Origin of the sequence: Streptomyces vulcanius, assembly GCF_042653945.1 — a bacterium.
GTDB classification, from domain to species: domain Bacteria; phylum Actinomycetota; class Actinomycetes; order Streptomycetales; family Streptomycetaceae; genus Streptomyces; species Streptomyces mangrovi.
The window spans coordinates 54,743-447,456 of the sequence record NZ_JBHSFK010000004.1; the positions used below are offsets into that span (position 1 = coordinate 54,743).

Genomic DNA, 392,714 nt, shown 5'->3' on the forward strand with positions numbered 1-392,714 from the left:
CGGAGAAGGAGCGGATCGCGCACGCGGCTGCCGGGCTGGTGAAGGCCGGCGCCGTGGTGGGGCTGAACGGCGGCACCACGACCACCGAGGTGGCGCGGGCGCTGGCCACCCGTGCCGACCTGAGTTCCGGCGGCGCGGAGACGGCGGTCACCGTGGTGACCAACGCCCTGAACATCGCCAACGAGCTGGTCGTACGGCGCCATGTCAAGCTCGTGGTGACCGGCGGGGTGGCCCGGCCGGCGTCCTATGAGCTGATCGGCCCGCTGGCCACCGAACTGCTCGCGGAGATCGCCCTGGACCAGGTCTTCATCGGGGTGGACGCCATCGACGTGGCCCATGGGGCGACCGCCCACCACGAGGGCGAGGCCAGCATCAACCGGGCGCTGGCCCGCCGGGCGCAGCAGGTCGTCGCGGTCGCCGACTCCTCCAAGCTGGACCGGCGTGCCTTCGCCCGCATCTGCCCGGTGGAGGACATCGACGTCCTGGTGACCGACAAGGCCGCCTCCGACGAACTGACCGAGTCGTTCACGGCGGCCGGCGTGGAGGTCATCCGCGCCTGACACACCCCACGCCTCCCCTGCCGGCCGCGACACGGATCCCGTCGTCATCCCCGGACGCCGCCCGCGGTCAGGCCGGCGACGAGGTGGCGCTCCACGAAGACGAACAGCACCACCACGGGCACGATCGCGACCAGCGAAGTGGCGAACAGGTACTGCCACTGCTCGTGGTACGAGGTGACGAAGCCGGGAATTGCCCTGGTCAGGGTCATCCGGTTGCTGGACGAGGTGATGGTGAGCGCCACCACGTACTCGTTCCACGCGCCGATGAAGGTGTAGACGAGCGCGGTCACCACACCGGGCATCGCGAGCGGCAGGACGACCCGGGTGAGGGCGCCGAACCGCCCGGTGCCGTCGAGCCAGGCAGCCTCCTCAAGTTCCTTGGGGATGCTCGCGAAGTACGCGTTGAGGATCCACACGCAGAACGGCAGGTTGAACGCCGCGTTCACCAGGATGAGGCCCTCGGCGGTGTCGGTCAGGTCGAGGCTGACCATCTCCCGGTAGATGCCGACCAGCAGCGCGGTCGGCGCGAACATCTGGGTGACGAGTACGAGCAGCAGGAAGGCGCCGCGCCCGCGGAAGCGGTGCCGGGCGGTGTAGTACGCGGCGGGCAGCCCGACGGCCAGGGTGAGCAGCGTCGCGGCCCCGGCGATGTACAGCGAGAAGACCAGCGCGTCCGCGACGCGCGGGTCGGTGAGCGACCAGATGTCCGTGAAGTTCGACCACTCCCACCGGGAGGGCAGATAGGACGGCGGGGACTCCATCAGTTCGGGCGTCGGTTTGAGCGCCGTCAGCAGCATGTGCGCGTAGGGCGCGAGGAACGCCAGCGCCACCAGCCATCCGGCGGCGGTGAGCAGGACGGTGCGCAGCTTCATCGGCCCCGGCCTTCTGCGCGGCGCGGCTTTGTGCGGGCTGCTCACGCCGTGTCCTCCTGTCCTCGGACGACGCGCAGATAGACCAGCACCACGGCCAGGACCAGCCCGAAGTTGACGACGGCCATGGCGGCCGACTCCCCCACCGACTGGTTGTCGAAGGCGAGTTTGTACAGGTAGGTGGTGGTCGTGTCGGTGGCGAAGCCGGGGCCGCCGCGCGTCATGGCCCAGATGATGGGGAACGAGTTGAACACGTTGATCACGTTGATGATCGCGGCGACCACCAGCGAGGGCCGCAGCAGCGGCAGGGTGATGCCCAGGTAGCCGCGGAGCGGACCGGCGCCGTCCACCCGCGCCGCCTCGTACACCTCGGCGGGGATGCTCTGCAGACCGGCCAGCAGGACGAACGAGGTGAACGGCAGCGAGACGAACACCGCCACGCCCATCATCGCGACAAGCGCCTGCCCGGGATCGGCCAGCCAGTTGACGGGCGCGTCCAGCACGCCGAGGTCCATGAGCAGCCGGTTGACCACGCCGTAGAAGTTGTTGAGCATCCAGCGCCAGATGAGCGCCGTCATCAGCACGGACGAGGCCCAGGGCACGATCAGCGCCCACCGCACCAGCCGGCGCCCGGGGAACCGGGAGTTCAGCAGCTGGGCCAGGCCGAGAGAGAGCACGACCGTGACGGTGACGACCCCGACGACCCACACGAGGGTGCGCAGCAGCACTCCGGGCAGGTCGCCCTCGGCGAACAGGTCGGTGTAGTTGCGGACTCCGGCGAACCCCTGGGACTGTCCGGTGGAGCTCACCCGGGTCAGGGACGTACGGATCATCTCGACGACCGGCCAGACGACCATGGCCAGGATGAGGAGGGTCGCGGGACCGAGCCACAACAGCGGTTCCAGCGCGCGCCATCTCCCGCGACCGCGGCGCGGCGAGGGTGGCGCGGGCGCCGCCGGGGCCGGGCGTTCGGCCCCGGCGGCGCTCACGGTGACATCGTGTACGGCCACCGTGGTCAGTCGCCCTTCTGCGCGGTCTTCTGGATCTCGCCCAGGACCTTCGCCGGGTCGCCGCCCGCCACCGCCGTGCCGATGCGCTGTTTCACGGCGCCGTCGACCGCGGACCACGCGGGGTCGTCGGCGGGGGCGAACTCCGCGTCGGAGAGGGCGTCGACGAACGGCTTGTAGTAGGCGGCGTTCGCGCTGTCGGAACTCAGCGCCTCACCGGCCGACTTGGTGACCGACAGGAACCCCTCGGTGGAGACGAACTCGGCGGCGTTCTCCTTCTGGTAGAAGAAGTCGAGGAACTTCTTCACCGCCGGCTTGTTCGACCCGTCGCCCTTCTTGAACGCGACGAGGTAGTCCTGCACGCCGAGCGTCTTGTGGGCGCTGCCGTCCTTGCTGGGCAGGGCCGCGACGCCGTAGTTCAGCTTCGCGTTCACCGGGTCGATGAAGCCCTTCCGCATGAAGACCGCTCCGTTGAGCATGCCGATCCTGCCCTGGGCGAACTCGTTGAAGACGTCCTTGCGGTTGGTGGCCTCCGGGTTGGGCTGGGTGACCTTGTCCTTCGTCAGTTTCCGCAGGAAGGTGAGCGTGTCGACGTTGGCCTGCTGGTCGATCGCCCAGTCGCCCGAGGCGTCGGTCCAGCCGCCGCCGTTGTTCATCGCCCAGATCTGGAACTCGGCCTGGGCCTCCTCGGCCCCCAGGGGTAACCCGAGGCCGATGTAACCGGCCTTCTTGATCTTCTTGGCGTCGGCCTCGACCTCGGCCCAGGTGGACGGCGGCCGGGCGATGCCCGCCTTGGCGAAGATGTCCTTGTTGTAGAAGAACAGGCGCGCGCTGGAGATGAAGGGCAGGCCGTACTGGGCTCCCTCGTACTGCGCCTTCTGCCGGAACAGCGGGAGGAAGTCGGAGAGTACCTCGGGGGAGACGACGTCCTGCGCCTTGTGGACCAGACCGTCGCGGGCGAAGTCGGAGAACTTGTTGTAGTTGAGGATGTCGGGTTCCTGCTTGGTCTGGACGTACGTCTTGACCTTGGAGTCCATCTGCTCCCAGTCGACGACTTCGAGATTCACCCGGTAGCCGGGGTTGGCGGCTTCGAAGTCCTTGATCAGCGCCGTCCAGTAGGCCTGGGTGTCGTCGTCGTACTTCGCCGCGACGAACCTGATCGTCTTTCCGTCGGATCCGCCGCTGTCCGAGGAGCTGCCCTTGCCGCATCCGGTGAGGGCCAGTGCCAGGGCCAGTCCCCCGGCGAGGCCCGCGAGGTGCCGTTTCACGGAGTACCTCTCCGCACGCATGGCGTGCTTGGTCAAGCGCGTGCTCGCCTGTTTGCGTGCTCGCTTGCTTGTTTATGCTCGATTCCAAGTGCTATCAATCAACGAACGACATGATGCTCAATGAAACGCGCACGGTGTCAAGGGCCGCCGCATCACGTATCGGTCACGCCGTGCGCCCGAGAGGGGAGATCTCCCGATGAGTCAGACCGAGATCGAGATCGCCACCCAGCCCGACTGCTGGCGGCAGGCCGTGGCACTGGCCCGGACGCCCGACGGCCCCGCCTCCGCCTCGCTGCCCCGGCCCGGCGAGCGGGTGGCCGTCGTCGGCTGCGGGACGTCCTGGTTCATCGCCCAGGCGTACGCGGCACTGCGGGAGTCGGGCGGCCACGGCGAGACCGACGCCTTCCCCGCCTCCGAGATGCCGGCCGGGCGTACCTACGACCGGGTGGTCGCGCTGACCCGGTCCGGCACCACGACCGAGGTGCTGGAGCTGCTGCGCCGGCTGCGCGGGCACACTCCCACCACCGCGGTGACCGCGGTACCGCGGTCACCGGTGGCGGAGCTGGCGGACGCCGTCGTCCCGCTCGGCTTCGCCGACGAGACCTCGGTCGTCCAGACCCGGTTCGCCAGCACCGAACTGGTGCTCCTGCGGGCCCACTTGGGCGAGGACCTCGGACATCTGCCGCAGCAGGGGCACTCGGCGCTGGACGAGCCGCTGCCGGCCGGGGTGCTCGAAGCCGAGCAGTTCACCTTCCTGGGGCAGGGCTGGGCGTACGGGATCGCCCAGGAGGCGGCGCTGAAGATGCGCGAGGCGGCATGCGCCTGGACGGAGGCCTATCCGGTGATGGAGTACCGGCACGGCCCGATCAGTGTCACCGGACCCGGCCGTGTGGCCTGGTGGTTCGGGGACCCGGCCGCCCTGCCGCCCGGCCTCGCCGACGACATCGCACGCACCGGCGGACAGTTGGTGGCACTCGGCCGGGACCCCCTGTCCGACCTCGTCGTGGTGCACCGGCTGGCCGCCGCCCTCGCCTCGGCACGCGGCCTCGACCCGGACAATCCGCGCCATCTGACCCGTTCCGTGATCCTCGCCTGACCTGATTTTACCTTTCCTTTACGGTCACTTTCTGGCTCCGCTGACGCCTGTCAGCGGGGCCGGAGAGCGACCGCCATCAGGGACACAGCGGCTCTTCAGGAGCACCTGAGCGTCGGCGGAGTCGCACCGCGGCCTGTTGACAGGTGGCGATAGCCGCAAGAACATGAGCGAAATCTTGATGAATCTTGCATCTCTATGCAGCATTGAGCAGAGGCCCCAGCCCTGCCAGGCACCACGCACCGCCGCTCCCGATCCACCGTCCTGTCCGACAGGAGGACCCGAGTGCACGCCCGACTGAGCAGTCCCGGCGGCCTGTTAATCGCTGCCGCGCTGACCGCCGCCCTGCTGATGGCGCCCGTCACCGGCTCCACCGCAGCGGCGACGGCCGCCCCCCGCCCCACCACCACCGCCGCCACCGGCGGGCCGAAGGTGGACCGCACCGCGCACACCGTCACGGTCTCCGTGCCGGCCTCCGCGGGCGCCCCCGGCTACACCCTCGACGTGGCCACCGACGCACTCGCCCTGACCACACGCCGCGCCGGAAAGACCGTGCTCGCCACCGCCTCCGGCGACACCGGCGCCCTGCGCTTCGCCGCGGCCGATGGCACCTGGCAGCACGCGACCGGCGTCACCGGCTGGACGTGGAAGAACGGCGTCCTGACCGTCACCGCCGACAGCACGCTGGACGGCGCCACCGTGGAGGCCCGGATCACCCCCGGCACCGACCGCTACCAGCTCGACTGGGACGTCCACGGCGGCGGACCGAAGAAACTGGGCCTCGCCTACGACCTGTCCTCGGCCGGCCACTGGTACGGCCACGGCGAGGCGGAGACCCCGCAAGGCGGTCCCGGCGTCAACCAGCCCTGGCCGCTCGACGCCGGCGAGGTCGACCACGAAACCTTCGGCCCGGCGTCGTACAACATGATCGACCCGTTCTGGTACACCTCCAAGTCGACGGGTCTGCGCGTCGACACCGGAAACGTCATGGACGTGGCGCTCAACAAGGGCAAGGACGGCCTCGGCACCTTCACCGTCGAGTCACCCGACACCTACAAGGCGACCGTGTTCGTCGAGTCGACTCCGCTCGCGGTCTACCGCGACTACATAGGAATCGTCGGCAAACCGGCCAAGAGCGACGCCCCGTACGAGCAGTACGCCAAGCCGCTGTGGAATTCCTGGGCGCAGTTCTACACCAAGGTCGACCAGGAGAAACTGCTCGACTACGCCACCGACCTCCACGACAACGGTCTGGACGGGCACACCATCCAGCTCGACGACAAGTGGGAGTCGAACTACGGCAATCTGACCTGGGACCCCAAGACCTTCCCCGATCCCAAGGGCCTCTCCCAGAAGATCCACGACATGGGGTTCGACTTCGGCATCTGGGTCACCCTGTGGATCAACCTGGACTCCGACAACTACCAGTACGCGGCCGACCACGGCTATCTGCTCATGGACGCGAAGGACACGGCCAAGCCGTGTGAAGTGACCTGGTGGAACGGCCAGGCCGGGATCATCGACCTGGCAAATCCCGAGGCCAAAGCCTGGTACGAGGGCAACCTCAAGACACTGATGGACACCTACGACATCGACGGGCTGAAGTTCGACACCCGCTTCTTCGACGAGAAGTGCGCACCGCGCGAGGGCCACCAGGCCACGGACTACCAGAAGCTCGGCACGCAGCTCGCCGACGAGTTCGACCTCCAGGGCGCCGGCATCCGGGTGCACTGGAACCAGACGGCCCACGAGGCCGGCTTCGTCACCCGCCAGGTCGACAAGGGCACCGGCTGGGACTCCCTGCGCGCCTCCGCCACCCAGAACCTGGCCATCTCCACCATCGGCTACCCGTTCGTCGAGTCCGACATGATCGGCGGCTCCGGCGGCCAGCCGGCACCGTCGAAGGACGTGCTGGTGCGATGGGCGCAGTCCGCCTCGCTGATGCCGCTGATGTACGCCTCGACCTCTCCGGTCGACACCAACGACACCACCACCGGGCAGAAGGTGGACTACGACCAGGAGACGGTCGACCTCTACCGGCAGGCGATCGAGACGCACGAGAAACTCGCCCCCTACATCTGGGACCAGGTGCAGAGCACCCTCAAGACCGGCGATCCGATCATGCGGCCGCTGTTCTTCGACTTCCCGAAGGACGAGGCGAGTTACACGGTCACCGACGAGTGGATGCTCGGCCCGGCCGTGCTGGCCGCGCCCAAGCTGAGCACCGGCGCCACCCGCTCCGTCCATCTGCCACCGGGCACCTGGTACGACGTGAACCAGGGCACCGTGATCCGCGGCCCCAGGACCCTCAAGGGGTATGCGGCACCGCTCGGTGTCACCCCGGCCTTCGTGAACCTCAAGGCCAAGGGCGCGGCCAAGGCCATCAAGGCCCTCAAGCGCGACGACGCTCCGGCCGCCTCGGTCCTGATCACCCCGGACGCCCCGGCCACCGACTCCGGCACCCCGTTCGAGGTGACCACCGAGGTGACCAACTGGGGCACCCGGACCCTCAGGAACGCCAAGGCGGCACTGGACCTGCCCGACGGCTGGACTGCCAGGGCGACCGGCCCGACCACCGCGAAGTCCCTCAGGAACGGCGCCGCCCTCACCACCACCTGGACGGTGACCCCGGCCGACGACGCCCGCTGGGGCAGCCACGACCTCACCGGCACCGCCACCTACAACGGGGCGACAAAGGTGTCCGACACCGTGCAGGCGCGGGTGAAGGCCGCCCCGGGCAGTGTGCAGGCGCCCTATCTGACGACCGACACCACCTCCGGGGACGCCCAGTACGCCCAGGGCGGCGACCAGTTCGCCATCTGGGCGGGCGGCCAGGACCTGTCCGGCTGGAAGGACGAGAAGGGCGTCATCTACCGCGACGACGCGGCAGGCGAGCAGGCCACCGTGCGGGCCCAGTTGGTCTCGCAGGACAGCGCCTCACCGGTCGGCAAGGCAGGCATCGCCCTCGCCAACGACCTGACAGCACCCGAAAAGGGCGGTTACGCGGTGCTGGTCATGACCCAGCAGTACGGCGTGGAGTTCATGACCGACAGCGACGGCGACGGGAAGCTCGACACCTGGGCGGGCGGTGGCTCGACCTACCACCCGGCGTATCTCAGGCTGACCCGGGACGGCGCCACCTACACCGCGTACGCCAGCAAGGACGGCGAGACCTGGTCCCAGGTCGGCACCGCCCAGGTGCCGTCGGCCACCGGCACCGGTGACGCCGGGATGGTCGCCAGCGCGGCCAACGCCAACCACCCCGGCGAGAACATCGAAGCCGTCTTCAGCGGATTCTCCGTCACCTCCTGACACCACAGGCGCCACTGATCCCAAGAGAGGGAACCGAGCCCCATGGCACGTACGTCCTCAGCTGTCGCCGGCTTCGTCGCGGGCGTGGTCGTGGCCGCGAGCACCACCGCGATCGCCGTCACCGGTACCACCGGCACCGACCTCGATTCCAAGGCCACCCCCACCTGGCTGACCGTCAAGGTCGCCGATGCCATGGGCACCAGGGACACCATCACCTGGGTTCCCACCGGCTCCTTCGCCGGCTCCGCGGAGGAGCGGGTCCCGCGCTACCCGATGACCGCCGTCCAGGGGAAGGACACCAAGGAGCTCAAGCTCTCCGCCGTGCGCAACGAGCAGGTCTCGGCGCAGCTGGCGATCGCCTCCGGCCAGAAGCTCGACGATGTGAACGCCGTGATCGGCGACCTCACCGGCCCCGGCGGCGCGAAGCTGTCGGGTGCCGACACCCAGGTCCGGTTCGTCAAGTACGTGCCCGTGCAGCGTTCCAAGAGCGAGGTCGACTGGTCCGCCACCATCGACCAGGTCAGCTCCGGCAAGGAGGTGTCCGGCGACCGCAACCCCGACGTGGTCGGCGACGCGCTCGAGGAGCGGTCCTCCGTGGACGTGCCCGCGTACGCGGCGCAGCCGCTGTGGTTCACCTTCCACATCCCCGAGAAGGCCAGGCCCGGCACCTACACCGGCACGGTCAAGGTCAACGCCGACGGCCGCACCCAGGCCAACTATCCGCTGACCATCGAGGTCGCCGACGCGAGCGTGCCCGACCCGAAGGACTACGACTTCTTCCTCGACGTATGGGCCCAGCCGGAGACGATCGCCAAGAACCACGGCGTCAGGCTCTGGTCCGACCAGCACTGGAAGCTGATCGAGAAGTACAACCGCGACCTGGCCTCCCGCGGCCAGAAGGTCATCAACACCACCATCGTCGACAACCCGTGGCACCACCAGTGGTCGCTGGGCACCCGGGAGTCGCAGACCGCCACGCCGTACACCAGCATGGTGGGCTGGAGCTGGAACGGAAAGACGTTCTCCTTCGACTTCGACCGCTGGGACCAGTACGTCCGGACCGCCAGACGCGCCGGTCTCGGGCCCGACATCGGCGCCTTCTCGATGCTGGCGTTCCAGGACCAGGAGCACCTCACCTACACCGACACCAGCACCGGCAAGACCGTCTACGAGAACGTCGGTCTGGGCGGGGACCGCTGGCGGGAGGCCTGGGGAGCGTTCCTTCCCGCCTTCGAGAAGCATCTGAAGGCGAAGGGCTGGCTGGACAACACCTGGCTGTCCTTCGACGAGCGGCCCATCGACACCATGACGGTCGTCAGGGACTTCGTCCACGAGGTCGCGCCGGCCTTCGACGACCGTATCTCCGTGGCCGGTTCGATCAGCACCGAGGGCGTCGCGTCCAACCTGTCCGTCGACTGGGGCGGCATCGACGCGATGACGAAGGAGAAGGCGGCGGAGCGGCGCAAGGCCGGCAAGATCACCACCTTCTACGTGTACGGCTCGCCGGCCCACCCCAACACGCTGTCGTACTCCCCCGCCGTCGAGTCGCGGATGCTGCCGTGGATCTCCGCCCAGCGGCACCTGGACGGTTTCCTGCGCTGGTCGTACAACAGCTGGACCAGCGATCCCTTCAAGCAGCCGGTGCACATCTTCACGCAGGGCGACGAGTACCTGGTCTACCCGGGCAAGGACGGCCCGATGTCCAGCATCCGCTGGGAGCAGCTGAAGGAGGGCATCGAGGACTACGAACTCGTCGCCCAGCTGCGGAAGAAGGACGGCGGCACCGACAGCGACGCGCTGACCGAGGCCCTCACCACCGCGACCCGGAACCTCGACGGCCGGACGAAGGACGTGGGCGACATCGAGACCGCGCGGGCAGCCGTCGTGAAGGGGCTGACGTCATGAGGGTGAGGTGGAAGTCCCTGCTGCTCGCCGCGGCCCTTGCTGTCATGCCCCTGACCAGTCCGCAGGCCACCGCCGTACCGGTCCAGGCCAAGCCCAGCGCCCCGCACACCGTCACCTACGACCAGTACTCCGTGCAGGTCGACGGCAAGCCCCTGTACCTCTGGGGCGCCGAGTTCCACTACTTCCGGCTGCCCAGCCCCGACGCGTGGCGCGATGTACTGCAGAAGATCAAGGCGGGCGGGTTCAACGCGGTCTCGCTCTACTTCGACTGGGGCTACCACTCGGCCAAGCCGGGCTCGTACGACTTCACCGGCATCCGCGATGTGGAGCGGCTGCTCGACGAGGCCGAGCGCGCGGGCCTTTATGTGATCGCCCGCCCGGGCCCGTACATCAACGCGGAGGTCTCCGGCGGCGGCATGCCCGCCTGGCGGAAGACACAGGCCGGCGTGAACCGCACCTCCGAGCCGGAGTACACGAAGGCGGCCCGGGAGTGGATGAGCCGGATCAACCCGATCATCGCGCGCCACCAACTCACGCGTGGCACCGGGTCGGTGATCCTCTACCAGGTCGAGAACGAGTACCAGGGCGGCCGGCAGGACGCCGACTACATGCAGACCCTCATCGACTGGGCGCGTGAGGACGGCATCGACGTCCCGACCTTCGTCAACGACGGCGGCGCCAACAAGAACTGGGTCAGCGGCAAGGGCGCCCCGGACATCTACGGCTTCGACGCCTACCCGCAGGGCTTCGACTGCAAGGACCCCGACACCTGGAAGAACCTGCCCGACTATTCGTACGTCAACGAGTGGAAGCCCGAGTCCCCACTGATCATCCCGGAGGCTCAGGGCGGCGCCTTCGACCCCTGGGGCGGCACCGGATACCAGGACTGCGCGAAACTCACCGGCACCGACTTCACCCGGGTGTTCAGCAAGATGAACATCGCCGCCGGAGTGAGCGGCCAGTCCTTCTACATGACGTACGGCGGCACCAACTGGGGCTGGCTCGCCGACCCCAACGCGGTCTACACGTCGTACGACTACGGGGCCCCGATCAACGAGTCGCGCCAACTGACCGAGAAATATCAGGAGTTCAAGCGCCTCGGGTACATGGTCAACTCCGTCACCTCGCTGGCGCGCACCGACAAGGCCGAGGCTCCCGTGCCGTCGGACGACGCCCTGCGCGTCGACCGGCGCGTCAACCCCGACGACGGCACCCAGTTCTTCACCGTCCGGCACGCCGACACCAGAGTGAAGGACAAGGACGAGACCACCCTGTCGCTGAAGGGCGCGGACGGCGACTACCCGCGCGTACCCCAGCGGGGAACGATCACCGTCGACGGCCGGGACGCCAAACTCCTCGTAGCCGGATACGACTTGAGCGACACCCAGCGGCTCGTCTACTCCACCTCGGAGATCATGACGCACGCCCGGATCGGCGACCGGGACGTGGCACTGCTGTACGGGCGGGCGGGCGAGACCGGCGAGACCGTGCTGCGGTACTCCGAGCGGCCCGAGGTAACCGTCCTCGACGGCGAGGTCACCACCGCCTGGGACGCCGAACGCGGCGACCTGCGCTTGAACTACACGCACAAGGGCCTGGCCCGGGTGCTGGTGAACGGTATGGAGTTGCTGATCGCCGACACCGCCGAGACCGCCCACTGGTGGCGGCAGGACACCGCCGCGGGCCCGGTTCTCGTACGCGGCCCGTCGCTCGTCCGTACCGCCGAACAGGCGGATGGCACCCTGAAGTTGACCGGCGACTCCACCGAGGCCGCGAAGATCGAGGTCATCGCGGACGCCAGGAAGGTGACCTGGAACGGTCGCAGGGTCGCCGTCACCCAGGCGCCGCGCCCGGTCGAGCTGCCCCCGCTGACGACATGGAAGTACCAGGAGGAGGCGCCGGAGGCCGCCCCCGGCTTTGACGACTCCACCTGGACCACCGCCGACCACCTCACCGCCAACAACCCCGATCTGGCCGGGTCGTTGCCGGTCCTCGCGATGGACGAGTACGGCTACCACCACGGAAACGTCTGGTACCGCGGCCGGTTCAGGACCACCGGTACCGCGACCGCGCTCGCACTCGACGCCAAGACCGGTGCGACCGGGCAGTACGGGGTCTGGCTCAACGGCCGCTACCTCGGCAGCTCCGGCAACGGCGCGCACACCTTCGACATCCCGGCGGACACGCTCAAGGCCGGCGGGGACAACGTCCTCTCCGTGCTGGTGGAGAACGCGGGGCACAACGAGGAATGGGGCCACGACTACTCCAAGGAGCCGCGCGGTCTGCTCGGTGCCGAGGTGATCGGCGGGGCCTCCACCCTCACCTGGAAGATCCAGGGCAGCCGCGGCGGTGAGGACCCGGTCGACACCGCCCGGGGCCCGTACAACAACGGCGGGCTGTACGGGGAGCGGGCCGGCTGGTCGCTGCCGGGATACCCCGACGGCGGCTGGAAGAGCACCACCCTCTCTCAGCAGACCGGGAAGACCGGGCCCGGCGTGCGCTGGTACCGCACCTCCGCCCGGCTCGACCTGCCGCAGGGCCAGGACAACGCGCTCGCACTCGATCTGGCCGAAGCCGACGGCGGCAGCACCGGCTACCGCGCCCAGATCTTCGTCAACGGCTGGCTGATCGGCCGCTATCTGCCGGACACCGGACCCCAGACACGGTTCGTCATCCCCAAGGGCATCCTGCGCGAGCAGGGCACCAACACCATCGCCCTGGCCGTGTGGTCCACCGAGGCCGGTGCAGGCCCGGGTTCGGCGAAGCTCGTCGGCCTCGGCGCCTCGGCGGGCGGGATCAAGGTCCCTGCGGTGGCCGCGCCCTCGTACGACGCCAGGACGTACGCCATGCCGGACGCCGGCGCCCGAGTCACCGTCGACGCCGAACCGTTCCTGAGCACCGGCACCGCCGCCGAGGTCCCCGTCACCGTCAGCGTGCCGAAGGGCGCGCCGACCGCCCGGAACGTCGAACTGGCGCTGAAGGTCCCGGCCGGCTGGACCGCGACCACCGACGACACCACCCGTTTCGACCGCGTCCGGCCCGGCGACACGGTGACCGCCGACTACACCGTCACCCCGCCTGCCGACCCGGTCCACTACGCCGTCCTGTCCGCGACCGCCAAGCTGACCCAGCACGGCCGTCCGGGCACCGTCACCGGTGTACGGGCCGTGCAGGTGCCGCCGCCGGGGCTGTCCGCTGACGCCCATGTGAGCGACCTGACCCTCGTCACGGCGGTCAACGGCTGGGGTCCGGTGGAGAAGGACGCCTCCAACGGGGAGTCCGCGGCTGGCGACGGACGTCCCCTGAGCATCGGCGGCACCACCTACGCCAAGGGTCTCGGTGTGCACGCGAACAGCCGGATCCGGGTCTACCTCGGCGGCGGCTGCACCCGGTTCACCGCCACCGCCGGGGTGGACGACGAGGTCGGTGACAGCGGCAGCGTCTCCTTCCAGGTGATCACCGACGGCCGCTCCCTCACCACGACCCCGGTGGTGCGCGGCTCCGACGGCGGCGCCGCCATCGACGTGGACGTGACCGACGCCCGCTGGCTCGACCTGCTGGTCGACGGGGACGGCGATGTCTCCACGGACCACGCCGACTGGGCCGACGCCAAGCTGACCTGTACGGGAGGGACCTCGTGAACCTCGCCCGAGTTCGACACCTGCGTACCGCACTGGCCGCCGTACTGCTCGCGGTCCTCTCCGTGGCGGTACCCGCCCACGCCACGGTCCAGGATGCCGCCAAACCCACTCCCCACACGGTCAGTTACGACAAGTACTCCGTCGAGGTCGACGGCGAGCGGCTCTTCGTCTGGTCCGGGGAGTTCCACTACTGGCGGCTCCCCAGCCCCGACCTGTGGCGCGACGTGCTCCAGAAGATCAAGGCGAGCGGGATGAACGCCGTCTCGATCTACTTCGACTGGGGCTACCACTCCCCGGCGAAGGGCGTCTACGACTTCACCGGTGTCCGTGACGTCGACAAGCTCCTCGACATGGCCGAGGAGGCCGGGCTCTATGTCATCGCCCGGCCGGGCCCGTACATCAACGCCGAGACGGACGGCGGCGGCTTCCCCGGCTGGCTGATGACGCAGAAGGGACAGGCCCGCTCCACCGACCCCGAATACCTCGACGCCGCCCGCGAGTGGCTCGAGGAGATCGACAGGATCCTCGCCCGCCGCCAGGTCACGAACGGCACCGGACCGGTGCTGCTCTACCAGGTGGAGAACGAGTTGTACGACCCGCAGGGCCGCGACTACATCGTCGAGCTGAGCAAGCAGGTACGGGCCGACGGCATCACCGTGCCCCTCGTCGGCAACGAGCCGATGCCGCAGTACGCGGGCGGTGAGGGCCTGGACTTCGTCGGCGAGCTGGACCAGTACAACTCCTTCTGCAAGGGCGAGTGGTGGCTGCCCGCCCTCAAACGGCAGCAGGACGACGCTCCGCTGGCGATCTTCGAGGCGGGCACCGGCTGGTTCCAGACCTGGGGCGACACCGGCTACGAGAAGTGCCCGGAGAAGATGGGCCCCGCCTACCAGAAGATCGTCAACAAGCACGAGGTCATGCAGGGCACGACGATCGAGAACCTCTACATGACCTACGGCGGCACCAACTGGGGCTGGCTCGCCGACCCGCGCCAGGTCTACACCTCGTACGACTACGGCGCACCGATCAGCGAGCCCCGGCAGACCGGCGCCGACTACGACGAGATGAAGCGGCAGGGCCTCTTCTACACCACCACAGGACCGCTCACCGCGACCGATCCGGCCGACGCCCCGGCCTCGTCCAACACCGCCGTGCACATCGAGGCCCGCGCCAACCCGGACAACGGAACCCAGTTCCTCTACCTCCGGCACGGCGACCCGATGGCCGACGCCGACGCCACCACCACCTTCGACTGGAAGACCCCGGACGGCACCTATCCGGTGACCGCACGGCTCAACGGCAAGACCGGCAAGATCCTCGTCGCCGGCCATGACCTCGGCGGCGGCCAGCGCCTCGTCTACTCCACCAGCGAGCTGCTGACCAGCGCGCGGACCGGAGAGCGCACCCAGGCCGTGCTGTACGGCGGCGAGGGCGACCCCGGGCAGACCATGCTCCGCTACTCCGCCAAGCCCAAGGTCACGGTGCTGGACGGCAAGGCGGACGCCACCTGGGACGCCGAGCGCGGCGACCTGAAGCTCGACTACACCCATTCCGGCCTCACCCGGGTCCTCGTCCAGGGCGGCGGGCGCCCCGACCTGCTGCTGCTCATCGGCACCGACGCCGAGGCCGCCGGCTTCTGGCGGCAGGACACGGCGGCCGGTCCCGTGCTGGAACGGGGCACCGAACTGGTCCGTACGGCGTCCGTCACCGGCCGGGGGTCGACGCTCGCCCTCACCGGCGACGCGAAGAAGGCGGGCCCGCTGGAGGTCTTCGCCCCGCCCGGCGTACGGAAGGTCACCTGGAACGGCGCACCCCTCAAGGTGAAGCCGACCTCCTCCGGCAGCCTGCTGGGCAGCGTGCCCGGCCCGAAGGACGTCGAGCTCCCCGAGCTGACCGACTGGAAGACGTCCGCCGAAACGCCGGAGGCCGACCCGGACTTCGACGACGCGTCCTGGACGTACGCCGACAAGCTGAGCAGCAACAACCCGACCGAGCCCGGAACTCTGCCGGTGCTCTACCAGGACGAGTACGGCTACCACTACGGCTATGTCTGGTACCGGGGCCGCTTCAAGGCCACCGGCACCGAGAAGTCCCTCTCCCTGACCGCCTACGCCACCAACCCGGACACCGGCTCGGCCGCGGTGGGCGCGTACTCGGTGTGGATCAACGGGAAGTTCGCCGGGACGAGTCAGACCGGCCGCAAGACCTTCCCCCTGGCTGACGGGCTGCTGCGCAAGGGCAAGGAGAACGTGGTCTCCGTCCTCGTCGGCACCATGGGCCACAACGAGGACTTCACCTGGAACAGCGACGACCACAAGCAGCCCCGCGGCCTGACCACGGCGTATCTCGCGGGCTCCGACGCGCAGATCACCTGGCGCATCCAGGGTGCCCGGGGTGGCGAACAGCCCGTCGACACGGTACGCGGGCACATGAACAACGGCGGTCTGTACGGGGAGCGTTCGGGCTGGACCCTGCCCGGCTACCCGGACCGCGCCTGGGACGACACCACGCTGCCGGCCAAGGACACCACCCCCGGCATCGCCTGGTACCGCACCACCTTCAACCCCCGGCTGCCCAAGGGCCAGGACGTCTCCGTCGGCGTCACCATCACCGACGACCCCGGCCGGAACTACCGCGCCCTCATCTATGTCAACGGCTGGCTGATGGGCAACTACGTCAACGACACCGGTCCGCAGCACACCTTCCCCATACCCAACGGCATCCTGCGCGCCGTCGGCAAGAACACCATCGCCATCGCCTCGTGGAGCGAGGACGCCAAGAGCGGTGGCCTCGGGAAGGTGGGTCTCACCACGCTCGGCAATGTCACCTCCTCGCTGCGGGTCGGCCAGGTGACCTCCCCGGCCTACGACCGCGCCACCTATGCCGACCCGGCCACCCCGGCGCGGATGACCGTCGACGCCCCCGACACCGTCGAGCCGGGCAACAGCTACCAGGTCACGACGACCACTGCCGTACCGGGCGACGGCAAGACGCTCCGCGACCTCACCCTGAGCCCGAAGCTGCCCGACGGCTGGACGGCGACCCCGGCCGACCCGGTGCGGCTCGGCACGCTCAGGCCCGGTGCCTCGGCGAAAGCCCGGTGGACCGTCACCGTGCCCGCCGACCAGCAGACCGGCACGGTCGCGGTTCTCCGCGTCACCGCCGACTTCACCCGCGCCGGCAAGCCCGGTTCGGTGACCGGGGAACAGGTGGTGGCGGCGCAGCCACCGCCCCTCGCGGCCGGCGAACACTACGTCAGCGATCTGCCGTTCCAGGCCGGCAGCAACGGCTGGGGGCCGGTCGAACGCGACCAGTCCGTCGGCGAGAACGCCGAGGGCGACGGCCTGCCGCTCACTCTCCACGACACGGTCTACGACAAGGGCCTCGGCACCCACGCCGCCAGCAGCGTGCAGGTCTGGCTCGGCGGCACCTGTACCACCTTCCACGCCGCGCTGGGCCTGGACCAGGAGACCTACGGCCGGACCGACGGCCCGGCCACCGTCGCCTACACCGTCCTCGCCGACGGAACCCCCGTCTACGAGAGCGGCACTGTCGACCGGGACACGGCGACAAAGGAGATCGACGTCGACGTGGCAGGCGCGCGCCGCCTCGAACTCGTCGTCTCGGACGCCGGGGACGGCAACGCCCTCGACCATGCCGACTGGGCCGACGCCAGACTGACCTGCGGCGGCGGTGCCTGATGCCTACGGTGAGACGAGCCGTCCGCTGCGGCCCGGCGGCGCTGATCCTGGCCGCCCCGCTGCTCGGCACGGCCCCAGCGGCCGCCGGCTCAGGGCCGATCACCTTCGCGACACCCGCCTACCAACTGCGCGTCGAAACAGACCGGTTGGCCGTCACCACCGTGCGGGCGGGCCGGACCGTCCTGGCCACCGCGCCCGGGGCGTTCCGGTTCCGGATCGGCGCCGACTGGCACATCGTCCGGGAGGTCACCGGCAGCACCCGTGACGGCAACGCCTTGCGCGTCACCGCCGCCACCGACCTGCCGGGCGTCACCGTAGATCTACGGATCATCCTGCGCTCCGACCGGTACGTCATGAACTGGTCCCTGTCGGGCGCCCGGGCCGACGCGCTCAGCACGGCGTACTACCTCAGCAGCGCCGGTCACTGGTACGGACACGGCGAGAACAGCGACCAGACCGTCCAGCCGTGGCCGCTGGACTCCGGGCAGCTGGTGGACACCGGGTTCAGCCCGGCCTCCTACCAGGTGGTCTCCCCCTTCTGGTACACGTCCAGCGCCACCGGACTGCGGGCGGACACCAACGACCCGATGGACGTGCGGATCAACTCCGGCGGCAACGGGCTCGGCGAGTTCACCGTCACCGGAGACCGACCCGCCGCCTCCACGGTGTTCGTCGAGGAAACCCCCGCGGAGGTGTACCGCGACCACATCGCGCTGGTCGGCAAGCCCGAACGCTCCGACACCTCCTACGAGCAGTACGCCACCCCACTGTGGAACTCCTGGGCCCAGCTCTACGGCGAACAGACCCAGGAGAACGTCCTCGCCTTGGCTCGCGCGCTGGCCGGCGCCGGGCTCGGCGGACACGCCCTGCAGATCGAGGAGAGCGTGATCGCCGCCGACTTCGGCGAACGCTTCCCCGATGTGCCCGCCCTGTCCGGGCAACTCGGCCGCCTCGGCTTCGACCTCGGCATGTGGACGGGCCTGTACATGCCCGAGACCGCAGTCAACTTCTCCGAAGCCGTCGCCAACGGGTATCTGCTGAAGGACCCGTCCGACCCGGCCAAACCCTGTCTGTTCACCTGGTGGAACGGCCGCCGGACCGGGCTGATCGACTTGGCGAACCCGGCAGCGCGGCAGTGGTACACCGACGATCTCACGGCGCAGACAAGCCAGTTGGGGGTCGCCGGGTTCAAGTTCGACACCGCCTTCTTCGACGACCGCTGCGCCCCCTTCGCGGGGGCCACCCGCGCCGACTACGTGAAGTACGGCACCGAGCTGGCCGACGAGTTCGACCAGCAGGGAGCCGGGCTCCGGGTCGCCTGGAACGCCGCGCAGGCCAAGGGCTTCGCCACCCGCACGGCCGACAAGCCGACGACCTTCGCGGGGCTGCGCGCCGCGGTCTCGGCCAACCTGGCGGTCTCCACCATTGGTTACCCGTTCGTCGAGACCGACATGATCGGCGGCTCGCTCAGCTACCCACCGCCCACGAAGCAGGTCCTGGCCCGCTGGGCACAGGCGGCGTCCCTGATGCCGCTGATGTACGCCTCGACCTCGCCGACCGGCGTACGGGACGCGACGACCGGCGAGTGGGTCGGCTACGACCGCGAGACGGTCGATCTCTACCGGTCGGCCATCGCGACGCACGAGCGGCTGGCCCCCTACATCTGGGGGCAGGTGCAGAGCACCCTGAAGACCGGCGATCCGATCATGCGGCCGCTGTTCTTCGACTTCCCGAAGGACGAGGCGAGTTACACGGTCACCGACGAGTGGATGCTCGGCCCGGCCGTGCTGGCCGCACCCAAGCTCGACGAAGGCACCACCCGGGACGTCTTCCTGCCGACCGGAACGTGGCGTGACGTCACCAACGGCAAGGTCGTCCGCGGCCCCGTGACGCTCGAGGGATACGCGGCTCCGCTCGGGGTGACCCCGGCTTTCGTCAACCTCGAGGCCAAGGGCGCCGCCAATGCGTACCAGGCACTCGCGCGCACCGGCGCAAAACGGTAGGGGGCGGGATGCGTTCGATATGCGGCAGGTTCGCTGTGCTGATGCTCATGGTCGTGGCTGTCCTCGCGGGGCCGGTGGCGCCCAGCCAGGCAGGTCAGTTGTCCGGTCAGCGCGGCTGGACGGGGACCTGGGCGGCGGCGGCCGGCGAGCACTACGAGGTCTCGGGGATGTCCGAGGTGACGGTGCGGATGCCGGTGCACACCAGCGTCGGCGGTTCATCCGTACGCATCCGCCTGACCAACGCCTACGCCACCGACCCGGTGACGATCGGGCACGCGACCGTGGGCCTGCGTGACGGGGGTTCCGCCGTGGCACGCCCATACGACGTGCGGTTCGGCGGGAAGCGCGAGGTCACGATCCCGGCGGGCGGCGAGGCGGTCAGCGATCCGGTCCGCCTGGCCGTGCCGGCCCTGACCGACCTGGTGGTCAGTCTCCATCTGCCCGGCCGGGTCACGCACATCACCGATCACTGGTGGGCGCAGCAGACCGTGTACTGGACGGACTACGGGGCGGGCGACCACGCCGCCGACACCGCCGGTGACGCCTTCACCTGGACCACCACGAGCTGGCCGTTCCTCAGCGGTGTCGATGTGACCGCGCCGAGGACCGGGGCGGTGGTGGCGCTCGGCGACTCGATCACCGACGGGTCCTTCTCGACGGCCGACACCAACCAGCGCTGGCCCGACCTGCTCTCCGCCCGGCTGAACGCCTGCCGGCCCGGCGCAGGGGTGCTCAACGCGGGCATCACCAGCAACCGGATCACGGCCGGGACCGCGACGAACCCCTCGGCCCTGGACCGGCTCGACCGGGACGTGCTCTCCCAGCCGGGGGCACGGACCCTGATCCTCTTCGAGGGGATCAACGATCTCGGCGGGGCGAGTGCCGAGCAGATCATCGCCGGGATGACCAAGATCGCCGACCGGGCGCACCAGCGCCGGATGCGGGTCGTCGGCGCCACGATCACCCCGTACCAGGACTTCTCCTGGGGCGGTTGGACCGAGGAGACGGAGGCGCGGCGACAGCAGGTCAACGCGTTCGTCCGGGACTCCGGCGGGGTCTTCGACGACTACGCCGACTTCGACCGGGCGGTCCGGGACCCGGCGGATCCGCGCCGGCTGAGCTCGGCGTACGACTCCGGTGACCATCTGCATCCCAATGACGCCGGGATGAAGGCGTTCGCCGACTCCATCGACCTGACCACGCTCGGCCTCGGCCGCGGCTGTTCTTGAGGAGGACATGTGCTCGGACCACGTGGACACCTGCGGGGACACCCGCGCAGCCGGCTGCGCGGACACCGGGGATTCGCCGCCCTGGCGGCGGCCGTGGCGGCCGTCCTGGCGGCCCTGCTTCCGGTGACTCCCGCCGAAGCCGGGGCCCGGCAGCAAGGCTGGACAGGGACTTGGGCGACCGCGCAGCACGCGTCGTACGACCCGGGCACCTCTGAAGTGACCGTGCGGATCCCGGTGCGCGTCAGCGCGGGCGGGACGAGCGTCCGGATCCGGTTGACCAATGAGTTCACCGACCAGCCGGTGACGATCGGACACGCGACCGTGGGGCGGCGCGCGAGCGGCTCGTCCGTGTCCGGCCCGCGCGATCTGACGTTCGGCGGGAAGGAGGACGTGACGATCCCGGCCGGGGGGCAGGCGGCGAGCGACGGGGTGCGGATTCCCGTGGCCGCCCGAAGCGACCTGGTGGTCAGCCTGTACTTCCCCGGCAGGCTCACCCACATCAGCCAGCACTGGATGGGGCTGCAGACCGTCTACTGGACCCCGGACGGCGGCGGCGACCACACCGGGGACACCGGTGGCGACGCGTTCACCACGACCGACACCACCTTCCCGTTCCTCACCGGCGTCGACGTGCGGGGCGGGCCGACGCGGGGCTCTGTCGTCGCGCTCGGAGACTCCATCACCGACGGGGCCGCCTCCACCTCGGACGCCGACCGGCGCTGGCCCGACTACCTGGCGGCCCGGCTGTCGGCCTGTACCTCCCCCGCCGGAGTGCTGAACGAGGGCATCAGCGGGAACCGCATCACGGCCGGGACCGACGGCAACCCCTCGGCACTTCAGCGGCTGGAGCGCGATGTGCTGTCCCAGCCGGGCGCCCGGACGGTGATCCTCTTCGAGGGCGTCAACGACCTCAGCTGGGGCGGCGCCACCGGCGACCAGGTGATCGACGGCATGAAGGAGATCGCGCGGCGGGCCCACGCCCGCGGGCTGCGGGTGATCGGCGCGACCGTGGTCCCGTACCGGGGCTGGGGTGACTACTGGACCGAGGCCAAGGAGGCCGACCGGCAGCAGGTCAACACCTTCGTACGCGACGGCGGCGTCTTCGACGGCTACGCCGACTTCGACAGGGCGGTACGGGATCCGGACGACCCCACGCGCCTCGCCGCCGCGTTCGACTCCGGTGACCATCTGCATCCCAACGACACCGGCATGAAGGCGTTCGCCGACGCGGTCGACCTCGTCGGCCTCGGGGTGGCCCGCGACTGCCCCTCGGCCCGTGTCCGGCTCACCCCGTACCGCCCGAGCCTCCCGGCCGGCCGCACCACGGAGATCACCGCGACCGTCACCAACACCGGCCCCAAGGCGGTCACCCGGGTCACCACCGGGCTGCGCCTGCCGGCCGGCTGGACCGCCCAGGCGGAGGGGAAGACGGGTACCGACTCCCTTGCCTCCGGCGGGAGTTACACCGTCACCTGGCGCGTGACCCCGTCCGTCGACGCGGCATGGGGGCCGTACGACATCGGCGTGGGCACCGCCTTCCGGCAGGGCGGCCGGACGCGCCACGACACCGACAGCGTGACCGGCGACGTCACCCCCGTCCCGTCCGCCGTCCAGCCCCCGTACCGGACGTTCGCCACCACCGACGACGCCCAATACGCCCAGAACGACGGCCAGTTCGCGATCTGGGCCGGCGGTCAGGACCTGGCCGGCTGGAAGGACGAGAAGGCCGCCATCCATGTGCCGGATGCCGTACCCGCCTCGGGCAGCCTCACCGCCCGGCTCGTCGGCCAGACCGGCAGCGGGCCCTCCGCCAAGGCCGGGATCGCCGTCGCGAACGACCTGACCGCCCCGGAGAACGGCGGCTACGCCGTGCTCACCATGTCGAAGTCGTACGGCGTGGAGTTCATGACCGACAGCGACGGCGACGGGCGCCTCGACACCTGGGCGGGTGGCGGCTCCTCGTACCACCCTGCCTGGCTCCGCATCACCCGCGACGGCACCGCCTACACCGCGTACTCCAGTACCGACGGCACCGCCTGGCAGCGGATCGGGACCGCGACCGTGCCGTCCGCCGCGGACGGCGGCCTCGACGCGGGGATGGTCGCGAGCGCCGTCAACCTCAACTACCCCGGCCAGACCACCACAGCCGTCTTCGACTCCTTCTCCACCACCGACTGAGAGGTTCTTGTGAACGTCAGCCGCAGACGCTTCCTGACCACGGCCACCGCACTCGGCTCGGCAGTGCTCCTGGCCCCACCCGGCGCCGCCCACGCGATCAGCGGCGGCATCCCCGACTACGCGCCCACCAGGGCGTCCCTCGACACCCACCCCGTACCGCGCTGGTACAAGGACGCGAAGTTCGGCATCTTCGTCCACTGGGGTGTCTACTCGGTTCCCGCCGGCTCCGCCCGGCAGATGGCCGCCGAGTGGTACCTCTGGTATCAGAGCTTCAATACCGATCCCACCTGGAAGTACCACCGCGACACCTACGGCCAGGACTTCCTCTACGACGACTTCATCCCGCAGTTCACGGCCGAGAACTACGACCCGGACGCCTGGGTGCGGCTGTTCGAGCAGGCGGGTGCCGAGTACTTCGCGCTGACCAGCAAGCACCACGACGGATTCGCCCTGTGGCCCAGCGAGGTGACGGACCGTCATGCCGGGAAGTACGGCCCGAAGCGCGACCTGGTCGGCGAGCTGATGACGGCCGCCCGCAAGCGCGGCAGGGTGCGGCCCGGCCTGTACTACTCGCTCGGCGAGTTCTTCAATCCGGCGATCGGCCGGCCGATGAAGAACTTCTACACCGGTGAGGAGGTCCCGATGACCGGCTACAGGCCGGTCGACGACTACATCGGGGACTACGAACTGAAGCAGCTGTACGAGATCGTGGACCGCTACGACCCGGAGCTGCTCTGGGCGGACGGCCAGTGGTTCCGGCCGACCGGTGAACCGCCGTGGCGCAGCGAGGAGCCCATCTCCCACTACTACAACCAGGCCAAGAACCGCCGAAAGCCCAAGGGTGTCGTGGTCAACGACCGCTTCGACACGCACTTCGACTTCGCCACCTACGAACAGCGCACCAATCCCACGATGGACCCCCAGAAGTGGGAGTGCTGCATCACGATGGGCTACTCCTGGGGCTACAACAAGTTCGAGGTCGAGGAGGACTACAAGACCTCCGAGTTCCTCGTCCATCTGCTCGCCGACGTGACCAGCAAGAACGGCAACCTGCTGCTGAACATCGGGCCGAAGCCGGACGGCACCATCCCGGACGTCATGCAGCGGCGGCTGCGGGACATCGGCGCCTGGCTGAACGTCAACGGGCCCGCGATCTACGGCTCGACGCCCTGGGTGCGGGCCGAGGAGGAGGGCAGCCCGCTCGGCATCCGGTACACCGTCAGCCCGGGCAAGTTCAACATCATCGTGCTGGGCGCCCCCAGCGGCACCCTTTCCGTGCCCGCGGACATCCCCCTCTCCGCGACCTCGCGGATCCGGCTGCTCGGCCACGACAGGCCGCTGAAATGGACACGTTCCGACGGCAAGGTCCACATCAGCGTCCCGGAGACGCTGCCCAGCGAACTCGCCAACACCTTCACCGTCGACTGGGAGCGATGAGCACATGGGTACGGACACCCTCGGCCCCACCCTCACCGTCACCACCGAACCCTCCGCACCGGCCGGCGGCGACGCCGTCACCGCCACCGCCGTCCTCGTCAACGACTGCCCGTTCCCGCTGCGCGGCGCCGTCCTGTACCTGGTGGACCCGGGCAGGGCGACCGCCGCACGCACCGTCCCGCTCGGTGATCTGCGCCGCGGCGCCAGGGTCACCCGCAGCTGGCGCACGTCGATGCCGGCCGACGTCGCCGGGGACGTCGCGTTCACCGCGCACGTCCTCTTCGACGTGGACGGCCGCAGCGCCGACTGTGCGCGGGCCGCGAAGACCGTCAGCGTGCCCTACGAGCCGAACGGGGTGCGGGACCCGTACCGGACGTTCGCCACCACGGGCGACGCCCAATTCGGCCAGTACGGCAGCCAGTTGGTGGTCTGGGCGGGCGGCGGCGACCTGTCCGGCGGCCGTGACGAGAAGGGCGGCATCCTCCTTCCCGGCTCCGCAGCCGCGTCGAGCGTGGTGCAGGTCAAGACGGTCGGCCTCACCGGCAGCGACAACCCGTCCGCGAAGTACGGGATCGCCGTCGCGAACGACCTGACCGCGCCGGAGCGGGGCGGCTACGCCGTGCTCACCATGTCGAAGTCGTACGGCCTGGAGTTCATGACCGACAGCGACGGCGACGGACACCTCGACACCTGGGCCGGCGGCGGCGCTTCCAGCCACCCCGCGTGGCTGCGCCTGGTCCGCTCCGGCACCACCTACACCGCGTACTCCACCACCAACGGCCTCGCCTGGAACGAGATCGCGAGCGCGACCGTGTTCTCGGCGAGCGGCACCCTGGACGTCGGCGTGGTGGCGAGCGCCGTGAACCTCAATTATCCCGGCACGACGGTCCGGGCCGTGTTCGACCACTTCACCGTGGGGGAATCATGAACGCCTACCGCCCCGAGGAGGACTTCCTCGCGCCGCCCGTCTCGCTCACGGTCACCCCGCCCGCCCCCGACGCGGGCCAGGCAGTGACGCTGACGGCCACCCTCACCAACAGCACCGGGATCTCGCTGCGCGGCACCGTGCTGTACCTGGCCGTGGACGACACGGCGGAACCGGACAGCCTGGGCAGCCTCGCGCCCGGACGGTCGGTTACCCGCACCTGGCGGACCCGGCTCGCTGAGGACGCCGAGGGCCGGATCGTGTTCACCGCGCACGCCCTCTTCGACGTGCACCGGCACGGCTCCGACTGCACCCGGGCCAGTTCCTCCGTCCTGCTGCCGTACCGCTCACTGCCCGGAGCCTTCGACAACGCGGGGATCGCCTCCGACGACGCCCTCACCGTCGCCAACATCGACGGCTCCAACTCCAGTCTGTCGGCCGAGGCGCTGGCGTCGGTGGGGCTGACTCCGGGGGCCACGGTCACGTACGGCGGGGTGCCCTTCACCTGGCCGGAGACCCGGCCCGGGAGCAAGGACAACGTCGTCTCCGCCGGCCAGACCGTGCTGCTGTCCGGCTCCGGTTCCCGGCTGTCCTTCCTCGGCACCAGCACCTGGGGCGAGGGCAGGGGCGACGGCAAAATCGTCTACACCGACGGCACCGAGCAGGCGTTCCCGGTCGCCGTCCCCGACTGGTACGGGACGCACCCCTCCGCCGCGGTGGTGCTGCCCTACCGCCACATCACCACCGGCCGGGACGACACCCCCGTCAGCCTGTTCACCTTCGGCGTCGAGCTGGCGGCCGGCAAGGAGCTGCGCTCCCTGGTCCTGCCCAAGGTCAGCGACGGCCTCCAGTCGGGCGTCCCCGCCCTGCACATCTTCGCCATGACGGTCAACTGAGCTTTCCCGGAAGGACGTTCATGCTCGACAACCGAGGCGATCTCGGCATCACAGGTGTCACCCGCAGACGGATCCTCACGGGTGCGGTCGCGCTGGGCGGCGCCGCGCTGCTGACCCGCCCGCAGGGCGCGTACGCGGCCGACGGCGTCCCGTTCGACACCGCTCCCGCCGCAGCCGCGCTGAAGCGTCTGCTTCCCGACCACCACCGGCAGCTCACCCTGCGGGCCGTCGACGACGACACGGACCGCTTCCGGGTCACCGGCCGGGCCGGGCACATCACGGTGGAGGGCACCAGCCCCGCCGTGCTGCTCACGGGCCTCCACACCTATCTGCGGCGGACCGCGTACGCCTCCGTCTCCTGGACCGGCGAGCAGTTGCGCCTGCCGCGCACCCTCCCCGCGCCCGCCGAGGAGATCACGGGAACGGCCGACGTGCCGCACCGCTTCGCCTTCAACGACACCAACGAGGGCTACACCGGCGCCTACCGCGACTGGGACGCCTGGCAGCGCGAACTGGACGTCCTGGCCCTGCACGGAGTCAACCGGGTCCTCGTCTACACCGGCGGCGACGCGGTGTACTACGACACCTTCCGCCGTTTCGGCTACTCCGACGCCGCGCTGCGCGCCTGGATCCCGGCCCCCGCCCACCAGCCCTGGTGGCTGCTGCAGAACATGTCGGGCTTCGGCGGACCCGTCTCCCGGCAGCTCATCGAGCGACGTGCCGCGCTCGCCGAGAAGATCGTCGACCGGATACGCGACCTGGGCATGACGCCGGTCCTGCCGGGCTACTACGGCAGCGTCCCGGACGACTTCCCCGCCCGGCACGGCGGGGACGCCGCGGTGGTGGCGCAGGGCAACTGGGGCGCCTTCAAACGCCCCGACTGGCTCGACCCGCGCACCACGGCCTTCGACGACGTGGCCGCCGCCTTCTACCGGGCCCAGACGGAGCGGTTCGGCGCGAGCACGATGTACAAGATGGACCTGCTGCACGAGGGCGGCAACCCCGGTGACGTGCCGGTGGGCGAGGCCGCGCGGGCCGTCGAGGCGGCGCTGCAGAAGGCCCACCCGGGAGCCGTCTGGGCCATTCTCGGCTGGCAGACCAACCCGTCCAGGGCGCTGCTCGACGGCGTCGACAAGAGCCGGATGCTGATCGTGGACGGTCTGTCCGACCGCTACACCACCGTCACCGACCGCGAGAGCGACTGGGGCGGCACCCCGTACGCCTTCGGCAGCATCTGGAACTTCGGCGGCCACACCCCGATCGGCGCCAACGCCCCGGACTGGGTGGAGCAGTACCCCAAGTGGCGTGACAGGGAAGGCAGTTCGCTCGCCGGTATCGCCGCGATGCCGGAGGCCGCCGACAACAACGCGCCCGCCCTGGCCCTCCTCACCGACCTGGCCTGGACGCCCGGCGTCATCGACCTGGACGACTGGTTCGCCGCGTACGCCCTCTCCCGCTACGGCGGCCCCGACCGGCACGCCGCCGCGGCCTGGCAGACGATCCGCGACACCGCGTACAACATGTCCCGCGCGGACGCCTGGAGCGAGGCACCCGACGGCCTGTTCGGCGCCCGTCCGAACCTGATGGCTGACAAGGCCGCCGCCTGGGGCCCGGAGAAGGACCGCTACGACACCACGGCCTTCGACGCGGCCCTCACCGAACTCCTCGCGGTTCGCGCGGAGTTGAGGGACAGCTCGGCCTACCGGTACGACGTCGTCGACGTGGCCCGGCAGGTCCTGTCCAACCGCAGCCGGGTCCTGCTGCCGCAGATCAAGGCCGCGTACGACGCCGGGCAGAAGGCCCTGTTCGGCAGGCTGACCAGGACCTGGCTGGACTGGATGGACCTCCTCGACGACCTGCTGGCGTCCTCCGGTCCGCACCTGCTCGGCCGGTGGCTGGCCGACGCACGCTCCTGGGGCGCCGACCGGGCCGAGAAGGACCGCCTGGAGTACGACGTCCGCTCCCTCCTCACCACCTGGGGCGGACGCGCCAGCAGCGACGAGGGCCTGCACGACTACGCGAACCGGGAGTGGGCCGGGCTGGTCGGCGGCCTGTACCGGACCCGCTGGAAGACGTACTTCGCCGCGCTGACCGCCGGCAAGGACCCGGCGACGATCGACTGGTTCGCCCTGGAGGACCGCTGGGCGCACGCGCACGAGACGCACCCGACCGAGCCCCACGGCTCCCCGTACGCCCTGGCCCGCCGGGTGCGCGACCTGCTCGCCGCCACTCCCCATCAGGCGGTGCTCACCGCGGGGGCCGACCGGGGCGCGGTGGCCGAGGGCACGCCGGCGACGGTGACGGTCACCTTCACCAACAAGAACGGGTTCGCCGCGGCACGCGGGGTGACCCTCTCCGTCACCGCCCCCGAGGGCATGGCGGTGAAGCCGCTCGATCCGGTGCGCACGGCGTCGGTGGCGTCCGGCGAGACGTTCGCCGCTCGCTTCGAGGTCTCCCTGGCGGGTGAGCCGACGGAACTGGTCGGCCAGGTCGTCGCGGCGGCGTCGTACACGGGCGGTGGCAAGGCGGTCGCGCCGCTGCGGCTGGTGGCCGCGGCCGGGGTCGGCGACCCGTACCGCACGGTCTCCTACAACGACGCCGTGTTCGGGCGGGCCGGCGACGAGATCGCCGTCGAGGGCGCCGGGGCCGACCTGTGGGGCGGCACCAACGAGTTCGGGGCGGTGTACCGGGCGGGCGCGTACGGCGACGGGACGGTGGCCGAGGTCACGGTCACGTCCCAGGACGCGACCGGGGGCTGGGCACGGGCGGGCCTCGTCGTCCGCGACGACCTGGGCGCTCAGGGGAGCGCGGGCTATGTGAACCTGGCGGTCACACCGTCCAACGGCTGCGCGCTGAGCTGGGACGCCGACGGTGACGGCCGTTTCGACTCGATCGCGCTGTCGGGCTCCTTCACCGCGCCGGTGCGGCTGCGGCTGACCAGGTCCGGCGCCTCGTACACCGGGGAGGCCAGCACCGACGGCGTCACCTGGACGACGGTGGGCACGGCCACACCGGGAGGCGTGTCCGCCGTACAGGACATCGGGGTCTTCATGACCGCGGCCAACGGCTGGACCGGCACACGGGGCATCGCCACCTTCGACGGATTCACGGTGACCTGATCTCACGCGGCGTGATCCGCGGCCTCCGCGCGCGATGCACTGTCAGTGCTGGGGGCTGTCGCCGAAGGCCGTCACCGTCAGGAAGCGGATCGGTAGCTCGACCAGCCGTTCCGGGCCGTGCGGGGCCTCGCCGTCGAACTGGAGGGCGTCGCCGGGGCGCAACGTGTAGCTGGATTTCCCGTGGCCGTAGACCATGACGCCCTCCAGCAGGTAGATGATCTCCGTGCCGGCGTGCTGGAAGAGCGGGAAGACCTCACTGGACTCGGTGAGGGTGACCAGCAGGGCGTCCATGCGCTTGTGGGCGCCCCGGAGTGAGCCGAGCTGGGCGTACTCGTGGCCGACGCGGGTGCCCCGCCGGACGATGCGGGCGCCGTGCCCGGCGGGGACGAAGACCGCCTCGCGTTCGTCGTCCATGCCGCGGAACAGGGCGGTGACCGGGACGTCGAGACCGCGCGCGAGCCGGGAGAGCGTGGTGAGACTGCACGCGGTCTGGGCGTTCTCGATCTTCGACAGCATGGCCTTGGAGATGCCGACGCGCTGCGCCATCTCGCCGACCGACAGCCCGGCCGCCTGCCGGTACTCGCGGGCCCGGACCGCGATGACGCGCTCCAGCGCCTTGTCGTCGGAAACCTCGGAGGTCCCGGAACTCTCCGCGGGGGTGGGGTGCTCGGTCACCGGCGCATCCTATGCCGTGCGGTCCAGGCGGAACCTGGGGTGGGGCTCGGCGCGGCCGGTGGCGAGGTCGGCGGCCATCGAGCCGATGAGCGGCGCGAACTTCGCGCCGTGTCCGGAGCACGGGGAGGCGATGACGAGGGGGCCGCGGCGGTCCAGGACGAAGTCCTCGTCGGGGGTGGTGGTGTAGAGGCAGGTGGTCTCGGCGACCGGGACGGGGTCGAGCCCCGGGAGCCGGTCGCGGACGAGGTCGCTCACGCGGGTGCGCGAGGCGGGGTCGACGATCCCGCTGCGGGTGCCGGCCGTGGTCGGGGTGCCGCGGTCGTGTTCGGCGACCTTGACCGCGGGCCGCGGGCCGCCGTCACCGCCGGACGGCAGTCCGAAGACCTCCATCGACTCGTCCTTGGAGACCAGGATCGGCCAGGCGACGTACGGCCCCCGCTGCCGGAAGTGGAAGACCTGCTGCTGGGTGACCGTCAACGGCGGTAGCGCGACGGGCAGTTCGAGCTCGGGCAGCCACGCCCCGGCCGCGATCACCACCGTGTCGGCGGTGAGCTCACGCCTGTCGTCCGTGCGCAGGCGCACCTTCTCCTGTACGTCGACGCCGATGACGCGTACGCCGATCCACGCGTCCGCGCCATGCTCGATCGCCCGCCGCACGCAGGCCGCGACGGTCTCGTCGGCGTCGATGACCCCCGCGTCCGGTTGGTACAGCACCGGGCCCGGGAAGCGGATGTACGGCCAGCGCTCGGCGGCGGCCCGCTCACCGAGGAGTTCGTACGGCACTCCGGCCGCGCCCAGTACGGCGGCCAGCCCCTGCGGGTCGCGTCCTTCGCCCAGGTCGAGGCCACCGGTGGTGCGCAGCAGGGGAGTCGAGCTGTCGTGCTCCAGCTCGCGCCACTCCTCGCGGGCCCGGCCGGTCAGGCCGACGTAGAGGGGGTCGGCGTAGGCGCGTCGGAAGATGCGCGAGGTGCCGTGCGAACTGCCGTGCCGGTGGCCGATGTCGTAGGCCTCGATCAGGGTGACCTCGTGGCCCCGCCGGGCCAGCTGCCAGGCGGTGGCGGCGCCCATGAGCCCGGCGCCGACGACGGCGATCACCGCGACGCCCCGGGGATCCAGTCGGTGCCGGCGAGGGGGACCCGGGCCATGGCGGCGGACTCGATGGTGAGGGCGACCAGGTCCTCGGGTTCCAGGTGGAGGAGGTGGGCCTTGCCGCAGGCGCGGGCGAGGGTCTGGGCCTCCATGGTCATCACGCGGAGGTAGTTGGCGAGTCGGCGACCGGCCTCCACCGGGTCGAGTCGGGCCGAGAGTTCCTCGTCCTGGGTGGAGATACCGGCGGGGTCGCGGCCGTCCTGGTAGTCGTCGAAGTAACCTGCGGCGGAGCCGAGTTCGCGGTACTCGGCGTCGTACTTCGGGTGGTTGTCGCCCAGGGCGATCAGGGCGGCCGTGCCGATGGCGACGGCGTCCGCGCCCAGGGCGAGGGCCTTGGCCATGTCGGCGCCGCCCCGGATGCCGCCGGAGACGATGAGCTGGACCTCGCGGTGGACGCCCAACTCCTGCAGCGCCCGGACGGCTTGGGGCAGGGCGGCCAGGGTGGGGATGCCGACGTGCTCGATGAAGACGTCCTGGGTGGCGGCCGTACCGCCCTGCATACCGTCGACGACCACGACGTCGGCGCCGGCGTGGACGGCGAGCTTGACGTCGTAGTACGTCCGGGTCGCGCCGACCTTCACATAGACCGGCTTCTCCCAGTCGGTGATCTCGCGCAGTTCGAGGATCTTGATGGCGAGGTCGTCGGGGCCGGTCCAGTCGGGGTGGCGGCAGGCGCTGCGCTGGTCGACGCCGACGGGCAGCGTCCGCATGCCGGCGACCCGTTCGGTGATCTTCCGGCCGAGCAGCATGCCTCCGCCGCCGGGTTTGGCGCCCTGGCCGAGGACGACCTCGATGGCGTCGGCGGCGCGCAGGTCGTCGGGGTTCATTCCGTAGCGGGACGGCAGGTACTGGTGGACGAGGTGCTTGGAGTGGCCCCGTTCCTCCGGGGTCATGCCTCCGTCGCCGGTGGTCGTCGAGGTGCCCACCTCACTGGCGCCACGGCCGAGGGCCTCCTTGGCCTGGGCGGACAGCGCGCCGAAGCTCATGCCGGCGATGGTGACGGGGGTGGCGAGCCGCAGGGGCTGCTTCGCGTGCCGGGAGCCAAGGACGACGTCCGTGTCGCAGCGCTCGCGGTAACCCTCCAGCGGATAGCGGGACATGGAGGCACCGAGCAGCAACAGGTCGTCGAAATGCGGAAGCCGACGCTTGGCGCCCCAACCCCGGATGTCATAGATACCGGTCTCGGCGGCGCGCTGGATGGCGTGGATGGTGGCACGGTCGAAGGTGGCCGACTCACGCAGGCCGTGGGATGCGGTTTCCAACGTCAACTCCTCGAGTGGGACGGGCTCTAGCACCCCTTGGGGGCGCGGGGAACTGCGCGACCGGCCACATCCGGCCCGCAGATGAACACGGCCTCCCAGCGGAGCTAGTACGCAGCCGTGTTGTCGACCTTGAAGTGGTACAGCTCCCGGGCGGAGCCGTAGCGCCGGAAGTCGGCGGGGTCCTCGTCCCGCTCGGCCGCCTTCAGCAACTCCGCCAGCTCGGCGAGGTGTTCACCCCGCATCTCCTTCTCCACACAGTCCGCGCCGAGCGACTTGACCGTCCCGCGGACGTAGATCCGGGCCTCGTACAGCGAGTCCCCCAGCGCGTCGCCCGCGTCGCCGCAGACGACCAGCCGTCCGGCCTGGCCCATGAACGCGCTCATGTGGCCCACGTTTCCGCCGACGACGATGTCCACGCCCTTCATGGAGATCCCGCACCGGGCGGACGCGTCCCCGTCGATGACCAGAAGCCCCCCGTGGGCGGTGGCGCCGGCCGACTGGGACGCGTTGCCGCGCACGCGCACCGTGCCGGACATCATGTTCTCGGCGACTCCGGTACCCGCGTTTCCGTGGACGGTGACGGTGGCGCGCTGGTTCATGCCCGCGCAGTAGTAGCCGACATGTCCTTCGACGTCCACGGCGAGATCCTCCCGGATGCCGCAGGCCACGGCGTGCGCGCCCCGTGGATTGAGGATGCGCCAGGCCGCCGCCGAGGGCGTGTGCAGCGCCTGGTTGAGCTCCCGTACCGGGGTCTCGGCCAGGTCGATCAGCGTCGCCATACGTACACCTCTTCCGGCTCGGGTTCGAAGATGCGGGCGTTCTCGACGCCGGGCAGGACGTCGAGGGCGCGGTACTCGGAGGCCATCGCGACCCATGCGTCGGTCTCGGCGACGAGGGCCGGCTTGCAGGCGATGGCGTCGCGGACGACCGCGAAGGAGTCGCTCGTGGACACCAGCAGCGTGTAGAACCCGTCGAACCGCTCGCACAGCAGCCGCAGCGCCTTCTCCAGGTCGGCGCCCTCGGAGAGCTGGTGCGCGATGAAGCGGGCGCCGACCTCGGAGTCGTTCTCGCTGTCGAACTCCACGCCCCGGGCGCGCAGTTCACGGCGGATGGTGGCGTGGTTGGCGAAGGAGCCGTTGTGCACCAGGCATTGACCGGGGCCGACCGAGAAGGGGTGGGCCCCCTCGGGGGTCACGGCGGACTCGGTGGCCATGCGGGTGTGACCGACGCCCTGGTGGCCGACGACGCCGGCGAGCCCGAAGGCGTCCGCCAACTCCACCGGATTTCCGGTGCCCTTGAGTACGGCCATGTCGGTGCCGGAGCCGATGACGGTGGCGTGCGGCAGTACCGCCGGGACGGCTGCGAGCAGGGCGGCGATGGAAAGGTCCGCGTGCACCACCGTGGTGGCGTCGGCAGCCACGGCCACGGCGCCGGGCAGCGCGGCCTCCGCCTCGGCCGGCGTGACCCCGAGCAGCGAGACGACGGCCCGGCCCGGCGGGGACAGGCGCGGGTCGCCGTAGACAGCGACCCCCGCCGAGTCCGGTCCGCGTTCGACGACCTGGCCCAGCATCGCGCTCAGCAGCTCGCCGAGCCGTGGTTCGAGTGACGGCTCACGCAGATGGAGCCCCACGATTCCGCACATCCCAAGTCCTCTCAGAAGGCGGTCAGATAGCGGTCGAGCTCCCAGGGGCCGACCGTGGCGTGCCAGTCGAAGAACTCCTCGCGCTTGAGGGCGGCGAAGTACCGGCTCACCCCGGTGCCGACGGCGTCCAGGGCGCCGCTGATCACGTCGTCCGCCTGAAGCGCCTCGACGGCGTGCAGCAGGGTCGGCGGGAGTTCGGGGCCCTTGCCTCCCGCGCCCGGTTCGCCGGGGTCGAGGCCGCGCTCGATGCCGTCGAGGCCGGCGGCGAGGGCGGCGGCAGCGGCGAGGTAGGGGTTGGCGGCGCCGTCTCCGCCGCGCAGTTCGATGCGGTTGCCGTCGGGGACGCGCACGAAGTGGGTGCGGTCGTTGCCGCCGTACCCCGCGACGCGGGGTGACCAGGTGGCGCCCGAGCGGGTGTTCACCGCGCCGGTGCGCTTGTAGGAGTTGACCGTCGGCGCGATGACGGCCTGGAGGGCACGCGCGTGCTCGACGATCCCGGCGACGAAGGAGTAGGCGAGCGGGGAGAGGCCGAGGCCGCGCCCGTCGGTGGCGTCGGGGAACGTGGGATCGTCGCCACGCCAGAGCGACATGTGCAGGTGCATGCCGGTGCCGGTGCGGTCGGTGAACGGCTTCGGCATGAACGTGGCGGTCATACCGCGCTGTTCGGCCAGCACCGACACCAGGTACCGCATGGTGATGACCCGGTCGGCGGTGGTGAGGGCGTCGGCGTGCTGGAAGTTCTGCTCGAACTGGCCGTTGCCGTCCTCGTGGTCGTTGGCGTAGTTGCCCCAGCCGAGGGAGTTCATGGCGGTGGAGACCGCGGTGAGGTGGTCGTACATCCGGGTCAACCCGCGTGCGTCGTAACAGGGTTGGGCAGCGGTGTCCCGGGCGTCGGCGACGCTGAGCACACCGTGCTCGTCCCGGTTGACGAGGAAGTACTCGATCTCGGCGCCCACGGAGAGGGACAGCCCCTGCGCGGCGGCCCGCTCCAGCAGCCCGCGCAGGATGACACGCGGGGCGTACGGCCAGGGTTCCCCCTCCACGTGCGGGTCGCAGTGGACGAGCGCGAGACCGGGCTTGACGAAGGGGACGGGTGTGTACGAGGAGGCGTCCGGCCGGGCGATGACGTCGGGGTCGCTGGGCTGCTGGCCGAGCGCGCCGGCCGCGTACCCGGCGAAACCGACGCCCGCGTCACGGAGTTCCTCGACGGCCTGGGCCGGGACGAGCTTGGCGCACGGCTTGCCGGTCAGGTCGACGAAGACGGCCAGCACGAACTCGATGCCATCGGCGCGGACCAGCTCGGCGAGATCGGGGGCGTCCGCTTCCGGGTCGGTCGTCATGGGCCCCTCCCAGGGTGTCCACTGCGGTGAATCACTGTTGCATACGAGTAGACCCCTTTGGCATTACGGAGGGATTTCCGCCGTGGAAGCTCCCCGTAAGCCGAAGGGCCGGGCACCGCCCCCGAAGAGGCGGAACCCGGCCCGGACGGTCCGTCAGGACACGACGGCTGACGGTTCGTCGGACGTCAGCCCGGACGGCGACGGGGCGGAACGCGTGATGCGCGAGCACGTCCGCCGCAGCCGCCAGGCCCTCGTGGCGGACATGGACGAACGGCGGCAGCAGAGCTGAGGAGCTTTCGGGCCGGGAGTCAGGCGCCCGGCATCGGGAACAGCATGTATGTGCCGCCGACGGCGCGGACCTTGCCCGTGTCGGCCGTGACCGGACGGAGGAACTTCACCGAGACGGCCGGATCCTCCCAGTCGTATGTACGAGACCGTTCCATGCGGCTGTGCTTCCTCCCTCGCCCCTGACTCTGCCCGGCGAAGCCAGCTCTCACCGAAGCTGGCTGTCAATGACAAAGCCAGGTGGCCTCTCTACGATGACGGCATGAAGTGGCTCGAGATGAGCACCGAGAACTGCCCGGTCCAGCGCACCCTCGACGTCGTCGGCGAGAAGTGGACGCTGCTGATCCTGCGGGACGCCTTCAACGGGGTCCGCCGTTTCGACGACCTCCGCCGCCATGTCGGGCTCTCGGACGCGGTGCTCGCCGACCGGCTCCGCAAGCTGGTCGCGGCCGGGATCCTCAAGACCGTCCCCTATCAGGAACGCGGCAGCCGGACCCGGCACGAGTACCGCCTGACCCGCAGGGGCCGGGATCTGTGGCCCGTCCTCGTGGCGCTGCGGCAGTGGGGCGAGACGTATGTCGCCGACCCGGAGGGGCCCGTGCTGGACATCAGCCATGGCGCGTGCGGGTCTCCGGTGCGTGTGGTCGTCGAGTGCTCCGGGGAGCACACCGAGCTGACTCCGGCCGAGGTCACCGTCCGACCGGGACCGGCCGCACGACGGCGCCCCGGCTCGAAGGACGGTGAACCCGATGTCCATGCATGAGATCGAGGACCTGGTCGCGGACTCGGTCCGTGTCCTCACCCCGACTACGCCGAGCGGTCCGCCTGTTTCGACGCGCTGACAGACTTCACCGAGCTGCGCACGTTCGACGAGGACGCCCCCGGCTTCGACGGCTACGGCTCCTGGCTCGAAGACGGCTACGTCGATCCGCCGTTCCTCTACTGCGACGCCGGCACCGCGCTGTGGCGGCGCATGGCCACCGCCGGCGAACTCCGCGGTCCCGACGCCGCCCCGCCCCGCCGCACCCCGCTGATCGACGTGGTCCGCGAGGTCGCCGTCGCCGCCGAGAAGGCGCGGGACCACGAACTCATCGGCATGTGGTACGCGTTCGGCTGCGAAACCCTCCTCGGCGGCCCCGCGGGCTGTCCCTTCGACGTCGCCGAACTCGCCGACATGCCCGCCGTGCAAGACCTGCGCGCCGTGGTCCGCCGCACCGACGCCCTGCCCATCGCGCAGCGGTCGCCCTACGCCGTCCCCGTGGAGTTCACCGACCACCACGACCTCGAAGCCTGGTGGTGGCAGCTGTAGGTCCCGGACACCCGTGCGGACTTGAAGGGGAACTGCACATGCTCCTCCCCCGCAAGGCACTGGGCGGCGTACCTGACGTCGTCGGCGGGCGTTCGGTGACGCCCTCGCCCGGTTTCAGCGACCCGGCCGCCGGAAGTGGGCGTAGGGCGGATACGCCTTGAAGCAGATCATCACCTCGAAGGGGTGCCCGCCGCCAGGCGCCTGGACCAGTGCGGGGAGCGCATCCATCAACGCCGAGTGGCCCTCGCTGACGCGCTTCTGGCGCGGGCCCCAGCCCGCCGCGTAGGCGAAGCCCGTGGCGGCCTCGGCGAAGACGTCCCGGCTGCCGAACAGGAAGAACGTCCGGGCGTGGGTGGCGTGCCGCAGTTCGTCCCGGAAATCGGCCCGGTCCCGGCGTTCTCGCCAGGAGGCGGCGTCCCGGGCGGTACGTGCCTCGTCGGTGCGGACGGTCAGCGCGGCACCGTTCACCAGCTTGCGCCGCACCTCGGGCCATCTGCTGGGGCGCAGGCCCAGCGTGTGATGGGCCAGCACGAGGTCGACCAGCTCGCCGACGCCCTCGTCGGGAGGAAGGCTCTCGCGCAGCGGTACGTGGACGATCGTGTGCCGGGAACAGGCGGCGAAGGAGAACAGGCCCGCGAGCCGGTTGAGCCCGTCATGGTCGCCGAGCAGCAGGCCGATGGGTTCGGGGGCGCGCAGCGAGGTATGGCGAAGGGGCTGCCAGGGCTGGACGACACGATGTTCGTGCGGCCCGGTCCGGGGCCTGAACTGGCGCAGCCTCAGCCGCATGCGAAGCACCTCATGACGTCAGGATCGCCCACAGGCACGCTCTGGGCAACGGAGATTCTCAGGGGGTGCCCACCCGACGCCGGCGCACGGCTCACGGTGGGCCAGGCGTCTCTCCTCCATCCCAGAGAGCGGTAGAACGCCCAGCTCACAGTGGGTTCTTCATCCCGGCGTCCCAGGAATCACCTGTGCGCTTGCCTCCTTCGACGAGGAACCCGACGCTGACCCCGAGCCGACGCAACACAAGAACGCAAGAAGAGAATGGAACTGCCATGCGCAAATTGATGTTCCGAGCGAACCGGACGGCTGTCACCGTCGTCGCCGCCGCCTTCCTGGCGTCCGGGGTGGTCGTCGCGGGGGCGACGACCGCCTCCGCGGACGGGTGCGTGGGTCCCCTGTGCGGCGCGGTGAAGAACAGGACCGGCCAGACGATGCACTACACGATGAGTCTCGGCGAGGGCCCGCACTACTGCGACGTGTGGAACTGGGACGGCGGCACCGGCAGCGAGTTCAAGCACGCCAAGTGCAAGCAGGAGTCGTTCGGCAACGGAACGCGGGGCGGTAACGGCACCGGCAAGGACGTCGACGCCTTCACGTTCGCCACCCACGGGTACCACGAGCGGTTCTCGCGGGTCGGTACCTGGCACTGGCGGACGAAGGGTGTCTGGACGAAGATCCGGAGCGGGGAGATCGCCGACTGCGGCATCGGCGACAACAACGAGGTCTGGTGCACCGTACTCGTGCAGGCGTGAGGCCGCCCCGGGCTCAGTGACCCAGTCCGGCACCCCCGTCGACCGGGATCACGGCGCCGCGCACATAACCGGCGCCGGCCAGGAACGCCACCGCGTCGGCGACCTCGTCCGGGTGGGCGAGGCGGCCGGCCGGGGTCCGGCCGAGCAGGGTCTGCCGCTGCCGCTCGGTGAGTGCGCGGCTCATGTCCGTCTCGGTCAGACCGGGTGCCACCACGTTGCAGGTGATGTCCCGGGGGCCGAGTTCATGGGTCAGCGACCGGGCGAAACCGACCAGACCCGCCTTCGCCGCCGCGTAGTTGCTCTGCCCGGCGGCGCCGTGCAGAGCCGCCGTGGAGGAGATCAGCACGATACGGCCGAAGCCCTGCCCGAGCATCCCGCGCATCGCTCGCCGGGCGACCCGGAAGGCGCCGGTGAGGTTGGTGTCGACGACGGAGGTGAAATCCGCCTCGCTCATCGTCAGCAGCAGCCGGTCGTGGGTGGCGCCCGCGTTGGCGACCAGGACACCGACCGGACCGTGGGCCGCCTCGGCCTCCTTGAAGGCCTGGTCCACCTGTTGACTGTCCGTCACATCGCAGCGTACGGCGAGGAGTCCCTCGGCGGCGGGGGGCTCCGCACCGCGACAGGTGACCGCGACCCGGTCCCCCGCCGCGGCGAATCGGCGGGCAATGGCCAACCCGATCCCCCTGTTCCCCCCGGTCACGAAAACCGACCGGGGCGCGGGCCGTTGCCCGGTGCCTTCCACTTCAGTTCCCTCCACTCTCACTGTCGGTCTCCCGTGTGCGCAGCCCCACGACGGCCACGCCGAAGCCGATGAAGGCCAGTACGGCGGTCCAGAACGTGGCCGCGTACATCGAGTCCAGGAAGGCGCGGTCGGCCGTGGCCGCCAGTTCCGGCAGCCGCAGCGAGCCGGCCAGCGAGCGGGCCGCCTCGGCCGAGGCCGTGGCCTGCTCCCGAGCGTCCGGCGAGAGCCCCTGCGGACCGCCCGGCAGCGCGGCGTCCGCCATGCGGTCCCGGTACACCGCGGAGAGGATCGAGCCGGCCATCGCCACCCCGAGCGTCCCGCCCACCTGCCGCGTGACGCTGTTGACGGCCGACCCGGCACCCGCGAGCTGCGGCGGGACCCGGCTCATCATCACGGCCGTGACGGGGGTGCCGACCAGGCCCATGCCGAAGCCCTGCACCCACAGCAGCGCGACGACGACCGGGATCGGTGTCTCCGTGTCGAACCACAGATAGCCGACGTACGTGACCGCCGTGGCCAGGGTCCCGGCCGCGACCGTCCACCGGGCCGAGAGCAGCCTGCTCATCGCCGGGGACGCCTGACTGCCCAGGACGATGCCCACCGCGGCGGCGATCATCACGGTTCCGGCGTCGGCGGGTGAGAGCCCGCGGGGCCCCTGGAGGTAGAACGCCGCGTAGAACAGGTGCCCGGCCAGCGCCCCGAACGCGATCAGCAGCACCAGGCTCCCGGCCGTGAACCCGGGCTGCCGGAAGAGCCGCAGGTCCAGGCTGGGCGCCGGGGACCTGCGCTGACCGGCCACGAAGACCGCGAGCAGCGCGGCGCCCACGACGAGGGGCAGCAGGACGTGTGCCCCGTACCAGCGCTGTCCGTTGCCGAGTTCGATGATGCCGTAGACCACACCGCCGAGACCGAGGACCGACCACGCGAGGCCCGGCAGGTCGAGCACCCTGCGCCCGGGGCCTTTCAGCGCGGGCACCACGGCCACCACCCCGGCCAGACACAGGGCCACGATCGGCACGTTGACCAGGAACACCGAACCCCACCAGAAGTGGCTGAGCAACGCACCGCCGACGACCGGGCCGACGGCCACGCCCAGTCCGCTGGACGAGCTCCAGATCGCGATGGCCCGTGTGCGTTTCTCCGCCGGAGTGCTCTGCACGATGACCGACAGGGTCGCCGGCATCAGCAGCGCGCTGCCGGCGCCCATGAGGACGCGGGCCACGATCAGCCATCCCGCGTTCCCGGCGAACGCGCCGGCCCCGGACGCCGCGCCGAACAGCGCCAGTCCGGCGAGGAGCGTGGTCCGGGGGCCGAAGCGGTCGGCGAGCGCGCCGCCCGCGAAGAGGGTGCCGGCGAAGACCAGGGTGTAGGCGCTCGCCACCCACTCCAGCTCGGCGGGGGTCGCGCCCAGGCCCTCGGCCGGGTCGGCCAGTGTGGTGACCGCGACGTTGAGGATCGAGGTGTCCAGCCAGATCAGCATCTGGGCGCAGACGACGACCACGAGGACGGGCCACGACCGGGAGGGCGCCGTCCTTCCCCCGGTCGCCGCGGTGCGGCTCGGGGCGCTCATCGGACGCCCCCGTCGGCCGTGGGGTCCGTGACGGGGCGGTCCCCGTATCTGCGCAGCGCCCGGTCGACCAGCGCGTCGGCGGCTCCCGTGTAGCGGGCCGGATCGAGGAGTTCCGCCAGCTGGGCGGGGGTGAACCGGGCGGACAGTTCGGGGTGGCCGAGCAGCACCTCGTCGAGGGGACGTCCGCTGTCGGCCGCTTCGGCCGCGGCGGCGGTCAGCAGTTTCTTCGCCCGTGCCTTGCCGAACGCCGGGGCGAGCGCCACCGTCAGCCGTTCGGAGACGATGGCGCCGCCGGTCAGTCCGATGTTGGCGAGCATCTGTTCCGGATGGACGACCAGCCCCTCCGCGAGTTCCACGGCGGTGTGCGCGGCTCCGCCCGCGAGGCGCAGCGCCTCCCGCAGCGGCTGCCACTCGGCGTGCCATGCCCCGGCTGGCCGCTCGTCCTCGGCGAGCATGCACTGGGCCAGGACGAGGGCGTGTGCCGGTACCTGACGGGCCGCGGACACGATCAGTGTGGCGAGCGCCGGGTTCCGTTTCTGCGGCATCGCCGACGAGGTCCCGCGTCCGGCCGCCGCGGGCTCGGACAGCTCGCCGATCTCGGTGCGGGAGAGCGTCTGCACATCGAGCGCGAACTTGCCGAGTGCCCCGGTGACCAGTTGGAGGACCGCGCCCAGGTCGGCGACGGGGGTGCGCGCGGTGTGCCAGGGGAGCACCGGTTCGGCCAGTCCCAGGGCCTGCGCGAACGGCCCCAGCAGTTCCACCCCGCCCTCGTCCTTCCCCCCGTCGAGTGCCGCGTACTCGCGGTACGCCGCGAGGGTGCCCGCCGCGCCGCCGAGTTGTGCGGGGAGGGCGGAGGCGAGCGCCCGTACCCGGGCCAGGGCGTCGGCGACCAGGTGGAGCCAGCCCGCCGCCTTCAGGCCCAGGGTGGTGGGCACCGCGTGCTGGGTCAGGGTGCGCCCGGCCAGCAGGGTGTGGCGGTGGGCGGCGGCCAGCGTGGCGAGGGCGACGCGGACGCGGTCCAGGTCGGCTGCGATCAGGCCGAGCACCCGGCGGGCGATCAGCATGGCCGCCGAGTCGAGGATGTCCTGGCTGGTCGACCCGCGGTGTACGTACTCGGCCGCGGCCGGGTCCTCGGCGGCGACCACCTCGGTGAAGGCGGTGACCAGGGCGACCACCGGGTTGGCCGTGGCCCGGGCGGCACGGGCGAGGGCGACGGGGTCCAGCCGGTCCGCACGGGCCGCCGCGGCGATCGTCTCCACGGCGGCGGCGGGGGTCAGCCCGACGGCGTGCTGGGCCCTGGCGAGCGCCACTTCGACGTCGAGCATGGCCTGCAGCCAGGCCTCGTCGGTCGCCTCGGCCGCGACCGGCGTGTCCGCCCAGGTGGGGGCGAGCAGGCCCGCGTCGGTGCCCACGGACAGCGCGTTCACACTCATCGACTCCCTGTGCCGGATATTTGATGTGCCGTCAAGGACGCGGCCTCCATGGGCTCTTCGCCCACCGGGAGCCGCAGGGCCGCCCGCGCGATCGCGTCCGAGTCCTCCAGCGTCACCGAGCCGACGCCGGGCCTGACGCCGACCGCGGTGACCCAGCGCACCCCCTCCGTCGGCACGCCGAACGCGAACCGGCGCGGGTGCGCCCGGCCCGCCGCGTCCACCAGCCGGGGCGGGCCGCCCGTCACGGCAAGGCCGCCGGTCTCGTGGCCGTCCAGCCGGTACGGGACGCAGTCACCGGCCGCGTACAGCGCGCGCAGCAGGGGGTTGGCGCTGCGCCGCAGATCGACGCCGGGCAGCCGGGCCTCGATCAGCGCGTCGGCGCGCACGGGCGGTGCGGACACCCGTTCCGCGTCCACGAGGAAGCGCCCCTCGTGCGTCGAGGGCCGTACCCGCGTCCCCGGACCGACGAGGTGCAGCACCTCGGCCTCGACGAGCGCGATCAGCTGCTCGATCCGGAAGGCCGGCGGGCCGATCGAGGTGAAGGCGTTCAACGGCGTGTACCAGCCGTCGAGTTCGCCGCGGTAGGACTCGCCGGAGACCCCGCCGTGGTCGACCACCAGCCTGATCTCGTTGCGCAGGTCCCGCAGGGCGTCCAGCGCGGCCTTCAGCGGCCCGCTCACATTGCCGCGCCGGGCCTCGGTGAGATCCCTCCGCAGATACGCAAGCAGCCAGCGCCGGAAGTCGTCGCGACCGGCGAAGTTCCGCTCGCCGTACGGGCGTTCAACGCGCCGCCAGTCCCACCGTTCGCCGGGCGGCACCGCGTACCGATCGAGCAGCTCCGCCTCGGAGCACCGGCCCGCCAGGGTGGACCGTACGAACTCCTCTGCGGCCCAGGTCCCTTGGGCGGCCCGGATCCAGGTCTCGTAGTAGACGGTGCGCACCTCACGGTCGATCAGCGGCCAGACCTCGCCGCGGAAGGTGACGGGCCGCCCGCCGTCCGCCAACCGCCGTAGCCCGGCGATGACTTCAGGGGTCAGGAACCGGGGGTGGTGGCGGCCGAGCGCGCCCTTCTCGTTCTCGCCCCGGGCGTGGTACGGCACTCCGCGCCGTGAACCGGCGTACAGCACCGGCTCGTTGCCGCTCGGGAGGTACGCGAGGCCGGTCCCGCTCTCCTTGAACGTGCCGCCGCGGCCTTCGGTGAGCAGTGCCAGGTGGTCGAAGAAGTTCAGCCCGAGGCCGCGCAGGGCGACCGGCATGCCCGGTGTGATCCCGTCCAGTTGGGCGTCGGCCGGGTTGGCGGGCGCCACGTGGATCAGGACGTGCCGCTCGGCGAAGTCGGCCAGGCCACGTTCCTCCTGGTCGGGGGCGAGCTCTCCGTGGCCGAGCGCCAGCACCACCGCGTCCATCCCGGTGAGCCGGGCGCCGTCCTCCAGCGTCACCGTCTGCCGCTCGTCGGAGGTGTCCTCCAGCGCGACCGCGGTCGACCGGTGAACGTGGACCGTCACCCCGTCGGGAGCGGTGCGTAACAGGTGCCGGAACACCCATTCCAGGTAGTGGCCGTGGAACGCCCTGGTCGGATAGGTGTCGGGGCCGAGCCGCCGCGCCTCGGCCACGACCCGGTCCGGGTGACTCCCGGGAAGCGTCCGCGCCCAGTCGTACAGACTCGGTCCCGGCACCGGCGGCCCCGCGCATTCCACGCTGTCGTCGGTGAACAGGGTCACCTGGGAGGCGACCGTGTTCATCAGCAGCCCGTCCGGCTGACCGGTGCGCCACACCGCGCCCGGACCGGGCGGATACGGGTCGACGAGGTGCACGGCGACCGGTCGGCCGGTGCCTTCGGCGTTGGCGCAGATCCGCTCCAGGACGGAGAGCCCGCGCGGACCGGCGCCGATCACACAGATGGCGAGGGCGCCCCCGGGTCCTGTCATTCCCGGCCCAGCCCGTCGCGCCAGCTCGGCCGCAGCGGCTTCCAGCCCAGCGTCGTACGGGCCCGGTCGTTGGCGGCCCCGCGTGCCGCGGTGAGCTGATGCGTCATGAACCAGCCCAGCAGCCGGGGCGCGAGGGCCGCCGGAACCGTGCGCGGGGGCGGGCCGCCGAGCACGCGGGCGTAGTGCGGCAGCCACTGCGCGGCCGGGGCCGGTTCGTCGTCCGTCACATGGAAGACACCGGTGGCCTGGGACTCGACAGCCGCTACGGCCGCCCCCACGGCGTCCTCCACATGCAGGAACGACGTGATTCCGGCGCCGCCCTCGGGCAGCGGGAACTTCCCGGCCAGTACCCGCATCGCGGTCCCGCCGTCACGGGCGTACGCGGTCCCGGGGCCGTACAGCGTGCCGTACCGCAGCACCGCGCCCGCGAGGTCCGGCCCGCCGTCCAGGACCAGCCGCTCCAGCTCGGCGACGGCCCGAACGGTGGCGGCCCAGCCCAGGTCCGGGGCATCCACGTGCAGCGGCGCGTCCTCGTCGAGGACCGGCGGTCCTTCCGGTGCGGCGGCGAAGGCGATGGACTGCGCGACCAGCCGCCGGGCGCCGGCCGCCCGGGCCGCCTCGACCAGGTGGGCGGTGCCCTCGGTGCGCAGCCGGGCGGTCTGCGCGAAGGCTTCCACGGGGTCGTCGCGCAGCAGGCGCAACGCCGACAGCTGGTGGACGACCACCTCGGGCCGGGCCGCCGAGACCGCCGACAGCACGGCCTCGCGGTCGAGGGCGTCGGCGACCACGATGTCGTCCGCGTCCGGGGCCCGCGACTCCTCCCGCACCAACGCGCTCACCCGGTGGCCGCGTGCCCGCAGCGCGCCCACCAGCGGGTGTCCGACCACTCCGGTGGCCCCGGCGACGAGTATCCGCACGGCTCAGCCCTCCCCGCCCGCGGCGACCGGAGTGGCGACCCGCATCAGCAGGCGGCACGCCTTGTCCCCGTCGCGCAGACAGCTCTCGGCCCGGTTCTCCGTCAGGGTCACGCCGAGCCCCTCGGACCAGCCCGCGTGGATGTCGGTGCACGGGCACCGGTATCCCTCCAGCGCACCGGCCATCCGCACCATGGTGACGGCGAAGTTCCGCTTCAGCGTGAGCACGATGGTGTCGTCGGCCTCCACCTCGGTGGAGGCGTTGCGCAGTTCCGGCGGGAACATCCGGTCACCGCACTCGTCGTAGCGGCGGCGCAGCTCCTCCAGGTCCTTGCCGGTGTCTCCGCTGTCGGGGAGCGGTCCGGATCGGCGGGCGACGCGCTCCGCGACGTGCAGGGCGACCTTGCGCAGCGCCTCGGCGTTGATCTCGTTGGCGGCCTGCTGTCCGAACCGCGCGGCCACTCCCTGGTACCAGTGGGCGTCGTGCTGCCACCACAGCCGGTACGCCTCCCCCGCCCGGGCGCGGTGGTTGACGCCTTCAGTGCCGTCGGTGCCCGTACTCGTGCTCATGCGTGCTGCTCCTTGGCGGCGAACCTGTCGCGCATCACTCGTTTGAGAACCTTGCCGGTGGCGCCCTTGGCGACCTCGTCCGGCTCCATTCGCAACGCCCGTGCCACGGGCGGCAGTCCGGCCGCCGCCAGCACGGCGTTGGCCCGCCCGGTCCACACCGTCTCCCCCGAGTCGTCGGCGGTGTCGGCGAGTTGGAGCAGTGCGTACGCCTCCGCCTCTCCGTCGCCGTCCCAGTCCGCCCGTACGCCGTCCGGGGCGACGCCGACGACCGTGCAGTCGGCCAGCTCGGGCAGTTCGGCCAGCAGGAGTTCCTCGGTGCGGGTGCTGAAGACGATGCCGGCGCGGGTGCGGATGGCGTCCGGCGCCCGGTCGAGGTGGTAGAAGTTGCCGTCCTCGTCCATGTGGGCGAGGTCCCCGGTGAGCCAGTAGCCGCCGAGCCGCATCCGGTTCCAGGTCAGCGAGTCGTTCCAGTAACCGGGCGTGAGCGTCGGCGACTTCAGGCCGAGGCGGCCGGTCCGTCCCGGCGGCAGCGGGGTGCCGTCCTCGGCGAGCACGGCGGCCTCGGCGAAGCTGATCGGCCTGCCGACGCAGCGCGAGTAGGCCGAGGTGTCCTTGGTGTGCCGGTTGTGGAAGACGGAGTAGCCGGCCTCCGACGAGCCGAGCCCGTCCACGAAGACCGAGCCGTCCACACGTACGTGGCTCAGGTCGCGGCGGACCTCGATGTGGCCGCCGTGCTGGACGAGCGCGCGGATGTGCGCCTCGTGCGCCGCGTCCCCGGTGTTGAACCACACCTGCACGCTGGACAGGTCACGCTTCGTCAGGTCCTCGGCGGCCATCTCGCCGAAGGTGCCGGCGAAGGCCAGCACGGTGGTCGGCCGGAACTCCTCGACGGCGTCGAGCACTTCGGCGCCGCGCCGGCTGGAGAGCAGCATGATGTCGGTGCGCAGCAGCAGGCAGTAGAGCAGGGTCGCCACCATGGCGTTGTGCGCGCCGGGCAGCCCCACCAGGGTGCGCTCCATGTCGGTCCCGGTGGAGTAGCGCAGCCGGTGCAACTGCGCGTACATCAGCGTCCGGTGGGTGTGCGGTACGCCCTTGGGCATGCCGGTGGTGCCGGAGGAGTGCGAGATGAGCACCGGGTCACTCGGGTCGTGCCGGTACGGGTAGGCGGGTGGCAGCGACGCGCGGTGCTCCGGCCGGATGTCCTCGGCGGTGACGCGGAAACCGAGGCCGGAGTCGGCGAGTACCGCCCGGTGGCTCTCGTCCGTGAAGGCGCCGACCGCGCCCTGCCGGCTCACGTAGGCGCGTGCCGTCTCCGGGGCCAGATGGCCGTTGACGAACGACGGGATCGCGCCGAGGGACGTCAGCGCCAGGAAGTTCACCGCGAACTCGGCGCTGGAGTGGGAGTGGACGGCGACCGGGTCGCGGGGCCGCACGCCCTGGGCGGCGTACCAGCCCGCGTAGGTCTCGACCACCTCGTGCAGCCGGCCGAGCGTCAGTACCTGGGGACGGCTGCCGTCCGGTGCCCGCCAGCCGCCGTCCGTGCGCAGTACGGGTTCGTCGAGCGGACGGCCGTACGCCTTCAGGCGCTCCAGGACGTTGCCTGCGCCCAGTTCGGTGTCGGAGCAGATCCGCGCCCGCTCCTGCCTACTGATGAGCATGGGAGTCGCTCTCGTTTCTGTCGGCAGTGATGTCGGCGGTGATGTCGGCGGTGAGGAGGAAGGCGGAGGGCGTGAGGCGGTGGCTGCCGCCTTCCCGCAGCAGTCGCCGATGGACGGCGGCCAGCTCGAACAGGCCCTGGATGCTTCCGGGACGCCGTACGTCGTCGTGCGGGGGGACCCTGCCCGAGGCGGACGAGGCGTCCGGGGCGACGGTCACCGGCGCGCCCGCGTCGGCCCGGCCGAGCAGGGCCGCCGCCGCCAGTCCGGCGACCGCGGGGAGGCCGGGCACCGGACGGCCGCTGCCCTCGGTCAGTTCCCGGTGGACGGCGGTGACCCGCTCGCCGCCGCCCAGCTCCACGCCCAGCACCAGGACGCGGTCCAGTTCGGGGTCCTCGAGCAGCAGATCCGCCATGGCCAGGAGCTCGGTCACCGGGTCGTCGAGGGTGGAGACGCTGAACATCTGCCCGGTGATCCCGAACTCCCGGCTGGTGTGGCCCAGTACGGAGTTGGGGGTGGCCTGCATGAACAGCAGCGGGTTGTGGACCTTGCCGGAGACCATGCGGCTGCTGGCCAGGTCGGCGGTGGTGGTGTCGCCCATCAGACCGGCCAGCGCGACGGCGGTGCGTGAGCCGTCGCCGGGGTGCTCGGTCAGGCACCGGCGGCTCACCTCGTACGCCAACGGGCTGAAGGCGGACTCCACGAAGCCGGGCAGCCTCGGCAGCGGTATGTCGTCGTCCCGCCCGGTGCCGTGGGTCGCGGTGGCGGTGGCGAGGACGCCGAGGGCGGAGCGCAGCAGGGGCTTGGTCGTCACGGCCGCTCCAGGACGAGTGCGGTGTTGGCGCCCCCGAAGGCGGCGTTGACGGTGAGGGCGCGGCGCAGGTCGGCCTCGCGCGGCCGGTTCGGCACGTAGTCGAGGTCGCACTCGGGATCCGCCGTGGTGTACCCGGCGGTCGGCGGCAGGACGCCGTCCGTCAGGGCCAGCAGCGTGATCACGAACTCCACGACGCCCGCCGCCTCCAGGAGGTGGCCGGTGGTGCTCTTGGTGGAGCTGACCGGTATCGACTCCGCGCGTTCGGGGAAGGCCGCCCGCAGGCCGCGGGTCTCGGCCCCGTCGTTGTACTTGGTGCCGGTGCCGTGGGCGTTGACATAGCCGAGGGCCGCACCGTCGGGGTCGCCGGCGAGCCGTGACGCCTGTGCCGCCGCGCGGGCGAGGCCGACGCCCTCCGGGTGCGGCTGGGCGATGTGGTGGGCGTCCGTCGCCGCGCCCCACCCCACCACGGACGCCAGCGGCCGGGCACCCCGGCGCCGGGCGTGTTCGGCCGACTCCAGGACGACGACGGCCACTCCGTCGCCCAGCAGCAGTCCGCTCCGGTCGGCGCTGAACGGGCGTACCACGCCGTCGCGGGACAGCGCCCGCCCGGAGTCGAACTTCCCGAACGTCTCCTCCTCCACCAGGTAGCCGCCCGCGCAGACCGCCACGTCGGTGCGCCCGGAGGAGATCAGCCGGCAGGCGTGGACGATCGCGGCGGCGGAGGCGACACAGGCGTTGGTGAAGGTCAGCCGCGGCCCGGTCGACCCGAGTTGCGCGGCGAGCAGTTCGGCGAGCCGCGCGGGTACGGCGTCGGCGGTGCGCCGCGCTGCCGCCGGGGTCTTCTCAGCGCCTCGCCAGTACCGCGTGACGGCGGTGTGGTCACCGGCGATGCCGAGCAGGACCGCCGCCTCCGTGCCCGGGCGCAGGCCCGCCATGTCGAGGGCCTGGGTACCGCATTCGGCGAGCGCGTGGCGCAGTGCCCAGTCCTCGACCGCGTCGGGGCCGTCGGGTGCGGCGGCGGCCATCGGCGTACGGTACGGGCCGGTGTCGAACCTCGTGGTGGGCGCGAAAGCGGGAACTCCCGCGAAGACACCGCGCCGAAGGGCTTCGGCGCCGGTGCCGAACGCGGTGCGTACGCCGAATCCGGTCACCGTGACCTCACCGCTCATCGCGGTCGCTCCCTTCGGTGGGGTCCAGGCCGACGGCGCGCAGGTAGTCGGTGAGCCGCCGGAGCGAGGTCAGTCCCGCGATGTCCTCGTCGCTGGGCTCCACGACCAGGCCGTAGCGCTCCTCCAGCACATGCAGGAGCCACACCAACCCGAGCGAGTCCAGGACGAGTTCGGCGTCCTCTTCGAGGTCGTCGGGCAGCCCGGGGAAGATGTTCCGGTCCGCCAGCAGTTCCCGTACGGTGTCGGTGGTGAAGGTGCTCGTGCTCATGCCTTCGCACCGCGTCGGACGACCTCGGCGACGAGCCCGCCGAGGGTCAGGGACGCCAGGGGCTCGATGTCGGTGTCCGGTATCTCCACGCCGAACCGTGATTCCAGCCGCAGCGTCAGCTCGATCAGGCTCAGTGAGTCCACGTCCAGCCCGCCGACGGTCACCGGGCTCTCGTCCGTGATGCCGTCGCGGCTCGTCAGGATGTTCATCTCGTCTATGACCGCGGTCAGGACGAACTCGCGGATCTCGTCTTCCAGGGTCGACGTGCTCATGATCGTTGTCTCCACGTGAAGGGTCGGAAGGAGTGAGGAGCGGAACTACGCGCCGCCCGCCGCCGCCTGTAGAGCCGCCGCCTGGCGCAGCAGCTTCCCGTTGGACGTGCGGGGCAGGGACTCCAGCAGCCGGATCACCCGCGGCAGTTTGTGGTCGGCCAGGCGTTCCCGGCACCAGCGCAGCAGTTCCGCCGCGGACGGCTGCCCGGCCCCGGCGGCCGGCACGACGTACGCCTCGGTGACGCCCTCGTGGACCAGGACCGCCTGCTCGACCGCCGGGTGCTCGCGCAGCACGTTCTCCACCTCGGTGAGGTCCACCTTGAGGCCGCCGATCACGACGAGGGAGTCGGCGCGGCCCCGCACCAGCACCGTCCCGGAGCCGTCGACCGTGGCGCGGTCCCGGGTGTGCAGCCAGCCGTCCGCGTACTGGGTGCCGCCGGAATCGTAGAGGTACGGCGACTCCTCGACGGCGACGTCCAGTTCGCCCCGGTGCGCGCGCAGCACCACTCCCGGAGCGGGGCGGCCCACCGCGGGCCGCAGACTGCCGTCGGTGTGCATGGCGACCACGCCGGTCTCCGTGGTCCCGTAGGACTCGCCGACCGGAACCCCGTAGCGTTCGGCGAACCGCGCCGCGGTCTGCGGGGGCATCAGCTCGCCGCCCGAGACCGCGACCCGCAGGTCGGGCAGCGCGGGGGGATCGACGGCCGCGGCGAGGAGTTCGTAGTGCATCGGCACGCCGAACAGGGCGGTGATCCGGTGCTCCACCGCGGTCCGCAGGATGTCGCGGGCGGAGATCCGGGGAGCGAAGACCACACAGGCGCCGGCCGCGAGGGAGTGCAGCAGCCCGGCGACCAGGCCGAAGCTGTGCGCCGTCGAGCTGAGCAGCAGCAGCCGGTCGCCCGTTCCCGGCATGCCGGGTATCAGGGCGAACCGGTCGACCTCCGCGGCCAGCGACCGGGCGGTCCTGCCGATCACCTTCGGCCGCCCGGTGGAGCCCGAACTGAACTGGACAAGCCCGTGGTCGGTGGTGGCAGGGCGGCCGCCGCCCCGCCGCTCGGTGACGACCTCGTACTCGGACCGGAAGCCGAACGTCGCCTGGACGTTGGTACCCGCGCTCACCATGAACTGCGGCCGGCAGACGGCGCACAGCCCCGCGACCTCCGCCGGTTTGAGCCGGAAGTCGAAGAGCAGCGCCTGGGCGCCGAGCCGCCACAACGCCAGCAGCACCTCGGCCTGGGTGAAGCTGGGCGGTGTCCGCAGCCCCACCGTGCTGCCCGGGCCGATGCCGTATCCGGCGAAGACGGCGGCCTGTTTGTCCACCCGCTCCCGTAACTCGCCCCGGTTGACCGTCTCCTGTCGGTGTATCAGATAGGGGAGACGGTCGTCGTCCTGCGCGTCGAGAAGGCTCAGGACCAGGGATCTCATGCTCAGACCTCCTTGCAGAACTCGCCGATGGGCAGGCCCACATGGCGCTTGTCCGTGGCCAGATAGCCGAGGAGTTCGTCGCCCTTCTGCAGTTCGGTGACGTTGAGGACCTTCCCGCCCGGCCCGAGCACCCGTACGTGCCAGTCGTCCTGCACGGTCAGGCTGACCAGCCGGCCGTCCTCGGCGTGGGTGCGGATCTCCAGGAGCGGCCGGGATTCGAGTTTGGCCCGGCCGACCACCACCCGCCGGGTACGCCCGTCGGCGCCGACCGCCAGCAGGGCGCTGCCGGAGCCCACCTCGCTCAGGTAGTTGGTGCGGTTGTCGGGTCCGAGCGTGTACGAGTGCAGGGCACCGGCGTTGACCCTGAACGGCCTGGTGGGCATGTACGGCAGCGGGTGGGTCTCACTGCAGCACAGCACGAACCCGGAGGAGTACGAGCCGACGAGGATGCCCTCGTCCTCCTCGAAGTGGGAGCAGGTGTCCACGCAGACCCGGTCGCCGAGTCCCACGTGCCGGATGCTCTCCACGGTCAGCGTCGACAGCTCGAGTTGCGGTGTGGTGGCCTCCAACAGCCGGGCCAGCGCGAACACGTCGTCGGCGCTGCGGGGTGTGAACAGGATGCCGTCCGAGCCGCGTTCCAGCACGTCGAAGACGATCGCGGCCTCCTCAAGACCGTCGACGACGGTCACCAGCTTGCCCTCGGCGGACTCGGCGGCGGCGAGCACGATCTCCAGCGGGATCTTGGTCGGGTCGGCGAAGTGGATGACGGTGTAGGGCAGCGCCATGGCGCCCGAGCACGACAGCCGCAGGGTGCGGTCGTCCCGTACGCCGATGTAGCCGGCGACGGGTGTGCCGGGGCCGGCGGGGCGGTTGTCCGCGGCGAGGGCGTCCAGCTCTTCCTGGGTCGTGAACTTCCGCAGCAGGAGGTCGATGCCGGGGGCCTTCGGCTCCTTGCCGTCCTTCGCCTCCTTGCTCTCCTTGTCGACCTTGTCACCCTTGTCGCTCCTGTCGCCCGGCTTCCTGCCAGGGACGGTCGTGGCGGTGCCCTCCGCGACCAGGACCCGGGTGACGGTCGGGGGCAGCGTGCCGAGGAGTTCCGCGTCGGCGGAGACCACCCCGGCCATCCGGGCGTGGACGGCGGCGTCCACCACCGCCTGGAGCTGCGGCCGGGGTACTTCACGGAGATCGATCCACGCGAACCTCATGCGACACCTGCCACGATCGTCGAGTAGTGGGGGGTTGTGGCGGTCATGCTCATATCGGCGGCGATGCCGTTCTCGCCGTGCACGACCGCGGAGAGCTGGGACACCAGTGCGTAGGGGGAGGCGGCCGAGAAGATCCGGCGGCCGATGGCCAGCCCACTGCAGCCGGCGGCCATCACGGCGGTGCCGTACTCGACGAGGTCGGAGCCGTCCGGCGGACCGCCGGCCGCGAGCACGGGAATGGGGCTGCCCGCCACCACCTCGGCCATCCGCTCCAGCGGCAGCGCGACGGAGGTCTTCACCATGTCCGCGCCCAGGTCCGCGGCGACATTGGCCAGATGGGCGAGGAGCGCCGGGTCGCGCGGGTCCTCGATCCGCGGACCGCGAGGGTAGACCATCGCGATCAGCGGCATGCCCCAGGCCTCACAGGAACGGGCCACCGCTCCCAGATCGGCGAGCTGCTGGGCCTCGGTGTCCGAGCCGATGTTCACGTGGACGCTCACCGCGTCCGCGCCGAGCCGCAGCGCCTCCTCGACGTCGGCGACCAGCACCTTGGCGTTGACATCGCCGGCGCAGGCGGTACTGGCGCTCAGGTGCACCACCAGCGCACAGCGCTTGAGGACGTCCGGAGCGAAGGCGCGGGCCCGTCCCTTGTGCACGATGATCCCGTCGGCACCGCCGTCCACCAGCGCGCGCAACAGGTCGTCCCACTTGTCGGCGGGGACGATGGGGCCGTCCGAAACACTGTGGTCCAGCGGCACGAACAGATGTCGGCCGTCCCCCGCGAGTGAAAGTCTTCTCAGGCGTAATAACTTGCCGGTTTTCAGCATGGGTAATGTGCCTTCCCAGCCTGGAGACCGCATTCAGGAATGTCGAACCAAAGCAGCCTGATGCGGTCGCCATGTCCGAAAAACGATGGTCGTAGAAGTTTCAAGTTACCCCGCGATCAGCATTCCGCGAGTTATCGACCGTTGGCAAGGCGTGACCCCTGTTGAATATTCATACCCCGATTCGCATAGCTAGTTGATAGCTCCCTGACAGGTACCACGGGTTGACGCCGTCCACGCATGCTGTTCCGGTTGCTTCCATGCACAATGAGCCGCTTTACTGCGATGCCACGTGTAAATGGGCGTATTTTCGGCGAGAAGTTTTTTCCACTGGAATTGAATTCCGGGATTTCCGAGATTAGGGTGCCGGGGGCACTCCGACTGGCGCTACCCGCAAGGCCGCCCCCTCCCCCACGTATCGGAAGTGACTACCCATGCCTGAATTACCGGCCAATACCGCCCATAAGATCGTTTCCGATCCGATCGGCGCCGGAGCGCCCGTGTCGGCATCACCGCCGGCGTCGCGGGTCGCGGCCGCGAGCCTGGTCGGCACGACGATCGAGTACTACGACTTCGCGGTGTACGGCACCGCCAGCGCGCTGGTCCTCGGCCCCGCCTTCTTCCCCTCCGGCAACGCCACGATCTCCTCGCTGGCCGCGTTCCTCACGTTCGCGGCGGCCTTCCTCGCCCGCCCCCTCGGCGTCGTCCTGTTCGGGACGATCGGCGACCGGCTGGGCAGACGGCGGGCTCTGGTCCTCTCCCTGATGCTCATGGGTGTGGCGACGGTCGGCGTCGGACTGCTCCCGACGTACGAGACCGCCGGACTCCTCGCCCCCGTACTGCTGGTGACGCTCCGTCTGCTGCAGGGCGTGAGCATGGGCGGCGAGTGGGGCGGTGCGGTGCTGCTCGCCGCGGAGCACGCGCCGCCCGGACGCCGCGCGCTGTACGCGTCCATCCCGCAGGCCGGTCCCTCGCTCGGCTTCCTGCTGTCCAGCGCGGTCATCCTGCCCACGCTGAACATCCTCGGCCGGGACGCCTTCACCGAGTGGGCCTGGCGGATCCCGTTCCTGCTCAGCACCGTCCTCGTCGTCGTCGGCCTGTGGGTGCGTACGACCGTCGCCGAGTCACCGGTGTTCACCCGGGCACCCGCACGGCCCGAGACCCCCTCGGCCCGCTTCCCGCTCGGCACGCTGCTCGCCCTGCACCCCGGCCGGCTGTTCCTCGGCATCGGCGCGGCACTGGGCGGCTCGGCCGTCTACTACCTGACCATCGTCTACAGCCTGTCGTACGGACCGAAGGAACTCGGCATCCCGCAGAACACGATGCTGACCGCCGCGAGCGTCGGCTCGGCGGCCGGAATCGCCCTCACCCTCCCGGCCGCCAGGCTGGCCGACCGGATCGGCCGCCGCCCGGTGATGCTGACCGGAGCAGTCGGCTGCGTGGTCTGGGCGGTGCCCATGTACGCCTCACTGAGTTCGCGCGACGCCTGGGTGATCACCGGGGCCTACACGGTCGGGCTCATGCTGCTCGCGCTGATGTTCTCCCCGGTGGCGGCCTTCCTGCCCGAACTCTTCCCGGCCCGGCTGCGCTACACCGGCGCCTCCACGGCCTTCATCCTGGCCAACACCCTCGGCGGCGGTTTCGCCCCGCTCGTCGCCACCTGGCTGAACAGCCGCTGGGAGTCACCGCTCGTCCTCGGCTTCTACACCGGCGGACTCTGCCTGCTGAGCCTCCTGTGCCTGCTGGCCCTGCCGGAGACCCGGGACCACGAGTTCGACATCTGACGGACGCCGTGATCGTGAACTAAGTCTCATGCCCGGGCCTCAGGTTGCGGGCCGGGGTGGTGCGCATGTTCGGATGAGTCGATGCGCACCCCCCACCGCATGGATCCGCGTCACCGTCCCCACGACCCCTCCGCAGCACCCCGCAACCCCTACGAGGAACTCGCCGACCTCGACGACGGCCCTCTGGACGATTTCCCCGTCGAGGGCGGCGGCGCCGGGCAATGGGCCGAGCGGAAGCCGGAACCCGAGTGGACCCCGCCCGTCCACCGCCGCGGCGGCCGGCGTCGGCGGGGCCGTTTCGCCGGGCTCCCGCTCGCGGTGAAGGCGGTGGCGGGCCTGGTCGTCCTCGCCGCCTTCGCCGCCCTCGCCGACCGCTGGGCACTGCTGTACGCCGAGCACCGGACCGCCGACACCCTCAAGGACCAGCTGAGTCTGGCCGCGGCGCCCGAGGTGGAGATCGGCGGCTTCCCCTTCCTCACCCAACTCGCCGACCAGCGGCTGGACTCGGTGCGGGTGACCGTGCCGGACGTGGCGGCCGACCGGGTGTCACTGGCGAAGGTGTCGGCCACGGCCCATGACATACGGCTGGACGCCGACGGGCTCACCTCCGTGCGCGGCGCCCGTGTGCCCCGGTTCGACGGCGACGTCCTGCTGTCCTTCGCCGACCTCAACCGCGAACTCGGCGCGTCCCAGGTGATGTTCACCGGTGACGGCCGTGACCAGGTCCGGGCCCGCGGCACCCTTCCGGTCGCCGGGCACGATCTGCGGCTGCGCGCCGAGGCCACGATCCAGCGGCAGGGCGAGCGGGGCATCGGCACGGAGATCGGCGGCATACGCCTGGACATCGGGGACCTGGCTACGTACCGCCCCGGCACGGGCGCCTCGGACGGCCTGCACCTGACACCGAAGGCGTCCGCCGGCCTCGCCCGGGAGACCCGTAAGGCGAAGGCGCTGCTGTCGGTCCCGGCCGTCGTGCGGCGACTGGGGGTGTCCGAGGCGGCCGGGCGCGAGGCCCTGGGCGACGACGGCAAGCTCGCCGAGCTGACCGGCTCCCCGCGCTTCGCCCGCCAGGCGCAGGGCCTCAACCTCATCGACCTGGCCCTGGACAACCCCGAGGTGCTCCGCGGCCTGGGCCTCGACCCCGGCCTCCTCGACGCCCTGTCCAAGCTCACCCGACCGGTCCTCGCCGACCGGCTGTCCCTGGCCTTCGAACTGCCCGAACCGAAGCACGGGGACGTGCGGCTGCGGTACGTCCGCGTGGAGAAGGACGGCATCCGGGTACGGCTGACGGGCTCGGATCTGACCGTGGGCAGGTCGTGATCCCGAACTGGCCGCGCCGGAGCGTCAGGCGTCCGGGGCGTCTCCGTGGTCCGGGATCTCCAGCCGTACCCCGCCCCACCGCGCCGACTCGTGGGCGACGATGCCCGGCAGGGTGTAGCGGGCGGCGACCCACGCGTTCACCGACGGCAGGGTACGGGTGTTGACCGCCGTCACGAAGTCGTCCACCAGGAAGTGGTGACTGCCCTCGTGCCCGTTGTGCAGGTTGTCGAACTCCCGCGGCAGCCGTGACCGGTCGTGCACGAGTGCCGAGCCCGAGGTGAAGGCGGCGCGCAGTTCCGGCGCGATGTGCTGGAGGGAAGGGTCGTCGGGGGACATGGTGGGCTTGGGTTCGAGGAGTTCGCTGATGTCCTCGACCCCGTTCTTGTCCTGCCACAGGGCGACCGTGGCGAGTTGCTCCACGCTCCCCTCCGTCCCGAAGAACCGGAAACGCGACTCCCGAATGTGCGAGGGGTAGCCGACCCGCCGGAACTCGTTCGTACGGAACGACCCTCCGCCCGCCACTTCGAACAGCGCGGTGGCGTTGGAGAAGTCGTTGTCGAACTGGCTGACCGACCTGTCGAAGACACCGTCGCCCCGGTCGTCGACCACCCCGATCGCCGACACGCTCACCGCGTGCGTCTGCCAGGCACCCAGCACCCCGCCCACCGAGTGCGTCGGGTACAGCAGCGGCGGATAACTGGCGGTCGCCTTCCAGTTCTCGCCACCGCTGTACTGATACGCCTCGTAGAACCCCAGATCCATGTCGTGGACGTAGTCGCCCTCGGCGTGGAAGAGCCGTCCGAACGCGCCCTTGGCGATCTGGTTGCGGGCGTAGACCGTGGCCGGGTTGTACTGGCTGGTCTCCCCCATCATGTACGTCAGTCCGGTCGCCTTGACCGCGTCGACGATCGCCGCGATCTCCTCCGCGGTGATCGCCATGGGGACCGCGGAGTACACGTGCTTGCCCGCCTCGAGTCCCTGGAGGACCAGGGGGCCGTGGGTCCAGCGCTGGGTGAAGATCGCGACCGCGTCGACGTCCGGGGACTCCAGCATGGCCTCGTACGAGGGGAAGGTGCCCGCCAGCCGGTGCGCGGCGGCCAGTTGTTCGGCCCGTTCGGGCAGCAGGTCGGTGACGTGGACGTCGCCGACGCCGGGGTGGGCCTGGAACAGCGTGGCGAACTGGCCGGAGAACTGGCCGGCGCCGACGATGCCGAGCGAGAACGTCATGTGAGGCGTGCCCTTCACTGGTCGAGGATCAGGTTGATCTGGCTGTTGGTCCGGTCGAGGCTGCCGACGGACTTGCCGTTGCCGTAGATGTCCTGCATGGCCGGGTGCATCAACGCGTACACGTCGGCCGCGTAGTTGGTGATCGGATAGGAGAAGGTCGCGAAGTCCTTCGGGTCGGCGACGGGCCTGGTGAAGGCCGTGACGTCGATGCCCTTCTTCTTGTACGCCGCCACCGCGGCGTTCGTGCCGCCTGGGGTGGCGGGGAAGACGGCGCCGTAGCCGCCCACCGTCTTCTGGCACTCGTCCGACGACAGGTATTTCACCCACTTGAGGGCGCCCGGCTTGTTGCGGGCGTTCTTGGTGACGGAGTCGGCGAGGCCGTTCATCATCGTGGCGCGCTTGCCGGTGGGCCCCTTGGGAGTGACCGCGGTGGCGATCTTCATGCCCTTGAATCCGGCGTACGTCGAGATCATCCAGGCGCCGTCGAAGGTGGCCGCCGCCGTGCCCGCCGCCACCTGGGCGTTGCCCGGGCTGGACTGGATGTTGTAGGCGGTGAAGGGCGCCATGTAGCCCTTCTTCGCCAGCCCGAAGTACCAGTTGATCACCGACTGGAAGGTCTTGCTGTCGTACTGGTACTCGGTGCCCCACCGCTTCTTGTCGGTGTAGGTCCAGCCGGCCGAGGCGGCGAAGCTGCTCCACTGGGTCTGGCCGTCGCCGTCACCGCCGCCGTTGCTGGCGAGGCCGTACGTCTTGACGTGGTTCTTGTCGAAGCCGGGCTCGTCGCCCCGTTTGCCGTTCCGGTCGACGGTGAGGTGGGCGACGGCCTTCTCGAAGGTGCCGCCGTCCTGCGGGTTCCAGGACAGGTCGCCCAGCTGCCCGGCGGTGAGGCCGGCGGCCTTCGCGAGCTTCTCGTTGTAGAAGAGGGCGACGGTGTCCCAGTCCTTGGGGGCGCCGTAGCGGTGACCGTCCTGGCCGATCCAGTTGTCGGCGAGGCCCTTCTGGTAGGCGGCCGGATCGATACCCAGGCCGTCCAGCGGCTCGAGCACCTTCAGGTCGGCGAACTGGCCGAACTTCTGGATGTGGTCGGTGAACACGTCCGGCTCGGTGCCGGCGATGAAACCCGCGGTGAGCTTGGTCCAGTAGTCGTCCCAGCCCAACTGGGTGATCTTGACGTGCAGTCCGGGGTTCGCCTTTTCGAATCCCTTGGCGCACGCCTGGTAGGCGGGCTGCTGGTTGGCGTCCCACAGCCAGTACGTCACCGTGTGGGACGAGGACCCGGCCCCGCCGCCCTTGGCGCATCCGCTCACCAGGGACAAGGTCAGCGCGCCGGTCAGTGCCACGACCGTACGCATACGAACTCGCATGTGCGTCCCCTTACTTGATGCCGGTGAAGCTGATGGAGCCGACGATGCGGCGGGCGAAGAAGCCGAACAGCACGAGCATCGGCAGCGCGGCGATGAGCGTGGCCGCCATCAGGCCCGACCAGTCGGTGCCGCTCGCCGGGGTCTGCGCCCGGAAGATCGCGAGCGCCACCGTGAGGACGCGGGAGCTGTCGCTGTAGGAGACCATCAGGGGCCAGAAGTAGTCGTTCCAGGACGTGATGTACGTCAGGACGGTCAGCGTCATGATCGGCGCCGACGCCATCGGCAGCAGCACCCGGAAGAAAATCCGCACCTTTCCGGCGCCGTCGAGCAGGGCGGCCTCCTCGACCTCGCTCGGGATGTTCATGAAGAACTGCCGCAGGAAGAACACCGCGAACGGCGTCATGAACATCGTCGGCAGGGCGATGCCCAACAGCGTGTCCACCAGGCCGAGTTGCTTGATGAGTACGAAGTTCGGCAGCAGGGTGAAGATCGCGGGCACCATCAGCCCGGCCAGGAACAGCCCGAACACCTTGTCCCGGCCGCGCCACCGCAGCCGTGCGAAGGCGTACGCGGCCATGGCGGAGAAGAAGATCTGGCAGCCGGTGACCAGGGTCGAGACGATCACGGAGTTGAGCAGATAGCGCCAGAACCTCAGCCCGCCGCCCGAACCGCCCTGGGCGATGGCCTCCTTGGTGGACTGCAGCCCCAGGGCGCGTTCGAAGCCGCCGGCCGTCAGGCCGACGGGCAGGGGGTCGGCGGGGTCGGCGGCGAGTGCGGGGTTGGTGGACAGCGCGGTGCGCAGGATCCAGTAGAACGGCAGCAGGGTGATCAGCAGAATCGCGGCCATCACCACCCAGGCCGCGATCCGGCCCACGGAGGGCCGGCGCCTGGCGGGCCGTACGGTTGTCGTCATTGCCACGGCAGCCATGTCGGTCGCTCCCTTCCGTCAGCCGAGGTCGGTCTGGCCGGCCCGGGTGAGCCGGTACTGGACGAAGGTGATCGCGCTCAGCACGACCAGCAGGGCCACGGACATCGCCGAGGCGTAGCCGAACTGGAAACGGCCGAAGGCGGCGCCGTAGATGTAGAACTGGAGCACGTTGGTGGCGTTGGCCGGTCCGCCGGCCGTGGTCACGGCGACGGTGTCGAACACCTGGAACGAACCGATCACGGTCATGATCAGCACGACCGCGAGCACCGGTCTCAGCAGCGGCAGCGTGATCCGCCAGAACATCCGCCCCTCGCCGGCGCCGTCCACCCTGGCGGCCTCGTACAGGTGGTCCGGGATGGCCTGGAGACCGGCGAACAGCAGCAGTGCGGTGTAGCCGACGTGCCGCCAGACGTTGATCAGCGCGATGGTCGGGATCGCCCAGGTCTCGTCGGCCAGGAAGGGGATCTTTTCGAAACCGAGCCCCGAGACGATCTCGTTGCCGATGCCGAGCTGGGTGTCCAGGATCCACAGCCAGACCACACCGGCCACGACGTTGGACATCAGGTACGGCGTGAGCACGATGCCGCGCAGCAGCGCCGACCGGGTCAGCCGCTGCAGCAGCACGGCGATGGCCAGGGCCGCGACCGTCTGGACGCCGATGTTGATGACGACGTACTCGACGGTGACCTTCAACGAGTCCCAGAAGATGGGGTCGTTGACCATGCGTACATAGTTGTCCAGGCCCACCCACTCGGCCGGGGTCAGCAGGTTGTAACGGGTGAAGCTGAGATAGATTCCCCGCAGCGTGGGCCAGAGCAGGAAGACCGTGAAACCGATCAGAGCCGGTGCGATGAACACCGCGGCGAGACGTCCGTCTCCCCGGTTCTCGGTCCTGGCCCTCGTGGCGACGGTCATCGGCAGACTCCCTCGGATGAAGCGGCTCGTCCTCGGATGGCCTTTACTTTCGATGCGAAAGAATCAGTACGTCAAGAGTCGCGCAAAATTGTTTCCCGACCGTCCACACTCCACCTACAGTGACCTTGTTGTTTCCGTTTCGAAAAAAATGATCGGGGAGCGACCTCATGACCGCACGTGCCGCCAGCTGGCTGCCGCTGAGCTCGGGCGAACGCTCCGTGGCGATCGAGGTCCTCGTCCACGGGCCGCTGTCGCGCACGGAACTCGCCCGCCGGCTGGACCTGTCGGCCGGCAGCCTCACCCGGCTGACCAAGCCGCTGATCGAATCGGGCCTGCTCGTGGAGGTCCCCGAGTCGGGAACCTCGACGGAGGCGCGCCAGGGCCGCCCCTCGCAGCCGCTGGACGTGGTGGCCGACTCCCGCTCCTTCCTCGGTTTCAAGATCACCGAGGAGATGGTCTACGGCGTCGTCACCACCCTCAGGAGTGACATCGTCGCCCGTCACGACCGCCCCCTCACCACCCACGACCCCGCCGAAGTAGCCGGCCTGCTCGCGGAGATGACCGCCGAACTGGCCCGTGACCATCCGCGCCTCGCCGGAATCGGTATCGGCGTGGGCGGGCTGGTGCACGACCGCGCCACGGTCGACGAGTCCCCCTTCCTGCACTGGCGGAACGTGCCCCTGGCCGAGTACGTCGAGGAGCGCACCGGGCTGCCGGTGGTCGTCGAGAACGACGTCGCCGCCCTCGTCGAGGCCGAGACCTGGTTCGGCGCCGGACGAGGACTCGACCGCTTCGTCGTGCTCACCATCGGCGCGGGCATCGGGTACGGGCTCGTCCTCGGCGGCAAGCGGGTCCCCACCGCCGAGGAGGACCGCGGTTTCGGCCGCCAGTGGATCCTCGATCCCCACGGCCCCCTCACACCCGAGGGCCAACGCGGCAGCGCCGTCTCGCTGCTGACCGTTTCCAGCATCCGCTACCAGATCCACGCCGCCACGGGCCGCGACCTGGGCTACGAGGAGATCCTCGCGCTCGCCGCCACGGGTGACCCCATGCCGGCCCGCGTCGTCGACGAGGCCGCCCGCGCCCTCGGCACCCTCGTGGCCCAGATCGCCAACTTCGCCATGCCCCAGAAGATCCTGCTCGCCGGGGAGGGGGTCGGCCTGATGGACGTGGCAGGCGGCACCGTGGAGGAGACCATCCGCCGCAACCGGCATCCCCTGGCCGCACCGGTCGACCTGGAGACCAAGGTCTCCGACTTCCACGACTGGGCGCGGGGTGCCGCCGTACTGGCGATCCAGGTGCTGGTGCTGGGGGCGGCGGACGCGTGAACTCCACGGAGGGCAGTGACGTTTCCGGGACAGGCCGTGGTACCACTGGTACCGTGGGTGCCATGTCGGACCCCAAGGCAATGAATCTCCGCTTTCCCGACCCTCAGCAGCGGGCGGCCATCGCGGCAGCCGCGAAGCAGGCGGGCGTCAGCATGCAGGAGTACATCCTCTCCGCCGCCTACGACCGGGCGACCGCGGTGGAGCAGCGCTTCCTCGAGGGCTTCAGGGCGTCCATGGCCCGCAGTGGCGCGGCCTTCGCCGCTGAGCCCAGCAGTGTGGACCCCAGCGGCGAGCAGCGGGCGGCCGAGCAGGAGGCACAGCGGGAACTCGGCCATCAGGAGCGAGGCCACGCCGCGTGACCCAGCCGGAGCCGTTCCATCCGCTCGACGTGACATTTCTGCTGCATGCCGCCGAACTGCTGGAGGGTGATCCCCAGGTCGACGACTACGGGCCGCTCTACGCCGCGGTGGCCCGGGTCAATGCCAGGGCGATGGAGCGCGACATCTACGGGTCCGTACCTCTCAAGGCCGCCGCGCTGCTGCAGACCCTGGCGAAACTTCCGTGCCTCGAACACTCGGGCGAGGCCTTCGCCTGGCACGCGACCGAGGCCTATCTGATCCTCAACGCACACGAACTCGACTACGCGCCCAAGGCAGCCGTCGCACTCGTACGCGACGCCGCCGCCGGATCGCTCGGCGTCGCCCGCATCGCCCGCCAACTGCGCGACTGGTCCGCCGCCTGAGCCCGGTCAGGGCAGGGCAAGCCGGGGGACGAGGAGTTCGGCGTTGCCTCGGTTGACGGCGTGGAGCTGCCCGGGTTCCCAGTGCGGGTAGTCGTCAAGGCCGCTGTCGAAGCCGGTGGCCCACTCCTCGGGAAGCATGGGGAAGTCGCTGCCGTACAGGACGTGTCCGGGGGCGGCGAAGGCGAGCAGTGAGGGCAGGGCGGCCGGGCCGGCGGAGATGGCCGTGTCGAAGTAGAAACGCCGAAGCTCGCTCAGCACGCCCTCGGGGGTGGACTCGGGGTGAAGCCGGGCGGCGACCGCGAAGCGGTGGGCGGCGTACGGCAGGAAGCCACCCGCGTGGGGAAGGACCATCTTGATCCGGGGGTACCGTCCCGGCACACCGTTCAGCGCCAGATGGAGAGCCGTACGGGCCGTGTCGTAGGGGAAGTCCACCAGCGGGCTGGGCAGACCGGGGATCGGCGCGACCGGCGGCGCGGTGGGGTGGACCAGGACGACGGCGGCACGGGCGTCCAGCTCGGCCCAGAGCGGCTCGAACGCCGGGTCGCCGAGGTAACGGCCGTGCACGTTGGACAGGACCATCAGCCCGTCGGCGTTCAGCTCGTCCAGTGCGTGGGCGGCCTCGGCGAGCGCCGCGTCCATGTCCGGCAGGGGGAGGGCCGCGAAGTGACCGAAGCGGTCGGGCCGGTCCTTGACGACTTCGGCGGTGTACTCGTTCACGCTCCGGGCGCCGTCACGGGCTCCGGCGGGGTCGTCCGGGGCCGCGAGCGGTGCGGGAAACGACAGAAGGCCCGTGGCGATCGACCTGCGGTCCATCATCGCGATCGCTCCCTGGACGTCCCACGCGGGAGCGGGCCAGCCGAGGGCCACGGCTCGCTCGGCCGTCGCACGGCTGAAGTCCGGTGGGATCAGGTGTTGGTGTACGTCGATGCGCGCGGGGTCCGACATGTCTGCGCGAGCCTCCTCGGGTACGGGGTACAGGGCTGCGGCGGGACAGCCCGTCCCGACGAGGTACCCCCTGGGTGAGGGCGACGGGGGCGGACGGGCCGGTCCGGCCCCGGACAGCGGATACGGCCGAGCGGAGAATCACCCGGGCGGGCGATCACACGCTCGCGGGATGGCCGCGGCGGGCGTCGCGGTCGAAGATGCCCAGGATCTCGCACGGTCCGCCCTCGGCGCCGATGGCGTGCGGGAGCATCGTGGGGAACTCCGCCGCCTGGTTGGTCTCGATCCGCAGGCGCCGGTTGCCCAGGAGCAGGATCGCGGTGCCGAAGAGGACGACGAGCCATTCGCGGCCCGGATGGGCGCGCATGCGTGAGGGCTTGTCGGGCGGTGGGTCGGTTATGCGCTGGCGTACGACGGTCATGCCGGGATCCGCCTTGACGGGCCACCGCATCAGCCCGTGGGTCGCGTCGATCATCGGGTGGGAGACGACGTCGTCCGTGGCGGTCTCGACCAGTTGGTCGAAGGAGGTGTCCAGGGCGCGCGCGAGGGTGACGAGCTGGTCCAGCGCCAGACGGCGTTGACCGTTCTCGATGCGGCTGAGCGTGGACTGGCTGACCCGGGCGCGGGCGGCCAGCTCCTCCAGGGACCAGCCCTGCGCCACGCGCAGGGCACGGATGCGTTTGCGTACCAGGCTGTCCAGCTCATCATCGTCTTGCGTCATCGTGCGGCGCCGGCGCGCGTCGGGGACGGCGTTGCCGGATCCGGGTCGGTTCGCAGTCACGGAACTCGTGGGAGGCATGGGACTCATGGGAGGACGTCGCCCAGCCCGACCTCGCCGTCGCGGGGACGGGCGATCGGTGTGTGGACCGGTGTGGCAGGCGGTGGGGGCATCCTGGGCATGTTCCTCTCGGCCGCCCTGGTCGATGTGGCGAACTGGCGGTGGCTGTTCGTCCTTCCCATCGCACTCGTTCTGGTCGCCCTCGTCATGGTGCTGCGAGCCGTCCCCGACTCCCGTGAGGCGTCCGGGCACGGCTTCGACACCGTCGGCGCGCTGACGTCCGTCGTCGCGGTGGTCGGGCTCATCTTCGTCCTCCAGGAAGGGCCCGAGCGGGGTTGGACCGCCCCCGCGACCCTGCTCGGCCTGGTCGTCGGTGTCGTCGCCGCCATCGGCTTCGTGGCGTGGGAACTGCGCCGCCGGGACGCGGCCCTCCTGGACGTGCGCCTGTTCGGCGAGCCCGCTCTGGCAGGCGGCTCGATCACGCTCCTGGCGGTCTTCGGGGTCCAGGCGGGGATCTTCGTGGTTCTCTTCCCGTTCTTCCAGGCCGTCCTCGGCTGGTCGGGGCTGCTGTCCACGCTGGCGCTGATGCCCATGGCCGTGCTGATGATGGCGGCTTCCGGACTCGCCCCACGGCTGGCCGCGCGGATCGGTCCCCGAGCGACCATGGCCACGGGCATCCTCCTGGCCGGCGCCGGTCTGGCACTGATGGCCGCCCTCGTCTCCGTCGACGGCGGCTACCTCTCCGTCCTTCCCGGCATGCTCGCGATGGGCACCGGCATGGGCCTGTCGATGACACCCTCCACCGAGGCCATCACCAGCGCCCTCCCGCAGGAGCGCCAGGGTGTCGCGTCCGCGCTCAACGACGTCACCCGCGAATTCGGCACCGCGCTCGGCGTCGCCCTGCTCGGAGCGCTTCTGTCCGCCGGCTACCGCGACGCCATCGACTCCCGGCTCGCGGGCGTGCCCCACGACCCCGCCGGCACCGCGCGTGCGGGCGTCGCCAACGCCCTCGACGCCGCCGACCGGGCCGGCCCCCATGGGCAGGCACTGATCCGCGCCGCCCAGGAGTCGTTCGTCGACGGCTGGCAGCACGCCATGTGGGCCGGAGTCGCCGTCATGGCCGCCCTCCTTCTCCACATCCTCGTCCGAGGACCGAAGCACCCCGCTCGCACACCGGCGAAGGAACCGGAACCGGTCGACGCCACCGCTCCGTAGCTACGGTGTCTTCGGCGGGTGGACCGACTGCTTGTGGCGGAAGACGTCGTGCGGGTCCCACAGCTCCTTCGTCCGCTGCAGGCGCTGGTAGTTGCCCTTGTAGTAGAGCTGGTGCGACGACTGGCCGGAGATGTTGAGTTCCGGGTCGTCCAGGTCGGTGTCGGGGTAGTTGATGTAACAGCCGTCCGTGTTCACCGACCGGAGTGAGTCGACGGCCGGGTCCGGCACCGCCGGTACGCCACCGGTTGGCCGGTACACGTCCTGGTAGAGGGCGCGGATCCAGCGCAGGTTCGGGCCGGCGATCTCCGGGTCCAGCTCGGCGTCCCGGTAGTCGTAGGCGCCGTCCTTGTCGATGTCCTCGCCCCAGGTCCAGTAGACCTGGTACTGGAGCTTGAGAATCGAGGAACGCTGCGGCACGGCGGTGTCGTCCGCCTTCACGTCGTTGACCGCCCCTCCGTAGGAGTCGACCTGGACGAGCGCGTCGGGGTTCGTGAACTCGGCGTCGGTGAGGTGGCGGTGGATCGCGTCGATCTGGTGGTCGGTGAACCCGGTGGTCATGTAGGCGGACTTGTACTTGCCGCAGCGGTTGGGGCCGGAGCCGTTCAGGGTCTGGGTGGCGGTGAGCCAGGGCAGGCGGGTCGGGATGAACAGCGTCTCCTGCGCGGGGTGTTCACCGATCTGCCGGTCCAGCGCCGTCTCGGCGATGTGGTGGCCGCTGCCCGTTCGGAACCCCTCGGTGATCCAGCTCAGGAAGGCGGCCAGGCGCGCTGTCGAGTCCGTCCGGGTGCCGTCGAGCTGGATGGTCAGGCCGACCTTGCCGCTGCTCATGTGGGTGAGCTTGAGGAGGGTGAACATGTCGCGGTATCCGTAGTGACGGATGAAGTCCGGCCCCGTGCCGCTGTGCTCGTGTTCGAAGAACTCCCCGTAGCGGCGGACGAGCGACTTGAACAGGTCGGGACGCTGCTTGAAGTCCGCCCAGTCCCAGGCGACGGACCTCAGCAACACCTGGGCCGGCGGGGCCTGAAGTCCGCGGAACCAGTACCGCGTGATGACACCGAAGTTCCCGCCGCCTCCTCCGGTGTGCGCCCACCACAGGTCACGCAGCGACTCGTCCTCGGAGTCCTTGCAGGCCACCGTGACCTCGGGGGTCTCGCCGTCGGCGACGGTGACCACCTCGACGGCGTACAGATAGTCCACCGTCAGACCGAACAGCCTGGACAACAGGCCGTACCCGCCGCCCGAGATGTGGCCGCCGAGGCCGACCGAGTAGCAGGAACCGCCGGGCAGGGCCAGGCCGGTCGACCGGTAGAGCTGGGTGGTGCTGTGCCAGTTCGTCGCTCCCGCCTCGATGCAGTACGCGTCCATCTCGGGGTCGAAGTACACGCGGTTCATCGGGCTGACGTCGATGATGACGCCGACATCCTCGGAGGAGACGAAGCCCTCGTAGCAGTGTCCCCCGGAGCGAACCGTGATCCGGCGGTCGGATTGAGCCGGATCGGCGCGGAACTTGGCGAGCGCCGCCACCACGTCGTCCGTGGACGTGGCCACGACGACGTAGTCGGGTTCTGCGATCCAGCGCTGATTGAACCCGCGGCGCAACGCGTCATAGCGCGCGTCCTCCGGACCGACTTCGATCGGACTTACGGACATGACAACCCTCCGCATGGTAACCGAGTGCGTTCCTTAGGCAACCTACGGTAATCGGCAGGGTTGGAGCCGGGAGTTCTCCCTGTTTCACTCCTCCGGGGCGCCGAGCGGCCGGTCCGGGGAAGGGATGACGCGGGCCGTGAGGTCCGGGGCCGGCATGGCGGGGTCGAAGGGGAACATCGGGCGGCGGATGCGGTGGTGGCCGAGGCGCGGCAGGTCCTGGTCGACGCCGCCCGGGGTGAGCGCCATCTTCCAGTCGGCGGCCATCGCGAAGAGCTCCGGTTCCAGGTAGCCGATCTTGACGATGACGACGTCGGCCGTACGCGGGTTCAACTCCAGGTCGGTGAAGTCGTGTTCGTGGTGGTACGGCTTGCGCAGCCGGGTCAGGATCACGTACACGCCCCCGACCCGCAGGACGGCCTCCGTCTCCGCGTCCCGGTCGCCGTGCCGGACCGCGTGAACCACGCCGGTCATGGTGAGCGGCCCGGAGTGCCGGTCGTCGACCTCCGCGCCCGCGGTCACGGTGACCGTCGCGCCGACGCCCGCCCGCACGGCGGTGTCGACCGCGGCCGGCCCCGGCAGGGAGGCGTACAGCACGGTCGGACCGGACGGGTCCTGGAACTCCGGGCGGGCCAGCACCTGGCGAAGGCCCCAGGTGACGTCGCCCGCGCCGCCGGCCGTCGGATTGTCACCGGTGTCGCTGACGAAGTACGGCCGTGCCGTGGCGGCGAGTGCGGCGTCGAGACAGTCGTCGAGGGTGCCGGTCGGGGCGACGAAGGCGAAGTCGTGCCGCGCGGCCCAGAAGCCGCGGGCCAGCCGCTCGGCGCCGGTGGTGACGGCGGCCTCGTCGGGGCCGGTGACGACCACGGCCGCCCGGTTGCGCGGCTCGTCCGCCCACGCGTAACCGACCCAGATCGCCGCGTCCGTCACCCCGTCGGCCGCCGCCACCTCCTCGACGGCCGCGTACACGCTCCTCGCGGGCTCGATCCGGGTCGAGGTCTGCTCGCCGGCCAGCAGCACCGGCACCGGGATCCACGCCTTGACCGGACGGGGCGCGCCGCTCGCCAGGTGCTCGACGAGGTTGCGGGCGGCGCGCTCCTTGGTCTGCGTGACGTCCTCGTGCGGGGCCGTGCGGTAGCAGGTGATCAGGTCGGTCAGATGGACCAGCGCGCGGGAGACGTTGCCGTGCAGGTCCATGGAGGCCGAGACGATCACGTCCGGGCCGACGGTCTCGCGGATACGGGCCAGCAGTTCCGCCTCCGCGTCCTCGACGCCCTCGACGGTCATCGCGCCGTGGATGTCGTACCAGAGGCCGTCCACCGGCCCCGACTCCTTGAGACGGTCGATCAGTTCGGCGGACAGCGCCGCGTACGCGGAGGCCGTCACCGTGCCGCCGGGCAGAGCCTTGCCGACCAGGGTCCCGTGCCAGTCGGCGGCGGTGCGCAGCGGCCGGCCGGGGGCCAGGAACGGGTAGCGGGCGAGGACGTCGGCGCCGCGCTGCGGGTGGAAGGCGGGCGCCTCGGTGCGGGCCGGGGAGAACGTGGACGACTCGATGCCGAGACCGGCGACGGCGATCACGGGACGGGTAACGGGCATGGTTCCTCCGCACATTGACAGATCGTCACATTGACAGGTCGTCACGGATGGTGGCGGTCGCCGGTGACCGCGCGCAGCGCCTCCGCGAGCGCCCGCTGCAACGCGAACTGGCCCGCGCCGACCAGCCCGGCGTCGGCGCCCAGGCTCGCCCGCTCGATCGCCAGATGCTCGGTCACCAGCGGATGGCAGCCCTCGTACAGCTGGCTTCGTACGGCGGCGACGAAGGGCTCCAGCGTGGAGAGGATCCCGCCCAGGTACACGGCGTCCGGGTTGAAGAAGTTGACGTTCGCGGCCAGCACCATGCCGAGGTAGCGTCCGGCCTGCCGTACCGCGCGGGTGGCCTCGGGGTCGGCGTCGGAGGCGCGTCGTACGACGTCCTCGGTGGAGGTCACCGCCAGGCCCCGCTCGCGCAGGATCCGCACGAGCGCCGCGCCCGAGGCGACGGTCTCCAGGCAGCCCGTGTTGCCGCAGGAACAGGGGATGTCGTGGGCGGCCTCGACCCGGACGTGGGTGATCTCGCCGGCGGCGCCCGAGCCGCCCCGGTAGAGCCGCCCGTCGGCGATGACGCCCGCCCCGATCGCCGTACCGGTCTTCACCATGATCGACTGCCGGCGCTCGGGCGGCTGCACGGTGTGCTCGCCGACGGCCATGCAGTTGGCGTCGTTCTCGATGGCCGCCGGGACGCCGAAGCGGTCCTCGAGCCAGGCGCGGACGGGGAAACGGTTCCAGCCGGGCATCCGGGACGGGAGCGTGACGACGCCGGAGGCGAGGTCGACCGGGCCGGGAAGGGACAGGCCGACGCCCTTGAGCAGGGCCCGGCCGTGGTGCTCGGCGAGGCCCTCCAGGGTCTGGGCCAGTCCGGGCAGCGCGGCCTCGGGTCCTTCGTCCGTCGCGAACGGCACGGTGGACACGTCGGTGAGCCCGCCGCCGGGCAGCACCACGCCCACATGGGCGTGCCGGCCGCCGAGTTCGGCCGCGACCGCGAAGCCGTCGCTGCCGCCGAGGCGCAGCACCTTGCGCGGCCGGCCGCCGGTGGAGGTCACCGTGCCCTCCTCCGCGACCAGTCCGAGGGCGAGCAGCTGGCTCACCGTGAACGAGATCGTCGACGGGGCGGCGGCGAGCAGTCCGGCGAGCTCGGTGCGCGTCGACGCCCGCCCGGAGGCTAGGAGTTCGAGGACGCGCTCGGCCAACGACGAGACGCCGGAGGTGTGTTTGCTGCGCGGCGGACTTTTTTCGGCCATGAACCAACTAACTTCCGGTATCAGCGGCTGAGGCGTCGAGCGTATGCCCGTGACCGCCCCTCCGCGCTTTTTCCAGAACGGCAGTAACAGGCTTTTTACAGCGGTGCGTCTGTTTCTCCCAACACAGCGGTCGTTGACTGGTTTTCCCACCCGCCTCCGGTTTCCAGCACTCCCCCGAGGTGACCCATGTCCCCTGCTCGCACGAGACTTCTCGCCGGTGCCGCCCTGTCCGCGGGCACGCTGCTGCTCGCGGGCTGCTCCGGGACGAGCGGCACGTCGTCCGCGTCCCGTGACTCCATCAACTACGCGCTGCCAGCGAACTTCACCCCGAACTGGATCCTCCCGATCGGCACCCCGGCGCACCTGAACACCAACAACATCTCCATCGCGAACACCCTGTGGGAACCGCTCGTCGCCTACGACGGTTCGACCGGCAAGATCGCCTGGAACAAGGCCGGTTCCCTCGCCACCGCCGCCGACTTCGCCGCCGACAACAAGAGCGTGACCATCACCCTGGGCGACCGGCACTGGAGCGACGGCAAGCCGGTCACCTCGGCCGACGTGAAGTTCTGGTTCGACCTCATCAAGGCGAACAAGACCGAGTGGGCGGGCTACAACCCCGGCAAGGCGCCCGACAACTGGACGTCCTTCAAGACGGTCGACGACCGCCACTTCACCCTCACCTTCGACAAGGCGTACAACCCGCAGTGGATGCTGGCCAACGAACTGAGCCTCATCAACCCGCTGCCGCAGCACGTCTGGGACAAGGAAGGCGACGCCAAGAAGGACTGGACGTACCTCAACGACGCGGCGAAGAACATCTCCGGCTACGCCTCGAACCCGTTGTGGAAGACCATCAGCGGCCCGTACGCCGTCAAGTCCTTCTCGACGGCCGGCAAGGTGGTCCTGACCGCCAACAAGAAGTACGACGGCGGCGAGAAGCCGGGGATCGGTACGGTGAACCTGCTGCCCTTCACCACCGCCGACGCGGAGAAGAACGCGCTGCGCTCCGGAAGCGTCGACTACGGCTACATCGAGGCGACCGACCTCGACCAGAAGGAGCAGTTCACGTCCCAGGGCTACGCGGTGAAGCCGTGGTCCGGGTGGGCGATCACGTACATGCCGTACAACTTCGAGAACCCGGCCATGGGCGCCGTGTTCAAGCAGCTCTACGCCCGCCAGGCGGTCCAGCGGTCGATCGACCAGACGAGCCTCGCGAAGGTCGTCTTCAACGGGACGGCCGTGCCCGGCTTCGGACCGATCCCGCAGGGGCAGTCCTCGGACTTCCTCTCGCCCGTGCAGAAGAGCAACCCGTATCCGTTCTCGACGGACGCCGCACGCCAGTTGCTCACCGACCACGGCTGGACCGAGCAGGGCGGCGTCATGACCTGCACCGAGCCCGCGAAGTGCGGTGAAGGCATCGCCAAGGGCACGAAGTTCGAGATGCAGGTGCTGTCGCAGTCCGGCTCGACGGTGACCGACAACATGATGAGCGCGATCCAGTCCTCGCTCTCGAAGACCGGGATCAAGTTCGCGATCAAGACGGCGCCGGTGAACTCGGTGCTCTCGCAGACCCCGCCGTGCACGGCGAGCCAGTCGATCTGCAAGTGGCAGCTGTCCTTCTTCGGCACCGCGGGAAGCTGGTACTTCAACGCCTTCCCGACCGGCGACTCGCTCTTCCAGTCCAAGGGCGGCTCGAACTTCGGCGGTTACTCCAACGCGGGCGTCGACACGCTCATCTCCGCGTCCACCACGTCGAGTTCGAACCAGGCGATCCAGGACTACAGCGCGGCCCTCGCCAAGGACCTGCCGGTGATCTGGCTGCCGGAGCCCGTCTACCAGATCTCCGTCATCCGCAGCGGCCTGGGCGGCTTCTCCCAGGACTCCCTCGCCAACTTCCACCCGGCGCAGTGGAAGTGGACCAGCTGAGCATGGACACCGCGCTGTACCTGACCCGGCGGCTCCTCCAGGCGGTGGCCGTGATCCTCATCGTCACGGTCGTGGTCTTCTGCCTGCTGCACGCCCTGCCCGGGGGTCCCGCACGCGGGATCCTCGGCCCGCAGGCCACGGCCCAGCAGATCGCCGCGTTCAACCACCAGCAGGGCCTCGACCGGCCGCTGCCCGTCCAGTACGTCTACTACCTGCGCACCCTCTTGCAGGGTGATCTCGGCACCTCGTACACCCTCAACGAGGCCGTCTCCCGGCTCATCGAGCAGCGGCTGCCGAAGACCCTGGTACTGACCGTGCTGTCGGCGCTGGTCGGTCTGACGCTGGCGATCCCGCTCGGGATGTGGCAGGCGGTGCGGCGCAACAAGGCGGTGGACTACGCCGTCACGACGCTGAGCTTCGTCGCGTACTCGACACCGGTGTACTTCCTGGGCCTCCTGCTGATCCTGCTGTTCACCCAGACCCTGCGCTGGTTCCCCTCGCAGGCACCCCAGGGCGACACGCTGGCCCAGGTGTTCGCGGACCCGGCGGCGCTCGTCCTGCCGGTGGTCACCGGGGCCGCGTCCATGATCGCCGTGTTCAGCCGGTACATGCGGGCCGCGACCCTGGAGAACCTCGACGAGGACTACGTGCGCACCGCCCGGGCCGGCGGCTCCCGGCCGGGCGCGGTCCTGTGGCGGCACGTCTTCCGCAACTCCCTCACGCCCGTGATCGCCATGCTGGGCTACTACGTGCCCGTGCTGTTCGGCGGCGCCCTTGTCGTCGAGCAGCTCTTCAACTACCCGGGCATGGGGCTGCTGTTCTGGAGCGCCGCGCAGTCCTCCGACTATCCGGTGCTGCTCGGCTGTGTCCTCGTCATCTCCGTCGCGACCGTGATCGGCACGCTGCTGGCCGACGTCGTACAGCGGATCGTCGACCCCCGAGTGAGGACGGAGCGGACATGACCGCCGTACTCCAGAACGCTCCCGTTCTCGAACCGGTGGCCGGCTACCGCCTGCCCCTGCGCCGGTTCCTCCGCAACAGGCTGGCCGTCGCCGGACTCGTGGTGGTCGTGCTCTTCCTGCTGTTCTGTTTCGCCGGCCCGCTGATCCACTCCACGGACCAGACGCACACCGACCTGACCCAGGTGAACCTCGCGCCGGGCGGCGCGCATCTGCTGGGCACGGACGCCGTCGGGCACGACGAACTCGGGCGGCTCATGTACGGCGGGAAGGTCTCGCTGCTCGTCGGGCTCGCCTCCGGCATCCTCGCGACCGTCATCGGAACGCTGTGGGGCGCGGTCGCGGGTTACGCCGGCGGCTGGGTGGACGCGGTGATGATGCGGATCGTCGACGCGGGCATCGCCATCCCGGCGCTGTTCATCCTGCTCGTCGTGTCCGCGATCACCACCCCGGACACGCTCGGCCTGATCGTCGTCCTCGGCCTGGTGTCGTGGCTGGTTCCGTCCCGCCTTGTGCGGGCCGAGACACTCACGCTGAAGAGCAGGGACTACGTCCTGACGCTGCGCGCCATCGGCGGCGGCCACGGCCGGGCGATCGGGCGGCACATCCTGCCCAACTCGGTGTCGACGATCGTGGTGGCCGCGACGTTCCAGGTCGCCGACGCGATCCTGCTCGTGGCGTACGTGTCGTATCTCGGCCTGGGCGTCCAGCCGCCGTCGACCGACTGGGGCGGCATGCTGTCGGCCGGTCTGACGGCCGCGTACTCCGGGCGCTGGTGGCTGATCGTTCCGCCGGGCCTCGCGATCATCCTCGTCGTGTGCGCGTTCAACGCGATCGGCGACGGACTGCGCGACGCCTTCGACGTGAGGGGGCGCGGATGACCGTCCTGGAGATCGAGGACCTCGGGGTGACCTTCTCCACCGACACGGGCGAGGTGGCGGCCGTACGCGACGTGTCCCTGTTCGTCCGGCCGGGCGAGACGCTGGCGCTGGTCGGCGAGTCGGGCTCCGGGAAGTCGACGGTGGCGCTGGCCGCGATGGGGTTGCTGCCGGTCAGCGCCCGGGTGTCGGGGCGGATCTCGGTGGACGGCACCCAGGTCGTCGGCGCCGGTGAGGCGGAACTGGCGGGCCTGCGCGGCCGTACGGTCTCCATGGTGTTCCAGGAGCCGGCCACCGCGCTGGATCCGCTGACCCGGGTCGGCGCGCAGATCGCGGAGGTCGTCCGCAACCACCGTCCGGTGTCGCGCGCCGAGGCCGCCCGCGCCGCGGTCGAACTGCTGCGCAGGGTCGGCATTCCGGAGCCGGAGCGCCGGGCCTCGGCGTTTCCGTTCCAGCTGTCGGGCGGGCAGCGGCAGCGGGTGGTCATCGCCATGGCGATCGCCAACTCGCCCGCCCTGCTCATCGCCGACGAGCCGACGACCGCCCTCGACGTCACCGTGCAGGCCGAGATCCTGGACCTGCTGCGCGCGCTCGCGGCCGACTCGGGCACCGGTGTTCTGCTGGTCACGCACAACATGGGCGTGGTCGCGGACTTCGCCGACCGGGTCGCGGTGATGCTGGAGGGGAGGGTCGTGGAGACCGGGCCGGTGGAGGAGGTACTGCTGCGTCCGTCACACGAGTACACCAGGCGGCTGCTGGCCGCCGTACCGCGACTGGCGGTGAGCGAACCGGAGGGTGCCGAGGTCCGGGCGAAGGACACGGGAGCCCAGGCGGAGCCGGCCGGTGGGGCGACGGTGGTCGAACTCCGGGACGTCTCGGTGCGGTTCGGCCGCGGACGTCGTACCGTCACGGCACTTGGGGACGTGTCGCTCACCGTCCGGGCCGGTGAGACCGTCGGCCTGGTCGGCGAGTCCGGTTCCGGCAAGTCCACGGCGGCCCGGGTCGCGCTGGGGCTCGTCCGCCCGGACCGGGGATCGGTGGCGCTCTTCGGCAGCGATCTCGCCCGGACGCGCGGCCGGGCGCGGCGTTCACTGCTGTCCGGGGTGGGCGTGGTGCTCCAGGACCCGGTGGCCTCGCTGGACGCGCGGATGAGTGTCGCGGAGTGCGTGGCCGAGCCGCTGCGGGTGCACCGGCGGCGCATGTCCGCCGGTGAGCGGCGCGCGCGGGTCGCCGAGGTGCTGGAACTCGTGCGGCTGCCAAGGGAGTTGGCGGCACGCGGGCCGCGTGAGCTGTCCGGCGGACAGCGGCAGCGCGTGAGCCTCGCGCGGGCGCTGGTCCTCGAACCCCGGCTGCTGGTGGCCGACGAGCCGACCAGCGCGCTGGACGTCAGTGTGCAGCGGACGGTGCTCGAGGTGATCACCGAGTTGCAGGCCGAGCTGGGCTTCGCCTGCCTGTTCGTGTCGCATGACCTGGCCGTCGTACAGGAGTTCGCGCAGCGGGTCGTCGTCATGCGGTCCGGGAGCGTCGAGGAGGAGGGGCCGACCATGACCACGCTGCTGCGCCCGCGGACGGAGTACACCCGCCGTCTCATCGCGGCCGTACCCGTCCCTGACCCCGTCCTGCAACGCCGGCGGCGGGCCTCGCTCGGGCTGGAGGCCACCGCGTGACGGCGGCTGTCGAGGTCGTCGCCGGTGTCGACATCGGAGGGACGACCACCCAGGTGGTGCTGTGCGCGGCGGACCTCGGCGTGATCGACCGGCTCGGCGTGCCCACGCCGGCGGCCGAGGGCGGGGCCGCGATGGTCGGGGCCGCGCTCGACGCCCTGCGCCGCCTCCTCGACCGCACACCCTGCCGGCTGCTCGGCGTCGGGGTCGGTGCGGCGGGCGTCGTGGACGCACGGGCCGGGCGGATCCTGGTGGCCAGCGACTCCTTCCGCGACTGGGCGGGTTTCCCGGTGACGGCGACGGTCGAGGAGGCGCTGGGCGTACCGGCGTCCCTGGACAACGACGTCAACGCGTTCCTGCGCGGAGAGGTCGCGCGGGGCGCGGTCGCGGGCGAGCGGCATGTGCTCGGGATGACCCTCGGCACCGGGGTCGGCGGTGCGCTGTGGCTGGACGGCGCCCTGTACGACGGCCCGAACGGCGCGGCCGGCGAGATCGGGCACGTGCCCGGCTTCGGCGGCCTGCGCTGCACCTGCGGCGGCCACGGCCATCTGGAGACCCTGGCGTCCGGCCGGTCGATCGCCGCCCGCTACGCCGAGCGGACCGGGCGGAGCGGGGCCCGTTTCACCGCCCGCGGGGTCGCCGAGGCGGCGGCCCTCGGCGACGCCGACGCGCTCGCCGTGTACGAGGCGGCCGGCGCCGCCGTCGCCCGCGCGATCCTCGTCGCGGCAGGCCTGCTGGACGTCACCACCTTCGTGATCGGCGGAGGCGTCAGCCGGGCGTGGGCGCTCCTGGAACCTTCGCTCCGGCGCACGCTGACCGCCGAACCCCCGGTCAGCGGACACCCGGTCCGGGTCCTGCCCGCCGCGCTGGGCGACGACGCCGTGGCGGTCGGCGCGGCGTCCCGGGTCCGGGCGGGACTGGACAGGGTCACCCGCGCCTGACCCGCCGAGCCGCAGGAAGTCGGCAGACCCTGCTGCTGCCCGTCCACGGCCCCTGGTCCACGGCAGGGCAGCTCATCGACCACGTCCGCGCCGTGCCGCCCCAGCGGGTACCGGCCGTCCACGACGGCGCGCTCGACGACATCGGCACCGCCATGGACGGAGGTCTCCCCAGCACCCCGTACACACGCCTGTTCGCAGGCGGCAGCCTCGACCCGGCCTGAGCGCCGTGCGTCCGCCGGCCCGACTCGGCTCGTCGGCGGCCGTCAGCCGACGTTCTCGTGTCCGGTCCGCAGCGGTGTGGAGCTGCTGGAGGCGGTGGTGCCCCGGGCCGCCGCGCGGGCCGCCGCGTCCGGGAGGGTGAAGGCGAAGGCCGAGGTCACGGCCGCGAGGGCGGCGAGGGCCAGGTAGGCGTTCTGGTAGGCGCCGACGGGCGGATCGGCGGAGGCCGCCGCGGGGGTGCCCAGGACCAGGGCCGTGGTGACCGCCGCCGGCGCGAGTGCGCCTCCGGTCTGGCGTACGACCGTGTTGAGGGTGGACGCCTGGGCCAGGTCGCGCCGGTCGATGTTCGCGAGCGAGGCAACCGTCGTCGGCATGAAGACCCCGCCCATGGCGATGCCGAGCAGCAGCATGTAGGCCCGGAAGGTCCACAGGCCGGTGTTCTCGTCGCAGGTGGAGAGGAGCAGGAGGACCACGGCGACGCCGGCCAGGCCGCACCCGACGATGACCCGGGGACCGACGCGGGCGTAGAGCACTCCGGCGACCTGGACGGTGAGCAGGACACCGAACGCCTCGGGGAAGGTGCTGGTGCCCGACTCCAGAGCGGTACGCCCCTGCGCCTCCTGGAGGAAGAGCGGGCCCAGGTACATGGCGCCGAGCATCGGGACCAGGCCGACGAGATTGATCAGGTTGGTGTCGCGGAAGAGCCGGTCCGCGAAGAGGCGGAGCTTCAGCAGCGGCTCGGCGGTGCGCAGTTCGAAGACGACGGCCGCGGCCAGCAGCATCGCGCCGAGGGCCAGGGCCGTGACCACGGGTACGGAGGACCAGCCACGGTTGGGGCCTTCGCAGATCCCGAACATCGCGGCCCCCAGCCCGCCGGCGCTCAGCAACAGGCCGGTCAGGTCGAACCGGCCCGGCGGACGACCGCGCTGCTCCACCAGGAAGAGCATGCCGAACACCACGACCGGGACGCCCACCGGCAGGTTGACGTAGAAGACCCAGCGCCAGGACATGTGGTCCACCAGCAGCCCGCCGAGAATCGGCGCCGCCGCCGGGGCTATCTGCTGGGGAATGATCATGTACCGGGACATGCGCACCTGCTCCGAGGAGTTGAAGGTGGCGAAGAGCAGCGCCGCGGAGGCGGGGAAGAGCACACCGGCGGACAGTCCCTGGACCGCGCGGTAGGCGACCAGCTCGGCGAGACCGGCCGCCGTGCCGCACAGCAGCGACGAGCCGAGGAACGCTGCGAGCGCGGTGAGCAGGACGCGTTTGGCCCCGAGCCGTTCGACCAGCCAGGCGGAGGCGGGGATGGCCATGGCCAGGCAGACCGGGTAGACCACGACCACGCCGTCGAGGGCGGCCGTCGTCAGGTCGAACTGGCGGGCGATCGAGGGCAGCGCCACCGTGGTGATCGCGCCGTCGACGATGGCGATGAACGTCACGCTGACGCACAGCACGGGGACGACCAGGCGCTGGCCGGGGCGGACGAGGCGGAGAGGCGGCGGGAAGCGGCGAGGGAACGACGACACATGCTGAGCATACTCAGTATGTGGGTGCTCATAGAATCGGGTTTCCGGCGGAACGGGGAGCGGTCATGGCAGTGCAGGGCAGCAGCGACATCCTGGTCGACGAGTTGTACGAGACGACGCACCAACTGCGTCGCTTCGTGGAGGCGCGGCTGCGGACCGGCGGCGCCTCGGTCGCCCGGCTGCGCGCGCTGCGGATGCTCGCGCGAGCGCCGGAGCCTCTGCGCATGCGGGACCTGAGCGAACAGACCGGTGTGTCGGCACGGACCACGACCAGCATCGTCGACAGCCTGGAACGCGACGGTCTGGTCGAGCGCGTACGGCACCCGCACGACCGCCGCGCGTTCCTGCTCCGCCTCACCGACAAGGGCGTGCGGTGCCACCGCGAGGCCGAGACGACCGACCGCGACGCCCTCGCCGAGGCCACGGCCGGCCTCGGCACCGACGACCGCGCCCAGCTGCGCGCCCTGCTCTCACGCATCCGCGACGCCACGGTCTGACGACGGCCCCGGCCGCGGGTTCGCGGCCGGGGCGCAGCGGAATCGGGGCGGGTCAGGTGGTCAGAAGGTCAGGCTCCAGCGGTCGAGGTAGCCCGGGTCCACGGTGAAGATGCCCGGGGTGTTGTCGGTGACGCGCAGCTTCCACGCGCCGTTGGCGGGCAGCGCGGAGGCGTCGACGGTGAAGGTGTCGTGCAGTTCGGTGCCGGTGTCCCAGACGAAGTCCTTGACCATGATCACGGTGCCGTCCTCGGCGACGAGTTCGATGATCTGGCCTCCGATGAAGGCGTGGTACAGGTCGACGGTGACCTTGAGGTCGGAGGGCGCGTTGCCGGTGCGGCCCGTGACACGCAGGGGTGACTCGATCGTCCGCCAGTTGGGGATGTCGAAGCGGTCGGGGTTGACGAAGTGGTCGTCGCCGGAGGCCAGGACCTGCCAGTCGTAGGACAGGTCGAGCTTCTCCGCCGCGGAGTTGGTGAGGGTGATGGTGACCGCGAAGGTGCCGGCGCGCGTGGGTGTTCCGGAGATACGGCCGTCGGCCGGGGTGAGGGTCAGGCCGTCGGGCAGTCCGGTGGCCGCGTAGGTGAGCCCGCCGGGGCGGGTGGACGTGGCGGTGATCTGCCGGCTGACCGGCTGGCCGACCGCCGCGTCGCGGGTGGAGGGGGCGTCGGCGGCGATGTGGTTGCGGTAGCGCGGGCCGACGTTGACCGCCGCCCAGGCGTTGCCGACCGCCTCGTAGGCGTCGCTGGTGGGGCCGAACAGGTCGGCGGCCGCCTGAAGGGTGGCGGTGCGGGCGCCGGCGTAGTCGGTGGTGCTGGTCATGTAGCGGGTCAGTGCCCGGTACCAGACGTTGGTGGCGTTCGCCAGGCCCAGCGCGGCGACGGGCTTGCCGTCGTAGGTGGGGCTGTCGTAGGCCACGCCGTTGATGGTCGTGGCACCGCTGCCCTCGGCCAGCAGGTAGAAGAAGTGGTTGGCCACCCCGGAGCTGAAGTGCGGGTCGAGTTTCTTCGTGCCGGCGGTCCAGTAGTCCTGTGAAGTCCCCTTCGCGGAGGCGTCCTTGGACGGCTGGTCCATGTAGCGCAGGGGTTTGCCGGTGCCTCGGACATCGGCCAGTTCACCGATGAGGTAGTCCGGCGGGTCCTGGGTACCGCCCGCGAAGAACTCCACCGCGGTGCCCATGATGTCGCTGGTGGCCTCGTTGAGCCCGCCCGATTCGCCGGAGTAGACAAGGCCGGCGGTGGCGGAGGTGACGCCGTGGGTCATCTCGTGTGCGGCGATGTCCAGTTCGGTGAGCGGGTGCTCGCCGTCCAGGCCGTCGCCGTACGTCATGCAGAAGCACAGGTCGTCCCAGAACGCGTTGGCGTACCCCGTGCCGTAGTGCACGTTGGAGACGGCCCCGACGCCGTCGTCGGCTATGCCGGCGCGGCCGAAGCGGTCGTGGTAGAAGTCCCAGGTGCGCTGGGCCCCGTAGGCCGCGTCGACCGCTGCCGTCTGCCGCGTGGCCGGGTCGCCGTCGCCCCATACGTCGTCGGCGTCCGTGACCAGGGTGCGGACGCCGCCGGTGACATCGTAGGTGCGGTGGTTGCCGCGCTGGGGATCGGCGAGTTCGTAGACGTCGCCCTTGCGCGTGGAGGCCAGCGGCACCGTTCCGCTGTACTGGCTGTGGCCCTCGCCGGCCTGGATGTCGTCGTACGAGGTGATCCGGGCGCCGGTGACGGCGTCGGTGATCACATGCAGACGGCTCGGCGTGCCGTCCTCACGCACCCCGGTGACAACGTTATCCCAGGCGATGCGCGGGGAGTTGTCCGCCGCCCAGACGATCCGCCGCGACGAGGCCGCGCGCTCGGACGTGAGGGAATGCTGTTCGTCGGCTGCCGCCAGCGCCGTCCTCCTGGCCTCGGCCGACGACACCGCCGCCTTGGTCGTGGGCACCCGGAGCGTCTGCGGTGTCGTGCCCGTGACGCCCTGTCCGCCGGCGCGCTCGTGCACGATCAGGTCGGCCCCGATCACGGGGAGTCCGGCGTAGGTGCGGGTGTAGCGGGTGTGCACGGTGCCGTCGGCGTCCTTGGCGACGTCCTTGGGAACCAGGCCGTCCTTGCCGCCCATTCCGAGGTCGTGCGCCGTGCCGGCGGCGGACTCGGAGGCGTGGTCGAGCAGTTGTGCGCGCTGCGTCCGCGACAACGGCACGCCCAGCGCCCCGGGTCTGGGCTCCGCCTCGACCTGCCGGGGCGCGGGTGATCCGGAACCGGGTGCCGAAGCCGACGCCGGCCGTGCGGTCGGAGCGCCGACCAAGAGCACGGCAAGGCCGACGGTGAGCGCGGCGGTCAGGTACCCGCGTCGGGGTCCCGTACCCAGAGGTGATGGTGAACGGCGTTCGTTCATGGGCGAGTTGGTCATACGGGCATCGTTGTAGGGCGCCGGGGGCGTTGTCACCATTGCGATGATCGTTGTCCGAAAGTCGGTCAAGTGGTCGCCGACGTGCGGTAATCGGGGCGGGCCGCACCACGTGTGCCTTTACACGGCGGCAATACGGCGCTTACCGGCAAGTTTGGCCATATGCCACCTGCCGAACGGGGCGGCGGTCGGTGCGGCCGGAGGTAATCCGTTGGAGGACTCGTTTCAGCCGGTCCTATAGTGCCCGCATGCGTACCTCCTACCCGCGAACTCCCCATTTGCCCTGGTCACCGGGTGCCTCCGCCGACGATGTGCGAGCCGGGGATCTGAGTGGGTTCGTCGGGCGGGAGGTCGTCGTCACCGAGAAGCTCGACGGGGAGAACACGACCCTCTACGCCGACGGGCTGCACGCGCGGTCCGTGGACTCGGCGCACCATCCCTCACGGACGTGGGTCAAGGCGCTGCACGGGCGGGTGGGGGTGCGGATACCGGCGGGGTGGCGGGTGTGCGGGGAGAACGTGTACGCGCGGCACTCGATCCCGTACGACGCCCTGGAGAGCTACTTCTACGGATTCTCCGTGTGGGACGAGCGCGGCCGGTGTCTGGGCTGGGACGCGACCGTGTCGTTCCTGCGGGGCCTGGGGGTGCCGGTGCCGCCGGTGTTGTGGCGGGGGGTGTTCGACGAGCGGGCGCTGCGGAGGCTGCGGGTGGAGACCGGGCGGCGGGAGGGGTACGTCGTACGGACCGTGGAGGGCTTCGCGCGCGACGAGTTCGCCGGGCGGATCGCCAAGTGGGTGCGGCCCGGGCATGTGACGACGGGGACGCACTGGATGCACGCGGCCGTCGTGGAGAACGGGCTCGCCCCGGCGGCCGCCCTGTGGGCCGTGCGGTCGGGGGCGGCCACGGATGCGGACGCGCTGGCCCGGCACCTGGGCGTCGCGGACGAGGACGCGAGTGCGGCTGCCGATGTCGGTGTACGTCTCGATGCCCTGGAGCGTGGTGGGGACGCGCGGCTCGCGGGGGTGCTCGCCGCGCTGTGCCGCCGTACGCCACGGGCGCGGCTGATGGCCCGGACGGCCGGGCCGCTGGGCGTGGCGCTCGCGCGGAGGGTCGCCGATCTGGTGGGACTGCACACCGCGTTGCACCGGCCGTATCCGGACGCGGAGCGGCGGGCCGGGCTCGTACGGATGGCGTTCGCGGCCGATCTGGGGGTGCTGCACGCCGTCGCGAGCGCGGTCGCGGTCTCGGGGAAGGGGCGGGAGAGCGAGCAGGTGGAGTGGTCCGCGCTGCACGCGGAGGAGGCCGGGCTGCTCGGCGAGGCACCGCTGGGACCGCTGCGGGCCGGGCTGCGCGAGGCGCTTCGGCGGGACGGGATCGGCGGGGAGGCCGGGGACCGCTGCTGGGCGGAGGCGCGGGAGGCGTACGCCCGGGGGCGGGTCCGCACGGTGGAGGAGGCCGTCGCGGCCACGTGGCGGTGGCGTGGCGGGGACTTTCCCCGGCTGGTGCACCTCGTGGGGCCGTCGGGCAGCGGGAAGAGCGGCTTCGCGGCGCGGCTGGAGGGTGTCTCGGCGCGCGTCTCGCTGGACGGCCTGCGCGAGGAGCGCGGCGCGCGGGCGGACCAGAAGGCGAACGGGGAGGTGCTGCGGGAGGGCCTGCGGCGGCTGGACCGGGCGCTCGCGGCCGGTGGCACGGTGGTGTGGGACGCCACGTCCCTCAACCCGAACCAGCGGTCGCTGGTGCACGCCGTGGCCCGGCGACGCGACGCGCTGACCACGCACGCCGTCGTACTCGCGGACGAGGACGACCTTCTGCGGCGCAACGCCACGCGTGAGCATCCGGTGCCCGCGGACGTGCTGGCGGGCCAGTTGCGCCGGTTCGTGCCGCCGTATCCCGGACAGGCGCACCGCACCTGGTACGTGGGCGCGGACGGGGCCGTGCAGGACCGCGACGGCACACTGGAGGGGGAGGACGTCTGATGCGTACCAGCGAGGAGATCTACCACCGGGTGCGCTGGGACGCGCGGTTCGACCCCGCGCGGTTCGTGTTCGGCGTCAACCAGCGCGGCGCCGCGCCCAAGCGGGTGCCGCTGCCGGCGTTCGTGCCGGGCGGCGAGATCCCGTGGCACCGGGTGCTGTTCGTGGAGGCGGACGGCGAGCTCGTGTGGGACCGCGCCACGGGCGTGGACCGCATCGACACCTCCGGCGCCGGCCGGGTGCGCGAGCCGCGGCGGCTGCGCGCGCCCTTCTTCACGGCACGCACCCCGCACGCCTGGGACGCGGATACCGGCCGATGGGCCCCCGCGGAGCCCACCGCGCGGGCGGCGGCGGGGCGGGACCGGGTGCGGGTGCTGACCTGGAACACGCTGTGGGACCGCTACGACAGCCACCGCATCGACACCGACCGGCGCCGCCCCCTGCTGCTCGAGGCGCTGGAGCGCGCCGACGCGGACGTCATCGCGTTGCAGGAGGTCGAGGCCGGGCTGGCGGCCATGCTGCTGGACGCGGCGTGGGTCCGGGCCGCCTACACCATCGGCACCGACCCCCGCGGCAGGGACGTCGACGACTACGGGCTGCTGCTGCTCAGCCGGCTCCCCGTGCGGGAAGCGGCCCTGCATGTCCTGGGTCACCACAAGGCCGTCACCGCCGTCGTCGTGGACACCGCGTCCGGACCGCTGACCGTGGCCGCCACCCATCTGACGAGCGACCACTCCACGGACGGTCCGGCCCGGCGCGGGGCCGAACTGACCCGGCTCGCCGAGGGACTGGCGGGCGTGGCGGACGGTCTGGTCCTGGTCGGCGACTTCAACGACGGCGGCCCGGGCCCGGCGCGCACGCTCGGCATGCTCGACGCCTGGACCGAGACGCACGGTCCCGACGACCACTCCCCCACCTTCGACCCCCGCGTCAATCCGCTGGCCGCCGTCTCGTCCCTGACCGGCCGTGTCTCCCGCCTCGACCGGGTCCTCGTCCGCCCCGGCGCCGGGCCGCGCGTCACGGGCGCCGCGCTGCTCGGCGACACACCCGCCGCTGACGGCTTGTACATCTCCGACCACTACGGAGTCGCCGCCGACCTGCACGTCGGCATCGGCACACCCGTCGACGTGCTCGACATGCTCGACGTGGCGCCGTCACCGCGTACGGCGCTGGCGTGGGTTCCGCCGCGCGAGCTGTGGCCGGCGCTTCAGGAGGTGCGCCGGGACCACGACGTGCAGATCCGGCGCTGGCCGCCGCACGTCAATCTGCTGTTCGGGTTCGTTCCCGAGTCGGACTTCGAGCGGGCGGCGCCGCTGCTCGCCACGGCCGCACGGCAGGTCGCGCCGTTCACGGCCCGGCTGGAGGGACTGCACAGCTTCGGGCACCGGCAGGACGCCACCGTGTGGCTGGACCCCGCCGCTGCCGACGAGACGCCGTGGGCGGAGCTGTGGCAGGCGCTCGTGCGGCGCTTCCCGCGCTGCCGTGGACGCCATGACGGGTTCACCCCGCATCTGAGCCTCGGCCGGACCGATGACCCGCACGCCGTCGCCGTCGACTGCGCGGCCCGCCTCTCCCCCGTGACCGCGCGGGTCGGTGAGCTGGTCCTGCTGTCCCGGCGGGCGGACGAACCGATGCGTCCGCGTGCCACCGTCGCCCTCGGCACCGGCGAGCTGCGGTGGCTTCCCGAGCCGGCGGTCGGACGGCCCGACCGGGGACGGGAGGACTGGGCCGCGCCCGCCGCCCGCGCGGGCGTCCTGCCCGCCGCGGACGACGCGACGGCCGAGCGGGTCGTGCGGCGCCTGACGGACCTGCTCGGCGAGGGGGTCGTCCACCTCGCCGGGTCGCGGCGCATGGGCTGCGCGCTCGACGGGTCCGACCTGGATGTCGTCGCGGCACTGCCCGGCACGGTGGACCTCACGGCGGTACGGGACCGGGTCGCGGCGGCGCTGCCGGGCGCCGAGCGGGTGCGGGAGGTCGTCGGCGCGCGGGTGCCGGGTCTGCGATTCCACGTCGAGGGACTCGACGTGGACCTGGTGGTCGTGGCCACGGGGCCGGTGCCCGCGCACGACGCGGTGGCCCGGCGGGCGGAGTTGGGTGAGGCCGCGTCGGTCGCGCTGAGTGCCGTGTCCGACGCGGACGCCGTCCTGGCGGCCGTCGGCGCGCGTCGGGCGCCCCTGTTCGCTGAGCTGGCGCGCGGCGTGAAGGCGTGGGCGAGGGCGCGCGGGCTGGACGCGGCGCCGTTCGGCGGGCTGCCCGGGGTGGCCTGGGCGGTGCTCGCCGCCCGTACGGTCCTGGAGTCACCGGACGTCACGGACTCCGGTGAGCTGCTACGACGGTTCTTCGGCACGTGGGCCGCATGGGACTGGAGAGAACCCGCCACCCTCGCCGGGGACAGCCACGACGTCGGCGGGACTCTCGCCGGGGACAGCCACGATGTCGGCGGGACTCTCGCCGGAGACGGCCACGAGACCCGTGGGGCCCTCGCCGGGGGCGGCCACGAGACCCGTGGGGCCCTGACCGTGATGACGCCGAGCACTCCCGTGCGGTCCTGCACCGGACAGGTCGGCCCGGGCGGGCGGGACCTGCTGAGCCAGGAGTTCTACCACGCCTGGGAGACCGTGGAGGCCAATGCCGGGTCGGCTACCGGTCCGTGGCCCGAGCTGCTGTCCCCGCCGCCCCTGCACCGGCGGCACGCCGCATGGGCCCTCGTGACGATCCTGCCTCGGCGGGCGGAGGACTTCGACGCGCTGAACGGACGTGTGCGCGGGCGTATGCGAGCACTGCTCGGCGCGCTGGAGGAGGCCGGGGTGGAGGACGCGCATGCCTGGCCGCGCGTACTGGTCCCCGCCCCCGCGGCCGGCAAGGGAGTGTCGTACGCGATCGGGCTCGGGCGCACACCACTCACCGCGGAGCGGCTCGCGGACATCGCCGGCCGGTGGGGCGCGGGTCTGCCGGGGGTGGAGGTGGCGCGCGTCGAGGGCGGGGAGGTTCCCACGCTGCGGTGAGGTGAGGTCACCGTGCCTCGAACCCTCGGACCGCCCGCTGTCGTTGTCACCGCGACGGCTTCGCAGCACACGCGGCCGATGATCGGGCCGCGGCCTTCGCTCGGTACCGCCCCGGTGTCGTACCGAACTCCCGCTCGAAGGCGTGTGAGAGTGCGTACGGGCTGCCGTAGCCGACGCGGCCTGCGATGGCGGCCAGGGTGTCCGGGGTGTCTCGGAGCAGGGTGGCGGCACGGATCACGCGCCACCAGGTGAGGTACGCCATCGGAGGGCGGCCGACCAGGGTGGTGAACCGGCGCGCCAGGGTGGGACGGGATACGCCCGCCTCCGCGGCCAGGCGGTCGTTGGTCCACGGGGCGGCCGGGTCAGCGTGCAGCGCCCGCAGGGCGGCGGCGGTCACCGGGTCGCCCAGTGCGCTGGGCCAGGCTCCGCCGGTGTTGTCGCTCATCCAGGAGCGGATCATGTAGACGAGGAGGAGGTCGAGCAGGTTCGGAAGCGCAACCCCGGAGCCGGGCCGTGTCTCGTCCAGCTCACCGGCGAGCAGGTCGATCGCGGCACGGAGTTCGAGGTGGCTGCCCACACGGCTGGGAAGGTGGACGACCTCGGGCAGTTCCGCCAGGAGCGGGTGCAGGCGGCTGCAGTCGAGCCGGTACTTGCCACAGAGCATCTCCGCCTCGCAAGGACCCGGCCGGGCTCGCGGTCCCGCCTGCGCAAACCACTGCTCGAAGGACACCGCCTTCGCCGTCGCCGCCGCGTCGACCGGGGAATCGGCGATCACATGGCCCGCGCCGTGGGGCAGCAGCACCGCGTCACCCACACCGAGGGACACCGGGGCGCCGCCGTCGGGCAGCAGCCAGCAACTGCCCTTCAGGACGACATGGAAGCCCGCGCCGTCGTACGGGTCCAGCCGCGCGCACCAACTCCCGCTCGTCCGAACCCGGTTGGACGAGGGGTGCCCGAGGCGCACGGCGGAGATCGCGTCGCTGACCACATCCATCCCCGCAGGGTATCTCTTGTATATGGCATGAGACGGATGCGTATTTCCATGAGCAGGACAGGCATTGAGAGGATCGTCCGGCCTTCCTAGGCTCGAACGCATGACGAACGAGAGTGTGCAGAGCATCGTGCTGGGGGATGTCGAGGTCATCCGGGTAGTCGAGTGGCAGGGGCCGTTCCTGCCTGCCTCCGACCTGGTTCCTGAAGTTCCCGCAGATGTGTGGAAGGACAACGAGGACTGGCTGGCGCCGGACCACTGGGAGCCGGACAGCGGCCGGACGGTGCTCACGCTGCAGACCTGGGTGCTGCGCAGCGGTGGGCGGACCGTCCTGATCGACACGGGAGTGGGCAACGGGCGCGAGCGACCGGGCACGCCGCCGTTCCACCACTGGCAGGGTGATTTCCTCGGCCTCCTGGCGAGGGCGGATGTTCGTCCGCAGGATGTCGACGTCGTCGTCAACACCCACCTCCACGTCGACCACGTCGGCTGGAACACCGTTGACGCGGACGGGGAGTGGGTCCCGACGTTCCCCAACGCCCAGTACCTCGTTCCGGCCGCCGACGACTTCCATTTCGGTCCGGACAACGCGTACGAGAACGGCCGCCAGGAGGACAGCCGTCTGATCTACGAGGAGTGCATCGCGCCCGTCCACCGGGCCGGACAGGCCGTGCTGTGGGACGGCCTCCACCGCATCGACGACCACCTCACCCTGGAGTCGGCGCCCGGCCACACCCCCGGCTCGTCCGTGCTGAGACTCGCGTCCGGGAGCGACCGGGCGGTCTTCGCGGGAGATCTGCTGCACAGCCCGGTGCAGGTCCTCCACGCCTCCTGCAACAGCGCCGCCTGCCAGGCCCCTGAACAGGCGGCGGCCAGCCGCCTTCGGATTCTCGGGCGGGCGGCCGACGAACGTGAGTTGCTGGTCCCCGCGCACTTCGGTGGTGCGGGTGCCGTGGAAGTCCGACGGGAGGGCGGCGGGTTCGCCCTCGGCCCGTGGGCGGCAGCCGGCTGACGACCGACCACTGCCCGCCAACTGCTGCGGCACCCGTCCTCGGGCGGGTGCCGCAGCAGTTGGCGGGCACTCCAGCACCAGGGGTCCGCCCTGGCCCCAGGCGTCTCATCATCTGGCAGCCAGTTCACTCATCTGAATCGACGGTGTCGGCCCCTCCCTGGAGATCCAGATCAAGTAAGCGCTGCACGACCCCTTTCGCACTCCTGAGTGCCGTGGCATGCTCACCGAACTCAACGCACCTCTGAACTTCGTTCACATCCATGAAAAGACGCATGGGAAGACGGAGCGAGTATGAGAGACGCGCACACGGCCGCCATGGGTGACCGGAATGACATGGGCATGACCAGACGGGCCCTGCTGGGGAGCGCCGTCGTCGTAGCGGCCGGCTCCGGTACCGCCTCGGCAGCCGACTCGGCGACCGCGACGGCCAACACCCCACTCCTCTGGCGGGAGTTCAGGCACTCGCCCTTCACCCACCCGCAGATCCCGTACATCGGCCGAGCCGGCTGCCGCGCCGGGGCGGTCCGCCTCCCCCGCCGCCCCGCCGTCGCCGACGTACGCGACTTCGGCGCCGTGGCGGACGGCAGGACCGACTCCGCCCCCGCGATCAACCGTGCCATCGCCGCAGCCGGCCGGGCCGGCGGTGGCACGGTCACCATCCCGCCCGGCACGTTCCGGATCGACGACGTGATCCGTGTGGACCACTCGAACGTGACCCTCAAGGGCGCCGGCAGCGGCCGTACGACGCTGTACGCGACGAAGAACCTCACCGAACTGATCGGCGCGTACGGCTCCCGCTACGGCGGCGACAAGTCGGGCTGGTCATGGGCGGGCGGGCTGATCTGGCTGGCCCCGAGGGCCCGTTGGGCTTCGCTCGTCTCCGCGATCAGGGCCAAGGCATGGCCCTTCGAGGGCTGGACGGGCAACAGACGCGACGAGTGGCGCCCGCTCACGGCGATCGTCCCGGCGCGGCAGGGCTCATGGACGATAACGGTGACGGACGCTTCGTCGCTGCGCCCGGGCGCCCTGGTCCTCCTCCGCCTCGCCGACGACGCGGAGCACTCACTCCTGGAGCACATGTGCGGCGGCGGCCCCGGACCGGAGAGCTATCCCTGGGGCGACAAGACGAAACTGACGTCGTACGTCCCCTACGAATGGCCCGTCCGCATCGCGCGGATCCGCGGTCGCAAGGTCACCCTCGAACGCCCGCTCCCGCTCGACGTACGCCCGGAGTGGAGCCCTCGACTGACCACGCATATACGGGAGTTGACGGGCTCGGGGGTCGAGGGCCTGACCCTGGAGGCGACGGAGACACCGCAGCAGCCGCATCTGCTGGACAAGGGGTACAACGGCGTCGTCCTCCAGTGCGCCTACGACTGCTGGGTGGACGACGTGACGGTCCGCCACGTCGACAACGGCTTCGGCCTCGTGTCCGCATCCGCGTGCACCCTGCTCCGTACACGTGTCACCGGCCGCGGCTCCCATCACCCCTACTTCTGCCGCGAGGGGTCGCACGACAACCTCATCGAGGACTTCACGATCGAGGAGCGCACCAGCCCCGCGCCCCCGAACACCCAACTGCACGGCATCAACGTAGAGGGACTGTCCTCGTACAACGTCTGGTCGCGCGGTGACATGCGGACGGGCACCTTCGACAGCCACCGCGGCCTGCCCTTCGCCAATGTCCGCACCGACATCACCGTGAACAACAACGGCCGCCACGGTGGTGACGCGAGTGCCGGCCCGCTCTTCGGCGCCCGCTTCACGCACTGGAACATCCGCGTCACCAACGACCGGGCCGGGCTGGTCAAGATCGATGCCCTGGCGCCGTACTCCGCCACCGTCGGCGTCAACACGGTCAGGGAGTTCGACCAGATCGACGGCCCCGACTTCACGGGTGACCTGCACACGCGCCTGGAGCTGTACGGCAGCCGGCGCGCGGTACGGCCGTCGAACCTGCACGCGGCGCAGCGCGAGCTGAGGCGCGCGCCCGGCGCCTAGTCCGCCACGCGCCGGAAGCCACATCTCTCCCGCGTCTGTCCTCGGACCGAGCCGCCGAGGACCCGAATCACCCGGGACACGAATCACCGAACCGTACGTTCACCTGCACGAACGGAGTGGACTGATGAGCGCACGAGCACGCCTGAACGTCCTCCTGGTGGCCCTGGCCGCGTTCACCGCCGGTGCCCTCCCCACCGCCTCGGCGCAGCCGGCGCCACATCCCGCGCCCAGGGTGGCGCACACCGCCGTACTGGACGGCTTCCGTCTCCAGCAGACCAAGCTCCGTCTTGATCGCGGCGACCCCCGACTGCGCCGGTCCGTCGCGGTGTTGACGGACCGCGCCGACCGGTGGCTGGGCCAGGGACCCTGGACGGTCGTCGACAAGCCCAGGCCCGCGCCGGGCGGCGACGTCCACGACTACCTCAGCCAGGCCCCGTACTGGTGGCCCTCCCAGTCCCCGACCACCGACAACCCCTGGGGCTGCCCGTACGTGCAGCGCGACGGCGAGCGCAACCCCGAGGTCGACTCCGGCACCGACCGCCAGGACGTCGAGAAGACCTTCGACGCCGCGTACGATCTCTCCCTCGCCTGGTACTACACCGGAAAGAAGCGGTACGCCGAGAAGGCCGGGCAGGTACTGCGCACCTGGTTCCTCGACCCGGCCACGAGGATGAACCCGAACCTCGACCACGCGCAGTTCATTCCCTGCAAGTTCGACGGTCGCGCCATCGGCATCATCGACTTCTCGCAGTCCTTCACCAGCGTCCTCGACGCACTCGCCCTGCTGGACACCGGCGCCCCGGGCTGGACCAGGACGGACCGCACCGGCATGGCGAAGTGGAACTCCGACTTCCTCGGCTGGCTCAGGAACAGCGACTTCGGCAAGGAGGAGGGCGCCGCCACCAACAACCACGGCGTCTTCTTCGACATGCAGCTCGCCGGCCTCGCCTACGCGACCGGCGACCGGGAGCTGGCCCGCCGAACGGTCCTGGACGCCCGGAGCAGGCGCATCGCACCGCAGGTCGCGTCCGACGGCAGCCAGCCCCAGGAACTGACGCGGACCAGGAGTTGGCACTACTCGACCTTCTCCCTGGTCGCCCACACCCGGCTCGCGGCCATCGGCCGGCACGTCGGCGTGAATCTGTGGACGTACCGGGGTCCGGACGGGCAGAGCCTGTTCAAGGCGGTTGACTATCTACTGCCCGCCGCGACGGCATCCGCCGCCTGGCCGCATCCGGAACTCGAATTCCACCGGTACGCGGCGACCGACATCGTCCACGCGGCCGCCGATGCCGGAGACACCCGGGCGCGCAAGGCGGTTGCGCTGCTGGAGGAACCGCCCGGGGGCGACCTGTGGAGCCTGCGTCCGGCGCCGGAGCAGCTGGATTCCATCGCGCAGTCCGGCTGACTCCGCCGCTTCACAGGTGACTCCTCCCGCGGAGCCCTTCCTGACGCTATGTCAGGTCAGGTGCAGCGCCGACCAGGCCGCGTCGTCGAGGGCCAGGTGGCGGTCGAGGGTGTCGCGGGTCAGGACGGTGGGGACGTCCTCCCGGGTACCGAGTGTCGCGGCGGCCGCCAGGTGGCCCAGGCGCAGTCCGCTCGCGGGGGTGCGGCCTTCCAGGAGTGCCGCGAGGTAGCCGGCGGCGAAGGCGTCACCGGCTCCGACGCGTTCGACGACACGGGTGGCCGGCGTGGGGACGAAGGTCTCCTCGCCGCCGGTGCCGTACACCGTCGCTCCGTGCCCGGCGTCCTTGACGACCAGTACCGGGCCGGGCCCGAGGAAGTCGCGGACCTCGCGCGCCGTGCGGGTGCCCCAGAGGGTCTCGGCCTCGTCGCGTCCGACGAACACGAGGTCGGCGCCGCGGGCGAGGTCCCTCAGCACGGGGGCGGCGTCGGCCGGGCGGTGCCGCCACAGGGCCGGGCGGTGGTTGACGTCGAAGGAGATGACCGGCCCGGGGACGGCCCGCCGGGTGACGAGGTGGGTGACCAGGTCCGCGCAGCTGTCCGACAGTGCCGCGGTGATGCCGGACAGGTGCAGCACGCGGGCCCGGTGGAGCATCGGAAGGCTCGCCAGGCCGGGGTTCATGGCGGTGGCGGCGGAGTCCCGGCGGTAGTAGTAGGTGCCGGTGCCGTCGGGTCCGGTGTCCTTGAAGTAGACGCCGGTCGGCCGCCCCGGGTCCGTCTCGACGGCGGAGACGTCGACGCCGCGGGAGGTGAGGTCCTCCAGGACGCGCCGTCCGAGCGGATCGTCGCCCACCCTGCCCAGCCAGCCGGCGCTGTGCCCCAGGGCGACCAGGGCACAGGCCACGTTGGACTCCGCTCCGCCCACGCTCAGCGCCAGTGCTCTCTGGTGCACGAGGGGCCGGGCGTCCGGGGGGCTGAGTACGGCCATGGTCTCTCCGACGCACACCACGTCGGCCCGGGGTCCGGAGCCGGACGGCGCGCGCGGAGATGGAGGCGGGATGCGCACGGGGGTTCCTTCCGCGGGTTTTCGGCACAGCTGGGTCAGGACGGAAGGAAGGCCCCTCAGGTGTCGAGGACGCGGTGCAGGAACTGCTGGGTGCGCTGTTCGGCCGGACTGCCGAAGACCTGCTCGGGCGAGCCCTGTTCGAGGACGACACCGCCGTCCATGAACACGACGCGGTCGGCGGTGTCCTTGGCGAAGCGCATCTCGTGGGTGACGACGACCATCGTCATGCCGTCCTCGGCGAGGGAACGCATGACGCCGGTGACCTCGCCGACGAGTTCGGGGTCGAGGGCGGAGGTCGGTTCGTCGAAGAACATGATCGCGGGGTCCATGGCGAGCGCCCGGGCGATGGCGACGCGCTGCTGCTGTCCACCGGAGAGCTGTGCGGGGTAGGCGTCGGCCTTGTCGGCGAGCCCGACCCGGGTCAGGGCGGCCCGGCCACGCTCCTCGGCCTGCGCGCGCGAGAGCTTCCTGACCTTCAGCAGGGCGAGGGTGACGTTGCCCAGCGCGGTCTTGTGGGGGAAGAGGTTGAACTGCTGGAAGACCATCCCGACGTGCCCGAAGATCTCGGGGGCGCGCTTGCGGTCGTGCAGGGGGACACCGCCCACCCACACCTCGCCGCTGTCCGCGCGCTCCAGGTCGCACATGATCCGCAGCAGGGTGCTCTTGCCGGAGCCGCTGGCGCCGATGAGGACGACGACCTCGCCCGGCTCCACGTCGATGTCGACGCCCTTGAGGACCTCGAGTTCGCCGAAGCGCTTGTGCACGCCGGACAGGGCGATCCGTGAGGTGGTCACCGCCTTCTGCTGGGCGGCGGGGTCGGTGATCATCATGCGGTGACAGCCTTTCGCTCCATGTGCCGCACGAGCAGCGACAGCGGGTAGCAGATGAGGAAGTACAGGGCGGCGACGGCGGCGTAGGACGTGGCCGGGTCTCCCACCCGGTCGATGACGGCCTGTCCCTGGCGGACCAGTTCGACGTAGCCGATCACCACGGCGATCGAGGTGTCCTTGATCAGGGAGAGGTACTGGCCGACCAGCGGGGGAAGGACGATCGCCCGGGTCTGGGGGAGGATGACGCTCAGGAACGTCCGGGCGCGGGGCAGGCCCAGCACCCGCGCCGCCTCCCACTGGCCGCGGGGCACCGCCTCGATGCCGGCCCGGAAGATCTCCGCGATGTAGGCGCCCTGGTAGAGGGTGAGGGCGAGCAGGGCCGCGCCGAAGACGGTGATGCCCATCAGGCCCAGGTAGGCCGCGCCGAAGTAGAGGAAGAGCATCTGGATGAGCAGCGGTGTGCCGCGGAAGACCTCCAGGTAGCCCCGGGCGAGCTGGGCGAGGACCGGGATGCGGCTGGTGCGGATGGCCGCGACGGCCAGTCCGAGGAGCGTTCCGGTGGCGATCGCCGCGATCGACAGCAGTACGGTGGCCCACAGCCCGGAGATGTACAGCTCGCGGTTGGACCAGATGACCGGCCAGTCCATCAGGCCTCCTTCCGGACGGGACCCGTGGGACGGGCCGGCAGCAGACGGCGTACGGCGTCCAGCGGGCGAGGCCGCGCGGAGGGGCGCAGCGGAGGTTTGAACGCGACGCGTCCGACGAGCCCGGCCACGAGGACGACCGCGTTGGTGAGGACCAGGTAGAGCACCGCGGCGATGCCGAAGACCTGCACGGTCAGCAGACTGCGGGAGTTGATGACCATCGCTGTGCCGGTCAGCTCGGGGACGGAGATGGCGGACAGCAGCGACGAGCCCAGGATGATCTGGACCAGTTGGTTCACCACGGCGGGGTAGACGTTGCGCAGGGCCTGCGGGAGCACCACGTACAGGAAGGTGCGCACCGGGCTCAGGGCCAGCACCCGGGCGGCTTCGCGCTGGCCGCGCGGCACGGCCTGGATGCCGGCGCGGAAGATCTCGGTGAGGTACGCGCCGACGTTCACGCCGAGGGCGAGCACTCCCGCCTGCACCGGGCTCAGCCGAAGGCCGGCCGACGGCAGCGCGAAGTAGGCGACGAACATCTGCAGCAGCACGGGCGTGTTGCGGATGACCTCGACGTAGGCAGCGGCGGGCGCGCGCAGCACCACGGAGCGGGATCGGCGGGCGAGCGCGCCGAGCAGACCGAGGACGAACGCGAGCGCGAAGGCCTCGAGCGACAGCTTCAGGGACAGCCAGGCCGCGTCGAGATAGGTGGGCCAGTCCCGGAGGGCATAGCTCCAGTCAACGAACATGGGACTCCTCCACAGGGCGGCGGCAGGGGGGCCGCCGCCCGGCCGGGACTCAGTAGGACGGGTTGAGCGGGAAGACGCGGTCCACGCCGAACCACTTCTTGTAGAGCGCGTTGGCCTGCCCCGAGGTGTTGAACTCGCGCAGCCATGTGTCGACCCACTGCAGCCAGGTGGCGTCGCCCAGCGGAACGCCGATGCCGTTGTACTCCAGCGGTACGACGGAGTCCTTGGTGACCTTGAGGGAGGGATCCTGCTTGGCCTGGAAGTTGAGGAAGTTGGAGTCCTCGACCATGGCGTCGGCCTGACCCTGCTTGACGGCGAGCACGGCGGCGGAGGAGGTGTCGTACTCCTGGATCTTCGCCTGGGGGTTGCCGGCCTTGACCGCGTCGCCGTTGGTGGATCCCTTGGTCACCGCGACCGTCTTGCCCGAGAGGTCCTTCAGGGTGGAGATGCCGCTGGCCTTCTTCACCAGCATCACCTCGCCCGCGACGATGTAGGGGTCGCTGAAGGCGACCTGCTTCGCCCGCTCGGCCGTGGTCGTGAAGTTGCAGACCACCGCGTCGACCTTCTTGGTCTGCAGGTTGGGAATGCGGTTGGCGGACGTGGTGTCGACGATCTTGACCTTGACGCCGAGCGCGGTGGCCATGGCGGTGGCGACGTCGACGTCGAAGCCCTGCGGCTTGTTGTTCTTGTCCATCGAGCCGAACGGCGGGAACGTCAGGCAGCTGGCGACGTTGAGGGTGCCGCGCCTGATGACTTCCTGGAGCGTCGACGACTGCTGGTTCGCAGCCGAGGTACCGCTGCTGGAGCTGCAGGCGGCGAGCGATGCGACGGCGGTCACACCGATACAAATCGCCATCAGAGAGCGGGTACCGTGACGAAGTCTCATCACATGCATTCCCTTCCGGGAGGGTTTGAGGGTGGGCCTGAGCGGCCGGAGGGAGTTTTGCAGTGCAGAACATCGTTTCGCATTGCGCTGCGTTGCGGAGAAGCTAGCCCGGGGCACCACAGCAGTCAACGGCGGATTTCAATATGTAACATTCCGTTTTGCAATGCAGTACGGTACGGTCCCCGGGTGACTACTGACGCCCCCGAGGCCCGGCGCAACGCCTCGTCGTCCCTGCGGCGCGCGCTGAGCATCCTGATGTACCTGGCCGAGGACGACAGCCATCCACAGGGGACCTCGCTCACCCACCTGGCGGACGGTCTGCAGATGAGCAAGAGCACCGTGCTGCGGCTCGTCGGCCCGCTGCGGGACAACCGACTCGTGGACCAGGATCCGGAGAGCGGCCATTACCGGCTGGGGCCGCAGAACGCGCTGCTCGGGCAGCTCTACCTGGAGCGGCTCGACATCCGGCGCACGGCATCGCCGCTGCTGCACGCGCTCGCCCATGAGGTGCGCGAAGCCGTGCACCTGGTCAGCTTCGACCCTCCCGAGATCGTCTACATCGACAAGGTCGAGAGCCCCCAGGCCGTACGCATGCACTCCCGCATCGGCGGGCGCCAGCCGGCCTACTGCACGGCCACCGGCAAGGCGTTCCTGGCGCACGCCGCGGACGACGTCCTGGACAAGGTGATGGTGGCCGGCATGCCCGCACGCACCCCGGCCACCATCACCTCACCCGAGCAACTGCACGCCGAGCTCGCCCGCATCCGTGAACGCGGCTACGCCGTCGACGACGTGGAGAACGAACGCGACATCCGCTGCGTGGCCGCACCCGCGTTCAACCACAGCGGGGCCGTCGTGACGGCGGTGAGCATCTCCGGCCCGGCCTCCCGCGTGACCCACGACCGTCTCGCGGAGATCGGCAGGCAGGTCACCGAGACGGCCCGGGCCCTCACCGACCGGCTGGGCGGAGTCGTTCCGACGCAGGTCAGTGGAGAATGACCCGATCCTGCCGCGCGGACTCGAAGAGTTCCTCGGACACGGCCCGTACCGTGTCGACCACCACCGGGGCCACCAGTTCCAGCGAGGAGCGGCCGTCCCCGACCACGGATATGGCCCCGACCGGCCCGTCCGGTCCGCGCAGGGCGAGGCCGACGCAGCCGAGGTCGGGGAAGCACTCCCCGCGGTCGATCGCCAGTCCGTTGCGGCGGCGCACCATGCCGAGTTCCCGGTGCAGCTGGTCGAGGCTGCCGATGCTGTGCCGGGTGCGGCACTCGATCGGCTGCGCGTACCGGGCGTCGATCTCCTCGGGGCTCAGCCAGGCCAGCATGGCCTTGCCGAGTCCGGTGCAGTGCGCGACGGCCCGGCCCCCGACCCTCGACGGGATGTCCACCGCGGCCCGGCCTCCCACCTTGTCCAGGTAGTAGACCTCCGGCCCGTCCAGCACCGCCAGGTGGACGACCATCCTGGTGCGGACGGCCAGTTCCAGAAGGTGCGGCGCGGCGGCGGCCCGCAGCGCGCTGTGGCCGATCTCCCGTCCGCCGAGGCCGAGCGCCCGCCTTCCCAGGGTGTATCCGGCCACGGTATGGCGCAGCCAATCCAGACGGACCAACTGGTCCAGTATCCGATGGGTGGTCGAGCGGGGCAGTTGCGTCCGACGGGAGACCGTTTCAAGTGTCAAATGGGTCTGCGGACGTTCGAAAAGGTCCATGATCAGCGTCACGCGCTCCATCATCGACGGAGGCAGTGCCTGCCCCTCGACCTCGGACGATCGCGGACTCAGGCGAAGGGCAGACGTCATCGTCGGTGCCTCTCTGCTCAAACTGAAATCAATTCTAGTTCGGCGCCGTCGTCAACGTACCAACGCTCCGGGCCGCAGAGAAAGAGTCGTGCACCGACTTATTGGGGCGATCGGTCTATTCTTGGGAGGGGCGCAAAAACGTACCGCTCCCCGGAAGAGATCTTCCGGGGAGCGGTACGTCCTGTCGGCCTCAGCCGTGCGTGAGGTCCAGGGCGATGTCCACGATCATGTCCTCCTGGCCGCCGACCAGTCCGCGCCTGCCGACCTCCTCCAGGATGGTGCGGGCGTCGAGCCCGTACTGTTCCGCCGCGGCCTCGGCGTGGCGCAGGAAGCTGGAGTAGGCGCCGGCGTAACCGAGGGTGAGGGTTTCCCGGTCGACGCGTACCGGGCGGTCCTGCAGCGGGCGCACCAGGTCCTCGGCGGCGTCCTGGAGGGCGTAGAGGTCGCAGTCGTGCTTCCAGCCGTAGAGGTTGGCGACGGCCACGAAGGGTTCGATCGGGCAGTTGCCCGCTCCCGCGCCCTGTCCCGCGAGGGACGCGTCCACCCGGGTCACCCCCTCCTCCACCGCGACCACGGAGTTGGCCACCGAGAGGGAGAGGTTCTCGTGCGCGTGGATGCCGATCTGGGTGTCCGGGTCGAGTACGTCCCGGTAGGCGCGGATGCGGTCGCGGACCCCGTCCATGGTGAGCCGGCCGCCGGAGTCGGTGACATACACGCAGTGGGCACCGTAGGACTCCATCAGCTTGGCCTGCCCGGCCAGGACGTCCGGGGGCGCCATGTGACTCATCATCAGGAAGCCGGAGACGTCCATGCCGAGGTCACGGGCGGTGTGGATGTGCTGGGCCGCGACGTCCGCCTCGGTGCAGTGGGTGGCGATGCGCACCGAGCGGACTCCGAGGGAGTAGGCCCGCTCGAGTTCGGCGATGGTGCCGATGCCGGGCAGCAGCAGGGAGGTGAGGACGGCACGGTCGATGGCGTCGGCGGCTGCCTCGATCCACTCCCAGTCGGTGTTGCTGCCGGGCCCGTAGTTGAGGCTGCCGCCGGCCAGACCGTCGCCGTGGGCGACCTCGATCGCGTCCACGCCCGCCCGGTCGAGGGCGGCGGAGATCCGGCCCACGAACTCGGGCGTGATCCGGTGCCGGATGGCGTGCATGCCGTCCCGGAGGGTGACGTCCTGCATGTAGAGCCTGCGGGTGGCGGTCACTGGGTCACCTCGGTGGTCAGTCGCCGGGCGATGCGCTCGGCGACCCGCAGGGCGGCCGAGGTCATGATGTCGAGGTTGCCGGCGTAGGCGGGCAGGTAGTGCGCGGCGCCCTCCACTTCGAGGAAGACGGAGACCTTGGTGGTGGGCCGCTCGGAGGTGCCCTCGGGCAGGAGGGTGTGGATCGGATCGCCCACGGGGACCGGGGTGAACTGGACCTGCTGCTTCAGCCGGTAGCCGGGCACGTACTCGGCGACCGCGGCCACCATCTCCGTCACGGAGGTGCGGATCGCGTCGTGATCCGCGTCGCCGATCAGGCAGTACACCGTGTCCCGCATGATCAGCGGCGGTTCGGCCGGGTTCAGGACGATGATCGCCTTGCCCCGGCGGGCGCCGCCCACCTTCTCGATGGCGCCCGCCGTGGTCTCGGTGAACTCGTCGATGTTGGCCCGGGTGCCGGGTCCGGCCGACTTCGAGGCGATCGACGCGACGATCTCGGCGTAGGGCACCGGGGTGACACGGCTGACCGCGTGGACGATCGGGATGGTCGCCTGGCCGCCGCAGGTGACCATGTTGAGGTTGCCGACACCGTTGTCCACAGCGTTGTCGGCCGCGTCCAGTTGCTCGTCCAGGTTCACCGGTGGCACGACGTACGGACCGATGGCCGCCGGGGTGAGGTCGACCAGGCGCTTGCCGTAGGGCGCGAGCTTCTTGGCGTTCTCGACATGGGCCTTCGCGGAGGTGGCGTCGAAGACGATCTCGATGTCGTCGAAGCCGGGCATGCGGATCAGACCGTCCACGCCCTCGTGTGTGACGGGCACCTTCAGGCGGGCGGCGCGTGCCAGGCCGTCCGAGTCCGGGTCGATGCCCACCAGCGCGGCCATCTCCAGGGTGTCGGACAGCCGCAGCACCTTGATCATCAGGTCGGTGCCGATGTTGCCGGAGCCGATAACGGCCACCTTGGTCTTCGTCATCCGTGCTCCTTGATTTCGTCGGAGTCGTCGGGATCCTTGGCCTTCTCCGGGTCGTTGGCCTTCTCCGGGTCCTTGGGCGAGAAGGTCGCCGTCACCGGGCCCAGGCCCGACATCTCGGCCCGTACCTCGGTGCCCGGCGGGGTGGGGACGAGCGGTCCGAGGGCTCCGGAGAGCACGACCTGTCCGGCGCGCAGCGGATCGCCGAACTCCCGGGCGGTGCGAGCCAGCCACAGCAGCGCGGCGAGGGGGTCGCCCAGACAGGCCGCGCCGTCGCCCTCGGACGCGAGCACGCCGTCGGCGTACAACCGCATGGTCACGTCCCGGGGTTCGAACTCCGACAGCCCGACCCGCTGCCGGCCGAGGACGAACAGGCCGCTGGACGCGTTGTCGGCGACCGTGTCCGTGATCGCGATGTCCCAGTCGGCCACTCTGCTGTCCACGATCTCCAGCGCGGCCACCGCGTGTCCGACCGCCGACCTGACCCGCTCGAGGTCGAGGTCGGCGTCGTCCAGATCGGCGGCGAGCAGGAACGCGATCTCCGCCTCCACCCTCGGCTGGAGCAGCCGGTCACTGGGGACGGCCGGCAGATCGGTGACGTCCATGTCGTCCAGCAGGACCCCGAAGTCGGGCCGGTCGACCCCGACCTGTCGCTGCACCGACTCGGACGTCAGCCCGATCTTGCGGCCGACGACCCGTGCCCCGGCGGCGATGCGGTCGCCGACGACACGCTGCTGAACGGCGTACGCGAGGCCGATGTCCCGCGTGCCGAGCAGGTCGCGCACGGGTGCGCACGGCTTTCCGTCCCGGGCCGCGCCCGCGAGTCGCGCGGCTGCCTCGGCCACGGCGGCCGCACGGTCCGCGGCGGCCTTCGGTTCCCAAACGTCTGTCATTCCCATCCTCAACTCGTGCCTGTCTCCAGCCTGGGCGGCCGTCGCCCTGGGCCGTGGGGAAGGTTCCGCTCACCGGGACTGGGAAGCGGGCCGCGGGCGGTCTCGCTGAGCGAGATGGCCGAACAGCACGGCGCAGGCGGCTCGTTACCGTCCTCGGGCGAACCGCCGGCATGCATGAGGAGGTCATGGTGAGCGTCAATGAGGATGCCTACGACGTGATCGTCGTAGGGTCGGGCGGAGGTCTGGTCGGGGCCTATGTCGCTGCGGCACGCGGTCTGCGCACGCTCGTCGTCGAGAAGACCGACCGCGTGGGCGGCACGACGGCGTACTCCGGCGCGGGCCTGTGGTTTCCGGGCTCCGCTCCGCTGCGCCGGGCCGGCCTCGGGGACGACGTGGAGGACGCCCGGGCGTATCTGCGCGACGTCGTCTGCGACCCTTCGCGGGAGGCGCTCCAGGACGCGTATCTGGCGGCCGGGGCCCGGCTGATCGACGAGCTCGAACAGAACCCCTGGTTCCGGTCGTTCGTGCACGGTCCGGTTCCCGACTACTTCACGTCGAGCCCGGGAGCCTCGCCCACCGGGCACAGCGTGTTCCCGCCGCCCCTCGAACTGGTGGAGATCAAGGAGCACGCCGGGCTCGTCCGCAGCTCGCTGCCCACCGAGCGGTGGGGTTTCGACGAGGGCCCGGTCGTCTCCGGCGGCCGTGCGCTGATCGGCAGGGCGCTGGCCGCGTTCCTGGAGACGGGCAACGGCACCCTGCGGCTGAACACCGCGCTGGAGTGCCTGCTCGTCGAGGACGGCAGGGTGGTCGGGATCGAGGCCGTCAGCGAAGGTGAGCCGGTCCGGATCCGGGCCTCACGGGGCGTGCTCCTCGCGGCCGGCGGCTTCGAGCACGACCGCGAGCTGCGCGAGCGGCACCAGTCCCCGCTCACCGGGGAGTGGTCCAACGGCGTCCTGGCCAACACGGGTGACGCCCTGCGCGCGGGCATCGCCGTGGGCGCGGCCACCGACCTGCTCGACGAGGCGTGGCTGGTGCCGGGGCTCGTCCAGCCGGACGGGCTGCCCGTCTTCCACACGGGCACCCGGGGCGGGATCTGGGTCAACGGCGCGGGCGAGCGCTTCGTCAACGAGACGCGGCCGTACGACCAGGCCGGACACGAGATCCTGCGCCTGCACGCCACCACCGGTGTCAGTCACATCCCTGCCCACTGGATCCTCGACCAGCGCCAGGTGGACCGGGACAGCTTCGGCGGGCCGCCCGACGAGCCGGTGCGCCCCGAATGGCTGGAGTCGGGCGCGCTGAAGAAGGCCGACACGCTGGAGGAACTGGCACGGCTGATCGGTGTCCCGTTCGACGCGCTGAGCCGGACCGTCAAGGAGTTCAACGGGTACGCGCAGACCGGGGTCGACGAGATGTTCCACCGCGGTGAGACCGTGTGGGACCAGATGTTCCACCACATCGTCCCCTTCGCCGCCGACCCCCGGCAGAACTTCCCCGCGAAGCCCACGCCCGACTGGCCCAACCCGCTGCTGCTGCCGATCGACACCCCGCCGTTCTACGCCGCGACCGTCGTCCCGGCCGACATCGGCACCAAGGGCGGCCTGAAGACCGACGAACACGCGCGCGTGCTGCGCCCGGACGGCCGGCCGATCGCCGGGCTCTACGCGAGCGGCAACACCGCGGCCGCGATGTCGGGGCGGGTCTATCCCGGCGCGGGGACCCCGATCGGTTCCAGCATGGCCTTCGCCTACCTCGCGGTCCTGGACATCGCCGGCGCGGAGGACTGACCTCACGGCTGTGCCCGGGACGCCACGAGCGTCCCGGGCACAGATGCGCGTTCAGGCCGCGGCGATCAGCCGCGCGGCCAGGCGCAGGTCCGCCTCCCCCTGCTCGGTGGAGATCTCCTCGGTCAGCATGGCCACGAACAGACCCCACCAGCCGTAGACGAGCAGCCGCACCCTGCTGCGGGCGGTCTCCGGGTCCGCACGGCCCCCGAGCAGGCGCAGGATCCTCTGTCCCAGGGCGCTGCGGACGACGTCGATGCGGGCCGGGACGACGCTCGCGTACTCGGTGAACGACGACAGCGCCACCGCGGAGGCCAGCAGGGGGCTGTCGAGCAGCTTCGCACTCAGTGCGATGAGCGTGTGCGCCACCTCGGCCGCGGGGTCCACCGGCTCGTCGACGGTGGCGGCACCCTCACGGCCGCCCTCGCGACCACCCTCCCGGCCCCCGAGGAACTGCTCGATGTGCCATTCGAGGACCGCCAGGAACAGATAGGGCTTGGACGGGAAGTAGCGGTACAGCGTGGCGATCGCGACGCCGGCCTCCTTGGCCACATCGTGCATCTGCACGCTGGCGAGGCCTTCGCGCGCGCCGAGTTCGGAGGCCACGCGCAGGATACGGACCCGGCGGGCGGCTTGGCCCCTCGACATCGGGGCAGCAGGTTGCCGTACTTCTGCGGGTCTCGCCACGTCGTCGTCCCCCAGGTCGTCGGGTGCACTCAGGTGGACTCGGGGCGGGTCAGGAAGGCCAGCACGGCGCTCTCCCAGGCCGCCTTCTGCTCGATCATCGCCCAGTGCCCGCAGTCGGGCAGCACGTGCAGTTCCGCCTTGGGGATGGTGCGCATCGGCAGCAGGGCGTTCTCCAGAGGGGTGACCCGGTCGTCGCGGCCCCAGGTGAGCAGGGTGGGCGCGGTGATCTTGTGGAGGGCGGCCCAGATCGGCTGGTCGGAATGGGCCTGGGCGGCCGTGATCGCGGCCATCGCCTGACGGCCGTAGATCCGGCGGGACGCCTCCAGTGTCTCCGGCTCGGTGGCGCTCGCCCAGCGCTCCTCGATCAGTTCCTCGGTGAGCAGGGCCGGGTCGTGGACCATCGCGCGCAGCCACTGCAGGAGGTTGTCCCGGGTGGGGTTCTCGGCGAACTCCACGAGCAGGTTCAGCCCCTCGCTGGGCGCCGGGGAGAGGATGTTGCGGCCCACGCCGCCGATGGTCACCACCCGCCGGAACAGGTCCTTGTGGGCGACGGCCAGTCCCACGGCGACGAACCCGCCCATGGAGTTGCCGATGACGTCGACGCGGTCGAGGCCGAGGCCGTCGAGGAAGCGCAGCACCGCCTTGGGTCCTGCCGCCATCGGGTTCTCGGCGGTCGGGTCGCTCACCCCGAAGCCGGGGAACTCCAGCGCCAGGCAGCGGAATTGCCGGGCGAGCACGGGCAGGTTGCCCCGGTAGTTGCGCCAGCCGGTCACACCCGGCCCCGACCCGTGCAGCAGGAGCAGCGGGGGCCCGTCACCCGCCTCGTGGTAGCGCAGCGTGCCCTCGTCGGTGCGCAGTTCGCGCAGGGTGTCCTCGTACGAAAGGGAGGTGAGTGTCATGTCTGCACCGTCCCACCCGGGCGGAGCGTGCGGCCCCGTGTCTCCCGATCAGTGGGACGCTCCCGGCGGCGGGGGCGCCGGGCTGTCTACCGTCACGGACATACCGATTGCCGGGGGCCCGACGGGCCGCCCCGGACCTGACCAAATGTGAGGGGAGGGCCTGATGGGTGTTCGCTCACTCGGGTACCTGCGTCTGGAGTCCAACGACCTCGACAGGTGGAAGGCGTTCGGAGCCGACTTCCTCGGCCTGATGCCCGTCGAGGGCGATGCCGAGTCGCTGTCCTTCAGGATGGACGACTACCCGGCCCGGATCGTGGTCTCCGCGGGGGCCCAGAACGGAATGACGGCGCTGGGCTTCGAGGTTCTCGACGAGCGGGAGCTGGCGCGCCTGGTCGCGGACGTCGAGAAGGCCGGCATCAAGGTGACGGCCGGCACCGACGCCGAGGCGGCGCAGCGGAAGGTCACGGGCTTCGTCAAGTTCAACGACCCGGGCGGCAACGCGGTCGAGCTGTTCTACGGCACGGTCCTCGACCATGTGCCCGTGCTCACGCCGCTGGTCTCGAAGTTCGTCACCGGCGACATGGGCTTCGGACACGCCATCGTCTCCGCCGAGGACGCGCGGACCACGTTCGACTTCTATGTGAACGTGCTCGGCTTCATCGAGCGCAACACCATGCGCTCCCCCGCCGGCACGACCTGGTTCATGGGCTGCAACCCCCGCCACCACACGCTCGGTGTCACACCGATGCCGGGTCCCGGGCGGCTGCTGCACTTCATGGTCGAGGCCGCGACCCTGGACGACGTCGGGCGTGCCCTCGACCGGGCCGCCAAGTACGAGGTGCCGATGATGCACTCGCTCGGCAAGCACACCAACGACCGCATGGTGTCGTTCTACGTCTGGTCGCCGGAGAACTACGCCGTCGAGTTCGGCTGGAACGGCCTGAAGGTGCCGGAGCCCGTCCCCGTGTACGAGATCACGGACGGCGCGTTCTGGGGCCACCACTTCACCCCGCCGCCTCAGCCAGCCGGCTGAGGACACGCGCACGGCTGAGCCCCACGGTCCGCGGACCGTGGGGCTCAGCCGTCTCACTCGACGTCGTCTCACTCGACGGTGATCGCGCGCTCCGGGCAGGCCGACTCCCCGTCACGGGCGGCCTGTTCGCGGTCCTGCGGGACTTCCCCGTCGATGGGCAGCGCATAGCCGTCGTCGTCCAGGCGGAAGAGCCCGGGTGCCGCCGCCGCGCACCGCGCGTGCCCCGAGCAGGACGACGTATCGATGGTGATCTTCACGTAACCACTCCTGTTCTACGGCTTGTTGGTCGACCCCGCGTCCACGGTGAACTGGAGTCCCGTGACGTACCGTGCCTCGTCCGAGGCCAGGAACAGGACGGCGTTCGACACGTCCCTCGGTTCCACGAAGGGAGCCAGGGGGTTCATCGCGGCGAGGGCGAACAGCGGCTCCCGCGCGGCGAGTTCCTCGATGGGAACGCCCACGGTGATGCCCGTGTCGCTGACCCCGGTGGGGTGCACGGTGTTCACCCGGATGCGGTGCGGGGCGAGTTCGTTGGACAGGGCCTTCATCAGACCGACCACGCCGTGCTTGGAGGCCACGTAGTGGGCGTACGGCACATGGCCGCGGATTCCGGCGGCCGAGCTGGTGATGACGATCGATCCGCCCTCCCCCGCCTCGATCATCCCGGGGATCGCGGCGCTCGCGGTGTTCCAGGCGCCCTTGAGATTGACGTCGACGACGACGTCCCAGGCCTCCTCGGACAGTTCCCAGGCGGCACCGATGCTCATGACGCCGGCGTTGGCGACGACCACGTCGAGCCGCCCGAACTCCGCCTGTGCCGCGTCGACGGCGGCCCGTACCTCGGCCACCGAGCGGACGTCGGCCTGTACGGCGACACACCGCCTGCCCGTCGCCCGTACCAGCTCCGCCGTCTCCTCCAGCTGTTCCTTCGACGCGAGCGAGTACGGCAGTTCGTCGCTGATGTCGTGGCAGACATCGGTGACGACGATGTCCGCGCCCTCCTCGGCCAGTCGCACGGCATGGGAGCGGCCCTGCCCCCGCGCCGCTCCCGTGATGAGCGCGACCTTGCCCTGCACACGTCCCATGGCGGCCTCAGTCCTTCGTACGGTCGGTCGTCAGTTCCGCGGCGGCCTCGTGCAGCGCGCGCAGCCGGGACTGGAGGAGTTCACGCTCGGCCCGTTCGGACCCGCCGAGTACGGCCAGGCGTGCGTCCGTCTCGGCGATCTCCGCCAGCAGCCGGCCGTGGGCCTCCTCGCGGGTGAGCAGGTCCAGGTCGGTCCAGTCCGAGCGCTCGGACTCCGGACGCCTGCTCATGCGGGGAGGTTGTAGAGGCGGCGGGTGTTCAGTTCCACGATCTGGTGCACCTCGTCGTCGGGGACGTCGGCGAGGACCTCCGCCGCGTAGGCCCGGCTCTTGGGCCAGTAGGAGTCGGAGTGCGGGTAGTCGCACTCCCAGGTGATCTTGTCGATGCCGACGTGGTGCCGTACCTCGACGCCGAACCGGTCGTCGATGAAGCAGCCGTGGAAGTGCCGGTGGAACAGTTCCGAGGGCCGCACGCTCTGGTTGACGTTCTGGTAGAAGCGGTGCCGCTCCCAGGTGCCGTCGCTGCGTTCCAGCAGATACGGGATCCAGCCGATCCCGCCCTCGGACAGCCCGATCTTCAGCTTCGGGTGCTTGTGGAGCACCGGGGAGAACAGCAGATCGGCGGTGGCGTACATCGCGTTGCAGCCGAAGAGGGCGATCGTCACGGCGAACGGGGCCTCCGGGGCCGTCTTCGGCGGCTTGCCCGAGGTGCCGAAGTGCAGACAGAGCGGCAGCCCGGTCTCCTCGGCCGCCGAGAACACCGGGTCCCAGTGGTCGGTGTGGAAGGAGGGCAGACCCCGTGGGGAGGGGTTCTCCGGGAAGGAGATCGCCTTGGCCCCCTTGGCCGCGGTGCGGTGGATCTCGGCGACACAGGCCTCGACGTCCCACAGCGGCAGGATGACCAGGGGGATGAGCCGGCCCGGCGCGGTGGGGCACCACTCGTCCAGCACGAAGTCGTTCCACGCCTGGACGCACAGCCGGGCGAGTTCGCGGTCCTGTCCCTCCAGGAAGACCGTGCCCGCGAAGCCCGGGAAGGACGGGAAGCTCAGGGCGCCCCACACCCCGTCCAGGTCCATGTCACGCAGCCGGGCCTTGGGGTCGTAGCAGCCCGGGATCATCTCGTCGTAGCGCGTCGGTTCGAGTCCGAACTCCTCGGGTGTCTTGCCCGCGACGGCGTTGAGGCCGATGTAGGGGTAGACCCGGCCCTCGTAGACCCATACCTCGGCGGGCGCCTGTCCCTCCCCCCGTGGCTGCTCCACGATGCGCGGTCCGGCCTCGCGGAGCCTCTCGGGCAGCCGGTCGGACCACAGTCGCGGGGGCTCGATCAGATGGTCGTCGGTCGACAGCAACTTCATCCATGGCTGCAGCGGCATCCTTGCGCTCCCTCGGTTCTCGGAGACTCTCTAGCAGCGTGCTGATTGTGTGCACTGATCGTGTCCCACTGAACGGGAGAAGGCGCATTCCCCCTGCCCTCTCCCCCGCTATTCAGGTTACTCTTTTATGTGACGGAAGGAGACCCCTCATGGGTCGAGTGCAGGACAAGGTCGTCTTCATCACCGGAGCCGCCCGCGGCCAGGGCAGGGCCCAGGCGATCCGGCTCGCCGCGGAGGGGGCCGACATCATCGCCGTGGATCTCTGCGAGGACATCGCCACCAACGGCTACCCGCTGGCCAACGCCGAGGACCTGGAAGAGACCGTGCGCCAGGTCGAGAAGCTCGGCCGGCGGATCGTGTCCCGCAAGGCCGATGTGCGCGATCCGGCGGCGCTCAAGGCGGCCGTGGCCGAGGGGGTCGCCGAGCTGGGACGGCTCGACGCGGTGGTCGCCCAGGCCGGGATCTGCCCGCTGGGGCCGCAGCAGACCGCGCAGGCCTTCCTCGACGCGATCACCGTCGACTTCAACGGGGTCGTCCATGCCGTCGACGCCGCGTTCCCCCATCTGCCCGACGGCGCCTCGATCGTCGCGACGGGCTCCATCGCCGGGCTGATCCCGGCGACCACGGACAACCCGGCCAACGGGCCCGGCGGGCTGGGGTATTCGTTCGCGAAGCGCCAAGTCGCCGCGTTCGTACATGACTTGGCGACGGTTCTCGCCTCCCGGCGGATCCGGGTCAACGCGCTGCACCCGACGAACGTCAACACCGACATGCTCAACAGCGATGTGATGTACCGGTCGTTCCGGCCCGACCTGGAGAACCCCGGCCGGGAGGACGCGCTGCCGTCCTTCCCCGCGACGACCGGCTTCGGCATCCCCTATGTGGAGCCGGAGGACATCGCCGACACGGTCCTGTTCCTCGTCTCCGACGAGTCCCGCTATGTCACCGGCATGCAGATGCGGGTGGACGCGGCCGGCTATGTCAAGCGGCGTCCCCAGCTGCCGGCGTTCTGACCGTCAGGTCGATGACCACCTTGCCGGTGGTACGGCGTTCCGCCACATCGGTCAGGGCGGTCGCCACCTCGGCGAGGGGATGGACGCGGGAGACGAGCGGGCGCATCCCGTCCCGGACCATCCGGGCGAGCGCCCGGTCGCCGGCGGCCACCGCGTCCGGGGCGTACTGGCGGAGCATACGGATCTCGAAGCCCCGTACGACCGCGTCCTTGAGCAGAACCAGGTTCAGCGGGATCCGCGGGATCTTCCCGTCGGCATAGCCCACCGTGACAAACCGGCCGCCCCGCCGCAGTGCGCGCAGGGCGGCCTCCGCGTGGTCGCCGCCCACCGGGTCGACCACGAGGTGGGCGCCCTCGCCGCCGGTCAGTTCACGGATCCGGGTCTTCAGGTCCTCGCGCACGTAGTCGACGGCGCCCTCCGCGCCGAGCTTGCGGGCGATCGCGAGCCGCTCCTGGCTCGACGCCGCCGCGACGACGCGCATCCCGAGCCGGGTCGCGATGTCGACGGCCGCCGAGCCGACCCCGCCCGCGGCGCCGAGCACCGCCACCCACTCCCCAGGCGCGCCCTGTCCGACGGTGACCAGGGAGTGGTAGGCCGTCGCGTAGGTCACGTGGAACGCCGCGGCGTGGACCATGTCGAGCCCGTCGGGGACCGGACGCAGACCCGCGACGGGCACCACCACCTGCTCGGCGAAGGCACCCGTGAGGACCGCCCCGGCCACGGGTGAGCCCACCGCCGGGCCGGACACCCCCTCCCCCAGCGCGGCCACCACACCCGCGAACTCACTGCCGGGCGTGAACGGCAGCGGCGCGGGCACCTGGTAGCGGTCCGCCACGAGCAGCACGTCCGGGAAGTTGACCGCCGCGGCGTGCACCCGGACCAGTACCTCTCCCGGGCCGGGTTCGAGGTCGTCGAGGTCGACGACCGAGAGACCGCCGGGCGGCCCGTACTCCGTGCAGCGTGCGGCTCTCATCGGGTCCTCCCGGTGGTCGGCATCGACGGGTCCCGGGGCAGACCCAGTACCTGCTCGGCGATGGTGTTGCGCTGGATCTCGGCGGTGCCCGCGCCGATCGTGGAGGCCCGGGTGCGCAGGAATCCCCACACCCAGCGTCCGCGCTGGACGGCGTGCGGATCCCGCTTGCCGAGAACCCCGTAGGGTCCGAGGAGTTCCACGGCGAACTCGTGGAGTTCCTGCTCGAAGGCGACGATGAACAGCCGCGAGGTCGAGGAGGCCGGACCGGGCTCGCCCTTCGCCATGATGTCGGCGATGGTCCGCATCCCGGTGAGCCGCATGATCCGCACCCTGATCTCGAAGTCCGTGAGCCGGTCGCGTACCAGGGGGTCCGCGGTCGCGCCCCGCTCGTGCGCCAGCTCGATCAGCTCGTCGAGCACGCGCCGGTACAGCGCCGCCTGGTTCATCGCGCCGGCCGCGCGTTCATGGCCGAGGCTCGTCCGCACCAGCGGCCAGCCGCCGTTCTCCGCACCGATCCGGTCGGCGACCGGTACCCGTACGCCGTCGAAGAAGATCTCGCAGAAGTGCGCGTCCCCGGTCAGGTCCCGCAGCGGGCGCACGCTCACCCCTGGGGCGTGCGCGTCGACCAGCAGATAGCTGATGCCGTCCTGACGCGATTCGGGGGGTCCGGTGCGCACGAGGGTGAAGAGGACGTCTGCGATGTCGGCCGAACTGTTCCACACCTTCTGCCCGTTGACGACGTACTCGGCTCCCTCCCGGCGGGCCGTCGTACGCAGGGCGGGCAGGTCGGAGCCCGCGTCGGGCTCGGAGTAGCCCTGCGCCCACACCGAGTCGCCGCGCAGCATGGGGCGCAGGTGGCGCTCCTTCTGCTCGGGTGTGCCGTACTTGATGAGGGTGGGGGCGGCGATTCCCAGTCCGGTGCCCAGGGGCCCGGGAACCCGGGCGCGCGCGTACTCCTCCTGGTAGATGACCTGGCGGGCGAAGGACAGTTCCATGCCGCCGTACTCACGTGGCCAGCTCGGACCGGCGTATCCGGCGTCGTACAGCGTGGCCAGCCATTTCTTCTGCCATGCGAGGCGCTCGGCGGGATCCTTGGGACGACGGCCGGGGTGCTGCTCCGTCAGGAAGGCACGCAGGCCGTCGCGGAACCGCCCGTCGGTCTCGACGGCTGTCATCGCGGGGCCATACGGATCGCGCCGTCGAGGCGGACGGTCTGGCCGTTGAGGTAGGGGTTCTCCAGCATCTCGACGGCCAGGCGGCCGAAGTCGTCCGGTTCGCCCAGGCGCTTGGGGTGAGGCACGGTCGCGGCGAGGCCGTCCCGGATGTCGGCGCGCAGCCGCCCCAGCATGGGCGTGTCCATGATGCCGGGGGCGATGGTGTTCACCCGGATCTGCCAGCTGGCCAGGTCACGGGCGGCAACCAGGGTCATGCCGTGCACACCGGCCTTGGCCGCGGTGTACGAGGTCTGGCCGATCTGGCCGTCGAACGCGGCGACCGAGGCGGTCAGGACGACGGCACCGCGGTCGCCGTCGACGAGGTCGTTGCCGGAGAGCCGCGCCGCGGCCAGCCGCAGGACGTTGTAGGTGCCGACCAGGTTGACCCGTACGACCTCGGCGAACGTGGCGAGTTCGCCGGGGGTGCGGTCGCGGTCGATGATCCGGGTACGGTCGCCGCCGCGCCCGGCGCAGTGCACGACGAAGCGCAGCGGGCCGAGTTCCGCCGCGGTGTCGAGGGCGGTGGTGACCGAGGCCTCGTCGGTGACGTCGGCGCGCACGAAGCGGGCGGCGTCGCCGAGGTCGGCGACCGCCTTGACGCCCTGCTCCTCGGAGATGTCGGCCAGGACGACCCGGCCGCCGCGCTCGATGATCCGGCGCGCGGTGGCCAGTCCCAGGCCGGAGGCGCCTCCGGTGACCAGTGCCGATGAACCGTCGATGTTCACATCAAACTCCTCACAGGCCCAGGGACTTGCTGATGATGGTCTTCAGGACCTCGCTGGTCCCGCCGTAGATGCGGGTCACCCGGGCGTCCGCGTACAGCCGGGCGATCGGGGACTCGAGGATGTAGCCGTAGCCGCCGTGCAGTTGGAGACAGCGGTCGACCACACGGCCCTGTGTCTCGGTGCAGAACAGCTTGGTCTTGGCCGCGTCGGCGGGGCTCAGTTCGCCGGCGACGAGCGCCGTGACCGCCGCGTCGAGCAGCGCTTGGGCCGCTTCCCACTCGGTTGCCATGGAGGCCAGTTCGAACTTCGTGTTCTGGAAGTGGGCGACCGGCTTGCCGAACACCGTCCGGTCGCGGACGTAGGTGACGGTCAGGTCGATCGCCGCGCGGGCCTGGGCGACGGCACCCACCGCGATGGCCAGCCGTTCCTGGGCGAGGTTGCGGCCCAGGTGGGTGAACGCGGCGCCCTCCTCGCCGAGCAGGTTGGCGGCGGGGACGCGGACGTCGTCGAAGGACAGTTCCACGGTGTCCTGCGTCGCGAGGCCGATCTTCTCCAGCTTGCGCCCGACGGTGAACCCGGGCATGCCCTTCTCCACCACCAGCAGGGACAGGCCGGCACGCCGGTCGTCCGGGTCGGTGGCGGTGCGGGCCACGACGATCACCAGGTCGGCGTGATGGCCGCCGGTGATGAAGGTCTTCGCCCCGTTGAGCAGGTAGTGGTCGCCGTCACGGACCGCCTTCGTCCTGACGCCCGCGAGGTCGGAGCCGGTGCCCGGTTCGCTCATCGCGATGGCGGTGTACAGGTCACCGGAGGCCAGTCCCGGGAACCAGCGGGCCCGTTGTTCGGAGTTCGCGAGGCCCGTGAAGTACGGGACGACCACGTCGAGATGGGTGCGCAGACCGCCCAGGGTGACACCCGCGCGGGCGCACTCCTCCTGGATGACGACGTTGAAGCGGTAGTCGTCCTGGCCGCCCCCGCCGTACTCCTCGGGGACGGCCGTACCGATGATGCCGAGCTTGCCCAGCGCGGTGAACAGATCGCGGGGCACGAGGCCGGCTCGTCGCCAGTCCTCGTACACCGGGAGCACTTCGCGGGCGAGGAAGTCCCGGACCAGAAGGCGGAAGTCCTCATGGGGCTGTTCGAACAGGGTCCGGCGCATCGAAGCTCCTTCGACTCACACTCGACCCTATTGAGTATACGTAATTAATGCCACCAAGGAATGAGTGCATCCAAATGACGCCGCATCCGGTGCCGGGCCACCCCGGCGTCGCCCTGCACGATCGCGTCGAGGATGCGCTGGTGGACGTGCTGCACCTCCTCGGCCGCCCGGTCTCCGGGCAGCGGCCGGTCATGGCCGGAAGCGTGCCGGCGGAACAGCTCGGTGATGATGGCGAGGAAGAGCGACAGCACCGGATTCTCCGCCAGGGCCGCCAGTTCGGAGTGGAACAGGTCGGCCTTGCGGAGGTCGTCGGCCGGGCCCTCGGTCGTCCACCTGACGGCCTTCGCGAGCCGGTCGGCGACCTCGGTGCCGCCCTCGGCCTGGCGGGTGGTCACCCGGGCGACGACGCCCAGCTCGATGGCGTTGCGGACGATCCGCAGATCGTCGGCGGTGACGCCCTGGTATTCGAGGAACAGCGCCATCGTGTCGATACTGGCCTGCGGCTCGGGCTCGGTGACGACCAGTCCGCCCCCGGGCCCGCGGCGCATCCGGGCGACCGAGTGGTACTCCAGGAGCCGGACGGCCTCCCGCAGGACGGCACGGCTGATCCCGTAGCGGGCCAGCAGATCGGTCTCCGAGCCGAGCACCATGCCGGTCTGCCAGCCCCGCGCCGCGATGTCGTCGTGGATCCGGGCCGCCACCACTTCGGCGAGCTTGGCCCGCGGCCCCTCGACCAGCTCGGGCTCGATCACCTGTCCCGCGATCCGCTGCCCTCGGCGCACCCGGTGCTTCTCGATCCAGGCGGCCACCGACTCCAGATGCGCGGTGAGCTCGGTCTGCGCGCGGGCGCCGTCGTCCGCGATCACGGCGTCGACGACGGCGCGATGCGCCCGGTGCGAGGTCTCCTTCGCCGCGTGCATCTCCCCCTTGGTGACCCGACGGGAGGTGTGCGCGTACCGGGCGGTGAGGCGGGTGAGCACGTCGATGAACAGGTGCAGCACCGGGTTTCCCGACAACTGGCCGAGTGCCGGGTGCAGCGGGTCCTGCGAATGGACCGACGGGTCGTCCCAGTGGGCGTGTTCGGCGTCGAGGACGGCGCGGAGCGTGGCGATGCCCTCTTCGGTGATCCGTTCCGCGGCGAGGCCCGCGGCGATCGGTTCGAGGAGCCGACGGGCCTGGAGGAGGTCCGTGACGCTGGTTCCGACGTATTCGAGGTAGATCACCATGGCCCGGGTCGCCGGTCCCGCGTCGGGGGCGCAGACGATCAGGCCGCCGTTGGGGCCTCGCCGCATTCTGGCGACCTGGTGGTGCTCGACCAGCCGTACCGCCTCGCGCAGCACCGCGCGGCTCACTCCCAGGCTCTCCCGCAGGTTCACCTCGGAGCCCAGCGACTCCCCGACGGGCCAGCCCCGGCGGATCACGGTCGCCTCGATGCGATGCGCGGTCTGTGCGGCCAGCTTGCCGACCGGGGCGCCGGCCTCACCGTCGGCGGGCTCGCGGTCGACGGCAGTCGCCATGGGCCAACTCCTCTGAGGGGATATTGCGGATCCCCAGTCTATTCGCCATGGGCGTCGGGCACTGGCAGACAGGCCAACGCCATGGTTAAAGTATACTCATTTTAGGCCACGCGGCATGACGACTAGGAGTCGACAGCGATGCGACTGGAGTCCACGCCCGAGCTGGAAGCGTTCCGGAGGAAGGTGCGGGCGTTCGTCGCGGAGCACGCGCCCGGCGTCAAGGCACACTCCGGGGTGCGCGCGCCCGTGCCGGCGCTGATGCCGGCGATCCGGGAATGGACGGCGAAGCTGTACGAGGCGGGCCTTCTCGGGATCGACTGGCCCGCCGAGTACGGCGGCCGGCCCGACGCCCACCCCCTGGAGGCGTCCGTCGTGGCCGAGGAGATCGCCCGCGCCCGCACCTGGGCGCCCGTCGGCGCGGCCTCGCTGGCCTCGGCGGCCCTGGTCGCGTTCGGCACCGAGGAGCAGCGGGCCCGTTTCCTGCCCCGGATCCGCACCTGCGAGGACGTGTGGTGCCAGCTGTTCAGCGAGCCGGAGGCGGGCAGCGATCTGGCGGCGCTGCGGACGCGGGCGGTCCGTGAGGGCGAGGAGTTCGTCGTCGACGGCCAGAAGGTGTGGACGACCAACGGCCAGCACGCCGACATGGGTTACCTGCTCGCGCGCACCGACGGCGACGCCCCGAAGCACCGGGGCATCACGGCGTTCGCGCTGGACATGCGCAGCCCGGGGGTCGTCGTGCGGCCGTTGCGCGAGCTCACCGGGACCACCGACTTCAACGAGGTCTTCCTCGACGGTGTCCGGATCCCGGCCGCGAACGTGATCGGCCGGGTGAACGACGGCTGGCGGGTGGCGATGAGCAGTCTCGGCCGCGAGCGTTCCGGCGTGGCCGCACGGGGCGTCGAGCTGTTCGCGGTGCTGGAGGACCTGGTCCGGCTCGCCGAGGAGACGCCGGTGGGCGGCCGGCCCGCGCTCGACGACTCCGCCACCCGGCAGACGATCGGCGAACTCGCCGCGCGGGTGCAGGTGAACGCCGCGCTGATCGGTCTCGCGCAGTCACGGATGCTGCACGGCACGGAGGAACCCGCCGACGCCCTGCTGGGCAAGATCTTCTTCAGCGAGCTCAACCACGACCTGGCCGACTTCGGGCTGCGTCTGCAGGGCACGGACGGCCTGCTCACCGAGGACGACCCGGAGGCGGTCGCGGAGGGCTGGTGGCAGGACGCCCACCTGTACTCGCGCGCGTACACGATCGCGGGCGGGGCGAACGAGGTGCTGCGCACCCAGGTCGCCGAACGAGGGCTGGGGCTGCCTCGGGAATCTCGTCACCAGGGTTGATTGTACCGACCGGTCGGCATACGGTCTCGTTCGAGACGACGAGAGGGCGAGAGAACCATGACCGACAGCGTGGCCGGAATGGACACCGCCGAGGAACTCCCGGAGTTCCCGTCACCCCGATCGAGCCAGTGCCCCTTCGCGCCGCCGCCCGGCCTGCTCGAACTGCACGACACCGGGAAAGCCGCGGTACGCGCCAGGACGTGGGACGGCACCACCCCGTGGGTCGTCACGGACCACGCCGTCCAGCGTCAGTTGCTGACCGACCCGCGGCTCAGCGCCAACATCGGCGCGCCCGGCTATCCCCACACGACCGAGGCCATGAAGGCGCACGCGGCCGAGATCCAGCCGTCGATCAACAACACCGACGGCGCCGAACACACCCGGTGGCGCCGGATGCTGACGAACTCGTTCACCCGGCACCGGATGGAGAAACTCCGTCCGGAGATCCAGCGGATCACCGACGACCTCATCGACCGCATGCTGGCCGGCCCCAGCCCGGTCGACCTGAACGAGGCGCTGTCCCTCCCGCTGCCGTCACTGATGATCTGCGCGCTCCTCGGAGTGCCGTACGAGGACCACGAGTTCTTCCAGGCGCACGCGGGCGTCACGAACGCGCGGTTCAAGACCGCCGAGGAGGCGGCCCGGTCGACGGCGGATCTGCGCCGCTACATCTCCGGGCTCATCGAGGCCAAGATGGACGATCCCGGTGAGGACGTCCTCTCCGACCTCGGTGCACGGGTCAAGGAGGGCGTGCTCACCATGGCCGATGCCGCCCCGCTGGGGCACATCCTGCTCGTCGCGGGCCACGACACCAGCGCCAACATGATCACCCTGGGCACCGCGCTGCTGTTGCAGAACCCCGAGCAGCTCGCGGGGCTGCGTGAGCACGCCGACGATCCGACGTACGTGACGAACGCCGTCGAGGAGCTGCTGCGCTACCTCACCATCCCCCATCTGCTGGCGCGGCGGGCCGTGGTCGAGGACATCGAGGTCGACGGTGAGACCATCCGCGCGGGCGAGGGCGTCATCGCGTCGCTGCCGGCGGCCAACTGGGACCCGAAGGCGTTCCCCGAGCCGGAGAAGCTCGATCTCACCCGCAGGGCGTCGCATCACCACGCGTTCGGCTGGGGCCCGCACCAGTGCGTCGGACAGCAGCTGGCCCGTGTCGAACTGCACGTCGTGTTCAGCACACTGTTCCGCCGGGTGCCGAACCTGCGGCTCGCGGTCGACGTCTCGGAGCTGAAGTTCAAGGAGGACTCCCAGGCCTACGGCATCTACGAACTGCCGGTCACGTGGTGACCACGATGAGGTCCGTCCTGACGGGCGCGAAGAACGAGGTCGACGTGGTGGAGGTCGAGCACGTCGTCGTCGTGGACATCGTCCCCGAGCGCTGGAGACTGGGTACCCCACCGAGACTCCTGCCGAGCAAGGCGTCCTACGTCGGTTTCCTCAGCAGCATCGCCCCTGACGGCACTCCCCCGCCCGCCGTGACCACCGCGACCCGGGCGCCCTGGACCTGACGGCCCTCGGCGTCCCCGCGCAGTTGCAGCATGGCCTCGCGGACGAAGCCGTAGCCGTGCAGCCGGCCCGCCGAGAGCTGGCCGCCGTGCGGGTTCAGCGGGAGGTCGCCGTCCGGAGCGATGGTCTTGCCGCCGGCGAGGAAGTCGGTCGCCTCGCCCGGTCCGCAGAAGCCGAGGCCCTCGATCCAGGACAGGGCGTTGAAGGTGAACCCGTCGTAGAGGAGCGCCACGTCGACATCGGCGGGGGTGAGGTCGGTGCGGGTCCACACATGGGCGGAGGGGCCGTGCGACTGCGGCAGATGGGTCAGGGTGTCCTGGTCCCAGCTCAGCCGTTCGAGCACGGCCGTGCCGACGGCCTCCACCAGGACGGGCGGTCGGGGGCGGTCGTACGCCGTCTCGATCGCGGACACGACGACGGCCACCGCGCCGTCGCACGGCACGTCGCAGTCGTAGAGGCCGAAGGGCGTCGTGATCATACGGGCGTCGAAGTAGTCGTCGAGGGTCATCGGGGCGCGGTGGAGGGCCTCGGGGTTGCGGGCCGCGTTCGCCCGCGCGGTGACCGCGATGGCACCGAGGGCCTCGCGGCCGACGCCGTAACGGTGCATGTAGTGCGAGGCGTTGCAGCCGATCCACTGGGCCGCGGACATGGCTCCGAAGGGCGCCCGGAACTCGAACATGCCGGTGGCCCGGCCGCCGCCGGACTGCCATCGGCCCGACTTGAGCAGCGCGCCGTGGGAGGACTCCCACACCGTGCGGAAGCACAGCACGTGCCGGCACAGTCCGGCGGCGACCGCGAGCATGCCCGCCGTGATCGAGCCGATCTGGCCCGGCACCTCGCGGGCTCCGTTGACCCAGGTGGGGCGCAGTTGCAGGGCCTCGGTCAGGGCGGTGACGCCGCCTTCGCTCATGCCGTCGGGGGACGGTCCGGGGTAGGTGGAGAGTCCGTCGATCTCGTCGAGGCCGAGGCCCGCGTCCTCGACGGCGGCCAGGCACGCGTCGACCGTCAGGGAGAGCGGGTCGACCATGAGGCGGCGGCCCACGCGTGACTGTCCCACGCCGGTCAGCGCCACCCTGTCCTCGTACTTCCGCGAGGAGGCCATGGGACGTGCGCGGACCTCGCGTGGCTCGGGGAGCGGGCCGGGGCCGTCGGCCGCGTCCGGGTCCGGTTCGAACAGCGGGACGTGCACGTCGTCGTCCTCGGTCCGCTCGAACCGCACCCGGACCCGCATGCCGACGCGCACCTCGTCCGGCTCGCAGCCGACGATGTTGGTGGTAAGGCGTGCCCGGTCGTCCTCGGCGAGGGCGACCACGGCGACGACGTACGGCGGTGGGAACTTCGGCAGCCAGATCTGGTGGTTGACGCTGAAGCCGACCACGACCGCCTTGCCCGAGACGGGGGCGAGGGCCACCGCGCGGCTGCGGCAGGAGGGGCACAGCGGCAGCGGCGGATGGAAGCGGCGGTCGCAGTCCGCGCAGCGGGAGATCCGCAGCACCCCGTCCGCCCCCGAGCGCCAGAAGTCGGCGCTGGCCAGCGTGGGTTGGGGAAGGGGGCGGGTCATGACAGCAGCTCGATGATCGTCGCGTTCGCGGTGCCGCCGCCCTCGCACATCGTCTGGAGGCCGTAGCGGAGGTTCTCGCGCCGCATCCGGGCCAGCAGCCGTGTCATCAGGATGGCGCCGGAGCCGCCGAGCGGGTGGCCGACCGCGATCGCTCCGCCGAGCGGGTTGAGCCGCTCGGGGTCCGCTCCGGTCTCGGCCAGCCAGGCCAGGGGGACGGGGGCGAACGCCTCGTTGACCTCGTACACGCCGATCTCGTCGAGGGACAGGCCGGAGCGGCGCAGTACCTTCTCGGTCGCGGGGATCGGGCCGAGGAGCATCGTGATCGGGTCCGCGCCGCTGACCGCTCCGGAGTGGTAGCGGGCGATCGGGGTGAGGCCGAGTTCGCGGGCCCGCTCCGGGGTGGTGACGAGCAGGGCGGCGGCGCCGTCGGAGATCTGGGAGGAGTTCCCGGCGTGGATCACGCCGTCCTCCTTGAACGACGGCTTGAGACCGGCCAGTTTCCCGACCGAGGTGCCCCGGCGCAGGCCCTCGTCCATGGCGAACTTGGTGCCGTCGACCTCGACCGGCACGAGGTGGTCGTCGAAGACGCCCGCGTCGATCGCCGCGGCGGCCTTCGCGTGCGACCCGGCGGCGAACTCGTCGAGCCGGGTGCGGGTGAACCCCCAGCGTTCGGCGATCAGTTCGGCGCCGGTGCCCTGGCTGAACTCGAAGCCGTCGTAGCGGGCCAGGGCGCCGGGCCCGTACGGCTGTCCCGTGGTGCGGTGCGAGCCGAGCGGCACCCGGCTCATCGTCTCCACCCCGCCCGCGACGACGAGGTCGTACTGGCCGGACATGACGGCGTGGGCGGCCTGGTCGACCGCCTGCTGGCTGGACCCGCAGGCCCGGTTGACCGTGACGGCCGGTACGTGTTCGGGCCAGCCGGCGGCGAGCACCGCGAACCGGCCGACGTTGCTGGACTGGTCGCCGATCTGGGTCACACAGCCCCAGATCACGTCGTCCACGGTGCCGGGATCCACGCCGGTGCGCTCGACGAGGGCGCCCAGCACCTTCGCCGAGAGGTCCGCCGCGTGCACCGGGGCCAGCGAGCCGTTGCGCTTGCCGATCGGGGTGCGTACGGCGTCGACGATGACGGCGTCTCGCATGACAACTCCTTCGTCAGGTCGGTCCGGGGAACCGCACGCCCCAGTCCCGGAACACGGCTTGGGTGTCGGCGCCGACGGCCGGCGCCGTGCGGCCCGGGCTCGACGGGGTCGCCGAGAAGCGGGGCGCGGCGGCGGGCTGGACCACTCCGTCGCGGGCGAACAGGCTTCCGCGTGCGGCGAGATGGGGGTGGGCCGCCGCCTCGGTGAGGCTCAGGACGGGCGCCACGCAGGCGTCGGTGCCCTCGAACAGCGCGGCCCACTCGTCCCGGGTGCGTTCCGCGAACCGCTTCGTCAGCAGCCGCCGCAGTTCCGGCCAGGCGGACCGGTCGTGCTGCCGGTCGGGGTCCACGCCCAGGTCGAGCAGTTCGACCAGGCTGCGGTAGAACTTGCGCTCCAGCGCGCCGACGGCGACATGCCGGCCGTCCCTGGTCCCGTACACCGCGTAGAAGGGCCAGCCGCCGTCGAACCGGTTGACGCCCCGCTCGTCGCTCCACTCGCCGCGCCCGAGCTTGGCGTAGGTGCTGGCGAGGAGGTGGGCGGTGCCGTCGACGATGGCCGCGTCGACGACCTGGCCGCGGCCGGTGCGCACGGCGGCGTGCAGCGCTGCCAGTACGCCGATCACGAGGTAGCAGCCACCGCCCCCGAAGTCGCCGACGAGGTTCAGCGGGATCTGCGGCGGGCCGTCTGCGTCGCCGATGGCGCCGAGCGCGCCGGTCAGCGCGATGTAGGTGAGGTCGTGTCCGGCCGCGGCGGCGAGCGGTCCGTCCTGGCCCCAGCCGGTCATCCGGCCGTAGACCAGGCGGGGGTTGCGGGCGAGGCAGTCGTGCGGGCCGATGCCGAGGCGTTCGGTGACGCCCGGGCGAAAGCCTTCGATCAGCACGTCGGCGCGCTCGACGAGTTGCAGGAGAACGGCGGTCGCGGCCGGGTCCTTGAGGTCGAGTACGACCGACCGCTTGCCCCGGCCCAGTACGTCCGCCGGTCCGCCCGCGTCCGGTTCACCGGCCCGCGCGGGCCGGTCCACGCGGACGACCTCGGCCCCGAGGTCGGCCAGGAGCATCCCGGCGAACGGCCCCGGCCCGATACCGCCGAGTTCGACGACCCGGCAGCCGGCGAGAGGTCCGGCGGTCATGGTCAGCGGCCCTTCCAGACCGGCGCCCGCTTCTCGGCGAACGCCGCGGCGCCCTCCCGGGCGTCCTGCGACCGGAACACCGGCTCGGCGACGTCGAACTGCTTGCCCCACGCCTCCTCCAGGGTCCAGTCGGCCGTGGAGCGGGCGATCTCCTTGGTCGCCGCGACCGCCAGGGGGCCGTTCGCCGCGATGGTCCCGGCGAGCTCCAGCGCGCCGTCGAGGGCGCCGCCCTCGTCGGTGAGCCGGTTGACCAGGCCGTACGCGGCGGCCCGCTCGGCGTCGATCGGCTGCCCCGTGAGCAGCAGCTCCAGGGCGATGGCGTACGGGATACGGCGCGGCAGATGCAGGGCCGCACCCGCGCGGGCGACCAGCGACCGGGTCACCTCGGGCACGCCAAGCCGTGCCGTGCGGGCGGCCACGACCAGGTCGCAGGCCAGCAGCAGTTCGAAGCCGCCGGCCAGGGCCCAGCCCTCGACCGCGCCGATCAGCGGCTTGCGCGGCGGCGTCATGCTGATCCCGCACAGTCCCCGGCCCTCGATCGCGGGCGTCTCCCCGCGCAGCCAGGCCTTGAGGTCCATGCCCGCCGAGAACGTGCCGCCCGCGCCGGTGAGGACACCCACCCACAGCTCGTCCGACTCGTCCAGCTCGTCCACGGCGGCCGCCACCTGGGCGGCGACCGCGGCGTTCAGGGCGTTCTTCACCGCCGGGCGGTTGATCGTGATGACCTGGACCGCGCCACGCTTCTCCACCAGCACCTCGTCCGACACCTCTGACCTCCAAGAATTCGTGTACTCAATTGCCGGTCACGGCGAACCGGGCCAGTTCATGGGCGACCATGCCGTCCAGGTCGTCGGCGGGCGGCGACGGGAGTTCTACGTCCCGGTCGCGGGTCGGCAGCAGGACGACGGCCGTACCGGGGGTGGTGATCTCGCCCCGCTGGTTCTCGCAGCGCACCTCGATGTGCACCTCGGCCCCGGCGTCGGTCCGCCGCTTGTCGACGACCGTGCCGCGTACCCAGGTGGTGTCGCCGAGGTAGTTGAACTTGCGGTGTTCGCAGCGGAGTTTCCACAGCCAGCCGTCGTCGCCGATCCAGTCGGTGAGCAGATGGCACAGCCAGGTCTCGCGCATCCCGCCGTAGTCGTAGGGGTTCGGCAGGCCGAGTTCCCACGCCCGCTCGCGCTCCCAGTGCAGGCGTTGCACGGTGTCGGGGATGTTCAGCGGGTTCGGCGGGTAGAGGCCGGGGGCCTTGCGCCGGACCTTCGCGGCGATCCCGAACGCGCCGGGCGGGGTGAGCTGCATTCCCCAGCCCAGGTGCCAGACGACCACGTCCGTGGTGGTCAGCGGGCCCTTCACCCGGGGCTGGAGCTCCTCGCCGATCTCGACGTCCTCCCAGTGGCGGGGTTCGGCGCCGCGCCGGGTCTCGGCCGCGTACGCCGCGTCGACGGCGGCGAGTTCCTCGGGGGTGTAGGGCTGCTGGACGAGTTGTTCCTTGGCCCGCTTCTTCGACGTGTGCCGCTCGGCGTTGATCCAGGTGCCCCGCCGCAGGGCGTGCATCTCGCCGCGCCCGTTGGCGTAGAGGTAGTCGCGGACGACGTGTGCGGTGCGCCCGCCGAAGCTGCTGGGCTTGAGGTGGACGCCCACCTGGGTCTGCAACACCCGGCAGCGGTCGCCGAGTCGGAGGGGACGCCACCACTCGAACTCCATCACCGCCTGGTAGGAACCGAGGCCGGCGAAGGGGTCGCCCTTGAGCAGCGCCCTGGTCTCGGCGTCCGGCGTCGGGGCGGCGTCCTCCCCCATCGTGTACAGGAAGGTGGGCGGTGCGACGAGCGAGCCCCAGCGGGTCGCGGCGGCGTGGTCCGGGTCGCAGTAGAGGGGGTTGTCGTCGCCGTAGCCGTACGCGAAGTGGCGTACGCCGTCCCAGGTCACCTCGTAGTTGTGCGGAGGGTTGCGCTGGGGCTGGGGGATGCCCAGGCGGCGGCGGGAGCGCTCGACCGCGTCGTCGGTCAGCACACCGAAGGTTCCGGCGGTCCTGGCCTGTGTGTCCGTCATCGCTGGTCCTCCTTGACCCGCTCCTGCGGCGCGATCCGGGCCCGCACGAGGTCCAGCAGTTCGACGCGGCTGACCTTGCCCGAGGGGGTCCGGGGCAGTGCGTCGAGGACGACGATGTGGGCCGGGACCTCGTACGGTGTGAGCCGGGCGCGGCAGTGGGCGACGAGTTCGGCGGTGTCCGGGGCGGGTTGTTCCGGCTCGGCCTCGACCGCCGCGACCGGCACCTCGCCGAGCCTCGGGTCCGGCAGCCCGGCCACGGCCGCCTCCCGTACGGCCGGGTGGCTCTCCAGCACGCGCTGGACCGTCTCCGGTTGCACCTTGAAGCCGCCGCGGACGATGGCGTCGTCCGCGCGTCCCTCGATCCAGACGAACCGGTCGGCGTCGATCCGGGCGAGGTCGTTGGTGCGCGTCCACACCCGGCCGCCCCCGGTGCTCTGCTCGGTGCGGACCTCCAGCCGGCCCGTTCTGCCGACGGGAAGCTCGGTTCCGTCCTCACCGGTCACCCGCAGTTCGACGCCGTCGAAGGCGCGCCCGGCGCTGCCCGCCTTGCCCTGCCACCACCGCTGGTGCAGGGGCAGCGTCCAGCCGGCCACCGCTCCGGCGAACTCGGTGGCCCCGTAGGTCATCAGGACGGGGATGCCGTACGTGCGGAAGAAGGCGTCGGCGAGTTCGGCCGGGCAGGGTGCCGTACCGGAGGTGACGACCTGGAGGCTCGCCAGGCGCTCCTTCGGCACCCCCGCGTCGAGTACGGCTCGGATGGCCGCCGGCACCAGGCTCGCGGCGCGCAGGCCGTGCCGTTCCACCGCGCTCACCCATGGTTCGACGGCGAACCTGGGCATCAGGAGCATGCGCCGTCCGGTCGCGAGACAGGCGAGTGCCCGCCACAGCCCGCCGATGTGCACGAGTGGTGCGGAAACGAGTGAGGCCGACCGCGACAGCAGCCTGCCGTCCTTCGGGATCTGCCCGCCGGAGACGAGCGCCTGGTCGAGCTGGCCGATGCGCAGGTGGACGCGTTTGGGAGGGCCGGTGGTGCCGGAGGTGAGCATCTCCACGGCGACGCCGGGGTTGGCCGGCGCCTCGGCGGGTGCGGTGCCGCCCGCGGGCCGCAGGCGGCCGTCCGTGGCCAGCTCCAGGGCCGCGCCGTGGGCGGTCACCGCGTCCAGGACGCCTTCGCGGGCCAGTGCCTCGGCACCGGAGACGACGACGGGCAGCTCGCACCGGGCGATGTCGGCGGCGAGTCGCGTGGCGGGCTGCAACGGGCTCAGCATCACCAGGCAGCGCCCGGAGGCGATCACCGCGGCGACCACGGCGATGTGCTCGGGCCGGTTCTCCAGGACGACTCCGACCCGGGCGCCGGTGTGCGGAGCCGCCGCGTCGAGCGCCTCGACGACGTCCCGCGCGGTCTCCTGGACCTGTCCCCAGGTCCACCACTCGCCGTGGTGTTCGATCGCCTCTGCATCGGCTGCCGCTTCGGCCAGCAGCCGGGACAGGCGGTCGCGAATTCCCACGTGTTCAGCCTTTCGTCGCCGTAGCCACAGAGATTCCGACCAGTTCGGCCAGCCGTCCCCGGTGCGTCGCCGGGCTGCCGAAGAGCTGCTCGGACGACTTCGCGCGCTTCAGGTAGAGGTGCGCGTCGTGCTCCCACGTGAAGCCGATGCCGCCGTGGATCTGGATGTTCTCCTTGGCCGCGTGGGTGAAGGCGTCCGCGCAGTACGCGCCGGCGAGTGCGGCGGACACCGGCAGTTCGTCCGGCGACCGGGCCGCCACCGACATCGCGTGGTACGCCGCCGACCGGGCGGCCTCCACCTTCAGCAGCATGTCGGCGCACTTGTGCTTGATCGCCTGGAACGAACCGATGGGACGGCCGAACTGCACCCGGACCTTCGCGTACTCCACCGCGGCGTCCAGACAGGCCCGCGCCCCGCCGACCTGCTCGGCCGCCAGCGCCACGACCGCGAGGTCGGTCACCGTGCGCAGATACGCCGTCGCGGCGTCGCCCTCCGGGCCGACCCGCAGGGCCGCGGCGCCGTCGAGGTCGACGCGCGCCAGCCGGCGGGTCGGGTCGAGCGTCTCCAGGCGGGTGCGGGTCACTCCGGGCGCGTCGCCGTCCACGGCGAACAGGCCGGGGCCGGTGTCCGCGCGGGCCACGACGAGGAGCAGGTCGGCGCTGTGGCCGTCGATGACGAACATCTTCGTGCCCGACACCCGCCAGCCTCCGTCGCCGGCTACGGCCGAGGTTGCCGTGTCCTCGACGCGCCATGACCCGTCCTCCTCGGCCAGGGCCAGGGTGCCGGTCAGTGAGCCGTCGGCGATCGCGGGCAGCCAGCGCGCCTTCGCCGTGTCGTCGCCGGAGACGGCGAGGGCCTGGCCGGCGAGGGCCACGGTGGCGAAGTAGGGCGAGGGCAGCAGCACCCGGCCCAGTTCCTCCAGGACGATCCCCAACTCGACCGGGCCGCCGTCGAAACCGCCGTACTCCTGCGGCAACGCCAGTCCGTGCAGGCCGAGTTGGTCAGCCATCTGTTGCCGGAGCCGTGGATCGTGGCCCTGCTCGGACTCCATCGAGCGGCGGATCGCCTCGCTCGGCGCCTTGTCCGCGAGGAAGCGGCGCAGCGTCGAGCGGAGTTCCTCCTGCTCCTGCGTGAAGGCGGCTGTCACTGCGGTGTCTTCGACCGCAGATAGGCCGGGAAGTCGGGGATCCGGGCGCGGTCCACGATCTCGATCCGCACCCCGGCGGGGTCCAGGTGGTAGGCGAAGACCGACGGGGTGCCGTCGACGATCGCGCAGGCCTCCAGGGCGAGGCCCGCCGCCTCCAGCCGCTTCGACGTCGTGGGGACGTCGTCGCAGAAGTAGCCGAGGTGGTGGGTCGCGATGTGCTCGGCGGCCGTCCAGGGAGTGCCGGGGATCTCCTGCACGAGTTCGATGTGCGGGGCGTCCAGCGAGTACGCGTAGCGGAGGGTGAGGACTCGTTCGCCGTCCGCGAGGCGCACCGGCAGGTCCGCGGACAGGGTCTCGGTCCACCGGTAGCCGGCGACGTCGCCCATCCGGGTCTTCCAGGCGTCGACGTCCGGGACCACGATCCCGGTGTGGTAGAGATCCGCCGCTCTGAGGGGATGGCTCATGGTGTCCCTCACCACTCCAGCCGGAGCGACTTGATGCCGTACATGTTGCCGTGCTGCCAGAGTTCCTGGCCGGGCGCGATCCGGTAGTCGGGGATGCGCCGGTGCCACTCCTCGACGGCCACGTTGAGTTCGAGACGGGCGAGGTGCGAGCCCAGGCAGCGGTGCGGGCCCGAGCCGAACGCGATGTGGTTGGTGGCCTTGCGGTGCAGGTCCACCTCGAGCGGGTGGTCGTACCGCCCGGGGTCGCGGTTGGTGACCGCCAGCGGGAGCATCACCATCTCGCCCGCCCTGACCGGGCAGCCGCCGATCTCGACGTCCTTCGTCGCCTTGCGCGCCGGGACGACGAACGAGTAGACGCGGAGGATCTCCTCCACCCCGGTGGGGATGAGCGACGGGTCGGCGAGGATCTCCGCCCGCTGCTCCGGGTGCGCGGCGAAGTGGTACAGCGCCCAGCCGATGGAGATCGGGACGGTGTCGAAGCCGGCCTGGAACATCAGGATGCAGAACGCGTGCATGTCCCGGTCGCTGATCGGCTCGCCGTCGATCGTCCAGGCCATGGCGTGGGAGAGCAGGTCGTCGCGCGGGGTCTCGCGGCGCTGGGCGATCTGTTCTTCGAAGTAGGCCGACACCTCCCGCATGGCGGTCATCTGGCGGGCGCCGTCCGGGTCCTCGCCGTGGGAGAGGTGCAGCAGCTCGTGGGTCCAGTCGAGGAAGGTGGGCAGGTCCTCCTCCGGCAGGCCCATCAGGCGCATGAAGATCAGGGTCGGGAAGCGGCGCGCGAACTCGTCGAGCACGTCGGCGCCGTCACGGCCCCTCAGCGCGTCGATCATCTCCGCCGCGACCTGGCGGATCTCCGGTTCCCGGGCGGCGACGGCGCTCGGGGAGAAGTAGCGGCCCAGCAGGCGCCGCCACACGTTGTGCACGGGCGGGTCCAGCATCTCGGGGATCCACAGGAACTTCGGGTCCGGTTCGAGCGCGGTCACCGACTTGTTGGAGAAGGTCCGCCAGTCCTGGAGCGCCTTCTGCACCTCCGGGCCGTCCGTGACGACCCAGTAGCCGCGCGCGACGGTGCTGCGGAACCCGGAGTGGGTGCCGGCGAGTTCGTCCCAGCGCTCCTGGTGGCTGAGGACGGGGCCGCCGAGCCGGTTGTCGAAGCGGTAGGCGGACACGCCGTCGCGGGTTCCGTCGGGTTCGAGCGTCGTGCTCATCACGGCTCCTCTCGCCGTACTTCCGGGTACGTCCTTCATGTGGCCGCGCCGTCGATCTTGAGGGCGATGAGCTCGTCCTCGCCGATGCCGAGGGAGCGCAGGACCTCGTCGGTGTGCTCCGCGAACTGGGGTGCCCGGGTCAGCTCGACCGGGGTCTCGTCGAACTGCACCGGGTTGGCGACCAGTTCACGGTCGACGCCGTCGGCGTCCACGACGGGGGCGATGAGGCCGTTGGCGCGCAGGGCGGGGTCCTGGCCGACCTCCCACGCGTTCTGCACCGACGCCCACGGGCCCTCGCCCCGGGAGAGGATCTCGACCCACTCCGTGTAGGGGCGGGACGCGATCAGGCCGGCGACGATCCCGGCGGCCTCGGCCGCGTTCGCCATCAGCTTCTCGGTGCTGTCGAAGCGTTCGTCGTCGCCCAGTTCCGCGCGGCCGGCCAGTTTGCAGAACTCCGCCCAGTACCGGCCGGGTTGCAGCATCGACAGCTCGATCCAGCGGCCGTCGGAGGTGCGGTAGGCCCCGATGAGCGGGTTGGTGGCCGAGCCGTGCCGGGGCGGGGTGTTCACGGGAAGCGGCCCGCCGGTCATCAGCGCGAGGTTGACCGTGAACTGCGTCGCCCAGGCGCCGACTCCGACCAACGACACGTCCACGACGGACGGTTCACCGGTCGTGGCACGTGAGTAGAGAGCGGCGGCTATCCCTCCGGCGATGGTCATGCCGCCCATGGAGTCGCCGTAGGCGCCGGCCGGCATCCGGATCATCCGGTCCGCGCCCGGCGGTGTGACACCGGAGGCGCTGCCGCCGCGCGCCCAGAAGGCCGTGCTGTCGTAGCCGCCCTTGCCCGCTTCCTCGCCTCGCGTGCCGAAGCCGCTGCCGCGGACGTAGATGATGTCCGGGTTGATCGCCCGGACGTCCTCGACGTCGATCCGGAGCTTCGCCCGGGCGTCGGGCAGGAAGTTGGTGAGGAACACGTCGCTGGTGCGGATCAGTTCCTCCAGCACGCGGCGCGCGGACGGCTTCTCCAGGGCGAGTCCTACACTGCGTTTCCCCCGGTTGGGCCCCTCCATGATCGGGAAGAACGAGGACCCCTTGCTGGCGGCCTCGTACCCCAGCACCCGGACCAGCCCGCGCTGGGCGTCGCCGCGTTCGGCGTGCTCGATCTTGATCACGTCGGCGCCCCAGTCCGCGAGCACGGCGCCCGCCGCCGGGACGAAGGTGAACTGCGCGACTTCGAGCACCCGCACGCCCTCCATCGGCCTCTGCATCGGACCAACTCCTCCGCGGCTCATCGCTATTGCGCACACCCAATGCACCAAGACTGCCCTCGAGTATGGACCAGGCGACCTAAAAAGTATACTGTTTTCGGCATGGTGGATTTCACGATCGCCCCCGAGTTCCAGGCGAAACTGGACTGGGCGGCCGCTTTCGTCCGCGAGGAGGTCGAGCCGCTCGACCTCCTCTTCCCGCACGGCGGCGACCCGTACGACACCCGCAACGAGAAGGCCCGCGCGATCCTGAGGCCCCTCCAGGACCAGGTCCGGGAACAGGGCCTGTGGGCCTGCCACCTCGGCCCCGAACTGGACGGGCCCGGTTTCGGCCAGGTGAGGCTCGCCCTGCTCAACGAGATCCTCGGCCGTTCCTACTGGGCCCCGACGGTGTTCGGCACCGCCGCCCCGGACACCGGGAACGCCGAGATCCTCGCCATGTTCGGCACCGACGAGCAGAAGGCCCGCTATCTGCGGCCGCTGCTCGACGGGGACATCGTCTCGACGTTCTCGATGACCGAACCGCAGGCGGGCGCCGACCCCAAGGAGTTCGTCTGCCGGGCCCGGCGGGACGGGGAGGGGTGGGTCATCGACGGGGAGAAGTGGTTCTCCTCCAACGCCCGGTACGCGGCCTTCCTCATCGTCATGGCCGTCACCGATCCGGACGCGCCGCCGCACGCCCGGATGTCGATGTTCATCGTGCCCGCCGAGACACCCGGCATCGAGATCAAGCGCAACGTCGGCACCATGGACGAACGCGAGAACCTGGACGAGGGCATCCACGCCTACATCCGCTACCACCATGTCCGCGTCCCGCTCGACGCGATGCTCGGCGGCCCGGGTGAGGGCTTCAAGGTCGCCCAGGCCCGCCTCGGCGGCGGCCGGGTGCATCACGCGATGCGGACGGTGGGCAAGTGCACGCGCGCCTTCGACATGATGTGCGAGCGCGCGCTGTCCCGCCGGACTCAGGGCACTCTTCTCTCCGAGAAGCAGGCGGTGCAGCAGTTCATCGCGGACTCCTGGGTTGAGTTGCAGCAGTTCCGCCTGCTCGTCCTGCACACCGCATGGATCATCGACACCCAGCCGCACGGCGCCGCCCGCACCCAGATCGCCATGTGCAAGGTGCAGACGGCCAAGGTGCTGCACGACGTCATCCAGCGGGCCCTGCACCTGCACGGCTCGCTCGGCACCACGGGCGAACTCCCGCTCGCGAAGTGGTGGATGGCCGCGCCGAACCTCGCCCTCGCCGACGGGCCGACCGAGGTGCACCGCACCACGATCGCCAGGCAGCTGCTGAAGAACTACCGGCCGGCGGAGGGGCTGTTCCCGAGCGAGCACATCCCGCCGAAGCTGGAGGCCGCCCGCAAGCGGTACGCGCACATCATCGAGGACGACGGCCTCTCGGGCCGGGTGGACGCATGACAGGCACGCGGGACGACAAGTCCATCGCTCCGGCGGATCTGTTCGACCTGACGGGCAAGGTCGCGCTCGTCACCGGCGGCAGCCGGGGCCTGGGGCGGGAGATGGTGCGTGCCTTCGCGACCGCGGGCGCCGACGTGGTGATCGCCAGCCGCAAGCTCGACGCGTGCGAGACCGTCGCCGCGGAGGTCCGCGAGCTGGGCCGGCGGGCCCTGCCCATCGCCGCGCACGTGGGCCACTGGGACGACCTGGCCCGGCTCGCGGACACCGCGTACGAGGAGTTCGGGAAGGTCGACGTCCTCGTCAACAACGCCGGGATGTCGCCGCAGGCACCGTCGTCGGCCGAGACCAGCGAGGAACTGTTCGACAAAGTCATCGGGGTCAACTTCAAGGGCCCGTTCCGGCTCGCCTCGCTGATCGGGCCCCGGATGGCCGAGGGCGACGGCGGCTCGATCATCAACGTCTCGTCCTCGGGCGCGCTGTTCCCGCAGCCGCGGTTCGGCCCCTATGCCGGGGCCAAGGCCGCGCTCAACGCGCTGACCACCGTCTTCGCCCTGGAGTACGGGCCGACGGTGCGGGTCAACACTATCTCGGCGGGCCCGTTCCTCACTGATATCTCCAAGGCCTGGGCGGAGGAGAAACGCCGGAGCACGCGCAGTGCGGTGGGTCGGCCCGGGCGGCCCGAGGAGATCATCAGTACGGCGCTGTATCTCGCGAGCGAGGCGTCCTCTTATACGACGGGGTCGTTGATTCGGGTGGATGGCGGGTTGTACTGAGGGCTCCGCCGGATGTGCGGTTCGTTGACTGCGGGCCGGTGGGGGCTGGTCGCGCAGTTCCCCGCGCCCCTAGGGGGCGCGACGCCCCAGTAGGTCCATGGCCTCGGACAGGAGGAGCGGGAGGGCCGGCAGCATGCGGATGTGCATGTCGGTCAGGTGGTCTGCCTTGCGGCCGCGTTTGATCAGCAGGGCCGTCGCGGCGGACTCCTTGTACTTTGTCAGCGCCTCGAACCAGCGCAGGTCCGGCAGCCGCTCGCCGCGCGTCTCCTGGTAGGCGTCGATGAGTTCGGCCTTGCCCGGCATCCCGGTCGGCTCCGGGGACAGGGACGCCGGGTGGTGGGCCTCGTCGGTGAAGAACGTCAGCCAGGTGATGTCGACGCGGGGATCGCCGAGCGACCAGATCTCCCAGTCGATGACCGCGTTGACCGAGTCCGCGTCGCACAGTGTGTTGCCGAGCCGGTAGTCGCCGTGGGTGAACACCGGCATCATCGCGGCGGGCGCCGTGGCGCGCAGCCGTTCCTCGACCGCCTCATAGCCGGTGCGCAGATCCTCGGGAACGGTCGTGAACGCCCTGGTCCAGCGGTCGATCTCGGCGCCGGGCGGGACGACGGGCTCCACGGCCAGGGGGGTGCGTTTGGGGTCCGCCCGGTGCAGATGGGCGAGCATCCGGGCCGCGTCGAGGGCCCGGGCCCGTACCTGCCCCGCGGGAACGGTTCCCCGGGGCACGAGCACCGGTTCCACACAGTCCCCGGGTACGAGTTCCATGGCCACGAAGGGCTGGCGGGCCGGCGGTGTGCCCCGGTCGCTGAACAGCACTTTCGGCACCCGTACCCCGGGTACGCCGTCCAGCACCTGCATGAGGCGGGCCTGGCGCAGCACGTCCCGGTTGCGGACCGGTTCCAGGCCGGGCGGGGCCACCTTGAGGACGACGCGCTCGTACCCGGCGGGCACACCCTCCAGTGCGGCCACGTAGGTGAGGCTCGACGTACCGCCGGTGAGCGGCTCGACCGACCGCACCCTGCCGTCGGGAGCCCAGCCGCGCAGGGCGACGGCCGTGCGCTCCGTCAACTCCACTGCCGGATCAGTGCTGTTGGCAATCATGCTCATGGTCTCATCAACGCCTCGACGATGTCGCGCCGTACGAGCTTGCCGGTCGGGGTGCGGGGCAGTTCGGGCCAGCGGGTGATGCGGTCCGGGGTCTTGGAGCCGCGCAGGGTGCCGCGCACCTGAGCGCGCAGCGCCCCGGGGTCGATCTCCACACCGTCGCGCAGAACGACCACGGCTTCGATCCGCTGGCCCCACTCCTCGTCCGGGATGCCGACGACGACGGCGTCCAGCACATCGGGGTGACCCAGCAGGACGTCCTCGATCTCGGCGGGCGCGATGTTCTCCGCGCCCCGGATGATCGTGTCGTCGGCCCTGCCCTCGATGTGGAGGTAGCCGTCGGCGTCGATCCGTCCCTGGTCGCGGGTGTGGAAGAAGCCCCGCTCGTCGACCGCGGAGCCCTGTCCCGCGTACTCCCCCGACACCTGCTCGCCGCGCACCCAGATCTGGCCCGGCTCGCCGGGGGCGACGACCGCGCCGGACACGTCGCGGACCTCCAGTTCGACACCCGGTACCGGCAGGCCCGCCGAGCCGAGCCGGGCCCGTACCGCGGGATCGTCGCTCGCGAGGGCCGTCCGGTGCTCCCGCGGGCCCAGGACGGTGATCGTGGACGAGGTCTCGGTGAGCCCGTAGGCGTTCACGAAGTCCACGTGCGGCCAGGCGTGCAGCGCGGTCTCGATGACCCGTACCGGCATCCGGGCTCCGCCGTAGGCGAGGGCGCGCAGCGAGGGCACCGAGCGGTCGAGACCGTCCGTGTCCATGATGCGGGCGAGCATCGTCGGCACGACCATGGCGTTGGTGATCCGCTGCTCCCGCACCAGACCCAGCCAGGCCTCCGGCGTGAACTGCTCCAGGGTCAGGGCCCGGCGCCCCGCGTACAGGTTCGTCAGCACGTTCGACACGGCGGCGATGTGGTACGGCGGCACGCTCACCAGCGCCGCCTCGTCGGGGCCGGCTCCGGCGAACTCGACCGTGCCGAGCACGTACGACACCAGGTTGTGGTGGCGCAGGACCACGCCCTTGGGCGCGGAGGTCGTCCCGCTGGTGTAGATGAGGACGGCCGGGGTGTCCGACCGCGCCGGATCGTCACCGGTGCCGCCGGCGTGCTCCGCGGCCTCGGCGAGCCATTCGGCGGGGCTTCGCACCGGCAGCCCGGCGCGACGCAGTACCTCGCCGTGCTCGGGGTCCGTGATGCCCAGTGCGCGCGGGTGGTTCGCCAGCAGCGCGTCGAGTTGGGCCCCGCCGAGGCGGTAGTTGACGGGCACCAGGGGGACTCCGGCGCGTGCCGCGGCGAACAGCGCGACCGGGAGAGCCGGACCGTTCACCGCCAGGTACACGATCGCGTCGGCGTCGGCCGCGCGCACCACGTGCGCGCCGCCGGCGGCCAGTTCGCGCAAGCGCGTGGCGGTCGGCCCGTCGCTCGCGGGCCCGATGACGACCCGGTCGCCGAATCCCTCGGCGGCCATGTCGAGCAGCATCGATATGTTCATGGGCCGCCCGGCCCCTCAGTCGGAGGCCGGGAGCGGCTTGGCGCTCTTCATCGGCAGCGCGAGGCCGTTGACCGCCAGCGTGCCCGGCCCGGCCTTCGTGCAGAGCAGTTCGAGACCGAGCTCCTCGTCGGCGTACCGCTTGCCGAGCAGCGCGCCGCCCATCAGTGCGGGGTCGGGCGTGCGGGTGGTGTCGGGCCCCGGTCCGCCGCCCTCGGTCATGGCGGCTCCGCCGCAGGTGATCTCCAGCTCCTCGTCCGGGCACCGCACGACGATCACCGCCGTCGTGTCGACCGTACTGGCGAGCATCTGCCCCACGCGTGGCCTCATCGCAGTGTCCTCCGCGGCTCCCGTGGTACCGGGTGACTGGTACCTAGTAACCAGAGAAAAGTATACTACTTACCTGGATCGCGTCGAGATCACGTCGAGAGCGGAGCTGCCGGATGGAACTCAAGACCGTCCTGTTCGAGGTGACCGACCACGTCGCCACGGTCACCCTCAACCGTCCCGAGGTCATGAACGGCTTCAACCAGGAGATGCTGGAGGAGTTCTCCGCCCTCTGGCACACCGTCAAGACCGAGGACGACATCCACGTCGTGGTCCTGCGCGGCGCGGGCGACCGGGCGTTCTGCACCGGCATGGACGTGAAGGAGGGCATCGACCGCCACCCCAACGTCTGGTCGCAGACCGATCCCGGGGAGTACCTCTCGCCGAAGCTCAACCAGGTGTGGAAACCCCTGGTCTGCGCGGTGCACGGGATGGCCGCCGGCGGCGCGTTCTACTGGCTCAACGAGGCCGACATCCTGATCTGCTCCGAGGACGCCACGTTCTTCGACCCGCATGTCAGCTATGGGCTCACCGCGGCCCTGGAACCGATCGGCCTGGCCCGTCGCATCCCGCTGGGCGAGGCGCTGCGCATCGCGCTGCTCGGCCTGGACGAGCGGGTGTCGGCCGCGCGCGCCCTACAGATCGGCCTGGTCAGCGAGGTGCTCTCGCGCGAGCGGCTGTGGGACCGGGCCGACGAGCTCGCCCGTATCATCGCCGCCAAACCGCCTGCCGCCATACAGGGCAGTGTCCGGGCGATCTGGGAGTCGCTCGACTCGACCCGTACGCAGGCGCTGCGCACCGGGCTGTCCTACACCCAGATCGGGAACCCGATCGGGAAGGCGGAGGTGGACCGCGCCGCGGTGCCCCGGGGGCAGTGGACACTGCGCTGACGCTCCCCTACCCTCCAAAAAAGTATACTTTTTTAGGGAGGCTCTTGATGCGCTTCGGCATGCCCTGGCCGGGCCGCGAGGTGGCACGTGAGGCCGAGGAGGCCGGCGCGGGGGCCTTCTGCGCCGGCGAGTTCGTCGACCACGACGCCTACCTCACCCTCGCCGAGATCGTCGCGAACTCCGAACGCGCCCTTGCGGGCCCCGCCATCGCCTACGCCTTCGCCCGCACCCCCTACGCACACGCCACCGCGATGCGCCAGCTGCACGCCCGGGCGCCGGGGCGGCTCTTCCTCGGCCTGGGCAGCGCCGCGTTCCGGATCAACCGGGACTGGTTCGACGTACCCGCCGACCGTCCCGTGGACCGTATCGCCGAGACCGTCGGCGCCGTCCGCGCCTGGCTGCACGCGGAGAACGGCGAGAAGGTCGGCTACTCCGGCGAGTTCTACTCGATCGACGCCGACGTCCGCGCCCCCGTGCTCGGCCGGCTCGACATCCCCGTGCTGCTCGCCGCGTTCAACACCCGTATGGCCGCCACCGCGGGACGGGTCGCCGACGGTGTCATCGGGCACGGGCTGTTCACCCGGTCCTGGTGGAACGACGTCGTACGGCCCTCCGTCGAGCGCGGCGCGGCCGGGCGCGACGAGGGCGACGCGCGCGCTGTCGAACACGGCTGGATCATCACGGCGGTCGACGACACCGCGCCCGAACGGGCCGTCGCCGACGCCCGGCGCATGATCGCCTTCTACCTCACCGTGAAGACGTACGACCCGTTCGTGGCCCACCACGGCTGGGAGAGCCCCGTGGCGCAGCTGCGCAAGGCGTTCCGGGCCGGGGACACCGACGCGATGGCCGCCGCCGTCACCGACGAGATGGTCACCGAGATCGCCGTGTGCGGGACGACCGCCGACGCGAAGGACGCCCTGGCCCGCCGCGCCGGCTCGCTCCCCCGGGACGTCGGCTACTTCGCGCCGCCGAGTTTCATGGTGAGCCACCGGCGCCGGGCCGCCTACGGCCGAGCCGGCCTCGCGCTGATCGACACCCTCCCGGCTGCCCAAAATTCAGTACACTCAAATTGACGCGTCCGCAGGCGAACAGGAGACGGCACATGACGACGGCGTACTCGTTCTCTTCGCAGCTCTACATCGACGGACGCCGGACCGACGGCCGGTCGGACACCCCGATCCTCGTCCGCAATCCCGCGACGGAGGAGACGGTCGCGGAGGTCCCGGGCTCCTCACCGGCGGACGTGCGCCAGGCTGTCGAGGCGGCCCGGCGGGCGTTCGACGAGGGCCCGTGGCCACGGATGAGGCCGGCGGAACGCGCCGCCGTCCTGCTGCGCATGGCAGAGGAGATGGAGCGCAGACTGCCCGAACTCGTGGCGGTCAACATGGCCGAGGCCGGCTCGGTCCGCCCGCTGGCCGAGAGCCTGCAGACCCGGGTTCCGGTGGCGCATCTGCGGGACATGGCCGAGCGGGTGATCCCGGCCTTCGCCTGGGAGCGCCCGATGGACCCCACGATCGGGCCGGGCATCGGCATCTCCCAAGGGGTACTGCGCCGCGAGGCGTTCGGCGTGTGCGCCCTGGTCTCCGCCTACAACTTCCCGTTCTTCCTCAGCATGATGAAGGTGATCCCCGCCCTCGCGGCGGGCTGCACCGCCGTGCTGAAACCGGCGCCCGCGACGCCCCTGGAATCCCTGCTGATCGGCGACTTCGCCGACGCCGCCGGACTGCCCCCGGGCGTGCTGAACATCGTCACCGGCGACGTCGAGGCCGGCCGTGAGCTGACCACCCATCCCCTGGTGGACCTGGTCAGTTTCACCGGGTCGGACACGGTCGGGCGGACGGTCTACGCCCAGGCCGCGGCCTCCCTGAAGAAGGTCGTCCTGGAACTCGGCGGCAAGTCGGCGAACATCGTCCGCGCGGACGCCGACCTCGACGGCGCCGTACGCTCCGCCCTCGCGGGCATCACCACCCACGCCGGCCAGGGCTGTTCCCTGCTGACCCGCACCCTGGTGCACGAGTCGGTCCACGACGAACTGGTCGCCCGGCTCGGCGCGGCCCTCGCCGAGGTCAGGGTCGGCGACCCGGCGGATCCGTCCACCACCATGGGCCCGCTGATCAGTGAGGCCCAGCGGGACAAGGTCGAGAAGCTGATCCGCGTCGGCGAGGAGGAGGGAGCGCGCCTCGTGTGCGGCGGCCGACGCCCCGCCGGGCTCGACCGGGGCTATTTCGTGGAACCCACCCTCTTCGCCGGCGTCGACAACGGGATGACCGTCGCGCGCACGGAGTTCTTCGGGCCGGTCGGCGTCGTCATCCCGTTCCGCACCGACGAGGAGGCGGTCCGGATCGCCAACGACAGCCCGTACGGTCTGGCCGCCGCCGTCTGGAGCGCCGACACCGTGGCCGCGTACGAGATCGCCTCCCGGGTCCGGGCCGGCGGCGTCACCCTCAACGGAGGCAGCGCCGGAGTGAACCCCCGGGCCGCGTTCGGCGGGTACAAGCAGAGCGGACTGGGCCGGGAGTGGGGCGAGTTCGGGCTCGACGAGTATCTGCAGACCAAGACCGTCAGCTGGGCCGCCCGCTGAACGGCCCAGCACCGGACGCTACTTGACGGTCACCTTCGCACCGGGTATCTGCTCGCCGCAGACCGGCGCTCCCTGCGGGTCGGGCACGAACTTCCCGCCCCGCAGGATGGAGACGAAGGTGCAGTCGCCCGGGCCGCCGACCGAGTAGGTCCCCTTGTTCGCGAAGTCGGCGGGCTGCGGGAACAGCCCTCCGGCGGTCCAGCTCCGGTCGGCGCGCAGCGCGTCCTTCAGCTTTTCCTGGCTCGCGGTGCAGCCGGCCTTCTCCAGCCCGTGCAGGAGCAGGTCGGCGCTGATCCAGCCGACCGCCTGGGCGAACGACGGGATACCGGAAGCGGATTCGGCGTACTTCTTGAGCGCCGCCGACCAGGTGCGGGTCGCCTCGGTGTCCTTCTCCACCGGTGAGTACGACGTCATGAAGCCCACCCCCTGCGCCGCCTTGACCGTCGGCGGCGACTTGAGCAGGTCCGCCCCGTAGCCGGTGGCCAGGAGGATCGACTTCATCTCGACTCCGGCCCTGCGCAGACCGGTGGCGAGCGCGAACCCGGTCTCGGGGATCACCGGGGCGTAGAGCACGTCGGCCCCGGACTTCTTGATGCCGAGGACGATCGGGCCGACGTCGCTGGTGCCGAACGGGACGCGCTCGTTGACGTAGCCGCGGGCCAGTCCGGCGTGTTCGGCCGACACCGCGGCTCCCTCGCCCGCCTTGGCGGCGCTGGGTGTGTTGTAGGCGACCACGGCGACCTTGGTCCCGCCGAGTTTCTTCCAGTACGCGCCGAGTGTGGTCGCGGCCCGGTCGTAGTCGGTGCCGGACATCGCGGGGAAGAGGTTGTCGTACTTCGGTTCGAACCACTGCTCGCCGCCGTCGAACGCGCCCCCGAGGAACGGCGTGCCCCCGCCCTGTGTGCCGGCGTACTGTCCGGCGCCGTAGAAGTACGTGCTCACCGGCAGTACGGCGTACACGTGCTCCTGCTGCACCAGGCGCTGGGCCGCGGTGAGCGCTCCCTGCGGCGTGGACTGGTCGTCGCCCATGACCACGTCGAAGCCGCGCGAGGCACACTTCCCGCCCGCGGCCTTGTAGGCCGCGAACCGCGCCTTCACCCCGCTCTCCGTGTCGGCGTAGTGTGCGGCGGCCGCGCCGCTCAGCGAGGTCAGGACGCCGACCTTGACCGGTCCGCTCGTATCACCCGCGTCTGTGGAGCCGCCGCTGCCGCACGCGGCAAGAACGAGCATCGCCGCACACGCCAAGGCTGTACCTGCACCGAGTCTGCGCATCTGTGCTCCCTTCGTCCGCCGCCCAGTGGAGCATATTGAGTATCCTTTGTCATCGGCAAGAACACCGAAATACGCCCCAAGGGTTGACCGGTGGCCGTTATCAGCGCACTTTAATCCGTACCCACTGCTTTCCCGAGCACGACCTTCCAGGAGGCCGTCGTTGCTCTCCTACGTTGTCGCCGGCCTCGCTCTCGGGGCCGTCTACGCCATCGCCGCGGCCTCTCTGGTCGTCACCCTTGTGTCGTCGGGCGTCTTCAACTTCGCGTTCGGAGCGATGGCGTTCGTCGTCGCCCGCTTCTACTACTTCCTGTACGTCGAGCAGGGATGGCCGCTGCCGCTGGCCGCGGTCGTAGCGATCGGACTGTTCGCCCCGGCGCTGGGCGTGCTGCTGTACGCGGTGCTCTTCCGGCATCTGCGGCTGCGCTCACCGCTGGTGAAGATCGTCGCCACGATCGGTCTGTCGGTCGCGCTGCCGCCCCTGGCCGATCTCGTGCTCGGGCAGCTGGTGAACGTCACCGCGCCGGGCCTGGCGCCCCAACCGGTCGCCGTGTTCCGGCCGTTCGGGGCGGTGGTCGACATGAACCAGATCATCACCTACGCGGGACTGGCCGTCGTCCTGATCGTCGGCACCGTGCTGCTGCGGTACACCGACACCGGTCTGAGGATCCGCTCCCTGGTCGACTCCGAGGCCCTCACCGCGCTGTCGGGTGTCAGCCCCGCGCGCCTGTCGCTCGGCGTGTGGGCGTTCAGCGCGCTGCTGGCGGGTCTGGCCGGAGTGCTCGTCGCGCCCACCGCCGGACTGTCGGTGGACGGTATGACCTTCCTGATGGCGGCCGCCTTCGCGGCGGTGGTGGCGGCCCGGCTGCGCAGCCTGCCGACCGCCGTCGCGGTCGCCCTCGCCATGGGCGTCGTCACCAGCGTGATCCAGCGGTACCTCGATCCGCAGAGCGCGCTGGCGGCGCAGATCGTGCCCAGCGTCCCGTTCCTGTTCATGCTCGTCTTCCTGCTCGCCCACGCGGTGCGCGGACGGGCCGGCGACGCGTCCGTGGGCGGAGCGCTGGACCGCGCCGTCCGCACGGAGCACTCGGGCGCGCCGACGGCCACGACCCGGTCGGGGTTCCTCGCTCCCCTGGCGACCTTCGGCGTCGTCGCGTGTCTGCCGCTGGTCCTCGACGACTTCTGGACCGGGCTGACGGCCACGGGCATCGCCCTCGCCACGGCGCTGCTGGCCGGCACGCTCGTCACCGGCGAGGGCGGAATGATCTGGCTGTGCCAGATCACCTTCGCGGGGTTCGGCGCCCTGCTCGCCGCCGACCTCACCACGAACTCCGGGTGGCCCCCGCTGGCGGCGGTCGCGGTGGGCGCGCTGTGCGTCGTCCCGATCGGTGTGGTGCTCGGACTGCTGACGATCCGTCTGGGCAACCTGTACGTCGCCCTGGTGACGCTGACCTTCGGGCTCCTCGCGCAGAACCTCGTCTTCACCCGGGACCGCTTCTACCATTCGGGCCAGGGCATCTTCATGCCCCGCCCCGAATGGGCCCTGGACAACCGGACCTTCGCGTGGCTCGCCCTTGCGGTGTTCGCCGTGCTCGGCCTGTTCGTCGTCAACCTGCGGCGCTCGACGGCCGGGCTCGCGGTGACGGCGGTCCGGTGGAGCGAGACCGGCTCGCGCACGCTGGGCCTCGGGATCGTGCCGGTCAAGGTGCTCGTCTCCGCCGTCGCCACCTTCGTCGCCGCGGTCGGCGGCGGTTTCCTGGCGCTGGCCTACCAGTCGGCGCTGCCCGACTCGTTCAACCCGTTCGCCGGGCTGGTGTGGCTGGCGGTGCTGGTCACCGTGGGAGCGCGGCCGGTCGTCGGCGCGCTCGTCGCCGGTGTGGCGTTCGCGGTGCTGCCCAGCGTGTTCCAGACGTATCTGCCGACGCGATGGGCCGAGGTCCCCGTCATCCTCTTCGGGTTCGGCGCGGTCATGCTCGCCCGCAACCCCGAAGGTGTCATCGCCATGCACGCCCGGCAGCTGCGCGATCTGAGCCGGTGGCGGCAGGGGCGGCGGGACTCCGTCACGGAGCCGACGGTCACTCAGGGAGGTCTCGTATGAGCGCCGTCACGGGTACGACACCCCCGCGCATCGAGGCCAGGGGCGTCACCGTCCGCTTCGGTGGTCTCGTCGCCCTGAGCGAGGTCTCTCTGGCGGTGCCGCCGGCCTCGGTCGTCGGGCTGGTCGGCCCCAACGGGGCGGGCAAGAGCACGCTGTTCGCCGTACTCTCCGGGCTGCTCGCGCCCGGTTCGGGAGCGGTGCTGATGGACGGTCACGACGTCACGGGAGCCAGTGCGCAGGCGCGGGCCAGACGCGGTCTCGCGCGTACCTTCCAGCATCCGGAACTGTTCCCTGGGCTGACCGTCCGCGAGCACGTGGTGCTGGCCTACCGGCTGCGGCACACGCGCCACCGGATCTGGACCGATCTCGTCACCGGGGGCGGCTTCCGGCGTGCGCCCGTCGACGAGGACCGGCGGGCCGGCGCGCTCCTCGCCGCTCTGGGGCTGACCGGGCACGCGCACCGGCCGGTCTCCGGACTGCCCCTGGGCACGAGCCGGCTGCTGGAGATCGCCCGGGCGCTCGCCCTCGACCCGGGTGTGCTGCTGCTGGACGAGCCGTCGTCGGGGCTGGACGCGCGCGAGACGGACGAACTGGCGGCGACGCTCTCCCGCGTCGTGGCCGACCACGGGGTGTCGCTGCTCCTGGTCGAGCACGACGTCGAGCTCGTCCTGGGGATGAGCGATGTCGTCCACGTCCTCGACTTCGGCGTCAAGATCAGCGCGGGATCGCCGGCCGAGGTCCGGGCGGACCCCGCCGTACGCGCCGCGTACCTGGGTGCGGGGCACGGCGAGGAAAGGACTTCCCGATGACCGTCACGACGTCTCCGCTGCTCGCCGTCCGCGCCCTGACCGTCCGCTACGGAGCCGCTCAGGCCCTGCGGGACGTGACCTTCGACCTGGCGCCGAACAGTGCGCTCGCCGTGCTCGGACCGAACGGCGCCGGCAAGAGCACGCTGGCCAGAGCCCTCTCGGGGCTGGTGCCGCCCGTCGCCGGGAGCTTCGCGCTCGACGGCCGGGACCTCACCGGGCAGTCGCCGGACACGATCCGCCGGGCCGGGCTCGTCCACCTCCCCGAGGGCCGCGGGGTGTTTCCCACCCTGACGGTCATGGAGAACCTGCGGATGGCCACCGCCTGCGACCGGCGCGGGAGGGCCGCGGCCGTCGACCGGGCCTTCGAGATCTTTCCCGTGCTGCGGGAACGGCAGCGCCAGGCGGCGGGGACGCTGTCGGGCGGCGAGCAGCAGATGCTGTCCCTCGCCCGGGCCCTGATGGTGGATCCCCGGCTGGTGATCGCCGACGAGCTGTCCCTCGGCCTCGCGCCGAGGATGGTCGACGTGGTGTTCGAGAGCCTGCGGCGGGCCCGGGCCGCCGGCGTCGCCGTGATCATGATCGAGCAGTTCGCGAGCCGGGCGCTCGACTTCGCCGACCGGTGCCTCGTCCTCCAGCGCGGCCGGATCGCCTGGTCGGGCGACGCCGACCGGGCGGGACCCGAACTCCTGCGCCGCTACCTCGGGGAGGCCACCGCGGCCTGACCCATCACGGACGGTCTGTGCGGGCCTCTGCGCGTGCCGTGAAGCGGTGGGTCACGTCGGCCACGTCGTGGCGTCGGCGCAGCTTCGCCTGGGCCTCCAGGGTGAGGGCGTGGGCGAGGCTGGTGTCCTCGCCGGCCGCGAGCAGTCCGAGCGTCTCCGCGACGGCCCCGGGGTGGGCGGCCCGTATCAGGTCCGCGAGTTCGCGCGTCCGGTCGGGCAGGCAGTCGTGCGGTACGACTTCGGTCACCAGGCCCGCCGTGAGCGCCCGTTGGGCGTCGATCGGCTCGCCGGTCAGCATCATCTGCCGCGCGAGACGGGTGCCGACCGCTCTCGGCAGCAGGGCGCTCATCCCCCAGCCCGCCGTCAGTCCGATCGCGGCATGGGTGTCGGCGAACCGGGCCCGGTCGGAGGCGATGAGGAACGAGCACGACAACGCCAGCTCCAACGCTCCTGTGTAGCAAGGGCCGTTGATCACCCCGAGGACAGGTGTACGGGAGGCCCGCAGCACCTCCGCGGGGTCCGTGCGCGCTCCGCGCGGGGAGCCTGTGCCGTTGCCCAGGGCCTCCTTGAGGTCGATTCCGGCCGAGAACGCGGGGTCGGCGCCGGTGAGGACGACCAGCCGGGTCCCCGCGTCGGCGTCGGCCGCCCGCACCGCCTCGATCAGCCCCCGTCGCATCGCGATCGTCATCGCGTTGCGCGCCCGCGGCCGGGCGAGGGTCACCCACAGCACGCCGTCCGCCCAGCGGCACTCCAGTCCCTCGGCTCCCGCGTCGATCACGGCCGCTCACACCGTGAGGACGAGCGCCGAGCCCATGCCGCCGCCGGCGCACATGGCCGCGACCGCGGTCCCACCGCCCCGGCGTCGCAGTTCGTGCGCCAGGGTGACGACCATGCGGGTGCCGGTGGTCGCGATCGGGTGACCGAGGCTGCATCCGCTGCCGAACGGGTTGACCCGGGCCGGGTCGAGGTCCAGTTCCCGGGTGGTGGCGACCGCCACCGCGGCGAAGGCCTCGTTCACCTCGAACAGGTCGACGTCGTCGATGCCCAGCCCGGCGCGGTCGAGCGCCTTGCGGATGGCGGCGATCGGTGCGAGCCCGGTCTCGACGGGATCGACGCCCACGCTCGCCCAGGCCCGTACGGTCGCGAGGGGGGTGAGGCCCTGCGCGGCGGCCAGGTCCGAACCGGCGACGACGACCGCCGCCGCGCCGTCGTTGACGCCACTGGCGTTGCCGGCCGTGATGGAGAAGCCCTCGATCTCGGGATGCAGCACCTTCAGCGCCGCCAGCTTCTCCGCAGTGGTGTCGCGCCGCGGATGCTCGTCGGTGTCGAAGACCGAGGCCGCTCCGTCCCGGCCGGTGACCTTCAGGGGCACGATCTCCTCGCCGAACCGGCCCTCGTCGATGGCCCGTACGGCCCGTTCGTGGGAGCGCAGCGCCCAGGCGTCCATCTCCGCCCGGGTGAGTCCGGCCAGCCGGGCGGTGTTCCAGCCGACGAGGACCGCCATGTCGTCGTTGGGGGCCTCGGGCGTCGGGGCGTGGGTCGGCGACATCCAGGGGTCCTGCCAGTCGTCGGTGCCCGGGATCCGCCGCCGGGCCACCGGTGCCGTGGACGACGAGTGGGTCCCGCCCGCGATCACCGCGCGGTCCATTCCGGCCCGTACGCTCGCGGCGGCGGTCGCCACGCTCGCCAGGCCGGAGGCGCAGTGCCGGTTGTGGGCCAGGCCGGGGACGTGCGTCAGCCCTGCATCGAGGGCCGCGTACCGGGCGATGTCCCCGCCGCCGGCCAGGGATTCGCCGAGGACGACGTCGTCGATCGTCTCGGGGGGAAGTCCACTGCGTCGCGCGGCCTCGCGGACGACGACCGTGGCGAGTTCGAAGGCGCCGGTGTCGCGCAGGGTTCCCCGGCGGGCGGTTCCGATCGCGGTGCGGCACGCGGAGAGAAGAACGGCATCAACCATGTAATTCAGAGTACTTAAATAACGCGGTGACTGACAGATGTCCCGCTGAGCGGCCCGACATCTCGACCTGATCGAGAATAGAGGATACCTTGCTCTGGTGAACTTCGAGCTCAGCGAGGAGCAGGAGATGCTGCGCGAGGCCTCGCGCGACCTGCTGACGGACCTGGCCCCGATCGAGCACGTACGGGCGTGGACGGATCGCGACGAGGATGTCGATCCCGAGGTGTGGAGGCTGACGGCCGACCTCGGCTGGCCCGGTCTGGGCCTGCCGGAGGAGTACGGCGGCACCGGCCAGGGCCTGGTGGAACTCGCGGTCGTCGCCGAGGAGATCGGCCGGGCGCTGGGGCGGGGTCCGTTCGCGCCGACCGCGATCGTCGGCCGGGCGCTCGCCGTCGCGGCGCCGCCCGGGCTGCGGGCGGAGGTGCTGCCCGCGCTGGCCGCCGGATCGGACTGGGCCACCTGGGCGTTCGCGGAGCCGCGGGCCCCCTGGTCCCTCGACGGCGTCCGCGCGACCGCCCGGTCCGACGCGGACTCGATCGTCCTGGACGGAGTGAAGACGGCGGTGCAGGACGCCGGCGGAGCCCGCTGGCTGCTCGTCACCGCACGCCACGACGGGGTCCCGGCGTCGTTCCTCGTCGACCGGACCGCCCCCGGGGTCACCGTCAGACGACAGCGGGTCCTGGACCTGACCCGCTCGTTCTACGAGGTCGGGTTCGAGGGCGTACGCGTGCCGGGCGGGTGCCGTCTCACCGGCGGCCCCGACGAGATCCAGCGGCTGCTCGACGAGGCGTCGGTACTGCGCTGCGCCGACGCGCTCGGTGCGATGGAACGCATGCTGGAGCTCACCGTCGAACACGCCAGGGCACGCGAGCAGTTCGGGCGGCCGATCGGGACGTTCCAGGCCGTCAAGCACGCGTGCGCCGACATGGCGCTGCTCGTTCGGGGCACCCGCGCCGCCACCGCCTACGCGGCGATGGCCACCGACGCGGGCGCCGACGACACCGCCCGGGCGGTCTGCGCCGCCGCCTCGTACACCTCGGCCGGGGCCGGCGAGGTCGCGGCCCGGGCCCTCCAGCTGCACGGCGGCATCGGCTTCACCTGGGAGCACGAACTCCATCTGCACCTGCGCCGCGCCAGGGCCGACAGCGTGCTGTACGGCGACGCCGCCGTGCACCGCGACCGGCTGTGCACCCTCCTGCGGCGCTCTTCCGCGTCCGCCTGAGCGAAAGGTTCCCGATGGAGATCAAGGGCAAGAAGGCCGTGGTGTTCGGCGGTGCCTCCGGCATGGGCCGGGCCACCGCCGAACTGCTCGCCGCCCGCGGTGCCGACGTCGCCGTACTGGACCGTCCGGTGTCCGCGGGCGCCGAGGTGGCCGCCGAGCTCGGCGGGAGCTTCCACCCCGTCGACGTGACCGACTTCGAGGCGACGGAGCAGGCCCTGGCGGCCGCCGTCGACGCGCTGGGCGGGCTGCATGTGTCCGTCACCACCGCGGGCGGCGGCAGCGTGCGGCGCACGCTCGGCAGGAACGGCCCCCATGACCTGGAGACCTTCCGCCGGGTGCTCGATCTCAACGCCGTCGCCACCTTCAACATCAGCCGGCTGGCCGCCGCGCACATGAGCCGCAACGAGCCCGAGGATCCCGAGAGCACCGGCGAACGCGGTGTCATCCTCAACACGTCGTCGGTCGCCGCGTTCGAGGGGCAGATCGGCCAGGTCGCCTACTCGGCGGCCAAGGCGGCGATCGCCGGGATGACCCTCACCATGGCCCGCGATCTCGGCTCGCTCGGCATCCGGGTCGTCGCCATCGCCCCCAGTCTGTTCGAGACGGGCGCCACCGAGAAGATCCCCGCCGAGACACGGGCCGCGCTGGTGAAGGACGCCGCGTTCCCCCGGCGACTGGGCCGCCCGCAGGAGTACGCCAAGCTCGCCCTCGCCGTCGTCGACAACCCGATGCTGAACGGCCAGTGCCTGCGTCTCGACGCGGGCCAGCGGTTCGGCCCGAAGTGAGGTTCTGATGGCCGACAACAGCACAGAGCACGAGGGCAGGGTCGCGCTCGTCACCGGAGGCGGCCGCGGCTTCGGCAAGGCGTTCGGCGAGGCCCTGTCCGCCCTCGGCGCGCATGTCGTGCTCGCCGACATCAACGGTGACGCGGCTGCCGAAGCCGCGGCGGAACTCACCGCGAAGGGCCTGAGCGCGACCGGCGTCGCCTGTGACGTGGCCGACGAGGCCGAGGTCGGCGCGGTCGTGAGCGAGGTCGTCGAACGCCATGGCGGACTCGACATCCTGGTCAACAACGCCGGTCTGCACGCCGCCTACAACAAGCCCTTCACCGAACTCGGCCTGGCCAAGGTGCGGCGAGTCCTCGACGTCAACGTCATGGGCACCGTCATCTGCTCGCTCGCGGCGCATGAAGCCATGCGGGGACGGCCCGGCGCCGCCATCGTCAACATCTCGTCGTCGGCGGCCTATGCGAACCGCAGCATCTACGGCGTCTCCAAACTCGCCGTGCGGGGCCTGACCGTGTCCTTCGCCCGCGAGTTCGCCGCCGACGGGATCCGGGTCAACGCGATCGCGCCGGGCCTCATCTTCACCGACACCGTACGGGCCCAGCTGTCCCCCGCCGAGGCGGACCGTGTTCTCGGGGAGCAGATCCTGCGGCAGGAGGGCCGGGAGCAGGACATCGTCGAGGCGCTGCTGTATCTGGTCTCGTCGAAGGCGTCCTTCGTGACCGGTGAGACCCTGCGTGTGACGGGCGGGTTCGCACTGTCCGTCTAGTCTCCGTACACGCCTGTGGCCCCGCGACGGCTGTCGCGGGGCCACGGCTGTTGCGGCTGTCCTACACGGTCACCGGTTCGTTCTCCGGTTTCCCGGCCAGCTCCTTCTCCTCGTTCGTGATCGCCTTCAGCAGCACGTACGGCGTGGCGATCTTCCAGAAGACGTACGCGATCGAGGGGAGCAGGTACGCGAGCAGTCCGTTCCAGGCGAGCGGTCCGCTCTTGTTGAGGAAGACGAAGGCGCCCGGGATGAGCAGCACTCCCAGCGCCATGCTGAGCCAGCCGTACCAGCGCGGGAAGAGCGGCTTCTCCCTGGTGTGGTCGATGAACGCGGCGTATCCGATCGACCAGACCTGGAGCACGAAGATGCAGGCGTTGCCCACGAACATGAGCCAGAAGGTGTCGGTCATCGCGGTCAGGACGTCGGCGGAGTGGACCTCCGGCCGCCAGGCCGCGGCGGCGAGGATCGCCAGCGGGAAGAAGAAGCCGAGCGGGGCCACCACGCCCGTGGTGAGCTGGATCATCGAGAGCAGCCCCCAGCCGCCCTCGACCCGGCGCAGCTGCATGCTCGTCACGACGACGTACGGGTACTCGAACGGGACGAGCAGGACCATCAGGGCGACACAGGTGAGGATCCCCGTGCGGTGGTCCTCGAGGAACGCGACGATGTCGTCGGGGCTCTCCGTCGGGCTCATCGGCGGGGTGAGGTGCCCCACGGCGAAGGCGGCGAAGAATCCCACGAACAGGATGACTCCGCACCACGCCGACACGCGTTGCAGTCTTATGTGGAGGTCTTTCTTCATCTGCGGCTCCCTTTTCTGCCGACCGGTGTCTACCGGCCGATCTCGTGCCAGCCCACGAGGCTGTCGAGCAGCTGACCCGCGCTCGACATGTAGTCGCCGTATCCGCCCCGGAAGAACAGCAACGGGGTCTTCGGCGATTCGACGCGCATGTCCCGTACGCGTCCCACGACCAACCAGTGGTCACCGATCTCGACGGACTGCTCCACCGTGCAGTCGACCCACGCGACGATTCCGTCGAGCACGGGGTTGCCCAGCGGAGACGGGTTCCAGGTGGTGCCCTCGAACCGCTTCGAACTCACGCCCGCCATCTGCCGGGACAGGCGCTCCTGGTTGCCCGCGAGGGCGTTGGCGCAGAAACGGCCGGCGGTGCGGATCGTCCGCAGGGTGGTGGAGGAACGGTCCCCGAGGAACGACACCAGGGGCGGCTCCAGGGAGACGGACGTGAAGGTTCCGACCACCATTCCGTGCGGGTGCCGTTCGTCGTCCGTGGTGGTGATCGCGACCACGCTCGTGGGGAAGTTGCCCAGGACGTCGCGGAACCGGCGCCCGTCGATGGCGTCCGCCGTCCGGCCGTGTGCCGCGCCGTCGCTCATATCAGGACACGCATCGGCTCGGGCAGCTCGAGTCCCATCTGCGCCAGGGCGTTCGCGTGGTACGCCGAGCCGGGGACGTGGATCATGTGCTGGAGTCCGACGTGCGCGTCCCGCCAGTACCGCTGCATCGGGTTGTTCCGCCGGATCGCGTTGCCGCCGGACCGGGCGAAGATCTCGTCCAGGGCGGAGACGGCCCGCCAGGCGCAACGGACCTGGTTGCGCCGTACGTTCGCCCGGTCCTCGAGGGAGATCGGCCGGCCGGCCTCGACCTGGTCGTACAACCGGCTGATGCCGTCGATGAGTTGCACCCGGGAGGCGGCGATCTCCGCCGCGGCCTCCCCGGCGGCGTAGAGGACGTACGGGTCGTCGCGCACCTGCACACCGGTCACGGCGACCCGGTCGCGCTGCTGGGCCAGGTGGACGGCGAGCGCGCCCTCGCAGATGCCGATGACCGCGGCGGTGATGCCGAGCGGGAACATCGAGCTGAAGGGCAGCTTGTACAGGGTGTCGGTCAGCCCGATGGCCTCCGCGGCGGCGCCCTCCTGGACCGCCTCCTGCCTGATCGTGCGGTATTCGGGGATGAACGCCTTGTCGACGACGACGTCCTTGCTGCCGGTGCCCGCCAGGCCGACGACGTCCCAGGTGCCGTCGAGGATCTCGTAGTCCGAGCGGGGCAGCACGACGTGCAGCACGGTGATGGGGCCCGCGGGCCTCCCCTTGCCGTCCCCGAGCAGCGCGCCGAGGAAGTCCCACCGGCAGTGGTCGCTTCCCGAGGAGAACGGCCAGCGACCGCTGAGGACGTATCCGCCGTCCACCGGCTCGGCGATGCCGTTGGGCATGTAGGGCGAGGCGATCCAGGTGTCCGGGTCGTCGTTCCACACCTCCTGCGCCAGGCGGGGGTTCATCTGGGCGAGCTCCCAGGGGTGGACCCCCACGACCCCGCACACCCAGCCCGCGGCGCCGTCGTGCCGCGCGACCTCCATGACCGCCTCGGCGAAGTCCTTGGGATGGGCCTCGTAACCGCCGAACGCCTTGGGCTGCAACAGCCGGATCACCCCCGCCGAGCGGAGCAGTTCCACCGTCCGGTCGCTCAGCTTGCCGAGTGACTCGTTCTCGTCGGCGAGTGCGGCCAGTTCGGCACCCAGTTCCTCGACACGACCGACCACTTCATGCGTCACGCCGCACACCTCCTGGTCACTGATCCATCGCATGCGCCGCGCGTCGCCGGCGGCGGGATGGTCACAGTGTCGGGTCGCGGGACCGGCACCCGCTGGGCACTTTCCGCTGACCGGGACTGTGTCTTCAGCGGGTGACGCGGGGCCGGAGTGCGGTGGTGGAGCGGCCTTTGAGGGCGGAGAGCCACACTCCCGCGCCGTAGGCGAGGTCGTCGAGGCGGCGGGCGACGCCGTAGCGCAGGGGATCGAGAGGGGTCCGGTCGCGCCGGTATTCAAGTGCGATGTCGGCCAGAGCGGCGACCGCCGTGGCGCGGCGCATCCGGCGGGAGACCGTGCAGCCCACGGCCGTGAGCGGCCACCAGTGGCGGGTCAGCAGCGCGGAGGTCTGCGTCAGCGTGGCGAGGGCTCCGTTGCCGGTGAGCCGGACCGCTAGCCGGTACGGGTGGCGGGTGCCGTCGAGCTTGCGGGCGATGCGTACGGTGACGACGCCGAGGACGGCCGCCGCGACCGGAGCCGACCAGCGCCGCTGCGCGAGCAGCGCGGCGGCGAACGCCGTGCTCCAGGGGGCCAGTACGGCGGGGGCGATGAACTCCGGGTGCCGCTCGGCGAGCGGTTGCGCCCCGGTGCCGTAGACGGCCTTGCGCAGGAACCAGTCCCGCACGCGCACGCGATGCTCGTGGGCGGCGCGGACGGCGGGCTCGTACCGCACGCGCCGTCCGGCTTCGAACAGCCGCCAGCACAGGTCGACGTCCTCCCCGACCGTCATGCGCGCGTCGAAGCCGTCCCCCAGCGCGTCCACCCGTGCCACGACGCAGGCCGAGGACGCCCAGGAGACGGGGGTGCCGGGGCGTACCGGGGCCGGGTGGGCGCCGAGGTCGAGTGAGGACCGGGCGTTCTCGTACCGCTCGATCCAGGTCGTGGCGGCGGCGGGCAGGCCGGTGATGCGGGGTACGGCCATGGCGACCCGGGGGTCGGCGAAGTGCCGCAGCAGGGTCGGGACCGTGTCGGGGTCGAGCACGATGTCGGAGTCGGCGAAGACCACGTACGGGGTGGTGACGAGGCGGAGGCCGGCGTTGCGCGCGCCTGCCGGGCCCAGGTTGACGGCCAGGGCGACCAGCCGTGCCCCGTGCCGGGCGGCGACGGCCGCGACGGCCACCGGGTGCCGTGAGGCGTCGTCGACGACGATCACGGGGTGGTCCGTGCCGATGCTCCGCAGCAGGCGGTCCAGTTGGCGGGGGCGGTCGCGGACCGGCACCACGACCGTGCAGCGCGGGTCGGCGGGCAGCGGCAGGGAGCCGGCGACGGGATGGGCCATGCCGGTGTCGAGCAGCCGGTCCGCGAGCAGCGCGCTCGCCGCGTCCCGCACGGGAAGCGTCCGGTCGACGAGGAGCCGGCGGGCCCTCGGGGTCAGTCTCAGCAGGCGGGTCGGGAATCCGCCGAGAAGGGCACGGCCGCCGTCGATCACCCGGGTGTGCCGGTCGAGTTCGACCACGAAGCCGACCGGAAGCGTCATCGCCGTCATGGTCGTACGGCTTTCCGGCGGGCGGGATCGACGAGGCGGCCGCGGCCGTCGACGGTCCACGCGTCGATCCGGCGGACCGCCCCGGAGACCATCGCGTCCAGCGTCCGGCGCCCCTCCTCGGCCGAGGCGCCGGTGGGGTCGCCGAGCACCCCGGACGGCGAGACCGCGCGGACGCCCCGGGCCGTCAGCTCCGGGATGAGGACGGCCAGGGGTCGTGTGTCGCCGGCGACCGCGGCGTCGAGCCATACCCGTTCCGGGGCCAGGTGCAGCATCAGCGAGGTCTCCGTGCGGCCGGCGTGCGCGTCACCGCCGGGCGCCTCGCAGCCCATCCAGGCGACGTCGTGGCCGTCCGCGCGCAGCAGGCGGAGGGCCGTGTCGAGGGTGGCGGTGTTGCCGCCGTGGCCGTTGACGAACACCGCGCGGCGCGCCCACAGCGACAACGAGCGTGTCATTTCGACGACCACCGCGCGCAGCGCCTCGTGCCCGATCGAGACGGTCCCCGGGAAGCCGGCGTGTTCACCGCTGGCGCCGTACGCCAGAGGTGGTGCCACCAGCGACGCGGGAAGCGCCTCGGCCGCCTGCCGCGCGACGGCGTGCGCGACGACGGTGTCGGTGTCGAGGGGCAGGTGCGGGCCGTGCTGCTCGGTGGACCCGACCGGGACCAGGACCAGCGCACCGGGCGGTACGGCCGGCCAGACGGTGTCGGCCAGGGTGCGGAGCGCCGCCATGCTCAGGCGACCGGGGCGGGGCGGGCCCCCGGGACGTCTCCGCCGCCCAGGGTCAGCGGGAAGCCCGGCGGGATCACCAGGTCCTCGGGCGTCAGTTCGTGGACGGAGGAGTGCCCGAGGCCCAGTACGGCCGAGTCGAGGCCGCCGCGCAGGATGTCCAGCACGTTCTCGACACCGGTCTGGCCGTTCGCCGCGAGGCCCCAGAGGTAGGCGCGGCCGATCAGTACGGCGCGCGCCCCGAGGGCGAGGGCCTTGGCCACGTCGCCGCCGCGGCGGACGCCGCCGTCCAGGAGGACTTCGATCTGGTCGCCGACCGCTTCCGCGACGGAGGGGAGCAGCCGGATGGTGGCCGGGGTGGTGTCCAGGTTGTTCCCGCCGTGGTTGGACACGGACAGGGCCGAGACACCGGCGTCGACCGCGCGCCTGGCGTCGTCGACGCGGGTCACGCCCTTGAGGAGGAAGGGGCCGCCCCACTCCTCGCGCAGCCACTTGACGTCGTCCCAGGTGGGCGGCGGTGTCTGCATCCACTCGCCGTAGGCGCCGAAGAAGGTGGGGGCCTCGCCGCCGGGAGCGCGCAGGTTGGGCACGGTGAGGTCGGGGAGGCGGCCGGACCGCGCGTATCGCCACAGCCAGCCGGGCCGGGGCAGTACGTCGGGGGCGAACCGCAGCATGGTCCTGAGGTCGAGCTTCTCGGGGATGGCGGGACTGCCCCAGTCGCGGCCGTGGGAGAAGGACCAGTCGAGGGTGACGATGAGCGCCTTGGCGCCGGCCGCCCTGGCCCGGTCCATGCGCTGCACCATCGCCTCGCGCGTCCCGCTCCAGTACAGCTGGAAGAACAGGTCGGGCTGCGCTTCGGCGACCTCCTCCACGGGCCGGCTGGCGAACGAGCTCAGCCCCATGACGACGCCCCGGCTCGCGGCGGCCCTGGCCACGGCCACCTCCCCGTCCGGATCGACCGCCTGCACCCCGGTCGGCGAGATGACCACGGGAAGCGCGGTGGGCACTCCGAGCACGGTCGTGGACAGGTCGCGTTGCGCGTGGTGGCCCACGACGCGCGGGGCGAAGCCCAGTTCGGCGAAGGCCGCCGTGTTGTCGTCGATGGTGCGGCCCCGCTCGGATCCCGCGACCAGGGCGCCGTAGACCGAGCCGGGCAGCTTCCGCTTGGCCCTGCGCCGCGCCTCGGCGACCGTCTCGAACCAGGGGTTCCTAGGCACGTGCCCCGTCCTTTTCCATCGGTGTCAGGTCCAGTCCGGCCAGCGGGTCCTCGGCGCAGTCGCTCACCGGGGGGCGACGACGGGTGAGGACGAGGTCCACGGGCCGGGGCGAGGTCCGGTGGGAGTGGTCGCCGGACGGCTTGGGAAGGTGTGCCCTGCCCGCCGGGCGCCGGGCGAGGCGCTCCTCCCCGTGCCCCTGCGCGCACTCGGGGTCGGGGCCGTCCAGCGGCAGCCCGGTGAAGAACTTGGCGGCCATGCATCCGCCCTTGCAGGTGTCGTAGAACGCGCAGGAGGCGCAGGCTCCGCCGTGCTGCGGGGTCCGCAGCCTCCGGAACAGCTCGGAGTCGCGCCACACTCCGCCGAAGCCGCCCGGCGCGCGGACGTTGCCGGCGAGGAACTCGTCGTGGATGGCGAACGGGCAGGCGTAGACGTCGCCGACCGGGTCGATCAGACAGACGACGCGTCCGGCACCGCACAGGTTGAGTCCGGGCAGCGCCTGGCCGTACGCGGAGAGGTGGAAGAAGGAGTCGCCGGTCAGCACGTTCTCGCCGTGGGCGAGCAGCCAGTCGTACAGCTCGCGTTGCTGCGCGGCGGTCGGACGCAGGTCGTCCCAGACGTCGGCGCCGCGTCCGGAGGGGCGCAGCCGGGTCAGGCGCAGCTGGGCTCCGAAGCGGTCGGCGAGCGCCTTGAAGGCGTCGAGCTGGGGGAGGTTGTGCCGGGTGCAGACCACGGAGATCTTGAAGTTCCGCATTCCGGCGGCGGCGAGGTTCTCCATCGCCCGCAGCGCCGTCGCGTACGAACCGGGCCCGCGCACCGCGTCGTTGACGTCGGCGGTCGCGCCGTCGAGGGAGATCTGGACGTCCACGTAGTCGTTGCGGGCGAGCCGCTCGGCGGCCTCGGGGGTGATCCGGACGCCGTTGGTGGAGAACTTCACCCCCACGTGGTGGGCCGTGGCGTAGTCCAGGAGTTCCCAGAAGTCGGCGCGGACGGTGGGCTCGCCGCCGCCGATGTTGACGTAGAAGACCTGCATGGCCTCCAGTTCGTCGATGACGGCCTTGGCCTCCGCGGTGCTCAGCTCGCGCGGGTCGCGCCGGCCGGAGCTGGACAGGCAGTGGGCACAGGCGAGGTTGCAGGCGTAGGTGAGTTCCCAGGTGAGGCAGATCGGCGCGTCGAGTCCGTGCTCGAACAGGTCGACCAGCCGTGGCGTGCCGGGGGCGGTGGCGGCCGGGGCGGCCCGGGGTGCGGTGGTCATGGGGTCCTTCCGACGAGCATCGACGTATCGGCCAGCGCGGCCAGGGCGGCGCCGTACCGGGCCAGTTCGGCCTCCTCGACGCCGGCGGCCAGGCAGGCGGCCCGCGCCGTCCGCGTGTCGGCGAGATGCTGGACGGCCGCGAGCAGCCGGCGGTCCTTGAGGAACGTCAGCCGGCGCGTACCGAAGTGGTAGAGCAGCGCGCCGAAGGGTTCCGGCCGCACCGAGACCTGGGGATGCAGGTCCCAGGCGCGGTCGAGGTCCATCCCTGTCATACGGCGGCGCCTAGTAGACGCCGCACATGCCGTCGATGGAGATCTCCTCCAGGAGGTCATCGGCTTCGATCAGCGGCGCCATGGCCGCGGCCGGGTCGGTGACGGCCTCGGGAGCGGTCTCTTCCGTCAGGGTGGAACGGGGCTCGTTCATGCGACTCTCCCTCGTCGGGGCCTCTGACGGTAGGTCACCGTCATGCCGGGCACGCGGGCCGGTCCCGGCCAGTGGAACGGGACGTTGCGCGGGGCGCTCACGGCGTTTTGAATCACGTGACCATGAGGCGGACCGAGCACGGGCACGGCCGGCCGCACCGCCCCGACGTCATCGTGGTGGGCGCCGGGGGCAGCGGTGCCGTCCTCGCGGCGCGGCTCAGCGAGGACCCCGGCCGCACCGTGCTGGTGCTGGAGGCGGGCCCGGCACCGCGTCACCCGTCGGCGTTCGCACCCGGGCTGCTGGACGCACGGCTCGTCCCCGGCGCACAGCCCGGACACACCGCCGTCCAGCAGTACGCCGCGCACCTGACTCCGACGCGGCCGTACACGGTCGTGCGGGGGCGCTGGCTCGGAGGCTCGACCACCGTCAACGGCGGGTACTTCGTCCGAGCCCGGCGCGAGGACTTCGACCGCTGGTCGGCCGGGGGCGGCGCCGCCTGGTCGTACGACCGGATGCTTCCGTTTCTCCGCGCCCTGGAGACCGACCTCGACCACGGCGCCGACGCGCTGCACGGCGGCCGCGGGCCGGTGGGCGTCCGCCGCACGGATCTGCACCACCCGGCCGCCGCCGCGTTCCGGACGGCCGCTCGGCGACTGGGGTTTCCCGAGGAGCCGGACAAGAACGCCCAGGGTGCGCCGGGGTTCGGCCCGGTGCCGACCAACACTGTGGACGGAGTGCGCGTCAACACCGGCATCGGCTATCTGCTGGGTGCGTCCGGCCGCCCCAACCTCCTGGTGGAAGGGGACAGTACGGTCCTCGGGGTGGTGGTCGAGCGCGGTCGCGCGACCGGCGTGGAGGTCGAGCGCCACGGGCGGCGCGGGGTGGTGCGCGGCGGTGAAGTCGTGCTCTGCGCGGGGGCGTTGCGCACCCCTCAGCTGCTGCATCTGTCGGGCATCGGCCCGCGCCGCGAGCTGGAGGCCCTCGGGGTCTCCGTCGTCCGGGACGCTCCCGCCGTCGGGGCCCGGTTCGGCGACCACCCCCAGGTGGTGCTGGAGTGGATGCCCCGGCGGCCCGTGCCGGAGCCCGCAGGCTCGTGGCTGGGCGGCGCCCTGCACCTGCCGTCGTCGGACGGCGCCCATCCGGCCGGCGATCTGGAGATCCTGCAGTCCCTCGTCCCGCTGGCCGGGCTGACGGGCGGGACGGTGTCCGTTCCCGGTGCGCCCCTCGCGTTCCTCGTCTCCGTCCAGACACCGCGGCTGAGCGGCCGGATGCGCACCCGTTCCGCCGATCCGGCGACGCCTCCGCGCCTCGACTACGGCTATCTGTCGACCGCGGGGGACCGGCGGCGCCTGCGCGAAGCCGTCCGCGTCACCGCCGGGTTGGTCGGCACGGGTGACTTCGGGGAGGTCTCCGGCGGGTTCACGGAGCCGGTCGCGCGGGTGCTGGACGACGACCGCCTGCTCGACGAGTGGATCCTCGGGCACCTCGGCACGTGCCACCACACGTGTGGCACGGTTCCCCTGGGCCCCGCCGTCGACCCCTACGGGCGGGTGCACGGTGTCGACGCACTGCGTGTCGCGGACACGTCGATCCTGCCGACGCCCCCGTTGCGGGGACCGGCGGCCACCGCCGTCCTCATCGGCGAAGTCGTCGCCGACGCCATGCGCCGCGGCCTGACCTGAACGGCGCCATCATGATGGTACCGAAGTATCATCAACGGGCCCGGCAGGGGCACAGCAGCGAGACGACGAGCGGAGAAGGCCGATGCCCAAGCGCGTGGACCACGCGGAGCGCCGTACCGAGATCGCCGAGGCGCTCGTCCGGGTCGCCGGGCGGCATGGGCTGCATGCCGTGGGGATGCGCGATGTGGCGGCCGAGGCGGGCGTGTCGCTGCGGCTGGTGCAGTACTACTTCGAGACGAAGGAGAAGCTGCTGCTCTTCGGGCTGCGGCACCTGACGGAGAGGTTCCGGGAACGGGTCGCCACCCGGATCAAGGACTCCGGTGACAGTCCCGGACCGCGCGCCACGATCGAGGCGCTGCTGATGGCGGCCCTGCCCACGGACGAGGAGAGCCGCGTCTTCCACTTCGTGTACACCTCGTACGCCGTTCTGGCCGTCAACGACCCGGCACTCGCCGCGCAGCCCTTCATCAAGGACCCCGACGCCGCCGAGGAAGCCGTGGCCGGCCTCCTCCGGCAGGCGCAGGACGCCGATCTGTTGCGGCCCGGTGTGGACCCGGGACTGGAGGCGGCCGGTCTGCTCGCCATGTCCGCGGGACTCGGCACCGGCGTCCTCGTCGGCCAGCGCAGCCCCGAGTCGGCCGCCGCGGTCCTGGAGCACCAGCTGGACCGCGTCTTCCAGGCGGCGACCGTGGCCCCCTGACTCGGCCGACGGGCGGGTGACGTCATTTCTCGCCTGACCCGGCCCTCCCGACGGAACCGTCACCGTCATGCGCGAGAGCCGTAACAGTCCTTGCGCGGGGCGTGAATCCGGAGCCGGGGCGAGCATCCTGTCAAGACCAATCCCAGTATGTCAGCAGCCACGGGGGCTCATGATGCGCACTTTCCGCAGGATCACCCACGCCCGGACGCTTGGCGGCCTTGGTCTCGCCGCCGCCGCACTCCTGGCCGCGACGGCCTGCGAGCCGAGCGACGACAAGGCCGGCGCCACCCCGCCGCCGAAGTCCTCCGCCTCCCCCTCCGTCTCCGCGTCCACGCCGGCTGTCCCCTCGACCTCCGCGCCGTCCTCTGCGACGTCTTCCGCGCCGGGCCGTCCGGGCGACCCCGAGGACATCGACGGCAACTGCCCCGACGACTACACCGACGTCAAGGTGGAATGGGCCGTGCCACCCACGAAGGACGACTCGAAGCTCCTGCTGACCGTCACCAACACCGGCACCAAGCCGTGCACGCTGCGGACCTATCCGGTACTCCGGCTGGAGGACGGCGACGGCCGGCTCGTGGGGGTCTTCGAGAACTCCAAGCCGCAGACGGAGGTGACTCTCGCCCCCGGCAAGGAGGCGTACGCGGGTCTGCTCCTGCGCCAGAGCAACAACGACGTCAGCACCCTCGTGAAGAACATGGCGCTCGCGCCGCACGGTCAGAGCCCCGACAACAACACGGGCGAGGGTGTGCTCCTGGAGATGCCGAAGGGCGGCGTGCACGTGGACGACAAGGCCCGCGTGACGTATTGGAACAGCAGTTCCGAGGCCGCCGTGTCGCCGCTGTTCGCCCACTGACGGGGCCGCCAGACGCCGGCTGCCCCGCGGCCTGCCACCGCGCTCGCGTACGCCGGGTGTCGGAAGGCGTGGCGCAAGGGCCCGCCGTCGCGCGTCACGCGTCCTGTGCCCGTACCCCGAGGCCCGTCGGTCGCGTGCGCAGGACGACCTCGACGGAGGAGAGCGCGAAGCGGACCGCGCCGGTGAGGACGGCGTCGTCGCCGAGGGACGACAGCCGCCAGCGCGGCGGGTCGACCAGGAGGGTGTCCGCGTGCGTCCGCGCGGCGCCGAGCAGGAGGCGGGCGGCCGGAGCCGTGTCGGCGGAGCCGAACTGGCCGGTGCCGAGGACGACCAGGGCCGGGTCGAGCGCGAGCAGGACCGGGGCGATGCCCTCGGCGAGCCGGCGGCCGTAGGACTCGACGGCGGCCATCGCCTCCGCCTCGCCGGCCGCCGTGCCTGCGACGACGGAGGCGGGCAGCGGCTCGAGGCCGGGGGAACCGGGCGAGCCGGAGGAGCCGGGGAATCGGATGAAACCGATCTCGCCGGCCGCCCCGTGATGGCCGCGCAGGAGCCGGCCACCGGTGATGACACCGGCGCCGAGGCGTTCGCCGAGGAGGACGAACACCATCTCGCCGGTCAGCGCGCCGGCCGGTACCCCGGCCTGCTCTTCGGCGGGCTGCCCCGCTCGCGCTTCGGAGGGTTCTCCCCCTTCCGTCCGGTCGTCGGCGCCCTCGGGCCACTCGGCCTGCTCCGCGGCCGGCTGCCCGGGCCGCTCCCCCGCCCGCGCCTCGAACGGCTCTCCTTCTTCGGTCCGGCCGTCATTGCCCGCAGGCCGGTCCGCCGGTTGTACGGCCGGCTCACCCGCTCGCGCCTCGAACGGCTCTCCCCCCTCGGGCCTGTCGTCGGCGCCGTCAGGCCCGGTCGCGGAGGCCGGTGTCTCATCGGGCCGGGTGTCGGTGCCGTCGGGACGGTGGGCGGCCGGGGCGGGTGCCCGGCCCACGCCGCGCCACTGCTCGCCCAGCGCCGCGAGGTTGGCGTCGTTCTCGACGGCGACGGGGCAGCGGAGCAGGTCGTGGAGGATGCCGACCATGTCGGTGCCGGCCCAGGTACCCAGGTTGTCGGCCTGGCGGACGTGGGTGTTGGCCCGGTCGACGAGGCCGGGGGTGCCGACCGTCGCCGCCCAGACGCGTGCCGTGTCCGCGCCGACGTGGGCCATGGCGGCCTCGACCGCCGAGGTGACGGCAGCCGCGCGGGCCGCGCCCGAGAGGTCGGCGCGGACCTTCTGCCGCTGTACGGCGACCTGTTCGCCGTCGAGGTCGGCGAGGCAGGCGGTGACCGAGCGGGGGCGGACGTCGACTCCGACGACGAAGCCCGCGTGCGGGCGGAAACGGAAACGGCGGGCCGGGCGGCCGGGGGAGCGCCGGCCGCGGGCGGACAGCGCGGGAACCACCTCGATCAGGCCGCAGTCGACCAGCTCCTCCGCGATGGCCTCCACCGTGGGGCGCGAGAGGTTCGTCGCCCTGACCAGTTCGGACAGCCGCGGGTGCGGGTCCGCCGAGCGGACGACGGCAAGCACGGCCGCCGCGTTCGTCGCCCGCAGGTCCGCCACACCGACGACCGCCGGCGCGCCGGGCGCCACGAGCTCCGCGGCACCGCTCAGCGGCCAGACGGGCGCCGGCTGCGGCCCTGGCTCCGGGACTGCCACTGCTGCCTCCACAAGAAGTCTTGACGCCCACCGACGCCATGCTGATTATATAACGCAACTGCGTTATTAAAAGATCAAAACCCGCAGCAGCTCGCCCCTTCTCCCGTGTCCCCCACGGCATCGCCCCGGACCGGTCCCCACCCGACGCCCGGCCTCCCTCTCCGCCGCCCCAGGAGAAACCGCCATGAGTCACAGCCCCGTCCACCTCCCGTCCCGTCTGCCCAGACGCGTCTTCCTCGCCGCCGCCGGGTCCTCGCTGCTCGCCGCCTGCGGCAGCTCCCTCACCCCCGGCGCCAAGGGCTCCGCCACGAACAGCGCCTCCGGGCCCGTCACCACCGCCGTACCGACCGACCGTCAGATCACCCTGGTGGTGGCCGACGCGGACGACACCACCATGACCCCGGACCTGCTCGCCGCCTTCCACGCGAAGTACCCCAACATCACCTTCAAGCGCCAGTACACCGGCTGGGACGACTACCTCAAGAGCATCAACACCACGATGTCGGCGGACAGCGCCCCGGACATCGCCCAGTTCGTGTCAGGCATGAACAACCTGGTCAAGGGCCGCCTGCTGCTCGACGTCGGCGGATACGCCAAGGCATACGGCTGGCCGGGGAAGTTCCCCGGCCTCGACCAGATCACCTTCAGCTCCGACGGCCGGACCACCGGCACCGGCGCGCTGTACGGCGTGTCCGGCGGTCTGTCGTTCGAGGGCGTCTACTACAACAAGGCCAAGGTGAAGCAGCTCGGGATCACCGTCCCGCCGGCCACGGTCGACGAGCTGGAGGCGATGTTCGCCAAGGCCAAGGCGGCGGGCGAGACCGCGCTCGTCGCGGGCAACCTCGACGGAGGCCTGAACCACCCCTTCAACGTCCTGTTGTCGATCTACATGAAGCCCGCCGACCGCGAGGCGTGGGCCTTCGGCCACCAGGGCGCCAAGATCACCGGCGCGGAGGCGGTCGCTGCCGCCGCCACCCTCAAGCGCTGGGTGGACAAGGGCTATGTGACGCCGAAGGTCAACGGCGTCAGCGACAACGACGCCACCGCCGCCTTCGCGAAGGGCACCGGTGTCTTCCGCATCAGCGGCAACTGGGCGGCGGCCGCCGTCGCCAAGGGCCTCGGAGCCGACGCGGGCCTGTTCAACGCACCCCCCGCCGACAAGGGCGGCACCCTGCACACCACGGGCGCGGGCGTCTACTACTGCGTCTCCAGCAGGACGAAGAACGCCGCCGCAGCCGCCGCCTTCCTCGACTTCTGCGCGAGCGAGCAGGCCGCGCCCATCATCGCCAAGTCCGGCTTCATGGCCCCCGACGCCTCCGCGATGCCGCAGCAGAGCGGGCTGCTCGGCGATGTGAGCGGCGGCTGGCAGGCGATCGTCAAGGACTCCGGCCTGGAGCCGTTCATCCAGAACGCCTCCACCCCGACGATGCCGGACACCGTCACCACCCAGCTGCAGCTGCTGGCCGGCGGCAAGGTCACCGCCGAGAAGTTCCTCGCCAGCCTGCAGGCCGACTTCGACAAGTACCACGCATGATGGCTGTCACCGCACACCGTCCCGCGGCTCCGGCGGCCGACCGCACCCGGGCCCCGGCCGGGCTGCGGTCCGGCGCCGGCCGCCGGCGCCGCCGTCGCGCCGTGGCCCTGCTGTACGTACTGCCCGCGCTGCTGCCCTACACCCTGTTCGCGGTGCTGCCCGCGCTGCACACCGCCTATCTGTCGCTGTTCGACTGGGACGGGGTGACCCTGCCGTCCTTCACCGGAGTCGCCAACTACCGCGCGGTCTTCGCCGATCCGCAGCTGCGCGCGGCGGCCTGGCACGCGGGCGCGCTGATCGTGTTCTTCTCCGTGCTGCCCATCTGCCTCGGCCTGGTGTCGGCGGCGGTCGTCTCCCGCCGCGCCGGCCGGCGCGGCATCGCGGCCGTCCGTACGCTGCTGTTCCTGCCGCAGGTCGTCCCGCTGGTCGCGGTCGCCATCATCTGGCGCTGGGTGTACGCCGAGGACGGCACCCTCAACCAGGCACTGCGCGCCGTCGGCCTGGGACGGTTCGCCGACTCCTGGCTCGGCAGCTTCACCTGGTCGCTGCCGGCCGTCGGACTGATCGGCACCTGGGTGGTGGCCGGGCTGTGCATGGTGCTCTTCCTGTCCGGCACCCAACGCATCGACCAGGAGATCTACGAGGCCGCGCGGATGGACGGCGCGGGCCCGGTACGCGAGTTCTGGTCGGTCACCGTGCCACTGCTGCGCCCGGAGATCGCGGTCGCGCTGTCCATCACCGTGATCGCCGCGCTGTCCAGCTTCGACCTGATCTACATCACCACCGGCGGCGGCCCCGGCGACAGCACCGTGGTGCCCGGCATCCTCATCTACCGGCTCGCCTTCGGGGGCGGCCAGGTGGGGCTGGCGAGCGCGCTGGCGGTGGTGCTGACGGCGGTCATCTCGGTCGCCGTCCTCGTCATCAACCGCCTTGCCAGGGAGGCCCCGTGACGACGCGTGCCGCCGGCAGAGGCCTGGCCGCTCCCGCCGTGCTCGCGGTGTTCTGCGCCGCCGTCCTCGTACCGTTCCTGTCGCTGCTGCTGGCCTCGGTGCAGCCGGCCGGAACGCCGCTGACCGGGCTGGCGCTGCCGACGCACGGCATCCACCTGGAGAACTTCGTGCACGCCTGGTCGCGGGCCGGGTTCGGGCCGCTGCTGCGCTCCAGCACGGTGATCGCGCTCGCGGTCGTCCCCGCAGCCGTGCTGTGCGCCACGCTCGCCGGGTACGCGCTGGCCACCATGGACGTCCCCGGCGGCGGGAAGCTGTACGCCTACCTGCTGCTGGGCCTCGCGATCCCGACCGAGGTCACCGTCATCCCGCTCTACTACGACCTGCGGGCGCTCGGGCTGACCAACACCGTGCCGGGGCTGGCGCTCGCGGAGATCGCCGCCTTCATGCCGTTCGGCGTGTTCTGGATGCGGGCGCACTTCGCGACCGTGCCGCGCAGTCTCATCGAGGCCGCCCGGCTGGACGGCGCCTCGTCGTGGACGACACTGTGGCGGGTGCTGCTGCCGAACTCCCGGCCGGCCGTGACCACGCTCGGCATCCTGTACTTCGTGTGGAGCTGGAACCAGTTCCTGCTGCCGCTGATCCTCATCCAGGACCCGAGCAGACGCACCGCCCCGGCCGGACTCGGCTTCTTCACCGGCCGGTACGGCGTCGACGTGCCGCTGCTCGCGGCGGCGACGCTGATCGTGATCGCCCCGGTGGTCGTCGTCTACCTGTTCTTCCAGCGGCACTTCATCAACGGCGTGCTCAGTGGCGCGCTCAAGGGCTAGGAGGCCCAGAGCAGATGGCAGAACTCGATGTGGCGCTGATCGGCGCGGGCGGCATCGCCCAGGCCCATCTCCCCGCCTGGACGGCGCTCGGCGCCCGTGTCCGCATCTACTCCCCCGACGACCGGGCCCCCGGCCTCGCCGACGCGTTCGGAGCCACCGCCGTCCGCTCCCGGGAGGAGGCGATGGCCGGGGCGGACGTGGTGGACGTGTGCACCCCGACCGACACCCACCGGGAGATCGCCCTGGCCGCCGTCGCCGCCGGGGCGCACGTACTGTGCGAGAAGCCGCTGGCGCTGACCGCCGCCGACGCGGAGCTGATCGCCGACGCCGCCGAAGCGGCCGGTCTGCGCCTCTATCCGGGGCATGTGGTGCGCTTCTTCCCGGCCTACGCCCGGCTGCGCGAACTCGTCCGCGACGGCGCACTGGGCAGGGTCGCGGTGGCCCGCTTCACCCGCACCGGCCGCTATCCCACCTGGAGCCCGTGGTTCGCCGACCCGGCCCGCTCCGGCGGGATCCTGGTCGACCAGATGATCCATGACTTCGACATCGCCCGCTGGCTGTTCGGCGAGGTGGTACGCGTCCACGCGGTGCAGCGCGGCCACCTCACCGCGCCCGCGCCGGACGGGTCCGTCGCCACCGGGACGGCCGTACTCACCCATGAGACAGGTGTGATCACGCAGGTGGTGGGCGTGTGGGCGCCGCCGGACACCCCGTTCCGCACCACCTTCCACGTCTCCGGAACCGGCGGCACCACCGGGCACGACTCACTGGCCTCACCCGGGCTGCGGGTCACCGGCGCCGGCGGCGGCGCCGCCGAGGGCATCCCGTCGGGGGACTTCGGGGAGTCCCCGTACACCGTGCAGATACGGGAGTTCGCCGCCGCCTTCGCCGGGGACGGACCCGAGCCCCGGGTGAGCGCCAGGGACGGCGTGGCGGCCGTCCGTATCGCCGAAGCCGCCGCCGAGTCGGCCCGCACCGGGCGCGCCGCGGTCATCGAGAGGAGCCCCGTATGAGGGTCGCCGTCCTGTCCTTCGCCCATGTCCACGCCGCCACGTACCTCACGCTGCTGCGCGACCGTGACGACGTGGAACTCGTCGCCGCCGACCCCGGGGCGCCGCCCGGGGACCCGGACCGAGGTCCGGCCCTCGCCGAGCGGCTCGGTGTCCCGTACGCCGCGAGCTGGGACGAGGTCTTCGCGCGGCCCCTGGACGCGGTCGTCGTCACCAGTGAGAACGCCCGCCACCGGGACCTCGTCGAACGGGCCGCGGCGGCCGGCGCCCATGTGCTGTGCGAGAAGCCGCTGGCCACCACCGAGGCCGACGCCCGGGCGATCCTCGACGCCTGCGCCCGCGCCGGGGTGAGCCTGATGACCGCCTACCCGGTCCGCTTCGACTCCGCCTTCGGCGCGCTGCGCCGGGCCCTCGGCGACGGCTCCGTCGGCCGTCTGGTCAGCGTGTACGGCACCAACAACGGCTGGAACCCGGCCCGTTCCCGGTCGTGGTTCGGTGATCGCGAACTGGCGGGCGGCGGCGCGGTGATGGACCACACCGTACACATCGCCGACCTGATGGACGTACTGCTGGACGGCGAGCAGGCGGCGGAGGTCTACGCCCAGGCCAACTCCGTCCTGGACGCCGAACTCGGCCTGGACGTGGAGACCGCGGGCCTGGTCACCATCCGCTACCCCGGCGGCGCGGTGGCCGCCGTCGACTGCAGCTGGAGCCACCCCAAGGACCACCCCACCTGGGGTGGCCTCACGCTGACCTGTGTCGGTGAGCGGGCGATCGTCGAGTTCGACGCCTTCCCCCGGCTGCTGGGCGGCTTCGACAGCGCCGTCGGCCGGGCCCGCTGGGAGGCCGGCGGCGACGACCTGGACGCGGTGATGCTGGACGCCTTCCTCGACGCGGCCGGGACCGGCCGACGCCCCTCCCCCGACGGTGAGGCGGGCCTGCGCTCCCTGCGGGTGGTGCTGGCCGCCTACGAGTCACTGCGCACGGGACAGCCGGTGGCCCTGCCGGAACCTCACGCCGACGCGGTCACGGTGCCGTGACGCGTGTCCGCAGACATGGGGCGCCGGTTCAGACCGGCATCCGTCGTCCCAGGCGCAGCGCCCCGACGGCCAGTACCGCGAGCGACGCGGCGACGGTCAGCGGGTGCCCGACCAGCCACGTCTGGACTCCTTCGAACGGGTCGGAGGAGGTCAGGGCCGCGCGCTCCAGCATCCAGGACGCCGAGAACAGCAGGCCGACCGAGGCCAGGGCGATCCTGAAGGCGGGGTAGAGGGCGGTGCGGGCCAGGGCGAGCAGCGACGGCATGATCAGGGCCACGACGAGCAACTGGGTCAGTTCGATGCCCAGGTTGAAGCCGAGGAGCGTGGTGACGAGGGATCCCCGGTCCAGGCCGAGGTCGCCGATGAGCGAGGCGAACGCCAGCCCGTGGACGAGCCCGAAGCCACTGGCGATGAGTACCTCTCCGCGGGCCACCAGCGGACGTATCGCGTGGATCGCGGACACGGCGATCGAGAAGGCGATCAGTGTCTCCACCGGCCGGGACGGCACATGGATCACCCCGGCCGCCGCCAGGGCCAGGGTGAGCGAGTGGCCGACGGCGAACGCGGAGACCACGTGGACCACGCGCAGGACGGCGCGCCGCCGCGACGGACCGGCCGCGTGCCATCGGCCACCGGCCGCCGCCAGCGGTGCCGGGACCAGCAGCATGAGGAGGAACAGCAGGTGATCGGCCCCCTCACCGACGTGCTCCGTTCCCAGCCGGACGGTGGTGACGAAGCCCCGCAGCCATGACCCCTCCCCGGCGGGGACGTGCAGGCTCCCGGTGTCCCAGTCGAGGACCCCGAGGGTCTCGGCGTCGTCCGTCTTGAGGATGCCGCGGTCGAAGTCGTACCGGACGGTGGCGATGACCCGGTGGGTGACCAGTTCCTCGACGACGACGTCGTAGCGGAGGTCGAAACCGGTGACGCGGCCGTCGGGCGGGCGGATCCCGAGCGGGTAGACGAGATGCGCCGTCGCGTCGATCGTACGGACCGTCGGTGCGCCGAGTGTCACCGTCCAGGGGGTGCCGTCGTCGCCGACGGCGGCGATGTGCCCGGCCGTGTAGTCGTGGAGGTACGACCGGTCGGCGCCGAGGACGCTCTCCGGGGTGAGCTCGCGGTGCACGGCGACGGCCAGCCGGTCGATCGGCAGCTGCACCTCCCCGGCGACCTCGTCGTCCCGGATGTCGAGCAGTACAGCGGAGGTGCTCATCGGATGGGCGCCGGCCGGTGACGCGAGGCCACCGACCAGCATGAACACCGCGATCAGAAGGGTGGGGAAGAGACGGCGCACGGACGTCATTCCCAGCCGTAGTCGGCGGTCTCGTCCCGGAAGATGGTGTGCTGGTGGATCCCGTCGGTGGACGCGCCCGGCTGGTTGGAGAACTCGACCCAGGCCGACGGCCCGTCAAGCCGCACATAGGTCTGGCTGTTGTCGAGCGTGGTCCCGCCGCTCCAGCCGATGTACGTCTCGTCGTACTCCGAGACGTACTTGGCCAGCAGTCGCGCCGCCGCCCGCTCGTCCAGGTCGTCGACCCACGCCCTGAGCATCGCGGTGACCTTCGCCTGCTGCTTCCTGGTGAGGCTGCTGACGAGGACGCCCTCCGGCTCGGCCGGGAAGGGGCCGTCGTGGCCGGGGCCGAGGTAGAGGTCGTCGAAGCTGCCGTCGATCTCGGCGGCCGTCAGTTCGTCCGCGGTGAGCGACTGGATCGCGGCGATGGTGGAGGTGCGCTTGTCCTCCAGGGGCGCGTAGTACAGGTTCTCCCAGTCGAACTCCATCGGCTCGACGGCGGTGAGAGTCGGCGAGATGCTCACGCTGCCGCCGGCGTAGGTGAGGTTGTAGGCGGCGTGGTGGCCGCCGTACTGGAGGGTGAACTCCCCTGTTTTGCTGGGCGTTCCGAAGAAGGAGACGTAGTACCACTCCGAGCCGAAGTTGGCGCCGCCGCCTCCGCCGGGAGGCCGGCCGCCACCGGTGGGCGTCGCGGTGGGGGTCCCCGTCGGGGTGCCGGTCGGGGTGCCCGTCGGGGTGCCGCCGCCCGGGCCGCCGGTGTCCGGGAGCGAGGCGAGGTAGTCGTCGGCCTTGCGGATCTCGACGAGTTCCTCGTAGCCCTTCTTGCTGAGCGCCGCCTCCATGATCTTCAGCGCCGCGGCTTCCTGCTCGTCGGTGAGGTCGCCCAGCTTCAGGCCGTTGCGCTCGACGACGGGCGTCGGGAAGTTGGACCAGCCGGTCTTCTTCGCCGGGTCGTCGAAGTCGTAGAGGACGGTGTCCTTCTGTTCGTCGGACAGTGTGGCGAGGAACGTGTTCGCGGCGGCCACGACCTGTGCCGTGTTCGCACCGCCGGCGCCGGTGCGCAGGGCGGACGCCGGAACCGGCTTCGGTTTCGGTTTCGTCAGGGTCGCCGACGAGGACGCCGGGCCGACGCCCGCACAGCCCGCGACGCCGAGACCCAGGCACACGGCGACGGCCACGGCAGGGAGCACGCCCAACCGCTTGCGATCCGGGGTGAGGGCCCGTGCGGCCGTCGGGCGGGGAACGGAGGACATGGGGGGCTCCCGTGGGGGGTGTGAGTGATGGTGCTGCGGCCCCATGCTTCGCGAGTGATCTCAGACTCGGTCGGGAGCCGGTCCGGAATTCCATGAGAACCGCCGCCCGGAGAGCGGTGTGCCATCATGCCCGGATGTCTGATCGTGTCCTCATCGCCGACGACGATCGCGCGGTCCGTGAATCCCTCGCACGCGCACTGGAGTTGGAGGGGTACGAGGTCGTCACCGCCGCCGACGGGGTCGAGACGCTGACCCGGGTCCGCCGGGAGTCCTTCGACGTGCTGGTCGTCGACGTGATGATGCCCCATGTCGACGGCATGGCCGTGTGCCGCGTGCTGCGCGCCGACGGGGACCGCACACCGGTCCTCCTGCTCACCGCCCGGTCCCGGACCCCGGACCGCGCCGCCGGCCTCGACGCCGGTGCCGACGACTATCTGCCCAAGCCGTTCGCGGTGCCCGAACTCACGGCCCGGCTGCGGGCGTTGCTGCGCAGAGCCGCTCTGACACCGAAGTCCGTGGGGGCGACAGAGGACGCGGACAGGGGCGCTGCCGTCCTGCGCATGGCCGCGCTGCGGATCGTTCCGTCGGCCCGCCGTGTGTGGTGGGGGCAGCAGGAGGTGCGGCTCACCCGGACCGAGTTCGACCTGCTGGAACTCCTGGTGCGCAACGAGGGACTCGTCCTGGACCACCAGACGCTCTACCGGCAGGTCTGGGGGCGCGACGCCGGAGTGGACGCCAAGAACCTCGCGGGCTATGTCGGGTATCTGCGGCGCAAGCTCGGCGCGGCCGGCGCGCCCGAGCTGATCCACACCGTGCGCGGCGTGGGGTACGCGGCGCGGCCATGACCCTGCGTTCGCGGTTCGCGCTCGCCTTCGCCGCCATCGGCGCCGTGGTGGCGGTCCTGGTCGGAGCGCTGAGTTATCGCGCCGCCTCCGACCGGGTGCTCGCCGAGATCGACCGGACACTGCGCTCGGCCACGGTGGCCCTGGCGCACGCCGAGGAACAGGAAGAGCAGCCCCTGGCCTCCGAGGTGATCGCCCAGGCGCCGGAGCTCTTCCCCGGGCCGGACCGCCCCGGTCCCGGGGACGAGCAGGAGCGGCGGCTGATCCTGCAGGCCGTCGCCGTCGACGGAACCGCCACCCGCCTCGGTGGCCCGCCCGTGACCCTGCCGGTGTCCGGCACCGGGCGGCTCCTGGCCGCCTCGGGCGAGGCCGGGGACTCGGACATCGCCGAGGTCGTCGTGGCGGGCCGCGCCTACCGCCGGCTGACCACCGCCCTGGGCGAGCGGCGGGGCGCTCTTCAGGTGGCGGTCCGGATCGACCAGACCCGGTATGTCCTGGGCGGCATGGCTAGGGAGATCACGGCGGTCAGCCTCGCGGTCCTGCTGGTCGCGGCCGGCGCGGGCCGACTGGTCGCGGGACGTATCACCCGGCGCCTGGTTCGGCTGGCCGAGGTCGCCGAAGAGGTGAACGCCGACGGCCGGGGCGAGTTCGCCGCTGGGGGCCTGGTCGGCGGGCGGGACGAAGTGGGGCGGCTGTCCGCGTCGTTCAGCGGGATGCTCGGCCGTATCGCAGCCGCCCGGGACGCCCAGGACCGACTCGTGCACGACGCCGCCCACGAGCTGCGGACCCCGCTCACCAGCCTGCGCACCAACGCCACCGTGCTGCGCCGCGTCGCCGAGCTCTCCCCACCGGCCCGCGCCCGGCTCCTCGACGACGTCGAGGGCGAGACCGCCGAACTCGCCCACCTCGTGGACGAACTCGTCGAGCTGGCGCTCGCCGGCAGCCGTGAGGAGGCCGAGGAGACCGTCGACCTCGCCGCGGTGGCCCGCCGTGTCGCGCGGCGCGTGTACCGGCGAACCGGTCGCCTGGTCCACATCGACGCCGACGCCGATGGCTGCGTGGTCCGTGGCCGCCCGCAGGGCCTCGAACGCGCACTCGGCAACCTGCTGGAGAACGCCGCCAAGTTCGACCCCGACGGCGACGACCCCATCGAGGTACGGGTCCGCCGCGGAGCGGTGACGGTGTCCGACCGTGGACCGGGCATCGACGCCGACGACATCTCCCGGGTGTTCGACCGCTTCTACCGGGCCGACACCGCTCGTGCCCTGCCCGGCTCCGGACTCGGTCTCGCGATCGTCCGCGATGTCGCCGAGGCCCATGGGGGCACGGTGAGCGCCGGCCGGCGCCCCGGCGGCGGGGCCCGGATCGGCTTCACCGTGGACGGGTCGCGTGTGCTGCCCGGTGCCGGACCCGAATGACGCGCCCGGAATGGACCCGTGGAAACCGCGGCAGGCCTCAGGAAACCGGGGACGGGGCAGGTCAGTCGAGTCGGCGGAGTTCGCGGTCGGACAGGTCGAGTTCGGTGACCTCCTCGGCGTGGGGCAGCAGTGCGTCGGGTTCGTCCACTGCCACCAGGTGACTGGGTCGTATGCCGGGTCGCAGGACCGGCTTTCCCTCGCGCAGTGCGGCGCTGATCGCGCGTTCGTCGGCGGTGTCGTCCTTGTCGAGGAGTCCGGGCAGGACGAGGTCGTCCAGTTCGTCGTCGGTGAAGTCGACGGGGTGGTTGGTGCGGTGCGGGTCGGCGATGAGCAGTGCGTCCAGCCGTCCGGCGAAGTGCATGGTGAAGTAGAGGGTGCTGATGACGGTCCGGGCGTGGGTGTCGCCCGCGACGGCGAGGTGTCCGCCGTCGTCGCCGTAGCTGCCCTGGATGGTGCCGGACGCGGTCAGGTCGCCCCGCACCACCACGTCGGGGCAGCCGGACAGCAGCACATGACGGGCTCGCAGGCTGCCGGTGACCAGCAGGAAGTTGCCGCTCGCCGAATCCCACCACTCCAGGTCTCCGCCGACCGTCAGATCGCCGTCGACGATCGTGTTGTACGGTACCCAGTCGCCGTCGGGCTCCGGCTCCAGTCCGCCGCCGACCCGCAGCCCGCCCTCGTAGAGGCGTATCTCCTGCTCCTCGGCGAAGTCCTGGTACGGATGGCTGACGTCGGCCGAGACGCCGAACCGCTCCTCCGCCTCGGCGGCGCCGATGACGCGGTAGGCGGCCGGCGAAGTCTGTGAGGTCATGCTCCGGATGGTAACGACCGCCACTGACACCACAGGGCGCGCGGGAAGAGACGCCGCCCCTGCCTGGGGGGCACCCCGTACGGGTGAACTTTCCGGGGCGGCCAAGGGCTCGTGCGGGAGGAACCGCCTCTGGGCCGAAGCCTTGGCGGAAGAGCGGGTAATCCTTTCTGCAGTTTGTCGGACACACCGTGCGTGCGGAGTTTCCGGGCTGTGGGCCAGGCGGAGGCGGCGGTTCAAGCAGCGCCGGACGGAGCCCGATGGAAGAGACGGCCGCACCCGAGGAGGCTCGTGCCGCAGCGGGCGCGGCTCGTCCATGCCGACCGCCTTCAGGGAGTTCCCCTCATGCGTCTGCTCGCTCTGACCAGTGCCGCCCTCCTCGCCCTGGCCCCGGCCACGCTCGGTGCCGTCTCCGCCTCGGCCGCGGCGCCGGAGCCCACCCCCGCGCCGCTGACCGGCTCCAAGAACGCCGTGCCCGGCCAGTACATCGTCACGCTGGACAAGGAGGTGGGCGCGGCCGGATTCACCGACAGACTCAGGCTGACGCCCAAGCACCTCTACAGCTCGGCCCTGAACGGCTTCGCGGCCCAGCTGACACCGCTCCAGCTGGACACCGTCCGCAAGAGCCCGGGCGTGACGTCGGTCGAGGAGGACACGCAGATCACCGCCGATCCGAACCCGGCCGCGAAGCCCGGTCTGCGGGGGCCGGCCGCCTCCTGGGGCCTGGACCGGATCGACCAGGAGGACCTTCCGCTCGACAACGACTTCACCGTCGGCGGAAACGGTGCCGGCGTGACCGCGTACATCCTCGACACCGGCATCGACTACGCGCACGACGAGTTCGGCGGGCGCGCCACGTTCGGGTTCGACGCGATGCCGGACGCCGCCACTCAGCGGGGTCAGGACTGCCACGGCCACGGCACACATGTCGCGGGCACGGTCGGCGGCCGGACCTACGGCGTGGCGACCAACGTGAACCTGGTCAGCGTCCGGGTCCTCGGGTGCGACGGCAGCGGCAGCTACTCGGGCATCATCGCGGGCCTGGACTGGGTGAGCAGGAACGCCAAGCAGCCGGCGGTGCTGAACGGTTCACTGGGCGGCCCGCGGTCCACCGCCGTCAACAACGCGGCCGACGCGCTGGCCGCCGCGGGCGTCCTGCCGGTCATCGCCGCGGGCAACTCGGCGGCGGACGCGTGCAACGTGTCCCCGGCATCCGCGAACCGTGTGCTGACGGTCGCCGCGAGCACCCGGAACGACGAGCAGGCGAGCTTCTCCAACTGGGGCCGGTGCGTCGAGCTCTTCGCCCCCGGAACGGAGATCCTCTCCGCGAGGCTGGGCGGCGGCAGCGTGGCGTTGCAGGGTACGTCCATGGCGGCGCCGCACGTCGCCGGGGTCGCCGCCCTCTACAAGCAGGCGCACCCCGCCGAGGTGCCGGAGCGGATCGTCGACTTCCTGCGGACGCAGTCCAGCAAGGACAAGCTGACCAGGCTCAGCACGGGCACGCCGAACCAGTTGCTGAACACCGGCGGTCTCTGACCTCGGCGCGCCACGGATCAGGCCCCCGGAGCCCGAAGTGCTCCGGGGGCCTGATGGCGTCCGGGTCAGGCGGGGGTGATGTTCTCCGCCTGCGGGCCCTTCTGGCCCTGGGTGATGTCGAAGGTCACCGCCTGGCCTTCCTGCAGCTCACGGAAGCCGGAGGCGTTGATGTTGGAGTAGTGCGCGAAGACGTCCGGTCCCCCGCCGTCCTGGGCGATGAAGCCGAAACCCTTTTCGGCGTTGAACCACTTGACGGTTCCGCTGGCCATGCTGGTGCCTCTCGGTCGCTGTCAGGAACCGCACCGCGCGGCCCCCGGAGGTAGTCGCCCTGGTCGAACACAGCACAGCAAAACGCCCGCGCAACAGCGCGGGCAGGTGTTGCGAACCACGACATCCGACAGCGACGCTACACGGCGAAACAGGCGCCCACCAGACAGCAACCGCGAACCATCCACTCGACTTGTCCGTTTGTCCGTACTATCTCTCCAACAGTGCTCCGCACTTGGGCCCGTCGCCGCGTCTGCGCGTGGCAGGCCCGCTGTCTCTGCCTCATATCGAGGAAAGGTCGTGCGTTTCATGTCCGAGAACATTTCCGCCACCGAACTCACGTCGCAGTACACCGCCCAGGTGACCGCCGACCTGGAACGCAACGCCAAGGAACAGGAACGTGTCGGCGCGGAAGTCGCCGCCCTGAACGAGCAGTTGGCCGCCCTTCAGAGCGACCACGCCGTGCTGGTCAGCATCCGGCAGGCCATCGACGCGGTGCCGGCACCCGTCACGACCGAGCAGCCGTCCGAGAGCGCCACGGTGCCCGCCCCCCGCAAGAAGGCCACCGCGGCGTCAGGCACGCGGAAGCGGGCACAGTCGAAGAAGACCGCCGCCCAGCCCACCCGCGCGGCCAAGGCGCCGGCCTCCCCCGAGCCCGCGGGTGACACCGGCGCCGCGGACACGACGCAGCCGACACTGGTCGACCTGGTCCGGCGCCACCTCACCGAGCTGACCGAACCCCGTTCGGCAGCGGAGATCGCCGCCGCACTGGGGCAGGCCCACCCCGAACGCACCATCAAGACCACCGTGGTACGCACCACCCTGGAAGGCCTCGTCGCCAAGACCCAGGCCCAGCGCGCCAAGCAGGGCACATCCGTCTTCTACACCGCCGCCGACGCACCGGAGTCCGCCGCACCGGCACAGAGCGAGAAGCAGCCCACGCCGGCCGACGTGTGACACCACCCGGGTCGCGGGCGTCGGGGTTCAGAGGTCCGCGGGCCGCAGGGCGTACAGCTGGGGAAGGTTGACCACGATCGCCTCCTGGGTGCTGCGGGCGATGACGACCACGGCCTCCTCGGCCGGGTCCGGGTTCTCCTCGCGGTGCGGCACGAACGGGGGGACGAAGATGTAGTCCCCGGGAGAGGTGCGCAGGCGTACCTCCTCCGGCTGTGGGCCCGAGTCGTCGAGGAAGACGAACTCGGGGTGCCCGCTCACCACGTGGATGGCGGTCTCGGACTCGCCGTGATGGTGGTCGGTCGATGAGGTGGCGGGGGCGACATGGGTCTGGCCCATCCACAGCTTCTCGGAGCCGACCGTCCTGCCGCTGACGGCGGCGAAGCGGCGCATGCCGCCGGTCTGCGCCGTGTCGCCGTCGAGGGCGTCGGCCCGAATGTGGTGGAGGCGGGTGCGCAGGGGGGCCGTCGGTTGTCCGGCGGCGTCGTGGAGATGGGGGTGGAATCCTTCGCCGGGGGTCGTCAGCGGCTCGCTCATGGGTGGGGACGCTAGAGCCGCCCGGAAAAGGATGTCAAGAGGTGTCCATTGGCCTTCACCTGCGACAATGTTCCCGCAATGTGGGAGCGGGAGCTGCCCAGGACCTCGTGGCGGGCGTCCCGTCGGGCATCATGTGCGCATGCATATCTCCGCGAAGGCGGACTACGCGATGCGGGCCCTGCTGGAGCTCGCCCGCGAACCTGCCCGTCCGCTCACGTGCGAGGCCGTGGCCTCCTCCCAGCAGATTCCCTTCCGGTTCCTGAAGTCGGTGGTGGGCGAGTTGCGCAAGGCCGGTCTGGTGCGCAGTCAGCGTGGTTGCGAGGGCGGTTACTGGCTCGGCCGGCCGGCCGACGAGATCACGCTTCTCGAGGTCGCGCGCGCCGTGGACGGCGAGTTGATCACCTTGCGGGGTGAGCCGCTGGCCGGGCTGGACTACCCCGGTCCGGCCTCCGGTCTGCCCGGGGTGTGGCGCCAGGTGGAGGCGGACGCCGCCGCGGTCCTGGGCGGCACGACCCTGGCCGCACTGCTGCCCGCCGAGGCGGGTGCGGGGCTGAACGGGAAGGGAGTCGCGTGACGGCCCTGCCCGAGGTGGTGGAGTACACCGATCCGCTGTGTCCCTGGGCGTCGCGTGTACTGCGTCCTCTTCGACGATGACGACGACCCGCCGCCCGACCCGGCGGCGGAGACCGCCTGGTACGCGCGCTACATCGAGGACATCAGCGCCCACACGCGGGCGCCGAGGGCGCTCCGGCTGAGCCGTGTGGCGGCGAGTTCATGGCCGTCCTCGCTGGTCGCCAAGGCCGCCGAACTACAGGGCGACGAGGTGGCCGACCGGGTGCTGCGCCGGCTGCGGGAGACCGTCTTCGTCCTCGGGGAACCGGCCGCCGCGTCGGCCGCCTTCGCGTCCCGGCTCGCCGACGCCGTGGCGGGCACGGCTTCCGACGACGGTGTCGTCCGGCCGGTCGTGCTGGTCGGGGCCGACTCGGGGGCCGCCGCCGTCGCCGCGCTCCTGGACCGGGCGGAGTCACCGACCGCCGTGCGGCCGGATGCGCTCGTCCTCGCGGGCCTGCCCGGCCGGGTCGCCGACGCCGTCGGCACCTGGGACGACGAACTCGACGTCCGCACCTCCTGCCCCGCCCACCGCGGCACGCTCACCCAGGACCCCGAGGTGCGGCGGGGCTCCCTCGGCGACGCGATCCCGGACGCCGTACTCGCCGCCGTCCACGACACGGCGTCCGGCGTCCCGGTCCTGCTGCTCGTCGGGGACGCCGATCCCCTCGCCGACCACGAGGCCCTGGAGCGGGCGGCCAAGTCGCTCGGCCGTGCGCGTCTTTCGGTCGTCCGCGGCGCCCACCACGACGTGCTCAACGGCCTCCAGCACCGCTCGGTGGCCGCCGAGGTCGTGTCCTTCCTCGAAACGCTCCGCAACGAACTACAGCCGCTGATCACCGTACGGTCGAGCGCTTGGTGAGCTCCCGTCGCCTTCTCACCTTCTCGCTCTCCCTCGCCCGCCGCTGAACCTCCCACCCGGAAGGGCCCGTCATGGCCGCCATCCTGTCCGTCTCCGGAAGCCCCTCTCCCACCTCGCGCACCACGCGGGTGACACCGCTGGACGTACGCACCCTGCCCGCGCAGGCGCTGCTCGGCGCCGACTTCCGGCACCCGGCGATCGTCGCCACCACCAATCTGTTCGCGCGGGCGGACGGCGTGGTGATCGGCACTCCGGTGTACAAGGCCGCCTACTCGGGGCTGCTGAAGTCACTGCTCGACCTGCTCCCGCAGTACGCGCTGTCCGGCAAGACCGTGCTGCCCCTGGCCACGGGTGGCAGCAAGGCCCATGTGCTGGCGGTCGACTACGCGTTGCGCCCGGTACTGACGTCCATGGGGGCGTCCCACATCGTGCCCGGCTGGTTCACGCTGGAGACCGACGTCGCCGCGGACGACCACGGCACACCGGCCGTCGCACCCGCCGCCGCGGAAGCCCTGGAGCAGGTGACCGACTGCTTCTCGGCCGTACCGGGAGGACGGACCACGGCTCTCAGCCGGACCGCGTGAGTCGGAAGAGCGCCCGGTCCCCCACCCCGATCATGCACATGCCGGCCCAGTCGTACGGTCCCAGTTCCGGATTGGTGTCCCGCAGGGTGCGCTGGGCCTGGCGCAGGGCGGAGCCGGGAGTCTCGCCCCGGGCGATCGGACCGAGGACGGCCGCGCCCACCTGTGCGGAGGACCAGCTGTTGATGTGGCCGATGCCGGCCACGACGGCCTGGGCGCGCCCGAGCACCCCGCCGACGGCGAGGCTCAGGGGGTCCCGGCCGTAGCGGCTGGCCGCGGTTCCGGTCCAGCAGCCGTTGAGGACCAGGAGCCGGGGCAGTCGGAGCGCGGCGAGCAGGTCGAGGGTGATCCCCAGCGGCCCGAGGCTGGTCTCGCCCGCGGCCCCTCCCAGACCGCTGAGGTAGAGGAGCGCGGCGGAGGTGAGGTCCTCGGCGGGGTCGAGTGCGCCGAGTTCGACATGGGATCCGGGCCAGCCGGTCAGTGCCTCGGCTTCGTCGCGGTGGCCCTTGAGCCGCGGGTCCAGCACGCTGACGGCGGGCATCGCCGCCGCGTCGGGGGCCGTACCGGAGCCGGCGTGGGCGCGGTGCAGCAGACTCTGGGTCCGCAGGCTGGGGGTGAGCGTCACCTCGGCGACATCGAGCAGGCAGGTGCCGTCGCGTCGCAGCGCGCCGTAGGGGAGCTGCCACAGCCGGAGGTCGGGGCTCAGCAACAGGGACACCGGATGTTCCACGGTTCCGCGCCACGCGGTGTCGTGGGGCAGCAGGAACCGCCCGAGCGCCTCCCAGGTGCGGGCGCTGACGCCGTACTCGGGCAGCGGTTCGCCGGCGGCGAGGAGATCCAGCAGACCGTCGAGTTCGGCGGGAGCGGTCTGCCGGGTGGAGTGCCAGGCGCCGTACCGTGCCCGGGAGGCCGCCGAGGACCACCAGCCACCGGGGCCCCTGCCCACCTGGAGGAGAACCACGACATCGGCCAACGCGTCGGTCTCGGTCGCGGAGGGCAGCCGGCCGGGCAGCGTCGGCGCCTCGAAGCCGAGGGGCGGTTCGCGGTCGTAGACGAGGGCGGCGTGTACCGCGCGTGCGGCCCGGAACACCTCCTCGACACGGTCCGGGTCGCTCGGGGGCAGTACCAGGGGCAGCGTGGACAGGGCCTGCCCGCTGCCTTCGGCAGGGTTCTCCAGGACGTGGTCGAGGACGTCGGAGCGGCCGAGTTCGACGATCCGGGCGATGTCCTCGTGCCGCCGGGCGCCCTCGTGCGCCATGAGCGCACCGGCGTAGACCTCTTCCCGCTGCTCGTGGAGCGCCCAGCGGTTCTCGGGACGGCTCAGTCGGTCGCGTTGGAGGTCGGCGCCCGCCAGGGCGGTTCGGCTCGCCGACAGACGGAGGGATTCGGGGAGTTCGGCGTCTCCTTCGAGGCGCAGCAGGTCGTGCAGGGCGTACCAGGTGCGCGTGAGGTCGGGTCCCTCCTCCCGGGTGGCGATGCCGAGCGAGGCGGTCAGGTGGGCGGCGGCAGCTTTCATGTCGCTCTTGGACATGATCAGCCGACGCCCCATGTGGCGGTTCCAGCGCGCCGCCTCCAGGGTGCGCGCACCCTCGTGATGCCGGCGGGCCAGCTCCAGCGTCCTGGCCGTCTCCTCCCCGTCGCCCATCGCCTCCAGGACTTCCGCCTGTTCCAGCAGGAGCTGGCCCCGGATCCGGTCGAGTCCCAGTTCCTCGCACTCGCGAACCAGCTCGCGGCAGAGGGCGAGGGCGTCGGGGAGACGGCCCAGCGAGCGCAGCGCCGAGACGCGGGCGAGACGGACGACACGCACGTTGACGCCCGACCCGCTCTCGCGGAAGCAGTCCTCCGCCTCCAGGTACATGGCGAGAGCCGATTCGAAGTGTCCGACGGTGACGTCCATGCGGGCGTGGATCCGCGCGATCAGTCCCCGGAGGTGCGGGGATGCCTTCTCCCCCGTCAGCCGCTCGGCCTCCTCCCGCGCGTCGCGCAGATACGAGTAGGCGGTCTCCAGGTGCCCTCGCAGCCGTTCGGTGTTCCCTCGCTGGAGCAGCGCCCGGGCCCTGGCTTCGGCCACTCCCGGCGCCCCGGCGAACCGTTCGGCGACGGCGAGGGCCCGGTCGCTGAACGCGACGGCCGACTCGTAGGCGCCGGACGGCTCGCACAGTTCGGCGCGGGCGCGCCAGGCACTGACGTGGTACGGGGCGTTCTCGGGGGTCGGTTCCGTGCCGAGCTGTTCCAGGTTCCAGGCCTCCGCCGCGAGGAAGGCGGTGGACAGCCGGTGCCGTTCGGCGAGGAATCTCGTCCTCTCCAGCAACGCCCCGGTGTCGCCCGCGCGTTGGGCGGCGGCACGGGCCGCGAGGAGCAGCCGCAGCGCCTCGGCGGGGCGGTTCGTCCGCCAGGCGCGCTCGGCGATGCGGTCGTAATGGTGGCCGAGATCGGCCCAGTCGGACGCGCGGAAGAGGTCGGTCGCGCGGGTGCGCTCGGCGTCCTCGACGAACTCCGTGTTCGGCTCGGTCGATTGGCGGGTCGCCGTGGCCGGAGGGAAGGAGAATGCCGTGCCGGGGTCTGCGAGCCGGTCCGTCAGGCGGTCGCGCGGGGAGCGTGCCATCATCACTTCATGACGTCCCGTCACTCTGTGTCCCTGGTTGTGCGGTTCGCTCCCACCGTATCGGTCGACGAGCGCGAGGACTTGCTCGAGCGTCTGCGTCTGGTGGACGCCGTCACGCAGATCAGCCCCGCCGACCTCGACCACCGCGCGCTGCTCGACGGCCCCCGCAAACTGGTCAAGGCCGTACTGCTCGACACGGCGGACCAGTTGGACGGCAAGGGCTACCGCAACACCGGTCAGGTGCTCCGGGACTGGCTGCGCGACACGGACGGCACCGGCGAGGGGACCGGGAGTGCCCAGCTGGTGACGGCGGAGGGACGTTCGGTGTCCGTCGACGGCGCGGTGCCGGACCACGCCTTCCGGGATCTCGCGGAGAGCGCGCGACGGCCGTCCGCTCCGGACAGCGTCGGGTGGGACGGAGCGGCCTGGTCGTCGACGACACCCGGGGGCGCCCGGGACGACACACCGGGCCCGGTGTCCTCCGTGCCGGAGTCACGCCCGTTGTGCGTGCTGGCGATCGCCGACGAGTGGTTCTCCGGGCGCGGCGGGATCAGCACGGTCAACCGGGAGCTCTGCGTGGCCCTGGCGAAGGAGCGGGGCGTCCGGGTGTACTGCCTTGTCGTCGGTTCCGTCTCGGAGGAGGAACGGCTCGACGCCGACCGGGCGGACGTGACGTTGATCGAGGCGCCGCGGGCTCTGGGGCTTCGGAAGGACCAGACTCTCCTGCGCCTGCCCGAACTGCCCGACGGTGTCGTGCCGGACCTCGTGATCGGCCACGGCCAGGTGACGGGACCGTACGCGCATGCCCTGACCGAGGATGTCTTCAAGCGAGCGCGCCGGTTCCACTTCGTGCACACCGAGCCGGACCGTCTCGAGTGGCTCAAGAAGGACCGGGACGGGGATCCCGCGTGGCGGGCCGAGGAACGTTCCTGGTCGGAGTGGCAGTTGGCGGGCAGTGCCGCACGTGCGGTCGGCGTCGGTCCGGTCCTGTACGACATGCTCGACCGGGACCTCCCGCGCACGGCGCCGCTTCCCGTGCGGCTGGATCCCGGGTTCGATCTCCCCGCAACGGCGCCTCCCGAGCGCCTGCGCGGCATCCCGCTGGTCACGTTGATGGGCAGGCTGGAGGACGCGGACGCCAAGGGGGTCGGTCTGGCCGTGCGGGCCACGAACCGGGCCCTTGGGCTGCGCCGGGACCTCGGCCGTGTCGACCTGATGCTGCGAGGGGCGACGCGGGGCGAGGGCGCCGGCCTCGCCGACGACTTGGCGAGGTGGGTGACGGAGCCGAGGCTGGAGCTGCTGGTCCGCAACTACTCCATCGACCGGGCGAGGCTCGACCATGACCTGCAACGGGTGTGGCTGGCTCTGATGCCGTCCAGGGCCGAGGCGTTCGGCCTGGTGGGCGCGGAACACATCCGGGCGGGAGTCCCCTGTCTGGTGAGCGCGGAGAGCGGTCTGGGCGTGCTGCTCACCGAGGTGGTGCCCGAACTCGCGCGCCATGTGGTCGTGCCCGTCACGGGCGGGGAGCAGGACGACGGCGCCTGGGCCCACCGGATCGCGGAAGTCCTCGCCCATCCCGAGGAGGCCCTGGCCCGGGCACTCGAACTGCGCAAGATCCTGGCCCAGAAACGCAGTTGGGCAGGGGCGGCGCGCCATCTGCTCGACGCGGCCCGCGCGGCACTCGCCGGGCCCGGATGAGGAAAGGCCGGCAGGTCATCCCCCCGCAGCCCCGGGGTCCGGAAGGCAGCGGCGGACACATCCCGGGCGAGGGTTCCGCCATGGAAGTCGTAGAACTTCGCGACCAGCGCGTACTCCTTCGCGGTGCCAGGCGATGTCCTGCGCAGACAGGGCCCGGCCGCCCCGCTCGCCCCCTTTTCCTGATCGATTGATCGATTGATCGGTGGACTGTCGGTAGACTGGAGGCGTCGCGGACGATCGATCGGAAAACGGTGGGGTATGCGGGAGTCGGCGCAGCAGCGGCAGGCCCGGATCGCGGAGCTGGTGCGGGCGCGGGGTGTCGCGCGCATCGCCGATCTCGCCGACGAACTCGCGGTCTCCGTCGTCACGGTGCGCCGGGACGTCGAGGATCTGGCCCATCGCGGGGAGGTGCGCCGGGGCCACGGGGTGGCGCGGTCGCTGCGGCCGGTACCGCAGGAGAGTCCCGCCGAGGGAGACGCCGTCGCGATGATCGTGCCCGAGCGGAACACCTACCTCACCGAGGCCGTCCAGGGCGCCCGGGAGGCCGCGGAGAAGGCCGGGCTGCGGGTCGAACTGCGCATCGCGGCAGGCGACGGCGGCGCGGAGCGCGAGGCGGTGCGCCAGGCACTCGACGGCGGTGCGTGCGGGCTTCTGCTGTCCCCGCACTGGCGCACGCGCGCGGAGGAGACGGACGCCGACCACACCTGGCTGTCCGCCCTGGAGGTCCCCGTCGTCCTGGTGGAACGGCGCCCCGCCCGCACCAGCGCCATCTACCCGCTGGACTGCGTGCGCACCGACCACGCCTACGGCGTGCACCTGGCACTGGAGCACCTGGTCGTCCTCGGACACCGGCGGATCGTCCTGGCCGCCCGCGACGACAGCCCCACCGCGCGGGTGATCCGCGACGAGTTCGCCGCTCAGACCGCCGCCCGGGGCCTGGCCGCGGGATGCCGGACGATCCTCAGCTCCCGTGCCGCCGGGCCCGACCCGGCCGCCGCCGAGCCGGACCCGGCGGACCCGGTGGATCTGGTGGACGCGGTGCGCGAGGCCGGCGCGACGGCCGTGCTGATCCACAGCGACATGGACGCGCTGATGCTCGTACAGCGTCTACAGGCGGCCGGGATCGACGTGCCCGGGCGCTGCTCGGTGGTGGCGTACAACGACGTGGTCGCCGACATGGGACCGGTCCCGCTGACGGCCGTCGCCCCGCCCAAGGCCGAACTGGGCCGGATCGGTTTCGGCCTGCTGCTGCGCCGGCTCGACACCGCCCGTCAGGGGCTGCGGCCGGCCGCCACCCGGCACATGGAACTGCTGCCGGGGCTGGTGGTCAGGGAGTCCACGGCACCGCCCGCCGCGCCCTGACACGGCTTTTTGTTCGTTTGACCGCTTCAGTTTCTTCTGTTCGATGTATTGACGCCTTTTTCGTCTCGCGCCCAGGATCTGAGTGACCCCAGCAACGACGCGGGAGGGCTCATGCCTGGACGACGACGTACACGCCTGGCCGCCGTCGCACTTCTCACCACCGTCACCCTGATCCTGGCGGGCTGCTCCTCCTCGGGCGGCAGCGGCACCGCCGGGAGCGGGCCGGTGCACCTCACCTTCTGGTCGGCACTGCGCGGCACGCAGGAGGTCGTGGACGAGTACAACCGTGTCCAGGACCGGATCCGGGTCGACTACCAGCAGGTTCCGTCCGGCCCCCAGGGCGGCTGGGCCAAGCTCAGCAACGCCGCCCGCGCCGGCAACGCCCCCGACGTCGCCACCATGGAGTACCCGCAGCTGCCCGGCTACGCCATCGACGGCGTGCCCCGCGACCTCACCGACATGCTGCCCGAATCGGTGCGCCGCAAGATCCTCCCGCAGGCCCTCGACCTCACCACCCTCGACGGCCGTGTCTACGCCGTGCCGGTGGACATCGAGCCGATGGTCTTCTTCTACCGCCAGGACGTGTTTACGAAGTACGGCATCCCCGTCCCGAAGACCTGGACGGAGTTCCAGAGCGCGGCCCGCGCGGTCAAGCGGGCCGACCCCGGCTCCCGGATCGCCAGTTTCTTCACCAACGGCTCCCAGCACATGGCCGGACTCGCCTGGCAGGCCGGCGCCCAGTGGTTCAGGACCGCCGGCGACACCTGGCACATCGGCATGGACGACGCCCCGACCCGCAAGGTGGCCGCCTACTGGCAGGGCCTCGTCGACCAGGACCTGGTGCGGGTCGAGCCGGTGGACAGCCAGCAGTGGCGGGCCCACCTCCAGAACGGCGAGACCGTCGGCTATCTGGCGGGCGCCTGGGCGGCGGGCTCGCTGATGAAGTCCACCCCCGGCGGCAAGGGCAAGTGGGCCATCGCGCCGCTCCCGCAGTGGGACCCCGCCAAGCCCTCGCTCGGCACCCAGGGCGGCTCGACCTTCGCCGTCACCAAGGACAGCCGGCACCCCGAGGAGGCACTCGACTTCATCACCTGGATGGTCACCAGCCCGGACGCCCTGCGCGCCAAGCTCTCCAGCGGCGTCAGCAGCGCCTATCCGGCTGTACCCGCACTGGTCCCGGTGGCCCGCAAGGAGATGGACACCTCCTACTACTCCGGCCAGGACATCTTCGGCCTCTTCCAGCAGTCCGCCCAACTGGTCTCCCCCCGCTGGCAGTGGGGTCCGCGCATGACCTCCACGATCACCTCCGTCGAGGACGGGTTCGCCAGGGCCGGAGCAGGCAGCGGCACCATCGTCGGCTCCCTGCGCGAAGGGGAACGCCGAACACTGCCCGACCTGAAGAGCCTCGGCCTGTCCGTCACTACCAACTGAGGTGCAGCCGTGAGCACAGTCCTCTCTCCGGAAGAGCGTCCGGGGACCAAACCGTCCGCCGTGCGCGGAGCCCGCCCCCGCCGTGCCGGACGCCGTCAGCAGACCGTCGCCTGGGTCACGCTCCTCGCCCCGTTCACGGCCCTGCTCGTCGCCGTGTTCCTGATCCCCGTCGGCTACGCGATCTACCTCAGCCTCTTCTCCGAGGACCACAAGGGCCTCGGCTTCGGCGGCGGCACCACCGTCTTCACCGGCCTGCGCAGTTATGTCTCGGTCCTGGGCGACCCGAGCTTCCGCTCCGGGTTCGGCGTGATCGCCCTCTACTGCGTGATCTTCGTCCCGGTGGTCGTCGTCGCCGCGCTCGCCCTCGCCCTCCTCCTCGACTCCGGACTCATCCGGCTGCGGCGCACCGCGCAGATGCTGCTCTATCTGCCGCACGCCGTGCCCGGCCTCATCGCAGCCGTCATCTGGCTGTACCTCTACACCCCGGGTCTCTCCCCCGTCATCAGGCTGTTCGCCGAGGCGGACGTCCATATCGACTTCCTGGGTCTGCACACCGTGCTGCCGTCCATCGTCAACATCGCGCTGTGGAGCGGCCTCGGCTACAACATGGTGATCTTCTACGCCGCCCTGCAGGCGCTGCCGCACGAGGTGATCGAGGCCGCGCGCATCGACGGCGCCGGCGGCCTGCGCACCGCGCTGCTGGTCAAGGTCCCCATCATCCGCGGCTCCGTCGTGATGGTGTGCGTGTTCGCCCTGATCGGAGCGCTCCAGCTGTTCACCGAGCCCACCCTGATGAACCAGGCCACCCCGATGGTCAACTCCCGCTACACGCCGAACATGTACATCTACGACGCCGCCTTCCGCCGCAACAACTACGGCCTGGCCTCCGCCGCGTCCGTCATCCTCCTGATCGTCACCTGCGCCCTGTCGTACGCGGTGACCCGCTGGACGGGCCGCCGGGAGAGGAGCCCGCGATGACCACGAGCAGACTCACGAGCCGTACCACCGCCAACGCCGTGGTCCTGATCGCGGCCCTCTACACCCTGCTGCCCGCCCTGTGGCTGCTGCTGGCCTCCACCAAGAACTCCGACGCGCTGTTCAGCAGCGACATCCTCTCCCCCAGCGGCTTCTCGCTGGGACACAACCTCACCGACCTGTTCACCATGGAGGACGGCGTCTACGGCCGCTGGTACCTCAACAGCCTGCTGTACGCGGTGGTCGGCGCCGGCGTCGGATCGCTGATCAGCGTCGCCGCCGGGTACGCCTTCGACAAGTACGACTTCCCGCACAAGGAGAAGATGTTCGGGCTGGTCCTGGCGGGCGTCATGGTCCCGCCGACCGTGCTGGCCCTGCCGCTGTACCTGGTGGCCTCCAACATCGGCCTGGTCAACACCTTCTGGGCGGTGTTCATCCCGGTGCTGTTCAACCCCTTCGGCGTCTACCTGGCCCGTCTGCTCAGCAGCGGCTATGTGCCGGGCGAGGTCCTGGAGGCGTCCCGGGTGGACGGCGCGGGCGAGTTGCAGACCTACTTCAGGGTCAGTCTGCGCATGCTGGGCCCCGGTTTCGTCACCGTCTTCCTCTTCCAGCTCACCGCGATCTGGAACAACTTCTTCCTGCCCATGGTGATGCTCTCCGACGAACACCTGTATCCGCTCAGCCTCGGCCTCTACACCTGGAACAGCTCCGCCACCGTCTCGCCCGAGTACTACCCGCTCGTCGTCATCGGCTCGCTCCTCGCCGTCGTCCCGCTGATCGTCGCCTTCGTGACACTCCAGCGGTACTGGAAGTCGGGCCTGACCGCGGGGAGCGTCAAGTGACCGAACCGGATCACGGAGAGCGTCAAGTGACCGAACAGGATCGCGAAGGGCATGAAGTGACCGAACCCGATCACCGGAGTGTGAAGTGACCGGCCCCGACCACCGGCCCCGACCCCGCGCCGCCCTGGCCATGGCGCACCGGACCGCGCGTCAGGTCCTCGACGCCGACGTACGGACCCGGCTCGCGGCCCTCACCGACATCGACCCGGACCTCGTCCTGGACGATCTGACCACGCCGGCCGCACACCGTGCGCTCGCCGACGCCGAACTGCTCGTCACGGGCTGGGGCTGCCCGCCCCTCGACGCCCGTGTGCTGGAGGCCGCGCCCCGGCTGCGCGCGGTCGTGCACACCGCGGGCACGGTACGTCACCACATCACACCGGCCTGCTGGGAGCGCGGCCTGGTGGTCTCCTCGGCCGCCGCGGCCAACGCCGTCCCGGTCGCCGAGTACACCCTCGCCATGATCCTGCTCGCCAACAAACGGATCCTGGAGAGCGCCCGCGACTACCGCGCCGAGCGCCGCCGCGTCGACTTCAACGACCGCTTCCCCGACGCGGGCAACTACCGGCGCACGGTGGGCATCCTGAGCGCGTCGGTCATCGGCCGCCGCGTCATCGACCTGCTGCGCCCGCACGACCTGACGGTCCTGCTCCACGACCCCTTCGTCACCGACGCCGAGGCACGCGCCCTGGGCGCGCATCCCGTCCCGCTCCCGGAGCTGTTCGCGCGCGGTGACGTCGTCAGCGTGCACACGCCGCTGCTGCCGGAGACCCGTGGACTGGTCAGCCGTGAACTCCTGGCGGGGCTGCGCACGGGCGCCACCCTGATCAACACCGCGCGCGGCGCCGTCGTCGACCAGGACGCGCTCACCGACGAGGTGATGTCGGGCCGTGTCCACGCGATTCTCGACGTCACCGACCCGGACGTGCTGCCCCCCGGCTCACCCCTCTTCGACTGCCCGAACGTCCTCCTCACCCCCCACATCGCCGGATCCAAGGGCGGTGAGCTGCGCCGCCTCGCCGAACTGGCCCTCACCGAGGTCGAGTCGTACGTCGCGGGCCGTCCCTTCGCCCATCCCGTCCGGCCCGAACGCCTGGCCCGCCTCGCCTGAGACGGCCCGAGACGAACAGGAGGCGTGGCCCGGCCATGCCCGAACTCCCGCTCCCCCTCCCGCCCGAGGACCGCACACTCAGCCCCCACACCGGCTACACCCGCGCCCACTGGGAAGCGACCGCCGACCACCTCCTCGCCTCCGCCCTGCGCTACACCACCCCCGGCCACGCCCTCGTCGACCTGCCGGGCCCGCCGTCGAAGTCCGGCGTGCGCTCCGACGGCCTGGAGGGCTTCGCCCGCACCTTCCTGCTCGCCGCGCTGCGCACCGCCGGAGCCTCGGGCAAGGACCCGCACGGCTTCCTGGAGCGCTACACTGCCGGTCTCGCCCGCGGCACCCTCAGCCCCGGCCGCGACGACACCGAGTCCTGGCCCGTGATCGGCCACCACGGCATCCAGGGACAACCGATGGTGGAGTCCGCCTCGGTGGCCCTCGCCCTCCGGCTCACCGCACCCTGGACCTGGGACACCCTCCCCGCCGCCGACCAGGACCGCGTCGAGCGGTGGCTGCGCGGCGCGCTCACCCACACGCCCGCGCCCAACAACTGGTACCTCTTCCCGCTGACGGTCGCGGGCTTCCTGGACTCCGTCGGACGCGGCGACACCGAGACCCGCCGCGCCGTCGAACGGGGCCTCGACCTGCTCGACGGCTGGTACCAGGGGCAGGGCTGGTACTCCGACGGCGACGGCCGCTCCTTCGACCACTACAACGGCTGGGCGCTGCACCTCTACCCCCTCCTCCACGCCCACCTCGCCGGGGACCGGCGCCTCCTGGACCGGCTCGGCCCCCGCCTGCGGGAGTTCCTCGACGGCTTCGCCCTCCTCTTCGACGCGAACGGCGCGCCGATCCACCACGGGCGCTCCCTGACGTACCGCTTCGCCGCGAACGCGGCCGTGGCACTCGGCGCCCTCACCGGTACGACCCCGCTCGCCCCCGGCGCCACCCGCCGTGTCCTCAGCGGGGCCCTGCGCCATTTCCTCGACCGGGGCGCGCTCAGCGCGGACGGCATCCTCACCCTCGGCTGGTACGGGCCGCACGCGGCGACCCTCCAGCGCTACTCGGGGCCGGGCTCCCCGTACTGGGCGTCCAAGGGCTTCCTCGCCCTGCTGCTCCCGCCCGAGGACCCGGTGTGGACGGCGCCGGAGGAACGGGCGCCCGCCGAGGGCCCCGACCGCGTCCTCGCCCTGCCCGCCCCCGGCCTGCTCGTCCAGAGCACCGCCCGGGACGGCCTCGTACGCCTGCACAACCACGGCAGCTACAAGCTCGACTCCCGGGAACCGGAGCGGGCCCCCGGCGACCCGGTCTACGCCCGCCTCGCCTACTCCACCCGTACCGGCCCCACCAGCGCGGCCAACACCGCCGACAACCACATCGCCCTGACGGCCCGCGGCACCCGCAGCGCCCGGATCCGCATCCACCCGCTCGCCGCCGGCCCCGACTGGCTCGCCTCCTGGCACCGCCCGGTCTTCCCCGAGGGCGGCCCGGTCCTGCCGTCGGCCCGGATCGAGAGCCTGACACTCGCGCGCGGCAGACTCGAACTGCGTGTCCACCGCGCCGTCGGCGTGCCTCCCGGAACTCCGGTCCACCACACCGGCTGGGCCGTCGCCCTCCCCCCGGAGGCAGCCCCCGCCCCGGAACAGCCCGACGAAATCACCCTTGCGGGCGCGGAGGTGACGGGCCAGTTCCTCGGCCTGTACGGCTGGCACACGCGCCGGGTGATCCGCGCACCCGAGGGCACCGCGTACGGCCCCTGGGCCCTGCTCCCCGAACTCACCGGAACCGTCGGCGACCACCCCTCCGCCACCGTGTTCGCCGCGCTCGCCTCCCTCACCGCCGAGCCCGGTCCGCCCCCGCTCACCGGTCAGGTCACCGTCGAGGTGGACGACCTCGTCCTCACCGCCCGCTGGGCCGACGGAACGCGCACGGTCGTGTGCCTCGGCGACGACGGCCCCACGGTCACCGAGGAGCCGGCATGACCCTGCGGACGGGCCTGTGCTCGGTCACCCTCCGCCATCTGGACGCGCCGGCCGTCATCCGGGCGGCGACGGAAGCGGGCCTGGAGTGCGTGGAGTGGGGCGCCGACGTGCACGTACCGGCCGGAGACCCGGACACGGCGGCGCGCGTCCGGGACGCCACCGAGGCGGCGGGCCTGGCGGTCGCCTCGTACGGGTCGTACTACCGCGCCGGGCATACCGACCCGGCCGAGTTCGAGCCGGTGCTCCGCTCGGCCGTACGCCTGGGCGCGCCGCGCATCCGCATCTGGGCGGGCGCCACGGGGACCGAGGCGACGACCCCCGCTCAGCGGTCGGCGGTCGTGGCCGACACCCGGCGAGCGGCGGAACTCGCGGCCGAGGCGGGCATAGGCCTCGCCTACGAGTTCCACCGCAACACCCTCACCGACGGCGCCGACCGCACCCTCCGGCTGCTCGAAGAGGTCGACCGGCCCGACGTACACACCTACTGGCAGCCGCCCCTGGACACACCGGACGCCCAGGCCCTCGCCGGACTCGACCGGCTCGCCGGCCAGGTGGCCGCCGTACACGCCTTCTCCTGGTGGCCCGCCACGACCCGCCTCCCGCTCGACGCCCGCGCCGACCTGTGGCGCACGGCCCTCGGCCGGCTGCGGGGCAGACACCTCGACGTCCTCCTGGAGTTCGTCCCCGACAACGACGAGAACGTCCTCGCCCGCGAGGCGGGAACCCTGCGGGCACTCGGCGCCTGTTCCTGACCCATGCCCGACGGGGTGCCGGACGTCAGCCTCACCGACTCCTCCTCGCGAGGAGAACGGGATGCCTCGGAGGAATGCTATTTAACAGTTGACCATTTTTTGACACCTGTCTACTGTCGACCTCATGCAGGATCGCCAAGACCGCCGTGTACTCCGCTCCCGTGCCGCCCTGATGGCCGCCGCCGTGCGCCTGGTGTCCGAGCGGAGGACCACGACGCTGCCCGTCGCCGATCTCTCGAACGCCGCAGACGTCAGCCGCCAGCTGGTGTACCTGCAGTTCGGAGACCGCGACGCGCTGCTCGTGGCGGCCGCGGCCGACCTCGTCGAACGCGAACTCCTCCCCGAGGTCCGCGACGACAGCGCACCGCACCGGGTGCGCCTGCTGGCGATGGCCCGGCACTTCGCCCGCCACCGTTCCTTCTACCGCGCGATGCTCACCGGGTCCTGCGCGTTCCCGATGGCCCGAGCGCTCAACCGGCTCTTCGCCCCACTCGTCACGGGCGAGGGCCTGCGGGAGGTGTTCGGCGAGCTCGACGAGACCACGGCACGCGACCTGGCCGCCATGTTCACCGGCGGAACCGGCGCGATCGTCAACGACTGGGTGATCGAGGCCGCCGACCCCCTCGACCCGGAGGAACTCGCGGACCGCCTGCTGCGCGTGACGACCGTGCTCGCCCACCACCGGTCCTCCTCCCCTCCCCCTACCGGAGGCAGCCCCCGATGAACTTCAACAGTCACCTCGTCCAGCGCATACTGCGCCTGCCCGCGCCCCCCACCCGGGCCGTGACCGTCGAGCACGACCTGCGGGTCCCGATGCGCGACGGCGCCGTCCTGCTGGCCGACCGCTGGGCCCCGAAGAAGGGCGGCGACGGCCTGCCGACCGCGCTCGTCCGGCTTCCCTACGGCAGGTCCGGCATGGCCGCGGACCCGATGGCCCGGCCCCTGGCCGAACGGGGCTTCCAGGTCCTCATCCAGAGCACTCGCGGCACCTTCGGCTCCGACGGCCCCTGGGATCCGCTGCGCCGCGAGCGCGAGGACGGGCTCGACACCCTGGAATGGGTCGTCGAGCAGCCCTGGTTCGGCGAGTCGATGGTCCTGGTCGGATCGAGCTACAGCGGCTTCACCCAGTGGGCGGTCGCCGACGCCGCCCCGCCTCAGGTCAAGGCCATGATCCCGGGGGTCTCCGAATCGGCTCTCACCCGGGAGTTCCTCCGCGCCGACGGCTTCTCGCTGGAAACGCCGTTCGGCTGGGGCGTGCAGGTCGCGGGACAGGAACGGCGGTTCGCGATGCCGCGCGCGATGCTGAGCGGAAGGAAGTTCCAACGCGTGCTGCACACGCTGCCGTTGGACCGGGCGGACACCGCCGCCCTCGGCCATCGCTACGACTACCTCCAGAACATCCTCGTCCACGACTCGGACTCGGCGTTCTGGGACGGCCTCGACCACAGCGACCGGGTCTCCGGCATACGGGTGCCGGTGAGCACCGTCGGCGGCTGGTACGACATCTTCCTGCCCGGCCAGCTCCGCGACTACCGGGCCCTCCAGGAGGCCGGCCGGAATCCCCGGCTCACCGTCGGGCCGTGGGCGCACCTCTCCATGGGGGTGGGTCACGCCTACACCGCCGAAACCCTCGACTACGGCCTCGCCCTGGCGCGCGGCGAGGAGCCGGCCGAGCGCGCCCCGGTACGGCTGTTCGTCATGGGCGAGGAGAAGTGGCGCGACTTCCCCTCCTGGCCGCCCCCGGGATACGAGCCCACACGCTTCCACCTCCAGCCGCGCGGCGCCCTCTCCACCGAGGCGCCCGCCGACTCAGCCCCCGACCGCTACCGCTACGACCCCGCCGACCCCACCCCCGCCTTCGGCGGCGCCCGGATGGCCTTCGGCGTCAGGACCGGCCGCGTCGACAACACCGAGCTGGAGGCCCGGCCGGACGTCCTCACCTATACAACCCCCGTACTGGACAACGACGTCGAGGTCGTCGGCGAGGTGAGCGCCGAGATCCACTTCCGCTCCAGCCTGCCGTACGCCGATGTGTTCGTCCGTCTCTGCGACGTGGACGACAAGGGCCGCTCCACCAATGTCTGCGACGGTCTGACCGGTCTCACGGGCGCCGACGCGACGTCGACGGCGGTGGTACGGCTGTGGCCGACGGCGTACCGCTTCAAGCGGGGGCACCGCATCCGCGTCCAGGTGTCCAGCGGCGCCTTCCCCCGCTTCAACCGCAATCCCGGCACCGGGGAGCCCCGAGGCAGCGCCACCACGCTCCGGGCCGCCGACCAGCTCGTCCTGCACGACCCCGAACACCCCTCGGCCGTCGTACTGCCGGTGCGCCAGCCGGGCTGACCCACCGGTGCGGGCCGGGCGGCGCTGTGTCAGGGCGCGAGGAGGAGCCGTACGGTTGTCGGCATCCTCATGCGCGTCACCTGGCCGTCTTCGCCGGCTCCGCTGCCGACGGTGTTTGCAGGTCGAGGCTGCTGCGCAGGCTGACCGGCTTCAGCAGGACGGCGGCGACGACAGCCAGCACGGCCGCGGCGGCCGACAGGAGGAAGATGTGCGCCGTCGCGTCGCCGTAGGCGACACGGACGTCCTCACCCTGCGCGACCTGGTCATGGACCTGGCGGGCCAGGACGGCTCCGAGAACCGAGACGCCGATCGTGCCGCCGAGGGAGCGGAAGAAGGACACCGTGGAGCTGGCCGCGCCGATGTCCTTCAGCGGCACGGTGTTCTGCACGGCGAGCACGAAGTTCTGCAGTGTCATGCCGACGCCCATCCCGACGCACAGCATCGCCGCGCTCAGGAAGACCATGGACGTCCTGTCGTCGATCGTGCCGAGGCCCGTGAATCCGACCGTGAGGAAGCCGGAGCCCACGATGACGAAGGGTTTGATCTTCCCGGTCCGGGTGATCAACCGTCCGGCGACCGTGGAGGCGATCAGGATGCCGGCCATCATCGGGATCGTCATCAGGCCCGCCTCGGTCGGGCTGTGACCCCGGCTCAGCTGGAAGTACTGGCTGAGGAACACCGCGGCGCCGAACATGGCCGTACCGACGGAGAGGCTGCCGAGAATCGCCAGGGCGGTGGTGCGCTGCCGCACGATGTCGAGCGGTACCACGGGTTCGGAGGCCCGCGACTCCACCCACACGGCCACGGCGATCAGGGACAGTCCGCCGGCCACCATGACGGCGCTCTGCCAGGAGGCCCAGGCGAAGGAACCGTCGACGAAGGACACCCAGATGAGCAGCACACTGACACCCGCGGCGATCAGGGCGGCCCCCGGATAGTCGATCCGCACGTTCTCGCGGCGGACGACGGGAAGGTTCAGCGTGCGCTGGAGCAGGAAGAGCGCGACGGCCGCGACCGGAACGCCGACGAAGAAGCACCACCGCCAGCCCAGCCACGAGGTGTCCACGATGACACCGCCGAGCAGCGGCCCGCCGATGGTCGAGGTCGCCGTGACACTGCTCAGGTAGCCGCTGTACCGGCCGCGTTCCCGCGGCGGGATCATGGCCGCGAGGGTGATCTGCACGAGGGCCTGCACACCTCCCACGCCGACGCCCTGGAGGGCCCGCGATGCGATGAGCTGGCCGGCGCTCTGACTGACTCCGGACGCCACGGCACCCAGCACGAAGACCGCGATGGAAGCCTGGACGAGGGTCTTCTTGCTGAAGAGGTCGGCGAGTTTGCCCCAGACCGGGGTCGTCGCCGTGGTGGTGAGAAGGGTGGCGGTGACGACCCACGTGTACTGGGTCTGCGACCCGTGCACGGCCCCGATGATCTTCGGCAGCGCGCTCGACACGACCGTACTGCTCAGGGTCGAGACGAAGAGCGCGAGAAGCAGCCCGCTCAGTGCCTTGAGCACCTGTCGGCGGGACGTGGGGGGCGCGCCCTCGGGACGGGACTCGTTCATCGCGGTGCTCATCAGACGCGCTCCAGCCACCAGATCGCTATACACCGCGTATAGCGATTTCGCTTCACCATACACGGCGTATAGTGAAGCCATGCTCCGCTCGGCGGGAGAGACTGGGCGGATGGAGTCCACACCCCGCAGGAACCTGCGCGAGGAGCAGAAGAGCCTCACGCATCGGCGCCTGCTCGACGCGGCCGTCACCGTGTTCGCCGAGAAGCCCTTCCTCGACGCGCGGATGGAGGACATCGCGCAGGCCGCCGGGGTGACACGGGCCACGGTCTACGCACACTTCCCCGGCAAGGCCGAGATCGTCGACGCACTCGTGGAGCGCGTGTACGACCTGATGGAAGAGGCGTACGCCGACCTGACCGCGCTGCCGCGATGGACTCGGGCCGGCATCCGGACGTGGCTCGACGGCGCCGAGGCCCGCTGGCGGGAGGTGGCGCCCATCCGCCGCGTCGCCAACGCGGCGTCCCCGGCCGCGCTCCGCAGTCTCGGCGACGGCCGCGTGCAGTACATCAAGGCACACGAGCGCTATGTGGGCATGCTCGTCGGGCAACCCGGGCGATGGCAGGGCGTCCCCCCTGCGGAGGCTCGCCAACGAGCCCTGATGGCCGTTCTGCAGACCGAGTCGTTCTTCTCCGCGTGGATCGCGGTCGGCTGGCCGCTGGACACCGCCGACCCCCTCCATCTGCTGGCCGACTCCCTCTGCCACCTCCTCGCCCCGGCGCTGGAGAACGACAGCGCACTCGACTGACGCCGGCCGGCGACACACCGCGCGCTGTGCTTCTGGTCACACCAACATCACCTTCTGTCACTTACTAGGACGTCCTACTATCCACTCAGTCAGGGTTTTCGTGACGGCCGGTACCGCCGCGACATCCGACCCAACCGAGAGGAACCCGCATGGCTCCCGTCACCCGCCTCGGCGTCGTCGGCTGCGGCCTCATGGGCTCCGGCATCGCCGAAGTCGCCGCCCGCAACGGCATCGACGTCCGCGTCGCCGAAGCCACACTCGACGCCGTCGAGGCAGGCCGCCGGCGCATCACCGCCTCCCTCGACCGGGGCGTCCGGCGCGGCAAACTCGGCGAGGAGGAGCGCGAACAGACCCTCGCTCGGCTGTCCTTCACCGACGAGCTCGCCGACCTGGCCGACCGTCAGTTCGTCGTCGAGGCCGTCGCCGAGAACCGCGACATCAAGACGGACGTGCTGCGCGCCCTGGACAAGGCGGTCGAGGACCCCGCGGCGATCCTCGCCACCAACACCTCCTCGATCCCGATCGTCGACCTCGCCGTCGCCACCGAGCGGCCCGGACAGGTCATCGGCATGCACTTCTTCAACCCCGTGCCCGTGCAGCGGCTGGTCGAAGTCATCCCCGCCCTCACCACCAGCCAGGAGACCGTGCGGCTCACCCGGGAATTCGCGGGACAGCTGGGCAAGGAGGCCGTCCAGGCGGCCGACCGCTCGGGCTTCGTCGTCAACGCCCTCCTCGTCCCCTACCTGCTCAGCGCGGTCCGCATGGTGGAGTCGGGCGCCGCGCGGCCCGACGACATCGACCGAGGTATGGAACTCGGCTGCGCCCACCCCATGGGCCCGCTGCGCCTGCTCGACCTCATCGGCCTCGACACCGCCCAGGCCGTCGCCGAGTCGATGTACGAGGAGTTCAAGGAGCCGCTGTACGCGCCCCCCGCACTGCTGCGCCGCATGGTCGCCGCGGGCCACCTCGGACGCAAGAACGGCCGGGGCTTCTACACCTACGACTCCTGAGCGACCGCCCCGCCCACCGTCGGACGGGGCCGCACGGCGACACCGGCGGCCCTGAGCGGTTGGCGGCCGGACCCCGCAGGGCGCTCACTCCTCGATGTGGTCCACCAACCCCCAGGCCAGAGCACGTTCGGCGTCGATGGCCCGGCCGTCGAGGACCAGGAACAGGGTGCGTCGGCGGCCGATCCTGCGCGGCAGGCTGACCGTGCCTCCGGCACCGGGAATCAGGCCCATGGACAGCTCGGGCAGGCGGATACGGGTGTCCGGGGCGGCCACTACGCGAGAGGCGAAGGCCGGCAGTTCGATGCCGGCGCCGACGCAGTGGCCGTGCAGCCGCGCGGTGAGCCGCCCGCCGACGGCGTGCAGGCGGGTCGCCGCACCCGCCCGGGTGCGGATCAGATGCGCGCCGGCGAGGTCGGTCGCGGCCCCGAACTCGTCCAGGTCTCCGCCGGAGCTGAAAGAGGGCCCGTTGCCGTCAAGCACCACCTCGCGCACGCTGTCGTCCCAGAGCGCGATCTCGACGGCGGCGGCCAGGGCGTCGCGCAGCCGCGCGCCGTGGGCGTTGCGCCGCTCGGGACGGTCGAGCGTGATCCGCAGGACGGCTCCCTCCCGGCGCACCAGAACGGGGTCACCGCTCGCGGGCGGCGGCGCGGGACGCGGACCGCGGGCCGCGAGCCAATGGGCGAAGCCGGACCCACCGAGCAGTGTCGAGTACGCCAGCGACTCCGCGTCCAGTGCCTGCGACACCGGCAACTTCTCCTGAATCCGCAGGAGTTGGCGCAGCACCAGGGCCGCCTGCGGCTGCTCCTCCGCCTGCCCGCGCAGGAATTCGGCCTCGGCCGCCGGATCCACGACCGCGACCGTGGCCGCAGACCCGGCGGAGTCCGTGGCGCAGAGGCGGTCGCGGGGTGCGTGTACGAGCGTCAGATCCAGGGCGTCCAGGAGGGCGCTGTCGAAAACCGTGCGGGTGGTACGCCCGACCAGCAGCCGGTCCCCCGCACGGGCCAGGCGGACGGCACGCTCCAGGTCGGCGGCCGTGGGTGCCGGTGGCCGGTCCAGATCGACGACGAGCAGCGGCCGGTGCGCTCTGGCGTCGCCGTCCAGGAGGTCGGCGTCGGCCGCCCCGGCGGCGAGTTCGGCGACGGAGATCGGTGTGGTCGGGGACACCACTCTGGTCTACCATCCCGGCATGTCCGACCAGGTACCCGGCAGCCGCTCAGGGGACACCCGGCACCGGGTCTCCGGCGGCGCGGCGCCGCCCTCGGCGGACGGGCCGTCCGGCGGCGCGCCCTCTCCTCTCCCCTGGTCGGACACCGCCCCTTCCCGGATCGCCGAGGACTGGGCCCGCAGCGGCCTCCCCCTCCTGACCGGCCACCCCGACGGACCGCCGCTGCTTCCCCCCGGCGCGGCGGCCACCTTCGCCTCCTGGCTGGCCGACGCCGTCGCCCGCGCCGGCGGGGCGAGGCTCGACGGGGCCCGGCTGCTCGCCGAGCGGGCCGCCCTCAGCGGACGGGGACGGCGCGGACGGCTCTCGGTCGGCGGCAGCTGCCGACTGCTGCCCACGCGGGACGGCTGGGCCGCCGTGTCCGACGCCCGACCGGACGATCCCCTGCTGTGGAGCGCGCTGATCGGCCGGGACCTCGACGCCGGAGCGCTCCCCGCCCGGCTGACCGACTGGCTCGCCGCGCACGACGGCGCGGACCTGGACGAGCGGGTGGAGCTCCTCGGTCTCGCGGGCGGGGCGGTCCGGCCTCTGCCCGAGCGCACCTGCCCGCTGCCGGGACCGCCGCGGGACGTGGCGGGCCTGCTGGTGGTGGACTTCAGCGCGCTGTGGGCGGGTCCGCTCTGTGCGCACCTGCTGGGGTCGGCGGGGGCCAGGGTGGTCAAGGTGGAAATCCCGTCCCGCCCGGACGGAGCGCGGTTCGGCGACCCCGCCTTCTACGACCTGCTGCACGCGGGCCACCGCTCGGTCGTCCTCGACCCCACGGACGCACGGGGCCGCGCCGCCCTGCATGAGCTGGTCGGCCGCGCGGACGTGGTGATCGAGGCCTCCCGGCCCCGCGCTCTGGCGGGATTCGGGATCGACGCGGGGGCGGCGGCGGCCCGCGGCTGCACCTGGATCTCCATCACGGCGCACGGGCGTGCCTCGGGCCGGATCGGCTTCGGCGACGACGTGGCCGCCTCCCGCGGACTCCTCGCGCCGGACGCGGACGGGCGGCCGGTGTTCGCCGGTGACGCGATCGCCGACCCGCTCACCGGTCTGCTCGCCGCCGCGCTCGCCCTCTCCGAACAGCCGGGGGGTGGCGGTGCGCTCTGGGACGTGTCCATGGCAGACGTAGTGTCCACCTGCCTCTCCGTCTCCGCCGACGGCGCCCGTCTCGTCAGACGGGGCACGCGGGGCGAGGACTGGCTGGTGGACACCGGCCACACCGCGTTCCCCCTGGCCGCCCCTCGCCCGCGCCGTGCCGTCGCCGCCGCCTCGGCGAGTGGCGCGGACACCGCGACCGTGCTGCGCGGCCTGGGGATCCGGGTGCCGTGAGCGGACCACTGATCCGGGACGCGGACATCGACGGAGCCGTCCGCCATGTCCGGGCCTGACCAGGGTGCGCCGAACGGGCCGTCGGTCAGTCCCCGCGTGTGACCGGCGCCCGCCACAGGGCGACGACGGCGTCGATCAGGCCGTTCGCCGCCTCACGCCAACTTGCCCTGGCCGTCTGCTTGTTGTCCGCGAGGGCACGCTCGCGCTCGGCGGTCATCTGCGTGATGAGGTGACGGGTCATGGCCGCGCGTTCAGCGTGCACCTCGGGGGGCAGGTCCGGCAGACAGCGGTTCAGGCCGTCCTGCAGCTTCTCCATCGAGGGGGAGGCGGCCGCGAAGGCCTCGGTCATGTCCGCACGCAGGGCCGGGTCGCTGGTGACCTGGGCGATGAACCGGGCGTACCAGCTCGGCGTGCCCAGGGCCTCCAGGTGCTCGGTGACGGGACGGACCGCGCAGGCCATCCAGTCCCGCAGGTCGGCGGAGTCGCCGATCTCGGCCATCATGCGCAGCCGGCCGACCTCGATCCGCTCGGCGTGCCGCCGGGCGACGGCGCGCACCAGGTCCATCTTGGTGCCGAAGTGGTAGCTGACGGCGGCGTTGTTGCCCTGCCCGGCGGCCAGGCTGATCTGGCGGTTGGCGACGGCATGCACCCCGTACTCGGCGAACAGCCGCTCGGCCGCGTCGAGGAGCGCCTCACGCGTCGCGCTGACCTGTTCGTCCCGCCTGGTCCTGCCGGTCATCATCACCACCCCGGGACATCCCCGCCCTGAGCGGCGAGGTGAAACGACGAAAGCCTACGCAACTCTCCTTCACCACCCCTCCACCCGGCATTCCTGTCGGGTTCAGCCATGCCGACGTGAAGAAGGCCACCCCGCGCTCTCCCTCGGTATCGGCGCCGCCATCGGCCTGCCCATCGCCGCGTTCGTCGCCGACAACTTCGACTGGCACACCCTGTTCTGGACCTCAGGCGTCCTCGCCGGCCTCGCCCTCGTGCTCGTTGTACTGCCGGTGTCCGAGTCGAAGGTGCGCACCGGTGGACGCTTCGACCTCGTCGGCGGCACCGGCCCGGCCGCTTGCCGAGTGTTCGATGCGTACCTTACAGTCCCAGTGTTCGCTTTCCGTTGAACACTTCGTCGAAGGGTGGGTACCGCTGATGCGCGCAGTCGAGTTCCAGGAGTGCGGTGCCCCCGAGGTGTTGACGGTCGTACAGGCCGAGGCCCCCGAGCCGGGGCCGGGCCAGGTCACCATCGACGCCGCCTACGCGGGCGTCAACTTCGCCGACCTCAAGGCGCGTGCGGACGGGTACCGGGTGGAATCGCTGCCCTACCGGCCTGGACTGGAGGTCTCCGGCCGGATCCGGGCCGTCGGCGCGGGCGTCCAGGGGCTGCGTCCGGGGCAGGAGGTCGCCGCACTCGTCGTCGGCGGCGGCTACGCGGAGGTCGTCGTCGCCGGGGCCGCCACCGTCTTCCCGCTCCCCGAGGGGCTGGACCTGCGCACCGCCGCCACGCTCCCCACCGTGCTGCCGACCGCGCACGCGCTCCTGTTCGAAGTCGGACGCCTCCAGGCCGGAGAGACCGTGCTGGTGCACGGCGCGGCCGGAGGCATCGGCACGGTGGCCGGGCAACTGGCCCGGGCGGCGGGCGCCGGCGCGGTGTACGGCGTGGCCTCCTCGACGGCCAAGGGCGCGTACGCGCTCAAGCACGGCTACGACGAGGTGTTCACCACCGACACGTTCCCCGAGGACGTCCGCCGGGCCACCGCCGGCCGAGGGGTCGACCTGGTCCTCGACCCGGTCGGCGGCGACACCCTGCGCCACGGCCTCGACGCGCTCGCCGTCTTCGGGCGCCTGGTGTCGTTCGGCAACGCGAGCGGTGCGGAGCCGTGGCGCGTCGGGCAGCCCGAGCTGTACGCGCAGGGCCGTTCCGTCGGGGGCTTCTCCGTCCTGGCGCTCGCCCAGTCGGCGCCCGAGGCGCTGCGTGCGCTGGCCGAGCGCGCCTTCGGCAAGGTCACCGACGGCACTGTGAGCCTTCCGGTCACCGCGGAGTTCCCCCTCTCGGAAGCGGCCGAGGCCCACCACCTGATGGGCGGACGGACATCGACGGGCAAGCTGCTGCTGCGGGTGACCGACTGAGCACAGCCGCCGCGTGCAGACCGTCCCCCACGGCCGGCCGAGGCCCCCTGGACTACATCGTCAAGCCGTTCCGGGCACGTGAGCTGATCGCGCGCATGCGGGCCGTGCTGCGCCGACGTGTCTCCGTTCTGTGGCCGACGCGGATGCCGCACGACATGTACGGCCGGGTGGCGGTCGAGCGCCGGACGCCGGCACACGGGCGGGCCGGGGCAACGGGGCGAGGGCGGCCGGCTCGTCCTCGTCCACCCCGACGAGCGCGATCCACGCGCGGCCGTCGTGTACGACGCCCATCCGGATCCTGCTGCGCCCGCCGGCCCGGCTCACACTCAGCGAGGGCAGCAGCCCGCGCAGCGGACCGAGTGGCCCGGCCTCCTGACCGGCCCGGCCACGACGCCGCGGCCGTCGGCGGCCCAGGTGGCGCAGCCGCGTGAGCACCCAGTCGTACAGCCACCGCCGTCGCACCCGTGCCACCGTCGCGACCAGCAGCAGTCCGGCGCCCGCCAGCGCGGGGACCCCGACCGGGTCCGGGGCCGTCAGACCGGCCGCGAGCAGCAGGGCCGCGGCCTCCCACACGATGAGGTGCCCGAGCCGTACCCCCAGCAGCGGGCGTCCCGGCCGGTGTTCCCTCCTCGCACCCGACGACGCGTCCGCCGTCCGTTCCACCAGCGACGTCATCCGATTCCCCGTCGTCTCCGAGCGGTCGATCGCGCCGACGGTGCGGCGCCGTCGCGAGCAACACGTACGAAGCGCTCGGCCGGATCAAACGGAAGTCAGGGCCGGCGGCCGAGGAGACGGTCCAGCAGCCGCTTGACCTCACCCAGCGAATGGACCTCCTCCAGGCAGATCCAGCACACCGTCAGATGTGCCTCGAAGTCGGCGGTTTCGTTCGGGTCGAGAATTCCGAGCACATAGGCGCCGGACTCGGGACGCGGTTCGTCCGGCGGCATCGCCATCGGCATCTCCAACTGGCAGAAGGGACTCACTCATCGCATGAACGGAGGTGGTGGACGACGGGTTCAGCGCTCCGAACCGAACGGCGACGGCACACGTGGCATGGCCGAGGCCGCCGACGACGGCCGGCAACGGTGCGACGCGTCGCAGACGTCTTGAAGGGGACAACGACATGACTCCCAACCGGCCCAGGCCACGAGTGCCGCGCGCCGAGACGGCGGCGGCCGTGCTGGCGGGTCCCCTGCTGGCTGCCGGGGGCGCCGCGGAAGCGTCGGCCGCCCCGTTTCCGGACGGTGTCCGGGCGGGGACGCCGACGGACACGCGGAACGCCGTCAAGTACTACGTCGTCGGCACGGAGCCGGACGGCAAACCGGAGTTCCTGTACTCCATCGCGGAGAAGGTCCTCGGCGACGGCAGCAGATTCGACGAGATCTTGCGCGCCCCGGCCCCGGGGCGACAGCCCCGGACGGCGCGGAAGGCCGGGCCGCCCCTCCAGCCGTAGCACCCGTAACGGCTTCGGCGTCGGCCGCACCCCTGTCGGCGGCCGTGGCCCCCGTGGCCGATTCGGCGACGGTCGTGGTGCCGCGCAGGAACGGAGTGCGTGGATCGGCGGCGCGCCCGCCCGCCGTCGCCGCCCCTCGCGCCGAGGAAACCCGGGCGTTCCGCGTCGTGTTCGGTGACGACGTCGTCGACATCAGCCTCACCGGAGACGGTGGCCCGCAGGGAGATGCCGCGTTCGCCTGGATGCCGGTTCCGTACGACATCCCCGAGGGCGACGGCGTGTTCCTCTGCATCGGCGCCTCGGACCCGGAGGGCTGCCTGTTCCTCGATCTGGCCCGGGCGCCGGGCACGGTGGCGGTGGGCGGCGACCCGGCGGCGGCGAGGCGGCTGCTGGAGTCACTGGTCCTGCATCCAACTGGTCGCTCTGTCTCGACCTGGCCGACGTGCGCGCCGAGCAGGGCGACTTCGCAGCCGCGGTCCGCCTGACCGATCAGGCATTGAAGCTGGAGCCGGCCGAACTCACCCTTCGTGCGGCCGGGGCCGCCTACCGGGCACGGCTCACCGGCTCACCCGCCGCGCTGGGCGAACTCCTCGAACTGGCTCCGTCCCTGCCGAACGGCTCGTACCGGGGCCTGCTGATCGATCACGCGTGCGCCGGTCCCGCGCTGCCCGCCGAACTCGTGGCCGCAGCCCGCCGCATCCAGAACAGCCGCGTCCAGAACAGCTGAGGCTCCGCCGCTCGGTCGGCAGACCCGGTCAACAGATCCGCCGGGCCCCGTATGCGGAAGGGCCCTCCGGGGGTACGGCCGGAGGGCCCTGGTTCATGTGCGTTACTTGGCGAGGGTGCCGTCGGGCCTGACCGCGAACCAGGTGCCGCCGACGCCCTGGCCGTTGGTGTCGCCGGGCGTCTGGTCACCGGTGAACCAGTACAGCAGCCAGCAGTCGATGGCGAGTTGCTGTGTTCCGTCGGGACGCTCGAAGGTGGACAGCAGCTTGAGGTCGATCCCCTCGACGGACTTGACGTCGGCCGGCTTGGCGGGCTTCCACTTGTCCAGGCAGGCGCCGACGCAGTTCGACTTCATCGGCCACGCGACGTCCTTGGTGAAGCGGTACAGGGTTCGGCCCTTGCCGTCGCGGAGGATCTTCCCCAGGTCGGCGTTCTCGACGGTGGACAGGGACGGGAGTTCGGTCTCCTGTCCGGAGCCGGTACCGGTGCCGGCGCCGCTTCCGTAGGCGTCGTCACCACCCGTGCCGACGCCGATGCCCGCGTCGGCCTCGGCCTTGGTGCCGTCGGGGGCGGCGGCGAACCAAGTGCCGCCCACGCCCTGCCCGTTGGCCTGGCGGGGCTCGGTGTCCTTGACGTACCGGTACATCGGCCAGCCCGCGACGGTGAGCTGCTTGGTGCCGTCGGCGCGGGTGACCGAGCCGAGCAGCGCCGGGTCCATGCCGTCGGCGGCCGAGCCGCCGTCGGCCGGGACCGGCGGCCAGGTCTTGGCGCAGTCCCCGTCGCATACGGACTTGGGTGGCCGGGCCGTGTCCTTGTCGAAGCGGTAGAAGGTGAAGCCCGCGCTGTCGGTGAGGACCCGGCCCAGTTTGTCGTTGTCCCAGATGCTGAGCCTGCCCGGCGACGACGCCTGCACCTGCGCCAGGCCGTTCGCGGAGCCGCCCCCGCCGGAGCGTTCGCGCTCCCGCTCGGGGAGGTGCTGACCGCGGCTGCCGCGGGCTTCGCCTCGTCCTGGGCGCCGCCTCCGCAGGCGGACGTCGCCATGATCGCCGCCGCCGTGACCGCGACCGAAATGCCCTGCCACTTGCGCATGACCGTCTCCTCTGTGCCATGGGTGTGAGTGAGGTGCGGAACATCCGCTCGTCGGCGGGCATCCGCTCCAGCGGCCGGCGCCAACGGCGCGTCCCGTGCGGCTGGTTGGTGTTCGCTCTTCCGCTGCTGCCGTCGACACGGCTCCCGCGGGCAGGTGGTTCAGTCGACGTTCTTGCGGATCAGCTTGCCGTCCGCCCCCAGGACGAACCACTCGTCGTCCAGGCCCTGGCCGTTGACATCACCGGGAGAGGAGTCGCCGACGTAGTAGTACAGCGGCCAGTCCCCATAGCGGGCCTGTACCGCGCCCCCGCTGTTCCTGGCCGTGTTCAGCAGCGCCCTGTCCGCGCCGGGCCCCGCGGCGACCTTCGAGGCGCCGGTCAGCGCGGGCCAGACGGCGATGCAGTCGGCGTCGCAGTTGCTGGTGCCCGCCTTGTCCTTGGTGAAGGCGTACAGCGTGCGGCCGTTCTGGTCGACGAGGATGTCGCCGACGTCGGATCCGACCACCTTGACGGACGGTTCGGAACCCTTCGCGGCCGGGCCGGCGGAATCGTCCGCCGCGGTGTCCCCCGTGGTGCCACTGCAGGCGGACAGGGTCAGCAGGGTCAGGGAAATCGCTGCCAGAGTGATCCGTGCGCGCATGGTGTCGACCGTCCTTCTCGTCGTCGGTGGGTGCTCGCGAAAGCGCGTCGCGGATCCCCACACGTGCGCACCGAAAAATGGGTTCAATCGGATTTCCCGCCGAACCGCCTCGCCGCCTCAGCCGTGTGCCGGGTGTCCGAAGCAGTACCCGGCACTCGTAAGGACCAAGAAATGCGCAAGAACAACGCCGCCGTCTCGGCCGTATCGGCACTCGTCCTCGCTGCGGGCGTGCTGGCCGGCGCCGCCGCCGTCCCGGCCGCGGCCGACACCGGTCACACCGGTCACACCGGCGGCATGGGTGACATGAGCGGTATGGGACACAGCGGCTCCGCCCCGGCCTCCGGCTCGGCCTCGGAAAGGCTGCCGGCGGTGTCCGCGAAGTCTCCGGCCGTCTCCCTCGTGGCCCGGCTCGACGGCGCGCAGGAGGTGCCGACCCCGGGCGGTCCGGCGGTCGGCGACAAGGACGGCCGTGCCGTTGCCCTCGTCAAGGTCAAGGGCGACCGTGTCACCTTCGCCCTGAGCTGGCAGGGCATCGGAGCGCCCACGCTCGGCCACGTCCACGAGGGCAAGGCAGGTGCCAACGGCGCCGTCAAGACAGGGCTGTTCACCACCGCCATGCCCGCCGGAGTGCACTCGGCGGCGGGCCAGACCGTCACCGACGCCGCGCTGGCCGAGCGTCTGCGCACCGATCCCGGCGGCTTCTACGTCAACCTGCACAGTGCGGAGTTCCCCGGCGGAGCCGTGCGCGGCCAGCTGAAGCGGCTGCGCGGGTCGGTCAACCCGCTCGCCATCATCAAGGGCGGCGGCCTGCGGGCCCTCGCCGACGGCAGCCAGGAGGTCCCCGCCGAGGACCCGAAGAAGGTGGGCGACCCGGACGGTCACGCCGTGACCTTCCTCCACCCCGGACACCGCTCCGTGGAGTACTCCCTGGCCTGGGTGAACATCGCGGAGCCGGTCGCGGGACACATCCACCAGGGCGTGCAGGGCAAGAACGGGGCCGTGAAGGTGCCGCTGTTCACCACGCCCGTCCCGCAGAACATCTTCGCCGTCTCGGGCTCGGTCGCCGTCGCGGACGCCGCGGTGCTGAGGCAGATCAAGAAGCACCCGACCGGGTTCTACTCCAACCTGCACACGTCCGAGTTCCCCGACGGCGCGGTGCGCGGCCAGCTCTTCCACTGACCGCCGCAGCCGGGCTGCCGCCTGTCAGTCGCTCTCGGTGCGCCCCTCGGCGAACTCCCACCACGCGAGGGGGATCCAGTCGCCGCCCACGAAGGCGTCGACGGACGCCCCACGGCCGCTGATGGCCACGGGCGTCCCCGGCGGGTATGTGGTGCCCGACAGCCCGGACACCGGGACGAGCAAAGTCCCGAAGCGTTTGGTCACGTATTCGAAAATAGCCGCCTTGCCTCATGCTCCCTATAGGGGGGAGCATGAGTTAGGTCACGTGAGGCGAACGGCCGCGGCCCTTTCTACGGGCCGTTCGCAGCAGGCTACGTTCCGTTGACCGCCGTTTGCCTCCGGCAAAAGAGCACGCATCGCTCATCGGAGGTGTCACATGAGGGCTGTCGTCTACAAAGGACCGTTCGAAGTAGCTGTGGAAGAGGTGGAGACACCCCGGATCCAACACCCGAACGAAGTGATCGTACGGGTGACGTCCACCGCGATCTGCGGCTCTGACCTGCACATGTACGAGGGGCGCACCGCCGCCGAACCGGGCATCGTCTTCGGTCACGAGAACATGGGGATCATCGAGGAGCTCGGCGAGGGGGTCGCCTCCCTCAAGAAGGGCGACCGTGTGGTCATGCCCTTCAATGTCGCCTGCGGATTCTGCAAGAACTGCGTGGCCGACTACACCGGATTCTGTCTCACCGTGAATCCGGGCTTCGCCGGCGGCGCATACGGCTATGTCGCGATGGGGCCGTGGACCGGCGGTCAGGCCGAATACGTGCGCGTACCGTACGCCGACTTCAACTGTCTGAAGTTGCCGGAGGGAACCGAGAACGAGCGCGATTTCGTACTGCTCGCCGATATCTTCCCGACCGGTTACCACGGCAACGAACTCGCCCAGGTGTCCCCGGGCGAGAGCGTCGTGGTGTACGGCGGCGGGCCCGTCGGTCTCATGGCCGCCTACTCGGCGATGCTGCGTGGCGCGTCGAAGGTGTTCGTCGTCGACCGGGTCCTCGAGCGGCTGCAGAAGGCCGAGGAGATCGGCGCGATCCCGATCAACTTCGCCGAGGGCAACCCGGTGCAGCAGATCAAGGAGCAGACGAACGGCGAGGGCACGGACAAGGGCATCGACGCGGTCGGATACCAGGCCATGGCCGGGGACGAGGACCGCGAGGAGCCGGCGGCCGTCCTGAACTCGATCATCGAGACCGTCCGGCCGACCGGAGCGCTCGGCATACCCGGGCTCTACGTACCGGCGGACCCGGGCGGACCGGACGAGCACTCCAAGCGCGGCCGTCTCATCGTCGCGATCGGCAAGCTCTTCGAGAAGGGGCTGCGTCTGGGCACCGGGCAGTGCAACGTGAAGCGCTACAACCGGCAGCTGCGCGACCTCATCGTCGCGGGCCGCGCGCGGCCGAGCTTCGTCGTCTCCCATGAGCTGTCCCTGGAGGACGCACCCGGGGCGTACGACAAGTTCGACAAGCGCGTCGAGGGCTACACCAAGGTGGTTCTGCACCCAGGGAGGTAACCCGTAACCTCCCCGGACCGCCTCACGCGGAGCGCCCGCCGGTCAGGGCCAGAACCTGGCCGGCGGGCGCCGTGGTGTGCCTAGTTGTTGCGGAGGAACGTCTGGGCCAGCTGATCGCCGAGGTCCACCGCCGCGCTGTGGCTCTCGATGGGTGACACCTTGGAGTTCTTGAAGAGGATGTAGGTGACGCCGGAGTCGGTGCCGCCGTTCTCCGGGTCGGGATCGATGCCGAGCGCCTTGGCCGTCGCGTACGAGGCCTCGCCGATGATCTTCGTGGGGCCGGTGTCGCCGACGACCGCGTACTCCACCTTGTTCTGGTAGATCACGGCGACGACCCCGGCGCCCTTGATGCCCGCGGAGCCGTAGTTCCAGATGGAACTGGAGCTGGGCACGACGACGTAGGGCAGCGTGTCGGCGCGCAGCGGCTTGCCGTCCGACTGGTGGAAGGCCGTGTCGTCCTGGTACCAGGGGTCGGTGTCCTCGTTGCACTGGGAGGTGCGCTGGCCGTCGCAGTCGATGTCCATGTCGGCCTTCCAGAAGACGGCGCCGTTCTTGCCGCACACCGGAATGGAGGCCGAGGTCTCGTCGTCGGTCCTGTACTTGCCGCTCGATATCTGCGAGCAGGACGTCACCTTGGCGAGGAGGTCGGCCGCGCTGACCGAGCCCTCCCGGACCGAGGCGGTGGCGTTCGCCGGGAGGACGGCGGCGGCGAGGAGGGCGGCACCGGCGGCCGCCGTGAGGGTCAGTGTTCGAGAGGGCACTGTGGGGGGACCCTTCTGTTAGGAAAGTTTCCTTACGAGGCTGCCGTACAAGGTGGACCCACCCCGCCGACGCCGTCAAGCCCCTTGCCCGAGCAGAAATTGGCGAGAAATAGATCCGACCTTATCGGTCCGGACCATTGACCATGGTCGGTCAGACCGGGACTCTGTTCCACGCCCCGCAATCGGGTGACTGAACCTGGTACACGCATGTGAACAGCGGCACCACTCTGGCCCCTTTCGGCACTTCAGAGTACCCCCGCACCCTCCGCTCTGCAGGAAAGCGAGCACGCCTATGAGCAGCATCCAGAAAACATCGGAGGACCAAGTCCTGACGGCGGGAACGTCATGAAACGCCTCCGTGCGACGCTGGCCGCCGGAGCACTCGCCACCGCGGGTCTGCTCACGGTCTCGGCCGCGGCCCCGCAGCAGCACACTCCGGCCACCCGTCCGGCCGCCGCCACCGACTGGTCCGTGGCCATGGTCGACTCGACCACGGCCCGTTTCACACCGAGCACCATCGGCAGCTGGTCCTACCCCGTCGGCCTGTATCTCTACGGCCAGTACCTCACCTACCGGCGCACCCACGAGCCCCGGTACCTCACCTACATCCAGAGCTATGTCGACCGCTTCGTGCGCGCCGACGGAACCATGGACCAGAACTTCAACAGCCTCGACAGCATGCAGGCCGGCCGGCTGCTGGTGATCCTGCACCGTGAGACCGGCGAGGACCGCTACCGCATCGCGGCCAAGAAGATCCGTGACCGGCTGAACAGCTTCCCGCGCACCTCCGACGGCGGTTTCTGGCACGCCGACACCAGCAGTCGCGCCCACCAGCTCTGGTCCGACGGCGTGTACATGGTGAACCCGTTCCTCGTCGAGTACGGCAAGGAGTTCGGCGACTCGGCCTACGCCAACGACGAGGCGGCCAGACAGCTTGCCGTCTACGGGCGCCACCTCCAGGTGTCGAACGGGCTGCTGCGGCACGCCTACGACGAGTCGAAGACCGTGAGCTGGGCCGATCCGGCGACGGGGCTCGCCCCCGAGCACTGGTGCCGGGCGGTCGGCTGGTACTCGATGGCGCTCGTCAACGTGCTCGACGCGCTCCCCACGGGGCACGCGCGCCGCCCCCAACTCGTCGGCATCCTCCGGGATCTGGCCGCCGGTCTCGAGCGGTACCAGGATCCGGCGACCGGGCGCTGGTTCCAGGTCATCGACAAGGGCGGCCAGAGCGACAACTGGACCGAGACCTCCTGCTCCAGCATGTTCACCTACGCCCTCTCGCGCGGCGCCCAGCAGAAGTACATCGACGCGCGCTACCAGTCCGTCGCGCGGCGCGGCTACCGGGGCGTCCTCGCCAAAATCTCGCTCGACTCCGACGGCCGCACCAACCTCACCGACATCTCCATCGGCACCAACGTCGGCGACTACGCCTTCTACATCGCACGGCCCCGGGAGACCAACGACTTCCACGGCCTCGGCGCTTTCCTGATCATGAACGAGCAGCTCAGGAGCAGGTGACACGCACCACGCAACCCCCCACACAGAACGAGGTGAGTCAGTCATGAACACATCCCGCACATCCCGCAGGGCCCTGCTCGGCGCGGCACTCGGCGGCGCCGCGGCGGCCACGGTCGGCGGCCTGCCCGGCATCGCGCACGCCGCCTCCTGGCAGCAGAAGTGGGCACCGTCGGCGAGCAGCGACGGCCTCGGCGCCTTCGAGACCATCGAGGACGACCGCGCCGACTCCCATACGTCGGCCTCGCCGCACATCTTCGCCACCGGCAACAACTGGCGCTTCAACATGCACACGGTCGACCGCGACACCTCGACCGACCGCCAGCGCCATGAGGTCACCGGTCTGCGCAACGGCAGCGGCAGCGACTACCTCAAGTGGACCTCGGGCCAGACCTGGCGGATCACGTACTCGATGTACATCCCGAGCTCTCTGAAGGCGACCACCACCTTCACCCACATCATGCAGATGAAGCAGCCGGGCGCCGGTTCCTCGCCCATCGTCGTGCAGTCACTGCGCCGGGTGAACGGGGCGCAGACCATCGAGCTGAAGCTGTTCGAGAGCGACACCCTCGTCGGCCGCACCAGCCTCGACCCGCTGCACGACAAATGGACCGACGTCGACTTCCAGATCAAGGTCGGCAACGGCACGGCCGGCTCGGTGCGCTGGATCCTCAAGAGCGGCTCGACCACGGTCATCGACGCGTCGAAGACCGGCGTCGACACCTTCCTCGCCGACCGGGTACGCCCGAAGTGGGGCATCTACCGCTCCCTGGGCGACACTTCGGGGTCCCTGCAGGACTGCTATCTCCTGCTCACCAATCTGCGCGGCTACCAACTCGTCTGATCGGACGGTCCCATGCTGCAGCGCAAGCGATGGGTGGCGACCGTCCTCCTGGCCTTCGCCGTCGTCCTCGGCCTGAGCCATCCCTCGGCCCCGGCCACGGGTCGGCAACCGCCCCGAACGGCCGCCGAGTTCGATGTGCGGGACTACGGAGCCAAGGGCGACGGTTCGGCCAACGACAGCCCGGCCGTCGACGCGGCCATCACCGCCGCGAACGCGGCCGGCGGCGGCACGGTCCGCTTCCCCGCGGGCCGGTACAGGTCCGAGAACACCCTCCACATGAAGAGCGAGGTCACCCTCCGGCTCGACAAGGGCGCGACCCTCCAGGGGGCCGGCACCGACACCTACGACCCGCCCGAGGACAACCCGTACGACGCCTACCAGGACTACGGGCACAGCCACTTCCACAACGCGATGATCCACGGCGACCGGCTGCGGAACATCGGCTTCGTGGGCGAGGGCGTCATCGACGGGCTGGGCAACCTCATCACCGGCACCCCCAAGGCCGGCGAGGCAGACAAGATCATCTCCCTGACGCGGTGCGCCGGACTGCGCATCGGTGACGGACTCACCCTGCGTCGCGGCGGGCACTTCGCGGCTCTCGTCAACGGCTGCGCGAACGTCGTCTCCGACCGGCTGACCATCGACACGGCGAGCGACCGCGACGGCTGGAACATCATCTCCACCACCGACGTCACGGTCACCCGCGCCAGTATCAGGGCCAACGACGACGCGCTCGCCTTCAAGAGCGACTACGCGCTCGGCGCGAAACTCCCCAACGGCCATGTACAGGTGAGCGATTCGTATCTCTCGGCGGTCTGCTGCAACGCCCTGATGTTCGGCTCCGAGACCTGCGGCGACTTCTCCGACTACCGGTTCGCGAAGATCCGCATCGAGGGCTCGAACAAGTCCGGGCTCGGCATGGTCTCCATGGACGGCGCCAAGATCTCCGACGTCCACTACCGGGACATCACCATGACCGGCGTCCGCTCGCCGATCATGCAGAAGATCGGCACCCGTAAACGCTGCGGCAACGATCCGGGCGTCGGCTCCATCAGCGACATCACCTACGACAACATCACCGCCACCGGCTCGGATCCGTCGTTCAGCCCGACCCTGTGGGGCGAGAACGGTCACCGCATCAGCGGGGTCACCTTCACCGATGTCCACATCACCGTGCCCGGCGGCAACGGCACGATGTCGACGGCCGTGCCGGACAACGACTCCACCGACTACAACCCGAAGAGCATCGGCACCCGGCCCGCCTACGGCTGGTACCTGCACAACGCGGACCATGTCACCTTCAGGGACAGCTCGGTGAGGTTCGCCGCGGACGACGGCCGCCCCGCGGTCATCGCCAACGCGGCGAGCGATCTGCGCTTCCACCGCTTCACCGCCCAGCGCGGCGACGACTCACCGCACGACCTGGGCTTCCAGGGCGTCACCGGCTACCGCGTGACGGACAGTCACACCACCACGGGAGGGGCGCTCCGGGTCGCCGACACCGGGAAGGTCCGTCTGGAGGGACACTCATGAACCGCATCAGATCACTCGTCCTGACGGTGGCGGCGCTGATGATCGCCTCCGCCCTGCCGCTGCTCGGCGGTGCCCCGCCCGCCGCCGCCTCCGACAACGGTCTCTCGGTCCGCCCGGCGATGGGCTGGAGCAGCTGGAGCTTCGTGCGCCGCACACCGACCGAGGCGAAGATGAGGGCACAGGCCGACGCGATGGTGTCGAGCGGCCTCAAGAACCACGGATTCGTGTACGTCAACCTCGACGACTTCTGGCAGAAGTGCGACGCGAACGGCTTCGTCGTCGACTCCTACGGACGCTGGACCGTCGACGCGGCCAAGTTCCCCTCCGGGATGAAGGCGCTCGCCGACTACATCCACTCCAAGGGACTGAAGTTCGGCTTCTATGTGACCCCGGGCATCGCCAAGAACGCGGTCACCGCGAACACGCCGATCGAGGGGACCCCGTACCACGCCCAGGACATCGCGGACACCTCGAAGACCGAGAAGAACTACAACTGCAAGAACATGTACTACATCGACTACGGGAAGCCGGGCGCGCAGGAGTTCGTCAACTCCTGGGCACGGCAGTTCGCTTCCTGGGGCGTCGACTACCTGAAGATCGACGGGGTGGGAAGCCAGGACATCCCCGACGTCCAGGCCTGGGACAAGGCGCTGCGGGCCAGCGGCCGGCCCATCAACTTCGCGCTCTCCAACAACCTCCCGATCGCCGACGCCGCCACCTGGCGGCAACTGTCGAACAGCTGGCGCACCCAGGGCGACGTCGAGTGCTACTGCGGCCCGGGTGAGAACGGCAGCGGCTATCCGCTCACCGACTGGTCGCATGTCTCGGCCCGTTTCAACTCGGCGGCCTCCTGGCAGCCGTACGCGGGTCCCGGTGGCTGGAACGACCTCGACTCGCTGGAGATCGGCAACGGTGACCAGGTGGGGCTGACCGCCGACCAGCGCCGCTCCCACTTCACCCTCTGGGCCATGGCGGCGGCACCGCTGCTCCTGGGCACGGACCTGACCAAGCTCGACCCCGTCGACAAGGCGATGCTGACCAACGACCGGCTCATCGGCGTCGACCAGGACGGGGTCGCGGCGAAACGCATCGTGAACAGCGGTGTCCAGCAGGTCTGGAGCAAACGGGAGAGCAGCGGCGCGTATGTCGTGGCCCTCTTCAACACGGGGACGTCCGGGAACTCGACGGTCGGTGTGAACTGGTCGCAGGTGGGGTTCACCGGCTCCGGTGACGTCACGGACCTGTGGTCGGGGTCGCACAAGGGTGAGATCGCCGACTCGTACAGTGCGACGCTCCGACCGGGCGAGACCCGGTTGATCCGAGTGAAGCCGGTGGCTGAAAGGACGAACCCGTGAAACCCAGCAGAGCGCTGCCCTGGTGCCTCCCCCTCGTCCTGGCCGTGCCGCTGGTCGCACTGAGCGGCTCGGCGGCGCGGGCGGCCACCGACTACCAGGCCGAGGACGCCACGATCTCGCAGGGCGCCGTCGCCACCAACCACACCGGCTACACGGGCACCGGCTTCGTCGACTACACCAACATCACCGGCTCGTACGTGGAGTTCACGGTGAGCGCGGCCTCCGCCGGCGCCTCCCCGGTCACGCTCCGCTATGCCAACGGGACGGCCGTCGACCGGCCCATGGACCTCTCCGTCAACGGCACGGTCGTCGCCTCCGGTGTGACCTTCCCGGCCACCGCCGACTGGAACACCTGGGCGACGAAGAGTGTGAACGTCCAGCTCGGCGCGGGCTCCAACAAGATCCGCGCGACCGCCACCACGGCGAACGGCGGCCCCAACCTCGACCGCGTCAGCGTCGGCGCCGCCGCCGACACCCAGGCACCCTCCCGGCCGGGCCAGCCGAGTTGCCCGACCATCGGCGAGAACGGCCTCACCCTCGCCTGGGGCGCCGCCACGGACAACGTGGGCGTGGCCGCGTACGACCTCTACGAGCACGGCAACAAGCTCGCCGAGGCGGCGGGCGACGCGACGTCCAAGGCACTCACCGGCCTGAGTCCGAACACCACCTACAACCTCACCGTCATCGCACGCGACGCCGCCGGAAACGCCTCCCAGGCCAGCCCGGTCGTCGACTGCACGACCCGGCCCAGTTCCGACACCGCCCCGCCCACCAAACCCGGCACGCTCACCTCGTCGAACGTCGCGGCCGACAGCGCAGACCTGAGCTGGGGCGCCTCGACCGACGACGAGGCGGTCGCCGGCTACGACGTGCGCAGCGGCACGACGGTCTACAAGAGCGTCACAGGTACGTCGACCACGCTCACCGGGCTCGCCTGCAACAGCCCGTACACCCTGAACGTGGTGGCCCGCGACGCCGCCGGCAATGTGTCGCCGCAGAGCAACACGGTCACCTTCACGACGAAGGCCTGTGCCACTGACGGCGGGGTTCCCTCGTCCATCGGGACCGTCTCCAGCGGCTGGACCATCCCCTGGGGCACGTACTGGATGCCCGACGGGCAGACGGCGCTGGTCACGGAGCGGGACGACTTCCGGGTCTGGAAGGTCACCAAGGAGGGCACGAAGACCCAGGTAGGAACCGTGCCGAACGCCGTCACGACGAACGGCGAGGGCGGACTGATGGGTGTGGCCGTCGACCCGAAGTGGGCGACCAACCACTACGTGTACTTCATGCACACGGCCTCCGAGGGCAACCGGGTGGTCCGCATGACGTACAACGGCAGCTCCCTCACCGACTACACGGTCCTCCTCCAGGGCATCAAGAAGAACCGCTACCACAACGGCGGACGCCTCGCCTTCGGCCCCGACGGCTATCTGTACGTCTCCACCGGCGAGGCCCAGACACCCGAACTGGCCCAGGACAAAACGTCGTTGAACGGCAAGATCCTGCGGATGACCACGGACGGCAAGGCCGCCCCGGGCAACCCGTTCAACAACTACGTGTACAGCTACGGCCACCGCAATCCGCAGGGCCTCGCCTTCGACCGCAACGGCCGTCTGTGGGAAGCGGAGTTCGGCAACAGCTCCAAGGACGAACTCAACCTCATCAAGCCGGGCGCCAACTACGGCTGGCCGACCTGTGAGGGCACCTGTGACGTCTCCGGAATGACCAACCCGAAGAAGACGTGGAACGTCTCCGAGGCCTCGCCGAGCGCCATCGCCATCGTCCGCAACGTCGTCTACATGGCGTCGCTGCGCGGCGAGCGGCTGTGGCGGATCCCGATCAGCGGCGACACGGAGAACGTCGGCACGGCGACGGCGTACTACGTGGGCACCTACGGCCGCCTGCGGACCGTCACCAAGGTCCCGGGAGCCGACCAGCTCTGGCTGTCGACGACCAACGCGGACAACAACGGAGGTGAGGCGGACGGCGCGGACAAGATCTTCCGGGTGAGCATCGACTAGGACCCGCGGGGATCGCGCAGCCGATTCCGGGCGAGTGCCGCCGTACAGGACTTCCGGCGCATCCTGGTGTGCAGGACGTCCGGTGCCTCGCGGTACTCGCCCGGCCCGGTCGGCGCCCCGTCGGCCGGATGACCGACACCCGGGGACCCACGGCTACGTCCCTGTCGGTGCCGGGCACTCCGTGGCCGGCGGGCAGAACCAGGCGCGGGCCGTGTCGAGCAGTTCGCGCTCGTCGTCGGACACCCCGCCCTGGGTGCCGTAGACGATCAGGGCGTAGTTCTCGCTGTCCTCGGCCTCGAAGCGGTAGTCGATGACGTGGTACGAGGAACCGGTGTCGGGTTCGCCGCTCAGTTCGTCGGCCGTGTACTCGTGCTCGGCCGCCTGGCCCCCGGAGGGGTCCGGCACATACTGCACATGGGTCTCCTGGTAGCCGTCCAGGGTGCTCGCCGCCTTCTGGGCCTCCACCACCGAGGCGTGCGGGGAGTCCTCCATGACCTGGAATATCTGGATCCTGCGGATGCCGTCGGGGCCGCGGTACTCGACGATGTCGATGCCGTACTGCGATTCGGCGCTGTCTCGGGTCCATCCCTCGGGCACGGCGATCCGGAAGCCCTCGGAGTCGGTGAGGGCCTCGAAGCCCGCCGGCGGCACGGCCGATGGCGAGGCCGACGCCGTGGGCTCGTCCGTCGTCGGGTCCACGGAGGTGCTGCCGTCGGTGACCCCAGGGTCGACGGGTGCCCCCTCGGCCGGGGGGCGGTAGGGCTCCGGTTCGTCCTTCCAGATCAGGGCCCACCCGGCGAAGGCCACCGCGCACACGGTGAGCACGATCGCCGTGCGCTGGAGGATGTTCCGCTGGCGCGGCAGGTCGAGATACCGCTCGGTGTTGAAGAGCCGTTCGCGGCGCGATCCGGCCCACTCCTGCCGCTCGGTGTCGAACACTCTCATCGTCGCCGTCCTTGATGCCGTCTTTGGTACCGCACCGCCGTGTCCGTCATCGCATGTGCTCCGCCCATCAGCCGAGCAGTTGGGCGATGCCCTGGACGACCGCGGTGGCCGAGGCGACCGCGCCGGCCGCGGCGGCCTGGGATCCCAGCCAGCCCCGCACTCCGCCGAGCAGCCGGGCGAGCCTGCCGGGACTCGCGGTCCCGGATCCCGTGATCTCGGCCTCCGCGTCGGCGAGTTCACCGTCGAGCGCCGCGTCCTGGTCGCTGCGGTCCGCCGCCGGCGGCAACGCGCCGCGCAAGTCCCGGATGGCTTCGAGGAGTTCGGCGTGGCGCGGGTCCGGCCCGGTGCCGGTGGTGTTGTACGACGTCGCCTTGCCGTACGTGCCGGTGGAGACCGATCCTCCACTCATCGAACCGATACTGACGCCGCCGCCGTTGCCCGGCTGCTGTTCCGGAGTGCTCTGTCCGTCGCTCGACATGCCGTTCGTCCCTTGTCTCATGGCGTTCAGATCGCGTTGGTCGTCGGTGCGGCCGACGGGGTCGGGGTGGTGCCGTGGTGGGTGGCGCTGCCGTGGCTGCCCGTGGCCACCGCGCCGCCGGACATGTCCTTGATGAACACGCTGCCACCGCTGAGCTGGTAGACGTGCTGCTCGAACTCCTCGGTGCGGTAGCCGTGCGCCTTGAGCGCTTCACGGACCCCGTTGACGATGCGTTCCTGGATGGTCTTCACATAGCGGGTGCTGTCCATCCGCTGGAACTCCGACAGCCCCTTGGTGCTCACCAGTTCGCGGAGCGAGACCCTCGGCACGTCCGGGAGGGCGTCACGGTCCGACCATCCGGTCGCGAGGGTGTTGCGCAGGGTGGCGAGCCCTCCGATGCCGGCGTCGACTCCGACCACGGGCGCATGGCGCAGGGCGCGCAGCGCGGAGCGGACCCATGTCTCGGGGAGCCGGTCCACGAGGGTGTCGACGGCGCGGAACTCCCTGCGGACGGGGCCGAGGACGTAGGGCAGCACTTCGAGGACGAGCATGCGGCCCTGGGTGTGCACACGGACGAGGACGGTGACGACGACCTGTTCGTGCCAGGCACCGACCCGGATGCGCAGGAACACCCGCCGGCCCTCGCCGCCCTCGTCGACGGCCTCGCGCTGGTGGGCGGCGACCTGGGCGGGGTCGTAGACCGGCAGACCCCGGCTCCGGCCGGTGCCGCGCGGGACGACGGCCGGGTCGGGAACTCCGCCGACCTCCAGCTCCTCGTCGCGCTCCACACCTCCCGGCAGGTAGACGAATCGGTCCACCTCCAGGTCCCGCAGCCGGTCCTTGCCGCTCAGCGCGGCGGACTCACGCAGCCGGGTCAGCTGCGGCTCGATCATGGAGAGCGCGGTGTCCGCGGTGAGGGGGCCGCTGATCTGGCGCGGCAGACCACCGCCGTCGGTGGCGTCGGCGCCGGAGTCGGTTGTGCCCTTCTCGCCGGGCTGCCGGGGGCGCTTGCGGAGTTCCATCGCGAACGACCAGGGAGTGCCCTGTTGCCCCAGACCGACGAACGGGCTGTCGGGGCCGTACAGCGTGAGCATGGCCTCCTGCTCACGCCGCACGTCGTCGCGCAGCGTCTCGAACAGGGGACCCTCGGGCAGCTCCGGCTGGGTGGCGGTGGAGAACGTCCAGCGGGCCAGCCGGCGGCACAGGGCCTCTCGCTGCCAGGTCTGGTACCACCAGGCGATGAGCGCCAGCGCGAGGGGGAACAGCAGGGGGTACGGCGTCTGGGCGTGGCCGTCGAGCAGTGCGGAGACGTACGAGTACCAGTAGAAGAAGGCGAAGGCCCAGGCTCCCAGGGACACCAGGGATCCGGCGCCGTCGGCGGCCTTGGCGACGGGGTCGGGCAGTCCCGCGGATCGGGCGGCGCTGCCGCCTCCGCCGGCCCGGTGGGCGAACCACAGGGCCAGGGCGACCAGCGCGTACAGCGCCGACCACGGCAGCGGTCTGCCGTTGCTCAGCTGGTCGTCGCCCTGGAACATCGCGGCGAGGACGTCGCTGAAGTCGACGTCGGCGCCGTGACCACGGCGGTCGGCGACCCTGTCCCAGAACATGATCACGTCGGACAGGAAGAAGCCGGCCCAGGCACCGAGCATGAGCAGCGCGGTACGTGCCTCCTGCCGGGTCACCTGGAGGGCGTGCGCGAGCACGGGCAGGACGTCGACGCCGTTGGGAGGCGCGACGGGCCGCTCGCGGTGATCGACCAGCTCCTCGATGACCCGCCGTCGGAATCCCAGGTCCTGGTAGACGCCGACGCAGAGCAGGCGGGTGCCCTCCGTGCGGCTGTAGCGGTGTTCCGGAAGGCTCACGCCAGACACGTCACTCCCCCTGATGGTCCGTCGCACTCGTCCGACGGGGTGACGAGCATGACGGGCCCGTCACTCCCGTGTCGAGGGATGAGGCGGCAAAAATACGACCGAAGTGGCCTATGTGTGACGGGAGTTGCTTCAGGTTGCACCGATGGAGTGAATGGCGGCGCACCTGCTGTACGAAGTGGCCTTCTGCTGCTATGGCCCGATGGCGGACGGAAAGAGAAAAGCCTCGGCTCCCGGAGCAGGTGCTCCGGGAGCCGAGGCGTCGTCCCGTGATCAGGCGGGGGTGATGTTCTCCGCCTGCGGGCCCTTCTGGCCCTGGGTGATGTCGAAGGTCACCGCCTGGCCTTCCTGCAGCTCACGGAAGCCGGAGGCGTTGATGTTGGAGTAGTGCGCGAAGACGTCCGGTCCCCCGCCGTCCTGGGCGATGAAGCCGAAACCCTTTTCGGCGTTGAACCACTTGACGGTTCCGCTGGCCATGCTGGTGCCTCTCAGTCGCTGTCAGGAACCGCACCGCGCGGCCCCCGGAGGTAGTCGCCCTGGTCGAACACAGCACAGCAAAACGCCCGCGCAACAGCGCGGGCAGGTGTTGCGAACCACGACATCTGAGAGCGACGCTACACGCAGAAGCCGCTCCTCACCAGCAGACTACCGACCTTTCCCGCAGCATCCGCCCGATTGTCCCGACTCCGCTTCCGGGGTGGGCGGTGCGCTCAGCCGAGGGAGCGGTAGAAGTCCAGGTGGCGCCGGGCCGCGGTGGCCCAGGTGTGGTGGGCGGCCAGACGGCGGCCGGCGGCGCGACGGACCGGGTCGTGGTGGGTGAGAGCCCTGCCGAGTTCGTCGGCCAGGGCTTGCGGAGTGGCACCGAATCGGGCGGCGGGCCCGAAGACCTCGCGCAGGACGGGGAGGTCGCGGACGACGAGCGGTACCCCGGCGGCCAGCGCCTCCATCGCGGCGAGCCCGAACCCCTCCTTGAGGGAGGGGAAGGCGAAGGCGTCGGCGGCCGCGACAAGTGCGGGGAGGTCGTCGTCGGGGACGGGGCCGAGGACGACGGGGGCGATGCCGAGTCCACTCGCGCGGCTCTCCCAGCGGGTGCGGTAGTCGCGGTAGTCGAAGAGGGTCTCACCGCCCGCGATCACCAGCCGTACGCCGGGGTGTGCGGCCCGCAGCAGCGCGTACGCCTCCAGCAGGTCCAGTGATCCCTTGCGGGGCTCGATGCCTCCGACGCTCAGGACGTAGCGGCCCAGCCGGTCCCTCCAGCCGGCCCGGGCGGCCGGGGCCGTGGTCGCGAAGCGTTCGTACGCAACGCCGTTGGGGATCACCTCGGCCTCGATGCCCCAGCCGGCGGCGAGTTCGTCGGCGACCGACCGTGAGACGCACAGGTGCGCGTACGGCTCGACGATGGCCCGCTCGTGGCAGGCGGCCAGTTCGGGCGTCGTGAACCGGTCGAGGTGGTGGACCGTGCGGACGCAGGGGCCCGCCGCGTTGGCGCTGATGCAGTCCTGGGCGTGGACGACGTCGTACGGGGCCGGGTCGAAGGCCGCGCGCAGGGTCGCGATGGAGCGCAGGATGCGCGCGCCGACCGTCTCGTCGGGCGGGCCGTCCGGGAAGGGCACGATCCGTACGCGGACGGCCGGGGCCACCGGCCGGAAGAAGCCGTCGTCGCCGCCCCGGCCCAGCGACCAGACCGTGACGTCCTGCCCGGCGGCGGCGAGGGCCTCGGCGAGGGCGAGGGTGTGGACCACCCCGCCGCGCGGCTTGGTGGAGTAGCTGAGGAGGGCGATCTTCACGAGGTCGTCTCCCGGTAGGCGGCGGGCCGGCGCTCGTCGAGGTGGCGCAGGACGCGGCGGGCGCGGTCGATCTCCTCGGCGACGTCGATCTCGGCGACGGCGAGGCCCGCCTTGGCCCAGGTGCGGGCCAGGATGTCGCCGCCGGGGCCGACGACCTTGGACTGGCCGAGGAAGCGCATGCCGCCCATGGCGCCGGTCTGGTTGGAGGAGGCGAGGACGACCTGGTTCTCGGCGGCACGGGCCTGGTCGTAGAGGTCGAAGAGCTTGGCCTGGCGGTCCTGGGCCATCCGCGGGGCCCGGTTGGTGATGCTGGTGGGCCATGCGGAGAGGCAGGCGAGGATCTCGGCGCCGTCCAGGGCGAGGGAGCGGGCGGACTCCGGGAACGTCTTGTCGTAGTCGATGAGCATGCCGATGCGGCCGACCGGGGTGTCGAAGGCGTCGAAGCGGTCGCCCGCGGTGTAGGCGGCGATCTCGCCGGCCGGGAGGTGGACCTTGCGGTGGCGGCCCAGGATCCCGTCGCCGCTGACGCACACGGCGGCGTTGTAGCGCTCGCTCCCGCCGTCCTCGCAGTAGCCGACGCAGACGACCATCTCGGCGGCCAGGCGGGCGACCCGGAGGATCAGCGGGTCGTCCGGCTTGAGCGCCGGCGGCAGCGCCTCGGGGTCGGGGTGGCGCAGGTCGGCGAGGTAGCCGCCGAGCGCGGCGTCGGGCAGGACGAGCAGTCCGGCGCCCGAGCCCCGTGCGTCGTCGACGAGTTTGGCGATACGGGCAAGGTCGAACTCCAGGTCGCGGCCGAAGTGGGCGGCGGCGGCCGCGATCCGGATGCTGCTCATGGGCTGACGACTCCTGCGTAGGTGTAGGTTTCCGGGCGCCGGTCGCGCAGGTGCCCCATCGAGCGGCGGGCGGTCTCCAGGGCCTGGGCGACATCGAGTTCGGCGACCGCCAGGCCGGCTCCGACACCGGTGTCGGCGAGGATCTCGCCGCCGGGGTCGACGACCTTGGCGCTGCCGACGAAGCGTAGCGACCCGAAGGTACCGGCCTGGTTGGCGGAGATCCACACGATCTGGTTCTCCAGTGCGCGGGCCCGGTCGAAGAGGTCGAAGCGGCGCTTCCAGCGGTCGTCGACGAGGTCGGCCGCGGCGTTGGTCCGTGAGCCTGGCCAGGCCGAGACGACCACGCCGATCTCGGCGCCGTCGAGGGCCAGCGCGCGGGCCGACTCCGGGAACGCCTTGTCGTAGCAGATCATCATGCCGATCCGGCCGACCGGGGTGTCGAAGGCGTGGAAGCGGTCGCCGGAGGCGTAGCTGGCGTCCTCGCTGAGCGGCTGGTGGACCTTGCGGTGGTTGCCGAGCACACCATCGCCGTTGACGCAGACGACGCTGTTGTAGCGGGCGGCGGCGCCCTTTTCGAAGGCAGCCTCGCAGTAGCCGGCGACGACCGTCATCTCCCCGGCGAGGGAGGCCAGTCGGCGGATCTCGGGCCCGTCGAGGGCGAGTGCGGGCGGGCCCTCGTCCAGCGCGCTGTCGTCGTCGAGGCTGAGCAGATAGCCGCCGAGGCAGGCCTCCGGCAGGGCGAGGAGCCGTACCTCCTGCTCGCGGGCCTCCTTGATCAGCCGCTCGGCGACGGCGAAGTCCTCTTCGAGATCGCGGCCGAACTCGGCGGCGACGGCCGCCATTCGCAGGGTGGTCATGCGCTCCCCATCCCGGTCACCGTGGAGGTGACCGCTTCTGTGATCTCTCCGTCGGGCCAGCGCAGGCCGACGCCCTGTCCGTCCGTCAGTTCGCCGCACACGGCGCCCGTCGCGGGCCCGGCCGGCAGCGGCGGGGCGTCCCGCGCGTCGGCAGTGAGCATCGCGAAGCCGGGGAAGCAGGTGAACCAGTCGCCCGCCGACGCCGCGTCCGGGCGGGGTACCGCGGCCACGTCGAGAACGGCTCCGCAGCCGCTCGCCTCCGCGAGCATGCCGAGGGTGCCGGCGATCCCCGCCATCGACACGTCCTTCGCGGCGGCGGGCCGGGCGGCGGCCACCGCGCCGGTCATGGCCCGCAGTTCGTCCGTACGACGCCGGGTGGACGAGTCCCACTGACGGCCCCGGTAGCCCGCGCGCCAGCTCCCGCCGAGGTCCGCCGTGAGCCGTACGGCGTGTCCGGGACGCCCGCCGCCGCCCGGCACCGGGCGGTCGGTGCGGCCGAGCGCGGTCACCGACAGGGCGGCGGGGACGCCCAGTTGGGTGTGTCCGCCGAGCACCGGGACACCGTAGGCCTGCGACGCCCGGGCCAGTCCGGCGAGGATCCGCGCGGCATGTGCGGCGTCGCGGGCGCCGACGGCGTCGAGCAGACCGAGCGGTGAAGCACCCATCGCCGAAAGGTCGTTGACGTTCACGAGGACCGAGCACCAGCCCGCCCACTCGGGGTCGCGCTCCACCATGGACGGCACGATGGCGTCGCAGGCGGCGATCACGTCCGTGCCGGGGACGGGAGCGCCGTCGTCACCGGCGTAGCCGGCGGGAGCGGGCAGCGCGGTGAGCAGCGGGCCCAACGCGGCCTTCGTGGTGGCCACTTGTGCCGCGATGCGCCCGATCGGCCACCGCATCAGCACATGCGGCGCACCCGCGACGGTCGTCCCGCGCACCGGGCGCCAGCCGAGCCGCCCGAAGAGGACTTCGTTGCGTGCCTGGACGGTCGCGTCGAAGCGCAGCACGCCCTCCGTCTCCGCCCGCGCGCAGGCCGCCCGGACGAGTGCAGCCCCGATGCCGTGCGGGCCGCGGGCGCCCGGTGCGACCACGAGCCGGCCACCGGCCCACCAGCCGATGTCGGGGCCGTCGTTGACGGGACCGAGCCGTACGCCGCCGACGACGGTGCCCGTGTGGTCCTTGGCGACCAGCACGAGGGTGCGGGGATCGGCGTCCCGTTCGTCGAGGTCGTGGCCCGTGAAGAGGCCCTGTTCGTGGACGAAGGCGTCCCGGCGCAGTCGGCGGTAGGCGGCCGGCTCGGCTTTCCCGGCGGCCTGTTCGATGTGGAACGCGGGCCGGCGGGCGAGTGTGCTGCGGTCTCCGAGAAGCGCGAGGATGTCGGCCGGGCCGTCCGTCGTGGGCGGTGCCGTGGAACCGTCGAGGTACACGGTCATCACCCGCCCGCCGTCTTCAGCACGCTGCACGCCCCGCAGGCCGCGCAGCCGGCCCGCTGGTCGGCACCGTTCATCCCGGCCGCGCGCAGCTTCCCTGCGACGCCCTCGGTGACGTACCGCAGCAGCTCCGCGCTCGGGGGTCCGGCCCCGTCGCGGGCGGCGAGCGTGCCGCCCATCGGGCGGAAGGGGACGACGAAGGGGTACACGCCCCGGTCGATCAACTCCCCCGCGCCCGCGATGAGTTCGTCGGGGTCCTCGCCGAGGCCGACGAGCAGGTAGGTGGAGACCCGGTTGGGCCCGAAGACCCGTACCGCCTCGTCCCACGCGGCCTCGTACTCGGTCATCGGGACGGTGGACTTGCCGGGCATCCAGCGCCGCCGTACCTCGTCGTCGAGGGACTCGACATGAAGGCCGATGGCGGTCGCTCCGGCCTCGTGCAGCTCACGGATCCAGGCGAGGTCGCCGGGCGGTTCGCACTGCACCTGGACGGGCAGGCCGGGCACGGCGTCGAGGACGGCGCGCACGGAGCGTACGAGGTTGCGGGCCCCGCGGTCGGGTCCGGTGGTGGTGCCGGTGGTCATGACCATCTGCTTGACGCCGTCCAACCGCACGGCCGCCTCGGCGACTTCGGCGAGCTGGGCGGGCGTCTTGGCGGCCACGGTGGCACCCGAGCGCAGGGACTCCTCGATGGTGCAGAAGCGGCAGCGGTCGGGCTCGGCGTAGCGGATACAGGTCTGGACGACGGTGGTGGCCAGGACGTCGGCCCCGTGCAGTCGGGCGATGTGCTCGTAGGGGACGCCGTCGGCGGTCGTCAGGTCGTAGAACCTCGGCCGGCGTACGGCGGTCAGGGTCAGGCCGGTGTCATCTTCGCCGAGCCAGACCCTGCCGTCCCGTACGGAGTAGGGGCTGGTGGGGTTGGTGGGCAGCGCGGCGTTGGCACCGTCGACAAGGACGTGTCCGTCGTCGCTGGGCCCCGCGCCGTCCGGCCGCCGCACGGGGGCGTCCGACGCCACTCCGTGCAGGGCGAGTTCGGCGCGGGTCATGATCCGCACATCCACCGCCGTCGATCCGGTGCCAACGCTCACGGCAGGCCCCTTACAGCTGGTAGGTGGAGTTGATGATGGCGCCCTTGCGGGCGTAGTGGATCAGCGCGTCCTGGACGTCGAGGGGGTGGGTGGGGATGACGCCCTCGATGAGGTCCTCCTCGCGGGCGCCGTGCAGGGAAAGCCCGAAGCGGCAGCAGAAGACCTTGCCGCCCTCGGCGATGAACGTCTTGAGCTGGTTGTTGATGTTGTGCTCGCCGGGGAACGCGGAGTTGCCGACCGTCGGGAAGCCGCGCGTGGCCAGGCAGTTCAGCGAGCCCGGGCCGTAGAAGTAGATGGCCGTCTCGAAGCCCTTGCGCAGGGCGCGGGTGGCCTGGAGCACGGCGACGAAGGAGACCGAGGACTCGTGGGCGATGCCGTGGACGAGGGTGAAGTAGGTCTCGCCGTCCTCGGCCTTGTAGTCGGGGAAGACCTTGGTGTCGCCGTAGATGCTGGTGCCCTCGGGGAGGGAGGGGTGGGGGATCTCGTTGAGGGACTTCTGCTCGATCTCGCTGAGTTCGATGGTGACGGTGGATTCGGACATGGCTGTCTCCTTGTGCGTACGGGACTTGGGAGGGGGAGGTCGGTCAGTCGTAGAGCGCGGCGAAGGTGTCCCTGAAGACGAGTTCGCCGAGGGCGCCGCCGCCGGTCGCTTCGGCGAGTCGGGCGTACTCTCCGGTGAAGTCGCCCCACGGCTGGTCGCTGGCGAAGAGCACCCGGTCGTGTCCGATGCCGCGGCGCTCGATCTCCTGGGCCAGCCAGCGCGGCGTGAAGCCGATGGCCCAGGAGAGGTCGGTGTAGACGCGCTTGCCGGACTCGATCCAGTCGAAGAAGCGCGACCCGACGAGCTTGATGTGGCCGCTCATCCCGCCGCCGAAGTGCACGAGATGGACGGGGACCCGGTCGGCGTACCAGTCGACGAGGTGGCCGACCTCGTCGATGTCGGAGGCGGCGCCGGGCGAGGTGTGCACGTGCACCACCAGCCCCCGGCGCGCGGCCTCGGCGAAGATGCGGTCGAGCATCGGCCGGCAGGCCGGGTCGGTGGGGCGTCCGCCCAGCAGGAAGCTGAGTTTGAGCGCCTTCACGCCCCGCTCTCCGGCCAGCGCCAGTGCGTGTTCGGTGCGCTCCGCGTCCTCGGGGCGCGGGGACACCCAGAGCCCGGCCCGGATCCGGTCGTCGCGCTGGGCGGCCTCGATCGCCAACTCGTTGAAGGAGAAGGCGATCGCGGGGTCGGGGACGCCGTAGTTCGGGATGACCAGGGCGCGTTCGGTACCCTCCGCGTCCAGGTCGGCGATCAGCTGCTCGACCGTGGCGCGGGCGGTGGTGTCGGGATTGACGGGCGGTCCGCCGTAGAAGGGGTACGCGGGCAGGACGCCGATGTGGCGGTGTGCGTCGTGGACCATTCTCTCGTCCCTCAGCCGATCGGGAGCGCGGCGGCGAGTTCGCTGGGGGCGCCGGTGAGGGTTCCGCAGACGTCGGCCAGGCGGCGGGAGGCTTCGATGTGGTCCGCGAGGAACTCGGCGTCCCGGCCCACCGCTTCGAAGCGTCCGGAGCCCCACGAGTACTGCCAGGGCAGGCCCAGGAAGTACAGGCCGGGCGTGCTGGTGACGCCCCGCCAGTGCATGGGGTAGCCACGGCCGTCGAAGGCGGGTGTCTCGACCCAGCGGTGGTCGCGGGTGAACCCGGTCGACCAGACGACGGAGGTGATGCCGGAGGTCTCCAGGTCCAGTGGGGCCGCCTGCTCGGACGGCTCCCACACCGGTGTGTACCGGGGCTCGTCGGGTGCCTGGACGCCTCGCGCGGCGATATGCGCGTCGATGCTGTCCTTGATGCTCTCGGCGACGGCGTCCGCCCGGTCGAGGTTGGTCTTCAGGTCGTCGGCGAACTCCAGGCGCGTACCGTCGATGCCGGTCAGCCGTCCGTACAGGCGCATCCCGTCGCGGGCGAAGGCGCGCAGGTCGATGTCACGGCCGCCGTCCCGCCCGGTCACATAGTGGTTGACGCGCATCCGGACGGCAGCCGCGTCATCGAACTCGTCGATGCCGCGGGCGTAGTGGCCCATGTCGTCCAGCCAGGCGACACAGTCCCGGCCGCGGTAGAAGCGGGCGACGCGGGGTGCGCTGCCGACGGCCAGATGGACCTGGCGGCCGGCCAGGTGCAGGTCCTCGGCGATCTGGCAGCCGGACTGTCCCGTGCCGACCACCAGGACGCCCCCGTCGGGGAGTTGTCCGGGACTGCGGTAGCGGGAGGAGTGGATCTGCTCGACGCCGGCGGGCAGCCGCTCGGCCATCCGAGGGACGGAGGGGGTGTGGTAGGGGCCGGTGGCCACGACCACCTGGTCGGCCGTGAACTCGCCTTCGCCGGTGGTCAGTTCGAAGACTCCGTCGGCGCTGCGGCGCAGTCCGGTGACGGCGACTCCCTCCACCAGCGGGGGCCGGAAGAAGGCGACGTAGTCCTCCAGGTACCGGACGATCTCGTCGCGGACCATGAAGCCGTCGGGGTCGTCCCCCCGGTAGGGGAAACCGGGCAGTCTGCACTGCCAGTTGGGGGTCACCAGGCAGAACGAGTCCCAGCGCCGCTCCCGCCACTCGTGGCCGACCCGGTTCCGCTCGAGGACGATGTGCTCGATGCCGCGCTCACGCAGGCAGTGACTCACCGACAGGCCTGCCTGACCGCCGCCGACGACCGCGACCGGGTAGTGCGCCCCGGCCGGCCGCCACGCGGTCACCGTGTGCTCCCGTCGGCGTTGCGCAGGGCCTCGACGGTGACCCTCGCCCCGTCGAGGGAGGCGTACACGGCGGCGGTCTTCTCGATCAGGGCGAGTTGGCCGGACGCCCCGGTGCAGGCGAACCCGTACTTCTCGCGTACCCGGTCACTCGCGATACCGAGCGCCGTCCGGCTCCGCGCCACGAAGTCACCGAGTTCGTACACGCCGCCCGGGGTGAGGTAGTCCTCGATCACCGTGGAGGGTGAGTAGCAGCGCTGGGTCTCTCCGTCGGGCCAGCGCACATGGAAATACAGCTCAGGCATGAAGTCCTCCATGCGAGGCGCCGAGGCGTTGACACCTCGCCGCTGCTTGTGAGGTCCACTTCAGCCAGCGGGAATTACCGAACGAGGTCATCCGGACTAAAGCGGGGTTACGGAGTCCTCACACCGAGTGGCGCACCGGCCACACAGAGTTGCCTCTGAGGCAAAACCGGGCGCGCCCTCGCGTCGTACGTCTCGCCCCGGGCGGTTCAGCCCTGGGAACGGTCCACGGCCACCGCCGCGGCCGGCTTCCGGCGGTTCGCGACGAGGCCGCCGGCGGCGCCCAGCGAGACCAGCCCCATGCCGGCGGCGGTCGCGATCCCCTTCACGCCGTCCATGGTCAGGTAGCAGAACGCGGCCACGCCGCCGTTGAACAGGAACAGGAACCACAGCGTGGACGACTTCGACAGAAACGCCTTGATCTTCGGCTTCTTCGCGATGCGCGAGCCGGCCAGCATCGAGACGGCGATACCGGTGTAGGTGGCCACGTTCTTCTGCGTGCCGTCCAGGACGGTGCCGGAGGCGGTACTCGCGACGAGACCGCCCACGAAGAACGACCAGAGCAGCAGGTTGGCGACGAACGACTTCACGGCGGCGAGCAGCGTCTTCACGGGACTTTCCTTAGGGCTGGGGGACGGGCAAGGTCTCTTTCGACCTCTGCCGACCACGATCCCGTCACCCGCTCGCCGTCACGAGGGACCGCCCTCCCGAACCCCTGGTGTAGCCCGCTACACCAGGGGTTCGACGACGCGCGCCAGGTCGCGCAGATGGACCGCGAGCTGAAGCCGCAGCGCGTTGTCGGGCTGCTGCCAGTCGGGGCCGAGCAGACCGCCGATCCACCACGCCGGCCGACGGCGCCCCGCTCCCCGGCGAGCAGATGTCCGGCCTCTTCGGCGTCCCGGGCGGCAAAGACGTCTCCCCGGAGCTGCCGTGGAGGGCGCTCCAGAGGGCACCAGGAGCTACGCCGTGACGCCCTCGCCGTCCGGCCGCCCCGCCGTCTCGCCGTCCGGCCGTCTTGTGGGATGAGAGGCTGATCGCGGCGGGTCCGGCCTCCGGGTTCGCCGCAGGAATTCACCGAAGAACAAGGAGTGTTCGTGCCCGAGTCGCAGCCGGTTCCGCAGGCGGTGCTGAGCCCGCTCACCAACTCCGCCGTCTTCCTGGTCGTGACCGTCGATCCCGGCGGGGAGCAGGTGGTGCGGGAGCTGCTGTCCGACCTCGCCGGTCTGGTGCGGTCCGTCGGTTTCCGGATCCCGGAAGGGGCGCTGACCTGCGTCACCGGCATCGGATCCGACGCCTGGGACCGGCTGTTCACCGGTCCCAGGCCGGCCGAGCTGCATCCCTTCAGGGAAGTGGCCGGCGCCCGGCACACCGCGCCCGCCACCCCGGGCGACCTGCTCTTCCACATCAAGGCCCGGCAGACGGACCTGTGCTTCGAGCTGGCCACGCAGCTGATGGACCGGCTGCGGGGCGCGGTCACCGTCCGCGACGAGGTGTCCGGGTTCAAGTACTTCGACGAACGCGATCTGCTCGGCTTCGTCGACGGCACCGAGAACCCCACCGGCCCCGCCGCGGACACCGCCGTCGTGATCGGCGCCGTCGACCCGGAGCAGGACCCGGACTTCACCGGCGGCAGCTACGTCGTCGTGCAGAAGTACCTGCACGACCTCGAGGGGTGGAACGCCCTGCCGGTCGAGGCGCAGGAACGGGCGGTCGGCCGCCGCAAGCTCTCCGACATCGAGCTGCCCGACGACCTCAAGCCGGCCGACTCGCATGTCGCGCTCACCTCGATCACCGACCCCGACGGCACCGAACGGCAGATCCTGCGCAGCAACATGCCCTTCGGCGCGCCCGGACGCGGCGAGTTCGGCACGTACTTCATCGGCTACGCCAGTAGCCCGACGGTCATCGAGCGCATGCTGGAGAACATGTTCATCGGCGACCCGCCGGGCAGCCACGACCGCCTGCTCGACTTCTCCACGGCGGTCACCGGCACCCTGTTCCACGTACCCACCGCCGACTTCCTGGAAGGCTGAACGTCACCCAGGCGCGGTTCGGCTGCGGTAGGCGTCATTGACCGGGTTCCGTGCGGCTCTTAGCGTGGAATACGTTTACCGAGCCAGCACAGGAGTGCCCTCCCATGTCATCGCCGCTCCCCATCGCTCTCTTCGCCATGAATCCGGTGCATCTGCCCGAGCTGTTTCCGCCCCGGCTGATGACCCGTCTCCAGGAGCTCGTGCGGATCGATCCCGCGCTCGTCGTGCGGGACTTCTCCGATCCCGCGGCGGCCGCGACCCTGGCCCGGGCCGAGGTGCTCGTCACGGGCTGGGGCTGTCCCCCCGTCGACGCGCGGGTGCTGGCGGCGGCACCGCGGCTGCGGACCGTCCTGCACGCGGCGGGCAGCGTACGTCACCTGGTCGGGGAGGCGTTCTGGGACCGCGGCCTCACCCTCTCCAGCGCGGTCGAGGCCAACGCGCTGCCCGTCGCCGAGTACACGCTCGCCGCGATCCTGCTGGCCGGCAAGGACGCCTTCGGCCTGCGCGAACGCTTCCGGTCCGAGCGGGTGCACCCCGGCCCCACGGATTACGCGACCGTCGGCAACCTCGGTCGCCGGGTCGGGATCGTCGGCGCCTCCCGTGTGGGCCGCCGGGTACTGGAACTGCTGCGCCCCTTCGACCTGTCGGTGAGCCTGTACGACCCCTACGTCGACGCCGCCGAGGCGGCCGTGCTCGGCGCCGCCCCGCTGCCGCTGGACGAACTGCTGCGCACCAGCGACATCGTCAGTGTGCACGCCCCGGACACACCGGAGACCCACCACATGCTGAGCCGCGAACGGCTGGCCCTCCTCCCCGACGGAGGAGTGCTGATCAACACCTCGCGGGGCGCGCTCATCGACCACACGGCGCTCACCGAGGAGCTGGTGAGCGGCCGGATCAGCGCCGTACTCGACGTCACCGACCCCGAGCCACTGCCCGCCGACTCCCCGCTCCACCGCCTCCCGAACGTGTTCCTGACCCCGCACATCGCCGGCTCGCTCGGCAACGAACTGGCCCGGCTCGGCGGCACCGTCGTGGCGGAACTGGAGCGCATGGCCGCGGGCCTGCCGCTGGCGCATCCGGTCCACCGGACCACGCTCGCCAACAGTGCCTGAAGCATCGGAAAACGGTTACTACGCTAACTTCGTGATGTGACGGTGAAGGGAACCGGGTCCGGCGCCGGTCGTGAGCCCAGAACCACCAAGCGTCGACGGAGCAGCTCCGCGGCGCGCGAGGGGCCGAGCACGATTCGTGACGTCGCCGTGGCGGCGGGCGTTTCCGTAGCGACCGTTTCCAGGGCACTCGCCGGCAACTACCCCGTCTCCGCGGCCACCCGGGACCGCGTCATGGCCGCGGTGGAGTCGCTGCACTACGTGGTGAACGTCCACGCCAAGGCGCTCTCCGGGCGGGTCGCCGGGCCCGTCGCCCTGGTCCTGCCGGACCTCACCGGGCCCTCGCTCGCCCATGTCGCCGCCGGTGTCGAGCAGGAGGCGGCGCTGCGGGGCAGGCTGAGTCTGGTCTGTGCCACGCACGGGAACCCGGAGCGTGAGGACGAACTCGTCCGGCTGATGCGCGAACAGCACGCGGCGGCGGTGGTCCTCGTCGGCGGGGCGGTGCAGGACGAGCCCTACCTCCGGCGCATGGCCGAGTACGCGCGTGCCCTGGACGCGGCCGGGTCGCGGCTGGTGCTGGTGGGCCGCCCGCCGCTGCCCGGGGACCACCCGGTGACCGTCGTCGACTACGACAACCGCGGCGGCGCATTCCAGGCCGCGGACCATCTCTTCGTCCAGGGGCACCGCCGCGTCCTCTTCCTGGGCGGCGAGCCGCACCTCAGCACCGCGGAACAGCGGCGCGAGGGCCACCTCCGCGCGCTGCGCGCACACGGAGTGCCCTATGCCGAGGAACTGGACGTCCCCGGTGTCTACACCCGCGTCTCCGGCCACCGGCGCACCCGGGACGCGCTCCGGGCGGGCATCGGCTTCACGGCCGTCGTCGCGGGCACCGACACGGTGGCCCTCGGCGCGCTCGCCGCGCTCCGCGACGCGGGACTCGACGTCCCCGGGGACGTCTCGGTGGTGGGCTTCGACGACGTCCCGTTCGCCCCGGACCTCAACCCCCCGCTCACCTCGGTCCGGGTGCCGTACGAGGACCTGGGCCGCACGGCCGTACGGCTGGCCCTGGAACGGGGCGACCGCCTCACCGGCGACGACCACGTGGTCCTGAGCACCCAGCTGGTGATCCGTCAGTCGGTGCGCGGGCGGTGACCCGGTGTACCAGGTCCGCCCAGGTCGCCTGGAGACGGGCCGTGGGCACCTGGCGTTCCCGGCGCAGGTAGTCCGCCGTCTCGAAGCCCACGAAGGCGAGCAGGGCATGGGCGAGCAGGTCGTGGTCCCCGTCGGTCCCCGTCTCTCGCAGGAGGGTCGAGACGTGGCGGTGGAAGGCCCGTCCGGTGTCCGCGCCGTGGCGGCGCTGGTACATCACCTGGCGTCCCAGCGCCGCCCCCAGGTCCGCGTCGGCGCCGGTGCGCGCGATCAGGGCGCTGCCGAACGCCACCAGTCGGTCCCTCGCGGGTGCTCCGGGCCCCAGCGGCGGCGGGCCTGAGGTGTACGCCTCCTGGAAGACGGCCTCGGCCTCGCCGAGGAGGGCGAGCAGGAGGCCGTCACGATCGCCGAACCGGCGGAAGAGGGTGCCCTTGCCCACCCCGGCCGCCTCCGCGACCGCCTGCATCGTCACACTCTCGGCTCCCTGTTCGGCCACCAGGTGCGCGGCGGCCTCCAGAAGCCGGGCGCGGTTGCGGGCGGCATCGGCCCGCTCGGCGGTGCAGCCTTCCGGGATGACGTCGTCGCTGTCGTGCATGGCTCTCCTCGGTGTGCATCCTCGGCGCCGGCCGATGTTAGCGACGCGGACCGGCACCGGGATCCGGCCCCGGTCGCATTCGCCATCGGCAATTGGGCTTAGGACTTGAGACTTATGTTTTCTGTCGAATTCACGGAAACCCGCGGGGTGCGTTGACCGGCGCCGGGAAAATCTCGCGGGAAATGCATAACGATTCCGCAGCACCACACCCGCGGCTGCTTTAGGGTCGGATTCGTGAAGGATCACATTGATGATCCCGCCCCTCGGCTCACCTCCGCGAGCGGCGGCGTCGACCAGGTGCGTGACTATCTACGGCTCATCGGCCGGGTGCGGCTGCTGACCGCCGAGCAGGAGGTGGAGCTCGCGAAGCGGATCGAGGCCGGTCTGTACGCCGAGCGCCGGCTGGTGGAGGAGCCGGACCCGGACCCGGAGTTCGGGCGGGAGCTCCGGGCTCTCGCGGAGGACGGCCACCGGGCGAAATCCCACCTCGTGGAGGCCAACCTCCGGCTGGTGGTCTCCCTGGCCAAGCGGTACACCGGCCGGGGACTGCTCTTCCTGGATCTGGTCCAGGAGGGCAACACGGGCCTGATCCGAGCCGTCGAGAAGTTCGACTACGCGAAGGGGTTCAAGTTCTCGACGTACGCGACGTGGTGGATCCGGCAGGCCATCACCCGGGCCGTGGCCGACCAGAGCCGTACCATCCGGATCCCGGTCCACATGGTGGAGATCGTCAACCGGGTGGCGAGGGCCCGGCGCGAGTTGGTCCAGGACCTCGGCGTCGAACCCGCGCCCGAGCTGCTGGCGGAGAAGGCCGACGTGTCCGTGGAAAGGCTTGCCGAGGTCGAGGGATACACCAGGGAGCCCGTGTCCCTGCACACGGTTCTCGGCGACGACAGCAGCGCCGAGATCGGCGACCTGATCGAGGACACGGACAGTGTCGCCCCCTGGGACGGCGTCATGTACGCCCAGCTGACGCAGACGATCCGGGATGTCCTGGCCGACCTGACCGCGCGCGAGGCCGGGGTCATCGCCCGCCGGTACGGCCTCGCCGGCACCCGGCCGCAGACGCTGGAGGAGATCGGCCGGGTGTACGGGGTGCCCTGCGAGGTGGTCCGCCGGATCGAGTCCAGGACGATGTCCAAGCTGCGTCACCCCTCGCGGCAGCACGCGTTGAGCGACTACTTCGGCGGCGTGTGAGCCGCCCCGCCCGCAACCACCGGCACGGAGGCCCCGTCCGCCACGCCCTCACCGCGGTTGTTAGCCTCGGCGGTGTGAACGGTTCCCCCCTGCCCGGCCGAGACGCGCGATGAGCGGCGTCGATTCCTGCCCGCTCGGTGCCGCGACCAGCCTCGCCGAACTCGCCCGGGATCCGCATCCGCGACTGGCGCTGCTCCGTGCGCGCGAGCCGGTGTCCTGGTTGCCCGAGCTGGGCGGCTGGCTGGTGACCCGTCGTGACCTCGCGCTGAGCGTGATGCGGGACGCCGAGAGCTTCACCGTCGACGACCCCCGGTTCTCCACCGCACAGGTCGTCGGCCCCAGCATGCTGTCCCTCGACGGCGATCAGCACACCCGGCACCGGGAGCCCTTCACCGCCCCCTTCCGCCCCCGGGCGGTGCGTGACGGTTTCGCCGCGTTCATCGAGCGGGAGACCGACCGGCTCATCACCACGCTGGAGCCGGCCGGCGCCGTCGAACTGCGGCGGGCCTTCGCGGGACCGCTCGCGGTCGCCGTCGTGACCGAGGCGCTGGGGCTGGTCGGCGCCACCACGGACACGGTGCTCGACTGGTACGACTCCATCGTGCGGTCGGTGTCGGACATCACCGCGGGGCACGACGCGGGACCCGCGGGCGCCACGGCGTACGCGCAGCTGAGGACCGCCGTCGAAGCCACCGTCGCCGACCGGGACGCCGTCTCCCTCCTCGCCTCGGCAGCCGGGCGGCTGACCGTGCCCGAGGTGGCGTCCAATGCCGCGGTGCTGATGTTCGGAGGCATCGAGACCACCGAGGCGATGATCACCAACGCGCTGCTGCACCTGCTGCGGCACCCCGGCCAACTCGCTCTCGTGCGGGCCGACACCGAGCTGCTGGACGGCGCGATCGAGGAGTCGCTGCGCCTCGAACCCGGCGCGGCGGTCGTGGACCGCTACGCCACCCGTGACCTCGTCCTCGGCCCGGCCACGATCCGCCGCGGCGACCTCGTCACCGTCTCCCTGACGGGGGCCAACCGCGACCCGGCCGTCTTCTCCGACCCCGACCGGTTCGACGTCCGCCGGGAGAACGCGCGTCTCCAACTGGCCTTCGCACACGGCCCGCACCACTGCCTCGCCGCGCACCTCGCCCGCCTGGAGACCCGCATCGCCCTCCAGCGCCTGCTCGAACGCCTCCCCGGCCTGCGCCTCGACCCCGACCACCCCACGACCCCGTACGGCCTGGTCTTCCGCAAGCCCATGACCCTGCACGTGCGCTGGAGCCGGAGGACACCATCCGGCTGACGGCGCTGCTCGGTCAGGTGGCCCAAGCGGTCCGCGACGCGTGACGGAACCGTACGACGGACGCACCCGGTCAGCCGGACGAGTCCGAGCGTGTCCCGCGATCAGCCGGGGTGCCGGGTGGGTGACCAGCGTGTGTCGCGGGGCGGCGGAGACACTCCAGCGAGGGTCTTCGTGCCGGCGAGAACGGCCAGGCCGATGGGGATAGAGAACGTTCCCCCTGTGATTGTTTTCGCGCTTGACGGGGCCGGCAGATTTATGATCGAGCAGCGGGAAAAGGAATTTCCCGAGACCATGAATCTGCCGACGCTGTCACATCAGGATGCCGGTCAGAAGGTGAGTTTCCAGCTGTCGATATAGCCGGTGTCGATCGAGTAGATGTCCTGGACGCGGAGCTTCCATGTGCCGTCGGCCGGTTCGGCGGAGGCGTCGGCGGTGTACGTCGTGTGGACGTCGTCGCCGGAGTCGTCGGAGTCGTCCTTCAGCCGGTACGTCGTGCCGCCGGGGCCGACCAGGTCGATCACCAGGTCGCCGCGGTAGGTGTGGACGATGTCCACCGAGACCTGGAGGGTGGTGGGGGCGTTGCCGGTGCGGCCGGTCACGAGGAGCGGGGACTCGACCGGATCGCCCGCGTCGGGGATCCGCACATCGCCCGGGTTGACGAAGAAGTCGCCGCCGGAGGCGATGACGCTCCAGGCGAAGTCGGCCTCGGCCCCGGCCCCGGCCCCGGCGCTCACCGTCACGGTCGGGGTGAACTCCCCCGTCTCGGCGGGGATGCCGGAGATCACGCCGGTCTCGGGGTCGATGGCCAGCCCGTCAGGCAGACCGGTGGCCTCGTAGGTCAGGCTGTCCGGCCGGGTGGTGTCCGCCGTGATCCTGAGCGTGGCGGGCTGGCCGATCGCGGATTCCTGGCCGGCGGGCGCCGTCATCGCGATGTGGTCGACGAAGCGGGGGCCGACGTTCACCGCCGCCCAGGTGTTGCCGACGGCCTCGTACGCCTCGCTGGACCGGCCGAACAGGTCGGCGGCGGCCTGGAGGGTGGCGACGCGGGCGCCCGCGTAGTCGGTGGTGGACGTCATGTACGTGGTCAGCGCCCGGTACCAGACGTTCGTGGCGTTGTGCAGGCCGAGGCCGGGGACCGGCTCGCCGTCGTGGGTCGGGCTGTCGTAGGCGACGCCGTTGACGGTCTTCTGTCCGCTGCCCTCGGCGAGGAGGTAGAAGAAGTGGTTCGCCACGCCGGAGGAGAAGTGCGGGTCGAGCCCTTCGGTGTCGGTGGACCAGTAGTCCTGCGAGATGCCGTCCTTGGAGGGCTGGTCCATGTAACGCAGCGGGGTGCCGTCGCCGTTGATGTCGATCAGTTCGCCGACCTCGTAGTCGGGCACGTCGTTGGGGTTGTCGGTGAAGAACTCCACGGCGGCGGCCATGATGTCGCTGCTGCCCTCGTTCAGGCCGCCGGACTCGCCGTTGTAGTAGTACAGGTCCGCGGTGGCGCTGGTGACGCCGTGGGTCATCTCATGGGCGGCGACATCGAGCGCGGTCAGCGGGTTCGCGTTGTTCTCGCCGTCGCCGTAGAGCATGCAGAAGCAGTCGTCGTCCCAGTAGGCGTTGACAACGTTGTTCCCGTAGTGGACCCGGGAGGACGCGCCGACGCCGTCGTCGGCTATGCCGTCGCGGCCGAACCGGTCCTGGTAGAAGTCCCAGGTCTGCTGGGCGCCGTACGCGGCGTCCACGGCGGCGGTCTGGCGGTTGGCCGGGTCTCCGTCGCCCCAGATGTCGTCGGCGTCGGTGAAGAGCGTGCCGGTGCCGCCCACGGCGCCGTTGAGGTCGTACGTCCGGTGGCCGCCGCGCTGTGCGTCGGTGAGCTCGTAGACGTCGCCGTCGAGCGTGCTGCCGAGGCTGACCTCTCCGTTGAACCGGCCCTTGCCCACGCCGGCGTGGATGGTCTCGAACTCCCGCAGCTTCTTGCCGCTCTTGGCGTCGGTGACGACGTGCACCTCGCGCGGCGAGCCGTCGTCCTCGACGCCGGTGACCACGGACTCCCAGGCGAGGGCGGGCGCGCCGTCGGCCGCCCAGACGACGAGTCGCGGTGCTCCGTCGGCCCGCAGTTGCCCGGTGCCGTCGGCCTTGGCGGCGGCGAGCGCCGACTTCCTGGCCGTCGACGCGGCGACCGTGGCATCGGTCGTCGGTACGGACACCGGAGCGTCGGTCGCCCTGGAGACGGTCCGGGCGGCCCCGCGCTGATGGACCACCAAGTCACCGCCGAGGACGGGGAGTCCGGCGAAGGTGCGCTCGTAGCGGGTGTGGACGGTGCCGTCGGCGTCCTTGATGACGTCCTTCGGCAGCAACTTCTCCTGGGCGCCCAGCTTCAGGGCACCGGCGGTGGCGGTGGCGGAGTTCGCCGCGGATTTCAGCAGGCCGGCGCGCTGGGCGGGGGTGAGCGGGACGGGGGCCGCGCCCGCTCTGGGCTGCGCGGTGATCCGGGCCTGGTTCGGCTGGGCGGACGCTCCGGCCGTCGGGGCGGTCGCGGCGGCTATGAGGGCGGTCACGACGACCAGCGCGCCTTGCGCGGCGCGCTGGGGGCTACGAGAGGGTCTGGGCCTGCGGGGACGTAAGGATCTCGGCACTCCTGCTCCTCCGGGGAGAACGGGCGATGGGTGTCGTGCCGCGCGGCGTGAAGATCCTCACATCAAAGGTCACCCATGTCATGCCCCAAACAAACAATTGTCCGGAATGAGGTCTTGTCGTTCATGTCCGAACGGGCGTAGGGCGAGGGCGACATGCGCCTTTACACGCAGTCAACATTTGTCTCACAGGTGCCTCCTCAGCCACATCAGCTCCTGGGGATCAGTCGGGCCGTGACCGTCTTGGGGCGCTGGTACTCGTGCAGGGCCAGCGTGCTGAGGTCCGTGCCGTGGCCCGAGGCGCCCCGGCCGCCGTGCGGGAGTTCGGCGGTCTGTACGAGATGGCAGTTGAGCCAGGTCTCCCCCGCGTCGAGGCGGCCGGCCAGCTCCAGCCCGGTGGTCAGGTCGCGGGTCCACACGCTCGCCGCGAGTGCCTGCGGGACTCCGTCGGCCAGTGCCAGGGCCGCGCCCAGGTCGTCGGCCCGCTGAACGGTGAGGAGCGGGCCGAAGACCTCCTCCACCACGGCCGGGTCGTCGTCGGGGAGGTCGGCCAGGATCCGGGCCGGGCGCCAGAAGCCGTTCTCCTCGCCCGGGCGCGGGGCGATGTCGGCCGCGATGCTGCGGCCGGCGGCGGAGGCCTTGACGAGGCCGTCGTAACGGGCCAGCTGGTCCGGGTTGTTGAGCGGGCCGAAGTCCCGTCCCGCGAGGCAGTCCCGGGCCGCCGCGGCCAGTCGCTCCACCGTCTCCTCGTAGTTCTCGCGCAGGGTGATGACCCGGGCGGGGGCGGCGCAGCTCTGTCCGGCGTTGTAGGTGCAGGCACGGGCCAGTTGGGCCCAGGTGTCGTCGGGCGCGTCGGGCAGGACCAACGCGGGGGCGTTGCCGCCGAGTTCGAGGCTGACCCGGCGACCTGCGGCGCGTGCCGCCACATCGGCGCCGGCCGCCGCGCTGCCGGTGAACGCGACCATGTCGACGTCGGCCCCGACCAGTAGCCGGCCGGTCCGCCGGTCGCCCGGTACGGCGGTCAGGACGCCCGGGCCGAGTGCCTCGGCGGCGTGCTCGGCGAGGAGTTCCAGGGTGTCGGGGGTGGTCTCGGCGGGTTTCGCCACGACCGTGTTGCCGGACGCCAGGGCCGGCGCGCACCGCCAGGCGGCCATCATCAGCGGGTAGTTCCAGGGCACGACGACGCCGACGACCCCGAGGGGTTCCCAGCGCACCCAGCTCTCGTGTCCGTCCACCAGGCGTCCGGCGGCCGGGGCCTGCTGGGCGCGGACGGCGGAGGCGTAGAAGCGGAAGAGGTCCGCGACCTGCTCCACCTCGCCGGCCGTCTCACTGTCCGGCTTTCCGGTGCCGGCCGCCTCCCGCTCGACGTAGGCACGGGCGTTGTCCTCGACCAGCGCCGCCAGCCGCTCCAGCCGGCGGGACCGCTCCCTGGGGGTGAGGCCTCGCCAGCCGGGCAGGGCCGCGCGGGCGGCGTCGACGGCGGACCGCACCTCGCTCTCGCGCGCGACGGGGGAAGTGCCCCGGACCCGGCCGGTGCGGGGGTCGATGAGGGTGGTGTTCACGGTGCGGTCGTCTCCTCGGTCCGTTCGCGGAAGTTCACAGGTCGTACGCCCGCAGCCACAGCTCCAGGGTGAGCACCAGCCACAGCTTGCCGCCCTGCCGGGGCAGCAGGGTTCCCTCTCCGCGCAGCCAGGTCCGTACGGTGTCGGGCCGGAACAGCCCCCGCCGTCGGGCGGCCCGGCCGAGCAGCAGATCACCGCCCAGCTCGCGCAGCGGCCCGCTCAGCCACTGCTGCACCGGCACCCGCATCCCGCTCTTCGGCCGGTCGACGACGGTCGCGGGCAGCAGATCCCGTACGGCCTCCTTCAGCACCCACTTCTCGGCCGTGCCCCGGAGTTTGAGCGCGGGCGGGGTGGCGAAGGCGTGGTCGACCACCCGGCGGTCGAAGAGCGGGGCGCGGCCCTGGAGCCCCTGGGAGGCGGTCAGCCGTTCGACCTTGGTGAGGATGTGATGGGCGCCCTTGGTCCGCAGATTGCAGTGGAGCAGTTGGTTGAGGAGGTGGGTCATCCGGTCCGGGCCCGTCAGATAGGGCTCGACGAAGCGTTGCGGGGCCGGCGCGGACGCCAGGGCGGACAACGCGTCGGCGGTCAGCAGGTCCGGGAGGTCGGTCCAGCACTTGCGGTAGGACCGCAGATAGGCGGTGGCCCGGTCCTCGTACCAGGGCTCCCCGGGCGCTCCCGGAGCCCCGGCGTGCATCTCCTGGACCAGCATCGGGAGGTTCTTCGGGCCGCCGAACACCGGGTCTCCGCCCTCCCCGTTGAGGACGGTCCGCAGCCCGTCGCCCGCGACCGCCTCGGCGAGCAGCAGGTTGGGCACCGTCAGCGGGTCGCCCACCGGGCTGTCGAGCAGGGCCGCGGTGTCGGCGAGCCGTGCCGCGACGGCCGTACCGGAGACCGTCAGCACCCGGTGCCGGGTGTGGCAGTGCGCGGCGACGAGGCCCGAGTAGCCGAGTTCGTTGGGGAGTTCGTCGCCGAAGCTGATGGAGTAGGTGTGGACGGGGTGGCTGTGCAGCTTCGCGGCGAGTGCGGTGACGAGCGAGCTGTCGATCCCGCCGGACAACAGGACGCCGACGGCCTCGGCCTCGGGCAGCCGCCGTGCGGTGGCCTCTTCGAGGAGCGCGCGCAGGGTGAGGACATGGTCCTCGGATCCGTCGAGTTGCTCCCGGGGTTCCCAGTGGACCGTCTCGGTCACGGTCCCGTCGGCCGTCAGCCGCAGTACCCGGCCGGGGAGCACCTCGCGTACGCCCTCCAGGAGCGTCTCCTCGCCCGGCAGATAGGCGAAGGTGAGGAAGGAGCGCACGGCGGACAGGTTCATGCGGGTGCCGAGCGCGGGCCAGCGGCGCAGGGCGCGCAGGGAGGTGGAGGCCGCCCAGGCGCCGGCGGCGCGGGCGTAGAACAGGGTGCGGGCGCCGACGTGGTCGCGGATCAGTACGAGATCGGCGCCGTCCAGGACGGCGAGCGCGAACATGCCCTCGGCCAGCGCGACACCCCGTTCACCGAGCCGGGCCCAGCAGCGCAGCAGCAGTTCGCCGTCGCCGCAGCCGGATGGGGCGGGGGCGCCGTCGGCGGTGAGGGCGGCGCGGAGTTCGGCGCGGTTGTGCAGGGTGACCTCGCCGACGGCACGCATCCCGTGCGCGTCGAACGGCCCCTGGGCATGGCCGGGTTCGTCCCGCACGAGGGCAAGGCCCGGTGCGAGAGCCGGGGCGCCCATGGCGGCGAGGTGCGCGTCGGCCGCACCGGGGCGAGCGCCGGGGTGTCCGCTTGCCGACGCGAGACAGACGCAGAAGCGCGCCATCGTGGGTCCTTTCCTGTTGCCGCGTCACCGGAGACTCGTCTGCGCGCGGTCAGCCGAAGTCGTCGTCGCTCCAGCCGCCTCCGTCGTCGCCCCAGTCCCCGCCGTCCCAGTCGGCGCCGCCGTCACCCCCGCCGCCGTCGCCGGCGTCGTAGCCGTACTCGCCCCCTCCGGAGGAGGAGCTCTGCGCCTGCTGGCGCAGTACCTCTTCCTCCTCCGGTGTGAGGGCGAGCGGCGGGAGCTGGGCGGCCGTGACGGCGAGTCCCGCCACACCCAGGCCGACGAGGATCGCACCCATCCGGCCGCCGAACGACGTCCGGTTGATCATGAGGGTGTCGCCGCGCCCCCAGAGGGTCCGGCCGTAGCCGAGGTCCCGCCCGTAGGTCACCGTGCCGTCGGCGAGGGCGCGCTTGACGATCCTGTCGCCGAGGAGTTCGTCGGTGCCCGCGCCGTCCTGGTTGTCGTGCCAGCGCACCACGCCGCCGGGATCGCGCCGCCGCCATTCCTGCCGGCCGTCCTCGTAGGTGCGGTGGACGCTGCCGTCGGCGAGCAGTTCGTCCGTGTAGCCGATTTCGCGTGGGCGGATCATGCGCTGCGGTCCTCGGGTCTGGATGGCTCGGGCATACGGTCCTCGGGTCGGAGTCGGGGTCGGGGTCGGGTCATGCGTCGGGCCAGGTCAGGAACCCGGCGGTACGCAGTTCGCGCAGGTCGCCCCAGACGGAGTGGCGGGGCGGCCGGGGGCCGCGGGTGAGCCGCAGTACGGCGCGCAGGAGCTTGGCGGGCTGCACCGCGGCGACCTCGGCGAACCGGCCCTCGGCCAGCCACTCGGCCTCGGCGGGCCTGAGCCCGGGCGGCAGCGGGCCGAACGGCGGCAGCGGGCCGGGCCTGCGGCCGGACACCAGCCGCAGCGTCCGGGCGTGCCGGGGCACCAGGCCGAGCGAGGCGACCCGGACACCGGGCACCGGCCCGAGCCCCTCGCGCACCCTGGCGGGCAGGGCGATCCCGGCGGGACTCGCGTCGTGCAGGACGTGCACGGTGGCGCCCCCGGCCCGCTCCAGGGCCGCCACCAGCCGGGGGTCCAGCGGCAGATCGTCCTCGGCGCTCAGGACGGGGCAGCCCGCCTCCAGGTGCACATGGTTGGCCAGCAGCATCCGGGCGATGGCACGGTCCTGGCAGATCAGCAGCCGGGGCAGCCCGTAGTCGTGGAGATCGGGCTCCCGGGCCGCCCTGCCGATCGCCGGGACGGCGGTGGCCGGAGCGGGGAGCAGTCCGGCCGGCTCCCTTCCGCGCAGCGCCTCGGTGAACCGGGAGAGCCGCAGCGGCGGAGCGGGACTGTGCGGGATGCGCCGCACCGGCGCGGGCGTCGGCCGCAGGACGCGGCAGGTCTCGTAGTACAGCTGCCGCTCGGTGAAGCGGAGGCTCCCGGGAGCGGCGGCGCGCCGCGCGGCGACGGTGATCGCCCGCTCCAGCAGCAGCCGGCCTGCCGGGCTCATGGACGTCGTCATGTCGGTTCCCGTCCCTCACCGGTGGCCGGGGAGGCCGCGGGCCAGCTCATGAACCCGACGGCGGCGGCCTGTCGCCGTTGTCTGCCGGCAGCGGCGCGGGCCTCCTGTACGGCCCGTTCGACGGCCGGCTCCAGCAGGGCGGGGGGAACCGCGGCGACGGGGCTGGACCAGCCCTGGGTCAGCCATTCGGCCTCCTTGGGGGCGAGTTGCGCCGTCCGCCGCAGCCAGTCCGGCTGTTCCCGCAGCGTGCGCGCGGGCGGGTCCTCGTGGAGGGTCACGGCTCTGCGGTTGCCGAGGACCATACTCACCGGCAGCCCCGCGTCCACGACCGCCCGCCCGGGCCGGCTCGCGCGCACGTCGGCGACCAGCTGAAGGCCGCGTACGCCCGCGTCGTGGAGCACCACCACGGGTGCGGTGCCGGACAGTTCCTCGGTCTCGGCGGCGAGCGTCAGGTTCAGCCGTCGCGGAAATCCGTTGGCGGACAGGAAGACGCGGACCGCCCGGTCCGGGCAGAGCAGTTCGACCGTCTCCGGCTGCCGCCCCGGATCCCCGCCCGCGCGTGGGTCCGGGGACTGCTCGTCGTCGACGATTCCGGGCGGCAGGCTGCCGTACGTCTCCACCCACCGCACACAGAGTTTCGTCCTGAAGTCCCGCAGCGAGGGCACCACATACGCACGGGCTCGGCGGGCGGGCCGGGAGGGCTCCCCCTTCGCCACCAGGTACACGATGGCGGCCACCACGGCGCCCGCGCACCACAGGAGGCCTCCGTGGGGAACTCCCCGCACGGCGAGGCCGAGCCCCACCAGCCCCGCCGCCAGGACCGCCCCCGCCCAGAACCCGGCCCACCCCGGGCGTCCGGTCTCCGGAGCCGCCGGCCACGAAGGGTTGCCGGTCCGGGCCAGGTACCAGAACTGGGTGACGGTGACCTGCCGGCGTCCTCCGTCGGTGATCTTCTCGGCGACGCGCCGGATGCGGGTGTCGTGCATGCCCCGGCCGTCCGCCCTGGGGTCGAGGGCGAAGGGGCGCCCGCAGGCGGCGCACACACTGCCCGTGCGTTCCTTGCGCAACAGCCGGGCCTGGCAGTTGGGGCAGATCATCCGCCCTCCTCGGGCCAGGTCAGAAACCCCACGGAGGCGGCCCGCCGCCGCTCCGGATCGTCGGCCGTGCCCGCCCTTTCGACGGCCCGGGAGACGACGGCCAGCAGCTTGGCGGGCTCCACTCCGACCAGCGGGAACCCCCATCCCTTGCCCAGCCATTTCAGTTGGGCGGGGCTGAACTCCCCGCTGTGTTCGAGCAGTTCCATGGCGCGCGGCCCCGGCGGCTCGCCCCGCACGGGCACGGCGCGCGCGGAGCCGTGCACCGCGCCGAGCGGCAGGCCTATGTCGACCACCGGACGCCCGGGCTGTGCGGTGCGGATGCGGTGGGCGAGCAGCAGGCCGCGGGCATCGGCGTCATGGAGCACCAGTACGGGTCCCAGGCCGGGTGCGGCGGTCACTGCGCGCGGATCGGCGACCAGGGTGAGTCCGTGGTCGGCGGTCAGACCGGCGGCGTGGAGGAAGACGGCGATGGAGGGGTCGGGGCAGACCAGGACAAGCCCGTCGCCCGAGGGTGCGGGCGTCGTCGGGTAGTGGCTGTCGTCGATCACCCCGGGCGGCAGCGAGTGGTAGACGCTCTTCCACTCCTCCAGCGGGCCGGTGCCGAAGTTCTGCCGGGCGAGCCGTGGCCGGCCCCGGCCCACGCCCATCATCTCCGCGATCACGAAGCCGAACGCCGCGAGCAGGAACAGGCCTCCGACGACGACGGCGCCCACGACGTCCGAGCCCAGCCCGAGGAGCCCCACGACGACGCCGGCGACGAGCAGCACGCCGGCGCAGCCCATCTCGACATCGGTGTCCCGCAGCGACTTCCGGGACACGGCGTACCACAACTGTCCGGGTGTGCAGGGGACTTGGCCGTCCCGGGTGAGCTTGAGGGCGATCCGGCGGACCCGGAGGTCGTTGAGTTTGAGCAGGTTGGTCTTGGGGTCCAGGGCGTATCTGCGCCCGCACTTGCCGCAGACGTTGCCCGGCCGTTCTTTGCGCAGCAGGGACTTCTCGCAGTGCGGGCAGATCACCGGCGGCCCTCCAGTCCGTGCGCGAGGCGCCGCAGCCGGGCGGCCAGCCGTTCCCGTACGGTGGTGACGCCCGGCCCCCGTATCCGCTGGACCTGTTCGATGTCACGCAGGGCGGCGGCGAGAGCGAGGTAGTCGGCGCGGGCGAGGGTGGCCGTGCGGGCGCCAGTGTCCAACGGCTCGGCCGCCGCCCTGCGTTCGGCCTCCGGGGCGGTGATCGCGTAGTCCTCGTGGTCGATGCCGTAGCCGGTGTTGGCGGCCAGGATGGTCAGCGGGGTGGTGCCCCGGTTGGCGAAGGAGTGCGGCATCATCTCCGGGATCCGGATCAACTCGCCCGGGACCAGCGGGACTTCGGTGACCCGGCCGCGCTCGCTGTCGTAGAGGCCGCAGGCCGCGTACCCGAGGCTGAGGACGAAGTGCTCCCCGCCGTGGGCGTGCGGGGTGAAGGCGCTGCGCGGGCCGACGATGCCGAGTTTGACGGTGGCGTTGGAGGGGCGCTCGGGGGACGTGGCCGCGTCGCCGACGAGATAGTGGGCGAACTGCCCGTCGTCGATGAACCGCAGCAGGTCCCGCTCGGGTCCCAGGTCCCGGGCGCCGTGACGGTCCGCGACGACGACGGAGCCGTCCGGCCGCAGCCGGTACAGCCGTGCGCCCCGCGGCAGTTCCCCCGGTCCCGATGTGCCTGACACATCGTCATGTGCGCCGCCGAACAAGCGTGCCTCCCCCAAGTGCCGCTCACCTACGCATGCGTATGGTAAACCGCTGGTCCTGAAACACGACGAGGTCGGTCGACACCACCTTCGTGAATTCGGGCGGGAGGTCTGGCACCACACCCGCCCCATCCGGTATGTCATGCCTCTGACATCACCTCGCAGTGCCGGAGTGAAAGGAACCCCCGTGCGTCTGCGCCCTCTGCGCGCCCTGTGCGGCACCGCCGCGCTCGCCCTGACCCTGCCCGTCCTGTCCCCGGGACAGGCCTCGGCAGCGGTGCCCGCGTACCCGGTCTACCTGCAGAACTACACCACCGGCCTGAACGTGGCCGACAGCGGCGGCACGGTCGCCGCGCACAACCCCAAGGGCAACGAGGACCACCAGCAGTGGACCCCGGTCGCCGTCGACGGGGGCTACCGGCTGCAGAACACCGACGAGTCCGGCAGCTGCCTCGGCCGCAGCGGCACCTCCGCGGTGACCGCCGCCTGCGGGGCGGACGGGACCACCTGGACGATCACCGCCGGCGCGGACGGCACCTACACCGTGGGCGCCCCCGGCAGCACCTCGCAGTACCTCACCGGGTCCTCCGCCGATTCCGCTGCCGTACAGCTCGGCCCCGCGGGTGACCTCGCCCGCTGGTATCTCACGCCGGTGTCGTACGCGACCACGCAGATGCCGTCCGCCGACACCCGCACCCTGGACCAGGTCACGTTCCTCACCGCGCACAACGCCTTCGCCAACGGCGCCGACGGCAACTTCGCCTCGTTCCCGGTGAATCTGTTCCCCAACCAGAACTACGGCGTCAGCCGGCAACTCAGCGACGGAGTCCGGGGCTTCATGCTGGACGACTACACCGTCTCCGGACAGGCCGTCCTCTGCCACAACAGCTGCGACGGCGTGAGCAGCCCCGTCCCGCTCGCCACCGACCTGCAACGCATGGTCGACTTCCTCAAGGCCAACCCGGGCCAGTTCGTCACCGTTTTCCTGGAGGACTACGCGTCCTCCGACGTGCTGAAGTCCTCGCTGGCCTCCGTGAGCGGGCTCTCCGACGTGCTGTACCGGCCCGACCAGGAGGGGGTGGCGACCAGGGGCTGGCCGACCGTGGCGGACCTCGCGGCACGCGGCAGGCAACTGCTGATCTTCAGCGACCGGACCCGGGCGAGCGACACCGCGAACGGCTGGACCACCCGTGACACCTTCGGCGTGATGTACCAGCGCGAGTGGACCGTCGAGAACTACTGGTCCATGGGCGGCGGGCTCGGTGACTCCGACTGGTCCTGCTACAGCCGCTGGGGCACCGGCCGGCCGCTCACCGTGGACTCGGCCGCGTTCCAGCCGCTGTTCGTGATGAACCACTTCCGGGACTACACGATCAGCGGCACCGCCGGGACGGACAACGCCAAACTCCTCAACCGCGCGCAGAACTTCTGCACACCCGCCGCGCGCAAGAAGCCCAACTACCTGGCGGTGGACCGCTACGACCTCGGCTCCCCGACACCGCTGAGCACGGTCGGCACGCTCAACACGTACGTCCTCACCGCCGGACAGTGACCGACAGCCGCCCGGACGCTCCCGTCCCGTCCCCCGCGCGGCGGCGCCGCGCGGGGGATGTCGTCAGCCTTGGCGGGCCTTGAAGCGCGGGTCCTTCTTGTTGATGACGAAGACCACGCCCCGTCGGCGGACCACCTGGGCCCCCGGCTTGGACTTCAGCGCGCGCAGCGACTTGCGTACCTTCATGGCGGTGCTCCTTGTGGTGCGGATTGCGGGGACCGGGGCCGGGACCGTGGTCAGTGCCGGGCCGCGGCCGGGCGGCCGTAGCGGCGCTCGAAGCGCTCCACACGGCCGGCGGTGTCCAGGACGCGCGAGGCGCCGGTGTAGAACGGGTGGCTCGCCGAGGAGACCTCGACATCGATCAGCGGGTAGGTCGTGCCGTCCTCCCAGGTGATCGTCCGGGCCGAGGCCGCCGTCGAGAGGGTCAGGAACGTGACGTCCGCGGCGCGGTCACGGAAGACGACCGGGCGGGAGACGGGATGGATGCCGGACCTCATGGCGTTTCCTTCCTTGTGGTCGGCCGACGCGGTTCTCGCACCGGTATTGATCGGTGCATGTCAGCTTCTGTGTGAGGGAACAACGCCCCCGGCGCTCGCATTCCCGAAGCCTCGGTCACCCGAGCCGGCAGGAGCCGATCAGTCGGCGGGACCGGACGGACCGGGATGGTCCCCGTCCGTTCGGTGGCCGGCTTCGATGCTGCCCCTGATGCCGAGTTTCCTGCGCGCCCGCTGGTAGAACGTGGTGCCGCCGAGACGCACGACCTGCGCCGCCGCGGGCGCGGCCGTCACGGTGATCCGGTCGTCCGCCGTGAGGTAGCCGAGCACTTCGCCGTCGACCTCGACGGCCAGGCGCCCTGTCGTGGGCAGCAGTTCGAGCGTGACGTCCTCGTCCGCCGGCAGGACGAGCGCCCGGTCGAAGGAGGAGTGGGCGCTGGCCGGGACGACCAGGATGGCTTCGACCCGGGGCGACATGATCGGACCGCCCGCGGCGAAGCTGTACGCCGTGGACCCGGTGGACGTGGCGACGACGACGGCGTCGGCCGAGTAGCGGATGAACTCGCTGCCCTGGAGCCGGATCCCGATGGCGGCCATGCCGCTGCCGGGCACCCGGACGAGGGCGATGTCGTTGAACGCCCGGACCTCGCGCCCGTCCGGGAGGCGGGTCCGCACCGCCATCCGGGGCTCGGTCGTGTACCGGCCCCCGTCGATGCTGTCGAGCGCCTGCGGCAGGTCGGCGACGTCGATCTCGGCGAGGAAGCCCAGACGGCCCAGGTTCACCCCGAGTACGGGGGTGGCGGTGCCGGCGAGCAGCCGCATCGAGCGGAGCATCGTGCCGTCGCCGCCGAGGCTGACGACCAGGCCGGCACGGGCGACGAGAGCCGCGGCCGGAACCGCCACGGCGCTGCAGTCGATACGGCCCACCTCGTCCGGCAGGCCCAGCACCTCGGTCCGGTTCGTTCGGGCCCACTCGACGATCGTCTCGATGACCGGCCCCGGCTCGCGCCCGGGATGCAGGATCAGACCGATCGATCCGATCAGCCCCATGAGAGTTTCCTTCCGTCGGCAGGCCGTGCCCGCATGCGGGTGCCCGAATGCGGGTGTCCGGTCCGTCGTCCGGTAAATCGTCGCCCGGACGCCCTTCGTTTCGCGGTGACGACTACCAGGTGGTGAAGGCCAGCGTCAGGGGCTCCGGGTTCCCGGCCGCGAGGAGGCTGCCCTGATGGAGGAAGAGCCGGCCGTTGTCGTAGAGCACGGGATCCCTGGCGTCGGCCCTGATCATGGAGTGCAGGGTGCTGTTGAGCGAGAGGTCGTTGCGCGTCTCCAGGAGCGTCGTGCTGCTGCCGGTGGCGGGGTCCAGGCGCAGGACGCGGGCCGGGGTGGTGGGCTCGGCCTCCTGGACGGCGACGAGGGCGGTGCCGTCGGCACGCACCGGGACCAGGGTCGACTCGTCCGGTGCCGGGAAGTCGCGGCGTGCCTTGCCGGTGGTCAGGTCGAAGGCCGTGATCCGGTTGCCCGTGGCGAAGCTGTGGGGGTCGCTGCCGAGGTAGGCGGTGTTCCCGGCGACGACGGTCGCGTGGCAGCCGCCGGTCTCGGCGCAGCCTGCGACGTAGTCGTCCCCGAGGTCGATGGTGGACCGGACCCGGCCGTCGTCGGAGACCGTCACGAGCTGGTCGGCGTCGAGGCCGTCCTCGTTCCGGAGCAGGCCGAGCACGAGCGGCTCGCGGGACACCAGCCAGGCGCCCCTGGCCTTCGGCACCTCGTACTTCCAGGTCGCCCTGCCGGTCCGCGGATCACGCTGTGCGAAGCGGAAGCGCGGGCCGGCGGAGGACTCGCAGAAGGAGAGGGTGAGAAGCTGCTCGCCGCCGAGATGTTCCTCCTGGGTGCAGCCGGCGGCCGGCGCGTTCCAGACGGGGGTGCCGGTGGACGTGCTGCGGGCGGCGGACCCACCGGGCCAGCCGGCTGCCGCGACGGTGTCGCTGATCGCGACGTTCAGTCCGAGCCCGAGACCCACGCTGTCGTCGGTGAGGGGCTTCTCCCACACCTTGGCGCCCTTGTTCACGTCGACCACGGCGAACCGTGTGCAGTGGCTGTGCCGGCTGTCCTTCGTCGCATGGAACACGACGGCGACGAGGCCGGTGGAGGTGGCGTCGCGGGAGACCCCGCACAACTGGCCGGAGAGCCTGACCGTCCAGGCGAGCCTGCCGGTGGTGAGGTCGTAGCCGGTGACGGCGTCCTTGGCGCCGGAGGCGTAGTGGCGCGGGGTGAGCCAAGTGCCGTACGTCTGGACGAAGTCCGTGTCGCCCTCGGCCTCGGGCGGGTCGACGCGGAGGAGCTCCCGGGCGTCGGTGCCGGTGGGCGTGGGCGCGGGGGAAGCGGAGGCCGTGGCGCCGGTGGTCCTGCCGTCGGAGCGGGCGGAGCCGTCGCCGCCCCGGAGCAGGAGGACGGTGCCGGTGACGAGGACGGCGAGGGCGGCTGCCACGGCGCCGAGTACCAGGGGGGTGCGCCGGTGGGGCGGTGGGGCGAACGAAGGCTGGGCGTAGGGGTTTTGAGGGTGCGGTGCGGCGGCCTGGTACGGGTGGTGGGGCTGAGGTGCTCGCTGCGGCGGCGGGGGCTGCTGTGCGGGCCGGCCGGGTAACGGAGGCGGCACGGGCGGCTGGGACATGGGGTGACGTTCTCCTTCGCGCGGGACGCGGGTGCGGCGCCCGTCGCGCGGATCGGCTTGCGTGACCGACTCATGTTCGCAGCCGTGATCATCGACAGGACGCGCCTCTTCGGCCCCGTCGCCCCGCGTCGGACCTGCCCGAGCCCCGGCACCCGTCCCTCACACCCGCCCCGCGCGGGCCCGGCGACAGCACCCGAAAGAGTGCACCCGCGCCGGAGCATCGCGGGCAGGACGGCTCCGGCGCGGGTACGTATTTCAAGTCACCAGAGTCACTCAGCCGGCTCAGGCGACTCAGGCGAACTGGTGCTTGAGGAAGGACCCCGACCACGCCATCAGGTCGGAGGGGACGTAGTAGCCCTTCTCGTCGTTGATGGCGTCCCAGTTGCGGGCGACGTCCTCGATCGAGGCGGGCCCGTCCTCGTGGGCGTATCCCTCGGTGGAGGCGATGAACAGCCGCGCGAACCGGCCCGCGCCCGCGGTGTAGATCTCCCCGCTGACCGGACAGTTCTCGTGCGCGAGGTACGCCACCATGGGCGCGACCGCGTCCGACGGCATGTACGGCTGACCGGGTGCCGGCGGGGCGTCCTCGGGCGGTTCTCCCCCGCCCATCCGGGTCATCGCCGCCGGCGCGATCAGGTTGACCTTGATGTTGTGCGGCTCGCCCGCCAGTTTCGCGCTGCGGGCCAGCCCGATCGTGCCGCCCTTCGCCGCCGCGTACGACAGGTTGTTCGGGAGTCCGAAGACACCGCTCGACGTCGTCAGCACGACCCGGCCGTAGTTCTGCTCGACGAAGTGCGGCCATGCGGCCCGCAGGGTGTTGAAGGAACCGAGCAGGTGGACGGCGAGATGCCGTTCGAGGTTGTCGAGGTCGACCTCGGGCAGGCCCGCCCACCGGATGATCCCGGCGTTGTTGACGAGGACGTCGATCCGGCCGAAGTGCTCGATCGCGGAGCCGACGATCGCCTGCCCGCCCGCCTCCGTGGACACGTCGTGGGTGTCGGCGACGGCCTCGCCGCCGGCGGCCCTGATCTCGTCCACGACCTTCTGCGCGGGGCCCGCGTCGGCGCCCTCGCCCTCCATCGATCCGCCGAGGTCGTTGACGACGACCTTCGCGCCCCGCTCCGCCAGCAGACGGGCATGAGCCCGGCCGATGCCGCGGCCCGCGCCGGTGACGACCGCCACGCGTCCCGCGAAGCTGAACTCGCTCATGAGTGACTCCGTACGTTGTCGGGCGGTGTCCGGCGGCTCCGGGCGCCCTGGGCTGATCGGGGTGCCGCACGGCTACCAGGTGACGGGCAGCTCGCTGACACCGAAGGCCAGCGCGTCGGCCGGACGGAACCTGAGCTCGTCGCGGTCGACCGCGAGGCGCAGGGTCGGCACACGCCGGTAGAGCGTGCCGAAGACGACCTGGAGCTCGATGCGGGCGAGCTGCTGGCCGAGGCACTGGTGGATGCCCCAGCCGAAGGCGTGGTGGTGGGTCGCCTTGCGGGTGAGGTCGAGCCGCTCCGGGTCGGGGAACGCCTCCGGGTCCCAGTTGCCCGCGGGCAGCGGGACGATGACGCCGTCCCCGGCCTTGATGTCCACGCCCTCGAACTCGAAGTCCTCACTGGCGATGCGCCGCTGCCCGAACGTCGCGACGCTCAGATAGCGGAGGATCTCGTCGACCGCGTTCGTGACGATCTTCGGGTCGTCCGTCTCCCGCAGCAGCCGCAGCTGCTCGGGGTTGTCCATCAGCAGGCCGGTGCCCAGCGTGATCATGGTGGCGCTGGTCTCGTGCCCGGCGATCAGCAGGATCATGGCCAGCAGAGTGGCCTCGGGAAGGGTGAGGTCGCCGGCCTCGACCCGCGCCGCGAAGTCCGAGAGCACGTCCTCGGCAGGCGTCTCCATCTTGACCTGGATCAGCTGGGCCAGATAGCCGCCCAGCGCCTCGCCCGCCGCGCGGTCGTCCTCGCCCGTCTTGTCACTCCTGGTCGCCAGGGAGGCGTGCTTCTGGAAGAACTCGTGGTCGTCGTACGGCACCCCGAGCAGCGCGCAGATCATCAGCGAGGGCAGCGGCAGGGACAGCGCGGTCACCAGGTCGACGGGTTTCGGGCCCGCCAGCATCTTGTCGATGAGCTCGTCGGTGAACCGCTGGATCTCCGGGCGCAGCGCCTCCATCCGGGGGCGCGTGAACGGGCGGGTCATCATCCGGCGGATCCGGGTGTGGTCGGCGCCGTCGGCGTTGAAGATCGTGAGCGGGTGGTGGGGGGCGTTCTCGGCCATGGCCGCGTTCGGGTACGGGAACCCGGCCCGCTTGTCGTCCGAGCTCACCCGGGGATCGGACAGGATCGCGCGCTGCGCGGCGTGGCCCGTGACGAGCCACGGCGTGCTGCCGTCCCAGATCCGGCTCCGGGAGACGGGCGCCTTGTCGTTGAGGGCGCGCAGTCCGGGCGGCGGAGCGAAGGGGCACTTGGGGTCCCTGTCGTCCTGGTAGTAGTAGACCGGCTCGTCGGAGGCGAGCTGGAGATCGGCCTCGGCCATGGTCATTCCTCCAGATACGTGGGGTTAGGGAGCGGTATGGGGCGAAGGGAGACGCGGGGACTATTCCTCGATGCGGATGGCCAGCGCGGGGCACACGGCTGCCGCGTTGCGGACCTCGTCGGCCTTCTCCGCCGGCGGGTTCTCGTCGAGCAGGACGACGATGCCGTCCTCGTCGCGCTGGTCGAACACGTCCATGGCGGCGGCCACGCACTGTCCGGCGGCGACGCACTTCTCCTCGTCGACGACGACCTTCATGGCTTTGTCTCCTGATCGTTCAGTGGGTGGGGGCCGACGCGAGCGGGGCTGCCGCCCCCGCGCGGGCGACGACGGGGCCCGGGAGGTCGTCGACGACCTCCTGGCGGCGCAGGCGGGTCTGCTTCGGCATGTTCCAGCCGAGCACCCCGGTGACCCGGCCCTCGCTCCGGTACCGGACCACGAAGCGGCGGGCCGCCAGGTCGCCCTCGACGACCTCCGTCTCGGCGTCGACGGGCAGGAAGCCGTGGACCTGGAGCTTGGCGTCGTACTGGTCGGTCCAGAAGTACGGCACCGGCGCGTACGGCCGGTCCTCCCCGAGGATCACCCCGGCGACGGCCATGGCCTGTTCCGTGGCGTTCGTACGGTTCTCCAGGCGGACCGGGCGGCCGAGGTGCTCGTGGTGGAAGCGGGCCACGTCACCGACGGCGTAGATGCCCTCCGCCGCCCGGCACCGGCTGTCGCACACGACGCCGTTGTCCAGCTCGAGGCCGCTGTCCGCCAGCCAGTCCGTCGCCGGGGAGGCGCCGATCGCGACGACCACCACGTCGGCCGGCAGCACCTCGCCCGTGCCGAGGGCCACACCGGTGACCCGGCCTCCCTCGCCGGTGATGCCCACGACGCCGGTGCCCAGGCGGAGCCGCACCCCCCGTTCGGTGTGCAGCTCCGCCAGCGCCCCCGCCACCAGAGGGCCCACCTGGAGGGCCATCGGGGCGGCGAGCGGTCCGGTGAGGGTGACGTCGAGCCCGAGGGTGCGGGCGGTGGCCGCGATCTCGGAGCCGAGGACGCCTTCGCCGACGACCACAAGGCGTGCGGCGGCCGAGAGGTCCTCGCGCAGGGCCAGCGAGTCGTCGAGGGTGCGCAGCACGTGCACGCCGGCCAGGGGCTCCTGCCCCGGGAACGTCCGTGCCCGCACGCCGGTGGCGATCACGATCGCGTCGGCCCGCAGCTCGCATCCGGTCCTCGTCCGCACGGTACGCGTCGGCACATGCAGCGCCGTCGCCGCGTCGCCGAGGTGGAACTCGGCGTTCAGGTCCGCCAGGAACTCACGGGGCCGCAGTTCCGCCCGGACCGGTTCCCAGGCGCCGGAGAGGACCTGCTTGGACAGCGGTGGCCGGTCGTAGGGCGGGTTGGGCTCGTCGCCGAGGACCGTGACCGCTCCGGTGTACCCCTTGCGCCGCAGCGCCTCCACCGTGGCCAGCCCGGCCGCGGCGGCACCCACCACCAGGACGTCGGCCGGGGCCGCCCCGCGGTCCCCGTTGTCGTTCTCGATCGTCATGCGCGCTCCATTGCGGCGTGCCCGGTGGTCCGGACCCTGCGGGAAATATAGACCTAACGGTCGGTACAATCAACAGACCAGCGGGATCTCACAGCAGGTAGCGCCCGCCGTTGGCGCTGAGCGTCTGGCCGGTGACGTAGCTCGCCTCCTCGGAGGCCAGGTAGGCCACGGCGTGGGCGACGTCCTCAGGGGTGCCGGCGCGCTTCATCGGCATCGAGGCGGCGACCGCGTCCACGTCGACGGGACCCTGGCGGACCAGCGGGGTGTCGATGAAGCCGGGCGGGACGTGGTTGACCGTGATCCCCTTGTCGATGTACTCGATCGCCAGCGCCCGGGTCAGGCCGATGACACCGCCCTTGGAGGCCACGTAGTGGGCCATGGCGGGCGCGCCGGTCTGCGCGGACGAGGAGGAGATGTTGACGATCCGCCCCCATCCCGCGGCGAGCATGTCGGGCACGATCTCCTTGGTGACCAGGAAGGGACCCTTCAGGTTGATCCCGATCATGCGGTCCCACGCGTCCTCGGTGATGTCCGTGAACGGCTGGTAGGCCGTCGTCCCGGCGTTGTTGACGAGGATGGTGACGGGTCCGAGCTCCGCGCGGGTGCGGGCGGCGGCCTCGGCCACCGCGGCGGCGTCGGAGGCGTCCCCGCCCACGGCGATCGCCTTGCCGCCCGCCTCGTGGATCGCGGCGGCGGTCTTCTCCGCGCCCTCGACGTTCAGATCCCATACGGCGACGGCGGCGCCCTTGGCCGCCAGTACGGTCGCGATCCCCTGACCGATGCCCCGGGCGCCGCCCGTGACGACGGCGACCTTTCCTTGCAGTGACATGTGCGCGCTCCTTTGTACTGTGCGGCTCCGGCGGCCGGACCCGGTCGACCCCGTTGTGTGTGCCCCGTTGTGCGTGCCCCGTTGTGCCGTGCCCCGATCCGCCGGGCCGGTCAGCCCTTCAGCGCCTCGCGGGCGGCGGTTCGGGCCGCCGTGGCGCGGGGGTAGCCGGCGTATCCGGCGGAGTGGTAGATGACCTCGGCGATCTCGTCCTCGGTCAGCCCGTTGGTCAGCGCGATGCGGACGTGGGTCTTCAGCTCCGACTCGGCGCCGAGCGCGATCAGGATGCCCAGCGTGACCAGGCTGCGGTCCCGGAACCCGAGCCCCTTGCGGGCCCACAGGGAGCCGAAGACGGTCGTCAGGCCGATCTCGACGAGTTCCTCACCCAGTTGTCCGTCCCGCAGGTCGATGTCACCCTCGGGAAACACCCCGGGCAGCACCGCGCGCAGGGCTTCGAGACCCGCGGCCCGCAGATCCGAGCCGGCTGCGGGCCCCTCGGGCTCCTCGGCGGTCTTCGCGTTCATATGCGGCTCCTGCTTGCACGAGAAGGCGGCCATCGCCTTGACGGGAAAGTTAGATCAAACGGTCGGTACAATCAATGGCTGAAGCGGGTCGACACACAAAACGTTCGCCACCACGCCCATTGCCCGCACCGACCCCCTCATCTACGCTCGGTCTGAATATTCGATCGACCGGTCGAACTATGAATCACCGCAGGAGCACCACCGCCCCTGTCACCTTGGAGGGCAGATGAGCGAATCGACGAAGGTGTCGAGCGCCTGGACCGACGTCCTGGTCATCGGAGCCGGCGTCACCGGCATCTACCAGCTGTACCTGGCCCGCGAGGCCGGGTTCTCGGCGCGGCTGATCGAGGCGGGCACCGGTGTGGGCGGTACCTGGTACTGGAACCGCTACCCCGAGGCGCGCTTCGACTCCGAGAGCTACACCTACGGCTACCTGTTCTCGAAGGAGCTGTGGGAGGAGTGGGAGTGGTCGGAGAAGTTCGCGGGCCAGCCCGAGATCGAGCGCTACTTCAACCACGTCGTCGACCGGTTCGACCTGCGGCGCGACATCCGGCTCGGCGTCAAGGTGACCGAGGCCGTCTATGACGAGCCGTCCGGGACCTGGACCGTACGGGGCAGCGACGGCACGGAGTTCCGGGCCCGCTACGTCGTCGCGGCGACCGGTAATCTCTCGGTGCCGTTCATCCCCGCCATCCCGGGACGCGAGGACTTCCGCGGCGAGCAGCACCACACCAGCCGCTGGCCGAAGACCCCCGTCGACTTCAGCGGCAAGCGGGTGGCCCAGATCGGCACCGGATCCAGCGGTGTGCAGATCGTCCCCGCGATCGCGGACGACGTGGCCCGGCTCACGGTCTACCAGAAGCAGGCCGACTGGCTCACCCCGCTCAACAACGGGCCGATCACGCCACAGGAGCAGGCCGAGCTCAAGGCGAACTACGAGTCCATCCGCGACACGCTGAACACCTCGCCGAGCGGCTTCCTCCACCAGATCACCATGCGTTCCGGCCTCGACGACACCCCGGAGCAGCGCCAGGAGTTCTACGAGACGCGGTGGAACGGCCCCGGCTTCACCAAGCTGTCCGAGCACTACTGGGACATGCTGACGAACGAGACCGTGAACACGGAGTGGTGCGCGTTCATGGCCGACAAGATCCGCGGCATCGTCAAGGACCCGGAGACGGCGGAGAAGCTGATCCCCAAGGGTCACGGCTACGGCGGTCGGCGGCCTCCCTTCGGAACCGGCTACTACGAGGCGTACAACAAGCCGAACGTCTCCCTCGTCGACATCAACGAGACGCCGATCACCCGCATCACCGAGGACGGCATCGAAACCACCGAGGGTGTCGAGGAGTTCGACATCATCATCTGGGCCACCGGCTACGACTTCGGCACCGGCGCCCTCAACCGGCTCGGTGTGCGCGGCCGTCAGGGCCTCCCGCTGAAGGAGTACTGGGCGGAGGGTCCGCGCACCTACCTCGGGATCGCGGCGGCCGGCTTCCCGAACTTCTTCTTCCCCGGCGGACCGCACGGTGCGACAGGCAACAACCCGCGGTACGCCGGCGACCAGGTGGAGCTCGTCACCGACGCGCTCGTCCACGCGCGCGACCACGGCCACGACGTCGTCGAGGCGGCCGCCGGCGCCGAGGAGGAGTGGACGGAACAGATGAACAGCAGCACGCAGTCCTCCTTCCTGGAGAGCAGCTACTTCTACGGGGCCAACATCCCCGGCAAGCCGGTCAAGCAACTGCTGAACCCGACGGGTCGGTGGGCGCTCCTGGAGACCGTCGCCGCCGTCAGGCAGAACGAGTACGCGACGTTCACCTTCTCCAAGGCCATGGAGAAGGACGACGCGTGAACACCGCGGCGGGGCCGGTCGGGGATGGTGAACCATCTCCGACCGGCCCCGCCGTCTCGCACTCGGCGCTACTGCAGGAAGGTCGTCACCCTCCGCTGGAACCGCCAGACACCGTCACGACGGGTGAGCGTGTCGTCGTAGCGGCCGACCAGCAGCACCGCCCAGCCCGCCTCGCCGCGCTGGAAGAACGCCAGGTTGCTCACCGCGGTCGCCTCGTCCTCCGTCCACGACGTGACGACGGTGTTGGCCGTCAGGTGGAGTTGGGGCTGGGCCGGGGCGAAGGCCGCGTACCCCTTGCGTATGGCCTCCTGGCCCTCGAAGGTGCCGATGCCGGCGATCTCGGCGACTCCGTCGGGCCAGAACATCTCGGCCAGGTCGTCCATGCGTCCGGTGTCCAGAGCCTGTGCGTAGGCGGCGATGGCGGCTTGGACGTTCGCCGCGACCGAGGCCTCGGTCGATGTGCTCATCTCGCTCCCAAGGGTGAGTGGGTGGGACTACTGGAAGGTGGTGCTCCTGCGGTGCAGCCGCCACCCGCCCTCATGACGGCGCAGCGTGTCCTCGTAGTGCCCGACGAGGTGCACCGCCCAGCCGGACTCGCCGCGCTGGAGGAAGGCCACGTCACTGGTCGCGGTGGCCTCGCCCTCGGCCCCGGGGGTGACGACGGTGTTGGTCACCAGGTGCAGCTGCGGCTGCGTCGGCGCCCACGACTTGAAGGCCTCGCGCAGTGCGTCGTGCCCCTCGATGGGGTCCATCCCCGGCAGTTCGAGCACCGCGTCGGGGGTGTACAGCGCGACGACGTCGTCCGTGCGGCCGGCGTCCTGGGCCTGGGTGTGCGCCCCTATCACGGATCGCACGCCCGCCGCGACCCACGCCGCTGTGGAATCACTCATTGCTTCCTCCAGATTGTTTCGACCACGCAGTCTATTGCCCTCGGTGAGATTAAGGGAGAGGCTGTTCATCACAGCGTCAAAGATTTGTTGACCGAGCGGTCCAATCTCAATAGCATACTGGGCGGCTGTCAACGGGGACCGTCGCACGAGGAGGAACACCGTGACCAAGCGTTGGAAGCAGCGTCCGCCCGGCTCGACCTGGGGCGAGTTCGGCGAGGACGACGAGCTGGGGCGTATCAACCTGCTGACGCCGGAGAAGGTCCTGCAGGGCGTGCGGGAGGTGGAGCACGGGATCACGTTCGGCCTGAGCCTGCCGCTCGACTATCCGGGCGGTACGGCCCTGAACCAGCGGCGGTACCCGCCGATCCTGCGGCCCACCGAGGACCTCCAGCACAAGCAGGACGTCTTCTACAACATCAAGGCGAGCGAGCACTTCTCGCCCGACCTCATCGATGTGTGGTCGGACGACGTGGTCACCCTCTGGCTCCAGTACTCGACGCAGTGGGACTCCCTCGCCCACCAGGGCGCCGAGTTCGACGCCGACGGCGACGGGGTCGCCGAGCCCGTCTACTACAACGGCTTCCGGGCGGACACCGACATCGTCGGACCGCAGGAGGACGCAAAGGGCGACGGCAGCGGGAGCGTCGGCTTCGCACGTCACCTGGGCCTGGAGCACATGGCGCAGCACGGCGTGCAGGGCCGTGGCGTGCTCATCGACATCGCCCACCACCTGGGCACCGGCTACCAGCCGGTCAACTTCGAGCAGCTCCAGGAGATCATGACGGCGGACAACGTCGTGGTCGAGCCCGGTGACATCCTCCTGCTGCACACGGGCTTCGCCACCCAGGTCCTCGCCTGGGAGAAGAACCCCGACCCGGTGGCGATCCACCAGACCGCGGCCTACCTGGACGCGGACGACCCGGCGCTGCTCGACTGGATCGCCGAGTCGCAGATCTCGGCCATCGCGTCGGACAACTACGCGATCGAGGGCGTGGGCGTCACCCAGGCCCAGGGCCCGCACACCCTGCTGCCGCTGCACCACCTGTGCCTGTTCAAGCTGGGCGTCCCGATGGGCGAGCTGTGGTACCTGCACGACCTGGCGGCCTGGCTGCGCGAGCACAACCGCAGCCGCTTCCTGCTCACCGCTCCCCCGCTGAACCTGCCGGGGACGCAGGGCAGCCCGCTGACACCGGTCGCGACCGTCTGACGGCCTGAACCACGAGGGGCCCCCGGGATCCGGTCCCGGGGGCCCCTCCTCTCTTGCGTGTCACACGGCGGCGATCCGCCGGACCGTGTCCGCGATGGTGTCCCGGGAGGGCAGCCACAGCCGTTCCAGGGACGGTGCGTAGGGGGCCGGCACCGGCGGCGGGGCCACCCGGGTCACGGGGGCGTCGAGGTGCCAGAAGCCCTCGTCGACCGCGAGCGCGGACAGTTCGGCGCCGACGCCGAAGTCCCGTACCGCCTCGTGCGCGATGACCAGGCGGTTGGTCTTGGCGAGGGAGGCGAGGACGGTCTCCCGGTCCAGCGGGGCGATGGTCCGCAGGTCGACGACCTCGACGCTCACCCCCTCGGCCGCGAGCACTTCCGCGGCGGCCAGGCAGTCCTGGACCATCCGCGACCAGGAGACGAGGGTGACGTCCGTGCCCTCGCGGACGACCTTCGCCCTGCCCAGCGGCAGCAGGTGGTCCTCGGGCGGGCGCGGCCCCTTGAAGCCGTACTGGAGGCGGTTCTCCACGAAGACCACCGGGTTGGGGTCCTGGATCGCGGCGCGCAGCAGGCCGTAGGTGTCGGCCGGGTTGGAGGGCATCACCACGGTCAGGCCGGGGATGTGCGCCAGCAGGGCCTCCAGGCTCTGCGAGTGCTGGCTGCCGGAGGAGCGGCCGGCGCCGAACTGGGTGCGCACGACGAGCGGCAGGGAGGCCCGCCCGCCGGTCATGAAGCGCAGCTTGGCGGCCTGGTTGAGCAGCATGTCCAGGCAGACGCCGATGAAGTCCATGTACATGATCTCGACGACGGGCTTCATCCCGGCCATGGCCGCGCCGACGGCCGTACCGAGGATCGCGCTCTCGCTGATCGGGGTGTCGCGGACCCGGCCGGGGAAGGCGTCGGCGAGGCCCCGGGTGAGACCGAAGACGTTGCCGCCCGCGCCGACGTCGATGCCGGCGACGAAGACGGACGGGTCCGCCGTCATCTCGTGCTCCAGGGCGAGGCGTACGGCGTCCATGGTCCGGAACACCTCCCCCGTGGGCGGAGCGGGCTCCGGGACGGCGGTGCGCGGCGCCGAGACGAAGTCGTACAGCGTCTCCGGGGCGGGCTCCGGCAGGCCGCGCGCCCACTGCACCGCCGCCTCGATCTCTTTCTCGATCTCCTCGTCCACGGCGTCGGCGAGTGCGATCGGCACGCCCGCCTCGGCCAGGTGGCGGCGGGCGACCAGCAGCGGGTCGCGTTCCTTGGCGGCGGCGACCTCCTCGGCGGCGCGGTAGCGCTCGGGGTCGCCCTCGTAGTGGCCGTGCCAGCGGTAGGTCTCGGCCTCCACCAGGATCGGACCGCCGCCCTCGCGCAGCCGGTCGACCACGTCGGTCATCAGTCCGGCCACGGCGAGTACGTCGTTGCCGTCGACGTGCGCGTAACCGATGCCGTAGCCGGCCGCGCGGGCGGAGAGGGGGGCGCGGTGCTGCTCGGAGGCTGGCGAGAACTCGGAGTAGTGGTTGTTCTCGCAGAGGAAGACGACCGGCAGATCCCACACGGCGGCCAGGTTGACGGCCTCGTGGAACATGCCCTGGGCGACCGCGCCGTCCCCGAAGAACGCCACCACCACATCGCCCGCGGCACGCAGTTTGGCGGCCGTGGCGACTCCGGTGGCGATGGGGAGCCCGGCGCCGACGATGCCGTTGGCGCCGTAGATGCCCAGGCCCGGGTCGGCGATGTGCATGGAGCCGCCGCGGCCGTGGCAGGTGCCGGCCTCCTTGCCCATCAGCTCGGCCATCATCGACGCCGAGTCCAGGCCCTTGGCCAGGACGTGCCCGTGGCCGCGGTGGGTGGAGGTGATGCCGTCGCGTTCGCCCAGCGGCCAGCAGGCGCCGACGGCACTGGCCTCCTGGCCGATCGACAGATGCAGGAATCCGGGGATCTCCGTCGCCTTGTACAGCTCGGAGGCCCGTTCCTCGAAGCGCCGGATGCGGCGCATCCGCCGGTACATTTCCAGGAGTTGTTCCGCGTGCGCGGATCGGGATCCGATGCCCGCGCCGGTGAACTGCGGTGCCTGAGTCATGCGCGTCCTCGCAATGCTGGTGCAGAAGGCGCGCCCGGCGCCGTCCGACTCCGTCTTTTAATGTACCGTCTGGTCTAGCAAACTAGAATGACGACGTCCCGGGGCCCGCTGTCCCCCCGCGCGTGCCTGAGGCCGCCCGGAGCGGGGTCGGGGTTGGGTCGGTTCGACACGTCGTCCCATCAGGGGAGAGATGCGATGCCACGACCGCCTGGTCATGGGCCGGACTTCGAGGTCCGCCGCCAGAAGATCATCGACACGGCCGCCGAGCTGTTCGCCCGCCAGGGCTACGCGGCGACCTCCGTCAACGACTTGGGCCGGGCCGTGGGGCTCGCCAAGGGCGCGCTGTACTACTACATCGGCTCCAAGGAAAACCTGCTGATCGAGATCCAGTCGCGGGTGATGAGCCCGCTGCTGTCCCGCGCGCGCCAGATCGCCGCGCTGGAGGCGGACCCGCTGCTCAGGCTGCGGCTGCTGTCCGAATCGCTGCTGACGATCATCTTCCACCGGCTCGACCACATCTGGGTCTACGAGCACGACTACCGCAGTCTCAGCGGCGACGAGCTGGCGACCCTGCTGGGCCAGCGCTCCGACTTCGAGCACCTGATCACCGGGCTGCTGACGGAGGCCGCCGGCCAGAGCAGCCTGCGGGTGCCCGAACCGCGCCTGGCGACCCTGCAGTTCCTCAATCTGCACAACCACACCTACCAGTGGGTGAAGCCCGGTGGCCGCTGGGACCCGCAGTACCTGGCCCGCGAGTACTGCGCGACCCTGTTCCGCGGTTTCGGCGGGACGGAGGCCGACCTGGGGGAGGCCGAGGAGCGTGCCGCCGCGTTCAAGCGCGACCGGCCCGAGCTCTCGCTCGACCCCGAGGTGGCCTGGGTACCGGCCCCGGTCGCCGGCTGACCCGGTCCCGCGGTGCGCTCAGGCGCACCGCGGGACCCGGCCGTGCCGCCGTACCTCATCGCGGCCTCACGCCTGCTTCACCAGCGCCCTGGCGATGACGTTGCGCTGGATCTCGTTGGTGCCCTCGCCGATCTCCAGGATCTTGGCGTCGGCGTAGAACCGGGAGATCTCCGACTCGCGCACATAGCCGTAGCCGCCGTGGATCTGGACCGCCTGGGAGGCGGCGCGGTTGGCGACCTCGGAGGCGTACAGCTTGGCCATGGCGGCCTCCGTGCTGTGCGGCCGTCCCTGGTCGGCGAGCCACGCGGCGCGGTAGACCATCCAGCGGGCGGCCTCGACCTCGGTGCCCATGTCGGCGATCTTGTGGGCGACCGCCTGGAAGTCCGACAGCGGGCGGCCGAACTGGTGCCGTTCCGTGGCGTGCTTGACCGCCAGGCCCAGGGCCGCCTTGGCCAGCGACAGGCCCAGTGCGGCGACACTGATCCGGCCCTTGTCGAGCACCGACAGGAACTGGCGCAGCCCGCCCCCCTCCTCGCCGATCAGATGGTCCTCGGGGATCCAGACGTCGTCGAAGACCAGTTCCCGGGTGTCCATGGCGTGCCAGCCGAGCTTCTTCAGCTTGGGGCCGCAGCTGTAGCCGGGGGTGCCGGTCTCGACGTAGAAGGTCGCGTACTGCTTGCGTCCGCCGGCGTCCCGGCCGGTCACGGCGAGCAGGGTGACGCCCTGGCTGATGTCGGTGCCGGCGTTGGTGATGAACATCTTCGTGCCGTTGATCACCCAGCCGCCGTCCGCCCGGCGGGCGCTGGTGACGATGCCGGCCGCGTCGGAGCCGGCGTCCGGCTCGGTCAGGCCGAAGGCGCCGATCGCCTCGCCGCGTGCCAGCGGCGCCAGCCAGCGCTGCTTCTGCGCCTCGGTGCCGTAGGCGAGCAGCGGCAGCGTGGCGATGGTCGAGTGCGCGTTCCAGGAGGAGGCCACCGACTGGTCGGCGGCGCCGAGTTCCTCCATCACCGCGACGTACGACACCGTGTCGGAGCCGGCTCCCCCGTATTCCTCGGGCACGAGCATGCCCATCAGGCCGAGTTCGCCGAGCTTGGTGAAGATATGGGTGGGGAAGTGCTCGTTCTCGGACCACTCGGCCGCGTGCGGGGTGATCTCCTTGGCCGCGAACTCACGGACCATGTCCTGAAGGTCCCGGGTCTCCTCCGGCAGGTCGAAATCCATGTCACAGTCCCTTCGGGGTCAGCAGAACCTTGAGGTGGCGGGCCCGGTCGGCGGCCAGGTCCGCGAAGACCCCGGCTCCTTCCGAGAGGGGGAAACGGCCGGTGATCAGGGGGGAGGCGTCCAGCCGCCCGGTGGCCATGAGGTCGATCACCCGGGGGATGTCGTGGTGGTAGCCGAGCGTGCCGAGGACGGCACGCTCGTAGAAGACGAGCTGACCCATGTCGATCTCGACCTTGCCGTGGCCGACGCCGGCGAGGACGACCCGGCCGCCGCGGCGGACCGTGGCAACGGCCTCCGCGGCCAGCGCTGCCACCCCGGTCGCGTCGATGACGACGTCGGGACCGATCCGGCCGGTGCGGACGAACAGCTCACGGCGTACGTCGGTCTCGCGCGGGTCGAACGCCTCGGTGACGCCCAGGTCGAGAAGCCGCTCCCGGCGCTCCTTGAGCGGTTCGCTGACGTAGAGCCCGGCCGCCCCCGCCAGCCGCGCGGCGAGCACGACGGCGAAGCCGATGGGGCCGCCGCCGACGACCAGCACGTTGTCGCCCGGGCGCACTCCCCCGCGCGTGACGGCGTGCAGACCGACGGCGAGGGGTTCGGCCACGGCCGCCATCTCGTCGCTGACGTGGTCGGGGAGACGGGTCAGTCCGGCGATCGGGACGGTGACGCGGTCGGCGAAGGCGCCGGACGAGGCGAGGCCCACCGAGCCGCTCTTCGGGCAGATGTGGTACTCGCCGCGCACGCACCAGTAGCAGACCCCGCAGCGCCAGACCGGGTCCGCGGTCACCCGGTCGCCGACCGAGACACCGGGTGTCTCGGCGCCCAACGCGACAACGATGCCGCTGAGTTCGTGGCCGAGGGCGAGGGGTGGGCTGGCCCCGGTGAGCGGGTGCGGTCCCTTGCGGATCATGTGCGGGCCTTCGAGGAACTCGTGCAGGTCGGTGCCGCACACTCCGCACCAGGCCACCTCCACGACCGCCTGGTGCGGCTGTGGCTCGGGCGGGTCGGGCAGCTCCTCCAGCCGCAGATCCCGCGCGCCGTGCCAGCGCAACGCCTTCATCTTCTCCACCCCTTTCGTGTCGTACGGCCCCTGCGCCGCCGTCCCTAGTCGTCGGTACCGGTGCCACCGTCGGTACCGGTGCCACCGTCAGTGCCGGTGAACCGCGCCTTCCCGGGGCCGTGTTCGAGGAACGAGCGGATTCCGGACGCGGCGTCGGCCGTGCCGAACACGCCGGTGAACAGGGACCGTTCGAGTGCGAGCCCGGCGGACAGTCCGGCGTCGCCGCCGTGGTCCACCGCCTCCTTGATCGCCTCCAGCGCGGCCGGCGGACCCTCGGCGAGCCGGCGGGCGTAGGCCAGCGCCGTGTCGAGGACCGCGTCCGCGGGGACGACCTCGTCGACGAGCCCGAGCCGCAGCGCCTCCTCGGCGCCCACCCGACGGCCGGTCATCAGCAGGTTCTTCGCCCGTGACGGCCCGATCAGCCGCACCAGCCGCTGGGTGCCGCCCGACCCCGGCATGATGCCGAGCTGCACCTCCGGCTGACCGAGGACGGCGTTGTCCGCCGCCACCCGGTAGTCGGCCGCGAGGGCCAGCTCCATACCGCCGCCGAGCGCGTACCCGGTGAGCGCCGCGACGACGGGCATGGGGAGCCGGGCGACCTCGTCGAACGTCCGTTGCAGGGCCCGGTTCCAGCCCCGCACCTCCTCGGGCCCCATCGCCGACAGCGCCCTGATGTCCGCCCCGGCGGCGAAGAGCCGCTCCCCGCCGAACAGCACCACGGCCCGTACGCCACGGGCGTCCGCCAACGCGCGCACGCACGCCGCGAGTTCGTCGCGCTGCTCGTCGTCGAACGCGTTCATGGGCGGATTGTCGAGGCGGACCGTGACGACCGGTCCCTCACCGTCCCGGCGGATACGTGGCACGAAGGCCCTCCTCGTCTGTTCTGCTGCTTCGTCCGCGGAAGCCGACGGCCCGGTGACACCGCCGGCGCCTGGACGGTTGTCGCTCGGCGCGCGTCGTCGTAGAGTGCGGTCAGTTTTATAGACCAAGAGGTACACTAAATCTTGGGAGCGAGCAACCGACCGGTCGGGACATTCCTGACCGCCGAGCCGAGAGAGTTGCCGTGCACAATTTCGCGAGCATCCTCGATTACCACCTGTCGCAGCGACCCGATGCCGTGGTCGTCGTACAGGAAGAGCAGCGCCTGACCGTGCGGGAGCTGCACGAGCGGGTGAACCGGCTGGCCGCCGGGCTGGCCGAGCTGGGGGTCCGGCGTGGTGACGTCGTCGGGCTGCTCCTCTACAACCGGCCCGAATTCCTGGAACTGGTGTACGCGGCAGGCCGGCTCGGCGCGGTTTTCCTGCCGCTGAACTACCGGCTGTCCGAGGAGGAATGGCAGTACATCCTCGGCCATGCCCGGGCCAAGGTGCTGGTGACCGAGCCCGAGTTCCTGCGCGCGGTGGACCGCGTCGCCGCGAACCTGCCGGATCTGGAGCACCGCGTCCTAGTCGGCGGGGAGACCGTGCCGGAGCAGTGGACCGGTTACGAGGACGTCCTCGCCCGGCACCCGGGCGCCCGCGTGGAGCCCGTCGAGGTGGGGCCGGAGGACCTCCAGCGGCTGATGTACACCTCCGGCACCACCGCGCGCCCCAAGGGGGTGTGCATCACCCATGGAAACGTGCAGGCCAAGAACCTCGCCCATATCGTCCACTTCGGTCTCACGGCCGCGGACACCACGCTGGTGTGCGGTCCGCTGTACCACGTCGGCGGCCTCGACATGCCCGCCCTGGGGGTGCTGTACGCGGGCGGAAGCGTCGTCCTGCAGCGGAAGTTCGACGCGGCCGGCGTGCTGCGCGCGATCCAGGAGCACGGCGTCACCAACGTGTGGCTCGCGCCCGCGATGGTCAACGCGGTCCTCGAGGTACCGGACCGCGAGTCGTACGACACCGCCTCGGTGCGCTTCGTCCTCGGCGGCGGCGAGAAGACACCCGAACCGGTGCTGCGGCGCATCATGAACGCCTTCCCCAACGCCTGGTTCGCCGATGCCTACGGACTGACCGAGACGGTCTCCGGCGACACCTTCCTCGACCGCGGGCACGCGCTCGACAAGCTGGGGTCCGTCGGACGCCCCGTCCCCCACACCCGGGTCAGGATCGTCGACGACACCGGCAAGGAGGTCCCGGCGGGCGAGCTGGGCGAGATCACCCTGCGCGGCCCGAAGGTCTTCGCGGGCTACTGGCGCGACGAGAAGGCCACGGCCGCCGCCCTTCAGGACGGCTGGTTCCACACCGGGGACATCGGGCACGTCGACGACGACGGCTTCCTCTACATCGACGACCGCAAGAAGGACATGATCGTCTCGGGCGGCGAGAACATCGCGACCCCCGAGGTCGAGCGGGTGCTGTACGAGCACCCCAAGGTGCTGGAGGCCGCGGTCGTCGGCCTGACGCACCCCCGGTGGGGTGAAGTCCCCCGCGCCTTCGTGGTGTTGCGGCCCGGGGCAGACGCCGGGGCGGCGGAGCTGCGGGAGTTCTGCCAGGGCCGCCTGGCCAAGTTCAAGGTGCCCGCCCGCTTCGACTTCGTCGACGAACTGCCCCGTACACCCTCGGGCAAGGTCCTCAAGCGGACCCTGCGCGACCTTCCCGTGGAGGACGACCGGTCATGAGCGGTGTGAACAGCGAACTGCGCCTGGACGGGAAGACCGTCTGGGTGACGGGCGCCGGCAAGGGTCTCGGCCGGGCGATCGCCGTGGCCGTGTCGCAGGCCGGCGCGACGGTGGCGGTGACCGCCCGTACCGCCCCGGACCTGGAGCAGCTGGAGTCCGAACTCGCCCAGGACGGCGGCAAGGTGCTGGTCGTACCCGGGTCGGTCGCCGACTCCGGCGCCGTGCGGGACATGGTCGAGCGCATCACCCACGGGACGGGCCGTCTGGACGCGGTGGTCAACTGCGCCGGGATCAGCCCCCGTTTCACCCGGAGCGAGTGGGTCACCGACGACGACTGGCGACAGGTCATCGAGGTCAATCTGCACGGCACCTTCCACTGCTGCCGCGAGGCAGGCAGGGTGATGCTGGAGCAGGGGGCGGGTTCGATCGTCAACGTCACGTCGGTGCACGCCGTCACCGGGTTCGAGCGGATCGCCGCCTACGCCGCCAGCAAGGGCGGAGTCGAGGCCATGACCAAGTCCCTGGCCGTCGAGTGGGCCGACCGCGGGGTACGCGTCAACGCCCTCGCCCCCGGCTACTTCCACACCGACCTCAGCTCCGGGCTGCTCGCCAGCCGCTGGGGCGAGCAGATCGTACAGAGCACTCCCCTGGGCCGGGTCGGCAGCGCCGAGGAACTCGGCGGCGCCGCGGTGTTCCTCACCTCGGACGCCTCCCGCTTCGTCACCGGCACGACCCTCACCGTGGACGGCGGCTGGACGGCGCGGTAGGAGGAGCCGAACGGGCCCCGCCGCGGCGATCCACAGGTTTCACCAAGGCGTGCCACAGGGATCTCCAGTAAACCCCGACATGATCGGAGCATGTCTGGCACTTCCGAACGCCACGAGGACCCGATCCGCGTACTGATCGTCGATGACGAACCCGGGCTCGTCGAAACGCTGGCCGTGGCCGTGACCGAGGCGGGCTGGCGGCCCTACTCGGCGGCCGACGGGGAGAGCGCGCTGCTCACCGCACGCGGCTGCGCACCGCACGCCGTCGTCCTGGACGGAATGCTGCCCGGCCTGGACGGCGTACAGGTGCTGCGGCGTCTGCGGTACGAGAACCCCCGGCTGCCCGTTCTCATGCTCACCGCCCGGGACGCGCTGGAGCACCGTATCGACGGCCTCACCGCGGGGGCGGACGACTACGTGACGAAGCCGTTCTCCCTGGAGGAGGTCGTGCTGCGGCTGCGCGGCCTGCTGCGCCGGGCCGGTGTCGAGGACGCGAAGGGCGACGAGCCCGTCCTGGCCGTCGGGGACCTCATCCTGGTCGAGCGGACACGGGAGGCGCACCGCGACGGAACGCCCATCGAGCTGACCGCCAAGGAGTTCGACCTCCTGTGGCTGCTGATGAGCCACCCGCGTCAGGTGCTGAGCAAGGCCCAGATCCTCGACCATGTCTGGAGCAGTTCCTTCGACGCCAGCGGCAACCTCGTGGAGGCGTACATATCCAACCTGCGCAAGAAGATCGACAAGGGCCGGGCGCCGATGATCCGGACGCTGCGCAGGATGGGATACACCATCCGGCCGGCCCAGGAGGGCAGGTGAGACCCCGGATGGCCGGGCGCTCCCTGCGCACCCGTCTGCTGCTGTCCATCGGCCTCACGCTCGTCGTGGTGTGTGCCGCGATGGCGCTCACCACCGTCTACGCCCAACGCGCCTATCTGCTGGGCAACCTGGACCAGCGGGTCACCGACGCCGCCGAGCGCGGCCAGGGCGGACTCCAGCGCCGGGCGGGGGACGCCGGCGACCTGGGGTTCCTGAACGAGCGGGGGCAGCCGGCCGGCACGATCGCCGCCCGGCTGGACACCGAGGGCGAAATCGTCGCCGCCGAGTTCGTCGACCAGGACGCCGTGCCACAGCCCCTGACCGCCCAGCAGATCGCCGCGCTGGACGGCATCCCCACGGACGGCTCCCTCCACACCCGGACCGTCCCCGGCCTGGGCACCTACCGGGTGACCGCCATCGACGGCGACGGCCTGCCCGTCCTGGCCGCCCTCCCCATGGACGACGTACAGGACATGATCAACGGCCTGGTCGCGGTCGAGGCGGCCGTGACGGTCGCCGGACTCACCGTCGCCGGGTGCGTCTGCGCCGTCGTCATCCGGCGCCGGCTACGGCCGCTGGGACGCGTGGCCGCCACCGCGGTCGAGGTCTCCCGCGCGCCGCTGGGCCACGGCGAGGTCACCGGCCTGATCCGGGTGCCCGAACGCGACACGGACCCGGGGACGGAGGCCGGGCAGGTCGGCGCCGCCCTCAACCGCATGATCGACCACGTCGAGTCCTCGCTCGCGGAACGCCAGCGCACCGAGGAACGCATGCGCCGCTTCCTCTCGGACGCCAGCCACGAACTGCGCACCCCTCTCGCCTCGATCCTCAGCTACGCGGAACTGATGGACCGCGGCACCGAGAAGATCGAGCCCAAGCTCGCCTGGCGCCGCGTCACCGCCGAGTCCGTGCGGATGACCGGACTGGTGGAGGACCTGCTGCTGCTCGCCCGGCTCGACGAGGGACGCCCGCTGAAGCGGGCCGAGGTGGAGCTCACGTCCCTGGTCGCCGAGGCGGTGTGGGACGCGCGGGCCGGCGGCGGTGACCACGAGTGGCAGATCGAGGTGTTCCTCGACGCGCCGGCGGTGGTCATGGGCGACGCGGCGCGGCTGCACCAGGTGGTGACCAACCTGCTGGCCAACGCCCGTACGCACACCCCGCCCGGCACCACGGTCACCACCACCGTCGCGGCCACGGAGGAGTCCTGCGTCGTCCGGATCCGCGACGACGGGCCCGGCATCCCCCCGGATCTCCTCCCCACGGTCTTCGAACGCTTCACCCGCGCCGACACCGCCCGCTCCCGCACCGGGGGCGAGGACAGCGGAACCGGCCTGGGACTGGCCATCGCCACCGCCATCACCACGGCACACGGCGGCCGTATCGGCGTCGAGAGCGAGCCGGGCCGTACGGTGTTCACCATCGAACTGCCCCCCGCCGACAGCGAGCAGGCGAACGGCTGACACTCTCAGCGATCTCACATAAACGCAGGTCAGTCCCGTGTGTGCCGATCCCTTGGTGCTCCCGTTCAGTTTCGAATCAGCTTGCTCCGCCAGAGTCGTCCTCGCCCGGCCGTCCGACATGGACGTGCCAACGACGAAGGGAGCCAGCGACGATGCCCGAGACCGAGACCGGCCACCGTACGCACGCGAGCCGCCGCAACTTCATGCGCAAGGTCTTCTTCGCCGGCGGCGCCACGGCCTTCGCGACCATGGGCGGCGCCGGTGCCTGGGCCGCGATGGCCGACGACACCACCGCCACGGCCGATGCCTCGGCCTCCGCCGCCCCGAGCGGTGCCCCCGGCGGGGGTCCGGCCGGCGGCCCCGGCAACCAGTCGATCACCGAGGACTTCTTCGGTCTGACCACCGACGGCAGGCGGATCGACGACCTGTTCACGATCCACTCCACCGGCGTGAAGACCGCCCCCGTGATCACCGCCGCGAACGCCTTCCTCGCCGGGCTCACCGACGACCAGAAGACCGCGACGCAGTTCACGATCCACGCCACCGAGTGGCGGCTGTGGAGCAACATCGACTCCTACGAGCGCCAGGGCGTCACCCTCGCGGACATGACGGATGATCAGAAGGCTTTGGGAACCGCCCTGTTGAAGTCGGCACTGAGCGCCGACGGCCTGGAGACCACGGAGAAGATCCGGAGGATCAACCAGGCGGCAGGCGAGGCCATCGGCAACACCGACTCCTTCAACGAGGACGCCTACTACTGGACCCTGATGGGCACCCCTTCGGCGACCGAGCCCTGGGGCTTCCAGTTCGACGGCCACCACCTGGTCGTGAACTACTTCGTCCTCGGCGACCAGGTCGTCATGAGCCCCTGCTTCTGGGGTTCGGAGCCGACCTCCATGGAGATCGACGGCGAGACGGTGACCGTCTGCCACGAGGAGGTCGTCGCGAGCCTGGCCTTCGTCAACTCCCTCACCGAGGCCCAGCGCGCGGTCGCCATCGAGTCCTCGACCAAGTCGAACGAGTCGATGAAGGCGGGTGCCTTCGCCGACAACACGGTCCAGGAGTACACGGGCCTGCGCGGCGACGAACTCACCGCCGCGCAGAAGAAGAAGCTGCTCGGCATCGTCGAGGCCTTCGCCGGCCGCGCCAAGGCCGACGTCGCGAAGGCGCGGATGGCGGAGGTGCGGGGGCATCTCGACGACACGTACGTGACCTGGGCGGGCGGCATCGCCGACGACTCCGCCTTCTATGTCCGGGTGCACAGCCCGGTCGTCTGGGTCGAGGTCGACTGCCAGGCCCCCGGCCCGCTCGCGGGCGCGTACGGCGCCGAACAGGGCAGCGGCGCCACCCAGAAGCACGTCCACTCCGTCATCCGCACCCCCAACGGCAACGACTACGGAAAGGAACTCCTGCGACAGCACTACCTGACGTCACCGCACCACCGGTGACGTGGCGACCATGGCCACCGTGGGCACGGCAGCCCGGGTTCAGGCGCGGGGCGGCTCGAAGCCGCTCAGCAGTACCGCGTGCGACTCGGCCGCGGCCTGGCGCAGCGGCCTGGCCTCGGTGTAGGCGTCGGAGTCGTACCAGGCCCGGGCCGCTTCGACGGACTCGAATTCGAGAACGACCGTGCGGCTGCCGTGCCATTCCCCTTCCAGCACCCGGGGCTGATCGTCGACGACGAGTGGCCGGGCCCCGCTCTCGGCCATCGAGGGTCCCGCCGCCCGGGTGTACGCCTCCATCCCCTCGGGGTCCTTGATTGCCTCGGTCACGATGACGTAGCCCTTGGGCATGGTGTTCTCCTGGGAGTTCGGGCGAGTCGAGGGTCTTCTACGAAGCCGGCGGCGGCCGGTAGGACGTCGCGAGGAGGCCCAGCGCGGCGCCGGCGCCCGCCACCACCGCGGCCACGGGCCACCAGCCGCCGGCGGTCTCGATCCCGAGCGCGTCGTCCAGTGACCACGCGCCGGGTCCTACGCAGGCGACGCCGACCGCCACGAGGCCGACGAGCAGTACGTACTCGCTGCCGCCCTTGAAGACGAAGTAGCCCTTGCCCCGGTGGTCGGTGAGGGCGGCCACGGCCATCAGGCCCACGTACGCGGTACAGGCCGGGCCCGTCAGGAGGCCGAGGGCGAGGAGGACTCCCGCGGCGATCTCGGTGGCCGCGGCGAGCCGTGCGTGCAGCCAGGCCGGACGCAGTCCGAGCGACTCGAACCAGCCGGTCGTACCGCCGAGTCCGCCGGGCCCGAAGACCTTGTTGGATCCGTGGGCGACCAGCATCAGCCCGAGGGCCAGGCGGATCACCAGCATGCCTATGTCATGGCTCAAGGCCGTCTCCGACTCCTCGTCGCGTCTGGAACGCCGCGTCGGTCCCGGCCCCCGGTGAGGGCCGGGACCGACGTCCGGTCTGCGGTCGGGCCGCGGTTCAGGCGTCCTCGGAGACTTTCACCGGGGCCAGCTTCCGGCTCTTGTCGAAGTGGACGACGTCGGCCAGGGTGCCGCCGAGGATGGCGGCGCGGTCCTCGTCGTTCACGCCCTCGAAGTTCTCGGCGATGCAGTCGGCGCTGCTGCGGAAGGTCCCCTCCGCGTGCGGGTAGTCGTTGCCCCACATGACCGTCGACAGGCCGGTGATGTGACGGGCCTTGACGGCCGTCGGGTCGTCCGCGAACTGCACGTGGATCTGCCGGCGGACGTACTCGGTGGGCTTGAGCGGGTAGGGCCACTTGTCGTTGATCGCGAACAGCCGTCCCATGGAGGGCTGTTCCGTCGCGGGACGGTTGTCGTCCCAGAAGCCGAGCCACCAGTCGGGGTCCTGGCCGGTGCCCGTCTTCCACGCCTTGTCCATGTAGCCCATGAAGGAGACCAGCCAGCCGGCGGTGTACTCGATCAGGTTGAAGTGCAGGTCGGGGAAGCGCTCGCACACGCCGCCGCCGACAAGGCTGGCGATGATGCCCTGCGGACCGGCCACGGCCGACCCGACCGCGCTGCCCATGGTCCGGCCCGCCACCATGTCGTCGGTCAGGTTGCCCTTGCCCATGTTCATGGCCATCATCAGGCCCCGGACGGTCGTCGCCGTCTCGGACACCTCCTCCTTGACCTTCACCCCGCCGGTGGCCACGTGGATGAACACCGGCAGCCCGTGCGCCTGCGCGGCGGCCCACACCGGGTCGTACTCCCGCGCGTAGTAGGGCAGGGGCGGGATCTCCGGGAGGAGGATCGCGCCGATCCCCAGCCTCGCGACCCGCTCGATCTCCGCCACGGCCTCGGGCACGTTCGTGAGCGGGATCGCGGCCGTCGGGCGCAGTCGCTCCTTGTAGGGAAGGTAACGCTCGACGAGGTAGTCGTTCCACACCCGGGCGTGTGCCATGGAGAGCTCGTGGTCGTCCGTGAACAGGACGAACAGCGAGAGGTTGGGGAACATCACCGAGGCGTCGACACCGTCGAAGTTCATGTCCCGGATGATGTGTTCCGGATCGCCGTCCGGGGTCTGCCCGCCGGTCTGCCGGTACTTGGAGATGGTCCAGCCGTCGAACCCGATGGTGTGCAGTTTCTTGAACTCCGTGTGTCCGCCCGGAACGATCGGCTCGTCCAGCGTGAACTCCTCTTCCCACAGAGCCCGTTCTCGCAGGTTCTTGGGAAGCCGGGTCTTGAACAGGTCGACGGGCTCGATGATGTGCGAGTCTCCCGACACGACAAATTCCTTGAACACAGGGCGTACCTCTTTCCGAACCTCGTCGTCCGTTCCGCCACCGATCAGTCCGGGCACAGCCCTTGCGAATTACTTATACCGACCGGTCGTTCAAGAATTATGTCTACCCCCGCCCCCTCTCCCCCGTCAAGGGGAACGGCGGCCGCAGGTGCGCGTCGGGCCGGAATGAATTCCCTCTGCGCGACCCGTTGATTGTACCGACCGTTAGGTCTACGTTACGGGCGCACTCCCCACACCTCCCCACGCTCTCCCCGCACCCTCCGACGCACCACGGAAGGCCCCGCATGTCCGAGACCCGCACCGCTCCTCCGCAGGCCCCCGAGCCCACCCGCTCCTCGGCGCGCAACGCACTCGTCGTCGTCGCGCTCGTATGGACCGTCCAGCTGGTCGCGCTCATGGCCGCGTTGTCCGGCATCGCGCAGGCCGATGTCGCGATCCACTTCCGGACCACCGACATCGCCTGGTTCACCCTGATGACCCTGCTGACCGGGACCTTCTTCCTGCCCTTCGCGGTCAAGGCCGCGGCCCTCTTCGGCAAGAAGCGTGTCCTGCTCGTCGCCACCGGGCTGGGCTTCGTCGGCGACCTGGTCGCCGCCCTCGCCACCGACTACCGCACCCTGCTGATCGGGCGCGGCATCGCGGGCATCTACGCGGCGACCGCCCCGCTGGCCTACGCGATCACCCGTGACGTCTTCCCGCGCCGCTGGGTCGGACTCGCCAGCGGCATCCTGGCCGGCGGTGTCGGCCTCGTCGCCTTCGGCGGGCCGTTCCTGTCCGGCTGGCTCCTGGACGACTACGGCTTCCGCGGCGTGCTGTGGTTCATGGCCATCAGCACCGCCGTGAGCTTCCTGCTGGTGGCCGCCTTCGTGCCCGAGAGCCCGATCCGCGCGGCGGGCGGCCGGATGGACTGGGCCGGCGGAATCCTTCTCGGCGGCGGAGTCACGGCGCTCGTCTACGCCGTCGGCCAGGGATCGCACTGGGGCTGGGACAGCGGCAAGTTCGCCGGCTACATCGTCGGCGCGGTGGTCGCGCTGGTCGCCTTCGTCCTCGTCGAGCGCCGGGTGGCCGAACCCCTGTTCCCGCTGTCCATGACCAGACGCCGTCCGGTGTGGACCGTCCTGCTGGCCACGTCCATCGCGGCGGGCTCGCTCAGTGCCGTCGGCGTGGTGATACAGCTGCTGATCCTGATGCCGAACATCCCCACCGTCTCCGAGGGCCTGGGCTGGTCCGGGACGCACAACGCCATCGTCACCAGCCCGATCAGCGCCATGATCATCGTGGCGGCCGTCGGCACCGGTGTGCTCGCCCGCCGGATCGACGCACGCATCCTCCTGGGCACCGGCTCCGCGCTCACCGTCCTCGGGTACGGCATCGGCACCCAGCTGCACCACAACGCCGCACAGATCGTGGAGATGGGCCTGATCGCGGGACTGGGTACCGGCATGGTCATGGCCATCGTGCCCATCATGATCATCGAGGTGGTCTCCCCCGAGGAACAGGCACTGGCCAACGGTGTGCAGACCCTCGGCCAGGGAGTCGCCCAGATCGTCGTCTCCCAGCTGGCCTTCGTCGTGATGGCCCAGAACGGGAAGATCCTCAAGGGCACCCAGTTCTACCTCGACGCCGGCTTCACCAACGGGCTCTGGCTGGTCGTCGGCTGCTGCGCCCTCGGTGCCGTGCTCGTCCTCCTGATCCCGAAGAGCAAGCGCCTCGACGAGGCCACCGTCGGCCAGGCGGCCTGACCCGTCGCAGCGCGGGTGGGGCGGTGGGATCCAGCCATCCACCGCCCCACCCGCGTCTGTCGGACGAACACCCCCCGGTGGTCCCGCGCCCACTCCCGGTACGTCCGCGCCGGCCGCCCCGGCACCTCGGTGACGACGTCGTTGCCGCCCTCGCGGATGAACCTGGCCGCGATCATGAGACCGTCGGCGTAGGCCTCGCTCAGGCCGGCGGCGAGGAGCTGCTCGCGGCGTCCCTCCGGCGACAGGTCGTGCAGCGGCACCGCACGGCCGAGAACCTCGCCGAGGACGGCGGCCTGCTCATGGGCGCCGAGGGTCTCGGGGCCGGTCAGGGTGTACGTGCGCCCCGAATGCCGCGGGCCGGTCAGCGCGGCGACCGCGGCCTCGGCGACGTCCCGCGGGTCCACGATCCCTTGCCGGCTCCCGCCCGTCATGTTGGGCGCGGGAGTGCCCTCACGGACAGCCCCGGCCCAGCTCGGCGTGTTGGAGGCGAAGGACGAGGGGCGCAGGACGGTCCACTCCAGGCCGCTCGCGCGCACGGCCTCCTCCCCGGCCACGCGGTGCCGCTGGGCGACCTGCCCGCCGACTCGCCCACGAGCTGCGGCGGTTGGAGCCCGAGGAGACCCTGGCCCATCTCGCCGACGTGCTCCCGGAGCGGCTCACGGCCGCTCCTGACACCCCCGGCGCGACCAGCGTGACCTCGGCAGCGGAGACATGGCGGTGGAGGGTGCCCACATGGTCGGCGCCCATGTTCCCGGCGCCGATCACTCCGCTGCGCAGATGCTCATGCCAGGTTCACCCAGGTCCCGTTCTCGACGGACCGTGTCATGGCGTCCAGGACGGTCGCGCTGTGCACGGCGTCGGTGAGGGTGGCGCCGTAGGGGGTGTGCTCGGTGATCGAACGCAGGAAGCGGTATGCCTCGACCACCTTCAGGTCGTCGTAGCCCATGGCGTTCGCGGCGCCCGGCTGGAACGCGCCGAACTCGCCGTCGCCCGGGCCGACGTACACCGTGCTGACGGGCTGGTCCTGGTAGGCGGTGCCGCGGCTGACGCCGAGTTCGCCCATGCGGCGGAAGTCCCAGAACACCGCGCCCCGGGTGCCGTGCACCTCGAAGCCGTAGTTGTTCTGCTCGCCGACCGAGACCCGGCAGGCCTCCAGGACGCCACGGGCACCGGAGGCGAAGCGCAGCAGGCAGTTGACGTAGTCCTCGTTCTCGACGGGTCCGAGTGCGCCGCCGGTGGCGCGGGTGTGGCCGGCGGTGGCGCCGGTGGGGCGGGCCCGCTCGGGCAGGAAGATCGCGGTGTCGGCGGTGAGGGAGGCGATGTCGCCGAGGAGGAAGCGGGCGAGGTCGGCGCCGTGCGAGGCCAGGTCGCCCAGGACTCCGCTGCCGCCCCGCTCACGTTCGTAGCGCCAGGTCAGGGCGCCGTCCGGGTGGGCGGCGTAGTCGCTGAAGAGGCGGATGCGGACATGCGTGACGGTGCCGATCTCCCCGGAAGCGATGAGGTCGCGGGCCGTTTCGACGGCGGGGGCGTTGCGGTAGTTGAAGCCGACCGTGCCCTGTCGGCCGGCCTTGGCGACCGCGTCCGCCACCGCGCGGGCGTCCTCGGCAGACAGGCCCACCGGCTTCTCGATCCAGATGTGCTTGCCGGCCTCGGCCATCGCGACGCCGATCTCGCGGTGCAGGAAGTTCGGCGCGGTGATGCTGACCGCCCCCACCCGGGGATCGGCGGCCACCTCACGCCAGTCCCTGGTGGCGGACGCGAACCCGAACTGCGCCGCGGCCTCCTCCGCCCGGCCGGGCACCTCCTCGGCGACGGCCACCAGCTCCGGACGCAGGCCCAGCCGCGGATAGTGGTGCGGGACGCGCGCGTACGCCTGGGTGTGCACCCGGCCCATCCAGCCGAACCCCACGACGGCGACACCGAGCGTACTCACCATGACTGCCCTTCTTTGGACCGGTCCATAATCCTTTCCCGTCACCTTGGAACCCGTTCTTCCTCGTGTCAAGACCTTTGACAGCGACTTCGCCGTATGGAACGGTCCATCCATGAGGCCTCCGACCATCCGCGACGTCGCCGAGCGGGCTGGCGTGTCGAAATCACTGGTCTCCCTCGTGCTGCGCGGCTCCGACCAGGTGCGCCCCGAACGACGACAGGCCGTGCTGGCCGCCGTGGAGGAACTCGGCTACCGTCCCAACGCCGCCGCGCGCAGTCTGAGCGAGCGCCGTACCCGCACGGTGGGCGTACTGCTGAACGACATGCGCAACCCCTGGTTCGTGGAGCTGCTGGACGGCCTGAACTCCCGTCTCCACGACAGCGGTCTGCACATGCTGCTGGCCGACGGCCACCTCAACCGGCGTCTCGGCGACGACCTCACCCGCACCTTCACGGACCTGCGCGTGGACGGTCTGATCGCGGTCGGCACGCTGCCGCCCTCCGAGGCGCTGCGCATGGCCGCGGCCCGGATCCCCACCGTCGTCGCGGGTGCCCGTGAACCCGTGCTGCCGCGCGTGGACATCGTCGCCAACGACGACGAGTACGGCGCCCGCCTCGCCACCGAGCATCTCATCGGACTCGGTCATCGGCGCATCGCCCATATCGCCGGGCAGGGGGTGGTCGGCGAGCTGCGCCGGCTCAGCTTCGAGAAGGTGATGCGCGAGCACGGACTGGCGGACACGGCGGTCGTGGAGCAGGGCGACCTGACCGAGGAGGGCGGCTACCGGGCCACGGTCCGGCTGCTCAGCGCCCCGCGGCGGCCCACGGCCGTCTTCGCGTTCAACGACATCGCGTGCGTGGGCGCCCTGTCGGCGGCCGAGGAACTCGGTCTCCAGGTGCCCCGCGACCTGTCCCTCGTCGGCTACGACAACACGTACCTGTCCCGCCTGCGGCACCTGTGGCTCACGACGGTCGACAACGCCAGCCACGACGTCGGCCGCCGCGCCGCGCAGCACCTCCTCGACCGCATGACGGACCCGGCGCTCGCCGCCCGGACCGTCCTCGCGGCCCCGGCGCTGGAGGTACGCGGCACGACCGCTCCGCCTGACGCCGTTACTCCCTGACGGCGGCTCCCGCGTCCTCAGGGGTCTCCGCGATCTCCGCGAGCGAGGGCGGTGGTTTCCGCGCGGCGACGGCCTCGCGCAGGCGGTGCTGTACGACGTCCGTGGCGCCCGCGGTCAGGAGTGCCTCCCGCAGCGCGCCCGCTACCGGCGGCACGTCGAGGACCCGGGGCAGGGCCAGTGGGGCCTCGGTGGCCAGGCGGGAGCCGATGTGGTCGCGCAGCAGTACCTGGTCGTTCTGCAGGGTGCCGCCGCCGAGCACCACCGGGGTGGGGGTGCGCAGGAGACGGAGCCGGCGCAGCAGCGCGGTCACCATGGCGACGATCTCGTCCCCGAGGCGTTCCACGATGCCGCGTGCCACGGCGTCGCCGCCGGCGGCGGTCGCGAAGACCAGCGGTGCCAGGCCGTGCAGCGCGGCCACCGGTATGTCGCCGGCGCTGACGGCCAGCGCGACGGACTCCACGCTGTCCAGGCCGAAGTGCCCCGGCAGTTCCTGCCGCAGCCGGGTCGCGGGCCCCCGCCCGTCGCCCGCGCGGACGGCGGCTCCCATGCCCGCCCGGGCCACGGCGAGCCCGCCGCCCCAGTCACCGGTGATGTCGCCGAGGGAGAGGAAGCGGGCCGAGCGGCCTCCCGGATGGACGGCCGCCGCGTTGATGCCGGCGCCGGACACCACCGCCACTCCCCAGCCGTCCGGCGCGCCGGCCCGCAGGACGGCGAGCGTGTCGTTGTGGACGAAGGTCCGCTCGGCCACACCCAGCCGGGTCAGTTCCCGCAGCGCGGTGCGCTCCTGGGACCGCTGGTCGACGTTGGCGAGGAAGTACGCGCCGACCGAGACCGGGGTCGTACGGGGAAGTCCGGCCTCGGCCAGCGCGTACCGGCCCAGGGAGGCGAGCCGTTCGGCGGTGATCTCCATGCCCTCCGTGTGCGGCCGGGTGCCCGGGCCGCGCACCCAGGACAGCAGCCGTCCCTCGGTGTCCGCGAGGACGAGGTCGGTCTTGGAGTTTCCTCCGTCGACGCCCACCACGAGGTCAGGCATCGGCGGCCTCGCTCGACTCGCTGGGCTTGCTGTGCTCGCTCGTGAAGAACCGGGGCAGGTGGGGGCGGTTGGCCTCCAGCAGCGCGTCGAGCAGGGCGTCCGCGCGCGCCCATTCCCGGACGAGCGGGTTGGCCATGAGGGCGCGCCGGGCCACCGTACGGTCCCCGGTCAGGGCCGCCTCGACGGTGAGGGTCTCGTACGCGGTGACCGCCTGGACGAGCCCGAGCATCTCGGGCGGCAGGGGCGGCACGGGGACGGGGTGCGGCCCGGCGGTGTCGACATGGGCCGGCACTTCGACCACGGCCTCGTCCGGCAGGCCGGACAGGACTCCGTCGTTGCGTACGTTGACGTAGTGGTGGGCGCCGTCGCCGGTGAGCAGGCTGGTGACCAGGGCCGCCGCGGCTTCGCTGTAGTACGCCCCGCCGCGCTGCTGGAGGAGTTCGGGTTTGCGGTCCAGGGCGGGGTCGGCGTAGAGGGTGAGCAACTCCCTTTCGATGGCGAGGACTTGGTCGGCTCGGTGGGTTCCGCCCCGCTGGACTCGGACCTCGTCGTCCGTGCAGTAGAAGTAGTGCAGGTAGTAGGAGGGGATGGCGCCGAGGTCGCGCAGCGCGCCGGCGGGGACGCGGGTCTGCGCGGCGAGTTCGTCGAGCGCGTCGCCGCTCAGCAGTTCCGGCAGGCGGTCCACTCCGTCCACGGTGACCGAGCGGATCCAGGACAGGTGGTTGAGCCCGGCGTGGCCGAGCCGGATGCCGTCGGGGTCGGTGCCGAGGCGGGCGGCCAGCTGCCGCTGGAACTTGATCGCCACGTTGCACAGGCCGACCGCGCGGTGTCCGGCGTCCAGCAGGGCGCGGGTGACGATGCCGACGGGGTTGGTGAAGTCGACGATCCACGCCCCGGGTTGGGCCCGGCGGCGTACCTCGGCGGCGATGTCGAGGACCACCGGTACCGTGCGCAGGGCCTTGGCGAAGCCGCCGGGGCCGGTGGTCTCCTGGCCGAGCAGACCGAATCTGTTCGGCAGGGTCTCGTCCACCAGCCGGGCCGCCTGTCCGCCCACCCGGAGCTGGACGAGCACCGCGGCGGCCGAGTCCACCGCGTGGGCGAGGTCGGTCGTGGTGGTGAGCCGGCCGGGGAAGCCGTGCCGGGCGAGGATACGGCGGGCCAGGCCGCCGATGACGGCGAGGCGTTCGGCGTCGATGTCGTGCAGGACGAGTTCGTCGAACGGCAGCACGTCGGCCCGCCGGGCGAAGCCCTCGATCAGTTCGGGCGTGTAGGTGCTGCCACCGCCGACAACGGTGATCTTCATCGTGCTCCAGGAGTGTGCGTGGGGGGAGGTTCAGCCCTTGACGCCGGTCAGCGCGATGCCCTCTACGAAGACCTTCTGGGCCAGGAAGAACAGCACCAGGACGGGCAGCAGGAACATCAGCGAGGCCGCCATCTGAAGCTCGTAGGCGTTCTGGTGGCCGTTCTTGGCGAGCTGGCTGAGGGCCACCGCGAGGGTCTGGCCGGTGTCGCTGTTGCCGGTGTAGAGCAGGGGGTTGTAGAAGTCGTTCCACGCGTACAGGAACGCGAAGAGGCCCACGGCGGCGATCGCCGGTCTGGCCATCGGGATCAACACCTGCCACAGGATGCGCAGTTCGCCCGCGCCGTCGACCCGGGCCGCCTCGGTGAACTCGTCGGGGATGGTGAGGAAGAACTGGCGCAGCAGGAAGATGCTGAAGGCGTCGCCGAAGAAGGACGGGACGATGAGCGGCTTCAGGGTGCCCACCCAGCCGATGTGCGAGTACATGACGTACAGGGGCAGACTGGTGACCTGTGCCGGGATCATCATCGCGGCGAGGACGACCAGGAAGACGCCCTCCCGGCCGCGCCACCGCAGCCGGGCCAGCGCGTAGGCCACGGGCACCGAGGAGACGACGACGCCCACCGTCGAAAGTCCGGCGTAGAGCATGGTGTTGAGCAGGTCGCGGCCGAACGGCATGGCCGAGAAGACCTTGCGGAAGTTGCCGAACTCCCAGGGCGAGGGCCACAGCGAGCCGGTGCCGGCCTGGGCGCCGGTCATGAACGCGGTGAGCACGCCGATGGTCAGCGGCAGCAGGAAGCACAGCGCGATGGCGACGGCCGGGGCGTGCTCGGCCAGCAGGTACAACAGGCGTCGTCCGGTGGGACGTTGACGCTTGGTCAGGTCCAGGGTGCTCATCGGCCACCGCCCGCGTGGTGCACGAAGCGGCGCGAGGCGCGGATGAACACCACGGTCGCCGCGAAGATGACGAGGAACAGCAGCCAGGCCATGGCCGAGGCGTAGCCGGTCTTGAAGTAGGAGAAGCCCTGCCGGTACAGCTCCGTGGAGTAGAACAGCAGCGAGTTGGCGGGGTAGCCGATCAGGTCGTTGCTGGACGAGGTGGCGTTCGCGGAACTGGAGGCGACGAACGCCTCGGTGAAGTACTGGAAGGTGTAGATCATCCCGGTGAGCAGCGCGAAGAAGATGACCGGGGAGATCGCCGGGAGGGTGATGCTGCGGAACTTCTGCAGGGTGCCGGCGCCGTCGAGTTCGGCGGCCTCGTACAGCTCGCGCGGTACGTCGAGCATGGCGGCGGAGAAGATGACCATCACGTTGCCGCTGGCCCACAGCGCCATCATGACGAGGCTGGGCTTGGACCAGGCGGGGTCGGAGAACCAGCCGGGGCCGTTGATACCCACCAGGCCGAGCAGCCGGTTGAGCGGGCCGACCGGGTTGAGCAGCACGATGAACGACAGGGCGGCGGCCACCACGGGCACCATCGACGGCAGGAAGAACAGGGTGCGGTACACGGCCCGGCCGCGCTTGACGCGGATGATCACCCATGCGGTGAGCATGGCCCAGGCGGTGCGCAGCGGCACCATGACGACGACCATCCACAGCGTGTTGCGCACCGCCACCCAGAAGGTGTCGGACTGGCTGAACAGGGCGCGGTAGTTGCGCAGTCCGACGAACTGCACCGGCCGGTAGGAGCCGGCCTGGAAGTCGGTGAGGGAGTAGTAGAGCGTGGCGGCCACCGGGTACAGCACGAAGACGGCGAACCCGATGACGAACGGGGACAGGAAGGCGAGGACGACCCACCAGCGGGCCCTGCTCGGGCGGCGCCGCCCGCCCCGGGCAGGGCGCGTGCGCGCCGTGCCCGGGGCCTCGCCGAGGGGGGCGAGGACGGTCGTCATCTCTACTGCCCGCTCTCGGAGTTGAGGCTGTCGATCTTCTTCCCGGCCGCGGCGAGACCGCTGGCGGCGTCCTTCGCCTTGCCCTGTTCGAAGTCGAGCAGGGACGCGCGCCAGGAGTCCATGTCCTCGACGCCCGCCGGGGTGAGCGTCTTGTAGGAGGAGTGCGGGTTCTCGAAGATGTCGACGAACGGCTTCCAGTGCGGATCGTCGCGCTTGTCCCAGGCCTTGAGCGCGGCGAACGTGGTCGGGATGTTGTAGACCGTGTCGGCGAGGGTGTTCAGGAACGTGGTGTCGGTGGTGAGCTGCTGGAGCGCGAAGAACGCCTCCTGCTTGTGCTTCGAGCCGGCGGACAGATAGGCGACGGTGCCGAGCGTGGTACCCGCGCCGTAGGTGCCCGAGGATCCGTCCAGGACCGGCATCGGCACCACGCCGTAGTCGAAGTCCTTCTTCAGCGAGGCGATCTCGCCGACGTGCCACTCACCGTCGTACTCCATCGCCGCGGCGCCGGTCAGCAGCGGGTTGCCCGCGTCGTCGGCGTGCGGCTGGTAACGGCCCACGAACTTCTGCACGTTGGCCTTGCCGTAGTAGTCGATGAGGTCCTGGTCCCACTTGAGCAGCTGCTGCCACTTGGGGTCGGAGGCGAAGGTGGTCTTGCCGTCCTTGCCGTAGAAGTCGGTGCCGCTGTGCGCTCCGACGTAGAGGTAGCGGTTGACGTCGAAGTCGGAGCGGGGGACGAAGCCGTAGGTCTTGATGGAGCCGTCCGCGTTCTTGACGGTCAGCTTCTTGGCGGCGGCGGTGAGTTCCGCGAGCGTCGTGGGGGGCTTGGTGATACCGGCCGCGGCGAACATCTTCTTGTTGTAGTAGAGCGCGAAGGCATCGGTCAGCAGCGGCAGCGCGCACTGCTTGTCCTCGTAGCGGGTGTAGACGAGGGTCGCGGGCGGGAAGGTCTTGGCCGTGTCGATCTTGGCCGAGGAAAGGTAGGGGCCGACGTCGGCGACCGTGCCGTTGTAGCAGAACTTCGCCACGTTGTCGGGCGTGGAGCTGATGAACACGTCCGGCGGATCGCCCGCGGCGACCGCCTTGGCGTAGGCGGCGTCGTCCTTGTTCGGCACGAACTTCACGGTCAGCCACGGGTACTTGGTGTGCAGCTGGTCCAGTGTCGCCTTGAACGCCGCGACCTCGTTGGGGAGGTGGTTGAACGTCCAGACCGTGACGGTGGTGGCCTTGTGCGAGGCACCGGGCGTGATGGCGGACGCGGGCTTGGAGTCGGCGGGCCCGCTGGATGTACAGCCGGTCAGCAGCAGTGCGCCGGCGGCGGTGGCCGCGATGGCCCCGGTGATAGGTTTGAACACTGATCGTCCTTCCTCGGAGACGGGATTCCCTGGGTGACGGATCGGTCGTCGGTCGGTCGGGCGTGGCAACGCCCGGTGACCAGGAGCGGCGGCGCTGTCCGGCAAGACGGCGTCGCCGCGGTGTTTCAGGGCTGTGGGACGGGAGTGGTGGCGGCGGCGAAGGCGGCCTCCCGGGCCAGCTCCGCCGACATGGTGGTTGCTCCGGTGAGCACGGCGTCCTGGCCGAGGCCCGACGCGACGACGGGCGGCCGGAACGTACTGAAATCGGCCAGATGACGGTCGACCGGCTCGAGCAGCAGGTCGCCGTTGGCGCCGATGGCGCCGCCCAGCACGATGAGTGCCGGGTCGATCAGGGGGACGACGCAGGCCACCACGTAGGCGACGCTGCGTGCGGTGTCGTCCACGATCTCCAGCGCGCCGGGGTCCCCGGCGCGGGCGAGTTCGAAGACGGTGCGCGGGCTGCCGTCACCGGGCAGTCCGAGCCTCTGGGCCCGGTCGCTGATGTAGCGCGCTCCCAGATGTTCCTGTACGAGGTCCCGGCGCTGTCCGGCCGGCGCGACCATGCGGTCGCTGGGCAGATAGCCGGCCTCTCCGGCCACGCCGGTGGCGCCCCGCCGGACCCGGCCGTCCACGACCAGTCCGAGGCCGAGTCCGACCCCCAGGCTGACCAGGACGAAGTCGTCGGTGTCGGTGCCGCGGCCATGGGTGCGCTCGGCCAGCGCCGCGAGGTTCACGTCGTTCTCCAGGACCAGCGGCACCGGTACCGCACGGCCGAGCGCCTCACCGAACCCGCGGCCGGCGTCGGGCAGTCCGGTGGCGTAGGACAGGTGGCGGCCGTCCGGGCCGACCGCGGCCGGCATCCCCATGACGACCTGGGTGATCTCCGCCAGCGGGCGTCCCACCTGCTCGGCCAGGTCCACGCACATGTCCAGGATCTGTCCGACGAGCGCGTCGGCGCCCCGCTGCCCCTGCTGTTCGGACTCGGCGTGCCCCCGTACCCGGCCGGTGACGTCGGCGACCGCGGCGCGGATCTTCCGGTGCCCGACGTCGACGCCGATCGCGAAGGCGCAGTCGGCGTTGACCCCGTACTGCGCCGGTGCCGGACCCTTGCGGCCCGTCACCGGGCCGACCTCGGTGATCACCCCCCGCTCCAGCAGCAGCGCGACCGCCGCGGCCACGGTGGGCCGCGAGAGCGTGATCCGCCCGGCCAGATCGGTGGTCGTGACGGGACCCGCCTCGTCGATCGCCTCCAGCACGGCACGGCCGTTGAGCGAACGCAGCAACCGCTGCGGACCTGCTGGATAACGGCGGGTCACGGGGCCCCTCATCTCGCCATCGACTCTGTAAGAAAGAAAGTTGCTTATTTATACGCTCGCGCATAGCCGGAATCAACCCTGGCCGCGAACAGGGTTGCCGAGTACTTCGTCAGTGCGATTCGCGGCTGACTTCGGACCCGCTGGAGCCGACGAGGAAGTCCAGGTCGGCGCCGGTGTCGGCCTGCAGGACGTGGTCCACGTAGAGCCGCTCCCAGCCGCGCCGGGGCGTGGCGAAGCCGGTGACGGTGGCCTCGCTGGGGGTCCTGCGGGCGAGTTCGCCGGCGGGTACGTCGACGTCGATACGGCGTGCCTCTACGTCGAGGGTGATGAAGTCCCCGGTGCGCACCAGGGCGAGCGGGCCGCCGGCCGCGGCCTCCGGGGCCACGTGCAGGACGACGGTGCCGTAGGCGGTGCCGCTCATCCGGCCGTCGCACACGCGGACCATGTCGCGGACGCCCTGTTCGAGGAGCTTCTTCGGCAGCGGCATGTTGGACACCTCGGGCATGCCCGGGTAGCCCTTGGGACCACAGCCGCGCAGGACGAGCACCGAGTCGGCGTCCACGTCGAGCGAGGGGTCGTCGACACGGGCGTGGAAGTCCTCGATCGAGTCGAAGACGACGGCCCGGCCACGGTGTCGGAGCAGATGCGGGGAGGCGGCGGCGGGTTTGATCAGCGCGCCGTCGGGGGCGAGATTGCCCCGCAGTACGGCGATGCCGCCCTGGGCGACCAGGGGCTCGGCGCGGGTGCGGATGACCTCGGTGTCCCAGATGGGGGCGTCGTCGAGGTGGGCGACCAGCGGGGTGCCGGTGACGGTCAGGGCGTCGGGGTCGAGCAGGTCGCGCACCTCACGCAGGACGGCGAGCAGACCGCCGGCGCGGTGGAGGTCGTCCATGAGGAAGCGGCCGGCCGGCTGGAGGTCGACCAGGACGGGCACACGGGAGCCGATGCGGTCGAAGTCGTCGAGCGTCAGGTCGATCCCGAGCCGGCCGGCGATCGCCAGGAGGTGCACGACGGCGTTGGTGGAGCCGCCGACGGCGGCCAGCGCGACGATCGCGTTGTGGAAGGAGGCCTTCGTCAGGAAGGTCCCCGGACGCCGGTCGGCGGCGACCATGTCCACCGCGAGCCGTCCGGTGAGGTGCGCGGCCTCGAGGAGCCGGCTGTCGGGTGCGGGGGTGCCTGCCACGCCGGGGACGACCGTGCCGAGGGCCTCGGCGACCAGGGCCATCGTCGAGGCGGTGCCCATGGTGTTGCAGTGGCCGCGGCTGCGGATCATCGCCGATTCGGAGCGGGTGAACTGGTCCTGGGAGAGCGTGCCGGCCCGGACCTCCTCCGACAGCCGCCACACATCGGTGCCGCAGCCCAGCGGGGTGCCTCGGAAGGTGCCGGTCAGCATCGGGCCGCCGGGGACGACGACGGCGGGCAGGTCCACCGAGGCGGCGGCCATCAGCAGCGAGGGGATCGTCTTGTCGCAGCCGCCCAACAGGACGACCCCGTCGAGGGGATTGGCCCGCAGCATCTCCTCGGTGGCCATCGCCGCCATGTTGCGCCACAGCATCGCGGTGGGCCGCACCTGGGTCTCGCCCAGCGACACCACGGGCAGGTCCAGCGGGACACCGCCCGCCTCGTACACGCCGTTGCGCACCGAGGCCGCGACCTCGTGCAGATGCGCGTTGCAGGGGGTCAGGTCCGAGGCGGTGTTGGCGACGGCGATCTGCGGACGCCCGGTGAAGGCGTCGTCCGGTGCGCCGCGGCGCATCCAGGCCCGGTGGATGTAGGCGTTGCGGTCCTGACCGGCATACCACTGTGCGCTGCGGAGCTTCACCATCGAGCCTTTCCAACAATCGGTACGGTGGTCTAGGGTCCGGAACGCCATGAAGCATAAGCAGGTGCGGTACCCCGACGGCACAGGGCTGGGCGCCTCATGCGCGCGTTCGTCCTGACCGCCCCGGGAGAGTGCTCCGTGCGGGAGGTCCCGGCACCGGTCGCGGCGCCCGGCGAGGTCGTCGTGGACGTCGAGCGGGTCGGGGTGTGCGGCACCGACGTGGAGTTCTTCACCGGCGAGATGGCCTACCTCCACCGCGGGCACTCCGCCTATCCGATGCGGCTGGGCCACGAGTGGGCCGGGCGGGTGGCGGCGGTCGGCGACGGCGTCGGCCCTGCCTGGGCCGGCCGGCGGGTCATGGGCGACACCATGCTCGGCTGCGGCGCCTGCCGGCGCTGCCTACGGGGTCACCAGCACGTGTGCGAGCAGCGTCAGGAAGTCGGTGTGCGCGGGGGCCGGCCCGGTGCCCTGGCGGAGCAACTCGCGGTGCCGGTCTCCTCGTTGCACGTCCTGCCCGACTCCGTCGACGCCGAACTCGGCGCGCTGGTCGAGCCGGGCGGCAACGCCCTGCGCGCGGCACGCGCCGCCGAACCCCGCCCCGGGAAACGGGTGTTGGTCCTGGGGCCCGGGACCATCGGGCTGCTGGCCGCCCTGTTCCTGCGGGCCGCCGGTGCGGAGGTGCACCTGATGGGCGCGACCGCCGGCTCGCTCGCCTTCGCCCGGAGCCTGGGCTTCACCCACGCGTGGCCGGAGGGCTCCGTCCCGGACCTGCCGTACGACGCGGTCGTCGACGCCTCCAACGCCGTGCACCTGCCAGGACTCGCCCTCGAGACGGTCGAGCCGGGCGGGCGGGTCGTGTATGTGGGACTCGCCGGTGAGCCCAGCCGGATCGACACCCGCGCGCTCGCTCTCAAGGACGTGACCGCGGTCGGGGTCCTGTCCGCCTCCCCCGGGCTCGCCGCCACCATCACGGCGTACGCCGACGGATCCGTCGATCCCCGGCCGCTCGTCGCCGCGACCGTGGGCCTGGACCAGGTCGGCGCCGTTCTGGCGGGCGACCGTCCGCAGGGGGCCGGTCCGGGCCCCAAGATCCACGTCGATCCACGGCTGCCCTGACAGGAACTCGCCGGTCACCCCCGTCGGCGGCCCGGCCGCGTCAGTACGAGACGTCGATGTAGTCGATCTCGGTGAACTCGACTTCGAGTTGGTCGGCGCGGCGTCCGCCGTCCTTGAAGTACACCTCCTGGATTCCCTCGGCGATGACCTCGTTGGGGGTCTGGGCGCCGAGGCCCTGCTGGGCGTCGAACAGGCGCCGGGCGTAGTCGGCCGACAGGTGGACCGTGATACGCCGCTGCCGGCCGTCGTCCGTCGTGCCGATGGGCGCGCTGTAGCCGAAGCGGGCGCGGGCCTCGACGACGATGCCGGTCGCGGCGGCGGCCTGCCTGCGGCGCCGGTCCCGGACGCGGGGCTGCCAGCGGGCGCGTACCGCGGCGTCGATCCGGGCGGCGACGTCCTGCGGGGGGTGCTTGCGGGCGCCGCGCCGGTAGCGGTTGACGGAGTCGGCGGTGACGCCGATCTCCTGGGCGACCGCCTTGGCCGTCTTGAGCTGTCTGAGCAGGAAGTTGATCCGGCCCTGAAGGGTCTTGGGCGGTACCCGGGTGAAGGCTTCCTCGCCCGCGCGGTCGACGGCCTCGTTGATGAGGGCGTCGTCGGTGTCGGCGTTGCCGGGGCGGATGCGTCGGGCCATGGCCTACTCCCCTTCGTCCAGGACGGCGTCGCCGCCCTTGATGTGGCGGGCGGGGTTGTGGCCCTGCTCGATCAGGTCGACCGCCCAGGCCATCTCCTGGACGCCCTCCAGCTTGCAGAAGCCCGGGTTCACACCGATGCGGAAGGTGCCGTAGACGGGGGTGCCGTCGCCGTTGGACGGCAGGAAGTCCAGCGGGGAGGGGCCGCGGCTGGCGTAGACGACGCAGTCGGAGAGCACCGCGAGAGGGTACAGGCCGGTCAGGGTCGCCAGCTTGGCCATCTTGCGGTGCGTGTTCACCCGCGCCTTGGCGATGACGGCCGCGCGGATGTCGGGGCGCCAGGTGGGGCGTTCCAGGGCGGGCCAGCGGTCGCCGTCCCGGTAGTGGCGGCCCTGGGGGCGTTCGCGGAGTTTGCCGATGCCGCCCTTGACCGTCGACTTGATCGCCGTGAGCACCATCGCGCCCTGCCGGTGCCGGCGGAGAAGGGCCGCGAGGTCGGCGTCGCCCATCCGCGTCGTGCGCGGGTCGCCGAGCGCGCCGCGCAGGTCGTCGAGGAGGGTCTCGTCCGCGGTGGCGTACGTCTTGTGCAGGGCCATGGCGTGCAGGAACGCCACCGGGTCGGTGTCCTTGTCGACGGGGATGCCCATGTCCGCGCTGGTGGCGAGGTAGGCGTCCTTGAGGCGGTCGTGCCAGGGGTCCAGGTAGGCGCCCGTCTCCTGGCGCAGATACGCCTCCGTCGGGCGGACCTCGACGCCGAGCTCCTCGGCGTAGGCCAGGGTCGGGGTGGTGTACCAGCCGGGGCCCTCGGGAGGCAGGCCGGTGGGTGTGAAGGGGCTCGGCAGGGACGGGTCGAGCTCGATGCGGGAGAGGTCCACCCGCCAGGTGCCCGGGACCTTCTTGTCGAACACGGGCGCGTGGACGTGCACCGGCTCGCTCAGCCCGACGGTGAGGCGGGCGGCGGCCGCGAGGAAGGCGGTGTTGATGTCGATGCCCACCGCGTAGGGCAGCAGACACTCCTCGTCGACGAGGAGTCGTGGGTCGCGCACCCACTGGTAGGCCTCCTCGTCGAGGAAACCGCCCTCCCAGTCCTGCGCGACGGGGTGCTCGGCCGGGGCCTCCGGCGGCGCCGGGTCCACCGGGCCGGTGAGTGCGCCGGGGTTCGGTCCGGAGACCCAGGTGCCGCTCGCGTCGTCCTTGACGGGACGGGTCGTGGGCCGTACCGCCGTCATCAGCTCCAGGCCGGTCACGGCCGTCGAGCCGCGCGGGGTGAGCACCCGGGACGCGAACACGCCGAGGACGCGGGCGAGATCGGCGGGGTGCAGCCCGGCGGCGTCGCCCCAGGCGCGGGAGTCCAGCGCGTCCCACGGCAGGATCGCCAGCTGGACACACTGCCGCCGGCCGTCCTGCGCGGGCCGGTAGATCCGCGGCCAGGGGCCGAACCCGCGCTGCGTCAGCTTCCACTTCGCCCTCGCGAGCTGCTTGACGACCGGGTGGTCCTCGGCCAGGCGCAGGCCCCGGCGGTCCTCGAGCCGGTCCGGCAGACCGAACCGCGCGGCGGCCGAGGCGGTCAGCACGATCAGCGGGTCGGAGTCCTTGCCGTGCCGGTGCAGCCGGGCGGCGCCCAACGCGGACTCCTTCAGCACCCACTCCACCAGCTGCGGGACCGTGGTCGCCGGGCACTCCAGCAGCAGCCCGCCGAAGCAGTACGCCGTGCCGTCCCCGTCCAGGACCGCGAGCGGTCCGTTCGGGAAGCGGGCGTCGGCCACGGGCTCGGCCGCCGCCCTGGGCCCGGCCGCACGGCGTGACACCGACGGCACCGGCCTCGCGCTGCCGGCCGGGCGGGGCGTGGCGATCGCGGCGGACGCCGGGCGCGATGGGCTCGCGGGGGTCGGGGGCGGGGTCAGGGGCGGGATCGGCTCGGCCTCCGGTTCCGCGGGGTACTTCGCCGCCCAGCCCTCCAACAGCCGTAGATACGCCTGCCGTTGCGGGACACGGGGTTCGGACCGGCCCGTCTCCCAGTTCTTCACCGTCTGCTTCGTCGTCCGCAGCACCTGGGCCAGCCGGGCCTGGCTCACCCCGGCCGCGTCACGCAGCCGGGCCCGCTCCCCCGGCGGCGGCAACTCCGGCTCGCCCGCGAGCAGTTCGTCCACCGCCGCGAACAGCTCTTCCTGGCTGGGCTTCTGCTGCATGCGCCACCTCCGCCGTCACCCTAGCGGAGGTTAACCACGAATTGATTCACATTCTTATTCTTGAATTGCCTGCTCCTCCGTGGCCGGGCCCCGGCCGCCCGGGTGGCGCAGGGCGCACAGGTAGCCGATGCCCAGGGCGACGGCCATGCCGTAGAACACCCACTGGTTGGCCTCGGCGAAGTCCATGCGGACCGAGGACATCGCGTCGCGCATGGCCGTGGCGGCGGGGCCGTCTCCGGTGGGGGTGCGGGTGTCCGCGTGGCCGGTGATCTGCTGGGTGACGTCCCCGGCCACGGAGTGGGCCGTGCCGGACGGGACGCCGCGGCTCCGGAGGGTGTCCACGACGTGGTCGGTCATGGTGTGGGTCAGCATGGTTCCGAACACCGCCAGGCCGATGCTCGCCGCGTAGTTGCGGACGGTCTGGGTGATGCCGGTGACCTCGCCGTAGGAGGCGTCGAGGGCGCGGTTGACGGCGTCCGTCGAGGCGGGGGCGAGGATGAAACCGATGCCGGCGCCGGCGAGGGCGGCGTAGGGCCACTGGTCGTGCATGGAGAGGTCGGTGAGTTTCCCGGCCCACAGCGCGTAGCCGACGGCGCCGACCACGCAGCCGGTCTTCATCGTCGGACGCGCGCCCCGCTTGTCGAGGATGCGACCGCCCCACTGGGAGGCCAGGGCGAAGCCCGCGAAGAAGTACAGCAGGTACAGCGCGGCCTGGTTGGGCGAGGCGCTGAGGGAGACCTGGGCGTAGACCGAGGCGAAGAAGAACAGGGGGACGAACGCCATCATCGCGAAGAAGAGGACCAGGTTGTCCACGGCGAAGGCGCGGTCGCGGAACACCGCCAGGTTGATCAGGGGGTGGCGGGTGCGGAGTTCGTAGCGGCAGAAGACGTACAGGAGGACGAGGCCGCCGACGATGCAGGCCCAGGTCGCCACGCTGTCCCAGCCCCAGGCCGAGGCCTGCTGGAAGCCGAGCACGCCCAGCCCCATGCCCGCGGCGATCAGGAGCGCGCCGACGACGTCCAGGGGCTCGTCGCGGCGCCGGTCGGAGATGTGGGCGAGCGCGGTGAGGATCAGGGCGACGATCGCCACCGGGACGTTGACCCAGAAGATCGCACGCCAGGTCCAGGAGGTGAGCCAGCCGCCGAGCAGCGGCCCGATCGCGGTGAGGGCGCCGGTGAGGCCGAAGAACAGGGCGAGGGCGCGGCCCCGGCGCTCGATCGGGAACACCGCCACGACCACGGCGAGCGCGGCCGGGAACAGCAGTGCGGCGCCCAGCCCCTGGGTCGCCCGGAAGACGACGAGCCAGGCCAGTGCGTAGTCCCCGGCCGGTACGCAGCCGCACAGGACCGAGGACGTGACGAAGAGCAGGGTGCCCGCCACCACGACCCGGCGCGGGCCCCACAGGTCGGCGAGGCGTCCGCCGAGCGCGAAGAACGCGGCCAGGGCGAGGAGGTAGGCGTTGACCACCCACTGCATGCCCGAGGTGGAGAGGCCGAGTTCGGAGACGATGTCGGGCGCCGCGATCGACACGATCGTCTGGTCGATGAAGGTCATCGCCACCGCGAACATCATGGCCGCGAGCGCCAGCGACTGGGACGAGGTGCGGCCGGCGCCCAGCGCGTTCCTGTTCCGTCCGATGTGCGTTCCGCTCACCCGGTCAGTCTGCGCCCGTGATCGGTAGGGCGCATCCGGGCCGATCGGGGCGGGACGGCACGGCCGGCGACGTCCCGTTGAGAAGGCGCGGCCCCGTGGTCGATGATCGGCGCATGACATCTGGGCAGTTCGATTTCGATGTGGACGCGTTTCTGGCGGAGCCGCTCACCGCCCGGCTCGCGACAGACGGGCCCACCGTGCGGCCCGTCTGGTTCCTGTGGGAGGAGGGGGCGTTCTGGGTGATGACGGGTCCGTGGGCGCGGTTGCCCGAGCGGGTGGCGAAGGACCCGGAGGTCGCGCTCGTGGTGGACGAGTGCGATCTCGCCACGGGGCGGATCCGGCAGGTGACCGCCCGTGGGCGGGGCGAACTCGTGCCGTTCGACGTAGCGCGCGGCAGGCGCAAGCTGACCCGCTATCTGGGACCGGACGAGTCCCTGTGGGATGCGCGGTTCGTGGGTTACCTGTACGACGACACGGGCGAGTACGGCGGCGCGATGTGGCTGCGTCTGGTGCCCGCCTCGCTCTCGGCGAAGGACCTCAGTTACTCGGTGTCCCCGGCCGCTTCGCCCTCGGCCACTTCACCGTCTTCATCGTGAGGGGCGAGGTGCGATCGGGCGGCTCCCGACCACACCGGAGGCAGGAGCTGCGCAGGTTGCCGGAGAACCGGACACTAACTGCTGTACACACTGGGGCCGTTGGGGCTTATGTTGTGCGTTGAACCATCTCTGCCCCTGCCCTGCGAAAGACGGATCGCTGCCCATGACCGAGAACTCCGCCACCACCGGACCCGCGGAACACCAGAAGATCGACGCGTCGGTGCCGCACTCGGCGCGGATCTGGAACTACTGGCTGGGCGGGAAGGACAACTATCCCGTCGACGAGGAGGCCGGCGACGCCTACACGGACGTCTTCCCCGGCATCGTCACCATCGCCCGCAGCAGCCGCGGCTTCCTGAACCGCAACATCACCTACCTGGTCGCCGAGGCGGGCATCCGGCAGTTCCTGGACGTCGGGACCGGTCTGCCGACCGCCGACAACACCCACGAGGTCGCCCAGCGCATCGCCCCCGAGGCCCGGATCGTCTACGTCGACAACGACCCGATGGTCCTGGCCCACGCCCGCACCCTGCTCTACTCCACGCCGGAGGGGGCGACCTCGTACATCGACGCCGACGTGCTGGACACCGGCCGCATCCTCGCGGCCGCCGCGCAGACGCTGGACCTGACACGGCCGACCGCGCTGATCCTCAGCAACATCCTCGGGCACGTCGCCACCTACGAGCAGGCCCGCTCGATCGTCACGGACCTGATGGGCGCGCTGCCGTCCGGGAGCTACCTCTCCATCAACGACGGTTCGGCGGGCATCGATCCCGTCTTCGAGCAGGCGCAGGACGCGTACAACCAGAGCGGCGCCGTCCCCTACAACCTGCGCACCGTGGAGGAGATCACGTCCTTCTTCGACGGTCTGGAGCTGCTCGACCCGGGTGTCGTCTCCGTTCAACAGTGGCGGCCGTTGTCCACCGCCCCCACGCCGAAGGTCATCGGCGAACACGGCGGACTCGCCCGCAAGCCGTGACCCCGTGCCGGCGGCAGGTCCTCACCCTCGGCGCAGGCGGAGGGTGAGGATCTGGAACGGTCGCAGGGTCAACCGCACGACCCCGTCGGCGAGTCGATGGCTCGCGAGGTCGGACAGCGGGCGTTCCAGCAGGTCGGTGGTCTCGGCCGAGGCGAGCGGGAAGCCGGGGGTGAGGGCGGCCCGCGCCCGCACTCCCCGGGCCTCGTAGAGCCGGACCACCACGTCCCCGCTGCCGTCGTCGGCGAGCTTGACCGCCTCGACCACCACTCCCTCGTCGTCCACGCGGACCAGCGGCGCGACCGGGGCGCCTCCCCGGTGGACACGTTCCGGAAGGTTCAGCCGATACCCCTCGCGTACGGCGTCCATGACGTCGGCGCCGACCAGCAGGGCGTAGCGCAGGCGGTGGGTGCCCTGGTCCTGGTCGGGGTCGGGGAAGCGGGCGGACCGCAGCAGGGAGAGGCGGACCGTGGTGGTGGTGCCGCCGTCGGGGCGGACGTCGCGGGTGATGTCGTGGCCGTAGGTGGAGTCGTTGACCAGGGCCGCGCCCCAGTCGGGTTCGCCGACGTGCAGGAAGCGGTGGGCGCAGACCTCGAACTTGGCCGCGTCCCAGGTGGTGTTGGTGTGGGTGGGGCGCTCGACATGGCCGAAGGGGATCTCGGCGGTGGAGTGCGCGGCACGTATGTCGAGCGGGAACGCGGCCTTGAGGAGCTTCTCCCGCTCGTGCCAGTCGACGACCGTGTCGACGAGCAGCCGCCGTGAACCGGCCGGCAGGGACAGCGTCTGCTCGATCCGGGACGCGCCGAACACCCGTACGACGCGTACGGTGCCGTCCTCGCCGGCGGTGACCGACTCGGCCTCGGTGAGGTCGCGGACGTTGTTGCGGTAGAAGGCGTCGATGTCCCAGGCGTCCCACTGGTTGGGGAAGTCCTGGTGGAGCTGGAGGAGGTTCCCGCGGGCGCCGGGGGCGAGGGCCTCGCGGTCGGCCGTGAGGTCGTAGGCGGAGGTGATCAGCCCGTCCGTGCCGTCGACCGTGAACCGGACCAGGCCGTTGTCGAGGACGAAGGCGTCGGGGGTGGTGGCGGGGGCGACCGGGGCGGAGGGGTCGGCCGGGCGGACGGTGGCGCCGAAGGCGGGGACGCCGGCCCGGGCGTGCGGGGCCGCGTTGAAGACCAGGGTGCCCTCTCCGCCACCGGCCAGTGCCCGCTGTGCCGACTCGATCAGTGCCTCCAGTTCCCGGGCCACGGCGGCGTACGTCTCCTCGGCCTCGCGGTGCACCCAGGCGATGGAGGTGCCGGGGAGGATGTCGTGGAACTGGTGGAGCAGGACCGTCTTCCAGAGGCGGTCCAGGGCGTCGTACGGGTAGGGGTGGCCGTGCCGTACGGCGGCGGTGGCGCACCACAACTCGGCCTCGCGCAGGAGGTGTTCGCTGCGCCGGTTGCCCTGCTTGGTGGCGAGCTGGCTGGTGAGGGTGCCGCGGTGGAACTCCAGGTAGAGCTCGCCGGACCAGACGGGGGCGCCGCCGGCCGCCTCGTACTCGGCGTGGGCGCGGGGGAAGAAGTCGGCGGGTCCCTCGATGTCGATGCGCGCGGAGCCCTCCAGGTCGGCCATGCGGGCGGCGCGGGCCAGCATCTCGCGGGTGGGACCGCCGCCTCCGTCGCCGTAGCCGAAGGGGACGAGGGAGCTGTTGGTCCCGGCCTTGTCCTGGAAGTTCCTTACGCTGTGGGCGACTTCGGCGCCGGAGAGTTCGCCGTTGTAGCTGTCGACGGGCGGGAAGTGGCTGAAGATCCGGGTGCCGTCGATGCCCTCCCACCAGAAGGTGTGGTGCGGGAACTTGTTGGTGGTGTTCCAGGAGATCTTCTGGGTGAGGAACCAGCGCACCCCGGCGAGCTTCATCAGCTGGGGCAGGGCGGCGTTGTAGCCGAAGGTGTCCGGCAGCCACATCTCCTCGGTCTCGACGCCGAACTCCTCCAGGTAGAACCGTTTGCCGTGGACGAACTGGCGGACCAGCGCCTCGCCTCCGCTGAGGTTGGTGTCGGGTTCGACCCAGAGGCTGCCGGCGGGTAGGAACTGCCCGGTCTTCGCCTTCTCCTGCGCGCGGGCGTAGACCTCGGGGCGGTGCTCCTTGAGCCAGGCGAGCTGCTGCGCCTGGGACATGACGAACTTGAACTCCGGGTGGTCGTCCATGAGCTGGGTGACGTTGGAGACCGTGCGGGCGACCTTGCGGACGGTCTCGCGCAGTGGCCACAGCCAGGCGGTGTCGATGTGGGCGTGTCCGACGGCGGAGATCCGGTGCGCGCTGGCGTGCGCGGGAGAGGCGAGAGCCGGCGCCAACTCGGCGCGGGCGGCGGGCGCGCTGCCGCCGATGTCTTCCAGGTCGACGGCGTCCAGGGCCCGTTCGGCCGCGCTCAGCAACTGCCAGCGGCGTGGGGAGTCGGGGGACAGCTCGTGCATGAGCTGGTCGAGGACGTCGAGGTCCTGGACGAGTTCGTACACCGGCCGGTCGACCACCGCGAGGTCCAACCGCCTCAGCCGGTACAGGGGTTCGCCGGGGTCGGCGGCCGGGTCGCCGAGCCAGGGGGCGCGTCCGCCGACCGTGGTGGGGCCGAAGGTGAGTTCGCCGGGCGCGGTGTGCATCACGACCGGGTTCGCGGCCGCCTCGATGTAGACCGTGAACTCCTCTCCCCCGACGGCCGATTCGGTGACCGGCAGCCAGGTGTTGCGCGGGTTGAGGGCCTTGACCGGGGTGCCGTCGGCGCGATGGACGAGGCCCTCGGCGGAGAAGCCGGCCGAGTGGGTGGCGAAGCCGAGGTCGAGGACGGCCTCGACGGGCAGTCCGGCCCAGTCGGCCGGGATCGTGCCGCTCACCCTGAACCAGCTCGTCGTCCAGGCGGGGCCCCATCGGTCGCCCGTCCGCGCGGGGCGGTAGGGGGCGGTCAACCCCTCGCGCACGGGGACGGGTTCCCCGGGGACGTCCCAGACCTCGACCCTGAGGGGGACCGCCCGGGCGTGGACGGCGGGCCGTATGCGCTCGTTCAGCACCCGGCGCAGCCGCCGCTCGGTGAGTTCGCGGTCGTTGTGCATGGATCTCTTCTCCGTGGGGGGCAGGAACGGGGGCTTCCGGAAGTGGGGGCTCAGCCCTTGAGGGCGCCGCCGAGCGCGAAGCCGCCGCCGAGCTTGCGGGACAGCAGCAGGTAGAGCATCACGACGGGGAGCGAGTAGATCAGCGAGAACGCGGAGAGCTGCCCGTACTGGGTCTGGTCGTGGGCGCTGAGGAAGGTGAACACGCTGACGGAGGCGGGGAGTTTCTCCGGGGAGAGCAGGAGGATGAAGGGGACGAAGAAGTTCCCCCACATGCCGATGAAGGTGAAGATGGTGACCACGGTGACGCCGGGCCGCATCAGCGGCAGGATGACCCGCCACAGCACCTGCATGGTGTTCGCGCCGTCGATGCGGGCGGCCTCCTCCAGGACGAGCGGTACGCCGTCCATGAAGCTCTTCATCAGCCAGATCCCGAACGGCAGCGCGGCGGCGGCCAGGAACAGGGTGGTGCCGGGCATCGAGTCGATCAGGTTCACCTGCACGAACATGCTGTAGACCGGGATCATCACGGCGGTGATGGGCAGGCCGGTGGAGAACAGGATCGTGTAGAGGAAGGGGCGGCGCAGCCGCGAGCGGTAGCGGGACAGCGGGTAGGCCGCCAGGACCGACACCACCACCGTGATGAGCGTCCCGAAGCCGCACAGCAGCAGGCTGTTGAGCATCGGCCGGTAGGTGGTGTCGACGTTGAGCACCGCGTCGAAGTTGTCGAAGGTCAGCGAGTCCGGCCACTTCAGGCGGAAGGTGTTGAGGTCGCTGACCGAGGCGAGGACCATCCACAGCAGCGGCAGGACGTACGTCAGCGACACGGCCAGCAGGACGAGGTCGACGGCGGTGCGTCCGAGGCGCGAGCGGCGGCGGCGCGACGGGCGCGGGCCGACGGCGTCGACGTGCCGGGCTGTGCCGGCGCGGGGCGGGGTGGCGACGGCCATCAGGCGTCCTCCAGTTTCAGCAGCCGGATGTACACGGCGGAGAACAGGGCGCCGACCACCAGCAGCACCAGGGCGATGGCGGTGCCGTATCCGATGAGGCTGTTCTGGAACGCCTGCTGGTACATGAAGACGGGCAGGGTCTCGCTCTTGTTGCCGGGGCCGCCGCGGGTCATCGTGTAGATCAGGCCGAAGACGGAGAGCGTCTGGAGCGTGATCAGCATCAGGTTGGTGAGGATCGCGCGCCGGATGACCGGCAGGGTGACCCGCCACAGCCGCTGCCAGGGCCCCGCGCCGTCCATCTCGGCGGCCTCGGTCAGCTCCTGCGGTACGTCGTTCAGGGCGGCGGAGAACACCATCATCGAGAACGCCGTACCGCGCCAGACGTTGGCGAGGCAGACGGCGAGGATGGGCAGGGTGTAGAGCCAGTTCTGGGTCGGCAGGTGCAGGGCGTCGAGGATCGAGTTGAGGGAGCCCTGGTCGTAGAAGAAGGCGTACATCAGATAGCCGGCGACCACCTCGGGCAGCACCCAGGCGGCGATGACGACGCCGTTGGTGAGCGAGCGGACCGGCTTGGACGCCTTCTCCATCAGGACGGCGAGGGCGAGGCCGAGGGTGTTCTGGCCGACGACGGCGGAGCCGACGACGAACACGAACGTGAGCCGTACGGCGTTGAGGAAGTCGCTGTCCCCGAAGGCGCGGGTGAAGTTGTCGAGGCCGGTGAAGTGGGTGCCGGTGGCGCCGGTGAGCTGCATGTCGGTGAAGGCGTAGTACACGCAGTAGGCGATCGGTCCGGCGAGGAAGACGGCGAGCAGGATGACCGCGGGCAGGGTCGGCAGACCGCGCAGCAGGCTCCGTACGGGCGCGGGCGCCCCGCGGGACCGGCGGCGGTGGCCGTCGGTCCCGCGGGGGGTCGTGGTGAGCGTGGTCACGAGGTGCCCTTGACCGTCTTGTCGTCGCCGACGGCGGCGGCGACGTCGCTGTCGTAGGTGGCGGCGGCCTTGTCGACCGAGGCCTGGCCGGTGGTCACGGACTCCATGGCCTTCTGGATGGCGGTGGAGACCTGGTTGTAGGCGGGCAGACCGGGGCGGTAGTGGGTGTCCGCGACGAGGGCCGTGAAGAACTCGTTGGTGGGGACGGACTTCAGATACGTCGGGTCGGTGGCGACGTCGGTGCGGGTGGCGATGGTGGCGTTGGTCGCGTTCCACTGCGCCGAGTTGGTCTTCGTCTGGACGGTCTCCAGGAACTTCCAGGCGAGGTCGGGGTTGCCGGCCTTGGCGGGGACCGACCAGGCCCAGCCGCCTGACATCGATGTCCTGCCCGGGGCCTGGCCGTTCTGCGTGGGCATGGCCGCGGTGCCCATGGTGCTCTGCCAGTCGGTCCACGGCTTGGCGCTGGTGGAGCCCCAGTTGTTGGGCATCCAGGAGCCGTCGATGTCGATGGCGAGCTTGCCCTCGGGGATCAGCTCGGTGCCGACGGCGGTGCCGAAGTTGGCGCCGAGCGCCTGGTCGACGGCGGGGCCGAGCTTCTCGCCGAACACGGTGTGGACGAAGTTCAGGGAGTCCTTGAAGCCCTGGCTGCCGACGACCCACTTCTTCTGGCTCGCGTCGTAGAGGGACTTGTCGCCGGCCGGGGTGCCGTACAGCAGCATCTCGAAGCCCTGCATGGAGGATGCCTCGCCGCCGGCGGTGCCGGTGTAGAGGTTCAGGGGGGTGACGCCGGGCAGCTTCGCCTTGATCTTTCTCGCGGCGGCGAGGACGTCGTCCCAGGTCTTCGGCTGCCAGGGCACGGAGATCCCGGCCTGGGCGAGGAGCTTCTTGTTGTACCAGATGCCGCGGGTGTCGGTGTTGTCCGGGACGCCGTACACCTTGCCGTCGGCGGCGCCGGTGACCGCGCCCTTGGCGGCGGTGGCGTACTTCGACCAGTCGGCCCACTTGGCGGTGTAGGCGTCGAGGGGTTTGAGGTAGCCGCCCGCGATGTCGGAGTTGATCAGCGCGGTGTCCTCGTAGACCAGGTCGGGGGCGGTCGAGGGGGACCGCATCATGAGCTGGATCTTGGTGTAGTAGTCGTTCTCGGAGGCGGTGACCGGGACGAGGGTCACCTTGCTGCCCGGGTTGGCCTTGGTGAACTCCTTCACCATCGAGGCGAGGAAGTTCGCCTGGAGCTTGTTGCTGCTGTTGAGGTTCTGCCAGTAGACGACCTTGATGGATTTGCCCGAGCTCCCGGAGGAGCCCGAGCCGCAGCCGGTGGCGGCCAGGGCGGTGACTGCGGTGAGGGCGGTGGCGATGGCGAGTTTCGAACGCACTGTGGTTCCTCCGGAACGGAAAACCTGGAGAGAAGCTGCGAGGGGGACCGGCCGCGACGGCTCTTCTCGGGTCGCGCCTCCCTTGCGCGACCCTGCGCGACCGGTCCGTTCGACCCGGTTTGGTGGGCGACAGCTAAATCCAATGGATGGACTAAGTCAACGCTTCCGGCATGTAAACTTCCGGCCATGTGGCGTGGTGTGATGGGGCGGACGTCACGGTGTGGACACGAGGCGGGGGTCAGGTGATGGACAGGTGACGACGCTCGGCGGCACGAATCTGCCGCGGGTCGGCGGATACAACCAGGCCGTGGTGCTGGACGCCATCCGGACCCGGGGCACGGTCAGCCGGGTCGAGCTGGCCGCGCTCACCGGCCTGACCAACCAGACCGTCTCGAACGTCGTCCGCAAGCTGCTCGACGCCGGCCTCGTCACGGAGACCGGCCACGCACCGTCCAGCGGCGGCAAGCGCCGCACCCTGCTCTCCCCGCGCCCCGACGGCGCCTACGCCGTCGGCGTCCATCTCGACCCCGACTCGGCCGTGATCGTCCTGGTCGACCTGGCGGGCAAGGTGATCGTCAGCCGCCGGCTGCGGCTCACCGCGCCGGACGTCCCCGCCGACGTGGTGGACCGGGTCGCCCGTGCGGTCCAGCGGCTGATCGGGCGCTCCGCGGTGGACCCGGCCCGGCTGCTCGGCCTGGGCATCGCCGCGCCCGGCCCGATCGACGGCGCCTCGGGCTGCGTGGTCGAGCCGCCGAACCTCCCCGGCTGGGACCGCGTGCCCCTGGTGGAGATGTTCGCCAAGGCCACCGGCCTGCCCGTCGCCCTGGACAACGACGCGACCGCCGCCGCGATAGGCGAGCGCTGGATCGGCGGCGAGTCACGGGCCGGCAGCTTCCTCTTCATCTACCTGGGGACCGGCATCGGTGCCGGCATCGTCCTGAACAACACGGTCCTGCACGGCGATTCGGGCAACGCCGGGGAGTTCGGCCATATGCCCGTGGAGCCGGGCGACCGGGTCTGCCACTGCGGCTCCACCGACTGCCTCGGCCCCTACTGCTCCCCCGCCGCCATCCTCGACGACCTGCTGCGCCGCCACGGCCGTACGGCCGCCGACCGCATCGGCCTGGCCGGCACGCCCGACTCCCTCCACGACGACTGGCGGGCGCTGCGCAGGGCCGCCCGCACCGGCGACCAGGACGCCCGGGACGTCGTACGCCGTGCCGCCCGCCGGATCGCCCAGGCCACCCGGGGCGCCGCCAGCCTGCTCGACGTCTCCCGGGTCGTCCTCGGCGGCGAGGCGCTGCGCGGTATCGAGCCCATCCTGCTGGAGGAGATCGACAGTGCCGTCAACCGCACGTCGGTCGCGCGCTCGATCCGCCGCGTCGCGATCGAGCGGAGCGTCATCGGCGACACGGTGGGCGCGATCGGCGCCGCGTCACTGGTCCTGCACGGCAACTACGCGCCGGGATGGCGGCTGCTGACGGACTCGGCGGACTGAACCGGGCCCGTTGACGACCTTTTGGCGTACGGGAGTTGAACACTCCGCAGGTTGACCGTGCGCCCTTCGCGGCGTCCCTACGCTGACGCGCGTGCATGATCAGCGGCAGGCGGGCGACGACCGTCAGGGCAGTGTCGGCGAGCGGTCACCGTTGGCGGCCCGGGTGCCGCTCCGGGACGGGCGCAGTCGGCGGGCGAACCCGCTGCTGGGGTTGCAGCAGACCGCGGGCAACGCGGCGACCGTGGCCGCGCTGGCCGGGCCGCCCGGGGTGCGCCGCCCGGCGCCGGAGCAGTTGCCCGCCATCGAGGAGACCGGCGAGCACCTGCTGGAACTCCCGCCGTATCTGCTGGACCTGGAGGCGGGCGGGCTGTCGACGGCGTACGCGCTCACCGGGCAGGAGTTCGTCACCGACACGGTGGCCCAGGCCGTCGGGCACCGCGAGGGGGGCGTCGCCGAGATCGGCGCGGAACTCGCCGGGCGGCCCGAGTCGTTCTACGGGCGCGGCCGGGCCTTCGCGGTCACCGGGGCGCGGGGCACCGACCGCTTCGACGTCACGGTGCGCGTCTCCCCCGCCGACGACGACCGGCCCGCCACGTTCTCCCCCTCGGGAACCGACACCGAGGGCGCGGCCACCAAGGTGGACGTGCAGCACAACTCCGCCGCGACCGTCGCCCACAGCACGGGCTCGTCCGCGTCGAAGGGCGTGGCGTTCACCGCGTTCGGCATGGCACCGGTCGTGCCGGGTGTGTGGCTCGGCGCGGCGGCGACCGTCAACGCGCAGCCCTTCCAGTCGTCGAGGGACTCCCGCACCCAGCGGGGCGTGGCCGAGCCGCGCGTCCTGCGCAGCGACAAGGGGTCCGTCGAGGTGCCGCGCCGGGTGCGCTACCAGGTGCGGATCAAGAAGGACGGCGACCGTTCGGCGCGGCGCTTCGCCGGGAACGGCTCGCTCACCATGCGGGTGCCGACGGAGCATCTGGTGCCGGTCACCTCGGGGGCGCCGGCCCGGCCGCGCGCGGTGACGGCCGAGACCGCCCGGGCCGTGTCGCTGGCCGACTCGATGGCCCCGCTCGCCGTCTCCGACGGGGCCGGCCCGCACCAGGGCGGCGGGGGGCTCTTCGACGCCGTGGCCTCGGCGCTGCACCCGTCCCTGACCTGGCCCGGGGCGCCCGGCCGGGCCCGGCTGTACGAGGCCACCGCCACCGCGACCGTCCTCGAGGACCTCCCCCGGCTGCTGCGCGACGGGATCGTCGGCGAGGATCTGACCAGCCGCGACGGCAGCACGACCGGTACCTACCGGATGCGGGCCGACATCACCGGGCTGGCCCCCGGCTGGGGCATCGGCAAGACGCAGCTGCGCACGCACCAGCACGCGCAGAACGGGGTGACGGACACCGCGGGCAAGGGGCGCGGCGGCACGTTCGGCGTGGGTCCGGCGGGTGGCTTCGGTGTGCTGGGCAACGCGGCGGCCGTGCGCGGCACCGTGATGCCCGTGGTCGGCGCGCGCAAGGCGCGGTTCACGGTGGCCGAGCAGACCACGTCCAGCCGCCAGGGCGCGGAGGTCCGCGGCGACAAGGTGCTCTATCTGGGCACCGTGCGGTTCACCATCGAGGGCAGCGGCCCCGACTCGCCCCTGACGAGGGCGCGTGGCAGAGGTCGTACGGCACACCACTCGATGCGGGTCTGGCTCAGCCTGCGCGCCGACGAGGCCAAGGAGCTGGGGCTGCCGCTGCCGGAGGGCGTCACGGCGGACGAGTTCGTGAAGAAGCCGCGGCGCCCCGAGGAGGCGAACGCCGAGCGGGCCGAGGGGGACGACCGGGCTCCCGAGCATGTCGCACGGCATCTGCCCTACGGTGCGATGGGCTCCAGCGTGGCGATCAGCCGGCTGGACACCGCGCCGATGATGCGGGCCGTGCAGCAGATGTTCGCCACCGACACCCGGCTCGCCGGGTATCTGCCGGCCTTCGGCGACGAGGCGCAGCCGCGCCAGGTCGGCCCGGAGGACGCGGAGGTCCAGCGGCGCAACTACCGGGAGCTGGTCGCCGTCCTGTCGGAGACCAACCTGCGGGTGAACAAGGACCAGTTGCTGTCGACGGGCGTCCGGGTGCGGCTGCGCCGCAAGTCCACGTTCCACACGCACGACGTGCAGCTGAAGGTGACCGGATCGCTGCGGGACACCGGCTATCTCGGTGACACCAAGGACTGGCTGGTGCGCAGTCACGCGACGGTGGCGAGCAACGCGCAGAGCGGGCGCGCCAGTTCACGGACGGTCGGCGGGATGGCGCTCGGTCAGTTCCGGCTGATCCCCGGCGCGCTGACGATGTCGGCGCGGGCCGACAAGGGCCGTACGACGACCCGGCGCGGCCAGGCCGGGCCGACACTGCGCACCGATGTGCTCACCAACGGCTCCGAGGACGCGAGCGTGTTCGGCGGGAAGCTGAGCCTGAACGTCGATGTGACCATGACGAGCCGGCAGCGCAAGGCGGCCCGCAGTCTCACCCCCGGCGCACCGGGCCGGGACGTCGTCACCCCCGAGCACCTCGGGGCGCTGCCCCTGGACGCGCAGGACGTACGGCTGCTCACGCCCACCGCGTTCACCCTGGACGACGCGGCCAAGGAGGCGATGGACGGGGCGGTCGCCGGCCGCGCCCGGCCCGGCGGCGCGGGGCACGCCGACTTCGCGGCGGCGGGCATCGGCGACCTGGCCGGTCTCAAGCCGCCCGGGGTGGGCGGCCGGGGGGTGCGGGACTGGACGCTGGTGGAGACCGTCGGCGACGGCCAGGCGGTGCGCGACCTGGCGTTCGAGCTGCTGGCGCAGGCCGCCGGCCGCAACAAGGGCGAGCGCAGGGACCGGGCGCTGGAGACGGAGGGGCTCGCGCCGCGGCTCGCCGTCGAGGAGAGGTTCAGTCCGCAGGCGGTGACGGCGGCGCTGCGGCAGGCCGTGTCGGCCGGGTGGGTGGTGAACAACCTGCGGTACGCGCGGCGGCTGGCCGAGCTGAACGGCGCGGTCGGCACCCGGTTCGCGCTGACCGCCCCGCAGGTCGTGCACCAGGGCACGGGCGCGGGCACCGAGACCTTCGTCCTCGGCGGACACCAGGTCACCGGGCAGGAGGGCGTCAGCCACAGCACCTCGGTACAGGGCGGCCTGATGGGCTCGGAGAACGGCACCGAGTGGCGGCTCGGGCAGGGGGTCTCGGCCGGCCGGAACCTGGGGCACGGCGACACGACGGCGTCCACCCTGTCCGGCACCGTGGAACGCAACGCGCACACCTCCCGCAAGAGTCCGCTGTATCTGGTCCAGTGCGACCTGGTGGTGCGGATGGTGGCCGAGGTCGCGGTCACCGGCGGCGGTCCGTACGTGGCGCGCGGCGGCCGTACGGTGCCCGCGGCGGTCGGCGTGTGGCTGACCGCGTCCCAGCTGCGGGCGGCGGGGCTGCGGGTGCCGGGCGAGGATGCGGCGGTCGCCTCCGGCTCGGGCACCACGTCCGCGGAGACGTCCGCGAAGAAGTCCTCGGCGCGAGCGGAAGGCGAGCGCGCGGAGACCTCCGGCGGGGCGTCGCGCGGCGGGCCCCTGCTGTCTCCGGCGCCCGTGCCCGCGCTCGCCGAGAGTGCGCCGCTGGGCTTCGGCATGATCGAGGACCTGCCCGACTTCCTCCCTCTCCTCGAACGGATCCGTGGCCGCCTGGGTGCCTCGCTCGCCGACGACCTGCTGCCGCGCACCCGGCTGACGGACCGCAACGACAACGTGCAGCGACTGCTGCGGGTCCTCGACCGGGACGGCTCGGCGGGCCTGCTGTCCAGCGCGATGGACGGCGGTGTGGGCGTCGAGCTGTTCGACGGGCGCAAGCGGCCCTACCGGGCGGTGTTCCGCGTCCGCAGGACCGGGAAGGGCACATACGTCGAGACGGCCTCCGACGGCCGGGACATGGAGTACATCACCTCCGCCGCCGCCCAGCGGGCCACCGCGCACGACGAGAGCGACTCCAAGGGTGTCGAGGGCGTCCTCGCCGGTGCCGGGAAGCCGGAGGGCGGCACCGGTCAGGTGAAGAGCGTCGGCGGGGCGGCGGGGCTCGGCGTCGGCACGAGCGACTCGCGCCGCTCGGTGAGCGTCGGGCGGGCCCAGCTGGGCGTGAAGACCGTCGCGGAGGCGTCGGCCGCTCCGTCCGCGCGGATGAACGTACCCATCGAGGCGACTCTGGAGGTCTTCTCGGGCAACCGGCGGGTGGCCCTGGCCTCGCTGGGGCGCAGGAGCCTCACCCATCGCGTCCTGGCCGCCGATCTGCACGCCCTGTCCCGGATGGCGCCCGTGCCGCCGCAGTCGGTCGGCCGGTACTCCGTCTCCGCCGAGGAGGGCACCGCCGACCAGCTCGGGCCGTGGCGGGGGGCCGGGGTGCGGCTGCCGATGGAGGCGCAGGTCAACGGGTTCCGGGGCGCGCCCAGGGTGCAGCAGGCGGTGGACGACGCCGTGCAGCGGGCGGGCGGCGGCGCGCGGTTCCGCACCGGCGGCGAGACGGCCTTCCATCTGCTGCGGGAGGCGGTCTCCACGGAGTGGCTGATCTCGGCGCTGCCGCTGCTGACCGCCGCGGGCGTGGACCTGCCGCCGGTGCACGCGACCGGCGCGTCCGGCCAGGACCTGCGCAGCTCGCTGCACGCACGGCTGCGGGGCGGCCGGGTGCTGGGCGTGGGCGACAAGATGACCTTCGAGACGGTCGCGCAGAGCGGCCTGGACGCGCCGCGTCCGACGGGTACGGACGGGCAGCAGACGAACGAGCACGGCAAGACCGCGCGGGGTGTGGTCGGCGCGGGTGTGCTGAACGCGGACGAGTTCCGGATGAACCAGTTCCTGGGGGTGATGGACGGCTCGGGCAGCGCCACCGACACGGCGGCGAACGCGGCCGGTTCGATGCCGCTGCACAAGCCGAAGTCCGAGTCGGTGCTGGTGCAGTTCACGCTGGAGATGCGGGTGGTGGCGGAGGTGACCGACCGGGTGACGGGACGGCGGTCGAGGGCCGTGCAGCAGGTGACGCTCCCGGACCCGGTCGTCGTCCGGATGCCGGCCCCCGCGGTCCGCCGGATGGTGACAGAACCGGCGAACGCGGAACTCCTCCGGGACCCGCAGAACCATCTGAAGCTGCGCCCCGAGCCGGACGACACCACCGCCTGATGGGACTTGCCGGTTCGGTGAGACTCGGTGCCGTAGCCGCCAGCAGGTGAGCACTTTCGCCGCCGGAAGCATTCGAATTCTGCGGTCAGAGCGTGCCCCTGCTGGTCGGCCGGGAGGCCAGACCGGAAGCTCACCGCGGCGAGGCTGCCCGAGGGCGTGGACGGGATCGCGAAGCTGCACGAGCTCCTCGCGAAGCATGGCGGCCAGGGCCTGCGCCCCTTCCGGGACCCGGACGCCGCCCGTGGGTTCGCGAGCATCCACCGCAGTGGTTCGTCGCGCGGACGGCCGGGCGCCACGATGGTCTTGGTGAGGTCGAAGTCGACCAGCACGCTCCACAGGGCGCGATAGGCCACCGGGTTCGTTGCCTCCAATGCCTCAACGACGAGCGTTCCCGCCTTGCCGACTGTCGAGGACCACGGCAGTCGGAAGTTCGCCATGCCGTCCACATCGCCTTGCTGGTCACGGTGGACGAGATACCGCAGCGGTCCGTTCGTGCCGTCCGCGCCGTCGGACAGGCCGTCCCAGCGTCCAGGCAAGGGGGTGAGCTCACCGACGCGGTATGCACGCACCTCCGCGTGCACCATGGGCCAGAACTGCTTCGCCTGCGTGGCGTCGACCAGCTCCAGCGAACCCGGATCGGGCACTGCCGGAAGGAGGGCGGCTTCGTGACGGTCCAGCTCCCACCGCACGCGGTAGGTCGCCGGCGAGAAACCGAATCGGCCGTAGATGCTGCCCTCGCTGGCGCTGAGCATCGCCAACGGCTCGCCCCGGTCCAAGGCCGCCTCGAACATGGCCTGCATCATCTGCCGCAGATAGCCGCGTCGGCGGTGTGTAGCGATCACCGCGGTAGCAGTGACACCAGCCATCTTGACCGTGCCCCCGCCGGGGACCGCCACATCGAAGGAGATGGCGGCCGATGCGCCGACACACGCGCCGCCGTGGCGGGCGGACCTGAGCAACCATGCGTTTCCTGGAGGACATTGTCCGCTTCTCGGGCGATGACCACGATCGCATGACGGTGCCCCGCTCCTCCCCCCTTCGGAGGAGCGGGGCACCGTCATCGGGCTAGCGGATCGGGGGCGGGGTTACCACCGCACGCCGGCGCGCAGTTTGCCCCAGGTGACGGAGCCGACCTGACCGTCGTCGGAGATCCCGGCGTGCCTCTGAACCGACGTCACGGCGTTGTATGTCAGTGTGCCGAACTTCCCGTCCGGATCGAGGTATGTCGGGTATGAGGTGTTGACGTTGATCAGGCACTGCACCTCCTTGATCCGTGCCTCCGCGGCGGCACCGGTCTGGCCGGCCTTGGTCAGCGCGTTGCCGTTGTACCAGCCGCAGTAGAAGGGCGCCGCCTGGACATTCTGAACGGACTGCGCCGGTGCGGCACTCGCCGTGGGTGCGACGGCCAGACCGGCACCGACGACTGCTGTGGCGAAGGCGAGCGCGATCCGCCTGCCTGAGGTCATGTTCATACTTCCCCTCGTTTCTCCTTCGAGCCGTCCCCGTGGACCGGCTCGCCGGGTGACGGTCAGACGGTAGGTACAGCCGGGGCCGCACCGCGTCCCATGAGGGGTTGAGCTTTCGCGCAACCACAGCGGTAGCGGCGTGGTTGCGTACAACGTCCGTGCTACACCGTCTGGTTGATGACTGAGTCCGCCGCGCGGTCTACTCTGCGCGCGTGCTGCGGAACAGAGGGCTGGTGGACGTGGGCTTGGCGCTGGCCTTCACAGTGGCGAGCATGCTGCTTGGGCGCGAGCGGGTCCTGCCGCCCGACTGGGAGCCACTCGACTCCTTCGGCTATGCGCTGACCGCGCTGGTCAATCTGCCCGTTGCCGCCCGTCGCCGGGCCCCAGTCGCCGTCTGCCTGATCGTATGCGTCGCGTGGACCGGCTACGTATCCGCCGGCTACTGGCCGGTGGTGAACTGCCTCGCGCCGATGCTGGCGCTCTACACCGTCGCCGCCGCGCGCTCGTTGCGCACGGCGCTGGGCTGCGCGGCGCTGACGGGAGGGGTGTGGCTGTATGCGGGGCTGAGCGCCCAGGCGAGTTCCATGGCCACGGTGACCGTGCAAGCGGTGGTGTTCCCTCTGGTCATGTGCCGGTTCGGTTACGCGGCCCGGGTGTCCGCCGAGCGGGGCGACCAACTGGCCGTACTGACCGAACAACTGCGCCGCGAGCAGGCGGAACGTGCCCGGCGCGCGGTCGCCGAGGAGCAGGGCCGCATAGCGCGAGAGCTGCATGACGTGGTCGCCCACCACATGTCGGTGATCTCGGTGCAGGCCGGGATGGCCGGATACGTCTTCGGCTCCGACCCCGGCGCAGCACATAACGCGTTGCGCACGATCAGCGACACCAGCCGGGAGGGGCTGGAGGAGCTGCGCCGAATGCTGACCGTCCTGCGCACTGACGACAACGGCGACGGCCAGGGCCCGGCTTCGTACGACTCCGTGCCCGGGCTCGGCCGGCTCGACGAGATGGCCGGACGGATCCGGGCCGCGGGGGTACCGGTGGAGTTGACCGTCACCGGGCGGCCACGGCCGCTTGCACCGGGCGTGGAGCTGTGCGCGTACCGTGTGGTGCAGGAGGCGCTGACCAACGTGCTCAAACATGCGCATACGGCGCGGGCGGTCGTCGTGGTCGAGTACGGAGCACGGCAGCTGTCGGTGACCGTCACGGACGACGGCGGCGCGAAAGAACGTACGGATCCGGACAGAATCCTTCCGGGTGCCGGACACGGCTTGATCGGCATGCGCGAGCGCGCCAGGCTCTACGGCGGGACGGTGAACATCGGCCCCCGGCCCGAGGGGGGCTTCGGCGTCCGGCTGACGCTGCCCACCTCGGCGTCGGCCACGCCTCAGGGGGACGAGGCACGCACATGACGAGGGTGCTTGTCGTCGACGACCAGTTCCTGATCCGGGCCGGACTCGTGGGGCTGTTGCGCGCCGCGCCCGGCATCGAGGTCGTCGGTGAGGCAGCCGACGGGGCGGAGGCTGTCGAGCTGGCGGCGACGACGAGCCCCGACGTGGTCCTGATGGACATCCGCATGCCGGGCATGAGCGGCATCACCGCCACCGAGCGGATTCTGGCCGGGGCGGACGGCGCGGGGCCGCCGCCCAGGATCCTGGTGCTGACCACTTTCGACCTCGATGAGTACGTGTACGCCGCGCTGCGCGTGGGAGCGTCCGGCTTCCTGCTCAAGGACGCCGGCCCCGAGCGGCTGCTCGCCGCCGTGGCGGCGGTCGCGGGCGGCGACACACTCTTCGCGCCGAGCGTGACCAGGCGGCTGATCGAGGCTCTCGCCCCCCATGACCGGGTGGTGGAGCCGCCGGCCGATCTGACGGTTCTCACGGCGCGCGAGGTGGAGGTGCTCCGGCTGATCGCGCAGGGGTTGTCGAACATGGACATCGCCGACCATCTGTTCATCAGCGAGGCGACCGTCAAGACGCATCTGAACCGCACCATGTCCAAGCTCGACCTCGGCAGCCGCGCGCAGGCGGTGGTGCTGGCGTACGAGTCCGGGTTGGTGAAACCGGGGCCCACGGGTCTTCCTGGCTGATGTGCCGCCTGTCAGCGATCGCTCGTCAGTTCCACGCTGCCCGGTGTGACTGATTGTTGGTTCGTTCGTGGATGCGTGTCTGCTGCTCTATGAGCGTCGTGGGAATGGTGTGACACCTGAGGAGATCTCCTCGACCAGCCGCTCGGCCGTCCTCGGCGCCTTTCGCCGCAACAGCGTGACCAGCCGTCGACGGCCGGCCTTGCGGATCCGGACCGGGGACCCGAACCGTTCCAGCAGCGCGAGGGGCGCCGCCGACGTCGTCGACCACACCCGCGAGGACGTCACGGCCCGCGGTGTCCGCTACGACGTCGTCCTGGACGCCGCCGGCAACCGCCCCCTCTCCCGGCTGCGCCGGATCCTCGCCCCGCACGGCACCGTCGCCTTCGTCGGGGGCGAGGACGGCGGCCCGGTGCGGGGCGGCACGGACCGCTGGACGCGTGGTCTGGTGCTCCAGCTCTTCGTCGGGCAGACCCTGCGCCCGTTGATCGCGATCACCCGCCGCCCGGACCTGCTGACCCTCGCCGCGCTCGCCGAGGCCGGGGCGGTCACGCCGGTCGTCGACCGCACGTATCCGCCGGCCGAGGCCGCCGACGCCGTACGCCATCCGGAGTCGGGCCATCCCCGGGGCAAGCTGGTCCTCACCGTCTGACGGGCGGCGTCTCGCCTGGTCGGGTGTGCCGGGCGGTGCGACGCTGGATGGATGAGGCGTCAGGCGGGACTCGCCAGGAGGGCCGATGGGTCGTGACGTCCCGGCCGTGGTCTTCACGCGTGAGGACCGCCGTCGGTACCGGGAGAAGATGCAGGAGTGCCTCGAGGTGTTCGCGCGGATGCTGCGCGAGTCGCGGTTCGAGGCGGAGCGGCCCCGGGTGGGGCTGGAGATCGAGCTGAACCTGGTCGACGAGCGGGCCGAGCCGGCGATGCGCAACACCGAGGTGCTGGCGGCGATCGCGGACCCCGCCTGGTCCACCGAACTGGGCCGCTTCAATCTCGAGATCAACCTACCGCCGCGCCGGCTGACGGAGGGCGGTCCCGACTCCTGGGAGTCCGAGATCCGGGCCGCGCTGAACCACGCCGACGAACGCGCCCGCTCGGTCGGCACCCGGCTGATCATGATCGGCATCCTGCCCACGCTGCGGCAGGCGGACGTCGGGGAGCCGGCGCTGTCCGAGAACGCCCGCTACCGGCTGCTCAACGACCAGGTGTTCGCGGCGCGGGGCGAGGATCTGCGGCTCGACATCGACGGCGCCGACCGGCTGCGGACGTACGCCGACACGATCACCCCGGAGGCCGCGTGCACCAGTACGCAGTTCCATCTCCAGGTCTCTCCGGAGGAGTTCCCGCGGTACTGGAACGCGGCGCAGGCCATCGCCGGGGTCCAGGTGGCGCTGGCGGCCAACTCGCCCTTCCTGTTCGGCAGGGAGCTCTGGCACGAGACCCGGGTGCCGCTGTTCGAGCAGGCCACCGACACCCGTCCGCAGGAGATCAAGGCGCAGGGCGTACGGCCCCGGGTGTGGTTCGGGGAGCGGTGGATCACCAGCGTCTTCGACCTGTTCGAGGAGAACCTGCGCTACTTCCCGGCACTCCTGCCGCTGTGCGACGCGCAGGACCCGGCGCAGGCCCTGGACCGGGGCGACATCCCCGAGCTGGGTGAGCTCACCCTGCACAACGGCACGATCTACCGCTGGAACCGCCCCGTCTACGGCGTCGCCGACGACGCCCCGCACGTCCGGGTGGAGAACCGCTGTCTGCCCGCGGGACCGACCGTTGCCGACACCCTCGCCAACGGCGCCTTCTACTACGGCCTCACCCGCGCCCTGGTGGAGGAGGAGCGGCCGGTGTGGTCGCGGATGTCCTTCCGGGCCGCCGAGGACAATCTGCACACGGCCGCGCGGCACGGCATCGAGGCCCAGCTGTACTGGCCGGGGACGGGCGAGGTGCCGGTGGCCGAGCTGGTGCTGCGCCGGCTGCTGCCGCTGGCCCACCGGGGGCTGGAGCTGTCCGGGATGGACGCGGCGTGGCGGGAGCCGCTGCTCGGCATCGTCGAGCAGCGGTGCGTCACGGTCCGCAACGGTGCCGTCTGGCAGAAGGAGGCGTTCCACCGCGCGCTCGGCTCCGGCACGGACCGTCACGAGGCACTGCGCCGGATGACCCGGCTGTACATCGACTACATGCATCTCAACGCGCCCGTGCACACCTGGCCCGTGGACTGAGGCGGCTGAGGTGTCGGCCCAGCGCGACGTCCGCCTCGGCGAGATCGCCGCGGAGGTCTCGCCCGCGCGCCAGCAGGTCCGCCCCCTGCCGAGGACGGCCACCGCGGCGCGGATCCGGCCGTCGGCGTCGCGGACGGGCACGGCGTACTCGGTGATCCGTGCTCGATCTCGCCGTACGCCGCGACGACTCCGCTCGCACGGTCGCGGTCGTTGGCCGCGACGACCTCGGCGGGCGAGCGGGCCGTCGCGGGACCGCCCACCCCGATGAGCTGACAGCCCTCCAGCAGGCCGGTGATCTGCTCCGGGATGTGGTCGAGGAGCGTGGCCCGGCCGGGCCACGGATCCCCGTCGGCGGACTCCGCCCGCAGAAGTCGTACGAGCACCCCGTCCCGTACGGAGAGCCGGGCGCTCGCCCCGTGCGCCACGGCGAGGCGGCGCAGGACCGGACGGGCGTGGCGTCCTTCCGGCGTTCCAGGTAACCCTTGTCGCACAGCGGACGTCGATGGAGGAGGGAGTCATGAGGGTCCTCCCAGAACGGTGAGGGCCACGTCGAGCGCAGTGGGCATGGTGGTGGCGTGAATGCTGAAACGTATGCGGTCATCCCCGTGCACGGTTGCGGTCACGCCCGCCGCGTCGAGCCGTTCGTGGACAGCCGGGGCGTCGCCCTGCGGAATGCCCACCACGACAAGACCCGCGCGTTCATGGGGTGAGACGGGCGACAGTACCGGCATGCCTGCAGCGAGGAGCCGGTCGATGAAGGCGGTCGCCGTGGCCTCGATGCGACGCTGGACGGTGGCGACCCCGACCGATTCCAGCTGTGCGAGCGCCGTCGCGAGCGCCCCGGATGCGAACGGTGATCCGTTGGTCATCGAGAAACGCTGTGCGCCGGGGAGTAGCTCGTGGGGCACGCCGTCGTAGTGCGAGGGCCTTTCGACACCGGTCCAGCCACCAAGAACTGGCCGGAGGCGCGCAAGGCCCTGGGGGGACAGTGCCACGAAGCCCGTGCCCCACCCCGCTCTGAGCCACTTCTGGCCGCCGACGACCAGCGCGTCGGCCAGGGTCCAGTCGGCGTCGACGACACCGAATCCCTGGATGCCTTCGACCACGAGGAGGCGGTCGCCGATCACCGAACGAATCCCGGCCAGGTCGGCGCGAACCCCGGTGCGGAAGTCGACCGCGCTGACCGCCACTGCGACGGTGTCCGGCGTGAGGGAGGCTGCCACGCGGTCGGGCGTCACCGGCGCGAGTTCGTTTCCGGGCACGGCATGCAGAGTGCGCACGGTAGTGAGCCCCGCATCCTGTGCTCGCCACCACGCATACAGGTTCGAGGGGAACTCTGCACTGCTGACGAGCACCGCGCCGCGCGGCAGGCCGAAGGCAATCTGGAGGAGGCCGAGCGACGTGCTGGGCGTCAGCGCCACCGCGCTACGGTCGAACCCGGTGAGGCGCGAGACTGCCGCGAGAGCGTTCTCGTCCTCCGCATGCAGTCCCGCTGAGGGAACACCGGCGCTCGCGTCGGCCGTGAGCCGGCCGATCGTCTCCACGACCGGGCGCGACGGTGGTCCGTAGCTGCCGAAGTTGAGGTATCCGGTCGGCTCGGCGAAGGAGGCGAGGTAGTCGTCGAACTCTGCCGTCACGCGAGCACCCGCTGGAGGAACTGTCGGGTACGCGGCTCGCGCGCGGCACCTGTCATCTGCTCGACCGTGCTCTCCTCGATGATGCCGGCGTCAGCCATGGCCGCCACGACCGATCCGGCGACCGCCCGGGCAGGGGATCTCACAGTGCGGTTCCTCAGTGGTCTGTATGTGGCGGCGCCCGTCGCCGGGCGCCGCCGCGGAGGAAGAGGGTCAGCTCACGACGACCGTCGCCGCAGCCGTCTTGTCGGTGCCTTCGACCTGGCCGGTCACGGTGAAGGTGCCGGCGTCGGCGTACTGATCCGGCTCGACCGGCGCCCAGGTCACCGCGATGCCGCTCTGCCGGGAGCCGTACTGCGCCAGCATCCAGTTGCCGTAGTGATGGCGGCTGGAACTCCAGTACAGATTCTCCGAACGCAGCCAGCGGGTCAGGTCTCCCGCCGAGGTGGTGGGCAGCGCCTGCATCGCCATGAACTCAGCACTGGTCTCCCAGGAACCGGACAGTGCCGCCCCCGGGGCGACATTGATGATGCCGACCGTGTCGTCCACCGATCCGCCACTGACCCAGGAGTCCAGCTCGGTGCGGTTCCAGGTCCGGGTGACGATCACGATGATCTTGTGCTGCGCCAGTAGCCCGGTCTCCGGTGTGAAGGCCATCGTGTTGACGTAGAAACTGTAGAGATTCTCCAGCTGTGTGATGACACCGTTCGGGTCGAAGTTGTTCCTCTCGGTCCAACTCGCGGGAATGTACACCGACTTCGCGGCGGCGACCGGCGCACGCGCCATCGCCGGCGGCGCGACGGACGCACCGGTCACCAACGTAGGAGTCAGTACGACAGCGAGCCACAGTGGCCGTAATCGAGCATGAAGAAGCTTCATGACCGAACCTTCCTCTCTCTTTCGGCACTATTCGGTTCCCGATAACCGCCCGGGATTCTCACGGCAGCGGCGGCAACACCACCCGCTGGATCGGTGAGGTGTTCCCGGCACGGTCGGTGGCGGTGAACTCCAGAATCTGCGGCTCGTCACGCAGCGCCCTGGTGAACGGCTCCTGATAGATGCCCCAGAACGTCTCCGGAGTACGCCATTGGACGCGGTCCACGCCGGACACGTCGTCGTCGGCGTGGAGGGTCACCTCGACGTTGCTCGGTCCGAGCGGACGGACCTTGGCACGTACCGACGGGGGCCGCGTGTCCACAGCGGCCTCGCGAGTGGCGTGGACGACCCGGCCCAAAGAGTCGGTGGCCCGGCCCCGGAGCACGTACCGGCCCTCGCGGTCCAGCGCGATCACGCCGGTCGCGGGCTGCCACGTGCCCTCGCCCACCGCGGCCTCCAGGGTGGCGGGCGAGACCGAGGTCACCGCGAAGCCCGGCTCTCGGGTGTACCACCCGGACGGGGCACGGTCGCCGGTCACCTCCACTCGGACCACCGGCAGCGGATCACCCACGCCGACGTCCGCCGGGAGCGACCACTCGACGACGTCCTCGACCGGCTGCCCGTCCGCGGAGGTCAGCCGGGTCACGCGCGGTAGGTCCGCCGAGTCCGGGCCGACGACACCACGGCGGGGCACGGCCGGGCCGTCGAGGGTGCTCGCGGCGGCTGCCATGAGCACCGCGACCGCCTCGTCCCGGCTCAGCAGCCCGGATCGGGCCGCCCGCACCACCTCCCGGTGGACCGCGGTGAAGAACGCGGCCACGTCGGCGTATCCGCCGTCCGCCCACAGTCCGGTGAGGAACGACCAGCCGTCGGCGTCATGGCGGTCGGGTACCCCGGGTGCGCTGCCCAGGAAGGCGATCTCCGGGTCGGCCAGGCGCAGGTACATGTGGTAGCGGTGGTCGCCGCCGGACCAGGCCGGCTCGAAGGTCCGGCCGAGCACCGAGACCAGGTCGCCGTCGGTGGTGTGCCCGGCGATGCTGCCGTCGAGACGCCGATGGGCGGCCGCCGCGATGGGCAGGGTGGTGGTGGCGTCGTCGCGCGCGAGCAGCACCGTGGGGCCGAGTTCCAGGCTGACCAGGGTGGGGTCGTCGGGGGCGGGCACCAGCCGCAGCGGCATCGGCAGGTCGAGCTCGACGATGTCGCCGGGGCGGAAATCGCGCCGCAGTGTCACGAATCCGGTGTCCGGCACCGGCGTCTCCACTCCGTCGACCCGGGCGCCGGCGGCCCAGGGCGGGATGCGCAGGTGCAGCTCGCCCGAGAAGGTGAGGCCGAACTCGATCGCCACCTTCCCGTCCCGGGGGTACCGCGTCCGCAGGATCACCTCCCCGTCCGCGTAGCGCAGCCGCGAGGGTACGTATTGCGCTGCGTACAGCCGCCCTGGTGCGTGGAACCACACCGATTCCTGGTGCTTGACGTGGCTCTCCAGGCCGGTGCCGCCGCAGCAGGTACCGACGTTGTCGTATTCGCGGACGGCGCCCGGGTCCACCGGGTACATGTACAGGACCTCGGGGCTGGTGTCCGAGGTGACGTCCGCGCGGGAGCCGACGATGTGGTTGAGCGAGGCCCGCTCGGCGTAGTCGGCGTACCGGCCGTCGAGGGTGTGCCCGAACAGCGAACGGGCGATCTTCAGCAGGTTGTAGGTGGCGCAGGTCTCGGCGTTGCGCCGCTTGACGAACCCGGCCACGGTGTCCGCGGGGCCCCACAACTCGCCCTCGCCGGTGCCGCCGTGCGCGAAGGTCCGGCCGGGCACGATCTGGTCCCAGAGGGCGACCACCGCGTCGCGGTAGCGGCGGTTGCCGGTGGCGTCGTACTGGTCGAGGTGCCCGACGAGCATCGGGAGGTGCTGGTTGGCGTGCATGCCGTCGAGCACGTCACGGCCCTCGACCGCGGCGTCGAGCACGCTGTCGACCTCGAATGCCCCGGCGGCGCGCAGAAACGACGGCTCGCCGGTGATCCGGTGCAGTCTCACCATGGTCTCGTTCATGCCGCCGAACTCGCCGGCGATGTAGAGCGACCACATGCGCTGCAGCCGCGCCCGCTCCAGCCGCAGAACCCGGCCGGCCACCCAGTGGCCCATGCCGGTGACGATCTGCAGCGCCTGCTGGGAGCCCGTCAGCTCGTACGCGTCCAGCAGCCCCGCCATGATCTTGTGGCACGTGTAGTACGGCGCCCAGATCTCCCCGTACGGCGCCAGGTCCTCCAACCGCGAGAACTGCCATTCGCCGTACGCCGCCAGAAATCCCGGATGGCTGTAACGCCCCGTCGCCGCCAGCGCGTCGCGCACCTCGGCCAGGCCCGCGACCATCTCGTTCGTCTTGCTCAGCAGGACTTCCTCGCCGGTCGAGGCGTACGCCAGCGACAGCATCGACAGGAAGTGCCCCGCGTAGTGCCCGCGCAGCAGGCTCGCCGTGGGTGCCACACCCGGTCCGGGATAGTCGGCCTCGGACCACGCCCGCTCGTCGGGATGACCGAAGTCCTCCCAGGTGCCCGGTGGCAGCGCGCCGTGGGTGGGGAGCCACGCGTTGGCCCGGAAGACCGCGAGCACCCGGTCCACCGGGAACACCCTGGCGAGATGCAGCATCTGGTCCCGGGTCCGGGAGTGCACCCCGTCGAGCAGGTCCACGTCCCGCAGGGCGAAGGGATGCGCGCGGGTCATCGGGCCGCCAACTTCTCGAGTCCGGCGGCGTCGATCGGCAGCGCGCCCGACAGCACCTCGTGCCCGGTCCCGGTCACCAGGAGGTCGTCCTCCAGGCGTACGCCGATCCCGCGCAATTCCGGGGGCAGGGTCTCGTCGTGGGCGTGGAAGTACAGGCCGGGCTCGACCGTCATCACCATGCCGGGCCGCAGCGGCGCACCCTGGTATTGCTCGTACGACGACGAGCCGCAGTCGTGCACGTCCAGGCCCAGGTGGTGGCCGATACCGCAGACGATGTAGCGGCGATGCTGCTGGCCCTCGGGTGCGAGCGCCTCGTCGACCGAGACCGGTAGCAGCCCCCAGTCGTGCAGCCCGCGGGCCAGCACCTCCATGGCGGCGAAGTGGAAGTCGGTGTAGGTGGCGCCGGGGCGTACCTGGTTCATACCGGCGCGATGCGCGGCCTCGACCAGGTCGTGCACCCTGCGCTGGGTGGGCGTGAAGGTACCGCCCACCGGTATCGTCCGGGTCACGTCCGCGGTGTACAGCGAGTTCGCTTCGACGCCCATGTCCAGCAGCAGCGTCTCGCCGGGCCGGACCGGGCCGTCGCAGCGGACCCAGTGCAGGATCGGCGCGTGCTCGCCGGAGCCGACGATGGTGCTGTAGCCGGGCCCGTTGCCGAAGGTGCGGGCGTGCCGGTCGAAGGTGCCCTGCAGCCAGCGCTCCCCCAGGTCCTCGGTGACGACGCGCGGGATCTCGTCGGCGACGGCGGCGAATCCGGTGACCGTGTGGTCCACGGCCTCGCGCAGCTGTGCGATCTCCCAGTCGTCCTTGATCATGCGGAGGTCGGAGAGCACGGTACGCAGTTCGTCCGGCTGGCCGCCGTGCTGGTCACCGAGGTCACCGATCGGCCGCACCGGCAGATCCAGTGCGGCCGACCACGCCGCGAGCCCCGCCGAAGGGCCGACCCACAGTTCCCCGTGCGCCGCACTGGCGTGGAAGTCACGTTCACCGGGCCGGGCCGGAGCCGGCATGTACAGCACCGCGTCGTGGCCGCGCGGCCGCGGCTTCATCACCAGGACCGCGCCCTCGGTCTGGCACGAGGTGGCCCAGAGGAAGTCGCTGTCCACCCGGAACGGGTAGTCCGCGTCGCCGTTACGGTGCCGGGCGCGGCCCGCCGCCAGGACCAGGGTCCGGTCCGGCAGGCAGGCGCTCAGCCGGGCCCGGTGCTTGGCCGCCGCCCGTGCCGCGGCCGGACTCACCGGCGCCGGGACGTCGCGTTCGGCCCAGCCCTGCCCGATGCGGGCCAGGAAACCGGAACTTTCGTCGGCCAGCCGCGGCGGCCTCGTCCCGGCGTACGGCGGGGTGGTCATCTCGGTCAACGCTTTTCGCCTCCTCGGTCGCGGACCATCTCCCTCAGCCGGCAAAACACCCGGCCGTCGGCGATGCCGTCGTGTTCGTACTCGTTGGTCACCCAGGTCTGCGCGTTGCCGACCCGGGTCAGGGTGTCGCGCTGCAGACCGGCGTCGACGAACACGTCGTCGGCGTACACGGCGGCGGCCAGCGGGACGTCGTTGGCCGCGAGCCGGGCCAGGTCGTAGAGCGGGCTCCAGACCCTCTGCTCGGCGAGCTCGGCCATGGCGGGCGCGAACGGCCGCAGTGCCCGGATCTCCTCGAACATCCACGGAAACGTCATCTCCGAGGTGAACAGCAGCGGCCGGCGGTCCTCGGCGAACTCCGGCCGCCGGTCCCGTTCGCGCTGGGCCGACCAGTGGAAGGGACCGTTCGCGCCGTCGCCGTAAATCGACTCCTGGAGGGTCCAGAACAGCGGGTTCCCCGTGTTCGACGTCTTGACCAGCACCGTCTCCAGAAACTGGCCGTCCAGTCGGCCGTCACGGCGGACAGCCTCGGAGACCAGCCAGTGCAGGCGCTGGTGGCCGGCTCCGAAGCCGAGGTCCCCGCCCAGGGTCTGGAACCGGCGCACCGACAGCGGCGAGCCGTCGGGCAGCGTCATGTCACCGGCGGCGAGCCGGTCGGCGATCGCCGCCACTGCGGCGACGTCCTGTGGGTAGCGCCGGTAGAAGTCGGCGGTCTTGCCGGCCACCCGGTCGAACGTGCGCCGGTAGACCTCGTCCGGATCGGGCGGTGTGCCGGGGATTCCGCCGCAGACGTAGCAGGCGGTCAGTGCCTCGGGGGCGTGCGACAAGTAGGTCAGGGTGATCCACCCGCCGAAGCTCTGCCCGAGGGTGGCCCACCGCTTGCCGTCGTAACACAGGGTCCGGACGTGTTCGAGGTCGCGCACGATCGAGTCGGCCCGGAAGTGCAGCAGGTGGTCCGCGGCCGCACGGGCGTCGGGGAAACCTGCGATGTCGGTGCCGTCGACCGGGGTGCTGCGCCCGGTGCCGCGCTGGTCGACCAGAACGACCCGGTAGTGCGACAGGGCCTCGGGCAGCCAGCCTCCCACCGGGGCAGGCCGGGGGTTGGCGCCGCCGGGGCCGCCCTGCAGATAGGTCAGCAACGGCAGGTCGTCGTGACGTCGGTCCGGGTCGGTGAACTCCCGCACGAACAGTTCGATGCTCTCGCCGCCGGGATCGGACCAGTCCAGTGGCGCGGCGACGGTGAACTCGCGGACCCAGGCACCGGGCAGGGGGTACTCCACCAGGTTCATGCGGGGGCGCCGGTCCCGTTGCGTCGGCGCGCGTCCCACTCGGGGCGGATCCGCGGTACGGCGGCCAGCAGTTTGCGGGTGTACTCGTGCCGCGGGTCGTCGAAGACCGCGTCCCGCTCGCCGGCCTCCACCACGCGGCCGGCCGTCATCACCGCGACGCTGGTGGCGATCTGCCGGACCACGGCGAGGTCGTGGGCGATGAACAGGCAGCCGAAGCCCTCGTCGCGCTGCAGTTCGCGCAACAGGTTGATGATCTGCGCCTGCACCGAGACGTCGAGCGCCGAGACCGCCTCGTCGCAGACGAGCACGCGCGGGCTCACGGCGAGCGCGCGGGCGATGCCGATCCGCTGTGCCTGCCCGCCGGAGAACTGCGCGGGATGGCGACCGACGTGATCGGGGTTGAGCCCCACCCGTTCCATGAGCGCGCGGGCGACGGTCCGGGTGCCTCCGGGAATCGGCCGTTTCTGGTAGCGCAGGGGCGCGGTGACGATCCGCTCGACGGTGTGCCGGGGGTTGAGCGACGAGAACGGATCCTGGAACACGACCTGTACCTGGCGGCGTACCTCCAGCAGATCGGGCCCGTGCAGGGCGGTGATGTCGTGGCCGTCGAGGTGGACGGTGCCCGAGGTGACGTCGATCAGCCGGGCGGCGAGCCGCGCGGTGGTCGACTTGCCCGACCCGGACTCCCCCACCAGTGCGAGGGTCTTGCCGGCGTGCAGATCGAAGGAGACGGTGTCGACGGCGGTGAACCTGCGCGCGGGGCGCAGCAGTCCGGCCGTACCCGCGATGGGGAATTCCTTGACCAGGTCCCGGGCCCTCAGCAAGGGTTCGGAGCTCATGTGTCGCCTCCCAGGGTCTGCAGTTCGCCGATCTCGTCGTCGATCCGTGGGACCGCGTCGAGCAGCGCCCGGGTGTACGGATGCCGCGGGTCGCAGAAGATCTGCTCGGCGGTGCCGGACTCGACCACCTTGCCGTGCCGCATGACGATCAGCGTGTCGGTGACCTCGCTCACCACGGCGAGGTCGTGGGTGATGAGGATGAGCGCGGCACCGGTGTCGCGGCGTACCTCGGCAAGCAGGTCGAGGATCTGGGCCTGGACGGTGACGTCGAGCGCGGTGGTCGGCTCATCGGCGATGATCAGGCTGGGCTCGGTGCTGAGCGCCATCGCGATCATCACGCGCTGGCGCATGCCACCGGAGAACTGGTGCGGGTATTCGTCGACGCGGCGGGCCGCGTCGCGGATGTGCACGCGTTCCATCGCCTCGATCGCCGCACTGCGGGCCGCTCGGCGGCTGACGCCGGTCCGGTGCGACCGGTAGGCCTCGGCGATCTGGGTGCCCACCGTGTAGTACGGGTTCAGTGAGGAGAGCGGGTCCTGGAACACCATCGCGATCCGGTCGCCGCGAACGGCTCGCATCCCGCGTTCGTTCAGCGTGGTGAGCTCGCGGCCGTCGAACTCGATGCTGCCGGCGCGGGTGGCGCCCTTCGGGAGCAGCCCCATGATCGCGAGGCTGGTCATCGACTTGCCCGAGCCGGACTCGCCGACGATGCCCAGCGCGCCGCCGGGTGGCACGGCGAAGTCGATGGCGTCGACCACCGGCACGTCGTGGAAGGCGACGGTCAGATCGCGGACACGCAGCAGGTCGCTCATGACGCCGCTCCCACTCTGACCCGCGGGTCGATCGCCGAGTACACCAGGTCGACGCCCATGTTGCCGACGACGACGAAGAACGCCGCGAGCAACGTCACCGCCATGATCACCGGCTGGTCGTTCTTGGTGATGGAGTCCGCCGCGAGTTTGCCGACGCCGTTGATTCCGAAGACCGTCTCGGTGATCAGCGCGCCGCCGAGCAGGCCGGCGAAGTCCATGCCCGCGATCGTGACGATCGGGGTCAGCGCCGGCCGCAGGGCGTGCCGCCGCCACACCAGGTCGGGTCGCAGGCCCTTGGCTCTCGCGGTCCGCACGAAGTTCTCGCCCAGGGTGTCGATGACGTTGGCCCGGGTGAGCCGGGTGTACGAGGAGGCGTAGCCGATCGCCAGCACCGTCCACGGCATGATGAAGTTGAGGAACCACTGCCCCGGGTCGTCGGCGAACTGCACGGCTTGCGGGAACGGCAGCCACCGCAGCCACACCACGAGCACGTACTGCAGCGCGAGGGCGAGCACATAGTTCGGGATCGCCATGCCGCCCAGGGTGAGCCCGGTGATGAACCGGTCGGTGAACCTCCCTTCGCGTACGGCGCTGAGCAGCCCGCCGAGCACGCCCATGAACAGCCAGAGCACGGCCGCGCCGAGGGCGACCACCGCGGTCACCGGCAGCCGCTGCACGACCATGTCGGTGACGAACTGCGAGGTCTGGAACGAGTAGCCGAGGCAGGGTGCCGGGCAGTGCACCGTGGACGGGCCGCTGCCGTAGTCGCGGCCCAGGAACAGCCCTTGCAGGAAGTGCAGGAACTGGGTCAGGAACGGGTCGGTCAGGCCGAGGTTGGCGCGGATCTGGTCGATGCGCTCCGGGGTGCAGTTCTTGCCGCAGATCTGCACGGCCGGGTCCGGCGACAGGGCGAAGAAGATGATGTAGGTGAACAGGCAGACCAGGAACAGCACCAGCAGCATGCCCAGCACGCGGTGCACGACGTAGCGGGTCATGAGCGGCCTCCCGGCTCGGCGGCGGTCCGGATGTGGTCGCCGAGGACCATGAAGGACAGCACCAGCAGTGCCAGGAAGGTGCCAGGCACCAGGAAGTACGTGGGGACCACCGCGTACCAGTTCACCGAACTCGAGATCATCTGTCCCCAGGACGGCGTGGGCGGCACCAGGCCGACGCCGAGGAAGGACAGCCCGGCCTCGGTACCGATGTAACCGGGTACCGCCATGGTCACCATGACCAGGATGGTCGAGCGCAGGTTGGGCAGGATCTCGGTGAACACGATGGCGGTGCGGGAGGCGCCGGACGCGCGGGCCGCCTCGACGAACTCACGCTCCTTGAGCGACATGGTCTGTCCTCGCACGATCCGGGCCAGGTACGGCCAGCCGAACAGCGAGATCACCATGACCAGCAGGTACTGCCGGTCGTCCGCGGGCAGCACGGACAGCACGGCGATCATGAAGATGAGCGCGGGAAACGCCATCAGGAACTCCATGACCCGCGAGATCAGCATGTCGATCCGGCCGCCGAAGTAACCGGCCAGCAGGCCGAACACCATCCCGAGCACCGTGGTGAGCAGCGTCGCGCCGAAGGCGATGAGCATCGAGGAGCGTGCGCCGTACACGATCCGGGCGAAGACGTCCCGGCCGCTGCCGGGCTCGACACCGAGCCAGTGCGATCCGGAGATGCCGCCCCAGGACCCGGCGGGCATGCCGCCGAGGTCGGGGTCGATGGCGCTCTGGTCGAACTCGTACGGGTCCCAGCCGCTGACCCGGACGATGAGAGGTGCGAACACCGCCATGAGGACGATCAGTGCGATGTAGCCGAGGCAGGCCACGGCCACCGGGTCGCGCAGCAGGGCACGGACGACGTGCCGACGAGGGTCGGAGGTGGTGGCGGCGGTGCCCGGTTCGGACACCGCCGGCGCCGTCGGACCGGTTGACGAGAGCGTCATGTCAGCCCTTCGCCGGGTCCTTGAGACCGATGATCCCGTAGTCGACATCGCCGCTGGGCGCGATCACCCCGGCCACGTTGGTGCCCGGCAGGTAGATGCGGTTCTCGACGTTCAGCGGAACGAAGGGAGCCAGCGCCATGATCTTCTTGTCCAGCTCGCCCCAGGCCCTGTTCGCCGCTGCCAGGTCGGTCATCGCGCCGATCCGGTCGATCTCGGCGTTGACGGCGTCGTCGTCGAGCTGGGCGAGGTTCTGGTTGCCCTTGGGAGTGATGTGCCTGCCGTCGAACAGCGGCGGCAGGAACGTCGACGCGCTCGACGCCCAGTCCGGGCACCAGCCGGTGAGCGCCGCGTCGTGCTGCTGCGACGGCGTGCCGATCGTCTCGTAGTAGGTCGACGCGTCGATCACGTTCAGCGCGACCTTGATACCGGCCCGCTTGAGCGCCTGCTGAATCGCCTCGCCCTTGCGCTGCTCGGTCTCGTTCGCGCGTACGTCCAGGGTCATCGTGAAGCCGTTCGGATGGCCCGCCTCGGTGAGCAGTTGCCTGGCCTTGGCCGCGTCACCGGCGTTGTTCGCGCTCGGATACGGGTCGTAGTCGACGTGCCCGGACACCGTCGGCGGCAGAAGGCTGTTGGAGATCGTCGCGAACTGCCGGCCGCCGGTGGCGTTGAGCACCGAGCTCTTGTCCACCGCGTAGTTGATGGCCTGGCGCACCTTCAGATCGTTGAGCGGCTTCTTCGTCGTGTTGAGACCCAGGTACGAGAGACAGGTCGACGGCGCCTTGACCGTCCGTACCTTGAGCTGCGGCGTCTGCAGGCGGGCAATGGTGGATGTCTGCACACTGCCGGAGATCGCGTTGATGTCGGCACCCTGGCCGGCGATGAGACGCTCGTCGATGGTGGCGCCCTCGACGCCGATGGTGAAGCGCCACGCGTCGGGGTAGGCCTTGCGGGCCGTGTCGCCCTTCGCGTCCCAGTGCGGGTTGCGCTTGAGCTGGATCAGGCTGCCCGGGACGAATTTTTCCACGTCGTACGGACCGGAGGCGACGACGTCTTTGATGAACGAGTCGCCCGCGCCGGTGCCGACCGGGAACGGGGTGCCGCTCGGCTGGGACAGCGCCGCGTCGAACTCGGGGAAGGGGGCTTTGAGGTGGAAGACGATCGTCCGGTCGTCCGGCGTCTCGATCGTCGGCAGCTCGCCCGAGCGGTACGGCCCCTGGTAGCCCTTCGGGGCATCGATCAGATTCTTCAGGTACGGCGAGCCGATGCCGATCTCCGGGTCCCAGCTGCGGCTGATGCCGAACTTGACGTCCTTGGACGTGATCGGCGCGCCGGTGTCGAACTTGATCCCGGCCTTGAGCTTGTAGGTCCAGATCAGACCGTCGTCGGAGACCTTGCCCAGGCTCTCCGCGAGGTCGGGGACCATCGCGTTGGGGTCCTTGGCGTCGTTGGGGGCCTTGGTGATCAGCTGACGGTATATCAGGCGGTAGAACGCGTTGACGCCGCCGTCCCAGCCGCGGGACGGGTCGAGATAGGAGAAGTTGGCCGACTGCAGGACCTGCACGGTCCCGCCCTTGACCGCAGCCCCGCCGCCCCCTCCGCCGGTGGCTGCGGGTGAGGAGCCGCCACCGGTGCATGCCGTAAGGGCCAGTGCGCCGGCCGCCAGTCCAGCGAGCGCCGCTGAAGACGAGGTTCTCCTCAAGGGGTCCTACCTTCCGGTCGGGTGCGGGCAGCCCGGCCGTCCGGATGAGCGGGACGGGTGACGGGCCGGCGGACCAACGACTTTGTGCGGAAACAGTGGGCAGATGCGCTGCGAGTCCGGTAGGCCGGCGGGCAGAGCAGCCACAAACCGGTCCCACGGAGTGATCGGGGTCACTGCGATCCCGATCACTTGAGGAGACAGTAATATGTGACACCTCTCAGGAGAAGGGTTCCTGCGAGAATTTACCGCGCCGAAATTCCAGTTCGCGGGCATGCGCAGAGAGCCCGCCCGGCTCGGCCGGGCGGGCTCTTCACATCGGTGTCTCAGTCCTCCGAGCGGCCGTTCCACCACCCGAGCACGTGTCCGATGTGGGCGGTGAGCAGCGTTTCCGCACCCCGCCCGTCACGCGCCTCCAGCAGGTCCACCAGGCTGTGGTGCTCGGCGGCCGAACGGGCCAGCTCGGCTGAACCGATCATGTCGGCCAGGCCCACCATGCGGGTCTGCTGCCGCAGATCCTTCACCATCGCGACCAGCCGGCGGTTGCCGTGCAGCTCCAGCAGCCGCAGGTGAAAGGCCATGTCGGCGGCGAGGTAGGCCGCCAGATCGGCCGCGGCAGCCGAGTCGACGATCGCCTGGGCCCTGCTCCGCAGGTCGGCGATGGCCTCCGGTTGCAGCGCCCGCGCGATCTCCCGCATCGGCGGGGCCTCCAGCAGCTGGCGCAGCCGCACGATCTCCCAGAGGTCCTGCTCGCTGACCTCGGTGATCCGGAAGCCCTTGTTGCGCACCACGTCGACGAATCCGCGTTCCTGCAGGTTGAGCAGCGCCTCGCGGACCGGGGTGGCAGAGATCCCGAAACGTGTGGCCAGCGTCGGCGCGGTGACCAGGGCACCCGGGGCCAGTTCGCCCGAGACGATGGCCGCGGCCACCGCGTCCTCCACTGTGCCGCGCAGGCTCGCCCGCGCCGACACCGGGCCGATGGTTGATGAACTCATCCGCGCCGTCCTCCCACGACTAAAGTGTCACATCCCGCCAATCGTCGGGGACGCAGTGCTGAGTATCGCACTCGCCGGTCTTCGCAGGTGCGGGGGTGACATCGACGGTGGTGTGCCCCGATGTGTCTCCGGCCGTCGGAGGGCGAAAGCGTCGTCGACGCCCAGCGTCTTGGTGCGATCTCGGCGGTAGGCCGGGACAGTCCGGGATGCTACGCCTTGACCACCACGGGAAGCCCGAGGCCGAAGCCGAGACCGTGTCCCGCCGAGCACGCCGAGCCACGCCGAACGCGAACGGGACGCTGCCCACCGCGAAGACCGGCACCGGCCCGACCGGAACGGTCGTGCGCCGTAACCCCGGCCGGGGGCCCATGATCCGGTCCGGGTCGGCGGACTCGACGTGGACCAGCACGACCTCACCCGAGCGCGGCCCGGCGGCTCGGAGCCGCGCGACCGTCCGCCCTTCCCCCTCAGAACTCGAAACCGGCCGGGTAGGGATCGGTCGGGTCCAGCATGTACTGGCCGATCCCGGTCACCCAGGCCCGGCCGGTGATGGTCGGCAGCACCGCGGGCAGGCCGCCGACCGTGGTCTCTCCCACCAGCCGGCCGGTGAACCGGCTGCCGATGAACGACTCGTTGACGAAGTCCTGGTGCAACGCCAGCTCGCCGCGTGCGTGCAGCTCGGCCATCCGCGCCGACGTGCCGGTTCCGCAGGGTGATCGGTCGAACCATCCCGGGTGGATGGCCATGGCGTGCCGCGAGTGCGCGGCGTCCGAGCCGGGCGCGATGAACTCCACGTGGTGGCAATGGTCGACACCGTCGATCCGCGGGTGTTTGGGCGGCGCCGACGTGTTGATCGCGTCCATGATCGCCAGCCCGGCGCTCAGAATCTCGTCCTTGCGTGCGCGGTCGAACGGCAGCCTCACGTCGTCGAGGTCCACCATGGCGTAGAAGTTCCCGCCGAACGCCAGGCTGTACCTGACCGCGCCGAGGCTGGGCACCTCTATGGTCTCGTCGAGCCGGTCGCAGTACGCGGGCACGTTCTCCAGCGTGACGCTCTCGGCGTGTCCGTCCTTGACCGCGACGTTGGCCACCACCAGCCCGGCCGGGGTGTCCAGCCGGATGCTGGTCACCGGCTCGACGACCTCGACCATCCCGGTCTCGACCAGCACCGTGGCCACCCCGATCGTGCCGTGCCCGCACATCGGCAGGCACCCGGACACCTCGATGTACAGCACGCCGAAATCCGCGTCGGGGCGGGTCGGCGGCTGCAGAATGGCGCCGCTCATCGCCGAATGGCCTCGCGGCTCGTTCACCAGCAGTCGCCGTACGTGGTCGAGGTGCTCGACGAAGTACAGCCGCCGCTCGTTCATGGTGGCGCCGGGGATCACCCCGACACCACCGGTCACGACCCGGGTCGGCATGCCCTCGGTGTGCGAGTCGACAGCGGAGAACAGCCGCGACGTGCGCATCTCAGACCGCCACGGCGCGGCGCGCCTCGAGCGCGGCGATGGCCCGTCCCATGTCGGCGCGCACCTGGGCGTCGTGCTCGGCGGAGAGCGGGCCGCGCGGCGGGCGGCACGGGCCGCCGTACCGGCCGACCATCTCCATGCAGAGCTTGATGGCCTGCACGAACTCGGTGCGCGAGTCCCACCGGAACACCGCGACGAGGTGCTTGTAGAGCTCCCGGGCCTGCTCGAAGCGCCCGGCCAGCATGTGGTCGTAGATCGCCACCGACTCGGCCGGGAAGGTGTTGGGGAAGCCGGCGAACCAGCCGACCGCCCCGTCGGCCATCAGCTCGAACAGCACGTCGTCGGCACCGGCCACGACGTCGATGTCGCACCGCTCGGCGATCTCGAACATCCGGCGCACGTCCCCGCTGAATTCCTTGATCGCGGTCACGTTGGGCAGCTGGGCGATCTCGGCCACCAGGTCGGGGACGAGGTCGACCTTGGTGTCGATCGGGTTGTTGTAGATCATGATCGGCAGCCCGACCTCGTCGATCTTCGTGTAGTGCTCGACGACCTGCTCGCGGCTGGCCCGGTACATCGTCGGCGGCAGCGCCAGCACGCCGTCGGCGCCGTCCTCGGCGGCCAGTTCGGCCCAGTGCCGGGCCTGATGCCAGCCGGGCCCGTGCACCCCGGCGACCACGACGCCGCGCCCGCCGACCGCCTCGACAGCAACCTGGACGACCTTGCGACGCTCCATGTCGGTCAGCGCGGAGTACTCGCCGAGCGATCCATTCGGACCGACGCCGTGGCAGCCCTCGCTGATGAGCCAGTCGCAGTGCTCCGCGTAACGGTCGTAGTCGACCTCCAGCCCGGAGGGGGCTGAGGGGTTCTCCTTGAAGGGCAGCGCGGTGGCGACGATCACCCCGCGCAGGTCGGTCGGTGCGGAACTCATGGGACGTCCTCTCGGTTGCTGGTCCTGGTCGAAGCGGCGAGCTCGCCCAGGCGTACGGGGATCGCGATCGGTCGGTGGGCGGTACGGCCCGGATCGAGCAGGCCAGGCCCGTTCGAACCGGTGAGCATCTCCTCGACCGTGCGGCCGCAGGTGCGGCCCTGGCACAGGCCCAGGCCGGCCCGGGTGGTCAGTTTGAGCGAGCGCAGCCCGCGGGATCCGGTCAGTTCCGCGGCCTGGCGCAGGGCACCCACGGTGACGTCCTCGCAGCGGCAGACCACGGTGTCGTCGTCCACCCAGGCGCGCCAGCCAGGGCGGATGCCATGCGCGGCGGCGAGCCGCGCGGCGAAATTCCGGAAGACCGCCCGGTCGCGGACCGCGCCTGGTGCGGGCACACCCCCGGCGGCGACGGTCCCGGCGATCTCGCCCTCTGCCAGGGCCAGGTCGACGCCGCCGATGCCGGTCAGCTCTCCGGCGGTCAGAACCCCGGGCACCGACGTACGCTGCCGCTCGTCGACGGTGACCGCGCCGTCCTCGTCCACCGCGCAGCCGGCCGCCGTGGCGAGCTCGGTGCGCGGGACGAAGCCATGACTCACGCAGACGGCGTCGACCTCGATCCGTCGTCCGGTGCCGGGGATCGGCGTCCAGTCCCGGGTCAGGCGCGCCACGGTAACCGCCTCCACGCGATCGAGGCCGTGCGCCGCGACGACTGCCGCCCCGGTCCGGTACGGAATGCGGCGGGCGGCCAACTGGCGGACGTACCCGGCCAGCTCACCGGCCTTGCGTCGAGCCGCGAGCAGTTGCCACGGCCGGGTTGCCCAGCCTCCGGCGAGCTGCGCCGGGCCGGCCGCCTCGACCACACCCGCGACCTCGACGCCGATCCGCAGCAGGCTGGAGACCACGGGCAGCAGGAACGGCCCGGCACCGGCCACCAGGACGCGGCGGCCGACGGCCACCCGCTCGCCCTTGGCCAGCGCCTGCGCCGCCCCGGCGGTGTAGACCCCGGGCAGGTCCCAGCCGGGGAACGGCAGGGTGCGCTCGTGCGCCCCGGTCGCGAGCACCAGGGCCGCCGGATCGAAGGTACGTGGCTCGCGCCCCTGCCCGTCCGGCGCGCCGACGAACACGTGCACCAGCGGCGGGGCGCCGTCACGCCGGTCGACCGACCAGACGTGCGCGCCGGTCACGACCTCGCAGCCTTCGTCGCGCAGCAGTTCGTCGCGCATCGCGACGAAGCGGTCCCAGCCGTGATGCCACAGCCGCTCGCTCGTGTCGGCACGCCCGCCCGGCAGATGCCGCCAGTACTGCCCGCCGACGTCGTCGCCGGCTTCGAGCAGCACGACACGGGCGCGGTGGCGGCGAGCGGCAAGCGCCGCGGCCATCCCGGCCGGTCCGCCGCCCACGACGAGCACCTCAGTCACGATCGTCCTCCTGCAGGTCGACCTTGTCGCCATCCGCGGCCCGCCGCTGGCAGGCCCGCACGTCGCGCAGGCCGTTGACGGTCACCAGGCAGTCGAAGCAGGCGCCGATCCCGCAGAAGACACCACGGGGGCGGCCGGTGCGCGTACGCCGCCAGGCCACCCGCCCGTCAGCCAGCAGCAGCCCGGCGATGCTCTGCCCGGCCAGGCCGGCGATCCGGTCACCATCGACTTCGATATGTATCCCCGTCATCGAGCGGCCCCTTCGAGGTGCGGCAGCAGGGTGGGACGGTCCAGGCGGAACTCGGCAGCCAGCGGATCGGCGGCACCGTCCAGGAGTTGGTCGCGCAGCAGCTCGGCGGTGGCCAGACTCAGGCCGATCCCGGCGCCCTCGTGCCCGGTCGCATGCCACAGACCGGGCAGCCGCGGGTCCGCACCGATCACCGGCAGGTGGTCGGGGACGAACGGCCGGAACCCTCCGTACGCGCGCATCGCCTGCGCGTCGGCCAAGAAGGGGAACAGCAGAAGCGCCTTGGCGGCCAGCGCGGCGAGCACCCGAGCCTCGATCCGCTCGTCGAAGCCGCGTCGTTCCCGGGAGGAGCCGATCAGGACGGTCCCGCCGGCGGTCGACTCGACCACGCTGGAGACCTGCAGGTCGGCCGAGCCCGAGCCGACCGCGCCCACGTAGTCGGCGTCGTACACCTTGTGCCGTACCCGGACCGGCATCCGCGAGGTGACCAGCACCGTGCCACGACGCGGACGCACCGGGAGAGGAACGCCGAGCCGCTCGGCGACCAGGCCGGACCAGGGTCCGGCGGCGATCACGACGGCGTCGGCGGGCAGGGTTCCGGAAACGACCTGTACGCCGACAAGCCGGCCCGCCGACAGCACCGGCCCCGTCACCTCGACGCCCTGGTGTACGCGCGCGCCGTGGCGTCGGGCCGCGGCCAGCAGCGCCTCGGTTGCGGCCACCGGCTGCACCTGCAGGTCCTCGGGGTAGAACACCGCGGCGGTGCTGTGCGGTGTCAGGTCGGGCTCAAGCTCATGAGCCCGGGCGTCGTCCACCGTCTCGGCCAGCACTCCGGCACGCCGCTGGGTGTCTGCGAACGTCCGCAGAGCCTTCGCGCCGGCCTCGGTCGTGGCGACCACCAGGCCGCCCTTGCGTTCCAGTTCGAGGCCGGGAAATCCGGCGGGGAGCTCCTCGCGCAGCTCGTCCTCGATCCGCGCCCAGGCGGCGAGCGAACGCTGCGCCAGGCGCAGCTCGGAACCGGGTTCCTTGTCGGAGACGAGCAGATTGCCCTCACCGCCGGCAGAGGTGCCCCCGGCCGTAGGGCCACGGTCGACAACGGTCACGTCGCAGCCGGCACGGACCAGGGCACGGGCTGTCGCCGCGCCGACGATGCCGGCGCCCACGACGACGACCCTAAGAGGAGTGGACACGACAGTACTATGTCACATGTCCCGTAGCGATAGGGGCTCCCTCCACCGGCTGAGGAAGGGGCGCCGGGCAGGGAGGACTCAGGAAGTGGGCAGCCGGAGGCGCATGCTGCCGTCCTGCCGGTTGGCCCACGTGCAGCAGGGGATGGTGGTGAGTTCGACGAAGTCGCCGTCGGTTCCGAGGGCGACGCCGTCGGCGGAGATCTGCGGCCACCAGCGCGTGGCTGTGCTGAGCCGTCGGTGTCCGGCGGCCACCGGCCTTGGGGACCAACGGAACAGCCACTAGCGCTAAGCACTTGATCTTGGTCATTTAGCACACACGATCGGCTCGTCGGGGGTGTTCGGCAGAAGATCCACGTTCGCTCGCCGCGGCTGGTTACGTCCGCGATATGCCCGTGGAATTTTTGACTGATGAGCAGGCCACCGCGTTCGGATCGTTCGCGGATGAGCCGACGAGACCTGAGCTGGAACGGTTCTTCTTCCTCGATGACGAGGACCGGAAGTTGATCGCGAAGCGGCGTGGTGACCAAAATCGCCTCGGCTTCGCTCTCCAGATGTGCACGGTGAGGTACATCGGGCTGTTCCTGGAGGACCCCTTAGCCGTGCCGTGGCCGGTGGTGGAGCACCTGGCCGCGCAGTTGGAGATCGAGGATACCTCCCAGATCAAGCGGTACACCGAGCGGCAGATGACGGCGTACGAGCACGCGTGGGAGATACGCGAGGCGTACGGCTACTACCAAGTACGAGGACCACGGTCAGGGCCCGGAAGTTCCGGTCGTTCCTGCACGGGCGGGCATGGACGGCGCACGCCGAGGGGCCGAAGGCCCTGTTCGATCATTCGGTGGGCTGGCTGCGCCGCAACCGCGTGCTGCTGCCTGGGGTGAGCGTGCTGGCCCGGGAGGTCGCCGAGGTCTGCAGAATCGCGGAGGAACGGCTGCACGCCACGGTCGCCAAGGAGGTCCGGCGGGCGGACGCGGCGCTGCCCGGGGACCTGGTGGCCACGCTGAAGACGCCGGAGGGCAAGCGGTATTCGGAGCTGGAGCGGAGGCGCCGGCCGCCAACGAGGACCACGGGCACCGCGATGAAGGGCGCTTTGCAGCGGGTCGAGGACATCGCCGCCTTCCAGCTGGGGCGGGTGAAGCTGGACAAGATTCCGCCGAACCGGCTGTCCGCGCTGGCCCGGTATGGGCTGGGCACGAAGGCGGCGAAGCTGGAGAGGTCCTCGGAGCCCAAGCGCACGGCGATGCTCACCGCGGTGATGCGCCACCTGGAGGCCAAGGCGATCGACGACGCCCTGGACCTGTTCGAGATCCTGATGGCCACCCGGTTGATCAGTGCCGCGAAGCGGTCCACGGACAAGCAGCGCCTGTCGACCCTGCCGCAGTTGGAGAAGGCGTCGCGGCTGGTGGCGAGGGCGGCGGCGGTGTTCATCGAGGAGCTCATCGAGCAGACCGGCTGTGATGTCGGCGTGGCCGCTCTGTGGGCGGCGCTGGAGGAGGTCGCACCGCGGGCCGCGCTGTCCAGTGCGGCGGTCGCGGTGGTGAGCCTGGTGCCGGAGGACGACAACACGGCCGAGACCGCGCTGCGGAGCGCGCTGGCGCTGCGCTACAACACGGTCAAGCCGTTCCTGTCCTTGCTGGGTGAGTCGAAGGCGCTGGACGCTGCGCCTGCCGGCAGGCGGATTCTGACCGGGGTGCAGCGGCTCCCGGCGCTGGCGCGGAGGAAGGTGGTCGAGAAGCCACTGCTGCCGCGTGAGGTCGACGAGAAGCTGGTTCCGTCGTATTGGCGCAAGGCGGTGTACGCGAACACGGACCTGCCGCAGGGGGCGGTGGACCGTGATGCGTACGTGGTGTGCGTGCTGGAACAGCTCTTCGGGGCGCTCAGGCGCCGTGACGTCTTCGCCTCTCCCTCGCACCGGTGGTCCGACCCGCGCGCCCGCCTGCTGGCGGGCAAGGGGTGGGAGGCGGTGCGCGAGGACGTCCTGGCGGGCCTGAGCCTGGACGAGGACGCGGAGCGGCACCTTCGGGAACTGGTCGATGAGCTGGACGCGACGTGGAAGCAGATGGCTGAGCGGCTGGAGGAGGCCGGCCCGGACGCGAAGATCAGCATCGAGGTGCAGCCGAACGGGCGGGCGAAGTTGAACGTGGAGAAGCTCCACGCGCTCGGTGAGCCGAAGTCGCTGAAGTGGCTGCGCGAGCGCGTCGAGAAGATGCTTCCGAAGATCGACCTGCCGGACCTGTTGTTCGAGGTGCACGGCTGGACCGGGTTCCTGGACGCCTTCGTGCACCTGGGCGACGGCAAGACGCGCATGAAGGACCTGACGACGTCGATGGTCGCGCTGCTGGTCTCGGAGGCGTGCAACATCGGCATGACGCCGGTCATCAACCCGGGCTACGAGGCACTGACCCGGTCCCGGCTGGTCCACGCCGACCAGTACTACCTGCGCAGCGACACCATCGCTATGGCCAACGCTGCCCTCATTGAGGCCCAGGGGCGGGTGCCGATCGTGCAGTTCTGGGGCCAAGGGCCTGCTGGCCTCGGTCGACGGCCTGCGCTTCGTCGTGCCCACGCGGACGATCAACGCCGCACCCTCGCCGAAGTACTTCGCGAAGAAGAAGGGCACCACGTGGCTGAACGCGATCAATGACCAGGTGATCGGTATCGGGCAGATGGTGGTGCCCGGCACGCCGCGTGACTCCCTGTTCATCCTGGACGCGCTGCTGAACCTGGACGGCGGGGTGAAGCCGGAGATGGTCGCCACCGACAACGCCTCGTACTCCGACATGGTGTTCGGCATCTTCAAGATGCTCGGCTACCGGTTCTCCCCGCGGTTCAAGAACCTTCAAGACCAGCGGTTCTGGAAGGCCCAGATGCCCGGCGCCGAGAACACCGGCGGGTACGGGCCGCTGGAGGCCATCGCCCGCAACAAGGTGAACGTGAAGAAGGTGATCACGCACTGGCCGGACATGCTGCGGGTGGCCGGCTCCCTGGTCACCAACCAAGCGAGGGCGTACGACCTGCTGCGGATGTTCGGGCGTGAGGGCCACCCGACCCCGCTGGGGCAGGCGTTCGCCGAGTACGGGCGGATCGCCAAGACCCAGCACCTGCTCGCCGTCGTCGACCCCATGGACGACACCTACCGGCGCCAGATGCACAAGCAGCTCACCGTTCAGGAGTCCCGGCACAAGCTGGCCCGCGAGATCTGCCACGGCAAGAAGGGCACCATCCACCAGGCATACCGGGACGGGATGGAAGATCAGTTGGGCTCGCTGGGTCTCGTTCTGAATGCCGTGGTGCTCTGGACGACGAGGTACATCGACGCCGCCGTCGCCCAGCTCCGCGCCGAGGGGCATGAGATCCGCGACGAGGACGTGGCGCGGCTGTCCCCTCTCAAGCACAAGAATCTGAATGTCCTGGGCCGCTACAGCTTCACCGCCTCCCAGCCGGTCGACGGCCTGCGCCCGCTGCGCGATCCGGAGGCCGTCGATCTCGACGACGATGACGACGGCCAGGACGAGTGAGTCCGGCATGTGGGGCGGTTTCGGCATCATGAGGGCCATGGACGACGTCGAGCTCACCGAGGACGAGATCAACGACCTGCTCAGCGGCGATGACCAGGGAGCCGGGTGGGACGAGGAGGACGGCTACGAGTGGGTGAGCTGATCACCGCACCGACAGTGCCCCGTCCAGTTCGCCGGCGCTGATCGCGTCCTCGTCGGGGGCCGGGGCCTCGAAGCGGTCGAAGAAGTCGTCCAGCGCCCCCGGGGGGGGACGGTGAGCGCTGGGAACCTCACCCGCGATGACACAACGAACTGATACACCCCCGGCGTGGGACGAGCGTACTCAGCTGGCCACCTTTCTGGATTACACCCGTGGCACTCTTGGCACCTTCAGCTGGTTGTCCGTGGGACCTGTTCCAGCCAATTCCAGAGGGCGCGTTCGCGGTCGGTGTCGTAGGACTCGGTGGATGACGCCGCGGCCTTCTTCCGGTGGATGTAGGCACCGGTCGCGGCAGGGATGACGCTGAGGATGGCGTCGGCGAGTTTCTTGCCCGCGGGGACCGGGGTATCCACGAGGGGTGTGACCGTGAGCAGCGGGATGATTCTGCTCATCAGGAAGGGAAGGGCTCCGCCGGTTTCGCGTGCGAGCCCGGTTCCGACCACGAGGCTGGGGTTGTAAGAGACGATGTCGATGCCATCGGGCAATCGTCGGGCCCATTCGTGGACCAGGTGAACGCCGCCGAGTTTGCTCGTCACGTAAGCACGACGGCCGGCTCGGACATTCCCGGAACGGTCGAATGCTCCGGGTCGGGAGATCTCCGGGATGGCCCAACGGGGTGCGGGCATGGTCCCCCCGGTGTGCCGCAAATCACCGAAGTGGGCGTCGCTGACCGTGACGACGATGCGTGCCGGCGCCTGAACATGGGGGTGTAGTTGCCTGAGAAGCTGGTGGGTTGACATGACGTTCACGGCAAAGGTCCTCTCGTATCCGTCGACCGTGGTCTGCAACGCGTTGGAGAGGTGGACACCCGCGTTGAAGACGAGGCCCCGCAGCGGAGGCAACTCGCCAGAATCAAGAAGGTCTTCCAGCTGCGCGCCGGCAGCGGAGACGCTCGCCTTGCTCGACAGATCGATGTCGACGGTCGAGACGTGCGGAGAGATTTCCCGCAGGCTCGGTAGCACCTCGGCGGCAGAGGAGCCTCGTCCAAGAACCACAAGGTGGGTATCGGGGCTGCGTCCGAGGACGTCTCGCGCGGCTTCCAGGCCGATCCCCCGAGTGGCCCCGGTCATGATCAGGGTTCGGTTCGCTGCGGTCATGTGTCGGTCTCCTGGGTGAGATCGTGCGAGTGCTGGTGTGCGTCGACGTATGCGTTCTCCGCCGCCATCGACACTGACGGAGTGTTCGATGATCAGGGAGACTTCGTCGAGCCTGGTATCCGCAGGGCCACGCACCCGGCCTGGCGCCTGCCACTGGTGAGGGACAATGAAGTCATGGTGGGAGATGAGCAGTCAGGTCTCGGCGAGTATCTACGCCACCATCGCTCGGAAATGACACCCCGAGATCGACCCGGGGCGTCCCCTCTGTCTCATAGGCGTGTGCCGGGCCTGCGACGCCAGGAGCTCGCTGACGTCGCGGGCATCTCGGTCGAGTACTACACCCGTCTCGAACAGGGGCGCGCGTCCCGCCCTTCGCGGGAGATCCTCACCGCACTGGCGCGGGCCTTCCGGCTCTCGAACGCCGAGCGGGATCACTTGTTCCGGCTCGCCGACGAGCGACCTCCGCAGCCGCGAGCACCAGCCGCGGAAATCCGACCGGGGCTCCAGCAACTGCTCAACAGCCTGGACGACACCATGCCGGTCACCATTCACGACGGCCGGCTCGACATGCTGGCGTTCAACGTTGCCGCGGCGGATCTGCTTGGGCCCATCTTCGACGACGGACCTTACGGCCACAACATCGTCTACCAAACCTTCACGTCGGCGGGACTCCGCGAGGTGCTCGGGAACGAGGGAGCAGAGCAACTGTCCCGAGTGTCCGCCGCCGAACTTCGCAAAGCACTCAGTCTCTACCCGGAAGATGAGCATCTTCGTTCTCTGTTTCGCGAGCTGTCGACGAGCAGTCCCGAGTTCAGCCGCCACTGGGCCCGAGGAGAGATCGGAACATGGAGGTCCGCGATGAAGCGCGTCAACCATCCGACGAGAGGTCTACTCGCGTTCGACAGCGAGATGCTGCACGACCCCGAGAACGACCACTGGGTCATGCTCTTCACGCCCCGCCACGCATGATCTATCGAAGTGCGCGCAAGTCTGTGCAGGTGGCAGCAGGTAGCCCCGCGGCAGGGCAGCCAGCCAGGTACCGGCGGGGCTCACCGGTGTCCGTCCGACCGAGGACCTGCTCCGCGGGCTGCTGAACATCGTGCGCATCGGGAGCGAGTGCACCGTGTGCGGCACGGCCTGCCCGTGGAAGACCCGGCGCAGGAAGTCGGGCAGCGTGCTCGGCCCGCCCCTCCGCCAGGACCGGCCGTCGAAGCGGATCAGGCCCTCCACGACGACCAGGGGGCTGCCGCCCGCGACACGGGCCACCCGTACGGAGGGGACGGCGCCCAGCCACGGGGGCCGTGGGCGGTCGCTGAACCAGCAGGCCGCGACGCCGTGCTGGCGCATCCGCTCGGCCCGGGCCGCGATGTCCGTGTCCGTGATGGGCGACAGCTGGGCCTCCAGCGCGATCCGCCAGGAGCCGTTCGGGGCGGAGGCCAGCACGTCGGCCCGCCAGGACCCGTCCGGTGCCCGTACCTCCAACTCGGCGTGGGCGTCCGCGTCGCGCGCGGCCCAGGCGAGTTCGAGCTTGAGGAGGTGGTGGGCCTCCGATTCCCCCTCGCGCGCGATCTCGCAGTCCGGGGCGTGCGGGGCGTGGGCGAAGAACCGCATCCCCGCCCGGGAGGTCTTCGCGTACATCGGGTGCCGGCACTCCACGCAGGTGATCGGCGCGGGCGGCTTCACCTTCCATACTGCTCCCCACGCCTGCCCGCAGCCGAGATCCGGCAGATGTGCGAAGACGGTCCCCCAACTCGCGTGCACAGCCCGAAACGCCATCGGTCCCCCTCATGGTCGATACTCAGCGAAGAGTGTGCAGGCGACCACTGACAGTCGGCGCTGGCAGAATCGGACGGACTCCCGCTCTCCGCCGGAAAATTCGACGACCGGCCACTCAGGGCCATGGGTCTCACGGAGCGTCACTCTCATAAATGGTCATTTGTGAGAGTTCTGCGACAGACCCCGGAGTGATCGCGTTCCCGCAGGTCGCCGTTCGCAAAAGTCCTCTCGAAACCGACGCGTTGTGCGAGGCGGTTCTGAGAGGCTGCTGCCATGGATCTCACGCCCGATCAGGCAGCATTGGCGGTAGAACGTCACAACTGCCCGAACTGTGACGCGCCCGCCGGGAGCGCCTGCCGCACCCGGGGCGGGAAGACCGCCGCGAAGTACCACACCCCGCGCTTCGTCCTCGTCCCCGCGCTCCGCGAGGAACTGGAGATCCCCGTCCCCGCCGACCGGCTCCCCGGCCGCGCGTGGAAGCAGGGCCCCGCACTCGCCGTCGTGCCCGCGCCCCGCACCGAGCGACCGGTACGGATCGGGTACGCGAGGACATCGACCGCCCGGCAAGAGCTGGCGAGCCAGCTCGAAGCCCTTCACCGGGCGGAGTGCCACAAGGTCTTCAAGGAACAGATCAGCACCCGCGTCAAGGTGCGGCCCGAACTGGAGGCCGCCCTCGCACTGGCCCACGAGTTCAAGGAGGCCGCGCCGGAGACGTCCGTCATCCTCACGGTGCATGAGCTCAAGCGTCTGGCCAGGAACGCGGCCGAGCTGATGACGCTGTCCGCCGAGCTCCAGGCCGGGGACATCCAGCTCGAACTCCTCACCGGGCCGCTCACCGGGATCTACGACCCCAACGGCATGGGCGCGATGTTCTTCGCCGTGCTCGCCGTCGCCGGGCAGATCGAGCGCAACTACATCCGGGAGAAGACCCTCGAAGGCCAGGTCACCGCAGCGGCCAAGGGCAACCACGGCGGACGGCCAAAGGTCATCGACGACGACATGCTGACCTTCGCCGTCGCTCTGAAGGACAAGGGCGTCCCAGTCCCCGAGATCGCCAAGAAGCTCACCATCAAGGTCGGGAAGAACGCGGGGAGGCACCCCTCGGTCGCCTCGCTCTACCGGGCGCTGGCCGAAGCCGAGGGCACTGCGGTGGACGACGGATTGCCGCTGCGGCCCAAGCCCGCCCGTATCCGCCGGGCCGAGGACCCGCTCGCCGCCGAGGAGATCGACTTGCGCGATCGGCTCCAATTCCAGCCCCACCCGAACGCCGAGATGCGGTAGAGCGTCCTATCTGCCTTCCAAGAGTCGGCAGCGCGTTCGGCAGCCTCAGCGGTGGTCAGCCTCCGACGGGCCGTCGGCCGGTCCCGCCGACGCTTGAAACGGGCCACCCAGCCCACCGCACACGGGAATTCTGCTCATCACTCATAGAGCAAGATCATCCCATGGCCCCTTTTTAGGCTCACCTCGGCGGCCCAGGGAACAAGATCAAGTGCTTAGCGCTAATGGCTGTTCCGTTGGTCCCCAAGGCCGGCCACGACGGTGGTGATGCCGCCGAGCAGGTCCGGGCGGTGCTGCACGGCGAGCGGTCGTGTGGTGTCGATGACGATGTCGTCCAGACCGCCGCCGGGGTGGGCGGTCCGCTCCAGGCAGTACACGAGCGGTCCGCGCTCGATGGCCACGCAACCGCGCACGGCGTCCACTCGGGGGTCCGCGGCGGTGAAACGGGGTTCGAGGACGACCTGGTCGCCCGGGGGTCCGGTCATGCTCCAGCCGGAGCCAGCCATCGGCGACCGGCGCGTCGGTCTGACCGCACACTGTGCCCCGCACCGAACCCGGTTTCCCTGTTGGACCGACGTGTTGAAGCGGATCGAGCAGGGGTGGATGCGTGCCAGGTTGGCGTACGTACTGGGTGCCGAGGCACCGCCAGGTGACGGGGGATCAAGTACCAGTTCTGGCCGGGTGGAAGGACCTGGCCGAGCGTGAGGACCGAGTTGGAATTCATCCTGGGGATCCGATTCTTCCTTCTCCGGCCTACCGGATCGATGAGGCGCTGAGCCGGTATCTGTGCCGGTCGTCGTTCGCCCGTCTCGCGCAGGAGACGAAGCGGAACTACACGGACGACTACTGCTTGTTCTTCGACTTCCTGTGGGGCCGCGAAAAGGCATGGCGCGACGCCACAGCAGACGATCTGTGGGACTTCGAGGACTGGCGGACCCGCTCGCTGCGGAATCCGCGCCGGATCGGTGGGGCCCGGTGGAACCGCGGGCTGGCCGCGTTGATCCGGCTGTACGAGTGGGCGGTGCAGCGCGACCACCTGACGGTCAACCCGGTGATCATGCGGTCGGTCCTCGGCAGGAGCGGCCAGCGCGTTCTGGTGCCGGCGGCCCGGGCGATCGCGAAACGGAACTCCGCGCGATGGGTCTACGAGCCGGCCTCGGTTCGGCGGGACTTGACGGCCTACGCGGCCGAGGACCGTCGGTGGGTCATCGAGGACGCCCGCGATGCAGGCCGCTACCGGAAAATCCGACGACCGATTGTGATCTTCGATCCGGTGAGGCCGCACCTGGCTCAGTACACGAGCGGCATCAACCGCGGCGAGAAGGTCGACGTCCGGCTCCTCGGCCCGCGCGAGCGTCAGCGGCTGCTGATCGACACCGAACAGGGCCTGGAGCCCGCGATGTTCTGGCTCGGCGAGAGCGGGATGCCACTGACCTTGTCGGCCTGGAAGGACATGTTCACCACCGCCAACCAGCGGTGCGAAGAGCAGGGTCTGGACCTCTTTGCCCACGCCCACCTGCTAAGACACACATTTGCCGTCATCACCCTCGAACAGCTCCAGCGTGGGCACATCGCCGCGCTCGGCGACATGAACCCGGCCCAGCGGCTGCATTACCAGCGGATCTTCGGCGATCCCATGGACTGGGTCCGCCGCAGACTCGGACACGCCTCGCAGCTGTCGACCTTGATCTATCTGCACGCCCTGCAGGAACTGGAGATGGAGACCCGCATGGCCCTGGTTCCCGACACCTGGGAGGACCCCCGCGACACCCCGGCCGCGGCCCTGGGCGACGAGAAGCCCCCGCGGGACCTGCCCGAGGAGAAGGAGACGACGTGGTGACCCGCCGCGGCCGGGGCAGCACCGGGCCGGGCCGCCGGTCAGCTCTGCCAGTCACGGACTACGAGGCCGCAGCGCTCGTCCACGAAGGGGCATCAGGGGGACTCGTCGTCGACTTCCACGGTGAGGACGGCCGACGGGGCACGTTCGATGTTGGCAAGCTGCCGCTCCCCGGGTGGCACCCTCTCCTCGCCGAGGCATTCGCGATGCGGACCGGCCCTGGCGGCGGACTTCGCACTCTCTCTGGAGCCCAGAACAGGTGGTTGCCCCTGCTGCGATGGACGCACTTCCTGGCCTCGCTCGACCCTCAGCCCGTGGTGCCGGCGCAACTCACGCGCTATCACGTCAACGCCTTCCATACCCGCACGAACTCTGCGGCGGGCACGCGACAGAAGGACATGGCGGAACTGCAGGTGTTGTTCGGGCAGGAGAAGATCCGCGACCAGATCCCCACGGAGGCTCGGGACGCGTTCGCGAGGCGCCTGCCCGGGCCCAAGACCAATCCCGAAGGCGGATACTCGGCTGGCGAACTGGACCGACTGACTGCCGCCGCACGGGCGGACACCGCCTGGATCGTCCGGCGCATCCGCGCCGGCGAGGAGTTGGTACGCCGACAACAGGACGAGCCTGAGGGCATCCCTCCACAGCAGCAACAGCTGGCCCAGGTGCTTGCGGGCATGGCCGAGACCGGCGAAGTTCCCCCGGGATCGGGGATTGAGCAATGGCGGGAACGGCGCGAGCTCGCTGCCCATCTGTTCCTGACCTGGAACGACCTGGCTCCGTTGATGGTCCTCCTCGCCCTCGTGACGGAACGGAACGGCGAGACGCTCCAGGAGTTGCCCGCCCGTCACCGGCTCCTCGAGGACCGGGCGGTCGAGGTTCGCCTGGTGAAACGGCGCCGCGGAGCTGACCGTTGGTTCGAGACCGTGACCTGGGAGATCGGCCCGGAAGGGCGCGAGCTGCACACACCCGGCGGTCTCTATCTCCTCCTGCTTGAACTGACGGCTCGCAGCCGGGCGTTCTGCGGCTCATCGTCTGCGCTCTGCGTGTGGCGCAACGGCCACCGCGTTCACGTGAGGGGGACGAGACACGAGCACTACGCACCGTTCGACGCGGACCTGCGGGCCGGCGGACAGCTGCAGCTGAGCACATGGGCGGCGACGCGCACGAAACCTGTCCTGGCCGACCCGCCTGCACCGACCGAGTCGGCGAAGGGGCAGGAGAACGCCCTCCCCTCCGTCGAGGTGCCACTCCAGGTGATTTTCAACAAGATCAAGACCAGCCTTGATGCCCGACGGACCCGCCAGCTGGGTGGGCACCTGCCGTCCTCGGCGAAGAGCAACACGGCCCAGGTGCTCTACACCAACTACCTCCGGCCGGATCCGGCAACCCGTGAATGGGCAGAGGGGAACGTCACGAGCATCAACAGCAGGACCCCACGTCGTTGAACAAGAAGCCACAAGATCCCATCAGCCGGAGTAGGTCATGCTGAGACAAGGCCACCGCGTCACCTCTCAACGAGCGTCACTACTCGCAGAGTTGCGCGATGGCCGCCCCGTGGCCAGGGGCTATACCGAGATCACCGGTACACCACTCAGCGCGACACCATCTGGTAGTTCGTAGGTCTTCCGGGCCGAGCCGCGCGTCATCAACGCACCAGCCGGAGCCATGCACGGACCACGGTCAGAGCACCCGGCGCAGCCGGGTCGGCGAGCAGCAGCTGGGGCAGCTGCGGGTGGGCAAACCGTCCGGCACCTTCGCCCGAACTGCTGCCCGGCCCCGCTCAGCTCCTCCGCTCACCCAGGACACAGAATTCGTTGCCCTCCGGGTCGAGGAGGGTCACCCAGTGCTGCTCGTCCTGCACGGTGTCGGCGGGCCGGGCACCGAGGGAGAGCAGCCGGGCGACCTCGGCCTCCTGGTCGTCGGGGCGGAAGTCGGGGTGGAGCCGGTTCTTCGACGTCTTGCCCTCGGGGACAGGCACGAAGAGCAGCCCCGGCATCTGGTCCGGCTCAGGCCGGATCTCGATGATCTCCTCGGATTCGTCGACCACGACCCAACCCAGAGCCTCGGCCCACCAGCGCCCGAGGGCGATGGGGTCGGAGGAGTCGACGATGATCTGTTCCCATTCAAGTGCCATGGGCGTGATCATAAACAGGGTCGGCTGGCTGCCAGGGCTGGGGGTGACTGCCGTCGACCGCCGGTCCGGTGTGCGGATCGTGTCCCGCAGAGCGGTGTAGTAGCGCGATGTGGTAGCAGCAAGTCGCGAGAAGTGATCGCTGCTACACCACTCCAGGGACATCACCCAAGATCCTGTGCTATGCCGCCGACCGCCATCGGGGCCAGGGCAGAGGAGCGGTCAACGGTCAGTTCTCAACCATGTCCACAAGCTGGCCTGGCACATCGCCCGCCGTCCGGGCGGACTTGTGGCCCTGGCCGTCCAGTACGGGCATATGCGCACTGCGGTGAGCGTCGGCTACGCCGCGCGCGGCCGCGGCGGCATCCACGAGTTGCTCGACATCGAAACCGCCCGGGCAACCGCCGACACCCTCACCACCCTCCACGACGAGCTCGCCGCTGGAACCGGGATTTCAGGGCCGGCCGCACGGCGAGCGATCCACGCCGCCGCCCAGGCCCCCACGTTCGCCGGGTCCATCCGCACGCACCGGCAGGCCCGGGACATCCTGGGCAACCCGGCCCTGACCGTCTACGACAACCCGCACTCGTTCCTGATGTGCGTCTACAACCGCGACCGCGCCCTGTGCCATCGGCTCGATGTCAGCGACGCCCCGAGCCTGGACCGATGCAAGCCGACATGCGCGAACATCGCGCGCACCAACCGCCATGCCGACGAACTCGTGCAGTACGCGCAGGCGTTGGAGAAACAGGCCGCCTCGGAGGCAGTGCCCGGCCCGCTCGCCGACCGGCTCGCGCGGCGCGCCGACCATCTCCGTGATCTGGCCGACCATCACCACCACACCCGCATCGACCTCCAGGAGCCGACGTCATGAGACCCACCCCGGACGAGCGCGATCTCATCCGTGCCGCGATGGACCGCATCCTGGGCGGAACGCCCGAGCACTCCAACGGCGCGCTGACAATCGTCGCCCTCGCGCTCGAAGCCGGTATCCCGCGCAACGCACTCACCCAACGGCACACCGACCTGAAGAACGAGTTCTACGACAAGGTCCGCACTCGTGGCGGCACCCCGGACAGCGAACAGCGCCTGCGTAAGCAGGTCCGCCGGCTGAAGGAGCTACGCGCTGCCGGCACAGAGGAGATCGCCCAGCTCAAGGCCGACGTCGAAGGTCTCGTCGGTGCCCTGCACCAAACGACAATCGAAAACCAACTTCTACGCCAGCAGCTTGCAGAGCGGTCCGCGGTCCGCACGCTGCCCACCCAGCCCCGTCCCGTTCTGGGCTCACCCAACGCGGTGGGCCTGTTCGGCGAAGTGCCGCCTTGAGCTGGTGTTATGGATGGGGTTTCGTTCTGTCCGTTGTCCACTGCGGGCATGGGTCAGGGCCCTCCGGTGTGAAGGGCCCTGGACCAGTGGTGGCGTCGGTTCTGGCACTGTGCTCCGACGCGGTCGCGAACGCGTCGTCCAAGCTTTCGATGCTGCCCTGCGCGGCGATGCGCAGGGCACTGTGTCCGGGATCGCCCGCGCCGCGAGCGCCGCCCGTCGCGGCCTCAAGCTCTTCTCTCAGCTGCTGGTCCTCCAAGGTGATCCGCTGGATGTGGCAGGCGGCGAGTGTCGCCACCAGGCACATAGGTCAGGACCAGAGGGACTTCGGTGGCCTGACACGCCGCGTCTTGCCTCCGCACTCGCCGGCGATGACCTTTTTGAGTTCACGCGCTGTCGGCGGGCAGCGTCGGGTAGTCGGTGTAGCCGCGGTGGTCGCCGCCGTAGAAGGTGGCCGCGTCGGGGGTGTTGTAGGGGCCGCCGGCTGCGAGGCGGACGGGCAGGTCAGGGTTGGCCAGGAACAGCGCGCCGAAGGCGATGATGTCCGCGGTGCCGTCCGCGATGTGGGCGAGAGCGCCGGGGCCGGTGGTCTCGGGGTGGGTGAAGGGGTTGAGGATGAACGCCGTCGGCCAGTCCTTGCGCAGCCGGGCGGTCAGGTCGCGGTCCGGGCTCTCGACCAGGTGCAGGTAGGCGAGGTCCAGCGGGGCAAGTCCGGCGATCAGGGTGGTGTAGGTCTCCAGCACGTTGGCCGGGTCGGTCTCGGCGATGTCGTTGTAGGGGTTGCCGGGGGAGATGCGGAAGCCGGTCCGGTGGCTGCCGATCGCCTCCGCGATGGCCGTGGCGACCTCGATACCGAAGCGGGCCCGGTCCGCGGCGCTGCCTCCCCAGCTGTCGGTGCGCAGATTGGTGTTGGGGGCGAGGAACTGGTGGATCAGGTAGCCGTTCGCCCCGTGGATCTCCACGCCGTCGAAACCGGCGGCGATCGCGTTGCGCGCGGCGTCGGCGTAATCGGCGATCGTCTGGGTGATGTCGTCCTGGTCCAGTTCCTTCGGCGTGACGTAGTCCTGGGGGCCCTGGTAGGTGAACACCTGGCCCGCCGCCGCGACGGAGGAGGGGGCGACGGGCATGAGTCCCTCGGGCAGCAGGCTGGGGTGGCTGATCCGGCCGGTGTGCATCAGCTGCGCGAAGATCGTGCCGCCCTGGGCATGGACGGCGTCGGTCACCTTCCGCCAGGCGTCGACCTGCTGGGCAGAGTGCAGGCCCGGGGTGTTGGTGTAGCCCTGGCCGACGACCGACGGCTGGATGCCCTCGGTGATGATCAGGCCGGCGCTCGCGCGCTGGGCGTAATAGGTGGCCATCAGCTCCGTCGCCGTGGCTGCGGGAGCGTCGGCGCGGCTGCGGGTCATCGGCGCCATCGCGATGCGGTTGGCGAGCGTCTTGCCGCTCAGGTCGATCGGGTCGAACGCGGTGGTCATGGCAGCTTCCTTCAAAGAGTGGGTCGGGTGAAAGAGACAGGCGGCAGCACGGTCCTGCGGGGTGTCAGGGAACTGGTGATCGGCAAAGCAGAGACCTCAGTAGTCTTCATGCCGCTGGTCAGAGGTACTTTCTGCTGTGTCGATCACCAGTTGGGCAGCCTGCTTTATGAAGGCGCGGGCCTAGTTGAGCGGCACGTCCGCGACGGCCTTGAGGTGGCTGAACGTCTCGAGGGAGTACCGGCCGTGGTAGCGGCCCATGCCGCTTTCACCGACGCCACCGAAAGGCAGGCCGGGCATGAGCAGTTGCATCACCGGCTGGCCCCAGGCGACGCCGCCGGAGGACGTCTCGTTCACCAGGCGCGACTTGGTGGCCTCGGACTCGGTGAAGGCGTAGAGCGCGAGGGGCTTTTCGCGTTCGTTGATGAAGGCGATGGCGGCATCGAGGTCTTCGACTTCGACGACGGCGAGGATCGGACCGAAGATCTCCTCCTGCATGACCGGCGATGCGGGGTCGACATCGGTGAGCACCGTCGGTGCGATGAACAGGTCGTCACGGTCGTGCTGGCCTCCCACCGCCGCCCGGCCGGAGTCCAGCAGACGGGTGAGCCGGTCGAAGTGCCGCTCGTTGATGATCCGACCGTAGTCGGCTGCGGTCTGCGGAGTGGGGCCGAACTGGGCGTCGACCGCCCCGCGGAGGGCGGGGACCAACGCGGCGGCGGTGGCAGGATCGGCCAGTACGTAGTCGGGGGCTATGCACTGCTGCCCCGCGTTGCCGAACTTGGCGCCGACCAGCCGCTTCGCGGTCTCGTCCACGTCGGCGTCGGGCGCCACGAAGACCGGCGACTTGCCCCCGAGTTCAAGCGTGACCGGGGTGAGGTTCTTGGCTGCCGCGGCCATGACGATCCGGCCGACCGTGCCATTGCCCGTGTAGAAGATCTGGTCGAAACGCTGCGCCAGCAGGGCCGTGGTCTCCTCGGCTCCCCCCTCGACCACGGTGAGCACGTCGGCGTCGAAGTACTGGCGCAGCAGGCGGGAAGCCACCGCCGAGGTGTGCACCGACATCTCGCTCGGCTTGGCCACCACGGTGTTCCCGGCGGCCAGCGCGCCGATGATGGGGTCGATGAGAAGGTGCAGCGGGAAATTCCACGGGGCGATCACCAGGACGACGCCGAGCGGGTCGTACGTGGTGTAGGCCGTGGTCGTGGGACCGAAGTGGGCGGGAACCTCCACCGGGCGAGGCTGAAGCCAGCTCTCGAGATTCGCCAGTGCCTCGTCGATGTCGGCGACGGTGAAGTCGATCTCCTGCATTTTCGCCTCGGCGGCGTTCTTCCTCAGATCCGCCCAGAGCGCATCGAGCAGCTCCTGCTCGTTCTCCACCAGCAGTGCCCGCAGCCGCTGCAGCTGGTCGACGCGCCAGTCCAATGGGCGGGTGACACCGGTGTTGAACGTCGCACGAAGGCGGCCCACCACCTCCGCAGCCGTCTCGCTCTGGTGCGTCCTCGACTCGATCCCCTGTGTTGCGCTCATGGGATGTGCTCCGTTCTTGATCCAGGCCACGCCCCGGCCGCCTTCCAGCCGGGCACAGTGGCCAGCGTGCTGGACGATCCGGCATCCACCCAGGTCACGGCTTTGCGTACGCGCGCGGTGCCTACCACTGGTTGGGTCAGGCTGGTGTGCGTGCGACCGTGGATACTCGAGGCATGGACGAATACCCCGAACCGGTGCACGAGCTGGTCGCCGACGCTCTGGACCCGCGTACCGAGCTCAGTGAGTTCCTGCGCACCCGACGCGCCCGGCTGAAGCCGGAGGACGTGGGACTGCCGGACTACGGGCGGTATCGGCGGGTACCGGGGCTGCGCCGCGAGGAGCTGGCGCAGCTGGCCGGGGTGTCCGTGGCGTACTACACACGCCTGGAGCAGGGCAACGGGCGGCACGTGTCGCCGGAGGTCCTCGACGCCATCGCCCGCGCGCTCAGGCTGAGCGACGCCGAGCACGCCCACCTCACGCACCTGGCGAAGCCGAAGCAGCACAAGAAGAAGCCGGCCGGCCGCGCCCAGCAGGTGCGGGGCCCCCTGCGGACGCTGCTGGACACCATGGACGGTGTTCCGGCGATCCTCGTGGGGCGGCGCTCGGACATCCTCGTCTGGAACCGGATGGCCGCGGCGGTCTTCGGCGACTGGGCCGAGCTGCCGGCGAGGGAGCAGAACTGGGCGCGGCTGGTGTTCCTGAGGCCCGAGTACCGCGACCTGTTCGTGGACTGGGAGCACAAAGCCAGCGACGTCGTCTCTCAGCTGCGCATGGACGCCGGCTCCCATCCGGACGACCCCCGGCTGTCCGCGCTGGTGGGCGAACTCTCCGTGAAGAGCGAGGAGTTCCGGCGGCTGTGGGCCACCCACGACGTCAAGGAGAAGTGCCACGGTATCCAGCGCCTGCACCACCCGCTCGTCGGCGAACTCGATCTCCGCCTCGAGTCGTTCCACCAGGCCGACGCCCACGAACAGATGCTGGTGACCTACCACGCCGAACCGAACTCCCCGTCCGCGGAGGCTCTGCGACTGCTGGCCAGCTGGGGCGCGGACGCGACACGGGCGGGAACGGGCACGTCGTCGGCACGCACGGCTTGATGAACTCCCCTTGATCATCGGTAGTTGGCTGCGCGCCACGCCCCGCGTCCTTTTCACACGCCAGACGCCTCCGGGGGTGTCGGATTCAGGACGGCCCGGGTGGCGCGGGCGTGCTGCGGTTGGGCAGTGGAAGAACGGTGCCGCCGCTGCGCAGGGCGTCGTTTTCGAGGACCTGCTGGCGGATGGCCTCCTCCTACAGAGCGAGGGTGCGGCGCAGGTCGCTGTTCTCCTTCCGTAGCCGGCTCACTGCGGCAGTTGGCTGACCATGTCTCAACACGCTGAACTTGACAGAGAACGTCCAGGTGGTCGGTCCCCGGGAGCTGCTGGTGCCCCGGACGGAGGCGTGCGCGGCAGCCGCGCTGCGCTGGGGCGCCTGGCTCGAAAGTGCGCTGCGCGGCGACTGAGCCGCGGGTCAGCCGGAAACGGCGAACTGGCTGCCGGTCTTCTGCCCGTCCTCCGTCTCGGCCGCGGCCACACAGCGGAAGACGCGCAGGCCCTTGTCCCACTCCGATGCCGTGGGCGGAAGGATGTCGGTCCGCCACTCCGACGCGATGTCGCGGCCCCCGGGGGTCATGGTCGCGGCCATGACCTTCTGGGAGCAGAGGGCCTTGACGTCCGGGTGTCTGATCAGGTCCCGGGCGTTGTTGGTCATGCCGTCCGAGGGCAGCGGGGCGATGGCGAAGGTCTCCCACACGTTCTTGGTCTGGCAGTCCGCGCGGCTGACGGTGATGATGCCCGAGATGTCGGTGATACCGCTCCAGCACTCCGGACTCGCGACGCACCGGCCGCCGACCCCGTCGACCTCGGCGGCGGGGCAGTCGGCGGTCGTGGTGGCCACGCCGAAGCCGGATGAGCCCGCGGAGCCGGATGTGGCTGTGGCGGACGCCGTGGGCCCTGTCGATGGGGAGGCCTCGCCGTTGTCGCCGTTGTACACGACCACGCCGACCGTCACGCTCACGGAGACGGCGACCGCGGCCACGGCGGCGATCAGCAGCCGGGGGCGCCCCTGTTTCCGGCCGGCGGTCGGCTCCGGTGTCGTCGAGGCGGGGGGAGTCGGCACCCGGGGCGGTGCGTCCTGGAGGGGCGGGGTGTCCCGCTGGAAGGGCGCGGTGGTCATGGCGCTGTCGAGGTCGACGGCCGCGAGGGCGTCCCGGAAGGCCGCCGCGTCGGACAGCCGCTGGGCCGGGTCCGTGGCCAGGGCGTGTCTCAGGACCGCGTTGAGGGCGTCCGGGACCCCGGGCAGGTCGGGATAGGGCCAGGTGTGCCGGACGATGAGTTCGGCGAGGCTGAGCTGGGTCCCGTCGTCCGGGTGGTGCGGGGGCCGGCCGAGGAGCAGGGCGTAGACGGTGGCGGCCAGTGAGTAGACGTCGCCCGCCGGGCTGGGCTCGGCCAGGTGGAAGGCCTCGGGCGGCGCGTAGGCGGGGGTGAGTGCCTCCAGGGTCACGGACAGGTCCCGGCCGGGGCGGGGCATGGCGGCGAGCCCGAAGTCGGTGAGGGCGACGCCGCCGTACCGGTTCACCATGACGTTGCCGGGCTTGATGTCGCGGTGCAGCACCCCGGTGGCGTGGGCGGCGGCCACCGCGTCCGCGAGGCCCACGCCGATGTCCCGGGCCTCCTTCGCCGGCAGCGGCCCCGTCCGGTACAGCCGGTCCCCCAGCGAGCCGCCGGGGCACAGCTCCAGCACCATGTAGGGGCGGTTGTCGGCGAGGACGCCGGCGTCGTACACGGGCACCACGTGCGGATGCCCGGACAGCTGTCCGGCCGCCGTGACCTCGCGCAGGAAGCGCTGCCGGTCGCGCGGTGTGGACAGCAGCCTGCTGTCCACCTTCAGCGCGACCTCCCGGCCCACGGCCAGTTGGCGGGCCCGGTACACCGTGGCGAACCCGCCCCGGCCCAGGACGCCTTGGATCTCGTAACCGGACAGTTCCATTCTTTCGGACACGCGGCGAGACTCTAGCCCAGGGCCGGGGCGACGCGGCTCGCGGGTGCGGTCACAGGTACTCGGTCGCCGCGTCCAGGAGCCAGTCGGTGAGGTAGCCGGCGAAGGAGGAGCGGACCAGTACCCAGAATCCGGCGTCGGTCCGGTCCCGGGCGACCAGGACGACCTGGGTGCGGCCGAGGGTCGTCTGGGCGCAGCGTCCGGGGCCGAAGGCGCGCGGGTGCAGGTCCAGGGCACAGCCGTGGGCCAGCAGGTCGCGGGCGCGGGACCCGGAGACGAGGAGGGTGGTGCGCTGCGCGGAGACGTCGGTGACGGAGACCGGCTCGTCCCCTGCGGTCTCCCGTACCCGGTCCTCCAGACGGCGTGCGTTCCCGGGCGGGCCGGCCAGCAGCCATTCGTCCGGGCCGAGCCACAGGGTGGTCAAGTCCCCTTGCCGCACGGCGGTGTTGGGTTCGAGGGGGAGGCCGAGAGCGTCCGCTGCGGCCGACTTGGCGTCGAGGCGGACGTTCACCTGGGTCAGGAAGGGGAGTTCGGCGAGCCGGACCGCGCCGCCGGAGGCGTGGGTGGCGGCGGCCAGGCGGTCCCTGACGTGGGCCAGGGGGCTGCGGGGCAGGGCGGTGTCAGCCATCGCGGCGGGCTCCCTCGGGGTCGTAGAGGACGGGGCCGGCGACGGTCACCGGGAGCAGGCGGTCGCCGACGGGGGCGTAGAGGCGCTCGCCGACGCGGTCCCGGCCGCCCGTGACCAGAGCGAGCGCGAAGGTCCGGCCGAGGGCCGCGCTGCGGTAGCTGGAGGTGACATGGCCGAGCATCGGCACGGGCGGGGCGGGCAGCACGCTCTCGGCGACCAGGTGGGTGCCCTCGGGGAGGAAGGCGGCCGGGTCCTCGGGGAGCAGTCCGACCAGGTGCTTGCGGTCGGGGCGGACGGTGTCGGCGCGGACGTGGGAGCGCTTGCCGATGAAGTCGGGCTTCTTCTTCGACACCACCCAGCCCATGCCGAGGTCCTGCGGGGTGACCGTGCCGTCGGTGTCCTGGCCGATGATGGGGTACCCCTTCTCGGCACGCAGGACGTGCATGGTCTCGGTGCCGTACGGGGTGATGCCGTGCGCGGCACCGGACTCGTGCAGCGCCTCCCACAGGGCGAGGGCCTCCCACGGCGAGACGTTGATCTCGTAGGCGAGTTCGCCGGAGAAGCTGATCCGGCAGACGCGTGCGGCGATGCCCGCGACGGTCGTCTCGCGCCAGGCCATGAACGGGAAGTCGTCGTTGCCTACGGCCAGTTGGGGCGCGAGGGCGCCGAGGACGTCCCGGGAGCGCGGGCCGACCAGGGCGACCGTGGCCCACTGCTCGGTCACCGAGGTGCAGTGCACGCGCAGTTCGGGCCACTCGGTCTGCAGCCACTCCTCCATCCAGTCCAGTACGGCGGCGGCGTTGCCGGTGGTCGTGGTGACGAGGAAACGGTCCCGGTCGAGGCGGATGACCGTGCCGTCGTCGAAGACCATGCCGTCCAGACGGCACATCACGCCGTAGCGGATCATGCCGACCTTCAGGGTGCTCATCATGTTGGTGTAGAGCAGGTCGAGGAAGACGGCCGCGTCCGGGCCCTGTACGTCGATCTTGCCGAGGGTGGAGGCGTCCATGAAGGCCACGCCCTCGCGTGCCGCGCGGCACTCGCGCAGTACGGCGGTCTCCATGTCCTCGCCGTCGTGCGGGTAGTACCAGGGGCGCTTCCACTGGCCGACGTTCTCGAACAGGGCGCCGTGCGCCACGTGCCACTCGTGGAGGGCGGTGGTGCGGACCGGGTCGTGCAGCGTGCCCCGGTCGCGGCCGGCGAGCGCGGCGAAGGAGACCGGGGTGTAGGGCGGGCGGAAGGTGGTCGTGCCGAGCGCGGAGACGTCCACGCCGAGCAGTTCGGCGACCACGCCGCTCGCCAGGACTCCGGAGGTCTTGCCCTGGTCGTTGGCGGTGCCGGCCGTGGTGTAGCGCTTGGTGTGCTCGACCGAGCGCATACCGGCGCCGGTGGCTCTGGCCAGGTCGTCCACGGTGACGTCGCGCTGGAGGTCGACGAAGCGGGGGGCGCCCTCGCGGCCGGGGACGGCGAAGACGTGCTGGGGCGGGGTGTGCGGCTGGGGCGGGGTGTCCGGGAGGCGGGGGAGCTGCTCCGCCCGGACGGCGCGGGCACCGGCGGCGGCGCCTTCCGCGAAGACGGTGGCCAGGTCGGGGGTGCCGTTCGCGCCGCCCACCACCTCGACCGCCTGGCGGCAGGTGTCGGGGACGAAGGTGCCGAGGGTGTCGTCGTGGCGCAGCTTGCCGCCGGCCTGGCTGAACAGGTGCGCGACCGGGTTCCAGCCGCCGGAGACGAGGAGGAGGTCGGCGGGGAGGTCCCGGCCGCCGGTTGTCCGCCCGTGGGGGGCCACGGTGACGGAGGTGAGCCGGGGGTCGCCCTCCGTGCCGATGACCGCGTGGGCGGTGAGCACCTCGATACCGGCCTCGCGGGCCCGCCGCGCCCACTCCCCCGCGTCGGGGCGGGTGTCGACGATCGCCGGGATCCGGGCGCCCGCCGTGTGCAGGTCCAGGGCGGCGGCGTAGGCGCTGTCGTTCGTCGTGAACACCACCGCCCGGCGGCCGGGCAGGACACCGTGACGGTTGACGTAGGCGCGGGCCGAGGCGGCGAGCATCACGCCGGGGCGGTCGTTGTCCGCGAAGGCGAGGGAGCGCTCGTGGGCGCCGGTGGCCAGGACCACACGGCGGGCGCGGATCCGCCAGACGCGCTCGCGGGAGACGTCCGCGGGGGCGGCGGCGCCGAGGTGGTTGGTGCGGCGTTCGACGGCCAGGAGGTGGTTGTCGTCGTAGTACCCGAAGACGGTGGTACGGGACAGGACGCGGACGTCCGGGGCGGCTGTCAGCCGTGCGGTGACCTCCGCGGCCCAGTCGAGGTGTTCGGCCGTGGCCAGGAGGCTGCCGCCCGGTTCCGGGCGGTCGTCGGCGAGGATGACGCGGGCGCCGGTGTGGGCCGCGGCAGCCGCCGCCGCGAGGCCGGCCGGGCCGGCGCCGACGATCAGCAGGTCGCAGTGGGCGTGTACGGCGTCGTAGCGGGCCGGGTCCGGTTCGGTGGCGAGGCGGCCCTGGCCGGGGAGGCTGCTCGCCACGAGGCCGTCGTAGAGCTCGACGGTCGTGGCGGGGAGCATCGGCTCGGGGAAGGGTGCCTCGATCTGGACGACGGCGTTGGGCTCCTCCACGCCGGCGGAGAAGATGCCTCGCGGGCGGCCGAGTTTGATGCTGGTGCCGGTCTGGATGACGCCGTTGGCGAGGAGGGCCGAGGCCAGGGTGTCGCCCTTGTACCCCTGGTACTCCGTGCCGTCGAAGGTGAAGGTCAGGGGTTCGTTTCCGTCGCGCGAAGGACGGCGGTACGGCTGTGCCGGCGGCTCCGCCCCCGGACGGGCTGGAAATGCCGGACTCGGCTGAAGGGTTGCCGCAGGTTCGACGATCTCGTTCGTCGCCGTGTCCCGTACCACGTTGAACCACCGTCGGCAGCCCGCCGCGTGGCTCCAGCGTTCGGCGAAGGGGCCCTTCGGGTTGTCGCGGAAGAACAGGTAGCGGGCCCACTCCTCGTCGGTGAGGGACGCCGGGTTCTCCGGGTAGGGCACATGGGCCTGGCCGCCGTAGTGGAACTCGGACTCGTCGCGGGGCCCGCACCACGGGCAGGGGATGAGCAGCATGCTGGGGCTCCCTAGTGGGCCACCGCGGCCGCGCCGTGCTCGTCGACGAGCGCGCCGGTGGTGAAACGGTCGAGCGAGAAGGGGGCGTTGAGGGGGTGGGGCGTGTCGTGCGCGATGGTGTGGGCGTAGACCCAGCCGACGCCCGGGGTCGCCTTGAAACCGCCCGTGCCCCAGCCGCAGTTGAGGTAGAGGTTGTCGACCGGGGTGAGGCCGACGATCGGCGAGGCGTCCGGGCTGACGTCCACGATGCCGCCCCAGGTGCGCAGCACATGGGCGCGGGCGAAGACCGGGAAGAGTTCCAGGGCGGCGGACATCTGCTCCTCGATGATGTGGAACGCCCCGCGCTGTGTGTAGGAGTTGTACGAGTCGATGCCCGCGCCCATCACCAGTTCGCCCTTGTGCGCCTGGCTGACGTACACGTGGACCGCGTTGGACATGACGACCGTCGGGTGCACGGGCTCCAGCAGTTCCGACACCAGCGCCTGCAACGGGTGGCTCTGGAGCGGGAGTCGGATGCCTGCCATGGCGGCGAGGACCGAGGTGTGGCCGGCCGAGCACAGGGCCACCTTGCCCGCGGCGATCGGGCCGAGGGTGGTCTTGACGCCCACGACCCGGCCGCCGACCACGTCCAGGCCGGTGACCTCGCAGTTCTGGATGATGTCGATGCCCGCCGCGTCCGCCGAGCGGGCCAGGCCCCAGGCCACGTGGTCGTGCTTGGCGATGCCGGCCCGTGGCTGGTAGGTGCCGCCGAGGACCGGGTAGCGCACGTCCGGGGAGATGTTGACGATCGGGCAGACTTCCCTGACCTGTTCGGCGTCCAGCCACTCCGCGTCCACGCCGTTGAGGCGGTTCGCCTCGACGCGGCGCACGCTGTCACGGACGTCCTGGAGGCTGTGGGCGAGGTTCAGCACGCCGCGCTGGGAGAAGAGGATCGGGTAGTCCAGCTCCTCCTCCAGCCCCTCCCACAGCTTGAGCGCGTGTTCGTAGATGCCCGCGCTCTCGTCCCACAGGTAGTTGGAGCGGATGATGGTGGTGTTGCGGGCCATGTTGCCGCCCGCGAGCCAGCCCTTCTCCAGCACGGCGACGTTGGTGATGCCGTGGTTCCTCGCGAGGTAGTGGGCGGTGGCCAGGCCGTGCCCGCCGCCGCCGACCACGATCACGTCGTACGAGCGTTTCGGCTCGGGTGTGCGCCAGAGCCAGTCGGGGTGTTCGGGGAGGTCGGCGCCGGGGGTGCGGGAGGTCATCGGGCATCGCCCTCGTCGGAGAGGTGCGGATAGAGAGGGTGTTTCGCCGCCAGCGCCTCCGTGCGGGCGCGCAGGGCGGGGACGTCGGGGTCCGGCCGGAGGGCCAGCGCGATCACGTCGGCGACCTCGGTGAAGTCGTCGTCGGTGAAGCCTCGGGTGGCCAGGGCCGGGGTGCCGATGCGCAGGCCAGAGGTGACCATCGGCGGGCGCGGGTCGAAGGGGACGGCGTTGCGGTTGACGGTGATGCCGATCTCGTGGAGGAGGTCCTCGGCCCGGCGGCCGTCCAGCTCCGACTCGCGGAGGTCGACCAGGACCAGGTGGACGTCCGTGCCGCCGGTCAGCACCTTCACGCCGGCCTCCGCGGCGTCCGGCCGGGTCAGGCGTTCGGCGAGGATACGGGCGCCGGAGAGGGTGCGGGCCTGGCGTTCGGCGAACTCCGGTGACGCGGCGACCTTGAAGGAGACCGCCTTCGCGGCGATGACGTGCTCCAGGGGGCCGCCCTGCATGCCGGGGAACACCGCGGAGTTGACCTTCTTGGCGAGGTCGGGATCGTCGGTGAGGATCACTCCGCCGCGTGGGCCGCCGAGGGTCTTGTGTGTCGTGGTGGTCACCACGTGGGCGTGCGGGACGGGGTTCGGGTGCAGTCCCGCCGCCACCAGGCCCGCGAAGTGCGCCATGTCGACCATGAGCAGGGCGCCGACGTCGTCGGCGATGCGGCGGAAGGCGGCGAAGTCCAGGTGTCTGGGGTACGCCGACCAGCCCGCGATGATCATCTTGGGGCGGTGTTCCTTGGCGAGGCGCTCGACCTCGTCCATGTCGATGAGGTTGTCGGTCTCGGCGACGTGGTAAGGCACGACGTTCAGCATCTTGCCGCTGTAGTTGAGGCGCATGCCGTGGGTGAGGTGGCCGCCGTGCGCGAGGTCGAGGCCGAGGACGGTGTCGCCGGGCCGGAGCAGCGCGAAGAAGACGGCGGTGTTGGCCTGGGCGCCCGAGTGCGGCTGGACGTTGGCGAAGCCCGCGCCGAAGAGGGACTTGATCCGCTCGATGGCCAGCCGCTCGGTGACGTCGACGTGTTCGCAGCCGCCGTAGTAGCGGCGGCCGGGGTAGCCCTCGGCGTACTTGTTGGTGAGGACCGAGCCCTGGGCCTCCAGCACGGCGGACGGCGCGAAGTTCTCGGAGGCGATCATCTCCAGGGTGGACTGCTGGCGGTGCAGTTCGGCGCGGAGGGCTTCGTGGACCTCGGGGTCCAGCTCCGCCAGGGGGGTGTTCAGCGCGTTCATGGGGTGTTCGCGTTCCTCTCCCGGTTCAGCCACGGAGGCGGGACATGGTCGGGTCGAACAGGGGTTCCTGCGCCACGACCGCCTCGACACGGCCGTCGAAGTAGCCGATGTGCACGGTGGTGCCGGGGGCGGTGAGCTCGGCCGGGAGCCAGGCGTAGGCGATTCCCTTGCCGATGGTGTAGCCGAACGCGGCGCTGGTGACGTAACCGACGGCGCGGTCGCCGTCGTACACCGGCTCCTTGCCCATGACGACGGACCTCGGGTCGTCGATGGTGAGGCAGGTCAGCTTGCGCCGTACGTCGGCCTTACGGCGCTCCAGGGCCGCCTTGCCGATGAAGTCGTCCTTGTCGGCCTTGACGGCGAAGCCGACGCCGGCCTCGTAGGGGTCGTGCTCGTAGGTCATGTCGGTGCCGAAGGAGCGGTAGCCCTTCTCCAGGCGGAGGCTGTTGAAGGCGCCCCGCCCCGCGATGACACCGCCGAGCGGTTCGGCGGCGGCCCACAGGGTGTCCCAGAGCTTCTGGCCCAGGTCGGAGGTGGTGTACAGCTCCCAGCCGAGTTCGCCGACGTACGACAGGCGCATCGCCGTCACCGGGACGCTGCCGATGTGGGCCTGCTTGGCGCGGAAGTACTTGAGGCCGTCGGCCGAGAAGTCCTCGTCCGTGAGGGGCTGGAGGACCTTGCGGGCCAGGGGGCCCCACAGGCCGACGCAGCAGGTGCCGGGGGTGAGGTCGCGGACCTGGACCGTGCCGTCGGCGGGGAGGTGGCGGGTGAACCAGTCGAGGTCGAGGTTGCCGTTGGCGCCGACCTGGAAGCGGTCGCGGGCCAGCCGGGCGACGGTGACATCGCTGCGGATGCCGCCGTCGTGGTCGAGGAGCAGGGTGTAGGTCACCGAGCCGACCGACTTGGCGACCTTGCCGGTGCACAGCCGCTCCAGGAAGGCGGCGGCACCGGGGCCGGTCACCTCCAGGCGCTTGAGGGCCGTCATGTCGTACATCGCGACGGTCTCGCGGGTGGCCTGGGCCTCGGCGCCGACGATCGGCGACCAGTACCGGGCGGCCCAGTCGTTCGGGGTGGGGATGTTGCGGCCCTCGACCCGGGGCGCGTTGGCCTCGTACCAGTGCGGGCGCTCCCAGCCGCCCGCCTCCAGGAAGAAGGCGCCGAGTTCCTGCTGGCGGGTGTGGAAGGGGCTGGTGCGGATCGGGCGCGGCCTGCCGGAGGGCTGGAGCGGGTGGAGGATGTCGTAGACCTCGACGAAGTTCTGGCAGTCGCGGGCCAGGACGTACTCCGGGGAGAGCTGGTGCGGCTCGAAGCGGTTGACGTCGCACTCGTGCAGGTCGAAGGACGAGCAGAAACCGTCGACCAGCCACTCGGCCATGGCCCGGCCGACGCCCGCCGAGTGCGTGACCCACACCGCCTCGGCGACCCAGAAGCCCTGGACGTCCGGGGACTCGCCGAGGAGCGGGAAGTTGTCGGTGGTGAAGGAGAACAGGCCGTTGATGCCCTCCTCGATCTTCGCGTCCTTCGTGGCGGGGAGGAGGGAGCGGGTCTCGGTCCAGGCGTCGGCGAAGTCGTCCTCGGTGAACTTCAGGACCGACGGCATGTCGTCGGCCTCGGCCACGGACAGGATGTCGTCGGCGGAGATCGGCATCGGGCGGTGGCCGTAGTAGCCGATGCCGATGCCGTCGAAGCGGTCGCGGTAGTAGAGGTCGGCGTCCTGGTGGCGCAGGATCGGGCGGACCGCCTCCTCGGTCTGGCCGGCCAGGGCGGGGACGGGGCCGGTCCAGGCGAGCTGGTGGGCGAGCGGGGTGAGCGGGAGGTTCATGCCCACCATGCGGGCGATCTTCGGGCCCCAGATGCCGGCGCAGCACACGACGATGTCGGCGGGCAGTTCGCCCTGGTCGGTGAGGACTCCGGTGACCTGGCCCTCGCTCTGCCGGACGTCGAGGACCTCGTGGCGGGCGAGGAAGGTCACCCCGCGTTCGGTGGCGCGGCGGATCTGGGCCTCGACGGCGAGGACGGCCTTGGCGAGACCGTCCGTGGGCACCAGGAGGCCGCCGAGGACCCGGTCCCGGTCGACCAGGGGGTGCAGCTCGACGCACTCGTCGGCGTCGACCAGCCGGGCCTCGATGCCCCAGGCGGTGATCCAGCCGTGGCGGCGGTGGAGTTCGGTGAGGCGCTCGGGGGTGGTGGCCACTTCGAGGCCGCCGACCTGGAGGAAGCAGGGCTTGCCGTCGACGTCCAGGGAGCAGAACTTCTCGACGGTGTAGCGGGCCAGTTCGGTCATCGTCTTGGAGGAGTTCGTCTGGAAGACCAGGCCCGGGGCGTGCGACGACGACCCCCCGGTGGCGGGGAGCGGGCCCTGGTCGACCACGGTCACTTCGGTCCAGCCTCGTGCGGAGATCTCGTCCGCGAGCGCCGCTCCCACGACGCCCGCTCCGATGATGACCACTCGGGGTCCCGCCATCGCCCAACCTCCGAACGTCAAACCAGTCCAGTTGCTGTCAGCGCAACTTGATTCAGGTTGCGCAACTCAATGTGCCTGGCGCCGAGGAGGGGTGTCAAGGGGTCCGAGGCGCCCGGCAACCCGCCTGATCACGGCCGGAAAACAGCAATGCCCGGCGGGCGGTGCGCACCTGCGCGCACCGCCCGCCGGGCCGGTTCCAGGACCTACTTCAGCCAGGCCTTCACCTTGTCCGGGTTGGCCTCGACCCACTTCTTCGCCGCCGCCTCCGGCGACATCTTGTCCACCGCGATGTACTTGGCGACGACGTTCTGGTCGTCGTTCGTCCAGTTGAAGTTCTTCACCAGGTCGTAGGCGGGACTGCCGGACTTGGCGAACTTGGCGCTGACGATCTTGTCGAGGTCGTAGACGGGGTAGTCGCAGGCGACCTTGGCCGCGTCGGCGTCGCAACCGGACGTGTACTCGGGCAGGTTGACCTTGACCAGCGGGACCTCGGAGAGGAACCACTGCGGCTCGTAGAAGTAGCCGATCACCCATTCCTTGTTCTTCTCGGCCTTGCGGTAGGCCTGGATGAGCGCGGTCTCGCTGCCCGCGTACACCACCTTGAAGTCCAGCTTCAGGTTCTTCACCAGCGCCTCGTCGTTGGTGACGTACGACGGGTCGCCGTCGAGGAGCTGGCCCTTGCCGCCGGACTCGGAGGTCTTGAACTCGGCGGCGTACTTGTTGAGGTTCTTGTAGTCGGTGATGTCCGGGTGGGCCTTGGCCAGCCACGGGGGCACGTACCAGCCGATGATCCCCTTGTTGCCGGTCGAGCCGGCCTCCACGGCGGTCTTCTGTCCGGCGACGTACTTCTTCTTCAGGTCGTCGTGGCCCCAGTTCTCCAGGATCGCGTCGACCTCACCGGTGCCGAAGCCCTGCCAGGCGATCTCCTCCTTGAGGTCCTTCTTGTTCACCGTGCAGCCCAGGTCGTTCTCGGCGACGTACGCGACGACCGCCGCGTCCGCCTCGTAACCCACCCACGGGTTGACCGCCAGGTTGAAGGTGCCGCACTTGCCGGAGTCGCCCGAGCTGTCCGAACCCGAGGCGCTGTCGCCGACCTTCGCCCCGCCGCACGCCGTGAGGGTGAGACCGAGAACGGCCAGGCCGGCCGCGCCGGCTCGCCAGTGTCTTGCCATGGTTTCGTGCTCCTTTACGCGCTCGCGCGTCGCGCAGCCGCCTGAGTGATCCGGTCGAACATGACTCCGAGCAGTACGATGGCGAGCCCTGCCGCCAGCCCCTTGCCGTACAGCTCGCTTTGCGAGAAACCGGCCACGACGTCGTAGCCGAGGGCGCCCGCGCCTACCAGGCCGCCCACCACAACCATCGACAGCACGTAGATCAGGCCCTGGTTGGTCGCCAGCGTCAGGGCACCGCGTGACATCGGCAGTTGGACCTTGGTGATGATCTGCCAGGTGTTGCACCCGGCGGAGGTGGCCGCCTCCACGGTGGTCGCGGGCACGGCCCGCACCCCGTCCGCGATGATCTTGACGGCGACCGGTGCCGCGTAGACGACGGCGGCGACGATCGCGGTGAAGCGCGTCGCGCCGAACAGCGCGAGGAACGGCACGAGGTAGACGAACGGCGGCATGACCTGGGCCGCGTCCAGGGTCGGCCGCAGCAGCCGGTCCACCATGGTGCTGCGGCCCATCCACACGCCGAGGACGATGCCGAGCAGCATCACCAGGACCGTGGCGACGACGGTGGACGCCAGGGTCGTCATGGCGTCCGACCACAGCCCGGTGCCGACCAGCAGGCCCACGCACACGGCCGCGGTGATCCCGGCGCGCGGGCCGCCGAACACCACGCCGAACCCGACCAGGACCGCGGCCACCAGCCACCACGGGGAGTCCGTGAGCAGCGACTGGAAGGGGTTGAGCAGACCGTTGGTGAGGGCGTCGCGGAAGGCGTTGGTGAGCCCGGACAGGTTGTCCTGCGCCCAGGTCGTCGCGGAGTCGGCGGCGCTCGCGATGGAGCTGCCGGTGCCTCCGTCGCCGGGGAACTCCGCCGCCCACAGATAGGTGTGCGAGAGGTAGACGAGGACGACGGTGACGGCCGCGCCGGCGCCGAGCAGCGGCTTGCGCCACCTGAGGAAGTGGTTCTTCGAACGCCGGGCCGTCTCCTCCCGGGTGCTGGCCGCGGTGGTGACCCGGTCGAGGACGATCGCCATGACGACGATGGCGAGGCCCGCGTTGAAGGCGGTGCCGACGTCGAGCGACTGCAGGGCCTGGACGACGGTCTTGCCGAGGCCGGGCGCGTCGATCAGGGCCGTGATGGTGACCATGGCGAGGGCGGCCATGATGGACTGGTTGACGCCCATCACCACCGTCCGCTTGGACATCGGCAGCAGCACCTTCAGCAGCGACTGCCACCGCGTCGCGCCCAGCGAGTCGGCCGCCTCGGCGGTGGTCCCGGGCACGGACCGGATGGCGTGCGCGGTGATGCGGATGGCCGGCGGGGCCGCGTAGATGACGGTGGCGACGGTGGCGGAGGCCGGGCCGATGAGGAAGAACAGGGTCATCGGCGCGAGGTAGACGAAGGTGGGCATCGTCTGCATGAAGTCCAGGAGGGGCGTCACGATCCGGTTGAACCGGTCGGACAGGCCCGCCCACACGCCCAGCGGGATCGCGAACAGCAGCGCCACGAGCACCGCGGAGAGGGTCAGCGCCAGGGTGTCCATGCTCTCCTGCCACAGCCCCTGGAGCCCGAAGAAGGTGAACCCGGCGACCGCCAGCAGGGCGACCCGCCAGTTGCCCACGGCCCAGGAGACATAGCCGGTGATGCCGACGACGCCGAGCCAGCCGATCTGCGGCAGGGGGCGCCCGGCGGAGGGCTGCGAGATCAGGTCCTGGACGAAGGTCACCAGGTTGTCGATGACCAGCCGGATCTCGTTGAAGAAGTAGAGGAAGAGCGGGTTGGAGTTGCGGTTGGCGCCGATGGAGTCGTTGACGTCGTTGAACCAGCGGTGCAGGGCGGTCAGGTCCGCGGCGGCCAGCGACAGCGTCTGCTTTCCGCGCAGCAGGGCGAACAGCAGCAGCCAGACGACGACGATCGCGCCGACCGCCATGGACCGGGTGACCTTGGGCCCGCCCTCGCGCGGCGTGGCCTTGTCCGCCGGTTTCTCGACCTGTTCCGGTTTCTCGATGGCGACGGTCATGTCAGGGGCCTTCCTGCCCGGCGACGACCGCGAGGATCTCCTCGTCGCCGACGATGCCGAGCAGCTTGCCGTCCTCGACGACCCGGACCGGCTTGTCGGCGGCGAGGACGGCCCGGGTGGCCTCCCGCACCACGACGTCCGGGCCGAGTTCGGGGCCGTCCAGGGCGTCGCCGTCCGCCAGGGGCCGCATGATCCAGCGCAGGGTGAGGACGTCGGCGCGCGACACGTCCTTGACGAACTCGCGTACGTAGTCGTCGGCGGGGGCGCCGACGAGTTCGTCGCCGGTGCCGCACTGGACCATCTTGCCGTCGCGCATGATGAGGATGCGGTCGCCCAGCTTGAGGGCCTCGGCGAGGTCGTGGGTGATGAACACCATCGTCTTGCCGACCTCGTGGTGCAGCCGGATGACCTCGTTCTGCATGTCGCGGCGGATCATCGGGTCGAGGGCCGAGAACGGCTCGTCGAAGAAGAGCACGTCCGGGTCGCCGGCCAGTGCCCGGGCCAGGCCCACGCGCTGCTGCATACCGCCGGAGAGCTGGTCGGGGTAGGAGTTCTCGTATCCGGCGAGGCCGACGAGTTCGACGACCTCCATGGCCCGCTTGGTGCGCTCGGCCCTGCTCATGCCGCGGATCTCCAGGCCGAAGCCCACGTTGTCGACGACACGGCGGTGCGGCAGCAGCCCGAAGTGCTGGAAGACCATGGAGAACTTGCGGCGGCGCAGTTCGCGCAGCCGCCCGGCGTCGGCCTGGCGGATGTCCTGGCCCTCGAAGACGACCTCGCCCGAGGTGGGTTCGATCAGCCGGGTCAGACAGCGTACGAGGGTGGACTTGCCGGAGCCGGACAGCCCCATGACGACGAACACCTCGCCCTTGCGGACGTCGAAGTTCACGTCGCGGACGGCGGCGGTGCAGCCGGTGCGGTCCATCAGCTCGCGGCGGGTGAGGCCGCACAGTTCCTCGTCGCCCGGGATCCGCTCGGCCTTCGGTCCGAACACCTTCCACAGATCGCGCACGGATATGACCGGAGTGGCGTCCGAGTCCTGGGGCGTGCCGCGCCGCTGCGGCACCTCGGTCTGTGTGGGGGTCACGATCGACCTCTTTTCGGCGTGTTCGGGGTTCAGCCGCTGAACCAGCGCTGCGGCCGGGGGTGGATGTTCTGCCAGACGTGCTTGGGCTCTCGGTACTCGTTCAAGCCGGTCGGTCCCAGCTCCCGGCCCACGCCCGAGTGCCCGAAGCCACCCCATTCCGCTTGCGGCACGTAGGGGTGGTAGTCGTTGATCCAGACGGTGCCGTGGCGCAGCCGCCGGGCGACCCGCTGGGCCCGCCCCGCGTCCTGTGTCCAGACGGCGCCGGCGAGGCCGTACTCGGTGTCGTTGGCGATGCGGACGGCGTCGTCCTCGTCGGTGAAGCGCTCGACGGTGAGGACGGGCCCGAAGGACTCCTCGTGGACGACGCGCATGTCCTGACGGCACTCGTCGAGGACGGTCGGCGGGTAGTAGTAGCCGTCCGCGAGCGCGGGGTCGGCGGGGCGTTCGCCGCCGCAGCGCAGTACGGCGCCCTCGGCGAGGCCGGCGGCCACGTACGCCTCGACCTTCTCGCGGTGCGCGGCGGAGATCAGCGCGCCGGTCTCGGCCTCGGGGTCGAAGGGGCCGCCGAGGCGGATGGCGGCGGCCCGGCGGACGACCTCGTCGACGAAGCGGTCGTGCAGGGAGTCCTCGACGATCAGGCGGGCGCCGGCCGAGCAGACCTGTCCGGAGTGCAGGAAGACGGCCGTGAGGGCGAAGTCCACGGCCGTCTCGAAGTCGGCGTCGGCGAACACGACGTTGGGGTTCTTGCCGCCGAGTTCCAGGGCCACCTTCTTCACCGTCGCGGCGGCGGTGGCCATGATCCGTTTGCCGGTCTCCAGGCCGCCGGTGAAGGAGACCAGGTCGACGTCGGGGTGCTCGGAGAGCGGGGCGCCCACCTCGGGTCCGGTGCCCAGGACGAGGTTTGCGGCGCCGGCCGGGAGTCCGGCCTCCTCCAGCGCGCTCATCAGCAGGATCGAGGTGGAGGGGGTGAGCTCGCTGGGCTTGAGGACGAAGGTGTTGCCGGCCAGGAGGGCGGGGGCGACCTTCCAGGAGGCCTGGAGGAGGGGGTAGTTCCAGGGGGTGATGAGGCCGCAGACCCCTACGGGTTCGTACACGACGCGGCTGATGGCGTCGGCGCGGCCGGTGTCGATGACCCGCCCGGCGTCGGTGCCGCCGAGCCCGCCGTAGTGGCGGAAGCAGGAGACGACGTCGGCGATGTCGTACTCGCTCTCCACCAGCCGCTTGCCGGTGTCCAGCGACTCGGCGCGGGCGAACTCCTTGGCGTCGCGTTCGATCAGTTCGGCGGTGCGCAGCAGCAGGGCGCCGCGCTCGCGCTCGGGGGTGTGCGGCCAGGGGCCCTCGTCGAAGGCGCGGCGGGCCGCGGCGATCGCCGCCTCGGTGTCGGGACGCGTCCCCTCCGACACGGTCACGCTGAGCGTGCCGTCGGCGGGACATCGGATTTCCCGGTGACCGCCGGCCACCGGCTCCCGCCATTCACCATCCACATACAGGTCTGCCACGCGCCAAGCCCCTCGCCGAATTGCGTTGCGCATCGTGCATTCAATTGCTTGTGGTGGAACACCCTGGCGAATGTGCAGACATACGTCAAGGGGTTGGCGGATGACGATTTCAGCAGGGTGCTTTGGGTCTTTCGTCTCTTGACCACGACTGCCCTTCGGGCCAACCATGTTGCGCATCGCTCACTGAGTTGTGCAATACGCATCGACGGAGGTCGACGTGTCCACCAAGTACCCTCGCCCCCACCCTGGCCGTGAGTACGTCCTCACCCTCTCCTGCCCCGACAGCTCCGGCCTGGTCCACGCCGTGAGCGGCTTCCTCGTCCGGAACTCCGGAAACATCCTGGAGAGCCAGCAGTTCGATGATCGACTCCAGGGCCGTTTCTTCATGAGGGTCCACTTCGACGTCTCCGACCCGAGCGCCGATTTGAAAATTCTGCGTTACCGATTCGGTCCCGTCGCGGAGGCATATCGGATCTCCTGGACCCTGCGGGACGCGTCGACCCCGACCCGGACGCTCATCATGGTGTCCAGGTTCGGGCACTGCCTGAACGATCTGCTCTTCCGCGCACGGACCGGTTCCCTCAACATCGAGATCCCGGCGATCGTCTCCAATCACCGGGACTTCGAGGAACTCGCGCGGACCTACGGCATTCCCTTCCACCATGTCCCGGTCACCCGGGACACCAAGGCCGAGGCGGAGGCGCGGCTGCTGGAGCTGGTGCGCGAACTCGACATCGACCTGGTGGTGCTCGCCCGGTACATGCAGATCCTCTCCGACGACCTGTGCAAGGAGCTCGAGGGCCGCGCCATCAACATCCACCACTCCTTCCTCCCCAGCTTCAAGGGCGCGAAGCCCTACGACCAGGCCTACGACCGCGGGGTGAAGCTCGTCGGCGCGACGGCGCACTACGTCACGCCGGAACTGGACGAGGGGCAGATCATCGAGCAGGACGTGGTCCGCGTGGACCACTCCCTCGACCCCGGCGAACTGGTCACGGTCGGCCGGGACGTGGAGGCCCAGGTGCTGGCCCACGCGGTGAAGTGGCACAGCGAGAGCAGGGTGATGGCGGACGGCAACCGCACAGTGGTGTTCCGCTGAGTGCGGCCGCTCGAGCGGGCGGGCCGGTTCTCCGGCCCGCCCGCTGTCGTATACGGCCTTCAGCCGTCGAGCCGGTCAAGCAGCGCGCGGCGCCACGCCTCCGTCTCGGCGATCTGGTTGAAGGTGAACAGGTGCAGCCCCGCCACCTGGGAGAAGGCGGGTTCCATGCGGGTCAGCAGGCGCTCGGGCGAGTAGCCCCCGGGTGTGGCGAACCGCAGGAACCAGGACGGGTGCTTCGTGAGGAAGCGGGTGGACTCCCCCACGCCGATCCTCGTCGCCATGGCGAGCAGCCTGGCCCGCTGCACGGGCCCCGCGACGCCCAGGTACACGGGCAGGGTGACGTTCCGGCGGCGGATCCGGGCCAGCCACTCCGTCAGGACACGCGGGTCGAAGCAGAGGTTGCTCACGATGTAGGTGGCGTGCTCGCGCTTGTCCCACATCGCCTGGATGGTGAGGTCGTCGTGGATGAGGGGATGACTCTCGGGATAGCCGGTGACACCGACGTGGGTGAAGGGCCGCCCCAACTCGGTGAGCCGGCGCAGCACCGGCAGAGCGCCGTCGTAGGTCCCGGCGGGCGGGTCCGCGTCGCCCGCCGGGACGAAGACGTCGTCGACCGCCGCCTCGCGGAGCCGGTCGACGACGTCCTTCAGGTGGGCGTCGTCCCGGAGCAGCCGCGCGGGCACGTGCGGGACGACGCGGTAGCCGTGGGCGGCGAGCCGTTCGGTGAGGTCGAGGGTGGGCTCGAGGCCCTTGACCGGCGACGCCGTCACGGTGACGACGACGTCGCGCGGCACATGCGCGAGGACCTTGTCCTCCGTGGCCTTCGCGGGCAGCACCTCGTAGCGGACGCCGGTCAGCGGCGCCCTCATCGTGCCCAAGGGCTACCCGGCCTGCTTCTGGGCGTCGCGGTGCCGGTAGTACACGGCCTCGGACGGCGGTAGCGGGCGCTTGCCGAGGATCAGGTCTGCGGCCTTCTCCGCGATCATCATGACCGGCGCGTAGATGTTGCCGTTGGTGACGTACGGCATGACGGAGGCGTCCACCACGCGCAGGCCCTCCACGCCGTGCACCCGCATGCTGGTGGGGTCGACGACGGCCATCTCGTCGGTGCCCATCTTGCAGGTGCAGGACGGGTGCAGGGCCGTCTCGCCCTCCTTGGCGACCCAGTCGAGGATCTCCTCGTCCGTCTCCACCTTCGGGCCGGGCGAGACCTCCCCGTCGTTGTACGGGGCCATCGCGGGCTGGTTGAGGAGCCTGCGGGCGACGCGGATCGCCTCGACCCACTCGCGGCGGTCCTGTTCGGTGGAGAGGTAGTTGAAGCGCAGGGCGGGGTGCTCGCGCGGATCCCTGCTCTTGATCTTCACGGAGCCGATGGCGTCGGAGTACATGGGCCCGACGTGCACCTGGTAGCCGTGGCCGCCGGCCGGTGAGGAGCCGTCGTAGCGGACGGCGATCGGCAGGAAGTGGAACATCAGGTTGGGGTAGTCGACGTCGTCGTTGCTGCGCGCGAAGCCGCCGGCCTCGAAGTGGTTGGTGGCGGCGGGCCCCTTGCGCAGCAGCCACTGCAGGCCGATGAAGGGGGCGCGCCACTTCGCCATGTACGGCTGCATGGAGACGGGCTGCTTGCAGGCGTACTGGACGTAGACCTCCAGATGGTCCTGCATGTTCTCGCCGACGCCGGGGAGGTCGTGGACGACGTCGATGCCGAGCGCGCCCAGTTCCTCGGCGTTGCCGACGCCGGAGAGCTGGAGCAGCTGCGGGGAGTTGATCGCGCCGCCGCAGAGGATGACCTCCTTGGCCCGCACCTGCTGGACGGCGCCCCTGCCGCGCCGGTACTCGACACCGACGGCCTTCTTGCCCTCGAACAGGACCCGGGTGACGAGGGCGCGGGTGCGGATCGTCAGGTTGGGGCGCTTGCGGACGGGCTTGAGGTAGGCCTTGGAGGCGGACAGCCGGCGGCCTCGGGAGACGTTGCGGTCGAAGGGGGCGAAGCCCTCCTGGCGGTAGCCGTTGACGTCGTCGGTGCGGGCCTGCCCGGCCTCCTGGACGGCGTCGAGGAAGGCCCCGAAGAGGGGGTTGGTGGCGGGACCGCGCTCCAGGACGAGGGGGCCGTCGTGGCCGCGGAACTCGTCGTCGGGGTCGGCCGCGAGACAGTTCTCCATGCGCCGGAAGTACGGCAGACAGTGCGCGTAGTCCCAGGTCTCCATGCCGGGGTCGGCCGCCCAGCGCTCGTAGTCCAGGGGGTTGCCGCGCTGGAAGATCATGCCGTTGATGCTGCTGGAGCCGCCGAGCACCTTGCCGCGGGCGTGGTAGACACGGCGTCCGCCCATGTGCGGCTCGGGCTCGGACTCGTACTTCCAGTCGTAGAACCGGCTGCCGATCGGATAGGTCAGCGCCGCGGGCATGTGGATGAAGACGTCCCAGGGGTAGTCGGGCCGACCGGCCTCCAGCACCAGGACCCGGTTCGCGGGGTCCGCGGAGAGCCTGTTCGCCAGTGCGCTGCCGGCCGATCCACCGCCGACGATGACGAAGTCGTATTGCAGGGAAGCCATGGAGCCTCGTCTCGCTCGCGCCATAGATACGCGAGGCATGCTAGTACCGGTAGCGCTATACGCACCAGGTTGCGAGCAACGCAACTTAGCCGGAGTTCGTTTCGACCCGGTTACTTGCAATGGCGTTGTTTACTACGCGTATAGTTTCGCTGTGAGCAACTACAGCACTGACACCGAAACGACGAGTTCGCAGGCCGGCGGAGTGCAGTCGGTCGACCGCGCCATCAGCGTGCTGGAGATACTGGCCCAGCGCGGGGAAGCCGGGGTCAGCGAGGTGGCCGCCGAGATCGATGTTCACAAGTCCACCGCGTTCCGGCTGCTCGGCGCCCTGGAGGCGCGCGGTCTGGTGGAGCAGGCGGGCGAGCGCGGCAAGTACCGGCTCGGCTTCGGCATCGTACGCCTGGCCGGCGCGGTCACGGGACGTCTCGACATCACCCAGCAGGGCCGGGCGGTCTGCGAGCGGCTCGCGGAGGAGATCGGCGAGACGGTCAACATCGCGGTCATGCAGGAGCACTACGCGATCAACCTGTACCAGGTGCGCGGCCCGGCGGCGGTCGCCGCGCACAACTGGGTCGGGGAACTGACCCCGCTGCACGCGACCTCCAGCGGCAAGATCCTGCTGGCGCATCTGCCGGCCAAGGAACGTACGGCGCTGCTGGCGAAGTCCGGCCTGGAGAAGGTCACACCGCACACCCTCACCGCGAAGGCGAAGCTGGAGAAGAACCTGGCCGAGGCCCGGGAGCGCGGCTACGCCTGGACGCTGGAGGAGTTGGAGATCGGGCTGCACGCCATGGCCGCCCCGATCCTCGACCGGGACGGCGAGGTGATCGCCGCGCTGAGCGCCTCCGGGCCCTCGTACCGGCTCACCGAGGAGCGGCTGCACGAGCTGTCGCCGGTGCTGCTCAAGGGCGCGGAGGAGATCAGCCACCGGATGGGTTACCTGGGCTGAGTCGCCCCTGTCACCCCTGCCGGGTCCCCAGGCGTTCGTTGACCCAGTCGTGGAACGCGCCGATGTGGTGCTCGCTGGGCACGAGGACGCCGCCCTTGGCGTACAGCCGGGAGCTCATCCCGGGCTGGGTGCGCTCACAGGCGTCGAAGTCCTGGCGGTTGACCCGGTCGAAGAGTTCGACGGACCGGCTGACGTCCTTCCCGGACTCGACGACGTGCGGGAGGTAGAGCCAGTCGCACTCGACGATCGTGCGGTCGACGGCCACCGGGTACATCCGGTGGAAGATCACATGGTCGGGGACGAGGTTGATGAAGACCTGCGGCTTGATCGTGATCGCGTAGTAGCGGCGGTCCTGGTCGTCGGAGACCCCGGGTATGCGGTCGAGGCCCTCGGAGCCGTCCACGGTGAAGCCCTGGATCTCCGTGCCGAACTCGGCGCCGTGGCCGACGTAGTACTGCGCGGCGTAGCCGTCGGCGAACTCGGGGAGCACCTCGGTGAGTTCGGGGTGGATCGTGGCGCAGTGGTAGCACTCCATGAAGTTCTCGATGATGAGCTTCCAGTTCGCCTTGACGTCGTAGACGATCCGCTTGCCGACCGAGAGGTTGTCGATGTCGTAGTGCTCGATCGACTCGACGTCGCCGAGCCGGCCGATGACCTCGCCGATGACGTCCTCCTCGAAGGAGGGCGGGTTCTCCGCGAGGCAGACCCAGACATAGCCGAGCCATTCGCGCACGGCGACGCTCACCAGGCCGTACTCGGTGCGGCCCACGTCGGGCATCTTGGTGAGGTTGGGCGCCGCGACGAGCTTGCCGTTCAGGTCGTACGTCCAGGCGTGGTACGGGCACTGGAAGGCGCGCTTGACCTCGCCGGTCTCCTCGGTGCGGAGCTTGGCGCCGCGGTGCCGGCACACGTTGAAGTAGGCGCGGATCGAGTTGTCTCTCGCGCGGGTGACCAGGATGCTCTCGCGGCCCACGTCGACGGTGCGGAAGGCGCCGGGTTTCGGCAGTTCGGAGGCGCGCGCCACGCAGAACCACATGGTCTCGAAGATGCGCTCCTGCTCCTGGGCGAAGATCCCGGGATCCGTGTAGGAGGAGCCGGGGAGGGTGGCGATCAGACTGTCCGGCAGGCTGGTCGAGGTCACGGGTGCACTCCTCGGGAACGTCGTGGCTCGGTGATTCACGCGGCGAGTTGCTTGCGCCGGCGGGTGAACAGCCGCGGCTGGTTCATCCCGAGTACGGCTACGGGGTGGCCTGCGCGCCGGTAGACGGCGAGGACATCGCGGTCCTCGACGGCGCCGTTCTCGATCGTCACGCTGTCGGCGCCTGCCGCGTGACCCGCGAACTGGATCTTCACGCCGTACTGGTCGGACCAGAAGTACGGCGGCCTGGGCACGCCCGGTTCCAGCGCGCCGCCCGCGAGCAGCGCGGCCACCGCGGCGTCGGGGCGTTCACGCGCGCCGGTCCAGTGCTCGACGCGGCGGTGGTCGCCGGCCCTGGGGTCGTACCAGTTGGCGCAGTCGCCGACCGCGACCACCCCGGCCAGGCTCGTGCGGCCGTCGGCGCCGCACTTGACGCCGTTCTGGAGCGCGACGCCGGAGCCCGCCAGCCAGTCGACGCAGGGACGGGCGCCGACGCCGACGACGACGGTGTCGGCCGGGATGCTGCGCCCGTCCTCGAGGAGGACCGAGTCCACCGACTGCTCTCCGCCGAGTCCTTTGACGCCGACGCCGCAGAGCAGTCGTACGCCGTGGTCCGCGTGGAGCCCGGAGACGACGGCGCCCATCTCGGCGCCGAGGGGTCCGGCGAGCGGGGTCGGGGCGGCCTCGACCACGGTCACGTCGAGGCCGAGGGCGTACGCCGTGGAGGCGACCTCGGCGCCGACGAAGCCGCCGCCGATCACCACCAGCCGTCCGCCCAGGGCGAGTCCGGCGCGCAGGGCGCGGGCGTCGTCGAGGGTGCGCAGGACGTGCACGCCGGCCAGGCCCTCGGCGCCGGGCAGCGTGCGGGCGGCGGCGCCGGTGGCGATGACCACTCCGTCGGCGCGGACCGTCCGTCCGCCGGCGAGCCGTACGGCGCGCTCGGCGCGGTCGAGTCCGGTGGCGCGGGTGCCGAGCAGCCACTCCGCCGCCAGGTCCTCGTCGTCCGACTCCAGCGCGAGGTCCGCCTCGCCGAGGGTGCCGGCGAGGAACTCCTTGGACAGCGGCGGCCGGTCGTACGGGCGGTGGAGTTCGTCGCCGACGACGACGAGCCGGCCGTCGTAGCCCCGCTTCCGCAGGGAGCGCGCCGCCGAGAGTCCGGCGAGCGAGGCGCCCACCACGGCGACGGTCCTCACGCGGGACCCCCGGCGAGCCGGGAGGCGACGCAGGGCGGGAGGTTGGGGGCGTCGGTGGACAGCCGGACGTGGATCACGCCGTCCTCGACGACCACCTCGTGGGTGCGCACCGGAAGCTTGGCCGGCGGGGCGTCCACGGCGCCGGTGCGCAGGTCGAACTTCGAGGCGTGCAGCGGGCATTCCACCTCGCAGCCCTCCAGCCAGCCGTCGGCGAGCGAGGCGTCCTGGTGGGTGCAGGTGTCGTCGATGGCGTACAGCTCGCCGTCGTCGGTGTGGAACACCGAGACGGCGGGGTCGATGTCGAGCCGGATGGCCTCGCCTCGCGGGAGGTCCGCGAGACGGCACGCGGGAATCATCATGACACCTCGGTGCGTATAGCGAAACGGATTGCGGTAAGCGCAACGCCAGTCTGGGGTCGGCCCCGAAGCGTTGTCAAGGTGTCCAGGAGCCCTGTTCGCGGGGGTTCGCCGGACGTCCCGGGCGCAGCTCGAAACACCCGTCCCACCTGCGTGAACAGGCGGGACGGGTGCCGGGCGGGAAGTGCCGTCAGAGGAGCACGACCGAGCGCAGCACATCGCCCTGGTGCATGCGCTCGAACGCCTTCTCCACCTCGTCGAGGGCGATGGTCTCGGTCACGAAGGCGTCCAGGTCGAGCCGGCCCCGAAGGTAGAGGTCGATGAGCATCGGGAAGTCGCGGGAGGGCAGGCAGTCGCCGTACCAGCTCGACTTGAGCGCACCGCCCCGGCCGAAGACGTCCAGGAGGGGAAGTTCGAGCTTCATCTCCGGCGTCGGCACGCCGACCAGGACGACCGTTCCGGCGAGGTCACGGGCGTAGAACGCCTGCTGGTACGTCTCGGGGCGGCCGACGGCCTCGATGACGACGTCCGCGCCGAAGCCGCCGGTCAGCTCGCGGATCGCCTCGACGGCATCGGTCTCACGCGAGTTGACGGTGTGGGTCGCGCCCAGCTTCCTGGCGGTCTCCAGTTTGCGGTCGTCGACGTCCACGGCGATGATCCGCGCGGCGCCCGCCAACTGCGAGCCGACGACCGCCGCGTCCCCGACGCCGCCGCAGCCGATGACGGCCACGCTGTCGCCGCGTCCGACGTTGCCCGTGTTGATGGCCGCGCCGATGCCCGCCATCACACCGCAGCCGAGCAGACCGGCGGCGGCGGCCGGGGCGGCCCGGTCGACCTTGGTGCACTGACCGGCCGCGACCAGCGTCTTCTCGGCGAAGGCGCCGATACCCAGGGCCGGGGAGAGTTCGGTGCCGTCGAGCAGGGTCATCTTCTGCCGCGCGTTGTGGGTGTCGAAGCAGTACCAGGGACGCCCCCGCAGACAGGCCCGGCACTGGCCGCACACCGCCCGCCAGTTCAGGATCACGAAGTCACCGGGCGCCACGTCCGTGACCCCCTCACCCACCGACTCCACCACACCCGCAGCCTCGTGCCCCAGCAGGAACGGGAACTCGTCGTTGATCCCGCCCTCGCGGTAGTGGAGGTCGGTGTGGCAGACCCCGCAGGCCTCGACCTTCACCAGCGCCTCCCCCGGTCCGGGGTCGGGCACGACGATCGTCTCCAGGCTGACGGGGGCGCCCTTCGCTCGCGCGACGACAGCACGGACCTGGTGAGCCATGGCCACTCCTCCACACGGACCAGAGTTGCTTATCGCGGCACGCATCTCATGTGCCGCAACACAGCATCGTGGAGGGCCGAGCGGCGGTCAAGGAGTCAGGAGAGCCTGACGGGCAGTTCGGCGTGGACCCGGAAGCCGCCCTCGGGGTCCGGTCCCGCGGTGACCGTGCCGCCGATCGCGGCGGCGCGTTCGCGCATTCCGATCAGGCCGTGGCCCGTTCCCTCGCCCGGGCTCGTGCCGGGGCGGCCGTCGTCGGTCACGGTGACGCACAGCCGGCGCGGGCCCTGGTCCACCGTCACCCGGGCCCGGGTCGCCGCCGCGTGCTTGTGCGTGTTGGTCAGCGCCTCCTGAACGATGCGGTAGGCCGCAAGGCCGACGGCGGGATCGGGCGGCGGCCCGCCGGGGCCGGTGCGCACGAGGTCCACGGACAGCCCGCCGGCCTGGAAGGACCCGGCCAGTTCGGCCAGGTCGGCGAGGCCCGGGAGGGGCGAGCGGGAGTCGGGGAGGTCGTCCGGCTGTCTGAGCAGACCGACCGTGGCCCGCAGTTCGTCGAGCGCGGAGCGGCTGGTCTCCTCGATGTGGGCGAGCGCCCGGTAGGCCCGGTCCGGGTCGCCGTGCAGCAGATGGCGGGCCACGCCGGCCTGGGCGTTGACCAGGGTGATGTGGTGGGCGACCACGTCGTGCAGTTCGCGGGCGATGCGGACGCGCTCCTCGGTGACCCGGCGGCGGGCCTCCTCCTCCCGGGTGCGTTCGGCCCGCTCGGCGCGCGCCTCGGTCTCGGCGAGGCGGCGCCGCCGGGCCCGTACGGTGTCGCCGAGCGCCACGGCCGCGACGACCATGTCCAGCCGGAGGAGGGCCTGCCCGGACACCGGGGACTCGGCGTGGGCCAGGGCGTAGGCGGCGTTGACGGCACAGGCCGCGGCGAGCCCGGTGAGCCACGCCGTGCGCCGGTCGTCGCGGGTCGCGAGGGTGTACAGCGCGACCAGGCTCGCCGCGGGGACCAGGGGGTAGTCCGGTGCGCGGGCGAGATGGGCGAGGTCGATGCCCAGGGTGACCAGCACGACCGCGAGCGGCCAACGGCTGCGGACGATCAGGGGCAGGCACGACACGGCCATCCAGCCGGCGCCGGCGATCCGCGGCGCGTGCCAGCCCGAGCCGTCGGCGGCGGTCGCCGCCACTCCCACCATGACGAGCAGCACCCCGGGCAGCGCGTCCCGGACCCGCTCGTGGCGCTCCCACCGGCCCCGCCAGCCTTCTGTCACCCGCACCCCCACACCGTATGCCGGGTCCCGCTCAGCCGGCCGACGGCGGCAGGTTGAACCCGATGGACGAGACTGGCGGAAGAACACGGGCCTGCGAAAGGAGCCGCACATGATCCCCAGCGCCGCGCGATCACGGACTTGGCTGACCGAGGAGGACTGCGACCTCGGCGCGTTCCGGGCGCTCGTCGAGCAGCGCACCGACCTCGCCGACCACCCGTCCGCGGCCCGGATCGAGCAGAACGTCCCGCTCTACGACAGCGGCCGGCTCCGCGCCCTGGCGGCCACGCCCGAGGGCCGCCGCACCGTCCAGGCCGAGCTGGTGCGGACCCTGCTGGAGGGGCCCGGGATCGTGGTGTTCAAGGGTGCCTTCACCGACGCGGCCGTCGTGGACGCGGCGTCCGACGCCTTCCGCGCCCTGATCCGGGAGGAGCGCGCCGCCGGCACCTCGCGCGGCGACCACTTCGCCAAGCCGGGCGCCAACGACCGGGTGTGGAACGCCCTGGACAAGGTGGCCGTACGGGCGCCGGAGGTGTTCGCGGACTACTACGCCAACGACGTCCTGGAGCTGGTCGCCGAGGCCTGGCTCGGCCCGGCCTACCAGGTGACCTCGCAGGTCAACGTGGTCAACCCGGGCGGCGCGGCACAGAGCGCGCACCGCGACTACCACCTCGGCTTCCTCTCGCAGCGGCAGGCCACCGCCTACCCGGCGCATGTGCACCGGCTGTCCCCGGTGCTGACCCTGCAGGGCGCGGTGGCCCACTGCGACATGCCGGTGGAGTCCGGGCCGACCCTCTATCTGCCGCACTCGCAGAAGTTCGAGCCCGGCTATCTGGCCTGGCGGCTGCCCGAGTTCGTCGAGTACTTCGACGCCCACCACGTCCAGCTGCCGCTGGAGAAGGGCGACGCGGCCTTCTTCAACCCCGCGCTGTTCCACGCGGCAGGGCACAACCGTTCGGCGGACATCCTGCGCATGGCGAACCTGCTCCAGATCTCCTCGGCCTTCGGCCGTGCCATGGAGACGGTGGACCGCGAGGCGATGGCGAACGCGCTGTTCCCGGTGCTGCTGCGGCGCCGCGACGAGGGGGTCGGGCCGGAGTGGCTGCGGCGGGTGGTCGCCGCCACCGCCGAGGGCTACCCCTTCCCCACCGACCTCGACCTCGACCCGCCGGTCGACGGCCTCGCCCCGCCGTCCCAGGCGGACACGCTCTGGCGGGCGGTCACCGAGGGCTGGGACCCGGGACGGCTGCGGCAGGAGCTGTCGGCGGGAACGGCACGCCGCCGGGGCTGAGGAGAGCCCCTCAGGGTGTGGGGAGCCCGGCCGGGCGGGCCGGGCGGCCCAGCCGTACGGGGACGCCCGGGGAGTACAGGACGCTGACCGGGGCCTCACGCGGGGCGGGCAGTCCGGCCGCGGCGATCAGGTTCTCCTCGCAGGACAGCAGCTCGGCGCGGTGCAGGGGCCAGCGGGGGTGGTCGTTGGGGAGATAGGCGGCGCCGCCGAAGAACGCGTTGTGCATCCCCCAGCGGGCGGTCAGGAAGTGCTCCAGCGCGGTGGGTTCCCCGATGGGCTCGCCGGGGCGCACCTCGATCCGGCTGTACGCGCCGCGCGGGCCGGGCCAGCGGCGGGTGCTGGTGTACGCGACGGTGCCGGCGGCCGTACGGCGCACCCGCATCCGGGCCCAGAGGTACGGCAGCCGGAAGGCGGCCCGGCCCATCGCCACGGGTATCAGCCGGGAGGCGTCCATCGAGCGGAACACGACCCCGCGCCGTCCGTGCCCGTCGACGGAGTACAGGCGCACGTTGGTCTCCGGGAACGACCCGAGGTACGGCACTCCGGGCAGCCGCAGCCAGCCGACCCGGTGCATACGGAAGGCCACGAGTCCGACGTACGTCACTCCCTCGTGGGTGTCCGGCACGGTCCCGGCGGGCAGCAGCGGCGCGACCGTCCCGGGGGCGAAGGGCCAGTGGAGGAAGCAGAGGTCGAGCCACCGCTGGGTGAGCAGCGGGAAGGTGACATCGCCGGGGGCGTCGGGGGTCACCGGGTCGGGAGGGACCGGGGCGGGATTCTCCACGGCGCACAGCATGGCAGGGTTCCGGAGCCGCCCGCACGCCGATGATCCGCGGTCGGTCGATTACCCGCGGAGTAATCGACCGGTCCCGCCCGCCCCGGCACAGTGATCACGCAAGCCTCTCGCCCCTCTCCACCGATCCGAGGAGACCCCATGTCGACGTACGCCACCGCAGCCGAGCGCTACTTCGCCGCCTGGAACGCCGACGGCGCCGAGGCGATCGCCAAGGCCGTGTCCGACGCCTTCACGGAGGGCGCGACCTACACCGACCCGCTGGCCGACGTGGCCGGCCACGAGGGGATCGCCGCCGTCATCGCCGGCGCGCACGCCCGGTTTCCGGGCTTCGAGTTCCGGCTGAAGGGCGAGGTGGACGGCAACCACCACATCGCCCGCTTCTCCTGGGACCTGGTGTCGACGGCCGACGGCTCGTCCCCGGCCGGCGGTTCGGACGTCGTCGCCCTCGCCGAGGACGGCCGGATCAGCTCCGTCAGCGGCTTCCTGGACCGGGTGCCGGGGGCCTGACCTCGCCCGGACATACCCGGGTCAGCCCTCGCGGTCCTTCACCGCCCGCCCGTGCGATACGTCACCGGCCGTCAGGTGTTCCAGGACCTCGACGAGTTCCTGGCAGGCCCGTTCCACCGAGCGGCGGGTGTTGCGCTGCTCGGTGATCACGGCCGACAGCAGCAGGGCGGTCAGGGCCAGTGTGCCGTTGAAGGCCTGCAGTTTGATCATCACCTCGACCCGGGTGAGACCGGCGAAGGGACCGACCCCGTCCGTCGCCGCGAGCGTCGCCACGACCGAGGTGAACAGCGCGCACAGCATGCTCCCGGCCAGCTGGAAGCGCAGGGCCGCCCAGATCAGCAGCGGGTAGACGAGGAAGAGCAGGCTCATCGGACTGCGCGCGGCGAGCGGGACGGCCGCGGCGGTGATGGCGGCCAGGCCCAGCGCCTCCCGCCAGCGGGGCGGCGGGAACGGCAGATGCGGAGGGAGGGGCACGGCCCGCAGCAGGAGCAGGACGGGGGTGACGATGAGGACGCCCATCGCGTCCCCCACCCACCAGGCCAGCCAGACCGGCCAGAAACCCCCCGAGCCGAGCTCGCCCTCGACGACGAGCAGCCCCACACCGACGGTCGCGCTGAGCAGCATCGCGGTGAGCGCCGCCAGGAAGACGAGCGCGAGGCCGTCGCGCAGCCGGGCGAGGTCGGTGCGGAAACCGACCCTGCGCAGCATGAGGTAGGCGAGCACGGGCGCGGCCGTGCTGCCGACGACGTTCACCGCGGCCAGGGGGGAGGGCGTGGTGATCGACATGATGACGAGGACGACGCCGAGGGCGATCCCCGCCCAGGCCCGGATGCCGAGGATCAGCAGCGCGGCCACCGCCACGCCGGTGGGCGGCCAGACGGGCGACACCGTTCCCGTGACGACGAGCTGCCGCAGGAGCCCCAGCCGGCCGGCCGCGAGATAGCCGGCTGCGACCGCGAGCGTCTGGAGGGCTAACATCGCCCACCGGCGCGGACGCGGATCCGGATCCGGGGTACGCAGCACAGTTGCCATCAGACACCGTCGCGGCGCGGTCGGCCAGGTGGGAGCCGTACGGCCGAGGGCTGGGGCGGCATCCGCGGCACCCTTGCCCGCGGCCCGTCGTGGCCGACGACCAGGACCGCCGCGTCATCCTCGTGGCCGACGCGTGCGGCGACCTTGAGGACGGCGGCGGCCAGCGAGCCCGCCTCCAGGCCCGCGACGGCGGCGATGCCCGCGAGCCGCACGACCTGGTCGAGCCCTTCGTCGACGCTCAGCGTCGGACCCTCGACGACGCCGTCCGTGAGCAGGACGAAGACACCGCCCTCGGTGAGCCGGTACCGGGTGACCGGGTAGGTCATGCCGGCGAGGACGCCGAGGGGCGGTCCGCCCTCGTCCTCGGCGACGCCCGACTTTCCGTCCGCTGTCGCCCAGACACAGGGAACGTGTCCGGCGCGGGCGCTCTCCAGGATCCCGGTGGCGGGGTCGAGCCGCATGAAGGTGCAGGTGGCGAAGAGGTCGCTGCCGAGGGAGAGGAGCAGTTCGTTGGTGCGGGCGAGGAGTTCGCCGGGCTCGCCGGTGACGGAGGCGAGGGCGCGCAGACCGACCCTGACCTGGCCCATGAACGCGGTCGCCTCGATGTTGTGGCCCTGTACGTCGCCTATGGACAGGCCTATGCGCCCGTCGGGCATGGTGAACGCGTCGTACCAGTCACCGCCCACGTTCAGGCCGTGGCACGCGGGGACGTACTGGACGGCCAGCCGGAAGCCGGGGGCGTCCGGGAGGTCCCGGGGCAGCATGCCGCGCTGGAGGGCGAGGGCCAGTTCGACCCGGGAGCGCTGCAGTTCCGCGCGCTCGCGCGCCTGGGCGGTCAGCGAGCCGAGCCTGGCCAGCAGCTCGTCGCCTTCGTCCAGGGTGGGCCTGCGGGACATCGATCACTCCGGCGGGGACGGCAGCCCATTTGGGGCAAACCTTAGATTTGACTCTCATGGGATCATAGCCAGACAAAGGCGGGTCCGGCTGTCGCGTAGAACACACGCACCACCGGACCCGTCCGTCGCCGCCGCGCGGCCTCAGCCGCCCAGCGCCGCCATCACCACGCCCTTGGCCTCCTCCTGGACCCGGCCCAGGTGGTCGGGGCCGAGGAACGACTCGGCGTAGATCTTGTAGACGTCCTCGGTGCCGGAGGGACGGGCCGCGAACCAGGCGTTGGCGGTGGTCACCTTGATGCCGCCGAGGGCCGCGCCGTTGCCGGGGGCCTCGGTGAGCACACCGGTGACGGCCTCCCCGGCCAGGGTGTCGGCGGTGACCTGCGCGGGCGAGAGCTTGGCGAGCAGAGCCTTCTCCTCGCGGCTCGCGGGTGCGTCGATACGGGCGTAGGCCGGCGCGCCGAAACGATCCGTCAGGGCGGTGTAGTGCTGCGACGGCGTCTTCCCGGTGACCGCGGTGATCTCGGAGGCGAGCAGCGCCAGGATGATGCCGTCCTTGTCGGTGGTCCACACGGAGCCGTCCCGGCGCAGGAAGGACGCGCCGGCCGACTCCTCGCCGCCGAAGCCGAGCGAGCCGTCGACCAGTCCGTCCACGAACCACTTGAAACCGACGGGCACCTCGACGAGCCGGCGCCCGAGGTCGGCGGCGACCCGGTCGATCATCGAGGAGGACACCAGCGTCTTGCCGACGCCCGCGCCGGCGGGCCACCGCTCACGGTGGGCGTAGAGGTAGGCGATGGCGGCTGCCAGATAGTGGTTGGGGTTCATCAGGCCCGCGTCGGGCGTGACGATGCCGTGCCGGTCGGCGTCGGCGTCGTTGCCGGTGGCGAGGTCGAACCGGTCCCGCTGCTCGATCAGCGAGGCCATCGCGTACGGCGACGAGCAGTCCATGCGGATCTTGCCGTCCCAGTCGAGCGTCATGAACCGCCAGGTGGGGTCGGTGAGCGGGTTCACCACGGTCAGGTCGAGGCGGTGCTGCTCGGCGATCCGCCCCCAGTAGTCGACCGAGGCCCCGCCCAGCGGGTCGGCGCCGATGCGCACACCGGCGGCGCGGACCGCGTCCAGGTCAAGGACGCTCGGGAGGTCGGCGACATACGTGCCGAGGAAGTCGTACCGGTCCGTGGTGGGCGCGGCCAGCGCCTGCGTGTACGGCACCCGCCGCACGTCCTTCATCCCGGCCGCGATGATGTCGTTGGCACGGTCCTGGATCCAGGAGGTGGCGTCCGACCCGGCGGGTCCCCCGCTGGGCGGGTTGTACTTGAAGCCGCCGTCGGCGGGCGGGTTGTGGGACGGGGTGACGACCACGCCGTCCGCGTAGCCGTCGACGCGCCCCCGGTTGTGGGTGAGGATCGCGTGCGAGACGGCAGGGGTCGGCGTGTAGCCGTCGGCGCTGTCGATCAGCACGGTCACGCCGTTGGCCGCGAACACCTCCAGGGCGGTGACCCGGGCGGGCTCGGACAGGGCGTGGGTGTCGGCGCCGAGAAAGAGCGGGCCGTCGGTGCCCCGCGCGGCACGGTACTCACAGATGACCTGGCTGGTGGCGGCGATGTGGTCCTCGTTGAACGCGGTGTTCAACGAGGAGCCGCGGTGGCCCGACGTACCGAACGCGACGCGCTGCGCCGGGTCGGCCGGGTCGGGGTGCAGCGCGTAGTACGCGGTGACCAGCCGGGCGACGTCGACGAGGTCCTCGGGGTCGGCCGGCCGGCCCGCTCGCTCGTGCTGCATGTGCCCGCTCCTCCATGTCGGTTGACCATTGGCTCGAGCTTCCATCTTCCCCCGTCGCGGTGATCTTCCGCGAGGTCTGAGTACCCGTACTCAGGCGCCGGGGCCCGCGAACCGCGAGACTCGGGGCACGATCATCGCTCCCGGAGAGGAACCGCGTGTGTTCAGCCGTACCGCCTTCGCCCTGGCCCCGTTCCTCGGGCGGCTCACCGTCACCAGTGAGATCAGGATGCGCCTGCCCGCCGGGAGCATCTTCGTCGCCAACCACGACTCCCTCGCCGACCCGGCGGTCGTCATGACCGCGCTGCGCCGACTCGACCTGCACCCGGTGGTGCTGGCGACGGCGGGGCTGTGGCGGATCCCGCTGCTCGGCCGCGCCCTCACCCGCGACGGCCACATCCCGGTCCACCGCGGCACGGCCCGGGCGGCACTGGCCCTCGACGCCGCCGCGGAGGCACTGGCCGGCGGCCGGCACGTACTCCTCTACGGCGAGGGCGGCCTCCCGAACCGCCGGGACGCGGCCCCCACCCCGCCCGAGCCCTTCCGCACCGGCCTGGCCCGCCTGGCCCAGACCTCCGGCGCCCTGGTGGTCCCGATCGGCCACGCGGGCGCCCGGCGAATAGCGTCGGGCTCGGTGGGCAAGCAGCTGGCGGGCACCCTGACGGCCCCGGTCCGCCGCCCACGCTGCCATGTCCACCTCGGCGCCCCGCTCCGCCTCCCCACCGAGACCGACCGAGGCACTACGGCGGCCCACCAAGCGGTCACAACGGCATGGCAAACAGCAGTCCGAGCTGTGGAACGCCGGTACCTGGAGCGCCCCTGAAAGGGCGCGGGGAACTGCGCGACCAGCCACAACGCACCCGCAGCCGACCTACGACCCGGACGGCGGAGCCGTACTCTCCCGCAACACGAGCCGCGTAGGCACCAGCGTCGTCCCCCGCTCCAGATCGTGCTGCCGCATCTTCCGGAGCAAAGCCTGCACACACAACCGCCCGACCTCGGCGAAGTCCTGGTGGACAGTGGTGAGCGGCGGCAGGAAGGAACTCGCCTCGGGGATGTCGTCGAATCCGATGACGCTCACATCGGCCGGCACCCGCCGCCCCCGCTCATGCAGCGCCCGCAGCAACCCCAGCGCCATCTGATCGTTCGCGGCGAAAACAGCCGTACAGTCCGAGCGACCCGCCAGCTCGAGCCCCGCGTGATACCCGGACTCCGCCGACCAGTCCCCCCGGATGAGCGGCGGCGCCGTACGCCCCGCCTCGGCGAGCGCGGCGCGCCACGCGTCGGTACGCCGCTGCGCCGCGAACGAGTCCGCGGGCCCGCCCAGATGCCACACGGTGTCGTGCCCGAGGTCGAGCAGATGCCGCACAGCGATACGGCTCCCACCCGCCTGGTCGGTGTCGACGACCGTGTAGTGCTCCCCGGCGTCGGAATCGACGACCAGCACCTGCACATACGGCGGCAGCATGATCGTCGCGGCGTCCAGGAGGTGCACCTCCATGATGACGATCACCGCGTCGACAGCCAGTTCCTCGAGCCGGGTGAAGGCGCCCCGCACCTCGTCCTGTGTGGGGACGGCGACCGGCAGCAGCGTCACCGCGTACCCCTCGGCGGCGGCGGAGTTGGCGATGGCCTCCAGGGTCCGGACGTTCCCCGTGGAGGACAGCGAGAAGGTGATCACCCCGATCGTCCGGAACTCACCGCGTTTCAGTGCGCGCGCGGCGCTGTTGGGCCGGTAGCCCAGTTCCTTCATCGCGGCGAGCACCTGCCGCCGGGTCTCCTCGTTCACGCCGGCGTAACCGTTGGAGACCCGGGAGACCGTCTGCGAGGAGACCCCCGCAAGCCGTGCCACGTCGGCCATGGAGGCGGTGACCCGAGCACGTCTCGGCGTCGTCGCCGGGTTTCTTTCAGCCATGTCCACAGTGTCCCCACCTCTCTGTCCGCGTAGGTGTCACGATCTCTCCCAAAGGACCCTTGACCGTCGTCATCAGGGCAGTGTAGACATGCCGCCATCAGATGTTTACGTAAACATAACAGTCCGCCAAGCCTCTTGCGTGGCTGATGTTTGCGTAAACATCATGGTGGCGGTGAAGCGACCGGAAATCTCCCCGCAACACCCCCGGTTCCAGGACTGCACGAGCGAGGAACATCATGACGACGCTGCAACCGTCGGCAGCCGCCGAGCCGCGGCCGGCCCCACCCCCGGCGAAACGCGACCGCCGCTCCTGGACGGGATGGGGTTTCATCGGTCCCTTCGTGGCCGTGTTCGCCCTGGTCTTCCTGGCCCCGATCGCGTACTCGATCTATCTGAGCCTCTTCCGGGACCAGCTCATCGGCGGCAACCACTTCGTCGGCCTGGACAACTACACGAACGCCCTCAAGGACGACGCCTTCTGGTCGGCCGTCGGTCGGGTGGCCCTGTTCCTGGTGGTCCAGGTACCGATCATGCTGGGTATAGCCCTGCTGGTGGCGCTGGCTCTGGACAGCGGCCGGCTCTACGGCAAGAGCTTCTTCCGGATCACGATCTTCCTGCCGTACGCCGTGCCCGCCGTGGTCGCCACCCTGATGTGGGGCTTCATGTACGGCACCAAGTACGGTCTGGTCGGCGACGTCAACGACACCTTCGGTGTCACGCTGCCCGACCTGCTCTCCCCCGACTGGGTGCTCGCCTCCATCGGCAACATCGTGACCTGGGAGTTCGTCGGGTACAACATGCTGATCTTCTACTCGGCCCTGCGGGTCATCCCGACCTCGCTGTACGAGGCGGCGGAGATCGACGGCGCCGGTCAGTGGCGGATCATCAGCTCGATCAAACTGCCCGCGATCCGGGGCGCCGTCGTCATCGCGACGATCTTCTCGATCATCGGCAGCTTCCAGCTCTTCAACGAGCCGAGCATCCTGCGTCCGCTGGCCCCCAACGCGCTCACCACGGACTACACCCCGAACCTCTACACGTACTCGCTGTCCTTCAACGGCCAGCAGCAGAACTACTCCGCGACGGTGGCCATCATCATGGGCGTCATCACAATGATCGTCGCCTACGCCGTCCAGCTGCGCGGCATGCGCAAGGGAGCGTGACCCGATGACCACCTCTGTCACCGCCTCCCCCGCGAAGAACACCGCCCCCAAGCTGCGGACCCCCCGCAAGAAGCACACCCCGGGCAAGCCGAAGCGCAATGTGCTGCTGACCGTGCTGATGGCCCTGGTGGTCCTCTACACCGTGGTGCCGCTGATCTGGCTGGTCATCAACTCCACGAAGACCCAGACGGGCCTGGCCGAGTCCAACGGGCTGTGGTTCGCCCACGACTTCGCCCTGTGGGACAACGTCCGGGACACCTTCACCTACCACGACGCCATCTTCGGCCGCTGGCTGCTCAACACCCTGCTGTACGTGGTGCTCGGTGCGGGCGGCGCGACACTGCTCGCGGTGCTGGGCGGGTACGCGCTGGCGAAGTTCGACTTCGCCGGCAAGCGGGTGGTCTTCGCCGTGGTGATCGGCGCGGTGGCCGTACCGGCCACGGCGCTGGCGGTGCCGACCTTCCTGATGTTCAGCAAGATGGGGCTGACCGACACCCCCTGGGCGGTCATCATCCCGTCGCTGGTCTCGCCGTTCGGTCTCTATCTGATGTGGGTGTTCGCCGCCGAGGCGATCCCGACAGAGCTGCTGGAGGCGGCCCGGATGGACGGGGCGAGCGAGGTGCGGACCTTCTTCCAGGTCGCCCTCCCGCTGCTGGCCCCCGGGATCGTGACCGTCCTGCTGTTCACCACGGTCGCCACCTGGAACAACTACTTCCTCCCGCTGATCATGCTGAAGGACCCGAACTGGTACCCGCTGACGCTGGGGCTGGGCGCCTGGAGCTCCCAGGCACAGACCATCGGCGGTGACGTGATCTTCAACCTGGTGATCACGGGGTCCCTGCTCACGATCCTTCCCCTGATCGCCGCCTTCCTGTTCCTCCAGAAGTACTGGCAGTCCGGCCTCGCCGCCGGAAGCGTCAAGGAGTGACCCCCCGGCCCCCGGGCCGCCCCGAACCCCACGTTCCACCAGCACCACCCCTGCCCCACCCCCACCCTCACCAGTCCCACCCACGAAGAAGTGGAAGCACCTTCATGCGCAGAACGACCAGCCGCCTGCTGCGCGGCCTCGCCCTCCTCTCCACCCTGGCGCTCGGCGCCACCGCCTGCGGCAGCTCGGACGACAGTTCCGACACGAAGGCGGTCTCGGCCGGCGACATCCAGGCGGCCCTGAAGAAGGGCGGCACGGTCACGGTCTGGGCCTGGGAGCCCACGCTGAAGACGGTCGCCGCCGACTTCCAGAAGAAGTACCCCAAGGTCAAGATCAACCTGGTCAGCGAGCGCTCCGGCGACAAGCACTACACCGCGCTGACCAATGCCATCTCCGCCGGCAAGGGCGTGCCGGACGTGGCTCAGGTCGAGTACTTCGCCCTCGGCCAGTACTCCCTCACCAAGGGCCTCAGCGACCTGGCCCCGTACGGCGCGGACAAGCTCGCCGCCAAGTACAACCCGGGTCCGTGGAACGCCGTGAGTGACGGTGACAAGGTCTACGGCCTGCCGATGGACTCCGGTCCGATGGCGCTGTTCTACAACAAGAAGGTCTTCGACAAGTACAAGATCGCCGTCCCGACCACCTGGGACGAGTACCTGGAGGCGGCCCGCAAGCTGCACAGGGCCGACCCGAAGACGTACATAGCCAACGACACCGGTGACGCGGGCTTCACCACCTCCATGTTGTGGCAGGCCGGTTCGCGCCCGTACAAGGTCGACGGCACCAAGGTCGGCATCAACTTCGACGACGCCGGCGCCAAGAAGTTCGAGACCGTCTGGCAGAAGCTGATCGACGAGAAGCTGCTCGCCCCGGTCACCGGCTGGACCGACGACTGGTACAAGGGCCTGGGCGACGGCACCATCGCCACCCTGGCCACCGGCGCCTGGATGCCCGCCAACTTCGAGACCGGCGTCCCGAACGCCAAGGGCCAGTGGCGTGCCGCCGCGATGCCGGCCTGGACCAAGGGTGACAAGGCCAGCGCGGAGAACGGCGGTTCCTCCCTGGCGCTGCCCGCGCTCGGCAAGAACAAGGAACTCGCCTACGCCTTCGTCGAGTACGCCAACGCCGGTGACGGTGTGGCCACCCGCGTCAAGGAGGGCGCCTTCCCGGCGACCGTCGCGGAGGTGCAGTCCACCGAGTTCAAGAACAAGGAGTTCCCGTACTTCGGCGGCCAGAAGGCCAACGAGATCTTCGCCGAGTCGGCCGCGAACGTCGCCGACGACTGGTCGTACCTGCCCTTCCAGCCGTACGCCAACTCGATCTTCAACGACACGGTCGGCAAGGCCTACGTCTCCGGCACCACGCTGGCGGAGGGTCTGAAGGCCTGGCAGGACGCCTCGGTGAAGTACGGCGAGGAGCAGGGCTTCACCATCGAGAAGTAGCCGTCGGAGTAGCAGTCGGCAGGCAGTAGGAAACGCCGGGCGGCGCGGCACCCGGGCCGCGCCGCCCCCGTGCACCACTTTCGGAAGGACCGCCATGATCTCCACCCTCCAGTCCCGCATGCTGCGCGGGGCGGACGGTGATCCCGCCCCGCGTCTGGCCTACGGTGCCGACTACAACCCCGAGCAGTGGCCCCGGGACGTGTGGGAGGAGGACGTCCGGCTGATGCAGGAGGCCGGCGTCACCGTCGTCTCCGTGGGGATCTTCTCCTGGGCCCGGATCCAGCCGGGCCCGGACACCTGGGACTTCGGCTGGCTCGACGAGGTCATGGACCTGCTGCACGCGGGCGGGATCGGGGTCGACCTGGCCACCGCCACCGCCTCCCCGCCGCCGTGGCTGACCACCGCCCACCCGGAGATCCTGCCGGTGACGGCGAACGGCGAGACGCTGTGGCCGGGGGCCCGCCAGCACTGGCGGCCCACCTCGCCCGTCTTCCGCGAGCACGCCCTGCGGCTGGTCCGGGAGATCGCCGGCCGCTACCGGGAGCACCCGGCGCTCGTCGCCTGGCACGTGTCCAACGAGCTGGGCTGCCACAACGTCTACGACTTCTCCGACGACGCGGCCCACGCATTCCGGGTCTGGCTGCGCGCCCGCTACGGCACGCTGGAGGCCCTCAACCACGCCTGGGGTACGGCGTTCTGGTCGCAGCGCTACAGCGACTGGGAGCAGATCCTGCCACCCCGGCTGGCCGCCTCGCACCCCAACCCGACCCAGCAGCTGGACTTCAAGCGGTTCTCCTCGGACGCGCTGAAGGACCACCTCATAGCCGAGCGGGACCTCCTGAAGGAGATCACTCCCGACATCCCGGTCACCACCAACTTCATGGTGATGGGCGGCACCAAGGGCATGAACTACCCGGACTGGGCGGGCGAGATCGACTTCGTCTCCAACGACCACTACGTCCACCCGGGCCCGCAGGACCGCGACGAGCTGTCCTTCTCCGCCAACCTGACCAGCGGCATCGCGGGCGGCCGGCCGTGGTTCCTGATGGAGCACTCCACCAGCGCCGTCAACTGGCAGCCCGTCAACGTGGCGAAGCGGCCCGGCGACCTGGCCCGTGACGCGCTGCTGCACGTGGCGCACGGCGCGGACGCCGTCTGCTACTTCCAGTGGCGGCAGTCGGCGGCCGGCGCCGAGAAGTACCACTCGGCGATGGTCCCGCACGCCGGCCGGGACAGCGACGTCTTCCGCGCGGTGGCCGAACTCGGCGCCACCCTCAAGGCCCTGGCCCCGGTGGCCGGTTCGGAGCGGGAGACGGCGGCCGTCGGCGTCCTCTACGACTGGGAGTCGTGGTGGGCGAGCGAGCAGGACTCGCACCCCACCGCCCTGCTCGGCTACCGGCAGGAGGCGCTCGACTGGTACTCGGCGCTGCTCGCCCTCGGCATCCGCGCCGACCTGATCACCACCCGCGCCGACCTCTCCCGCCACCAGGTGCTGATCGCGCCGGTGCTGCACGTGGTGCCCGCCGAGCTCGCCAAGGAGCTGACGCGGTACGCCGAACAGGGCGGCCACCTCATCACCACCTACTTCTCGGGTGTCGTCGACGAGAACGACCACGTCTGGCTGGGCGGCTACCCGGGTGCCCTGCGCGAGCTGCTCGGGATCCGCATCGAGGAGTTCGGCCCGCTGCTCGCCGGGGAGAGCGTGGAGCTGGACGACGCCTCCACGGGCACCCTGTGGACCGACCGCATCACGGTCACCGACCCGGACACCTCCGTGCTGGCCCACTACGGCTCCGGTGTGTACACCGGCCGTCCGGCGGTCACCCGCCGTACGACGGGCGCCGGTTCGGCGTCGTACGTCTCCACCCGCCTCGGGGTCGACGGGCTGCGCTCGCTGCTGCCCAGGCTGCTGGAACCGGCCGGGGTGAGCAGTGAACTTCCGGCCGGACTCCGGGGGAAGGTCGAGCTGACCGTGCGCCGGGGCGCGGAGGAACGGTTCCTCTTCGTGGTCAACCGCACCGACGAGACCGTGCCGGTGACCGGACTGGAGGGCGAGGTCCTGGCCGGCCCGGGCCGCACGGACGGCGCCCTGGTCCTCGGGCCCCGCGCGGTCGCCGTACTGCGCCAGGCAGCCCTGTAGCACACACGACTCCCCGGCACGGCCTGACCCGCGCCGGGGGCCATTCCCTCCCGCCCGTGCGGCCGGAGGGGCCCACCACAGCGACCGCACCGCAGTTGGGAGCATTGATGGCACGCCGTACCCGTAACAGACGGACCCTGGGGGCCGCCGCGCTGACCGCCCTGGCCACCGGGGCCGCCCTGTTGAGCGTCCCCGTCCAGGCGCACGCCGAGGCCGCCGTCACCGTGACGCCGGACCCGTCGTACACGCAGGACGAGTTCGAGGGCTGGGGCACCAGTCTGGTCTGGTTCGCCAACGCGACCGGCGACTACCCGCCGGCCGTCCGCGAGAAGCTCGCGAAGCTGCTCTTCGGCGACGACGGGCTCGGGCTGAACATCGCCCGGTACAACATCGGCGGCGGCAACGCCCCGGACGTCAAGGACTATCTGCGGGCCGGCGGCGCGGTCGAGGGCTGGTGGAAGGCGCCGGCAGGCACCACCCGCACCGACACCGACTGGTGGAGCGCGGACGACCCGGCGGACTGGAACGAGGACGCCGACGCCACCCAGCGGTGGTGGGTGGACCACATCAAGAAGGACATCGACCACTGGGAGACGTTCAGCAACTCCCCGCCGTGGTTCATGACCGTCAGCGGGTACGTCTCCGGCGGCTTCGACGCCAACGCCGACCAGCTGAAGACGGACTCGGTGGACGACTTCGCCGCGTATCTCGCGGGCGCGACCAAGCGCCTGGAGAAGTCCGAGCACATCAAGGTCGACACGATCGACCCGTTCAACGAGCCCAACACCGGCTACTGGAGCACCCGGCTCGGCGCGGACGGGCAGCCCACCGGCGGCCGTCAGGAGGGCGCCCACATCGGGCCCGAGCTCCAGCAGAAGGTGCTGGCCGCGCTTCCGTCCGCGCTGAAGAAGGCGAAGGTCAAGGCGGACATCTCGGCGATGGACGAGACCAACCCGTCCATCTTCGCCAACAACTGGAACTCCTACTCGCAGGCGTCCAAGGACGCCGTCGGGCAGATGAACGTCCACACCTACGGCACCGGGCAGCGCACCACCGTGCGCGATCTCGCCAAGGCCGCCGACAAGCCGCTGTGGATGAGCGAGGTCGAGGGCGACTGGGGTGACGGGCAGAGCTTCACCGACATGCGCCCGGGCCTCGGCCTCGCCCAGCAGATCGTCAACGACCTGCGCGAACTGGAGCCCAGCGCCTGGGTGTTCTGGCAGCCGGTCGAGGACTACGACAACATGAAGCCGGGCGGCGAGTCCGCCAAGGGCGGCAACTGGGGTTCCATCCAGCTGCCGTTCAGCTGCACCAGGACGGACACGCTCCAGTCGTGCCCGATCTACACGAACACCAAGTTCGACACCGCGCGCAACTTCACGCACTTCATCAAGCCCGGCGACAAGCTGATCAAGGTGGACGACACCTCCAGCGCGGCAGCCGTGACGAAGAACGGCAAGGGCGCCTCGCTCGTCCACGTCAACTCCACCACCGCGGCCCGAACGGTCACCATCGACCTGTCGAAGTTCGGCACGATCAAGCGCAACGCGAAGGTCACGCCGACCGTGACCAGCGCCGACGGCAAGCTTCAGCAGCAGGCCCCGGTCAGGGTCGTCGACGGCAAGGCCACCTACACCGTCCCGGCCCAGTCCGTGACCTCCTTCGCCGTCAAGGGCGTCTCGGGTGTCGCGAAGGACGCCGGTCTGTTCACCCAGGGCCACTCCTACACGCTGACCGGCGTGCAGAGCGGCAAGGCGGTCACCGTGGCGGCCAACGGCACCAACCTGGTGATCGGTTCGGCGAACGGCACCGTCGCGCAGGAGTGGCAGCTGGACGCCCGGTACGGCGAGACCGGCAACCGTCAGCGGTATGTGCTCGCCAACCCGGCCGAGGGCGAGCGGCTCGCCGTGCGCGACAACGTGCCCGTGGTGGAGCCGGACACCGGCAAGCGGGATCCCGCCACCGAGTGGATCATGTCGAGCACCGGTGACGGCACCTGGACCCTGGTCAACGCGGCCACGGGGCGTCTCCTCGAAGTCGGGGGTCAGGCGACCAACGAGGGTGCGGCCGTCACCACCTGGCAGGCCAACTCCGGTTCCAACCAGCGCTGGAGGATCGCCGACGTGACGTCCTGACCTGCCGTCGTTCGGCTGCGGCTTCGTCGTGGCCGGTCGCGCAGTTCCCCGCGCCCCTTCAGGGTGTTGCCGGACCGCCTATTTGCTTGCTTCCGCCCGCATCGCGATCGTCGTGATGCGGGCGGAGTGCTGTGCGGGGGCCGGGACGCGTTCCAGGACGCCGCCCGCGAAGACGTCGTACAGCGGGAGCGTCTCGAGGTGGACGTAGCCGATGTGGCAGTCGCAGACGGCGAGGGGGCAGGCGCGGGGGCGCAGGGCGGCCCGGTAGGAGCCGTCGTAGAGGTTGCCGAGTTCGGCACGGACGAAGTGGCAGCGGCGGACCGTGCCCTCGCCGTCGACCGAGATCACCGACTCGCCGGTGCGGCAGGGCAGTCCGGCGCTGGTGTGCGGACGGCGGCTGTACGGGAAGAGCGGGTCGAGGGCGGTCCACACGTCGGCTTCCGCATCGGTGTAGGTGTGCCCCTCGGCCGCGTTGACCCACAGATAGACGTGTCCGGGCAGGTCTGCGCGGAGCCGGCGGGCCGCTTCGAGGTGCTCGGTGAGGCCGACGATCCCGACGCTGAAGCGGATCCCGCGCTCGGCCAGGTCACGGCACTTGGTGAGGAAGCGGTCGTAGGGCGTCTGGCCGGGGTGGTAGGTGCACCACAGGGCCAGGGTGCCGGGGTCGGCGTCGGCCAGCCAGTCGGTGCGGCAACTGAGGTTGGTCTGGATGGCCACCCGGCGGATGTGCGGGAGGTGGGACAGCTCGGTCAGCGTGCGCCGGTACCAGGAGCGGACCAGGCCCTCGCCCCAGGGGGTGAAGAGGACGGAGAGCCGGTCGTCGGTCTGCTGGGTGGCCCACTCCCCGAAGCGCTCCAACGCGGCGCGGTCGGCGCGGAGTTGAGCGGTGGAGTCGCGGCGCTTGGCGAACGGGCAGTAGGGGCAGTCGTAGTCGCAGGAGGCGAGCGGGCCCCGGTACAGGAGGGTCAGGTCCATGGCGGGCCGGTCACTTCCGCTCGTAGGCGGCCATCGCGGTGCGCACGGCCGGGGAGAACAGCTCGGGGCCGATGGCGTCGGAATGGGCGAGGCCCTCGGGGGTGAGCCTGACGGTCGTGGAGTCGTCGGTCAGCCACCCGCTGTCGGCGAAGCGGGCGAGTTCCGGGCCGAAGTCGTCGGCGGGTGTGCCGCCGAAGCGGGCGCGGTAGTCGGCCACCTGGAGGCCCTCGGCCTGGAGGAGCGACTGCAGGAGGTGCCGGCGGCGGGCCTCCGGCGGATCCATGCGGTAGCCGACCTCGGCGTGGGCGAAGTCGTCCGTGGTGACGTAGTCGTCGATGATGCCGCGGATCTCGTGCATGCCGACGGCGTAGTCGAAGGAGTAGTGCAGTCCGGCCGTGTAGGAGCGGGCACCGCAGCCGAGGCCGATCATGCCGTCGGTCTGGCAGGCGTAGTCGTCGGCGCCCTGAGGGGGTGCGTCGGTGCGGCGGAACATGCGCATGGACTGCTGGGTGTAGCCGTGTGCGAGGAGATGGTCGCGGCCGGCGCGGTACAGCCGCAGCCGCTGCTCGTCCCAGTCCGGGTCGGGGCCCGCGCCGCGCCTGTCCAGGCCGGTGAGGGGGCGGACGTAGAGGGGGTAGAGGTAGAGCTCCTCGGGGCGCCAGGCGAGGGCCGCGTCCAGGGAGTGCAGCCAGGTGTCCTCGGTCTGGCCGTCGATGCCGTAGATCAGGTCGATGTTGAGGACGGGGATGTCCGTGTCCCGGATGCGGCCGAGGGCGGCCTCGACGTCGGCCCGGCGCTGTGGGCGTACGGCGGCCCGGGCCTCGGTGTCGACGAAGCTCTGGATGCCCAGACTGAGCCGGGTGGTGCCGCGCTCGGCGAGGACGGCGAGCCGGTCGGCGGTGGCGGTGGCGGGCGAGGCCTCGACCGAGAGCGGGACCGCGCGCAGGTCGGCGCCCATGCGGTGCTCGGCGATGTCGCACAGCCGCTCCAGTTCGGCGGCGGTGAGGAAGGTCGGGGTGCCGCCGCCGAAGGCGGCCGTGGCGAACCGGATCCCGTCCCCCAGCGCGTCTCGTACGGCGGTGGCCTGGCGTTGCAGCGCGTCCAGGTAGGCGCCGGTCAGGCCGTCGGGGGCGCCGATGCGGGTGAAGAGGTTGCAGAAGCCGCAGCGGACCTCGCAGAACGGTATGTGGAGGTAGAGCGAGAGCGCGTCCTTGGGCTCGGCCGCCCAGAGGCTCTTCAGGGACGGGTGGTCCTCCAGCCTCCGGTAGGCGGTCTTGTGCGGGTAGGCGTAGACGTAGTGCTGGTAGGGGCTGGTGAGCTGGGCGGTGGTCATACGGCCCTACCTTCTTGAGTGCGTCCCGAGAGTTCGCGACTCTGGGACTGCGCGGGTGGGGCAGGGATGGCTTTCATGCTGGCTGCCCTCGATGGCTCAGGCCGCTGGTCCCCCTGCCCCGCCACTTC

At 71.2% G+C, this 392,714-nt stretch carries 337 protein-coding genes and 6 pseudogenes (1 of these 343 cut by a window edge); 138 read left to right on the plus strand and 205 right to left on the minus strand.

From position 1 onward, the window contains the following. Positions 1-560 carry the 3' portion of a DeoR/GlpR family DNA-binding transcription regulator gene (locus ACFPIH_RS07215; protein ID WP_381169337.1) on the plus strand. It extends 229 nt beyond the left edge of the window, so 560 of the gene's 789 nt are visible here — the last part of the coding sequence; the start codon falls outside the window, past its left edge; it ends in the stop codon at positions 558-560. A 44-nt stretch (positions 561-604) separates the two neighbouring features. Here ACFPIH_RS07215 and ACFPIH_RS07220 read toward each other — a convergent pair whose 3' ends face one another. Genes ACFPIH_RS07220 through ACFPIH_RS07230 form a run of 3 tightly spaced genes read right to left on the minus strand, consistent with a single transcriptional unit; the run spans position 605 to position 3,725 of the window. Continuing rightward, entirely contained in the window at positions 605-1,477 is an 873-nt protein-coding gene (locus ACFPIH_RS07220) for a carbohydrate ABC transporter permease (protein ID WP_381169339.1), read from the minus strand. Next, positions 1,474-2,418 (minus strand): carbohydrate ABC transporter permease, encoded by a 945-nt coding sequence (locus ACFPIH_RS07225; protein WP_381169341.1) that lies wholly within the window; start codon positions 2,416-2,418, stop codon positions 1,474-1,476. Before ACFPIH_RS07225 ends, ACFPIH_RS07220 begins: the two co-directional genes overlap by 4 nt. 26 nt (positions 2,419-2,444) lie before the next feature. Further along, the gene (locus ACFPIH_RS07230) at positions 2,445-3,725 is read right to left on the minus strand and encodes an extracellular solute-binding protein (protein WP_381169343.1); all 1,281 of its coding nucleotides are present in this window, start codon (positions 3,723-3,725) and stop codon (positions 2,445-2,447) included. A 175-nt stretch (positions 3,726-3,900) separates the two neighbouring features. Here ACFPIH_RS07230 and ACFPIH_RS07235 point away from each other — a divergent pair, with 175 nt between their 5' ends. The 12 genes from ACFPIH_RS07235 (at position 3,901) to ACFPIH_RS07290 (ending at position 29,143) form a co-directional block, all read left to right on the plus strand. Then, complete coding sequence (locus tag ACFPIH_RS07235) at positions 3,901-4,800, plus strand: SIS domain-containing protein (RefSeq protein ID WP_381169345.1); 900 nt, start codon at positions 3,901-3,903, stop codon at positions 4,798-4,800. A gap of 348 nt (positions 4,801-5,148) precedes the next feature. Then, positions 5,149-8,109, plus strand: a complete 2,961-nt coding sequence (locus tag ACFPIH_RS07240) for a TIM-barrel domain-containing protein (RefSeq protein ID WP_381169960.1) — start codon at positions 5,149-5,151, stop codon at positions 8,107-8,109. Positions 8,110-8,151: 42 nt separating this feature from the next. Then, positions 8,152-10,014 carry a DUF4091 domain-containing protein gene (locus tag ACFPIH_RS07245; protein WP_381169347.1) on the plus strand — a complete coding sequence of 621 codons (1,863 nt, stop codon included), beginning with the start codon at positions 8,152-8,154 and terminating at the stop codon, positions 10,012-10,014. Beyond that, a complete protein-coding gene (locus ACFPIH_RS07250) occupies positions 10,011-13,655 on the plus strand; it encodes a beta-galactosidase (RefSeq protein ID WP_381169349.1) in 3,645 nt (1,214 codons plus the stop codon). Before ACFPIH_RS07245 ends, ACFPIH_RS07250 begins: the two co-directional genes overlap by 4 nt. Continuing rightward, positions 13,652-17,356, plus strand: a complete 3,705-nt coding sequence (locus tag ACFPIH_RS07255; RefSeq protein WP_381169351.1) for a beta-galactosidase — start codon at positions 13,652-13,654, stop codon at positions 17,354-17,356. The genes ACFPIH_RS07250 and ACFPIH_RS07255 overlap by 4 nt, the downstream gene beginning before the upstream one ends. Then, positions 17,356-19,359: a glycoside hydrolase family 31 protein gene (locus ACFPIH_RS07260; protein WP_381169353.1), complete on the plus strand. Its 2,004-nt coding sequence runs from the start codon at positions 17,356-17,358 to the stop codon at positions 19,357-19,359. Before ACFPIH_RS07255 ends, ACFPIH_RS07260 begins: the two co-directional genes overlap by 1 nt. A 47-nt stretch (positions 19,360-19,406) precedes the next feature. Next, the gene (locus ACFPIH_RS07265) at positions 19,407-20,588 is read left to right on the plus strand and encodes an SGNH/GDSL hydrolase family protein (RefSeq protein WP_381169962.1); all 1,182 of its coding nucleotides are present in this window, start codon (positions 19,407-19,409) and stop codon (positions 20,586-20,588) included. 9 nt (positions 20,589-20,597) lie between these two features. Next, positions 20,598-22,766 (plus strand): GDSL-type esterase/lipase family protein, encoded by a 2,169-nt coding sequence (locus ACFPIH_RS07270; protein WP_381169355.1) that lies wholly within the window; start codon positions 20,598-20,600, stop codon positions 22,764-22,766. A gap of 9 nt (positions 22,767-22,775) precedes the next feature. Next, positions 22,776-24,203 carry an alpha-L-fucosidase gene (locus ACFPIH_RS07275; RefSeq protein ID WP_381169357.1) on the plus strand — a complete coding sequence of 476 codons (1,428 nt, stop codon included), beginning with the start codon at positions 22,776-22,778 and terminating at the stop codon, positions 24,201-24,203. Between the two features lie 4 nt (positions 24,204-24,207). Beyond that, positions 24,208-25,131 (plus strand): DUF1349 domain-containing protein, encoded by a 924-nt coding sequence (locus ACFPIH_RS07280; RefSeq protein ID WP_381169359.1) that lies wholly within the window; start codon positions 24,208-24,210, stop codon positions 25,129-25,131. Continuing rightward, the gene (locus ACFPIH_RS07285; protein WP_381169361.1) at positions 25,128-26,024 is read left to right on the plus strand and encodes a beta-glucosidase; all 897 of its coding nucleotides are present in this window, start codon (positions 25,128-25,130) and stop codon (positions 26,022-26,024) included. Before ACFPIH_RS07280 ends, ACFPIH_RS07285 begins: the two co-directional genes overlap by 4 nt. 20 nt (positions 26,025-26,044) lie before the next feature. Continuing rightward, entirely contained in the window at positions 26,045-29,143 is a 3,099-nt protein-coding gene (locus ACFPIH_RS07290; RefSeq protein WP_381169362.1) for an alpha-N-acetylglucosaminidase, read from the plus strand. A 42-nt stretch (positions 29,144-29,185) separates the two neighbouring features. Here the strand turns inward: ACFPIH_RS07290 and ACFPIH_RS07295 are convergent, their stop codons facing one another. The 6 genes from ACFPIH_RS07295 to glnT all read right to left on the minus strand — a co-directional run bounded on the left by ACFPIH_RS07295 (position 29,186) and on the right by glnT (position 35,211). Continuing rightward, complete coding sequence (locus ACFPIH_RS07295; protein WP_381169364.1) at positions 29,186-29,818, minus strand: helix-turn-helix domain-containing protein; 633 nt, start codon at positions 29,816-29,818, stop codon at positions 29,186-29,188. A 9-nt stretch (positions 29,819-29,827) separates the two neighbouring features. After that, a complete protein-coding gene (locus tag ACFPIH_RS07300) occupies positions 29,828-30,913 on the minus strand; it encodes an FAD-dependent oxidoreductase (RefSeq protein ID WP_381169366.1) in 1,086 nt (361 codons plus the stop codon). Next, the gene (locus tag ACFPIH_RS07305; RefSeq protein WP_381169368.1) at positions 30,910-32,229 is read right to left on the minus strand and encodes an FMN-binding glutamate synthase family protein; all 1,320 of its coding nucleotides are present in this window, start codon (positions 32,227-32,229) and stop codon (positions 30,910-30,912) included. The genes ACFPIH_RS07300 and ACFPIH_RS07305 overlap by 4 nt, the downstream gene beginning before the upstream one ends. A 104-nt stretch (positions 32,230-32,333) precedes the next feature. Further along, complete coding sequence (locus tag ACFPIH_RS07310) at positions 32,334-33,008, minus strand: GltB/FmdC/FwdC-like GXGXG domain-containing protein (protein ID WP_381169370.1); 675 nt, start codon at positions 33,006-33,008, stop codon at positions 32,334-32,336. After that, positions 32,996-33,871 (minus strand): class II glutamine amidotransferase, encoded by an 876-nt coding sequence (locus ACFPIH_RS07315; protein ID WP_381169372.1) that lies wholly within the window; start codon positions 33,869-33,871, stop codon positions 32,996-32,998. The genes ACFPIH_RS07310 and ACFPIH_RS07315 overlap by 13 nt, the downstream gene beginning before the upstream one ends. Positions 33,872-33,882: 11 nt before the next feature. After that, positions 33,883-35,211 (minus strand): type III glutamate--ammonia ligase, encoded by a 1,329-nt coding sequence (gene glnT, locus ACFPIH_RS07320; RefSeq protein WP_381169374.1) that lies wholly within the window; start codon positions 35,209-35,211, stop codon positions 33,883-33,885. Positions 35,212-35,293: 82 nt separating this feature from the next. On the opposite strand from glnT, the gene ACFPIH_RS07325 reads away from it, so the two are divergent. Next, positions 35,294-35,500, plus strand: coding sequence for a hypothetical protein (locus ACFPIH_RS07325; RefSeq protein ID WP_381169376.1), 207 nt, complete (start codon positions 35,294-35,296; stop codon positions 35,498-35,500). Between the two features lie 19 nt (positions 35,501-35,519). Here ACFPIH_RS07325 and ACFPIH_RS07330 read toward each other — a convergent pair whose 3' ends face one another. Then, positions 35,520-35,654 (minus strand): hypothetical protein, encoded by a 135-nt coding sequence (locus ACFPIH_RS07330; protein WP_381169378.1) that lies wholly within the window; start codon positions 35,652-35,654, stop codon positions 35,520-35,522. A 104-nt stretch (positions 35,655-35,758) separates the two neighbouring features. Between ACFPIH_RS07330 and ACFPIH_RS07335 the strand changes: the two genes are divergently transcribed. Both ACFPIH_RS07335 and ACFPIH_RS07340 read left to right on the plus strand, forming a co-directional pair. Beyond that, positions 35,759-36,259, plus strand: a complete 501-nt coding sequence (locus ACFPIH_RS07335; RefSeq protein ID WP_381169380.1) for a winged helix-turn-helix transcriptional regulator — start codon at positions 35,759-35,761, stop codon at positions 36,257-36,259. A 210-nt stretch (positions 36,260-36,469) separates the two neighbouring features. Beyond that, the gene (locus ACFPIH_RS07340) at positions 36,470-36,805 is read left to right on the plus strand and encodes a hypothetical protein (protein WP_381169382.1); all 336 of its coding nucleotides are present in this window, start codon (positions 36,470-36,472) and stop codon (positions 36,803-36,805) included. 114 nt (positions 36,806-36,919) lie between these two features. Here ACFPIH_RS07340 and ACFPIH_RS07345 read toward each other — a convergent pair whose 3' ends face one another. After that, positions 36,920-37,591 carry a hypothetical protein gene (locus tag ACFPIH_RS07345; protein ID WP_381169384.1) on the minus strand — a complete coding sequence of 224 codons (672 nt, stop codon included), beginning with the start codon at positions 37,589-37,591 and terminating at the stop codon, positions 36,920-36,922. 269 nt (positions 37,592-37,860) lie between these two features. Between ACFPIH_RS07345 and ACFPIH_RS07350 the strand changes: the two genes are divergently transcribed. Beyond that, entirely contained in the window at positions 37,861-38,340 is a 480-nt protein-coding gene (locus ACFPIH_RS07350) for a hypothetical protein (protein WP_381169386.1), read from the plus strand. A 13-nt stretch (positions 38,341-38,353) separates the two neighbouring features. Here the strand turns inward: ACFPIH_RS07350 and fabG are convergent, their stop codons facing one another. The 14 genes from fabG to ACFPIH_RS07420 are packed head-to-tail and all read right to left on the minus strand — an operon-like array spanning position 38,354 to position 53,132. After that, entirely contained in the window at positions 38,354-39,082 is a 729-nt protein-coding gene (fabG, locus tag ACFPIH_RS07355) for a 3-oxoacyl-ACP reductase FabG (protein WP_381169388.1), read from the minus strand. A gap of 1 nt (position 39,083) precedes the next feature. Then, positions 39,084-40,652 (minus strand): MFS transporter, encoded by a 1,569-nt coding sequence (locus ACFPIH_RS07360; RefSeq protein WP_381169390.1) that lies wholly within the window; start codon positions 40,650-40,652, stop codon positions 39,084-39,086. Then, positions 40,649-42,085: a nitrosuccinate lyase gene (locus tag ACFPIH_RS07365; RefSeq protein ID WP_381169392.1), complete on the minus strand. Its 1,437-nt coding sequence runs from the start codon at positions 42,083-42,085 to the stop codon at positions 40,649-40,651. Before ACFPIH_RS07365 ends, ACFPIH_RS07360 begins: the two co-directional genes overlap by 4 nt. Beyond that, positions 42,082-44,013, minus strand: a complete 1,932-nt coding sequence (locus ACFPIH_RS07370; RefSeq protein WP_381169394.1) for an FAD/NAD(P)-binding protein — start codon at positions 44,011-44,013, stop codon at positions 42,082-42,084. The genes ACFPIH_RS07365 and ACFPIH_RS07370 overlap by 4 nt, the downstream gene beginning before the upstream one ends. After that, positions 44,010-44,930, minus strand: a complete 921-nt coding sequence (locus ACFPIH_RS07375; RefSeq protein WP_381169396.1) for an NAD-dependent epimerase/dehydratase family protein — start codon at positions 44,928-44,930, stop codon at positions 44,010-44,012. The genes ACFPIH_RS07370 and ACFPIH_RS07375 overlap by 4 nt, the downstream gene beginning before the upstream one ends. A gap of 3 nt (positions 44,931-44,933) precedes the next feature. Next, positions 44,934-45,497 (minus strand): hypothetical protein, encoded by a 564-nt coding sequence (locus ACFPIH_RS07380; RefSeq protein WP_381169398.1) that lies wholly within the window; start codon positions 45,495-45,497, stop codon positions 44,934-44,936. Then, complete coding sequence (locus tag ACFPIH_RS07385) at positions 45,494-47,155, minus strand: class I adenylate-forming enzyme family protein (RefSeq protein WP_381169400.1); 1,662 nt, start codon at positions 47,153-47,155, stop codon at positions 45,494-45,496. Before ACFPIH_RS07385 ends, ACFPIH_RS07380 begins: the two co-directional genes overlap by 4 nt. Beyond that, complete coding sequence (locus tag ACFPIH_RS07390; protein ID WP_381169402.1) at positions 47,142-47,966, minus strand: hypothetical protein; 825 nt, start codon at positions 47,964-47,966, stop codon at positions 47,142-47,144. Before ACFPIH_RS07390 ends, ACFPIH_RS07385 begins: the two co-directional genes overlap by 14 nt. After that, complete coding sequence (locus ACFPIH_RS07395; RefSeq protein WP_381169404.1) at positions 47,963-49,135, minus strand: beta-ketoacyl-[acyl-carrier-protein] synthase family protein; 1,173 nt, start codon at positions 49,133-49,135, stop codon at positions 47,963-47,965. The genes ACFPIH_RS07390 and ACFPIH_RS07395 overlap by 4 nt, the downstream gene beginning before the upstream one ends. After that, entirely contained in the window at positions 49,125-49,403 is a 279-nt protein-coding gene (locus ACFPIH_RS07400; protein WP_381169406.1) for an acyl carrier protein, read from the minus strand. Before ACFPIH_RS07400 ends, ACFPIH_RS07395 begins: the two co-directional genes overlap by 11 nt. Then, positions 49,400-49,675 carry an acyl carrier protein gene (locus ACFPIH_RS07405; protein ID WP_231976156.1) on the minus strand — a complete coding sequence of 92 codons (276 nt, stop codon included), beginning with the start codon at positions 49,673-49,675 and terminating at the stop codon, positions 49,400-49,402. The genes ACFPIH_RS07400 and ACFPIH_RS07405 overlap by 4 nt, the downstream gene beginning before the upstream one ends. Before the next feature lie 45 nt (positions 49,676-49,720). Continuing rightward, positions 49,721-51,100, minus strand: coding sequence for a class I adenylate-forming enzyme family protein (locus ACFPIH_RS07410; RefSeq protein ID WP_381169408.1), 1,380 nt, complete (start codon positions 51,098-51,100; stop codon positions 49,721-49,723). 2 nt (positions 51,101-51,102) lie between these two features. Next, positions 51,103-52,305 (minus strand): 3-dehydroquinate synthase II family protein, encoded by a 1,203-nt coding sequence (locus tag ACFPIH_RS07415; RefSeq protein WP_381169410.1) that lies wholly within the window; start codon positions 52,303-52,305, stop codon positions 51,103-51,105. Further along, positions 52,302-53,132, minus strand: a complete 831-nt coding sequence (locus ACFPIH_RS07420; protein WP_381169412.1) for a 2-amino-3,7-dideoxy-D-threo-hept-6-ulosonate synthase — start codon at positions 53,130-53,132, stop codon at positions 52,302-52,304. Before ACFPIH_RS07420 ends, ACFPIH_RS07415 begins: the two co-directional genes overlap by 4 nt. 431 nt (positions 53,133-53,563) lie before the next feature. Between ACFPIH_RS07420 and ACFPIH_RS07425 the strand changes: the two genes are divergently transcribed. After that, positions 53,564-54,913: an MFS transporter gene (locus ACFPIH_RS07425; RefSeq protein ID WP_381169414.1), complete on the plus strand. Its 1,350-nt coding sequence runs from the start codon at positions 53,564-53,566 to the stop codon at positions 54,911-54,913. Positions 54,914-54,994: 81 nt separating this feature from the next. Then, positions 54,995-56,233, plus strand: coding sequence for an LmeA family phospholipid-binding protein (locus ACFPIH_RS07430; RefSeq protein WP_381169416.1), 1,239 nt, complete (start codon positions 54,995-54,997; stop codon positions 56,231-56,233). 24 nt (positions 56,234-56,257) lie between these two features. Here ACFPIH_RS07430 and ACFPIH_RS07435 read toward each other — a convergent pair whose 3' ends face one another. The 4 genes from ACFPIH_RS07435 to ACFPIH_RS07450 are packed head-to-tail and all read right to left on the minus strand — an operon-like array spanning position 56,258 to position 60,667. Further along, entirely contained in the window at positions 56,258-57,460 is a 1,203-nt protein-coding gene (locus tag ACFPIH_RS07435; RefSeq protein WP_381169964.1) for a Gfo/Idh/MocA family protein, read from the minus strand. Positions 57,461-57,474: 14 nt separating this feature from the next. Continuing rightward, positions 57,475-58,824 (minus strand): ABC transporter substrate-binding protein, encoded by a 1,350-nt coding sequence (locus ACFPIH_RS07440; protein WP_381169418.1) that lies wholly within the window; start codon positions 58,822-58,824, stop codon positions 57,475-57,477. A gap of 10 nt (positions 58,825-58,834) precedes the next feature. After that, entirely contained in the window at positions 58,835-59,752 is a 918-nt protein-coding gene (locus tag ACFPIH_RS07445) for a carbohydrate ABC transporter permease (protein ID WP_381169420.1), read from the minus strand. Positions 59,753-59,770: 18 nt separating this feature from the next. Next, the gene (locus tag ACFPIH_RS07450; protein ID WP_381169422.1) at positions 59,771-60,667 is read right to left on the minus strand and encodes a carbohydrate ABC transporter permease; all 897 of its coding nucleotides are present in this window, start codon (positions 60,665-60,667) and stop codon (positions 59,771-59,773) included. A gap of 167 nt (positions 60,668-60,834) precedes the next feature. Here ACFPIH_RS07450 and ACFPIH_RS07455 point away from each other — a divergent pair, with 167 nt between their 5' ends. The 3 genes from ACFPIH_RS07455 (at position 60,835) to ACFPIH_RS07465 (ending at position 62,737) form a co-directional block, all read left to right on the plus strand. Continuing rightward, positions 60,835-61,995, plus strand: coding sequence for an ROK family protein (locus ACFPIH_RS07455; RefSeq protein ID WP_381169424.1), 1,161 nt, complete (start codon positions 60,835-60,837; stop codon positions 61,993-61,995). A 62-nt stretch (positions 61,996-62,057) separates the two neighbouring features. Continuing rightward, positions 62,058-62,354 (plus strand): type II toxin -antitoxin system TacA 1-like antitoxin, encoded by a 297-nt coding sequence (locus ACFPIH_RS07460; RefSeq protein ID WP_381169426.1) that lies wholly within the window; start codon positions 62,058-62,060, stop codon positions 62,352-62,354. After that, positions 62,351-62,737: a fic family toxin-antitoxin system, toxin component gene (locus ACFPIH_RS07465; RefSeq protein ID WP_381169428.1), complete on the plus strand. Its 387-nt coding sequence runs from the start codon at positions 62,351-62,353 to the stop codon at positions 62,735-62,737. Before ACFPIH_RS07460 ends, ACFPIH_RS07465 begins: the two co-directional genes overlap by 4 nt. A gap of 6 nt (positions 62,738-62,743) precedes the next feature. On the opposite strand, the gene ACFPIH_RS07470 is transcribed toward ACFPIH_RS07465, so the two are convergent. Next, complete coding sequence (locus ACFPIH_RS07470) at positions 62,744-63,682, minus strand: amidohydrolase family protein (RefSeq protein ID WP_381169430.1); 939 nt, start codon at positions 63,680-63,682, stop codon at positions 62,744-62,746. Positions 63,683-63,836: 154 nt separating this feature from the next. Next, a complete protein-coding gene (locus ACFPIH_RS07475) occupies positions 63,837-64,400 on the minus strand; it encodes a helix-turn-helix domain-containing protein (protein WP_381169432.1) in 564 nt (187 codons plus the stop codon). Between the two features lie 120 nt (positions 64,401-64,520). Here ACFPIH_RS07475 and ACFPIH_RS07480 point away from each other — a divergent pair. Continuing rightward, positions 64,521-65,672: pseudogene (locus ACFPIH_RS07480) on the plus strand (MFS transporter); the annotation flags it as partial. Here ACFPIH_RS07480 and ACFPIH_RS07485 read toward each other — a convergent pair. From ACFPIH_RS07485 to ACFPIH_RS07495, 3 genes are all read right to left on the minus strand, one after another. Beyond that, positions 65,673-67,322: an FAD-binding oxidoreductase gene (locus ACFPIH_RS07485; protein ID WP_381169434.1), complete on the minus strand. Its 1,650-nt coding sequence runs from the start codon at positions 67,320-67,322 to the stop codon at positions 65,673-65,675. Between the two features lie 84 nt (positions 67,323-67,406). Further along, on the minus strand, positions 67,407-68,915 hold the full coding sequence (locus tag ACFPIH_RS07490) for a M81 family metallopeptidase (protein ID WP_381169436.1): 1,509 nt from the start codon (positions 68,913-68,915) through the stop codon (positions 67,407-67,409). A gap of 41 nt (positions 68,916-68,956) precedes the next feature. Continuing rightward, positions 68,957-70,156 (minus strand): ROK family transcriptional regulator, encoded by a 1,200-nt coding sequence (locus tag ACFPIH_RS07495; RefSeq protein WP_381169438.1) that lies wholly within the window; start codon positions 70,154-70,156, stop codon positions 68,957-68,959. Positions 70,157-70,342: 186 nt separating this feature from the next. Here ACFPIH_RS07495 and ACFPIH_RS07500 point away from each other — a divergent pair, with 186 nt between their 5' ends. From ACFPIH_RS07500 to ACFPIH_RS07525, 6 genes are all read left to right on the plus strand, one after another. Beyond that, entirely contained in the window at positions 70,343-72,085 is a 1,743-nt protein-coding gene (locus ACFPIH_RS07500) for a peptide ABC transporter substrate-binding protein (RefSeq protein WP_381169440.1), read from the plus strand. A gap of 2 nt (positions 72,086-72,087) precedes the next feature. Beyond that, the gene (locus ACFPIH_RS07505; protein ID WP_381169442.1) at positions 72,088-73,047 is read left to right on the plus strand and encodes an ABC transporter permease; all 960 of its coding nucleotides are present in this window, start codon (positions 72,088-72,090) and stop codon (positions 73,045-73,047) included. After that, the gene (locus tag ACFPIH_RS07510; protein ID WP_381169444.1) at positions 73,044-73,925 is read left to right on the plus strand and encodes an ABC transporter permease; all 882 of its coding nucleotides are present in this window, start codon (positions 73,044-73,046) and stop codon (positions 73,923-73,925) included. The genes ACFPIH_RS07505 and ACFPIH_RS07510 overlap by 4 nt, the downstream gene beginning before the upstream one ends. Then, on the plus strand, positions 73,922-75,589 hold the full coding sequence (locus ACFPIH_RS07515) for a dipeptide ABC transporter ATP-binding protein (protein WP_381169446.1): 1,668 nt from the start codon (positions 73,922-73,924) through the stop codon (positions 75,587-75,589). Before ACFPIH_RS07510 ends, ACFPIH_RS07515 begins: the two co-directional genes overlap by 4 nt. Then, a complete protein-coding gene (locus tag ACFPIH_RS07520) occupies positions 75,586-76,527 on the plus strand; it encodes an ROK family protein (RefSeq protein ID WP_381169448.1) in 942 nt (313 codons plus the stop codon). The genes ACFPIH_RS07515 and ACFPIH_RS07520 overlap by 4 nt, the downstream gene beginning before the upstream one ends. Before the next feature lie 92 nt (positions 76,528-76,619). After that, positions 76,620-76,748 carry a hypothetical protein gene (locus ACFPIH_RS07525; protein ID WP_381169450.1) on the plus strand — a complete coding sequence of 43 codons (129 nt, stop codon included), beginning with the start codon at positions 76,620-76,622 and terminating at the stop codon, positions 76,746-76,748. A gap of 42 nt (positions 76,749-76,790) precedes the next feature. Here the strand turns inward: ACFPIH_RS07525 and ACFPIH_RS07530 are convergent, their stop codons facing one another. Continuing rightward, on the minus strand, positions 76,791-78,185 hold the full coding sequence (locus ACFPIH_RS07530; RefSeq protein WP_381169966.1) for a DHA2 family efflux MFS transporter permease subunit: 1,395 nt from the start codon (positions 78,183-78,185) through the stop codon (positions 76,791-76,793). 152 nt (positions 78,186-78,337) lie between these two features. Between ACFPIH_RS07530 and ACFPIH_RS07535 the strand changes: the two genes are divergently transcribed. Then, the gene (locus tag ACFPIH_RS07535) at positions 78,338-78,769 is read left to right on the plus strand and encodes a MarR family winged helix-turn-helix transcriptional regulator (protein WP_381169452.1); all 432 of its coding nucleotides are present in this window, start codon (positions 78,338-78,340) and stop codon (positions 78,767-78,769) included. 60 nt (positions 78,770-78,829) lie between these two features. On the opposite strand, the gene ACFPIH_RS07540 is transcribed toward ACFPIH_RS07535, so the two are convergent. Next, positions 78,830-81,163 carry a M4 family metallopeptidase gene (locus ACFPIH_RS07540; protein WP_381169454.1) on the minus strand — a complete coding sequence of 778 codons (2,334 nt, stop codon included), beginning with the start codon at positions 81,161-81,163 and terminating at the stop codon, positions 78,830-78,832. Between the two features lie 245 nt (positions 81,164-81,408). Between ACFPIH_RS07540 and ACFPIH_RS07545 the strand changes: the two genes are divergently transcribed. Beyond that, a complete protein-coding gene (locus ACFPIH_RS07545; RefSeq protein ID WP_381169456.1) occupies positions 81,409-83,136 on the plus strand; it encodes an RNA ligase family protein in 1,728 nt (575 codons plus the stop codon). Next, complete coding sequence (locus ACFPIH_RS07550; protein ID WP_381169458.1) at positions 83,136-86,138, plus strand: poly(A) polymerase; 3,003 nt, start codon at positions 83,136-83,138, stop codon at positions 86,136-86,138. Before ACFPIH_RS07545 ends, ACFPIH_RS07550 begins: the two co-directional genes overlap by 1 nt. A gap of 46 nt (positions 86,139-86,184) precedes the next feature. Here the strand turns inward: ACFPIH_RS07550 and ACFPIH_RS07555 are convergent, their stop codons facing one another. Further along, entirely contained in the window at positions 86,185-87,132 is a 948-nt protein-coding gene (locus tag ACFPIH_RS07555) for an AraC family transcriptional regulator (protein ID WP_381169460.1), read from the minus strand. A gap of 100 nt (positions 87,133-87,232) precedes the next feature. Between ACFPIH_RS07555 and ACFPIH_RS07560 the strand changes: the two genes are divergently transcribed. The 3 genes from ACFPIH_RS07560 to ACFPIH_RS07570 all read left to right on the plus strand — a co-directional run bounded on the left by ACFPIH_RS07560 (position 87,233) and on the right by ACFPIH_RS07570 (position 91,550). After that, complete coding sequence (locus ACFPIH_RS07560) at positions 87,233-88,141, plus strand: MBL fold metallo-hydrolase (RefSeq protein ID WP_381169462.1); 909 nt, start codon at positions 87,233-87,235, stop codon at positions 88,139-88,141. Positions 88,142-88,474: 333 nt separating this feature from the next. After that, the gene (locus ACFPIH_RS07565) at positions 88,475-90,142 is read left to right on the plus strand and encodes a glycosyl hydrolase family 28-related protein (RefSeq protein ID WP_381169968.1); all 1,668 of its coding nucleotides are present in this window, start codon (positions 88,475-88,477) and stop codon (positions 90,140-90,142) included. 124 nt (positions 90,143-90,266) lie between these two features. Next, positions 90,267-91,550, plus strand: a complete 1,284-nt coding sequence (locus tag ACFPIH_RS07570) for an alginate lyase family protein (protein ID WP_381169464.1) — start codon at positions 90,267-90,269, stop codon at positions 91,548-91,550. 51 nt (positions 91,551-91,601) lie between these two features. On the opposite strand, the gene ACFPIH_RS07575 is transcribed toward ACFPIH_RS07570, so the two are convergent. The 5 genes from ACFPIH_RS07575 to ACFPIH_RS07595 form a co-directional block, all read right to left on the minus strand. Then, entirely contained in the window at positions 91,602-92,534 is a 933-nt protein-coding gene (locus ACFPIH_RS07575; RefSeq protein WP_381169466.1) for a sugar kinase, read from the minus strand. A 134-nt stretch (positions 92,535-92,668) separates the two neighbouring features. After that, complete coding sequence (locus tag ACFPIH_RS07580) at positions 92,669-93,442, minus strand: amino acid ABC transporter ATP-binding protein (protein WP_465270366.1); 774 nt, start codon at positions 93,440-93,442, stop codon at positions 92,669-92,671. Beyond that, positions 93,439-94,089, minus strand: a complete 651-nt coding sequence (locus ACFPIH_RS07585; protein WP_381169468.1) for an amino acid ABC transporter permease — start codon at positions 94,087-94,089, stop codon at positions 93,439-93,441. The genes ACFPIH_RS07580 and ACFPIH_RS07585 overlap by 4 nt, the downstream gene beginning before the upstream one ends. Next, a complete protein-coding gene (locus tag ACFPIH_RS07590) occupies positions 94,089-94,832 on the minus strand; it encodes an amino acid ABC transporter permease (RefSeq protein ID WP_381169470.1) in 744 nt (247 codons plus the stop codon). The genes ACFPIH_RS07585 and ACFPIH_RS07590 overlap by 1 nt, the downstream gene beginning before the upstream one ends. Positions 94,833-94,881: 49 nt before the next feature. Next, positions 94,882-95,688, minus strand: coding sequence for an ABC transporter substrate-binding protein (locus ACFPIH_RS07595; RefSeq protein WP_381169472.1), 807 nt, complete (start codon positions 95,686-95,688; stop codon positions 94,882-94,884). A gap of 216 nt (positions 95,689-95,904) precedes the next feature. Between ACFPIH_RS07595 and ACFPIH_RS07600 the strand changes: the two genes are divergently transcribed. After that, positions 95,905-96,717, plus strand: coding sequence for an IclR family transcriptional regulator (locus tag ACFPIH_RS07600; protein ID WP_381169474.1), 813 nt, complete (start codon positions 95,905-95,907; stop codon positions 96,715-96,717). Here ACFPIH_RS07600 and ACFPIH_RS07605 read toward each other — a convergent pair. From ACFPIH_RS07605 to ACFPIH_RS07620, 4 genes are all read right to left on the minus strand, one after another. After that, positions 96,704-97,516, minus strand: coding sequence for an IclR family transcriptional regulator (locus tag ACFPIH_RS07605; RefSeq protein WP_381169476.1), 813 nt, complete (start codon positions 97,514-97,516; stop codon positions 96,704-96,706). The genes ACFPIH_RS07600 and ACFPIH_RS07605 overlap by 14 nt on opposite strands. A 190-nt stretch (positions 97,517-97,706) precedes the next feature. Continuing rightward, the gene (gene dmpG / locus ACFPIH_RS07610) at positions 97,707-98,720 is read right to left on the minus strand and encodes a 4-hydroxy-2-oxovalerate aldolase (RefSeq protein ID WP_381169478.1); all 1,014 of its coding nucleotides are present in this window, start codon (positions 98,718-98,720) and stop codon (positions 97,707-97,709) included. Then, the gene (locus ACFPIH_RS07615; RefSeq protein WP_381169480.1) at positions 98,717-99,691 is read right to left on the minus strand and encodes an acetaldehyde dehydrogenase (acetylating); all 975 of its coding nucleotides are present in this window, start codon (positions 99,689-99,691) and stop codon (positions 98,717-98,719) included. Before ACFPIH_RS07615 ends, dmpG begins: the two co-directional genes overlap by 4 nt. Beyond that, positions 99,688-100,581, minus strand: a complete 894-nt coding sequence (locus ACFPIH_RS07620; RefSeq protein WP_381169482.1) for a 2-keto-4-pentenoate hydratase — start codon at positions 100,579-100,581, stop codon at positions 99,688-99,690. The genes ACFPIH_RS07615 and ACFPIH_RS07620 overlap by 4 nt, the downstream gene beginning before the upstream one ends. Before the next feature lie 185 nt (positions 100,582-100,766). On the opposite strand from ACFPIH_RS07620, the gene ACFPIH_RS07625 reads away from it, so the two are divergent. Further along, positions 100,767-102,368: an FAD-binding protein gene (locus tag ACFPIH_RS07625; protein WP_381169484.1), complete on the plus strand. Its 1,602-nt coding sequence runs from the start codon at positions 100,767-100,769 to the stop codon at positions 102,366-102,368. Positions 102,369-102,419: 51 nt separating this feature from the next. Here the strand turns inward: ACFPIH_RS07625 and ACFPIH_RS07630 are convergent, their stop codons facing one another. Together ACFPIH_RS07630 and ACFPIH_RS07635 are read right to left on the minus strand one after the other, a co-directional pair. Then, positions 102,420-103,013, minus strand: coding sequence for a TetR/AcrR family transcriptional regulator (locus tag ACFPIH_RS07630; protein WP_381169486.1), 594 nt, complete (start codon positions 103,011-103,013; stop codon positions 102,420-102,422). Between the two features lie 68 nt (positions 103,014-103,081). Continuing rightward, on the minus strand, positions 103,082-103,951 hold the full coding sequence (locus ACFPIH_RS07635; protein ID WP_381169488.1) for an alpha/beta fold hydrolase: 870 nt from the start codon (positions 103,949-103,951) through the stop codon (positions 103,082-103,084). Between the two features lie 163 nt (positions 103,952-104,114). Between ACFPIH_RS07635 and ACFPIH_RS07640 the strand changes: the two genes are divergently transcribed. Next, positions 104,115-104,984, plus strand: a complete 870-nt coding sequence (locus ACFPIH_RS07640; RefSeq protein ID WP_381169490.1) for a VOC family protein — start codon at positions 104,115-104,117, stop codon at positions 104,982-104,984. Positions 104,985-105,052: 68 nt separating this feature from the next. On the opposite strand, the gene ACFPIH_RS07645 is transcribed toward ACFPIH_RS07640, so the two are convergent. The 4 genes from ACFPIH_RS07645 to ACFPIH_RS07660 are packed head-to-tail and all read right to left on the minus strand — an operon-like array spanning position 105,053 to position 107,440. Beyond that, positions 105,053-105,241, minus strand: a complete 189-nt coding sequence (locus tag ACFPIH_RS07645; protein ID WP_381169492.1) for a ferredoxin — start codon at positions 105,239-105,241, stop codon at positions 105,053-105,055. Positions 105,242-105,256: 15 nt separating this feature from the next. Continuing rightward, complete coding sequence (locus ACFPIH_RS07650; RefSeq protein ID WP_381169494.1) at positions 105,257-106,069, minus strand: mycofactocin-coupled SDR family oxidoreductase; 813 nt, start codon at positions 106,067-106,069, stop codon at positions 105,257-105,259. Positions 106,070-106,076: 7 nt separating this feature from the next. Continuing rightward, positions 106,077-106,298 (minus strand): hypothetical protein, encoded by a 222-nt coding sequence (locus tag ACFPIH_RS07655; RefSeq protein WP_381169496.1) that lies wholly within the window; start codon positions 106,296-106,298, stop codon positions 106,077-106,079. After that, positions 106,295-107,440 carry an amidohydrolase family protein gene (locus ACFPIH_RS07660; protein WP_381169498.1) on the minus strand — a complete coding sequence of 382 codons (1,146 nt, stop codon included), beginning with the start codon at positions 107,438-107,440 and terminating at the stop codon, positions 106,295-106,297. The genes ACFPIH_RS07655 and ACFPIH_RS07660 overlap by 4 nt, the downstream gene beginning before the upstream one ends. Before the next feature lie 149 nt (positions 107,441-107,589). Here ACFPIH_RS07660 and ACFPIH_RS07665 point away from each other — a divergent pair, with 149 nt between their 5' ends. Next, entirely contained in the window at positions 107,590-108,453 is an 864-nt protein-coding gene (locus ACFPIH_RS07665; protein ID WP_381169500.1) for a mycofactocin-coupled SDR family oxidoreductase, read from the plus strand. Here the strand turns inward: ACFPIH_RS07665 and ACFPIH_RS07670 are convergent. Genes ACFPIH_RS07670 through ACFPIH_RS07690 form a run of 5 tightly spaced genes read right to left on the minus strand, consistent with a single transcriptional unit; the run spans position 108,422 to position 114,041 of the window. Continuing rightward, positions 108,422-109,426 carry an NADPH:quinone oxidoreductase family protein gene (locus tag ACFPIH_RS07670; RefSeq protein ID WP_381169502.1) on the minus strand — a complete coding sequence of 335 codons (1,005 nt, stop codon included), beginning with the start codon at positions 109,424-109,426 and terminating at the stop codon, positions 108,422-108,424. The two genes, ACFPIH_RS07665 and ACFPIH_RS07670, sit on opposite strands and share 32 nt — an antisense overlap. Next, entirely contained in the window at positions 109,423-110,601 is a 1,179-nt protein-coding gene (locus ACFPIH_RS07675) for an acyl-CoA dehydrogenase family protein (protein ID WP_381169504.1), read from the minus strand. Before ACFPIH_RS07675 ends, ACFPIH_RS07670 begins: the two co-directional genes overlap by 4 nt. After that, the gene (locus ACFPIH_RS07680) at positions 110,598-111,365 is read right to left on the minus strand and encodes an SDR family NAD(P)-dependent oxidoreductase (protein WP_381169506.1); all 768 of its coding nucleotides are present in this window, start codon (positions 111,363-111,365) and stop codon (positions 110,598-110,600) included. Before ACFPIH_RS07680 ends, ACFPIH_RS07675 begins: the two co-directional genes overlap by 4 nt. Before the next feature lie 10 nt (positions 111,366-111,375). Beyond that, on the minus strand, positions 111,376-112,524 hold the full coding sequence (locus ACFPIH_RS07685) for an acyl-CoA dehydrogenase family protein (RefSeq protein WP_381169508.1): 1,149 nt from the start codon (positions 112,522-112,524) through the stop codon (positions 111,376-111,378). Between the two features lie 44 nt (positions 112,525-112,568). Further along, positions 112,569-114,041 (minus strand): FadR/GntR family transcriptional regulator, encoded by a 1,473-nt coding sequence (locus ACFPIH_RS07690; RefSeq protein ID WP_381169510.1) that lies wholly within the window; start codon positions 114,039-114,041, stop codon positions 112,569-112,571. Between the two features lie 138 nt (positions 114,042-114,179). Here ACFPIH_RS07690 and ACFPIH_RS07695 point away from each other — a divergent pair, with 138 nt between their 5' ends. Both ACFPIH_RS07695 and ACFPIH_RS07700 read left to right on the plus strand, forming a co-directional pair. Next, on the plus strand, positions 114,180-115,376 hold the full coding sequence (locus ACFPIH_RS07695; protein WP_381169512.1) for an acyl-CoA dehydrogenase family protein: 1,197 nt from the start codon (positions 114,180-114,182) through the stop codon (positions 115,374-115,376). Positions 115,377-115,433: 57 nt separating this feature from the next. Continuing rightward, on the plus strand, positions 115,434-116,675 hold the full coding sequence (locus tag ACFPIH_RS07700; RefSeq protein WP_381169514.1) for a cytochrome P450: 1,242 nt from the start codon (positions 115,434-115,436) through the stop codon (positions 116,673-116,675). Positions 116,676-116,811: 136 nt separating this feature from the next. Here ACFPIH_RS07700 and ACFPIH_RS07705 read toward each other — a convergent pair whose 3' ends face one another. From ACFPIH_RS07705 to ACFPIH_RS07750, 10 genes are read right to left on the minus strand one after another with little or no spacing between them, the layout of a single operon-like run. Further along, complete coding sequence (locus tag ACFPIH_RS07705) at positions 116,812-118,455, minus strand: thiolase C-terminal domain-containing protein (protein WP_381169516.1); 1,644 nt, start codon at positions 118,453-118,455, stop codon at positions 116,812-116,814. Then, positions 118,452-119,597, minus strand: a complete 1,146-nt coding sequence (locus tag ACFPIH_RS07710) for a thiolase family protein (protein ID WP_381169518.1) — start codon at positions 119,595-119,597, stop codon at positions 118,452-118,454. The genes ACFPIH_RS07705 and ACFPIH_RS07710 overlap by 4 nt, the downstream gene beginning before the upstream one ends. A gap of 13 nt (positions 119,598-119,610) precedes the next feature. Continuing rightward, the gene (locus ACFPIH_RS07715) at positions 119,611-120,726 is read right to left on the minus strand and encodes a CaiB/BaiF CoA transferase family protein (protein WP_381169520.1); all 1,116 of its coding nucleotides are present in this window, start codon (positions 120,724-120,726) and stop codon (positions 119,611-119,613) included. Positions 120,727-120,728: 2 nt separating this feature from the next. After that, positions 120,729-121,493: a crotonase/enoyl-CoA hydratase family protein gene (locus tag ACFPIH_RS07720; protein ID WP_385876442.1), complete on the minus strand. Its 765-nt coding sequence runs from the start codon at positions 121,491-121,493 to the stop codon at positions 120,729-120,731. Between the two features lie 25 nt (positions 121,494-121,518). Beyond that, on the minus strand, positions 121,519-122,775 hold the full coding sequence (locus ACFPIH_RS07725) for an FAS1-like dehydratase domain-containing protein (protein WP_381169524.1): 1,257 nt from the start codon (positions 122,773-122,775) through the stop codon (positions 121,519-121,521). Further along, the gene (locus ACFPIH_RS07730) at positions 122,772-124,283 is read right to left on the minus strand and encodes a class I adenylate-forming enzyme family protein (RefSeq protein WP_381169526.1); all 1,512 of its coding nucleotides are present in this window, start codon (positions 124,281-124,283) and stop codon (positions 122,772-122,774) included. Before ACFPIH_RS07730 ends, ACFPIH_RS07725 begins: the two co-directional genes overlap by 4 nt. Before the next feature lie 4 nt (positions 124,284-124,287). Beyond that, on the minus strand, positions 124,288-125,430 hold the full coding sequence (locus tag ACFPIH_RS07735; protein WP_381169528.1) for an acyl-CoA dehydrogenase family protein: 1,143 nt from the start codon (positions 125,428-125,430) through the stop codon (positions 124,288-124,290). Then, complete coding sequence (locus ACFPIH_RS07740) at positions 125,427-125,894, minus strand: VOC family protein (protein WP_381169530.1); 468 nt, start codon at positions 125,892-125,894, stop codon at positions 125,427-125,429. Before ACFPIH_RS07740 ends, ACFPIH_RS07735 begins: the two co-directional genes overlap by 4 nt. Before the next feature lie 8 nt (positions 125,895-125,902). Further along, positions 125,903-127,102: a cytochrome P450 gene (locus tag ACFPIH_RS07745; RefSeq protein WP_381169532.1), complete on the minus strand. Its 1,200-nt coding sequence runs from the start codon at positions 127,100-127,102 to the stop codon at positions 125,903-125,905. Positions 127,103-127,137: 35 nt separating this feature from the next. Beyond that, a complete protein-coding gene (locus tag ACFPIH_RS07750) occupies positions 127,138-128,370 on the minus strand; it encodes a CaiB/BaiF CoA transferase family protein (RefSeq protein WP_381169534.1) in 1,233 nt (410 codons plus the stop codon). A gap of 102 nt (positions 128,371-128,472) precedes the next feature. On the opposite strand from ACFPIH_RS07750, the gene ACFPIH_RS07755 reads away from it, so the two are divergent. Then, positions 128,473-129,792: an acyl-CoA dehydrogenase family protein gene (locus ACFPIH_RS07755; RefSeq protein WP_381169536.1), complete on the plus strand. Its 1,320-nt coding sequence runs from the start codon at positions 128,473-128,475 to the stop codon at positions 129,790-129,792. Continuing rightward, positions 129,789-130,565 (plus strand): SDR family NAD(P)-dependent oxidoreductase, encoded by a 777-nt coding sequence (locus ACFPIH_RS07760; protein ID WP_381169538.1) that lies wholly within the window; start codon positions 129,789-129,791, stop codon positions 130,563-130,565. Before ACFPIH_RS07755 ends, ACFPIH_RS07760 begins: the two co-directional genes overlap by 4 nt. A 69-nt stretch (positions 130,566-130,634) precedes the next feature. On the opposite strand, the gene ACFPIH_RS07765 is transcribed toward ACFPIH_RS07760, so the two are convergent. From ACFPIH_RS07765 to ACFPIH_RS07775, 3 genes are read right to left on the minus strand one after another with little or no spacing between them, the layout of a single operon-like run. Then, positions 130,635-131,666, minus strand: coding sequence for a phosphotransferase family protein (locus ACFPIH_RS07765; protein ID WP_381169540.1), 1,032 nt, complete (start codon positions 131,664-131,666; stop codon positions 130,635-130,637). Positions 131,667-131,668: 2 nt separating this feature from the next. Then, positions 131,669-133,159 carry a class I adenylate-forming enzyme family protein gene (locus ACFPIH_RS07770; RefSeq protein ID WP_381169542.1) on the minus strand — a complete coding sequence of 497 codons (1,491 nt, stop codon included), beginning with the start codon at positions 133,157-133,159 and terminating at the stop codon, positions 131,669-131,671. Positions 133,160-133,174: 15 nt separating this feature from the next. Continuing rightward, positions 133,175-133,486 (minus strand): hypothetical protein, encoded by a 312-nt coding sequence (locus tag ACFPIH_RS07775; protein ID WP_381169544.1) that lies wholly within the window; start codon positions 133,484-133,486, stop codon positions 133,175-133,177. 113 nt (positions 133,487-133,599) lie between these two features. Between ACFPIH_RS07775 and ACFPIH_RS07780 the strand changes: the two genes are divergently transcribed. Genes ACFPIH_RS07780 through ACFPIH_RS07790 form a run of 3 tightly spaced genes read left to right on the plus strand, consistent with a single transcriptional unit; the run spans position 133,600 to position 136,957 of the window. Next, the gene (locus tag ACFPIH_RS07780) at positions 133,600-134,373 is read left to right on the plus strand and encodes an enoyl-CoA hydratase/isomerase family protein (protein WP_381169546.1); all 774 of its coding nucleotides are present in this window, start codon (positions 133,600-133,602) and stop codon (positions 134,371-134,373) included. Positions 134,374-134,420: 47 nt separating this feature from the next. Further along, the gene (locus tag ACFPIH_RS07785; RefSeq protein ID WP_381169547.1) at positions 134,421-135,449 is read left to right on the plus strand and encodes an LLM class flavin-dependent oxidoreductase; all 1,029 of its coding nucleotides are present in this window, start codon (positions 134,421-134,423) and stop codon (positions 135,447-135,449) included. Positions 135,450-135,478: 29 nt separating this feature from the next. Continuing rightward, on the plus strand, positions 135,479-136,957 hold the full coding sequence (locus tag ACFPIH_RS07790; protein ID WP_381169549.1) for an aldehyde dehydrogenase family protein: 1,479 nt from the start codon (positions 135,479-135,481) through the stop codon (positions 136,955-136,957). 18 nt (positions 136,958-136,975) lie between these two features. On the opposite strand, the gene ACFPIH_RS07795 is transcribed toward ACFPIH_RS07790, so the two are convergent. Beyond that, positions 136,976-138,187 (minus strand): ABC transporter substrate-binding protein, encoded by a 1,212-nt coding sequence (locus ACFPIH_RS07795; RefSeq protein ID WP_381169551.1) that lies wholly within the window; start codon positions 138,185-138,187, stop codon positions 136,976-136,978. A gap of 202 nt (positions 138,188-138,389) precedes the next feature. Here ACFPIH_RS07795 and ACFPIH_RS07800 point away from each other — a divergent pair, with 202 nt between their 5' ends. From ACFPIH_RS07800 to ACFPIH_RS07810, 3 genes are read left to right on the plus strand one after another with little or no spacing between them, the layout of a single operon-like run. After that, positions 138,390-140,324 carry an ABC transporter permease gene (locus ACFPIH_RS07800; protein ID WP_381169553.1) on the plus strand — a complete coding sequence of 645 codons (1,935 nt, stop codon included), beginning with the start codon at positions 138,390-138,392 and terminating at the stop codon, positions 140,322-140,324. Beyond that, positions 140,321-141,133, plus strand: a complete 813-nt coding sequence (locus tag ACFPIH_RS07805; protein ID WP_381169555.1) for an ABC transporter ATP-binding protein — start codon at positions 140,321-140,323, stop codon at positions 141,131-141,133. The genes ACFPIH_RS07800 and ACFPIH_RS07805 overlap by 4 nt, the downstream gene beginning before the upstream one ends. Beyond that, on the plus strand, positions 141,130-141,855 hold the full coding sequence (locus tag ACFPIH_RS07810; RefSeq protein WP_381169557.1) for an ABC transporter ATP-binding protein: 726 nt from the start codon (positions 141,130-141,132) through the stop codon (positions 141,853-141,855). The genes ACFPIH_RS07805 and ACFPIH_RS07810 overlap by 4 nt, the downstream gene beginning before the upstream one ends. A gap of 4 nt (positions 141,856-141,859) precedes the next feature. On the opposite strand, the gene ACFPIH_RS07815 is transcribed toward ACFPIH_RS07810, so the two are convergent. Both ACFPIH_RS07815 and ACFPIH_RS07820 read right to left on the minus strand, forming a co-directional pair. Then, a complete protein-coding gene (locus ACFPIH_RS07815) occupies positions 141,860-142,633 on the minus strand; it encodes an enoyl-CoA hydratase-related protein (RefSeq protein ID WP_381169559.1) in 774 nt (257 codons plus the stop codon). A gap of 6 nt (positions 142,634-142,639) precedes the next feature. Next, positions 142,640-143,812, minus strand: coding sequence for a thiolase family protein (locus tag ACFPIH_RS07820; protein ID WP_381169561.1), 1,173 nt, complete (start codon positions 143,810-143,812; stop codon positions 142,640-142,642). Positions 143,813-143,909: 97 nt separating this feature from the next. Here ACFPIH_RS07820 and ACFPIH_RS07825 point away from each other — a divergent pair, with 97 nt between their 5' ends. The 3 genes from ACFPIH_RS07825 to ACFPIH_RS07835 are packed head-to-tail and all read left to right on the plus strand — an operon-like array spanning position 143,910 to position 146,588. Then, the gene (locus ACFPIH_RS07825) at positions 143,910-145,034 is read left to right on the plus strand and encodes an acyl-CoA dehydrogenase family protein (RefSeq protein WP_381169563.1); all 1,125 of its coding nucleotides are present in this window, start codon (positions 143,910-143,912) and stop codon (positions 145,032-145,034) included. A gap of 14 nt (positions 145,035-145,048) precedes the next feature. Continuing rightward, the gene (locus ACFPIH_RS07830; protein WP_381169565.1) at positions 145,049-145,819 is read left to right on the plus strand and encodes an SDR family NAD(P)-dependent oxidoreductase; all 771 of its coding nucleotides are present in this window, start codon (positions 145,049-145,051) and stop codon (positions 145,817-145,819) included. A gap of 7 nt (positions 145,820-145,826) precedes the next feature. Further along, positions 145,827-146,588 carry an SDR family NAD(P)-dependent oxidoreductase gene (locus tag ACFPIH_RS07835; protein WP_381169567.1) on the plus strand — a complete coding sequence of 254 codons (762 nt, stop codon included), beginning with the start codon at positions 145,827-145,829 and terminating at the stop codon, positions 146,586-146,588. Between the two features lie 61 nt (positions 146,589-146,649). Here ACFPIH_RS07835 and ACFPIH_RS07840 read toward each other — a convergent pair whose 3' ends face one another. From ACFPIH_RS07840 to mftA, 9 genes are all read right to left on the minus strand, one after another. Beyond that, positions 146,650-147,390 (minus strand): hypothetical protein, encoded by a 741-nt coding sequence (locus ACFPIH_RS07840; protein WP_381169569.1) that lies wholly within the window; start codon positions 147,388-147,390, stop codon positions 146,650-146,652. A gap of 29 nt (positions 147,391-147,419) precedes the next feature. After that, on the minus strand, positions 147,420-147,983 hold the full coding sequence (locus ACFPIH_RS07845; RefSeq protein WP_381169571.1) for a flavin reductase family protein: 564 nt from the start codon (positions 147,981-147,983) through the stop codon (positions 147,420-147,422). After that, entirely contained in the window at positions 147,980-149,161 is a 1,182-nt protein-coding gene (locus ACFPIH_RS07850) for an acyl-CoA dehydrogenase family protein (RefSeq protein WP_381169573.1), read from the minus strand. Before ACFPIH_RS07850 ends, ACFPIH_RS07845 begins: the two co-directional genes overlap by 4 nt. Positions 149,162-149,285: 124 nt before the next feature. Continuing rightward, positions 149,286-150,671 (minus strand): mycofactocin biosynthesis glycosyltransferase MftF, encoded by a 1,386-nt coding sequence (mftF, locus tag ACFPIH_RS07855; protein ID WP_381169575.1) that lies wholly within the window; start codon positions 150,669-150,671, stop codon positions 149,286-149,288. 5 nt (positions 150,672-150,676) lie between these two features. Then, the gene (mftE, locus tag ACFPIH_RS07860; RefSeq protein WP_381169577.1) at positions 150,677-151,408 is read right to left on the minus strand and encodes a mycofactocin biosynthesis peptidyl-dipeptidase MftE; all 732 of its coding nucleotides are present in this window, start codon (positions 151,406-151,408) and stop codon (positions 150,677-150,679) included. A gap of 2 nt (positions 151,409-151,410) precedes the next feature. Continuing rightward, entirely contained in the window at positions 151,411-152,622 is a 1,212-nt protein-coding gene (gene mftD / locus ACFPIH_RS07865; protein WP_381169579.1) for a pre-mycofactocin synthase MftD, read from the minus strand. Then, a complete protein-coding gene (mftC, locus tag ACFPIH_RS07870; protein WP_381169581.1) occupies positions 152,615-153,874 on the minus strand; it encodes a mycofactocin radical SAM maturase in 1,260 nt (419 codons plus the stop codon). The genes mftD and mftC overlap by 8 nt, the downstream gene beginning before the upstream one ends. Beyond that, positions 153,871-154,146, minus strand: a complete 276-nt coding sequence (gene mftB / locus ACFPIH_RS07875; RefSeq protein WP_381169583.1) for a mycofactocin biosynthesis chaperone MftB — start codon at positions 154,144-154,146, stop codon at positions 153,871-153,873. The genes mftC and mftB overlap by 4 nt, the downstream gene beginning before the upstream one ends. Positions 154,147-154,156: 10 nt before the next feature. Continuing rightward, complete coding sequence (gene mftA, locus ACFPIH_RS07880) at positions 154,157-154,297, minus strand: mycofactocin precursor MftA (RefSeq protein ID WP_381169585.1); 141 nt, start codon at positions 154,295-154,297, stop codon at positions 154,157-154,159. Between the two features lie 122 nt (positions 154,298-154,419). Here mftA and mftG point away from each other — a divergent pair, with 122 nt between their 5' ends. The 3 genes from mftG to ACFPIH_RS07895 all read left to right on the plus strand — a co-directional run bounded on the left by mftG (position 154,420) and on the right by ACFPIH_RS07895 (position 157,535). Beyond that, on the plus strand, positions 154,420-155,979 hold the full coding sequence (gene mftG, locus ACFPIH_RS07885; RefSeq protein WP_381169587.1) for a mycofactocin dehydrogenase MftG: 1,560 nt from the start codon (positions 154,420-154,422) through the stop codon (positions 155,977-155,979). An 82-nt stretch (positions 155,980-156,061) separates the two neighbouring features. Continuing rightward, positions 156,062-156,679 carry a TetR/AcrR family transcriptional regulator gene (locus tag ACFPIH_RS07890; RefSeq protein ID WP_381169589.1) on the plus strand — a complete coding sequence of 206 codons (618 nt, stop codon included), beginning with the start codon at positions 156,062-156,064 and terminating at the stop codon, positions 156,677-156,679. 169 nt (positions 156,680-156,848) lie between these two features. Next, a complete protein-coding gene (locus tag ACFPIH_RS07895) occupies positions 156,849-157,535 on the plus strand; it encodes a DUF4232 domain-containing protein (RefSeq protein WP_381169591.1) in 687 nt (228 codons plus the stop codon). Between the two features lie 94 nt (positions 157,536-157,629). Here ACFPIH_RS07895 and ACFPIH_RS07900 read toward each other — a convergent pair whose 3' ends face one another. Beyond that, positions 157,630-159,219 (minus strand): ROK family protein, encoded by a 1,590-nt coding sequence (locus tag ACFPIH_RS07900; protein WP_381169593.1) that lies wholly within the window; start codon positions 159,217-159,219, stop codon positions 157,630-157,632. Positions 159,220-159,403: 184 nt separating this feature from the next. On the opposite strand from ACFPIH_RS07900, the gene ACFPIH_RS07905 reads away from it, so the two are divergent. Genes ACFPIH_RS07905 through ACFPIH_RS07925 form a run of 5 tightly spaced genes read left to right on the plus strand, consistent with a single transcriptional unit; the run spans position 159,404 to position 164,580 of the window. Then, positions 159,404-160,753, plus strand: a complete 1,350-nt coding sequence (locus tag ACFPIH_RS07905; protein WP_381169595.1) for an ABC transporter substrate-binding protein — start codon at positions 159,404-159,406, stop codon at positions 160,751-160,753. Continuing rightward, complete coding sequence (locus ACFPIH_RS07910; RefSeq protein WP_381169597.1) at positions 160,750-161,703, plus strand: carbohydrate ABC transporter permease; 954 nt, start codon at positions 160,750-160,752, stop codon at positions 161,701-161,703. Before ACFPIH_RS07905 ends, ACFPIH_RS07910 begins: the two co-directional genes overlap by 4 nt. After that, positions 161,700-162,530 (plus strand): carbohydrate ABC transporter permease, encoded by an 831-nt coding sequence (locus tag ACFPIH_RS07915; protein ID WP_381169599.1) that lies wholly within the window; start codon positions 161,700-161,702, stop codon positions 162,528-162,530. Before ACFPIH_RS07910 ends, ACFPIH_RS07915 begins: the two co-directional genes overlap by 4 nt. Before the next feature lie 14 nt (positions 162,531-162,544). Further along, positions 162,545-163,543, plus strand: a complete 999-nt coding sequence (locus ACFPIH_RS07920; protein ID WP_381169601.1) for a Gfo/Idh/MocA family protein — start codon at positions 162,545-162,547, stop codon at positions 163,541-163,543. Next, a complete protein-coding gene (locus ACFPIH_RS07925) occupies positions 163,540-164,580 on the plus strand; it encodes a Gfo/Idh/MocA family protein (RefSeq protein ID WP_381169603.1) in 1,041 nt (346 codons plus the stop codon). Before ACFPIH_RS07920 ends, ACFPIH_RS07925 begins: the two co-directional genes overlap by 4 nt. Before the next feature lie 28 nt (positions 164,581-164,608). Here ACFPIH_RS07925 and ACFPIH_RS07930 read toward each other — a convergent pair whose 3' ends face one another. Next, positions 164,609-165,880 (minus strand): HupE/UreJ family protein, encoded by a 1,272-nt coding sequence (locus tag ACFPIH_RS07930; protein WP_381169605.1) that lies wholly within the window; start codon positions 165,878-165,880, stop codon positions 164,609-164,611. After that, positions 165,877-167,121 (minus strand): DUF3500 domain-containing protein, encoded by a 1,245-nt coding sequence (locus ACFPIH_RS07935; protein WP_381169607.1) that lies wholly within the window; start codon positions 167,119-167,121, stop codon positions 165,877-165,879. Before ACFPIH_RS07935 ends, ACFPIH_RS07930 begins: the two co-directional genes overlap by 4 nt. Positions 167,122-167,255: 134 nt before the next feature. On the opposite strand from ACFPIH_RS07935, the gene ACFPIH_RS07940 reads away from it, so the two are divergent. Together ACFPIH_RS07940 and ACFPIH_RS07945 are read left to right on the plus strand one after the other, a co-directional pair. Then, the gene (locus ACFPIH_RS07940; protein ID WP_381169609.1) at positions 167,256-167,966 is read left to right on the plus strand and encodes a response regulator transcription factor; all 711 of its coding nucleotides are present in this window, start codon (positions 167,256-167,258) and stop codon (positions 167,964-167,966) included. Then, the gene (locus tag ACFPIH_RS07945) at positions 167,963-169,381 is read left to right on the plus strand and encodes a sensor histidine kinase (RefSeq protein WP_381169611.1); all 1,419 of its coding nucleotides are present in this window, start codon (positions 167,963-167,965) and stop codon (positions 169,379-169,381) included. Before ACFPIH_RS07940 ends, ACFPIH_RS07945 begins: the two co-directional genes overlap by 4 nt. Positions 169,382-169,442: 61 nt before the next feature. On the opposite strand, the gene ACFPIH_RS07950 is transcribed toward ACFPIH_RS07945, so the two are convergent. Next, on the minus strand, positions 169,443-170,192 hold the full coding sequence (locus ACFPIH_RS07950; protein WP_381169613.1) for a polymer-forming cytoskeletal protein: 750 nt from the start codon (positions 170,190-170,192) through the stop codon (positions 169,443-169,445). A gap of 342 nt (positions 170,193-170,534) precedes the next feature. On the opposite strand from ACFPIH_RS07950, the gene ACFPIH_RS07955 reads away from it, so the two are divergent. Next, entirely contained in the window at positions 170,535-171,725 is a 1,191-nt protein-coding gene (locus tag ACFPIH_RS07955) for a S8 family peptidase (protein WP_381169615.1), read from the plus strand. 65 nt (positions 171,726-171,790) lie between these two features. Here the strand turns inward: ACFPIH_RS07955 and ACFPIH_RS07960 are convergent, their stop codons facing one another. Then, positions 171,791-171,994 carry a cold-shock protein gene (locus ACFPIH_RS07960; protein WP_037751662.1) on the minus strand — a complete coding sequence of 68 codons (204 nt, stop codon included), beginning with the start codon at positions 171,992-171,994 and terminating at the stop codon, positions 171,791-171,793. Between the two features lie 307 nt (positions 171,995-172,301). Here ACFPIH_RS07960 and ACFPIH_RS07965 point away from each other — a divergent pair, with 307 nt between their 5' ends. Further along, entirely contained in the window at positions 172,302-172,949 is a 648-nt protein-coding gene (locus ACFPIH_RS07965) for a hypothetical protein (protein ID WP_381169618.1), read from the plus strand. 27 nt (positions 172,950-172,976) lie between these two features. Here ACFPIH_RS07965 and ACFPIH_RS07970 read toward each other — a convergent pair whose 3' ends face one another. Next, positions 172,977-173,483, minus strand: a complete 507-nt coding sequence (locus tag ACFPIH_RS07970) for a cupin domain-containing protein (protein ID WP_381169620.1) — start codon at positions 173,481-173,483, stop codon at positions 172,977-172,979. A gap of 139 nt (positions 173,484-173,622) precedes the next feature. Here ACFPIH_RS07970 and ACFPIH_RS07975 point away from each other — a divergent pair, with 139 nt between their 5' ends. The 3 genes from ACFPIH_RS07975 to ssuE all read left to right on the plus strand — a co-directional run bounded on the left by ACFPIH_RS07975 (position 173,623) and on the right by ssuE (position 175,538). Beyond that, positions 173,623-174,057: an RrF2 family transcriptional regulator gene (locus ACFPIH_RS07975; protein WP_381169622.1), complete on the plus strand. Its 435-nt coding sequence runs from the start codon at positions 173,623-173,625 to the stop codon at positions 174,055-174,057. A gap of 54 nt (positions 174,058-174,111) precedes the next feature. Next, positions 174,112-174,954, plus strand: coding sequence for an alpha/beta hydrolase (locus ACFPIH_RS07980; RefSeq protein ID WP_385876460.1), 843 nt, complete (start codon positions 174,112-174,114; stop codon positions 174,952-174,954). Between the two features lie 71 nt (positions 174,955-175,025). Further along, on the plus strand, positions 175,026-175,538 hold the full coding sequence (ssuE, locus tag ACFPIH_RS07985) for an NADPH-dependent FMN reductase (RefSeq protein ID WP_381169626.1): 513 nt from the start codon (positions 175,026-175,028) through the stop codon (positions 175,536-175,538). Here the strand turns inward: ssuE and ACFPIH_RS07990 are convergent. After that, the gene (locus tag ACFPIH_RS07990; protein ID WP_381169629.1) at positions 175,522-178,140 is read right to left on the minus strand and encodes a CHAT domain-containing protein; all 2,619 of its coding nucleotides are present in this window, start codon (positions 178,138-178,140) and stop codon (positions 175,522-175,524) included. The genes ssuE and ACFPIH_RS07990 overlap by 17 nt on opposite strands. Positions 178,141-178,149: 9 nt before the next feature. Here ACFPIH_RS07990 and ACFPIH_RS07995 point away from each other — a divergent pair, with 9 nt between their 5' ends. From ACFPIH_RS07995 to ACFPIH_RS08040, 10 genes are all read left to right on the plus strand, one after another. Continuing rightward, positions 178,150-179,838, plus strand: coding sequence for a glycosyltransferase family 4 protein (locus ACFPIH_RS07995; protein WP_381169631.1), 1,689 nt, complete (start codon positions 178,150-178,152; stop codon positions 179,836-179,838). Between the two features lie 258 nt (positions 179,839-180,096). Next, a complete protein-coding gene (locus ACFPIH_RS08000; RefSeq protein WP_381169633.1) occupies positions 180,097-181,200 on the plus strand; it encodes a LacI family DNA-binding transcriptional regulator in 1,104 nt (367 codons plus the stop codon). A gap of 111 nt (positions 181,201-181,311) precedes the next feature. Continuing rightward, a complete protein-coding gene (locus tag ACFPIH_RS08005) occupies positions 181,312-182,631 on the plus strand; it encodes an ABC transporter substrate-binding protein (protein ID WP_381169635.1) in 1,320 nt (439 codons plus the stop codon). Positions 182,632-182,640: 9 nt separating this feature from the next. Then, entirely contained in the window at positions 182,641-183,609 is a 969-nt protein-coding gene (locus ACFPIH_RS08010) for a carbohydrate ABC transporter permease (RefSeq protein ID WP_381169638.1), read from the plus strand. Next, positions 183,606-184,448, plus strand: a complete 843-nt coding sequence (locus ACFPIH_RS08015) for a carbohydrate ABC transporter permease (protein WP_381169640.1) — start codon at positions 183,606-183,608, stop codon at positions 184,446-184,448. Before ACFPIH_RS08010 ends, ACFPIH_RS08015 begins: the two co-directional genes overlap by 4 nt. 85 nt (positions 184,449-184,533) lie before the next feature. Continuing rightward, entirely contained in the window at positions 184,534-185,559 is a 1,026-nt protein-coding gene (locus ACFPIH_RS08020; protein ID WP_381169642.1) for a hydroxyacid dehydrogenase, read from the plus strand. Positions 185,560-185,594: 35 nt separating this feature from the next. Then, positions 185,595-187,535 (plus strand): DUF2264 domain-containing protein, encoded by a 1,941-nt coding sequence (locus ACFPIH_RS08025; protein ID WP_381169644.1) that lies wholly within the window; start codon positions 185,595-185,597, stop codon positions 187,533-187,535. Further along, a complete protein-coding gene (locus tag ACFPIH_RS08030; RefSeq protein WP_381169647.1) occupies positions 187,532-188,287 on the plus strand; it encodes a sugar phosphate isomerase/epimerase family protein in 756 nt (251 codons plus the stop codon). Before ACFPIH_RS08025 ends, ACFPIH_RS08030 begins: the two co-directional genes overlap by 4 nt. A 124-nt stretch (positions 188,288-188,411) precedes the next feature. Continuing rightward, entirely contained in the window at positions 188,412-189,011 is a 600-nt protein-coding gene (locus ACFPIH_RS08035) for a TetR/AcrR family transcriptional regulator (RefSeq protein ID WP_381169649.1), read from the plus strand. Continuing rightward, a complete protein-coding gene (locus tag ACFPIH_RS08040; protein ID WP_381169651.1) occupies positions 189,008-190,630 on the plus strand; it encodes a CocE/NonD family hydrolase in 1,623 nt (540 codons plus the stop codon). The genes ACFPIH_RS08035 and ACFPIH_RS08040 overlap by 4 nt, the downstream gene beginning before the upstream one ends. Positions 190,631-190,706: 76 nt before the next feature. On the opposite strand, the gene ACFPIH_RS08045 is transcribed toward ACFPIH_RS08040, so the two are convergent. Continuing rightward, on the minus strand, positions 190,707-192,206 hold the full coding sequence (locus ACFPIH_RS08045; protein ID WP_381169653.1) for an MFS transporter: 1,500 nt from the start codon (positions 192,204-192,206) through the stop codon (positions 190,707-190,709). A gap of 109 nt (positions 192,207-192,315) precedes the next feature. On the opposite strand from ACFPIH_RS08045, the gene ACFPIH_RS08050 reads away from it, so the two are divergent. Both ACFPIH_RS08050 and ACFPIH_RS08055 read left to right on the plus strand, forming a co-directional pair. Next, complete coding sequence (locus tag ACFPIH_RS08050; protein WP_381169655.1) at positions 192,316-192,951, plus strand: TetR/AcrR family transcriptional regulator; 636 nt, start codon at positions 192,316-192,318, stop codon at positions 192,949-192,951. Between the two features lie 149 nt (positions 192,952-193,100). Continuing rightward, on the plus strand, positions 193,101-193,961 hold the full coding sequence (locus tag ACFPIH_RS08055; RefSeq protein WP_381169657.1) for a 3-hydroxybutyryl-CoA dehydrogenase: 861 nt from the start codon (positions 193,101-193,103) through the stop codon (positions 193,959-193,961). Positions 193,962-194,045: 84 nt separating this feature from the next. Here ACFPIH_RS08055 and ACFPIH_RS08060 read toward each other — a convergent pair whose 3' ends face one another. Next, positions 194,046-195,125 (minus strand): enoyl-CoA hydratase/isomerase family protein, encoded by a 1,080-nt coding sequence (locus tag ACFPIH_RS08060; protein WP_381169659.1) that lies wholly within the window; start codon positions 195,123-195,125, stop codon positions 194,046-194,048. A 22-nt stretch (positions 195,126-195,147) separates the two neighbouring features. Here ACFPIH_RS08060 and ACFPIH_RS08065 point away from each other — a divergent pair, with 22 nt between their 5' ends. After that, entirely contained in the window at positions 195,148-196,497 is a 1,350-nt protein-coding gene (locus ACFPIH_RS08065; protein ID WP_381169661.1) for a CoA transferase, read from the plus strand. An 85-nt stretch (positions 196,498-196,582) separates the two neighbouring features. On the opposite strand, the gene ACFPIH_RS08070 is transcribed toward ACFPIH_RS08065, so the two are convergent. Continuing rightward, positions 196,583-197,236 (minus strand): TetR family transcriptional regulator, encoded by a 654-nt coding sequence (locus tag ACFPIH_RS08070; protein WP_381169663.1) that lies wholly within the window; start codon positions 197,234-197,236, stop codon positions 196,583-196,585. Between the two features lie 139 nt (positions 197,237-197,375). Between ACFPIH_RS08070 and ACFPIH_RS08075 the strand changes: the two are divergent. Together ACFPIH_RS08075 and ACFPIH_RS08080 are read left to right on the plus strand one after the other, a co-directional pair. Continuing rightward, a pseudogene (locus tag ACFPIH_RS08075) lies at positions 197,376-197,570 on the plus strand (MFS transporter); the annotation flags it as partial. Between the two features lie 79 nt (positions 197,571-197,649). Then, positions 197,650-198,627: a quinone oxidoreductase family protein gene (locus tag ACFPIH_RS08080; RefSeq protein ID WP_381169665.1), complete on the plus strand. Its 978-nt coding sequence runs from the start codon at positions 197,650-197,652 to the stop codon at positions 198,625-198,627. A 60-nt stretch (positions 198,628-198,687) separates the two neighbouring features. Here the strand turns inward: ACFPIH_RS08080 and ACFPIH_RS08085 are convergent, their stop codons facing one another. Both ACFPIH_RS08085 and ACFPIH_RS08090 read right to left on the minus strand, forming a co-directional pair. Continuing rightward, on the minus strand, positions 198,688-199,302 hold the full coding sequence (locus ACFPIH_RS08085) for a hypothetical protein (RefSeq protein ID WP_381169667.1): 615 nt from the start codon (positions 199,300-199,302) through the stop codon (positions 198,688-198,690). 95 nt (positions 199,303-199,397) lie between these two features. Next, the gene (locus ACFPIH_RS08090) at positions 199,398-199,580 is read right to left on the minus strand and encodes an anti-sigma factor (RefSeq protein ID WP_381169669.1); all 183 of its coding nucleotides are present in this window, start codon (positions 199,578-199,580) and stop codon (positions 199,398-199,400) included. 170 nt (positions 199,581-199,750) lie between these two features. Between ACFPIH_RS08090 and ACFPIH_RS08095 the strand changes: the two genes are divergently transcribed. The 3 genes from ACFPIH_RS08095 to ACFPIH_RS08105 are packed head-to-tail and all read left to right on the plus strand — an operon-like array spanning position 199,751 to position 200,807. After that, positions 199,751-200,080, plus strand: coding sequence for a hypothetical protein (locus tag ACFPIH_RS08095; RefSeq protein WP_381169671.1), 330 nt, complete (start codon positions 199,751-199,753; stop codon positions 200,078-200,080). A 53-nt stretch (positions 200,081-200,133) separates the two neighbouring features. Further along, a complete protein-coding gene (locus ACFPIH_RS08100; protein ID WP_381169673.1) occupies positions 200,134-200,565 on the plus strand; it encodes a hypothetical protein in 432 nt (143 codons plus the stop codon). After that, positions 200,523-200,807: a hypothetical protein gene (locus ACFPIH_RS08105; protein WP_381169675.1), complete on the plus strand. Its 285-nt coding sequence runs from the start codon at positions 200,523-200,525 to the stop codon at positions 200,805-200,807. The genes ACFPIH_RS08100 and ACFPIH_RS08105 overlap by 43 nt, the downstream gene beginning before the upstream one ends. A 102-nt stretch (positions 200,808-200,909) precedes the next feature. Here ACFPIH_RS08105 and ACFPIH_RS08110 read toward each other — a convergent pair whose 3' ends face one another. Both ACFPIH_RS08110 and ACFPIH_RS08115 read right to left on the minus strand, forming a co-directional pair. Further along, positions 200,910-201,887 carry an SCO0930 family lipoprotein gene (locus ACFPIH_RS08110; RefSeq protein WP_381169677.1) on the minus strand — a complete coding sequence of 326 codons (978 nt, stop codon included), beginning with the start codon at positions 201,885-201,887 and terminating at the stop codon, positions 200,910-200,912. A 167-nt stretch (positions 201,888-202,054) separates the two neighbouring features. Beyond that, a complete protein-coding gene (locus tag ACFPIH_RS08115) occupies positions 202,055-202,534 on the minus strand; it encodes a COG4315 family predicted lipoprotein (protein ID WP_381169679.1) in 480 nt (159 codons plus the stop codon). A 171-nt stretch (positions 202,535-202,705) separates the two neighbouring features. On the opposite strand from ACFPIH_RS08115, the gene ACFPIH_RS08120 reads away from it, so the two are divergent. Further along, on the plus strand, positions 202,706-203,713 hold the full coding sequence (locus ACFPIH_RS08120; protein WP_381169681.1) for a CHRD domain-containing protein: 1,008 nt from the start codon (positions 202,706-202,708) through the stop codon (positions 203,711-203,713). 24 nt (positions 203,714-203,737) lie between these two features. Here ACFPIH_RS08120 and ACFPIH_RS08125 read toward each other — a convergent pair whose 3' ends face one another. Beyond that, entirely contained in the window at positions 203,738-203,917 is a 180-nt protein-coding gene (locus ACFPIH_RS08125) for a hypothetical protein (RefSeq protein WP_381169683.1), read from the minus strand. Between the two features lie 172 nt (positions 203,918-204,089). On the opposite strand from ACFPIH_RS08125, the gene ACFPIH_RS08130 reads away from it, so the two are divergent. Continuing rightward, positions 204,090-205,229, plus strand: coding sequence for a glutathione-independent formaldehyde dehydrogenase (locus ACFPIH_RS08130; protein WP_381169685.1), 1,140 nt, complete (start codon positions 204,090-204,092; stop codon positions 205,227-205,229). An 80-nt stretch (positions 205,230-205,309) separates the two neighbouring features. Here ACFPIH_RS08130 and ACFPIH_RS08135 read toward each other — a convergent pair whose 3' ends face one another. Continuing rightward, positions 205,310-205,990 carry a glycoside hydrolase family 75 protein gene (locus ACFPIH_RS08135; RefSeq protein WP_381169687.1) on the minus strand — a complete coding sequence of 227 codons (681 nt, stop codon included), beginning with the start codon at positions 205,988-205,990 and terminating at the stop codon, positions 205,310-205,312. Positions 205,991-206,335: 345 nt separating this feature from the next. Here ACFPIH_RS08135 and ACFPIH_RS08140 point away from each other — a divergent pair, with 345 nt between their 5' ends. Genes ACFPIH_RS08140 through ACFPIH_RS08160 form a run of 5 tightly spaced genes read left to right on the plus strand, consistent with a single transcriptional unit; the run spans position 206,336 to position 213,261 of the window. Beyond that, positions 206,336-207,508, plus strand: a complete 1,173-nt coding sequence (locus ACFPIH_RS08140; RefSeq protein ID WP_381169689.1) for a glycoside hydrolase family 88/105 protein — start codon at positions 206,336-206,338, stop codon at positions 207,506-207,508. 43 nt (positions 207,509-207,551) lie between these two features. After that, on the plus strand, positions 207,552-208,349 hold the full coding sequence (locus ACFPIH_RS08145) for a polysaccharide lyase family protein (RefSeq protein WP_381169691.1): 798 nt from the start codon (positions 207,552-207,554) through the stop codon (positions 208,347-208,349). Positions 208,350-208,361: 12 nt separating this feature from the next. Continuing rightward, positions 208,362-209,882 (plus strand): glycoside hydrolase family 28 protein, encoded by a 1,521-nt coding sequence (locus tag ACFPIH_RS08150; protein WP_381169693.1) that lies wholly within the window; start codon positions 208,362-208,364, stop codon positions 209,880-209,882. Continuing rightward, a complete protein-coding gene (locus ACFPIH_RS08155) occupies positions 209,879-211,237 on the plus strand; it encodes a glycoside hydrolase family 27 protein (protein ID WP_381169695.1) in 1,359 nt (452 codons plus the stop codon). The genes ACFPIH_RS08150 and ACFPIH_RS08155 overlap by 4 nt, the downstream gene beginning before the upstream one ends. Continuing rightward, the gene (locus tag ACFPIH_RS08160; protein WP_381169697.1) at positions 211,234-213,261 is read left to right on the plus strand and encodes a PQQ-dependent sugar dehydrogenase; all 2,028 of its coding nucleotides are present in this window, start codon (positions 211,234-211,236) and stop codon (positions 213,259-213,261) included. Before ACFPIH_RS08155 ends, ACFPIH_RS08160 begins: the two co-directional genes overlap by 4 nt. A 153-nt stretch (positions 213,262-213,414) precedes the next feature. Here the strand turns inward: ACFPIH_RS08160 and ACFPIH_RS08165 are convergent, their stop codons facing one another. The 14 genes from ACFPIH_RS08165 to ACFPIH_RS08230 form a co-directional block, all read right to left on the minus strand. Beyond that, positions 213,415-214,206, minus strand: a complete 792-nt coding sequence (locus ACFPIH_RS08165) for a hypothetical protein (protein WP_381169699.1) — start codon at positions 214,204-214,206, stop codon at positions 213,415-213,417. 67 nt (positions 214,207-214,273) lie between these two features. Beyond that, positions 214,274-214,684, minus strand: a complete 411-nt coding sequence (locus ACFPIH_RS08170) for a hypothetical protein (RefSeq protein ID WP_381169701.1) — start codon at positions 214,682-214,684, stop codon at positions 214,274-214,276. 26 nt (positions 214,685-214,710) lie between these two features. Continuing rightward, complete coding sequence (locus ACFPIH_RS08175; protein ID WP_381169703.1) at positions 214,711-216,546, minus strand: hypothetical protein; 1,836 nt, start codon at positions 216,544-216,546, stop codon at positions 214,711-214,713. Between the two features lie 279 nt (positions 216,547-216,825). After that, positions 216,826-217,029: a cold-shock protein gene (locus ACFPIH_RS08180; protein WP_037751662.1), complete on the minus strand. Its 204-nt coding sequence runs from the start codon at positions 217,027-217,029 to the stop codon at positions 216,826-216,828. A 233-nt stretch (positions 217,030-217,262) separates the two neighbouring features. Next, entirely contained in the window at positions 217,263-218,339 is a 1,077-nt protein-coding gene (locus ACFPIH_RS08185; RefSeq protein ID WP_381169705.1) for an MSMEG_0565 family glycosyltransferase, read from the minus strand. Continuing rightward, positions 218,336-219,172 carry a carbon-nitrogen hydrolase family protein gene (locus ACFPIH_RS08190; RefSeq protein ID WP_381169707.1) on the minus strand — a complete coding sequence of 279 codons (837 nt, stop codon included), beginning with the start codon at positions 219,170-219,172 and terminating at the stop codon, positions 218,336-218,338. The genes ACFPIH_RS08185 and ACFPIH_RS08190 overlap by 4 nt, the downstream gene beginning before the upstream one ends. Then, entirely contained in the window at positions 219,169-220,029 is an 861-nt protein-coding gene (locus ACFPIH_RS08195) for a carbon-nitrogen hydrolase family protein (protein WP_381169709.1), read from the minus strand. The genes ACFPIH_RS08190 and ACFPIH_RS08195 overlap by 4 nt, the downstream gene beginning before the upstream one ends. Continuing rightward, positions 220,026-221,492: an MSMEG_0567/sll0787 family protein gene (locus tag ACFPIH_RS08200; RefSeq protein ID WP_381169711.1), complete on the minus strand. Its 1,467-nt coding sequence runs from the start codon at positions 221,490-221,492 to the stop codon at positions 220,026-220,028. Before ACFPIH_RS08200 ends, ACFPIH_RS08195 begins: the two co-directional genes overlap by 4 nt. Next, positions 221,462-222,547, minus strand: a complete 1,086-nt coding sequence (locus ACFPIH_RS08205; protein WP_381169713.1) for an MSMEG_0568 family radical SAM protein — start codon at positions 222,545-222,547, stop codon at positions 221,462-221,464. Before ACFPIH_RS08205 ends, ACFPIH_RS08200 begins: the two co-directional genes overlap by 31 nt. 10 nt (positions 222,548-222,557) lie before the next feature. Beyond that, positions 222,558-223,088, minus strand: coding sequence for an MSMEG_0572/Sll0783 family nitrogen starvation response protein (locus ACFPIH_RS08210; protein ID WP_381169715.1), 531 nt, complete (start codon positions 223,086-223,088; stop codon positions 222,558-222,560). Positions 223,089-223,131: 43 nt separating this feature from the next. After that, the gene (locus ACFPIH_RS08215) at positions 223,132-223,947 is read right to left on the minus strand and encodes an amidohydrolase family protein (protein ID WP_381169717.1); all 816 of its coding nucleotides are present in this window, start codon (positions 223,945-223,947) and stop codon (positions 223,132-223,134) included. Between the two features lie 11 nt (positions 223,948-223,958). After that, the gene (locus tag ACFPIH_RS08220; protein WP_381169719.1) at positions 223,959-225,272 is read right to left on the minus strand and encodes an MSMEG_0569 family flavin-dependent oxidoreductase; all 1,314 of its coding nucleotides are present in this window, start codon (positions 225,270-225,272) and stop codon (positions 223,959-223,961) included. Further along, positions 225,269-225,574: an MSMEG_0570 family nitrogen starvation response protein gene (locus ACFPIH_RS08225; RefSeq protein WP_381169721.1), complete on the minus strand. Its 306-nt coding sequence runs from the start codon at positions 225,572-225,574 to the stop codon at positions 225,269-225,271. Before ACFPIH_RS08225 ends, ACFPIH_RS08220 begins: the two co-directional genes overlap by 4 nt. A gap of 206 nt (positions 225,575-225,780) precedes the next feature. Further along, complete coding sequence (locus ACFPIH_RS08230) at positions 225,781-226,182, minus strand: hypothetical protein (RefSeq protein WP_381169723.1); 402 nt, start codon at positions 226,180-226,182, stop codon at positions 225,781-225,783. 224 nt (positions 226,183-226,406) lie between these two features. Here ACFPIH_RS08230 and ACFPIH_RS08235 point away from each other — a divergent pair. From ACFPIH_RS08235 to ACFPIH_RS08250, 4 genes and pseudogenes are all read left to right on the plus strand, one after another. Next, positions 226,407-226,543, plus strand: a pseudogene (locus tag ACFPIH_RS08235) (YbhB/YbcL family Raf kinase inhibitor-like protein); the annotation flags it as partial. A 122-nt stretch (positions 226,544-226,665) separates the two neighbouring features. Continuing rightward, positions 226,666-227,604: a Dyp-type peroxidase gene (locus tag ACFPIH_RS08240; protein ID WP_381169725.1), complete on the plus strand. Its 939-nt coding sequence runs from the start codon at positions 226,666-226,668 to the stop codon at positions 227,602-227,604. A 104-nt stretch (positions 227,605-227,708) separates the two neighbouring features. Beyond that, positions 227,709-228,719 (plus strand): hydroxyacid dehydrogenase, encoded by a 1,011-nt coding sequence (locus tag ACFPIH_RS08245; protein WP_381169727.1) that lies wholly within the window; start codon positions 227,709-227,711, stop codon positions 228,717-228,719. Positions 228,720-228,755: 36 nt separating this feature from the next. After that, positions 228,756-229,868: a LacI family DNA-binding transcriptional regulator gene (locus ACFPIH_RS08250; RefSeq protein WP_381169729.1), complete on the plus strand. Its 1,113-nt coding sequence runs from the start codon at positions 228,756-228,758 to the stop codon at positions 229,866-229,868. On the opposite strand, the gene ACFPIH_RS08255 is transcribed toward ACFPIH_RS08250, so the two are convergent. Further along, positions 229,801-230,460, minus strand: coding sequence for a TetR/AcrR family transcriptional regulator (locus ACFPIH_RS08255; RefSeq protein WP_381169731.1), 660 nt, complete (start codon positions 230,458-230,460; stop codon positions 229,801-229,803). The two genes, ACFPIH_RS08250 and ACFPIH_RS08255, sit on opposite strands and share 68 nt — an antisense overlap. A gap of 234 nt (positions 230,461-230,694) precedes the next feature. On the opposite strand from ACFPIH_RS08255, the gene ACFPIH_RS08260 reads away from it, so the two are divergent. Both ACFPIH_RS08260 and ACFPIH_RS08265 read left to right on the plus strand, forming a co-directional pair. Further along, positions 230,695-231,657, plus strand: coding sequence for an RNA polymerase sigma factor (locus ACFPIH_RS08260; protein WP_381169733.1), 963 nt, complete (start codon positions 230,695-230,697; stop codon positions 231,655-231,657). Positions 231,658-231,766: 109 nt separating this feature from the next. Further along, entirely contained in the window at positions 231,767-232,951 is a 1,185-nt protein-coding gene (locus ACFPIH_RS08265; protein WP_381169735.1) for a cytochrome P450, read from the plus strand. A 326-nt stretch (positions 232,952-233,277) separates the two neighbouring features. Here ACFPIH_RS08265 and ACFPIH_RS08270 read toward each other — a convergent pair whose 3' ends face one another. The 8 genes from ACFPIH_RS08270 to ACFPIH_RS08305 all read right to left on the minus strand — a co-directional run bounded on the left by ACFPIH_RS08270 (position 233,278) and on the right by ACFPIH_RS08305 (position 243,224). Beyond that, the gene (locus ACFPIH_RS08270; protein WP_381169737.1) at positions 233,278-235,494 is read right to left on the minus strand and encodes a M4 family metallopeptidase; all 2,217 of its coding nucleotides are present in this window, start codon (positions 235,492-235,494) and stop codon (positions 233,278-233,280) included. Positions 235,495-235,778: 284 nt separating this feature from the next. After that, the gene (locus ACFPIH_RS08275) at positions 235,779-237,131 is read right to left on the minus strand and encodes an aldehyde dehydrogenase family protein (RefSeq protein ID WP_381169739.1); all 1,353 of its coding nucleotides are present in this window, start codon (positions 237,129-237,131) and stop codon (positions 235,779-235,781) included. A 34-nt stretch (positions 237,132-237,165) separates the two neighbouring features. Then, positions 237,166-238,923 carry an asparagine synthetase B family protein gene (locus ACFPIH_RS08280; RefSeq protein WP_381169741.1) on the minus strand — a complete coding sequence of 586 codons (1,758 nt, stop codon included), beginning with the start codon at positions 238,921-238,923 and terminating at the stop codon, positions 237,166-237,168. Positions 238,924-238,972: 49 nt separating this feature from the next. After that, entirely contained in the window at positions 238,973-239,509 is a 537-nt protein-coding gene (locus tag ACFPIH_RS08285; protein WP_381169743.1) for a hypothetical protein, read from the minus strand. Between the two features lie 70 nt (positions 239,510-239,579). Continuing rightward, entirely contained in the window at positions 239,580-240,425 is an 846-nt protein-coding gene (locus tag ACFPIH_RS08290; RefSeq protein ID WP_381169745.1) for a hypothetical protein, read from the minus strand. Further along, positions 240,422-241,522 carry a hypothetical protein gene (locus ACFPIH_RS08295; protein ID WP_381169747.1) on the minus strand — a complete coding sequence of 367 codons (1,101 nt, stop codon included), beginning with the start codon at positions 241,520-241,522 and terminating at the stop codon, positions 240,422-240,424. Before ACFPIH_RS08295 ends, ACFPIH_RS08290 begins: the two co-directional genes overlap by 4 nt. Then, on the minus strand, positions 241,519-242,538 hold the full coding sequence (locus tag ACFPIH_RS08300) for a hypothetical protein (RefSeq protein ID WP_381169749.1): 1,020 nt from the start codon (positions 242,536-242,538) through the stop codon (positions 241,519-241,521). The genes ACFPIH_RS08295 and ACFPIH_RS08300 overlap by 4 nt, the downstream gene beginning before the upstream one ends. Next, positions 242,535-243,224: a cupin domain-containing protein gene (locus tag ACFPIH_RS08305; RefSeq protein ID WP_381169751.1), complete on the minus strand. Its 690-nt coding sequence runs from the start codon at positions 243,222-243,224 to the stop codon at positions 242,535-242,537. The genes ACFPIH_RS08300 and ACFPIH_RS08305 overlap by 4 nt, the downstream gene beginning before the upstream one ends. A gap of 214 nt (positions 243,225-243,438) precedes the next feature. Between ACFPIH_RS08305 and ACFPIH_RS08310 the strand changes: the two genes are divergently transcribed. Continuing rightward, positions 243,439-244,797, plus strand: coding sequence for a phosphoinositide-specific phospholipase C-related protein (locus tag ACFPIH_RS08310; RefSeq protein ID WP_381169972.1), 1,359 nt, complete (start codon positions 243,439-243,441; stop codon positions 244,795-244,797). Positions 244,798-244,860: 63 nt separating this feature from the next. On the opposite strand, the gene ykgO is transcribed toward ACFPIH_RS08310, so the two are convergent. The 10 genes from ykgO to ACFPIH_RS08360 form a co-directional block, all read right to left on the minus strand. Next, positions 244,861-244,983: a type B 50S ribosomal protein L36 gene (gene ykgO / locus ACFPIH_RS08315; protein WP_381169753.1), complete on the minus strand. Its 123-nt coding sequence runs from the start codon at positions 244,981-244,983 to the stop codon at positions 244,861-244,863. A gap of 50 nt (positions 244,984-245,033) precedes the next feature. Further along, positions 245,034-245,294 carry a type B 50S ribosomal protein L31 gene (locus tag ACFPIH_RS08320; RefSeq protein WP_381169755.1) on the minus strand — a complete coding sequence of 87 codons (261 nt, stop codon included), beginning with the start codon at positions 245,292-245,294 and terminating at the stop codon, positions 245,034-245,036. Positions 245,295-245,432: 138 nt separating this feature from the next. Continuing rightward, the gene (locus ACFPIH_RS08325; RefSeq protein WP_381169757.1) at positions 245,433-246,341 is read right to left on the minus strand and encodes an NAD(+)/NADH kinase; all 909 of its coding nucleotides are present in this window, start codon (positions 246,339-246,341) and stop codon (positions 245,433-245,435) included. A 112-nt stretch (positions 246,342-246,453) separates the two neighbouring features. Beyond that, positions 246,454-247,959, minus strand: coding sequence for an outer membrane protein assembly factor BamB family protein (locus ACFPIH_RS08330; RefSeq protein WP_381169759.1), 1,506 nt, complete (start codon positions 247,957-247,959; stop codon positions 246,454-246,456). A gap of 291 nt (positions 247,960-248,250) precedes the next feature. Next, complete coding sequence (locus tag ACFPIH_RS08335; RefSeq protein WP_381169761.1) at positions 248,251-249,168, minus strand: SDR family NAD(P)-dependent oxidoreductase; 918 nt, start codon at positions 249,166-249,168, stop codon at positions 248,251-248,253. 72 nt (positions 249,169-249,240) lie between these two features. Next, the gene (locus ACFPIH_RS08340) at positions 249,241-250,479 is read right to left on the minus strand and encodes a cytochrome P450 (RefSeq protein ID WP_381169763.1); all 1,239 of its coding nucleotides are present in this window, start codon (positions 250,477-250,479) and stop codon (positions 249,241-249,243) included. A gap of 60 nt (positions 250,480-250,539) precedes the next feature. Continuing rightward, a complete protein-coding gene (locus tag ACFPIH_RS08345) occupies positions 250,540-250,734 on the minus strand; it encodes a ferredoxin (RefSeq protein WP_381169765.1) in 195 nt (64 codons plus the stop codon). Positions 250,735-250,753: 19 nt separating this feature from the next. Beyond that, positions 250,754-252,010 carry an NAD(P)/FAD-dependent oxidoreductase gene (locus ACFPIH_RS08350; RefSeq protein ID WP_381169766.1) on the minus strand — a complete coding sequence of 419 codons (1,257 nt, stop codon included), beginning with the start codon at positions 252,008-252,010 and terminating at the stop codon, positions 250,754-250,756. A gap of 88 nt (positions 252,011-252,098) precedes the next feature. Next, entirely contained in the window at positions 252,099-252,839 is a 741-nt protein-coding gene (locus ACFPIH_RS08355) for an SDR family NAD(P)-dependent oxidoreductase (protein ID WP_381169768.1), read from the minus strand. A gap of 110 nt (positions 252,840-252,949) precedes the next feature. Then, positions 252,950-253,360: a carboxymuconolactone decarboxylase family protein gene (locus ACFPIH_RS08360; protein WP_381169770.1), complete on the minus strand. Its 411-nt coding sequence runs from the start codon at positions 253,358-253,360 to the stop codon at positions 252,950-252,952. A gap of 226 nt (positions 253,361-253,586) precedes the next feature. Between ACFPIH_RS08360 and ACFPIH_RS08365 the strand changes: the two genes are divergently transcribed. Further along, complete coding sequence (locus ACFPIH_RS08365; RefSeq protein WP_381169772.1) at positions 253,587-255,215, plus strand: flavin-containing monooxygenase; 1,629 nt, start codon at positions 253,587-253,589, stop codon at positions 255,213-255,215. A gap of 68 nt (positions 255,216-255,283) precedes the next feature. Here ACFPIH_RS08365 and ACFPIH_RS08370 read toward each other — a convergent pair whose 3' ends face one another. Both ACFPIH_RS08370 and ACFPIH_RS08375 read right to left on the minus strand, forming a co-directional pair. Then, positions 255,284-255,682, minus strand: a complete 399-nt coding sequence (locus tag ACFPIH_RS08370) for a nuclear transport factor 2 family protein (RefSeq protein ID WP_381169774.1) — start codon at positions 255,680-255,682, stop codon at positions 255,284-255,286. A gap of 27 nt (positions 255,683-255,709) precedes the next feature. Beyond that, positions 255,710-256,105 carry a nuclear transport factor 2 family protein gene (locus ACFPIH_RS08375; protein WP_381169776.1) on the minus strand — a complete coding sequence of 132 codons (396 nt, stop codon included), beginning with the start codon at positions 256,103-256,105 and terminating at the stop codon, positions 255,710-255,712. A gap of 160 nt (positions 256,106-256,265) precedes the next feature. On the opposite strand from ACFPIH_RS08375, the gene ACFPIH_RS08380 reads away from it, so the two are divergent. Continuing rightward, positions 256,266-257,312, plus strand: coding sequence for a cyclase family protein (locus tag ACFPIH_RS08380; protein WP_381169778.1), 1,047 nt, complete (start codon positions 256,266-256,268; stop codon positions 257,310-257,312). A 60-nt stretch (positions 257,313-257,372) separates the two neighbouring features. Here the strand turns inward: ACFPIH_RS08380 and ACFPIH_RS08385 are convergent, their stop codons facing one another. After that, positions 257,373-259,376, minus strand: coding sequence for an alpha-ketoacid dehydrogenase subunit alpha/beta (locus ACFPIH_RS08385; RefSeq protein WP_381169779.1), 2,004 nt, complete (start codon positions 259,374-259,376; stop codon positions 257,373-257,375). Positions 259,377-259,571: 195 nt separating this feature from the next. Between ACFPIH_RS08385 and ACFPIH_RS08390 the strand changes: the two genes are divergently transcribed. Continuing rightward, a complete protein-coding gene (locus ACFPIH_RS08390; protein WP_381169781.1) occupies positions 259,572-260,279 on the plus strand; it encodes a TetR/AcrR family transcriptional regulator in 708 nt (235 codons plus the stop codon). Between the two features lie 66 nt (positions 260,280-260,345). Here ACFPIH_RS08390 and ACFPIH_RS08395 read toward each other — a convergent pair whose 3' ends face one another. From ACFPIH_RS08395 to ACFPIH_RS08405, 3 genes are read right to left on the minus strand one after another with little or no spacing between them, the layout of a single operon-like run. Continuing rightward, a complete protein-coding gene (locus ACFPIH_RS08395) occupies positions 260,346-261,500 on the minus strand; it encodes an acyl-CoA dehydrogenase family protein (protein ID WP_381169783.1) in 1,155 nt (384 codons plus the stop codon). Between the two features lies 1 nt (position 261,501). After that, positions 261,502-262,560, minus strand: coding sequence for an alcohol dehydrogenase catalytic domain-containing protein (locus ACFPIH_RS08400; RefSeq protein ID WP_381169785.1), 1,059 nt, complete (start codon positions 262,558-262,560; stop codon positions 261,502-261,504). Between the two features lie 44 nt (positions 262,561-262,604). Beyond that, positions 262,605-263,423 (minus strand): enoyl-CoA hydratase/isomerase family protein, encoded by an 819-nt coding sequence (locus ACFPIH_RS08405; RefSeq protein ID WP_381169787.1) that lies wholly within the window; start codon positions 263,421-263,423, stop codon positions 262,605-262,607. A 200-nt stretch (positions 263,424-263,623) separates the two neighbouring features. Between ACFPIH_RS08405 and ACFPIH_RS08410 the strand changes: the two genes are divergently transcribed. The 5 genes from ACFPIH_RS08410 (at position 263,624) to ACFPIH_RS08430 (ending at position 269,656) form a co-directional block, all read left to right on the plus strand. Continuing rightward, positions 263,624-265,165: an acyl-CoA synthetase gene (locus ACFPIH_RS08410; RefSeq protein WP_381169789.1), complete on the plus strand. Its 1,542-nt coding sequence runs from the start codon at positions 263,624-263,626 to the stop codon at positions 265,163-265,165. After that, positions 265,162-265,932 (plus strand): SDR family NAD(P)-dependent oxidoreductase, encoded by a 771-nt coding sequence (locus tag ACFPIH_RS08415; protein WP_381169795.1) that lies wholly within the window; start codon positions 265,162-265,164, stop codon positions 265,930-265,932. The genes ACFPIH_RS08410 and ACFPIH_RS08415 overlap by 4 nt, the downstream gene beginning before the upstream one ends. A gap of 90 nt (positions 265,933-266,022) precedes the next feature. Then, the gene (locus ACFPIH_RS08420; protein ID WP_381169797.1) at positions 266,023-266,748 is read left to right on the plus strand and encodes a response regulator transcription factor; all 726 of its coding nucleotides are present in this window, start codon (positions 266,023-266,025) and stop codon (positions 266,746-266,748) included. 8 nt (positions 266,749-266,756) lie between these two features. Then, on the plus strand, positions 266,757-268,208 hold the full coding sequence (locus tag ACFPIH_RS08425; protein ID WP_381169974.1) for a sensor histidine kinase: 1,452 nt from the start codon (positions 266,757-266,759) through the stop codon (positions 268,206-268,208). Positions 268,209-268,360: 152 nt separating this feature from the next. Then, the gene (locus ACFPIH_RS08430; RefSeq protein WP_381169799.1) at positions 268,361-269,656 is read left to right on the plus strand and encodes a DUF3500 domain-containing protein; all 1,296 of its coding nucleotides are present in this window, start codon (positions 268,361-268,363) and stop codon (positions 269,654-269,656) included. Positions 269,657-269,695: 39 nt separating this feature from the next. On the opposite strand, the gene ACFPIH_RS08435 is transcribed toward ACFPIH_RS08430, so the two are convergent. From ACFPIH_RS08435 to ACFPIH_RS08445, 3 genes are all read right to left on the minus strand, one after another. Then, entirely contained in the window at positions 269,696-270,001 is a 306-nt protein-coding gene (locus ACFPIH_RS08435; protein WP_381169801.1) for a DUF1330 domain-containing protein, read from the minus strand. 37 nt (positions 270,002-270,038) lie between these two features. Further along, positions 270,039-270,533 carry a DoxX family protein gene (locus ACFPIH_RS08440; RefSeq protein ID WP_381169803.1) on the minus strand — a complete coding sequence of 165 codons (495 nt, stop codon included), beginning with the start codon at positions 270,531-270,533 and terminating at the stop codon, positions 270,039-270,041. Positions 270,534-270,630: 97 nt separating this feature from the next. After that, positions 270,631-271,896 (minus strand): amidohydrolase family protein, encoded by a 1,266-nt coding sequence (locus ACFPIH_RS08445; protein WP_381169805.1) that lies wholly within the window; start codon positions 271,894-271,896, stop codon positions 270,631-270,633. Between the two features lie 302 nt (positions 271,897-272,198). Here ACFPIH_RS08445 and ACFPIH_RS08450 point away from each other — a divergent pair, with 302 nt between their 5' ends. Then, positions 272,199-273,656: an MFS transporter gene (locus tag ACFPIH_RS08450; RefSeq protein WP_381169807.1), complete on the plus strand. Its 1,458-nt coding sequence runs from the start codon at positions 272,199-272,201 to the stop codon at positions 273,654-273,656. Positions 273,657-274,437: 781 nt separating this feature from the next. Here the strand turns inward: ACFPIH_RS08450 and ACFPIH_RS08455 are convergent. Beyond that, entirely contained in the window at positions 274,438-275,592 is a 1,155-nt protein-coding gene (locus ACFPIH_RS08455; RefSeq protein WP_381169808.1) for a Gfo/Idh/MocA family protein, read from the minus strand. 109 nt (positions 275,593-275,701) lie between these two features. Here ACFPIH_RS08455 and ACFPIH_RS08460 point away from each other — a divergent pair, with 109 nt between their 5' ends. Beyond that, complete coding sequence (locus ACFPIH_RS08460; RefSeq protein WP_381169810.1) at positions 275,702-276,712, plus strand: LacI family DNA-binding transcriptional regulator; 1,011 nt, start codon at positions 275,702-275,704, stop codon at positions 276,710-276,712. Here ACFPIH_RS08460 and ACFPIH_RS08465 read toward each other — a convergent pair. From ACFPIH_RS08465 to ACFPIH_RS08495, 7 genes are all read right to left on the minus strand, one after another. Further along, the gene (locus ACFPIH_RS08465; RefSeq protein ID WP_381169812.1) at positions 276,702-277,745 is read right to left on the minus strand and encodes an N-acetylglucosamine kinase; all 1,044 of its coding nucleotides are present in this window, start codon (positions 277,743-277,745) and stop codon (positions 276,702-276,704) included. The genes ACFPIH_RS08460 and ACFPIH_RS08465 overlap by 11 nt on opposite strands. After that, entirely contained in the window at positions 277,738-279,048 is a 1,311-nt protein-coding gene (locus ACFPIH_RS08470; protein WP_381169814.1) for a 6-phospho-beta-glucosidase, read from the minus strand. The genes ACFPIH_RS08465 and ACFPIH_RS08470 overlap by 8 nt, the downstream gene beginning before the upstream one ends. Positions 279,049-279,078: 30 nt before the next feature. Next, the gene (locus ACFPIH_RS08475) at positions 279,079-279,942 is read right to left on the minus strand and encodes a carbohydrate ABC transporter permease (RefSeq protein ID WP_381169816.1); all 864 of its coding nucleotides are present in this window, start codon (positions 279,940-279,942) and stop codon (positions 279,079-279,081) included. Further along, entirely contained in the window at positions 279,939-280,937 is a 999-nt protein-coding gene (locus ACFPIH_RS08480) for a carbohydrate ABC transporter permease (RefSeq protein ID WP_381169818.1), read from the minus strand. The genes ACFPIH_RS08475 and ACFPIH_RS08480 overlap by 4 nt, the downstream gene beginning before the upstream one ends. Positions 280,938-280,939: 2 nt before the next feature. Then, entirely contained in the window at positions 280,940-282,289 is a 1,350-nt protein-coding gene (locus ACFPIH_RS08485; RefSeq protein WP_381169820.1) for an ABC transporter substrate-binding protein, read from the minus strand. Between the two features lie 125 nt (positions 282,290-282,414). Continuing rightward, positions 282,415-283,605 (minus strand): ROK family transcriptional regulator, encoded by a 1,191-nt coding sequence (locus tag ACFPIH_RS08490; protein WP_381169822.1) that lies wholly within the window; start codon positions 283,603-283,605, stop codon positions 282,415-282,417. A 109-nt stretch (positions 283,606-283,714) separates the two neighbouring features. Then, on the minus strand, positions 283,715-285,430 hold the full coding sequence (locus tag ACFPIH_RS08495; protein ID WP_381169824.1) for an IlvD/Edd family dehydratase: 1,716 nt from the start codon (positions 285,428-285,430) through the stop codon (positions 283,715-283,717). Positions 285,431-285,526: 96 nt separating this feature from the next. On the opposite strand from ACFPIH_RS08495, the gene ACFPIH_RS08500 reads away from it, so the two are divergent. Then, entirely contained in the window at positions 285,527-286,543 is a 1,017-nt protein-coding gene (locus ACFPIH_RS08500) for a zinc-dependent alcohol dehydrogenase (protein WP_381169826.1), read from the plus strand. A 40-nt stretch (positions 286,544-286,583) separates the two neighbouring features. Here the strand turns inward: ACFPIH_RS08500 and tpg are convergent, their stop codons facing one another. The 3 genes from tpg to ACFPIH_RS08515 are packed head-to-tail and all read right to left on the minus strand — an operon-like array spanning position 286,584 to position 290,933. Next, a complete protein-coding gene (gene tpg, locus ACFPIH_RS08505) occupies positions 286,584-287,174 on the minus strand; it encodes a telomere-protecting terminal protein Tpg (protein ID WP_381169828.1) in 591 nt (196 codons plus the stop codon). A gap of 3 nt (positions 287,175-287,177) precedes the next feature. Beyond that, the gene (gene tap / locus ACFPIH_RS08510) at positions 287,178-289,361 is read right to left on the minus strand and encodes a telomere-associated protein Tap (RefSeq protein WP_381169830.1); all 2,184 of its coding nucleotides are present in this window, start codon (positions 289,359-289,361) and stop codon (positions 287,178-287,180) included. A gap of 54 nt (positions 289,362-289,415) precedes the next feature. Continuing rightward, positions 289,416-290,933 (minus strand): MFS transporter, encoded by a 1,518-nt coding sequence (locus ACFPIH_RS08515; protein ID WP_381169976.1) that lies wholly within the window; start codon positions 290,931-290,933, stop codon positions 289,416-289,418. 194 nt (positions 290,934-291,127) lie between these two features. Here ACFPIH_RS08515 and ACFPIH_RS08520 point away from each other — a divergent pair, with 194 nt between their 5' ends. Next, positions 291,128-291,610 (plus strand): pyridoxamine 5'-phosphate oxidase family protein, encoded by a 483-nt coding sequence (locus ACFPIH_RS08520; protein WP_381169832.1) that lies wholly within the window; start codon positions 291,128-291,130, stop codon positions 291,608-291,610. Between the two features lie 163 nt (positions 291,611-291,773). After that, complete coding sequence (locus tag ACFPIH_RS08525) at positions 291,774-292,589, plus strand: SAM-dependent methyltransferase (protein WP_381169834.1); 816 nt, start codon at positions 291,774-291,776, stop codon at positions 292,587-292,589. Between the two features lie 21 nt (positions 292,590-292,610). Here ACFPIH_RS08525 and ACFPIH_RS08530 read toward each other — a convergent pair whose 3' ends face one another. The 4 genes from ACFPIH_RS08530 to ACFPIH_RS08545 all read right to left on the minus strand — a co-directional run bounded on the left by ACFPIH_RS08530 (position 292,611) and on the right by ACFPIH_RS08545 (position 298,919). Next, complete coding sequence (locus tag ACFPIH_RS08530; protein ID WP_381169837.1) at positions 292,611-295,670, minus strand: alpha-mannosidase; 3,060 nt, start codon at positions 295,668-295,670, stop codon at positions 292,611-292,613. A gap of 50 nt (positions 295,671-295,720) precedes the next feature. Continuing rightward, positions 295,721-296,617, minus strand: coding sequence for a carbohydrate ABC transporter permease (locus ACFPIH_RS08535; RefSeq protein ID WP_381169839.1), 897 nt, complete (start codon positions 296,615-296,617; stop codon positions 295,721-295,723). Continuing rightward, the gene (locus ACFPIH_RS08540; RefSeq protein ID WP_381169978.1) at positions 296,617-297,465 is read right to left on the minus strand and encodes a carbohydrate ABC transporter permease; all 849 of its coding nucleotides are present in this window, start codon (positions 297,463-297,465) and stop codon (positions 296,617-296,619) included. Before ACFPIH_RS08540 ends, ACFPIH_RS08535 begins: the two co-directional genes overlap by 1 nt. A 77-nt stretch (positions 297,466-297,542) precedes the next feature. Next, entirely contained in the window at positions 297,543-298,919 is a 1,377-nt protein-coding gene (locus tag ACFPIH_RS08545; RefSeq protein WP_381169841.1) for an extracellular solute-binding protein, read from the minus strand. Between the two features lie 253 nt (positions 298,920-299,172). On the opposite strand from ACFPIH_RS08545, the gene ACFPIH_RS08550 reads away from it, so the two are divergent. Further along, positions 299,173-300,417, plus strand: coding sequence for an ROK family transcriptional regulator (locus ACFPIH_RS08550; protein ID WP_381169843.1), 1,245 nt, complete (start codon positions 299,173-299,175; stop codon positions 300,415-300,417). A gap of 91 nt (positions 300,418-300,508) precedes the next feature. Then, positions 300,509-305,578 (plus strand): hypothetical protein, encoded by a 5,070-nt coding sequence (locus ACFPIH_RS08555; protein WP_385876496.1) that lies wholly within the window; start codon positions 300,509-300,511, stop codon positions 305,576-305,578. Positions 305,579-305,820: 242 nt separating this feature from the next. On the opposite strand, the pseudogene ACFPIH_RS08560 reads toward ACFPIH_RS08555, so the two are convergent. Both ACFPIH_RS08560 and ACFPIH_RS08565 read right to left on the minus strand, forming a co-directional pair. Beyond that, positions 305,821-306,639: pseudogene (locus ACFPIH_RS08560) on the minus strand (GNAT family N-acetyltransferase); the annotation flags it as partial. Between the two features lie 24 nt (positions 306,640-306,663). Beyond that, positions 306,664-307,044, minus strand: coding sequence for a peptidoglycan-binding domain-containing protein (locus tag ACFPIH_RS08565; RefSeq protein ID WP_381169847.1), 381 nt, complete (start codon positions 307,042-307,044; stop codon positions 306,664-306,666). 272 nt (positions 307,045-307,316) lie between these two features. Between ACFPIH_RS08565 and ACFPIH_RS08570 the strand changes: the two genes are divergently transcribed. The 5 genes from ACFPIH_RS08570 to ACFPIH_RS08590 all read left to right on the plus strand — a co-directional run bounded on the left by ACFPIH_RS08570 (position 307,317) and on the right by ACFPIH_RS08590 (position 311,822). Continuing rightward, a complete protein-coding gene (locus tag ACFPIH_RS08570) occupies positions 307,317-308,456 on the plus strand; it encodes a sensor histidine kinase (protein ID WP_381169980.1) in 1,140 nt (379 codons plus the stop codon). Next, entirely contained in the window at positions 308,453-309,133 is a 681-nt protein-coding gene (locus ACFPIH_RS08575; protein WP_381169850.1) for a response regulator, read from the plus strand. The genes ACFPIH_RS08570 and ACFPIH_RS08575 overlap by 4 nt, the downstream gene beginning before the upstream one ends. 199 nt (positions 309,134-309,332) lie before the next feature. Next, positions 309,333-309,782, plus strand: coding sequence for a zinc-binding dehydrogenase (locus tag ACFPIH_RS08580; protein ID WP_381169852.1), 450 nt, complete (start codon positions 309,333-309,335; stop codon positions 309,780-309,782). Positions 309,783-309,867: 85 nt separating this feature from the next. Then, positions 309,868-311,343 carry a glutamate-cysteine ligase family protein gene (locus ACFPIH_RS08585; protein WP_381169855.1) on the plus strand — a complete coding sequence of 492 codons (1,476 nt, stop codon included), beginning with the start codon at positions 309,868-309,870 and terminating at the stop codon, positions 311,341-311,343. Between the two features lie 158 nt (positions 311,344-311,501). After that, positions 311,502-311,822 (plus strand): hypothetical protein, encoded by a 321-nt coding sequence (locus ACFPIH_RS08590; RefSeq protein WP_381169857.1) that lies wholly within the window; start codon positions 311,502-311,504, stop codon positions 311,820-311,822. Between the two features lie 36 nt (positions 311,823-311,858). Here the strand turns inward: ACFPIH_RS08590 and ACFPIH_RS08595 are convergent, their stop codons facing one another. From ACFPIH_RS08595 to ACFPIH_RS08680, 18 genes are all read right to left on the minus strand, one after another. Next, complete coding sequence (locus tag ACFPIH_RS08595) at positions 311,859-312,980, minus strand: aminotransferase class V-fold PLP-dependent enzyme (protein ID WP_381169859.1); 1,122 nt, start codon at positions 312,978-312,980, stop codon at positions 311,859-311,861. Further along, on the minus strand, positions 312,977-313,123 hold the full coding sequence (locus tag ACFPIH_RS08600) for a hypothetical protein (protein ID WP_381169861.1): 147 nt from the start codon (positions 313,121-313,123) through the stop codon (positions 312,977-312,979). Before ACFPIH_RS08600 ends, ACFPIH_RS08595 begins: the two co-directional genes overlap by 4 nt. A 67-nt stretch (positions 313,124-313,190) precedes the next feature. Next, entirely contained in the window at positions 313,191-313,856 is a 666-nt protein-coding gene (locus ACFPIH_RS08605) for a DUF6055 domain-containing protein (RefSeq protein WP_381169868.1), read from the minus strand. A gap of 58 nt (positions 313,857-313,914) precedes the next feature. Then, complete coding sequence (locus ACFPIH_RS08610) at positions 313,915-316,569, minus strand: beta-L-arabinofuranosidase domain-containing protein (RefSeq protein WP_381169870.1); 2,655 nt, start codon at positions 316,567-316,569, stop codon at positions 313,915-313,917. After that, positions 316,566-317,918 (minus strand): aminopeptidase P family protein, encoded by a 1,353-nt coding sequence (locus ACFPIH_RS08615; RefSeq protein ID WP_381169982.1) that lies wholly within the window; start codon positions 317,916-317,918, stop codon positions 316,566-316,568. The genes ACFPIH_RS08610 and ACFPIH_RS08615 overlap by 4 nt, the downstream gene beginning before the upstream one ends. A 5-nt stretch (positions 317,919-317,923) precedes the next feature. Beyond that, on the minus strand, positions 317,924-319,213 hold the full coding sequence (locus ACFPIH_RS08620) for an alpha/beta fold hydrolase (RefSeq protein WP_381169872.1): 1,290 nt from the start codon (positions 319,211-319,213) through the stop codon (positions 317,924-317,926). Continuing rightward, positions 319,210-320,052, minus strand: a complete 843-nt coding sequence (locus tag ACFPIH_RS08625) for an ATP-binding cassette domain-containing protein (protein ID WP_381169874.1) — start codon at positions 320,050-320,052, stop codon at positions 319,210-319,212. The genes ACFPIH_RS08620 and ACFPIH_RS08625 overlap by 4 nt, the downstream gene beginning before the upstream one ends. Then, positions 320,049-320,864: an ABC transporter ATP-binding protein gene (locus tag ACFPIH_RS08630; RefSeq protein ID WP_381169876.1), complete on the minus strand. Its 816-nt coding sequence runs from the start codon at positions 320,862-320,864 to the stop codon at positions 320,049-320,051. The genes ACFPIH_RS08625 and ACFPIH_RS08630 overlap by 4 nt, the downstream gene beginning before the upstream one ends. Beyond that, positions 320,861-321,859: an ABC transporter permease gene (locus tag ACFPIH_RS08635; protein WP_381169878.1), complete on the minus strand. Its 999-nt coding sequence runs from the start codon at positions 321,857-321,859 to the stop codon at positions 320,861-320,863. The genes ACFPIH_RS08630 and ACFPIH_RS08635 overlap by 4 nt, the downstream gene beginning before the upstream one ends. Then, positions 321,856-322,812: an ABC transporter permease gene (locus tag ACFPIH_RS08640; RefSeq protein WP_381169880.1), complete on the minus strand. Its 957-nt coding sequence runs from the start codon at positions 322,810-322,812 to the stop codon at positions 321,856-321,858. The genes ACFPIH_RS08635 and ACFPIH_RS08640 overlap by 4 nt, the downstream gene beginning before the upstream one ends. Before the next feature lies 1 nt (position 322,813). Then, entirely contained in the window at positions 322,814-324,373 is a 1,560-nt protein-coding gene (locus tag ACFPIH_RS08645; RefSeq protein WP_381169882.1) for an ABC transporter substrate-binding protein, read from the minus strand. Positions 324,374-324,834: 461 nt separating this feature from the next. Next, positions 324,835-325,503: a GntR family transcriptional regulator gene (locus ACFPIH_RS08650; protein ID WP_381169885.1), complete on the minus strand. Its 669-nt coding sequence runs from the start codon at positions 325,501-325,503 to the stop codon at positions 324,835-324,837. A gap of 467 nt (positions 325,504-325,970) precedes the next feature. Continuing rightward, positions 325,971-326,972, minus strand: coding sequence for a proline racemase family protein (locus tag ACFPIH_RS08655; protein ID WP_381169887.1), 1,002 nt, complete (start codon positions 326,970-326,972; stop codon positions 325,971-325,973). A 1-nt stretch (position 326,973) separates the two neighbouring features. Further along, positions 326,974-327,903, minus strand: coding sequence for a dihydrodipicolinate synthase family protein (locus ACFPIH_RS08660; protein ID WP_381169890.1), 930 nt, complete (start codon positions 327,901-327,903; stop codon positions 326,974-326,976). Then, positions 327,900-329,318, minus strand: a complete 1,419-nt coding sequence (locus ACFPIH_RS08665; RefSeq protein WP_381169893.1) for an FAD/NAD(P)-dependent oxidoreductase — start codon at positions 329,316-329,318, stop codon at positions 327,900-327,902. The genes ACFPIH_RS08660 and ACFPIH_RS08665 overlap by 4 nt, the downstream gene beginning before the upstream one ends. Then, entirely contained in the window at positions 329,311-329,568 is a 258-nt protein-coding gene (locus ACFPIH_RS08670; RefSeq protein ID WP_075028107.1) for a 2Fe-2S iron-sulfur cluster-binding protein, read from the minus strand. Before ACFPIH_RS08670 ends, ACFPIH_RS08665 begins: the two co-directional genes overlap by 8 nt. Then, complete coding sequence (locus ACFPIH_RS08675; RefSeq protein ID WP_381169896.1) at positions 329,565-330,755, minus strand: NAD(P)/FAD-dependent oxidoreductase; 1,191 nt, start codon at positions 330,753-330,755, stop codon at positions 329,565-329,567. Before ACFPIH_RS08675 ends, ACFPIH_RS08670 begins: the two co-directional genes overlap by 4 nt. Positions 330,756-330,833: 78 nt before the next feature. Further along, on the minus strand, positions 330,834-331,007 hold the full coding sequence (locus ACFPIH_RS08680; RefSeq protein WP_381169898.1) for a hypothetical protein: 174 nt from the start codon (positions 331,005-331,007) through the stop codon (positions 330,834-330,836). A gap of 134 nt (positions 331,008-331,141) precedes the next feature. Between ACFPIH_RS08680 and ACFPIH_RS08685 the strand changes: the two are divergent. Further along, positions 331,142-334,273, plus strand: a pseudogene (locus ACFPIH_RS08685) (Tn3 family transposase). 278 nt (positions 334,274-334,551) lie between these two features. Then, positions 334,552-334,632 (plus strand): annotated as a pseudogene (locus tag ACFPIH_RS08690) (mini-circle protein); the annotation flags it as partial. A gap of 10 nt (positions 334,633-334,642) precedes the next feature. Here ACFPIH_RS08690 and ACFPIH_RS08695 read toward each other — a convergent pair. After that, positions 334,643-335,569 carry an SDR family NAD(P)-dependent oxidoreductase gene (locus ACFPIH_RS08695; RefSeq protein WP_381169900.1) on the minus strand — a complete coding sequence of 309 codons (927 nt, stop codon included), beginning with the start codon at positions 335,567-335,569 and terminating at the stop codon, positions 334,643-334,645. A 174-nt stretch (positions 335,570-335,743) separates the two neighbouring features. Here ACFPIH_RS08695 and ACFPIH_RS08700 point away from each other — a divergent pair, with 174 nt between their 5' ends. After that, on the plus strand, positions 335,744-336,538 hold the full coding sequence (locus ACFPIH_RS08700) for a helix-turn-helix domain-containing protein (RefSeq protein ID WP_381169984.1): 795 nt from the start codon (positions 335,744-335,746) through the stop codon (positions 336,536-336,538). Here the strand turns inward: ACFPIH_RS08700 and ACFPIH_RS08705 are convergent. After that, positions 336,458-337,345, minus strand: coding sequence for a competence protein CoiA family protein (locus ACFPIH_RS08705; protein WP_381169902.1), 888 nt, complete (start codon positions 337,343-337,345; stop codon positions 336,458-336,460). The two genes, ACFPIH_RS08700 and ACFPIH_RS08705, sit on opposite strands and share 81 nt — an antisense overlap. 273 nt (positions 337,346-337,618) lie before the next feature. Here ACFPIH_RS08705 and ACFPIH_RS08710 point away from each other — a divergent pair, with 273 nt between their 5' ends. Continuing rightward, positions 337,619-338,626, plus strand: a complete 1,008-nt coding sequence (locus tag ACFPIH_RS08710; protein WP_381169904.1) for a recombinase family protein — start codon at positions 337,619-337,621, stop codon at positions 338,624-338,626. A 218-nt stretch (positions 338,627-338,844) separates the two neighbouring features. On the opposite strand, the gene ACFPIH_RS08715 is transcribed toward ACFPIH_RS08710, so the two are convergent. Beyond that, the gene (locus ACFPIH_RS08715) at positions 338,845-339,108 is read right to left on the minus strand and encodes a hypothetical protein (RefSeq protein WP_381169906.1); all 264 of its coding nucleotides are present in this window, start codon (positions 339,106-339,108) and stop codon (positions 338,845-338,847) included. Positions 339,109-339,272: 164 nt separating this feature from the next. Between ACFPIH_RS08715 and ACFPIH_RS08720 the strand changes: the two genes are divergently transcribed. Both ACFPIH_RS08720 and ACFPIH_RS08725 read left to right on the plus strand, forming a co-directional pair. Next, positions 339,273-340,463: a hypothetical protein gene (locus tag ACFPIH_RS08720; protein WP_381169908.1), complete on the plus strand. Its 1,191-nt coding sequence runs from the start codon at positions 339,273-339,275 to the stop codon at positions 340,461-340,463. Further along, the gene (locus ACFPIH_RS08725; protein ID WP_381169910.1) at positions 340,457-341,908 is read left to right on the plus strand and encodes a hypothetical protein; all 1,452 of its coding nucleotides are present in this window, start codon (positions 340,457-340,459) and stop codon (positions 341,906-341,908) included. The genes ACFPIH_RS08720 and ACFPIH_RS08725 overlap by 7 nt, the downstream gene beginning before the upstream one ends. 335 nt (positions 341,909-342,243) lie before the next feature. Here the strand turns inward: ACFPIH_RS08725 and ACFPIH_RS08730 are convergent, their stop codons facing one another. Then, positions 342,244-342,597, minus strand: a complete 354-nt coding sequence (locus tag ACFPIH_RS08730; protein ID WP_381169912.1) for a VOC family protein — start codon at positions 342,595-342,597, stop codon at positions 342,244-342,246. A 313-nt stretch (positions 342,598-342,910) separates the two neighbouring features. Here ACFPIH_RS08730 and ACFPIH_RS08735 point away from each other — a divergent pair, with 313 nt between their 5' ends. Beyond that, complete coding sequence (locus ACFPIH_RS08735; protein WP_381169914.1) at positions 342,911-343,468, plus strand: hypothetical protein; 558 nt, start codon at positions 342,911-342,913, stop codon at positions 343,466-343,468. Further along, positions 343,465-343,920, plus strand: coding sequence for a hypothetical protein (locus tag ACFPIH_RS08740; protein WP_381169916.1), 456 nt, complete (start codon positions 343,465-343,467; stop codon positions 343,918-343,920). Before ACFPIH_RS08735 ends, ACFPIH_RS08740 begins: the two co-directional genes overlap by 4 nt. 383 nt (positions 343,921-344,303) lie before the next feature. Here ACFPIH_RS08740 and ACFPIH_RS08745 read toward each other — a convergent pair whose 3' ends face one another. After that, on the minus strand, positions 344,304-345,392 hold the full coding sequence (locus ACFPIH_RS08745) for an alkene reductase (RefSeq protein WP_381169918.1): 1,089 nt from the start codon (positions 345,390-345,392) through the stop codon (positions 344,304-344,306). 180 nt (positions 345,393-345,572) lie between these two features. Continuing rightward, entirely contained in the window at positions 345,573-346,919 is a 1,347-nt protein-coding gene (locus ACFPIH_RS08750; RefSeq protein WP_381169920.1) for an aldehyde dehydrogenase family protein, read from the minus strand. Between the two features lie 173 nt (positions 346,920-347,092). Between ACFPIH_RS08750 and ACFPIH_RS08755 the strand changes: the two genes are divergently transcribed. Next, positions 347,093-348,016: a helix-turn-helix transcriptional regulator gene (locus ACFPIH_RS08755; RefSeq protein ID WP_381169922.1), complete on the plus strand. Its 924-nt coding sequence runs from the start codon at positions 347,093-347,095 to the stop codon at positions 348,014-348,016. 412 nt (positions 348,017-348,428) lie between these two features. On the opposite strand, the gene ACFPIH_RS08760 is transcribed toward ACFPIH_RS08755, so the two are convergent. The 10 genes from ACFPIH_RS08760 to ACFPIH_RS08805 all read right to left on the minus strand — a co-directional run bounded on the left by ACFPIH_RS08760 (position 348,429) and on the right by ACFPIH_RS08805 (position 364,435). Beyond that, positions 348,429-349,958, minus strand: coding sequence for a serine/threonine-protein kinase (locus ACFPIH_RS08760; RefSeq protein WP_381169924.1), 1,530 nt, complete (start codon positions 349,956-349,958; stop codon positions 348,429-348,431). A gap of 49 nt (positions 349,959-350,007) precedes the next feature. Beyond that, on the minus strand, positions 350,008-350,583 hold the full coding sequence (locus tag ACFPIH_RS08765) for a sarcosine oxidase subunit gamma (RefSeq protein WP_381169926.1): 576 nt from the start codon (positions 350,581-350,583) through the stop codon (positions 350,008-350,010). Then, complete coding sequence (locus ACFPIH_RS08770) at positions 350,576-353,671, minus strand: sarcosine oxidase subunit delta family protein (RefSeq protein WP_381169928.1); 3,096 nt, start codon at positions 353,669-353,671, stop codon at positions 350,576-350,578. Before ACFPIH_RS08770 ends, ACFPIH_RS08765 begins: the two co-directional genes overlap by 8 nt. A gap of 11 nt (positions 353,672-353,682) precedes the next feature. Next, entirely contained in the window at positions 353,683-354,915 is a 1,233-nt protein-coding gene (locus ACFPIH_RS08775) for a sarcosine oxidase subunit beta family protein (RefSeq protein ID WP_381169930.1), read from the minus strand. Continuing rightward, positions 354,912-356,195: a serine hydroxymethyltransferase gene (glyA, locus tag ACFPIH_RS08780; RefSeq protein WP_381169932.1), complete on the minus strand. Its 1,284-nt coding sequence runs from the start codon at positions 356,193-356,195 to the stop codon at positions 354,912-354,914. Before glyA ends, ACFPIH_RS08775 begins: the two co-directional genes overlap by 4 nt. A gap of 25 nt (positions 356,196-356,220) precedes the next feature. Next, positions 356,221-358,659, minus strand: coding sequence for a GcvT family protein (locus ACFPIH_RS08785; protein WP_381169934.1), 2,439 nt, complete (start codon positions 358,657-358,659; stop codon positions 356,221-356,223). A 203-nt stretch (positions 358,660-358,862) separates the two neighbouring features. Continuing rightward, complete coding sequence (locus ACFPIH_RS08790; RefSeq protein ID WP_381169936.1) at positions 358,863-359,831, minus strand: ABC transporter substrate-binding protein; 969 nt, start codon at positions 359,829-359,831, stop codon at positions 358,863-358,865. 14 nt (positions 359,832-359,845) lie between these two features. Next, the gene (locus ACFPIH_RS08795) at positions 359,846-361,849 is read right to left on the minus strand and encodes an ABC transporter permease (RefSeq protein WP_381169938.1); all 2,004 of its coding nucleotides are present in this window, start codon (positions 361,847-361,849) and stop codon (positions 359,846-359,848) included. Between the two features lies 1 nt (position 361,850). Continuing rightward, entirely contained in the window at positions 361,851-362,936 is a 1,086-nt protein-coding gene (locus ACFPIH_RS08800; RefSeq protein WP_381169940.1) for a quaternary amine ABC transporter ATP-binding protein, read from the minus strand. A gap of 29 nt (positions 362,937-362,965) precedes the next feature. Beyond that, positions 362,966-364,435: an aldehyde dehydrogenase family protein gene (locus tag ACFPIH_RS08805; RefSeq protein ID WP_381169942.1), complete on the minus strand. Its 1,470-nt coding sequence runs from the start codon at positions 364,433-364,435 to the stop codon at positions 362,966-362,968. Between the two features lie 217 nt (positions 364,436-364,652). Between ACFPIH_RS08805 and purU the strand changes: the two genes are divergently transcribed. Continuing rightward, positions 364,653-365,534: a formyltetrahydrofolate deformylase gene (purU, locus tag ACFPIH_RS08810; RefSeq protein WP_381169944.1), complete on the plus strand. Its 882-nt coding sequence runs from the start codon at positions 364,653-364,655 to the stop codon at positions 365,532-365,534. A 59-nt stretch (positions 365,535-365,593) separates the two neighbouring features. On the opposite strand, the gene ACFPIH_RS08815 is transcribed toward purU, so the two are convergent. After that, complete coding sequence (locus tag ACFPIH_RS08815) at positions 365,594-366,403, minus strand: methylenetetrahydrofolate reductase (RefSeq protein ID WP_381169946.1); 810 nt, start codon at positions 366,401-366,403, stop codon at positions 365,594-365,596. Positions 366,404-366,415: 12 nt separating this feature from the next. Further along, complete coding sequence (gene betA, locus ACFPIH_RS08820) at positions 366,416-368,086, minus strand: choline dehydrogenase (protein WP_381169948.1); 1,671 nt, start codon at positions 368,084-368,086, stop codon at positions 366,416-366,418. A gap of 202 nt (positions 368,087-368,288) precedes the next feature. On the opposite strand from betA, the gene ACFPIH_RS08825 reads away from it, so the two are divergent. Beyond that, positions 368,289-369,035: an IclR family transcriptional regulator gene (locus tag ACFPIH_RS08825; protein ID WP_381169986.1), complete on the plus strand. Its 747-nt coding sequence runs from the start codon at positions 368,289-368,291 to the stop codon at positions 369,033-369,035. Positions 369,036-369,045: 10 nt separating this feature from the next. Here ACFPIH_RS08825 and ACFPIH_RS08830 read toward each other — a convergent pair whose 3' ends face one another. The 5 genes from ACFPIH_RS08830 to ACFPIH_RS08850 all read right to left on the minus strand — a co-directional run bounded on the left by ACFPIH_RS08830 (position 369,046) and on the right by ACFPIH_RS08850 (position 374,266). Continuing rightward, positions 369,046-370,176: an aromatic ring-hydroxylating oxygenase subunit alpha gene (locus tag ACFPIH_RS08830; RefSeq protein ID WP_381169950.1), complete on the minus strand. Its 1,131-nt coding sequence runs from the start codon at positions 370,174-370,176 to the stop codon at positions 369,046-369,048. Between the two features lie 35 nt (positions 370,177-370,211). Further along, positions 370,212-371,366 carry an NAD(P)/FAD-dependent oxidoreductase gene (locus tag ACFPIH_RS08835; RefSeq protein WP_381169952.1) on the minus strand — a complete coding sequence of 385 codons (1,155 nt, stop codon included), beginning with the start codon at positions 371,364-371,366 and terminating at the stop codon, positions 370,212-370,214. Next, positions 371,363-371,725, minus strand: coding sequence for a bifunctional 3-phenylpropionate/cinnamic acid dioxygenase ferredoxin subunit (locus tag ACFPIH_RS08840; RefSeq protein WP_381169954.1), 363 nt, complete (start codon positions 371,723-371,725; stop codon positions 371,363-371,365). Before ACFPIH_RS08840 ends, ACFPIH_RS08835 begins: the two co-directional genes overlap by 4 nt. A gap of 187 nt (positions 371,726-371,912) precedes the next feature. Beyond that, positions 371,913-372,998: an S-(hydroxymethyl)mycothiol dehydrogenase gene (locus tag ACFPIH_RS08845; protein ID WP_385876514.1), complete on the minus strand. Its 1,086-nt coding sequence runs from the start codon at positions 372,996-372,998 to the stop codon at positions 371,913-371,915. Positions 372,999-373,093: 95 nt separating this feature from the next. Continuing rightward, a complete protein-coding gene (locus tag ACFPIH_RS08850; RefSeq protein WP_381187494.1) occupies positions 373,094-374,266 on the minus strand; it encodes a sensor histidine kinase in 1,173 nt (390 codons plus the stop codon). A 103-nt stretch (positions 374,267-374,369) separates the two neighbouring features. On the opposite strand from ACFPIH_RS08850, the gene ACFPIH_RS08855 reads away from it, so the two are divergent. Then, positions 374,370-375,548: a phytanoyl-CoA dioxygenase family protein gene (locus ACFPIH_RS08855; protein ID WP_381187497.1), complete on the plus strand. Its 1,179-nt coding sequence runs from the start codon at positions 374,370-374,372 to the stop codon at positions 375,546-375,548. Between the two features lie 10 nt (positions 375,549-375,558). On the opposite strand, the gene ACFPIH_RS08860 is transcribed toward ACFPIH_RS08855, so the two are convergent. Then, positions 375,559-376,341: a YqjF family protein gene (locus ACFPIH_RS08860; RefSeq protein WP_381187500.1), complete on the minus strand. Its 783-nt coding sequence runs from the start codon at positions 376,339-376,341 to the stop codon at positions 375,559-375,561. Between the two features lie 138 nt (positions 376,342-376,479). Between ACFPIH_RS08860 and ACFPIH_RS08865 the strand changes: the two genes are divergently transcribed. After that, positions 376,480-376,848, plus strand: coding sequence for a nuclear transport factor 2 family protein (locus tag ACFPIH_RS08865; RefSeq protein ID WP_381187503.1), 369 nt, complete (start codon positions 376,480-376,482; stop codon positions 376,846-376,848). A gap of 21 nt (positions 376,849-376,869) precedes the next feature. On the opposite strand, the gene ACFPIH_RS08870 is transcribed toward ACFPIH_RS08865, so the two are convergent. From ACFPIH_RS08870 to pgm, 3 genes are all read right to left on the minus strand, one after another. Continuing rightward, positions 376,870-377,826 carry an MASE1 domain-containing protein gene (locus ACFPIH_RS08870; protein WP_381187506.1) on the minus strand — a complete coding sequence of 319 codons (957 nt, stop codon included), beginning with the start codon at positions 377,824-377,826 and terminating at the stop codon, positions 376,870-376,872. Between the two features lie 53 nt (positions 377,827-377,879). Beyond that, a complete protein-coding gene (locus ACFPIH_RS08875) occupies positions 377,880-378,776 on the minus strand; it encodes a PP2C family protein-serine/threonine phosphatase (protein WP_381187509.1) in 897 nt (298 codons plus the stop codon). A gap of 141 nt (positions 378,777-378,917) precedes the next feature. Beyond that, on the minus strand, positions 378,918-380,558 hold the full coding sequence (gene pgm, locus ACFPIH_RS08880; protein ID WP_381187512.1) for a phosphoglucomutase (alpha-D-glucose-1,6-bisphosphate-dependent): 1,641 nt from the start codon (positions 380,556-380,558) through the stop codon (positions 378,918-378,920). Between the two features lie 157 nt (positions 380,559-380,715). Here pgm and ACFPIH_RS08885 point away from each other — a divergent pair, with 157 nt between their 5' ends. Beyond that, positions 380,716-381,378, plus strand: coding sequence for a lysophospholipid acyltransferase family protein (locus ACFPIH_RS08885; protein ID WP_381187515.1), 663 nt, complete (start codon positions 380,716-380,718; stop codon positions 381,376-381,378). 48 nt (positions 381,379-381,426) lie between these two features. On the opposite strand, the gene ACFPIH_RS08890 is transcribed toward ACFPIH_RS08885, so the two are convergent. After that, positions 381,427-382,470, minus strand: a complete 1,044-nt coding sequence (locus ACFPIH_RS08890; protein ID WP_381187518.1) for a LacI family DNA-binding transcriptional regulator — start codon at positions 382,468-382,470, stop codon at positions 381,427-381,429. A 236-nt stretch (positions 382,471-382,706) separates the two neighbouring features. Here ACFPIH_RS08890 and ACFPIH_RS08895 point away from each other — a divergent pair, with 236 nt between their 5' ends. The 5 genes from ACFPIH_RS08895 to ACFPIH_RS08915 all read left to right on the plus strand — a co-directional run bounded on the left by ACFPIH_RS08895 (position 382,707) and on the right by ACFPIH_RS08915 (position 390,278). Continuing rightward, positions 382,707-383,633, plus strand: a complete 927-nt coding sequence (locus tag ACFPIH_RS08895) for a carbohydrate ABC transporter permease (protein ID WP_381187521.1) — start codon at positions 382,707-382,709, stop codon at positions 383,631-383,633. 4 nt (positions 383,634-383,637) lie between these two features. After that, positions 383,638-384,561 (plus strand): carbohydrate ABC transporter permease, encoded by a 924-nt coding sequence (locus tag ACFPIH_RS08900; protein ID WP_381187524.1) that lies wholly within the window; start codon positions 383,638-383,640, stop codon positions 384,559-384,561. Between the two features lie 104 nt (positions 384,562-384,665). After that, positions 384,666-386,003, plus strand: a complete 1,338-nt coding sequence (locus ACFPIH_RS08905; protein ID WP_381187527.1) for an ABC transporter substrate-binding protein — start codon at positions 384,666-384,668, stop codon at positions 386,001-386,003. Positions 386,004-386,097: 94 nt separating this feature from the next. Further along, positions 386,098-388,143 (plus strand): beta-galactosidase, encoded by a 2,046-nt coding sequence (locus tag ACFPIH_RS08910; protein WP_381187530.1) that lies wholly within the window; start codon positions 386,098-386,100, stop codon positions 388,141-388,143. A 107-nt stretch (positions 388,144-388,250) separates the two neighbouring features. After that, positions 388,251-390,278 (plus strand): RICIN domain-containing protein, encoded by a 2,028-nt coding sequence (locus ACFPIH_RS08915; RefSeq protein WP_381187533.1) that lies wholly within the window; start codon positions 388,251-388,253, stop codon positions 390,276-390,278. A 78-nt stretch (positions 390,279-390,356) separates the two neighbouring features. On the opposite strand, the gene ACFPIH_RS08920 is transcribed toward ACFPIH_RS08915, so the two are convergent. Both ACFPIH_RS08920 and ACFPIH_RS08925 read right to left on the minus strand, forming a co-directional pair. Further along, positions 390,357-391,253, minus strand: coding sequence for an STM4011 family radical SAM protein (locus tag ACFPIH_RS08920; RefSeq protein ID WP_381187536.1), 897 nt, complete (start codon positions 391,251-391,253; stop codon positions 390,357-390,359). A 10-nt stretch (positions 391,254-391,263) separates the two neighbouring features. Continuing rightward, positions 391,264-392,586: an STM4012 family radical SAM protein gene (locus ACFPIH_RS08925; RefSeq protein WP_381187539.1), complete on the minus strand. Its 1,323-nt coding sequence runs from the start codon at positions 392,584-392,586 to the stop codon at positions 391,264-391,266. Positions 392,587-392,714 lie beyond the last annotated feature (128 nt).

What these genes read in the sequence shown, in the direction of transcription:
- ACFPIH_RS07230 (WP_381169343.1), bottom strand. Translation starts at nt 3,725, where the DNA reads ATGCGTGCGGAGAGGTACTCCGTGAAACGGCACCTCGCGGGCCTCGCC.
- ACFPIH_RS07235 (WP_381169345.1), top strand. Translation starts at nt 3,901, where the DNA reads ATGAGTCAGACCGAGATCGAGATCGCCACCCAGCCCGACTGCTGGCGG.
- ACFPIH_RS07240 (WP_381169960.1), top strand. Translation starts at nt 5,149, where the DNA reads ATGGCGCCCGTCACCGGCTCCACCGCAGCGGCGACGGCCGCCCCCCGC.
- ACFPIH_RS07245 (WP_381169347.1), top strand. Translation starts at nt 8,152, where the DNA reads ATGGCACGTACGTCCTCAGCTGTCGCCGGCTTCGTCGCGGGCGTGGTC.
- ACFPIH_RS07250 (WP_381169349.1), top strand. Translation starts at nt 10,011, where the DNA reads ATGAGGGTGAGGTGGAAGTCCCTGCTGCTCGCCGCGGCCCTTGCTGTC.
- ACFPIH_RS07260 (WP_381169353.1), top strand. Translation starts at nt 17,356, where the DNA reads ATGCCTACGGTGAGACGAGCCGTCCGCTGCGGCCCGGCGGCGCTGATC.
- ACFPIH_RS07265 (WP_381169962.1), top strand. Translation starts at nt 19,407, where the DNA reads ATGGTCGTGGCTGTCCTCGCGGGGCCGGTGGCGCCCAGCCAGGCAGGT.
- ACFPIH_RS07280 (WP_381169359.1), top strand. Translation starts at nt 24,208, where the DNA reads ATGGGTACGGACACCCTCGGCCCCACCCTCACCGTCACCACCGAACCC.
- ACFPIH_RS07285 (WP_381169361.1), top strand. Translation starts at nt 25,128, where the DNA reads ATGAACGCCTACCGCCCCGAGGAGGACTTCCTCGCGCCGCCCGTCTCG.
- ACFPIH_RS07290 (WP_381169362.1), top strand. Translation starts at nt 26,045, where the DNA reads ATGCTCGACAACCGAGGCGATCTCGGCATCACAGGTGTCACCCGCAGA.
- ACFPIH_RS07310 (WP_381169370.1), bottom strand. Translation starts at nt 33,008, where the DNA reads ATGGCGACGCTGATCGACCTGGCCGAGACCCCGGTACGGGAGCTCAAC.
- ACFPIH_RS07315 (WP_381169372.1), bottom strand. Translation starts at nt 33,871, where the DNA reads ATGTGCGGAATCGTGGGGCTCCATCTGCGTGAGCCGTCACTCGAACCA.
- glnT (WP_381169374.1), bottom strand. Translation starts at nt 35,211, where the DNA reads ATGACGACCGACCCGGAAGCGGACGCCCCCGATCTCGCCGAGCTGGTC.
- ACFPIH_RS07330 (WP_381169378.1), bottom strand. Translation starts at nt 35,654, where the DNA reads ATGGAACGGTCTCGTACATACGACTGGGAGGATCCGGCCGTCTCGGTG.
- ACFPIH_RS07335 (WP_381169380.1), top strand. Translation starts at nt 35,759, where the DNA reads ATGAAGTGGCTCGAGATGAGCACCGAGAACTGCCCGGTCCAGCGCACC.
- ACFPIH_RS07340 (WP_381169382.1), top strand. Translation starts at nt 36,470, where the DNA reads ATGGCCACCGCCGGCGAACTCCGCGGTCCCGACGCCGCCCCGCCCCGC.
- ACFPIH_RS07345 (WP_381169384.1), bottom strand. Translation starts at nt 37,591, where the DNA reads ATGCGGCTGAGGCTGCGCCAGTTCAGGCCCCGGACCGGGCCGCACGAA.
- ACFPIH_RS07350 (WP_381169386.1), top strand. Translation starts at nt 37,861, where the DNA reads ATGCGCAAATTGATGTTCCGAGCGAACCGGACGGCTGTCACCGTCGTC.
- ACFPIH_RS07360 (WP_381169390.1), bottom strand. Translation starts at nt 40,652, where the DNA reads ATGAGCGCCCCGAGCCGCACCGCGGCGACCGGGGGAAGGACGGCGCCC.
- ACFPIH_RS07365 (WP_381169392.1), bottom strand. Translation starts at nt 42,085, where the DNA reads ATGAGTGTGAACGCGCTGTCCGTGGGCACCGACGCGGGCCTGCTCGCC.
- ACFPIH_RS07370 (WP_381169394.1), bottom strand. Translation starts at nt 44,013, where the DNA reads ATGACAGGACCCGGGGGCGCCCTCGCCATCTGTGTGATCGGCGCCGGT.
- ACFPIH_RS07380 (WP_381169398.1), bottom strand. Translation starts at nt 45,497, where the DNA reads ATGAGCACGAGTACGGGCACCGACGGCACTGAAGGCGTCAACCACCGC.
- ACFPIH_RS07385 (WP_381169400.1), bottom strand. Translation starts at nt 47,155, where the DNA reads ATGCTCATCAGTAGGCAGGAGCGGGCGCGGATCTGCTCCGACACCGAA.
- ACFPIH_RS07395 (WP_381169404.1), bottom strand. Translation starts at nt 49,135, where the DNA reads ATGAGCGGTGAGGTCACGGTGACCGGATTCGGCGTACGCACCGCGTTC.
- ACFPIH_RS07400 (WP_381169406.1), bottom strand. Translation starts at nt 49,403, where the DNA reads ATGAGCACGAGCACCTTCACCACCGACACCGTACGGGAACTGCTGGCG.
- ACFPIH_RS07405 (WP_231976156.1), bottom strand. Translation starts at nt 49,675, where the DNA reads ATGAGCACGTCGACCCTGGAAGACGAGATCCGCGAGTTCGTCCTGACC.
- ACFPIH_RS07410 (WP_381169408.1), bottom strand. Translation starts at nt 51,100, where the DNA reads ATGAGATCCCTGGTCCTGAGCCTTCTCGACGCGCAGGACGACGACCGT.
- ACFPIH_RS07415 (WP_381169410.1), bottom strand. Translation starts at nt 52,305, where the DNA reads ATGAGGTTCGCGTGGATCGATCTCCGTGAAGTACCCCGGCCGCAGCTC.
- ACFPIH_RS07420 (WP_381169412.1), bottom strand. Translation starts at nt 53,132, where the DNA reads ATGCTGAAAACCGGCAAGTTATTACGCCTGAGAAGACTTTCACTCGCG.
- ACFPIH_RS07425 (WP_381169414.1), top strand. Translation starts at nt 53,564, where the DNA reads ATGCCTGAATTACCGGCCAATACCGCCCATAAGATCGTTTCCGATCCG.
- ACFPIH_RS07430 (WP_381169416.1), top strand. Translation starts at nt 54,995, where the DNA reads ATGCGCACCCCCCACCGCATGGATCCGCGTCACCGTCCCCACGACCCC.
- ACFPIH_RS07435 (WP_381169964.1), bottom strand. Translation starts at nt 57,460, where the DNA reads ATGACGTTCTCGCTCGGCATCGTCGGCGCCGGCCAGTTCTCCGGCCAG.
- ACFPIH_RS07440 (WP_381169418.1), bottom strand. Translation starts at nt 58,824, where the DNA reads ATGCGAGTTCGTATGCGTACGGTCGTGGCACTGACCGGCGCGCTGACC.
- ACFPIH_RS07445 (WP_381169420.1), bottom strand. Translation starts at nt 59,752, where the DNA reads ATGGCTGCCGTGGCAATGACGACAACCGTACGGCCCGCCAGGCGCCGG.
- ACFPIH_RS07450 (WP_381169422.1), bottom strand. Translation starts at nt 60,667, where the DNA reads ATGACCGTCGCCACGAGGGCCAGGACCGAGAACCGGGGAGACGGACGT.
- ACFPIH_RS07455 (WP_381169424.1), top strand. Translation starts at nt 60,835, where the DNA reads ATGACCGCACGTGCCGCCAGCTGGCTGCCGCTGAGCTCGGGCGAACGC.
- ACFPIH_RS07460 (WP_381169426.1), top strand. Translation starts at nt 62,058, where the DNA reads ATGTCGGACCCCAAGGCAATGAATCTCCGCTTTCCCGACCCTCAGCAG.
- ACFPIH_RS07470 (WP_381169430.1), bottom strand. Translation starts at nt 63,682, where the DNA reads ATGTCGGACCCCGCGCGCATCGACGTACACCAACACCTGATCCCACCG.
- ACFPIH_RS07475 (WP_381169432.1), bottom strand. Translation starts at nt 64,400, where the DNA reads ATGACGCAAGACGATGATGAGCTGGACAGCCTGGTACGCAAACGCATC.
- ACFPIH_RS07485 (WP_381169434.1), bottom strand. Translation starts at nt 67,322, where the DNA reads ATGTCCGTAAGTCCGATCGAAGTCGGTCCGGAGGACGCGCGCTATGAC.
- ACFPIH_RS07490 (WP_381169436.1), bottom strand. Translation starts at nt 68,915, where the DNA reads ATGCCCGTTACCCGTCCCGTGATCGCCGTCGCCGGTCTCGGCATCGAG.
- ACFPIH_RS07495 (WP_381169438.1), bottom strand. Translation starts at nt 70,156, where the DNA reads ATGGCCGAAAAAAGTCCGCCGCGCAGCAAACACACCTCCGGCGTCTCG.
- ACFPIH_RS07500 (WP_381169440.1), top strand. Translation starts at nt 70,343, where the DNA reads ATGTCCCCTGCTCGCACGAGACTTCTCGCCGGTGCCGCCCTGTCCGCG.
- ACFPIH_RS07505 (WP_381169442.1), top strand. Translation starts at nt 72,088, where the DNA reads ATGGACACCGCGCTGTACCTGACCCGGCGGCTCCTCCAGGCGGTGGCC.
- ACFPIH_RS07510 (WP_381169444.1), top strand. Translation starts at nt 73,044, where the DNA reads ATGACCGCCGTACTCCAGAACGCTCCCGTTCTCGAACCGGTGGCCGGC.
- ACFPIH_RS07515 (WP_381169446.1), top strand. Translation starts at nt 73,922, where the DNA reads ATGACCGTCCTGGAGATCGAGGACCTCGGGGTGACCTTCTCCACCGAC.
- ACFPIH_RS07535 (WP_381169452.1), top strand. Translation starts at nt 78,338, where the DNA reads ATGGCAGTGCAGGGCAGCAGCGACATCCTGGTCGACGAGTTGTACGAG.
- ACFPIH_RS07540 (WP_381169454.1), bottom strand. Translation starts at nt 81,163, where the DNA reads ATGACCAACTCGCCCATGAACGAACGCCGTTCACCATCACCTCTGGGT.
- ACFPIH_RS07545 (WP_381169456.1), top strand. Translation starts at nt 81,409, where the DNA reads ATGCGTACCTCCTACCCGCGAACTCCCCATTTGCCCTGGTCACCGGGT.
- ACFPIH_RS07550 (WP_381169458.1), top strand. Translation starts at nt 83,136, where the DNA reads ATGCGTACCAGCGAGGAGATCTACCACCGGGTGCGCTGGGACGCGCGG.
- ACFPIH_RS07555 (WP_381169460.1), bottom strand. Translation starts at nt 87,132, where the DNA reads ATGGATGTGGTCAGCGACGCGATCTCCGCCGTGCGCCTCGGGCACCCC.
- ACFPIH_RS07560 (WP_381169462.1), top strand. Translation starts at nt 87,233, where the DNA reads ATGACGAACGAGAGTGTGCAGAGCATCGTGCTGGGGGATGTCGAGGTC.
- ACFPIH_RS07565 (WP_381169968.1), top strand. Translation starts at nt 88,475, where the DNA reads ATGGGCATGACCAGACGGGCCCTGCTGGGGAGCGCCGTCGTCGTAGCG.
- ACFPIH_RS07570 (WP_381169464.1), top strand. Translation starts at nt 90,267, where the DNA reads ATGAGCGCACGAGCACGCCTGAACGTCCTCCTGGTGGCCCTGGCCGCG.
- ACFPIH_RS07575 (WP_381169466.1), bottom strand. Translation starts at nt 92,534, where the DNA reads ATGGCCGTACTCAGCCCCCCGGACGCCCGGCCCCTCGTGCACCAGAGA.
- ACFPIH_RS07580 (WP_465270366.1), bottom strand. Translation starts at nt 93,442, where the DNA reads ATGATGATCACCGACCCCGCCGCCCAGCAGAAGGCGGTGACCACCTCA.
- ACFPIH_RS07585 (WP_381169468.1), bottom strand. Translation starts at nt 94,089, where the DNA reads ATGGACTGGCCGGTCATCTGGTCCAACCGCGAGCTGTACATCTCCGGG.
- ACFPIH_RS07590 (WP_381169470.1), bottom strand. Translation starts at nt 94,832, where the DNA reads ATGTTCGTTGACTGGAGCTATGCCCTCCGGGACTGGCCCACCTATCTC.
- ACFPIH_RS07595 (WP_381169472.1), bottom strand. Translation starts at nt 95,688, where the DNA reads ATGGCGATTTGTATCGGTGTGACCGCCGTCGCATCGCTCGCCGCCTGC.
- ACFPIH_RS07605 (WP_381169476.1), bottom strand. Translation starts at nt 97,516, where the DNA reads ATGACGTCTGCCCTTCGCCTGAGTCCGCGATCGTCCGAGGTCGAGGGG.
- ACFPIH_RS07615 (WP_381169480.1), bottom strand. Translation starts at nt 99,691, where the DNA reads ATGACGAAGACCAAGGTGGCCGTTATCGGCTCCGGCAACATCGGCACC.
- ACFPIH_RS07620 (WP_381169482.1), bottom strand. Translation starts at nt 100,581, where the DNA reads ATGACAGACGTTTGGGAACCGAAGGCCGCCGCGGACCGTGCGGCCGCC.
- ACFPIH_RS07625 (WP_381169484.1), top strand. Translation starts at nt 100,767, where the DNA reads ATGGTGAGCGTCAATGAGGATGCCTACGACGTGATCGTCGTAGGGTCG.
- ACFPIH_RS07630 (WP_381169486.1), bottom strand. Translation starts at nt 103,013, where the DNA reads ATGTCGAGGGGCCAAGCCGCCCGCCGGGTCCGTATCCTGCGCGTGGCC.
- ACFPIH_RS07635 (WP_381169488.1), bottom strand. Translation starts at nt 103,951, where the DNA reads ATGACACTCACCTCCCTTTCGTACGAGGACACCCTGCGCGAACTGCGC.
- ACFPIH_RS07640 (WP_381169490.1), top strand. Translation starts at nt 104,115, where the DNA reads ATGGGTGTTCGCTCACTCGGGTACCTGCGTCTGGAGTCCAACGACCTC.
- ACFPIH_RS07650 (WP_381169494.1), bottom strand. Translation starts at nt 106,069, where the DNA reads ATGGGACGTGTGCAGGGCAAGGTCGCGCTCATCACGGGAGCGGCGCGG.
- ACFPIH_RS07655 (WP_381169496.1), bottom strand. Translation starts at nt 106,298, where the DNA reads ATGAGCAGGCGTCCGGAGTCCGAGCGCTCGGACTGGACCGACCTGGAC.
- ACFPIH_RS07660 (WP_381169498.1), bottom strand. Translation starts at nt 107,440, where the DNA reads ATGCCGCTGCAGCCATGGATGAAGTTGCTGTCGACCGACGACCATCTG.
- ACFPIH_RS07665 (WP_381169500.1), top strand. Translation starts at nt 107,590, where the DNA reads ATGGGTCGAGTGCAGGACAAGGTCGTCTTCATCACCGGAGCCGCCCGC.
- ACFPIH_RS07670 (WP_381169502.1), bottom strand. Translation starts at nt 109,426, where the DNA reads ATGAGAGCCGCACGCTGCACGGAGTACGGGCCGCCCGGCGGTCTCTCG.
- ACFPIH_RS07675 (WP_381169504.1), bottom strand. Translation starts at nt 110,601, where the DNA reads ATGACAGCCGTCGAGACCGACGGGCGGTTCCGCGACGGCCTGCGTGCC.
- ACFPIH_RS07685 (WP_381169508.1), bottom strand. Translation starts at nt 112,524, where the DNA reads ATGCGCCGGACCCTGTTCGAACAGCCCCATGAGGACTTCCGCCTTCTG.
- ACFPIH_RS07690 (WP_381169510.1), bottom strand. Translation starts at nt 114,041, where the DNA reads ATGGCGACTGCCGTCGACCGCGAGCCCGCCGACGGTGAGGCCGGCGCC.
- ACFPIH_RS07695 (WP_381169512.1), top strand. Translation starts at nt 114,180, where the DNA reads ATGCGACTGGAGTCCACGCCCGAGCTGGAAGCGTTCCGGAGGAAGGTG.
- ACFPIH_RS07700 (WP_381169514.1), top strand. Translation starts at nt 115,434, where the DNA reads ATGACCGACAGCGTGGCCGGAATGGACACCGCCGAGGAACTCCCGGAG.
- ACFPIH_RS07705 (WP_381169516.1), bottom strand. Translation starts at nt 118,455, where the DNA reads ATGACCCGCCCCCTTCCCCAACCCACGCTGGCCAGCGCCGACTTCTGG.
- ACFPIH_RS07710 (WP_381169518.1), bottom strand. Translation starts at nt 119,597, where the DNA reads ATGCGAGACGCCGTCATCGTCGACGCCGTACGCACCCCGATCGGCAAG.
- ACFPIH_RS07715 (WP_381169520.1), bottom strand. Translation starts at nt 120,726, where the DNA reads ATGACCGCCGGACCTCTCGCCGGCTGCCGGGTCGTCGAACTCGGCGGT.
- ACFPIH_RS07725 (WP_381169524.1), bottom strand. Translation starts at nt 122,775, where the DNA reads ATGACGGACACACAGGCCAGGACCGCCGGAACCTTCGGTGTGCTGACC.
- ACFPIH_RS07740 (WP_381169530.1), bottom strand. Translation starts at nt 125,894, where the DNA reads ATGAGCCATCCCCTCAGAGCGGCGGATCTCTACCACACCGGGATCGTG.
- ACFPIH_RS07745 (WP_381169532.1), bottom strand. Translation starts at nt 127,102, where the DNA reads ATGAGCACGACGCTCGAACCCGACGGAACCCGCGACGGCGTGTCCGCC.
- ACFPIH_RS07750 (WP_381169534.1), bottom strand. Translation starts at nt 128,370, where the DNA reads ATGCAGAGGCCGATGGAGGGCGTGCGGGTGCTCGAAGTCGCGCAGTTC.
- ACFPIH_RS07755 (WP_381169536.1), top strand. Translation starts at nt 128,473, where the DNA reads ATGGTGGATTTCACGATCGCCCCCGAGTTCCAGGCGAAACTGGACTGG.
- ACFPIH_RS07760 (WP_381169538.1), top strand. Translation starts at nt 129,789, where the DNA reads ATGACAGGCACGCGGGACGACAAGTCCATCGCTCCGGCGGATCTGTTC.
- ACFPIH_RS07765 (WP_381169540.1), bottom strand. Translation starts at nt 131,666, where the DNA reads ATGATTGCCAACAGCACTGATCCGGCAGTGGAGTTGACGGAGCGCACG.
- ACFPIH_RS07770 (WP_381169542.1), bottom strand. Translation starts at nt 133,159, where the DNA reads ATGAACATATCGATGCTGCTCGACATGGCCGCCGAGGGATTCGGCGAC.
- ACFPIH_RS07775 (WP_381169544.1), bottom strand. Translation starts at nt 133,486, where the DNA reads ATGAGGCCACGCGTGGGGCAGATGCTCGCCAGTACGGTCGACACGACG.
- ACFPIH_RS07780 (WP_381169546.1), top strand. Translation starts at nt 133,600, where the DNA reads ATGGAACTCAAGACCGTCCTGTTCGAGGTGACCGACCACGTCGCCACG.
- ACFPIH_RS07785 (WP_381169547.1), top strand. Translation starts at nt 134,421, where the DNA reads ATGCGCTTCGGCATGCCCTGGCCGGGCCGCGAGGTGGCACGTGAGGCC.
- ACFPIH_RS07790 (WP_381169549.1), top strand. Translation starts at nt 135,479, where the DNA reads ATGACGACGGCGTACTCGTTCTCTTCGCAGCTCTACATCGACGGACGC.
- ACFPIH_RS07795 (WP_381169551.1), bottom strand. Translation starts at nt 138,187, where the DNA reads ATGCTCGTTCTTGCCGCGTGCGGCAGCGGCGGCTCCACAGACGCGGGT.
- ACFPIH_RS07805 (WP_381169555.1), top strand. Translation starts at nt 140,321, where the DNA reads ATGAGCGCCGTCACGGGTACGACACCCCCGCGCATCGAGGCCAGGGGC.
- ACFPIH_RS07810 (WP_381169557.1), top strand. Translation starts at nt 141,130, where the DNA reads ATGACCGTCACGACGTCTCCGCTGCTCGCCGTCCGCGCCCTGACCGTC.
- ACFPIH_RS07820 (WP_381169561.1), bottom strand. Translation starts at nt 143,812, where the DNA reads ATGGTTGATGCCGTTCTTCTCTCCGCGTGCCGCACCGCGATCGGAACC.
- ACFPIH_RS07830 (WP_381169565.1), top strand. Translation starts at nt 145,049, where the DNA reads ATGGAGATCAAGGGCAAGAAGGCCGTGGTGTTCGGCGGTGCCTCCGGC.
- ACFPIH_RS07835 (WP_381169567.1), top strand. Translation starts at nt 145,827, where the DNA reads ATGGCCGACAACAGCACAGAGCACGAGGGCAGGGTCGCGCTCGTCACC.
- ACFPIH_RS07840 (WP_381169569.1), bottom strand. Translation starts at nt 147,390, where the DNA reads ATGAAGAAAGACCTCCACATAAGACTGCAACGCGTGTCGGCGTGGTGC.
- ACFPIH_RS07845 (WP_381169571.1), bottom strand. Translation starts at nt 147,983, where the DNA reads ATGAGCGACGGCGCGGCACACGGCCGGACGGCGGACGCCATCGACGGG.
- mftF (WP_381169575.1), bottom strand. Translation starts at nt 150,671, where the DNA reads ATGACGCTTCCGGTCGGCTTCGTGGTCGAACTCGACCGGCACACCCGG.
- mftE (WP_381169577.1), bottom strand. Translation starts at nt 151,408, where the DNA reads ATGGCGGCGCTCCGCACCCTGGCCGACACCGTCTGGCCGGCCGTACCG.
- mftC (WP_381169581.1), bottom strand. Translation starts at nt 153,874, where the DNA reads ATGACCACCGCACCCCGGGCCGCCCCGGCCGCCACCGCCCCCGGCACG.
- mftB (WP_381169583.1), bottom strand. Translation starts at nt 154,146, where the DNA reads ATGACAGGGATGGACCTCGACCGCGCCTGGGACCTGCATCCCCAGGTC.
- mftA (WP_381169585.1), bottom strand. Translation starts at nt 154,297, where the DNA reads ATGAACGAGCCCCGTTCCACCCTGACGGAAGAGACCGCTCCCGAGGCC.
- mftG (WP_381169587.1), top strand. Translation starts at nt 154,420, where the DNA reads ATGAGGCGGACCGAGCACGGGCACGGCCGGCCGCACCGCCCCGACGTC.
- ACFPIH_RS07890 (WP_381169589.1), top strand. Translation starts at nt 156,062, where the DNA reads ATGCCCAAGCGCGTGGACCACGCGGAGCGCCGTACCGAGATCGCCGAG.
- ACFPIH_RS07895 (WP_381169591.1), top strand. Translation starts at nt 156,849, where the DNA reads ATGATGCGCACTTTCCGCAGGATCACCCACGCCCGGACGCTTGGCGGC.
- ACFPIH_RS07905 (WP_381169595.1), top strand. Translation starts at nt 159,404, where the DNA reads ATGAGTCACAGCCCCGTCCACCTCCCGTCCCGTCTGCCCAGACGCGTC.
- ACFPIH_RS07910 (WP_381169597.1), top strand. Translation starts at nt 160,750, where the DNA reads ATGATGGCTGTCACCGCACACCGTCCCGCGGCTCCGGCGGCCGACCGC.
- ACFPIH_RS07920 (WP_381169601.1), top strand. Translation starts at nt 162,545, where the DNA reads ATGGCAGAACTCGATGTGGCGCTGATCGGCGCGGGCGGCATCGCCCAG.
- ACFPIH_RS07925 (WP_381169603.1), top strand. Translation starts at nt 163,540, where the DNA reads ATGAGGGTCGCCGTCCTGTCCTTCGCCCATGTCCACGCCGCCACGTAC.
- ACFPIH_RS07930 (WP_381169605.1), bottom strand. Translation starts at nt 165,880, where the DNA reads ATGACGTCCGTGCGCCGTCTCTTCCCCACCCTTCTGATCGCGGTGTTC.
- ACFPIH_RS07935 (WP_381169607.1), bottom strand. Translation starts at nt 167,121, where the DNA reads ATGTCCTCCGTTCCCCGCCCGACGGCCGCACGGGCCCTCACCCCGGAT.
- ACFPIH_RS07940 (WP_381169609.1), top strand. Translation starts at nt 167,256, where the DNA reads ATGTCTGATCGTGTCCTCATCGCCGACGACGATCGCGCGGTCCGTGAA.
- ACFPIH_RS07945 (WP_381169611.1), top strand. Translation starts at nt 167,963, where the DNA reads ATGACCCTGCGTTCGCGGTTCGCGCTCGCCTTCGCCGCCATCGGCGCC.
- ACFPIH_RS07950 (WP_381169613.1), bottom strand. Translation starts at nt 170,192, where the DNA reads ATGACCTCACAGACTTCGCCGGCCGCCTACCGCGTCATCGGCGCCGCC.
- ACFPIH_RS07955 (WP_381169615.1), top strand. Translation starts at nt 170,535, where the DNA reads ATGCGTCTGCTCGCTCTGACCAGTGCCGCCCTCCTCGCCCTGGCCCCG.
- ACFPIH_RS07960 (WP_037751662.1), bottom strand. Translation starts at nt 171,994, where the DNA reads ATGGCCAGCGGAACCGTCAAGTGGTTCAACGCCGAAAAGGGTTTCGGC.
- ACFPIH_RS07965 (WP_381169618.1), top strand. Translation starts at nt 172,302, where the DNA reads ATGTCCGAGAACATTTCCGCCACCGAACTCACGTCGCAGTACACCGCC.
- ACFPIH_RS07970 (WP_381169620.1), bottom strand. Translation starts at nt 173,483, where the DNA reads ATGAGCGAGCCGCTGACGACCCCCGGCGAAGGATTCCACCCCCATCTC.
- ACFPIH_RS07975 (WP_381169622.1), top strand. Translation starts at nt 173,623, where the DNA reads ATGCATATCTCCGCGAAGGCGGACTACGCGATGCGGGCCCTGCTGGAG.
- ssuE (WP_381169626.1), top strand. Translation starts at nt 175,026, where the DNA reads ATGGCCGCCATCCTGTCCGTCTCCGGAAGCCCCTCTCCCACCTCGCGC.
- ACFPIH_RS07990 (WP_381169629.1), bottom strand. Translation starts at nt 178,140, where the DNA reads ATGGCACGCTCCCCGCGCGACCGCCTGACGGACCGGCTCGCAGACCCC.
- ACFPIH_RS07995 (WP_381169631.1), top strand. Translation starts at nt 178,150, where the DNA reads ATGACGTCCCGTCACTCTGTGTCCCTGGTTGTGCGGTTCGCTCCCACC.
- ACFPIH_RS08000 (WP_381169633.1), top strand. Translation starts at nt 180,097, where the DNA reads ATGCGGGAGTCGGCGCAGCAGCGGCAGGCCCGGATCGCGGAGCTGGTG.
- ACFPIH_RS08005 (WP_381169635.1), top strand. Translation starts at nt 181,312, where the DNA reads ATGCCTGGACGACGACGTACACGCCTGGCCGCCGTCGCACTTCTCACC.
- ACFPIH_RS08015 (WP_381169640.1), top strand. Translation starts at nt 183,606, where the DNA reads ATGACCACGAGCAGACTCACGAGCCGTACCACCGCCAACGCCGTGGTC.
- ACFPIH_RS08025 (WP_381169644.1), top strand. Translation starts at nt 185,595, where the DNA reads ATGCCCGAACTCCCGCTCCCCCTCCCGCCCGAGGACCGCACACTCAGC.
- ACFPIH_RS08030 (WP_381169647.1), top strand. Translation starts at nt 187,532, where the DNA reads ATGACCCTGCGGACGGGCCTGTGCTCGGTCACCCTCCGCCATCTGGAC.
- ACFPIH_RS08035 (WP_381169649.1), top strand. Translation starts at nt 188,412, where the DNA reads ATGCAGGATCGCCAAGACCGCCGTGTACTCCGCTCCCGTGCCGCCCTG.
- ACFPIH_RS08040 (WP_381169651.1), top strand. Translation starts at nt 189,008, where the DNA reads ATGAACTTCAACAGTCACCTCGTCCAGCGCATACTGCGCCTGCCCGCG.
- ACFPIH_RS08045 (WP_381169653.1), bottom strand. Translation starts at nt 192,206, where the DNA reads ATGAGCACCGCGATGAACGAGTCCCGTCCCGAGGGCGCGCCCCCCACG.
- ACFPIH_RS08050 (WP_381169655.1), top strand. Translation starts at nt 192,316, where the DNA reads ATGGAGTCCACACCCCGCAGGAACCTGCGCGAGGAGCAGAAGAGCCTC.
- ACFPIH_RS08055 (WP_381169657.1), top strand. Translation starts at nt 193,101, where the DNA reads ATGGCTCCCGTCACCCGCCTCGGCGTCGTCGGCTGCGGCCTCATGGGC.
- ACFPIH_RS08065 (WP_381169661.1), top strand. Translation starts at nt 195,148, where the DNA reads ATGTCCGACCAGGTACCCGGCAGCCGCTCAGGGGACACCCGGCACCGG.
- ACFPIH_RS08070 (WP_381169663.1), bottom strand. Translation starts at nt 197,236, where the DNA reads ATGACCGGCAGGACCAGGCGGGACGAACAGGTCAGCGCGACGCGTGAG.
- ACFPIH_RS08080 (WP_381169665.1), top strand. Translation starts at nt 197,650, where the DNA reads ATGCGCGCAGTCGAGTTCCAGGAGTGCGGTGCCCCCGAGGTGTTGACG.
- ACFPIH_RS08085 (WP_381169667.1), bottom strand. Translation starts at nt 199,302, where the DNA reads ATGACGTCGCTGGTGGAACGGACGGCGGACGCGTCGTCGGGTGCGAGG.
- ACFPIH_RS08090 (WP_381169669.1), bottom strand. Translation starts at nt 199,580, where the DNA reads ATGGCGATGCCGCCGGACGAACCGCGTCCCGAGTCCGGCGCCTATGTG.
- ACFPIH_RS08095 (WP_381169671.1), top strand. Translation starts at nt 199,751, where the DNA reads ATGACTCCCAACCGGCCCAGGCCACGAGTGCCGCGCGCCGAGACGGCG.
- ACFPIH_RS08115 (WP_381169679.1), bottom strand. Translation starts at nt 202,534, where the DNA reads ATGCGCGCACGGATCACTCTGGCAGCGATTTCCCTGACCCTGCTGACC.
- ACFPIH_RS08120 (WP_381169681.1), top strand. Translation starts at nt 202,706, where the DNA reads ATGCGCAAGAACAACGCCGCCGTCTCGGCCGTATCGGCACTCGTCCTC.
- ACFPIH_RS08130 (WP_381169685.1), top strand. Translation starts at nt 204,090, where the DNA reads ATGAGGGCTGTCGTCTACAAAGGACCGTTCGAAGTAGCTGTGGAAGAG.
- ACFPIH_RS08140 (WP_381169689.1), top strand. Translation starts at nt 206,336, where the DNA reads ATGAAACGCCTCCGTGCGACGCTGGCCGCCGGAGCACTCGCCACCGCG.
- ACFPIH_RS08145 (WP_381169691.1), top strand. Translation starts at nt 207,552, where the DNA reads ATGAACACATCCCGCACATCCCGCAGGGCCCTGCTCGGCGCGGCACTC.
- ACFPIH_RS08150 (WP_381169693.1), top strand. Translation starts at nt 208,362, where the DNA reads ATGCTGCAGCGCAAGCGATGGGTGGCGACCGTCCTCCTGGCCTTCGCC.
- ACFPIH_RS08155 (WP_381169695.1), top strand. Translation starts at nt 209,879, where the DNA reads ATGAACCGCATCAGATCACTCGTCCTGACGGTGGCGGCGCTGATGATC.
- ACFPIH_RS08165 (WP_381169699.1), bottom strand. Translation starts at nt 214,206, where the DNA reads ATGAGAGTGTTCGACACCGAGCGGCAGGAGTGGGCCGGATCGCGCCGC.
- ACFPIH_RS08170 (WP_381169701.1), bottom strand. Translation starts at nt 214,684, where the DNA reads ATGTCGAGCGACGGACAGAGCACTCCGGAACAGCAGCCGGGCAACGGC.
- ACFPIH_RS08180 (WP_037751662.1), bottom strand. Translation starts at nt 217,029, where the DNA reads ATGGCCAGCGGAACCGTCAAGTGGTTCAACGCCGAAAAGGGTTTCGGC.
- ACFPIH_RS08190 (WP_381169707.1), bottom strand. Translation starts at nt 219,172, where the DNA reads ATGAGCAGCATCCGGATCGCGGCCGCCGCCGCCCACTTCGGCCGCGAC.
- ACFPIH_RS08195 (WP_381169709.1), bottom strand. Translation starts at nt 220,029, where the DNA reads ATGACCACCCTGCGAATGGCGGCCGTCGCCGCCGAGTTCGGCCGCGAT.
- ACFPIH_RS08210 (WP_381169715.1), bottom strand. Translation starts at nt 223,088, where the DNA reads ATGTCCGAATCCACCGTCACCATCGAACTCAGCGAGATCGAGCAGAAG.
- ACFPIH_RS08215 (WP_381169717.1), bottom strand. Translation starts at nt 223,947, where the DNA reads ATGGTCCACGACGCACACCGCCACATCGGCGTCCTGCCCGCGTACCCC.
- ACFPIH_RS08225 (WP_381169721.1), bottom strand. Translation starts at nt 225,574, where the DNA reads ATGCCTGAGCTGTATTTCCATGTGCGCTGGCCCGACGGAGAGACCCAG.
- ACFPIH_RS08245 (WP_381169727.1), top strand. Translation starts at nt 227,709, where the DNA reads ATGTCATCGCCGCTCCCCATCGCTCTCTTCGCCATGAATCCGGTGCAT.
- ACFPIH_RS08255 (WP_381169731.1), bottom strand. Translation starts at nt 230,460, where the DNA reads ATGCACGACAGCGACGACGTCATCCCGGAAGGCTGCACCGCCGAGCGG.
- ACFPIH_RS08265 (WP_381169735.1), top strand. Translation starts at nt 231,767, where the DNA reads ATGAGCGGCGTCGATTCCTGCCCGCTCGGTGCCGCGACCAGCCTCGCC.
- ACFPIH_RS08280 (WP_381169741.1), bottom strand. Translation starts at nt 238,923, where the DNA reads ATGGCGCGCTTCTGCGTCTGTCTCGCGTCGGCAAGCGGACACCCCGGC.
- ACFPIH_RS08285 (WP_381169743.1), bottom strand. Translation starts at nt 239,509, where the DNA reads ATGATCCGCCCACGCGAAATCGGCTACACGGACGAACTGCTCGCCGAC.
- ACFPIH_RS08290 (WP_381169745.1), bottom strand. Translation starts at nt 240,425, where the DNA reads ATGACGACGTCCATGAGCCCGGCAGGCCGGCTGCTGCTGGAGCGGGCG.
- ACFPIH_RS08295 (WP_381169747.1), bottom strand. Translation starts at nt 241,522, where the DNA reads ATGATCTGCCCCAACTGCCAGGCCCGGCTGTTGCGCAAGGAACGCACG.
- ykgO (WP_381169753.1), bottom strand. Translation starts at nt 244,983, where the DNA reads ATGAAGGTACGCAAGTCGCTGCGCGCGCTGAAGTCCAAGCCGGGGGCC.
- ACFPIH_RS08320 (WP_381169755.1), bottom strand. Translation starts at nt 245,294, where the DNA reads ATGAGGTCCGGCATCCATCCCGTCTCCCGCCCGGTCGTCTTCCGTGAC.
- ACFPIH_RS08325 (WP_381169757.1), bottom strand. Translation starts at nt 246,341, where the DNA reads ATGGGGCTGATCGGATCGATCGGTCTGATCCTGCATCCCGGGCGCGAG.
- ACFPIH_RS08330 (WP_381169759.1), bottom strand. Translation starts at nt 247,959, where the DNA reads ATGTCCCAGCCGCCCGTGCCGCCTCCGTTACCCGGCCGGCCCGCACAG.
- ACFPIH_RS08335 (WP_381169761.1), bottom strand. Translation starts at nt 249,168, where the DNA reads ATGAGCGAGTTCAGCTTCGCGGGACGCGTGGCGGTCGTCACCGGCGCG.
- ACFPIH_RS08340 (WP_381169763.1), bottom strand. Translation starts at nt 250,479, where the DNA reads ATGGCCGAGGCCGATCTCCAGCTCGCCTCCGACGAGCCGGTCTACTAC.
- ACFPIH_RS08345 (WP_381169765.1), bottom strand. Translation starts at nt 250,734, where the DNA reads ATGAAGGTCGTCGTCGACGAGGAGAAGTGCGTCGCCGCCGGACAGTGC.
- ACFPIH_RS08350 (WP_381169766.1), bottom strand. Translation starts at nt 252,010, where the DNA reads ATGACGATCGAGAACGACAACGGGGACCGCGGGGCGGCCCCGGCCGAC.
- ACFPIH_RS08355 (WP_381169768.1), bottom strand. Translation starts at nt 252,839, where the DNA reads ATGTCACTGCAAGGAAAGGTCGCCGTCGTCACGGGCGGCGCCCGGGGC.
- ACFPIH_RS08360 (WP_381169770.1), bottom strand. Translation starts at nt 253,360, where the DNA reads ATGAACGCGAAGACCGCCGAGGAGCCCGAGGGGCCCGCAGCCGGCTCG.
- ACFPIH_RS08365 (WP_381169772.1), top strand. Translation starts at nt 253,587, where the DNA reads ATGAGCGAATCGACGAAGGTGTCGAGCGCCTGGACCGACGTCCTGGTC.
- ACFPIH_RS08370 (WP_381169774.1), bottom strand. Translation starts at nt 255,682, where the DNA reads ATGAGCACATCGACCGAGGCCTCGGTCGCGGCGAACGTCCAAGCCGCC.
- ACFPIH_RS08375 (WP_381169776.1), bottom strand. Translation starts at nt 256,105, where the DNA reads ATGAGTGATTCCACAGCGGCGTGGGTCGCGGCGGGCGTGCGATCCGTG.
- ACFPIH_RS08385 (WP_381169779.1), bottom strand. Translation starts at nt 259,376, where the DNA reads ATGACTCAGGCACCGCAGTTCACCGGCGCGGGCATCGGATCCCGATCC.
- ACFPIH_RS08390 (WP_381169781.1), top strand. Translation starts at nt 259,572, where the DNA reads ATGCCACGACCGCCTGGTCATGGGCCGGACTTCGAGGTCCGCCGCCAG.
- ACFPIH_RS08395 (WP_381169783.1), bottom strand. Translation starts at nt 261,500, where the DNA reads ATGGATTTCGACCTGCCGGAGGAGACCCGGGACCTTCAGGACATGGTC.
- ACFPIH_RS08400 (WP_381169785.1), bottom strand. Translation starts at nt 262,560, where the DNA reads ATGAAGGCGTTGCGCTGGCACGGCGCGCGGGATCTGCGGCTGGAGGAG.
- ACFPIH_RS08415 (WP_381169795.1), top strand. Translation starts at nt 265,162, where the DNA reads ATGAGCGGTGTGAACAGCGAACTGCGCCTGGACGGGAAGACCGTCTGG.
- ACFPIH_RS08420 (WP_381169797.1), top strand. Translation starts at nt 266,023, where the DNA reads ATGTCTGGCACTTCCGAACGCCACGAGGACCCGATCCGCGTACTGATC.
- ACFPIH_RS08425 (WP_381169974.1), top strand. Translation starts at nt 266,757, where the DNA reads ATGGCCGGGCGCTCCCTGCGCACCCGTCTGCTGCTGTCCATCGGCCTC.
- ACFPIH_RS08430 (WP_381169799.1), top strand. Translation starts at nt 268,361, where the DNA reads ATGCCCGAGACCGAGACCGGCCACCGTACGCACGCGAGCCGCCGCAAC.
- ACFPIH_RS08435 (WP_381169801.1), bottom strand. Translation starts at nt 270,001, where the DNA reads ATGCCCAAGGGCTACGTCATCGTGACCGAGGCAATCAAGGACCCCGAG.
- ACFPIH_RS08450 (WP_381169807.1), top strand. Translation starts at nt 272,199, where the DNA reads ATGTCCGAGACCCGCACCGCTCCTCCGCAGGCCCCCGAGCCCACCCGC.
- ACFPIH_RS08455 (WP_381169808.1), bottom strand. Translation starts at nt 275,592, where the DNA reads ATGGTGAGTACGCTCGGTGTCGCCGTCGTGGGGTTCGGCTGGATGGGC.
- ACFPIH_RS08460 (WP_381169810.1), top strand. Translation starts at nt 275,702, where the DNA reads ATGAGGCCTCCGACCATCCGCGACGTCGCCGAGCGGGCTGGCGTGTCG.
- ACFPIH_RS08465 (WP_381169812.1), bottom strand. Translation starts at nt 277,745, where the DNA reads ATGCCTGACCTCGTGGTGGGCGTCGACGGAGGAAACTCCAAGACCGAC.
- ACFPIH_RS08470 (WP_381169814.1), bottom strand. Translation starts at nt 279,048, where the DNA reads ATGAAGATCACCGTTGTCGGCGGTGGCAGCACCTACACGCCCGAACTG.
- ACFPIH_RS08475 (WP_381169816.1), bottom strand. Translation starts at nt 279,942, where the DNA reads ATGAGCACCCTGGACCTGACCAAGCGTCAACGTCCCACCGGACGACGC.
- ACFPIH_RS08480 (WP_381169818.1), bottom strand. Translation starts at nt 280,937, where the DNA reads ATGACGACCGTCCTCGCCCCCCTCGGCGAGGCCCCGGGCACGGCGCGC.
- ACFPIH_RS08495 (WP_381169824.1), bottom strand. Translation starts at nt 285,430, where the DNA reads ATGGTGAAGCTCCGCAGCGCACAGTGGTATGCCGGTCAGGACCGCAAC.
- ACFPIH_RS08500 (WP_381169826.1), top strand. Translation starts at nt 285,527, where the DNA reads ATGCGCGCGTTCGTCCTGACCGCCCCGGGAGAGTGCTCCGTGCGGGAG.
- tpg (WP_381169828.1), bottom strand. Translation starts at nt 287,174, where the DNA reads ATGGCCCGACGCATCCGCCCCGGCAACGCCGACACCGACGACGCCCTC.
- tap (WP_381169830.1), bottom strand. Translation starts at nt 289,361, where the DNA reads ATGCAGCAGAAGCCCAGCCAGGAAGAGCTGTTCGCGGCGGTGGACGAA.
- ACFPIH_RS08515 (WP_381169976.1), bottom strand. Translation starts at nt 290,933, where the DNA reads ATGATGTTCGCGGTGGCGATGACCTTCATCGACCAGACGATCGTGTCG.
- ACFPIH_RS08520 (WP_381169832.1), top strand. Translation starts at nt 291,128, where the DNA reads ATGACATCTGGGCAGTTCGATTTCGATGTGGACGCGTTTCTGGCGGAG.
- ACFPIH_RS08525 (WP_381169834.1), top strand. Translation starts at nt 291,774, where the DNA reads ATGACCGAGAACTCCGCCACCACCGGACCCGCGGAACACCAGAAGATC.
- ACFPIH_RS08530 (WP_381169837.1), bottom strand. Translation starts at nt 295,670, where the DNA reads ATGCACAACGACCGCGAACTCACCGAGCGGCGGCTGCGCCGGGTGCTG.
- ACFPIH_RS08535 (WP_381169839.1), bottom strand. Translation starts at nt 296,617, where the DNA reads ATGGCCGTCGCCACCCCGCCCCGCGCCGGCACAGCCCGGCACGTCGAC.
- ACFPIH_RS08565 (WP_381169847.1), bottom strand. Translation starts at nt 307,044, where the DNA reads ATGACCTCAGGCAGGCGGATCGCGCTCGCCTTCGCCACAGCAGTCGTC.
- ACFPIH_RS08570 (WP_381169980.1), top strand. Translation starts at nt 307,317, where the DNA reads ATGCTGCTTGGGCGCGAGCGGGTCCTGCCGCCCGACTGGGAGCCACTC.
- ACFPIH_RS08575 (WP_381169850.1), top strand. Translation starts at nt 308,453, where the DNA reads ATGACGAGGGTGCTTGTCGTCGACGACCAGTTCCTGATCCGGGCCGGA.
- ACFPIH_RS08585 (WP_381169855.1), top strand. Translation starts at nt 309,868, where the DNA reads ATGGGTCGTGACGTCCCGGCCGTGGTCTTCACGCGTGAGGACCGCCGT.
- ACFPIH_RS08605 (WP_381169868.1), bottom strand. Translation starts at nt 313,856, where the DNA reads ATGAAGCTTCTTCATGCTCGATTACGGCCACTGTGGCTCGCTGTCGTA.
- ACFPIH_RS08610 (WP_381169870.1), bottom strand. Translation starts at nt 316,569, where the DNA reads ATGACCCGCGCGCATCCCTTCGCCCTGCGGGACGTGGACCTGCTCGAC.
- ACFPIH_RS08615 (WP_381169982.1), bottom strand. Translation starts at nt 317,918, where the DNA reads ATGACCACCCCGCCGTACGCCGGGACGAGGCCGCCGCGGCTGGCCGAC.
- ACFPIH_RS08620 (WP_381169872.1), bottom strand. Translation starts at nt 319,213, where the DNA reads ATGAACCTGGTGGAGTACCCCCTGCCCGGTGCCTGGGTCCGCGAGTTC.
- ACFPIH_RS08625 (WP_381169874.1), bottom strand. Translation starts at nt 320,052, where the DNA reads ATGAGCTCCGAACCCTTGCTGAGGGCCCGGGACCTGGTCAAGGAATTC.
- ACFPIH_RS08630 (WP_381169876.1), bottom strand. Translation starts at nt 320,864, where the DNA reads ATGAGCGACCTGCTGCGTGTCCGCGATCTGACCGTCGCCTTCCACGAC.
- ACFPIH_RS08635 (WP_381169878.1), bottom strand. Translation starts at nt 321,859, where the DNA reads ATGACCCGCTACGTCGTGCACCGCGTGCTGGGCATGCTGCTGGTGCTG.
- ACFPIH_RS08640 (WP_381169880.1), bottom strand. Translation starts at nt 322,812, where the DNA reads ATGACGCTCTCGTCAACCGGTCCGACGGCGCCGGCGGTGTCCGAACCG.
- ACFPIH_RS08650 (WP_381169885.1), bottom strand. Translation starts at nt 325,503, where the DNA reads ATGAGTTCATCAACCATCGGCCCGGTGTCGGCGCGGGCGAGCCTGCGC.
- ACFPIH_RS08655 (WP_381169887.1), bottom strand. Translation starts at nt 326,972, where the DNA reads ATGCGCACGTCGCGGCTGTTCTCCGCTGTCGACTCGCACACCGAGGGC.
- ACFPIH_RS08660 (WP_381169890.1), bottom strand. Translation starts at nt 327,903, where the DNA reads ATGAGTTCCGCACCGACCGACCTGCGCGGGGTGATCGTCGCCACCGCG.
- ACFPIH_RS08670 (WP_075028107.1), bottom strand. Translation starts at nt 329,568, where the DNA reads ATGACGGGGATACATATCGAAGTCGATGGTGACCGGATCGCCGGCCTG.
- ACFPIH_RS08695 (WP_381169900.1), bottom strand. Translation starts at nt 335,569, where the DNA reads ATGACCGCAGCGAACCGAACCCTGATCATGACCGGGGCCACTCGGGGG.
- ACFPIH_RS08700 (WP_381169984.1), top strand. Translation starts at nt 335,744, where the DNA reads ATGGTGGGAGATGAGCAGTCAGGTCTCGGCGAGTATCTACGCCACCAT.
- ACFPIH_RS08705 (WP_381169902.1), bottom strand. Translation starts at nt 337,345, where the DNA reads ATGGCGTTTCGGGCTGTGCACGCGAGTTGGGGGACCGTCTTCGCACAT.
- ACFPIH_RS08710 (WP_381169904.1), top strand. Translation starts at nt 337,619, where the DNA reads ATGGATCTCACGCCCGATCAGGCAGCATTGGCGGTAGAACGTCACAAC.
- ACFPIH_RS08715 (WP_381169906.1), bottom strand. Translation starts at nt 339,108, where the DNA reads ATGACCGGACCCCCGGGCGACCAGGTCGTCCTCGAACCCCGTTTCACC.
- ACFPIH_RS08730 (WP_381169912.1), bottom strand. Translation starts at nt 342,597, where the DNA reads ATGGCACTTGAATGGGAACAGATCATCGTCGACTCCTCCGACCCCATC.
- ACFPIH_RS08735 (WP_381169914.1), top strand. Translation starts at nt 342,911, where the DNA reads ATGCGCACTGCGGTGAGCGTCGGCTACGCCGCGCGCGGCCGCGGCGGC.
- ACFPIH_RS08740 (WP_381169916.1), top strand. Translation starts at nt 343,465, where the DNA reads ATGAGACCCACCCCGGACGAGCGCGATCTCATCCGTGCCGCGATGGAC.
- ACFPIH_RS08745 (WP_381169918.1), bottom strand. Translation starts at nt 345,392, where the DNA reads ATGACCACCGCGTTCGACCCGATCGACCTGAGCGGCAAGACGCTCGCC.
- ACFPIH_RS08750 (WP_381169920.1), bottom strand. Translation starts at nt 346,919, where the DNA reads ATGAGCGCAACACAGGGGATCGAGTCGAGGACGCACCAGAGCGAGACG.
- ACFPIH_RS08755 (WP_381169922.1), top strand. Translation starts at nt 347,093, where the DNA reads ATGGACGAATACCCCGAACCGGTGCACGAGCTGGTCGCCGACGCTCTG.
- ACFPIH_RS08765 (WP_381169926.1), bottom strand. Translation starts at nt 350,583, where the DNA reads ATGGCTGACACCGCCCTGCCCCGCAGCCCCCTGGCCCACGTCAGGGAC.
- ACFPIH_RS08770 (WP_381169928.1), bottom strand. Translation starts at nt 353,671, where the DNA reads ATGCTGCTCATCCCCTGCCCGTGGTGCGGGCCCCGCGACGAGTCCGAG.
- ACFPIH_RS08775 (WP_381169930.1), bottom strand. Translation starts at nt 354,915, where the DNA reads ATGACCTCCCGCACCCCCGGCGCCGACCTCCCCGAACACCCCGACTGG.
- glyA (WP_381169932.1), bottom strand. Translation starts at nt 356,195, where the DNA reads ATGAACGCGCTGAACACCCCCCTGGCGGAGCTGGACCCCGAGGTCCAC.
- ACFPIH_RS08785 (WP_381169934.1), bottom strand. Translation starts at nt 358,659, where the DNA reads ATGGCGGGACCCCGAGTGGTCATCATCGGAGCGGGCGTCGTGGGAGCG.
- ACFPIH_RS08790 (WP_381169936.1), bottom strand. Translation starts at nt 359,831, where the DNA reads ATGGCAAGACACTGGCGAGCCGGCGCGGCCGGCCTGGCCGTTCTCGGT.
- ACFPIH_RS08795 (WP_381169938.1), bottom strand. Translation starts at nt 361,849, where the DNA reads ATGACCGTCGCCATCGAGAAACCGGAACAGGTCGAGAAACCGGCGGAC.
- ACFPIH_RS08815 (WP_381169946.1), bottom strand. Translation starts at nt 366,403, where the DNA reads ATGAGGGCGCCGCTGACCGGCGTCCGCTACGAGGTGCTGCCCGCGAAG.
- betA (WP_381169948.1), bottom strand. Translation starts at nt 368,086, where the DNA reads ATGGCTTCCCTGCAATACGACTTCGTCATCGTCGGCGGTGGATCGGCC.
- ACFPIH_RS08840 (WP_381169954.1), bottom strand. Translation starts at nt 371,725, where the DNA reads ATGATGATTCCCGCGTGCCGTCTCGCGGACCTCCCGCGAGGCGAGGCC.
- ACFPIH_RS08845 (WP_385876514.1), bottom strand. Translation starts at nt 372,998, where the DNA reads ATGGCTCACCAGGTCCGTGCTGTCGTCGCGCGAGCGAAGGGCGCCCCC.
- ACFPIH_RS08855 (WP_381187497.1), top strand. Translation starts at nt 374,370, where the DNA reads ATGATCCCCAGCGCCGCGCGATCACGGACTTGGCTGACCGAGGAGGAC.
- ACFPIH_RS08860 (WP_381187500.1), bottom strand. Translation starts at nt 376,341, where the DNA reads ATGCTGTGCGCCGTGGAGAATCCCGCCCCGGTCCCTCCCGACCCGGTG.
- ACFPIH_RS08865 (WP_381187503.1), top strand. Translation starts at nt 376,480, where the DNA reads ATGTCGACGTACGCCACCGCAGCCGAGCGCTACTTCGCCGCCTGGAAC.
- ACFPIH_RS08870 (WP_381187506.1), bottom strand. Translation starts at nt 377,826, where the DNA reads ATGTTAGCCCTCCAGACGCTCGCGGTCGCAGCCGGCTATCTCGCGGCC.
- ACFPIH_RS08875 (WP_381187509.1), bottom strand. Translation starts at nt 378,776, where the DNA reads ATGTCCCGCAGGCCCACCCTGGACGAAGGCGACGAGCTGCTGGCCAGG.
- pgm (WP_381187512.1), bottom strand. Translation starts at nt 380,558, where the DNA reads ATGCAGCACGAGCGAGCGGGCCGGCCGGCCGACCCCGAGGACCTCGTC.
- ACFPIH_RS08890 (WP_381187518.1), bottom strand. Translation starts at nt 382,470, where the DNA reads ATGGCTGAAAGAAACCCGGCGACGACGCCGAGACGTGCTCGGGTCACC.
- ACFPIH_RS08895 (WP_381187521.1), top strand. Translation starts at nt 382,707, where the DNA reads ATGACGACGCTGCAACCGTCGGCAGCCGCCGAGCCGCGGCCGGCCCCA.
- ACFPIH_RS08900 (WP_381187524.1), top strand. Translation starts at nt 383,638, where the DNA reads ATGACCACCTCTGTCACCGCCTCCCCCGCGAAGAACACCGCCCCCAAG.
- ACFPIH_RS08905 (WP_381187527.1), top strand. Translation starts at nt 384,666, where the DNA reads ATGCGCAGAACGACCAGCCGCCTGCTGCGCGGCCTCGCCCTCCTCTCC.
- ACFPIH_RS08910 (WP_381187530.1), top strand. Translation starts at nt 386,098, where the DNA reads ATGATCTCCACCCTCCAGTCCCGCATGCTGCGCGGGGCGGACGGTGAT.
- ACFPIH_RS08915 (WP_381187533.1), top strand. Translation starts at nt 388,251, where the DNA reads ATGGCACGCCGTACCCGTAACAGACGGACCCTGGGGGCCGCCGCGCTG.
- ACFPIH_RS08920 (WP_381187536.1), bottom strand. Translation starts at nt 391,253, where the DNA reads ATGGACCTGACCCTCCTGTACCGGGGCCCGCTCGCCTCCTGCGACTAC.
- ACFPIH_RS08925 (WP_381187539.1), bottom strand. Translation starts at nt 392,586, where the DNA reads ATGACCACCGCCCAGCTCACCAGCCCCTACCAGCACTACGTCTACGCC.